423 protein-coding genes, 4 tRNA genes and 1 pseudogene (2 of these 428 running past the window's edge) are annotated in these 448,203 nt (G+C 68.1%); 204 read left to right on the forward strand and 224 right to left on the reverse strand.

What is annotated here, in order from left to right:
* The 3 genes in view from Sp245p_RS15605 to Sp245p_RS15615 are tightly spaced (at most 13 nt apart) and all read left to right on the forward strand, a layout consistent with a single transcriptional unit that may run on beyond the window.
* A protein-coding gene (locus tag Sp245p_RS15605) for a YnbE family lipoprotein (RefSeq protein WP_014198766.1) crosses the window boundary here: on the forward strand, positions 1 to 64 show its 3' end. 191 nt of this gene lie to the left of the window's left edge; the window shows 64 of its 255 coding nt (coding positions 192-255); its start codon lies off the left edge, out of view; it ends in the stop codon at positions 62 to 64.
* Complete coding sequence (locus tag Sp245p_RS15610; protein ID WP_014198767.1) at positions 61 to 396, forward strand: YdbL family probable chaperone protein; 336 nt, start codon at positions 61 to 63, stop codon at positions 394 to 396. Before Sp245p_RS15605 ends, Sp245p_RS15610 begins: the two co-directional genes overlap by 4 nt.
* Before the next feature lie 13 nt (positions 397 to 409).
* Positions 410 to 2,422, forward strand: a complete 2,013-nt coding sequence (locus Sp245p_RS15615; protein WP_014198768.1) for an O-linked N-acetylglucosamine transferase, SPINDLY family protein — start codon at positions 410 to 412, stop codon at positions 2,420 to 2,422.
* On the opposite strand, the gene Sp245p_RS15620 is transcribed toward Sp245p_RS15615, so the two are convergent.
* The 4 genes from Sp245p_RS15620 to Sp245p_RS15635 form a co-directional block, all read right to left on the reverse strand.
* Positions 2,419 to 3,144, reverse strand: coding sequence for a hypothetical protein (locus Sp245p_RS15620; RefSeq protein ID WP_014198769.1), 726 nt, complete (start codon positions 3,142 to 3,144; stop codon positions 2,419 to 2,421). The two genes, Sp245p_RS15615 and Sp245p_RS15620, sit on opposite strands and share 4 nt — an antisense overlap.
* A 96-nt stretch (positions 3,145 to 3,240) precedes the next feature.
* The gene (locus tag Sp245p_RS15625; protein WP_014198770.1) at positions 3,241 to 5,661 is read right to left on the reverse strand and encodes an LPS-assembly protein LptD; all 2,421 of its coding nucleotides are present in this window, start codon (positions 5,659 to 5,661) and stop codon (positions 3,241 to 3,243) included.
* 183 nt (positions 5,662 to 5,844) lie between these two features.
* A complete protein-coding gene (locus Sp245p_RS15630) occupies positions 5,845 to 6,087 on the reverse strand; it encodes an Lrp/AsnC ligand binding domain-containing protein (protein WP_014198771.1) in 243 nt (80 codons plus the stop codon).
* 5 nt (positions 6,088 to 6,092) lie between these two features.
* Positions 6,093 to 7,673, reverse strand: a complete 1,581-nt coding sequence (locus tag Sp245p_RS15635; RefSeq protein WP_014198772.1) for a DEAD/DEAH box helicase — start codon at positions 7,671 to 7,673, stop codon at positions 6,093 to 6,095.
* A 277-nt stretch (positions 7,674 to 7,950) separates the two neighbouring features.
* On the opposite strand from Sp245p_RS15635, the gene Sp245p_RS15640 reads away from it, so the two are divergent.
* Both Sp245p_RS15640 and Sp245p_RS15645 read left to right on the forward strand, forming a co-directional pair.
* A complete protein-coding gene (locus tag Sp245p_RS15640) occupies positions 7,951 to 8,493 on the forward strand; it encodes a hydrolase (RefSeq protein ID WP_014198773.1) in 543 nt (180 codons plus the stop codon).
* Between the two features lie 36 nt (positions 8,494 to 8,529).
* The gene (locus tag Sp245p_RS15645; RefSeq protein ID WP_014198774.1) at positions 8,530 to 9,234 is read left to right on the forward strand and encodes an alpha/beta fold hydrolase; all 705 of its coding nucleotides are present in this window, start codon (positions 8,530 to 8,532) and stop codon (positions 9,232 to 9,234) included.
* Positions 9,235 to 9,250: 16 nt separating this feature from the next.
* On the opposite strand, the gene Sp245p_RS15650 is transcribed toward Sp245p_RS15645, so the two are convergent.
* The 3 genes from Sp245p_RS15650 to parE are packed head-to-tail and all read right to left on the reverse strand — an operon-like array spanning position 9,251 to position 12,710.
* Positions 9,251 to 9,850: a hypothetical protein gene (locus tag Sp245p_RS15650; RefSeq protein WP_244439445.1), complete on the reverse strand. Its 600-nt coding sequence runs from the start codon at positions 9,848 to 9,850 to the stop codon at positions 9,251 to 9,253.
* Positions 9,851 to 9,900: 50 nt separating this feature from the next.
* Positions 9,901 to 10,665, reverse strand: coding sequence for a hypothetical protein (locus Sp245p_RS15655; RefSeq protein ID WP_014198776.1), 765 nt, complete (start codon positions 10,663 to 10,665; stop codon positions 9,901 to 9,903).
* A gap of 56 nt (positions 10,666 to 10,721) precedes the next feature.
* Positions 10,722 to 12,710, reverse strand: a complete 1,989-nt coding sequence (parE, locus tag Sp245p_RS15660) for a DNA topoisomerase IV subunit B (protein WP_014198777.1) — start codon at positions 12,708 to 12,710, stop codon at positions 10,722 to 10,724.
* Positions 12,711 to 12,832: 122 nt separating this feature from the next.
* On the opposite strand from parE, the gene Sp245p_RS15665 reads away from it, so the two are divergent.
* The 8 genes from Sp245p_RS15665 (at position 12,833) to Sp245p_RS15700 (ending at position 21,005) form a co-directional block, all read left to right on the forward strand.
* Positions 12,833 to 13,249, forward strand: coding sequence for an acyl-CoA thioesterase (locus Sp245p_RS15665; RefSeq protein ID WP_014198778.1), 417 nt, complete (start codon positions 12,833 to 12,835; stop codon positions 13,247 to 13,249).
* 164 nt (positions 13,250 to 13,413) lie between these two features.
* Positions 13,414 to 13,785: an FtsB family cell division protein gene (locus Sp245p_RS15670; protein ID WP_014198780.1), complete on the forward strand. Its 372-nt coding sequence runs from the start codon at positions 13,414 to 13,416 to the stop codon at positions 13,783 to 13,785.
* Positions 13,786 to 13,997: 212 nt separating this feature from the next.
* Positions 13,998 to 15,014, forward strand: coding sequence for a pyruvate dehydrogenase (acetyl-transferring) E1 component subunit alpha (gene pdhA, locus Sp245p_RS15675; protein WP_014198781.1), 1,017 nt, complete (start codon positions 13,998 to 14,000; stop codon positions 15,012 to 15,014).
* A gap of 78 nt (positions 15,015 to 15,092) precedes the next feature.
* Positions 15,093 to 16,490, forward strand: coding sequence for a pyruvate dehydrogenase complex E1 component subunit beta (locus Sp245p_RS15680; protein WP_014198782.1), 1,398 nt, complete (start codon positions 15,093 to 15,095; stop codon positions 16,488 to 16,490).
* Positions 16,491 to 16,503: 13 nt separating this feature from the next.
* Positions 16,504 to 17,856 (forward strand): pyruvate dehydrogenase complex dihydrolipoamide acetyltransferase, encoded by a 1,353-nt coding sequence (locus Sp245p_RS15685; protein ID WP_109138670.1) that lies wholly within the window; start codon positions 16,504 to 16,506, stop codon positions 17,854 to 17,856.
* 12 nt (positions 17,857 to 17,868) lie between these two features.
* Positions 17,869 to 19,266 (forward strand): dihydrolipoyl dehydrogenase, encoded by a 1,398-nt coding sequence (gene lpdA, locus Sp245p_RS15690; RefSeq protein ID WP_014197038.1) that lies wholly within the window; start codon positions 17,869 to 17,871, stop codon positions 19,264 to 19,266.
* Between the two features lie 270 nt (positions 19,267 to 19,536).
* A complete protein-coding gene (lipA, locus tag Sp245p_RS15695; protein ID WP_014197039.1) occupies positions 19,537 to 20,493 on the forward strand; it encodes a lipoyl synthase in 957 nt (318 codons plus the stop codon).
* 44 nt (positions 20,494 to 20,537) lie between these two features.
* A complete protein-coding gene (locus tag Sp245p_RS15700; RefSeq protein ID WP_014197040.1) occupies positions 20,538 to 21,005 on the forward strand; it encodes a type II toxin-antitoxin system RatA family toxin in 468 nt (155 codons plus the stop codon).
* Between the two features lie 25 nt (positions 21,006 to 21,030).
* Here Sp245p_RS15700 and Sp245p_RS15705 read toward each other — a convergent pair whose 3' ends face one another.
* A complete protein-coding gene (locus Sp245p_RS15705) occupies positions 21,031 to 21,534 on the reverse strand; it encodes a CinA family protein (protein ID WP_014197041.1) in 504 nt (167 codons plus the stop codon).
* A 69-nt stretch (positions 21,535 to 21,603) separates the two neighbouring features.
* Positions 21,604 to 22,788, reverse strand: a complete 1,185-nt coding sequence (locus Sp245p_RS15710) for a bifunctional 2-C-methyl-D-erythritol 4-phosphate cytidylyltransferase/2-C-methyl-D-erythritol 2,4-cyclodiphosphate synthase (protein ID WP_014197042.1) — start codon at positions 22,786 to 22,788, stop codon at positions 21,604 to 21,606.
* Positions 22,789 to 22,989: 201 nt separating this feature from the next.
* Between Sp245p_RS15710 and Sp245p_RS15715 the strand changes: the two genes are divergently transcribed.
* The 18 genes from Sp245p_RS15715 to mazG all read left to right on the forward strand — a co-directional run bounded on the left by Sp245p_RS15715 (position 22,990) and on the right by mazG (position 40,665).
* Positions 22,990 to 23,805: a cytochrome C assembly family protein gene (locus Sp245p_RS15715; RefSeq protein ID WP_014197043.1), complete on the forward strand. Its 816-nt coding sequence runs from the start codon at positions 22,990 to 22,992 to the stop codon at positions 23,803 to 23,805.
* A 124-nt stretch (positions 23,806 to 23,929) separates the two neighbouring features.
* Complete coding sequence (gene dusB, locus Sp245p_RS15720) at positions 23,930 to 24,916, forward strand: tRNA dihydrouridine synthase DusB (protein ID WP_014197044.1); 987 nt, start codon at positions 23,930 to 23,932, stop codon at positions 24,914 to 24,916.
* Complete coding sequence (locus Sp245p_RS15725) at positions 24,916 to 26,118, forward strand: two-component system sensor histidine kinase NtrB (protein WP_014197045.1); 1,203 nt, start codon at positions 24,916 to 24,918, stop codon at positions 26,116 to 26,118. The genes dusB and Sp245p_RS15725 overlap by 1 nt, the downstream gene beginning before the upstream one ends.
* A complete protein-coding gene (ntrC, locus tag Sp245p_RS15730) occupies positions 26,115 to 27,560 on the forward strand; it encodes a nitrogen regulation protein NR(I) (RefSeq protein ID WP_014197046.1) in 1,446 nt (481 codons plus the stop codon). The genes Sp245p_RS15725 and ntrC overlap by 4 nt, the downstream gene beginning before the upstream one ends.
* Before the next feature lie 186 nt (positions 27,561 to 27,746).
* On the forward strand, positions 27,747 to 30,068 hold the full coding sequence (locus tag Sp245p_RS15735; protein ID WP_109138671.1) for a sensor histidine kinase NtrY-like: 2,322 nt from the start codon (positions 27,747 to 27,749) through the stop codon (positions 30,066 to 30,068).
* Complete coding sequence (gene ntrX / locus Sp245p_RS15740; protein WP_014197047.1) at positions 30,058 to 31,458, forward strand: nitrogen assimilation response regulator NtrX; 1,401 nt, start codon at positions 30,058 to 30,060, stop codon at positions 31,456 to 31,458. The genes Sp245p_RS15735 and ntrX overlap by 11 nt, the downstream gene beginning before the upstream one ends.
* Before the next feature lie 283 nt (positions 31,459 to 31,741).
* On the forward strand, positions 31,742 to 32,050 hold the full coding sequence (locus tag Sp245p_RS15745; protein ID WP_014197049.1) for a hypothetical protein: 309 nt from the start codon (positions 31,742 to 31,744) through the stop codon (positions 32,048 to 32,050).
* 209 nt (positions 32,051 to 32,259) lie between these two features.
* Entirely contained in the window at positions 32,260 to 33,636 is a 1,377-nt protein-coding gene (gene trkA, locus Sp245p_RS15750) for a Trk system potassium transporter TrkA (RefSeq protein WP_014197050.1), read from the forward strand.
* Positions 33,637 to 33,678: 42 nt separating this feature from the next.
* The gene (locus Sp245p_RS15755) at positions 33,679 to 34,542 is read left to right on the forward strand and encodes a D-amino-acid transaminase (protein WP_014197051.1); all 864 of its coding nucleotides are present in this window, start codon (positions 33,679 to 33,681) and stop codon (positions 34,540 to 34,542) included.
* On the forward strand, positions 34,539 to 35,237 hold the full coding sequence (locus Sp245p_RS15760; RefSeq protein ID WP_014197052.1) for an HAD family hydrolase: 699 nt from the start codon (positions 34,539 to 34,541) through the stop codon (positions 35,235 to 35,237). Before Sp245p_RS15755 ends, Sp245p_RS15760 begins: the two co-directional genes overlap by 4 nt.
* 95 nt (positions 35,238 to 35,332) lie before the next feature.
* Positions 35,333 to 35,581, forward strand: a complete 249-nt coding sequence (hfq, locus tag Sp245p_RS15765; RefSeq protein WP_035675971.1) for an RNA chaperone Hfq — start codon at positions 35,333 to 35,335, stop codon at positions 35,579 to 35,581.
* A gap of 52 nt (positions 35,582 to 35,633) precedes the next feature.
* Positions 35,634 to 36,893: a GTPase HflX gene (hflX, locus tag Sp245p_RS15770; RefSeq protein WP_014197054.1), complete on the forward strand. Its 1,260-nt coding sequence runs from the start codon at positions 35,634 to 35,636 to the stop codon at positions 36,891 to 36,893.
* A gap of 172 nt (positions 36,894 to 37,065) precedes the next feature.
* Positions 37,066 to 37,350, forward strand: coding sequence for a hypothetical protein (locus Sp245p_RS15775; protein ID WP_014197056.1), 285 nt, complete (start codon positions 37,066 to 37,068; stop codon positions 37,348 to 37,350).
* Positions 37,351 to 37,447: 97 nt separating this feature from the next.
* Positions 37,448 to 37,978, forward strand: a complete 531-nt coding sequence (locus Sp245p_RS15780; RefSeq protein WP_145644855.1) for a hypothetical protein — start codon at positions 37,448 to 37,450, stop codon at positions 37,976 to 37,978.
* Positions 37,975 to 38,787: an inositol monophosphatase family protein gene (locus Sp245p_RS15785; RefSeq protein ID WP_014197058.1), complete on the forward strand. Its 813-nt coding sequence runs from the start codon at positions 37,975 to 37,977 to the stop codon at positions 38,785 to 38,787. The genes Sp245p_RS15780 and Sp245p_RS15785 overlap by 4 nt, the downstream gene beginning before the upstream one ends.
* Positions 38,788 to 38,920: 133 nt before the next feature.
* Positions 38,921 to 39,187: a hypothetical protein gene (locus Sp245p_RS15790; RefSeq protein WP_129557178.1), complete on the forward strand. Its 267-nt coding sequence runs from the start codon at positions 38,921 to 38,923 to the stop codon at positions 39,185 to 39,187.
* 72 nt (positions 39,188 to 39,259) lie between these two features.
* Positions 39,260 to 39,679, forward strand: a complete 420-nt coding sequence (locus Sp245p_RS15795) for a hypothetical protein (RefSeq protein ID WP_014197060.1) — start codon at positions 39,260 to 39,262, stop codon at positions 39,677 to 39,679.
* 176 nt (positions 39,680 to 39,855) lie between these two features.
* Positions 39,856 to 40,665, forward strand: coding sequence for a nucleoside triphosphate pyrophosphohydrolase (mazG, locus tag Sp245p_RS15800; RefSeq protein ID WP_014197061.1), 810 nt, complete (start codon positions 39,856 to 39,858; stop codon positions 40,663 to 40,665).
* A 7-nt stretch (positions 40,666 to 40,672) separates the two neighbouring features.
* Here mazG and Sp245p_RS15805 read toward each other — a convergent pair whose 3' ends face one another.
* From Sp245p_RS15805 to hyfB, 6 genes are read right to left on the reverse strand one after another with little or no spacing between them, the layout of a single operon-like run.
* Positions 40,673 to 41,194, reverse strand: a complete 522-nt coding sequence (locus tag Sp245p_RS15805) for an NADH-quinone oxidoreductase subunit B family protein (protein WP_014197062.1) — start codon at positions 41,192 to 41,194, stop codon at positions 40,673 to 40,675.
* An 11-nt stretch (positions 41,195 to 41,205) separates the two neighbouring features.
* Complete coding sequence (locus Sp245p_RS15810) at positions 41,206 to 42,747, reverse strand: hydrogenase large subunit (RefSeq protein ID WP_014197063.1); 1,542 nt, start codon at positions 42,745 to 42,747, stop codon at positions 41,206 to 41,208.
* A gap of 10 nt (positions 42,748 to 42,757) precedes the next feature.
* Positions 42,758 to 44,215: a hydrogenase 4 subunit F gene (locus Sp245p_RS15815; protein WP_014197064.1), complete on the reverse strand. Its 1,458-nt coding sequence runs from the start codon at positions 44,213 to 44,215 to the stop codon at positions 42,758 to 42,760.
* On the reverse strand, positions 44,212 to 44,874 hold the full coding sequence (locus Sp245p_RS15820; RefSeq protein ID WP_014197065.1) for a hydrogenase-4 component E: 663 nt from the start codon (positions 44,872 to 44,874) through the stop codon (positions 44,212 to 44,214). The genes Sp245p_RS15815 and Sp245p_RS15820 overlap by 4 nt, the downstream gene beginning before the upstream one ends.
* A 1-nt stretch (position 44,875) precedes the next feature.
* A complete protein-coding gene (locus Sp245p_RS15825) occupies positions 44,876 to 45,832 on the reverse strand; it encodes a respiratory chain complex I subunit 1 family protein (RefSeq protein ID WP_014197066.1) in 957 nt (318 codons plus the stop codon).
* Positions 45,829 to 47,874, reverse strand: a complete 2,046-nt coding sequence (gene hyfB / locus Sp245p_RS15830; RefSeq protein ID WP_165359983.1) for a hydrogenase 4 subunit B — start codon at positions 47,872 to 47,874, stop codon at positions 45,829 to 45,831. The genes Sp245p_RS15825 and hyfB overlap by 4 nt, the downstream gene beginning before the upstream one ends.
* Positions 47,875 to 48,270: 396 nt before the next feature.
* Between hyfB and Sp245p_RS15835 the strand changes: the two genes are divergently transcribed.
* Both Sp245p_RS15835 and Sp245p_RS15840 read left to right on the forward strand, forming a co-directional pair.
* Positions 48,271 to 50,640, forward strand: coding sequence for a Tex family protein (locus Sp245p_RS15835; RefSeq protein WP_014197070.1), 2,370 nt, complete (start codon positions 48,271 to 48,273; stop codon positions 50,638 to 50,640).
* A 106-nt stretch (positions 50,641 to 50,746) separates the two neighbouring features.
* Complete coding sequence (locus Sp245p_RS15840; protein WP_014197071.1) at positions 50,747 to 51,856, forward strand: sensor domain-containing diguanylate cyclase; 1,110 nt, start codon at positions 50,747 to 50,749, stop codon at positions 51,854 to 51,856.
* 13 nt (positions 51,857 to 51,869) lie between these two features.
* On the opposite strand, the gene Sp245p_RS15845 is transcribed toward Sp245p_RS15840, so the two are convergent.
* From Sp245p_RS15845 to Sp245p_RS15870, 6 genes are all read right to left on the reverse strand, one after another.
* A complete protein-coding gene (locus tag Sp245p_RS15845; RefSeq protein WP_014197072.1) occupies positions 51,870 to 52,505 on the reverse strand; it encodes a LysE family translocator in 636 nt (211 codons plus the stop codon).
* 90 nt (positions 52,506 to 52,595) lie between these two features.
* Positions 52,596 to 52,916 carry a hypothetical protein gene (locus Sp245p_RS15850; protein ID WP_014197073.1) on the reverse strand — a complete coding sequence of 107 codons (321 nt, stop codon included), beginning with the start codon at positions 52,914 to 52,916 and terminating at the stop codon, positions 52,596 to 52,598.
* A 39-nt stretch (positions 52,917 to 52,955) separates the two neighbouring features.
* The gene (locus Sp245p_RS15855) at positions 52,956 to 53,216 is read right to left on the reverse strand and encodes a hypothetical protein (protein WP_014197074.1); all 261 of its coding nucleotides are present in this window, start codon (positions 53,214 to 53,216) and stop codon (positions 52,956 to 52,958) included.
* A 90-nt stretch (positions 53,217 to 53,306) separates the two neighbouring features.
* Positions 53,307 to 54,119 carry a hypothetical protein gene (locus tag Sp245p_RS15860; protein ID WP_174451208.1) on the reverse strand — a complete coding sequence of 271 codons (813 nt, stop codon included), beginning with the start codon at positions 54,117 to 54,119 and terminating at the stop codon, positions 53,307 to 53,309.
* A 31-nt stretch (positions 54,120 to 54,150) separates the two neighbouring features.
* Positions 54,151 to 55,092, reverse strand: coding sequence for a YqaJ viral recombinase family protein (locus Sp245p_RS15865; protein ID WP_041812244.1), 942 nt, complete (start codon positions 55,090 to 55,092; stop codon positions 54,151 to 54,153).
* A 340-nt stretch (positions 55,093 to 55,432) separates the two neighbouring features.
* A complete protein-coding gene (locus tag Sp245p_RS15870; RefSeq protein ID WP_014197077.1) occupies positions 55,433 to 56,068 on the reverse strand; it encodes a hypothetical protein in 636 nt (211 codons plus the stop codon).
* A gap of 220 nt (positions 56,069 to 56,288) precedes the next feature.
* On the opposite strand from Sp245p_RS15870, the gene Sp245p_RS15875 reads away from it, so the two are divergent.
* The gene (locus tag Sp245p_RS15875; RefSeq protein ID WP_014197078.1) at positions 56,289 to 56,609 is read left to right on the forward strand and encodes a heavy metal-binding domain-containing protein; all 321 of its coding nucleotides are present in this window, start codon (positions 56,289 to 56,291) and stop codon (positions 56,607 to 56,609) included.
* A 103-nt stretch (positions 56,610 to 56,712) separates the two neighbouring features.
* Complete coding sequence (locus Sp245p_RS15880; RefSeq protein WP_014197079.1) at positions 56,713 to 57,909, forward strand: E22 family MetX-like putative esterase; 1,197 nt, start codon at positions 56,713 to 56,715, stop codon at positions 57,907 to 57,909.
* Between the two features lie 57 nt (positions 57,910 to 57,966).
* Here Sp245p_RS15880 and Sp245p_RS15885 read toward each other — a convergent pair whose 3' ends face one another.
* From Sp245p_RS15885 to Sp245p_RS15895, 3 genes are all read right to left on the reverse strand, one after another.
* Positions 57,967 to 58,419: a hypothetical protein gene (locus tag Sp245p_RS15885; RefSeq protein WP_014197080.1), complete on the reverse strand. Its 453-nt coding sequence runs from the start codon at positions 58,417 to 58,419 to the stop codon at positions 57,967 to 57,969.
* Positions 58,420 to 58,642: 223 nt separating this feature from the next.
* On the reverse strand, positions 58,643 to 59,050 hold the full coding sequence (locus Sp245p_RS15890) for a response regulator (RefSeq protein WP_014197081.1): 408 nt from the start codon (positions 59,048 to 59,050) through the stop codon (positions 58,643 to 58,645).
* An 18-nt stretch (positions 59,051 to 59,068) separates the two neighbouring features.
* On the reverse strand, positions 59,069 to 60,901 hold the full coding sequence (locus Sp245p_RS15895) for an extracellular solute-binding protein (protein WP_014197082.1): 1,833 nt from the start codon (positions 60,899 to 60,901) through the stop codon (positions 59,069 to 59,071).
* 206 nt (positions 60,902 to 61,107) lie between these two features.
* Here Sp245p_RS15895 and Sp245p_RS15900 point away from each other — a divergent pair, with 206 nt between their 5' ends.
* Positions 61,108 to 61,728, forward strand: coding sequence for a glutathione S-transferase family protein (locus tag Sp245p_RS15900; protein ID WP_109138672.1), 621 nt, complete (start codon positions 61,108 to 61,110; stop codon positions 61,726 to 61,728).
* A gap of 78 nt (positions 61,729 to 61,806) precedes the next feature.
* Here the strand turns inward: Sp245p_RS15900 and Sp245p_RS15905 are convergent, their stop codons facing one another.
* The 3 genes from Sp245p_RS15905 to Sp245p_RS15915 form a co-directional block, all read right to left on the reverse strand.
* Positions 61,807 to 62,913, reverse strand: coding sequence for a TRAP transporter substrate-binding protein (locus Sp245p_RS15905; protein ID WP_014197084.1), 1,107 nt, complete (start codon positions 62,911 to 62,913; stop codon positions 61,807 to 61,809).
* Between the two features lie 167 nt (positions 62,914 to 63,080).
* Entirely contained in the window at positions 63,081 to 64,706 is a 1,626-nt protein-coding gene (locus tag Sp245p_RS15910) for an alpha-glucosidase (protein WP_109138673.1), read from the reverse strand.
* 74 nt (positions 64,707 to 64,780) lie between these two features.
* Positions 64,781 to 65,092 carry a hypothetical protein gene (locus Sp245p_RS15915; protein ID WP_014197085.1) on the reverse strand — a complete coding sequence of 104 codons (312 nt, stop codon included), beginning with the start codon at positions 65,090 to 65,092 and terminating at the stop codon, positions 64,781 to 64,783.
* Positions 65,093 to 65,237: 145 nt separating this feature from the next.
* On the opposite strand from Sp245p_RS15915, the gene Sp245p_RS15920 reads away from it, so the two are divergent.
* Entirely contained in the window at positions 65,238 to 66,356 is a 1,119-nt protein-coding gene (locus Sp245p_RS15920; RefSeq protein ID WP_014197086.1) for a DNA topoisomerase IB, read from the forward strand.
* A 3-nt stretch (positions 66,357 to 66,359) separates the two neighbouring features.
* Here Sp245p_RS15920 and Sp245p_RS15925 read toward each other — a convergent pair whose 3' ends face one another.
* Positions 66,360 to 67,352, reverse strand: coding sequence for a small ribosomal subunit Rsm22 family protein (locus Sp245p_RS15925; RefSeq protein WP_014197087.1), 993 nt, complete (start codon positions 67,350 to 67,352; stop codon positions 66,360 to 66,362).
* 177 nt (positions 67,353 to 67,529) lie between these two features.
* On the opposite strand from Sp245p_RS15925, the gene Sp245p_RS15930 reads away from it, so the two are divergent.
* Positions 67,530 to 67,880 carry a hypothetical protein gene (locus tag Sp245p_RS15930; RefSeq protein ID WP_014197089.1) on the forward strand — a complete coding sequence of 117 codons (351 nt, stop codon included), beginning with the start codon at positions 67,530 to 67,532 and terminating at the stop codon, positions 67,878 to 67,880.
* A gap of 39 nt (positions 67,881 to 67,919) precedes the next feature.
* On the opposite strand, the gene Sp245p_RS15935 is transcribed toward Sp245p_RS15930, so the two are convergent.
* Positions 67,920 to 69,869 carry a methyl-accepting chemotaxis protein gene (locus Sp245p_RS15935; protein ID WP_129557179.1) on the reverse strand — a complete coding sequence of 650 codons (1,950 nt, stop codon included), beginning with the start codon at positions 69,867 to 69,869 and terminating at the stop codon, positions 67,920 to 67,922.
* A 267-nt stretch (positions 69,870 to 70,136) separates the two neighbouring features.
* The gene (locus Sp245p_RS15940; protein WP_014197091.1) at positions 70,137 to 71,216 is read right to left on the reverse strand and encodes a lytic transglycosylase domain-containing protein; all 1,080 of its coding nucleotides are present in this window, start codon (positions 71,214 to 71,216) and stop codon (positions 70,137 to 70,139) included.
* 341 nt (positions 71,217 to 71,557) lie between these two features.
* Here Sp245p_RS15940 and Sp245p_RS15945 point away from each other — a divergent pair, with 341 nt between their 5' ends.
* The 3 genes and pseudogenes from Sp245p_RS15945 to Sp245p_RS15955 all read left to right on the forward strand — a co-directional run bounded on the left by Sp245p_RS15945 (position 71,558) and on the right by Sp245p_RS15955 (position 76,536).
* Positions 71,558 to 72,217, forward strand: coding sequence for a TetR/AcrR family transcriptional regulator (locus tag Sp245p_RS15945; protein ID WP_014197092.1), 660 nt, complete (start codon positions 71,558 to 71,560; stop codon positions 72,215 to 72,217).
* On the forward strand, positions 72,214 to 73,374 hold the full coding sequence (locus Sp245p_RS15950) for an efflux RND transporter periplasmic adaptor subunit (protein ID WP_014197093.1): 1,161 nt from the start codon (positions 72,214 to 72,216) through the stop codon (positions 73,372 to 73,374). Before Sp245p_RS15945 ends, Sp245p_RS15950 begins: the two co-directional genes overlap by 4 nt.
* A 16-nt stretch (positions 73,375 to 73,390) precedes the next feature.
* A pseudogene (locus Sp245p_RS15955) lies at positions 73,391 to 76,536 on the forward strand (efflux RND transporter permease subunit).
* A 4-nt stretch (positions 76,537 to 76,540) separates the two neighbouring features.
* On the opposite strand, the gene Sp245p_RS15960 reads toward Sp245p_RS15955, so the two are convergent.
* Positions 76,541 to 77,290, reverse strand: coding sequence for a sulfite exporter TauE/SafE family protein (locus Sp245p_RS15960; RefSeq protein ID WP_014197095.1), 750 nt, complete (start codon positions 77,288 to 77,290; stop codon positions 76,541 to 76,543).
* A gap of 147 nt (positions 77,291 to 77,437) precedes the next feature.
* Here Sp245p_RS15960 and Sp245p_RS15965 point away from each other — a divergent pair, with 147 nt between their 5' ends.
* Complete coding sequence (locus Sp245p_RS15965; protein WP_014197096.1) at positions 77,438 to 78,325, forward strand: LysR family transcriptional regulator; 888 nt, start codon at positions 77,438 to 77,440, stop codon at positions 78,323 to 78,325.
* Between the two features lie 137 nt (positions 78,326 to 78,462).
* Here Sp245p_RS15965 and Sp245p_RS15970 read toward each other — a convergent pair whose 3' ends face one another.
* On the reverse strand, positions 78,463 to 81,585 hold the full coding sequence (locus tag Sp245p_RS15970) for an efflux RND transporter permease subunit (RefSeq protein WP_109138674.1): 3,123 nt from the start codon (positions 81,583 to 81,585) through the stop codon (positions 78,463 to 78,465).
* Positions 81,582 to 82,766 carry an efflux RND transporter periplasmic adaptor subunit gene (locus Sp245p_RS15975; protein WP_244947670.1) on the reverse strand — a complete coding sequence of 395 codons (1,185 nt, stop codon included), beginning with the start codon at positions 82,764 to 82,766 and terminating at the stop codon, positions 81,582 to 81,584. Before Sp245p_RS15975 ends, Sp245p_RS15970 begins: the two co-directional genes overlap by 4 nt.
* Positions 82,767 to 82,929: 163 nt before the next feature.
* Between Sp245p_RS15975 and Sp245p_RS15980 the strand changes: the two genes are divergently transcribed.
* The 8 genes from Sp245p_RS15980 to Sp245p_RS16015 all read left to right on the forward strand — a co-directional run bounded on the left by Sp245p_RS15980 (position 82,930) and on the right by Sp245p_RS16015 (position 90,363).
* A complete protein-coding gene (locus Sp245p_RS15980) occupies positions 82,930 to 83,907 on the forward strand; it encodes a LysR family transcriptional regulator (protein ID WP_014197100.1) in 978 nt (325 codons plus the stop codon).
* A 43-nt stretch (positions 83,908 to 83,950) separates the two neighbouring features.
* On the forward strand, positions 83,951 to 84,796 hold the full coding sequence (locus Sp245p_RS15985; RefSeq protein ID WP_014197101.1) for a putative hydro-lyase: 846 nt from the start codon (positions 83,951 to 83,953) through the stop codon (positions 84,794 to 84,796).
* 19 nt (positions 84,797 to 84,815) lie between these two features.
* Positions 84,816 to 85,802: a TRAP transporter substrate-binding protein gene (locus Sp245p_RS15990; protein ID WP_014197102.1), complete on the forward strand. Its 987-nt coding sequence runs from the start codon at positions 84,816 to 84,818 to the stop codon at positions 85,800 to 85,802.
* Between the two features lie 154 nt (positions 85,803 to 85,956).
* Positions 85,957 to 86,466 carry a TRAP transporter small permease gene (locus Sp245p_RS15995; protein ID WP_014197103.1) on the forward strand — a complete coding sequence of 170 codons (510 nt, stop codon included), beginning with the start codon at positions 85,957 to 85,959 and terminating at the stop codon, positions 86,464 to 86,466.
* Positions 86,467 to 86,469: 3 nt separating this feature from the next.
* Positions 86,470 to 87,771 carry a TRAP transporter large permease gene (locus tag Sp245p_RS16000; protein WP_014197104.1) on the forward strand — a complete coding sequence of 434 codons (1,302 nt, stop codon included), beginning with the start codon at positions 86,470 to 86,472 and terminating at the stop codon, positions 87,769 to 87,771.
* An 11-nt stretch (positions 87,772 to 87,782) separates the two neighbouring features.
* Positions 87,783 to 88,505 (forward strand): 5-oxoprolinase subunit PxpB, encoded by a 723-nt coding sequence (gene pxpB, locus Sp245p_RS16005; protein WP_109138676.1) that lies wholly within the window; start codon positions 87,783 to 87,785, stop codon positions 88,503 to 88,505.
* Complete coding sequence (locus tag Sp245p_RS16010) at positions 88,502 to 89,587, forward strand: 5-oxoprolinase subunit C family protein (protein ID WP_109138677.1); 1,086 nt, start codon at positions 88,502 to 88,504, stop codon at positions 89,585 to 89,587. Before pxpB ends, Sp245p_RS16010 begins: the two co-directional genes overlap by 4 nt.
* Complete coding sequence (locus Sp245p_RS16015; RefSeq protein WP_041812509.1) at positions 89,584 to 90,363, forward strand: LamB/YcsF family protein; 780 nt, start codon at positions 89,584 to 89,586, stop codon at positions 90,361 to 90,363. Before Sp245p_RS16010 ends, Sp245p_RS16015 begins: the two co-directional genes overlap by 4 nt.
* Before the next feature lie 10 nt (positions 90,364 to 90,373).
* On the opposite strand, the gene Sp245p_RS16020 is transcribed toward Sp245p_RS16015, so the two are convergent.
* The 5 genes from Sp245p_RS16020 to Sp245p_RS16040 form a co-directional block, all read right to left on the reverse strand.
* Positions 90,374 to 90,781: a response regulator gene (locus tag Sp245p_RS16020; protein ID WP_041812246.1), complete on the reverse strand. Its 408-nt coding sequence runs from the start codon at positions 90,779 to 90,781 to the stop codon at positions 90,374 to 90,376.
* Positions 90,774 to 92,351 carry a sensor histidine kinase gene (locus tag Sp245p_RS16025; protein ID WP_014197108.1) on the reverse strand — a complete coding sequence of 526 codons (1,578 nt, stop codon included), beginning with the start codon at positions 92,349 to 92,351 and terminating at the stop codon, positions 90,774 to 90,776. The genes Sp245p_RS16020 and Sp245p_RS16025 overlap by 8 nt, the downstream gene beginning before the upstream one ends.
* A gap of 217 nt (positions 92,352 to 92,568) precedes the next feature.
* Positions 92,569 to 94,176: a peptide chain release factor 3 gene (locus Sp245p_RS16030; RefSeq protein WP_014197109.1), complete on the reverse strand. Its 1,608-nt coding sequence runs from the start codon at positions 94,174 to 94,176 to the stop codon at positions 92,569 to 92,571.
* A gap of 166 nt (positions 94,177 to 94,342) precedes the next feature.
* A complete protein-coding gene (locus tag Sp245p_RS16035; RefSeq protein WP_014197111.1) occupies positions 94,343 to 95,356 on the reverse strand; it encodes an aspartate-semialdehyde dehydrogenase in 1,014 nt (337 codons plus the stop codon).
* A 285-nt stretch (positions 95,357 to 95,641) separates the two neighbouring features.
* Entirely contained in the window at positions 95,642 to 98,140 is a 2,499-nt protein-coding gene (locus Sp245p_RS16040) for a glycogen/starch/alpha-glucan phosphorylase (RefSeq protein WP_014197112.1), read from the reverse strand.
* Between the two features lie 301 nt (positions 98,141 to 98,441).
* Here Sp245p_RS16040 and Sp245p_RS16045 point away from each other — a divergent pair, with 301 nt between their 5' ends.
* The 5 genes from Sp245p_RS16045 (at position 98,442) to Sp245p_RS16065 (ending at position 104,385) form a co-directional block, all read left to right on the forward strand.
* Positions 98,442 to 99,647: a GNAT family N-acetyltransferase/peptidase C39 family protein gene (locus Sp245p_RS16045; protein ID WP_211101734.1), complete on the forward strand. Its 1,206-nt coding sequence runs from the start codon at positions 98,442 to 98,444 to the stop codon at positions 99,645 to 99,647.
* The gene (locus Sp245p_RS16050; RefSeq protein WP_014197115.1) at positions 99,647 to 101,128 is read left to right on the forward strand and encodes a RimK family protein; all 1,482 of its coding nucleotides are present in this window, start codon (positions 99,647 to 99,649) and stop codon (positions 101,126 to 101,128) included. The genes Sp245p_RS16045 and Sp245p_RS16050 overlap by 1 nt, the downstream gene beginning before the upstream one ends.
* 488 nt (positions 101,129 to 101,616) lie before the next feature.
* Positions 101,617 to 102,090: a sigma-70 family RNA polymerase sigma factor gene (locus tag Sp245p_RS16055; protein ID WP_014197118.1), complete on the forward strand. Its 474-nt coding sequence runs from the start codon at positions 101,617 to 101,619 to the stop codon at positions 102,088 to 102,090.
* Positions 102,091 to 102,421: 331 nt separating this feature from the next.
* On the forward strand, positions 102,422 to 102,649 hold the full coding sequence (locus tag Sp245p_RS16060) for an anti-sigma factor family protein (RefSeq protein WP_103039101.1): 228 nt from the start codon (positions 102,422 to 102,424) through the stop codon (positions 102,647 to 102,649).
* 251 nt (positions 102,650 to 102,900) lie between these two features.
* Entirely contained in the window at positions 102,901 to 104,385 is a 1,485-nt protein-coding gene (locus tag Sp245p_RS16065; RefSeq protein WP_014197121.1) for an alkaline phosphatase D family protein, read from the forward strand.
* 16 nt (positions 104,386 to 104,401) lie between these two features.
* On the opposite strand, the gene Sp245p_RS16070 is transcribed toward Sp245p_RS16065, so the two are convergent.
* The 7 genes from Sp245p_RS16070 to Sp245p_RS35760 all read right to left on the reverse strand — a co-directional run bounded on the left by Sp245p_RS16070 (position 104,402) and on the right by Sp245p_RS35760 (position 113,751).
* Positions 104,402 to 104,800: a hypothetical protein gene (locus tag Sp245p_RS16070; RefSeq protein WP_014197122.1), complete on the reverse strand. Its 399-nt coding sequence runs from the start codon at positions 104,798 to 104,800 to the stop codon at positions 104,402 to 104,404.
* A 117-nt stretch (positions 104,801 to 104,917) separates the two neighbouring features.
* Positions 104,918 to 105,829 carry a DMT family transporter gene (locus tag Sp245p_RS16075; RefSeq protein ID WP_052584362.1) on the reverse strand — a complete coding sequence of 304 codons (912 nt, stop codon included), beginning with the start codon at positions 105,827 to 105,829 and terminating at the stop codon, positions 104,918 to 104,920.
* A 16-nt stretch (positions 105,830 to 105,845) separates the two neighbouring features.
* Positions 105,846 to 108,431: a cation:proton antiporter gene (locus tag Sp245p_RS16080; protein ID WP_109138678.1), complete on the reverse strand. Its 2,586-nt coding sequence runs from the start codon at positions 108,429 to 108,431 to the stop codon at positions 105,846 to 105,848.
* A gap of 145 nt (positions 108,432 to 108,576) precedes the next feature.
* A complete protein-coding gene (locus tag Sp245p_RS16085) occupies positions 108,577 to 110,208 on the reverse strand; it encodes a sensor histidine kinase (protein ID WP_014197126.1) in 1,632 nt (543 codons plus the stop codon).
* Complete coding sequence (locus Sp245p_RS16090; protein ID WP_040134068.1) at positions 110,189 to 110,989, reverse strand: response regulator transcription factor; 801 nt, start codon at positions 110,987 to 110,989, stop codon at positions 110,189 to 110,191. Before Sp245p_RS16090 ends, Sp245p_RS16085 begins: the two co-directional genes overlap by 20 nt.
* Positions 110,982 to 111,599, reverse strand: a complete 618-nt coding sequence (locus Sp245p_RS16095) for a hypothetical protein (RefSeq protein ID WP_041812250.1) — start codon at positions 111,597 to 111,599, stop codon at positions 110,982 to 110,984. The genes Sp245p_RS16090 and Sp245p_RS16095 overlap by 8 nt, the downstream gene beginning before the upstream one ends.
* A gap of 721 nt (positions 111,600 to 112,320) precedes the next feature.
* Complete coding sequence (locus Sp245p_RS35760; protein WP_246119783.1) at positions 112,321 to 113,751, reverse strand: hypothetical protein; 1,431 nt, start codon at positions 113,749 to 113,751, stop codon at positions 112,321 to 112,323.
* Positions 113,752 to 114,012: 261 nt separating this feature from the next.
* Here Sp245p_RS35760 and Sp245p_RS16105 point away from each other — a divergent pair, with 261 nt between their 5' ends.
* The 11 genes from Sp245p_RS16105 (at position 114,013) to Sp245p_RS16155 (ending at position 123,362) form a co-directional block, all read left to right on the forward strand.
* Positions 114,013 to 114,966 (forward strand): hypothetical protein, encoded by a 954-nt coding sequence (locus Sp245p_RS16105; RefSeq protein ID WP_014197133.1) that lies wholly within the window; start codon positions 114,013 to 114,015, stop codon positions 114,964 to 114,966.
* A complete protein-coding gene (locus Sp245p_RS16110) occupies positions 114,963 to 115,379 on the forward strand; it encodes a phage holin family protein (protein WP_014197134.1) in 417 nt (138 codons plus the stop codon). Before Sp245p_RS16105 ends, Sp245p_RS16110 begins: the two co-directional genes overlap by 4 nt.
* 8 nt (positions 115,380 to 115,387) lie before the next feature.
* Positions 115,388 to 116,380, forward strand: coding sequence for a hypothetical protein (locus Sp245p_RS16115; RefSeq protein ID WP_052584365.1), 993 nt, complete (start codon positions 115,388 to 115,390; stop codon positions 116,378 to 116,380).
* A 274-nt stretch (positions 116,381 to 116,654) separates the two neighbouring features.
* The gene (locus tag Sp245p_RS16120; protein ID WP_014197136.1) at positions 116,655 to 117,137 is read left to right on the forward strand and encodes an SUF system Fe-S cluster assembly regulator; all 483 of its coding nucleotides are present in this window, start codon (positions 116,655 to 116,657) and stop codon (positions 117,135 to 117,137) included.
* Between the two features lie 49 nt (positions 117,138 to 117,186).
* Positions 117,187 to 118,674, forward strand: coding sequence for a Fe-S cluster assembly protein SufB (sufB, locus tag Sp245p_RS16125; protein ID WP_014197137.1), 1,488 nt, complete (start codon positions 117,187 to 117,189; stop codon positions 118,672 to 118,674).
* 32 nt (positions 118,675 to 118,706) lie between these two features.
* Complete coding sequence (gene sufC / locus Sp245p_RS16130; protein WP_014197138.1) at positions 118,707 to 119,459, forward strand: Fe-S cluster assembly ATPase SufC; 753 nt, start codon at positions 118,707 to 118,709, stop codon at positions 119,457 to 119,459.
* Between the two features lie 2 nt (positions 119,460 to 119,461).
* Entirely contained in the window at positions 119,462 to 120,817 is a 1,356-nt protein-coding gene (sufD, locus tag Sp245p_RS16135) for a Fe-S cluster assembly protein SufD (protein WP_014197139.1), read from the forward strand.
* 14 nt (positions 120,818 to 120,831) lie between these two features.
* Complete coding sequence (locus tag Sp245p_RS16140) at positions 120,832 to 122,094, forward strand: cysteine desulfurase (RefSeq protein WP_014197140.1); 1,263 nt, start codon at positions 120,832 to 120,834, stop codon at positions 122,092 to 122,094.
* Positions 122,091 to 122,558, forward strand: coding sequence for a Fe-S cluster assembly sulfur transfer protein SufU (gene sufU, locus Sp245p_RS16145; RefSeq protein ID WP_014197141.1), 468 nt, complete (start codon positions 122,091 to 122,093; stop codon positions 122,556 to 122,558). Before Sp245p_RS16140 ends, sufU begins: the two co-directional genes overlap by 4 nt.
* Before the next feature lie 23 nt (positions 122,559 to 122,581).
* Positions 122,582 to 122,989, forward strand: a complete 408-nt coding sequence (locus tag Sp245p_RS16150; RefSeq protein WP_014197142.1) for an iron-sulfur cluster assembly protein — start codon at positions 122,582 to 122,584, stop codon at positions 122,987 to 122,989.
* Between the two features lie 16 nt (positions 122,990 to 123,005).
* Positions 123,006 to 123,362 carry a HesB/IscA family protein gene (locus Sp245p_RS16155; RefSeq protein WP_014197143.1) on the forward strand — a complete coding sequence of 119 codons (357 nt, stop codon included), beginning with the start codon at positions 123,006 to 123,008 and terminating at the stop codon, positions 123,360 to 123,362.
* A gap of 94 nt (positions 123,363 to 123,456) precedes the next feature.
* Here the strand turns inward: Sp245p_RS16155 and Sp245p_RS16160 are convergent, their stop codons facing one another.
* On the reverse strand, positions 123,457 to 124,371 hold the full coding sequence (locus Sp245p_RS16160) for a M48 family metallopeptidase (RefSeq protein WP_014197144.1): 915 nt from the start codon (positions 124,369 to 124,371) through the stop codon (positions 123,457 to 123,459).
* Between the two features lie 420 nt (positions 124,372 to 124,791).
* Here Sp245p_RS16160 and pepN point away from each other — a divergent pair, with 420 nt between their 5' ends.
* A complete protein-coding gene (gene pepN / locus Sp245p_RS16165) occupies positions 124,792 to 127,449 on the forward strand; it encodes an aminopeptidase N (protein ID WP_014197149.1) in 2,658 nt (885 codons plus the stop codon).
* 85 nt (positions 127,450 to 127,534) lie between these two features.
* Here the strand turns inward: pepN and Sp245p_RS16170 are convergent, their stop codons facing one another.
* The 3 genes from Sp245p_RS16170 to Sp245p_RS16180 all read right to left on the reverse strand — a co-directional run bounded on the left by Sp245p_RS16170 (position 127,535) and on the right by Sp245p_RS16180 (position 129,269).
* Positions 127,535 to 127,915: a c-type cytochrome gene (locus tag Sp245p_RS16170; protein WP_014197150.1), complete on the reverse strand. Its 381-nt coding sequence runs from the start codon at positions 127,913 to 127,915 to the stop codon at positions 127,535 to 127,537.
* A gap of 129 nt (positions 127,916 to 128,044) precedes the next feature.
* A complete protein-coding gene (locus tag Sp245p_RS16175; protein ID WP_014197151.1) occupies positions 128,045 to 128,707 on the reverse strand; it encodes an SRPBCC family protein in 663 nt (220 codons plus the stop codon).
* Positions 128,708 to 128,807: 100 nt separating this feature from the next.
* On the reverse strand, positions 128,808 to 129,269 hold the full coding sequence (locus Sp245p_RS16180) for a hypothetical protein (protein ID WP_014197152.1): 462 nt from the start codon (positions 129,267 to 129,269) through the stop codon (positions 128,808 to 128,810).
* Positions 129,270 to 129,504: 235 nt separating this feature from the next.
* Here Sp245p_RS16180 and folK point away from each other — a divergent pair, with 235 nt between their 5' ends.
* From folK to Sp245p_RS34955, 3 genes are all read left to right on the forward strand, one after another.
* Complete coding sequence (gene folK, locus Sp245p_RS16185) at positions 129,505 to 130,011, forward strand: 2-amino-4-hydroxy-6-hydroxymethyldihydropteridine diphosphokinase (protein WP_014197153.1); 507 nt, start codon at positions 129,505 to 129,507, stop codon at positions 130,009 to 130,011.
* A gap of 109 nt (positions 130,012 to 130,120) precedes the next feature.
* Positions 130,121 to 130,528 carry a dihydroneopterin aldolase gene (locus Sp245p_RS16190; protein ID WP_158310408.1) on the forward strand — a complete coding sequence of 136 codons (408 nt, stop codon included), beginning with the start codon at positions 130,121 to 130,123 and terminating at the stop codon, positions 130,526 to 130,528.
* Positions 130,529 to 130,733: 205 nt separating this feature from the next.
* Positions 130,734 to 130,892 carry a hypothetical protein gene (locus Sp245p_RS34955; RefSeq protein ID WP_014197156.1) on the forward strand — a complete coding sequence of 53 codons (159 nt, stop codon included), beginning with the start codon at positions 130,734 to 130,736 and terminating at the stop codon, positions 130,890 to 130,892.
* A 73-nt stretch (positions 130,893 to 130,965) separates the two neighbouring features.
* On the opposite strand, the gene Sp245p_RS16195 is transcribed toward Sp245p_RS34955, so the two are convergent.
* From Sp245p_RS16195 to Sp245p_RS16210, 4 genes are all read right to left on the reverse strand, one after another.
* Complete coding sequence (locus tag Sp245p_RS16195) at positions 130,966 to 131,325, reverse strand: hypothetical protein (protein WP_014197157.1); 360 nt, start codon at positions 131,323 to 131,325, stop codon at positions 130,966 to 130,968.
* A gap of 239 nt (positions 131,326 to 131,564) precedes the next feature.
* The gene (locus Sp245p_RS16200) at positions 131,565 to 131,825 is read right to left on the reverse strand and encodes a hypothetical protein (RefSeq protein WP_014197158.1); all 261 of its coding nucleotides are present in this window, start codon (positions 131,823 to 131,825) and stop codon (positions 131,565 to 131,567) included.
* Positions 131,826 to 131,979: 154 nt separating this feature from the next.
* A complete protein-coding gene (locus Sp245p_RS16205) occupies positions 131,980 to 132,846 on the reverse strand; it encodes a universal stress protein (protein ID WP_014197159.1) in 867 nt (288 codons plus the stop codon).
* A 138-nt stretch (positions 132,847 to 132,984) separates the two neighbouring features.
* The gene (locus Sp245p_RS16210) at positions 132,985 to 134,544 is read right to left on the reverse strand and encodes a bifunctional aminoglycoside phosphotransferase/ATP-binding protein (RefSeq protein WP_109138681.1); all 1,560 of its coding nucleotides are present in this window, start codon (positions 134,542 to 134,544) and stop codon (positions 132,985 to 132,987) included.
* Between the two features lie 285 nt (positions 134,545 to 134,829).
* On the opposite strand from Sp245p_RS16210, the gene Sp245p_RS16215 reads away from it, so the two are divergent.
* The 3 genes from Sp245p_RS16215 to Sp245p_RS16225 all read left to right on the forward strand — a co-directional run bounded on the left by Sp245p_RS16215 (position 134,830) and on the right by Sp245p_RS16225 (position 137,149).
* Positions 134,830 to 135,366 (forward strand): acyloxyacyl hydrolase, encoded by a 537-nt coding sequence (locus Sp245p_RS16215; protein ID WP_145644853.1) that lies wholly within the window; start codon positions 134,830 to 134,832, stop codon positions 135,364 to 135,366.
* Positions 135,367 to 135,528: 162 nt separating this feature from the next.
* A complete protein-coding gene (locus Sp245p_RS16220) occupies positions 135,529 to 136,071 on the forward strand; it encodes a DUF2934 domain-containing protein (RefSeq protein WP_014197161.1) in 543 nt (180 codons plus the stop codon).
* Positions 136,072 to 136,186: 115 nt separating this feature from the next.
* Positions 136,187 to 137,149 carry a DMT family transporter gene (locus Sp245p_RS16225; RefSeq protein ID WP_014197162.1) on the forward strand — a complete coding sequence of 321 codons (963 nt, stop codon included), beginning with the start codon at positions 136,187 to 136,189 and terminating at the stop codon, positions 137,147 to 137,149.
* Positions 137,150 to 137,195: 46 nt separating this feature from the next.
* Here Sp245p_RS16225 and Sp245p_RS16230 read toward each other — a convergent pair whose 3' ends face one another.
* A complete protein-coding gene (locus Sp245p_RS16230; RefSeq protein ID WP_014197163.1) occupies positions 137,196 to 140,765 on the reverse strand; it encodes a hybrid sensor histidine kinase/response regulator in 3,570 nt (1,189 codons plus the stop codon).
* A gap of 284 nt (positions 140,766 to 141,049) precedes the next feature.
* Between Sp245p_RS16230 and Sp245p_RS16235 the strand changes: the two genes are divergently transcribed.
* The 7 genes from Sp245p_RS16235 to Sp245p_RS16265 all read left to right on the forward strand — a co-directional run bounded on the left by Sp245p_RS16235 (position 141,050) and on the right by Sp245p_RS16265 (position 149,489).
* Complete coding sequence (locus Sp245p_RS16235) at positions 141,050 to 142,303, forward strand: multidrug effflux MFS transporter (protein WP_109138682.1); 1,254 nt, start codon at positions 141,050 to 141,052, stop codon at positions 142,301 to 142,303.
* Between the two features lie 130 nt (positions 142,304 to 142,433).
* A complete protein-coding gene (locus tag Sp245p_RS16240) occupies positions 142,434 to 143,378 on the forward strand; it encodes a LysR family transcriptional regulator (RefSeq protein WP_014197166.1) in 945 nt (314 codons plus the stop codon).
* A gap of 156 nt (positions 143,379 to 143,534) precedes the next feature.
* Complete coding sequence (locus Sp245p_RS16245; RefSeq protein ID WP_014197167.1) at positions 143,535 to 144,023, forward strand: formate dehydrogenase subunit gamma; 489 nt, start codon at positions 143,535 to 143,537, stop codon at positions 144,021 to 144,023.
* Positions 144,020 to 145,585 carry a formate dehydrogenase beta subunit gene (locus Sp245p_RS16250; RefSeq protein WP_014197168.1) on the forward strand — a complete coding sequence of 522 codons (1,566 nt, stop codon included), beginning with the start codon at positions 144,020 to 144,022 and terminating at the stop codon, positions 145,583 to 145,585. Before Sp245p_RS16245 ends, Sp245p_RS16250 begins: the two co-directional genes overlap by 4 nt.
* A gap of 19 nt (positions 145,586 to 145,604) precedes the next feature.
* Positions 145,605 to 148,421 (forward strand): formate dehydrogenase subunit alpha, encoded by a 2,817-nt coding sequence (fdhF, locus tag Sp245p_RS16255; RefSeq protein ID WP_014197169.1) that lies wholly within the window; start codon positions 145,605 to 145,607, stop codon positions 148,419 to 148,421.
* Between the two features lie 28 nt (positions 148,422 to 148,449).
* Complete coding sequence (gene fdhD / locus Sp245p_RS16260) at positions 148,450 to 149,235, forward strand: formate dehydrogenase accessory sulfurtransferase FdhD (protein ID WP_014197170.1); 786 nt, start codon at positions 148,450 to 148,452, stop codon at positions 149,233 to 149,235.
* A gap of 23 nt (positions 149,236 to 149,258) precedes the next feature.
* The gene (locus Sp245p_RS16265) at positions 149,259 to 149,489 is read left to right on the forward strand and encodes a formate dehydrogenase subunit delta (protein ID WP_014197171.1); all 231 of its coding nucleotides are present in this window, start codon (positions 149,259 to 149,261) and stop codon (positions 149,487 to 149,489) included.
* 223 nt (positions 149,490 to 149,712) lie between these two features.
* Here Sp245p_RS16265 and Sp245p_RS16270 read toward each other — a convergent pair whose 3' ends face one another.
* Positions 149,713 to 150,150, reverse strand: a complete 438-nt coding sequence (locus tag Sp245p_RS16270) for a MarR family winged helix-turn-helix transcriptional regulator (RefSeq protein WP_014197172.1) — start codon at positions 150,148 to 150,150, stop codon at positions 149,713 to 149,715.
* A 336-nt stretch (positions 150,151 to 150,486) separates the two neighbouring features.
* Between Sp245p_RS16270 and rimO the strand changes: the two genes are divergently transcribed.
* The gene (gene rimO, locus Sp245p_RS16275) at positions 150,487 to 151,860 is read left to right on the forward strand and encodes a 30S ribosomal protein S12 methylthiotransferase RimO (protein WP_014197174.1); all 1,374 of its coding nucleotides are present in this window, start codon (positions 150,487 to 150,489) and stop codon (positions 151,858 to 151,860) included.
* A 68-nt stretch (positions 151,861 to 151,928) separates the two neighbouring features.
* Here rimO and Sp245p_RS16280 read toward each other — a convergent pair whose 3' ends face one another.
* The 4 genes from Sp245p_RS16280 to Sp245p_RS16295 form a co-directional block, all read right to left on the reverse strand.
* Positions 151,929 to 152,264 (reverse strand): tRNA-binding protein, encoded by a 336-nt coding sequence (locus Sp245p_RS16280; protein ID WP_014197175.1) that lies wholly within the window; start codon positions 152,262 to 152,264, stop codon positions 151,929 to 151,931.
* A 127-nt stretch (positions 152,265 to 152,391) separates the two neighbouring features.
* Entirely contained in the window at positions 152,392 to 152,820 is a 429-nt protein-coding gene (locus tag Sp245p_RS16285; protein WP_014197176.1) for a phasin family protein, read from the reverse strand.
* A 137-nt stretch (positions 152,821 to 152,957) separates the two neighbouring features.
* Positions 152,958 to 153,692: a TetR/AcrR family transcriptional regulator gene (locus tag Sp245p_RS16290; RefSeq protein WP_014197177.1), complete on the reverse strand. Its 735-nt coding sequence runs from the start codon at positions 153,690 to 153,692 to the stop codon at positions 152,958 to 152,960.
* Between the two features lie 56 nt (positions 153,693 to 153,748).
* Positions 153,749 to 155,395 carry a phospholipid carrier-dependent glycosyltransferase gene (locus Sp245p_RS16295; RefSeq protein ID WP_244439450.1) on the reverse strand — a complete coding sequence of 549 codons (1,647 nt, stop codon included), beginning with the start codon at positions 155,393 to 155,395 and terminating at the stop codon, positions 153,749 to 153,751.
* 146 nt (positions 155,396 to 155,541) lie between these two features.
* Between Sp245p_RS16295 and hflX (Sp245p_RS16300) the strand changes: the two genes are divergently transcribed.
* The 6 genes from hflX (Sp245p_RS16300) (at position 155,542) to Sp245p_RS16325 (ending at position 163,986) form a co-directional block, all read left to right on the forward strand.
* Complete coding sequence (gene hflX, locus Sp245p_RS16300; protein ID WP_014197179.1) at positions 155,542 to 156,948, forward strand: GTPase HflX; 1,407 nt, start codon at positions 155,542 to 155,544, stop codon at positions 156,946 to 156,948.
* A 134-nt stretch (positions 156,949 to 157,082) separates the two neighbouring features.
* Positions 157,083 to 157,505 carry a DUF2934 domain-containing protein gene (locus tag Sp245p_RS16305; RefSeq protein WP_014197180.1) on the forward strand — a complete coding sequence of 141 codons (423 nt, stop codon included), beginning with the start codon at positions 157,083 to 157,085 and terminating at the stop codon, positions 157,503 to 157,505.
* 166 nt (positions 157,506 to 157,671) lie between these two features.
* On the forward strand, positions 157,672 to 159,537 hold the full coding sequence (ilvD, locus tag Sp245p_RS16310) for a dihydroxy-acid dehydratase (RefSeq protein ID WP_014197181.1): 1,866 nt from the start codon (positions 157,672 to 157,674) through the stop codon (positions 159,535 to 159,537).
* A 367-nt stretch (positions 159,538 to 159,904) separates the two neighbouring features.
* A complete protein-coding gene (locus Sp245p_RS16315) occupies positions 159,905 to 161,809 on the forward strand; it encodes an ATP-binding protein (protein WP_041812252.1) in 1,905 nt (634 codons plus the stop codon).
* Between the two features lie 165 nt (positions 161,810 to 161,974).
* Positions 161,975 to 162,976 carry a sensor histidine kinase gene (locus Sp245p_RS16320; protein WP_063958387.1) on the forward strand — a complete coding sequence of 334 codons (1,002 nt, stop codon included), beginning with the start codon at positions 161,975 to 161,977 and terminating at the stop codon, positions 162,974 to 162,976.
* A gap of 47 nt (positions 162,977 to 163,023) precedes the next feature.
* The gene (locus tag Sp245p_RS16325) at positions 163,024 to 163,986 is read left to right on the forward strand and encodes an acetyltransferase domain-containing protein (protein ID WP_014197184.1); all 963 of its coding nucleotides are present in this window, start codon (positions 163,024 to 163,026) and stop codon (positions 163,984 to 163,986) included.
* A gap of 27 nt (positions 163,987 to 164,013) precedes the next feature.
* Here Sp245p_RS16325 and Sp245p_RS16330 read toward each other — a convergent pair whose 3' ends face one another.
* From Sp245p_RS16330 to Sp245p_RS16350, 6 genes are all read right to left on the reverse strand, one after another.
* Positions 164,014 to 165,021, reverse strand: coding sequence for a YihY/virulence factor BrkB family protein (locus tag Sp245p_RS16330; RefSeq protein ID WP_014197185.1), 1,008 nt, complete (start codon positions 165,019 to 165,021; stop codon positions 164,014 to 164,016).
* 10 nt (positions 165,022 to 165,031) lie between these two features.
* Positions 165,032 to 165,856: a ferritin family protein gene (locus Sp245p_RS16335; RefSeq protein WP_014197186.1), complete on the reverse strand. Its 825-nt coding sequence runs from the start codon at positions 165,854 to 165,856 to the stop codon at positions 165,032 to 165,034.
* A gap of 390 nt (positions 165,857 to 166,246) precedes the next feature.
* Complete coding sequence (locus Sp245p_RS36275) at positions 166,247 to 166,378, reverse strand: hypothetical protein (RefSeq protein ID WP_014197187.1); 132 nt, start codon at positions 166,376 to 166,378, stop codon at positions 166,247 to 166,249.
* Between the two features lie 23 nt (positions 166,379 to 166,401).
* The gene (locus Sp245p_RS16340; protein ID WP_014197190.1) at positions 166,402 to 166,848 is read right to left on the reverse strand and encodes a lysozyme; all 447 of its coding nucleotides are present in this window, start codon (positions 166,846 to 166,848) and stop codon (positions 166,402 to 166,404) included.
* Positions 166,845 to 167,024, reverse strand: a complete 180-nt coding sequence (locus Sp245p_RS16345; protein ID WP_014197191.1) for a hypothetical protein — start codon at positions 167,022 to 167,024, stop codon at positions 166,845 to 166,847. Before Sp245p_RS16345 ends, Sp245p_RS16340 begins: the two co-directional genes overlap by 4 nt.
* 82 nt (positions 167,025 to 167,106) lie before the next feature.
* Positions 167,107 to 169,632, reverse strand: a complete 2,526-nt coding sequence (locus Sp245p_RS16350; protein ID WP_014197192.1) for a tail fiber domain-containing protein — start codon at positions 169,630 to 169,632, stop codon at positions 167,107 to 167,109.
* Between the two features lie 575 nt (positions 169,633 to 170,207).
* Between Sp245p_RS16350 and Sp245p_RS35765 the strand changes: the two genes are divergently transcribed.
* The gene (locus Sp245p_RS35765) at positions 170,208 to 171,008 is read left to right on the forward strand and encodes a calcium-binding protein (protein WP_246119784.1); all 801 of its coding nucleotides are present in this window, start codon (positions 170,208 to 170,210) and stop codon (positions 171,006 to 171,008) included.
* Between the two features lie 59 nt (positions 171,009 to 171,067).
* Here the strand turns inward: Sp245p_RS35765 and Sp245p_RS16360 are convergent, their stop codons facing one another.
* Together Sp245p_RS16360 and Sp245p_RS16365 are read right to left on the reverse strand one after the other, a co-directional pair.
* Positions 171,068 to 173,515, reverse strand: a complete 2,448-nt coding sequence (locus Sp245p_RS16360) for a hypothetical protein (protein ID WP_014197195.1) — start codon at positions 173,513 to 173,515, stop codon at positions 171,068 to 171,070.
* On the reverse strand, positions 173,512 to 176,409 hold the full coding sequence (locus Sp245p_RS16365) for a hypothetical protein (RefSeq protein ID WP_014197196.1): 2,898 nt from the start codon (positions 176,407 to 176,409) through the stop codon (positions 173,512 to 173,514). The genes Sp245p_RS16360 and Sp245p_RS16365 overlap by 4 nt, the downstream gene beginning before the upstream one ends.
* Positions 176,410 to 177,121: 712 nt before the next feature.
* On the opposite strand from Sp245p_RS16365, the gene Sp245p_RS16370 reads away from it, so the two are divergent.
* Positions 177,122 to 178,273, forward strand: coding sequence for a hypothetical protein (locus Sp245p_RS16370; RefSeq protein WP_129557180.1), 1,152 nt, complete (start codon positions 177,122 to 177,124; stop codon positions 178,271 to 178,273).
* 350 nt (positions 178,274 to 178,623) lie between these two features.
* On the opposite strand, the gene Sp245p_RS16375 is transcribed toward Sp245p_RS16370, so the two are convergent.
* From Sp245p_RS16375 to Sp245p_RS16460, 18 genes are all read right to left on the reverse strand, one after another.
* Complete coding sequence (locus Sp245p_RS16375; protein WP_014197201.1) at positions 178,624 to 181,290, reverse strand: hypothetical protein; 2,667 nt, start codon at positions 181,288 to 181,290, stop codon at positions 178,624 to 178,626.
* A gap of 2 nt (positions 181,291 to 181,292) precedes the next feature.
* Complete coding sequence (locus Sp245p_RS16380) at positions 181,293 to 182,135, reverse strand: hypothetical protein (RefSeq protein ID WP_014197202.1); 843 nt, start codon at positions 182,133 to 182,135, stop codon at positions 181,293 to 181,295.
* 1 nt (position 182,136) lies between these two features.
* Complete coding sequence (locus Sp245p_RS16385; protein ID WP_014197203.1) at positions 182,137 to 183,201, reverse strand: GNAT family N-acetyltransferase; 1,065 nt, start codon at positions 183,199 to 183,201, stop codon at positions 182,137 to 182,139.
* Complete coding sequence (locus Sp245p_RS16390) at positions 183,201 to 185,300, reverse strand: phage tail protein (RefSeq protein WP_014197204.1); 2,100 nt, start codon at positions 185,298 to 185,300, stop codon at positions 183,201 to 183,203. Before Sp245p_RS16390 ends, Sp245p_RS16385 begins: the two co-directional genes overlap by 1 nt.
* Positions 185,293 to 185,877 carry a phage connector family protein gene (locus Sp245p_RS16395; protein ID WP_014197205.1) on the reverse strand — a complete coding sequence of 195 codons (585 nt, stop codon included), beginning with the start codon at positions 185,875 to 185,877 and terminating at the stop codon, positions 185,293 to 185,295. Before Sp245p_RS16395 ends, Sp245p_RS16390 begins: the two co-directional genes overlap by 8 nt.
* Complete coding sequence (locus tag Sp245p_RS16400; RefSeq protein WP_014197206.1) at positions 185,874 to 186,191, reverse strand: hypothetical protein; 318 nt, start codon at positions 186,189 to 186,191, stop codon at positions 185,874 to 185,876. Before Sp245p_RS16400 ends, Sp245p_RS16395 begins: the two co-directional genes overlap by 4 nt.
* On the reverse strand, positions 186,188 to 187,204 hold the full coding sequence (locus tag Sp245p_RS16405) for a phage head spike fiber domain-containing protein (RefSeq protein ID WP_014197207.1): 1,017 nt from the start codon (positions 187,202 to 187,204) through the stop codon (positions 186,188 to 186,190). Before Sp245p_RS16405 ends, Sp245p_RS16400 begins: the two co-directional genes overlap by 4 nt.
* Positions 187,201 to 187,521 (reverse strand): hypothetical protein, encoded by a 321-nt coding sequence (locus Sp245p_RS16410; protein WP_014197208.1) that lies wholly within the window; start codon positions 187,519 to 187,521, stop codon positions 187,201 to 187,203. The genes Sp245p_RS16405 and Sp245p_RS16410 overlap by 4 nt, the downstream gene beginning before the upstream one ends.
* 132 nt (positions 187,522 to 187,653) lie before the next feature.
* Positions 187,654 to 188,061, reverse strand: a complete 408-nt coding sequence (locus tag Sp245p_RS16415; protein WP_014197210.1) for a hypothetical protein — start codon at positions 188,059 to 188,061, stop codon at positions 187,654 to 187,656.
* 10 nt (positions 188,062 to 188,071) lie between these two features.
* Positions 188,072 to 188,488, reverse strand: coding sequence for a hypothetical protein (locus Sp245p_RS16420; protein WP_014197211.1), 417 nt, complete (start codon positions 188,486 to 188,488; stop codon positions 188,072 to 188,074).
* Positions 188,489 to 188,505: 17 nt separating this feature from the next.
* Complete coding sequence (locus Sp245p_RS16425) at positions 188,506 to 189,447, reverse strand: major capsid protein (protein ID WP_014197212.1); 942 nt, start codon at positions 189,445 to 189,447, stop codon at positions 188,506 to 188,508.
* A gap of 12 nt (positions 189,448 to 189,459) precedes the next feature.
* Positions 189,460 to 190,251 (reverse strand): hypothetical protein, encoded by a 792-nt coding sequence (locus Sp245p_RS16430; protein WP_014197213.1) that lies wholly within the window; start codon positions 190,249 to 190,251, stop codon positions 189,460 to 189,462.
* Positions 190,196 to 190,522 carry a Bbp19 family protein gene (locus tag Sp245p_RS16435; protein WP_014197214.1) on the reverse strand — a complete coding sequence of 109 codons (327 nt, stop codon included), beginning with the start codon at positions 190,520 to 190,522 and terminating at the stop codon, positions 190,196 to 190,198. Before Sp245p_RS16435 ends, Sp245p_RS16430 begins: the two co-directional genes overlap by 56 nt.
* On the reverse strand, positions 190,519 to 192,030 hold the full coding sequence (locus tag Sp245p_RS16440; RefSeq protein WP_014197215.1) for a portal protein: 1,512 nt from the start codon (positions 192,028 to 192,030) through the stop codon (positions 190,519 to 190,521). The genes Sp245p_RS16435 and Sp245p_RS16440 overlap by 4 nt, the downstream gene beginning before the upstream one ends.
* Entirely contained in the window at positions 192,030 to 192,383 is a 354-nt protein-coding gene (locus Sp245p_RS16445) for a hypothetical protein (RefSeq protein ID WP_041812256.1), read from the reverse strand. The genes Sp245p_RS16440 and Sp245p_RS16445 overlap by 1 nt, the downstream gene beginning before the upstream one ends.
* Positions 192,346 to 192,786, reverse strand: a complete 441-nt coding sequence (locus Sp245p_RS16450; protein WP_014197217.1) for a hypothetical protein — start codon at positions 192,784 to 192,786, stop codon at positions 192,346 to 192,348. The genes Sp245p_RS16445 and Sp245p_RS16450 overlap by 38 nt, the downstream gene beginning before the upstream one ends.
* Positions 192,780 to 194,336 carry a hypothetical protein gene (locus Sp245p_RS16455; RefSeq protein WP_014197218.1) on the reverse strand — a complete coding sequence of 519 codons (1,557 nt, stop codon included), beginning with the start codon at positions 194,334 to 194,336 and terminating at the stop codon, positions 192,780 to 192,782. The genes Sp245p_RS16450 and Sp245p_RS16455 overlap by 7 nt, the downstream gene beginning before the upstream one ends.
* Before the next feature lie 334 nt (positions 194,337 to 194,670).
* Positions 194,671 to 195,231, reverse strand: coding sequence for a terminase small subunit-like protein (locus tag Sp245p_RS16460; RefSeq protein WP_014197220.1), 561 nt, complete (start codon positions 195,229 to 195,231; stop codon positions 194,671 to 194,673).
* Positions 195,232 to 195,421: 190 nt separating this feature from the next.
* Here Sp245p_RS16460 and Sp245p_RS16465 point away from each other — a divergent pair, with 190 nt between their 5' ends.
* Positions 195,422 to 195,712, forward strand: a complete 291-nt coding sequence (locus Sp245p_RS16465) for a helix-turn-helix domain-containing protein (RefSeq protein WP_129557181.1) — start codon at positions 195,422 to 195,424, stop codon at positions 195,710 to 195,712.
* A gap of 219 nt (positions 195,713 to 195,931) precedes the next feature.
* Entirely contained in the window at positions 195,932 to 196,891 is a 960-nt protein-coding gene (locus Sp245p_RS35770; RefSeq protein ID WP_211101732.1) for an HNH endonuclease, read from the forward strand.
* A gap of 117 nt (positions 196,892 to 197,008) precedes the next feature.
* On the opposite strand, the gene Sp245p_RS16475 is transcribed toward Sp245p_RS35770, so the two are convergent.
* The 10 genes from Sp245p_RS16475 to Sp245p_RS16520 all read right to left on the reverse strand — a co-directional run bounded on the left by Sp245p_RS16475 (position 197,009) and on the right by Sp245p_RS16520 (position 203,106).
* Entirely contained in the window at positions 197,009 to 197,929 is a 921-nt protein-coding gene (locus Sp245p_RS16475; protein WP_129557182.1) for a hypothetical protein, read from the reverse strand.
* Positions 197,930 to 198,008: 79 nt separating this feature from the next.
* A complete protein-coding gene (locus tag Sp245p_RS16480) occupies positions 198,009 to 199,376 on the reverse strand; it encodes a DnaB-like helicase N-terminal domain-containing protein (RefSeq protein ID WP_014197225.1) in 1,368 nt (455 codons plus the stop codon).
* A 3-nt stretch (positions 199,377 to 199,379) separates the two neighbouring features.
* Complete coding sequence (locus tag Sp245p_RS16485; RefSeq protein WP_014197226.1) at positions 199,380 to 200,249, reverse strand: hypothetical protein; 870 nt, start codon at positions 200,247 to 200,249, stop codon at positions 199,380 to 199,382.
* Positions 200,246 to 200,452 carry a hypothetical protein gene (locus Sp245p_RS16490; protein ID WP_014197227.1) on the reverse strand — a complete coding sequence of 69 codons (207 nt, stop codon included), beginning with the start codon at positions 200,450 to 200,452 and terminating at the stop codon, positions 200,246 to 200,248. Before Sp245p_RS16490 ends, Sp245p_RS16485 begins: the two co-directional genes overlap by 4 nt.
* The gene (locus Sp245p_RS16495; RefSeq protein WP_014197228.1) at positions 200,449 to 200,640 is read right to left on the reverse strand and encodes a hypothetical protein; all 192 of its coding nucleotides are present in this window, start codon (positions 200,638 to 200,640) and stop codon (positions 200,449 to 200,451) included. Before Sp245p_RS16495 ends, Sp245p_RS16490 begins: the two co-directional genes overlap by 4 nt.
* Positions 200,637 to 201,107 (reverse strand): RusA family crossover junction endodeoxyribonuclease, encoded by a 471-nt coding sequence (locus Sp245p_RS16500; RefSeq protein WP_014197229.1) that lies wholly within the window; start codon positions 201,105 to 201,107, stop codon positions 200,637 to 200,639. The genes Sp245p_RS16495 and Sp245p_RS16500 overlap by 4 nt, the downstream gene beginning before the upstream one ends.
* 2 nt (positions 201,108 to 201,109) lie before the next feature.
* A complete protein-coding gene (locus tag Sp245p_RS16505; protein WP_014197230.1) occupies positions 201,110 to 202,183 on the reverse strand; it encodes a hypothetical protein in 1,074 nt (357 codons plus the stop codon).
* Positions 202,184 to 202,208: 25 nt separating this feature from the next.
* Entirely contained in the window at positions 202,209 to 202,421 is a 213-nt protein-coding gene (locus tag Sp245p_RS16510) for a hypothetical protein (protein WP_014197231.1), read from the reverse strand.
* Entirely contained in the window at positions 202,418 to 202,711 is a 294-nt protein-coding gene (locus tag Sp245p_RS16515) for a hypothetical protein (RefSeq protein ID WP_014197232.1), read from the reverse strand. Before Sp245p_RS16515 ends, Sp245p_RS16510 begins: the two co-directional genes overlap by 4 nt.
* Positions 202,708 to 203,106 carry a hypothetical protein gene (locus tag Sp245p_RS16520; protein ID WP_014197233.1) on the reverse strand — a complete coding sequence of 133 codons (399 nt, stop codon included), beginning with the start codon at positions 203,104 to 203,106 and terminating at the stop codon, positions 202,708 to 202,710. Before Sp245p_RS16520 ends, Sp245p_RS16515 begins: the two co-directional genes overlap by 4 nt.
* Before the next feature lie 82 nt (positions 203,107 to 203,188).
* Between Sp245p_RS16520 and Sp245p_RS16525 the strand changes: the two genes are divergently transcribed.
* The 4 genes from Sp245p_RS16525 (at position 203,189) to Sp245p_RS16540 (ending at position 205,339) form a co-directional block, all read left to right on the forward strand.
* Entirely contained in the window at positions 203,189 to 203,602 is a 414-nt protein-coding gene (locus Sp245p_RS16525) for a hypothetical protein (protein WP_014197234.1), read from the forward strand.
* Between the two features lie 279 nt (positions 203,603 to 203,881).
* Positions 203,882 to 204,637 carry an XRE family transcriptional regulator gene (locus tag Sp245p_RS16530; RefSeq protein ID WP_158310409.1) on the forward strand — a complete coding sequence of 252 codons (756 nt, stop codon included), beginning with the start codon at positions 203,882 to 203,884 and terminating at the stop codon, positions 204,635 to 204,637.
* A gap of 73 nt (positions 204,638 to 204,710) precedes the next feature.
* Complete coding sequence (locus Sp245p_RS16535; protein WP_129557183.1) at positions 204,711 to 204,956, forward strand: hypothetical protein; 246 nt, start codon at positions 204,711 to 204,713, stop codon at positions 204,954 to 204,956.
* 125 nt (positions 204,957 to 205,081) lie between these two features.
* The gene (locus Sp245p_RS16540; protein WP_063958388.1) at positions 205,082 to 205,339 is read left to right on the forward strand and encodes a ribbon-helix-helix domain-containing protein; all 258 of its coding nucleotides are present in this window, start codon (positions 205,082 to 205,084) and stop codon (positions 205,337 to 205,339) included.
* A gap of 318 nt (positions 205,340 to 205,657) precedes the next feature.
* On the opposite strand, the gene Sp245p_RS16545 is transcribed toward Sp245p_RS16540, so the two are convergent.
* The 3 genes from Sp245p_RS16545 to Sp245p_RS16555 form a co-directional block, all read right to left on the reverse strand.
* A complete protein-coding gene (locus tag Sp245p_RS16545; RefSeq protein WP_129557184.1) occupies positions 205,658 to 206,440 on the reverse strand; it encodes a hypothetical protein in 783 nt (260 codons plus the stop codon).
* A gap of 142 nt (positions 206,441 to 206,582) precedes the next feature.
* Complete coding sequence (locus Sp245p_RS16550) at positions 206,583 to 207,242, reverse strand: thermonuclease family protein (protein ID WP_014197240.1); 660 nt, start codon at positions 207,240 to 207,242, stop codon at positions 206,583 to 206,585.
* Positions 207,243 to 207,343: 101 nt separating this feature from the next.
* Complete coding sequence (locus Sp245p_RS16555) at positions 207,344 to 207,886, reverse strand: hypothetical protein (protein ID WP_129557185.1); 543 nt, start codon at positions 207,884 to 207,886, stop codon at positions 207,344 to 207,346.
* A 235-nt stretch (positions 207,887 to 208,121) separates the two neighbouring features.
* On the opposite strand from Sp245p_RS16555, the gene Sp245p_RS16560 reads away from it, so the two are divergent.
* The 4 genes from Sp245p_RS16560 (at position 208,122) to Sp245p_RS16575 (ending at position 210,559) form a co-directional block, all read left to right on the forward strand.
* Positions 208,122 to 208,361, forward strand: a complete 240-nt coding sequence (locus Sp245p_RS16560) for a hypothetical protein (protein WP_014197243.1) — start codon at positions 208,122 to 208,124, stop codon at positions 208,359 to 208,361.
* A gap of 241 nt (positions 208,362 to 208,602) precedes the next feature.
* Positions 208,603 to 209,025, forward strand: coding sequence for a hypothetical protein (locus tag Sp245p_RS16565; RefSeq protein WP_014197244.1), 423 nt, complete (start codon positions 208,603 to 208,605; stop codon positions 209,023 to 209,025).
* A gap of 8 nt (positions 209,026 to 209,033) precedes the next feature.
* On the forward strand, positions 209,034 to 209,564 hold the full coding sequence (locus Sp245p_RS16570; protein WP_014197245.1) for a hypothetical protein: 531 nt from the start codon (positions 209,034 to 209,036) through the stop codon (positions 209,562 to 209,564).
* Positions 209,564 to 210,559: a phage Gp37/Gp68 family protein gene (locus tag Sp245p_RS16575; protein ID WP_014197246.1), complete on the forward strand. Its 996-nt coding sequence runs from the start codon at positions 209,564 to 209,566 to the stop codon at positions 210,557 to 210,559. Before Sp245p_RS16570 ends, Sp245p_RS16575 begins: the two co-directional genes overlap by 1 nt.
* A gap of 2 nt (positions 210,560 to 210,561) precedes the next feature.
* Here the strand turns inward: Sp245p_RS16575 and Sp245p_RS16580 are convergent, their stop codons facing one another.
* Positions 210,562 to 210,957, reverse strand: a complete 396-nt coding sequence (locus Sp245p_RS16580; RefSeq protein ID WP_014197247.1) for a hypothetical protein — start codon at positions 210,955 to 210,957, stop codon at positions 210,562 to 210,564.
* Between the two features lie 51 nt (positions 210,958 to 211,008).
* On the opposite strand from Sp245p_RS16580, the gene Sp245p_RS16585 reads away from it, so the two are divergent.
* From Sp245p_RS16585 to Sp245p_RS16605, 5 genes are read left to right on the forward strand one after another with little or no spacing between them, the layout of a single operon-like run.
* A complete protein-coding gene (locus Sp245p_RS16585; RefSeq protein WP_014197248.1) occupies positions 211,009 to 211,947 on the forward strand; it encodes a PD-(D/E)XK nuclease-like domain-containing protein in 939 nt (312 codons plus the stop codon).
* A 4-nt stretch (positions 211,948 to 211,951) separates the two neighbouring features.
* Positions 211,952 to 212,992, forward strand: coding sequence for a hypothetical protein (locus Sp245p_RS16590; RefSeq protein ID WP_014197249.1), 1,041 nt, complete (start codon positions 211,952 to 211,954; stop codon positions 212,990 to 212,992).
* A 3-nt stretch (positions 212,993 to 212,995) separates the two neighbouring features.
* Positions 212,996 to 213,298: a hypothetical protein gene (locus tag Sp245p_RS16595; protein WP_014197250.1), complete on the forward strand. Its 303-nt coding sequence runs from the start codon at positions 212,996 to 212,998 to the stop codon at positions 213,296 to 213,298.
* A gap of 2 nt (positions 213,299 to 213,300) precedes the next feature.
* A complete protein-coding gene (locus Sp245p_RS16600; protein ID WP_014197251.1) occupies positions 213,301 to 213,597 on the forward strand; it encodes a hypothetical protein in 297 nt (98 codons plus the stop codon).
* Positions 213,597 to 214,688 (forward strand): tyrosine-type recombinase/integrase, encoded by a 1,092-nt coding sequence (locus Sp245p_RS16605; protein WP_014197252.1) that lies wholly within the window; start codon positions 213,597 to 213,599, stop codon positions 214,686 to 214,688. The genes Sp245p_RS16600 and Sp245p_RS16605 overlap by 1 nt, the downstream gene beginning before the upstream one ends.
* Before the next feature lie 84 nt (positions 214,689 to 214,772).
* Here Sp245p_RS16605 and Sp245p_RS16610 read toward each other — a convergent pair.
* The 4 genes from Sp245p_RS16610 to Sp245p_RS16625 form a co-directional block, all read right to left on the reverse strand.
* A tRNA-Lys gene (locus Sp245p_RS16610) sits at positions 214,773 to 214,848 on the reverse strand.
* Between the two features lie 135 nt (positions 214,849 to 214,983).
* Positions 214,984 to 215,532, reverse strand: coding sequence for a pantetheine-phosphate adenylyltransferase (gene coaD / locus Sp245p_RS16615; RefSeq protein WP_014197255.1), 549 nt, complete (start codon positions 215,530 to 215,532; stop codon positions 214,984 to 214,986).
* A gap of 21 nt (positions 215,533 to 215,553) precedes the next feature.
* A complete protein-coding gene (gene gyrA / locus Sp245p_RS16620; RefSeq protein WP_014197256.1) occupies positions 215,554 to 218,391 on the reverse strand; it encodes a DNA gyrase subunit A in 2,838 nt (945 codons plus the stop codon).
* A 199-nt stretch (positions 218,392 to 218,590) separates the two neighbouring features.
* Entirely contained in the window at positions 218,591 to 220,048 is a 1,458-nt protein-coding gene (locus Sp245p_RS16625; RefSeq protein WP_246119785.1) for an MATE family efflux transporter, read from the reverse strand.
* A 116-nt stretch (positions 220,049 to 220,164) separates the two neighbouring features.
* Here Sp245p_RS16625 and Sp245p_RS16630 point away from each other — a divergent pair, with 116 nt between their 5' ends.
* From Sp245p_RS16630 to Sp245p_RS16655, 6 genes are all read left to right on the forward strand, one after another.
* The gene (locus Sp245p_RS16630; RefSeq protein ID WP_014197259.1) at positions 220,165 to 220,317 is read left to right on the forward strand and encodes an entericidin A/B family lipoprotein; all 153 of its coding nucleotides are present in this window, start codon (positions 220,165 to 220,167) and stop codon (positions 220,315 to 220,317) included.
* Between the two features lie 41 nt (positions 220,318 to 220,358).
* Entirely contained in the window at positions 220,359 to 220,547 is a 189-nt protein-coding gene (locus Sp245p_RS16635) for a hypothetical protein (protein ID WP_014197260.1), read from the forward strand.
* Positions 220,548 to 220,803: 256 nt separating this feature from the next.
* Positions 220,804 to 221,430 carry a calcium-binding protein gene (locus tag Sp245p_RS36280; protein WP_014197261.1) on the forward strand — a complete coding sequence of 209 codons (627 nt, stop codon included), beginning with the start codon at positions 220,804 to 220,806 and terminating at the stop codon, positions 221,428 to 221,430.
* Positions 221,431 to 221,585: 155 nt separating this feature from the next.
* Complete coding sequence (locus Sp245p_RS16645; protein ID WP_014197262.1) at positions 221,586 to 222,038, forward strand: hypothetical protein; 453 nt, start codon at positions 221,586 to 221,588, stop codon at positions 222,036 to 222,038.
* 139 nt (positions 222,039 to 222,177) lie between these two features.
* Positions 222,178 to 222,432 (forward strand): hypothetical protein, encoded by a 255-nt coding sequence (locus tag Sp245p_RS16650; RefSeq protein ID WP_014197263.1) that lies wholly within the window; start codon positions 222,178 to 222,180, stop codon positions 222,430 to 222,432.
* Positions 222,429 to 222,776 carry a hypothetical protein gene (locus Sp245p_RS16655; RefSeq protein ID WP_014197264.1) on the forward strand — a complete coding sequence of 116 codons (348 nt, stop codon included), beginning with the start codon at positions 222,429 to 222,431 and terminating at the stop codon, positions 222,774 to 222,776. The genes Sp245p_RS16650 and Sp245p_RS16655 overlap by 4 nt, the downstream gene beginning before the upstream one ends.
* Here the strand turns inward: Sp245p_RS16655 and Sp245p_RS16660 are convergent.
* Both Sp245p_RS16660 and Sp245p_RS16665 read right to left on the reverse strand, forming a co-directional pair.
* The gene (locus tag Sp245p_RS16660; protein ID WP_014197265.1) at positions 222,736 to 223,041 is read right to left on the reverse strand and encodes a hypothetical protein; all 306 of its coding nucleotides are present in this window, start codon (positions 223,039 to 223,041) and stop codon (positions 222,736 to 222,738) included. The genes Sp245p_RS16655 and Sp245p_RS16660 overlap by 41 nt on opposite strands.
* 155 nt (positions 223,042 to 223,196) lie before the next feature.
* Complete coding sequence (locus tag Sp245p_RS16665; protein WP_014197267.1) at positions 223,197 to 223,694, reverse strand: single-stranded DNA-binding protein; 498 nt, start codon at positions 223,692 to 223,694, stop codon at positions 223,197 to 223,199.
* Between the two features lie 489 nt (positions 223,695 to 224,183).
* On the opposite strand from Sp245p_RS16665, the gene uvrA reads away from it, so the two are divergent.
* The 5 genes from uvrA to Sp245p_RS16685 all read left to right on the forward strand — a co-directional run bounded on the left by uvrA (position 224,184) and on the right by Sp245p_RS16685 (position 231,718).
* A complete protein-coding gene (uvrA, locus tag Sp245p_RS16670; RefSeq protein ID WP_014197269.1) occupies positions 224,184 to 227,036 on the forward strand; it encodes an excinuclease ABC subunit UvrA in 2,853 nt (950 codons plus the stop codon).
* A gap of 115 nt (positions 227,037 to 227,151) precedes the next feature.
* On the forward strand, positions 227,152 to 227,352 hold the full coding sequence (locus Sp245p_RS34960; protein ID WP_014197270.1) for a hypothetical protein: 201 nt from the start codon (positions 227,152 to 227,154) through the stop codon (positions 227,350 to 227,352).
* A 185-nt stretch (positions 227,353 to 227,537) separates the two neighbouring features.
* Positions 227,538 to 228,014 (forward strand): SRPBCC family protein, encoded by a 477-nt coding sequence (locus Sp245p_RS16675; protein ID WP_014197272.1) that lies wholly within the window; start codon positions 227,538 to 227,540, stop codon positions 228,012 to 228,014.
* Positions 228,015 to 228,155: 141 nt separating this feature from the next.
* Positions 228,156 to 229,520: a methylenetetrahydrofolate--tRNA-(uracil(54)-C(5))-methyltransferase (FADH(2)-oxidizing) TrmFO gene (gene trmFO / locus Sp245p_RS16680; RefSeq protein WP_014197273.1), complete on the forward strand. Its 1,365-nt coding sequence runs from the start codon at positions 228,156 to 228,158 to the stop codon at positions 229,518 to 229,520.
* Positions 229,521 to 229,657: 137 nt separating this feature from the next.
* Entirely contained in the window at positions 229,658 to 231,718 is a 2,061-nt protein-coding gene (locus Sp245p_RS16685) for a methyl-accepting chemotaxis protein (protein ID WP_244439453.1), read from the forward strand.
* 10 nt (positions 231,719 to 231,728) lie between these two features.
* Here Sp245p_RS16685 and Sp245p_RS16690 read toward each other — a convergent pair whose 3' ends face one another.
* Entirely contained in the window at positions 231,729 to 232,583 is an 855-nt protein-coding gene (locus tag Sp245p_RS16690) for a phytoene/squalene synthase family protein (RefSeq protein WP_014197276.1), read from the reverse strand.
* A 120-nt stretch (positions 232,584 to 232,703) separates the two neighbouring features.
* Between Sp245p_RS16690 and Sp245p_RS16695 the strand changes: the two genes are divergently transcribed.
* The 4 genes from Sp245p_RS16695 to Sp245p_RS16710 all read left to right on the forward strand — a co-directional run bounded on the left by Sp245p_RS16695 (position 232,704) and on the right by Sp245p_RS16710 (position 236,550).
* Entirely contained in the window at positions 232,704 to 233,576 is an 873-nt protein-coding gene (locus tag Sp245p_RS16695; protein WP_014197277.1) for a squalene/phytoene synthase family protein, read from the forward strand.
* A 39-nt stretch (positions 233,577 to 233,615) separates the two neighbouring features.
* Complete coding sequence (gene hpnD / locus Sp245p_RS16700; RefSeq protein WP_014197278.1) at positions 233,616 to 234,551, forward strand: presqualene diphosphate synthase HpnD; 936 nt, start codon at positions 233,616 to 233,618, stop codon at positions 234,549 to 234,551.
* An 8-nt stretch (positions 234,552 to 234,559) separates the two neighbouring features.
* Positions 234,560 to 235,876 carry a hydroxysqualene dehydroxylase HpnE gene (gene hpnE, locus Sp245p_RS16705; protein ID WP_014197279.1) on the forward strand — a complete coding sequence of 439 codons (1,317 nt, stop codon included), beginning with the start codon at positions 234,560 to 234,562 and terminating at the stop codon, positions 235,874 to 235,876.
* Between the two features lie 68 nt (positions 235,877 to 235,944).
* The gene (locus tag Sp245p_RS16710; protein ID WP_014197280.1) at positions 235,945 to 236,550 is read left to right on the forward strand and encodes a superoxide dismutase; all 606 of its coding nucleotides are present in this window, start codon (positions 235,945 to 235,947) and stop codon (positions 236,548 to 236,550) included.
* Between the two features lie 86 nt (positions 236,551 to 236,636).
* Here the strand turns inward: Sp245p_RS16710 and Sp245p_RS16715 are convergent, their stop codons facing one another.
* The 5 genes from Sp245p_RS16715 to Sp245p_RS16730 all read right to left on the reverse strand — a co-directional run bounded on the left by Sp245p_RS16715 (position 236,637) and on the right by Sp245p_RS16730 (position 240,866).
* The gene (locus Sp245p_RS16715; RefSeq protein WP_014197281.1) at positions 236,637 to 237,014 is read right to left on the reverse strand and encodes an Mth938-like domain-containing protein; all 378 of its coding nucleotides are present in this window, start codon (positions 237,012 to 237,014) and stop codon (positions 236,637 to 236,639) included.
* Positions 237,015 to 237,041: 27 nt separating this feature from the next.
* On the reverse strand, positions 237,042 to 237,995 hold the full coding sequence (gene secF / locus Sp245p_RS35780; protein WP_014197282.1) for a protein translocase subunit SecF: 954 nt from the start codon (positions 237,993 to 237,995) through the stop codon (positions 237,042 to 237,044).
* Between the two features lie 12 nt (positions 237,996 to 238,007).
* A complete protein-coding gene (gene secD, locus Sp245p_RS35785; protein WP_014197283.1) occupies positions 238,008 to 239,606 on the reverse strand; it encodes a protein translocase subunit SecD in 1,599 nt (532 codons plus the stop codon).
* Positions 239,607 to 239,642: 36 nt separating this feature from the next.
* Entirely contained in the window at positions 239,643 to 240,014 is a 372-nt protein-coding gene (gene yajC / locus Sp245p_RS16725; protein ID WP_014197284.1) for a preprotein translocase subunit YajC, read from the reverse strand.
* 111 nt (positions 240,015 to 240,125) lie between these two features.
* On the reverse strand, positions 240,126 to 240,866 hold the full coding sequence (locus Sp245p_RS16730; protein WP_014197285.1) for a hypothetical protein: 741 nt from the start codon (positions 240,864 to 240,866) through the stop codon (positions 240,126 to 240,128).
* A gap of 138 nt (positions 240,867 to 241,004) precedes the next feature.
* On the opposite strand from Sp245p_RS16730, the gene Sp245p_RS16735 reads away from it, so the two are divergent.
* On the forward strand, positions 241,005 to 241,862 hold the full coding sequence (locus tag Sp245p_RS16735) for an ATP-binding protein (protein ID WP_014197286.1): 858 nt from the start codon (positions 241,005 to 241,007) through the stop codon (positions 241,860 to 241,862).
* Here the strand turns inward: Sp245p_RS16735 and Sp245p_RS16740 are convergent.
* From Sp245p_RS16740 to serS, 4 genes are read right to left on the reverse strand one after another with little or no spacing between them, the layout of a single operon-like run.
* The gene (locus Sp245p_RS16740) at positions 241,819 to 243,117 is read right to left on the reverse strand and encodes a peptidoglycan DD-metalloendopeptidase family protein (protein WP_246119786.1); all 1,299 of its coding nucleotides are present in this window, start codon (positions 243,115 to 243,117) and stop codon (positions 241,819 to 241,821) included. The genes Sp245p_RS16735 and Sp245p_RS16740 overlap by 44 nt on opposite strands.
* A 38-nt stretch (positions 243,118 to 243,155) precedes the next feature.
* Entirely contained in the window at positions 243,156 to 243,809 is a 654-nt protein-coding gene (locus Sp245p_RS16745; RefSeq protein ID WP_014197289.1) for a protein-L-isoaspartate(D-aspartate) O-methyltransferase, read from the reverse strand.
* Between the two features lie 28 nt (positions 243,810 to 243,837).
* Positions 243,838 to 244,620 (reverse strand): 5'/3'-nucleotidase SurE, encoded by a 783-nt coding sequence (surE, locus tag Sp245p_RS16750; protein WP_014197290.1) that lies wholly within the window; start codon positions 244,618 to 244,620, stop codon positions 243,838 to 243,840.
* Entirely contained in the window at positions 244,620 to 245,885 is a 1,266-nt protein-coding gene (gene serS, locus Sp245p_RS16755) for a serine--tRNA ligase (protein WP_014197291.1), read from the reverse strand. Before serS ends, surE begins: the two co-directional genes overlap by 1 nt.
* A 185-nt stretch (positions 245,886 to 246,070) precedes the next feature.
* On the opposite strand from serS, the gene Sp245p_RS16760 reads away from it, so the two are divergent.
* The gene (locus Sp245p_RS16760; protein ID WP_109138689.1) at positions 246,071 to 247,234 is read left to right on the forward strand and encodes a GGDEF domain-containing protein; all 1,164 of its coding nucleotides are present in this window, start codon (positions 246,071 to 246,073) and stop codon (positions 247,232 to 247,234) included.
* Positions 247,235 to 247,247: 13 nt separating this feature from the next.
* Here the strand turns inward: Sp245p_RS16760 and tatC are convergent, their stop codons facing one another.
* From tatC to Sp245p_RS16815, 11 genes are all read right to left on the reverse strand, one after another.
* Positions 247,248 to 248,051 (reverse strand): twin-arginine translocase subunit TatC, encoded by an 804-nt coding sequence (tatC, locus tag Sp245p_RS16765; RefSeq protein WP_041812269.1) that lies wholly within the window; start codon positions 248,049 to 248,051, stop codon positions 247,248 to 247,250.
* A 22-nt stretch (positions 248,052 to 248,073) separates the two neighbouring features.
* Positions 248,074 to 248,601 (reverse strand): Sec-independent protein translocase protein TatB, encoded by a 528-nt coding sequence (gene tatB, locus Sp245p_RS16770; RefSeq protein WP_014197295.1) that lies wholly within the window; start codon positions 248,599 to 248,601, stop codon positions 248,074 to 248,076.
* 48 nt (positions 248,602 to 248,649) lie between these two features.
* Positions 248,650 to 248,943, reverse strand: a complete 294-nt coding sequence (locus Sp245p_RS16775) for a twin-arginine translocase TatA/TatE family subunit (RefSeq protein WP_014197296.1) — start codon at positions 248,941 to 248,943, stop codon at positions 248,650 to 248,652.
* Positions 248,944 to 249,042: 99 nt separating this feature from the next.
* Positions 249,043 to 250,365 (reverse strand): ABC transporter ATP-binding protein, encoded by a 1,323-nt coding sequence (locus Sp245p_RS16780; RefSeq protein ID WP_014197297.1) that lies wholly within the window; start codon positions 250,363 to 250,365, stop codon positions 249,043 to 249,045.
* Positions 250,366 to 250,473: 108 nt separating this feature from the next.
* Positions 250,474 to 251,127, reverse strand: a complete 654-nt coding sequence (gene scpB, locus Sp245p_RS16785; protein WP_014197298.1) for an SMC-Scp complex subunit ScpB — start codon at positions 251,125 to 251,127, stop codon at positions 250,474 to 250,476.
* Positions 251,124 to 251,942: a segregation and condensation protein A gene (locus Sp245p_RS16790; RefSeq protein WP_014197299.1), complete on the reverse strand. Its 819-nt coding sequence runs from the start codon at positions 251,940 to 251,942 to the stop codon at positions 251,124 to 251,126. Before Sp245p_RS16790 ends, scpB begins: the two co-directional genes overlap by 4 nt.
* A gap of 4 nt (positions 251,943 to 251,946) precedes the next feature.
* A complete protein-coding gene (locus Sp245p_RS16795; protein ID WP_014197300.1) occupies positions 251,947 to 252,633 on the reverse strand; it encodes a site-2 protease family protein in 687 nt (228 codons plus the stop codon).
* Positions 252,634 to 252,687: 54 nt separating this feature from the next.
* Complete coding sequence (gene nagZ, locus Sp245p_RS16800) at positions 252,688 to 253,728, reverse strand: beta-N-acetylhexosaminidase (protein WP_246119787.1); 1,041 nt, start codon at positions 253,726 to 253,728, stop codon at positions 252,688 to 252,690.
* A 25-nt stretch (positions 253,729 to 253,753) separates the two neighbouring features.
* Complete coding sequence (locus tag Sp245p_RS16805) at positions 253,754 to 254,707, reverse strand: SPOR domain-containing protein (RefSeq protein WP_014197303.1); 954 nt, start codon at positions 254,705 to 254,707, stop codon at positions 253,754 to 253,756.
* Positions 254,704 to 256,464: an arginine--tRNA ligase gene (gene argS, locus Sp245p_RS16810; protein ID WP_109138693.1), complete on the reverse strand. Its 1,761-nt coding sequence runs from the start codon at positions 256,462 to 256,464 to the stop codon at positions 254,704 to 254,706. Before argS ends, Sp245p_RS16805 begins: the two co-directional genes overlap by 4 nt.
* Positions 256,465 to 256,510: 46 nt before the next feature.
* On the reverse strand, positions 256,511 to 257,710 hold the full coding sequence (locus Sp245p_RS16815; protein ID WP_014197306.1) for a deoxyguanosinetriphosphate triphosphohydrolase: 1,200 nt from the start codon (positions 257,708 to 257,710) through the stop codon (positions 256,511 to 256,513).
* Between the two features lie 257 nt (positions 257,711 to 257,967).
* On the opposite strand from Sp245p_RS16815, the gene erpA reads away from it, so the two are divergent.
* The 5 genes from erpA (at position 257,968) to Sp245p_RS16840 (ending at position 261,166) form a co-directional block, all read left to right on the forward strand.
* The gene (gene erpA, locus Sp245p_RS16820; RefSeq protein ID WP_014197307.1) at positions 257,968 to 258,336 is read left to right on the forward strand and encodes an iron-sulfur cluster insertion protein ErpA; all 369 of its coding nucleotides are present in this window, start codon (positions 257,968 to 257,970) and stop codon (positions 258,334 to 258,336) included.
* 63 nt (positions 258,337 to 258,399) lie between these two features.
* Positions 258,400 to 259,185 (forward strand): exodeoxyribonuclease III, encoded by a 786-nt coding sequence (locus Sp245p_RS16825; protein ID WP_014197308.1) that lies wholly within the window; start codon positions 258,400 to 258,402, stop codon positions 259,183 to 259,185.
* A gap of 73 nt (positions 259,186 to 259,258) precedes the next feature.
* Positions 259,259 to 259,831 carry a hypothetical protein gene (locus tag Sp245p_RS16830; RefSeq protein ID WP_014197309.1) on the forward strand — a complete coding sequence of 191 codons (573 nt, stop codon included), beginning with the start codon at positions 259,259 to 259,261 and terminating at the stop codon, positions 259,829 to 259,831.
* 205 nt (positions 259,832 to 260,036) lie between these two features.
* Positions 260,037 to 260,126 (forward strand) — tRNA-Ser (locus tag Sp245p_RS16835).
* Between the two features lie 143 nt (positions 260,127 to 260,269).
* Positions 260,270 to 261,166, forward strand: coding sequence for a diguanylate cyclase (locus Sp245p_RS16840; protein WP_014197311.1), 897 nt, complete (start codon positions 260,270 to 260,272; stop codon positions 261,164 to 261,166).
* A 26-nt stretch (positions 261,167 to 261,192) separates the two neighbouring features.
* Here the strand turns inward: Sp245p_RS16840 and leuD are convergent, their stop codons facing one another.
* From leuD to dcd, 15 genes are all read right to left on the reverse strand, one after another.
* Positions 261,193 to 261,789 carry a 3-isopropylmalate dehydratase small subunit gene (gene leuD, locus Sp245p_RS16845; protein ID WP_014197312.1) on the reverse strand — a complete coding sequence of 199 codons (597 nt, stop codon included), beginning with the start codon at positions 261,787 to 261,789 and terminating at the stop codon, positions 261,193 to 261,195.
* Positions 261,790 to 261,791: 2 nt separating this feature from the next.
* Entirely contained in the window at positions 261,792 to 263,198 is a 1,407-nt protein-coding gene (leuC, locus tag Sp245p_RS16850) for a 3-isopropylmalate dehydratase large subunit (protein ID WP_014197313.1), read from the reverse strand.
* A complete protein-coding gene (locus Sp245p_RS16855; protein ID WP_014197314.1) occupies positions 263,195 to 264,616 on the reverse strand; it encodes an FAD-dependent oxidoreductase in 1,422 nt (473 codons plus the stop codon). The genes leuC and Sp245p_RS16855 overlap by 4 nt, the downstream gene beginning before the upstream one ends.
* A complete protein-coding gene (locus Sp245p_RS16860; protein ID WP_014197315.1) occupies positions 264,613 to 265,227 on the reverse strand; it encodes a cysteine hydrolase family protein in 615 nt (204 codons plus the stop codon). The genes Sp245p_RS16855 and Sp245p_RS16860 overlap by 4 nt, the downstream gene beginning before the upstream one ends.
* Positions 265,224 to 267,296 (reverse strand): hydantoinase/oxoprolinase family protein, encoded by a 2,073-nt coding sequence (locus Sp245p_RS16865; protein WP_014197316.1) that lies wholly within the window; start codon positions 267,294 to 267,296, stop codon positions 265,224 to 265,226. Before Sp245p_RS16865 ends, Sp245p_RS16860 begins: the two co-directional genes overlap by 4 nt.
* A 19-nt stretch (positions 267,297 to 267,315) precedes the next feature.
* Entirely contained in the window at positions 267,316 to 269,061 is a 1,746-nt protein-coding gene (locus Sp245p_RS16870) for a hydantoinase B/oxoprolinase family protein (protein WP_109138694.1), read from the reverse strand.
* On the reverse strand, positions 269,058 to 269,975 hold the full coding sequence (locus Sp245p_RS16875) for an isocitrate lyase/PEP mutase family protein (RefSeq protein ID WP_109138695.1): 918 nt from the start codon (positions 269,973 to 269,975) through the stop codon (positions 269,058 to 269,060). The genes Sp245p_RS16870 and Sp245p_RS16875 overlap by 4 nt, the downstream gene beginning before the upstream one ends.
* 1 nt (position 269,976) lies before the next feature.
* Positions 269,977 to 271,404 (reverse strand): MmgE/PrpD family protein, encoded by a 1,428-nt coding sequence (locus Sp245p_RS16880; protein WP_109138696.1) that lies wholly within the window; start codon positions 271,402 to 271,404, stop codon positions 269,977 to 269,979.
* Between the two features lie 25 nt (positions 271,405 to 271,429).
* The gene (locus Sp245p_RS16885) at positions 271,430 to 272,143 is read right to left on the reverse strand and encodes an ABC transporter ATP-binding protein (RefSeq protein ID WP_109138697.1); all 714 of its coding nucleotides are present in this window, start codon (positions 272,141 to 272,143) and stop codon (positions 271,430 to 271,432) included.
* Positions 272,136 to 272,882: an ABC transporter ATP-binding protein gene (locus tag Sp245p_RS16890; protein ID WP_109138698.1), complete on the reverse strand. Its 747-nt coding sequence runs from the start codon at positions 272,880 to 272,882 to the stop codon at positions 272,136 to 272,138. The genes Sp245p_RS16885 and Sp245p_RS16890 overlap by 8 nt, the downstream gene beginning before the upstream one ends.
* On the reverse strand, positions 272,869 to 273,867 hold the full coding sequence (locus tag Sp245p_RS16895) for a branched-chain amino acid ABC transporter permease (protein ID WP_014197323.1): 999 nt from the start codon (positions 273,865 to 273,867) through the stop codon (positions 272,869 to 272,871). The genes Sp245p_RS16890 and Sp245p_RS16895 overlap by 14 nt, the downstream gene beginning before the upstream one ends.
* On the reverse strand, positions 273,864 to 274,736 hold the full coding sequence (locus Sp245p_RS16900; protein ID WP_014197324.1) for a branched-chain amino acid ABC transporter permease: 873 nt from the start codon (positions 274,734 to 274,736) through the stop codon (positions 273,864 to 273,866). Before Sp245p_RS16900 ends, Sp245p_RS16895 begins: the two co-directional genes overlap by 4 nt.
* Before the next feature lie 108 nt (positions 274,737 to 274,844).
* A complete protein-coding gene (locus tag Sp245p_RS16905) occupies positions 274,845 to 276,089 on the reverse strand; it encodes an ABC transporter substrate-binding protein (RefSeq protein WP_014197325.1) in 1,245 nt (414 codons plus the stop codon).
* A gap of 93 nt (positions 276,090 to 276,182) precedes the next feature.
* On the reverse strand, positions 276,183 to 276,977 hold the full coding sequence (locus Sp245p_RS16910) for a GntR family transcriptional regulator (protein ID WP_014197326.1): 795 nt from the start codon (positions 276,975 to 276,977) through the stop codon (positions 276,183 to 276,185).
* Between the two features lie 240 nt (positions 276,978 to 277,217).
* Positions 277,218 to 277,802: a dCTP deaminase gene (gene dcd, locus Sp245p_RS16915; RefSeq protein WP_014197327.1), complete on the reverse strand. Its 585-nt coding sequence runs from the start codon at positions 277,800 to 277,802 to the stop codon at positions 277,218 to 277,220.
* 141 nt (positions 277,803 to 277,943) lie between these two features.
* On the opposite strand from dcd, the gene Sp245p_RS16920 reads away from it, so the two are divergent.
* A complete protein-coding gene (locus Sp245p_RS16920) occupies positions 277,944 to 278,834 on the forward strand; it encodes a hypothetical protein (protein WP_014197328.1) in 891 nt (296 codons plus the stop codon).
* A 13-nt stretch (positions 278,835 to 278,847) separates the two neighbouring features.
* Here the strand turns inward: Sp245p_RS16920 and Sp245p_RS16925 are convergent, their stop codons facing one another.
* Positions 278,848 to 279,252: a four-helix bundle copper-binding protein gene (locus tag Sp245p_RS16925; RefSeq protein WP_014197329.1), complete on the reverse strand. Its 405-nt coding sequence runs from the start codon at positions 279,250 to 279,252 to the stop codon at positions 278,848 to 278,850.
* A 162-nt stretch (positions 279,253 to 279,414) separates the two neighbouring features.
* Between Sp245p_RS16925 and Sp245p_RS16930 the strand changes: the two genes are divergently transcribed.
* On the forward strand, positions 279,415 to 280,164 hold the full coding sequence (locus Sp245p_RS16930; protein WP_014197330.1) for a sulfite exporter TauE/SafE family protein: 750 nt from the start codon (positions 279,415 to 279,417) through the stop codon (positions 280,162 to 280,164).
* Here the strand turns inward: Sp245p_RS16930 and Sp245p_RS16935 are convergent.
* Positions 280,145 to 281,194 (reverse strand): SDR family oxidoreductase, encoded by a 1,050-nt coding sequence (locus tag Sp245p_RS16935; protein WP_014197331.1) that lies wholly within the window; start codon positions 281,192 to 281,194, stop codon positions 280,145 to 280,147. The genes Sp245p_RS16930 and Sp245p_RS16935 overlap by 20 nt on opposite strands.
* Positions 281,195 to 281,384: 190 nt before the next feature.
* Between Sp245p_RS16935 and Sp245p_RS16940 the strand changes: the two genes are divergently transcribed.
* The 3 genes from Sp245p_RS16940 to Sp245p_RS16950 are packed head-to-tail and all read left to right on the forward strand — an operon-like array spanning position 281,385 to position 283,246.
* On the forward strand, positions 281,385 to 281,621 hold the full coding sequence (locus Sp245p_RS16940; protein WP_014197332.1) for a sulfurtransferase TusA family protein: 237 nt from the start codon (positions 281,385 to 281,387) through the stop codon (positions 281,619 to 281,621).
* A gap of 48 nt (positions 281,622 to 281,669) precedes the next feature.
* On the forward strand, positions 281,670 to 282,908 hold the full coding sequence (locus Sp245p_RS16945; RefSeq protein ID WP_014197333.1) for a DUF2478 domain-containing protein: 1,239 nt from the start codon (positions 281,670 to 281,672) through the stop codon (positions 282,906 to 282,908).
* An 11-nt stretch (positions 282,909 to 282,919) separates the two neighbouring features.
* Positions 282,920 to 283,246, forward strand: a complete 327-nt coding sequence (locus Sp245p_RS16950; protein WP_014197334.1) for a DUF1244 domain-containing protein — start codon at positions 282,920 to 282,922, stop codon at positions 283,244 to 283,246.
* A 135-nt stretch (positions 283,247 to 283,381) separates the two neighbouring features.
* Here the strand turns inward: Sp245p_RS16950 and Sp245p_RS16955 are convergent, their stop codons facing one another.
* On the reverse strand, positions 283,382 to 283,774 hold the full coding sequence (locus Sp245p_RS16955) for an LURP-one-related family protein (protein ID WP_014197335.1): 393 nt from the start codon (positions 283,772 to 283,774) through the stop codon (positions 283,382 to 283,384).
* 158 nt (positions 283,775 to 283,932) lie between these two features.
* Positions 283,933 to 285,183 carry a molybdopterin molybdotransferase MoeA gene (locus Sp245p_RS16960; RefSeq protein ID WP_014197336.1) on the reverse strand — a complete coding sequence of 417 codons (1,251 nt, stop codon included), beginning with the start codon at positions 285,181 to 285,183 and terminating at the stop codon, positions 283,933 to 283,935.
* Positions 285,184 to 285,568: 385 nt separating this feature from the next.
* On the opposite strand from Sp245p_RS16960, the gene Sp245p_RS16965 reads away from it, so the two are divergent.
* From Sp245p_RS16965 to Sp245p_RS16995, 7 genes are all read left to right on the forward strand, one after another.
* On the forward strand, positions 285,569 to 286,243 hold the full coding sequence (locus Sp245p_RS16965; protein WP_014197337.1) for an amino acid ABC transporter permease: 675 nt from the start codon (positions 285,569 to 285,571) through the stop codon (positions 286,241 to 286,243).
* A gap of 14 nt (positions 286,244 to 286,257) precedes the next feature.
* On the forward strand, positions 286,258 to 286,911 hold the full coding sequence (locus tag Sp245p_RS16970; RefSeq protein WP_014197338.1) for an amino acid ABC transporter permease: 654 nt from the start codon (positions 286,258 to 286,260) through the stop codon (positions 286,909 to 286,911).
* Between the two features lie 35 nt (positions 286,912 to 286,946).
* On the forward strand, positions 286,947 to 287,747 hold the full coding sequence (locus Sp245p_RS16975) for a transporter substrate-binding domain-containing protein (RefSeq protein ID WP_014197339.1): 801 nt from the start codon (positions 286,947 to 286,949) through the stop codon (positions 287,745 to 287,747).
* A gap of 142 nt (positions 287,748 to 287,889) precedes the next feature.
* Positions 287,890 to 288,678 (forward strand): amino acid ABC transporter ATP-binding protein, encoded by a 789-nt coding sequence (locus Sp245p_RS16980; protein ID WP_014197340.1) that lies wholly within the window; start codon positions 287,890 to 287,892, stop codon positions 288,676 to 288,678.
* Between the two features lie 25 nt (positions 288,679 to 288,703).
* Positions 288,704 to 289,642, forward strand: a complete 939-nt coding sequence (locus Sp245p_RS16985; RefSeq protein ID WP_014197341.1) for a 2-hydroxyacid dehydrogenase — start codon at positions 288,704 to 288,706, stop codon at positions 289,640 to 289,642.
* A 12-nt stretch (positions 289,643 to 289,654) separates the two neighbouring features.
* Complete coding sequence (locus tag Sp245p_RS16990) at positions 289,655 to 290,707, forward strand: LacI family DNA-binding transcriptional regulator (protein ID WP_109138699.1); 1,053 nt, start codon at positions 289,655 to 289,657, stop codon at positions 290,705 to 290,707.
* Between the two features lie 27 nt (positions 290,708 to 290,734).
* A complete protein-coding gene (locus Sp245p_RS16995; protein WP_014197342.1) occupies positions 290,735 to 291,499 on the forward strand; it encodes a 2-keto-4-pentenoate hydratase in 765 nt (254 codons plus the stop codon).
* A gap of 176 nt (positions 291,500 to 291,675) precedes the next feature.
* Here Sp245p_RS16995 and edd read toward each other — a convergent pair whose 3' ends face one another.
* On the reverse strand, positions 291,676 to 293,475 hold the full coding sequence (gene edd, locus Sp245p_RS17000) for a phosphogluconate dehydratase (protein ID WP_109138860.1): 1,800 nt from the start codon (positions 293,473 to 293,475) through the stop codon (positions 291,676 to 291,678).
* Positions 293,476 to 293,506: 31 nt separating this feature from the next.
* Positions 293,507 to 294,058 (reverse strand): gluconokinase, encoded by a 552-nt coding sequence (locus tag Sp245p_RS17005; RefSeq protein WP_052584366.1) that lies wholly within the window; start codon positions 294,056 to 294,058, stop codon positions 293,507 to 293,509.
* Between the two features lie 118 nt (positions 294,059 to 294,176).
* Between Sp245p_RS17005 and gntR the strand changes: the two genes are divergently transcribed.
* Both gntR and gndA read left to right on the forward strand, forming a co-directional pair.
* Positions 294,177 to 295,235 (forward strand): HTH-type transcriptional regulator GntR, encoded by a 1,059-nt coding sequence (gntR, locus tag Sp245p_RS17010; protein WP_211101731.1) that lies wholly within the window; start codon positions 294,177 to 294,179, stop codon positions 295,233 to 295,235.
* 97 nt (positions 295,236 to 295,332) lie between these two features.
* Positions 295,333 to 296,775, forward strand: a complete 1,443-nt coding sequence (gndA, locus tag Sp245p_RS17015) for an NADP-dependent phosphogluconate dehydrogenase (RefSeq protein WP_052584367.1) — start codon at positions 295,333 to 295,335, stop codon at positions 296,773 to 296,775.
* A 111-nt stretch (positions 296,776 to 296,886) separates the two neighbouring features.
* On the opposite strand, the gene Sp245p_RS17020 is transcribed toward gndA, so the two are convergent.
* The 3 genes from Sp245p_RS17020 to Sp245p_RS17030 all read right to left on the reverse strand — a co-directional run bounded on the left by Sp245p_RS17020 (position 296,887) and on the right by Sp245p_RS17030 (position 299,170).
* Positions 296,887 to 297,687 carry an oxepin-CoA hydrolase, alternative type gene (locus Sp245p_RS17020; protein ID WP_014197348.1) on the reverse strand — a complete coding sequence of 267 codons (801 nt, stop codon included), beginning with the start codon at positions 297,685 to 297,687 and terminating at the stop codon, positions 296,887 to 296,889.
* A complete protein-coding gene (locus tag Sp245p_RS17025) occupies positions 297,684 to 298,115 on the reverse strand; it encodes a PaaI family thioesterase (RefSeq protein ID WP_014197349.1) in 432 nt (143 codons plus the stop codon). Before Sp245p_RS17025 ends, Sp245p_RS17020 begins: the two co-directional genes overlap by 4 nt.
* Before the next feature lie 74 nt (positions 298,116 to 298,189).
* A complete protein-coding gene (locus tag Sp245p_RS17030; protein ID WP_014197350.1) occupies positions 298,190 to 299,170 on the reverse strand; it encodes a S1C family serine protease in 981 nt (326 codons plus the stop codon).
* Positions 299,171 to 299,383: 213 nt separating this feature from the next.
* Here Sp245p_RS17030 and lysM point away from each other — a divergent pair, with 213 nt between their 5' ends.
* Entirely contained in the window at positions 299,384 to 299,869 is a 486-nt protein-coding gene (gene lysM / locus Sp245p_RS17035) for a peptidoglycan-binding protein LysM (RefSeq protein ID WP_014197351.1), read from the forward strand.
* Between the two features lie 158 nt (positions 299,870 to 300,027).
* On the forward strand, positions 300,028 to 300,915 hold the full coding sequence (locus Sp245p_RS17040) for a regulator of G-protein signaling domain-containing protein (protein ID WP_014197352.1): 888 nt from the start codon (positions 300,028 to 300,030) through the stop codon (positions 300,913 to 300,915).
* 3 nt (positions 300,916 to 300,918) lie between these two features.
* Here the strand turns inward: Sp245p_RS17040 and Sp245p_RS17045 are convergent, their stop codons facing one another.
* From Sp245p_RS17045 to Sp245p_RS17070, 6 genes are all read right to left on the reverse strand, one after another.
* Positions 300,919 to 301,671: an ABC transporter permease gene (locus tag Sp245p_RS17045; RefSeq protein WP_282187299.1), complete on the reverse strand. Its 753-nt coding sequence runs from the start codon at positions 301,669 to 301,671 to the stop codon at positions 300,919 to 300,921.
* Entirely contained in the window at positions 301,668 to 302,606 is a 939-nt protein-coding gene (locus Sp245p_RS17050; RefSeq protein ID WP_014197354.1) for an ABC transporter ATP-binding protein, read from the reverse strand. The genes Sp245p_RS17045 and Sp245p_RS17050 overlap by 4 nt, the downstream gene beginning before the upstream one ends.
* Positions 302,603 to 303,775: an ABC transporter permease gene (locus Sp245p_RS17055; RefSeq protein ID WP_014197355.1), complete on the reverse strand. Its 1,173-nt coding sequence runs from the start codon at positions 303,773 to 303,775 to the stop codon at positions 302,603 to 302,605. Before Sp245p_RS17055 ends, Sp245p_RS17050 begins: the two co-directional genes overlap by 4 nt.
* A 17-nt stretch (positions 303,776 to 303,792) precedes the next feature.
* Positions 303,793 to 304,713, reverse strand: a complete 921-nt coding sequence (gene osmF, locus Sp245p_RS17060) for a glycine betaine ABC transporter substrate-binding protein OsmF (RefSeq protein WP_014197356.1) — start codon at positions 304,711 to 304,713, stop codon at positions 303,793 to 303,795.
* Between the two features lie 116 nt (positions 304,714 to 304,829).
* A complete protein-coding gene (gene hemH, locus Sp245p_RS17065; RefSeq protein WP_211101738.1) occupies positions 304,830 to 305,915 on the reverse strand; it encodes a ferrochelatase in 1,086 nt (361 codons plus the stop codon).
* A gap of 122 nt (positions 305,916 to 306,037) precedes the next feature.
* Complete coding sequence (locus Sp245p_RS17070; protein ID WP_109138863.1) at positions 306,038 to 306,766, reverse strand: GntR family transcriptional regulator; 729 nt, start codon at positions 306,764 to 306,766, stop codon at positions 306,038 to 306,040.
* A gap of 267 nt (positions 306,767 to 307,033) precedes the next feature.
* Here Sp245p_RS17070 and Sp245p_RS17075 point away from each other — a divergent pair, with 267 nt between their 5' ends.
* The 9 genes from Sp245p_RS17075 (at position 307,034) to Sp245p_RS17115 (ending at position 315,950) form a co-directional block, all read left to right on the forward strand.
* Positions 307,034 to 308,065, forward strand: a complete 1,032-nt coding sequence (locus Sp245p_RS17075; RefSeq protein WP_014197359.1) for an ABC transporter ATP-binding protein — start codon at positions 307,034 to 307,036, stop codon at positions 308,063 to 308,065.
* A gap of 62 nt (positions 308,066 to 308,127) precedes the next feature.
* On the forward strand, positions 308,128 to 309,459 hold the full coding sequence (locus Sp245p_RS17080) for an ABC transporter substrate-binding protein (protein WP_014197360.1): 1,332 nt from the start codon (positions 308,128 to 308,130) through the stop codon (positions 309,457 to 309,459).
* 166 nt (positions 309,460 to 309,625) lie between these two features.
* Positions 309,626 to 310,549 (forward strand): ABC transporter permease, encoded by a 924-nt coding sequence (locus Sp245p_RS17085; RefSeq protein ID WP_014197362.1) that lies wholly within the window; start codon positions 309,626 to 309,628, stop codon positions 310,547 to 310,549.
* A gap of 3 nt (positions 310,550 to 310,552) precedes the next feature.
* The gene (locus Sp245p_RS17090; protein ID WP_014197363.1) at positions 310,553 to 311,392 is read left to right on the forward strand and encodes an ABC transporter permease; all 840 of its coding nucleotides are present in this window, start codon (positions 310,553 to 310,555) and stop codon (positions 311,390 to 311,392) included.
* A gap of 17 nt (positions 311,393 to 311,409) precedes the next feature.
* Entirely contained in the window at positions 311,410 to 312,156 is a 747-nt protein-coding gene (locus tag Sp245p_RS17095; protein ID WP_014197364.1) for an aspartate/glutamate racemase family protein, read from the forward strand.
* A 14-nt stretch (positions 312,157 to 312,170) separates the two neighbouring features.
* Positions 312,171 to 313,013, forward strand: coding sequence for a GNAT family N-acetyltransferase (locus Sp245p_RS17100; protein WP_014197365.1), 843 nt, complete (start codon positions 312,171 to 312,173; stop codon positions 313,011 to 313,013).
* 130 nt (positions 313,014 to 313,143) lie between these two features.
* Complete coding sequence (locus Sp245p_RS17105; RefSeq protein ID WP_014197366.1) at positions 313,144 to 313,521, forward strand: RcnB family protein; 378 nt, start codon at positions 313,144 to 313,146, stop codon at positions 313,519 to 313,521.
* Between the two features lie 103 nt (positions 313,522 to 313,624).
* A complete protein-coding gene (locus Sp245p_RS17110) occupies positions 313,625 to 315,583 on the forward strand; it encodes an O-linked N-acetylglucosamine transferase, SPINDLY family protein (protein WP_014197367.1) in 1,959 nt (652 codons plus the stop codon).
* Positions 315,584 to 315,692: 109 nt separating this feature from the next.
* Positions 315,693 to 315,950: a hypothetical protein gene (locus tag Sp245p_RS17115; protein ID WP_014197368.1), complete on the forward strand. Its 258-nt coding sequence runs from the start codon at positions 315,693 to 315,695 to the stop codon at positions 315,948 to 315,950.
* On the opposite strand, the gene Sp245p_RS17120 is transcribed toward Sp245p_RS17115, so the two are convergent.
* From Sp245p_RS17120 to Sp245p_RS17165, 10 genes are all read right to left on the reverse strand, one after another.
* On the reverse strand, positions 315,920 to 316,891 hold the full coding sequence (locus Sp245p_RS17120; RefSeq protein ID WP_052584368.1) for a response regulator: 972 nt from the start codon (positions 316,889 to 316,891) through the stop codon (positions 315,920 to 315,922). The genes Sp245p_RS17115 and Sp245p_RS17120 overlap by 31 nt on opposite strands.
* Before the next feature lie 359 nt (positions 316,892 to 317,250).
* On the reverse strand, positions 317,251 to 317,967 hold the full coding sequence (locus Sp245p_RS17125) for a response regulator transcription factor (protein ID WP_244439454.1): 717 nt from the start codon (positions 317,965 to 317,967) through the stop codon (positions 317,251 to 317,253).
* Positions 317,968 to 318,049: 82 nt separating this feature from the next.
* Complete coding sequence (locus tag Sp245p_RS17130) at positions 318,050 to 320,941, reverse strand: response regulator (protein WP_014197372.1); 2,892 nt, start codon at positions 320,939 to 320,941, stop codon at positions 318,050 to 318,052.
* Positions 320,942 to 321,375: 434 nt separating this feature from the next.
* Entirely contained in the window at positions 321,376 to 322,137 is a 762-nt protein-coding gene (locus Sp245p_RS17135) for a hypothetical protein (protein ID WP_014197374.1), read from the reverse strand.
* Between the two features lie 148 nt (positions 322,138 to 322,285).
* Positions 322,286 to 323,059: a hypothetical protein gene (locus Sp245p_RS17140; RefSeq protein WP_014197375.1), complete on the reverse strand. Its 774-nt coding sequence runs from the start codon at positions 323,057 to 323,059 to the stop codon at positions 322,286 to 322,288.
* A gap of 21 nt (positions 323,060 to 323,080) precedes the next feature.
* Positions 323,081 to 324,334 carry an ATP-grasp domain-containing protein gene (locus Sp245p_RS17145; RefSeq protein ID WP_109138702.1) on the reverse strand — a complete coding sequence of 418 codons (1,254 nt, stop codon included), beginning with the start codon at positions 324,332 to 324,334 and terminating at the stop codon, positions 323,081 to 323,083.
* Positions 324,331 to 325,116 (reverse strand): GNAT family N-acetyltransferase, encoded by a 786-nt coding sequence (locus Sp245p_RS17150; RefSeq protein WP_109138703.1) that lies wholly within the window; start codon positions 325,114 to 325,116, stop codon positions 324,331 to 324,333. The genes Sp245p_RS17145 and Sp245p_RS17150 overlap by 4 nt, the downstream gene beginning before the upstream one ends.
* A gap of 1 nt (position 325,117) precedes the next feature.
* Positions 325,118 to 326,170 carry an ABC transporter substrate binding protein gene (locus Sp245p_RS17155; RefSeq protein WP_014197377.1) on the reverse strand — a complete coding sequence of 351 codons (1,053 nt, stop codon included), beginning with the start codon at positions 326,168 to 326,170 and terminating at the stop codon, positions 325,118 to 325,120.
* Positions 326,167 to 328,143 carry an MFS transporter gene (locus Sp245p_RS17160; protein ID WP_014197378.1) on the reverse strand — a complete coding sequence of 659 codons (1,977 nt, stop codon included), beginning with the start codon at positions 328,141 to 328,143 and terminating at the stop codon, positions 326,167 to 326,169. Before Sp245p_RS17160 ends, Sp245p_RS17155 begins: the two co-directional genes overlap by 4 nt.
* Positions 328,140 to 328,991 (reverse strand): hypothetical protein, encoded by an 852-nt coding sequence (locus Sp245p_RS17165; protein WP_186466507.1) that lies wholly within the window; start codon positions 328,989 to 328,991, stop codon positions 328,140 to 328,142. Before Sp245p_RS17165 ends, Sp245p_RS17160 begins: the two co-directional genes overlap by 4 nt.
* Positions 328,992 to 329,359: 368 nt before the next feature.
* Here Sp245p_RS17165 and Sp245p_RS17170 point away from each other — a divergent pair, with 368 nt between their 5' ends.
* The 4 genes from Sp245p_RS17170 (at position 329,360) to topA (ending at position 335,792) form a co-directional block, all read left to right on the forward strand.
* Entirely contained in the window at positions 329,360 to 330,325 is a 966-nt protein-coding gene (locus tag Sp245p_RS17170; RefSeq protein WP_246119788.1) for a response regulator transcription factor, read from the forward strand.
* Between the two features lie 148 nt (positions 330,326 to 330,473).
* Positions 330,474 to 331,652 (forward strand): helix-turn-helix domain-containing protein, encoded by a 1,179-nt coding sequence (locus tag Sp245p_RS17175; protein ID WP_014197381.1) that lies wholly within the window; start codon positions 330,474 to 330,476, stop codon positions 331,650 to 331,652.
* A gap of 85 nt (positions 331,653 to 331,737) precedes the next feature.
* Entirely contained in the window at positions 331,738 to 332,859 is a 1,122-nt protein-coding gene (gene dprA, locus Sp245p_RS17180) for a DNA-processing protein DprA (RefSeq protein WP_014197382.1), read from the forward strand.
* A 53-nt stretch (positions 332,860 to 332,912) separates the two neighbouring features.
* Positions 332,913 to 335,792 carry a type I DNA topoisomerase gene (gene topA, locus Sp245p_RS17185; protein ID WP_014197383.1) on the forward strand — a complete coding sequence of 960 codons (2,880 nt, stop codon included), beginning with the start codon at positions 332,913 to 332,915 and terminating at the stop codon, positions 335,790 to 335,792.
* A gap of 122 nt (positions 335,793 to 335,914) precedes the next feature.
* Here topA and Sp245p_RS34965 read toward each other — a convergent pair whose 3' ends face one another.
* Positions 335,915 to 336,262, reverse strand: a complete 348-nt coding sequence (locus Sp245p_RS34965) for a conserved exported protein of unknown function (RefSeq protein WP_014197384.1) — start codon at positions 336,260 to 336,262, stop codon at positions 335,915 to 335,917.
* Between the two features lie 106 nt (positions 336,263 to 336,368).
* The gene (locus Sp245p_RS17195) at positions 336,369 to 336,827 is read right to left on the reverse strand and encodes a hypothetical protein (protein WP_014197385.1); all 459 of its coding nucleotides are present in this window, start codon (positions 336,825 to 336,827) and stop codon (positions 336,369 to 336,371) included.
* A 156-nt stretch (positions 336,828 to 336,983) separates the two neighbouring features.
* Between Sp245p_RS17195 and Sp245p_RS17200 the strand changes: the two genes are divergently transcribed.
* The gene (locus Sp245p_RS17200; RefSeq protein ID WP_014197386.1) at positions 336,984 to 337,835 is read left to right on the forward strand and encodes a fumarylacetoacetate hydrolase family protein; all 852 of its coding nucleotides are present in this window, start codon (positions 336,984 to 336,986) and stop codon (positions 337,833 to 337,835) included.
* 32 nt (positions 337,836 to 337,867) lie between these two features.
* Complete coding sequence (locus tag Sp245p_RS17205) at positions 337,868 to 339,151, forward strand: PH domain-containing protein (RefSeq protein ID WP_014197387.1); 1,284 nt, start codon at positions 337,868 to 337,870, stop codon at positions 339,149 to 339,151.
* A gap of 164 nt (positions 339,152 to 339,315) precedes the next feature.
* On the opposite strand, the gene Sp245p_RS17215 is transcribed toward Sp245p_RS17205, so the two are convergent.
* Genes Sp245p_RS17215 through Sp245p_RS17225 form a run of 3 tightly spaced genes read right to left on the reverse strand, consistent with a single transcriptional unit; the run spans position 339,316 to position 342,214 of the window.
* Positions 339,316 to 340,329 carry a TRAP transporter substrate-binding protein gene (locus Sp245p_RS17215; RefSeq protein ID WP_014197388.1) on the reverse strand — a complete coding sequence of 338 codons (1,014 nt, stop codon included), beginning with the start codon at positions 340,327 to 340,329 and terminating at the stop codon, positions 339,316 to 339,318.
* Between the two features lie 30 nt (positions 340,330 to 340,359).
* Positions 340,360 to 341,640 carry a TRAP transporter large permease gene (locus Sp245p_RS17220; RefSeq protein WP_014197389.1) on the reverse strand — a complete coding sequence of 427 codons (1,281 nt, stop codon included), beginning with the start codon at positions 341,638 to 341,640 and terminating at the stop codon, positions 340,360 to 340,362.
* Positions 341,641 to 341,674: 34 nt separating this feature from the next.
* Positions 341,675 to 342,214, reverse strand: a complete 540-nt coding sequence (locus tag Sp245p_RS17225) for a TRAP transporter small permease (protein WP_014197390.1) — start codon at positions 342,212 to 342,214, stop codon at positions 341,675 to 341,677.
* A 458-nt stretch (positions 342,215 to 342,672) separates the two neighbouring features.
* Here Sp245p_RS17225 and hexR point away from each other — a divergent pair, with 458 nt between their 5' ends.
* Together hexR and dusA are read left to right on the forward strand one after the other, a co-directional pair.
* Positions 342,673 to 343,557: a transcriptional regulator HexR gene (hexR, locus tag Sp245p_RS17230; protein WP_014197391.1), complete on the forward strand. Its 885-nt coding sequence runs from the start codon at positions 342,673 to 342,675 to the stop codon at positions 343,555 to 343,557.
* 267 nt (positions 343,558 to 343,824) lie between these two features.
* Positions 343,825 to 344,814, forward strand: a complete 990-nt coding sequence (gene dusA, locus Sp245p_RS17235; RefSeq protein WP_014197393.1) for a tRNA dihydrouridine(20/20a) synthase DusA — start codon at positions 343,825 to 343,827, stop codon at positions 344,812 to 344,814.
* Here dusA and Sp245p_RS17240 read toward each other — a convergent pair.
* Together Sp245p_RS17240 and Sp245p_RS17245 are read right to left on the reverse strand one after the other, a co-directional pair.
* Positions 344,795 to 345,253: a DUF3429 domain-containing protein gene (locus Sp245p_RS17240; RefSeq protein WP_014197394.1), complete on the reverse strand. Its 459-nt coding sequence runs from the start codon at positions 345,251 to 345,253 to the stop codon at positions 344,795 to 344,797. The two genes, dusA and Sp245p_RS17240, sit on opposite strands and share 20 nt — an antisense overlap.
* A gap of 4 nt (positions 345,254 to 345,257) precedes the next feature.
* Positions 345,258 to 345,866 (reverse strand): glutathione peroxidase, encoded by a 609-nt coding sequence (locus tag Sp245p_RS17245; RefSeq protein ID WP_014197395.1) that lies wholly within the window; start codon positions 345,864 to 345,866, stop codon positions 345,258 to 345,260.
* 179 nt (positions 345,867 to 346,045) lie between these two features.
* On the opposite strand from Sp245p_RS17245, the gene Sp245p_RS17250 reads away from it, so the two are divergent.
* The gene (locus Sp245p_RS17250; protein ID WP_014197396.1) at positions 346,046 to 347,197 is read left to right on the forward strand and encodes an MFS transporter; all 1,152 of its coding nucleotides are present in this window, start codon (positions 346,046 to 346,048) and stop codon (positions 347,195 to 347,197) included.
* 362 nt (positions 347,198 to 347,559) lie between these two features.
* Positions 347,560 to 347,793 carry a hypothetical protein gene (locus Sp245p_RS17255; RefSeq protein WP_014197397.1) on the forward strand — a complete coding sequence of 78 codons (234 nt, stop codon included), beginning with the start codon at positions 347,560 to 347,562 and terminating at the stop codon, positions 347,791 to 347,793.
* Between the two features lie 4 nt (positions 347,794 to 347,797).
* On the opposite strand, the gene Sp245p_RS17260 is transcribed toward Sp245p_RS17255, so the two are convergent.
* The gene (locus Sp245p_RS17260; RefSeq protein ID WP_109138705.1) at positions 347,798 to 350,446 is read right to left on the reverse strand and encodes a DUF3772 domain-containing protein; all 2,649 of its coding nucleotides are present in this window, start codon (positions 350,444 to 350,446) and stop codon (positions 347,798 to 347,800) included.
* Between the two features lie 277 nt (positions 350,447 to 350,723).
* Between Sp245p_RS17260 and Sp245p_RS17265 the strand changes: the two genes are divergently transcribed.
* Entirely contained in the window at positions 350,724 to 350,906 is a 183-nt protein-coding gene (locus tag Sp245p_RS17265; protein WP_014197401.1) for a hypothetical protein, read from the forward strand.
* A gap of 438 nt (positions 350,907 to 351,344) precedes the next feature.
* On the opposite strand, the gene Sp245p_RS17270 is transcribed toward Sp245p_RS17265, so the two are convergent.
* Positions 351,345 to 351,536 (reverse strand): hypothetical protein, encoded by a 192-nt coding sequence (locus Sp245p_RS17270; protein WP_129557186.1) that lies wholly within the window; start codon positions 351,534 to 351,536, stop codon positions 351,345 to 351,347.
* Positions 351,537 to 351,748: 212 nt separating this feature from the next.
* Between Sp245p_RS17270 and Sp245p_RS17275 the strand changes: the two genes are divergently transcribed.
* The 3 genes from Sp245p_RS17275 (at position 351,749) to Sp245p_RS35790 (ending at position 354,504) form a co-directional block, all read left to right on the forward strand.
* Entirely contained in the window at positions 351,749 to 351,955 is a 207-nt protein-coding gene (locus Sp245p_RS17275; protein WP_041812279.1) for a hypothetical protein, read from the forward strand.
* Positions 351,952 to 352,263, forward strand: a complete 312-nt coding sequence (locus tag Sp245p_RS17280) for a hypothetical protein (RefSeq protein ID WP_014197406.1) — start codon at positions 351,952 to 351,954, stop codon at positions 352,261 to 352,263. Before Sp245p_RS17275 ends, Sp245p_RS17280 begins: the two co-directional genes overlap by 4 nt.
* Positions 352,264 to 352,329: 66 nt before the next feature.
* Positions 352,330 to 354,504: a hypothetical protein gene (locus Sp245p_RS35790; RefSeq protein ID WP_246119789.1), complete on the forward strand. Its 2,175-nt coding sequence runs from the start codon at positions 352,330 to 352,332 to the stop codon at positions 354,502 to 354,504.
* 116 nt (positions 354,505 to 354,620) lie between these two features.
* Here the strand turns inward: Sp245p_RS35790 and Sp245p_RS17290 are convergent.
* The 3 genes from Sp245p_RS17290 to Sp245p_RS17300 all read right to left on the reverse strand — a co-directional run bounded on the left by Sp245p_RS17290 (position 354,621) and on the right by Sp245p_RS17300 (position 357,560).
* A tRNA-Leu gene (locus Sp245p_RS17290) sits at positions 354,621 to 354,707 on the reverse strand.
* A gap of 257 nt (positions 354,708 to 354,964) precedes the next feature.
* The gene (locus Sp245p_RS17295) at positions 354,965 to 355,957 is read right to left on the reverse strand and encodes an alpha/beta hydrolase fold domain-containing protein (RefSeq protein ID WP_014197410.1); all 993 of its coding nucleotides are present in this window, start codon (positions 355,955 to 355,957) and stop codon (positions 354,965 to 354,967) included.
* Between the two features lie 178 nt (positions 355,958 to 356,135).
* Positions 356,136 to 357,560, reverse strand: a complete 1,425-nt coding sequence (locus Sp245p_RS17300) for an FAD/NAD(P)-binding protein (RefSeq protein ID WP_014197412.1) — start codon at positions 357,558 to 357,560, stop codon at positions 356,136 to 356,138.
* Positions 357,561 to 357,846: 286 nt separating this feature from the next.
* Between Sp245p_RS17300 and Sp245p_RS17305 the strand changes: the two genes are divergently transcribed.
* The gene (locus Sp245p_RS17305; RefSeq protein ID WP_246119790.1) at positions 357,847 to 358,758 is read left to right on the forward strand and encodes a C-terminal binding protein; all 912 of its coding nucleotides are present in this window, start codon (positions 357,847 to 357,849) and stop codon (positions 358,756 to 358,758) included.
* A 10-nt stretch (positions 358,759 to 358,768) separates the two neighbouring features.
* Here Sp245p_RS17305 and Sp245p_RS17310 read toward each other — a convergent pair whose 3' ends face one another.
* The 11 genes from Sp245p_RS17310 to Sp245p_RS17360 form a co-directional block, all read right to left on the reverse strand.
* Positions 358,769 to 359,839, reverse strand: a complete 1,071-nt coding sequence (locus tag Sp245p_RS17310) for a malate/lactate/ureidoglycolate dehydrogenase (RefSeq protein WP_014197414.1) — start codon at positions 359,837 to 359,839, stop codon at positions 358,769 to 358,771.
* Positions 359,840 to 359,841: 2 nt separating this feature from the next.
* Positions 359,842 to 361,083, reverse strand: coding sequence for a threonine synthase (locus Sp245p_RS17315; RefSeq protein ID WP_014197415.1), 1,242 nt, complete (start codon positions 361,081 to 361,083; stop codon positions 359,842 to 359,844).
* Positions 361,084 to 361,258: 175 nt separating this feature from the next.
* Complete coding sequence (locus tag Sp245p_RS17320; protein WP_014197416.1) at positions 361,259 to 362,155, reverse strand: ABC transporter permease; 897 nt, start codon at positions 362,153 to 362,155, stop codon at positions 361,259 to 361,261.
* Positions 362,152 to 362,985 carry an ABC transporter ATP-binding protein gene (locus Sp245p_RS17325; protein WP_014197417.1) on the reverse strand — a complete coding sequence of 278 codons (834 nt, stop codon included), beginning with the start codon at positions 362,983 to 362,985 and terminating at the stop codon, positions 362,152 to 362,154. The genes Sp245p_RS17320 and Sp245p_RS17325 overlap by 4 nt, the downstream gene beginning before the upstream one ends.
* A 4-nt stretch (positions 362,986 to 362,989) precedes the next feature.
* Positions 362,990 to 364,012 (reverse strand): ABC transporter substrate-binding protein, encoded by a 1,023-nt coding sequence (locus Sp245p_RS17330; protein WP_014197418.1) that lies wholly within the window; start codon positions 364,010 to 364,012, stop codon positions 362,990 to 362,992.
* Positions 364,013 to 364,223: 211 nt separating this feature from the next.
* Complete coding sequence (locus Sp245p_RS17335) at positions 364,224 to 365,126, reverse strand: TauD/TfdA dioxygenase family protein (protein WP_014197419.1); 903 nt, start codon at positions 365,124 to 365,126, stop codon at positions 364,224 to 364,226.
* A gap of 64 nt (positions 365,127 to 365,190) precedes the next feature.
* A complete protein-coding gene (locus Sp245p_RS17340) occupies positions 365,191 to 365,388 on the reverse strand; it encodes a hypothetical protein (RefSeq protein ID WP_014197420.1) in 198 nt (65 codons plus the stop codon).
* Positions 365,389 to 365,391: 3 nt separating this feature from the next.
* On the reverse strand, positions 365,392 to 366,357 hold the full coding sequence (locus Sp245p_RS17345; RefSeq protein ID WP_014197421.1) for an ABC transporter substrate-binding protein: 966 nt from the start codon (positions 366,355 to 366,357) through the stop codon (positions 365,392 to 365,394).
* A gap of 370 nt (positions 366,358 to 366,727) precedes the next feature.
* Entirely contained in the window at positions 366,728 to 368,278 is a 1,551-nt protein-coding gene (gene guaA, locus Sp245p_RS17350; RefSeq protein ID WP_014197423.1) for a glutamine-hydrolyzing GMP synthase, read from the reverse strand.
* Positions 368,279 to 368,313: 35 nt separating this feature from the next.
* Complete coding sequence (locus Sp245p_RS17355) at positions 368,314 to 368,871, reverse strand: GNAT family N-acetyltransferase (protein ID WP_014197424.1); 558 nt, start codon at positions 368,869 to 368,871, stop codon at positions 368,314 to 368,316.
* A 120-nt stretch (positions 368,872 to 368,991) separates the two neighbouring features.
* Positions 368,992 to 370,011 carry a purine-nucleoside phosphorylase gene (locus Sp245p_RS17360; RefSeq protein ID WP_014197425.1) on the reverse strand — a complete coding sequence of 340 codons (1,020 nt, stop codon included), beginning with the start codon at positions 370,009 to 370,011 and terminating at the stop codon, positions 368,992 to 368,994.
* A gap of 543 nt (positions 370,012 to 370,554) precedes the next feature.
* On the opposite strand from Sp245p_RS17360, the gene Sp245p_RS17365 reads away from it, so the two are divergent.
* Together Sp245p_RS17365 and Sp245p_RS17370 are read left to right on the forward strand one after the other, a co-directional pair.
* Complete coding sequence (locus Sp245p_RS17365) at positions 370,555 to 371,061, forward strand: hypothetical protein (protein WP_129557187.1); 507 nt, start codon at positions 370,555 to 370,557, stop codon at positions 371,059 to 371,061.
* A 369-nt stretch (positions 371,062 to 371,430) separates the two neighbouring features.
* Positions 371,431 to 372,423 carry a hypothetical protein gene (locus tag Sp245p_RS17370; protein WP_129557188.1) on the forward strand — a complete coding sequence of 331 codons (993 nt, stop codon included), beginning with the start codon at positions 371,431 to 371,433 and terminating at the stop codon, positions 372,421 to 372,423.
* A 34-nt stretch (positions 372,424 to 372,457) separates the two neighbouring features.
* On the opposite strand, the gene Sp245p_RS17375 is transcribed toward Sp245p_RS17370, so the two are convergent.
* Together Sp245p_RS17375 and Sp245p_RS34970 are read right to left on the reverse strand one after the other, a co-directional pair.
* A complete protein-coding gene (locus Sp245p_RS17375) occupies positions 372,458 to 373,825 on the reverse strand; it encodes an RsmB/NOP family class I SAM-dependent RNA methyltransferase (RefSeq protein ID WP_109138707.1) in 1,368 nt (455 codons plus the stop codon).
* Between the two features lie 53 nt (positions 373,826 to 373,878).
* Positions 373,879 to 374,127 (reverse strand): hypothetical protein, encoded by a 249-nt coding sequence (locus Sp245p_RS34970; protein WP_162471578.1) that lies wholly within the window; start codon positions 374,125 to 374,127, stop codon positions 373,879 to 373,881.
* On the opposite strand from Sp245p_RS34970, the gene mltA reads away from it, so the two are divergent.
* Together mltA and Sp245p_RS17385 are read left to right on the forward strand one after the other, a co-directional pair.
* Positions 374,126 to 375,268, forward strand: coding sequence for a murein transglycosylase A (gene mltA / locus Sp245p_RS17380; protein WP_244439455.1), 1,143 nt, complete (start codon positions 374,126 to 374,128; stop codon positions 375,266 to 375,268). The two genes, Sp245p_RS34970 and mltA, sit on opposite strands and share 2 nt — an antisense overlap.
* A gap of 13 nt (positions 375,269 to 375,281) precedes the next feature.
* Positions 375,282 to 375,800, forward strand: coding sequence for a GNAT family N-acetyltransferase (locus Sp245p_RS17385; protein WP_014197431.1), 519 nt, complete (start codon positions 375,282 to 375,284; stop codon positions 375,798 to 375,800).
* A gap of 7 nt (positions 375,801 to 375,807) precedes the next feature.
* On the opposite strand, the gene Sp245p_RS17390 is transcribed toward Sp245p_RS17385, so the two are convergent.
* The gene (locus tag Sp245p_RS17390) at positions 375,808 to 376,059 is read right to left on the reverse strand and encodes a DUF1272 domain-containing protein (RefSeq protein ID WP_082188252.1); all 252 of its coding nucleotides are present in this window, start codon (positions 376,057 to 376,059) and stop codon (positions 375,808 to 375,810) included.
* 315 nt (positions 376,060 to 376,374) lie between these two features.
* On the opposite strand from Sp245p_RS17390, the gene Sp245p_RS17395 reads away from it, so the two are divergent.
* Positions 376,375 to 377,136: a TrmH family RNA methyltransferase gene (locus Sp245p_RS17395; protein WP_014197434.1), complete on the forward strand. Its 762-nt coding sequence runs from the start codon at positions 376,375 to 376,377 to the stop codon at positions 377,134 to 377,136.
* Positions 377,137 to 377,222: 86 nt separating this feature from the next.
* On the opposite strand, the gene guaB is transcribed toward Sp245p_RS17395, so the two are convergent.
* The 3 genes from guaB to Sp245p_RS17410 form a co-directional block, all read right to left on the reverse strand.
* Positions 377,223 to 378,701 carry an IMP dehydrogenase gene (guaB, locus tag Sp245p_RS17400; protein WP_014197435.1) on the reverse strand — a complete coding sequence of 493 codons (1,479 nt, stop codon included), beginning with the start codon at positions 378,699 to 378,701 and terminating at the stop codon, positions 377,223 to 377,225.
* 164 nt (positions 378,702 to 378,865) lie between these two features.
* A complete protein-coding gene (locus Sp245p_RS17405; RefSeq protein ID WP_014197436.1) occupies positions 378,866 to 379,576 on the reverse strand; it encodes an RlmE family RNA methyltransferase in 711 nt (236 codons plus the stop codon).
* A 14-nt stretch (positions 379,577 to 379,590) separates the two neighbouring features.
* A complete protein-coding gene (locus Sp245p_RS17410; protein ID WP_014197437.1) occupies positions 379,591 to 380,619 on the reverse strand; it encodes a Ppx/GppA phosphatase family protein in 1,029 nt (342 codons plus the stop codon).
* A gap of 200 nt (positions 380,620 to 380,819) precedes the next feature.
* Here Sp245p_RS17410 and Sp245p_RS17415 point away from each other — a divergent pair.
* From Sp245p_RS17415 to rpmG, 11 genes are all read left to right on the forward strand, one after another.
* A tRNA-Gln gene (locus Sp245p_RS17415) sits at positions 380,820 to 380,893 on the forward strand.
* A gap of 746 nt (positions 380,894 to 381,639) precedes the next feature.
* Positions 381,640 to 382,332 carry a FadR/GntR family transcriptional regulator gene (locus Sp245p_RS17420; RefSeq protein ID WP_014197439.1) on the forward strand — a complete coding sequence of 231 codons (693 nt, stop codon included), beginning with the start codon at positions 381,640 to 381,642 and terminating at the stop codon, positions 382,330 to 382,332.
* Positions 382,333 to 382,376: 44 nt separating this feature from the next.
* Positions 382,377 to 383,381: a zinc-binding alcohol dehydrogenase family protein gene (locus Sp245p_RS17425; protein WP_014197440.1), complete on the forward strand. Its 1,005-nt coding sequence runs from the start codon at positions 382,377 to 382,379 to the stop codon at positions 383,379 to 383,381.
* A gap of 221 nt (positions 383,382 to 383,602) precedes the next feature.
* Positions 383,603 to 384,511 (forward strand): C4-dicarboxylate TRAP transporter substrate-binding protein, encoded by a 909-nt coding sequence (locus Sp245p_RS17430; protein ID WP_244439476.1) that lies wholly within the window; start codon positions 383,603 to 383,605, stop codon positions 384,509 to 384,511.
* 59 nt (positions 384,512 to 384,570) lie between these two features.
* Positions 384,571 to 385,041, forward strand: a complete 471-nt coding sequence (locus tag Sp245p_RS17435) for a TRAP transporter small permease (protein WP_014197442.1) — start codon at positions 384,571 to 384,573, stop codon at positions 385,039 to 385,041.
* Positions 385,038 to 386,312 carry a TRAP transporter large permease gene (locus tag Sp245p_RS17440; protein ID WP_014197443.1) on the forward strand — a complete coding sequence of 425 codons (1,275 nt, stop codon included), beginning with the start codon at positions 385,038 to 385,040 and terminating at the stop codon, positions 386,310 to 386,312. The genes Sp245p_RS17435 and Sp245p_RS17440 overlap by 4 nt, the downstream gene beginning before the upstream one ends.
* A gap of 163 nt (positions 386,313 to 386,475) precedes the next feature.
* Complete coding sequence (locus tag Sp245p_RS17445) at positions 386,476 to 387,963, forward strand: UxaA family hydrolase (RefSeq protein ID WP_014197444.1); 1,488 nt, start codon at positions 386,476 to 386,478, stop codon at positions 387,961 to 387,963.
* A 32-nt stretch (positions 387,964 to 387,995) separates the two neighbouring features.
* A complete protein-coding gene (locus Sp245p_RS17450; RefSeq protein WP_014197445.1) occupies positions 387,996 to 389,465 on the forward strand; it encodes a tagaturonate reductase in 1,470 nt (489 codons plus the stop codon).
* 255 nt (positions 389,466 to 389,720) lie between these two features.
* Positions 389,721 to 392,006, forward strand: coding sequence for a ribonuclease R (gene rnr / locus Sp245p_RS17455; protein ID WP_014197446.1), 2,286 nt, complete (start codon positions 389,721 to 389,723; stop codon positions 392,004 to 392,006).
* Between the two features lie 215 nt (positions 392,007 to 392,221).
* The gene (locus tag Sp245p_RS17460) at positions 392,222 to 393,745 is read left to right on the forward strand and encodes a S41 family peptidase (protein WP_014197447.1); all 1,524 of its coding nucleotides are present in this window, start codon (positions 392,222 to 392,224) and stop codon (positions 393,743 to 393,745) included.
* Positions 393,746 to 393,906: 161 nt separating this feature from the next.
* Positions 393,907 to 394,074, forward strand: coding sequence for a 50S ribosomal protein L33 (gene rpmG, locus Sp245p_RS17465; protein ID WP_012974790.1), 168 nt, complete (start codon positions 393,907 to 393,909; stop codon positions 394,072 to 394,074).
* A gap of 109 nt (positions 394,075 to 394,183) precedes the next feature.
* On the opposite strand, the gene Sp245p_RS17470 is transcribed toward rpmG, so the two are convergent.
* The 5 genes from Sp245p_RS17470 to Sp245p_RS17490 form a co-directional block, all read right to left on the reverse strand.
* Positions 394,184 to 395,581, reverse strand: a complete 1,398-nt coding sequence (locus Sp245p_RS17470; RefSeq protein WP_014197448.1) for a PleD family two-component system response regulator — start codon at positions 395,579 to 395,581, stop codon at positions 394,184 to 394,186.
* Positions 395,582 to 395,608: 27 nt separating this feature from the next.
* Entirely contained in the window at positions 395,609 to 395,986 is a 378-nt protein-coding gene (locus Sp245p_RS17475; RefSeq protein WP_041812620.1) for a response regulator, read from the reverse strand.
* Positions 395,987 to 396,172: 186 nt separating this feature from the next.
* Positions 396,173 to 397,948 (reverse strand): sensor histidine kinase, encoded by a 1,776-nt coding sequence (locus Sp245p_RS17480; RefSeq protein WP_014197450.1) that lies wholly within the window; start codon positions 397,946 to 397,948, stop codon positions 396,173 to 396,175.
* A gap of 65 nt (positions 397,949 to 398,013) precedes the next feature.
* On the reverse strand, positions 398,014 to 398,808 hold the full coding sequence (locus Sp245p_RS17485) for a GGDEF domain-containing protein (RefSeq protein ID WP_014197451.1): 795 nt from the start codon (positions 398,806 to 398,808) through the stop codon (positions 398,014 to 398,016).
* 248 nt (positions 398,809 to 399,056) lie between these two features.
* Positions 399,057 to 400,043 carry a 2-hydroxyacid dehydrogenase gene (locus tag Sp245p_RS17490; RefSeq protein WP_109138708.1) on the reverse strand — a complete coding sequence of 329 codons (987 nt, stop codon included), beginning with the start codon at positions 400,041 to 400,043 and terminating at the stop codon, positions 399,057 to 399,059.
* 105 nt (positions 400,044 to 400,148) lie between these two features.
* On the opposite strand from Sp245p_RS17490, the gene Sp245p_RS17495 reads away from it, so the two are divergent.
* Positions 400,149 to 401,027, forward strand: a complete 879-nt coding sequence (locus Sp245p_RS17495) for a cell envelope integrity EipB family protein (protein WP_211108751.1) — start codon at positions 400,149 to 400,151, stop codon at positions 401,025 to 401,027.
* A 163-nt stretch (positions 401,028 to 401,190) separates the two neighbouring features.
* Positions 401,191 to 401,409 carry a hypothetical protein gene (locus tag Sp245p_RS17500; RefSeq protein ID WP_014197454.1) on the forward strand — a complete coding sequence of 73 codons (219 nt, stop codon included), beginning with the start codon at positions 401,191 to 401,193 and terminating at the stop codon, positions 401,407 to 401,409.
* Positions 401,410 to 401,521: 112 nt separating this feature from the next.
* Here Sp245p_RS17500 and aspS read toward each other — a convergent pair whose 3' ends face one another.
* Positions 401,522 to 403,351: an aspartate--tRNA ligase gene (gene aspS / locus Sp245p_RS17505; protein WP_014197455.1), complete on the reverse strand. Its 1,830-nt coding sequence runs from the start codon at positions 403,349 to 403,351 to the stop codon at positions 401,522 to 401,524.
* A 166-nt stretch (positions 403,352 to 403,517) separates the two neighbouring features.
* Between aspS and rnd the strand changes: the two genes are divergently transcribed.
* The gene (rnd, locus tag Sp245p_RS17510; protein ID WP_014197456.1) at positions 403,518 to 404,684 is read left to right on the forward strand and encodes a ribonuclease D; all 1,167 of its coding nucleotides are present in this window, start codon (positions 403,518 to 403,520) and stop codon (positions 404,682 to 404,684) included.
* Between the two features lie 264 nt (positions 404,685 to 404,948).
* On the forward strand, positions 404,949 to 406,238 hold the full coding sequence (locus tag Sp245p_RS17515; RefSeq protein WP_040134396.1) for a hypothetical protein: 1,290 nt from the start codon (positions 404,949 to 404,951) through the stop codon (positions 406,236 to 406,238).
* A gap of 170 nt (positions 406,239 to 406,408) precedes the next feature.
* Here Sp245p_RS17515 and Sp245p_RS17520 read toward each other — a convergent pair whose 3' ends face one another.
* Positions 406,409 to 407,962: a Ppx/GppA family phosphatase gene (locus Sp245p_RS17520; RefSeq protein ID WP_109138709.1), complete on the reverse strand. Its 1,554-nt coding sequence runs from the start codon at positions 407,960 to 407,962 to the stop codon at positions 406,409 to 406,411.
* Between the two features lie 19 nt (positions 407,963 to 407,981).
* Positions 407,982 to 410,129 carry an RNA degradosome polyphosphate kinase gene (locus Sp245p_RS17525; RefSeq protein ID WP_014197458.1) on the reverse strand — a complete coding sequence of 716 codons (2,148 nt, stop codon included), beginning with the start codon at positions 410,127 to 410,129 and terminating at the stop codon, positions 407,982 to 407,984.
* 217 nt (positions 410,130 to 410,346) lie between these two features.
* On the opposite strand from Sp245p_RS17525, the gene Sp245p_RS17530 reads away from it, so the two are divergent.
* Positions 410,347 to 410,865: a SixA phosphatase family protein gene (locus Sp245p_RS17530; RefSeq protein WP_014197459.1), complete on the forward strand. Its 519-nt coding sequence runs from the start codon at positions 410,347 to 410,349 to the stop codon at positions 410,863 to 410,865.
* A gap of 71 nt (positions 410,866 to 410,936) precedes the next feature.
* Positions 410,937 to 412,535 (forward strand): CYTH and CHAD domain-containing protein, encoded by a 1,599-nt coding sequence (locus Sp245p_RS17535; RefSeq protein WP_014197460.1) that lies wholly within the window; start codon positions 410,937 to 410,939, stop codon positions 412,533 to 412,535.
* A gap of 75 nt (positions 412,536 to 412,610) precedes the next feature.
* Here the strand turns inward: Sp245p_RS17535 and Sp245p_RS17540 are convergent, their stop codons facing one another.
* The gene (locus Sp245p_RS17540; protein ID WP_014197461.1) at positions 412,611 to 413,525 is read right to left on the reverse strand and encodes a LysR substrate-binding domain-containing protein; all 915 of its coding nucleotides are present in this window, start codon (positions 413,523 to 413,525) and stop codon (positions 412,611 to 412,613) included.
* Positions 413,526 to 413,597: 72 nt separating this feature from the next.
* On the opposite strand from Sp245p_RS17540, the gene Sp245p_RS17545 reads away from it, so the two are divergent.
* Positions 413,598 to 414,080, forward strand: a complete 483-nt coding sequence (locus tag Sp245p_RS17545) for a DMT family transporter (protein ID WP_014197462.1) — start codon at positions 413,598 to 413,600, stop codon at positions 414,078 to 414,080.
* Between the two features lie 40 nt (positions 414,081 to 414,120).
* Complete coding sequence (locus Sp245p_RS17550) at positions 414,121 to 414,720, forward strand: FMN-dependent NADH-azoreductase (protein ID WP_014197463.1); 600 nt, start codon at positions 414,121 to 414,123, stop codon at positions 414,718 to 414,720.
* 77 nt (positions 414,721 to 414,797) lie between these two features.
* Here Sp245p_RS17550 and Sp245p_RS17555 read toward each other — a convergent pair whose 3' ends face one another.
* The 5 genes from Sp245p_RS17555 to Sp245p_RS17575 all read right to left on the reverse strand — a co-directional run bounded on the left by Sp245p_RS17555 (position 414,798) and on the right by Sp245p_RS17575 (position 419,469).
* On the reverse strand, positions 414,798 to 415,577 hold the full coding sequence (locus Sp245p_RS17555; protein ID WP_014197464.1) for an SDR family oxidoreductase: 780 nt from the start codon (positions 415,575 to 415,577) through the stop codon (positions 414,798 to 414,800).
* Positions 415,516 to 416,280, reverse strand: a complete 765-nt coding sequence (locus Sp245p_RS17560; protein WP_052584373.1) for an HdaA/DnaA family protein — start codon at positions 416,278 to 416,280, stop codon at positions 415,516 to 415,518. The genes Sp245p_RS17555 and Sp245p_RS17560 overlap by 62 nt, the downstream gene beginning before the upstream one ends.
* 27 nt (positions 416,281 to 416,307) lie before the next feature.
* Positions 416,308 to 417,369 carry an AI-2E family transporter gene (locus Sp245p_RS17565; RefSeq protein WP_014197466.1) on the reverse strand — a complete coding sequence of 354 codons (1,062 nt, stop codon included), beginning with the start codon at positions 417,367 to 417,369 and terminating at the stop codon, positions 416,308 to 416,310.
* Positions 417,366 to 417,926, reverse strand: coding sequence for a CDP-alcohol phosphatidyltransferase family protein (locus tag Sp245p_RS17570; protein ID WP_014197467.1), 561 nt, complete (start codon positions 417,924 to 417,926; stop codon positions 417,366 to 417,368). The genes Sp245p_RS17565 and Sp245p_RS17570 overlap by 4 nt, the downstream gene beginning before the upstream one ends.
* Before the next feature lie 103 nt (positions 417,927 to 418,029).
* Positions 418,030 to 419,469 (reverse strand): DUF2066 domain-containing protein, encoded by a 1,440-nt coding sequence (locus Sp245p_RS17575; RefSeq protein WP_014197468.1) that lies wholly within the window; start codon positions 419,467 to 419,469, stop codon positions 418,030 to 418,032.
* Positions 419,470 to 419,625: 156 nt separating this feature from the next.
* Here Sp245p_RS17575 and purM point away from each other — a divergent pair, with 156 nt between their 5' ends.
* From purM to Sp245p_RS17590, 3 genes are all read left to right on the forward strand, one after another.
* Positions 419,626 to 420,660: a phosphoribosylformylglycinamidine cyclo-ligase gene (gene purM, locus Sp245p_RS17580; protein ID WP_014197469.1), complete on the forward strand. Its 1,035-nt coding sequence runs from the start codon at positions 419,626 to 419,628 to the stop codon at positions 420,658 to 420,660.
* Positions 420,648 to 421,316 carry a phosphoribosylglycinamide formyltransferase gene (purN, locus tag Sp245p_RS17585; protein WP_014197470.1) on the forward strand — a complete coding sequence of 223 codons (669 nt, stop codon included), beginning with the start codon at positions 420,648 to 420,650 and terminating at the stop codon, positions 421,314 to 421,316. Before purM ends, purN begins: the two co-directional genes overlap by 13 nt.
* Before the next feature lie 99 nt (positions 421,317 to 421,415).
* Positions 421,416 to 421,565 (forward strand): aa3-type cytochrome c oxidase subunit IV, encoded by a 150-nt coding sequence (locus Sp245p_RS17590; RefSeq protein WP_014197471.1) that lies wholly within the window; start codon positions 421,416 to 421,418, stop codon positions 421,563 to 421,565.
* 42 nt (positions 421,566 to 421,607) lie between these two features.
* On the opposite strand, the gene Sp245p_RS17595 is transcribed toward Sp245p_RS17590, so the two are convergent.
* Together Sp245p_RS17595 and ndk are read right to left on the reverse strand one after the other, a co-directional pair.
* Positions 421,608 to 422,087 carry a hypothetical protein gene (locus Sp245p_RS17595; protein WP_014197472.1) on the reverse strand — a complete coding sequence of 160 codons (480 nt, stop codon included), beginning with the start codon at positions 422,085 to 422,087 and terminating at the stop codon, positions 421,608 to 421,610.
* 172 nt (positions 422,088 to 422,259) lie between these two features.
* Positions 422,260 to 422,682 carry a nucleoside-diphosphate kinase gene (ndk, locus tag Sp245p_RS17600; protein ID WP_014197473.1) on the reverse strand — a complete coding sequence of 141 codons (423 nt, stop codon included), beginning with the start codon at positions 422,680 to 422,682 and terminating at the stop codon, positions 422,260 to 422,262.
* Positions 422,683 to 422,897: 215 nt separating this feature from the next.
* Between ndk and Sp245p_RS17605 the strand changes: the two genes are divergently transcribed.
* The 3 genes from Sp245p_RS17605 (at position 422,898) to Sp245p_RS17615 (ending at position 426,249) form a co-directional block, all read left to right on the forward strand.
* Positions 422,898 to 424,793: an ABC-F family ATP-binding cassette domain-containing protein gene (locus tag Sp245p_RS17605; RefSeq protein WP_109138710.1), complete on the forward strand. Its 1,896-nt coding sequence runs from the start codon at positions 422,898 to 422,900 to the stop codon at positions 424,791 to 424,793.
* A complete protein-coding gene (locus tag Sp245p_RS17610; protein ID WP_014197476.1) occupies positions 424,790 to 425,491 on the forward strand; it encodes an exopolysaccharide biosynthesis protein in 702 nt (233 codons plus the stop codon). Before Sp245p_RS17605 ends, Sp245p_RS17610 begins: the two co-directional genes overlap by 4 nt.
* A 245-nt stretch (positions 425,492 to 425,736) precedes the next feature.
* A complete protein-coding gene (locus Sp245p_RS17615) occupies positions 425,737 to 426,249 on the forward strand; it encodes a class I SAM-dependent methyltransferase (RefSeq protein WP_236778273.1) in 513 nt (170 codons plus the stop codon).
* 121 nt (positions 426,250 to 426,370) lie between these two features.
* Here the strand turns inward: Sp245p_RS17615 and Sp245p_RS17620 are convergent, their stop codons facing one another.
* Positions 426,371 to 427,132: an SDR family NAD(P)-dependent oxidoreductase gene (locus Sp245p_RS17620; RefSeq protein ID WP_014197478.1), complete on the reverse strand. Its 762-nt coding sequence runs from the start codon at positions 427,130 to 427,132 to the stop codon at positions 426,371 to 426,373.
* A 124-nt stretch (positions 427,133 to 427,256) separates the two neighbouring features.
* On the opposite strand from Sp245p_RS17620, the gene Sp245p_RS17625 reads away from it, so the two are divergent.
* Complete coding sequence (locus Sp245p_RS17625; protein ID WP_014197479.1) at positions 427,257 to 428,123, forward strand: YicC/YloC family endoribonuclease; 867 nt, start codon at positions 427,257 to 427,259, stop codon at positions 428,121 to 428,123.
* A gap of 10 nt (positions 428,124 to 428,133) precedes the next feature.
* Entirely contained in the window at positions 428,134 to 428,781 is a 648-nt protein-coding gene (gmk, locus tag Sp245p_RS17630) for a guanylate kinase (RefSeq protein ID WP_014197480.1), read from the forward strand.
* Between the two features lie 123 nt (positions 428,782 to 428,904).
* Here the strand turns inward: gmk and rsmA are convergent, their stop codons facing one another.
* The 5 genes from rsmA to Sp245p_RS17655 all read right to left on the reverse strand — a co-directional run bounded on the left by rsmA (position 428,905) and on the right by Sp245p_RS17655 (position 432,869).
* Positions 428,905 to 429,771: a 16S rRNA (adenine(1518)-N(6)/adenine(1519)-N(6))-dimethyltransferase RsmA gene (rsmA, locus tag Sp245p_RS17635; protein ID WP_014197481.1), complete on the reverse strand. Its 867-nt coding sequence runs from the start codon at positions 429,769 to 429,771 to the stop codon at positions 428,905 to 428,907.
* A gap of 52 nt (positions 429,772 to 429,823) precedes the next feature.
* Complete coding sequence (locus Sp245p_RS17640) at positions 429,824 to 430,390, reverse strand: hypothetical protein (protein ID WP_014197482.1); 567 nt, start codon at positions 430,388 to 430,390, stop codon at positions 429,824 to 429,826.
* 119 nt (positions 430,391 to 430,509) lie between these two features.
* Positions 430,510 to 431,361 carry an alpha/beta fold hydrolase gene (locus Sp245p_RS17645; RefSeq protein WP_014197483.1) on the reverse strand — a complete coding sequence of 284 codons (852 nt, stop codon included), beginning with the start codon at positions 431,359 to 431,361 and terminating at the stop codon, positions 430,510 to 430,512.
* Between the two features lie 28 nt (positions 431,362 to 431,389).
* Positions 431,390 to 432,199, reverse strand: a complete 810-nt coding sequence (locus Sp245p_RS17650; RefSeq protein ID WP_014197484.1) for a lytic transglycosylase domain-containing protein — start codon at positions 432,197 to 432,199, stop codon at positions 431,390 to 431,392.
* Between the two features lie 76 nt (positions 432,200 to 432,275).
* Entirely contained in the window at positions 432,276 to 432,869 is a 594-nt protein-coding gene (locus Sp245p_RS17655) for a hypothetical protein (RefSeq protein WP_129557190.1), read from the reverse strand.
* Positions 432,870 to 432,989: 120 nt separating this feature from the next.
* Here Sp245p_RS17655 and Sp245p_RS17660 point away from each other — a divergent pair, with 120 nt between their 5' ends.
* A complete protein-coding gene (locus Sp245p_RS17660) occupies positions 432,990 to 435,296 on the forward strand; it encodes a hybrid sensor histidine kinase/response regulator (protein ID WP_109138868.1) in 2,307 nt (768 codons plus the stop codon).
* Positions 435,297 to 435,420: 124 nt separating this feature from the next.
* Complete coding sequence (locus tag Sp245p_RS36285) at positions 435,421 to 435,543, forward strand: hypothetical protein (protein ID WP_275042734.1); 123 nt, start codon at positions 435,421 to 435,423, stop codon at positions 435,541 to 435,543.
* Between the two features lie 19 nt (positions 435,544 to 435,562).
* On the opposite strand, the gene pdxA is transcribed toward Sp245p_RS36285, so the two are convergent.
* The 3 genes from pdxA to lptG all read right to left on the reverse strand — a co-directional run bounded on the left by pdxA (position 435,563) and on the right by lptG (position 439,270).
* Positions 435,563 to 436,591: a 4-hydroxythreonine-4-phosphate dehydrogenase PdxA gene (gene pdxA, locus Sp245p_RS17665; protein WP_014197487.1), complete on the reverse strand. Its 1,029-nt coding sequence runs from the start codon at positions 436,589 to 436,591 to the stop codon at positions 435,563 to 435,565.
* Complete coding sequence (locus Sp245p_RS17670) at positions 436,591 to 438,036, reverse strand: peptidylprolyl isomerase (protein ID WP_014197488.1); 1,446 nt, start codon at positions 438,034 to 438,036, stop codon at positions 436,591 to 436,593. The genes pdxA and Sp245p_RS17670 overlap by 1 nt, the downstream gene beginning before the upstream one ends.
* A 139-nt stretch (positions 438,037 to 438,175) precedes the next feature.
* Positions 438,176 to 439,270: an LPS export ABC transporter permease LptG gene (lptG, locus tag Sp245p_RS17675; RefSeq protein ID WP_014197489.1), complete on the reverse strand. Its 1,095-nt coding sequence runs from the start codon at positions 439,268 to 439,270 to the stop codon at positions 438,176 to 438,178.
* A 226-nt stretch (positions 439,271 to 439,496) separates the two neighbouring features.
* Between lptG and Sp245p_RS17680 the strand changes: the two genes are divergently transcribed.
* The 3 genes from Sp245p_RS17680 to Sp245p_RS17690 all read left to right on the forward strand — a co-directional run bounded on the left by Sp245p_RS17680 (position 439,497) and on the right by Sp245p_RS17690 (position 442,966).
* Complete coding sequence (locus tag Sp245p_RS17680) at positions 439,497 to 440,999, forward strand: leucyl aminopeptidase (protein WP_014197490.1); 1,503 nt, start codon at positions 439,497 to 439,499, stop codon at positions 440,997 to 440,999.
* 68 nt (positions 441,000 to 441,067) lie between these two features.
* Positions 441,068 to 441,517, forward strand: coding sequence for a DNA polymerase III subunit chi (locus Sp245p_RS17685; RefSeq protein WP_014197491.1), 450 nt, complete (start codon positions 441,068 to 441,070; stop codon positions 441,515 to 441,517).
* A gap of 201 nt (positions 441,518 to 441,718) precedes the next feature.
* Positions 441,719 to 442,966 (forward strand): ATP-binding response regulator, encoded by a 1,248-nt coding sequence (locus Sp245p_RS17690; RefSeq protein WP_014197492.1) that lies wholly within the window; start codon positions 441,719 to 441,721, stop codon positions 442,964 to 442,966.
* Positions 442,967 to 443,027: 61 nt separating this feature from the next.
* Here Sp245p_RS17690 and Sp245p_RS17695 read toward each other — a convergent pair whose 3' ends face one another.
* The 3 genes from Sp245p_RS17695 to Sp245p_RS17705 all read right to left on the reverse strand — a co-directional run bounded on the left by Sp245p_RS17695 (position 443,028) and on the right by Sp245p_RS17705 (position 446,107).
* Positions 443,028 to 444,344: an MFS transporter gene (locus Sp245p_RS17695; RefSeq protein ID WP_014197493.1), complete on the reverse strand. Its 1,317-nt coding sequence runs from the start codon at positions 444,342 to 444,344 to the stop codon at positions 443,028 to 443,030.
* 220 nt (positions 444,345 to 444,564) lie between these two features.
* Positions 444,565 to 445,680 (reverse strand): SpbR family protein, encoded by a 1,116-nt coding sequence (gene spbR / locus Sp245p_RS17700; RefSeq protein ID WP_014197494.1) that lies wholly within the window; start codon positions 445,678 to 445,680, stop codon positions 444,565 to 444,567.
* A 163-nt stretch (positions 445,681 to 445,843) separates the two neighbouring features.
* On the reverse strand, positions 445,844 to 446,107 hold the full coding sequence (locus Sp245p_RS17705) for a hypothetical protein (RefSeq protein WP_014197496.1): 264 nt from the start codon (positions 446,105 to 446,107) through the stop codon (positions 445,844 to 445,846).
* A gap of 610 nt (positions 446,108 to 446,717) precedes the next feature.
* Here Sp245p_RS17705 and Sp245p_RS17710 point away from each other — a divergent pair.
* Positions 446,718 to 447,251, forward strand: a complete 534-nt coding sequence (locus Sp245p_RS17710) for a hypothetical protein (protein ID WP_129557191.1) — start codon at positions 446,718 to 446,720, stop codon at positions 447,249 to 447,251.
* 63 nt (positions 447,252 to 447,314) lie between these two features.
* Here Sp245p_RS17710 and uvrB read toward each other — a convergent pair whose 3' ends face one another.
* Positions 447,315 to 448,203: the final stretch of an excinuclease ABC subunit UvrB gene (gene uvrB / locus Sp245p_RS17715; RefSeq protein WP_109138712.1), read on the reverse strand. It continues 1,250 nt past the right edge of the window; 889 of the gene's 2,139 nt are visible here — the last part of the coding sequence; its start codon lies off the right edge, out of view; its stop codon occupies positions 447,315 to 447,317.

Genomic DNA, 448,203 nt, shown 5'->3' on the forward strand with positions numbered 1-448,203 from the left:
GGACGATCCGGCCCTGTTCGGACTGCCTTCGGACAGCGGCGCGAAGGGAGGGAGAAAGCCATGAAGCGCATGTTTGCCGCCGCCGGGCTGGTCCTGGCGCTCGCCCTGTCGGTTCCCGCAATGGCGCCGGCCCAGGACGCGCTCGGCGCCGCCAAGGCTGCCGGGCAGATCGGCGAACGGCCGGACGGGCTGGTCGGGGCGGTCCCCGGCGCGCCGGCCGCCGCGGCCCAACTCGCCGAGCAGGTCAACGCCCAGCGTCTCGCCCGCTACCGCGAGATCGCGGGCAGCAACGGCACCTCGGTGGATCAGGTCCAGGCCCTGGCCGGAAAGCAGCTGATCGAGCGGACCCCTGCCGGCCAGTATGTGCTGTCGGGCGGACGTTGGGTCCGCAAGTAAGTCACCGGCGCCCATGACCGCCGATCTCCGCGCCCGGATCGGGGCTTGCCGCGCGGCTCTGGCCGCCGCACCGGGCGATTCTGCGGCGCTGGCCGGGCTGTTCGGTGCGCTCGACGCGCTGGGCGAGCCCGGCACGCCGGAGGAGGCGGTGGCCCGCTCCGCCTACGGCGAGGCGCTGCGGCGGCGGGGACGGGCGGCGGAGGCCGAGGCGCACCACCGCGCCGCCCTGTCCTGGCTGCCGGATTTCGGCGGCAACCATTTCAATCTTGGTCTGACGCTTCAGGTCTTGGGCCGCACCGCGGAGGCGGCGGACGCCTATGGCGAGGCCGCGCGGCTGATGCCGCGCTTCGCCCCGGCCCCTTGCAACCAGGGTGTCCTGCTCCGCGCGTTGGGCCACCACGAGGCGGCGGAGACGGCGTTGCGCCGGGCCGTGTCGCTCGACCCCACCCTGGTCCCCGGCTGGCTCAACCTCGGCACGGCGGTGCAGGAGCGCGGTCAGCCGGAGGCCGCCGCCCATTGCTACCGCAACGCCTTGACGCTTCGCCCCGATCTGGCCGAGGCCCATGCGAATCTCGGTTTGGTGGTGAAGGAGGCCGGGCACCTCGCGGACAGCCTGCCGTCTTTCGAACGTGCCCTGGCGCTCGGCCTGCCCGACGCGGGCGGCGTGCTCGCCCAACTCGTTCAGCAGATGCGGCATCTCTGCCGTTGGAACGGGCTGGCGGAGCGCTCCGCGCAACTGGCCGCCCTGGTGAGCGGCGGCGGGACGCGGCAGGTCCACCCCTGGATCTTCCTTGGCGAAGGCGCCGGCCCTGCGGCGGAGTTGGCCTGCGCCCGCCGCTACGCGGACTGGAGGGCGCAGGGCATCGCCGCCATGCCGGTGCGCCGCGACGCCGGATCACGCGGTCGCCTGCGCGTCGCCTATCTGTCCGCCGATTTTCACGAGCACGCCACCGCGGCTCTCATCGCGGAACTGATCGAGCGCCACGACCGGGAGCGGGTCGAGGTCGTCGGCTGCAGCTATGGCCCGGACGACGGTGGTCCGATGCGGCGCCGGCTGACGGGCGCCTTCGACCGCTTCGTGGACCTCGCCGCCTGTTCCCACGCCGACGCGGCGGCGCGCATCCGGGCGGACGGCGTGGACATCCTGGTCGACCTCAAGGGATACACCCAGCACGCCCGGCCGGAGATCGCCGCCCATCGTCCCGCCCCCGTGCAGGCGCAATGGCTGGGCTATCCGGGAACGATGGGCGCCGGATTCATCGATTACGTGATCGGCGACCCTCTGATCACGCCGTTCGATCACCAGCCCTTCTACGCGGAGCGGATCGTTCAGCTTCCGGCCTGCTACCAGCCCAACGACCGAAGGCGGCCGATCGGTCCGACTCCGTCGCGAGCGGCCTGCGGCCTGCCGGAGCGGGGCGTCGTCTTCTGCTGCTTCAACGCCGCTTACAAGATCACGCCGGCCCTGTTCGACCTGTGGTGCCGGCTGCTGCGCGCTGTGCCGGACAGCGTGCTGTGGCTGCTCGACAGCCATCCGGAGGCGAGCGCGAATCTGCGGCGGGAGGCGGTGCGCCGCGGCGTGGCGGCGGACCGGCTGGTCTTCGCGCCCCGGCGTCCCCCGGCGGAGCATCTGGCGCGCTACCGTCTGGCCGACCTGTTCCTGGACACCACCCCGGTCGGAGCCCACACCACGGCCAGCGACGCGCTGTGGGCCGGCCTCCCGGTGCTGACGGTGGCGGGGAAAGGGTTCGCGTCCCGCGTCGGGATGAGCCTGCTGCGCGCCGTCGGCCTGCCCGAGCTGGCCGTCCGTTCGCCCGCCGATTATGAAGCCGCGGCCGTGCGATTGGCCGGCGATCCGGACGGCATCGCCCGGCTGAAGGCGCGCCTCATGGCAGAGAGGGAGCGCGCGCCGCTGTTCGACACCGACCGCTTGGCCCGTGCCCTGGAGCGCGCCTACGCGACGATGTGGGACATCCACATGGCCGGCAAACCGCCGCGCCCGTTCGCCGTCCGGGACGAGGATTAAGGGAAGGGGCAGCGGTCGGCGGTCACGTCCACGAAGGAGCGGGCGCCGGGGGCGAAGGTGAAGCGGTACTCGGTGCTGTCGATCACCACCGTCTGGTGCAGGGGCAGAACGCCCTTGGCAACCGTCTCCTTGCCGCCCATGCCGGCGATCTTGATGGTCACCGGCTGCGACGGATCGAACCAGCTTTCGGCGTTGCCCTGTGCGTTGCGCGACGACTGGCCCTCGCCGCTGACCGTCACCGCGCCGTTGTTGAAGCTGGTGCTGCGGTTGCCCGACTTGAGGAGGGGGGTGGCCAGGGCGAATCGCTTGGTTTCCGCCGGCTGGCAGTTGCGCACCGCCTGGACCTGGGCGATGACGAAGGCGAGGCGGTTGGGGTCCATGCCGCCCTTCAAGCGCTCCGACACCAAGCCCGCCAGCCGGGCGAGATCGCCCGAGGGAACCTCGCGCTGGAGCCGGGCCTCCAGCTCCGTCGCGCGGGCTTCCGCCGTTCGGGCGGCGTGCTGCATCTGGCTGGCGAGCAGTTCCAGCTCCGCCTTCTGGCGCGACAGGGTGGAAATCTCTTCCCGCAACGTGACGTCGCGGCCCTTCAGCTGCTCGATGCCCATCTGGTAGGCGAACAGACCGACACCGAGGAGAACGGCGGCGAACAGACCGAACTTCGCGAACCCCGCCCAGAAGCGGCGGCGATAACGGCGTTCGTAGTCGTAGCGTCCCAAGGCCATGTGCAGCAAACCCGAGCGGAAGAGGAGGGTGCTATGGCTACCCAGATCGGCCGCCCGATGCAACCCCTTGACCTTGGCTGGAGACGCCGCTCCAGATCAGTTGCTGGCCCCGGACGGGCCGAGGAATCCGGCGCTGATCCCCGGCGTGCGGAATTCGCCGACATTCTTGAACACGAAGCGGAAGAAGATGGAGTTCCCCTCCTGCTCGCCGTTCTGAATGACGGTGTAGTCGCGCTGGGCGATGGTTTCGAAGATCAGGCATTCGTCCTGATAGCGGAGCACGCCCGCGCTGGAGCGCGGCCCGGCATCGGGACGGAAGGCCTGGGAATGGGACACGCCGATCGACCAGTGTTCCGAAAACTGCGACGACACCGAGATGCCCGCCTGCTCCACCTCGTTCCGTTCGACGACGTAGGGGTTTTCCGTCTGGTCGACATAGGTGTAGGTGCCGGCAACGCGCAGCAGCGGCACGCCGGCCGATGCGTTGACCGAGTGCCGGCGCGGCTTCAGCGTGTCGTGGTCGATGCGGAAGCCGTAGTTCACGTCCAGCCAGTCCGCCGGGCGGAGGTCGAGGCGACCGACATAGTCCGACGACTTCTTGTCGAGGCCCGACCCGCCGCGGAAGTTCTCGGTGTCGTCGGCGCGGAAGCTCTGGCCGACGAACAGGCTGGCCGACCCGGTCTTGTAGCCCTGGAACGTCGTGCGCAGGCCGTAGGTGGCGCGCAGGCCGCCGTCCAGCCGGTCGATGCCGGTGAAGCGGTTGGGCATCAGCAGGTTGACCTCGTCGAACTCGACGTCGAGGCTGTCCTCGTTCGGGAAGGCCGGATCATTGTCCACCTTCGGCGACACGCTGACCTGCCCGATGGGCTCGATGGTCTGGAAACTGCTCTCGCCATAGCGGACGAAGGGGTAGCGGACCGTGGTCGTGGCCTGCGGGAAGAAGCGCAGGCGCTGGACGCTGTCGTTGCCGGTCCCGCCCGCCGGGTCGTTCGGATCGAACCGCTGGGCGGTGTAGCCGGCCAGCAGGACACTGCCTTCGATGGTGGTGACGAAACCCAGGTTGGAATAGATGTCCCGCTGCCAGCCGGGCTGCATGGCCAGCCGCTGGGTGTCGGGGCCGCCGCTGCCCGGCCGGGCGATCGCCAGCAGGCTGCTGTCCAGGGACCAGCGCCCGCCCAGCAGGCTTCCCGGCTCACCCAACGCGTTGTAGCGCGCTTCGGGAAGGACGTAGGGCTCCTGGACCGGGTTGCCCCAGCGCAGATCCTGGAAGGCGTAGGCGTTGACCGCGGCGTAGTTGCGTCCATTGAAGCCTTCGACGAAGGCGCGGCTGGTCAGCACCTCGTCGCGGATGTTGAAGTAGCGGCGCAGATACAGCTCGTCGCTGGCCCGCTTCAGGTTGAAGCCCCAGCGCCAAGTCTCGTCGATGTCGAACAGGCCGCTGGCGAAGGCGTGGCCACGCCAGCGCCGGTCGTCGGCGCCCTTCAGCGTGCCGTTGGGAATCTCACCCTGCGTTCCCGACGCGTCGAGCTGCAGCCGTCCGTTCTCGAAGCGCTTGCGGTACTGGCCGCCCAGGAACAGGCCCTGTTCGGAATAGCCGCCGAGGTCGAAGGTCGCATCCTGATCCGGCGCGATGTCCCAGTAATAGTGGGCGATGGCGCCGAAGCCGAGATTGGAGTTGTTGCGGAAGCTGGGCGTCAGGAAGCCCGAGCGCCGGTCCACCGTCGGGTCGGGGTGGGACAGGTAAGGGGTGTAGAAGAACGGGACACCGAACATTTCCATGACGGCGTCGCGGTAGCGGACCTCGTGATCCTCGTTGTCCTGGACAACGCGGGCGGCGCGGATCTGCCAGACCGGGGCGCGGGTCGGATCGGTCTTGCAGAGTTCGCAGGGGCTGTAGACCGCCCGGTTCAGGCGGATCAGGCGCCCGCCGCGCCGCTCGCCCTCGTTGCCGGCCATGCGGCTGTTGTCGGTCATCAGCACGCGGACATTCTCGACGAACGCGTCGCGCATATCGTCGGTCAGTTCCGCGTAGTTGGAGAACAGGATATCGCCCGACGGCTCGACCAGACGGACGTTGCCGGAAGCGATGACCACCTTGGTCTTCTGGTTGTAGGTGATCGTGTCGGCATGGACGGTCCGGGGGCCCTGCGACAGCTCGACGTTGCCCGACGCCGTCACGAGGCTGTTCGTCTCGTCGAAGGTGACCGTGTCCGCACCCAGAAGGACCGGGGGGTCCTGCGGCTGGCCGCTGGACGGTCCCGCAGCCGGACCTGACGCCGGAACGACGACCTCGAGCCGTCCTCCCTGGTCCGCCCCGACCGGCGGGGCGCCGTTTGCCTGAGGCGCCGGAGCGGGAGGCTGCTGGGCGTCTGCCAGATCGGCCAGGACGATGCCGCAGGCGGCCATCAGGGCGACGATGCCGGATCGCAGGACCAGCGACCGGCGGTCCAACGGGCGATGCATCTTCGGGCTGGTGGCGCGGGCGCGCCGGGCATGTCGGGACGGGAGCTGGGACATGCCGAACGTTTGAGGTAACCAACCGGCCAAGTCAACGGTTTCGCGGCGCGTCTCGCGAATTGTCCAACGCCTGTTGCCGTAAGGCGGAGTCATGAAAAAGGGGACCGTCCGCGACAGGCGGGAGTCCCCTTTTTTCTACCCGTTCCGCCCCTCCGAGAGGCGGTTTCCGCACCTGTCGAACGCCTAGGCGAAAGCCTTGTAGGCGATGAGGGTGAAGGTGTCGCGCACCCCGGTCAGGGTCTGGATGTTTTCGGTCACGAATCGGCCGATGTCCAGATCCTGGGGCAGATAGCACTTCATCAGCAGATCGTACTGGCCGGAGATGGAGTGCACCTCCGACACCTGCTCAATGTCCTGAACGGCCTGGTCGGCCACCTGATAGGCTTTGCCCAGCTCGCACTTGACCATGACGAAGATGGTCTGCATGGCGCTCAGCCCTCCTGCGAGGATTGCTCGGTGGATTCGACCGGGGCCGGGCGCCGCGCGGAGCGCAGCATGAAGGCCGGCATGTGGTCGCCGAAGCCGATCACCGGTGTGTCGTCCTCATCCTCGTCGCGGCGGCGGCGGCGGTCGCGGTCACGATCGCGGCGCGGCTCCTGACGGCGGCTCTCGGCGGCGGCCAGCGATTCGCGCGGCTGGCGATCCTCACGGGGTTGGCGATCCTCGCGCACCGGGCGATCGTCGCGGCTCGGCCGCTCCTCGCGCGGTTGACGGTCCTCACGCGGTTGACGATCGTCGCGGGCCTGACGCTCCTCACGGGGCGCCCGTTCCTCGCGGTCGGGGCGTTCGGCGCGCTCGGCACGCGGCGCGCGGTCGCCGCGCTCCTTGTCCTTGCCCCGGCCCCGGCTGCGGCCACGGCGCGCCTCGTCCTCGCTGAGGAACTCGGCCGACTCGAGGCCGTCAATGGCGATCAACGGAATCTCCCGCTTGATGAGACGGCCGATGGCCGAAACCTGCTTGCCGTCCAGCGGGCTGGCCAGCGTGAAGGCGCGGCCCGAGCGGCCCGCCCGGCCGGTGCGTCCGATGCGGTGGACATAGTCTTCCGCGCTGATCGGCACGTCGAAGTTGAAGACGTGGCTGAGCCCCTGCACGTCCAGGCCGCGCGCCGCCACGTCGGAACAGACGAGCAGCGTGATCTCGCCCTTCTTGAAGGCCTCCAGCGTCTCCATCCGCTTCGACTGCACCATGTCGCCATGCAGCGCGCCGGCGTTGAAGCCATGGCTTTCCAGCGACTTCTGCAGGATGGCGACGTCGCGCTTGCGGTTGCAGAAGATGAAGGCGTTCTTGACGTCCTCGGTCCGCAGCAGGTGGCGCAGCGCCTTGCGCTTGTCCTCCTCGTGCACCAGGACCATGGCCTGGGTCACCGTCTCCGACGGCGAGGCCGGCGGGGCGACGGTCACTTCCTTCGGGTTCGACAGGAAGGCGTCGGCGAGACGGCGGATCTCCGGCGGCATGGTGGCGGAGAAGAACAGCGTCTGGCGCAGCTTGGGCAGCTTGCTGACGATCCGCTCGATGTCCGGGATGAAGCCCATGTCGAGCATCCGGTCCGCTTCGTCGATGACGAAGACCTTGATGTCGTTGAGCATGATGTTGCCGCGCTCGAACAGGTCGATCAGACGGCCCGGCGTCGCGATCAGCACGTCCACCCCGCGGTCCAGCCGCTTCACCTGCTCGGTGAAGGTCTCGCCGCCGATCAGGAGCGCCATGCTGAGCTTGTGGTGCTTGCCGTAGGTCTCGAAGCTTTCGGCGACCTGCGCCGCCAGCTCCCGGGTCGGCTCGAGGATGAGCGACCGCGGCATGCGCGCCCGCGCCCGGCCCGACGCCAGGATGCTGATCATCGGCAAGGTGAAGCTGGCCGTCTTCCCGGTGCCGGTTTGCGCGCAGCCGAGCACGTCGCGGCCTTGCAGGACCCAGGGAATGGCCTGTTCCTGAATTGGCGTCGGCTGGGTGTAACCCTTGTCCTCGATTGCCCGCAGGACGTCAGGTCCAAGCCCAAGTTCCGAAAAGAGCATCCAACCTGTTTCTGTCTGGAGTGCGAAAATCGTGCCGATACGGCCCGACGAGTAGATGGTGCGGCAGAATATGAAGTCAAAGGGCGCTGTCAATAGACCTTGTGATGAAATCGCGCATCGCGCGGGTCCGGAAGGGCCGCTTGGCGTCCCGCGTTCGCTCGGCTAGGCTGTGAAAAGGCCGCGGAAACCGCGGAAATCCGGGGTCTGGAGTGTTCGAAGAGCAGGTTTCGGCCGATTCTTCCGCCCGGACCGGACGAAGAAAAAAGGCAGCCTTCCGATGCTACTTTCCTCCCAACGTTCCGTCCTGGTGGTGGTCGATATCCAGGAAAAACTGATGCCTGCCATCGCCGAGTCCGAGCGGGTCGAGCGCAACGCCGCCACGTTGCTGAAGGGCGCGGCGCTGCTCGGCGTGCCGGCCTTCGCCACCGAGCAGTACCCCAGGGGCCTCGGTCCGACCGCCGCCTCCCTGCGTGCCCTGCTGCCGCCGGACGGTGTGGTGGAGAAGATCGCCTTCTCCGCCGCGCGGGAGCCGGCCTTTCTGGAGCGGCTGGAGCGGATCGGCCGGAAACAGATCGTGCTGGCCGGGTCGGAGGCCCATGTCTGTGTCATGCAGACGGCGCTGTCGCTGATCGGGCTGGGGTTCGAGGTGGTGCTGGTGGCCGACGCCGTGTCGTCGCGCACGCCCGCCAACGCGGAGCTTGGCATCGCCCGCATGCGCGCCGCCGGGGCGACCATCGTCAGCACGGAGATGGTTCTGTTCGAATGGATGGAGCGGTCGGACATTCCCGCCTTCAAGGCGGTGCTGGATCTGATTCGCTAATCAGTTGAAGACAGTTAGAGCGAGAAAGGAAGAGGGATGAGCGACCGGATTCCCCTGGTTCTGTTGCCCGGCATGCCGCTGGATGCCGCGCTGTGGGAGCACCAGACCGGCCATCTCGCCGATGTGGCGGAACCGACCGTCGGCGACCTGACCGGTCAGGACTCCATGGCCGCCCTCGCCGCCGCGGTGCTGGCGCGGGCGCCGGCGCGATTCGCGCTCGCCGGCCTGTCGATGGGCGGTTACGTCGCCTTCGAGATTCTGCGGCAGGCGCCGGAGCGTGTGGCGAAACTCGCCCTGCTCGACACCAGCGCCCGCCCGGACACGCCGGAACAGACGGCCACCCGCCAGGACGCCGTTCGTCTGGTGGGGCAGGGGCGGCTGCGGCAGGTGGTGGCCGCCGGCATGCCGCGCCTGGTTCATCCGGACCGCAGCGCGGACTCCGCCCTGGTCGACTCGGTCCAGGCCCAGGCCCAGCGGGTCGGGGCGGACGGCTACATCCGCCAGCAGACCGCGATCATGAACCGCCCGGACAGCCGGCCCGGCCTGGGGGCCATCACCTGCCCGACGCTGGTTCTGTGCGGGCGGCAGGACGCCATCACGCCCCCGGCGCTGCACGAGGAGATGGCCGAGGGTATCCCCGGCGCCCGCCTCGCCCTGATCGAGGATTGCGGCCACCTGTCGGCCATGGAACAGCCGCAGGCGGTCACGGCCCTGCTGCGGCAGTGGCTTCTCTACGCCTGAGCGCCCGTCCCCCGCCTCAGCAGTCAGGACCCCCTGTGCAGCCGTCCAGGTCGGCGCGGCGGGCGGGAAAAAGGGCGAAGGTCATGTCGCTGATGAGCGACCGGAAGTCCGGGTCGTTCGGTCCCTGCGGACGGTCGAGCCAGCCGGTGGCCGAAGACAGCGTTCCGCCGCCCCGGCAGAAGGCGCCCTGGACCACGATGGGACCGCCGGGCGGGCTGGTGCGCAGGGGCTGGCCGCTGCACAGGTACGAGTTCAGTGTGGTCTCGGCGGGGTTGAAGGCCAGCACGACCCGGTAGTCCGGCCGCGCCGTCTGATTGGGCGTTGTGGTGAAGTTGGTGCGCACGCCGGAGATGCGGTTCTGCATGTTGGCGGTCACCAGCGGCCCGAAGGTCTGCGGGTCCATGCCGAAGGGATTGCCGTGGATCACGACGCGCAGATCGCGGTTGGAGGCGGCGTAGGACACCTCGCTCAGCGTGTAGGCGGGGACAGGCAGGTCGGCCACCACGCGTTCGTTGGTACAGGCCGCCGCCATCGCACAGAGGGCGAGAAGGCTGGCACGGAACAGGAGGGTCATGGCTCGCCTGGGCTGCTGGGTGGACAGGGGGTGAACAATCATGGGATGCCGCTTCCGGACCGGCAAGCCCAAGCATCCGGAAGAGCCACCATTCAGCCGGCCGCGTAGTCCGGGGGCGTCCGTTCCGTGCGCAGCCAGTTCCGGGCGGCGCGCTCGATCAGCTCCGGATAGTTGGCGACCTCCGCGGGGCCGATCAGCGGCAGCCGCATGTCCCCGACGATGCTGGCGACCGAGGCACCGTCCAAAGGCAGCCCCAGTTGCCGAGCGCTGTGGGCGATGTCCATTTCCTGGCCCCAGTAATAGACCCGCGTGGCTCCGGTGTTGTCCCGCATGCGGCGGACCTGCTCCAACCGGTTGTCGCCGTAGAGCGGCTGCCAGATGTCAGCCATGAGGGTATCCGCCGGCTCGTCGAGCGTGTAGGCGAGAGCGTCCCCCTGGACCAATGTCACCTTGGCGGCCGCCGCGGGCGGAAGCTGGCCGAACACGTCCATGGTGGCGTTCACCGCGATCACCTCGGGGTCGAGTTCCACGACGGTGACCCGCGTGACCTCGGGCTGCAGGGCGGCGTTGGCGGCGGCCCAACCCATGCCGAGCCCCATGACCACCGTGTGCCCCGTTGCGAATCGGCAGCCGATTTCCTGGCTTTCGATCTCCATCGGGGTCATCGACATCCAGGTGCGCGACGCTGGACCGTCATGGCGGATCAGCCCGGCCATGTCGGTGACCAGCATCGCCTCGCTCCAATAGCCCTTGCAGATCAGCATCGGGGCGAGCAGAAGCTCCCAACGTTCCCCCTTCCACGGGCGGTAGGTCGGGCGGAACAGGTCCGTCTGGAACAGAGTGAGCGTCGAGGTCATGCGGCCGGGGTCCCGTGGCGTTGACATGCACGCCAACGAGCGTACAGCGCCGCGACCTACACGTCGATGTCGTCAACCCTTACGAACTTCGCATTCTCCTGGATGAACTGGAAGCGCAGCTCCGGACGTCGGCCCATCAGCTCCTCGACGCGGGTCTTGGTGGCCTTCACGTCCTCCGCCTGTTCGGGGTCGGCGCTGTTCGGCACGACGACGCGCAGCAGGGTGCGCTTGGCCGGGTCCATGGTCGTCTCGCGGAGCTGGGCCGGCATCATCTCGCCCAAGCCCTTGAACCGGCTGATTTCCACCTTCTTGCCCTTGAAGGTCTTGTTGAGGAGTTGGTCCTTATGGGCGTCGTCGCGGGCGTAGACCGACTTGGCGCCGTGGCTGATGCGGTAGAGCGGCGGCAGGGCCAGATACAGGTGCCCGTTCTGGATCAGCCCGCCCATCTCCCGGTAGAAGAAGGTCATCAGCAGCGAGGCGATGTGCGCGCCGTCCACGTCGGCGTCGGTCATGATGATGACCCGCTCGTAGCGCAGCTTGTCGCTGGAGAAATCCTTCCCGACCCCGCAGCCCAGCGCCTGGGTGAGGTCGTTCAGCTCCTGGTTGGCCTTCATCTTGTCGGAGGAGGCCGAGGCGACGTTCAGGATTTTGCCGCGCAGCGGCAGGATGGCCTGGGTCTCGCGGTTGCGCGCCTGCTTGGCGGAGCCGCCCGCCGAATCGCCCTCGACCAGGAAGATCTCGGTGCCCTCCGGCGAGTTGCGGGAGCAGTCGGCCAGCTTGCCGGGCAGCCGCAGACGGCGGGTTGCGGACTTCCGTCCCAACTCCTTGGACTGCTTGCGCTTGGCGCGCTCCTCCGCCTTCTCGATGAGCCGTTCCAGAAGGGCCTTGGAGGAGGACGGGTCGCCCGATAGCCAGTGGTCGAAGTGATCCTTGATCGCCGCCTCGACCAGCCGGTGGGCTTCGGCGGTGACCAGCTTCTCCTTGGTCTGGCCCTGGAAATGCGGCTCGCGGATGAAGACCGACAGCAGGATGCAGGCGTCGCCCATCACGTCGTCCGCGGTGACCTGGGCGGCGCGCTTGTTGTTGGTCAGCTCGCCGTAGCCCTTCAGGCCGCGGGTCAGCGCGGCGCGCAGGCCGGCCTCGTGCGTGCCGCCCTGCGGGGTGGGCACCGTGTTGCAGTAGGTGTGCGAGAAGCCCTCGTCATCCTCCGGCCAGGCGATGGCCCATTCCACGCGCCCCTGCTGGTTCGGGAAGTCCAGCGCGCCCGAGAAGGGCAGGCGGGTCAGCGTCCGGCGTTCCTTCAGGGCGGCGTTCAGGTAGTCGAGCAGGCCGCCGGGGAAATGCAGCGTCTCCTGCGCCGGAGTGGTGCTGTCGGGCGACAGCAGTGACGGGTCACAGCTCCAGCGGATCTCGACGCCCCGGTACAGGTAGGCCTTGGAGCGCGCCAGCCGGTACAGCCGGTGCGGCTCGAAATGGGCGGCCTCGCCGAAGATTTCGGGGTCGGCGTGGAAGCGGATGGTCGTGCCGCGGCGATTGGCCGCGCCCTGGCGGGTCAGCGGTCCCTGGGGCAGGCCGCGGCTGTAGTGCTGCACGTAGAGCTGGCGGTCGCGCGCCACCTCCACGGTCAACCGGTCGGACAGGGCGTTGACCACCGACAGGCCGACGCCGTGCAGGCCGCCGGAGGTCTGGTAGACCTTGTTGGAGAATTTGCCGCCCGAATGCAGGGTGGTGAGGATGACCTCCAGCGCCGACTTGCCCGGGTACTTGGGGTGGTCGTCGATCGGGATGCCGCGCCCGTTGTCGCGCACCACCACCGTGCCGTCGACGGTCAGCTCCAGATCGATGCGGCTGGCGTGGCCGGCCACCGCCTCGTCCATGGCGTTGTCCAGAACCTCGGCCACCAGATGGTGCAGCGCCCGGTCGTCGGTGCCGCCGATGTACATGCCGGGGCGCCGGCGGACGGGCTCAAGCCCCTCCAGAACCTCGATATCCTGGGCGGAATAGGTCTCGGCCTTGCGCGCCGTGTTCTCGAAAAGATCGCTCATGGCCCCAGTTATAGGAATTTCGTCAGGGCTGCGCAAGCGCATGCGGTGGCTCCTATATACTCCCCGCACCATATTTTGTGATGCGCTTTTTCGACCCCAGAATGAACGAGGGCGGAGGCACGATGAGCGACGGCACTCCCACCGATCAGAACCAGGCCCAACCCGACATGGAGGGCGGCCCGGCGCTGCGCACCATCGCCATGCCGGCGGACACCAACCCCAACGGCGACATCTTCGGCGGCTGGCTGCTGTCGCAGATGGATCTGGCCGGTGGCGTTGCCGCGCTGCGCCGGGCGGGCGGGCGCGTGGCAACGGTGGGGATCGAGGCGATGACCTTCCACAAGCCGGTCTATGTCGGCGACGAGGTGAGCTGCTTCGCCCATGTCACCAAGGTGGGCCGAACCTCCATCCGCGTGCGGGTCGAGACCTGGGTGCGGCGCCAGCGCAGCGCGGGGGAGGCGATCAAGGTGACGGAAGGGGTGTTCACCTACGTCGCCATCGGCGAGGATCGCCGCCCGCGCGAGGTCCCGCCGGAGTGAAGCGCCACCCGCCTTCTTTCGAAGGTTGCGCACTGTGCCCCTCTCCTTTGGGGGTGTAAGCCGCCTATTACTCGGCGGCGCAAAGAGCATGGCGCGGTGAATTCTTTCGGATTGCTTCTTTTCCGTTTGACCGAAGGAATCGCGTATGATTCCATCATACCGCCATGACCATGCTCCAGAACCTCACCGACTCGCTGAAACGCGCCGCGAAAAGCGCCCTTCGCCAGGCCATCGGGCCGGCCATCGGCTCCTGCGTCGTCGCCTACTTCGTCTATTACGCCGTCCAGGGGGACCGCGGGCTGCTCGCCATGAACCACCTGAAGGCGGAGATCGCCACGGCGGAATCCGTTCTGGATCAGGTGAAGGCCGAGCGCGAGCGAATGGACCGCCGCGCGCAACTGATGCGCAGCGACCACCTGGACCGCGACATGCTGGACGAGCGTGCGCGCACGATGTTGAACCTTTCAGGCCCCCGCGACGTCATAATCGCACTCCCTCCGGCGCAGGTCGAAGGTGATGCTAGCGCTGAGAAGTAGGTCATATCAGTGAATTAACCGAAAGCCGGTTAACGCCGAATTTCGCGTTTAAAAACAGATATTTGCGTCGCTCGCGCTTGTCGTGTACTGTGCGCCCCGCATCCGCTTCCGGTGCGAGGGGGATGCACCCTCATAAGTGGGATGTACCCTCGCAACGTGCTGCAGCCCTGGCTGTTCGCTTGCCGTCGCTGCATAAACCCTGGGGAGGAAACATGGCCGCGTCACGACGCCGTCCGAAGGCGCAGACTGACTCCGCTTCGAAGCAGGCCGCTTCGACCGAGGACCTGATCAAGTACTATCGCGAGATGCTTCTGATCCGCCGCTTCGAGGAGAAGGCGGGCCAGCTCTACGGCATGGGCCTCATCGGCGGTTTCTGCCACCTCTACATCGGCCAGGAAGCCGTTGTGGTCGGCATCCAGGCCGCGCTGAAGGACAACGACGACGTCATCACCAGCTACCGTGACCATGGCCACATGCTGGCCTGCGGCATGGACCCCAAGGGCGTGATGGCCGAGCTGACCGGTCGCCGTGGAGGCTACTCCAAGGGCAAGGGCGGCTCGATGCACATGTTCAGCCGCGAGAAGAACTTCTACGGCGGCCACGGCATCGTCGGCGCGCAGGTTCCGCTGGGCACCGGTCTCGCCTTCTCGCACAAGTACAACAAGGATGATGGCCTGTCCGCGGTCTATTGCGGCGACGGCGCCATCAACCAGGGTCAGGTTTACGAGAGCTTCAACATGGCGGCGCTGTGGAAGCTGCCGGTGCTCTATGTGATCGAGAACAACAAGTACGCCATGGGCACCTCGCAGGAGCGCGCCTCGGCGGGCGAACTGCACCAGCGCGGCGCGGCCTACGGCATTCCCGGCCATCAGGTCAACGGCATGGACGTCCTCGAGGTCCGCGAGGCCGCCGACAAGTGGGTGGAGTACATCCGCGCCGGCAACGGCCCGGTCATCCTCGAGATGAAGACCTACCGCTACCGCGGCCACTCGATGTCCGACCCGGCCAAGTACCGGACCAAGGAGGAGGTCGAGAAGATGCGGAGCGAGTCCGATCCGATCGACAACCTGAAGCGCGTCCTGCTGGAAGGCGCTTACGTGACCGAGGACCAGCTCAAAGAGATCGACCGCGAGGTCAAGGCCGTGGTGACCGAAGCTGCCGAGTTCGCGCAGCAGAGCCCCGAGCCCGATCCGGCGGAGCTGTGGACGGACGTCCTGGTCGAAGCCTGACGACAACGATAAGCAGGAGCGGCGCCGAGGGCCGGAGGCTTCGCCTCCCGGTGAACCCGCGCCGCCGGAGGTTGAGGAATGCCGATCGAAGTGCTGATGCCGGCGCTGTCGCCCACCATGACCGAGGGCAAGCTGGCGAAATGGGTCAAAAAAGAAGGTGACGAGGTCAAGTCCGGCGACGTGCTCGCCGAGATCGAGACCGATAAGGCGACCATGGAGGTCGAGGCGGTCGACGAAGGCCGCATCGGCAAGATCCTGGTCGCCGAGGGCACCGAGAACGTCGCCGTGAACACCCCCATCGCCGTGATCCTCGGCGAGGGCGAGAGCGTCACCGACGCCGTGTCTGGCTCTCCGACGCCGGCTCCGAAGGTCGCCGCCGAACCGGTGGTGAAGGACACGGGCGCGCACGCCCCGGCCACCCTGCCGGTCGGTCCGGCCAGCGGCCCGGCCGCCGCGCCGCCCGCGTCGGACGAGGACAAGTTCTTCGACAAGACGGTGAAGAAGACCGTCCGCGAAGCGCTGCGCGACGCCATGGCCGAAGAGATGCGCCGCGACCCGACCGTCTTCCTGATGGGCGAGGAAGTCGCGCAGTACCAGGGCGCCTACAAGGTGTCGCAGGGCCTGCTCCAGGAGTTCGGCGCCGACCGCGTCATCGACACGCCGATCACCGAGATCGGCTTCGCCGGCCTGGGCGTCGGCGCGGCCTTCCGCGGCCTGCGCCCGATCGTCGAGTTCATGACCTTCAACTTCGCGTTGCAGGCGATCGACCATATCGTGAACTCGGCCGCCAAGACGCTGTACATGTCCGGCGGCCAGATGGGTTGTCCGATCGTGTTCCGCGGCCCGAACGGCGCCGCCGCCCGCGTCGCCGCGCAGCACAGCCAGGACTTCACCCCCTGGTACGCCAGCATTCCGGGTCTGAAGGTCGTCGCCCCCTACAGCGCGTCGGACTTCAAGGGCCTGATGAAGTCGGCGATCCGCGATCCGAACCCGGTCATCTTCCTCGAGAACGAGATCCTCTACGGCCAGTCCTTCGAGGTGCCGGAGAGCGAGGACTTCATCGTTCCGATCGGCCGCGCCAAGATCCGCCGCGCCGGCACGGACGTGACGATCACCGCCCACTCGCTGATGGTCAGCTACGCGCTCGCCGCCGCCGATCTGCTGGAGAAGGACGGGATCAGCGCCGAGGTCATCGACCTGCGCACGATCCGTCCGCTCGACACCGAGACGATCGTCAACTCCGTCAAGAAGACCAACCGCCTCGTCACCGTCGAGGAGGCCTGGCCGACCTGCGGCATCGGTGCCGAGCTGTCGGCCCTGATGATGGAGCAGGCCTTCGACTATCTGGACGCCCCGGTGATCCGCGTGACCGGCCTCGACGTGCCGATGCCCTACGCGGCGAACCTGGAAAAGCTCGTCCTTCCTTCGCCCGACCGCATCGCGGAAGCGGCGAAGAAGGCCTGCTACCGCAAGTAAGGAGGGCGAGCGAATGACCATTCAGATTCTCATGCCCGCCCTCTCTCCGACCATGACCGAGGGCAACCTCGCCAAGTGGCTGAAGAAGGAAGGCGACGCGGTGAAGTCCGGCGACGTGATCGCCGAGATCGAAACCGACAAGGCCACCATGGAAGTCGAGGCGGCCGACGAAGGCCGTCTCGGCAAGATCCTCGTGCAGGCCGGCACGCAGGGCGTCGCGGTGAACACCCCGATCGCCGTGCTGCTGGAAGAGGGCGAGGACGACAGCGTGCTCGCCAAGGCGGCCGCTTCCGCCCCGGCGGCGGCGCCCGCCGCGGCTCCGGCCCCGGCCCAGACCCAGGCGGCGTCCGCTCCGGCTCCGGCCGCTGCACCGGCTCCGCAGGCTGCGGCCGCTCCGGCTCCCGCCGCCCAGGGCGGTGGCCGCGTCTTCGCCAGCCCGCTGGCCCGCCGTCTGGCCGAGCAGGCCGGTCTCGACCTGAAGGCCGTCACGGGCACCGGCCCGAACGGCCGCATCGTCAAGGCCGACATCGAGGCCGCGAAGGCCGGCGGCACCGCCAGGGCCGCCGCTCCGCAGGCCGCCGCCCAGGCTCCCGCCGCGGCCCCGGCGGCTGCTCCGGCCGCCGCCGCTCCGGCGCCGAAGGCCGCGGGCATCGACGCCAAGGACCTGTCGGACAAGCTGGGCATGCGCTACAAGGCGCAGCCGAACAGCTCCATGCGCAAGACGATCTCCCGTCGTCTGACCGAGGTGCAGCAGACGGTGCCGGATTACTTCCTGGCCATCGACTGCGAGCTGGACGCGCTGCTGAAGGTCCGCTCGGACCTGAACGCCCGCTCCAAGGACTACAAGCTGTCGGTCAACGACTTCGTCATCCGCGCCGCCGCGCTGACGCTGAAGAAGTTCCCGAACATCAACGCCGCCTGGTCGGAAGAGGCCGTCCTCCGTTATGACCACGTCGACATCTCGGTCGCCGTGGCCACCCCGACCGGCCTGATCACGCCCATCGTCAAGAAGGCGGAGACCAAGGGGCTGGCCGAGATCTCCAACGAGATGAAGGGTCTGGCGGAGCGCGCCCGCGACGGCAAGCTGAAGCCGGAGGAGTACCAGGGCGGCACCTTCTCGATCTCCAACCTCGGCATGTACGGCATCCGGGAGTTCGCGGCGATCATCAACCCGCCGCAGGCCTGCATCATGGCGGTCGGCGCCGGCGAGCAGCGTCCGGTCGTGAAGAACGGCGCGCTCGCCATCGCCACCGTGATGACCGTTTCGGTCACCGTGGACCACCGCGTCGCCGACGGCGCGCAGGGTGCGGAATTCCTCGCGGCTTTCAAGAAGCTGATCGAGGACCCGCTGAGCATGCTGCTGTAAGGGGCGCGGACCATGGCTGACATGAACTACGATCTCATCGTCATCGGCGGCGGTCCGGGCGGCTATGTGGCGGCGATCCGTGCCGCCCAGCTCGGCCTCAGCACCGCGGTGGTGGAGCGTGAGAACCTCGGCGGCATCTGCCTCAACTGGGGCTGCATCCCGACCAAGGCGCTCCTGCGCTCCGCCGAAGTGCTGCGCAACGCCAAGCACGCCTCGGAGTACGGGCTGGTCATCCAGAACCCGTCCTTCGACCTGGACAAGGTCGTTCAGCGGTCCCGCAAGGTGGCGGGGCAGCTCAACGGCGGCGTCAAGCACCTGCTGAAGAAGAACAAGGTCGCCGTCATCGAGGGCGAGGCCAAGCTGCTCGGCAAGGGGCAGGTGGCCGTGACCAAGGGCGGTGCGGCGGTCGGCACCTTCGGGGCGAAGAACATCATCATCGCCACGGGCGCCCGCGCCCGCACCCTGCCGGGTCTGGAGGACGACGGCAACCTCGTCTGGACCTACCGCAAGGCGATGACTCCAAACACGACGCCGAAGTCGCTGCTGGTCATCGGCTCCGGCGCCATCGGCATCGAGTTCGCCAGCTTCTACAACGAGCTGGGCGCCAAGGTGACGGTGGTCGAGGTGATGGACCGCATCCTGCCGGTCGAGGACGAGGAAATCTCGGCCTTCGCCCGCAAGCAGTTCGAAAAGCAGGGCATGCGCATCATCACCAACGGCAAGGCCGGCAACCTGCGCAAGGGGGCCGACAGCGTGACGGTGGCGGTGGAAGCCAACGGCAAGACCGAGGACATCACGGTCGACCGCGTGATCCTCGCCGTCGGCATCGCGCCGAACACGGAAAATCTGGGCCTGGAGAACACCAAGGTCCAGACCGACCGTGGTCACATCAAGACCAACGCCAACTGCCAGACCGACGAGCCGGGCGTCTACGCCATCGGTGACGTGACGGGGGCTCCCTGGCTTGCCCACAAGGCCAGCCACGAGGGCGTCATCGCCGTCGAGCACATCGCCGGCAAGCACCCGCACGCGCTGGACGTCCGCAACATCCCGGGCTGCACCTACTCGCACCCGCAGATCGCGTCGGTCGGTCTGACCGAGAAGAAGGCGAAGGAGGCGGGCTACGAGGTCCGCGTCGGCCGCTTCCCCTTCATCGGCAACGGCAAGGCCATCGCGCTGGGCGAGGCGGACGGCATGGTGAAGACCGTGTTCGACGCCAAGACCGGCGAGCTGTTGGGTGCCCATATGGTCGGCGCCGAGGTGACGGAGCTGATCCAGGGCTACACGGTCGCCAAGACCATGGAGACCACCGAGCAGGAGCTGATGCAGACGGTGTTCCCGCATCCGACCCTGTCGGAGATGATGCACGAGTCGGTTCTTGATGCCTACGGCCGGGCCATCCACTTCTAAGTGGCCCTTCTGATCGGCTGAGTTGGGTCTGATCGACGGTCGTTTGCTCCCTCGCCCTTCGGGGCGGGGGAGCAACGTTCCCGACTCCGTCATCATTTTGGCGGTGTTGTTTCGTCGCGGCCGATAATCAGACTTGACCGGTCGGTCATTCCGGCCTATCCGGCGGGACCGTGTCCGCCGGCCTTGCGCCGTGTCCCTTGCGCCGTCGGCGGCGCGTTACCGTTCAGCATCGGCGCTGCCATCGGGCAGCCCGTGGGAGCACTTCAGACCATGACCGTGGCCGATCACCCCGAGAAGCTTCGCCATCCCGAAAAGGCCCACAAGCCCGACAACCCGATCCAGCGCAAACCGGGCTGGATTCGCGTCAAGGCGCCGACCAGCCAGGAATACAACGAGACGCGCAACTTGATGCGCGGGCTCAAGCTCAACACCGTGTGCGAGGAGGCCGCCTGCCCGAACATCGGGGAGTGCTGGAAGCACAAGCACGCGACCTTCATGATCCTCGGGTCCGTCTGCACCCGCGGCTGCGCCTTCTGCAACGTCGGCACCGGGCGTCCCGACCAGCTCGACCCGCACGAGCCGGACAATGTGGGGGAGGCGGTGGCCCAGCTGAAACTGAGCCACGTCGTCGTCACTTCGGTGGACCGCGACGACCTGGAGGACGGCGGGGCGGAGCATTTCGCCCGCACCATCCGTGCCATCCGTGCGGCGTCGCCGGACACCACCATCGAGATTCTCACCCCCGACTTCCAGAAGAAGAAGGGTGCGGTGGAGGTGGTGGTCGAGGCGAAGCCGGACGTCTTCAACCACAATCTGGAAACCGCGCCGCGCCTCTATCCGACGATTCGTCCGGGCGCCCGTTACTTCACCTCGTTGCAGTTGCTGGCTCGGGTTAAGGAGCTGGACCCGTCCATGTTCACCAAGTCCGGAATCATGGTCGGGCTGGGAGAGACGAAGGAGGAGGTCGGGCAGGTGATGGACGACCTGCGCGCCGCCGATGTTGACTTCATGACGATCGGCCAGTACCTCCAGCCGACGCCCAAGCACGCGGCGGTGGACCGGTTCGTGACTCCGGAAGAATTCCAGAGCTACGCAACACTTGGCCGCGGCAAGGGTTTCCTGATGGTGGCCTCGACGCCGCTGACCCGCTCCAGCTATCACGCGGGGGCGGACTTCGCGAAGCTGCGGGAGGCTCGCCTCCGCAAACTCGCGGCAATGGCGGGCTGAAAGGCGGCGGGCTGAGAGGCGGCCGAAAGAGAAACGGAGCGGGTATGCCGACGCACGCGGAAAAGAAGGTTCTTCCCTACACGCCGGAGCAGATGTACCGGCTGGTCGCCGATGTGGAGAAGTACCCGGAATTCCTGCCCTGGTGCCTCGCCGCCCGCATCCGCCGCCGCGAAGGCGATGTGATGTTCGCGGACCTCGTCATCGGCTTCAAGATGGTCCGCGAACGCTTCACCTCGCGGGTGGAGCTGGATGAGGCGAACCGCCGCATCAACGTCCAGTACACCGAGGGGCCGTTCCAGTACCTGAACAACCACTGGATCTTCACCCCGCACGAGGGCGGCGTCTGCGTGGATTTCTACGTGGACTTCGAGTTCCGTTCCAAGATGCTGCAGAAGATCATGGGCGTGCTGTTCAACGAGGCGGTGCGCCGGATGGTGCAGGCCTTCGAGACCCGCGCCAACCAGCTCTACGGTGCCGGCGCCTCCCGGCCCGCTGCGGCGCGGACCGCCTGAGACCGGCCGTTCCTCAGCGAGGGCGTCAGCGAATCGCGGTTTCCGGGCGGGCCGTGCGCAGCCGCTCCAGCGCGGTCTGCACGGTCGCGAGGCGCACCGCCTCGCGGTCGCCGGGAAAGGTGTATTCCTTGTGCTTGGCGGCGCCGCGGCGGACCGCCGTGGCGATGTAAACGCGCCCGACCGGCTTTTCCGGTGTCCCGCCGCCGGGGCCGGCGACTCCGGTCACCGCCACCGTCACGTCGGCCTTCGACTTCGCCAGGGCGCCCACTGCCATCGCCACCGCCACCTCCGGGCTGACCGCGCCGTGGGCGTGGATCAGGCTGGGCGGCACGCCGAGCATCTCGGACTTGGCGACGTTGGAGTAGGTGACGAAGCCCCGGTCCACCACCTTGGACGAACCCGCGATGTCGGTCAGCGCCCCCGCGATCAGGCCGCCCGTGCAGGATTCGGCGGTCGCCAGGGTGTAGCCGGCCAATTCGTATTCCGCGAGCAGCTTGGCGGCGAGTTCGCGGATGTGATCGGGAAACATGCGGGTCCCTTTCGTCGTGCCAGAACCAGCCCCCCTCCCGTCCCGGGAGAGGGCTACGGAAAGCTCATGCTATCCCGGCAGACGGACCGTCGCCATCGCCTGCGCCGCGATGCCCTCGCCGCGCCCGGTGAAGCCCAGCCGCTCCGTCGTCGTCGCCTTCACGCTGACCCGGTCCACCGGCATGCCCAGAATTTCGGCAACGCGCGCGGTCATCGCCTCGCGGTGCGGGCCGACCTTCGGGCGCTCGCAGATGATCGTCACGTCGACATGGGCGATCCGCCCGCCGCGCGCCGTCACCAGCTCCGCCGCGTGTTTCAGGAACAGCGCGCTGTCGGCGCCGCGCCATTGCGGGTCGCTGGGCGGGAAATGGCTGCCGATGTCCCCGGCGCACAGCGCGCCCAGGATGGCATCGGTCAGCGCGTGCAGCCCGACGTCGGCGTCTGAATGGCCGTCCAGCCGGTGCGTGTGCGGAACCCGCACGCCGCAGAGCGTGACATGATCGCCCTCGGCGAAGCGGTGCACGTCGAAGCCCGATCCGGTGCGAATGTCGGACAGGGCGGAGTCGAACGCGCGGGTGGCGCGGGTCAGGTCGTCGGGGGTCGTCACCTTGAAATTCTCCTCCCTGGCGGGCACCAGTGCGACCGGCAGCCCGGCGCGTTCGGCGACCGCCGCGTCGTCGGTCAGCTCCAGCCCGGCGGCATTGCGATGCGCGGCCAGAATCTCGGGGAAGCGGAAGCCCTGCGGGGTCTGGGCGCGCCACAGGCCGCTGCGGTCCACCGTGCCGGCTACCAACCCGTCTTCTCCGCGCTTCAGCGTGTCGGCGACCGGAACGGCGGCCAGCGCCGCGGGGTGGGTGTCGAGCGCCGCAATCACCGCATCGATGGTACCGGCGTCGATCAGCGGGCGGGCCGCGTCGTGGATCAGCACGAGGCCCGGCGCCGAGTCGGCCAACGCCTCCAGCCCGTTGCGCACCGAATCCTGGCGGGACGCCCCGCCGGCCACCGGTTCGGGCAGATCCAGTCCCGCGACGGCCGCATCGTAGAGATCGCGAAAGGCGGGATTGATGACGACGCGCACCGCGCTCACCTTGGGGTGGCGCCGGAAGGCCTCCACCGTGTGGCGCAGCACGGGCTGACCGGCCAGATCGAGATACTGCTTGGGCCGCTCGCCGCCGAACCGCTGGCCGGTGCCGGCGGCGACGATCAGAGCGATGCAGGAAGACGCGTTGATGGAAGACGCGTTCAAGGAAGACATGGGGCGTTTCCCCGCCGTTTGGGCTATGGTATCCGCGCTTGACGGGCCGTCCGCGTGACGCTTACGTCATGGCGGCCGGACGCAGCGGAGCCTAGCCGCTCACCGGCGTTCCGCCAAGAGCTTCAGAGACTTGTCCAACAGCGACTTTGGGTCCAACAGCGACTTTGGGTTTCCGCAAAGGGAAGGGCACGGGTCCGCCGCATGTCGCAGAACATCGTCTACAGCCTGACCGCGCTGATGGCTCTGCTGCCGGCGTCCATCTACCCGTATCATCGGATCGCGGGGCAGGGGGCGGACGGTCGGTCCGCCTATTTCTGGGGCGCCCTGGCGCTGGGCTTCGCCGGGCCGGCGGCCTGGGCGCTGACCCAGGTGGCGGGACGCTGGCACACCGGTCTGTCCACCGCGCTGTGGATCACCATCGCCGCCTGCATGCTGCTGTTCATGGCGATGAGCGCGCTGACCCGGTCGGCGTGGCGGCTCTCGCCGCTGCTGCTGCCCTATCTGCTGACCGTCGGCGCCTTCGCGACGCTGGCCCAGCAGGCACCGGCGCCGGTGCTGCGTGGCGGGGCGCCGGGCATCTGGATCGACCTGCACATCGCCGTGTCGGTCATCACCTACGCGCTGCTGACCATGGCCGCCGTGGCCTCGCTCGCCGCCTTCCTCCAGGAGCGGGCGCTAAAGTCGAAACGCCCGACGCCGCTGACCCGTTTCCTGCCCCCGGTGACGGAGAGCGAGCGGATGCAGCTCCACCTTCTCGGCGCGTCGGAGGCGGTTCTGGGGGCCGGTCTCGCCACGGGAATGGCGGTGCTCCATTACGAAACCGGCGCGCTGCTGCGCGCCGACCACAAGACGCTGCTGTCGGTCGCCAGTTTCGTCGTCATCGGCGGGTTGCTGCTCGCCCACGCCCGCACCGGCGTGCGCGGGCGGATGGCCGCGCGTCTCGTGCTGATCGCCTATCTGCTGCTGACCCTCGCCTATCCGGGCGTCAAGTTCGTCACCGACGTCCTGCTCGGCTAGCCTCCGCGCATGACAGCCAGCGCGGCGCTCGCGGGATGTGCACTTGCAACATGCCGAAACGCTGTGCTACCGTGCACAAATTCTCATCATATAGCTAATGTGCCCATCATGTGGGCAGGTGAACATGGCCATTCAAATCGGCACCATCTCGCTTGAGGGTCCGGTGATCCTCGCCCCTATGTCCGGCGTCACCGACCTGCCGTTCCGGCGGCTGGTGAAGCAGTCGGGCTGCGGACTGGTCGTCTCCGAGATGGTCGCGAGCCAGGCGATGATCCGCGAGAACCGCCAGACGCTGCGCATGGTCGAGTGCGAGCCGGAGCAGTTCCCCATGGCGGTCCAGCTTGCCGGCTGCGAGCCCGACGTGATGGCCGAGGCGGCGAAGCTGAACGAGGACCGCGGTGCGGCCATCATCGACATCAACTTCGGCTGTCCCGTGAAGAAGGTGGTCAACGGCCACGCCGGTTCTTCCCTGATGCGCGACGAGGCGCTCGCCGCCCGCATCCTGGAGGCTACGGCGAAAGCGGTTTCGATCCCGGTGACGCTGAAGATGCGCAAGGGTTGGGATGACAACAGCCTGAACGCCCCCCGTCTCGCCCGCATCGCCGAGGAGTGCGGCATCAAGCTGGTCACCGTTCACGGCCGCACCCGCGAGCAGTTCTACAACGGCACCGCCGACTGGTCCTTCATCCGCTCCGTGAAGGAGGCGGTGTCGATCCCGGTGGTGGTCAACGGCGACATCACGTCCTTTGATGCCGTGGATCGCGCGCTTGCCGAGTCCGGCGCCGACGGGGTGATGATCGGGCGTGGCGCCTACGGGCGCCCCTGGTTCCCCGCCCAGGTGATGCATTACATCCGCACCGGCGAGCGGCTGCCCGATCCACCGCTCCACGAGCAGCTCGACACGCTGCTGGAGCATTACGACGCCATGCTGACCCATTATGGCGTCGAAGGCGGGCTGCGCGTCGCCCGCAAGCACATTTCCTGGTACTCAACGGGCCTGCGCGACTCCGCCGAATTCCGCTCGGAGGTCAACCGCATGTCCGATCCCGAACGAGTGCGCGGCTTCATCCGCGACTTCTACGCCCCGGCGATCGAAAGGATGGCTGCCTGATGGCCCGTGCATCTGCCGCTGCTCCATTGCCCCGCCGCCCGGCGCGGCCCCGTGCGCCCTCCGGTTCCTACCGCCCTGTCCGCTCCTGCATCGATCCGTCCGTCATGCTGAACGCGCTCCCCGACCCGGTCCTGGTCGTCGACGGCTCCGGCGACATCCGCTACGTGAATCTGGAGGCGCAGGAATTCTTCGGCCTGTCCGCCGCCATGATGGAAGGCATGCCACTGGCGGAACTGCTGCCGCCCAACAGCCCGGTCAGCCAGTTGATCGAGCAGGTCCAGCAGGGGCGCCACCGCGCCTCGCAGGAGGGCGTCGTCATCGACACGCCGCGCATCGGCCCGCACCACGTCACCGTGCGGGTCACCGCGCTGGGCGAGCCCGCCGACCATGTGCTGCTGACGGTCAACGAGCGCACGCTGGCCCGCAAGATCGACAATTCCCTGACCCACCGCAACGCAGCCCGCTCGGTCACCGCCATGGCCTCGATGCTCGGGCATGAGGTCAAGAACCCGCTGTCGGGCATCCGCGGGGCGGCGCAGCTCCTGGAGGAAAACTGCAGCGAGTCCGACCGGGTGCTCACCCGGCTGATCTGCGACGAGGCCGACCGCATCGTTGCGCTGGTCAACCGGATGGAAGTCTTCTCCGACCAGCGGCCGCTGGAGCGTGACGCGGTGAACATCCACACCGTTCTGGAGCATGTCCGCAAGGTGGCCCAGAGCGGCTTCGCGCGGAACATCCGATTCATCGAGCGCTACGACCCGTCCCTGCCGCCGGTCTATGGCAACCGTGACCAGCTCATCCAGATTTTCCTCAATCTGATTAAAAATGCGGCAGAAGCTGCCCCGGAATCGGGCGGCGAGATCATACTCAGCACATCTTATCAGCACGGCGTCCGCATGGCCCTGCCCGGCGGCGACACCCGCCTGCACCTGCCGTTGCTGGTGTCCGTTCAGGATAATGGGGATGGCATACCCGACGACCTGCGCTCCAACCTGTTCGATGCCTTCATTACAACCAAGGTCAATGGGACTGGCCTGGGGCTTGCATTGGTAGCCAAAATCGTCGGCGACCACGGCGGCGTCATCGAATTTGACAGCCAGCCGCGCCGCACCGTCTTCAAGGTCTCGCTACCCATGTTCGATGAAGCGCAGATGAGCGGCGATCCTGCACCGGCCAGAGGCTTCCGAGGGGCCATCGGATGAGTGCAGCCACGATCCTGGTTGCGGACGACGACCGCGCCATCCGCACCGTTCTGACCCAGGCGCTCGCCCGCCTCGGGCACGAGGTGCGCACCACCGGCAACGCCTCCACGCTCTGGCGCTGGGTGGCGGACGGGCAGGGCGACCTCATCATCACCGACGTGGTGATGCCCGATGAGAACGGGCTGGACCTGATCCCCCGGATCAAGAAGATCCGGCCCGACCTGCGCATCATCGTGATGAGCGCGCAGAACACGCTGATCACCGCCGTGAAGGCGGCGGAGCGCGGCGCCTTCGAGTATCTGCCCAAGCCCTTCGACCTGAAGGAGCTGGTTTCGGTCGTCGAGCGGGCGCTGAACTCCAACACGCCGCCGGCGGCTCTGCCCGCCGACGCCGGCGAGGCGGACGAGCAGCTTCCCCTGATCGGCCGCTCGCCGGCCATGCAGGAGATCTACCGCGTCCTTGCCCGTTTGATGGGCACCGATCTGACGGTGACCATCACCGGCGAGTCGGGCACCGGCAAGGAACTGGTGGCCCGCGCGCTGCACGACTACGGCAAGCGGCGCAACGGTCCCTTCGTCGCCATCAACATGGCGGCCATCCCGCGCGAGCTGATCGAGTCCGAGCTGTTCGGTCACGAGAAGGGCGCCTTCACCGGAGCCACCAACCGGTCGACCGGCCGCTTCGAGCAGGCGCAGGGCGGTACCCTGTTCCTCGACGAGATCGGCGACATGCCGCTGGAGGCGCAGACCCGGCTGCTGCGCGTGCTGCAGGAGGGCGAGTACACCACCGTCGGCGGACGTACACCGATCAAGACGGATGTACGCATCGTCGCCGCCACCCACCGCGACTTGCGCACCTTGATCCGCCAGGGCCTGTTCCGCGAGGACCTGTTCTACCGGCTGTGCGTCGTCCCCATCCGTCTGCCGCCGCTGCGCGAGCGTACGGAGGACGTGCCGCTTCTGGTCCGCCACTTCCTGAACCAGTGCTCGGCCCAAGGGCTGCCGGTGAAGAGCATCGACCAGCCCGCCATGGACCGGCTGAAGCGCTACCGCTGGCCGGGCAACGTGCGCGAACTGGAAAATCTCGTCCGCCGCCTTGCCGCGCTCTATTCGCAGGAGGTCATCGGGCTCGACGTGGTGGAGGCGGAACTGGCCGACACCACGCCCGCGGCCCAGCCGGTGGAGGAACCGCAGGGCGAGGGCCTGTCCGCCGCCGTGGAGCGCCACCTCAAGGATTATTTCGCCGCGCACAAGGATGGCATGCCGTCGAACGGCCTGTACGACCGGGTGCTGCGCGAGGTCGAACGGCCGCTGATCTCGCTCAGCCTCTCGGCGACGCGGGGCAACCAGATCAAGGCCGCGCAACTGCTCGGCCTCAACCGCAACACGCTGCGCAAGAAGATCCGCGATCTCGACATCCAGGTGGTGCGCGGGTTGAAGTGATCCGGCGCCCGGCGGATTGGCTGGGCGTCGCCGCAATCCCACAGCGTGGTGTTTTTGCGACAGGCTTTTGGCCCCTCTGCCATTCGCAATGCTCCTTAGGGACTGTGCGAAAGGCAGAGGGGTTGCCGCTTGGCAGGACGGCAACAGCTCGTGTATCATTCTGGCAACAGACTGGTTGCCGGATTGATGTCGCCCACACCCCCTGAAACCGTCACGCCGCTTTGGCAGCAGTTCCTTCGTTGGGCAGCCCGTGTCGGGCTGGCGAAGAGGCTTGCCTTCGCGCTGTCGCTGGCGGCCTTGGTGGCGGGCTTCGCGACCTACACGGCGCTGACGGAGAGCGCGCCCTTCGGGGAAACCAACCCGCGCACCGTCACATGGCTGCTGACCCTCGATCTGGCGCTGCTGCTCCTGCTTGGCGTGCTGATCGCGCGGCGGATCGTCTATCTGTGGATCGGGCGGCGGCGTGGCCTCGCCGGGTCGCAGATGCATGTGCGGCTGGTCGCGGTGTTCAGCCTGCTCGCCGTCGCCCCGGCCATCATCATGGCCATCTTCTCCACGGTCTTCTTTTATGTCGGCGTGCAGTCCTGGTTCAGCGAGCGGGTGCGCACGGCGGTGAACGAATCGCTGGCCGTCGCCAGCGCCTATCTGCATGAGCACCAGCAGAACATCCGCGCCGACGCGCTCGCCATGGCGAACGACCTGAACCAGGAGGCGGCGCGCCTCGCCAGCGACCCGGAGCGGTTCGAGCAGGTGGTCGCCACCCAGGCGATGCTGCGCGCCCTGTCGGAGGCCATCGTCTTCAACGGGACGACCGGCGCCATCGTCGCGCGCTCCGGCTACACCTTCGCGCTGGAGTTCGACCCGATCCCCGATGACAAGCTCGCCACCGCCCGCCGCGGCGAGGTGGCGATGATCGTCAGCGAGAACGACGACCGCGTCCGCGCGCTGGTCCGGCTCGACCGCTTCGCCGACACCTATCTCTATGTCGGCCGCATGGTCGAGCCGCGCGTGCTCTCGCACATGGCCTCGGCGGAAGGGGCGGTGCGGGAGTTTGGGGCGCTGGAAAGCCAGCGCGGCAGCCTGCAGATCACCTTCACCCTGATCTTCCTGGTCGTGGCCATGCTGCTTCTGCTGGCGGCAGTGTGGGCGGGGCTGATCTTCGCGACGCGGCTGGCGCGGCCGATCAGCGCCCTGATCGGCGCGGCGGAGCGGGTGCGCGCCGGCGACCTGACCGTCCGGGTGACGGAGCCGCCCGCCGAGGACGAGCTTGGCCTGCTGTCACGCGCCTTCAATCGCATGACGACAGAGATCGAAAGCCAGCGGCACGAGCTTTTGTCGGCCAACCGCCTGATCGACGAGCGCCGCCGCTTCACCGAGACCGTGCTGGGCGGCGTGTCGGCGGGCGTGATCGGGTTGGACGCGGAAGGGCGCATCACCCTTCCCAACTTCTCGGCCGCGCGCCTTCTCGGCGTCGAGGACGCCGAAAGTCTGATCGGGATGAAGCTGGCCGAGCTGTCGCCGGAGATGGGGGAGCTTCTGGACCATGCGCCGGGCCGGCCCGGCCGGGTGGTGCAGGACCAGATCCAGATCCGCCGTCCCGGCACGACGCCGCTGACCTTGCTCGTCCGCATCTCCACCGAAGGGCGGGGAAGCGGGGAGATCCGCGGCTATGTCGTCACCTTCGACGACATCACCGAGCTGGTCTCCGCCCAGCGCAAGGCGGCCTGGGCCGACGTCGCCCGCCGCATCGCCCACGAGATCAAGAATCCGCTGACACCGATCCAGCTCTCCGCCGAACGGCTGCGCCGCAAGTACCTGAAGGAGATCACCAGCGACACCGAGGTCTTCACCATGTGCACGGACACCATCGTCCGGCAGGTGGACGACATCCGGCGCATGGTGGACGAGTTCTCGGCCTTCGCGCGCATGCCGCAGCCGGTGATGAAGCCCTGCAACCTCAACGACCTCGTCCGGCAGGCGGTGTTCCTGCAGTCCAGCGCGCATGCCGGCAAGATCAAATTCGAGATGGCGCTTCCCCAGGGGCCGCTGACCGTGCCCTGCGACAGCCGCCAGATCAGCCAGGCGCTGACCAACCTGCTGCAGAACGCCGCGGATGCCATCGAAGGGCGCCCGCCGCCCGCCGAAGGCGCGGAACTGCCGCCCGGCCATGTCGCCATCCGGGTCGAGGCCGATGCCGAGCGCATCGCCATGATCATCGAGGACAACGGCAAGGGCCTGCCGACCGAGGAGCGCGACCGGCTGACCGAGCCCTACGTGACGACGCGCGCGAAAGGCACGGGACTGGGGCTGGCAATCGTCAAGAAGATCATGGAGGACCACGGCGGCGTGCTGACCCTGGAGGACCGCGAAGGCGGCGGGGCGCGCGTCGGGCTGGTCATCCCCAACACGTCCACCAGCTCCGGCACGGCCGCGGGCGACGCCCCCGGCGGCGTCGGCACGCCGGCGGAGACCGGTGAAGAGAAGAGGCACGCAGCCCATGGCGCATGACATTCTGATCGTCGACGACGAAGCGGACATCCGGATGCTGATCGCCGGCATCCTGAACGACGAAGGCATGAAGACGCGCGAGGCCGCCGACGCCGATCAAGCGTTCGCCCAGGTCTCCGCGCGCCGTCCGAGCCTCGTGGTGTTGGACATCTGGCTCCAGGGCAGCCGGCTGGACGGGCTTCAGATCCTCGAACAACTGATGCGCGACCACCGGAACCTGCCGGTCATCATGATCTCCGGCCACGGCAACATCGAGACCGCCGTCTCGGCGATCAAAATCGGCGCCTACGACTTCATCGAGAAGCCCTTCAAGGCCGACCGGCTGCTGCTGATGGTGGATCGCGCCATCGAGGCGGCCCGGCTGAAGCGCGAGAACGAGGAACTGAAGCTGCGCGCCGGCGGCGAGGTGGAGCTGATCGGCCGGTCCACCGCCGTCAACCACGTCCGCCAGAGCATCGAGAAGGTGTCGCCCACCGGCAGCCGCGTCCTCATCACCGGCCCTGCCGGCTCCGGCAAGGAGGTGGTGGCGCGGTTGATCCACGCGCGGTCGCGCCGGGCCGGCGGCCCCTTCGTCGGGCTCAACTGCGCCACCATGCGCCCTGACCGGCTGGAGATGGAGCTGTTCGGCACGGAAGCCGGGGTGGACGGTGGCGGCCGCAAGATCGGCACCTTCGAGCAGGCGCACGGCGGCACGCTGCTGCTCGACGAGGTGGCCGACATGCCGCTGGAAACCCAGGGCAAAATTGTCCGCGCCCTGCAGGAGCAGGTGTTCGAGCGGGTCGGCGGCGGCCAGCGGGTCGAGGTGGACGTGCGCGTCGTCGCCACCTCCAACCGCGACCTCCAGGCGGAGATCGACCAGGGCCGCTTCCGCCAGGATCTGTTCTATCGTCTCGCCGTCGTGCCGATCCGCGTGCCCTCGCTGGCCGAGCGGCGCGAGGACATCCCGCTCTTGGCCCGCCACTTCATGCAGCGCTCGGCCGAGGCCGCCGGCCTGCCGGCCCGCGACTTCGGCGAGGACGCCATGGCCGCGCTGCAGGCCTACGACTGGCCGGGCAACGTGCGCCAGCTGCGCAACGTCGTGGATTGGCTGCTCATCATGGCGCAGGGCGATCCCAAGGAACCGATCCGCGCCGACCAGTTGCCGCCGGAAATCGGCGCCATCACCCCCACGGTCCTGAAATGGGACAAAGGCGGCGAGATCATGGGCCTGCCGCTCCGCGAAGCGCGCGAGGTGTTCGAGCGCGAGTATCTCCTGGCCCAGGTGACGCGCTTCGGCGGCAATATCTCCCGCACCGCCTCCTTCGTGGGGATGGAGCGTTCCGCCTTGCACCGGAAGCTGAAGTCGCTCGGCGTGCACGGCAGCGAGAAGGGCAAGCTGTTCGTCGAGTAGGCTTGCCCAGCATCGTCAAGCACAAGGCGCCGTCTTTCTCCTGAAGCAGGCTTCCCGAGCATGTCCCGAACGTGGGCGACTTGGGAGCCTGCTTTTATTTTGTCTGAAAGCGGTGCCTGTCAGCTTGCGCCATGGAGGATTAAATACAATTTTATTTATATATTTCATGAAATCACGATTAACGTTTTTGGTATTGATCGAAGGTTATTGCCTAAATATTCATTGTCTTGTAAGCGCGCTTAACAAGAAACATCATTTTCTTTTTATGAGGAGGAATCACAATATGGCGACCACTGCTGTCCTGACGGTCAATTATACCGACAACCAGCTTGTTGCTTATTTGAATGGTGCTCAAGTTTACAACCGCATTGGCGGTGGTGAATCGATCAATGAACAGGTCGTCCTGACCGGAAACCTGCAAGCCGGCGTGAATCAGCTCCTGCTGATTGGTGTGAACTTCAGCGGGCCAGCCCATTTCCAGGGATCGGTCAACATCGATGGCCGGTCACAGGACTTCAACTTCGACACCCGCAAGGATGGTGCTCCGGAAGGCGTCGTCACGCAGTTCTATTACACAATCGACAACAGCTGACGCCGAGGCCGGCAAACGGGTCTCCGTCTCGCGGTGACCGACGGGAGAGGGTGATGGGGCAGGGCGCATCCATCACCCCTCTGCCTGTCCACACCGGCAGGTTGGCCCGTATTTCCCTTCGCGAACATAGAGTTGGTGCGTCCTGCCGCAAAATGATAAGGTCCCTGTCCTAAGTGCCTGGAAAATGGGCGGGGAAGGGTGCAAAGGCCGTGAAGGTCATCGTTTGCGGAGCCGGGCAAGTCGGCTCGAACATCGCGCGTTATCTGGCGTCCGAGGGCAACAACGTCACGGTGATCGACCATTCGCCGGAACTCATCCAGCGGATCAGCGACACGCTCGACGTGCAGGCCATGGTCGGCCACGCGTCGCACCCCGACGTGCTGGAGGCGGCGGGGGCGGGCGAGACCGACATGATCATCGCGGTCACCCAGATCGACGAGATCAACATGGTGGCCTGCGAGGTCGCGCACGCGCTGTTCAAGGTGCCGACCAAGATCGCCCGTGTGCGCAACCAGAGCTACCTGAAACCGATCTGGGCGGACCTGTTCAGCCGCGACCACATGCCGATCGACGTCATCATCTCGCCGGAGATCGCGGTGGCGCGGGCCATCGCCCGCCGGCTCCAGGTGCCGGGCGCCTTCGACATGATCCCTCTGGCGGACGGCAAGGTCCGCGTCGTCGGCGTGCTCTGTACCGAAACCTGCCCGGTGCTGCACACGCCGCTGCGCCAGTTAACCGGCCTGTTCCCCGACCTCGGCTTGGAGGTGGTGGCGATCATCCGCAACGACCGTTCCTTCATACCCGGCGGCGACGACCAGATGCTGCCCGGCGACGAGGTCTATTTCGCCTGCGACAACCGCCACCTGAACCGCGCCATGGCCGCCTTCGGCCACGAGGAGGTGGAGGCCCGCCGCATCATCATCCTGGGCGGCGGCAACATCGGGCTGTGCCTGGCGGAGGAGTTGGAGGCGAAGTACCCTCACGTCACCGCACGCATCATCGAGATGAACCGCAGCCGCGCCCAGTTCGTGGCGCAGCGCCTGTCGCGCACCATGGTGCTGCACGGCGACGGGTTGGATCCGGAAATCCTGGAGGAGGCCAACGTCCGCGCCACCGAGACGGTGGTCGCCGTGACCAACGACGACGAGGGCAACATCCTCTCCTCGCTGCTCGCCAAGCGGCACGGGGCGAAGCGCGCCATCACGCTGATCAACAAGGCGTCCTACACCTCTCTGGTGTCGCCGCTGGGGATCGATGCGGTGGTCAGCCCGCGCGCCATCACCGTGTCGAACATCCTCCAGCACGTCCGGCGCGGCCGCATCCGCGCGGTGCACAGCCTGCGCGACGGCTTCGCCGAGGTGATCGAGGCGGAGGCGCTGGAAACCTCCGCGGTGGTGAACACGCCGCTGCGCGAGGTGAAGCTGCCCTCCGGGGTCATCGTCGGAGCGATCGTGCGCGGCGACGAAGTCATCATCCCGCGCCCAGCCACGGTGATCCGTCCGAAGGACCGCGTCATCATCCTGGCCACCGCCGGTCAGGTGAAAAAGGTGGAGAAGATGTTCGCCGTCCGGCTTGAATTCTTCTGATCGCCTCCCGTATCGTTTTTGGCACCAACAAAAAGAACCTCCATGGCTCGATGGGCATACGTCAACGGCCGTTACCTGCCGCACCGGCAGGCGGCGGTTCATGTGGAAGACCGCGGCTTCCAGTTCGCCGACGGCGTCTATGAGGTGGTCACCCTCCTCGACGGGCGCTTCGCGGACCTGGACGGCCATATGGAGCGTCTGGGCCGCAGCCTGTCGGAGCTGCGCATGGACTGGCCGGCGGCGCCGCGCGTCGTGACGATGATCGCCCGCGAGCTTGTGCGGCGGAACGGCGTCCGCAACGGGTCGCTGTACATCCAGGTCACCCGCGGCGTCGCCCCGCGGGACTTCAAGTTCCCGGCAAGCGTCTCCGCGACGCTGGTGATGACCGTCAAGCGGGTCACCGCCTTCGCCAAGCCGGAGCAGCTCGAGAAAGGTGTGGCCGTGGTCACGGTGCCCGACATCCGCTGGGGCCGGTGCGACATCAAGACGGTCGGCCTCCTCGCCCCGGTGCTGGCCAAGCAGCAGGCCGCCGAATCGGGCGCCTACGAGGCGTGGCTGATCGATCCGGACGGCACGGTGACGGAGGGCTCCTCCTCCAACGCCTGGATCGTCACGCAGGACGGCGTGCTGGTGACCCGCGCCCCGTCGCAGAAGATCCTCAACGGCATCACCCGCCTGTCGCTCCTGCGGCTGGCCGGGGAGCGCGGCATCCCGGTGGAGGAGCGCAGCTTCACGGTGGAGGAGGCGCTCGCCGCCCGCGAGGCCTTCGTGTCCTCCGCCGGCACCTTCGCGCTGCCGGTGACCCGCATCGACGGCAAGCCGGTGGGCGAGGGCAAGCCGGGGCCGGTCACCCGGACGCTGCGTCAGGCCTATCTCGATTACGTGGCCGCCGGGGTGCCGTCATGAGCGACGCCTCCGCCGTCATCGACCACCTGCCCGTGCTGCCGCGCGCTGTCCTTTACGACTGGGACAACACCCTTGTCGACAATTGGGGCACGGTGCGCGCCGCGCTGAACCACGCGCTGGTCACCTTCGGCCATCCGGCCTGGACGGAGGATGAGGCGCGGGAGCGCATCAAGCAGTCGCTGCGCGACAGCTTCCCCCGCATCTTCGGGGAGCGCTGGACCGATGCGCGCGACCTTTTCTACGCCTATTTCGAGGCGCATCACCTGGAGCATCTCCGGCCCCTGCCGGGTGCGGAATCCCTGCTGCGCGGCTTCGCGGAGCGCGGAATCTATCAGGCGGTGGTGTCGAACAAGACCGGCCGCTTCCTGCGGGCGGAAGCCGATGCGCTGGGCTGGACCGGCTATTTCGGCCGTCTGGTCGGCGCCCAGGACGCCGAATTCGACAAGCCGCACGGCGCGCCGGTGCTGATGGCGCTGGAACCGGCGAACATTTCGCCGGGCCCGAACGTCTGGTTCGTGGGGGATGCCGACATCGACATGGAATGTGCCCATGGCGCGGGAATGGTCCCGGTGCTAATAGGGGCGGGCGAGGGCAGCGGCTTCACCCGCTTCCCTCCGGCCCATCGGTACGACACGTGCCATGCATTGTGCGGGTTGGTGGGCAGCGGTGGTGACACCATATCGGATGACCAGTAGTCGAGACGGTTGCGACCAACCATGACCTTATCGCTGCAGGGGGCGGGCTTCTAACAAGGGGCCCCAAAAAACACTGAAGAAGGGGGCGACATAAAATGTCTGAAAAAAGCCAAAATGTGCAGGACGTGTTCCTCAACCACGTCCGCAAGAACAAGACTCCCGTGACCGTGTTCCTCGTGAACGGTGTTAAACTTCAGGGAATCATCACCTGGTTCGACAACTTCTCGGTACTGCTGCGGCGCGATGCGCATTCGCAGCTCGTCTACAAGCACGCCATCTCCACCGTGATGCCCGCGCATCCGATCCAACTTTTCGAGCCGCCCAAGGAAGGTGAAAACGTCTGATCTTTCGACCAATGGCAACGGCCGGACGCCTGATGCCTCCGGCCGCGCCATCGTGGTCCACCCCGTCCTCCGCAGTGAGGCGGACGGGGTCCTGCGCCATCCCGAATCCTGCCTGGACGAGGCGGTGGGCCTTGCCCGCGCCATCGATCTGGAGGTTGTGCACGCCGAATGCGCGCGGGTGAACCGCCCGCAGCCTTCGATCCTTCTCGGGTCGGGGACGGTGGAGCATTTTGCCCAGATCGTGGAGGAGACGGAGGCATCCCTCGTCATCCTCGACCACGCGCTGTCGCCGGTGCAGCAGCGCAATCTGGAAAAGGCCCTCAAGGTCAAGGTCATCGACCGCACCGGTCTGATCCTGGAGATATTCGGCGCCCGCGCCCGCACGCGCGAAGGCATGCTCCAGGTCGAACTGGCCGCCCTGACCTACCAGAAGTCGCGCCTCGTCCGCTCCTGGACCCACCTGGAACGCCAGCGCGGCGGTTTCGGCTTCCTCGGCGGCCCCGGCGAATCCCAGCTTGAGATGGACCGCCGCCTGATCGGCGACCGCATCGTCAAGATCAAGAAGGAGCTGGAGGAGGTCCGCCGCACCCGCGGCCTGCACCGCAAGGCCCGCGCCAAGGTGCCGTACCCGGTGGTGGCGCTGGTCGGCTACACCAACGCCGGCAAGTCGACGCTGTTCAACCGGCTGGCCAACGCCGACGTCTTCGCCAAGGACCTGCTGTTCGCCACGCTGGACCCGACGATGCGTCAGGTGACCCTGCCGTCCGGGCGCAAGGTGATCCTGTCGGACACCGTGGGTTTCATCTCCGACCTGCCGCACGGCCTCGTCGCCGCCTTCCGCGCCACGCTGGAGGAGGTCGACGCCGCCGACATCATCCTGCATGTCCGCGACGTGTCCCACCAGGACAGCGAGCCCCAGAAGGCCGACGTGCACGAGGTCATGAGCGACATGGGCATCGACCCGGACGCCGACGACCGCGTGATCGAGGTGCTGAACAAGATCGACGCGCTGGATGACGAATCCCGCGAGGCGATCCTGGCCCAGACGGCCCGCAACCCGCGCGCCGTCGCGGTGTCCGCCCTGTCGGGGGCGGGGATCGCCGATCTCGACCGGCTGCTCGACCAGCGGATGAACGCTCACCGCCATGTGGTGGACCTGTCCGTGGAGTTGGGGGACGGGGCGGCGCTCGCGTGGCTCTATGCAAAAGGTGAGGTGCTGGAACGGCGGGACGACGAGGTCCAGGCCCACATCCAGGTGGCCATCGACCCGGCGGATCTGGCCCGTTTCGAGAAGCGGTTCGTGCACGGCTGATCTTTCGCCATAAAGGAGTCGGGCGCGTCATAATTCGTTCGTGCACGTGCGACGACATGACGCGCCCGATTTCAGCCCCGTCCTACGACGTCCGAGGTGTAGCCTTTTCCCAACGCGCCCCCGATATTCGACACGGGGAGCCGATGGGTTATCCCCGGGAGGAGGCCCGCCTATGCGTTTGCAGACCGATCCAACACACTTTTCGATCACCGCCTTCCTGGCCGATCAGGTGACCCTGGTCGCCCGGCAGGAGCAGTTGTCGCCCGGTGCCGCGGTGCTGCGCATCCAGGAACTGTCGCGCGACAACGCCGGCCGCGCCCGTCTTCTGGAAATCATCAGTGACGCCTGGCGCAAGGAAACCAACCCGACGGAAAGCAGCAAGATTGCCGCCCTGCGGTCCGAACTGGCCGCCTGGGCGCTGCACGCCACCCCGAGCGAAAGCCTGCCGCGCTCCTGACGGAGGCGGGTGTGCCGGGACAAGGATTTGTCCGTGGCTATGCAGCGGGCAGGGCGCCATAATGGACGCTCGGCCCGCCTTCTTTTTCCGGATTCCCTTGCGCGTCCCGATCGCTCTCCTGTCCCTGGCGTTTCTGACCTTCGCGGGCACCGCCACAGCCGCCGAGCGGGTGTTGCCACCGGGATTCGTGGAGGAACCGCCGGTCGCGCCGGAAGATCCCTTGCCGCCGGAGCCCGCGGAGTTTCCTCCCGCCCCGTTCAGCCCGCTGGTCGTGGCGCCGGACCCGAAGGAATTGCTGAAGGCCTGCAAGGAAGCCACCTTCACCGACTGTTTCCGCCTGTGGCGTCCGCCCCCGCCGCCGCCCAAGGAGGAGACGCGGGAGGCGCGCGACACGCCGCAGCCCCCGCCCGATCCGAACGCGCCGCGCAAACCGCCGGAACCCGGCCCCTTGACCGGCACGCCGCCCGCCCCGAACCCCGCGGCCGATCAGGCCACCTATGACGCGCTGGTCAAAGCGTTGAAAGACAGTGGCCTGGACGGCAAAGTCATGCTGCCGGAACCGCCGAAGGATGGCGGAACGGTTCTGAGACTCGACCCCCGATCCAACAAAGCGGCACCGAAACCGTGACGAATTTTCCGATTCCTGACGTCGACCGCGTCTCCGCGATCATCCGCGAGGTCGCGGAGAGCGAGATTCTTCCCTATTTCCGCGATCTGGCGAACGCCGGCATCCGTGAGAAGACCGGGCCGGCCGATCTCGTGACCCTGGCCGACGAGGCGGGCGAACGCGCCCTCACGCCGCGCCTGCTGGACCTGCTTCCCGGCAGCACGGTGGTGGGGGAGGAGGCCGTCTCCGAGGACAAGTCCCTGCTCGACCGAATCCACGGCGACGCGCCGGTCTGGATCATCGATCCGATCGACGGCACCCTGAACTTCGCGAACGGGCGCCCGCTCTTCGCCGTGATCATCGCCCTGGCCTGCCGCGGCGAGACGCTGGCCGGCTGGATCTACGATCCGTGCGACGGGCGCATCGCCACGGCGGTGAAAGGGCAGGGCGCCTATTTGAATGGCAAGCGCGTCACGGTCGCCCCGGCGGTCCCCCTGACCGAGATGACCGGAGCCCTGTCGACGCGATTCTGCGCCGAGGATCTCGGACGCCAGCTGGACGAGCGCGGCCGTTCCCTGGGTCCCCGCGTCTGCCTGTCCAGCGCCGCGCAGGAGTATCTGCGCCTGCTCGACGGCCGGGCGCATTTCTCGATGTACCATCGCCTGATGCCGTGGGATCACGCGGCGGGCGTTCTGCTCCACGCGGAGGCCGGCGGCTACAGCGCGCTGTTCGACGGCTCGCCCTATCGTCCGACCGTCCTCAACGGTGGGGTGATGCTGACCCCCGACCGCGCGAGTTGGGAGGCGATGCACCGGCATCTGTTCGGCTAAGGCGGGGGCGCACCGGACTACCGCACACGTCCTGCGGTGGGGACCGGATTCGGCGGGAACTCCGCGGGCACGACGGCCTTATAGTGCCAGGATGCCGGAAACGGCCGCCGTGAGCCTTGCGGAGCGCCCGATCATGAAGGCCATTGCCCTGAAGCGCGTGCTGTTGGTGGCGTCACTGCTGGCGCCCACGGCTTGCGCGGAGCGGATCGCCGAATGTCAGCCTTCGGGCGGGACGGCCTCGGCCGCCGGCGCGGCGCAATGTTCCACCGACCCCGAAACCGCGGACGTCGCCTTGGATCACGAGGTGGTTCGCGCGATCGACGCCGAGCCGGTGCTCAGCGTGGCACCGCCGCAGCGCCGGAAGGCGCGGCCCGCCACGCAGGCGCATTCCATGGAGTGAAAAGGCCCGCGGTCCCTCGGAACCCGCCACCGCCACCCTGTGTTGGACCAACGCAACAACGGCGGGTGATCCATGCAAAAGGCCAATATCCACGACCCCTTGAGCATCGAGAGCATCTATCCACGAAGCGCCTTCGACGCCGACGCGCGACAGAACGCACGGGACAAGGAGACGGTGGAGCATGGGGTGATGATCCTGTCGATGCCGGACGCCGATGGGAATTTCTCGTTGAAGCCCTCCCAACGTCATGTCGGCGAGCCGGACACGACGACCCATTCGATTTTCCTGTCGCCGAGGCTGGAAAGCTCGGAGTATGGAGCGCTTACTCCGAGCGACACTGGCTATGACGCACCGATCGAACCGGCGAAGGCCCCCGAGACCTCCGGCGATCCTTACCGGTCTTTCGTGGAATCGCTGATCCAGGCCGCCCGTAACGCGGATTTTCCGCCGCCACCACCCGCAGAAAGCCTGAAGGGGTTTCGCGGCGGCTGAGGCACCGAAGAACGGAGGGTGGCCGGAAGCCCCCTCCTCGCTTCCTTACGGTCTTATTTTCCATAATCTCACTTATATGATTTTTGTCGACCGGCAAGGCCTGCCTTCTTTTCTCACTGCCATGCGTCGGCTAAGGTCGCTTTCCGTCCCATCCCGCTGCCGAAGAAGACCTTTCCATGGCCCGCAACATCGACCGCCTGATCGACGTCATGGCCCGCCTGCGCGACCCCAACGGCGGATGCCCGTGGGATCTGGAGCAGACCTACGCCACCATCGCGCCGCACACGATCGAGGAAGCCTACGAGGTGGCCGACGCCATCGAGAAAGGCGACATGTCGGCGCTGCGCGAGGAGTTGGGCGACCTGCTCTTCCAGGTGGTCTATTACAGCCAGATGGCCCGCGAGGAGACTCTGTTCGACTTCGACGAGGTTGCCGGCGTCATCGCCGACAAGATGATCCGCCGCCACCCGCACGTTTTCGGTGCCGAGGAGGTCAAGGGCGCCGACATGCAGACCTCGCGCTGGGAAGACCACAAGGCCGCCGAGCGCGCCGCCAAGGCTGCCGAGGAAGGCCGCGCCCCGTCCGCCCTGGAGGGCGTGATCGCCGGTCTCCCTGCCCTCACCCGCGCCCTCAAGCTTCAGAACCGCGCCGCCCGCGTCGGCTTCGACTGGACCGACGCGCGGGATATCCTCGACAAGATCGAGGAGGAGGTTCGCGAACTGCGGCATGAGATGGACAGCGGCTCCGCCCCGGACCGGGTGGCCGACGAACTGGGTGATCTGCTCTTCGCTCTGGTCAACCTCGCCCGCCGCCTGAAGGTCGAGCCGGAATCGGCGCTGCGCGGCACCAACGCCAAGTTCGAACGGCGCTTCCACCGCATCGAGGCGCTGCTGTCCGAACAGGGCCGCACGCCCAAGGAGGCGACGCTGGACGAGATGGAGGCCTTCTGGCAGCAGGCCAAGCGCGAGGAACGCGGCGAGTCCTGAACCGCCATCACTTCGCGGCGCTGGTCTCCAGCAGGGCCAGCAGGCCGGCCAGCAGATCGGCCGGCCGCGGCGGACAGCCGGGAATGCGCAGGTCCACCGGCAGCACCTCCTCCACCGGACCGACGCAGGCGTAGCCACCGGCGAACAGCCCGCCGCTGACCGCGCAGTCGCCGCAGGCCACCAGCCATTTCGGGCCGGGCGTAGCGTCCCAGCTGCGGACCAGCGCCTCGCGCATGTTGCGGGCGACCGGGCCGGTGACCAGCAGGACGTCGGCGTGCCGCGGCGAGGCAACGAAGCGGATGCCGAAGCGCTCCAGATCGTAGATCGGGTTGTTCAGCGCGTGGATTTCCAGCTCGCAGCCGTTGCAGGACCCCGCATCGACCTCGCGGATCGACAGGCTGCGGCCCAGCCGGGCCTTGGCGGCCTTGTCCAGCTTTCCGGCCAGTTCCGCCAAAGCCGGATCGGCGGGGGCCGGAGCGGTTTCGGTGACCGGGCCGCCGGTCAGGGAGGTCAGGATGTGCTTCAGCATCGGCGGCCTCCTTACAGGTCGTGTCCCGCGTAGGAACAGTTGAACGACTTGTTGCACAGCGGGAAGTCGGCAACGATGTTGCCGCCGATGGCCGCCTCCAGCAACGGCCATTGGAACCAGGACGGGTCGCGCGGGTGGCAGCGGGCGACTGTGCCCTCCCCCTCCAGCCGCACCCAGGTCAGAATCTCGCCGCGGAAGGATTCGACCAGGGCCATGCCCTCCCCGCCCCGGCCGGCCTCCAGCGGGACCGACGGGTGGTCGAGGCCGCGCGAGATCGCCGGCAGGCGGGCGACGATCTGCTCGATCAGCGACAAAGACTGCTCCACCTCGCGGATGCGGACCCAGACGCGGGCGTTCACGTCGCCCTCGGTCAGCACCGGCACCTCGAAACTCAGCTCATCGTAGGGTGCGTAGCCGGGGCTGCGGCGGGCGTCCTGGTCACGGCCGGAGGCCCGCCCGACATGGCCGCCGGCGCCAAAGCGGGTGACCAGCTCCGCGGACACGAACCCGGTGGCGACCGTGCGGTCCTGCAGGGACGCCTTGCCGTCATAGATGGCGACCAGCGGCGGGAAGCGCTTGCGCAGTTCGGCGACAAGCTCCAGCAGCAGGCCGGCGCCGCGTTCCGGCAGGTCGGTGGCAACGCCGCCGGGGATCACCCGGTCCATCATCAGACGGTGCCCGAAGCAGGCGTCCGCCGTGCGCAGCACGCGCTCCCGCAACTGGCTGGTCTGGGCCAGCATGAAGGCGAAGGCGGCGTCGTTGCAGATCGCCCCAATGTCGCCGAGATGGTTGGCGATCCGCTCCAGCTCGGCCATCAGGGCGCGCAGCCACACCGCCCTCGCCGGCACCTCGACGCCGAGCGCCGCCTCCACCGCACGGGCGAAGGCGAGGCTGTGCGCCACCGTCGCGTCGCCGGAGATGCGGGCGGCCAGCTTCGCCGCTTCCGCCACCGGCCTGCCCTGCATCAGCCCCTCCACCCCGCGGTGGACATAGCCGAGCCGCTCCTCCAGCCGGACGACGGTCTCGCCGTTGGCGGTGAAGCGGAAATGGCCGGGCTCGATGATGCCGGCGTGGACGGGGCCGACCGGAATCTGGTGCAGCCCGTCGCCTTCCACCGGCAGGAAGGTGTAAGGGCCGGGGTTGGGCACCGGCGCCGCCGGCTGCTCCGACAGCGGGCGGCGCACACCCCAGGCGTCGTGGTCCAGCCAGGGGCGCGGGTCAGTGGTGCGCTCCGCCACCAAGCCGTAGAGGTCGTGGGCGGCGCGCTCAAGGCGGTTGGCGGCGGGCCGCACGGCGCTCAGGCTCGGGAAGCGGCCTTGCGGGCAGTCGAGGCTGACCGCCGCGATGTCGCCGGAGAAATCCTCGCGGAAGGCGGCGTGGACCGCCTTCGGTTCCCCCCACAGGCCGAGCAGGCTCCAGCCGTTGCCCGCCAGCCCCTCGATCAGGCGCAGCCAGCCGTCGCGGCCCAGCCGGTAGCGCGGCCAGGGCCGGTGCCCCTCGACCGGCGTGCCGATGCGGTTCAACAGGCCGAACAGCGGTTCTTCCCCGTACATGCCGCCTCCCCTACCCCAGCAGCGCCGCGACGGTCTGGAACCACGCGACCAGCGGTCCCGGCAGCCAGACCCCCGCCACCAGAACCAGCGCCAGATGCGCGTAAAGCGGAACCAGCGTTCCCTCCAGCGGCACCGATGCCACCGGGACGCCACTGCCCTCCACCGTGCCGGGCGCGCCGAAGCACAATTGCTGGACCCGCAGCACCAGCGCCCCGAAGGCGACCAGGATGCCGACGACCAGCGGCAGGGCCAGCAGCGGTTCCCGCGCGAAGGTGCTGGTGACCAGCAGGAATTCGCTCATGAACACGCCGAAGGGCGGCAGACCGGCGATGGCCACCACCCCGGCCAGCAGGCCCCAACCGAGCGCCGGATGGCTGACCGTCAGGCCGGAAATCCGCTCGATCCGCTGCGTGCCCGTCACCTGAACGGCGTGGCCGACCGCGTAGAAGATGGCCGACTTGGTCAGGCTGTGCATCGCCATGTGCAGCAGCCCGGCGAAGTTGGCGAGCGGCCCTCCCATGCCGAAGGCGAAGGTGATGATGCCCATATGCTCGATGGAGCTGTAGGCGAAGAAGCGCTTCACGTCGCGCCGCCGGTAGAGCATCAGCCCGGCCAGCAGCAGCGAGGCCAGCCCCATGGCGATCATCAGCGGCCCCGGCGCGATGGCCTGCCCGTTCGCCGCCAGCAGCATCTTGAAGCGCAGCACGGCGTAGAGCGCCACGTTGAGCAGCAGGCCGGACAGCACCGCGGAGATCGGCGTCGGCCCCTCCGCGTGGGCATCGGGCAGCCAGGCGTGCAACGGCGCCAGCCCGACCTTGGTGCCGTAGCCGATCAGAAGGAAGACGAAGGCGAGGTTGAGGATCGCCGGACTGATCTTGGCGACGTGGCCCATCAACTCCGTCCAGGTCATCGCCGCCATGCCCGGCCCCATCACCGGCTGGGCGGCCATGTACATCAGGATGGTGCCGAACAGGGCGAGCGCGATGCCGACGCCGCACAGGATGAAGTATTTCCACGCCGCCTCGATGCTGGCGGCGGTGCGGTACAGGCTGACCATCAGCACGGTGGTCAGCGTCGCCCCCTCCACCGCCACCCACATGACGCCCAGGTTGTTGGCTGACAGGGCCAGCAGCATGGTGAACATGAAGGCCTGATACATGGCGTGGTAGAAGCGCAGCTTGCGCTCGTCCAGCTTGCCCACCGCGATCTCGTGGGCGATGTAGCCGGCGGAAAAGACGCTGGTGGTCAGCCCGACGAAGGCGGTGAGCGCGATCAGGTAGATGTTGAAGGCGTCCACCACGAACAGCGCGCCGCTCGACGGCTCAAGCCCGAACAGGACCAGCGACGCCAGCAGCGTGACGGCGGAGAAGCCGATGTTCAGCCGCGCCCCCAGCCGGTGGCCGGGAACCAGGGCGAGGACGGCGGCGCCGATCAGCGGGGTGGCGACGATGACGGCGACGGCGCTCAATCGCTCTCCCCCCGGAAGCTCTCGATCTTCTGCATGTCGAGCGTGTCGAACCGCTCGCGGATGTGGAACAGGAAGATGCCGAAGATGATGAAGGCCACCATGACGGAGAAGGCCACCGACATCTCGACCACCAGCGGCATGCCGGCGACCCCGACCGCCGCCAGGATCAGCCCGTTCTCGATCGACATGAAGCCGACCACCTGGCTGACCGCGTTGCGCCGGGAGATCATCATCAGCAGGCCGAGCAGGACGACCGACAGCGACAGCGCCAGATTCTCGCGGGTCAGGGCGGTGGCGTCCGCCGTCACCGGCAGCACCAGCAAGATCGACAGGGTGACCAGCGACACGCCCGCCACCATGGTCAGCCCGATGCCCAGTGCCGGTTCTATGGTGCGGTGGATCTTCATCTTCACGACGATGCGGTGCAGCGCCACCGGGATCAGGATGGCCTTGAGGACCAGCGTCAGCAGCGCCGTGATGTAGAGATGCGGCTCCCCGTGGGAGTAGGCCTGCCACGCCGCCGTGGCGGTCAGGGCGAGCGCCTGCATGGTGAAGACGTTGAGAAGGGAGAACAGCCGCCGCTGGTAGAGCAGAGCGAAGCTCATCAGCAGGACGACGGCTCCCAGCATGTGCGCGACGTCATAACCCAGGTCGCTCACCTCACACCCCCCGCGACACGTAGAGGAAGATCGCGCCGAGCAGACTCAGCAGCAGGGCGCCGCCCAGGAACTCGCCGACCCGGAAGACGCGCATCTTGGCGATGGAGGTCTCGAACAGCGCCAGCAGGGTCCCGCCGACGGCCAGCTTCGCCACGAAGACGGCCACGCCGCCCAGCGCCGCCGCCACGCCGGACCCGGCGGTCGCCATGCCCCAGGGCGCGAAGACGCAGGCGATCAGCGCCATGTAGAGCAGCATCTTGAGCATGCTCGCCGCCTCGACCAGGGCGAGGTGACGGCCCGAATATTCCAGCACCATGGCCTCGTGCACCATGGTCAGTTCCAGGTGCGTGGCCGGATTGTCGATGGGGATGCGCGCGTTCTCGGCGATCGCCACCATCACCAATGCAATCAGCGCCAGGGCCAGGGAGATGCGCAGCCCGACCGCGCCGGACAACATGAAATCGGCGATCTCGGCCAGCGAGGTGCTGCGGACCAGGATCGCCACCGAGAAGACGATCATCAGCATCGCCGGTTCGGCGAGCGCTGCGATCATCATCTCGCGCGACGAGCCGATGCCGCCGAAGCTCGTCCCCGTGTCCATCCCGGCGAGCGCCAGGAAAAAGCGCGCCGAGCCCAGAAGGGCGATCAGCGCGATCAGGTCCGCCGTGGGGGCGAGCGCCAACTGCGTGGTGAAGACCGGCACCAACCCGGCGGCCAGCCAAATCGCCGTGAACATCATGTAGGGCACGGCGCGGAACAGCCAGGAGGCGTTGCGCGCCAGCACCACCTCCTTGCGCAGCAGCCGCAGCAGGTCGCGGTAGGGCTGGGCCATCGACGGCCCCCGCCGCCCGACCAGCCGCGCCTTGACCAGCCGCACCCAGCCGGTCAGCAGGGGCGCCAGGGCCAGCACCAGCAGCATCTGCAGGATCTGGTAGAAGGTGGCGAGCAGCAGCGTCATCGTTGCGTCACCGCCACCATCACCAGCAGCACGACCAGCGCCAGGAACATCAGGGTCAGGTAGCGGCGGATGGTCAGGAACTGCAACCGGTTGGCCTTCTCGGCCAGCCAGCCCACCGCGCGGGACAGCGGCTCGACCACCACGACCCAGGCCGGGTCGGTCCAGGTCACCGACAGGCGGGCGGGGCGCGTGTCGCCCGGCGCCGGCATGTCCACATGGTCGCGGGCGCGGAACACCGTGCTGCCGAAGGCGCGGCGGATCGGCTGGCCGAAGCTGGAGGCCGTGTACTGGGTGACCGCCGCCGGGTCCGGCCCGTCGAAGCCGCAGCCCCAGGGGATCGACCAGCGCACCCGGTCGCTTGCCTTGCGGTGGATGCCCAGCACCAGCACGACCGACAGCAGCGCGATCACCACCAGCATGATCAGGCCGTTGTAGGAGTTGCCGATGGCCGAGGTCGGTGCCAGCCAGAACCACGGCTGGTAGGCGCGGCCATCGAACGGCCCGGCCTCCACCAGCAGGCGCAGCGCCGGCTCGAACAGGCGGATCAGCGGGGTCGGCAGGACGCCGAGAACGACGCAGAGCACCGCCGGGACCGCCATGCCCAGCCGCATCGCCCGCCCGACCTCCACCGCCTCCCCCGCGGCGCGCGACCGCGGACGGCCCAGGAAGGCGATGCCGTAGAGCCGGACGAAGCAGGCGGCAGCAAGCGCGGTGGCGAGCGCCAGGGCGGCGCCGACCACGGCGATCTCGATCTTCAGCGACCATTCCGACAGGGCCGGGGCGTTCAGGATGGCCTGGAACAGCAGCCATTCCCCGACGAAGCCGTTCAGCGGCGGCAGGGCCGAGATCGCCGTGGCGCCGATCAGCGCGAGGACGGCGGTGGTCGGCATCCGGTGGATCAGCCCGCCCAGCCGGTTCAGGTCGCGCGATCCGGTGGCGGTCAGCATGGCGCCCGCCGCGAAGAACAGCAGGCTCTTGAACAGGGAATGGTTGACCACATGGAGCAGCGCCGCCGCCAGGGCGAGCGCGGCGATCACCGGCGTGTGGGCGGCCTTGAAGACCAGAGCCAGCCCCAGCGCGATGACGATGGCCCCGATGTTCTCCACCGTGGAATAGGCGAGCAGCCGTTTCACGTCGTCCTGCATCAGCGCGTAGAGCACGCCCATCACGGCGGTCAGCGCGCCGAATCCCATGGTCACGCCGCCCCACCACCAGTCCGGCTCGCCCAGCAGGTCGAACAGCACGCGGATCATCGCGTAGACGGCCACCTTGGTCATCACGCCGGACATCAGGGCCGACACGTGGCTGGGGGCCGCCGGATGCGCCAGCGGCAGCCAGACATGCAGCGGCACCAGCCCGGCCTTCGATCCCGCCCCCAGCAGGATCAGCACGACGACCAGCGCCGCCGCCCCCGCCGCCGGAGCGTGGTCGCGGATGGCGGCGAAGCTGTAGTCGCCGTGCGCCGTCGCGAGGACCCCGAAGGCCAGCAGCAGGCAGGCCGTTCCGAAGCTCGCCATGATGATGTAGAGGCGCGCGGCCTTCGGCGTTTCCGGCTCCCGGTGCGTGGAGAGCACGAGCAGCCAGGAGGCCAGCGACATGAACTCCCAGGACAGCAGGAAGGTGAAGGCGTCGGCGGCGATCAGCACCATGTTCATGCCCGCCAGGAACAGCGGGTAGAGAGGCAGGACAGGGCCATCCTGAGAGCCGCCCTGAGGACCGCTGTGAGAATCGTGATGCGCCCGCTCGTACCCCCAGCCGAACAGGCTGGCGGTGATGCCGCCCAGATTGACGACGATCAGGAAGACGGCGGACAGCGCGTCGGCGCGCAGATGGGCCTGGATCCAGGGCAGCCCGACCGGCAACACCAGCGCCGCGTCCGGCCCGCCCCCGGCCAGCCGGAGCGCCGCCCACAGCGCGATCAGCGCGCAGGCCGCCGCCGTTCCGCCATAGACCACCGTGGACGCCTGCGGCAGCCGCTTCGCCGCGGCGCCGAGGACGGCCACTGCGAACAGGAAGGCGATTGCCGAAACGACCAGTCCCAAGGCAGCGAATCCGTTTGGATTAGACCCACAATCAGTAAGGATGTTTCTCCCAATGAACGCAAGGGGAAAAACTCTGTCGCGTTCATCTTGCGAGTGCGCGTGCTTTGGGCGACACGCGCACAGAAAAAAGGCGGCTCCCCAATTCGGGAGCCGCCGGAGTCTGTTCGGGAGGAAACGCAACCAAGTTGCAGGGGAAGATATGCGCCCGTTAAGGTTAACGACGCGTGAATCGTGCGAGGTTTTTCTTTAACTATACTTTTTCGCAAGAATCGGGCTCCGGATTCGCGCGTCCACTCCGGACCGGTCTCCCCGGCCTCTCCCAGATCGGCACTGGCCGGGAAGGCCCCCTTCGCGCTATAGGAGGCACCCTTCCCTTTCACCAGTCACCGGTCCTCCATGCCGTCCACGTCCATCAGCCAACGCATCGCCGACGAGCTTTCGGTCCGTGAATCCCAGGTCGCCTCGGCCGTCAAGCTGCTCGACGAAGGATCGACCGTCCCCTTCATCGCCCGTTACCGCAAGGAGGCCACGGGCGGGCTCGACGACACGCAGTTGCGCACGCTGGAGGAACGGCTGTCCTACCTGCGCGAGCTTGAGGACCGGCGCGCGGCGATCCTGTCCTCCGTCCGCGAGCAGGACAAGCTGACGCCGGAGTTGGAGCTGCAGATCCGTCAGGCCGACACCAAGACGCGCCTGGAAGACCTCTACCTGCCCTACAAGCCGAAGCGCCGCACCAAGGCGCAGATCGCCCGCGAGGCGGGACTGGAGCCGCTGGCCGACCGGCTTCTCGCCGATCCCTCGCTCCAGCCGGACGCCGAGGCCGCCGGCTTCGTCAGCGCCGACAAGGGTGTGGCCGACGTCAAGGCGGCGCTCGACGGCGCTCGCCACATCCTGGTGGAGCGCTTCGGCGAGGACGCCGAGCTGGTCGGCCGGCTGCGCGCCACCATGGCCGACAAGGGCGTGGTGACCTCCAAGGTGATCGAGGAGAAGCGGGCCGAAGGCGCCAAGTTCTCCGATTACTTCGAGTTCGACGAACCCTGGGCGAAGGTGCCCTCGCATCGCGCGCTGGCGCTGTTCCGCGGCCGGACCCAGGGCGTGCTGGACATCCGCCTGGACCTGCCGGTCGAGGAGGGACAGCCCCACCCGGCGGAGCGCACCATCGCCGCCCACACCGGCATCCGCGACCAGGGCCGCCCGGCCGACAAGTGGCTGTCCGACGTGGTCCGCTGGACCTGGAAGCTGAAGATCGGCCCGCATGTCGAGACCGACCTGATGGGCGACCTGCGGGAACGCGCGGAGGACGAGGCCATCCGCGTCTTCGCACGCAACCTGCACGACCTGCTGCTGGCCGCCCCGGCCGGCCCGCGCACGACCATCGGCCTCGACCCCGGCATCCGCACCGGCGTGAAGGTCGCCGTGGTCGACGCCACGGGCAAGCTGGTCGACACCGCCACCGTCTACCCGCACCAGCCGAGGAACGACTGGGACGGCGCCATCGCCGCCATCGCCGCCCTGGCGGTGCGCCACAAGGCGGAGCTGATCTCCATCGGCAACGGCACGGCGAGCCGCGAGACGGACAAGCTGGTCGCCGACCTGTTCAAGCGCCATCCGGAGCTGAAGCTCACCAAGCTGGTGGTCAGCGAAGCCGGCGCGTCGGTCTATTCCGCGTCGGAGACCGCGGCGGCGGAGTTCCCGAAGCTGGACGTCAGCCTGCGCGGCGCCGTCTCCATCGCCCGCCGCCTTCAGGACCCGCTGGCCGAGCTGGTGAAGATCGAGCCGAAGTCCATCGGCGTCGGCCAATACCAGCACGACGTGTCGGGCGGCAAGCTCGCCCGCTCGCTGGACGCGGTGGTTGAGGACTGCGTGAACGCGGTCGGCGTCGATCTGAACACGGCGTCCGTTCCGCTGCTGACCCGCGTGTCCGGCCTGAACGAGACGATCGCCCGCAACATCGTGGAGCACCGCGACCGCAACGGCGCCTTCCGGTCGCGCAAGCAGCTGCTCGACGTGGCGCGCCTCGGCCCGAAGACCTTCGAGCAGGCCGCCGGCTTCCTGCGCATCCGCGAGGGCGACAACCCGCTGGACACCTCCGCCGTCCACCCCGAGGCCTACCCGCTGGTCGAGCGCATCCTGAAGAAGACCGGCAAGGATCTGGGCAGCGTCATCGGCGACGCCCGCTTCCTGCGCGGGCTGAACGCCGAGGATTTCACCGACGAGCGGTTCGGCGTGCCGACCATCGAGGACATCCTGAAGGAGCTCGAGAAGCCCGGCCGCGACCCGCGTCCGGAGTTCAAGACGGCCACCTTCCAAGAGGGCGTCGAGGAGCTGAAGGACCTCCAGACCGGCATGGTTCTGGAAGGGGTGGTGACCAACGTCACCGCCTTCGGCGCCTTCGTGGACATCGGCGTGCACCAGGATGGGCTGGTCCACATCTCGCAGCTGTCCACCAGCTTCGTGAAGGACCCACACACCGTCGTGAAGGCCGGCGACATCGTGAAGGTCAAGGTGATGGAGGTCGACATTCCGCGCAAGCGCATCGGCCTGACCATGCGCCTGACCGACGCCGCCCCCCGCCCCGAGCGTGGCCAAGGCCGTGCGGAAGGCCAGCGTGGCGACGACAAGCGCCGGGACGACCGCCGCGGTCCGCCGCCCGGCAAGGGCGGCTCCGCTCCGAAGCCGGCCCCCAAACCGGCGAAGGCGCCGGAGCCCGTCAACAACGCCTTCGCCGAAGCCTTCGCGCGGGCGCAGGCCGGCAAGAAGCGGTAAGGCTCAGGAAGCGTGGGGCGGGTGCCGGACACACTCCGGTACTCTCCCCATGGACGGTTCGTGCGCCAAAGGCTAGTGTGCACCGACGCCAACCGCATAGGCGCCCATGTTCTCTTCGGCAACCCGAATCGTCGGACTGTACGCGGTCCTCGCCACCGCGTGGGTGGTGGGGTCCGACCGCCTTTTGGACGCTGCCGGTCTGGACGAGGTGGTGCTGATCCAGAACGTCAAGGGCACCGCCTTCGTTCTGTTCACCGCCCTGGTCCTATGGGGTTTCATACGCCAGGAGTTCCAGCGCCGCACCCGGTCGGAGGACGCCTTGCGCTCCACGCTGGAGCGGCTGGCCCAGTCGGAGGCCGATCTCCGCTCGGTCATCGAAAAGCTGCCGGACGCCTTTTTCCGCACGGATCTCGACGGTCGGGTCAGCATGGCCTCCCCCCAGTTCGCGCGGGAGTTCGGTCTTACTCCGGAGACGGTGATCGGCACCCGCATCGCCGATCATTACGTGGAGGAGGATGGGCGCGCCAAATTCCTCGCGGCGCTGGAGGAAGCGGGCGGCGAGGTCCGCGACCACCGCATGCCGATGCGGCGGCAGGACGGCACCACCTTCTGGATTTCCGCCAACGCCTACATCCGCCGCGATCCCGCCGGGCGTCCCATCGGGGTGGAGGGGATTGCCCGCAACACCACCGCCCAGCACCATCTGGAGGAGCGGCTGCGCTATCTGGCCGGGCACGACGCGCTGACGGGCCTGTGCAACCGCATCCGCTTCGAGGACCGGCTGGAGCACGCCATTGCCCGCGCCAAGCGCGAGGACAAGAGCTTTGCCCTGCTCTTCCTCGACCTCGACGGGTTCAAGGAGGTCAACGACACCCACGGTCACCAGAAGGGCGACGAGGTGCTGGTGACCACAGCGCAGCGCCTGTCCGGCGCGCTGCGCAACAGCGACACCACCGCCCGCATCGGCGGCGACGAGTTCGCCGTCCTGCTGGAGGGGGACATCTCCGTCGAGAACGCCCGGGCCGTGGCGGAAAAAGTCATCGATTCCATCGACCGGCCCCTGCCCGGCCTTGACCTGTCGGTGTCGGCCAGCGTGGGCATGGCCTTCTACCCGTCGGATGGGGCCGACGCCGGTGTTCTGCTGCGCTGCGCCGATCAGGCCATGTACCGCGCCAAGCGCCTGGGCAAGAACCGGCTGGAACTGGGCACGGCCTGAGCGACGGCGAGGGTCAGGACGGCTTCGCCGCGTCCATCACCAACCGAATGCCCAGCGCGCCGATGACCGAGGCCGCCAGCCGGTCGATCCACGCCTTGGACCGCAGATAGGCGGCGCGGGGGCGGCCGGCGGAGAATGCCACGGCGACGATGGCGTACCAGCCCGTCTCGACCAGGAACACGGCGGGCGGCAGCGCCAGCAGAACCCAGGCCGGCGGCGAGGCCGGCAGAAGGGCCGCGAAGATGCTGGCGTAGACGATGGCGGTCTTCGGATTGCTGATCTGCGTCGCCAGCCCGATCCCGAAGGAGCGCAAGATGCCGTGGGACTCGGCGGCGCCATCCGGAACGCGGACAGGCTCCGCCGCTCCCCGCCAAATCCGCACCGCCAGATGGACGAGGTAAAGGCCGCCTGCGACTTTCAGGATCAAATAGAGCCACTCGACCTGGATCAGCAGGGCGTGCAGACCGAGGAGGGCCAAGGTGGCGAAGACCACGCCGCCGGCCCCCATGCCGACGGCGGCGGCAACACCGGCGCCACGCGACACGGCGATGGAGGTGCGTGCCACCAGGACAAAGCTGGGGCCGGGGCTGATGGCGCCGATGGCCAAGGCGCCGAGAACGCTCAAAAGGGCAAGAACGGACCCATCCATGGCTGCGGCTCCGCTGTTCGGGAAAACCGCAGTTTATGGATGGCGAACGGGATCGTCAGCCGACAAAATGATCGCAGGCGCCCTGCCCGCTCACTCCGCGGCCATCAGAAAGCTCGTGCCGTGATGGGCGCGCGGGGGCATGTCGGGGAGGCCGATCGTCCGCCCGACCTCCTCGGCCGTCGGCTTGCGCCGGTAGGTTTCCACATAGCGGTCGAGCGCGGCGAGGCACTCGGCGATCGAACCGGAACCGACCGCCCGGCAGTCCTCGAAGGCATGCGGGTCGGGGCGGAACCAGTGGGTGATGTAGCCGTCCTCGGTCCCGTTCAGGGTGAGGGTCAGGGCGAAGCGTCCCTCATGCCCGATGCGGGCGTGGGCCGCGCGCAGCCGGGACTGGACCTCTTCGATGGTCATGGCGCGTGCATCCTTCTTAAACATCAGGCGGCCTCCTGGTCACGCGGCGTTGCGGAGCAGCCGGTCTTCCAGGCTGCGCGCCCATTCGGCGTCGCGGGCCAGCGATTCGACCAGCAGGCGGGCCGGGCCGGCGGAGTCCGCCGGGGTGTCGGGGCGGAGCAGTCCGGCCAGCCGCAGAGCCAGCGATTCCGCCTCAGCCTCGACCCAGCGGGCATACTGCTTGCGGCGTTCCGCCTCGTTCCAGTACCAGCGCGGAAGCTGCGGGTAGCTGCGCTCCATCTCGCCTTCCCAGGCGCTCATGCGGAACAAACCGCTTGGGGAACGTTCAGTGGTGCTGCTTGCGGGTGTCATTCAGGGCTTCTCCCTTCCACGCCGCGGGAATGGCGTGGCTCAGGCGGCCTCCAGATCGCCGCCCTCGTCGTCGTCTTGCTTCAGGATTTCCGCCTTCTTCTGGGCGAACAGGCTGGTGATGCGGTGCTGGGCCGTGCGGTCCACCGTGCCGATCTCACGCAGGCGGGTGCCGGCGCCGGTGCGCCACAGCTCCTCCAGGTCGTCCAGGTCCAGACAGGCGCCGAGCCGCTTGCGGATCTCCTCCTCGAAGGCGGCGATGGCGGCGGGCTGCAGGTCCGGGTTGGACTTGGCGGCGTAGAAGGCCTCGGCCTCCTCCCGGTACTTGCTGTCGTCGAACTGGCCCATATGGACGTCCGCGGCGAGTCCGAGCTGGACGAGGCATTTGCCCACCGCGTCGGTCATCGACATCTTGAAGCACTCGTCGTCGGGCGCCTCGATGCCGTTGCGGCGGCGGACCATCTCCGTGCCGCCCCACTGCGGGCCGGTCCAGCACTTCTCGCCCGTCTCCGGGTCGAGGTACCAGACGCGGGCGCAGATGAAGATCATGCGCTCGGCGATGGTCCAATCCATCTGCTCATAGCCCCAGCCCTTGCCGACCGGACCGAACACCTCGGTCATCATCATCAGGCGCCAGGTCGGGTCGATCTGCGTGCCGCGGAAGCCGCCGGAGCGGGTGAAGGGCTTGGTCGCCTTCGGGTCGGTCCGCTTCAGCCGGTTCCACAAATGCATGGGGTCCGGGGTGGCGGAATCCACGGTGGCGGGCCCTGCGGTGGCGGTCTGGGAACCCGCGACCTTCGGAGCGGCCGTGCTGACGGTCTTCTCGGTTTCGGCAACGGTGTCGGTCTTGCTCATGCGTCCCATGGTCGTCGGGTTCCCCTTTTGATCAGTAGCGTTCGTCTCTCCCCTCACCCCAGCCGCCGCTGAGCACAGCGTCCAGGCTCGGGTCAGGGGACGGATCGGCCGTGGCGGGCCGCCACGGTTCGGCGGTGTCGAGCGCCCGCCGCGGCGGCGCGCCGTAGCGCAGCGACAGGCGTCCCTCGCGGTCACGGGCGAGGTACAGGCCGCGGCCCGGCTCATCCCCCGCCACGAACGCGATGCGCGCGTCGGCGGGCATCAGCGCCTTCAGGGCGGCCTCCGCTTCACGGACGGCGAGGGCGGCGGCGCGGCGGTCCACCAGCTCCGCGGCCAGGGCGGCGAAGCGGTTGTGCCGGGCCATGTCGACCACCCGTCGGGTTTCATAGGCCGGCGCCTCCGCGGGCAGCGGATCGCCGGGTTCCACGTCGTTGGCGACGTGCCACCAGAAGGCGTTTAGCGTCTCCATCAGCCGCCCGCAATCCGCCTCCCGCCGCGGCACGCGGACGAGCGCGTGGCCGGTGGGGCGCAGGATCGACAGCATCGCCCGGTCCAGCCCGGTGACCACCAATTGGTGCTGAACCTGCCAGTGGTAGCGCTGGGCCAGATCCGCATCCGTCTGGAAGCCGCCGGTGAATTTCGCTTCCACCAGCGTGTCCGGCTCACCGGTGTCCGTGTCACCCTCCCAGGTCAGGAAATCCGGGTGGGCAACCATCCACTCATGCTCCGGATGGACCCAGGTCCGTTCCGCCGGCACGCAGGGAAGGCCGGTGGCCTTCTCCACGAAGCGGGGATGCAGATGTTCAGTCGCGATGCCGATCTGCACCGCGGCGACGAGGTCCAGGTCGGCCGGCGTCGACCGCCCCGTCTTCTCGCGCCACAGATTCAGCCAGTCGCCCGCCATGACGCGGGTGGCGTCGGAAGACCCGATACGCCCTGCCCGCGCGGCACGTTGCGCGTCCGTAATCGCCATTCCCCTGCCGGCCCCCAGCCGTTTCAGTGCGTCCCTGGCTTCGCGTCGATGCGTCTTCGCAGCGCCATCGCCGTTAACCATAAACCGTATCGTGAATATGGGCTGCGAACATGCAGGATTCAAGAACAAAAAGAGAACCTGCGGCTTGACCGTAGGATCGAATCTTCGAACCTTTTCAAAAAACTAAGTAGAATGCAGCGCAGCCGCGGTCCCGCTGTGACCGAATCGGGCGACTCGGCACAGATGGGTATGGATTCGTGGTCTCAAAGGGGTTTGTGGAAAAGAATTTCACCGCCGGAATCGGCGGCTTTTCTTCCAGATTCCCGCCAAATACGCGCGATCAGGCGCGCAGGCAGCGCGTGATGTGAACGGCAACACCGGCGACGTTGGCGCGTTCGATGGGAGTCGGGCGGCAGCCGGGATCAGTGCTGACCGGCAGCAGATGGGGCGGAAAAAAACGGTAACCGCACACCGTTCCATCGCCCACCGTAACCACCACGTCGCCGGCCTGCGGAGCCAGCACATCCAGCGGTTCCAGCACCACGCAGTCGTCCGGCAGGACCCCGGCGGCATTCAGGCTGGAGGAGGCGATGGTCAATGCGAAGGCGCGGCGCGAGGCCGGGCGGTCCACGGCGATGCCCCGCGCCCCGCTCGTCAAAGCCGCGGCGATGAAGGCTTCCCCGGCCCTCCGCCCCAATTCCAGAAAGTTGCGCACCTGCTCGACCGACAGCAGCGGCACCCGTGCCACGGCTTGGTAGGCGGCGTCATCGAGGAATCGCGGTTCCGATCCGGCGACGCGGGCCAAGCGGCCCAGGGTTTCCGCGCTGGGGACGCTGCCCCGCGCCGGATCGCGCAGGAAGCGCGTGATGTTGGTCGGCGTGACCTCGGCCAGCCGCGCCCAGGCCCCGGCGCTCCAGCCCTGAGCCTCCATCACGCCGGTCATCCAGCGCAGGATCGCCCGCCGTGTGTCGTCCATGCCGCCGTCCTCCCCGCCGAAAGAGCACCCATATAAGAGAGAACGTTGGAGGAACGCGCAAGGTTTCTTCGCTTATGTCGCAATTTCGCCGAGGATGCGCTGCGATTTCGCAGTATCGCGTCGAACTCCTCTCCCCTCCGGCTGCGTCCTTTTCCCACCCATTGCGACACGCCGTGCGCGCCGCCATCTGGAGGGCGCGAAATCACTTCCGGAGGAACCGATGATCGTCACCAGCACCGACACCGTCGAAGGCCGTCCCGTCACCCAGTATCTGGGCATGGTCGCCGGCGAGGCGATCCTCGGCGTGAACATGTTCCGCGACCTGTTCTCCGGCATCCGCGACATCGTCGGCGGCCGGGCCGGCGGCTACCAGAACGCGCTGCGCGACGCCCGCGAGGCCGCTTTCGCCGATTTGCAGGACGCCGCGCGGGCACTGGGCGCCGACGCCATCGTCGGCGTGGACATCGATTACGAGGTGCTGGGCAAGGAGAACGGCATGCTGATGGTCTCCATCAACGGAACCGCCGTCCGGCTGGGCTGAACTCCCCCAACCGTTTAGGCCGATTGCCCGCCTGGACGGGCGGTCGCACCTCCTTACACTCCCTCCCCGCATCGATAGGGACCTGAGAAACGGGAGGGACGACATGCGTTCTCTGGCGAAACGGCTCGGCGGCCTAGCTCTGGCCGCCGGGCTCTTCTGCGCGGCGCCGGCCCTGGCCTTCGAGGGCCTCGTGGAGAAGAAGGTGTTCGAGATGCCGTCCTACACCACGGTGGGCGGCGGCACGATCAAGAACGTCCGGATCGGCTGGGAAAGCTACGGAAAGCTGAACGACGCCAGGGACAACGTCATCCTCGTCACCCATTTCTTCAGCGGCAACAGCCACGCCGCCGGCAAGTACAAGATGGAGGATCCGGCCCCAGGCTATTGGGACTCCATCATCGGTCCGGGCAAGCCGCTGGACACCGACAAGTTCTTCATCATCAGTTCCGACACGCTGGTGAACCTGTCGCCGAAGGACCCGACCGTCACCACCACCGGCCCGGCCAGCGTCAATCCCGACACCGGCAAGCCCTACGGCATGAGCTTCCCGGTCGTCACCATCCGCGATTTCGTCAATGTTCAGAAAGCGTTGCTGGACAGCCTCAATGTCAAGTCTCTGCACGCGGTGATGGGCGGGTCCATGGGATCGCTCCAGGCGCTGGAATGGGGCGCCACCCATCCGGAGATGGTCAAGCGCGTGGTCGCGGTGATCGGCGGGGCCGAGGCCGATCCCTTCCTGATCGGCTGGCTGAACTTGTGGGCGGCCCCGATCCGCGTCGATCCGAACTGGCAGGGCGGCGATTACTACGGCAAGGCGGAGCCCAAGGCTGGGCTGACCGAGGCGTTGAAGCTGGTGACCCTGCACGCCCGCCACTGGAAATGGGCGGACGCCACCTTCGGCCGCGGTTGGGCGGAGGAAGGCAAGGACCCCGCCGCCAGCATGAACAACCAGTACGCCATCGAAGCGTGGCTGGACAAGGCGGCTGCGGCCCGCGCCGCGGTCAGCGACGCCAACCACTTCCTGTATTTGGTGAAGGCCAACCAGACCTTCCTGGTGGGCGGCGGCGGATCGCTGGACGAGGGCTTGGCGAAGATCAAGGCGCCGGTCCTGCTGATCCCCTCCGCCGACGACCTCGTCTTCCCGCCGGAGCGCGCCATGCGCCCTCTGAAGGAGCGGTTGGAGAAACAGGGCATCGCGGTCACCTACACCGACGCAATCACCACCAGCCTCGGGCATCTCGACGGCATCGCCAACATCGCAAAGGCGGGAGATGCGATATCGGCCTTCATGGCGAAGTGACGCGCGCGACCGCCCCGCCCGGAGACGACCGCCCGGCGGGGCGTTTTCCGTCTGCTCTCAGGGACCAACGTAATGCGGCATCAGCTTGGACTGCTCGCCGACATAGACGTTGCACCGGCTGTCCTGACCGTCGAAGAAATACACTTGACCGGTCTTCCGCTTGTTCTGCGGGTCCGAAAGGTTCGCCCCACCGGAGAAGGCGACGCCGTAACGCTTGTCCGGCGTCCGCGCCCAGTAGAAGCCGTCCGTCTCCTGCCCGAAGGCACCGCGCTGGCACAGGCGCGACAAGGCGGCGTCGTAGCGGGTGAACCCGTCGAGCCCCTTTGGCAGGCTGTAGACCGCTTGGCTGCGCACATAGCGGGTGCGGGGCGGAATGACTTCCGGGGGAAGCGACGAGCGATTCAAGGCGCGCAAATGGCCGGGATCGGTCCGCTCGACCCGCATCGGGTCCGCCGCCGCAGGCACGGCCAGCAACACAAGCAACAGCGGAACGACGGCGATGACCTTCATGGGCTGAATGGCGGAACCGGCAAGGAGGACCGGACTTTATTAGCATGAACTGCCTGCCACTGAGGAGCGGGGACTGGGCATAACTCTGCGCGAGCCGATAAAATCTTTTCTTTTCAAATGACTGAGGTCATTTTCTCACACCTCTGAATAAGAAAGTCGGCCGTTCTTATTCTTAGGGTGATACCTGATGAGAATTCCTCAACAGACTGTTTTCAAAGGGATTTCATATCCGGTCCCCCTTACCGTCCAGATAGCGGGTGATCGTCGCCAGGAAGTCCTTCGGCTGGATCGGCTTGGGCACATGCCCGTCGAAACCGGCTTTGGAAAAGCGCAGCATGTCCGTGGGCGTCGACAGGTTGGTGACCGCGACCACCAGCGTGCGCGCCAAAGCCCGGTCGGCGCGGATCAGCCGAACCAGCTCGACACCGGACAGGCCGGGCATCACCACGTCCATGATCACGAGATCGGGCTTCAACGCGCGCATCAGGTCGAGCACGCCCCGCGGATCATCCGTCTCCACAACGCGGTGGCCACCCTCTTCCAGGCAACGGACAAGCAGTTTGCGCATCAGGGCGTTGTCATCAACGACGAGGATGGTCCGCCGCGTCGCAGTCAGCGTTTGAACACTCATGGCAGCCGTCCCGCGTCGTCACGGCGCTTTGCCAGGGCCGGCGGACGAGGCGTCCGACAGCCACCAGGCGTCGAAGGAGATCGAGTAGGGCGGTACGGTGTCGGGGCGCTTCAAGCGGCTCCAATAGGCCACGCGGTAGACGCCGGAGTACCAGTGCGGCACCACGTAATGGTTCCACAGCAGCACCCGGTCCAGGGCCGACACCGCGGCCTTCAGATCCTCCTGGCTGTTGGCGCGGACGATCTCGCCGATCAGATGATCGACCGCCTCGCTGCGCACACCGGCCATGTTCTGGCTTCCCGGACGGTCGGCGAAGGCCGATCCCCAATAGCCGGTCTGCTCGTTTCCCGGCGACAGGGACTGCGGCCAGACATGGACCACCATGTCGAAATCGAAGTCGCGCGTGCGGTTCTCGTACTGGGTGGTGTCCACCGTGCGGATGCTGGCCCGGATGCCGAGCCGCTTCAGATTCTCGATGAAGGGCAGCGTCACCCGCTCGAAGGTCGGGCTGTCCAGAAGGATTTCGAAGTCCAGCGGCGTGCCGGTCGCGACGTCGACCCGCACGCCGTTGCGCACGTCCGTCCCCGCCTCGTCGAGCAGCCGCTTGGCCTCCAGGAGGTTGCGGCGCAGCCCGTTCTGGCCCTCCGTGCTGGGTGGATGGTAGGTCTTCTCGAAGACCTCGGCGGGGATTTTCCCGCGCAGCGGTTCCAGAATCGCCAGTTCGCGGCCTTGGGGCAGGTCCCTGGACTGGAGCGGTGAGTTCTCGAAATAGCTCTCCGTCCGCTTGTAGGCGCCGTAGAACAGGGTCTGGTTCGTCCATTCGAAGTCGAAGGCGTAGGCGATGGCCTGACGCACCTTGGGGTTCGCAAAGACCGGGCGGCGCGTGTTGAACACGAAGCCCTGCATGCCCGCCGGCACCTCGTTGGCGATCTCCTCCTTCACCACCTTGCCGTCGCGCACGGCGTCGAAGTCGTAGCCGGTGGCCCAGGTCTTGGCGACGTTCTCCTGGCGGAAGTCGTACAGCCCGCCGCGGAAGGCCTGCAGGGCGACGCTGGCGTCCCGGTAATACTCGTAGGCCATGCTCCCGAAATTGTTCCGCCCGACATTCACCGGAAGGTCCTTGCCCCAATAGTCGGCGACCCGCTCATAGGTGATGCCGCGGCCCGGATCGAAGGACGCGATGCGGTAGGGACCGCTGCCCAGCGGTGGCTCCAGCGTGGTCGACTGGAAGTCCTTGCCCTCCCAGTAATGCTTCGGCAGCACCGGCAACTGGCCGACGATCATCGGAAGCTCGCGGTTGTCGCCCGGCTTGAAGGTGAAGCGGACGCGACGCTCTCCGTCCGCCTCGACCTTGTCCACGGCGCCGTAATAGCTGCGGTAGAAGGGATGGCTCTCCGTCAGGATGGTGAAGGAGAACACCACGTCCTCGGCGGTGACCGGCTTTCCATCGTGCCACCGCGCGCCGGAGCGCAGGTTGAAGGTGATGGAGGAGCGGTCCTCCGGCATCTCCACGCTTTCGGCGAGCAGGCCGTATTCGGTGAAGGGCTCGTCCGCCGACCCGGTCATCAGCGTGTCGTAGATCAGCGTAGCCCCCGCCGCGGGCACCCCGCGCAGCGTGAAAGGATTCAGCGTGTCGAAGGAGCCGATGGCCTGGAGGGTCACCTTGCCGCCCTTCGGGGCGTCCGGGTTGACGTAATCGAAATGCCGGAAGTCCGGCCCGTATTTCGGCTCGCCATACAGCGCCATGCCGTGCCGCGCCATGCCATGCTGCGGCTGCGCGCCCGCCGGTCCGGCCACGGCGGCGGCGGCGGCGATCAGCCCCATCAACAGTCCAGCGGCCACACGGCGCATGCCCCATCCTCCCATCGTTCGTTCCAGGGCGTTCGGCCCCGGTTCCGCTCTGATAACATGTGGGTGGGGTAAAGCGGTGCGAAACCCCCTCCCTCACCCCGCGGCATCGCGCCCCGTGATTTGCTCTGGTGTCCCGGTGGGCTTGCGGTCATGGTTTTCAGCAATCCGCGCGACCAAGCGCGACCAGCATGGAGGGTTCTTCGACCGTGTCCGCCGAATTCACCGTCTACGGCAATCTTAATTCGCAGCCCGCCACCCGCGTCGTTCTGTTCCTGTCGATGGCCGGCGTGCCCTACGCCTACCGCCATGTCGACCTGCGCGGCGGCCAGCAGAAGTCCGCGGACTATCTCGCCATCAACCGCTTCGGCCGGGTGCCGACCCTGGTCCACGGCGACCTCAGCATCTCTGAATCGGGCGTCATCCTGACCTATCTGGCGGAGAAGACCGGCCGGTTCGGTGGACGGGACGAGGCGGAACGGATCAGATTGGCGGAGTGGCTGTCCTGGCTGGCCGACGTGCTGCTGCCGGTCCAGCGCGCCCGCGCGGTGCGCAAGTTCAACGGCGACGCCAACGCACTGCCGTGGATCGACGCCGCAGCGGCCAGCGGGCTCGCCCAGTTCGACCGCCATCTGGCGGGGCGGACCTTCATCGAGGGCGAGCGGCTCAGCATCGCCGACATCTTCGCCTTCCCGTGGATCGACCTCGTGGAGGAGGCGAACATCGACATCGCCACCTACCCCAACGTCCAGGCGTGGCACGCCCGCGTGCTGGCCCAGCCCGGCGCCAAGCGCCAGATGGCGCTGATGCCGCAGACGGACGTCGGCTGATCCCAAAAGAAAAGGCCCCCACCCGCGGCGCGGATGGGGGCCCCCGTTCAAGCGAACGCTCTTACTTCTCGGTGCCGGTTACTTCTTGGTACCGGCGGACGCGACGAAGCTGTCGTAGGGCAGCTCGGCGACGCGGAACCAGAGCTGGGTCTCGTCGAGGAACGGCTTCCAGCTCTCGTAGATCGTCTTGAAGTTCGGGTTGGTCTTCGCCAGCTCGTCGTAATACTCGAAGGCGATCTTGTGCGCCTGCTCCATCAGGTCGCGCGGGTAGGCGCGCAGCAGGGTGCCCTTGGCGACCAGACGCTTCAGAGCCTTGGCGTTCTCCGAATCGTAGCGGGCGATCATATAGGTGTTCGCCTCGGCGCAGGCGGCCGTCAGGATCGACTGGTAGGACTTGGGAAGCTTCTCCCACTCCTGCAGGTTGACGTAGAGCGAGACGTTCGGCCCGCCTTCCCACCAGCCCGGGTAATAGTAGTACTTGGCGACCTGATGGAAGCCCAGACGCTCGTCGTCGTAGGGGCCGACGAACTCGGTCGCGTCGATGGTGCCCTTCTCCAGCGCCGGATAGACGTCCGCGCCGGCGATCTGGGTCGGGGTGGCGCCCATCTTCGACATGATCTGGCCGGTGATGCCGGCGATGCGGATCTTCAGGCCCTGGAAGTCCGCGGCGGTCTTGATTTCCTTGCGGTACCAGCCGCCCATCTGGGCGCCGGTGTTGCCCGCCGGGAACTGGATGACGTTGTGGTTCTTCATGAAAGCGCGCATCAGATCAAGGCCGCCGGCCTGGAACCAGGCGGTGGTCTGGCGCGCGTTCGGGCCGAACGGAATGGCCGTGTCGAAGGCGAAGGTCGGGTCCTTGCCGACATAGTAGTAGCCGCAGGTGTGGCCGCACTGGACCGAGCCGTTCTGCACGGCGTCGAGCACCTGGAGGCCGGGCACCAGCTCACCACCCGGGAAGGCGCGGATCTGGAACTTGCCGTCCGTGCTCTCGGCGACGCGGCGGGCGATCAGCTCCGACGCGCCGAACAGGATGTCGGTGCTCTTCGGGAAGCTCGATGCCAGGCGCCACTGGATTTCCGGCTGCGACTGCGCAATGGCCGGCGCGGCCACGCCGGCCACCGCCAGCCCCGCACCCGCGGCCGCAGCGCCCGCACCCGCCGACTTCAGAAACGCACGTCTTTTCACGATTCTTCTCCCGTGGACTCCGCCTTCCCTTTTCGTTTCAAGCGGCCCGTCGGACCACTTGTTGCGAGGGAATTTTCACAACTGTAACAAAGCAGCGTTTTCGTTCCGATTCATCGCACAAATGCGCATGACAGGTCTACCATGGTCCTACGGATTAGGCGATCGCCTCAGCCGCGCCGCCCCAGGAAGGCGGAGAGTGGCGGCAGGACCAGCGTCCGTCCGTCGGCGGTGACCTCGGGAACCGGCGCGCCCGGCGGGCGCGGCAGGTCGAGCGCCGCCATCGGCGGCTTGCGCTTCAGCGCATATTCCGCCGGCCGATCGGACAGGTTGAAGACGGCCAGCAGCTCCTCGCCGTCCGTCGCGCGTTCGAAGGCCAGGACACTGCCGGCCTCCTCCACCGCCGCCACGCCGCCCTGGGTCAGCGCCGGATGGCGACGGCGCAGCCGCAGGGCGTCCCGCCAGACGTCCAGCGGGCTTCCGGTGCGCCGCTCCTGCGCGTCCACCGCCAGGGCGTGGTGGGGTTCCGCCACCGGCAGCCAGGTCTCGACCGCGCTGGAGAAACCGGCGTTAGCAGCGCCGGACCGCCAGGGCATCGGCGTGCGGCTGCCGTCGCGCCCCTGGAAGTCGGGCCAATAGGCGATGCCGAAGGGGTCGCGCAGCTCCTCCGGCGCCAGCACCGCGTTGGGCAGCGCCAGCTCCTCCCCCTGGTAGAGGCAGACGGTGCCGGGCAGCGTGGCGAACAGGGTGGCCAGCAGGGCGTTGAAGCGCTCCGGATCGGCGCCGGGCGGCAGCCAGCGGCTGGCGGCGCGCTCGACGTCATGGTTGGAGAAACTCCAGCAGATCGCTTCCGGCTGCGGCGTTCCGCTCAGCGCCCCGGCGAAGTTCTGTGCGGTGAAAGGCTGCTTGGCAAGCGACAGGGTGTAGGCGGCGTGCAGCCCCTGCGCCCCGCAATAGGCGGCGATGCGCCGCGCCGCGCCCGGCTGGCTCGACAGCTCGCCCAGCAGCACCCGGTCGGGATAGCGGTCGACCACGGCGCGCAGGCGGGCCAGCACGGTGTGAATGGCCGGATGCATCATGTCGTAGAGATGCTGTTGCAGGGCGAACAGCTTGGCCGGCGGCTCCACCCCGTTCCAGGCCGCCGCGGGGTTGGAGCGGAGCTGCGGGTCGTGGGCGAAGAAGTCCACCGCGTCGATGCGGAAGCCGTCCACCCCGCGCTCCAGCCAGAAGGCCGCGGTGTCGGCGAGCGCCTGGAGCACCGCCTCGTCGTGCAGGTTCAGGGCGGGCTGGCTGGACAGGAAATGGTGCAGGTAATACTGGCGCCGCCGCGGCTCCCACGTCCAGGCGGGTCCGCCGAACACCGACAGCCAGTTGTTGGGCGGCGTTCCGTCGGGGCGCGGGTCGGCCCAGACGTACCAGTCCGCGAATTCCCCCCCGCGCGACCGGCGGCTGTCGCTGAACCATGGGTGCGCGTCGGAGGTGTGGCCGCAGACCAGATCCAGGATCACCTTCAGCCCGTGGCCGTGCGCCGCCTCGATGATGCGGTCCACCGTCTCCAGCCGGCCCATGCGCGGGTCGACCGCCCGATGATCGGTGATGTCGTAGCCGAAGTCCTTCTGCGGCGACGGGTAGAAGGGGCTGATCCACACCCCCTGCACGCCGAGCGACGCCACATGGCCGAGGCCGTCCAGCACGCCGTCCAGATCGCCCCAGCCGTCGCCGTTCCGGTCGAGGAAGCTGAGGGGATAGATCTGATACAGCGCGGCACCGCGCAGCCACGAAGACGCCTGGGACATGAGGACCCTCCACAAGAGACTCGTGGAAAGGGTCCCCCCATAGCCCTAACGATCGGTTACCGGGCCGGTTTTGGTCACGGCTTCCGACCGTCCGGCGAGGACGTCAGGCGCAGCCAGGGCGCCCAGGCCTGCCGCACGGCGTCGCTCCACATCCGCATCGGCGTCATCCACAGCGCCAGCATCGGGTTGGCGTTGGCGAGGGCCGGGTTGAGCAGCGGGTTGGCCGAGGCCAGCAGCGCCGGCCCCATCATCCCGCGCAGCGCGTCGAAGGACGGCGTGGCGGTGATCTGGATGGCGATCGTCTCGGCCCCGCGCTCCGGGTCGTCCCGGTGCAGGATCTGGATGTCCAGGTTCGGCAGGGCGGCGGTCAGCTTGGTCTCTTCCATCGTCCTCTTCCCTTCAATGCCGGCGGGCCTCACAGCCGGGGCCATGGTTGCCGAACGGCGCGCCCGCCGCAACCATGCAACCAAAAGCCGGCGCCAATGTTTCCCGCTGGCAGCCGATGGGCTGGCAAGCGATGGGGATACCAGCATGGACGGAGCGACGGTCACCGATCCCCGCACCGAGGCGGAAGAGGCCGCGGCCTGCGCCGGGCTGAGCTATGTCTGCGACGACGAGCCGGGCATCCGGCGACGCCGCGCCGGCAAGGGCTTCTCCTACCGCTGGCCAGACGGCACGCGCGTGACCGAGGAGGACACGCTGGAGCGCATCCGCAAGCTGGCGATCCCCCCGGCCTACCGCGGCGTCTGGATCTGCCCGGACCCGGACGGCCACCTCCAGGCCACGGGCCGCGACACGCGCGGGCGCAAGCAATACCGCTACCACCCGCGCTGGACCGAGATGCGCGAGGGCACCAAATTCGGGCGCATGCTCGACTTCTGCCGCGCCCTGCCCGCCATCCGCCGTCAGGTGGACGGCGACCTCGCCCGCCGTGGCCTGCCGCGGGAAAAGGTGCTGGCCGCCGTGGTGCGGCTGCTGGAGACCACGCTGATCCGCGTCGGCAACGAAAGCTACGCGCGCGAGAACAGCAGCTACGGACTGACCACCCTGCGCGACGACCACGCCGACATCGAGGGATCGGAAATCCGCTTCACCTTCAAGGGCAAGTCCGGGAAGGAATGGAACGTCGCGCTGAAGGACCGCCGCCTCGCCCGCGTCGTCAGCGCCTGCCGCGATGTCCCCGGGGACGAGCTGTTCCAGTATGTCGACCGCGACGGGCAGCGCCACGCGGTGAGTTCCGGCGACGTCAACGAGTATCTGCGCGCCGCCACGGGCCAGGACTTCACCGCCAAGGATTTCCGCACCTGGGCCGGCACCGTTCTGGCCGCCATGGCGCTGCGGGAGTTCGAGACGTTCGACAACGCCGCCAAGGCCAAGCGCAACGTCACCCACGCCATCGAGCAGGTGGCCGCCCGTCTCGGCAACACCGCCAGCGTCTGCCGCAAGAGCTACGTCCATCCCGAGATTCTGGACGCCTATCTGGAGGGCAACCTGCTGGACTCCCTGACCCGCGAGGTCGAGACCGAGCTGCGCGAGGAGCTTCCCGAGTTGGAGGCCGAGGAGGCCGCCGTGCTGGCCTTCCTGCGCGGCCGGCTGGAGCGCGAACGCCGCTCCCGCGCCAGCGAGAGCCGGCGGCGGCGCGCGGCATAGGGCCTAAGACTCCGGCTGGTCCGGGGTGGATAGGCCATCGCCCCAGTCCAGCCGGCGCGCGGCCTTGAAGGCGGCGCCGTCGCGCTTGCCGAGAATTCGTTCCGTCCGGGTGCCGTCCCGGCCGCAGAGCTTGAAACCGATGCGTCCGTTCCCCGCGCTCCAGGGCGGCGCGATGATGCGGGCGTCGGGGCGGCGGATGCCGGGCTGGCGGGAGGCAGCGATGTAGACGAACTTCTCGTCCTCCCACGGCACCTCCGCTCCCTTGGCCATGCGGTGCAGGCGGGACCGGGCGACCCGGCGGGAGAAATGGCACCAGTCCGGTGCCGCCAGCGGGCAGGCGGCGCTGTGCACGCAGGGCGCCACCAGATGGGCGCCGGCGGCGACCAACCGTTCCCGCGCCCGGATGATCCGCGCCCAGCCGGCGGGCGTGCCGGGCTCGACGATCAGCAGCGTCCCGGCGGTGAGCGACCACAGCCGGTCGACCAGCCGGTCGCGCGCCGGCTCCGCCAGTTCGTCCAGAACGTAGGCCAGAGTCACCAGATCGCGCGGCTCCAGACCGGGCAGGTCACCCGTGGCGTCGCCGGCCCGCCATGCGATCCGCGCGGGCGCCGCCGCTTGCGACAGCGTCTCGCCGACCGCGCGGATGGCCGGGCTGCCCTCGATCAGCAGGGCGTCGTCCAGGCTGGCCCAGCAGTCGGACGCTGCCCACAACGCGGTTCCCGGCCCGGCCCCGACGTCCAGGGCGGTGACCGGCGCGAAGTCGGGAAACGCCTCGGCCACCGCTTCCATGCTGGAGCGGACGGCGGCGAAGGTGGCCGGCAGACGGGTGGCGAGATAGGCCCGCGCCGCCAGATCGTCCGACAGGTGGAAATGCCCGTCCCGCACCTCCGCCCGGTAGCGTTGGGAAAGGCGGTCCGCCGCGCGCTTCAGATCGGACAGGGCGATGCCGTCGAGCGCGCGGTCCACCGCGTGGCGGAGCGAGGGGGGGAGTTCCATGAGTCCGGAAGGGGCAGGCGTGGTTTCGTTCCGCCTGTTAGCACGCCGCGCGGGCGTTCGGAAACGGACAATGCGCGGACAGGCATCACGCGCGTTGCGCCCATAAGGAGAATAAGATAACTAATATTCTTCTATAGGTTAGATGTGCGCGAAGGAGGCTTTGTGAAAATAAACGCCATGGTGCTCGTGACCTGCGTCACGATGCTTGCCGCTTGCCAGACCACCTACGCACAAAAGCCCATCCGCATGGCTCCCGCGGCCATGCAGTATTTTGCCGACTGGGCCGCCATCCCCCACGCCAAGGCCTTTGCGGTCAGTGAGAATGGCCGCGCCGTCGGAATCGTCTACTGCCCGGAGTTCGGCGGCTGCGCGGGGCCTTCGGAATCCACCGCCATCAGCATCTGCGAGGCCAATTCGAAGGGCGTTCCCTGCCTGATCTACGGCGTCGATGGAAAGCCCGTTCTCGACGATCCCAAGCTGCAAGCGTATCTGGAAACCCACAAGGGCGACCGCTCGAAGATCCGATGACCGGAGCGCCGGAAAGCGCTCCGGTCTGAAGAACCAGCGTCAGGCGCGCACCTGCCGCAGGAAATCGTCCACCGCGCCGTTCAGGGTTCCGGCCAGCTCCGACAGGCGGTCGGCAGCCCCCATCATGGCGTCGGCGGAGCGCCCGGTGTCCACCGCCACGCGGCTGACATCGCCGATGTTGGACGACACATCGGTGTTCATGCACTCCACGATGCGCACGTTGTGGGTGATCTCCGAGGTCGCTTGGCGCTGCTGCTCGACCGCAGCGGCGATGCCGGACACGCTGTCGCCGATGAGGGCGATGGTGGAGCCGATGCGGGCGATGGCGTCCACCACCCCCACGGTCGATTGCTGGATGCCATGGACCAACGTGGCGATCTCCTCCGTCGAGGAGGCGGTCTGGGAGGCGAGCGCCTTCACCTCGGTGGCGACGACGGCGAAGCCCTTGCCGGCGTCGCCGGCCCGCGCCGCCTCGATGCTGGCGTTGAGCGCCAGAAGGTTGGTCTGCTGGGCGATGGCGGTGATGATGGCGACCACCTCGCCGATCTTCTGGGCGGACTCCGACAGGCCCTTGGTCAGGCCGTCGGCGCGCTGGGATTCGGCGACGGCGTCCTCCGCCACGCTGCGCGACTGGGCGATCTGCCGCCCGATCCCGTCGATGGAGGCGGAGAGCTGCTCGCTGGCCGAGGCCACGGCGCCGACGTTGCTGGTCGCCGTGCCGGCGGCGTCCGCGGCGGCGCGGGTGCGCTGGGCGGTGTCCGACGCCATACCGGCCACCGCGCGGGCGGAGCCGGTGACGTCCGCCGCTGCCACGGACAGCGAGCCGGCCACCGCCTGCACGGTGCGCTCCAGCCCGTCCGCCAGTTCCGTCATCAGGGCGCGGCGCTCCTCCTCGGCGCGCCGCTCCTGGTCGCGGCGGGTCTCCTCCGCCCGCTGGCGGGCGTCCAGCGCGTCGCGGAAGGCCTCGACCGCGCCGTGGATGTCGGCGATCTCGCGCAGGGGCGAGGGGCGCAAGGGCACCGCGCCCTCCCCACGGGTCAGCGCCTGGAGCGCCCGGCTGGCATCGCGCACCGGCTGCATGATGAAGCGGTAGCCCAGCAGCATGTTCAGGCCGCCAATCAGCCCGATCAGCACGAAGGCGCCCAGCGCGATCAGTGTCAGCCGGTCGAGCACCGCGGTCAGCGCCGCCGCCCCCTCCTGGCTGCGCGTGGTCACCGCGTCGGAGGCGGCGTTCATCCCCTGCACCAGCCCGTCGACCAGCGTCCGGACCTCCTGGTTGTGGGCGTGGGCGTCGGTGGTCAGGCGCAGCGTTTCGGTGCGCTGCGCGAAGGCCTCGTCGAGTGCGGCGAAGGACGCGATGTCGTCGGCGACGCTCTCGAACTCGTCGGCGGACGGCAGATGCCGGCGCAACTCCATGGCCTTCGCCATGTGCTCGCGGAACTGGCGCAGGTCGTTGCCGACCGCCGGCGGGTAGAGCTGGGACGGCAGGCGGGTCAGCAGGAACTTGGCGTCGCGGATCGTCGAGAAGAGCGTGGCGAGCGCCTGCTCATCCGCCGGTTGCGTCGTCGCGCGCATTGCTGCCGACAGGCCGCGGGCGATGTCGCCCGACAGGCTTTCCGCGCGGCTGATGTTGAAACCGAATTTCTTGTCCAGCGCCTCGACCTTGGCGCCGATGGCCGCAGCCTCCCGGCTCGCCGCGACCGCCTTGGCGACCGTCTGCGCAATCCCCGGCGCGGCGTTGGCCGACATCCGCGCGGCGTGGGCGTCCAGGCTTGCCAGCGCGTCGCCGCGCGTCGCCTCGTCGCCACTGACGATCACCGCCTCGCCCAGCTTGGCGAGCCGTTCGGCCTCCAGCGCGATCCTCTGGTTTTCGGCCACCCGCTGCGCCAACTCGGCGTTGCCATCGGCGATGCGCGTCGCTTCCATGGCGGTCATGCCGCCGAACACAGCCAAAGCCGCCACCACGACGCCCGCAATCAGACAATCCACCACAACGACTTGAAAGGTCGAGCGTTTTGCCCGTTCACCTGCACCGGATACCATCTCCACACCTCATCCGCAGCGTTCCCCCGAACTCTTCGTTCTTCCGGATGGGCTGCGCAGGGCGGCTCCTCCGGGACTTTATTGTTTGAGTACCTATATGCTCGGGGACGTGGATGTGAGGCTATTGTGGAAAACCGAAGACGGCGCCCGACCGTCCGGTGGGCGCCGCATCTGGTTGTTGCGGATGCTGTGCAATGGAAGCGGACGAGGCCGTTACAGGCCGGCGCCTTCCCCTCCGGCCAGGGCGACGCAGACGCGGTCCCGGCCCTCCAGGCTGCCGCAGCCGCCGCTGCGCTGGGACACGAAGCGGATGACCACCCGTTCCCCCTTGCCGACCGCGTGGGGCGGCAGCATCGCCTCGGCGACCAGGGTTTCCACCGTCCGGGACGGCGTCCGTCCGGAGCGGGCGGCAACCGGCGCATCGCGGTCGGTGGCGGCGACGAATTCCGCAGGCGGGCGGGCCTCGCCGCGCCCCATGGGCTCCACCACGAGCGGCGCCGGGCGGGGCTCCAGAGCGGCCACGGCGACTGGCGCCGGGGATGCCGGGGTCTGCGGCACCGGCGCCACCGGTTCCGGCACCACCGCGGCGACGGCGATCGGTTCCGGAGCCGCCGGCTTGGCGGCGGGCTTGGCGGCCACCGCCACGGGCTGGGACGTTGGGGCACTCGCCGGAACGATTGCGACCTCGATCGCGCTGGCGCCCGCCGCCTGCGACGGTTCGCGGGGCGCCACGCCGCGGAGATTCGGCGTCAATGCCGCAATGTACATCCGGGTTTCGCGCGGCAGCCGCTGCTTGCCGGCGAGGTGCGAGGCGTAGCAGGCCGGGCCGCAATTGTAGGCGGCAAGGAAGCCCGGCGCGCCGAACAGGTCGTACATCTCCCGCAGATAGGCGGTGCCGGCCAGGATGTTGTCGCGCGGATCGGACGGATCGGACCCCAGCCCATATTGCGTGCGCATCATGTCGTAGGTGCCGGGCATCACCTGCATCAGCCCGATGGCGCCGGCATGGCTGGTGATGGTGCGTCCGTTCACGACGGAGCGCCCGCCGCTCTCGCGCATCATCACGGCCCTGATCCACTTCTCCGGCACGTCGAACCGTTCCGACGCCTCGCGGATGTGGGGGACCCAGCGGCCGAGCGGATCCTTCGGATCAATCGGGACTTCGGCCACCTCCGGGGCCTTGACGACAAGCTCCGCCGTTTCCGGAGCGTTCGAGGCGCAACCCGCCAAGCCGAGGGCGAGAATCAGGGCGGCACCGGCGGCGCGGGCCGCGGTGAAGTCGCGATAAGCCACGAGGAGGGGTCCGTGCTGGTTGCACAAAGATCGAAAGCGTTACCCTCTCTTTGCGATGTAATGGTGCCGGCTGTCAAGCAACAAGGCGGGTGTAATGTCCTGATTTTACGGCCTTTCCCTTTTTCATAGCCCATTGGAATGGTTTTCAGGCAAATGCCGTTCATCCGTATTGGCCGTTTTTCTGCCCCATTTGGCACTGTTGGCGTCTTTGCGAATGCAGGCGAGAGACCCATTCCTGTCACGCCCTAAACTTGCGGTCCGATCGCCGCAGCCCTCTCAACCGCTTGACTTTTCAGAGGCCATTCCATATTGAATGAACGTTCATTTATAGCTTCGCACCGATGCCCGACACCTCTCCCCTTCCCCCTTCCCGCCGGTCCCGCCGCAAGGAGGCCCGCCCCGCCGAGGTGATCGAGGCGGCGCGCGACCTGTTCATCTCGCGCGGATTTGCCGCAACCAAGCTGGAGCATGTCGCCCGCCGGGCCGGCGTCAGCGTCGGGCTGCCCTACCTCTATTTTGAGAACAAGGAAGGGCTGTTCAAAGCGGTCGTCCGGCAGTCCATCCTGCCGCAGTTCCAGATGGGCGAGGACCTGTTGGACAGCTTCACCGGCAGCAGCGAGGAATTCCTGCGCGGCCTCGCCCGCGGCTTCTGGGAGATGGAGCAGAGCCCCAACGCCGGTCTGTCGAAGCTGGTCATTGCCGAGGCGCAGAACTTCCCCGACCTCGCCCGCTTCTACATGGAGGAGGTCGTCCTGCGCGGGCGGCGCTTCTTCATGCGCATCCTGCGCCGCGGCATCGAGCGTGGGGAATTCCGGCCGGTCGACGTCGAGCAGATGGCCCGCGTCATCGCCGCCCCGCTCAGCATGCTCTCGCTGTGGAACCATTCGTTGCGCCCCTTCGAGCCGGACCCCGCCGCGGTCTCCGCCGAATCCTACCTCGACGCCTATCTCGACCTCGTCCTCAACGGGCTGAGGGCCGAACCCAAGGACCGCACCCCATGATCGACGCCGCCCGTTCCGATGGTCTCGCCGCCAAGCCGCGGCGCCGCCTGCTGCTGCCCCTGCTGATCGTCGGGGCTCTGGCCGCGGGCGGCGTCGCCTGGAAGGCCACGAGCAGCCATGACGCGGTCTCCCCGGCGGTGGCCGGTCTGCCCCCGGCGGAGCGGGCGGTGGAGCTGTCGCCCGTCGAGCTGACCCGCATGGCCCCGCGCCGCCTGACCGAACTGGTGCGGCTCAGCGGTTCCGTGAAGCCGATGGAGCAGTCCATGGTGAAGTCGGAGGTCGCCGCCCGGCTGGTCGAGGTTCCGGTGCGCGAGGGGCAGGCCGTCCGCAAGGGCGAGGTTCTGGCCCGCTTCGACACGGTGGAGCTTCAGGCCAAGCTGGACGAGAAGCTGAGCAACCTGGAGGGCGCCAAGGCGCAACTCGTCCTGGCCGACAAGACCCGCGCGAAGAATCTGGCGCTGCGTCAGAAGGACATCGTCTCGGAAACCAACATGGATCAGGCGCAGAGCAGCTTCCGCTTCCAGCAGGCCACCGTCGCGGCGCTGGAGGCGCAGGTGGACCTCGCCCGCAAGGCGCTGCGCGACGCGGTGGTGATGAGCCCGATTGACGGAACGGTGGCCGAGCGGGCGGTCAACCCCGGCGAGACGCTGGCGGTCAACGCCAAGATGTTCTCCGTCGTCGATCTCAGCCGCGTCGAGGTCGAGGCGGCGGTGCCCGCCGACGATGTGGCCCGGCTGAAGCCCGGCCAGACCGTGCGGCTGCGCGTGGAGGGCTTCGGCGAGCGCGACTTCGTCGGCCAGATCGCCCGCATCAACCCGATGGCCCGCGCCGGCACCCGCGCCATTCCCGTCTACATCGTCCTCGACAACGCCGACGGGGCCCTGCGCGGCGGCATGTTCGCCGCGGGCGACGCGGTGGTCGACGAGGTGGAGGGCGCCTTCGCCCTGCCCCCGGCGGCCGTCCGCCACGACCAGGACGGCACCTTCGTGCTGGTCGTCTCCGGCGGACGTGTGGAGCGCCGCAAGGTCGAGGTGCTTGGCGCCTGGGCGCGCGGCGATCTCGTTGAGGTGCGCGGGCTGGCCGACGGCGATCTGGCGGTGACCGCCCCCCTGCCCGGCCTGACCGCCGGGCGGGCCGTCAAGGTCATGGGTTCGTAAGGGAACGCGCCGCGCCATGCCGATCACCCGCATCAGCGTCGACAACCCCGTCTTCGCCACCATGATGATGGTGGCGCTGATGGTGCTGGGCCTGTTTTCCTACAACCGGCTGGGCGTCGACCAGTTTCCCGACGTGGACTTCCCCCTGGTCGTCATCTCCACCGAGTACCCCGGCGCCAGCCCGGAATCGGTCGAGACCGACGTCACCCGTCCCGTCGAGGACGCGGTCAACACCATCGCCGGCATCAAGACGCTGACCTCCCGCTCCTACGAGAGCCAGTCGGTGGTGATCGCCGAGTTCGACCTGAAGACCGCCTCGACCCAGGCGTTGCAGGACGTGCGCGAGAAGGTGTCGGCCCTGCGCCCCAAGTTCCGCGACGAGGTGAAGGACCCGCAGATCACCCGCTTCAACCCGGACGACCAGCCCATCCTGTCCCTGGCGGTGAAGTCGGACATCCGCAGCTTGCGCGACCTGACCACCATGACCGACCAGATCGTCCTGAAGCGCCTGCAAAACGTGCGCGGCGTCGGGCGGGCGACCATCGCCGGGGGGTCAAGCGGCAGGTCCAGGTGCGGCTGCGCCCGGAACGGCTGGAGGCGCTGGGCGTCGGCGTCGATCAGGTCCTCAAGGCGATCCGCGACGAGAACCAGGACATCCCCGCCGGCACCGTCTCGGGCAACGGGGCGGAGCGCGTCGTCCAGGTCGACGGACGCGTCATCAACCCGCGCGAGCTTCTCGACATCATCGTCGCGCGCCGCGGCGGCGAGCCGGTGCGGCTGCGCCAGGTCGCCGAGGTGCTGGACGGCCAGGAGGAGCAGGACTCCGTCGCCCTGTTCAACGGGCAGCCGGCGCTGGCCGTCGACGTGGTGAAGATCCAGGGTTCCAACACGGTGGAGGTGGCGCGCGGCCTCTACAAGGCGCTGGACGAGCTGCGCCGCGACGGCTCCCTGCCCTCCGACGTCGCCCTGGAGGTGGTGCGCGACACCTCGCGCGGGATCACCAACTCGCTGAGCAACGTCCAGCGCACGCTGGTCGAGGGTGGCGTGCTGACCATCGCCATCGTGATGATCTTCCTGGGGTCCTGGCGCAGCACGGTGATCACCGCGCTGACCCTGCCGGTGGCGGTGATGGGCACCTTCGGCGTGTTGGCGGCCTTCGGTTTCACCCTGAACACGATGACGCTGATGGCGCTGTCGCTGGCCATCGGCATCCTGATCGACGACGCCATCGTGGTGCGCGAGAACATCATGCGCCACCTCGGCAAGGGCCAGGGGCACCGGCAGGCGGCGCTGGACGGCACCAAGGAGATCGGTCTGGCGGTCCTGGCGACCACGCTGACCATCGTGGCGGTGTTCCTTCCCGTCGCCTTCATGGGCGGTATCATCGGGCGCTTCTTCCTGCAGTTCGGCATCACCGTGTCGGCGGCGGTGCTGATCTCGCTGTTCGTGTCCTTCACGCTGGACCCCATGCTGTCCAGCCTGTGGTACGATCCGGCGGCCCACGGACGGCACGGGCGCGGCGTCTTCGGGCGCTTCGCGGCGGGCTTCCAGGGCGCTTTCGACGCGCTGGCGCGGGTCTATGGCCGGACGTTGCGCTGGGCGCTGCGCTGGCGCTGGCTGGTTCTGCTGATGGCGCTTGGAATCTTTGTCGGCAGCTTCTTCCTGGTGCCGCGCATCGGCGTCGAGTTCGTGCCCGCCGCCGACCTCGGGGAATCCATCGTCGACGTGGAAACGCCGGTCGGCTCGTCCCTCGACTACACGGCGGCCAAGCTGCGGCAGGTCGAGGCGGCGATCCGCGAGTTTCCGGAGGTCGCCTACACCTACTCCACGGTGAACACGGGCGCGTCGGTCGGCAAGAACCGGGGCAGCGTCTATGTCCGGCTGAAGCCGATCGACCAGCGCACGCGCACGCCGAACACGCTGGCGCCGCCGCTGCGCGAACGGCTGTCGGCGATCCCCGGCGTCCAGATCGGGATCGGAATTCCCGGCGTTGGCGGCGTGCAGAAGCAGATCCAGGTGTCCGTCCAGGGCCGCGACATCGCGGAGCTGGACCGCATCGGCAAGCAGGTGACCGCCGCCATGGCCGGCATCCGCGGCTTCGTGGACGTGGACGTCAGCCTGAAGGCCGCCAAGCCGACCCTGTCGGTGCGGCTGGAGCGCGATCTGGCGAGCGATCTCGGCGTCGGCACGGCGCAAGTGGCGAACACGCTGCGTCCCCTCTTCGCCGGCGACAAGGTGTCGACCTGGAAGGCGCCGGACGGCGAGACCTACGACGTGCTGGTCCGTCTGCCGGAAAACGACCGGGTAGGCCGCGCCGACCTCGACCGCATCTACCTGACCGGCTCCAACGACGCGGAGGGGGCGCCGCGCATGGTGCCGCTGTCGCAGGTCAGCCGGGTCGAGACGACGCTCGGCGCCTCGCAGATCAACCGCCGCGACCTGTCCCGCGAGGTCAACGTCCAGGCCAACGTCCAGGGGCGCCCGGCCGGCGACGCCGGCAAGGAGCTTCAGGCGGCCATCGCGGAGATCAAGCTGCCCCCCGGCTACCGCATCGTCTTCGGCGGCTCGACCAAGGACATCGCCGAGACGTCGGCCTACGCCACGCAGGCGCTGCTGCTGGCGGTGATCCTGATCTACCTGATCCTGGCCTCGCAGTTCGGCAGCTTTCTGCAGCCCATCGCCATCATGATGTCGCTGCCGCTGTCGCTGGTCGGGGTGTTCCTGGGGCTTCTGGTCGCCGGGTCCACGCTGAACATCTTCAGCGCCATCGGCTTCATCATGCTGATGGGTCTGGTGACCAAGAACGCCATCCTGCTGGTCGATTTCGCCAACCAGGCCCGCGCTCGCGGGGTGGACCTGCGCGACGCGGTGGTGGAGGCCGGCATCATCCGCCTGCGCCCCATCGTCATGACCACCATGGCGATGATCTTCGGCATGATCCCGCTGGCGCTCGGCATCGGCGAAGGCGCGCAGCAGCGGGCACCCATGGCCCACGCGGTGATCGGCGGCCTCATCAGCTCCACCCTGCTCACTCTCCTGGTGGTTCCGGTGATCCTGACCTACCTCGACGCGCTGTCCCGGCGCTTCAAGCGCTGGTTCGCCCACAAGGACCCGGACGCGGTGGCGCACGGCACGGCCGCACAGGGCACGGCGGCGGAGTAGCTCTTCACCCCAGATGCTCCAGCATCAGGAACAGCCCGAGCGCCAGCAGGCCGAGGAAGAAGCAGCGCCGGAACACCTCCGCCCGCACCCGCCGGCGGAGGCTCTGGCCGAGCGCCATCCCGGCCAGGGCCGGCAACAGAGAGGCCAGTGAGCCCCAGGCCAGCGTGCCGTCGAACAGCCCGTGCTGCGCCAGCCCGGCGGCCAAAGCCAGGGTCGACACCGTAAAGGACAGGCCGAGCGCCTGGATCAGCCGGTCGCGCTCCAGCTCCAGCGCCTGGAGGTAGGGCACGGCGGGGATGACGAAAACCCCGGTGGCCGCCGTCACCACGCCGGTCGCCACGCCGACCAGCGGCGACAGCCAGGATTCCGCCGCGGGCGGCACCCGCAGCGGCAGCTTCACCAGCCCGGCCACCGCGTAGAGCGCCAATGCTCCGCCCAGAGCCGCCGCGGCCTGCCCCGACGAGGCGCCGGCCAGCAGCCCCGCCCCGGCCCAGGTGCCCAGCGTGATCCCCAGCATCATCGGCCAGAATCGCTCGATGGTGGCGCCGAGGCCGGGGCCGAAGGCCAGTTGCCAGAGATTCGTCACCAGCGAAGGCACGATCAGGATCACCGCCGCTTCGGCGGGCGGCATGACGAGGCCGAGCAGCCCCATGGCGACGGTCGGCAGGCCCAGGCCGATCATGCCCTTGACGAACCCGGCCAGCAGGAAGGTCAAGGCCATGGCGGCGACGATGAGGAGAGGCAGGTCAATCATCACGGCACCCTCATGTCAGGTCCCCGCTCCCGCCCCGGGAGAGGGTTTGATGCCACTTGAGGCAAGGCCTTGGCTTCCGGCAATGTGGATGTCACACAGCCAGCCTTCGGTTCAGACGAAGGCTGCCGCTCCGCTGGAGACCCGCCCATGCGTTTTGACCTGACCGACCTGCGGCTGTTCCTGAACGTGACGGAGGCGGAGAGCATCACCCACGGTGCGGAGCGCACGCACCTCGCCCTCGCCTCGGCGAGCGCACGAATCCGTGGGATGGAAGAGACGCTTGGCGTGCCACTGCTGGAGCGCGGGCGGCGCGGCGTCCGCCCGACCCCGGCGGGCGAGGCGCTGGTCCATCACGCCCGCGTCCTCCTCCAGCAGGTGGAGCGGATGCGCGGCGAGCTGGGCGATTACGCCAAGGGGCTGAAGGGCCATGTGAGGCTGCTGTCCAACACCGCCGCCCTGGCAGAATTCCTGCCCGAGGCCCTGGCGCCATTCCTCGCCGCCCACCCCAACATCGACATCGACTTGGAGGAAAGGCCCAGCCACGAGATCGTGCGGGCGGTGGCGGAGGGGCTGGCCGACGCCGGGGTGGTGTCCGATCACGCCGACCTGTCGGGGCTGGAGGTCTTTCCCTTCCGCACCGACCGCATGGTGCTGGTCACGCCGCACGGCCACCCGCTGGCCAACCGCCGCAGCGTCGCCCTCCGCGAGGTTCTGGAGGAGGATTTCGTCGGGCTGGCGACGCGCAACGCTCTTCAGCAGCACATCAACGAACACGCCATCCGCGCCGGCCGCCCGCTGAAGCTGCGCGTGCGGGTGCGCGGCTTCGACGGGATCTGCCGGATGGTCGAGCAGGGGGTGGGGCTCGGCATCGTCCCGGAAGCCTCGGCGAAGCGCTGCCGCCGCTTCACGAAAATCCGTGCGGTGCGCCTGACCGACCCTTGGGCGGTCCGCTCGCTGGTCGTCTGCGTCCGCCGGCTGGACGCGCTGCCCGGCCACAGCCGTGAGTTGGTGAAGCGGCTGGCCGGTGCTGTTTAACCCTCTCCCCTCTGGGGAGAGGGTGGCCCAAAGGGCCGGTGAGGGGGTTGCGCTTTTGCCGAACGCATCGCCACGCGCAACCCCCTCACCCTAACCCTCTCCCCGGAGGGGAGAGGGAAAACAACCATGTGAAGCTCTCACTCCGCGCCCGGCACCGGGTGCGGCGCCTCCGGGGCGGCACCGTGACGGCGCCTCCACAGCCGGGAGACGGCGTTGCCGGCGTCCTCCATGTAGAGGAACAGCACCGGCGTGATGTAGAGCGTCAGGATCTGCGACACGCACAGGCCGCCGACCACCGCGAGGCCGAGCGGCTGGCGAAGCTCCGCGGCGGCGCCATGGGCGACGGCGATGGGCAGGGTGCCCATGATTGCCGCCATGGTCGTCATCATGATCGGGCGGAAGCGCAGCAGGCAGGCCTGCTCGATCGCCTCGCGCGCGGTCATGCCCTGGTTGCGCTGCGCGTCGATGGCGAAGTCGATCATCATGATCGCGTTCTTCTTCACGATGCCGATCAGCATCAGGATGCCGATGATCGCGATGACGCTCAGCTCCTGCCCGAACACCATCAGCGTCGCCAGCGCTCCGATAGCCGCGGACGGCAGGCCGGACAGGATGGTCAGCGGGTGGATGAAGCTCTCATACAGCACGCCGAGCACGATGTAGATCACCAGCACCGCGGCGAGCAGCAACAGCCCCTGGCTCTTCTGGGCGTCCTCGAACACCTGGGCGGTGCCGGCGAAGCCGGTGGTGATGCCCGGCGGCAGGGCCATCTCCATCTCCGCCTGCCGGACGGCGTTCACCGCCTCGCCCAGCGAATGGCCGGGTGCCACGTTGAAGGACAGGGTGACGGCGGGCAACTGCCCCTGGTGGTTGACCGTCAGCGGCCCGGCGGTGCGCTGCACGCTGGCGAAGGCGTCCAGCGGCACCAGCTTGCCGGAGCCGGAGCGCACATAGATTCGCGACAGCGCGTTGTCGTCCTGCTGGTACTTCGGCGCCAGCTCGATCAGCACCTGATAGTCGTTGGTCGGCGTGTAGATCGTCGAGACCTGCCGCTGGCCGAAGGCGCTGTAGAGGGTCGAGCGCACCTGATCGACGCCGATCCCCAGCGTCGCCGCCTTCTCGCGGTCCACATGCACATAGGCCTGGGGGCTGTTGAGCTGGAGGTCGCTGGTCACGTCCTGGAGGATCGGGATGTCGTGCATCGCCCGCTCCAGCCGTCCCGACCAGGCGTACAGCTCCTCCGTGTTCAGGCCCTGGATGGTGTACTGGAACTCGTTCTTGGACGAACGGCCGCCGATGCGCAGATTCTGCACCGGCTGCATGTAGACCGCCATGCCGGGAATGCCGGCGAGCTGGCGGCGGAGCTGCTGGATCACCTCGCCCGCCGGAGGCCGCTCGGCGCGCGGCTTCAGCACGACGAACATGCGGCCGGTGTTGACCGAATTGCCGCCGATGGCGACCGACGAGGTCATGTCCGCCACCGCCGGATGGGCCTTGATGATCCGCGCCACCTCCTGCTGCCGCTCCGCCATGGCCGGGAAGGAGATGTCGGGGGCGGCCTCCGTCGAGACGGTGATCTGGCCGATGTCCTCGGTCGGGAAGAAGCCCTTGGGGATCGCCTGGAACAGCAGGGCGGAGCCGACCACCGTCGCGATCATGACCAGCCCCATCACCGGGCGGTGCCTCAGCGCCAGCCGCAGGGTCACGGCGTAGCCGCGGTGCAGCGCGCTGAACCCGCCCTCCAGGACACGGCCGAACCAGCCCTCCTTGGCGCCATGCGGTTCGTGGGTCAGCATGCGGGCACACATCATCGGCGTCAGCGTCAGCGCCACGAAGGCCGAGGCGCTGATCGCCATGGTCACCACCAGCGCGAACTCGTGGAAGACGCGCCCGACCACCCCGCCCATCAGCAGGATCGGGATGAAGACGGCCACCAGCGACACGGTGATGGAGATGATGGTGAAGCCGATCTCCCGCGAGCCCTTGAGCGCCGCCTCGAAGGGCGGCATCCCCTCTTCGACGTAGCGGACGATGTTCTCCATCATCACGATGGCGTCGACGACGACGAGGCCGACCGCCAGCGTCAGCGCCATCAGCGAGATGTTGTCGATGGAGAAGCCCATCAGATGCATCCCGCCCGCCGTCGCGATCAGCGAGATCGGAACGGTCAGCGCCGGGATCATCGTCGCCGTCAGGCGGCGCAGGAACAGGAAGATCACCAGCACGACGAGCGCGATGGTCAGGCCCAGCGTGAACTGCACGTCCTCCACCGCCTCGCGGATCGAGGTGGAGCGGTCGTTCACCACCTCGACCTTGGCGCTGGGCGGAAGCTGCGCGCGGAAGCTGGGCAGCAGGTTGCGCACCCGGTCCACCACGTCGACCGTGTTGGCGTCGGGCTGGCGCTGCACGGCCATGACGATGGCGCGGGTGCCGTTGTGCCAGCTCGCCGTGCGGGCGTTCTCGACGCTGTCCAGCACGTTCGCCACGTCGCCCAGCCGGACCGGGGCGCCGTTGCGGTAGGCGACGATCAGGCCGCGGAAGGCCTCGGCGTCAGGAAGCTGCGGGTTGGCGGCGAGGACGAGCTGCTGCCTGGCGCCGGACAGCGTGCCGACCGGGGTGTTGGCGTTGGCGGCGGCCAGCGATTTCTGAAGCTCGTCGATGCCGATGCCGCGCACGGCCAGCGCGTTGGGGTCGACCTGGACGCGCACGGCGTATTTCTGCGCGCCGTAGATCTGCACCTGGGCAACGCCCGGCAGGGTGGCGACCTTGGGCTGGACCGCGGTCTCCGCGAAATCGTTCAGCGACGACAGCGTCAGCGTCGGCGAGGACAGGGCCAGCATCAGCACCGGCTGGTCGGCCGGGTTCACCTTGCGGTAGCTGGGCGCGGTGGTCATCTCCGCCGGCAGGCGGCGCTGGGTGCGGGCGATGGCCGCCTGCACGTCCTGGGCGGCGGCGTCGATGTCGCGCTCCAGGACGAACTGGATGGTGATCGAGGTGTTCCCGAGGCTCGACGTCGAGGTGATCGTGTCGATGCCTGCGATGGTCGAGAATTCGCGCTCCAGCGGGCTGGCAACTGAGGCAGCCATGGTTTCCGGGCTGGCGCCGGGCAGCGTGGCGGAGACGTTGATGACCGGGAAATCGACCCGCGGCAGCGCCGCGACGGGCAGTTGGCGGTAGGCGGCGAGGCCCCCCAGAACCAGCGCCGCCGTCAGCAGGATGGTCATCACCGGACGGCGGATGCACAGATCCGAGAGGGTCATGACGCGCCTCCGGTGAGCGGAGCCTTGCCGTTGGCTCCATCCTTGCCGCCGTTCTTGGCGGCGGCGACCTTGGCGCCGGGATAGAGGCGGGACTGGCCGTCGACCACCACGCGCTCACCGGCCTGCACCCCGTCGGCGATGACGGCGGTGCCCTCCTGGCTGCGTGCCACGGTGACGTTGCGGATCTCCACGGTGTCGTCGGGCTTGACCACATAGACGAAACGGCCCTGCTGACCGGTCTGCACCGCCTCCTCCGGCAGCGTCAGGGCCTGTGGCTCGACCCGCAGGGTCAGAACAACGTCGACGAACTGGCCGGGCCACAGCCGCGTGTCGGCGTTTTCGAACTGGCCCTTCACCAGGATCGTGCCGGTCTGCTGGTCGACTTGGCTGTCCACGAAATTCAGGACGCCCTCGGCGGGCGGCACGGCGGCGCCGGGAATGCCGGCGGTGACCGACAGCTTGCTCGTCTCCATCGCCGCGCGGATGGTCGGCAGGTGGCGTTCCGGCACGTTGAAGGCGACGGTGATCGGGCGGAGCTGGGTCAGCGTGACCAGCGGCGTGGCGTCCGCCGCGCGGACCATGGTGCCGGGCTTGGCGTTCACCGCACCGGTGCGCCCGTCCATGGGGGCGGCGATGCGGGTGAAGCTGAGCGAGACCTTGGCCGCCTCGATCGCCGCCTGCCCGGCCTTCACCGTGGCCTCCAACGCATCGGCGGCGGCCACCGCCGCGTCGTACTGCTGGCGCGCCACGGTGTTGGAGCGGACAAGCTGCTCGTAACGCTTCACGTCGCCGCGCGCCTTGTCGAGGTTGGCGCGGTCGCGCTCCAGATTGGCCTGGGCCTGACGGAGTTGCGCCTCCAGCGCGCGGGAGTCGAGGGTGAACAGCAGGTCGCCCGCCTTCACCTCCTGCCCCTCGGTGAAATGGACCGTCTCGACGACCGAATCGACGCGCGCCTTGATGGCGATGGCGGCCACCGGCTGGACCGAGCCGATGGTGCCAAGCCGCTCCGGCACCGCGCGCTGCTCGACCGTGCGGATGACCACCGGGAGAGCGCGTGGTCCGGCCGGGGCGGCGGCCTTCGCCGTTTGCGCGTCGGCCCCGCCCGCCCGGTGCGTGTACCAGTAACCGCCGCCCATCAGCGCGGCGAGCAGGAGCGCAAACAGCGCTATGCGTTTCGTCACATCGAACTCCCGGTAGGGCTGCCCGGTCCGGCCGGAGCGCGCCATCCCGCCATAAGGCAATGCGGCCCATTATCGCAGGAGAGGCTTTGCAGGTTAATGTCCATCCTACAGCCATTTGGTAACAGACTGTAACAGCGGGTATGGGCTGCGGAGCGATTCGGCAATGCTGGACCTAAAGAATTTGGAAGCCTTCGTGTGGATCGCCCGTTTGGGCGGCTTCCGCGCCGCGGCGGGGCGGTTGAACACCACCCAGCCGGCCATCTCCGCCCGCATCGCCCAGCTGGAAAAGGAGCTGGGCGTCCAGCTGTTCAACCGCGGCACGCGGCGGGTCACGCTGACGCTGAAGGGCATGGAGCTGCTGGACCACGCCGAGCGGATGCTGACGCTCCAGGCCGAGCTGGTCCACGCGGTCGCCGAATCGACGACCCTGCGCGGGCTGATCCGGCTTGGCGTGGCGGAGACCATCGTCCACACTTGGCTGAGCCGCCTGATCGAACGGCTGCACAACCGCTTCCCGCTGGTCAGCCTGGAGATCGAGGTCGATACCTCCATCCACCTGCGCAACGGGCTGCTGGCGCACGACCTCGACATCGCCTTCATGCTGGGCCCGGTGGCCGAGCCGGACATGCGCAACGAGGCGCTGAGCAGCTACCCCATGGCCTGGGTGGCCAGCCCGTCGCTGGACCTGCCCTCCGGGCGGCTGGGGCTGGCCGATCTGGCGCGCTACCCGGTCATCACCTTTTCCCGACAGACCAAGCCGTCGGTGGCCATCCAGCAGATGTTCAAGCGGCCCGGCCTGCCGCCGCTGCGCTTCTACGGCAACAGCTCGCTCGCCAGCATCGTGCGGATGACCCTGGACGGCATCGGCATCAGCGCCATCCCGCCCGCGGTGATCGAGCGCGAACTGGCGGAAGGGTTGCTGCGGCTGATCCCGGCGGAGGACCCGCTGCCCGACCTCGACTTCACCATCTGCCACCCGGTGGACAGCGACAACCCGCTGGTGCCCATCGTGGCGGACATGGCGCTGGAAATCGTGCGGGCGCAACGGCACGGGGCGCCCATTGACAGACCATCCACTGATAAACGCCGTTTATCGCAAACGATCCAAAATGAAAATTTGACGGATCGGACGGATGCGTGAACCCTTAGGACACAACAGTTTGGTCACCGAGGTTTTGCCCGCCATGCAGTCCGTGACCCCAAGCACCCCGTTTCCGCCCGATACCGCGTCCGCCGCCCTGCTGGCCCGACTGGCGATCCGCCGGGGGGAGCATCGCGGGCCGACCGCCGGACTGGCGCCGGGCCATGTGCAGGCGAACCTCGCCATCGTTCCCGCCGATGTGGCCCCCGCCTTCGAGCGGTTCTGCCGTGCCAACCCGGTGCCCTGCCCGCTGCTCGCCGTGTCGCAGCCGGGCGACCACCGCTTCGCGGAGCTTGGCGCGGACCTCGACCTGCGCACCGACTTCCCGCGCTACCGCGTCTACCGCGACGGCCGGCTGGCGGAGGAGCCGGAGGACCTGCTGTCCGTCTGGCGCGACGATCTGGTCGCCTTCGCCATCGGCTGCTCCTTCTCCTTCGAGGAGGCGCTGCTCGCCGCCGGCCTGCCGGTCCGCCACATCGAGCGCGGCTGCAACGTGCCGATGTACGTGACCGACCGGGATTGCGTGGCCGTGCCACCCTTCGCCGGGCGCATGGTGGTGTCGATGCGCCCGATGACCCCCGCGCAGGCCGAACGCGCCGCCGCGGTGACCGGGCGCTACGCCGCCGTGCACGGCGCGCCGGTGCACATCGGCGACCCGGCAGCGCTCGGCATCCGCGACCTGTCGCAGCCGGAGTTCGGCGACGCCGTTCCGCTCGCCCCCGGCGAGGTCCCCGTCTTCTGGGCCTGCGGGGTCACCCCACAGGTGGCGCTCGCCGCCGCCCGCCTGCCCTTCGCCATCGCCCACAGCCCCGGCCACATGCTGGTCACCGACCGGCTGAACGCCGAGCTGGAGGGTGTGTCCCCTTCGGTCGCGCAACTTTTTCGATAAGAACAGGGAGCTTCCTCACATGACCGCGATCACCCTGCGGACCCGCCTCGCCGCCGCCGCCTTCGGCATCGGCCTCTGCGCCACCCCGGTCGCGGCCTTCGCCGAGACCTGGGACATGCCGACCCCCTACCCCGACACGAACCTGCACACCATCACGGTGCGCCAGTTCGCCGAGGACGTGAAGGCGGCGACCAACGGCAAGATCCAGATCACCGTCCATTCCAACGGCTCGCTGGTCAAGCATCCGGAGATCAAGCGCGCCGTCCAGTCCGGGCAGGCCCAGATCGGCGAGGTGCTCATCAGCTCCTGGGCGAACGAGGACCCGCTCTACGGCCTCGATTCCGTGCCCTTCCTGGCGACCGACTTCGCCGCATCCAAGAAGCTCTACGAGGCGTCGAAGCCCTATCTGGAGAAGAAGCTGGAGCGTCAGCGCCTGAAGCTTCTCTACTCGATTCCGTGGCCCCCGCAGGGCCTCTACGTGAAGCAGGAGATCGGCTCCGTCGCCGACCTGAAGGGGCAGAAGTTCCGTGCCTACAACCCGGCGACCACCCGCATCGCCGAGCTGGCCGGCGCCGTGCCGACCAAGATCGAGGCCGCCGAGGTGTCGCAGGCCTTCGGCACCGGCATCGTCACCGCGATGATGACCTCCGCCGCCACCGGCGTCGACACCAAGGCGTGGGACTTCGTGAACGTCTATTACGACGTGCAGGCTTGGCTGCCGCGCAACATGGTGTTCGTCAGCACCGAGGTCTGGAAGGGCCTGGACGATGCCACGAAGAAGGCCGTCGAGCAGGCCGCCGCCAAGGCCGAAGCCACCGGCTGGACCGAGTGGGAGAAGAAGACGGCGGAGCTGAACCAGACGCTCTCCGGCAACGGCATGAAGGTGCTGACCCCGTCCCCGGCGATCAAGGACGGCTTCGCCGCCATCGGCAAGACGATGACCGACGAGTGGACCAAGGCCGCCGGCGCCGATGGCGAGGCGATCATTTCGGCCTTCCGGAAGTAAGCGGCGGCGTTTGCCCCCACCCTAACCCTCCCCCGCTAACGCAGGGGAGGGGACTTTCTCCCTCCCCTGCCCAGCGGGGGAGGGCCGGGGTGGGGGCAAAACCTACCCCAAAAAAAGACACTCCCCGCCCGCCCTACCCGGAGGTGGTCGCGCCATGCGCACCGCATTGACCTTCCTTTACCGCGCCGCCGAGATCCTGGGCGCGGTGTTCCTGGTGCTGATCGCCGTGCTGATCGTGTCCCAGGTCTTCGCCCGGCTGGCCAGCCGCATGGTGCCGGGAGCCGACGAGTTGGCCGGCTACTGCATGGCCGCCTCCTTCTTCCTCATGCTCGGTCCGGCGCTGCGCCGCGGCGCGCACATCCGCGTCGGCGTCCTGGTCGACCGGCTGCGCGGCGGCCCCCGGCGTGTCGTGGAACTGGTCTGCCTCGGCTTCGGCACGGCGCTCAGCGGCTATTTCGCGTGGTTCTGGCTGCGCATGACCTACGATTCCTACGATTTCGGCGATCTGGGACAGGGCGTTCTGCCCATCCCACTGTGGATTCCGCAGGCCGCCATGGGCGTCGGGCTGGTGATCCTGGTGATCGCCTTCCTCGACGACCTGCTGGCGGTGATCCAGGGACGCGAGGCGTCCTACCAAAGCGCCGGCATGCAGAGCGAGGGCTGACCGATGGACCAGACGACCGCTTCCATTGTCGTCGTGGTGACGATGCTCCTGATGCTGGGAACCGGCATCTGGGTGGCGCTGGCGCTCGCCGGTGTCGGCTTCGTCGCCATGGCGCTGTTCACCACCCGCCCTGTCGGCATGGTCATGGCGACCAACATCTGGGGCGCCAGCACGAGCTGGACCCTGACCGCCCTGCCCCTGTTCATCTGGATGGGCGAGATCCTGTTCCGAACGCGAATCTCGTCGGACATGTTCAAGGGGCTGGCGCCATGGACGGGCTGGCTGCCCGGACGGCTGATGCACGTCAACATCGTCGGCTGCACGATCTTCGCCGCCGTCTCCGGTTCCTCCGCCGCGACCGCCGCGACCATCGGGCGGATGACCATCCCGGAACTGACCCGTCGCGGCTACGACCCGATGATGATCGTCGGCTCGCTGGCCGGCGCCGGCACGCTGGGCCTGCTGATTCCGCCCTCGATCATCATGATCGTCTATGGCGTGGCGGCGGATGTGTCCATCGCCCGGCTGTTCATCGCCGGCGTCATTCCGGGCATCGTGCTGACCGGCCTGTTCATGCTCTATGTGGGTGGCTGGTCCCTGCTCAATCCCGACCGCGTGCCGCCGCGGGAGGCGCGCCAGAGCCTCATGGAGAAGATACGCGACACCGGGTCGCTGATTCCCGTCATGCTGCTGATCGCCGGCGTGCTCGGCTCCATCTACGCGGGCATCGCCACGCCGACCGAGGCCGCGGGCATCGGCGTCCTGGGATCGCTGCTGCTGGCGCTGGTCACCGGCACGATGAGCTGGGCGACCTTCCGCGACAGCGTGATGGGCGCGGCCCACACCTCCTGCATGATCGGCTTCATCCTGGCTGGGGCGGCCTTCCTGACGGTGGCCATGGGCTACACCGGCATTCCGCGCCTGCTGGCGGAATGGATCACCTCCATGCAGCTCACCACCGCGTCGCTGCTGGTGGTGCTGACGCTGTTCTTCATCGTGATGGGCTGCTTCCTCGACGGCATCTCGATGGTCGTGCTGACCACCTCGGTCATTCTGCCGATGGTGCAGAACGCCGGGATCGACCTTTTGTGGTTCGGCATCTACATCATCATCGTGGTGGAGATGGCCCAGATCACCCCGCCGGTGGGCTTCAACCTGTTCGTCCTGCAGTCGATGACGGGCAAGAACATCTTCACCATTGCCAAGGCCAGCCTGCCCTTCTTCCTGATGATGATCGTCATGGTGGCTCTGCTTTGGATATTCCCGGGCATGGTGTCGTGGCTGCCCTCGCTGATGATCGGGTGAGGAGCGGCATCATGGACGTCCGTTTCACCACGGCGGGCGACACGGCCTTCAACGTGGAGTTCGGCGAGGGCATCGACCGCCCGACCAACGCCCGCGTCATGGCCCTGCACGCCCGGCTGAAGACCGCCGCGCCGCCGGGTCTGGTGGAGACGGTGCCGACCTTCCGCTCGCTCCAGGTGGTCTACGACCCGGCGGTGACCAGCCGCCGGGAGGTCCAGGCTGCGGTCGAGGCGGAACTGGCCCACGCCGGGGACGCGCCGGCCGAAGGCAGCCTGTGGCGGCTGCCCGTCTGCTACGACGCGGAGTTGGGACCGGACCTCGCGGAGCTGTCCGCCTCGCTCGGCCTGTCGGCAGAACGGCTGATCGACCTCCACGGATCGACCGAGTATTTCGTCTACATGCTGGGCTTCATGCCGGGCTTCGCCTACATGGGTGACCTGCCGGCGGAGTTGGAGAAGCCACGGCGCAGCGAGCCGCGGGTCCGCGTGCCGGCGGGCTCCGTCGCCACCGCCGGGCGGCTGACCACGGTCTATCCGTGGGAAAGCCCCGGCGGCTGGCACCTGATCGGGCGCTGCCCGGTTCCGCTCTACGACGGCGCCCGCCCCTCGCCGGTCCTGCTCGCCGCCGGCGACCGGGTGCGGTTCGAGGCGGTGGACCGCGCCCGTTTCGACGCCCTGTCGGCTGAGGCCGCGGCGGGCCGCTTCGATCCCGACACGCTGAGGGCCGCGCCATGAGCGCCCCCTGCCTCACCATCGTCCGGCCGGGGTTGTTCGCCACCATCCAGGACCTCGGCCGCTTCGGCCATCAGGAACTCGGCATGCCGGTGGCCGGCGCGCTGGATCCCATCGCCCTGCGCCTCGCCAACGCGCTGGTCGGCAACCCGGTGGGCACGGCGGGGGTGGAGATCGCCCTGCTTGGGCCCGCTCTGAAGGTGGAGGCCGACGGAGTCCGGGTCGCCGTCGTCGGCCCCATGGCGCTGAGCCTGGAGCGCGAAGGGGAATCGCCCCAAGCGCTGGAACCCCACCGCAGCCACACGCTGGCGCGCGGCGACGTGCTGAAGCTGGGCGCCGTCTCCGGGGCGGCGGTCGCCTATCTGGCAGTGGCCGGCGGCTTCGCTCTGGAACCCTTCCTGGGCAGCCTGTCCACCTACGTGCGCGCCGGCATCGGACCGCTCGGCGGCAAGCCGCTGGGCGACGGGGGGCGCCTGCCGCTCAACCGCAACGACGCCCCGCCGGGCACCGACGTGGAGCTGCCGGAGCCGCCGGACTATGGCAGCGGGCCGGTGCGGGTGGTGCTCGGCCCGCAGGAGGACCGCTTCACGGCGGCGGCGGTGGAGACCTTCCTGTCGGCGACCTACCGCGTCGGCAAGGACGCCGACCGCATGGGCCTGCGGCTCGACGGGCCGACGCTCGCCCACACCGGCTCCGCCGACATTCCGTCGGACGGGCTGGTCACCGGCTCCATCCAGGTGCCGGGCAACGGTCAGCCGATCCTTCTGCTGAACGACCACCAGACGGCGGGCGGCTACGCCAAGATCGCCACGGTGATCTCCGCCGATCTGCCCCGCGTCGGCCGGCTGAGCCCCGGCGGCGCCCTCAGCTTCCGCGCCGTCACGGTGGAGGAGGCGGAGGCCATCCGGCGGCGCCAGGAACAGACCATCGCCGCCTGGGTCCGCGCCATCCGTCCGGTGCGCCCGGCGGGCGGCGTCGATCTGGAGGCGCTCTACGCGGAAAACCTCGTGTCCGGGGTCGTCGACATCGTCAACGGCAACGGCGACATCCTGAACCGAGAAGAGATGTGCGGGAGGGCACCATGACCATCACCGTGAACCTGAACGCCGACCTGGGCGAGGGCTTCGGCGCCTACGACATCGGCGACGACGACTCCATGCTCGGCATCGTCGCGTCCGCCAACATCGCCTGCGGGTTCCATGCGGGCGACCCGCTGGTGATGACGCGGACCGTTCGGAACGCGGTGGCGAAGGGCGTCAGCCTGGGCGCCCACCCCTCCTACCCCGACCTTCAGGGGTTCGGGCGCCGCCCCCTGCGGATGTCGGCGGCGGAGGTCGAGGCGATGGTCGCCTACCAGATCGGCGCGCTGATGGGCATCGCCGCCACCGCCGGCGGTTCGGTCACCCATGTGAAGGCGCACGGCGCGCTGAACAACATGGCGGCGGTGGACGAGGGGCTGGCGCTGGCGATCGGACGGGCAATCAAGGGCGTCGATCCCAACCTGATCTATCTCGCCACCGCCGGGTCGGAAATGGCGCGGGCCGGGCGGACGCTGGGCCTGCCCACGGCGGAGGAGGTCTTCGCCGACCGCGCCTACGACGACAACGGCAACCTCGTGCCGCGCGGCCAGCCCGGCGCGATGGTCCACGACCCGGACGTGGCGGCCGCCAACGTCCTGCGCATGCTGGAGGAGGGCGTGATCCTGTCGGTCACCGGCACGCGCATCCCCTGCACCGTCCATTCCGTCTGCGTCCACGGCGACGAGCCGAGCGCCGTCGCCATGGCGGGCAACCTGCGCCGCACGCTGGAGGCCAAGGGGGTCCGCATCGTCCCCCTTCCGGAATTGCGCGACCGTTTCTAACGGTCGGCGATCATGCGGGCCGCAGCTTCGCCGCCTGGGCGAGGCTGGCGAGCGTGTCCAGGATGACCTGCGGGCTGACCGGTTTGCGCAGCACCACAAGCGGCTGCCAGCGGTCGGAGGTCAGGTCGTCCTCCCCCGCCTCCATCGACAGGAATCCGGTCATCACCAGGATCGGCAGCCCGGCGGCCCTGATCCGAAGCTCGCGGATCAGGGCGCGGCCGTCCATCCGCGGCATGCGCAGATCGGTGATGACGAGGTCGGCGGGGTCGGCGCTGTAGCGCTCCAGCCCCTCCTGCCCGTCCTGGGCCAGGGTCACGCGGTATCCCTTGCGGGACAGGAAATCCTCCAGCGCCATGGCGGCGAGGGATTCGTCCTCGGCCACCAGGACATGCAAAGGAGCGGTGACGGGGTCAGGCATGAGCGCGCTCCACGTCCTGAACGGAGGGATGGGACACCGGCACGGTGATGGTGAAGCCGACGCCGCGGCTTCCGTTCTCGTGGGTCACGTTCGCCGCGTCGATCCGCCCGCCCATGGAATCGATGATGCCATAGCCGATGGACAGGCCGAGGCCAGACCCCTTTCCAACCTCCTTGGTCGTGAAAAAGGGATCGAAGATGCGTGGCAGGATGTCCGAATCGATGCCTCCGCCGTCGTCGGTGATGGTGATGACGGCCCGCCCGGCGGTCATGTCGCAACGCATGTTCACCGCGATCCGCCCGGCGGCGGGTGACCCGTCGGGGTCGGCGCGCCATTCCAGGATGGCGTCGCGCGCGTTGGACAGCAGATTGACCAGCACCTGCTCCAGTTGCAGGGGACGGCCGCGCGTGACGCAGTCGATGGCCGGGACGTCGCTCACGACCTCGATGTTCTCCAAGGCGAACTGGTTGGACACCAGTTCGACGGCGGAGCGGACGCTGGCCGCGGGGTCGAAGCGCTGGGTGGCGCCGTCGCGGCGGCTGAAGGTGCGCATATGGTCGATGATGCGGCCCATGCGCTCCGCCTGTTCCGACATGATGGTCAGCACCTTGTCCAGGCGCGCGGTGTCGGTGTCGCCGTCGCGCAGGCGGGACAGGGCGTTCTCGGCCCAGATCCGGATGATGTTCAGGGGCTGGCTCATCTCATGGGCCATGCCGGCGGCGAGCGTGCCCAGCGTCGCCAGCTTGGAGGTCTGGACCAGCTCCTCCTGAAGCCTCTTGCGGTCGGTGATGTCGCGGGAGCTGCCCAGGATCTGGACCACCCGCCCATCCTCGCCGCGCACCGGCACCAGGACGGTGTGCCACGTGCGCCGCCCGACCGGAAGGTCCAGCGTCTCCTCGTAATCGATCGGGCCACCCACGGCGACGCAGGCGCTGTAGCGTTCGATCACCGCCTCGGCGGTTTCCTGCGGAACGGCCTCGCGGACCAGCCGGCCGCGGATGGTCTCCGGGTCGATCCCCGTCGCCCGCGCGTGGGCGGGGTTCAGCGTGTCGAAGGCGAAATCTCCATCCGGCGTGACCGTGACGACGAACAGCCCCTCCGCCAGATTGTTGAAAAAGCTGGCGTAGCGCAGCTCGGCCTGACGCCGGATCTCGATCTCGCGCTGAAGGGCTCCGTTGGCGTCGGCGAGTTGCGTGGCGCTGGGCAGAGCGAGGGCCTTGGGCATCTGCACCCACAAGGCGACGGCGGTCAGCACCGACACCATCGCCGTCAGCGCCTTGACGATGCCTTCCACGGCGTAGTCGGGGTACCACAAGGTCCACAGACTGAAGAAATGCGTCGTGCCACAGGCCAGAATGAAGGCGGCGAACAGCCAGACGATCCAGGTGAAGGCCACGTCGCGGCGCTTCACGACGAAGTAAAGCAGCGCCACCGGGATCGAATAATAGGACAAGCCAGTCAGCACATCGGACACGATGTGCAGGGTCAGGATCTCCGGACGCCAGAACAGGCACACGCCGTGAGGCAAGTACGCGCTGGTGTCGAAGAAGGCTTCCACGCCACCGAACATGCCGCCCCTCTTTTTCGGTCTCCGGCCACGGTCCAGCCGGGTCCAGAAATTCCGTCGTTTCTCTGATCTCGCCCCGAAACCTTGAAGCACAACGCCTTGCGGCACCATGCCGCGGAGGCTGCATCAGCGAACGCTACTCGAATCAGAGGGGCGGAGCAACACGCGGAACGCGATGCCAGCCAATGGTCAGCGCGTTCCGCATGGTTCTGGATGCGCGTTACGCCGCGGTGTGCACCTTGCGGTTTTGCTCGCGGGTCTTCAGGAAGCGCAGGGCCGGGAAATCCTCCTGCGTGCGGTTCAGGTGCCAGGCGTTGCGGGCCAGGAACACCAGCGCCCCGTCATGGTCCTCCGCCGCCGCCGAACGGTTGAGGTCGAGGAACTTCTTGAGCTGGTCCTCGTCGTCCGTCTCGATCCAGCGGGCGGCGTCCACCCCCGCCCCTTCGAAGCGGGCGGCGAGGCCGTATTCCGCCTCGATGCGGGCGGCCAGCACCTCGAACTGAAGTTGACCGACCACGCCGACCACCCAGTCCGCCCCGGTCAGCGGCTTGAACACCTGGGAGGCGCCCTCCTCCGCGAAATGCTCCAGCGCCTTGCGCAGGTGCTTCACGCGCATCGGGTCTTCCAGCCGGACGCGCTGCAGCAATTCCGGCGCGAAGCTCGGCACGCCGGTGAAGCGCAGGTCCTCGCCCTCGGTCAGCGTGTCGCCGATGCGCAAGCTGCCATGGTTGGGGATGCCCATGATGTCGCCGGGCCACGCCTCTTCCGCCAGCTCGCGGTCGCGGGCCAGGAACAGCACGGCGTTGTTGACCGCCATCAGCTTGCCCGAACGGACATGCTTCAGCTTGGCCCCGCGCTTGAACTTGCCGGAGCAGATGCGCACGAAGGCGATGCGGTCGCGGTGGTTGGGGTCCATGTTGGCCTGGACCTTGAACACGAAGCCGCTGAACTTGCCCTCGTCCGGCTGCACCGAGCGCTGCTCCGCCGGCTGCGGGCGCGGCGGCGGGGCGTTCTCGGCGAGGCCCTGGAGAAGCTCGCGCACGCCGAAGTTGTTGATCGCCGAGCCGAAATAGATCGGGGTCAGGTGGCCGGCGCGGTAGGCCTCCAGGTCGAAGGGCGGCATCAGCCCGCGGGCCATCTCCACCTCCTCGCGCAGCTTCGCCACGGCGTGGGCCGGCAGAAGCTCGTCGAGGCGCGGGTCGTCGAGGCCGTTGCATTCGATGCCGTCGTCGATCTCATCGCCCTTGGTGCGATCCATCAGGATCAGGCGGTCGCGGATCAGGTCGTAGCAGCCCAGGAAGTCGCGACCCATGCCGATGGGCCAGCTCGCCGGGGTGACCTCCAGCGCCAGCGAACTTTCAATCTCGGAAATGAGGTCGAAGGGGTCGCGGGCCTCGCGGTCCATCTTGTTGCAGAAGGTGATGATCGGCACATCGCGCAGGCGGCAGACCTCGAACAGCTTCAAGGTCTGGCTCTCGATGCCCTTCGCGCCGTCGATCACCATGACGGCGCTGTCCACCGCGGTCAGCGTCCGGTAGGTGTCCTCCGAGAAGTCCTCGTGGCCCGGCGTGTCCAGCAGGTTGAAGGTGCGCCCTTCGTAATCGAAGGTCATGACGGAGGCGGTCACGGAGATGCCGCGCTCGCGCTCCACCTTCATCCAGTCCGACTTGGCGCGGCGCTGCTCGCCGCGGGCCTTCACGGCGCCGGCCATCTGAATGGCGCCGCCGAACAGCAGCAGCTTTTCGGTGAGGGTGGTCTTGCCGGCGTCGGGGTGCGCGATGATCGCGAAGGTTCGACGCCGGGAAACAGCGTCCAGAAGCTCGGACATGCGCGTTCCCGTAACTCAGCGGTGCAGACAACGGCGAAGAGGGCCGGGAGGCGGAACGCCCCACGGCCCTCTTCGTTCGGACGTATAGATAGCAGCGAAGACCGGCCCATTCCAGCCTTCATCCCTCCCACCGAAAGGAAGGAAGGATGAAGGATTCCGGTGTGCCTTACAGGCTCAGCTCGGCGATCTGCACGGCGTTCAGCGCCGCACCCTTCAGCAGCTGGTCGCCGCAGACGAACAGGTCCAGGCCATGGTCGCCGAAGATCAGGCTGGTGCGGATGCGGCCCACCTCGACGTCGAACTGGCCGGTGGCGTTCAGCGGCATCGGGTAGACGCCGTCCGCCGGCACGTCCTTCACCACCACGCCCGGCGCGTCGGCCAGGACGGCGCGGGCGGCGTCCGGGGTGACCGGGGACAGCGTCTCGACCGTGATCGCCTCGGAGTGGGCGCGGTAGGTCGGGATGCGCACCGCCGTGCAGCTCACCGGCAGGTCCGGGATCTCCAGGATCTTCCGGGTCTCCCAGGTCACCTTCATCTCCTCCTTCGTGTAGCCGTTCTCCTGGAAGGCGTCGATCTGGGGGATCAGGTTGAAGGGGATCGGGTGGCGGAACACGCTGTTGACGACCGGCTTGCCGTCGAGCTGGTTGCGGGTCTGCTCCTCAAGCTCGGCCATGCCCTCCGCACCGGCGCCACTGGTCGCCTGATAGGTGGAGACGATCACGCGCTTCAGGCCGAAGGCCTTGTGCAGCGGGCCGAGCGCCACGACGGCGATGGCGGTCGTGCAGTTGGGATTCGCGATCAGCTTGGCATCGCCCATGGCGTGGGCGTTGATCTCGGGAACGATCAGCGGGACGTTGTCGTCGTAGCGGAAGGCCGAGGAGTTGTCGATCACCAGCGCCCCGCCCGCGGCGATGGCCGGCGCGTGCTCCTTGGCAAAATCACCGGACACGGCGAGCAGGACGATGTCGTAACCCTTCACCTTCTCGACGTCGAACGCCACGAGGGTCTTCTCGCCGAACGGGGTCTCGACGGTCCGGCCGGCGCTGCGCTCCGACGCGAACAGGCCGAGTTCCGCAACCGGGAACGAACGGCGGTGAAGAACATCGACCATCTCGCGGCCGACGGCGCCCGTGGCACCAACGATGGCAACGCGGCGGGGAGAAGGGGAAGAGGTGCTCATGGGTGTGGTCCGTCCTTTGGTCTTGCCCGGATCGAGCGTGGACGGCGGCCCCAGATGCACCAAGGCCCCGTCCGTGTCCGGCGGGGCCTTCGTGGTGGGTGAAGCGTCTTACTCGATCAACGCACGCCACCGTCCGACGGCCCGCCGGAGCGGGTCGTTTTGGTAGTGGTGGTGGTGATGGCGAGCGAGCGATTCATAACTTGCTAGATAAACGAAAGGCGCGGGGCTTGTAAAGCGCCCGCGCCTTCGCGCCGCAATTTTTGTCAGGCTCCGGACAAGACCGCGTCAGGTCTCGGTTTCGGCGGGATGCTCCGGCTTCACGGGATGCACGTCCCAGATCTCCGTCGCGTACTCCATGATGGTGCGGTCGGAGGAGAACCAGCCCATGTTGGCCGTGTTCAGGATGGCCTTGCGCGTCCATTCCTCCTGGTCACGGTAGAGGTCCATCGCCGCCTGCTGCGCCTGGCAATAGTCGGAGAAGTCCGCCGTCACCAGGAAATGGTCGCCACCGTCGGTCAGCGCCTGGAGGATCGGGTGGTAGCGGTGGGGATCGTCCGGCGAGAAGACGCCGGTGGAGATCATGTCCAGCGCCCGCTTCAGGCTGGGGTTCGACGCGATGACGTCGCGCGGGTTGAAGCCGCCGCTGGCCCGCAGGTCGTTCACCTCCTCGGCGGTCAGGCCGAAGATGAAGATGTTGTCATCGCCCACATGCTCGCGGATCTCGACGTTGGCGCCGTCCAGCGTGCCGATGGTCAGCGCGCCGTTGAGCGCCAGCTTCATGTTGCCGGTGCCCGACGCCTCCATGCCCGCGGTGGAGATCTGCTCCGACAGGTCGGCCGCCGGCATGATGATCTCCGCCGCGGTGACGTTGTAGTTCGGCAGCAGCACGATCTTCAGGTTGTCGTGCACCGACGGGTCATGGTTCACCACCTTCGCCACATCGTTGATGAGCTTGATGATGAGCTTGGCCATGTGATAGCTCGGCGCCGCCTTGCCGGCGAAGATCTTGGTCACCGGCACCCAGGACACGGTCGGGTTGTCGCGCATCTCGTTGTACAGCGCGATCGCCTGGAGGATGTTCAGGAGCTGCCGCTTGTACTCGTGCATGCGCTTGACCTGCACGTCGAACAGGCTGTCGACCTGCACGTCCACCCCGGTCTGGCGCGCGATGTAGGCGGCCAGCCGCTTCTTGTTCTTGCGCTTGGCGCGGCGGAACTCCTCGCGGAAGACCAGATCGTCGGCCTTCTCGGCCAGCGCGCTGATCTGGCTGAGGTCCTTGATCCAGCCGTTGCCGATGCGGCTGGTGATCAGCGCGGCCAGCGGCTGGTTCGCCTGATGCAGCCAGCGGCGCGGGGTGATGCCGTTGGTCTTGTTGTTGATGCGCTCCGGGAACTCCGCGTGGAAGTCGGCGAAGACGGTCTGCTTCATCAGCTCGGTGTGCAGGGCCGACACGCCGTTGACCTTGTGCGAGCCGAGGAAGGCCAGATTGCCCATGCGCACCCGGCGGTCGCCGCGCTCGTCGATCAGCGACAGGCGGGACAGCCGCCCGTTGTCGCCCGCCGCCCGCGCCTTGGAGCGGTTGAGGAACTTGGCGTTGATCTCGTAGATGATCTGCATGTGGCGCGGCAGCACGCGCTCCATCATGCGCACCGGCCACGCCTCCAGCGCCTCCGGAAGCAGCGTGTGGTTGGTGTAGGAGAAGGTCGCGCGGGTGATGTCCCACGCCTTGTCCCAGGTCACGCCGTGCTGGTCCACCAGCAGCCGCATCAGCTCGGCGATGCCGATGGCCGGGTGCGTGTCGTTGAGCTGGATCGCCGCCTTGTCCGGCAGGCTGTCGAAGTTGGAATGATGCTGCAGATAGCGGCGCAGGATGTCCTGCAGCGAGGCGGAGGTGAAGAAATACTCCTGCTTCAGCCGCAACTCCTTGCCGCCCTCCGTCGCGTCGTTCGGGTAGAGGACGCGGCTGAGGTTTTCGGTCAGCACCTTCTGCTCGACCGCCTTCATGTAGGCGCCGTCGTTGAAGTGGCCGAAGTTGAAGTCGCGGGTGGCGCGGGCCGACCACAGGCGCAGCGTGTTGATCGTGTCGCCGCCGTAGCCAACCACCGGCGTGTCGTAGGCCATGGCCAGCACGCGCTCGGCGTCGACCCAGCGGTAGGCGCGCTCGCCCACCGAATCCCGGAACTCCTCGACGCGGCCATAGAACTGTACGGGGTACAGCACCTCCGGACGCGGGAATTCCCACGGGTTGCCGAATTGCAGCCACTGCTCCGGATACTCGACCTGCCAGCCATGCTCGAAGCGCTGCTCGAACAGGCCGAACTCGTAGCGGATGCCGTAGCCGTAGCCGGGCAGCGCTTCCGACGCCATGCTGTCGAGGAAGCAGGCGGCCAGACGGCCGAGGCCGCCGTTGCCGAGTGCCGCGTCCGGCTCAGCCTCCACCACGTCGTCGAGGTTCAGGCCGATGCGGTCGAGCGCCTGACGGCACTGGTCGGTGATGCCGAGGTTGGCGAGGCTGTTGGTCAGCAAGCGGCCGATCAGGAATTCCAGCGATAGGTAGTAAACGCGCTTGGCGTCCTGCTGGTAATAGGTCCGCGTCGTGTCCATCCAGCGGTCCACGAGGCGGTCGCGCACGGCGAGCGCAACGGTGTGGAACCAGTCGCGCCGGGTCGCCGCCCGCGCGTCCTTGCCGACGGAATAAACCAGCCACTCCAGAAACGAGCGCTTCAGCCCGTCGACATCCAGACTGCGGCGTTCGATCTCGCGGGACTTATACCGAGCGTCCATGTCTTGACTTTCTTCTTTCCAGGGCCAACTGGAGCGGCGGTTATTCAGCCGGTCTTCCATCGGCGGCAGTTTCCGGGGTCCATGGTTAAGCAACGTTTAAGTCGCTGCGCCAACCAGTCGAATAGGCCTGCCGAATTGGCTAGGCCGTTCGTCCAGAGCAACAGCCAAGACTTGCCCTTGTGCCACACGCGCTGTGCCAAAATGGAAACCATCCCCGCGGCGCACCGAAGCTCGGTAATCGCTGCGAAGCCCCGCTGGAGGGAGTAAGATGGCGTCCGTGTCAGCCTCTTTGAACCTCCCGATGCTCGACAATACCGTATCTGCGGACTCCCGTCAGGACCTGCCCGGCGACGCCACCATCCTGCTCCGTCAGGCCCAGCCGGCGGACATCCCCGCTCTGCTGGCCATCGAGGAGCGGTGTTTCGCCACCGACCGCCTGACCCGACGTAGTTTTCAATATTTGCTCACGAAAGCCAAGGCCACTGGACTTGTGGAAGTCCACAGCGGCGCGGTCGTCGGCTACGCGCTGGTGTCCTTCCATTCCGGCACGTCGCTCGCCCGGCTCTACTCCTTCGCCGTCGATTCCGGCCACCGCGGCCAGGGCGTCGCCAAGCGGCTGCTGGCCGCGGCGGAGCAGGCGGCCCGCTCGCGGGACTGCATCTACCTGCGGCTGGAGGTGCGGCGCGACAACGCCGCCGCGATCGACCTCTACAAGAAGGCCGGCTACCGCGAGTTCGGCGTCTACACCGACTATTATGAAGACCATATGGAGGCGCTGCGGCTGGAGAAGCGCCTCGGCCACAGCGGCCCCAGCGCGCCGCTGGGCGGGCCTCTGGTCCCCTACTACCAGCAGACCCTGGACTTCACCTGCGGCCCGTCGGCGCTGATGATGGCGATGAAGGCGCTGAAGCCCACGGAGATCGAGCTGGGGCGGAAGCTGGAGATCCGGTTGTGGCGGGAATCGACGACCGTCTTCATGACCTCCGGCCATGGCGGCTGCGGCCCCTTCGGGCTGGCGCTGGCGGCGGCGCGGCGCGGCTTCGCCGTGGACATCCACATCAAGGACAACGCCACACCCTTCCTGGACAGCGTGCGCAGCGACGAGAAGAAGGAGGTCATGCGCATCGTGCACGAGGACTTCCTCGACGAGCTGGAGGGCAGCGGCGCCACCGTCCGCCACAACACCCTGAGCGCCCAGGACATGGCCGACGCGGTGGCGGGCGGGGCCATCCCCATCGTGCTCATCAGCTCCTACCGGATCTATCACGAAAAATTTCCGCATTGGGTCGTCGTGACCGGTGCCGACGACCGCTTTCTCTATGTTCATGATCCGCTTGTGTACGATCGTCACCACGCTCACATCGACCGGATGAACATGCCGATCCCGAAAGCCGACTTCGAGCGCATGGCCCGCTACGGCAAGGCCCAGTTGAAGGCCGCCCTTCTCCTCCGCCCCCAGTCCTCTGATCGGGCTGCCGATGGGGTTGCTGATGGGTCCGCCGACTGATGCCCGCGCATCTTCTGGTCGTCGACCGCCGGGCGGACGTGAAATGGGCGAAGGACGGGCTGCCGGTGATCAGCGCCCGCGACTACATCGCCCACCCGGAGCAGGCGCCGCGCGGCGCGCGGGTGCTGAACCTGTCGCGCAGCTACCGCTATCTGGGCACCGGCTACTACGTCTCGCTGCTGGCGGAGGCGCGCGGCGAGCGGGTGATCCCCTCCGTCCGGACCATCCTGGACCTGTCGCAGAAGACCTTCTACCGCGCCCAGCTGGCCGAGGTGGAGGAGGCGCTGCGCAAGGCGATCAAGCGGATGGACCAGCCGCCGGAAGCGTCCTTCAACCTCACCCTCTTCTTCGGCCACGCCGACGACGCCCGGTTCCAGGACATCGCCCGGACGATCTTCGACCTGTTTCGCTGTCCCCTGCTGAAGGTTCAGGTGCGGCTGAAGGAGGGCTGGACCATCCACGCCCTGGAGCCGCTGTCGCTGGCCGACCTTCGGCCCGACCAGGAGGCGCTGTTCCAGGCGGCGCTCGATGCCTACACCCGGACTTCCTGGCGCGAGCCCGCGGCCAAGGCGCCGCCGCGCTACACGCTGGCCATCCTGCACAACCCGAAGGAGGAGCTTCCTCCCTCCAGCCCGCGCGCGCTCCAGAAATTCGTCAAGGCCGGGGAAAGCCTGGGCATCGCTGTCGAGCTGATCGAGAAGAAGGACTATGCCCGCCTCGCCGAGTTCGACGCGCTGTTCATCCGCGAAACGACGAATCTCGACCACCACACCTACCGCTTCGCCAAGAAGGCGGCGACGGAAGGCATGCCGGTGATCGACGATCCGAACTCGATCCTGAAATGCACCAACAAGGTCTATCTGGCCGAGCTGCTGCGCGCCAACCGCATCCCGGCGCCGAAGACGGTGATCTTCGACAAGCGCGGGCTGGCGACGCTGGACCAGGAGATCCCCTACCCCATCGTCCTCAAGATTCCGGACGGCTCCTTTTCCCGCGGCGTCCTCAAGGTGCAGACCCGCAGCGAGCTGGACGCGACGGCGGAAAGCCTGTTCGAGCAGTCCGACGTGATCCTGGCCCAGGAGTTCATGTACACGGAGTTCGACTGGCGCGTCGGCGTGCTGAACCGGCAGCCGATCTATGTCTGCCAGTATCTGATGGCGAAGAAGCACTGGCAGATCGTCAAGCACGGCGGCAACGGCCGCGCCGAGCAGGGCTCCGCACGCACGATGGCCGTCGAGGAGGCGCCGCGCGAGGTCATCGAGACCGCCGTGAAGGCGGCGGGATTGATCGGCGACGGGCTCTACGGCGTGGACGTGAAGCAGAACGAGCGCGGCGTCTTTGTCATCGAGATCAACGACAACCCCAGCATCGACCTCGGCGTCGAGGACGCCAAGCTGAAGGACGGTCTGTACCGCCTCATCATGGGCGAATTCCTGCGCCGCCTGGAATCGCGGCCGCGCAAGCCCGGCTCTGGACCCTGATTCTTCCCTTCGGGCAGTTCCACCATCCGTTTGGATGACCCCCACATTCCAAACACTTCTCCTCCTAAGATGTTTTCGGCTGTGGCCGCCGGGGAACAAGCCTCTTCCCACCGCGTTATGAAATCAACGTCACCACGAACGGGAGCAACACCGAAGCGCATCAACGCTTTGGAGTTGCCCAGGCTGGAGAGCGGGAGACCGTTGATGACGACGAACTGCTCATTGTGCTGCGCCGGACCGACACCCGGACACTGCTAGGCAGCACCACCGCATTCTAAACCACAGACACGAATCGCAAAAACCGGCACGGCCACAGGACCGGCGCCGGAAGGGACCACGCGTCGAAAAAGGGCGCGTCGAAAGAGGGATCGTCTCCCAACCGAAGCCTCGGGAGTCGGAATCCCGCGAACTGAACTCTCGGGACGGGGGCGCCGTCACCACGGACCGGCAGCCCCGCCGAATGAAGAGAAGCTGGAGGAAGAGCAACAATGGCGTATTGTTTCGAAGCCGAACTGATCCGTTGCATGCCGAACCTGCAGCGTTATGCTTGCAAGTTGACGCGCGACGTCAGCGCCGCCGAGGATCTCACCCAGGACTGTCTTGCCCGCGCTCTGTCCCGCCAGCATCGTTTCGAGCCCGGCACCAACATGCAGGCTTGGTTGACCACGATGCTGAAAAATCTGCATTTCAACAACCTCCAGCGTGAAAAGCACGTCACCAAGGTCGAACTCTGGGACGGCGCCATGTCGGTCGAGGCATCGCAGATCGCCCGGCTGGTCTTCCGCGACGTGGACCGCGCCTTTGGCGCCCTGACCCCCAGCCAGCGCAAGGTCGTCAAGTTGGTCGCCATCGAAGGCCGCCCCTATCAGGAGGCCGCGGAGAAGCTGAACGTCTCCATCGGCACCATCCGGTCCCGCCTGTGCCGGGCCCGCGAGCGGCTGAACAACCTGATGGCCGCCTAGGGCGCGGCAGGGAATGCGCCGCGGGGTATGGCAACCGTACAACAGGTTGATTCTTCCATCGCATCGGACAATCCGGCGCCGGAACAACCGATGGGAGCGGCTGTTACATTCCGCGTGTGAAACGAGTATGGCTGCTGCGGAGTGGCCGAACATCCACGGGGACCGATCGGATACGCTTTGCCACCCATTTGGCGGTATCCGCGTCATCCCCATAAGAAGAGGTAAGTCACCACTCCCGACGCCGTGCCCGCCGCACTATATTGAACTCTGCGTCGCGGATCGTTTCCGTCTCAGGGGGATGGCCTCCGGAGACGTTCCGGGATCAAAAGATATGAAGCGTGTGACGATGAACCATATCAACGCATATCTTGACGGTGCCTTGGACGATAAGGAGCGTCAGGAGTTCGAGCAGTCCGTAGAGGACGACGCCGACGCGAAGGCCGTGGTGACCTTCCACAGAAGCCATGTGGACGAGCTTCACCGCCTTTACGATCCCGTGCTGGAAGAGCCGGTACCGGCGCGCATGCTCGAACTGCTGAGGCAACGCCGCAAGGACTAGCCACCCGATTTCCGCGTTCCATCGTCACATGAGGGGCGACCGGACGACCCGGGCGCCCGCTTTTTTTGCCCGCGCCCCGGTGTTCCCACCGGCGCGGGGCGTTCTCCCGCATTTTCACGCGGCTTCCCCCTTCGGATCGACGCTTGCCCCTTTTACAGACCGGCGGCTTTTCCCATAAACAGGAGCCGCAGAAACGGAAGCTGGGCCATGGGCGCCCAGACCGGCGGGAACGAAGAGGATAAACAGCGTCCATGGCGCGCGGCAGGCCGGCACCGAACATCATTCTGGGTCCCGTCCTTTATTTCCGGGGAGAGCAAGGCGACCGCTGGTGGCTGTCCGCCCTCTTCGTTCTGGACGGCGACGCCGAACCCTACGATCTGCGGGTGGACGGCGTGACCCTGCCCGTTCCGCCCCGCCACCTCGCCCAATGGGGAAACCGGCATGTCTGGCGATTCGATTTCGCGATTCCGCGCGGCGCCCGCGATGTCGAGGCCGCCTATGGTTTCACCGACGGGGCCTCGCCGGGGGACACCTGGGCGGTGACCGTTCCGGGGCGCGCCTCGCCGCCGCGGATCGCCTACGTCTCCTGCAACGGGGCGGAGGACGAGGAGAAGATCGCCGGGCTGGACGCGCCGCGCAACGCCTTGTGGGGTGACCTGCGCCGCCGCCACGAGAGCGAACGCTTCCACCTGCTGCTGCAGGGCGGCGACCAGCTCTACGCCGACGCGGTGTGGCGCAAGCCGCCGCTGCTCAGCGCCTGGAAGAAGCGGACCGACGCCGCCCGCCTGGACGAGCCCTTCACCCCCGCGATGGCGGAGGAGGCGGCGGACTTCTACTTCGACCTCTATCTGCGGGTCTGGGGCCAGCCGGAAACCGCGGCGGTGACCGCCCGAATTCCCTCGGTGATGATGTGGGACGACCACGACATCTTCGATGGATGGGGCTCCCACCCGGACGAGGAGATGATGTCCCCGGCTTGGCGCGGCGTCTACGCGGCCGCCCGCCGCCACTTCTCGCTGTTCCAACTGGCCGCCATGGAGGGCGCCCAGCCGGAATGCGTGTGGGGGGCGCCCATGGACTCCTTCAGCCAGGGGTTCCGGCTCGGCGACGTCGGCGTCCTGGCGCTGGACATGCGCAGCGACCGCACGCCCCGCCGCGTTCTGTCGGACCGGGTGTGGGAGGCCCTGCCGGAGTGGCTGGAACGCTTCAAGGGTTGCCGCCACCTGATCCTGATGTCCAGCGTGCCGCTGCTCTACCTCGACACCGGCGTGATGGAGCGGGCGGTCGGCCTGTCGCCCGTCCGCGTCGGGATCGAGGACGATCTGCGCGACCAGTGGCGCAGCCCGGCCCACGCCGAGGAGTGGCTGCGCCTGATCGGCCTGCTGGCGGAATTCTCACGGCGCACCGGGTGCCGGGTAACGTCCGTATCGGGCGAAATCCACGCGGGCGCTCGGGCCGTGCTGCGCGGCGGCGGCGTGGAGATCTGGCAGCTCATCGCGTCGGGGGTCGTCCATCCGCCGCCCGCCAAGGCCACCGCCTTCGCGTTGGAATGGCTGGCCGGCCGCAAGGAAACCCTGCCCAACGGCTATGTCTTCGAAATGCCGGCTTTTCCTGAGTCGGGCAAGCGCATCATCCGGCAGCGCAACTGGCTGTCGCTGATCTTCGACGGCAAGGGGCAAATCCATGCCCGCTGGTCCGCCGAGGGCCAGCCAAACCGCTACACCCAGGTGATCTGACCAGAGTCGAGCCGGCTCACTCCGACTGCGGCGAGCGGCGGCGGTTGCGCAGATTGAGCGCGTTGAGGAAGCTGGTGGCCTGCGCCGGTGTGGCCGGGCCGCCGGCCCCCGGCGCCTTGGCCGAGGTCGCCAGGAAGCCGCCGACGCGCGCGCGCAGCTCGACCGAATCGTGGGCCGCCTGATCGGCGGTCTCCGCCACCTGACGGCGCACGTCAGCATCGAGCGTGTTGAAGGCGCGGGTGGCGAACTCGAAGGCCGGCTGGGACTTGGTGGCGATCACCTGCCGCAGCGCCTTGGAAACCAGGACCGTGTCCAGCCCGCCGGGGCCGTCCACCCCGTCCAGGACATCGGCCAGGATGCCGATGGCCTGCAGGGTCTGGTTGTCATCGAGCGAGATGGGCTCCAGGCCGTCCATGACACTCACTTCCGATGTGGTTTGCCGAAGCGTGATTGAACCAGCGGACGCCGCCGGATCTTTTGCCGGTGCGGGAAAGCATAGTCGGAGCGCCCCGCCGAGGCAATGCGCACGGCGTCAGGCCGCGCGCTTGGCACTGCGATTGACCAGGGCGACCCCGGCGACCGCCAGCGCCATGCCGGACAGGGCCAGCAGTCCCAGCCGCTCCCCGAACATCGCCCAGGCGATCACCGCCGTCACCGGCGGGACCAGATAGAACAGGCTCGCCACGCGCGCCGCCGCACCGCGCCGGATCAACAGGAACAGCAGGAAGATCGCTCCCACCGACAGCACGAAGCTGAGCCACAGCAGGGCGAAGACGAATTCGCCGGTCCAGTCGATGCGCATCGTCTCGAACAGCGGGGCCAGCACCGCCAGCACCGCAGCGGTCGCGGCGTACTGGATGGCGGCACCGCTGCGCAGGTCCATCGCCGTGCCGTGGCGCTTCTGGTAGAGCGTGCCGAATGTGATGCCCAGCAGGGCGGCCAGCGCCAGCCCGATGCCCAGCGCGTCGGCGGAGTCGAAGTGGAGCTTCTCGCCCACCACCAGCCCGACTCCGGCCAGCCCCATCAGGAACCCCACCCATTGCCGTCCGGTCACCCGCTCGCCCAACAGCGGGCCGGAAAGGGCGGCGGTCAGCAACGGCTGGATGCCGACGATCAGAGCGGTCACCCCCGCCGGCATGCCCTTAGCGATGGCGCAGAACACGCCGGTCAGATAGACGCCGTGCACCAGCAGTCCGGCCAGCGCGATCCGCCCGGCCTCGGCCCAGCTTTTTGGCCAGGGCGCGCCGGTGACCAGGGCGACGAGGCCGAGGATCACCGCCACCAGCCCCAGCCGCACCAGCAGGAAGGTCAGCGGCTCCGCGTAGGGAAGGCCGTATTTGGCGCCGATGAACCCGGTGCTCCACAGCAGGACGAAGACGCCCGGCATCAGGCGCACCCAATCGGGCCGCCCGCCCGCGGCGGCGGTGGTCGCTTGCACGGTCATCGTCTCTCGTCGTCTCCTATCCCCGTGCCTGCGCGCTTTCGGCGGCAGGGGCCTCGACCACAGCAGGCAGGTCCGCCACCGGGGTCACAACCTCCTGAACGGCCTCGGCCGGCTTCGGCGGCGGGTTGCGCCGCGCCTCGGCCACCGACTGGAGATGGGCGCGCAGGCTTGCGTCCTTCTTCACCAGCCGATGGAAGTCTCTCACATCCAGGACCAGCAGTTGGCAATAGCCCATCGCACGCACATCGGCGTTGCGCCGCTGGCGGGTCAGCAGGGCCATCTCGCCGAACACCTCCCCGGTGCCGAGTTGGACCGGCTCGTCCAGACCCGGAACCAGCACCTCGACGGCGCCGGACGCGATGAAGAACATGGCGTCGCCGCGCTCGCCGCGCCGGACGATGGTCTCCCCGGGCAGGACCAGCCGCGGCTTCAACAGGGTGGCGATGCCGCGCAGGCGGTCGCCCTCCAGCCCCTCGAACAGCGGCACCCGCCCCACAAGGTCCATCAGATCCAGCCGCAGATCGAGCTTCGGCAGGGCGTCGAGCGCGCGGCGGCGGTCGTCCAGATCGCGTTGCAGGTCGCTCAGGATTTCCTGGCTGATGATCGATTCGGCGAAGAGCGCCCGGTAATCCGCCTCCTCCAGCCGCAGGGCGGCGCGGCTGACGTAGCGGCTCTGCAGGATCAGCGCGTAGTCGGGATACTGAAGCTTCAGCGCCGCCAGGGCCTGCTCGACCATGGCGAGGCGGACGGTCAGGATCCCTTCCAGCTCGCAAGCGACGTCGGTGCCCAGCACTTGGCCGACCTTGTCGTTGATGAACTCCAGAAGCTCGCGCTGCACGGTGCGCACGCCCAGAAGAATCTCGAAGCGGAAGGCGAGCCGGCGGGCCAGCGGCGCGTGGATGCCCAGCCGGCGGTGCAGCAGGCTGGCGACCCGCATCCAAGGCGTGAAGGAGATGAAGGGCTCTTCGAAGGCGCGGTAACCGGCGCGTCCCTGGGCCTTCACGGCATCGAGCAGACGTCCCGTCCGGCGGTTCAGCAGTTCCGCCACCCCGCGCGACAGGATGCCCTCGCGGAAGTGCTCGTAATACAGCTCCTCCTCGCGGTTCACCAGGATGACGAGGCCGATGGTCACGCGGTCTTCGTTGTTCAGCGGCGCCTCGGTCGACCGTTCCCGGACGATGGCATCGAGCCGGTCGCTGTATTGCGACACGATGGAGCCGACAGCCTGCTCGTCGACCTCGTAGCGGTGTGCCAGCCCCTCCACCCGCTCGCGCACGCCAGCCAGCGACAAAGCGAGCGCGCGGTTGCGCATGGCGTGTTCGACCGGCGACAGCTTGTTGAGACCCAGCAGGTTGATGACGGCGCGCAGCGTCGTGCCGTTGATGAACAGGGTGTAGAAGACGAATCCGGTGACCAGCACGGCGACAAAGCCCTGGACCCGGTCTGGCACACGGCCGTTCTCCGTGACGGCGAGAGCCAGAGTCAGCGACACCGCGCCGCGCAGGCCGCCCCACAGCATCACCGTCTTGTAGGCGTGGCTGACCCGCTGGGCCAGACCGGCGCCGGACAGCAGCGGCAGCAGGCCGAACAGCACCAGAGCGCGCGCCACCGTCGCCGCCCCGACCACGACCAGCACCAGCCCGACGTCGCTCCAGCCGATGCCGCCCAGCAGGCGCGGCACCAGAAGCGCCGTCATCAGGAAGATCAGCGAGTTCGCCCAGAAGCCGAGCTGTTTCCAGACATGCTCCAGCGCCCCCCATGTCGCCGGGGAGATGCGCGTACGCCCCACCGAGCCGACCACCAGCGCTGCCGTGACCACCGCCACGACCCCCGACGCGCCGACGTAATGCTCCGCCAGCACATAGCTGAGATAGGCGAGCGCCACGGTCAGCGTGATCTCGGCCATCGGCTGGTCGCGCACCGGTTCGACGATCATGCAGACCACGCGCCCACAGACATAACCGGTCGCCACGCCGCCGGCGAAGTCGCGCAGGAACTCCATCGCCGCCTCGGTCGCCCCGCCATGGGCGTTGCGGGTCAGCATACCGAGCAGAAGCGTGAACAGCGCGATGGCCGCGGCGTCGTTCAGCAGGCTCTCGCCCTCGACCAGCATGGTCAGGCGGCGCGGCGCGCCCAGGTCGCGGAAGATGCTGACGACCGCCGCCGGATCGGTGGTGGCAACGATCGCCCCCAGCAGCAGGCAGGCCACCAACCCCATCGAGGTGAAGAGGTTGAGCGCGTAGCCGACGGCGAAGGTGCAGACGAACACCGCCACCACGGCCATCAGCAGGATCGGCCACACGTCGTCGAACAGCCGCCGCACGTCCACCGCCAGCGCCGTTTCGAACAGCAGCACCGGCAGGAAGACGTAGATCAGCACCTCGGACGAGATGTCCATCTCGGCCAGGGAATTCAGAAAGTCATGGAAGGGGCCGGTGCCGCCCTGCCCGGCGAAGGTCTGGATCGCCAGCCCCAACGCCACACCCACGGCGGCCAGCAGCACCGTGTAGGGCACTCGCAGCCGCGCCGCCAGTGGCGGAAGCAGGCTGACCAGCGCCAGAAGGCCGGAAACCGCGAGGACATAAATGACGATGACGTGCATGGGGCTGCCTTGCCCTTGGGGGGTCGCGGCGCACGGTATCGCCCGATTGGGGCGGGAGCAAGGTCAGGATAAGGGACAAAGCTGTTCCGTACGTGTGACCGGACGTACGGTCCGGCCACACCCGTACGAAGGGGGACGTACAGTCTTACGCCACCGCCAGGGTCACCGTCATGCGGAAGCCGCCGGTGGAGCGGTTCTCGGCGCGGACCTTGCCGCCGAACGCCTCGATGTTCCGCCGCACGATCCACAGGCCGATGCCGAAATGGGTCGCCTCGGCCTGGTTCTGGGCCGCCGCGTCCTCCGGCATGCCCCGTCCCGGCTCGCGCTGGGAGAAGTAGCGCTCGAAGATGCGCGGCAGGTTCGCCGGATCGACGCCCGGCCCCTCATCCTCGACCACCAGCTCCGCCCAGGCGCCGTTGCGCGACAGGCGCACGCTGACGGTGCCGTCCGGCGGGGAGAAGCTGACGGCGTTCTCCACCAGATTCTCAATGACGGTCTCCAGGATGTCGTCGCTGGCCCGCACCACCACCCCGGATTCGATGCGCGAGCGCATGTGGAGCTGCCGTTCGGCGAGCAGGCTGGTGTAACCGCCGGCCATGCGCTCGACCAGATCGGACAGGTCCACCCGGCGGCGCGGCGGAACCAGCAGGTCGGCGGCGGCCTCGTCCATGCGCCGCCCGAAGGAGACCAGACCGTCGAGCTTGTCGACCGACTTCTCGATCATGGTCAGGGCGCGCTGGCTGCGGTTGTCCTCGGTGGACAGCGAGCGGCGCAGCGGCTCCACCGACTGGCGAATGACCGCGATGGGCGTCTTGTAGGCGTGGGCGTTGTCCTCCGCCGCGCGGCGCAGCGACCGCGCGCTTTCGCGCAGGGTATCGACCAGCCGGTCGAAGTCCTCGGCCACCCCGGACAGCTCCGGCACGGTGTTGCGGTTGGTGAAGGACCCCTGCCCGCTCTCGCCGATGCCGCCCGACACGATGTCGCGGGCCAGATCGCCGAACCGGTGCAGGTTGCGCCACACCCCCAGCAGAACGGCCATCACCAGCGCCGCCATGACAATGTAGATCATCGCCGCGGCCTGGACGACCGGCGTGCTCCAGTAGGGACGTCCCAGGGAGGATTCTAGATAGCCGCCGGCGGTGTGGCTGGTCACCAATGCCCAGCAGCCGAAGGCCGTGTTGATCGGCGTGACCGAGGTCAGGATCTCATAACCGCCGGAGGAGCGCGGCAGACGCAACGCCAACGGTTCATTGCCGGCGCAGGAGGCGCCCAACCGGTCCAGCACCCCCTGCTCGAGGAGCTGGTGCCGCTCGGCGTCCAGATCGTCGGTGGGCACCGACGGGGCGGCGGCGACGTAATAGAAGCCGTCGCTGCCCATCAGGTTGTTGCCGGCCAGGGCGCGCGGCCGGACCAGCAGCTTCAGCCGCGTGTTCCCATCCGCGAAGCGGCGCAGAATGGGACCGAGCTGCGGCAGGGCCGCACGGTTGGCACGGGACAGGTCCGGCTCCAGCGCGCGGGCGATCAGCTCGCCCTGCCGCTGCGCGCTTTGCAGCAACAGGGTCTGCGTCGTGGTGTCGGCGCGCTGGAACTGATCGTAGATCAGCACCGGGACCGCCAGGAAGACGATGGTCAGCAGCGCCAGCCGGCTGGCCAGCGAGTGCCACAGCCACCGCAACCGGCCGCCGGGGAAACCCGCCATGGAGAAGCCTCCCTTGGTGAGTTCCGCCCCGTCCCGCACCTCGTCAGGCCCGCGGGCCTCAATCGGCAGCAGCGCCATCGGCCATCACATCCGCGTCGTCGTCGCGCGTGCGGCCCGTGCCACCGGTGCCGTTGCCCCAGCGGTAGCCGAAGCCCGGATAGTTCTCGATGCAATCGAACTCGGCGTCCACCACGCGGAACTTCTGGCGGATGCGCTTGATGAAGGCGCGGACGTTGGCGCGGTAGCCCGACGGGCCGTAGCCGGCCAGGAAGCCCTTGCCATGAACGAGGTCGTAGATCTCGCGGTAGGACACGTCCTCTTCCGGACGGGTCGCCATCAGCTTGACGATGTTGAACTCGGTCAGCGTCAGGTCGATGCGCTTGCCGTTCCACAGGGCGCGGCTGTTGTCCAGGCGCAGGTCGAGGTTGCCCAGCGCGTAGACGGACTCCTTCGGCCCCTCGGCCTCCTCGGGCGTGCCCTTGGAGCCGTCCACGATGAGGCGCATGCGCTTCAGGAGGATGGACAGGCTGCGCGACTTCTCCACGAAGTCAAGCGCGCCGCCGGCCAGGGCGGCCTCTTCGTAAATCTGGTCCGACAGCACGGTGAGGAAGATCACCGGCAGATCGATGCCGCGGGAGCGCATCTGGCGGAGGACGTCGATGCCGTCCATCTTCGGCATGCGCCAGTCCAGCAGGACGATGTCCACCGAACCGCCCTCGGCGAAGAAGTCAAGCGCGGGTTCGCCACGGTCGAAGGTGATGACCTCATACCCCTCGTCGGCGAGGTTGAGGCTGAGGGATTCGCGGAACAGGTCGTCGTCATCGACCAGCGCCACGCGGGCGACGGCGGCCTCAGTCATTGCGGACATCCCAGCCTTGGGCAAGGAGTTGAGCGAAGCATCGTTTATCGACATCTGGGACATTTTCGCTGCTCTTCATATCGTAGGAAAGGGCACGGAAGTCCTGGGAGGACGTCATGTCCATGAAGAAGAAGACTTTGAGCGAACAGTCGCCCTTAGCGTAATGCCACACCTTTGCAGGTGGCGCCTCTTCCGTTGCGGCAGGGGTGCCCAGGAGACGCCGGGTCTGGACTTGGTCCAGGCCGACGAGCGTTTCGGGGGACAGGGTGGCGGGCGGGCTGGCGCCGCCGAACGGTACGGGGGGCAGCCCCGCCACCTCTGTCCCAGCCATGGCGATGACCTCGGCGGCGGGGCCGGTCCCCGGACCGTTCACCGCCGGCGTGGCCGCCTGATCCTTTCCCGCGGTCTTGACGCGCGGAGGAGCAGGTTTCGTCTTCGGCACCGGAACGGCCATGGCGGTCGGTCCGGCGGTCTGCGTTTCAGGAGGAACCGTGGTGCCGGGGCACCCGGCCAGCAGAAGAACCGCCAGCACAAGGCCCGCCTTCCGCCGCCGGCACCCCACTCCGACATTGGTTCCAGCCACTTCGCATACGGTACCCGTCATCGTCATCGTCGGGCCTTTCAAGCATCGTGGTTGAATTCGCGGGCGGTGTTGCTGGCCCCTTGCCTGCACTTGCCGCCTCCGTGAGATCAAGGTCAATCCAGTCTGGTTAATGTGGCGTTAAACCCCTGTTTGATACCCCCTTTTTGCGCACATTTGCGGCCAATTTTTGTTCCTACTCCTATCGATAGGTCGGATTTCGAACTAATTTGCCTATTTGGAGGTTAGATGGGAGGGGGCCGATCGCCTCAAATACCCACACTTCCCTTTGGCTTATCCTCTGACGGGAAAAGCGCGGGGAGCTCTTTCGCACGGCGCGTGGCACCATGCGCCCATGGGCGCGAAAACCGGCGGCTGGGAAGGGAAAAGGAAAGGGCGAAAAAGAGCCCCAAAAACAATCGGCGGCGGAGCCACCCGGGTATGGCTCCACCGCCGGTCAGCCGGACGGGCAACAGTATCGGTAAGATGAGAGCGCCGCACAGGCGTCTCACAGGATGTTGCCGCTTGAACTCCAGCCTTCTATCCGACCGTCGTTACCGCCGGTCGGCACTGTGCGTACAATGCTTTTCGAGCATCAACCTTCACGCCGACCATCCTGCGCCCGCCGGAGACCGTCGTCAAGACCGCTTGGACTGCGAAATGGGCTGGGTTACCCAGATGGCGATACTGCCGAAGGGGATCACCCAACGCGTACGAAGGGGGTGCCCTGAGCTTCGGCGCACCGAAGCTCTCACGCGAGCAGATTGACCGAACCAGACAGGGAAGGCACCCCGAGATCCGTCCCGCCGAGCGCCGCCAGGCTCTCCGCCGTGGGCATGATTGCTGCCTCCCCGGCGGTGCCGTCCGGCTCGCTGGAATCGCCGCCCGTGGCGTCCGTGCCGTCCGGGGTGGTCATGGCCTCCACGAAATCCTTCAGCATCGTGCCGGACCCGAAGGCGGCCTGACGCAGTTCGTTGACGTTGTCCTGCGCCTCTTCGACAATTTTGTCGTAATCCTTGAAGGATTCCCGCCGCGCCTTGCGCCGCTCTTCAGCCTGATCCAGCTCGTTGGCGGCCTTTGCTTCGGCGATGATCGACTTCGCCTCGGCGAGGACCGCCTCCACCCGGCGCCCGAACTCGTCGGCCTCGCGGTAGCGTGACATCTTCAGATCGTTGTCGGCCATCATCCGCTGGATGTAGTTGCGGATCCGGTCGCCCGGCGGGGCATTGGGTGTGGCGTTGAGGCTGGGCGCCACGTCCTTCATCAGCTGCTCAAGGTCGGTTTCCTGCCCGTCCTTGGCTTCCTCGTCGGTTTTCCCTTCGGCCCTGTCCTTTTCTTCTTCCGTCTTCTCGGCCGCCGTTCCAGTGGCGGACTTGCCGTCCGACAGGGGCTTGCCATCCGGAGCGACGCCCTGGGCCGTGGCCTGCCCGGCCAGACCGGCGGCTTCCGTCGCGACGGCCTCGGCGGCACGCGCCTCTCCATCCTCCGCCGCCTCTTCGCCGGCCGCCATATCCTCAGCCGCGCTTGTGCCGCCGGCGGCCACAGCGTCTGTCGGCAGCGGCGGGGCTGGCGGGTCCGCCGGCGTCTCCTGCGGCGCCCCTTCGGCCATGGCGCCCTCAGCCGTCGCGCCGTCGCCGCGGATCGTCACCCTCACATCGACGGCAATTTCCGTCTGAACCATGGTGATGGAGGTGCGGGTGGTCGTCCGCTCGATGGTGATGCCACCGATGGACGGCGCCCCCGCCCCGCCGGGAAGCCCCATCTCCGCCGCGGCGGCCACGCCGGCGCCATATTCCTTCGCCGCCCGTCCGGCCTGCTTGGCGAGGATCGCGGCTTCCCGCGCCAGCTGCACCAGCTTTTCCCGGTCGCCCTGGTTGTGGCGCATCATCATCTTGAGTTCGTCGATCTTGCGCTCGACCTCCTCCAGCCTTTGCGCGGCGACGGCCTTCGGTCCACCGACACGCTTGGCCTCCTCCAGAGCGTTGACGACGGCGGTGAAATTCTTCTGCTGCTCCGGGGTCATGGTGAAGGGCAGCTTCGCTTGGTCGGCCTTCTCGGCCAGGACCTGCTTGGCGTCCTTGCCCTCCATGGCCTCCAATGCCCGCTCCCAGTCCTTCTTGGCCTTCTGGAGCTGGAAAAGGCTGTTCTGGCCGTTGGTCAGAGCGGAAAAAATGCCGTTCACGGCCGCCTCCTCCGGTTCATTGGAACCTTCGCGAATTCGCGGAGAAGTTTAGCACACTTTCGCAATCCGTCCAATTCCGACAGCAGTGACGGAATCGGCGCCGGCAACCCGGCGTTGCTGCGCAGGAACGCAATACACACCCCGGAACTCCGATGCCCATGAGGGTGTTTGATTCCCGACATCGGACGCCGCAGAGCGCGGCGAATTGCCGCAGGCTGCGGGCCGGAACACATCCGCAGCCGACCCCGAGGAGGAAAACACATGGCAGACCGCGATACGTTGGGCACCGGCGAACCGAACCGCAAGACGCCGGACCCGATGGCGAACAGTGGATTGGGCAACGATCGTTCGCAGAACCGGGGTTCCTCGGACGACTTGAACCGTATGGCCGGCGAAGCAGCCGATGCCGGCCGTGACACTCTCGGCGCCGCCCAGGGCCGCATCCGTTCGCTTCTGGAAACGCAGACGGACCGCGCCGCCGACCAGCTGGGCAGCGTCGCCAACGCGCTGCACAAGGCTGCGGAACAGCTGAACGAGGAAAACAACGGAACCGCCGCCCATTACGCCGGACAGGCCGCCGACCGGGTGGAGCGGGTTGCCGACATGCTGCGCAACTCAACCGTGGACGACATGGTCGGCCAGGTGGAGCGTTTCGCGCGGCGTCAGCCGGAGGTCTTCGTCGGCGCCGCCTTTGCCGTCGGCTTCCTGTTCGCCCGCTTCGTCAAAAGCTCCGGCGAACGGCGGTTTCGCGGCGCATCGTCGTCGCACCTGACCGGTGGCTACGCCCGGCACGACCGCGGCTACAGCGGTCGTGACCAGGACCATCACGACTACCGTGACTTCGGCCTGCGCGGCGCCGACCGCGCCGGACAGGAGGCTCTGCGCACGGACCATGATCTCGCCGGCCGTCGCCGGACCGGAACCGGCGGCATCGGCGGCGCGACCTCCACGGAAGGCCCCGGCGCGGCGCGGCCGAGGTCCGGCCTGTCGTCCGGCATGACGTCGGCGACGGCCATAACGTCGGCCGGCGGCGGAATCGGCCGCAACCAGGAGAGCCCGCGTCCGCTGAACACCGCCACCGCGGCGACCACCGCCGCCCGCACCCGCGACGCCGCTGAGATGGTCGCCGGAACCACGCCCGGTTCCACACAGGGCAGCACCACCGAGTCCAAGCCGGTGCCCGGCAACAACCCGATCCAGGGGATCAAACCATGAGCGCTGCGGAGGACCGTTCCTACGATCCGCGGCAAGACCGTCCCATCGCCGGCCTGTTCGCCGATCTGGCGCGGGAGACCACCAACCTCGCCCGCACCGAGATCGAACTGGCCAAGGCCGAACTGACCGAGAAGGCCGGACAGGCGGCGGGCGGAGCGGCTTATGTCGTCACCGGCGGCCTGATCGCCTTCGCCGGCGTCCTGGTTCTGCTGGCCGCGGCGGTGCTGGCCCTGTCGAAGGTGGTCGAGCCCTGGCTGGCCGCCGTCATCGTCGGGGTCGTCGTGCTCGTCATCGGCGGCGTGCTGGCGATGATCGGCAAAAAGCGGCTCAGTCCGGAGAATCTCCAGCCGCAGCGCACCATCGAAACGCTGCGTGACGACAAGCGCTGGGCCCGCTCCCAGCTTGCCCGATGAGCGGCCCAATGAGCGAAGGGTCAAGGAACGGCGGTGAGAAGGGGCGCGAAACGCCCCGCGATTACGACGCGATGCAACGGGAGATCCGCGAACGCCAGGCCCGGATCGGCGACACGATCCAGGTCCTGAAGCGAAAGACCGCGCGGCTCGCTCCCCGTCACCTGATGGAGCAGACCATGAACCGGATGCACACCACCACCGGCGGCTACGGCGAACGCGCCCAGGACCGCTATTACGAGCCGATCCGCAACCAGTCCCACCAGCGGTCCCACTCGGTCGGCGAGACCATGCGCAGCAACCCGATCCCGCTCGCCATGATCGGCATCGGTCTGGGCTGGCTGGCCCTCACCGCCTCGGGCTACGACCGGCGCATCGCGCGCAGCGGCGCGATGCACAACGTCCGCGACCGCGCCGGCAGCGCCGCGCAATACGCCCGCGACACCTTCTACAACGCCGGCGGCACCGTGCGCGAGGCGGCCAGCCACGCCTACGAGCGCGCCAGCGATGCCGCAAGCCACGTCTACGAGCGCGCGAGCGACGCCGTGGACGAGGCCGGCGACCGCGTGCGCGGGCTGACCGATCAAGCCCGTGACCGGGCGCAAGACATGCGCCGGGACATGAGCAGCCGCGTGGACAGCCACATCGGCAACCATGGGGGCAACCATGGCGGCGCCAGCCATTTCCGGGCGTCGGACCGGCTGCACAGCGCGACCGGACGTTTCTGGGAGATGGTGGACGACCACCCGGTGGTGGCCGGCATGATGGGCGTCGCGCTCGGCGCCGCGCTCGGCGCCAGCATCCCGTCGTCGCGCTATGAGGACCGCTGGGTCGGCGACTACGCCGACGAGGCGACGAACCGCGCCAAGGAAATGGCCCTCGACGCCATGGACCGCGGCACCCGCGCCGCCCGCGCGGCGGTTGAAGCCGCCAAGGAAGAGGTCGGCGACGCGGTGAGCGCCGCCAGCGACGCGGCCCGGGAAGAGGCGCGCAAGCCGGGCTGATCCGGCTTCCCCCTCGGCTCCCTTCGGGTTCCACGCTGACTGCACCGGCCCCGCGGCCTCTACCGCGGGGCCGGTTTTTCGTTGTCCGACCGCAGCGCAGGGTTTCCCGTGGGTGGAGACCATCCGCGACAGTTCGCCGCAGCGTGCGCCGGGCGCAGGCCTGCCATCCTTATACCCGAGTGTTTTTCCCGGTTATCCCGCTCCGGTTCCGCTTGACAAAGGTCCTATGATGGCCACTTAATCAGGACCAATTTAGTCCTGTATCGGGGTGGTCATGATCCGGCTGAGCAAGCTGACCGACTACGCCATCGTCGTGATGAGCGAAATGGCGCGCCATGTGGGCACGGTTCACACCGTCTCCCATCTGGCGGAGCGCACGGGCGTGCCCTCCCCCACGGTCGCCAAGCTCATGAAGACGCTGACCCCGGCGGGCCTCACGACCTCGCACCGCGGCGCCGCCGGTGGTTATGCGCTCAGCCGCGCCGCCGATGCAATCTCTATCGCCGAGATCATCACGGCGCTCGACGGCCCGATCGCGCTGACCGCCTGTGTCGAGGGCGGCGACAGCCAGTGCGGCGTGCAGCGCCTGTGCCCGATGCGCGGCGGCTGGGAGAAGGTCAACAGTGCCATCCGCGGCGCGCTCGAACAGGTGACGCTGGCCGACATGATGGGACCGCCCGCCTGGGCGGAGGGCCCACCCGGTCCGCTCGACAAGATTGGAGCCGGCCCCAGCCCGGCACGGCGCGCCGCCGTCTGACGTTTCGGCGCCTTCATCGGACAACGCTTTCAGGGAACGAGAGACAAGCATGGCCGCCACGACCGAAACCGTCGAACAGGTCCGCGCCGTCACGGAGCAGAAGTACAAGTACGGCTTCACGACGGACATCGAATCGGATGTCGCACCCAAGGGCCTGAACGAGGACATCGTCCGCTTCATCTCCGCCAAGAAGGAGGAGCCGGAATGGCTTCTCGAATGGCGCCTGAAGGCGTTCCGCGTCTGGCAGGAAATGGAGGAGCCGCGCCACTGGGCGAAGCTGTCCTTCCCGCCGATCGACTATCAGGACGCGCACTACTACGCCGCGCCCAAGATGAAGGATCGCCCAAAGTCTCTGGACGAGGTCGATCCTGAACTGCTGAAGACCTACGAGAAGCTGGGCATCCCGCTGCGCGAGCAGGAGATCCTGGCCGGCGTCGAGGGGGCCGAGGGCAAGAGCCCGGCCATCGCCGTGGACGCCGTGTTCGACAGCGTGTCGGTCGCGACCACCTTCAAGGCCAAGCTGGAGGAGATGGGCATCATCTTCTGCGCGATCTCCGAGGCCGTGCACAAGTGTCCGGAGCTGGTCCAGAAGTATCTCGGCTCGGTCGTGCCCTACACCGACAATTTCTACGCGACGCTGAACTGCGCGGTCTTCACCGACGGCAGCTTCGTCTACATCCCGAAGGGCGTGCGCTGCCCGATGGAGCTGTCCACCTACTTCCGCATCAACCAGGCCAACACCGGCCAGTTCGAGCGGACGCTGATCATCGCCGACGAGGGCAGCTACGTCAGCTATCTGGAAGGCTGCACGGCGCCGCAGCGTGACGAGAACCAGCTGCACGCCGCGGTGGTCGAGCTGGTGGCGCTGGACGACGCGCAGATCAAATACTCGACGGTCCAGAACTGGTATCCCGGCAACGCGGAGGGCGTCGGCGGCATCTACAACTTCGTGACGAAGCGCGGCGCCTGCCGCGGCCGCAACTCCAAGATCTCCTGGACCCAGGTGGAGACCGGTTCCGCCATCACCTGGAAGTACCCGAGCTGCATCCTGCAGGGCGACAATTCGGTGGGCGAGTTCTATTCGGTCGCCATCACCAACAACTTCCAGCAGGCCGACACCGGCACCAAGATGATCCACATCGGCAAGAACACCCGCTCGACCATCGTGTCGAAGGGCATCTCCGCCGGGCGTGCGCAGCAGACCTACCGCGGGCTGGTGAAGATCCTGCCGAAGGCGGAGGGTGCGCGCAACCACACCCAGTGCGACAGCCTGCTGATCGGCGACCAGTGCGGCGCCCACACGGTGCCCTACATCGAGAACCGCAACCGCACCGCCCGCGTCGAGCACGAGGCGACGACCGCCAAGATCAGCGAGGATCAGCTGTTCTACTGCCGCCAGCGCGGCCTGTCGGAAGAGGACGCCGTGTCGCTGATCGTCAACGGCTTCTGCAAGGAAGTGCTGAAGGAGCTGCCCATGGAATTCGCCGTGGAAGCCCAGAAGCTCGTCGGCATCAGCCTCGAAGGCAGCGTCGGCTGACCGCCCACCGTATCGCGAAGGAAGAAGAAACGATGATCGAGATCAAGAACCTGCACGCCACGGTGGACGGCAAGGAAATCCTCAAGGGCATCGACCTGACGATCAACCCGGGCGAGGTGCACGCCATCATGGGGCCGAACGGCTCGGGCAAGAGCACGCTCAGCTACGTGCTGGCCGGCCGCGAAGGCTATGAGATCACCGAGGGCTCGGTGAGCTTCTTCGGCAAGGACCTGCTGGAGATGGAGCCGGAGGAGCGCGCCGCCGCCGGCCTGTTCCTGGCCTTCCAGTACCCGGTCGAGATCCCCGGCGTCGCCAACACCACCTTCCTGAAGTCCGCCCTGAACGCCATCCGCAAGCAGCGCGGCGAGCCGGAGCTGGACGCCATGCAGTTCCTGAAGCTGGTGCGCGAGAAGACCAAGGCGCTGAGCATGACCGACGAGATGCTGAAGCGCGCGGTCAACGTCGGCTTTTCGGGCGGCGAGAAGAAGCGCAACGAGACGCTCCAGATGGCCGTCCTCCAGCCGAAGTTCGCCATCCTCGACGAGACGGACAGCGGCCTGGACATCGACGCGCTGAAGATCGTCGCCGAGGGCGTGAACGCGCTCCGCTCGCCAGAGCGGTCGATGCTGGTCATCACCCACTACCAGCGCCTGCTCGACTACATCGTGCCGGACCATGTCCATGTGCTGGCCTTCGGCAAGATCCAGCGCTCCGGCGGCAAGGAACTGGCGCTGGAGCTGGAGAAGAACGGCTACGCCGAGTTCGGCGTGAACGAGGCGGCCTGACCATGGCGACGACAACCCTCACCAAAGCGCCGCGGGGCTACGACCCGGCGGCGGCCAAGCCCTTCCTGGAGCAGTTCGACCGGGTCAAGGACGGCCTGCCCGGCGCCGGCCTGTCCTGGCTGAACGACCTGCGCAGCCAGGGACATCACCGCTTCGCCGCGCTCGGCCTGCCGACCGTCAAGAACGAGTCCTGGCGCTACACCAACCTGCGCGCGCTCGACAAGCTGGCCTTCCAGCCGGCGGCCGGGACCGGCGACACCGTCCGCTTCGACGTGCTGCCGACCGTCCGCACGGACGGCACGACCGGCCCGCGGCTGGTCTTCGTCGACGGACGCTTCCGGGCGGAGCTGTCCTCCACCGCCGGGCTGCCGGCCGGGGTCGAGCTGCTGAACCTCGCCGACGCCCTGGCGCGCAAGCCCGATCTGGTGGCCGAGCATCTGGGCCGCATCGCCGCCCCCGACGATCAGCCGCTGGTCGCGCTGAACACCGCCTTCCTGGCGGATGGCCCGGTGCTGCATGTGCCGCGCGGCGTCACGGTGGAGGAGACCATCGAGCTGGTCTTCGTCTCCGTCGGCTCCGAGGCGCAGCCCACCGCCTTCCACCCGCGCGGCCTGATCGTCGCGGAGGCGGAGTCCCGCGCCGTGATCGTCGAGCATCACGTGGGCCTGGGCTCCTGCACCACCCTGTCGAACGGCGTGACCGAGGTCTTCGTCGGCGAGGGCGCGTTGGTCCACCACTACAAGGTCCAGCGAGAGCACGCGGAGTCCTTCCACCTGTCGCACACCGCGGCGAAGGTGGCCGGCAAGGGCGTGTACGATAATTTCATCCTGACCATCGGCGCCAAGCTGTCGCGCAACGAGGTGAACAGCGTCCTCGACGGCGAGGAAGGCGACACGCATGTCAGCGGCGCCTACATGGTGCGCGGCGGCCAGCATGTCGACACCACGACCTTCATCGACCACGCCAAGCCCTGCTGCACCAGCCGCGAGGTCTACAAGGGCGTGATCGACGATCAGGCCCGCGCCGTCTTCCAGGGCAAGATCATCGTGCGCCCCAACGCGCAGAAGACCGATGGCTACCAGCAGAACCGCGCGCTCCTGCTCTCCGACACCGCGGAGATCGACGCCAAGCCGGAGTTGGAGATCTACGCCGACGACGTGAAGTGCAGCCACGGCGCCACGGTGGGCGAACTGGACGACGACCAGCTCTTCTACCTGCGCGCCCGCGGCATCGACAAGGCGGCCGCCCGCGGCCTGCTGATCGGCGCCTTTTTGTCCGAAGCGCTGGGGGAGATTGCCGAGGAGAGCGTCCGCGACGCCTTCCAGAGCTACGTCGCCGACTGGCAGAACGCGCGCTGAGGAGGGACCCGGATATGGACACCCAGATCACCCTCCCCACCTTCGATGTGGAGCGCGTCCGCGCCGACTTCCCCATCCTGTCGCGCACCGTGCACGAGCGGAAGGGCAAGCCCGGCAAGCCGCTCGTCTATCTGGACAGCGCCGCCTCCGCGCAGAAGCCGCGGCAGGTCATCGACGCCATGACCCGCTTCCTGGAGGAGGATTATTCCAACATCCACCGGGGCGTCCATTTCCTGTCGCAGACCGCGACCGACCAGTTCGAGGAGGCCCGCCGCAAGGTTGCCCGCTTCCTGAACGCCCCGTCGGAGCGCAACATCGTCTTCACCCGCAGCGCGACCGAGGCCGTCAACCTCGTCGCCCACAGCTATGGCCGGACCTTCCTGTCGGAAGGCGACGAGATCATCGTCTCGGTCATGGAGCACCACGCCAACATCGTGCCGTGGCAGCTCCTCCAGATGGACAAGGGCATCCGCATCCGCGTCGTCCCGGTGGACGAGCACGGCGTGCTGGACCTGAACGCCTTCGAGGACCTGCTGTCCGACCGCACGAAGCTGGTGGCGATGACCCACTGCTCCAACGTGCTGGGCACGGTGACGCCGGCCAAGATCATCGCCCGCATGGCGCACGAGCGCGGCGTGCCGGTGCTGTTCGACGGCAGCCAGGCCGCGGTGCACGGTGTGGTGGATGTGCAGGACATCGACGCCGATTTCTACATCATGACCGGCCACAAGCTGTACGGCCCGACCGGGACTGGCGTTCTCTACGGCAAATACGATCTGCTGAAGAAGATGCCCCCCTACCAGGGCGGCGGCGACATGATCGAGAGCGTCAGCTTCGAAGGCACCACCTTCAAGGCCCCGCCGGCCCGCTTCGAGGCCGGCACCCCGGCGATCACCGAGGTGATCGGGCTGGGCGTGGCGCTGGATTACATGGAGTCCCTGGGCCGCGAGGCCATCGCGGCGCACGAGCACGACCTGCTCCAATACGCCACGCAGCAGCTTTCCCAGGTCGACGGCCTGCGCGTCTACGGCACCGCGCCGGGCAAGGGTCCGATCATCTCCTTCACGCTGGAGGGCGTGCACCCGCACGACCTCGGCACCATCGTGGACCAGTACGGCGTCGCCGTCCGCGTCGGCCGCCACTGCGCGGAGCCGCTGATGGAGCGTTTCGGGGTCGGCGCCACGGCGCGGGCCAGCTTCGCCCTTTACAACACGCGGGCGGAAGCCGACGCTCTGGTCGAATCGGTGATCGCGGTGAAGGAGTTCTTCGGAGCATGATGGACGAACTGCGCGAGCTGTACCAGGAAGTGATCCTGGACCACGGCAAGAACCCCCGGAACTTCCGGCATCCCGACGATGCCAACCGGGAGGCCAAGGGCGAGAACCCCATGTGCGGTGACCGCTTCATGGTCTATCTGAAGCTGAAGGACGGGGTGGTCGAGGATGTGGCCTTTCAGGGCCGCGGCTGCGCCATCTCCACCGCCAGCGCGTCCATGATGACCGAGGTGGTCAAGGGCAAGACCGAGGCGGAGGCCAAGGCCCTGTTCGAGACCTTCCACGACCTCTGCACCAAGGACGACCACGACCACGGCGACCACGGCCCGGTGGACGAGGACGCCATGGAACGGCTGATGGTGCTGTCCGGCGTCCGTCAGTTCCCGGTGCGCGTGAAATGCGCCACCCTCGCCTGGCACGCGATGAACGCGGCCATCGAAGGCGAGGACAAGGCGAGCAGCGAGTAAGTTGCAGGAAACGGTGAAACGCGATGCCCGATGACGCGATCTCCAAGGAAGCCGACGCCGCGGAGGCCAAGCCGATGAACCAGACCGAAGCGGACATGGCAGCGGCTAAGGCCGCCTACGACCCGCGCGCCGCGCTGAGCGAGGCGGTGATCTCGGCGCTGAAGAGCTGCTACGACCCGGAAATCCCCGTGGACATCTGGGAGCTGGGCCTGATCTACCGCGTCGACATCGGCCCGAACAACGAGGTCGAGATCGACATGACCCTGACCAGCCCGATGTGCCCGGTGGCCGGCGAACTGCCGATGCAGGTTCAGCAGGCGGTTGAGTCCGTCGAGGACGTCACCACATGCAAGGTGGAACTGGTTTGGGAACCGCCCTGGCGCCAGGACATGATGTCCGAGGTCGCGCGGGTCCAACTGGATATGTTTTAAGGAGGCGAAGATCCCCATGGCCACGGCTTCTACGGCTTCTCTCCCCAAGGCCCTTTCCATCACCGACGCCGCCGCGGAGCGCGTGCGGATGCTGATGGCCAAGGCGACCGACGACTACATCGGCCTGCGCATCGGCGTGAAGGCGAAGGGCTGCTCCGGCCTCAGCTACGACGTGCAGTACGCCAAGGAAAAGATGAAGTTCGACGAGGTGGTGGAGGACAAGGGCGTCACCGTCCTGATCGACCCTGCCGCCGTGATGTTCCTGATCGGCAGCGAGATGGACTACGTCGACGACAAGTTCCAGACCGGCTTCGTCTTCAAGAACCCGAACGAGAAGGGCCGCTGCGGCTGCGGCGAGAGCTTTCACGTTTGACTTTATGTTCCGGTGACAAGGGCGGGCATCATGCAATGGACCCACCCTTGTTGCTCGACGTCGGAAGGCATTCAGCCACCGGCACCGATGAAGATCAAGAACCGTGACGATTTTCCAGAGCGTAGAGAAGCAGGTCAGCGTTCATCTTGTTGCTCCTAACGAACTCAAGATATTGATCGCGACGAAACTCCCTGCTGAAAGCCATCAAGTTCAGATAGCGGTCCGTCAAAAATGGAAATTCTGAAAAAAATCGAGCGATTTTAGCAAAAATGCTCCCATTTAACCGATTGGCTTGATTGATAAATGTGTCGTTCGTTACTTTTGTGTAAAGCGTCTTTCCAATAAGCAGTTTTTCGAGGCCAACGATGGAGCTTTCTAAGCTGCCGCACACCGCAAGTCCGATTTGATCACCAGAATAGACGATGCAGCGCTCGTATGGCAAAATAAAGAGATTGAACAAGGGAATATTTTTTATTGTACTCATAAGCTCATCAAGAATTGGAAAATAATGATCTCTCTTTACTTTCATATATCCGACAAAACGAGCTATAGACCACTCTATGTCTCTGTAGTTTTTTGAAGATTCACAAGATTCCACGAATGCTGAGTTGATGACAATAAATTTAGTTCTAAAAAATCTATACAAAAACATATTAACAGAACCACCCTCGACTATGTAGATCTCGATATCTTTTGAATATTTAATCTTTTTCTTGACTTCTTCTAAAATGGCTTCAATTTCTGGAAAATTCCCAGAACCGACGCGCACTGAATTTCCAATCAACACCGCCCTCATCAACTCCAAGCAGAACCATATAACTGCCACCAGAAACCCAATATAGATGAGAAGAAAAATAAACATTTGTGGTAAATTAAAAGCAAAATATCCGAGCGTCAAAAAAGCCGGAAGAACTCCAATTGTTGCTATAGCGAAACGAAAATTTAAACCATGATGGGTGTGATCCTTTGGATTAAATACGTACGAATCAGAACTCGCCGCACTGACCATAATAATCCTCCATTCAGTGATTCGTTGAAAAAATATACCAACAAAAACAACGAATCAATACAAACTAAAATGCATACGATTGCGTTATTCAACATTTGATTTTATGAAATCATATTAATAGCAATCTAAAATTATGAAATACTTATTTTTTGAAAACTCTAAAATTTCACGAAGGCGCCAGAAAGTATTTTTTTAATAACGCACTATCAGAGTATTATTATTTGAAGCAAGAGGATCATGCGCGACCGATGCGCGGATCATTGCGTTTTTCCATCAACAGGACGAGCACCACACAGCACCGATTTATAGAAAACAAAGGCGATCGGCTCTTGTCCAGAACCCCTCCACGTCCCCACTCTCCATGCTAGAGTCTGTCCCCGCGACGCCGACACGGCCAAAACAAGGTTAGAGAAAAGCCCCATGGACAAAGGCACGCCCAAGGCCATCCGCCTGCAGGACTACCGCCCGCCCGCGCATCTGATCGACACGGTCGATCTGTTCTTCGACCTCGGCGAGGACGTGACCACGGTCCGCGCGCAGCTCGGGCTGCGGCGCAACCCGGCGCGCGACGACGCGGCGGCGCTGCCGCTGACTCTGGACGGGCAGCGGCTGGAGCTGGTGTCCGTGGCGCTGAATGGCCAGCCGCTGGGCGATGCCGACTACACCGTCACGCCGGACCATCTGACCGTCCACAGCGTGCCGGAGACTTTCACGCTGGAAACCGTCGTCCGCATCAAGCCGCAGGAGAACACCGCGCTGGAGGGGCTCTACAAGTCCTCCGGCAACTTCTGCACCCAGTGCGAGGCGGAGGGCTTCCGCAAGATCACCTATTTCGCCGACCGGCCCGACGTGATGGCCCGCTACACCACCACGATCACCGCGGACAAGGCGCGCTATCCGGTGCTGCTGTCCAACGGCAATCTCATCGAATCCGGCGACCTGCCCGACGGGCGCCACCGCGCGGTGTGGGAGGACCCCTTCCCCAAGCCCTGCTACCTGTTCGCCCTGGTCGCCGGCACGCTGGTGCACCAGGAGGACCGCTTCCGCACCGCGTCCGGCCGCGACGTGACCCTGCGCATCTATGTCGAGCCGGGGAACGAGGACAAGGTCGACCACGCCATGCGCTCCCTCATCAAGTCGATGCGCTGGGACGAGGAGGTGTTCGGCCTGGAATACGACCTGGACATCTTCAACATCGTCGCAGTCGGCGACTTCAACATGGGGGCGATGGAGAACAAGTCCCTCAACGTCTTCAACACGAAATACATCCTGGCGAAGCCGGAGACCGCCACCGACCAGGACTTCCTCGGCATCGAGGCGGTGGTGGCGCACGAGTATTTCCACAACTGGACCGGCAACCGCGTCACCTGCCGCGACTGGTTCCAGCTGTCGTTGAAGGAAGGGCTGACCGTCTTCCGCGACCAGGAATTCTCCAGCGACATGAACTCGCGGGCGGTCAAGCGCATCGCCGACGTGCAGCGCCTGCGCACCGTGCAGTTCCCCGAGGATTCCGGCGCCATGGCGCACCCCGTGCGCCCGGACAGCTATGTGGAGATCAACAACTTCTACACCCCCACCGTCTACGACAAGGGGTCGGAAGTCATCCGCATGTACCACACGCTGCTGGGGCCGCAGGGCTTCCGCAAGGGCATGGACCTGTATTTCCAGCGCCACGACGGGCAGGCCGTCACCTGCGACGACTTCGCCGCGGCGATGTCCGACGCCACCGGGGTGGACCTGACCCAGTTCAAGCGCTGGTACCGGCAGGCCGGCACGCCGGAACTGGACGTCACCGGCGCCTATGACGAGGCGGCCAAGACCTACCGGCTGACCGTCCGGCAGACCGTGCCGCCCACCCCCGGCCAGCCGGTGAAGGAGCCGATGCACATCCCGCTGGTCATGGGGCTGCTCGGTCCGGACGGGGCGGACCTGCCGCTGCGCCTCGCTGGCGAGGCCGAGGCCGCCGGAACCAGCCGCACCCTGCACATCACCCAGGCCGAGCAGACCTTTGATTTTGTCGACGTGCCCGCCCGCCCGGTGCCGTCGCTGCTGCGCGGCTTCTCTGCCCCGGTGAAGCTGCGGGCCGACCTGACGGACGGCGACCTGACCTTCCTGATGGCCAACGACAGCGACGCCTTCAACCGCTGGGAGGCCGGGCAGACGCTGGCGACCCGGCTGCTGCTCTCCCTCGTCGCCGACCGGCAGGCCGGGCGGGAGCTGGCGCTGCCCCAGAGCTTCATCGACGCGGTGGGCGCCATCCTCAAGGAAGCCGACCAGGACCCGGCCTTCGCCGCGCAGGCCCTGGTGCTGCCGACCGAGAGCTACCTCGGCACGCAGATGGAGGTGATCGACCCCGACGCCATCCACACCGTGCGCGAATTCGCCCGCCGCCGGCTGGCCGAGGCGTTGCGGCCGGGCTGGCTCGACACGCACCGCCGCAACGCGGGCAACGAGCCCTTCTCGGTGGACGCCGCAGCCATCGGCCGGCGCGCGCTGAAGAATCTGTGCCTCGCCTACCTCATGGCGCTGGAGGACGAGGAGGCGCTCGGCCTCTGCCTCGGCCAGTATCGTGGCGCCCAGGCGATGACCGACGTGATGGCGGCGCTGCAGTTCCTCAGCAATTCCAACGCGCCGGAGCGGGACGAGGCCATCGCCGCCTTCTACGAGCGCTGGAAGGGCGAGGCGCTGGTGGTCGACAAGTGGTTCAGCGTGCAGGCCACCTCGCACCGGCCCGACGCCCTCGAACGGGTGACGACGCTGCTCGCCCACCCCGCCTTCGAGATCCGCAACCCGAACAAGGTCTACGCCCTGATCGGCGGCTTCGCGGGCGGCAACCCGGTGCGCTTCCACGACACCAGCGGGGCGGGCTATCGCTTCCTGGCCGATCAGGTTCTGCGGCTCGACCCGATGAACCCACAGGTGGCGGCGCGCATGGTCGGCCCCTTCTCGCGCCTGCGCCGCTACGACGCGCCGCGACGCGCCCTGATGAAGGCCGAACTGGAGCGCATCGTCGCCACGCCGGGCCTGTCGCCGGACGTCTTCGAGGTGGCGAGCAAGAGCCTGGAGGCGGCCGGCTGATTGGAAGAGGCCTGATGAAAAAGGAAAGGGCCGGAGGGTTTCCCCTCCGGCCCAACCGTACCCCCGCGCCGAAACGCGGGCGTCTTTACTTCTGCTCGGCAAGGAAGGCGACCAGATCGTCCACCTTGCCGGCGTCCTTGATACCGGCGAAGGCCATCGTGCCACCCGGAACGACTTCCTTCGGGGCGGTGATGTAGGCCTTCAGGTTGTCCGGGGTCCAGGTCAGACCACCGGCGGCCTTCTCCTGCATCGGCTTGGAGTACTTGAAGCCGTCGATCGAGGCGGCCGGGCGGCCAACGACGCCGAACAGCGACGGGCCGACCTTGTTCTTGCCCTGCTCGGCGGTGTGGCAGGCCATGCACTGCTTGAAGACGTCCTTACCGGCGGCGGCGTCAGCGGCCTGCGCGGCGCCCGCGCCCATGGCAATGCCGGCGATCAGGGCGGCGCCCAGGATATGCTTGTTCATTGGTCAGATTCCCCCTTCCGGATGAGGCCGGCGTTCTGGTGCCGGCAGGTTCGGGCGCAGCATACACATTCTGTGGTTAAGGCCAACCCCCCAACGTGTCGCGCCCACAGCACAAACACCAAATACGGGTTATTTCATCCATGCCAGAAGAAGGACAAGAACAGCCACAACGACCAGCGCCGCCCAAGGCACGTAAAAGCCGCCACGCCCCCGGGCGGCGGGAAGCGGAATGGGGATTTCCGGGGCGGGGGCGGCCACGGCGGGCGTTACCGGTTGCGGGGCAGCCGCGCTCGTCGCCGATGGTTGTGCGGCCGTCTGCACGACCGGATCGGGGACCGGTTCAGGCTGCGGCCCGCCGACCACAGCGGTGAAGCGGTTGAAGAAATCATCCGCCATCTTGCGCGCCGTGGCGTCCACCAGACGCGAACCGATCTGCGCCAGCTTGCCGCCGACGGTGGCGTGCGCGGTGTAGGACAGGACCGTCGCCGCCGCGCCGTCCGGCTCCAGCGAGACCTTGGCGCCGCCCTTGCCGAAGCCGGCGGCCCCGCCCGAGCCCTCGCCGGTGATGGTGTAGCCGTTGGGCGGGTCGAGATCCGACAACGTCACCTTGCCGGAGAACTTGGCGCTGACCGGTCCCACCTTGGCGACCACTTTCGCGGTGAATTCCGTGTCGGAGGTCTTCTGCACCTCCTCGCAGCCGGGAATGCACTGGCGCAGGATGTCCGGATCGTTCAGCGCCGCCCAGACCTTGTCGCGCGGGGCCGTGATGCGCTGGCTGCCGCTCATGTCCATGACGTGGTCCTCCCCTGCTTTTTTACAGCCAAGCCATAGCCGGACGATACGGCAAGGCCGCAACCGGCGACAGTCCCTCTTTCAGCCAGGAAGGGACGGCTCAGCGCGGGGCAGGCGGCACGCAGTTCTGGACGATCGGCGTGCAGGCGGACAGCGAGGCGTTGCCCGGGTAGGACACCTGCTCCACGACCCCGTCCGGCCCCAGGACGAAGGTGGCCTCGCACATGCCGGGGGAGGAGGAACCGATCGGGAGCCCGAATCCCAATCCGACGCCGACGCCGCTGGAGCCGCCGCCTCCGAAACCGCCGACGCCGATGCTGCTGCCGCCGAGCGGGCTGATCGCCACTCCGGGGTCGGAGACGTAGGTGTAATATTCCCGGCCGCCGGCCTGGGCCTGCCGGGCCGGAACCCCGGCGCAGGCGAGCAGCCGTTCCTTCGGCATGCCGACCAGTTCGGTCTGGGCGCGCCGGGCGATCTGCGGGTCCGGCCCCGTGGCGCAGGAGGCCAGGAGCGCCCCGGCCAGCCCCAGAAGCGTTGCCGTCCCGACATGCCGAACCGCCATGACCATTCCCCTCCGATGCAGCATCGCACGACTGGCACAACCCCGTCCGCCGCTTGCGGTTCCCGGAGAAAGCCGGCTACCTAAACCGGAGCGTGCTACACGCCGGCCCTTTCCACCGGACGAAAGGCCGGTTTTGGATGTGACGGCAACGCCGTCCGACGCTTTGACGGTTGATGGAACGGAGGATCATGGTATGACTGACGAGGGTTTGGTTTCGACTAGCGACGGTTCTGCGATGACCACGGTCTACCTTGCGCTTGGCAGCAATCTTGGCGATCGCGCCGCCAATCTGGCGACCGCGCAACGCCGGCTCTCTCCGCAGGTCCAGGTCACGCTGGCCTCGCCCGTCTACGAAACCGCCCCGATGTACGTGACCGACCAGCCGTCTTTCCTGAACATGGTGCTGCGCGCGCAGACGGCGCTCGGCCCGTGGGAGCTTCTCCGCCACATCAAGGACATCGAGGCGGAGATGGGTCGCGACCTGAAAGGCGGCCTCCGCTTCGGGCCGCGCCCCATCGACATCGACATCCTTCTCTACGGCGAGTTGGTGATGTACGCGCCGGAACTGGAGATTCCCCATCCCCGCATCGCCGAGCGCGCCTTTGTCCTGGCCCCGTTGGCCGACATCGCGGGCGGCCTTCAGCACCCGGCCATCGCGCGCAGCTTCGATGATCTTCTGGCTGCCGTACCGGGCCGCGACACGGTGGTCCGCACCGGCACGGAGCTTCCGGTGGCGGTCTGACCTTGCCGAATGGGCGGGCGCCTGCGCTATAGTGGGCACGGCGCAGCGACGAGGCGGCCGCCCCGGACGGGGCATCGACCAGGGCCGCCGCCCGCCAGGAGATGTCTTTTTGGCCAACGATCCCGTTTCCCGACACACCGGCTCCGGCTCTCCCGGCGCAGCGGCGACCTACACCATTCTGCTGCGCGATTTCACCGCCACCGTGTCGCTCGCCGGGCGCTCCGGACGCCACACCGTTCACATCAGTCTGGAGTTGAAGGTCAGTCACCCCGGTCTCGGCTTTCCCGATGACATAACCGCGGTCATGTCCTACGAGGACATCGTGGAGGATCTGCGCCGTCTGTGCGCCGAGGACATGGTGCCCGGCCCCGACTATCTGGCCGACCGCACCGCAGCGCTGTGCATGGCCCAGCCGAAGGTCCGCCATGTGCGGGTCGACGTGGAACTGCCGTCCCTGCTTCCCGACACGGCCGGAGCCGGCGTCACGATCATGCGGAACCGCGACGCGGAACACTGAGCTTACCCACCTCCACCAACGCGGTAACCCTTTTGCCAATATAGGCATCGGTCCAGTGTTCAGGCATGAACACTCAGCGGTTTTCTACCCTTGCGCAGACCGCGATAGAATATTTCGCGATGCAGCATTGTTGCGAAATACCGTATCTTAAGTACAATAGAACCACGCCGCCTCAAGGCCGGCCGGAATGCACAGGGAGGGTAACATGGACCATTTGACGGCTCCGACCCTGTCGGAAATCCTGGACGAGCCCATCATCGTCGCCCTGATGAATCGGGACGGCATGACCGCCGAGACGCTGCGACAGCTTCTCGAACAGGTCGGACGCAATTTGCGCGACCGCGAGGACCGGCTGGCCGCCTGATCGGGCGCCGTCGGGCGGCGGGTCCGGATCAGACCGACCGCCGCCGGCAACAGCCGGTTTTAACAGTCGGTGTTCAGCGGACGGACACGACGCGGAAGGGGCGCTGCTCTCCATCATGCTCGGTGATGGAGATGTATTCCCCCTCGACCAGCGTGTGGCGGTCGAAGCGGAAGATCGGTTCGTCGTCGTCGCTGTCGTCGGCGTCGTAGTCGAACAGCCACCCTTTGCCCCGATGAACAAGACGGCCGGTCTGCTCGTCCTCCCCGCGCCAGAAGCGGCGGACCGTGCAGGAAGCCTTCTGGCTGCGCCATTCCTCGAGATCCAGATGGCCGTCCGCGGTCAGCGGGGCGATGAACTCATAGCCATGCTCGGCGCTGCCTTCCGGATGGTCGGCGGTGCGGGCCAATTCAAGGCGGATTGTCTTCAAGGGCACGGTCGTTCGTCCTTTGCCGGCGGCGGAACAAGGCAACGCATCGTGGAAGTCCGACGGTTGGGGGAGCGCGCCAAGCGCACTCCCCGCCGCCCCCCCGACGCGATCCCGCCAATGCCAACCGAACAGGGGGCCAGTCGTTCCGCGCCTCCCCTCGCCCACCCGCACCGTCATGGTGCGGGTGGGGCGTTTCCTTCCTGACGTCCTCTTGTACCGCCGCCCTCTCGAGGTGTGGCGTCGCCTTACAGGGCCGGGTGCTGGTGCACGAAGCCGTCCAGAACGACCGTCAACTGGCGGGCGTGGACGGTCTGCCCATGGCTGCGGGCCCGGTCGATGTCCTCGCGGATGATGCGGGCGATCCGGCGGATGCCTTCGGCGTCGTGGGCAAGGCAGCAGCCCAGTTCCACGGCCAGGATTTCCGGCAGATGCTCATGCTCCGCGATGGCGTCGATTTCCTCTTCGGTCAGATCGCTGAGCGCGATGCAATCGTCGATCGTCAACATGGCGCGTTCCTTCCCGATTGCCGGGCCTTGCCCGGACCGGAGTCCGGGTGGCCCTTGTGGTTGAAAACCATCGGCGTGGAGGGCGCCCATCGTTGCGTGCGGCGCCGCGCGTCGGATCGGAGAAGCCCGGCCTTTGAAAAGAGAGGCCCCGTTGTCAGTGGGCCATCAGCACGGGCAGGCCGGCGTGATTCAGCACATAGCGGGTCACGCCACCCAGGATCATTTCCCGCATCCGGCTGTGTCCGTATCCCCCCATCACGAGGAGGTCGGACCCAAGTTCCGCGGCCTTGTTGATGATGGCTTGGCCGACGGGTTCCGATCCCGGCTTCAATATGGTTACCTGAACGTTAACGCCGTGCCAAGCGAGATATTGGGCGATGCGACGCCCTGCCGCAGCCTGGGTGTGGGACGTCTCGGCGGTCAGCACATGGACGGTGTCGGCACCGGTCAGGAAGGGCATCGCCCCGGTCAGGGCGCGCACCGATTCGGGGCTGCCGTTCCAGGCGAGCGCCACCGTGCGCCCGATCTCGTCCGGCAGGGTGGCTGGCGCTAGCAGCAGCGGACGGGCCGCCCCCAGCAGGGCGCTTTCCACCGTGGCGTAAGCCTGGGTGTTGCTGTCCAGCGTGGTGTGGGCGAAGACCAGCAGGTCGGCCAGCCGACCCTCGCGCGGCACCACCTCCTCGACGCGGCCCGTTTCCTCCCGCCACTGGGCGGTCGGCGCCTCGACGCCGGTCGGGATATCGCGCAGTTCGATGTCCGCGGCGCGAATCACATCGTCGAAGGTGCGGCGGGCGGTGTGGAGGTGGGTCTTCGACTCCCCTTCGGCGGCGCGCATGATCTCCTCGACCATCGCGCCGGACATTCCTTCGCCCAGCATGGGCACGGCGTCGCGCGGGTCCAGCGACACGAACAGGGCGTCGACATGGGCGTCGAATTCGCGCGCGATCTTCAGCGCGGCGTTCAAAGCCACCGTGTCGCCGTCGAGTCCGGCCAGCGGCACAAGGATCGTCTTGAGTGACATGATCTCCCCCCGGGCCGTTTCCGCCGGCCCATCTTCTGGACGGTGCCTGTCGGAACGACGGCTGGATGCACCGTTTCCAGCGCCGCGCCGCCCGTATATTAGACCATGGGGAACCGGCGGCGCCCGTTCCACCTGGAATTACACCAGTCGCTCCAGCACGGCCGCAAGCGTTTCCCCCGCATCCCTGCCAGCATTCGTGCGCAGCCATTCAAGCGGGCCCAGATCATAGACAGTCTGCTGCTCGGCCACCTCCGCCGTCGCGTCCGAGGCGTCGCCGCGGCGGGCGGCGATGCGGGCAATCCGCGTGTCCAAGGGCGCGTCCAGCCAAACCCCGTCGAATCGCACGCCGGTTTCGGCGGCAAGACGGGCCACGGCGGACCGCTCCTCCGGTCGGGCATGGACGGCGTCCAGCACCACGGCGTGGCCGGCGGCGAGCGCGACCCGCGCCCGCTCCAGAAGCCCGGCATAGACCCGCCCGGTCACCGCCGGCGTGTAGGCGTCGGCGGGGAGCCGATCCGTCTCCCCGACCCCGAACAGGCGCTTGCGCAGCGCGTCGGAGCGCAGGACCACAGCGCCCGGCGCCGCACCCAGCGATGGCGCCAAGGCGCGGGCCAGCCTGGTCTTGCCGCTGCCGGACAGGCCTCCGATGGCGACCAGCCGAGGCGGCGGCGGTTCCAGCGCCGCGACGGCCTGCTCCAGACAGGCCAGCGCCTCCCCTTTCGAACCGCGCTCCACGTCCTCGCCGGGGCGGAGCGCCGCCGTGGTGGCGGCGATCTTGGCGCGGATGGCCGCCCGTGCCGACAGGAACAGGGGCAGCAACGCCAACCCGCCATAATCCTCCGTCGCGTCCAGGCTGCGGTTGAGGAAGGCGTTGCCGAGCGGGCGCAGCCCCCGCCGCTCCAGATCCATCAGCAGAAAGGCGCGATCGTAGGCGACGTCGATGACCGCCAGCCGCTCGTCGAACTCAATGCCGTCGAACAGGACCGGCCTTCCCTCCAGCAGCACGATGTTCCGCAGATGCAGGTCGCCGTGACAGTGCCGGACGAAGCCACGGCGACGCCGCTCCTCCAGAAGCGGGGTCAGGCGCACCAGAGCGTCCGTGGACCTGCGGGCCAGCGTCTCGACGCCCTCCGGGGGAAACAGCGACGGGCTGGCGCGCAATTCAGCGATGTTGCCGTCCACCACCTCCCGCATCGCCACGGCGCCGCCGCCCTCCGGGCGCGGTTCGGCGGCCTCGTGAAAAGCGGTCACGGCGTCGGCCAGCCCGCGAATCAACCCGTCGTCGAGACCGCCCCGCTCCGCCAGGCAGTCCAGCAGGGCGTCCTGCGGAAAGCGGCGCATCGCGACCAGCCAGTCCAGCGCCGTCCCGCCCGCCGCGTCCTCGCCGCCGAAGGCGAGCGTGCCGTCCGTCCGCCGCACCACCGACTCCAGGCCAAGATAAATGGATGGCGCGGTCCGCCGGTTCAGCCGCAACTCCTCCAGGCAGGCCGCGCGGCGGCGTTCGGCCGTCGAATAGTCGAGATAGGGGTAGCGGACCGCGCGCTTGAGCTTGTAGGCCCGGTCACCGGCCAGGAAGACGATGGCGGCGTGGGTTTCGACGCGTTCCACTGCCGCCCCGCCGTGACTCGCCGGATCGGCGAGGAAGGCGGCCGCCGACGGTGTCGGGTCCTGTGCCGGATCGGAAGCGGCGTGCTGCATGACGGCAGTCTAGCACGCTCCCGCACCACCCGATGAGCCCCGCCAACCGCCTAGGCCCTCACAAACAGGGCAGCCCTCCCACCATTGACGCGGGGGGCGGCGCACACGACATCTGGGAGTAGCACCGTTACGTGCTTGCGCGGGGGTGCGGTGCAACGCGTAATGCCACAACCGCGCCGGGATCGGACGCGGTAGGCTGGAGCAGCCGGAGTAGGACGGTCAACGATCGATCGGGAGCAGGCCGCCGTGCGTCATGGGACCTCGTGCCTCTGTCTGGTGGTTGCCGTGGCGGGCCTTGCGCTCTCCGCTCCCGCAGGCGCGCAGACCCTGTCCATGCCCGACGACCGGATCGGCAACTGGAAGATCGGCGGCCTCGCCTACAGCGTTGGTGAAACGCCGGATACCAAGGTGTCCGACCTGCACAACAAGATCCGCATCGGCTCCTCCCTCCTGCCCAAGCTCGACGGTTACGCGGAGGTGCGCCCCTGGGTGTCGCTCGGTCCCAGCACGCCGGACGGCAGCCTCCATGGAATGGGAGGCATCCTGATCGACGTTCCGCTGGGTGGTTCCTCCTTCGTCTTCACGCCCAGCGTCGGCGCCGGAACCCTGCCGGTCACGCCGCGCGATCCGGCGGCCTCGGGCAGCGTGGTCGAGTTCCGGTCCCAGCTCGAACTCGGCTATCAGTTCGAGAACAAGGCCCGCTTCAGCCTGGGCTACAGCCGCATCGACACCAGCGGTCCCACCGCGGATTCCGCCACGCCGGCCAACAACGTGTTCGGATTCTATTACCGCATGCCGTTCGGAGCCTTCACCGGACGCTGAGAATTCGCCGGTTCTTTTGCGGCGCAGCATGACCATCCGCGAATCACTTCGGGTTTCTTCTGACGCGGAGGCTGCGCAAAAGGGCTGGCAATACTCGTCTTAACCACTTGTTAATGACGGCTGGTTCTATTGACCTCGGGGACCAACGCCGGGGATTTGATCATGGCCAAGCGCAAGACCGCCACCGCGAAGACCGCCGACGCCGCTCCGTCGCTCGAAGCTGCCGAAGCGCTCGCCACCGACACCGGGGCGGAAATCGTCCTGAAAACCAATTTCGCGGCCATCGAGCAGGACGCGGTCGCGCTTCTGCACGCCGCCAGCCTTCTCGTCGAAGCCGACACGCCGGAAAAGGCGAATCACGCCCTCGACCACAATCTCCGCCTCTGGGTCGCCATCAAGACGGTGCTCCAGAACGAAGAGAACACCCTGGACTCCGAGGTCAAGGCGAACCTGCGCAACCTCGCGCAGTACGTCACCGTCACCACCATGGAAGCCACCCAGGGCTCCATCGAGGCGCGCAAGCTGGTGTCGCTGTCGCGCATCAACATGCACATCGCCGAGGGGCTGCTGCACGGCCAGAAGAGCCGCATGGTGCAGGAGCGTGCCTATGAGATCTGGGAGCGCGAAGGCCGCCCGGACGGGCGCGAGATGGACCATTGGCTGCGGGCCGAGGGCGAAATCGCCGAGTTGCTGACCAACCGCTGACGGCAGGCGCATCGACCGGATCGGCGTCGCACCGCAATCCGGCCATTCCGCCAGGACATGACCACCCGCGTCGCGGCAACGTGACGCGGGTGGTTGCAGTTGATAGCATCCGGGCGTGACCGCGCCCCCCCTCTCCCCCGCCCCCGCCCGTCCCGCGACGCCCCGCCACATCCGCGTGGAGAACATACCGCTCGGCATCGTCATGATGCTGGGATCGGTGCTGCTGTTCTCCGTGATGAACGTGCTGGTGAAGCTGCTCTCGGAGACGTATCCCGTCATCGAGGTGACCTTCTTCCGCAACGCCATGGCGTTGATCCCGGTGGCGGTGGTCATCTCGTTGCAGGGCGGGTGGATCAGCAACCTGCGCACCGAACGGCCGATGGGTCATGTCTGGCGCTCGGTCGTCGGACTGACGGCGATGTCGCTGACCTTCTGGTCCTTCAATCTGTTGCCGCTGGGCGACGCGGTGGCTCTGAACTTCTCGGCTCCGCTGTTCCTCACCGCCCTGTCGGTGCCGCTGCTCGGCGAAAAGGTCGGCATCTACCGGTGGAGCGCGGTGCTGGTCGGCTTCGTCGGCGTTCTCATCATGGTCCAGCCGTCGGGCGAGATGCTGACGCACCTGGGCGCGCTGGTCGCCCTTGGCGCCGCCTTCTGCCAGTCCTTCGCGATGGTGGCGATTCGCCAGCTCAGCAAGACCGAGCGCGCCAACACCATCGTCTTCTACTTCACGGCGATCACCACCCTGATCCTGGCGCTGGTCATGCCCTTCGTGTGGGTCACCCCGCGCAGCCTGACCGATTTCGCCCTGCTGTCGGCCACCGGCGTCCTGGGCGGCGGCGCCCAGCTTTTCCTGACGCGGGCCTATTCGCTGGCCCCGGCGGCCGTGGTGGCGCCCTTCAACTACGCCGCGCTGCTGTGGGCCGTGCTGTTCGGCTGGCTGCTGTGGAACGAGATGCCGACCCTGCACATGGTGTCGGGGGCCGCCGTGGTGGCGGTGAGCGGGCTCTACATCCTGCACCGCGAGACCCGACGCCGCCTGCCGCCCAGCCCGCCCGCGATGGGCGGCGGCGGCGACTGACCGCCGCAGCCCATCCAGCACACTCCGCCGACCTCTTCCGACGGCCTCACTCCGCCGGTTGCAGGGAACGCTCCATGGCCCCGGCGAGCTGGCGCGGAGTCACCGGCTTGTGCATCAGGCCAAAGCCGTGGCGAACGGCGTCGCGCTGGCATTCCGGACCGGTTTCCCCGGTCACGATGATCGCCGGGATCTCGGCGTCGAACAGCCGGCGGATGTCGAGGATGGCGTCGGTGCCGACCTTGCCTTCACGCAGGCGGTAGTCGGCGATGATGATGTCGGGCTTGCGGCTGACCGAGCGCAGCTTGTCCACCGCCTGCTCCCCCGACCCGGCGATCAGAACCTCGTATCCCCATTCGCGCAGGATGGCCTGAAGGCCCAGCAGCACGATGGCATCGTCGTCGACGACCATGGCCAGCCGCTCATCGCCGCTCGCCGACGCGGCAAGCGTGGCGCCCGCCGGCTCCACGGGCTTCGAGGTCTCGCCCAGCGGCACCTCGATGGTGAAGACCGATCCCGCGCCGGGCGTGGACCGGACGGTCACCGGATGGTCCAGAAGCTGCCCGATGCGCTGAACGATGGCGAGGCCCAGCCCAAGCCCCTGGCTGCGGTCGCGCTCCGGGTTGCCGACCTGATGGAACTCCTCGAAGATTCGCGGCAGATGGTCTTCGGAAATGCCGATGCCGGTGTCGGCAACCGTTATCCGCATCCGCCCGCCAACGGCCGTGCAGGTGATGGCGATGCTGCCCCGTTCCGTGTAGCGGATGGCATTCTCCACCAGATTGCGGATCATCCGGCCCAGCAGCACACGGTCGGAGCGGATGTTCAGCGGACACCCCTCCATCGTCCAGTCGAGCCCCTTGCCGCGGGCCACCGGGGCATAGCCCGCCGCGATGTGGTCGAGCAGCAGCGCCACCGGAAAATCCTCCAGCGTCGGCTTGACCACGCCGGCGTCCAGGCGCGACACGTCGAGCAGGCTGTCCAGCAGCCCCTTCAGCGCGTCCAGACCGCTTTCCAGAAGGCGCAGCGCCTTCATCCCCTTCTCACCCTGGACGTGGCCGTGCAGGGCGCCGGAGAACAGGAACAGCGACTGCATCGGCTGGCGCAGGTCGTGGCTGGCCGAGGCGAGGAACTTGGACTTGGACAGGGCGGCCCGCTCCGCCTCCTCCTTGGCGCGGCGCAGGGCGTCCTCGGCCTCAAGCCGGTCGGTCACGTCGGTGTTCGTGCCGAACCACAGAACGACGGCGCCGTCGGTGTCGCGGACGGGCAGCGCCCGCGACAGGAACCAGCGGAAGGCACCGTCCCGCCCCGCCATGGGGAAGGTGTCCTCCCACGGTTCTCCGGTCTGGAAGGACCGCCGGAGGCTTGCGGTGACGCGCTCGGCGTGGTCGGCGGGAAGGATGCCGTCCCACAGCGGATCGGAAGCGGCATCCCCGCCCTCGACGACGCCCGTGTAATCATACCATCTTTGATTGTACCAAAAGATCCGCCCGTCCGGGCGGGCCATCCAGGCGAGCTGCGGGATGGAATCCGCCAGCGTGCGGAAGCGCAACCCCACTTGCTCCGCCTCCTCCTTCGCCGCCTGCATGGCATCGCGCGCCTCGAAGATGTCGGTGATGTCGGTGGAGGTGCCGAACCAGCGCTCTTCCCCGTTTTCCGGGTCGGTGATCGGCAGGGCACGCTGCTTGAACCAGTGGTAGCTGCCGGCGGCGCTGCGGATACGCGCCTCGGTGTCGAAGATCGTCCGCGCTTCGACCGCCTGAAGCCAGATCGTGAGAAGGCGCTCTCGATCGTCGGGATGAATGGAGCTGGCCCAACCGAAGCCCTGGGCCGACGTCTCCGTCTGGCCGGTGTAGGCCAGCCATTGCCGGCTCAGAAAATCGCAACTGCCGTCCGCCCGGCAGGTCCACACCATCTGCGGCAGCGCTTCCAGAAGCGTGCGGTAGCGGTGCTCGCTGGCCCGCAGGGCGGCCTCCGCCGCGCGGTGGGCGGACACGTCGCGGAAGTAGATGGACAGGCCGCCGCCCGCCTGCGGATAGACGTTGAACATGGTCCAGCGCTGGAAGATGCCGGACAGCGCTTCGAACTCCCTCGGCTGCTGGTCCGCCATGGCGGCCTCGAAGCTGCGGATGACGCTGTTGCCCGCGACGTCGGGAAAGAGCTCCAGCAGGTTGCGGCCGACGAGGTCATCGCGCGGTCGGTCGAACATCTCCTGCGCGCGCTTGTTCACATAGGTGATCCGCCAATCACGGTCGATGGCGTAGAAGGCGTCGCCGATGCTCTCCAGGATCTGGTTCGCCTGCTCCACCGCGCGTTCCAAAGCCCGCTCGGCGAGAAGGCGCTTGCTGATGTCTTGAAAATAGATGGCCAACCCGGCGGACGATGGGAAAACCCGCAGGAAGAGCCAGACGCCGAGCGGCGCGAAGTAAGCCTCGAACTCGTCGGGATGGCGATCCCTCATGGCGACGTGCAGGCGGTCCCACAGCACCGTTCCCATGGCGTCGGGAAAGGCCTCCCACAGCCGCTGTCCGGTCAGGTCGCTGCTGCCGCCCATCAGGCCACGCGCGCGCCCGTTCATGTAGACGATGCGCCAGGACCGGTCGACCTCATAGACGCCGTCCGTCGTGCTTTCCAGAATGGCGTGCGACCGCCGGTCGGCTTCCGCCGAGGCCTCCGCCACCCGCGCGCGCCGCTCAGCCGCCTCGCGCCGGTCGTGGGAACGGACAAGAACCCAGGCGACCAGCGCCGCCACCGCCAGAGCGGCCAGCCCGCCGCCGGCGATCGTGTAGACCGTGCGTCGAACCGCCGCCTGGATCGGCTCGGCCGGGGTACCGAGGACCAGGAGCCAGCCGGGCGCCGCCACGGAGCCGGCCTTTGCGGACAAAACCTCCTGCCCCATCCGGGTATGGGAAAGGAAAAATTCGTTGCCGGTCTTCAGCGCCTGGGCGAGGGATTCGGGCACCGGTTGCCCGACCGCCGGGTCGAAGGCCGTTTCAGACCTCGACCGGGCGATGAGCCGCCCGTCACGGTCGAGAAGCGCGACGATCCAGTTCGGCGTCGCCACCTGATCGACCAGGACCTGACGCAGCGACCAGGTCCGCACATAAGCGGTCAGGACCAGCCGAACCTCGCCCACGCCCCAGACCGGCACGCTGACCGCGAAGACCGGCTCCACCTTGCCGGCGGGGTCGCTGATGACGCCGCTGATCCAAACCTCTCCTGAGCGGAACACCCGGTCCGCCTGGGCGGAGCGCGCGTCGGGGTCGATGCCGCCGGCTTCCGGTTCCTGCGGCCGGTGAAGCAGGTTGACGACACCTTGGCGGTCGCGGACCTCCAGGGCCATCCAATCCAACCGCTGCCCCAGCGCACGTTCCCCCCGATCCCTCCAGACGGTGCGGTCTCCGATGTCCAGCGACCGGGCCGTGGACATGATTTCGAGCGCGCTGCGCGTCATAAGGACGCGCCCATCCACCGTCCGCACCGCCGCGTCGGTGGCGTGTCGGACCAGTTCCTCCACCGACCGCTCCTGTTGACGGTCGACCAGCATGATCGAGGCCACCGCAAAGGCGACAAGCGGAAGAAGCGCCAGCAAGGCCACAAAGGGGAGACGAAGGCGCATACCCTGTTTTCACAAACTGTTGACGGCGCCCACTATAGACAGACACTCCGGCGACTCCCACAGAATCCGGCCATCTATCACTATTTTCACCAGGAACAGTGTGAAGTTCTTGAAATCAACAAATGAAAGTTGGGCACTCTGCAAAAGGTGGTAATGTGCAGCGCACAGGATGGCAAGCTGGCACAGCCTTGAATTGTCGATGACCAAATATCGATGGCGGGCCTGCGGGAATTCGATTTGCCGCGGAGACAGGCGCGCGGCACAGTGGCGCAATGCCTGATTCCATGCCCCATTCCGCTTCCGCCGGCCGGAGCGGCGATATCCGCTTCGGCGAGTTCGTCGCGCTCATGGCCCTTTTGATGGCGCTAACGGCGCTGTCCATCGACATCATGCTGGTCGCCCTGCCGGACATCGCCGGTTCCTTCGGTGTGGTGCGGGAGAATGACCGGCAGCTCGTCATCACCGCCTACATGCTGGGTTTCGCGATCGGGCAGCCTTTCCACGGGCCGCTGTCCGACCGGTTCGGGCGCAAGCCGGTGCTGGCCGCAGGTCTGGTGATCTTCGCCATCGGGTCGCTGGGCGCGGTCTTCGCACCCAGCTTCACCGCGCTGCTGGCCGCCCGCGCGTTGCAGGGATTCGGCGCCGCCGCCCCGCGCGTCGTCGCCATCGCCATCGTGCGCGACCGTTTCGTCGGGCGCGACATGGCGCGGGTGATGTCCTTCGTCATGATGATCTTCATCATCGTGCCGATCATCGCCCCAGCCCTGGGCGAGGGAATCCTGCATCTCGGCACGTGGCCGTGGGTGTTCGGCGCGCTGTTCCTGGCAGCGGTCGCCGCTTTCGCCTGGTCGATGCTGCGGCTGGCGGAAACCCGCGCGGCGGAGGACCGGATGCCGCTGTCCCCCGCGGCGCTCGGCCACGCCTTCCACAAGGTGATGACGACGCGCGCGACGGTCGGCTACACCGCGGCGATGGGCCTGCTGTTCGGCGGGTTGCTGAGCTACGTCGGCAGCGCCCAGCAGATCTTCGTGGACGTCTACGGGCTGGGGGCGATGTTCCCGGTGGCCTTCGGCGCCATCGCCGGCGTGATGGCCCTGGCCTCGCTGGTCAACGCGCGGCTGGTCGGGCGGGTCGGCATGCACCGGGTGTCGCACGTCGCCCTGATCGGCTACACGCTGACCGGCGTCGCCATGGCGCTGCTCGGCTTTCCGGAGCATCCGCCGCTGCTCGGCCTCGGCCTGTTCATGGCGGCGATCTTCTTCTGCTTCGGGCTGATCGCCCCGAACTTCAACGCGATGGCGATGGAGCCGCTGGGCCACGTGGCGGGCATGGGGTCGTCCTTCGTCGGCTTCTTCAGCACCGGCATGGCGGCGGTGGTCGGCTGGATCGTCGGGCAGTCCTTCGACGGCACCGTGCGCCCGCTGACCATCGGCTTCACCGTGCTGGGCGTGCTGGCGCTGCTGACGGTGTTGCTGACCGAGCGCGGAACGCTGATGCGCTCTACCCATGCCGCCGCCGCGCCGCAGCCGGGGGACTGAAAGCGCACAAGGGCATAGGAGGGGAAGAGTCTCCACCCTTGCCGGCGGTGTGCCCAATTCGGCATAACGTGCGCGACGCCCGGAAGCGGGCGCCGAGCGGGCACCGGCCCATCACGCGCGGGAGGGGACTGTGTTCCGCAAATTCGTCTATCTGCTGGCCCTGGCGCGCGAGCAGCATTTCGGCCGGGCGGCGGAGGCCTGCCACGTTTCCCAGCCGACGCTGTCCAACGCCATCCGCCAGCTTGAGGACGAGCTGCGCGTGCCCATCGTCGAGCGCGGGCAGAAATTTTCCGGCTTCACGCCGGAGGGGCTGAAGGTGCTCGAATACGCCCGCCGCATCGTCGCGGAGCGGGACGGGCTCTATCAGGAGCTGACGGCGCTGGGCCAGGGCCTGTCCGGACATCTGCGGATCGGCGCCATCCCGACCGCCCTGCCCGCCGTCCCGCATGTGCTGGCCCGCTTCGCCGAGCGCTACCCGCAGATCCGCTCCAGCGTGCGCTCGCTCAGCTCGCGCGACATCCAGCGCGACCTCGACGGGTTCGAACTGGACGCCGCCGTCACCTATCTCGACAACGAGCCGTTGAGCAACGTGCGCACCGTCCCGCTGTTCTCGGAGCGCTACTTCCTGCTGGCCCAGCGCCGCCAAGTCGGCGAAGGCACCACCAGCATCCGCTGGGCGGACGCGGCGACGCTGCCGCTGTGCCTGCTCACCCCGGACATGCAGAACCGGCGCATCGCCGACACCGCCTTCCGCATGGCCGACCGGACGGTGGTCCCGCTGATGGAGACGAATTCCATCGTCACCATCTACACCATCGTGCGCAGCGGTCTGGCGGCCAGCGTGGTGCCCAGCCAGCTCCTCACTCTGGTCGCTCTCCACCCCGATCTGGTGGCCCTGCCTTTGACCGAACCGGACCTGACCTACGCCGTCGGACTCGTCTACGCCGACCGCGAACCGCCGGCCCCGCTCGCCAAGGCGCTGGCCGCCGTCGCCGCGGAACCGGGCCTCGCCGAGCGCGTGCGCGCCTTGACCGACGAGGCGCTGGCCCCCTGGGACCTGCCAAAAGGGCTATGATCTCAACGACATAACCGCGCCGCTCGTGTGGTGATAGCCAAACCCTATCACCGCATCAGAAAATCAAATTTGCGCGCCTCCCCCAATGTCCGTAACGCTGACGGACAAGACACCAACGAAGCGCCGCCGATCCAGGTGGGCGCGGGGGAGGAGACCATGAACGCCCGATCTCCATGGAGCGAAGACCGCGCCACGGCGGTGATTGCCGCCAACCGTCACCTGCGCGGGGCCCTGCTGCCGATGCTGCACGCTCTTCAGGAAGAGTTCGGCTGCATCGACGAGGAAGCCATCCCGCTGCTGGCGCGTGAGCTGAACCTGTCGCGCGCCGACGTGCACGGGGTGGTGTCCTTCTACCACGAATTCCGCCGCAGCCGCCCGGGCCGCCACACCATCAAGGTCTGCCGGGCCGAGGCCTGCCAGTCGATGAACGCCGACGGGCTGATCGAGCACATCCGCCGCCGCCTGAAGGTGGACTTCCACGAGACCACGGCCGACGACGCCTTCTCGCTGGAGCCGGTCTTCTGCCTGGGCAACTGCGCCCTGGCCCCCGCCGTGATGGTGGACGAGACGCTGCACGGCCGGGTCAGCCCGGCCCGTTTCGACGCCATCACCGCCTCCACCCTGGCCACGGAGGCCGCGCGATGAGCGAGCCCCTGCACACCATCTACGTGCCGCGCGACGCCGCCGCCCTGTCGGTGGGCGCCGACGAGACCGCCGCCGCCATCCGCGCCGAGGCCACAAAGCGCGGCATTCCGCTCCGCATCGTCCGCAACGGCTCCCGCGGCATGCTGTGGCTGGAGACTCTGGTCGAGGTGGAGACTCCCGAGGGCCGCGTCGCCTACGGCCCGGTGATGGCCGAGGATGTGGCCGGCCTGTTCGACGCCGGCTTCCTCGAAGGCGCCGATCACGCGCTGGCCCATGGCCTGACCGAGAAGATCCCCTACTTCGCCAAGCAGGAGCGGCTGACCTTCGCCCGCTGCGGCATCATCGACCCGCTGTCGGTCGAGGATTACCGGCTGCACGGCGGCTTCCGCGGGCTGGAGCGGGCGCTCGCCATGACCCCGGCGGAAATCGTCACCGAGGTCACCGAGTCCGGCCTGCGCGGCCGCGGCGGCGCCGGCTTCCCGACCGGCATCAAGTGGAACACGGTGCTGAACGCCAAGGCGGACCAGAAGTACATCTGCTGCAACGCCGACGAGGGCGACAGCGGCACCTTCGCCGACCGCATGATCATGGAGGGCGACCCCTTCTGCCTGATCGAGGGCATGACCATCGCCGCCATCGCGGTGGGCGCCACCGAGGGCTACATCTACATCCGCTCCGAGTACCCGCACGCCGTCGCGACCATGCGCGAAGCGATCCGGCTGGCCTATGACGAGAAGTGGCTGGGCGACGAGATCCACGGCACCGGCCACCGCTTCCACCTCGACGTCCGCGTCGGGGCCGGCGCCTACATCTGCGGCGAGGAGACCTCCATGCTGGAAAGCCTGGAGGGCAAGCGCGGCACCGTCCGGGCCAAGCCGCCGCTGCCGGCGCTGGAAGGTCTGTTCGGCAAGCCGACCATCGTCAACAACGTGCTGTCGCTGACCTCGGTCCCGATCATCCTGGACAAGGGCGCCAACCACTACCGCGACTTCGGCGTCGGCCGGTCGCGCGGCACGCTGGCCTTCCAGCTCGCCGGCAACATCAAGCACGGCGGCATCGTCGAGAAGGCCTTCGGCGTCACCCTGCACGAGCTGCTGTACGAGTTCGGCGGCGGCACCATCACCGGGCGCCCGATCCGCGCGGTGCAGGCCGGCGGACCGCTCGGCGCCTACCTGCCGCCCTCGCTGTTCGAGCTGCCGAAGGATTACGAGGCCTTCGCGGCGGTCGAGGCGATGGTCGGTCACGGCGGCATCGTCGTCTTCGACGACAGCGTGGACATGGCCAGGCAGGCCCGTTTCGCCATGGAGTTCTGCGCCGCCGAATCCTGCGGCAAGTGTACCCCCTGCCGCATCGGCGCGGTGCGCGGCGTTGAGGTGATGGACAACATCATCGCCGGCGAGAAGGTGCAGGCGAACATCACGCTGCTCAACGACCTGTGCGAGGTCATGACCGACGGCTCGCTCTGCGCCATGGGCGGCATGACGCCGATCCCGGTGCGCAGCGCCCTGAAGCACTTCCCCGAGGATTTCACCCGCAGCCCCGCGGCTGTCGCGGCCGAGTGAGCGGAAAGGACCAGACCCCATGTCCATCCAAGAGATCGATTACGGCACCCCGGCCCGCGAGTCCGCCACCATGGTGACGCTGGACATCGACGGCCGCACGGTGACCGTGCCGGAAGGCACCTCGGTGATGCGCGCGGCGATGGAAGCCGGCATCACCGTGCCGAAGCTGTGCGCCACCGACATGCTGGACGCCTATGGCTCCTGCCGCCTGTGCATGGTGGAGATCGAGGGGCGGCGCGGCACGCCGGCCTCCTGCACCACGCCGGTCGCCCCGGGCATGAAGGTGCACACCCAGAACGAGCGTCTGGGCCGGCTGCGCCGCGGCGTGATGGAGCTGTACATCTCCGACCACCCGCTGGACTGCCTGACCTGCCCGACCAACGGGAATTGCGAGCTTCAGGACATGGCCGGCGCGGTCGGCCTGCGCAACGTCCGCTACGGCTACGAGGGTGAGAACCACCGCGCCGCCGTGAAGGACGAGAGCAACCCCTACTTCACCTTCGACCCGTCCAAGTGCATCGTCTGCTCGCGCTGCGTGCGGGCCTGCGGCGAGGTCCAAGGCACCTTCGCCCTGACCATCGACGGGCGCGGCTTCGACAGCAAGGTGTCGCCGGGCGCCCTCGAACAGTTCATGGACAGCGAGTGCGTGTCCTGCGGCGCCTGCGTCCAGGCCTGCCCGACCGCCACCCTGACCGAGAAGTCGCTGATCGAGCTGGGCCAGCCGGAGCACAGCGTCATCACCACCTGCGCCTATTGCGGCGTCGGCTGCTCCTTCAAGGCGGAGATGAAGGGCACCACCGTGGTCCGCATGGTCCCCCACAAGGACGGCGGCGCCAACGAGGGCCATTCCTGCGTCAAGGGCCGCTTCGCCTGGGGCTACGCCACCCACGCCGACCGCCAGACGCAGCCGATGGTCCGCGAGAGCATCGACGACCCGTGGCGCGTCGTGTCCTGGGAGGAGGCGATCACCTACGCCGCCACCCGCCTGCGCGCGGTCCAGCAGAAATACGGCCGCGGTTCCATCGGCGGCATCACCTCGTCCCGTTGCACGAACGAGGAGGTGTATGTCGTTCAGAAGATGATCCGCGCCGCCTTCGGCAACAACAACGTCGACACCTGCGCCCGCGTCTGCCACTCCCCGACCGGCTACGGCCTGAAGCAGACCTTCGGCACCTCCGCCGGCACGCAGGACTTCAAGAGCGTCGACAAGTCCGACGTGATCCTGGTCATCGGCGCCAACCCGACGGACGGCCACCCGGTCTTCGGCTCCCGCATGAAGAAGCGGCTGCGCCAGGGCGCCAAGCTGATCGTCATCGACCCGCGCCGCATCGACCTCGTGCGCAGCCCGCACGTCTCGGCCACGCACCACCTCCAGCTCCGCCCCGGCACCAACGTCGCCGCGATGAACGCGCTGGCCCACGTGATCGTGACCGAGGAGCTGGTCGACCGCAATTTCGTGGCCGACCGGTGCGACCCGATGGAGTTCGCCCGTTGGGAGGCCTTCGTCCGCGACCCGCGCCACTCCCCGGAGAACACCGAGCAGTACACCGGCATCCCGGCGGCGGAGATGCGCGCGGCGGCCCGGCTCTACGCCACCGGCGGCAACGCGGCCATCTATTACGGCCTGGGCGTGACCGAGCACAGCCAGGGCTCGACCGCCGTGATGGGCATGGCGAACCTCGCCATGGCGACCGGCAACATCGGGCGTGACGGCGTCGGCGTGAACCCGCTGCGCGGCCAGAACAACGTCCAGGGCTCCTGCGACATGGGCTCCTTCCCGCACGAGCTGACCGGCTACCGCCACGTCTCCGACGACGTGGTCCGCCAGCAGTTCGAGGAGGTGTGGAACGCAGCACTCGACCCCGAGCCGGGCCTGCGCATCCCCAACATGTTCGACTCCGCTGTGGACGGGACCTTCATGGGCCTGTTCGTCCAGGGCGAGGACATCGCCCAATCCGACCCGAACACCCAGCATGTGTTCGCCGCCCTGCGGGCCATGGAGATCGTCGTGGTGCAGGATCTGTTCCTGAACGAGACCGCGGCCTTCGCCCATGTCTTCCTGCCCGGCACCTCCTTCCTGGAGAAGGACGGCACCTTCACCAACGCCGAGCGCCGCATCAACCGCGTCCGCCCGGTGATGCCGTCCAAGACCGGCAAGCAGGAATGGGAGGTCGTCTGCGATCTGGCCACCGCCATGGGCTATCCCATGTTCTACCGCAGCGGCGCGCAGATCATGGACGAGATCGCCCGCCTGACCCCGACCTTCTCCGGCGTCAGCTTCGAGAAGCTGGACCGGGTGGGCAGCGTGCAATGGCCCTGCACCGACGAGGACTCGGTCGGCACGCCGATCATGCACGCCGATGGCTTCGTCCGTGGCCAGGGCCGCTTCATGATCACCGAGTATGTGCCGACGGAGGAGCGCGCCTCGCGCTTCTACCCGCTGATCCTGACGACGGGGCGCATCCTCAGCCACTACAACGTCGGCGCCCAGACCCGGCGCACCGCCAACGTGGCGTGGCACCCGGAGGACATCCTGGAGGTCCACGCCCACGACGCCGAGGAGCGGGGCATCCGCGACGGCGATCTGGTGTCCATCGCCAGCCGCATCGGTGCCACCACGCTGCGGGCGCGCATCTCCGACCGGATGCCGCAGGGCGTGGTCTACACCACCTTCCACCACCCGGTGACGGGGGCCAACGTGGTCACCACCGAGAATTCGGACTGGGCCACCAACTGCCCCGAATACAAGGTGACCGCGGTGCAGGTGACGCTGAGCAACCACCCGTCCGACTGGCAGATCCGCCGCGGCGATCTGGTGGAAGTGGCGGCGGAGTAAAGCGGCAACGCGCAGCGGAGGACCAGCCATGCTCACCCACGCCCATTCCCTGCCGGCCAGCGGCACCGGTTTTCCGGAAGCGGCCAATCAGGCTGACGTGACGTGGCTGGTCGCCGAGGAGACTCCGGTGGCGTTCGAATACAACGGACGCTCCCACGCCGTGATGATGGCGACGCCCGCCGATCTGGAGGACTTCGCGCTGGGCTTCAGCCTGTGCGAGGAAATCGTCGGCAGCGCCGCCGACATCGACCGCATCGACGTCCGCCCGGTGGAGGACGGCATCGTCCTGTCCATCGAGGCCGACCCGTTGCGTCTTCTGCGCGGCTCGCTCCGCCGCCGTTCCATGGAAGGGCGGAGCGGCTGCGGCCTGTGCGGGATCGACAGCCTCGCCAACGCGGTGCGCGAGCCGCCGCGGGTGACGGCGGGCTTCACCCCGTCGGTGGAGGCGGTGGCCGCCGCCTTTGCCACCCTGCCCGACCACCAGCCGATGAACCGCGCCAACAAGTCCCTGCACGCCGCGGCCTGGGCCGGGCCGGACGGGCGCATCGTGATGGCGCGGGAAGACGTCGGGCGGCACAACGCCCTCGACAAGCTGGCCGGCGCGCTGGCCCGTGCGGGAACCGACCCATCCGGCGGCTTCGCGGTGATGAGCAGCCGCTGCAGCTTCGAGCTGGTCCAGAAGGCCGCAACCATCGGCATCCCCATGCTCGCCACCATTTCCGCCCCCACGGCGCTGGCGCTGAAGCTCGCCCGCGCCGCCGGCATGACGCTGGCCGCGCGCGCGCGCGGCAACGGCGTCATGCTGTTCCGATAAAACGCTATTCCGGGAGCCGACCCATGGACACCACACGCGAACTCGTCCGCATGGCGAACCAGATCGCCAGCTACTTCCAGTCCTACCCACAGGACGAGGCGGTGACCGAGACCGCCGGCCACATCCGCGCCTTCTGGGAACCCCGCATGCGCCAGCGCCTGCTTGAGCACAGCAGCGCCGGCGGCGAGGGGCTGCACGAGATCGTCACCCAGGCGGTCGAGCGGCTGAAGGGGCCGGCGGCGGGGAACGCATAGGAACACGTTGCCCCACCCCGGCCCTCCCCCGCTGACGCAGGGGAGGGAGAAATTGTCCCCTCCCCTGCGTCAGCGGGGGAGGGTTAAAGCGGATTGCAATCCGCTTTGGACCGCGCCGGCGGTCCCGGTCGCACATGCAACCGGAGCCCGCCGGCGAATGAGGCGATATGAGTCTAAAGCGAACGGAAGTTCGCTTTAGGGAGGGGGCTCGTGCCTGTCCTCCCTACGCCCGCTGACTCAGCAACCCCTTGAGCACGCGCGACAGCAGATCCGCCAGTTGGAACTGCTCCGGCCCCGGCAGGGCCGCGATGACCGCGGCGAAATCCTTCAACGGGTCGTATTCAAGAAGGGCCAGCGCCTTCTCCGTGGGATGAAGCTGCACGACGCGGCGGTCCTCCGGCACCGGGACGCGCGTCAGCAGTTCCTTCGTCACCAGAACTTCGACCATCTGGGACGCCGCGCCGCGGGTCGTCGCGTGAAAGTCGGCGAAGGCGGACACCGTCCGCTGGCTGTCGTTGGCGCGCGCGAAGTAACGCAACGCCGTCCACTGCGACGGTTTCAAGCCCTGCGTATAGCCCATGCTGTCGGCGATGTGGCCGATGTGCATCATGACCTCGGCAATCGCTTGCGCCGAAGCCAGGGACGGCGGGCTTTTCGACATGGCAGCGGGGTCTCGACAGTTGACAGAATAAACAAGCGCGGCGCAGCAAATGCCGGCAGCGAGTCTGTACGTTTCAGAGACTATACGAACACCAAACTAACATACCCCAGTAGGCAAGTCCATGACTCCCCACCCCCGACGACGAGCCGCACACTACGGTATCGGGAGGGTAAACGAAACATTGACCTCAAACCTCATTCAGCACAAGGTGTCGCACCCCCCTGTGGCGCCGTGCGGATTGCCGGACCGGTGCGGAGACAACGCAGGGCACCTACCACCTCGTGTCGGGGCTGCGCCGCGCGTTTTGTCTGGCGTTGCGCCGCGACTCGCCTATATATGCGCGCCATGACCAGCACGCCCCCGTCCATTCCCGGTTTCAAGACCAACCCGGCTTCCTCCCCCAAGGTGGGGATCGTCAGCCTGGGCTGCCCCAAGGCGCTCGTCGACTCCGAGCGCATCCTCACGCGCCTGCGCGCCGAAGGCTACGAGATCTCGCCGTCCTACGACGGCGCGGACGTCGTGCTGGTCAACACCTGCGGCTTCCTCGATTCCGCCAAGAAGGAATCGCTGGAAGCCATCGGCGAGGCGATCAAGGAAAACGGTCGGGTCATCGTGACCGGCTGCATGGGCGTGGAATCGGACATGATCCGGCAGGTCCATCCGGACGTGCTGGCCGTCACCGGCCCCCACCAGTACGAGCAGGTGGTCAACGCCGTGCACGACGCCGTGCCGCCGGTCCACGACCCCTTCACCGATCTGGTGCCGCCGGAAGGGCTCCGGCTGACTCCGCGCCATTACGCCTATCTGAAGATTTCCGAGGGCTGCAACAACCGCTGCAGCTTCTGCATCATCCCGTCCCTGCGCGGCGATCTGGTCAGCCGTCCGGTCGCTTCGGTCCTGCGCGAGGCGGAGAAGCTGGCGACCGCCGGCGTCAAGGAACTGCTGGTCATCTCCCAGGACACCAGCGCCTACGGCGTCGACCGCAAATACGCGGAAGAGGACTGGTACGGGCGCAAGGTGAAGGCCCGCTTCATCGACCTCTGCCGCGAGTTGGCGAACTTCGACGTCTGGGTGCGCCTGCACTACGTCTACCCCTACCCGCATGTGGACGAGGTGATCCCGCTGATGGCGGAGGGCCGCATCCTCCCCTATCTGGACATCCCGTTCCAGCACGCCTCGCCCACCGTCCTGAAGGCCATGCGCCGCCCGGCGGCCCAGGAGAAGCAGCTCGACCGCATCCGGAAGTGGCGGCAGGAATGCCCGCATCTGGTTCTGCGCTCCACCTTCATCACCGGCTTCCCCGGCGAGACGGAGGAGGACTTCCAGTTCATGCTGGACTGGCTGAAGGAAGCGCAGCTCGACCGCGTCGGTTGCTTCAAGTACGAGCCGGTCGAGGGCGCCACCGCCAACGACCTGCCCGGCGCCGTTCCGGAAGAGATCAAGCAGGAGCGCTGGGAGCGCTTCATGGAGACCCAGAAGGCGATCAGCGCCGAGCGGCTCCAGCAGAAGGTCGGCTTCACGCTGGGCGTCCTCATCGACGAGGTCGACGAGGAGGGCGCCATCGGCCGCTCCTACGCCGACGCGCCGGAGATCGACGGCAACGTCTTCCTGAACGGCGAGACGAACGTCAAGCCGGGCGACATCGTGGACGTGACCATCGAGCACGCCGACGAATACGACCTCTGGGGCTCCGTCGAGCGCGCCGAGTAAGGCGCTTCGCCCAAAAAACAAAAGGGCCGGGACGGCAACGCCTCCTGGCCCTTTTGCTGTTTGCAGCCTCAGTACAGCCGGCCGCCGTTTGGCACGCCCTGCCCCGGCCCGACCAGCACCACTTCGCCGTCCGCGTCGGGCAGGCCCAGGCACAGGACCTCGCTGGTGAAGGGGCCGATGCGCTTGGGCGGGAAATTCACCACCCCCAGCACCTGCCGGCCCACCAACTCGTCGAGCGTGTAGTGGCGGGTGATCTGGGCGGAACTGCGCCGGGTGCCGATCTCCGGCCCAAAATCGATGGTCAGCTTGTAGGCCGGCTTGCGTGCCTCCGGGAAGGGCTCCGCCGCGGTGATGGTGCCGACGCGGATGTCCACCTTCAGGAAATCGTCGTAACTGATGGTCACGGGTCTCGTCCCTGCCCTGTTGCGGTCTTGCGGGCAAGGCTAGCACCGGCGGCGCCGAAGCTGAAACGCGAAAGGGCCGCCCCGGTGGGCGGCCCTTTGCGGCACGTCTCCCCGATGGGAGAGGAGCTTACTTCTTGGCGATGGCGGCCTTAACCTCGTCCAGGCTCTCCGACACGCGCTTCGACAGCACGTCGGCGGCCTCGGTGTTGGACTTGGCAACCAGCTCGGCCAGTTCCTTGATGTTCGACAGGGCCTTCTCGAAGGCGACCTTGACCAGCTCGGCCTGCTTGGCGGCCTTCTCTTCCGGCGTGCCGGCGGCGGCGACCTGGTTCACATAGCTGCCGGCCTCCTCGACGGAGGAACGGACGATCTCGGCCTGGCGGCGGAGCACGGCCTGCAGACCCTCGATCGCGAGCTGGTTGGCGGCGGTCACCGCCTCGATGTTCTTGCGCTGGCTCGCCAGGATCGACTCGACGTCGAGGCCGGGCACCTTGTAATCGCCCAGCACCTTGGACAGATCGAATTCGAGGAACGGGTTACCGGTCTGCTTGGCCATGGTTCTCACCCCCGACGAAAGGATTCATTAGGCGTGCTGCGGCGCAGCAAACCTGTGGCGCGACTATGCAGATTGCCAAAAAGATAGTCAACGCCCTTGTGCGTCGCACCAGGGGCTACACTGCGTCCTACGGAACCTCAACCGGTGGACGCGCTTCCTGGTTCCCTGGCCGGTTCCGCGGCGCCTTGCGGGGCTGTGGGCGATTCGGTTGTGGAGGCACGTCCGGATCTGCGGCGTAATGCCCCAGCCCAGCGTTCCGCCCGCCGCAGCTCGGAATCGAGCGCCGCCATGGTCCGCGACAGGTCGGCGCTGTCGTCCTCCAGGAAGACGCGCATGACCCGCGCCTGCACCGCGCCCAGCCCGGCCACGAGCAGGGCGCCGCCGGTCCGTTCGGCCTCCACCCCGGCGGCGCGCAGCATCCAGGCCATCGACCGTCCGAAATGGCGGGAGAAGGCAAGCGCGGTCAGCGGCTCCCGCCGCAGGTCGCGGACGACCGAGCGCAACCCGTCCCGGTAGGGCAGCAAAGCGTCGTAACGGCGCATCACCACGTCGAAGAGCCGGTCGCGGGCGCTCTCGTCCGGACCGACCGGGGCATCGTCGGCAAGGACCGCGGTGTCGGCGACCCGCGACACGGCGGCCAGCACATCGGAACGGGAGGGAAAACGGCGGTAGAAGTCGCCGGGTGGCACCCCCGCCGCCCGCGCGATCGCCAGCAGGCCGGTGTTGCGCCAGCCCCGCCCGGCGGCGAGCCGCATCGCCGCGGCGGCCACCCGCTGGTCCAAGTCATCGGCGCCTTCCCCTCCCGCAGCGTGCTCCGCGGTGTCGGGGGCGTCCGGATCGGTCTTCCAGGGGGTGTCGGCGGTGTCGTCCATGGGGTCGAGCCTCGTGGTCAGCCTATCCCCATGATGTGGGACGCCCGCGCCGCACCTCAACCGGGGCGGCAGAAGGGGAAGGGCTCGACCCGCTTCATATAGGTGGGTATCCAGCCGCACTGGCCGGCGGGGTTGGGCAGGCGGATGGCCTCGATGGCGGGCCAGACCTGGGCGACCACGACCACCAGCGCCACCATGCCGAACATCCAGCGGCGCGTCCGGGTGCGCTCCAGAAAACCGGGCAGGCGCAGCAGCACCCAGGCCGCGGCAAGCCCCATCAGCGGGTCGGTGTAGGCGGCGTAGGCCCGCTGAAAGCCGCGCAGGGAGAAGAGCGTCTCCAAACCCCAGGCAACCAGCAGCAGAAGCGCCGCCTGTGCCGCGGTCACCCGTTCCCCCCGGCGCCACAGGACGATGCAGCCGCCGATGATGAACCACTCCACCACGACGGTCTGCGGAATGTTGTCGGGGTGGAAGACGATGGTGCGGATCGCCAGCGTGCGCCACAGCCCCTTCGCCAGCAACGTCACCAGCCCCTCGGAGAGCACCTGCTCCTGCCCCTGCAGCGCCGCCTGATGCTTCCAGGTGGTGAAGACGAACATGTGCTCGATCAGGTTGGCGACGGCGATGACGTTCTGCTCGTGCGGGCGGATCGTCAGGGCGAGCACGCCGAGCGCCAGCCCAAGGGCGACCGCCGCCATGGCCGCCACCGCGTAGGACAGGCGCACCCGCCACACCGCCGCGTAGACGGCCATGCCGAGAAACACCCAGCCGACGATGATCCCCTGATAGACCCCCGACAGACCACCCCCAACCGGCCGGTAGGGGTAGAGCGACTGGCCAGCGCTGGCGATGCCGTGCTGGATCAGGGCCGCCGCGGGCAACGCCGCCGCGCCCGCCGCCAGCGCCAGAATGCCGGCGGCGATCCAGTGGCGCCCGCCGTCCCCGGTGAAGCGGCGCCCGAAGGCCAGCGCGATCACCGGGATGCCCAGCGCCAGGAAGATCGCCTGGATCTTCGTCACCACCGCCAGCCCGGCCAGCAGACCGGCCAGCCCGAGAAGCAGAAGGGGACGCCAGCCCGGAGCGGTGCGGATGGCAACCAGCACCAGAAGAAGCGCCGTCACCACGAACGAGGCCGACAGCAGATCGGTGCGCATCTGCCGCGCCTGGGTGGACAGGCCGATGCCGAAGGCCATCACCACGGCCGCCAGGAAGGCCACCCGACGGTCGCCGACCAGCGCGCGGACGAGGTTGGCGTAGATCAGCGCAAAGCCGGTGGTGACGAGGATGGACAGAGCCCGCCCGGCCTCCACCAAATTCTGCCAGGCCGCGTTGTAGGCTGCGGTGTCGGCGGCGGGCGGCAGGCCGGAGAGGGTGATGACCGGCATCAGGCCAAGCGCGTGCAGCAGCCGGTACCAGACCTCGATCACCAGGAAATAGGTGTAGCCGGGGTGGTCGAAATACTCCTGGGGCAGCCCCTCGCTGAACAGCAGCCCGTGATAGGCCAGCACCAGATCCTGGTCGGCGTGCGACCAGTAAGGGGTGCGGAAGCCGATCGCCAGGGCCGACACCACCATCACCGCCGCCAGCGCCACGCACAGCCCCCACCAGGGCCAGCGGTCCAGCACGCCGCTGCCGGGCACTCCGGCGGACCGGTTGGGCATGACCGTATGGGGTGAGGCGGCGCCGCGGTCAAAGGATGACATGATGGGAGTATGTCCAGAGGTTACACGCCACCGGTTTGTGCACGATTCCGGACGGTTTTGGAACCGCAGCAGCGGCGCGCTGTTTTTTGCGGACCTGCAACTCTTGATCGCTCAACCCCATCGCCAGAAGGAACGGTGCCAGCCCGATGCCTGATTCCGACGACCGCCCGTCACCCCGTTCCGCCGCCTCGGTTTCCCGCAGCGTCCAGGGCAACGATCCTGACCGGGCGGGTCCGCCCTCCGCCGGCCGCGCCCTGGTCATCCTGCCGGTCCTGTCCACGCACCCCGACGATGGAAACGCCGCGGCGCGCCAGCCAGACGCGCGGCTTTCAGAAGCGATCGCGCTTGCCCAGGCCATCCGCCTGGAGGTGCCGCACGCCGAGGTGATCCGCGTCGCCCGCCCCGACCCCGCCACCCTGTTCGGGCGCGGCACCGCCGATCGGATCGGCGGCATGGTGGAGGCCTTCCACGCCGATCTCGTGGTGATCGACCATCCGCTCAGCCCGGTGCAGCAGCGCAATCTGGAGCGCCGCTGCATGGCCAAGGTGATCGACCGCACCGGCCTCATCCTGGAGATCTTCGGGGAGCGCGCCCACACCCGCGAGGGCCAGTTGCAGGTCGAACTGGCCGCCCTGACCTACCAGCGGTCGCGGCTGGTCCGGTCCTGGACCCACCTGGAGCGGCAGCGCGGCGGTTTCGGCTTCCTGGGCGGCCCCGGCGAAAGCCAGCTCGAACTCGACCGCCGCCTGATCGCCGAGCGCATCAGCCGCCTGAAGTCGGACCTGGAGGAGGTGCGGCGGACCCGCAAGCTGCACCGCTCCGCCCGGCAGCGCGGCGGCACGCCGCTGGTGGCGCTGGTCGGCTACACCAACGCCGGCAAATCGACGCTGTTCAACCGGCTGTCCGGCGCCGGGGTCACCGCCGAGGACATGCTGTTCGCCACGCTCGACCCCACGGTGCGCCGGATCGCGCTCTCCTCCGGCAAGACCATGGCCCTGTCGGACACGGTGGGATTCGTGTCGGAACTGCCGACCCAACTCGTCGCCGCCTTCCGAGCCACGCTGGAGGAGGTGCAGGCCGCCGACCTGATCCTGCATGTCCGCGACGTCTCGCATCCCGACACGGCGGCGCAGAAGGCGGACGTGGATTCTGTGCTGGCAGACCTCGGGATCGATGCCGCCAACGACCCGCGGGTGGTGGAGGTTTTGAACAAGACCGACCAGATGCCGGCGACGGCCCGCGGCGCGCTCCACATGCGCCTCGCCAACCAGCGGATGATGGAGGGAGAGGAACGGGCCGTCGCCGTGTCCGCCCTGACCGGGGAGGGGCTGGACGACCTGCTGGATCTTCTGGACCGCCGCGTATCGGCCGAGCGGCAGGTGCTGGAGTTGAGCGTCAACCTGTCGGACGGACGCGCCCTGGCGTGGCTGTACGAGCATGGGCAGGTGCTGGATCGCCGGGACGAGGATGGGCAGGCCCATGTGCACGTGGCCTTGGCCCCCGCCGACGCCGCCCGCTTCGAAAGCCGGTTCGTCGGGCAGGACAGCCGTTGACGGGGCATCGCCCGCGGTTTGGTCGGTCGTTTCGGATGGTTTGAAACCACTGCCGCTCTCCTGCGTTGTGACGGGCAGGCCGGTCCGTGACCCGCCCGGTCCGTGATCCGCCATGACCAGGAGGAGGCAGCCCCATGAGCCAAAAGCCGGAACAGGATCGGGCCGAGCGTGTTCGCCGGCGCGCCCACGACATTTGGGAACGGGATGGCCGCCCCGACGGCCGGCATGACGAGCATTGGGCTCAGGCCGAAGCCGAGGTCGACGACGAGATCCGCGCCGAGCGGCAGAGCGAGGAGACGGAAAGCAGCGCGTCGGATGCTTCACCGAAACGGCGCTCGAAGCCGACCGCAGCGAAGCCGGCCCCCGCGAAACCCAAAGCCACGCCCAAAGCCACTCGCGGCAGCGGCACGCGGGCGGCCGCTGAGAATCTGTCAGCGGTGGCCGCCGGACGGACGGAGCAAACCGGAACGACCAAGACCGGCGGCCAGATCTCCCGCGGCGGGGCGGCCAGCGGCAAGCCGGGCAAGGCGTCGCGCCGGGATGCCTCGCGCGGCTGAGGGGGCGGAGCGCTCCCCCTCCCCGTTCTCCGCAAAGCTCCTATGCCCCGCCTGCCGGAAAATGGGACGGAAAAGGGAACGAGAGGTCTGGTTTCCGGTCTTCGGGATTGCTAGTGTTGCTGCCCCTGCGCATCCGCACGCAATGTTCGATCCCTGAGGTAGAGACATGCCGCATTATCGCTCCCGCACTTCCACGCACGGCCGCAACATGGCGGGCGCCCGCGGCCTGTGGCGCGCGACGGGCATGAAGGACGGCGATTTCGGCAAGCCGATCATCGCGATCGCCAACTCCTTCACCCAGTTCGTGCCGGGGCACGTCCACCTGAAGGATCTGGGCCAGCTCGTCGCCCGCGAGATCGAGAAGGCCGGCGGCGTCGCCAAGGAGTTCAACACCATCGCCGTGGACGACGGCATCGCCATGGGCCACGACGGCATGCTCTACAGCCTGCCCTCGCGCGAGCTGATCGCCGACGCCGTCGAGTACATGGTGAACGCCCATTGCGCCGACGCGCTGGTCTGCATCTCCAACTGCGACAAGATCACCCCCGGCATGCTGATGGCCGCCATGCGGCTGAACATTCCGGCGGTCTTCGTGTCGGGCGGCCCGATGGAGGCCGGCAAGGTCAACTGGCGCGGCAAGACAAAGGCCGTGGACCTGATTGACGCCATGGTCGCCGCCGCCGATCCGACGGTGAGCGACGAGGAAGCCGCGGTGATGGAGCGCGGCTCCTGCCCGACCTGCGGCTCCTGCTCCGGCATGTTCACCGCCAATTCGATGAACTGCCTGACCGAGGCGCTGGGGCTCTCGCTGCCCGGCAACGGCACCATCCTGGCGACCCACGCCGACCGCAAGGAGCTGTTCCTGGCCGCCGGCCGCATGGCGGTGGAGCTGTGCCGCCGCTGGTACCAGGAGGAGGACGCCACCGCCCTGCCCCGCGGCATCGCCACCTTCGAGGCGTTCGAAAACGCCATGACGCTCGACATCGCCATGGGCGGCTCCACCAACACGGTGCTGCACCTGCTGGCCGCCGCGCAGGAGGGACAGGTGCCCTTCACCATGGCCGACATCGACCGGCTGTCGCGCCGCGTGCCCAACGTCTGCAAGGTCGCCCCGGCGGTGTCCGACGTCCACATCGAGGACGTGCACAAGGCCGGCGGCATCTTCGGCATCCTGGGCGAGCTGGACCGCGGCGGGCTGCTGAACCGCGACGTCGCGACCGTCCACGCCAAGACGCTGGGCGACGCGCTGGACCGCTGGGACGTCAAGCGCACCCAGGACGAAGGCGTCCACACCATGTTCAAGGCCGCCCCCGGCGGCATCCCCACGACCATCGCCTTCAGCCAGGAGAAGCGCTGGCCGGAACTCGATCTCGACCGCGACAAGGGCGTCATCCGCTCCGTCGACAGCGCCTTCAGCAAGGACGGCGGCCTCGCCGTGCTGTTCGGCAACATCGCCGAGAAGGGCTGCATCGTGAAGACGGCCGGCGTGGACGCCTCCAACCTCGTCTTCGCCGGACCGGCCCGCGTCTTCGAAAGCCAGGACGCGGCGGTCGAGGCCATCCTGGGCGACACGGTCAAGGCGGGCGACGTGGTGGTCATCCGCTACGAAGGCCCGCGCGGCGGCCCCGGCATGCAGGAGATGCTCTACCCGACGAGCTACCTGAAGTCGAAGGGGCTGGGCAAGGCCTGCGCCCTGGTCACCGACGGCCGCTTCTCCGGCGGCACCTCGGGCCTGTCGATCGGCCACGCCTCGCCGGAAGCGGCGCAGGGCGGTGCCATCGGCCTCGTCCAGGACGGCGACCGGATCGAAATCGACATCCCCAACCGCAAGATCAACCTCGCCCTGTCCGACGAGGAGCTGCAACGCCGCCGCGACGCCGAGAACGCCAAGGGCGCCGACGCCTGGAAGCCGGCCAACCGCAACCGCGTCGTCTCGCCGGCCCTGCGCGCCTATGCCGCCCTGACCACCAGCGCCGACCGCGGCGCGGTGCGTGACGTGTCGCAGGTCGAAGGCATCGCCATGAAGCGCTGACGCGGCAGCGAAAGCGCAACCGAAGGAACCAGAACCTTCCGGTTAAGACTTTCGGCAAGGTTGTGAGTGCACAAGGCAATAACGAACGGCGCCCGGCAATCCGCGGCGCCGTTTCGCTTTCCGGACGCAATGGATCGCAGAGGGCCATGCGGCAGTATGTCTCCGATCCTCCCACCCCATCACCAAAAGAAGCGCAGGCCATCCGTTTCAAAATCTGCCATTGTCTTTCCGCATGTCCCGGCATGCCGAAACGGGATCTGTGTTCCCTAAGACCAACACCACGGGGAAACCGATGGCACAGCCGCGGTCCGTCGCTCGGGATGAAGCCGGGGCGCCACCCGATGGTGCCGCGTTCCGGCGCGCGCTGATGGACATCGCGGACGCGTTGCACCATGCCGAGGAAGGCATCGGCTCCATGCTTTCCCTGACCGCGGCGAACGAGGACGCCAGCCGCCTGATCGCCACGCTTGTCCACAGCCCCGTTTCCGCCGGTTTCAGCATTCTGCGCTGGCCGCAATCCCTGTTGCCGCCGCTGGGGGGACCGGACGATCTCGAAGCGGTGGCCGCCAGTCTTTTGCCATTGGCCGATGATCTTCCGGACAAGGCCCGTCAGAACATCGCCCTGGCCGCCGAACGCGGCGGTGGCGAGTTGGCCGGAGAGGCGGTCCGCAGCCTGTTGGGCCTTCCATTGCTTCAACCGCTCTGGCTGGGGCTGGACGGCGCGCAGAGGGCTGAATTCCACGTGGAGGGGCTGGCCGCCGCCCTTCTGGACCTGTGCTACGAACGCCCCATCCTGATCGTCGTGGAGAACGCCCAATGGACGCGCGGCCTGACCGGGGCTCTGCTCGATGCGCTCGGCAACGCCGTGGAGGACGCACGGCTGTGCCTGCTGGTCATCCGCTCTCCCGCAGCGTGCGAGCGGCCCAGAGGTTGGATGCCGCCCGGCACCGCACGACGCATCGTCCTGCCGGCACCGGACGGCGGGCCGACCGAGTCCGATGGCGCCGGGCGGGATGATCCGACAACGCACGCCGCCCTGTTGAACGCGCTGCGCCGCGACCGGCGGCCGGAACGGATCGAGTGGATGGCCCACCACGCCCCGTTGGCCGGCGATTGGGCGCTGGCCTGCGCCTGCGCACGGCACGCCGGACGACGGGCGGAGGCGGACTGCCGCCCCGCCGACGCCGCCCGTCATTACCGGGACGCGCTGACCGCGCTGGACCGGTTGCCCAAAACCCAACGGAACGCGCAACGCCGAATCGATCTGTGGACCGCTCTGACCCGCACCCATGCGCCGTCGGGCAGCGACGCGATCAAAGCGGCTGAAAAGGCCCTCATGCTCGCCGAAGACCTCGGCGACCGTTTGCGCGTTGCACGCGCCCTGTCGCTTCTGGCCACGCTGCGCTGGGCCGGTGGTGATCTGCCGGGGGCCCGGCGGGCCGGCATGCAGGCTCTGCGGATTTGGCGGCACACCGAAAGTCCTGGGCAACAGGTGCAAACGCTCATCAAGCTGGGCCGCGGCTTGACCGAAGAAGGCCGTTTCCGCCACGCCGACACCATCCTGCGCGCCGCCGCGTTGGCAGCCCGGGAGAAGGCGTGCCTCCTCCCCGGTCCGACCGCGTTGGCGCCGGTGTGCATCGCCGCGCACCAAGCGCGCTGCCGGGCGGAACTGGGCGAGCCGGAAGAGGCGCTGCGGCTGGCCCGAGCGGCGCTCGCCCAGGCGGAAGGCAGCGGTCACGCCCCATCCCGCGCGCTGGCCTGTCTGCATCTCGGCTGGGCCGCGTTGACCGCGCAGCGCTACGCCGTCGCTGTGGAGCCTCTGAAAAGGGCCGTTGTCATCACCGAAACGATCCGGCTGCACGCCTGCCAGCCGCTGGTCCTCGGTGCGTTGGGCTATGCCCTGGTCCGCACGGGAGCGCTCAACGATGGGGCGTCCCTCCTGCTGGGCAGCCGGGAGCACGCGCGGATGCTCGGCATCCGGCGCCACGAGCCGCAAATCCTGACCTGGATCGCCGAGGCCGCGCTGCTCTCCGGACAGCCGGAAGACGCCGTCCGCAACGCCCGCGACGCGGCCGGGAAAGCCGCAGCCTCAAGACAATCGGGCGACGAGGCCTGGGCGCGACTCGCACTGGCCCGTGGGTTGGCCGCGCAAGGGGATTTCGCTGCGGCCCTGCAGTCCTTGGACGCCGCCGCCCGCATCGCCGCACAACGCTCGATGGCGCCTCTGTTGGCGCAATGCGCCGATCTGCGCAAGACCGTAACGCCCGCATGAAGACCCCTGGCCAAAGGCCGCGCAATCCCTACGAAGATCGAATTTAATTTGTGAAGCACCCGCATAAAAGGCGGTGCGTTCGCATACGAATCTCCATATCGTAGTCGCTTCCCCCCGCGGACGGCAGCGTCCGTTCCCCGCTTTCGAAACGGACGACCGCCGCATATGACTCTTGCCCAGCTCACCCGATTGCGCGGGCACAAGGGTTTGGGGTTCATGTTCGCGCTGGCGACCTTTGCCGTCGCCATGGTGGCGCGCCTTGCCCTGGACGACCGGTTGCCGGCGGGGTTCCCCTTCCTGACCTTCTTCCCGGCGGTCATCGTCACCACCTTCCTGGCCGGGCTTTGGCCGGGCATCGTGACCGCACTGCTGAGCGGACTGGCCTCCTGGTATTTCTTCCTCGGCACCACCCAATCGCTCGACCTCGCGCCCGGCAGCGCACTGGCGCTTGGCTTCTTCGGGTTGGTCGTGGCGGTGGACATCGCCGTGATCCACACCATGAACGTGGCGCTGGAGCGGCTGGCGGAGGAGCGCAACCGCAGCGCCCGCCTGACCCAGCAGACCCAGGTGATGTTCAGCGAGCTTCAGCACCGCGTGTCCAACAACCTTCAACTCGCCTCCTCGCTGATCGCCATCCAGAAGTCCAAGGTCAAGGATCCGGAAGCCCGCCGTGCGCTGGAGGAGGCCGCGGGAAGGCTGTCCACATTGGGCCGTCTGCACCGCCGGCTCCACGCGCCCCATGACGGCCCGATGGATATGGAGCCGTTCCTGCGCGAACTGTGTCAGGACATCCTGAAGACCTCCGGGGCGGAACGGATCGACTGCACGGTCAGCGCCGCCGAGTCCGACCTGCCGCCGGACACCCTGATTCCGCTGGCCCTGATCCTCGCCGAACTGGTCAGCAACGCCCTGGAGCACGGTTTCCCCAATGGCGAGGCCGGGCGGATCGCCGTCGATTTGCGCGCCGATGACGGAGAGCTGGTGCTGACGGTGCGCGACGACGGGGCGGGACTTCCCGATGGCTTCACCCTGGCGCGCCCCTCCAGTCTCGGCCTGAAGATCGTCAGTTCGCTGGCCGCCCAGATCGGCGGAAGCTTCAGCATGACCGGATCGCGCGGACAGGGCACCACCGCCCGGTTGGTTCTTTCCCAGACCATGGCCTCCTGACGGGCGGCGGTGGACAGGGACGTGCCAATCCGGCAAAAGTCGCGCCCATGCCCATCCTCCCCACCTCATCCGCATCGGCGGCCTCGGCGACCACGACGGCGCGGCGCGTTGGCGTCATCGACACGGCGCGCGGTGTGGCCTTGCTCGCCATGGCCCTCTATCACGGCTCCTGGGACCTGACCTATCTCGGGCTGGCCGATTTCGACCTGTTCGGCGATCCGCTGTGGCTGGCCGCGCGCACCGGGATCCTCGGCAGCTTCCTGATCCTGTCGGGTCTCAGCCTCGTCCTGGCGGCGGAGGGCGGCATCGACCAGCGCCGTTTCCTGCGGCGCTTCGCCCTGCTTGTGCTGGCCGCAGGCGGCGTGTCGGCTGTGTCGATGGTCATGTTTCCGGACAGCCCGATCGTCTTCGGCGTGCTGCACCATATGGCGGTGGCCAGTCTGCTCGGCCTCGCCCTGCTGCGCCTACCCTGGCCTGTGCTTCTGCTGCTCGGCGTTGCGGTGATCGCGCTGGGTGAGACGGTCGCCCTTCCACTGTTCGATGAGCCCTGGCTGCGCTGGATCGGGTTGATGACCTTCGAGCCGCAATCGAACGACTATGTGCCGTTGTTCCCCTGGTTCGGCGGCTTCCTGTTCGGGATGGCGCTGGGGCGGCTGTGGCGTCCAGCCCCGACGAGGGCTCCGGGCGGAGCGGTCGGGCGCGGGTTTGCCTGGGCCGGCCGGCACAGCTTGGCGGTGTATCTCCTCCACCAGCCCGTGTTGTTCGGCTCGCTGTCCTTGCTGGCGATGGGGATTGGTGCCGACCCGGCGGACGTCCGCAGCTTCCAGACCTCCTGCGCGGCGACCTGCACCAGCAGTGGCGGCGAGGTGGCGCACTGCACCGCCACCTGCCGCTGCGTGGCCGACGATTTGAACCGGGCTGGCCTGTGGTCCGACTTCGTCCACGACCGGCTGAGCGCGGACGGCGCCCGCAAGGTCGACGGCGTCATTCAGAGCTGCGGCAGCCGCTGATCCGAAAAGCGCCGAGCGGGGGAAGCGCTACGCCCGGCGCTTCCCCACCGTGTCGGCGACATAGGCATCCCGATGCCCCATCGGCTTCGGGCCGCGCCCATCCTCTTCCGTGGTGTCGCGGGCGGTCTGATGTTCGATCTCCGCGTTCAGTTCCGCCCCCATCAGGATCACGTAGGAGGTCAGGTTGAACCACAGCAGCAGCACCACGCCCGCCCCGACCGACCCGTAGGTCTGGTTGTAGCTGCCGAAGTTCGAGACGTAGATCGAGAAGCCCACCGAGGCGATGATCCACAGCGCCGTGGCGATGGCCGATCCCCAGGTGACCCAGCGCCATTTCGGCTGCCGCCGGTCAGGGCCATAGCGATAGAGCACGGCGAGAGCCAGCACGATCGCCACCGCCAGGATGGGCCAGCGCGCAAGGCTGGCGGCCCAGCCGATCGGGGTATCCCGCAGGCCGAGGAAATTGATGGCCGCCGGCACCGCCACGATCAGCGCCAACGTCACGATCACGAAGACCAGACCGGCCAGCGTCAACACCAGCGACAGGCCGGCAAGCCGGATGAAGCTGCGCCGCTCCTCCTCACCGTAGGCGATGTTCAGCGCGGTGATCAGCGAGTTGGTGCCGCGCGACGCACTCCACAGCGTCAGGGCGAGACCGAACAGAACGCCGAAGCCCAGACCTTCCTGCGGCGCGGACGCCACGTTGCGCGCCTGATCACGCAGCACGTTCAGCGCCTCCGGCGGGAGCAGCCCGGCGAGTTGATTGACCTGCTGCTCCACCCCTGCCGGGTCGAAGACGAGGCCGTAGAGCGACACCAGTGCGGCGATGGCTGGGAAGATGGCGAACAGGGCGTAATAGGCCACCCCTGCCGCCACGATGGAGATGTTGTCCTTTCCCTGCTCCTCCCAGGTGCGCCAGAGAATGTCCTTCCAACCCGCCTTGGGAATGTCGGAGGGCTTGGCCGCCGACCGCCCCCGGCCCCCCATCTCGACGCGCGGATACTGGTTGCGGTGGCGACGGCTCAGCCCCAGCATGCCCCCTCCCTCACGCGACCGCTTCGCGCAGAGCGCCGACACGGTGGCGCACTGTCTCGATCTCATGGAAATGGGCCCCGACGATCACCGTCAGTTCCTCGGGCAGGTCATCGTGGAGGCTGTTGCGGAACAGACCCAACGTTCCCTCCACTCCGCTTTCCAACCCACGGAGCAGCCCTCCGCGCGTCCGCGCGCCCCCCAGTTCCGTGTCCAGGTCACGCCAGACCGCATGGACGGGAATCCGCAGATCCCGCCCACCACCGCGGCGCACCAGTTCCGCCTCCAGGGCGGCGGCGCTGCGATCGAACTGGCTGGCGACCTGGGTCAGCCGCGCCCTCAAATCGGGATCGTCCAGCACCATGTCAGCTTGGCGGAACCCGGTGGCTCCTTGGCGGCACGCGGCGACCAGGACGCTCAGCACATCCTGGATCGTCCCGTCGACGACCCGTCCCGTCGGCGTTCCGGAGGCGGTGGGTTCGACCTCCGGCGTGCGTGAGACGGTCCAGGCGAACCACAGGGCGCCCGCCGCCATCACGGCCAGCGGCCAGGGGTTGGAACGGATGGCACGGGCCATGCGCGACGGGTTGCCCTCCACCACGTCCCGCACCACCTCGATGACTCCCCCTGACATCTGGCCGGGCGACAGGCGGAACTCGATCTCGTCGAGAACCGCGTCCATGCGGCCACGGATGGCGTGGATGTCCTGCTCGATCTCGTCCGTCCCACGCCGGCCCTGCGGCGCTGCCGGGGCGTCGGATGTGGGTGTGGTGTTTGCTGTGTTGCCCGCCGCGACGCCGCCCATGGTGTCGGCATACGGATCGGTGGCTCGGTTCATGCCGGCGACTCCCCCTCTTGACGCTGCCGCCAAGCAACACCGGAAATTGGCCGAAGGTTCCGGCTTGCTCTCGGGGTGACACGAGGGATCGGCCATTTAAACAGGCCGCGACCGGGAGCAGTACCCCGTCATTTGCAAACCGCCACCGGCCGGTTTGCAGGGGGAATCTGAACGGATGCCCCGTTAAACCGCTAACCCATTGAGGGGAATGGTGATCCGGGTGGGACTCGAACCCACGACCACATGATTAAAAGTTGTCTGCAAATATTGTGAAATCAAAGCTGGTTTGCAGAATTCTGGAATTGAGACCCAACGTAAAACTGCCATTTCCCAAAGGTCTTGCAAACCGAAAAAGGAGGCCGCCCATCAGTGCGGCCTCTTCGCTTTTTCTCAGCCCCCGACGAACGCAAGGACCCATGGGAGCAGGCTGGTCCCGAAGAACTTGTCCACGGCGGCAGCAGCGGCGACGACGGCGACGATTCCCGCCACGGCGGCCAGCTTCTTGGTGGTCGGCAGCTTCATGATGTGCGCCCCTCCTTCGGGCGTCAGGTGGTCTCGAACAGGTCGGCCTCGGCGGCCCGGCGCCTCTTCAGGCCCGGAAGCTGCACCTTCTCGCCGTTGACCGTGGCATAGACCCAGCGTCCGAACTGGCCGGCGGCGCCTTCGTAGTCGCCCTGGTTCAGCAGGCGCAGCAGGGTCGAGGACTGCAGGGCGCCGGCCCCCAGGTTGAAGACGAAGGAAGCCAGGGCGCCGCGCTGCCGGTCGGAGAGCGGGACCTTCACCAGCTTGTCGACCTGTGCCGCAGCGGCGGCCATGTCGGCGCGCAGAAAGGTTTCAGCCTGAGCGGCGGTGATGGTCTGCCCCAGCTTCACCCCGGCGGTGCGTCCGTAGCCGATGGTCGGCACGCCGGCCGGGCACAGGTAGGCCTTCAGGTACAGGCTCTCGAAATGCCGGACGAGGGCCAGGGCGTCGGGGTGGATTGGCGCGGTCACAGCCCGTCCTCCCGGCTGTCGCGGCGCACCTGCCGACCCCAGCGCCAGACCAGGAACGCGATTCCGAGGAGCAGACTGACGGTGGTGAGGGCGGTGTTGACGTTGGTCAGCACTGGAGCCCATCCGGGCGCGGTCAGGCTGACGGCGATGGCCGTGCTGTCGGCGGGCTGCTGCACTTGCTATCTCCCATTGGCGAACGAGGGGAGGTTGCGCGGGGTAGCCCTGCCGAACCAACGCACGAGCGGACAGAGCCGCCGGTCAGCCGACCGAAGATGGCGGCTGGCTTTCCAGCGCCGCGACGCGCTGGGCCAGATCCGCTAAACCACCTTCCAGCCGGTCGGCCCGGCGACGTTGATAGGCGGCCTCCACGACGAAGCATTCGGTGTACCGGAGCCCCCAGCGCAGACCGAGCGGGCGCCGCTCGACCAGGACCTTGCGAGGGCCGTTCTCCGTCTCGCGGTCCTCGAAGACCTCCTCGAACACCTCGTCCCGGCACAGGAGCCCATACCGGAACCCGTCGATGCCTTTGGCCTCCAAGGCGGCGTGCACCTGCTGGGCAATGGCGCCCGAGTGGATACGGGCTGCGTCGCCCTTTTCGGCGACGGCATCGCGCATCCGGTAAAGGCACCACGACACGTCCGCCCATGCGTCCAGGAGGGCGTCATCTATCGGCGCACGGTCCTGCTTCTGCTCTTCGTCGGAAGTGTTGATGGTGCCGCTGTAGGCGTAGAGCTGGAGGAACAGGTTGCTCGGGCCACCAAGGTTGAATATGCCCGCCCCGTAGGGAAGGATATGCGCGTTCGGACGGATGTTCGTCGCCCCGATCTCCAACTGGTTTGTCACGCCAATGTAGAATTGATGGGTTGTTGCACTGCTCCCACTCTTGATTACTCGATAAACGGGGGTCGCCGTCGCGTAGTTATCAGTAACAAGCTCCAGCGTCAGGTCATTGTTGGAGTTGTTCCACCGTGCGAATTTCTGGTTCGCAGGAGCTGATGCGTCCACCAGATCGATCACCCTCGCAACACGCAACGGGGTGTTCAGCCGGTTCGGCTCTGCCTCAACAACACCGTCGTAGCTGTTGCCCAGGATCTCGGTCTTACTCACGACCAATCCATCGATCACGATGGGATCACCAACATTTTGGAAATAGTTGCCGATGATGCTCCCCGGTTCGGCCCCGGAACCGAACAGGACGCCCACTGAGCCGCTATAGAACTGATTGCCTTGAACGATGGCCGCGCCGTTGGCGATGAAGATGTTTGTGCTGGAGGCTGCCCAAATCCCTCCGAGGATGCGGACGCCGTTGTCCTGCAGGGTTCCGCCTGTGGTCTCCACATAGACACAGGTCGTCTGCGCAATCGCCGTGCAGTTGATCAGTGCGGCATAAGTCGTCGTCCCCGTAATCGAGTAGCCCCGCAGGCTCCCGGTGTTTGGGGCACCATAATCCGCCTGGCACCGGACGAACGACACGTTGGACACATTGCGCTGTGAGTAGTTGATGGCGTGCCCGTAGGAAAAGCAGTCGATGGCGGTGGACCAATCCGCCCCACCCACGTTGTCTGAACTGAACTCAATGCCCACGCCGGTGCGGCGAAGCGGGGCGTGAGAGCTATCGGAGCCGGCATGCACGCCGGGGGTGGTGGCGGTCATGAACGGCCACACATGAACCCGCTCCAGGCGGCAGATGTCGTACCCGCCCGAGATCAGGACGCCGGCTTGGCAGTCCACGCCACAATCGAGCACCTTGGTCCGAGCAAATCCCTTGCTGTCGATGCCAACCGAGTGACCGAGGACGAGGCACCCGCGGATGGTCACGTCTTCCCCAGCGCACTCGATGGCGACCCCGGAGAATTGCGAGACCAAGGTCGCCGCAGTGGCAACGTTGGGAACCGGCTGGACCAACCCGGCCCGGATCACCAGCAGGTCAACCACCCCTCCGTTGCCGCCGTGGCGCAGCGTCGCACCCGGCCCGAGCTTCACCTGCGCCCCGCGATCGTAATAGCTCTGGGTGGCGTTGTTGGTGACGCCCTGGTTGCCGCCAAGGCCCTCCAGCGTCCAATTTCTGGGGATGGTCACAGACGAGCCGAGGTAAAGCTTGGCATCCCAGGGGATGGTCAGCGTGCCGCCCTTGCGTGCCGTTGACGCGAAGAACAGGGCGAGAGCCGGAGCGTCGTCGTTCGCGCCGTTGGCCAAGCACCCCGCGTCGTAGATCGTGAGGCGTGTGCCCAGGTGCTGCGCCAGCGTGCGCGCTACAACACCGCGCTCAGCGGCGACGGGCACGGTCCCTGTGACGGCGACCTCCGGCGGCCCAGGGATCGCGACGAGGTTGCCTTCGCTGTCGAAGCCGAACAGCCTTCCGGCACGAAGGGACGCGGGCGGCAAGGCCACATTGACCGTCTTGTCGCCGTCGGGCAGCCGGAGGGACCGGTTCAGCTTGTCGTTCAGTTGCTGGTTGATGGCGGTCAGCCGATCGAGGTCGGTGTTCAGGACCGACACGCGCAGGGGGCCAGAATCCGGAAAGTCGCTCGTCCGCTTGATCGCCACGTCGCGCCAGATCGTGACGACGGTGTTTGCCGCAGGGGTGGCCAGGACCAGCGAACCGCCGGCGGACTGCCCGGCGCCAGTCACGCTGAAACCATCGCTCGCCAGCTCCAAGCCCCCGACGCTGCACCGAATGTCGGCGGCCGAGAAGAAGGGGAACGGAATCACGAAAGCCGTCTGTGGGGCGCCCACGTCGTAGCTGCGTCGCGGCTCGTTGTCGTCAATCTGGATGTGCGCCATGCCCTGCCCTCCTGTTCGGCGGCAGGATTGGAGCGGGGTTAAATTCGGGCCAACGCACCCCGGCGTAAGTAAGAGTGCCGATCAAAACCTGTATCAGTCCGAGCAAGATCAACGGCTTAAGTCCGTAGAGACAGGGTTTTGATCTGCGCTCTAAGGCCACCCGGTGAAGGGCGGCCCTGGTGCTCGCTGGACAGTCGCCATATTCAAGATGCTCCTATTCCTAGTGAATTTGGAGACAATGCGGCGGTTATGAGAGCACCACGACTGACATCACTAACCCAAAGTGTATTTTTTAGAGTCTGGTTAGCCATTTGCGCTGCAGTATCTGCAAGTTTGCAGACTTCAATAAGGGTTGCCAATGCGTAGTTTGACCCTTTGATCCACGTCAAACGCTCAGCCACGACTTAGGAATGGCTTTTATCACCACCAAACCAATCGGCAATGGACGCCACCCTCGTCATATCTTATTTTTCGGTTGTATAAACCAATGAATATAGCGATAATTTTTGCATATCTATGCGCATAGAGCCCCCCCAGTAGCCCAGAATGGCGCAAAAACACCACCGGAGGAAGAATTGGCAAAAACCGTATACGTTTCCGGATACTACAAAAAAGACGGAACATACGTGAAGGGTTACTATCGGACAGCTCCCGATGGCACAAAGGACAACAATTACTCCACCGTCGGAAATACAAATCCTTACACGGGCGAGGCTGGCACAAAACCAGGAGGACAAAACAGCACAAGTCCTTCCGGATCAAATAATTCCGGATCTTCAAACACAAGCACTGGCAGCAACGCAAGTGGTTCTGGTGGCGCAGGCTCCGCTTCTGGAATTAATCGTCGACTTTCCATTACGGTTAATGGTAACAGCCTAGAGACAGATATGTCTCCTTATGTGGGACCAGTAAGCGGCTTGCAAAACATGCATATTGGAACAGATGAAAACGAGGCAATGGCTGGAACTGAATTTGCCGATTTCATCAACTCCCTTGGTGGCAATGATGCAATTAATGGAGGAGGCGGCAATGATGTGCTTGATGGGGGAACCGGTTCGAATTTCCTAACAGGCGGCACCGGCGTGGACACATTCTTTATCGATGGTCGATCAGAAGGCGTTACATGGTCGACAATCACCGATCTTGAAAAAGGGGAATGGGTAACTGCTTGGGGTTGGAAGCAGGGAACATCGAAGTTGACTTGGGAAGAAATGAACGGCGCTGAAAACGCCAAGGGCGCAACAGCTCATATTGATTTAGATAACAATGGTACCGTCGATATGAGCATAACGTTCACTGGCAAAACATCCGGATCCCTTATCTCTGTTCCTGGTGAAGTGAACGGTTCAAGCTATCTCGCATTCATCCTTTCTTGATTTAAGGAGGGCTGGCGCCGCTACTACATGAGCGCCAGCCCTCCCAAGCCTGCCTTGGGTTACTGAGGCAGTGCAATCCCCAGATCAGGCGCACGGTCGGGAGCGCCCTGGCCCGGCCGCCACCAGAACCGTTGCCCATAGTCCTTGCGCGCCCGCTCCTCCATCCGCCGGAAGGACTGCCGGTATTCGGGATCGGCCAGGGACTGGATGGTGTCCATGGCGGCCCGATCCACCACAAGCCGCCAATACCACATGTTCGCGCCGGGGGTGTTCTGCCGCACGAAGCGGGCCACCTGAGAACCCATCGTTGCCGGTTCGCCCTCATAGAAGGCGCGGGCATTAGACGACAGCAGGCGAGGCACATCATTCAACGCCATGCCAAGGACTGGCCCAAGAGCCGTTGAAGCGAAATCCCGCCCGCTCCGATCCAGCGCGCTGACAAAGAAATCGCCGAAGATGCCCGCGCCACCGCCCTGCATCCACGCGGCGCCCCAGAACTTCGGGTCGTCCATCTGCCGCGGGTCCTTGCCGGTGACAATCTGGCGGGCCTGTATCGAGACGGCGCCGGCCAGGGTCAGCATGGCGGACAGGGCGGCAAGCTGCGCGACCTTCGAACCGTTGGCATCGATGAAGGCGCGGGCAAGGTGGGTCGTCGCCATGGTGATCGAGAACGATTTGAACAGCATCGCCGATCGGGCCATCTCGCCCATGAAGGTGCCGCGCTGCAGGCCGCCCGTGGTGAGCTGGCGCACCCGGGCATCCGGCTCCAACACCGCGAAGGCCCGCTCCTCGACGATCGCCTCCATGAGCCGCTCGCCAAGCTGGCGGTCGGAGACGTTGGCCGGGTCGAAGAAGCGGGCGCCCTCATGCTCCATCTGCGGCGCGGCACGGATCATGTCCCAATCCGCCGCGCTGAAGCCGTAGCGCTCGAGCATCTTCCGGAGCGGCGTGTCCACCTCCCCCAAGGGCTTCCCGGCGTTGTCGGCGACGTGCCCCATCATCTCCAGCATGAAGGCGTTCTTCATGCCGTTGGTCCAGGCGGACAGGCCCTGCGCCCGAACCACGAAGGAGGCCATGCGCCCGGTGATCCCCTGCCCCACGATCTCATCCGCGAACCGCTTGGAGCCGATGGCCGAATCCATGACGGCGCTCGACACGATGCCCATGCGCAGGGCGAACGCCCGATCCGCCTCGCTGGCCGGGTTGAGTTGCTTCAGGACGGAGCCCAGCAGCTTCACCGCCGGGACGCCGTTGGCCTTGGCCGCCCAGGTCGCCATGACGGAATCGGCGGGCACGGCGGAAACGAGCGCGGACCCCAGCTTGCTCGCGGTCATCCAGTTCCGGACGCCCCCGAAGATCGCCGCCGTCAGTTCGGACTGCGCGGCGCCCAGCCGGCCCGACAGCACGTCATAGGTCCGCCCGATCGCGGCGGCGCTCTCGACGGACCGCACCGGGTTCAGCCGGGCCAGCACGCCCATGTCCCTCGCACCCTCCGCCTTGTAAGCGGCCTCCTGGATCGCCCGGACCGTCGCGCCATGCTTCGGCCCGAGCACCTCCGTCAGGGCGATGTCGCGCGCCATGCCCTGCATGTGCCCGACCAGGAGGCCGAACAGGTCATTCCCGACGCCGAACTGGTCGTTGTAGGCCAGGAAGGCGTCCGCGTTCTGCCATTGGAAGACCCGGCGCTCGTTGTGCCGGCCGTAGGAACCGCCCTTGCCCGGCGGGGCCGGCAGCTCGGACAGGATGTTGTCCCCAGCCGTCTTGATGATCGTTGCCAGCTTCAATCCCGTGGCCGGGGCGCCCGTGTCGAAGTCGATCACCTGCAGGTCGCCGCGCTCCGCCGCCTGGATCAGGTGTTCGGTCCACGCCTCCCGGCCGATCTGGCGCACGCGCCGCGCGTCGGTCACCTGTGGGTGCCGCCAGTCGTCGCGCTTCACCAGATCGCCGCCGGCCCCGATGTAGCGGTCGGCGGCGAGCTCGCTGGCCTCGCGCCAGCTCTTGGCGAACGACGCCGCCTCCGCGTCGTTGGTCGACGTGCCGTGCATCTCGCGGATCACGTTCCGCATGCCCGCGGTGTTCTGCGTCAGCCCGGCGGCCTTGCTCCGGTAGGCGTTCAACCCGTCCGCCATCCGGCGCATGATCTGGCCAAGAACCACCTCCTGCCGGGCCTCGACATTGCTGAACGTCGCCTTGCCCCGCACGTCGCGGACGAGGACAGCCATACCGCCGGCGACAGCGCCGTCCGGGTGGGCCTGCACCTCGTCCATCACGCGCGCCACGGTCAGGATCTGCCGAGCCGTGCGCGCCTTCTCCCGCTCCGCCGCTTCCTTCATGATGCGGGCGGTCTCCGCGACTGCGGCGGACAAAGCCTTGTCCGGGGCCATCTCCGCGGCGTACCGGCCCTCCAGATCGCGGATGGTCCGCAGCGCCTTCTCCGCGGCGTCGCGCGACAACAATCCAGCCTCAACCCGACCGTCGAGGCACTTCTTGATGTCCAGATCCTTCATTCCGCTGCCACTCCGAAAGCACAAGCCGCGACCGTCGCGGCGTCGTTGATTGCCCGGTCCGCCTCGTCCATCAGGTCCATGGCGCTGCGCTTCAGCGCTACAACCTTTCCGGCCTCGTCCACGACCTCTTCCATGGGCACGTCGATTTCACGGCTGGCCAGCAGGCGGTTCACCTGCTGGAAAAGTGCGTCCTGCGTCTCCGGTGCGGCGGCCACCTCCTCCGCCGGGCGGGGCGATATTGGAATTCCAATATCGGTGGGAGCTTCCCCCGTCATCCGCTCGCCGCGCAGGATCTGCTCCGCGCTCAGCGGCTCCCCGAACAGGCGGTCGCCGCTCGTGTTCTTCGTCGCCTCGTCCAGATAGCCGCGCAGGAAATCCGCCACGCGCTGCCGGCCGGCGGGCTTGGACAGGTCGGCATCCCGGAACAGGGCACCCAGGAACAAGCGCGCGTTGCCCGGCAGGTCGTCGCCGAACAAGCCGCCCTGGTTCGCCAGCTCGGCAACCGCCCGGCCCTGGCCCCGCGCCTCCGCGACCATCCGCACAGCGGCCAGCAGGTCGGCGGTGGCGTCCATGTCCGGCGCCAGATCGCCGCGCGCCGCCGCGGCGCGGAGCTTCGCCCACGGCCCGGCCACGTCGAGGAGGGCGCCGCCGATGGCACGAATGTCGCTGTCGGCGTCCTCGATGATGCGCCCGATGATCCCCGCGTCGCCGTAGGCCCGCCCCAGCAGCGCGCCCTGCACGCGCTTGATCCCCTCCTGGTTCAGAGCGCCATCGGCGTCCACTAGGGCGCCACGTTCGGATGCAGGCAGCCGATCGAGGAAGCCGCGGGCGAAAGAGCGGTTGGAGGCCGCGCCAACGTCGCCGCTGGTGAGGCGTTCCATCACTGCGTCGTCCAAGTGGCGGGCGTCGGCGAGGGCCTGTTCGGTTGGTGACAGGCGCGCTGCGGTGGCGGCGTTGGCCTCGCGGGCGAAGGCGGCCCGGTCCACGTTGGTTCGGCGCACCGCGACCAACACAGGGTTCCGCATCTGCGCCGCTGCGGGATCCTGCTGCACCGCCCACGACCGGTAGCGGTCCGCTGCCTCCCCGCCCTGCTCATAGGCCCGGCGGATGGCGCCCACGCGCCCATTGCCGCTCTCAACCACGTTGTCCGGCCCAACAATGGGCGCACCGGTCGCGGCATCGGGGGAGCGGCCCAGGCGTTCCGGCTGGAGGTTCGCCGCTATGCCGGCAATCTGCGCCTGAGACGCGATGCGCGTCCGGTCGCGCGGCTGCAACTCGGCTGGAAACTGAGGATTTACGCCGCCTTGTGCGTCGTGCGAGGCGATGAGGGACTCGGCCTCGACCGCCCGGTATTCCACATCAACCGGCCTGCCGGACGGGGTATAGACGCGAGCCGAATTCGGGCCTACATTTTGACTGGCCGGCCCCGCGCGACCGTCGAGAGACGAGGGGTAAGGTTCCCGACCGGTATCCTGGAGAGGGCTCCCAACCTTCAAAGGGGATTCGGCGGCGGCCGGCTTCTCCCTCGACAGCGGCTTTTCGGCGCCGGATCGATCCGGGCGCTGGACGTAGATCGTAACAAGGCGCTCGGCGTCCCCCTCGGGCATTGGGGCGAGCGCATAGACCACGGTCCGCCCTTCCCGCTCGACGCGCCATTCCCGATTCCCTCGGCCCGACCCGGCGTCGGCCTCAAAACGGCGCAGCACATCTGGCAGGGCGATTACATCGTCGCGCGTGACGCGGAATTCTGGCGCTTCCGCCGCAGCCTCCTCGCCATGGCGCCAGATGACCTTTGCCAGCCCATACCCACGCTGCCCTTTCCAGCGGACCTGGATTTCCCCGTCCTTCTCCCGAACCGGTCCGCGCTCGACCAGCACCCGCTCAATATCGCTGGGGCGCAGTTCGACCAGCGGGTTGTCCGGCGCCCCCAGCGGAGCGGAGCGCACCTCGTCATAGGCCTCGCCAAGCTGCCGTGCCTCCCGCACGATGGCCTGCACATCCACCGAGCGCCCGGCTTCCATGTCCTGCGCGGCCTTCTGGAGCGCTCCGGCGTGCGCCTGCTCCGCAGCCACACCCGGCCCCAGCGGATTCGCCGCTCGCACTTCTTGGTCCCGCTCGGCGACGTTCAGGGCGTCCTGCACTTCGCGCGGCAGCTCGGAGCGGTTGCGGCCTCGCCACCAGTCCAGAGCGCCGCCGGCTGCCCTCAGCCCCCCGCCGATGATCGCGCCACCGGCCGCCGCCGCCGTGACGTTCCCGGCCGCTTCCGCCAGCCCGTACTGCGGGTCGACCTGCCGCTTGAACGGTGCCGTTCCGGCCTCGATCACGGCTTGCGACGTGGCGGCGATACCCGCCTCGATGGCAGCGGTCTTCAGGATGCCCGTGGCCGGCGGAGCGCCCGCGAACATGCTGGCGATGTTCAGAGGGTCGGTCATGGCGCCCGCGATGTCGCCCAGCAGGAAGCCGGCACCGCTGGCAAAGTCGCCCGGCTTGGCAGCCAGGGCATCGCGCTCTCCCTTGACCTTCTGCGCCTTCGCCACCGCCCCGGCCTGGATTTCCTCGTCCGCGGGATAGGCCAAATCCAAGTCGGGCCGCTCGGCCTTCAGGCTGTCGAAGCGCGCCCGGATGGACTTTTCCAGCGCATCGCGGTTCGGTCCGCGGGAGGCCGCCTCCGGGTTGGCGTAGACCTCCCCCGTGGCATCCTCCAGCCGGTCAAGCGCGGCCTGCACCACTTCGTGCCGGGCGCGCCACAGGGCGTCCGAATTGGCGTAGGCCCGCGTCTCCGCGAAAGCGGCGTGGTAGCTTTCCGAGAAGGAAGGCGGAATTTCAGCAACCGGGGCGGCCTGCGCCCGGCCCAGCGTGTCGGCGGTGTCGGTTCGGTACAGTCCAAGCAGCATGTGGCCCCTCCATCCCGCGCACTTCCGCACGGGTCAGAGGGGCCGCCCAACGCACGAAGCCGCGGCCGTGATGGCAGAACAGATCAAGGAGCGCTACCGAGCCACCTGCACGGCTCGACTTTAAGGTGTGGTATCCAATTGAGTTGCAGCTATTGCCGTTGCTTTTGTACTGCGGTAACCAGTACCGGCGTTGACGTCCAATCGGAACGGCCCCACTATCGGGCCTTGGAGGCGACGGGTGGCACCCCACCGCCTCCGCGCCCGGTCTTAGTTCAGAAGGTCAAGCAGATGCTTGGCGATCTCCAGAACAAGGACCAGAAGGGTGAGGGCTCGCTCAAGCATCCTCCTTCTCCTTCTAGTGCGTGGGCGGGCGGCGGCCACTCCGCCGCCCCGCTCCACACTCAAGCCATAGCGCACTGAAGACACTCTGAGGAGTCCAGCGTTGGGGCTGACGACGCCTCGAGACGCGAGGCGATAAAATCCTGGCAAATCTAAGAGAATGTCGGGAAACAGCTCCCTTTGATGCGGCGTTTTGCCGCACCCCTTTCGCTTCTGACACAGCCCTACGGCGCTTTCCGGCTGTAGCAAATCTGACTGATGTGCCCTTCTCGGATTATCAACACACGTCTCGACAACGAATTAGAGAGCCGATATAGATGTTTTGCGACAACCTCTTGCATCATTCAAACATACAAGCTCAGTAGGTGTTAAAGTGCCTCATGAAGCCTATGCATTAAAATTTGCTACAATTGCGATTCCGTTCATATTAACTGCAAGCTTCACCGCTGCAGCTAGAATGTATGGCCTAAAATCAATCCTGCCGACTCTAGTATCGATTGCATTATCTCTAGTTCTTATAACAGTAAACCAACGTCTGACGAATCCTGATAATTGGATTTTAATTGCTGTTATGGCTGCAGCAGGAGTTGCAGTAAGCATCACTGCTTTTATTGTGATGGATATATTTAAAAAGACAGAATCAACAGCAGCAAAGATAAGCTATTTTAGAGACAATAAGCAGTACATAGTTATATTATCTGCTTTTTCTATTGCTATCATTGTTACGCCTCTATTTTCAAGCTTGGCTGACTGGGTAGATCAAAAAGGGTTTTGGTTTGGTTTTTATCAATCGTGGACGGCAGGTTTGGTCACATTCATATTCCTTGGAATCGCTGGAATACTTGTATCTGTGTATCGACCATCACAGGATCAATTTAAGAGAAGAGTAAGCCATCTTTTTGATGTCAATGACACGGCAGCTATCGATCACCTCGCTTCTTCAGTGCAAAAAAATGGTTATTATGCTAAAACCGTAAAACGCACTTATACCATTGAAAACTATAGTCATGAACAAAAAGCTTATAAAATATCCATTACGCATGAGGCAGTCCATAAAAATTTCTTATGGGATGTAAGCGCGCCGGATCAAGCCACTATAAAACTTACGCTTACCGAAGAGGACAAGCTTAATCCACCGCTCGATTCCATGGGATCAATCATCTCTGTCAGGATTAATGATAACGAAAGACTAACAAGACCAGAACCAATCCCAGAACAAGGGATTGACAAGATCTGGCCATATACTATTCAAGCTGGAGGGGAAGGCCACATTAGGACAATACACTACTGCTATTATAAGGCTAACGAACCCCATTCTTTTGGGGTTAATCGGTTTGCCCGACACATCAAGTCGGAGATAATTTACAACTGTACGGATGATGGGGTCCCGGATATAACAATTAAAACTGGAAATTTAGTCAGAACCGAGCGTCTTGTTAGAGGGCATCCGATTGTTATGGCGGACGCGAAGGATTATGTGCCAGGCGCCGACGCGTTCGAGTTCACCCTGTCGGAACCAAACTAAATCGACGCATTCAGGTTGCTATTTGGCCCGCGTTTAACGATGTGTTATGATGTGCACGTTGAAATGACGTGTGTCACACGAACCACTTTCTGGAGGAGTATCGTAGTATGGCCATGATCAAAGAAACAGGCGTCTAAAGTTAGTTACCTTCAGACGCTTAATAAGAGGCGGGGGCAACCCCGCCTCTTTATTTTATACACTTGCCATAAAATTTCCTCTACACCTCACCTAACGCCTCAAAAAGGTTTGTAAGCATTGGGCATGCTTTCACAGGTATGTTCACGCTAAGAGGATGAGGAGGAAAAGGGGTGGCTCAGCCACCGCCCTTCTCCATCTGAATAGACCTTACCCTACTGCGCCACCTTCGCACTCAGGTCCAGAACGAAGGGCTGGCCGTCCGACTCACGCGCAAACCCGCCGCCAATCTCCACCATGTACCGGCCCGGCCCGGCATCGTGCAGAGAGGCCAGCCGCTTGAAGTCGGCGGCCGTGATCGGGGTTCCGCCACCGGTCAGCGCCCCGGCAAGGTCTTCGTCGGTCAGGCTGTCGATCAGCTTGGAGAAGCCGCTGTGATCCATCCCCGTCACGGGGGGGATGATCTTGCGGTTGGTCACGCTCCAAGCCGACCCGCCCCACTCCACCACGCCGCCGGTCACGTCGCGCAGGGCCTGAACCATGCGGGTGCTGTCCATGGCGCCGCTGAAGTCCTGCGCCGCGGCGGACAGGTCCGCGTAACGGGCCAGGGCCGCCCGCTCGATGGCGGACCGGGCCTGCGGCATGCTGGAGGCCGCGGTACCCAGGAAGTCGGCCACCTCGCTCCGCACGTCCTTATCCGGCGGGAGCATCTTCTTGTCCGCCTCGATGTGGCTTTGCCCGCGGATGATCGAGGTGCCCAGCTCGGGGTTCTGCCGGTAGATCATGCCCGCCGCCGCGAACACTGGGTTGTCACCCGCGACCTTCTCCAGCGTGGCGGTCAGGTGCTGGGCGTCGAGGGAGCGGGCCAGCGTGCCGACGAGACCGGCACGGGCCTTCGCGTCGCCCTGGTCCCACGCGGCCTTGAGCGTGGGCAGTTCGTCGGGCCGGAACACCGATTGAGGCCCCAAGCTGTACTGCTCGCTGGTCATCACGGCGGCGCGCTGACGGACGGACAGTGCCTGCACGGCGCCGGCGGGATCACCCCACGGAACCGGCGGTAGGGCCGGAACCACCCCACGTTCCACGGCGAGGCCCAGAGGGTCGCGCCTCAGCCCCTCGCGGGTGCTGTCCACCAGCTTGCGCAGGGCGACCAGCATCCCGGCGTCTTCCGGCCCCAGCCCCTGCGCACGCTCCTGCCGGTCCAGCGCGTCAACGGCGGCTTGCTGCTGCGCTGGGGTGGCGGGGCCAAGCCGCTCCACTGTGGAGGCCCGGTCAAGGCGCGTGGCGATGCGCTCAAGCAGGGGATAGTCCTTGGCGAGCGTGGCGCCCTTCATGATGGTTTCGACCGCGGCACGCGTGGGCTGGATGCCCTGGTTCAGCCCGGCCTCAACCTCCGACCACTGAGCGTGCGCCCGCTCGCCGGCCAGCTTGGCGACGCCGCTGAACAGCCGTGGGTCGAGGGCGGGGACGGCGGAGACCTTCTCGGCAGCCCAATCGCGCACGTCGCCCGCCGTCATGTCCTTCAGGAAGGGGTTCGCCTTGATCACATCCGGCCCGACCAGCATTTCCATGGGCCGGTCCTCGGGCGCCTTCAGCACAGTCGAAGCCCCGCCTGCCCCAAGGAAATGAGCGAGGTAGACCGATCCGTCGTCGGTGGGAAGCCCATTCGCGGCCAGGGCTGCACGGTTGTCGGAAGCGTAGGCGTCCGTCATGCGACGATGAAGGGAAAGCCGCTCCTCCTTCGTGCCGCTGTCGCGCAGCGCCAGCACCTGTTCATCTGTCTTGCCGGCGGCCAGTTCTGGCGCGTGCTTGCGCAGGGTGGACACCCACGTGCTGTTGCGGAATTGGCCCGGCCCGGCGGCTGTGCTGTTCGGGTTCTTGTCCGGCCCGGTCGGCGACCACTCCGCGCCGATGATCCGGTCGGCGAGGCCCAGCCCCATCGACGCGGTGATCTTCCCGGCCCGCTCGACAAGCTGGTCGAGGGGGAGGCTCCGCAGGTCCGCCAACAGCCCGGCGCGGACGTGGGTGGCGCGCAGGGCCGCCGCCTCTCGGGCGCCGCCGGCCGCCGTCAGGCGCGTTGCCACCTCCTCCACCGTTTCCGGCGGAACGTCCAGACCGGCAGTCAGGCTCGTGCCCAGCTCCCGTGCCGCTGCGCGCGCCTCCGTGAGGTCCGCCTTCCGCCCGCGCTCCATCTGCGCAATGTGGGAGTCCGCACGGTTCTCCAGCGCGATCCGCTGGGCAGGGCGCAGGCGCAGCTCCGGGTTCAGCAGTTCGCCGCGAATCCACTTCCGGGTGGCGTCGGCGCCGCGCTCGGCATAGGTCGGCGTGATCAGAGCCATGGCGTGTTCGCCGGCCGCCCGTCCGTCCAGATCCTCCAGCGCGATCGCGGCCTCGTCCTCCGCCAGCAGGCCAGACGACACCGCAGCGGCCAGCTTCGTCTGATGCTTCTGACGGGCCTCTTGGTACTCCGGCGTGCCGACGCGCCCGGCCATGGCCAACCCGATAACGTCGTCACCGGACTGCTTCAGCACCGCCGTGGTGGACTGCCGGGCCAACCGTTCGTCGCGGGAGTGCTTGGCGTTCAAGACCACGCCCAGACCCCGGTTCCCCTCCTCCTGCAGCATGAGGTCGAGCTGCTGGGCGAAGGGGCCGGGGGCACCCTTGATGACGCCCTTCCGGTAGCCGTCCCACTCGTTGCGGAAGGCATCGGGGTTCTCCCGGTGCTTGTCCTGAAGCTCCAGCAGCTTCGTCCGCGCCGCGACCTCGGTCTCGCCCAGGAAGGCGACGGCCTGGCGCTTTTGCTCCTGGACGGCGAAGCGCGTTGCCGTGTCGGTGATCTGGTTGCCGACTTGGCCCAGCGTGGCCCACAGGTCCATCGTCATGATTAACCGTCCTTCTTCGTTGACGGCGGTCTGTAGATTTCCGCCACCGCGCCGGCACCGCGCACCAAGGAGCCGAACGCGCCGACGCCGCCGGCTGCCAAACTCTCACGACTGCGCCGAGACGATTCGGCGGACACCAAGGCCGACTGCACCCCATACAGCCGGTCCATCGCAGCTTCGTGCGCGAGGTCCCCCGCGTCGGCGCCGGCTTTCCAGATGGACAACTCGTTGCCGAACCGCTCCTGGTCGAGCACCGCGATTTTCCGGATGGAATCGACCAGCGTCGCGCCACGCTGCGCCTCGGCCTGCGCGGCGCCGGTCATGGCGTCGGCGGAGCGGGCGGCATAGCCGGCCTGCTCCAGCCCGATCTGCGCGCGGCTGTCCCGGCTCACGCGGTTGGCGAGGGCCATGGCGCTGGGGCCGGCGGACGATCCCCGCCCAGCCCGGGCTGCGGCCATAGTCGCGAGGCCAGAGCGCAACTGCGCGCTGCGCTGGGCCATGGCGAACTGGCCCTCGGTCTGCGCCCGCCGGGCTTCGGCCTGCAAGGCGTCGCGCCGGTCGGCGAGCTGGCCCGCCTCCAGCCCGGCGCCGGAGCGGATGGCAACCTCCTCCATGTCGAAGAGGCCGCGCCGGGCCATGCCCTGTTGCTGCTGGGCAAGGGTGAGCGGGATCTGCGACCGCTCGATCTGCGCTGCCTTCTGCTCCGCCTGGATGGCCTGGATCTTCCCAGCCCGGGCGTCGAGCGCGGCTTGCCGGGCGCCCGCCTTACCCTGCTGAACGGCACCGTAGGCCGACACGCCGGCGCCAACGACGGCGGCGCCGGCAGAAACTGCTGCTAAGCCCATGTCACACCTCCGTCAGATTGATGCGGAAAAGCTGGCCGAAATCCTCTCCGCCCAGCCGGCGGTACAGCGGGGCCATGCGGGGGCCGTCGCCACGCGTGCCGGCCCGTGCGAACACCTCGCCGACGCCGCGTTGCCTCAGCGCCTCGATAGCCGCGCGCTGTAGGCGGAGACCGAGGCCACGGAAGGCCGGATCGGCGTAGAAGGTTGCGTGCTGCGCCAACAGCACATCGGGGGATTCCAGTGACGGCGAAATCACCGACATCAGGTATCCAAACATCCGGCCGTTGCACCGGGCGGTCATGATCTGCATGGCGCCGATGTCGTCCAGCGCTCGCAGAAGCGGGATGTTCTTGTTGCGCCAGTCTCCGGGGGCCTCGCCGACCGCGACCAAGTGATCGTTGAAGAGCTTCTCGGCGTCGCACAGCCATGCGTCGAACGGCTCAACTTGAAAGGTCAGGCCGTCCAGATCGTTGGAGGATGCGCGGGACATCAGGACCAGAGTCTGGTGCTTGGCGACCCGCTCCAGCTTGTCCAACTGCACGGCGTGAGCGTGGGCGTGCCGGACAATGGCCCGCATGTCGCACTGGATGTTGACCGGCGCCCACAGCCGCCACCAATCCGGATCGTGCGGCAGGCCAAGACAGTGCTCGAACACGGCTGCGCAAACCTCTTCCCGCTCCAGATCCTCGAAGGGCACCGACAGCGCGTCGGGAACGCGCCGGCTGATCTGCTCCAGCTTGCGGTCGAGCCGGAGCATGAGGCGCTCCACCGCCGTCCGATCGGCGAACAGCCCCAGCCGCATCAGGCTATCCGTAGACTCCTTCGGATCACGCCGCACCACCACGACGCGCAGGTCGGGCCGGAGGTGCCGGGCCAGCCGCCACCATGGCGCCGCCGCGGTCTCCGCCGTGCCCGTGCAGGGCTGAGCGAGCCAGGACCGAACGTCGTCCAAGCTGCGGGCGTGGCGAAGCTCTTCATGACCGCACACCCAATCCCCGTAGGTCAGGAAGCGCGCGAGCCACGCCGTGCGGCTGCGCGGCATGCCGAAAACGATGAAGGGGGACATCAGACAGAAACCTCCATGGACAGGCCCAGCACCGTCACGGGCAGCGGTTCCGGAGCCTGGATCGTGATCGTCGGGCGGCGGGAGCGGCCCAACAGGCGGAACTCCTGCGGGCCGTTGCGCTGCAGCGGGGCCTCCGACAGGTCGTCGGTGACGGCATATGCGGTCAGGGTCTGCCCGGAGACCGACAGGCGGAAGCTGTCCTGCAATTCCACCCACACGCGGCAGATGCGCATGGTGTCGTGGACGACCGGACCGGCCCGCCCCTGCACGACCGGCGGAAGCGTCTCGATCACCCACGGGAAATCCAAGCCCACGTCGTAGGGGCCATCCGCCGCCGGGTCGGTCTGGGGCAGACCGCCAAGGGCGTAGCGCCCCGCAACGACATGCGCGCCGGGTAAGGTTCCGTAGCGCGCCGCCGCGTCGTCCAGGTCGGCGTACGTCGTCGCGGCATCGAGCGACAGCGACGGGTCCACCTTCTCCAGAAGATGCTTGTCGACGCCGTCAACGCTTCGGTGCGTGACCAGGAACAGTTCATCCCCGAGCGCTGCGGCGGAACGCACTGACCCGGTGATGGTCCAAGGCACGAAGGATCTGACCTGCTGGCTTTCCAGAAGCTGCATGCACGTCATGGTGCCGTCGCTGTTCACGAAGAACCCATAGGTCTCCACGCCACCGTACCAGCCTGTGGTGAAGGCCGCATCCAAAGGGGCCTTGATGGTGTGGGAAGCCAGAAGGGAGGTCGGCGCGCCGGTCCATTGCGCGGTGGTGTCGCCCGTCGGCGACAGCTTAACGATCGTGCTGCCCGTCACGAGGATCACGCCGTTGTCGAAGGTCTCGGCGCGGGCGTTGCTGGCCGGCCAAGGCGAGCCGAAGGGTAGCAGGCCGAAGTTCGTAGGGGTGAACGGGCGGGACGGCGATTCCGCGTTGTAGTAGGCCCCGCGGTCCGTCAGCACCAGGAGCTGTTCCGTGCTGACCACCTGAACGATGCGCTGCGCCGCGGCGTCGCCGATCAGGTCGATCACGGCGTCGGTGTCCACGGCGTCGCCGATGTCGAAGTCATAGAGCGCATCGGTACGGGAGGCGCAGACAATGTTCGGGACGGCGCGACCGCCGGCCAGGATCAGGCGTCCACGATGCAGGGCGACCGCAGCCGGATAGCCGTGGACCGGGCCGTAAAGCTGCTCGTCCCAATTCCGTGACGGAGCCGGATCGACAGTGGCAACAGCGGCCACCTTCGCCCGGCTCTCCGGGCCGGTGACGTATTCTCCGACCTTGAACCCGCTGACCCGCTCCTCGACCACGATGCGCAGCACGGTTCCGGAGGGCATCGCGACCACCTCGCCGCGCGCGCCGGTCTCGTCCCCCTCGACCACCTGCCCGACCCGCCAGCCGGCCGCGTCGTCCACGGTCACGTCCTGCGATGGCGGCAGTTCGTCAACGACGGTGGCGTTTGCGACGGCGCTGCTGGAGATGCTGTTGATCACGATCTCGCGCCCGGCGTAGCGCACGCGGGAGCCGACATGCCCGCTCTGCCACCATCCCCCGGAAGCGGTCAGGGTGATGCCCCCCGCCCTGGCGGAGGGCTGCAGCGTGATGCTGTCGGGCGCGACCTTGAAGTAGGGCTGGTGCAGGCGCCCCCCCACACCCGCCGGCATGGCGAAGGCGATGGCCTCGCGCGCCCATGAGGACGGACCGGTTCGGGCAATCCGCTGAACCGGGAAGTCCGGATGGGCGAGGAACAGCGTGTTGGCCGATTGGAACCACGTCGCGGCGCGCGCCTGGGCGACCGACCAAGGGCAACCCGTCAGCGTGCCGGCGGGGGTGCCATCCTCACGGAAGGCGTCCATGCGGCCGGTGGACAGCACGATCACGTACTTCGTGGCCTCGTCTACCGCCCAAGGGATCGCGCGGCCATCCGCGACCAGTTCGGCAAGCCACCGTGTGCCCTCACGGCGGCGGGCGCCTCCGCCGACCAGAAGGCGGCAGTTGGTCATCCGCCGCGCGCCTGCCTGATACTGCTGCACGTCGTGGCGCATGGCCAGCGAGGGGTCGAGCTCTCCGGCGGCGAAGCTGGTCTGGACGATGGTCGTCTTAGCCACGACGCGCCCCCTTGATCGGGTAGGTGAACGGGTTCGTCGGCGTGCCGCCCTGCGCGGAGCGGAGAGCCGCGCGGCGCCCCTTGAGCGCTGCGGCTTGGGCCGCTGCAGCTCCCTCCGAGAACTTGTCGGCCAGGGCCGGCAAGAGGACGGCGCACAGGCGCAGGATCACGAACTCGCGGAACTGCGCCGGCCACGCCGACGTGGCGGGGCGATACAGGATCGTCGCGACCACCTCCGCATCGGGCGCGGCATCGCACAGCAGCTTGTCGGCAAGCCGCTCATGCTCGATGGGCGCGCCCGAGACGGTCACGCCCTCGACCTCCAGCGCATCGACAGGGAGCTGATAGACCGCGCTCCAAGGGAGCGGGGCCACCCCGGAAAGCCGGTTCAGCAGCCGCTGGGACCGGGCGAACTTCCAGCGGGACTCCGACAGGCAGTCGGCGACAACCTGTCCGTAGTTCTGCGCCAGGATCAGGGATTCGGTCGTGCCGTCATCGAACGAGGTGATGGTCTGCGCGCCGCAACGCGTGAGCGCGGCGTTGCAGAGGTCCAGATCGGATGCGGGGGCGGTGCTCATGCCCAGACCCTCCGGCGCTTCTCCGGCGTCACGGCCACGACGAACGGCCCGGCGGCGGCCAGGATCGCCGTGGCGTCGGGGTGATCGTCGTCCAGCAGCAGGTTCGCGTGGAACCGCCCGTCGACATCGGCGGGGGTGACGGTGTTGCCGTCATAGTCCAGCACCGCTTCGACGCGGACGAGGGCGCCGATCGGGTCCAGGTCGTGCCGGGCATCGGGCGGGCCGGTGAGCACCCACCCATCAGCGGTGCGCAGCCAGGGCAGCGCTGCGGCAAGCGCCTGTTCCGTGTCGGCACGCAAGGTCAAGTCGATCATGTCGGCACCTGCAGGGCTGTCTTGGCGGCGGCGGAGAGAAGGCCAGCGGGGTAGAAGCGCACCCGCCCGACGTGGCGCATGCCGGCGCGCGGGGTCAGGCTGTAGGAGCCGGATACCGCCACGGCGTTGCGCCATTCGGCCCCGGCCCAATCCTGCACCAGCACGTCATAGGAGCCGTCCGGCACGGCCAGCGTGACCGTCTCGGCGGGGCGGGTGGCAGATGCCGTAGTGGTCGGGATGAAGCTGGTCGGCGTCGAGCCGGTCTCGACCTGCGGCCCCCAGAGGACCCTGGTCCCCTCGTTGATCGCCTGATTGACGAAGGGCCTTCCGTCGAACCTCAGGGAGGTGTTGCCGCTGGTGTTGTTGGCGAGCGCCACCCAGTAGCGCCAATACCCGCCCCCGGCGGCGTCCACACCGTACTGCGTCGATCCCGTCACGGTGCTGATGCTGCCGTTGGAGGCGTCGCCGTACAGCACCGCCGTGATCGGCGTGGTCCCCCCGCTGTAACCGAGAGCGATGGAGAAGCGCGATCCCCCAGACCCCGGATTGACGAACATGCTGGCCGTCCGCGTAACCGCGTCGTTCGCCACCGTCAGCGTCTCGCGGACCAGCCGGTCGGCGCCTGTCGTCGACGAGAAGATGGACATGGAGCTGGACGAGCCATCCGGCGAACCGGCCACGCCGCGGGTGACGGTCATGTTCCCCAGGGGATCGACCCAGGATGCCGCGTCGCTGACGGCCTTGGACAGATTGGTGGCCGGCGCCGGCTCGACCACAAGCCCAGCGGGGACCCACACCCCACCGACCCTCCGATAGTCGAAGCGCGGCGCATCGGCAGCGGCGGTCAGCAGCGTCCCCGTGGGACCGTTGAACGTGCCCCCGCCGGAGCGGGTGACCGTCACGCGGCCATCGAGCGCCGCCATCAGCCTGAAGTTCAGATCCAGCACGGCAAGCGCCCCCTCCACCGGCCAGACCCCGTAGGTCCGTGGCGAGGGAGCGACGAACACGCTCACTGGCTGATCCTCCAGTTGACCGTGCCCGAGGTGTAGGAGGAGCAGATCAGCCGGTACAGGACGCCGGTTTCCGGCTCGTCGCAGACCAAAGACGCGGGCGCGGTGAAGGCGTTCGCCGTGCCATCGGGCCGGGTGCAGTTCAGCCACGTCGTACCGCCGTCGAACGAGCGCTCCAGCGCCACGGTCGCGACGAAGGCCCCCCAGATCGACACGTTGAACTTGCCGCGCGGCGTGGCCTCGCCACCGCTGCCGATGCCCGTGAATGCGCCGCCAACTGCGTATGCATCGTCGCGGGCGGTCGGGTGTTTCTTGCCCATGCTGCACCTCCGTTGTTCGGAGGGACTGTGCCGCCGCCCATCAGGGCCGACCAACGCACCCAAAAATGCAGAAGGACGCCCCAGGCGGTGGGGCGTCCTTCTTCTCCAACGGCCCTGGAGGCGGGTGGGCCGTCAGGTCTTGTCGGTCTTGGCCGCTGCCTTCGGCTGCTGAACGGGCGGAGCCGGCGCCTTCTCCTCAGCCTTCGGCGCGGTCGCGGCGGCAAGCTGGGCCTCCAGCTCCGCAATGCGGGCCTTCGTCGCCTCACCAGCCGCATCTGCGGCATCTCGCTCCTCCTGCACGATGACCAACGCCTGCTCCAGGTCGGCGATGCGGGAGAGCGCGGCCTTGTGCTCGGGCTCCGGGATGACGCCCACCGCGGGCTGCTCCAGCGCCCCAGCAGCTTCCACGTCCCAACCGACCGGCTTCATCCATGGAGCGAGGTCGGACTTGGCGGACAGCTCGAAGGTCTCGCCGGGACGACGATGGCGGTCGCCGTAATGACCCGCATTCCGGGCGGTGACGGACAGCTTCTGCGACATCACGCGCTCCTTATCGCGGCAGATAGACCGGGATCACGTCCACCTTGCCGGAGGCCGCTGCGTCCGTGGTGGTGATGACCGCCTTGACGAACTTCCGGACGGTGCTCGGCAGGGCGAACCTGCCCAGCTCCGTGTCGGCGGCCAGGGCACCGTTGCCGCCGGAGGCCGCCAGCGTGTAGACGGTCCCCAGGTCGGACCAGGACGTGCCATCGGCGGAGTGCTGGAGCTTGATCGTCAGCGTCGCGGCGTTGGCGATGGTCACCGCGGTGTTGACGCGGGCCACCGCCTCGACGGCGCCGTTGATGCCCGACAGCTCGACGCCCCCGCCGTTGCCGTCCGCTGACGTGTTCTGCGGCAGCGTCTGCGCCTTGGCGAAGTTCTGCCCGTGGATATCCACGTAGTGGCGCAGACCATTGACCTTGTACATGGCCGATTCCCCTTCGATCAGGACAGGATGACGCGGCCTTCGGTGCCGTCGTACAGGTTGTAGCTGGACAGGATCGGCACGCCATCCCAGGCGAGCACCTTCCGCGTGATGTTGGTGTCTTCGGGACGCATCTGGACGCGGTCCTTCTTGAAGGTCCGGCCCAGAAGGTTCTGAACGCGCTGGTGCATCAGCAGCATCGTCCGGCCCGAACCGGTCGCTCGGACGTCCGCCAGCAGGTCGTCGATCTGGGTGTCGGTCGGCAGCTTGTTGTTGGCGATGTCGATGTTGACGATCGCGCCGACATTGCGCACGCCGGTGAGCTGGAAGCCCAGATCCGACTTCATGCGCACGCCGTAGCCCAGCACCCCACCGCCGATATCATAGAGGGCGCCGCCGTTGATCGGCGTGGTGTCGAACATCGTGCCGTTGCCGAATCCCTTGGGATTGTAAAGCCCCGAGCAGACGCCTTCCTCGAAGCGAACGGCGATGATGCTGTAGTTGGCCGAACCCGTGCCGCCCGCATCGTAGACGGTCTTGGTCGTGGCGCCGGCACGGAACCGGTCGATGGCATACTGACGCAGGTTGTCGTAGACGATCACGCGCTCGGTGTTCATGCCGGTGTTCTTCAGAACCGGGCCGGAGCGGTCGGCGAAGTACTTCTCCTTGCCGCCATACTGGCGGGCCTTGTCCTCCGCCACGGTCATCTGACCGCCCATCTTCGCCAGATCGAAGCGGATCAGCTTCGTGGTCGAGTTGACGGCGGGCAGCGGCGCGTCCATCGCGACGAAGCCCATCGCGTCGGCGTTGGTCAGTTCTTCGGCCACGTGCCACATGTCGTGGGTGGTGGACGAAAAAGGAATGAGGTCCAGGATCGGAGTCTCTTCCGTCAGGTGGTCGATCTGCTTGGGCTGCTTCTTGCTGTACTCAAGCGCCACCGTGCGCAGGGTATCGAGCGGCATGGAAGGACTCCGTTAATTCTTGAAGAGCGACTTGAAGTAGGCTTCTTCCGACATGGCCTCGCCTCCGCCGCCATGTGCCGACGGGATGCCGGCGTTCGCCCGCGCGATCAGCGCCTCGACGGCCTGGAAGAGGCCGGCATCGACGGGCAGCCGCTGCGCCAGGACGGTGTGATGGTCGGGCAGGTTCGCCTTGATCCAGCCGTCCATGGCGGTGAACCGGGCATCGCGGTTCGGGCCGAGCTTGGCCTGTTCCGCCGCGATATCCGCGGCCACCTGCTGATGCTCCTTCGCCTGCGAGTCGACGTAGGCGGCCAGCAGCTTCGACAGGCCGGCCTGCGGCAGTCCGAACTCGTGAGCGATGGCCCGGACCGACTGGCCCAACGGCGTGTCCGCCGGTTCGAAGGTCAGACCATCCGGCAGCTTGAATTCGGCGGGCAGCTCCAGCTTGTAGCCGTCGGGGCCTTCGGGGATGCTGGCGCGGCGCGCCTGATCGTCGGAGACCAGCTTGGCGAGGTCTTCGACCTTCAGCGCGCCCTTCTCGCCGTCCCAGAAGGACTCGAGCCCCGTCGGCGCGGCCGGCGCAGTAGCGGGCTGGAGGCTCTCCGGCTGGAGCGGTGCTTCCGAAGTGGGGGGCGGGGCGGGCGGGTCGTCCGTGGGACCGCCGCCCTCACCCTCCGGGGCGAAGGCGACGGAGACGAAACCGGGACGGCGCGGGCCGCCGGGGTTGGCGAACGAGCAGCGCGGGCCGTCAGTCGGTCCCGGCCAAGCCGGCGCGGAGGTCAGAGGGATCGGTGCGGGTTCCATCGGCGGTCCACGTTTCGATTGCGTGGACAAGCTGCCTCTGGCCCTCCAGATGGAACAACGCACTGGCCGATGCGTCGGGGCCGAGCACGCGGTCCTTCGTCCGGCGGCGCAGGGCGACCAGCAGTTCGCGGCCCTGGCCGGTGGCGAAGACGGCCGCACACAGGCGGGCCATTTCGGCGTTCGCGCGGGCCTCAGCCGCCGCGCGCCGCTCCTCGTCCGAAGGGGCGCCCTTCCGAGCGCGCCGCTTCGTATCAAAATCGTCCCAACTCATTGCTGCGGCTCCACCGGCGGCGCCTGAAGCGCCTGTTGCTGGGCTATGATCTGCTGAACCTGCGCCTGAGTGCGGACCAGCTTGGCCGGGATGTCGTAGAGCTTGGCGCGGTACCGCAAGGCCTCCTCCATGTCGATCCACATCGCCGTGGTTTCCGGCCCGACCGTCTGCGAAGTGGTGACCAGAAACTGGTCCACGCGCTGGGCCTCCGATTGCTGCATGGCCTTCAGCAGGGGCGACTGCGCCCGGAGCTTCACCGGCTGGCCCTTGAACCGGATCTGCGCAGGGAGCTTCCCGCGGGCGCGCAGCAGGAAGGCGAAGCGCAGGAACAGCGGGCGCAGCAGTTCGGTCACCAGCCGGCCGACCGGGGCGCCCATGCGCTTGGCCTTCGCGGCGGCCTGCTCCTGCCATTGCGTCGCCGTCGGCGGGGTCAGGCCGTTCTGCCGCGGCGCGTCCTGGAACATGGCGTCCCGGATGCGCGAGCGCAGATCCTGCAGGCTGAACTGTGACACGTCGAAGTTGGCGCCGGACACGATCGGCCGGATTTCGGAACCCTGCGCCATGGGAATCCACGTCCCCGGCGCGATGCCGCCCGACACGTCGATCACGCCGTCGTCGGGGTAGGAGGTCACCGGCTGGAGCGCGTAGTCCAGCGCCTCCAGCATGCGTTCGGTGACGTAATTCGCCGTCTTGACCTCGGGCAGCACACTCATCAGCGGGCCGTGGCCCCATGCCGTCTTGGCGTCGGTGTCCCAGCGCGCGACGATGATCGGACAGGCCCCCTCCCCGACCAGTTCACGCTGCACCAGCGCCTTGCCGCCGCACAGGACGGCGTATTTCCACACCTCGTCATCGCGGCGGGTCAGGTCGCGGTACAGGCCGTCGGTCACGTCGACTTCGGCATCGCCGGTCTTGGGCAGGCTGAACGTCTTGGCGTCGGGCCAGAGGATCGGCACCTCGTCCGCGCGCAGCTTGAACTTTCGCCACCGGCCGTCGACACGCCCATAGGGGCCGCGGTCGACCAACAGGTCGGACACGCTGATGGCCTCGACGTGGATCGGCTCCGTCGGGTCGATGTCCTGCACCAGCAGCGCCATGGTGCCGACGGCGAGGTCGGCATACCCGACCTGGAGCGCTTCATAAAGGTTGGACGCGGCCATGGCCTCCATGACGGTCGCCTCGATTTCCTCCAGCGGACCTTCCAGCTCGCGCAAGGCCGCATCGCCCAAGCCCTGGTCGGGCTCCAGCCGCATCCAGGTTGCCGACGGCGGGGTGAAGGTGGACAGCAGGTCGCCCGCGAAATCCTTCACCGAGACAACCGCCGTGCCGTCGAACACGTCGTCCTGTGCAGCCGGGTCGTCCTGGTGCCGGTCGGTCAGGTGGCGCCAGGGCATGGCGAGGCGGTAGCAGTCGTCCAGACGCCCGCGGCGGCGCTGCTTGTCCTGGTCAGCGCGCGCGATCCGGCGCGTCAGGTCGCGCGGGGCGGACGGCGGGGTGGTGTTGCCCATCAACCGGCTCCCACGGTGCTGCCGGCGGTACCGATGTTCCCCAGCAGGCCGCGCGCTCCATCGCCGCGCGCCCGGCGACGGCGGGTTTCTTCAGCCAGAACGCCCTGCTTTTCGCGAGCGGCCAGGGCATCGGCCCGTTCCTTCTCCCGCGCGGCCAGAGCGTCGGAGCGCTCCTTCTCCCGCGCGGCCAACTCGTCCGCCGCCTTCTGAGCCGCCTGCGCGGCGGTTTTGGCCTCTTCAAGCTCGCGCTGACGGCGGGCCTCGACCTCCGGATCGATGGTGGGGGCCGGCGTGGGTGGCGGCGCGGCGGGCGGATCAGGAACGGGCGCGGGAGCGGGGGCTTTCGGCTTCATGAATCCCATGGCGTGGCGAGTCCTCGAATGCGGCTGTGGCGCCCATTCGCAGAAGCTGCCGGTGCAAGCCGGGCGGGGACAACGCACCCCGGACGCCCAACAGCGCCGACACGGCGCCGACGCACCCTCCGGTGACGGGCTGAAACAGGCGGCACGCCCGCGGGGCGAAGCGCAGAACGCGCCCGGCGGACGCCTCGATCAGTTCGGCCAGCTTGGCGCCGGCCTCGCCCTGGTCGAGCAGCAGGATCGTCGTGCCGGTCGCTCGGGGATCGAAGATCACCCACCGCTCCGCCTCGGCGTCATAGCCGGCGGCCAGCACGTGCCGAAAGCCGGGCCGTGTGAATAGGTCCCACCACGCGAACCGCTCGCCATCGGCGAAGAAGACGAGCCATTCCCTCACCATCGGCGCGGCTTCCCGGTCGGCTTGGCGAAGGGGCGGTAGGCGGTGCGGGTGTTGGTCGGCTTCTTCGGTTCAGCGGAGCCGGTCAGCAGCGCCCGGCCCGCGCCGCCTCCGATCAGCAGGTACTGGCCGGCATCGTTCACGTGGCTGTGCTCGTCCTTCACCGGCTGGTCGGTGTAGCGGTCGGCGCCCGCCAGCTTCATTTTCCGGTACCGGTAGCCCCATTCCATCGAGGCGGCGTAGCGGGGGCACGTCGGGGAAATCAGGAAGGCCGGATAGCCGTTGACCAGGCGGTTCAACTCCGCCTCCACCGCCTCTTTCCGGACCGTGGTGTCGTTCGTCGGCGCCGGCTGGATCGGGAGGCCGCAGGCACGGAAGATCATGAACGGGGACCGCTCGTCGCTCTGCGCCCGCTGGTCACCAGCAGGATCGCCGAACAGGCTGAATTTGAAGCCGGGGAAGCGGCTGGCCAGCTCCGCTTTCAGCAGCGGGGCGAAGGTCACCGCGCCCATTCCGGCGTCATCCTCCGCCACCAGCTCGTGCAGGATCAGCCACCGGCCCATGACGTGCTGTCCGAACACCGCGGCGGGCGTCAGGCCGAAATCCACGCCAACCAGGATCGGGTGCCCTTCGACCGGCTGCAGCGGCTGCTTGGCAACATGCAGATCGGGCCGGAACATGGGGAAAACCGGCTTTCCGGTGCGCGATCGGCCCAGCTTGTTGCAGAGCGCGATCCGCACGTCGTGGATGGTCTGGCCGCGGGCGGCCTCCAGGTAGAAGTTCTTCCCACCGGGGAGCCACGCCGTGTTCTCCGCCACCGGGTTCGGCTCGAACCGGACGTGGTTTCCCGCGTCATCGGTGATTTCGACCAGCCCGCCCGGCTGGTTCCAGAATTCCCAGCCCTCCGGCTTCACCAGTTCCCGCTTTTCGTCGTCCGACAGCTTGGAGGGGATCGGCACGTCGCCGCGCATGATGGGAATCCAGTGGTCATCCGCCGGCGCGTTCGTGTCGAGGATCATGATCGGGTAGCTCGGGCCGCCGTCCATCACCGCAGGGAACCGCCCGCGACGCCGCCACAGGCCGCCGATGACGCGGCGGGGCAGTTCGCGCGCCTCGTTCACCCAGATCGAGGTGAATTCCAGCGACAGCACCTTGTGCAGGGCGCCTTCATCGTCCAGCGCGACGAACCACACGTCGCATTCCACGTCGCCCGCGCGGATTTTGTGGCAGAACGGCGCCGTTTCCAGGAACTGGCCGTAGGTTTCGGGCGGAAACAGCCGCTTCCAGGTCTGAACCGTCGTCAATTTCAGGTCGTTGAAGGTGTTGCGCACCACCAGCATGCGCGTCCGCCGGATGCCGTCCTTCTGCGGCGCCTGCCGGATCGCTGACATCCACAGCTTCATCGCCGAAGCCGTCGACTTCCCGGACCCCTCCGGCCCCTGGATGCACAGCAGCAGCGCCGTGCGGTTCAGCAGGAACTGGCGTAGCGTCTCGCCGTCGGGCTTGTAGACGCTCGCCCCGCCCTTGATCGCCTGCTGCGCGCTCGTGCTCATCGCCTCACCATCGGAAAGAATGTTGCGGGTTCATGGGGTTGGGCAAAATCGTGAGGGGGTGGCCCGCAGGACGAAGGGCGCGCGGGTTTTGCCCCTCCCCCCGCCCGCGCCTGCCCGCCGCGTGGCCCCGGGGGTGGGGGTCGGGCCGCCGGGCCGGCTGGGGCTGTGCGGGGGCGCGATCAACCTGCGCTGGTGCCTTTCGCCCCCTATTCGCGTCACCCCCTGCGCGGCTTTGGCCGAGAGGGGAGAGGGGAGGGGAGCGTACGCGCAGGGCCCATGGAGCCCGCTTCGGCGCGTACGATATGCATCCATAACCTCAATTATGGAAATTGCCCTATTCATCGGCTGGCGTACGGCCCTCGATGACCGTGGCGCCCTCCCCTTCGATCACCGGGCCTGACGGGCTGAGGTCGATGACCCAACCGACCTGGACGTTGCCGTTCAGGTTCACGTTGGCGTCGATCCGATCCCCGTAGACCTTGGGCTTGCGCTTGGCGGCCAGCCACTTCAGTGCGTCGATGGCCGTTCGCCCGGCCTGCGCATCCAGCTTGCCGTCCAGCACCTGCTGCGCGGCGTCGGCCACCTTGTCCGCGTAGCTGTCGCCCTGGACCTCGCGTGCGCGCGCGTAATCGTTAGCGAGTTGAGGATCACTCCTGATCCACTCGAACACGGTCGGCTTGCTAGGCGTGTCGGTGAGGGCGCAGAAGGCGTCGAGGGAACCGCCGTCGGCGATGTGCTGGAGGAGGCGCTCCCACGCTTCGGCGCGGCGTTCAGGGGTCCAGACACGTGGCCGCTTCGGGGCGGTGTGGTCCGGGAGGTTGATGCGGTCGGGCTGGGGCGTGGCGTCGGTCATGCCGCGGAGGATAGCGGCGGGCCGGCGGGGTTCGTAACGCACCGCAGGCGTTTATTGGGGAGGAACGCGCGCGAGGCTTGCTCACGTTTCGGAAGGCCTGTCAAGAGACTTGCGTTTTGCCTAGCATTTCCAATGGGTTCGGAGGATGCGATTGTAGCCGCTCGCCGGGTGCGTTGGGTTGCGGCTACAAATGGCCTGTAGCCTCAGGGGCTACAACAGGACGGACGATCAGGTGGCCTTCGAGACGATCAGCGGAGAGGAGTTCGCACGGCGCCGGAAGCGGCTCGGCCTCACCCAAGAACAGGTGGCTGCCTTGGTGCGGCGCCACCGTGTGACGGTGGCGGACTGGGAGCGGCTGAACCGCGAAGTCGACCCGCAGTCCACCGCACTCCTCCTGGCGTTCGAACTGATGCCCGAGAAGCGGCGCGTGTTGTTGATGCCACGTCCACAGCCATCGAAACCACCCGTGGTCAAGCTACAGCGATGCCAGGCGGACGCGGAGAAGCCCCACATGTCGAAATGAGACACTTTGCGTCTCGCCATTCCCTAAGATGCATGCCAGCATGGGCTTACCTCATTTGTGAGGCATATCGATAGATCACTCGCCCAATCCGCTGGAACCTTGCCGATGCCTGCAGTTATAGATCAAGTCCGCGATTATATTGAAGAGCAAGTGTTTGCGCCGGCTTTAAGGCACCCAACCCTACCGGATGAGGTGAAGAGCACCATTAGGAACTCAGCCATGTGGCTGCGTCAGTTCTCAAGAGTTGGTGACCTATTAAATTACATGGATCGATTTCAGGGAACACCCAACAGCCCCGTGTTTAATGGTTTGAAAGCCGCAGGGTTAAATACATTTGAGGATATTCGCGCCAACCTTCTTGAGCGATTCGGCGCATGGAAAAATGATCGCACGCGGCTCGATGATTTCGTTATTGGGCTTGATTATACATCAAGTCAATTGGTCATTTTTGCAGAGGTTTACGATAATCGCAGCGGCGGCATTCTACCCATTGGCTCTGATGGCGCTTACAAAGCTGTATTTATCAAAGCAACTCTTAACGGCGGAAAGTACCAAAACCAGTGGATTGAGGAGGGCGTTTCTTTAAAGTATTACCTAAAAAGCATAAGCGAAGTTTTCAAAGAAGATTTTAAAGTCAATGCAGCCATTATTCAGAACCCGCAGGTTCCGGTTTATGCCTTTGTAAGACAGACTACTGGTGAAAAGTTCCGTCTTGCCGGCATATTCAAGAATATGGGTGTCCACACAGAGCAAGATGGCTCGAAATGGTTTGAGCTAGCGATTCGCGTTCCTGAAGCTGACGCCCCTATGGACGCCCATGAACTACAGAAGAACCACAAGCTGGCGGTGATTCGCGCCCAGGCTGGTTCTAGCTCCGATCGGCAACGGCGTCTTGCTACTGCTCAACGGATCCCCTCTTCTGTTACCGTCGTCACGACGGCTTTTGTAAGAAATCCTGATGTGGTCGCTGAGGTCCTCGACCGTGCTGCAGGGGTTTGTGAAGGATGCAAAAGTCCCGCTCCATTCTTTCGTAGTTCTGATGGCACCCCGTTTCTGGAGGTCCATCACAAAGTCCCTCTTGCAGCAGGAGGAGAAGATACCGTGGCGAACGCAGTAGCGCTGTGCCCGAACTGCCATCGTAACGAGCATTACGGCAGCCCACTCTGGCCTTGGAAGTGAGCCCATACCAATCTGGCCGCGTGGGGCTGGCTGCTGCCCGACCGCCGCAAGCAGTTCATGCGGCTGGCCCAGCACGTCGGGTGAACCTTCCCTCACCCCCCCAACACCTCGTCGTCATCAAAACAGAATAATCGTTAATAAGTTACAAGCAGCGGCGACCATTCCCACCAAATTCCCGAGCGCCAAAAACGGCTTTTTTGAGAATGGCAGCAACCAAGCAATTATTGGTGATTTTTTTGCGATGTCATCAACATAACACACAATCCTGACCGACAGAGAAACAAAAGCTAACCAAAATGATGAAAACAGCGAAGAATACAAAAAAACAGAAGACATGTCGTTCCACCCAAGCCCTGAGACAACAGTATCCGCAACAGCGCGAGCCGATGCGGCCGCGTCATTCCCATTTCCATGTATTCCAATATAATACACGAGAAAAAATGAAGAAGAGAATACGCACAATTTATATAATAAGTCTTTAAATAAATTTTTCATCACCTCAATTACACCATTAGAAGCCTCGATCCTATTCAATGTCTTGAGAAAATACCCCAATATCATATAGTCAACGATCACATTCACAAGAACACCGACAACAGACAAAATCTCTAAGAAATTGTAAATGACCTCTGCCTGTAGTACGTTAGAAGAATACAGGTGAGACAAACGAGCAAAAAACACGCAGGAGAATATCATAAGCGCGGCAACGGAGAATGCGGCGCTCCTGAAAAAGAATTTCAAGCTATCGGGGTTTTCCCCAAACATATGTTCAAAGACCTTTCGCGCTATAAGCGCTACCCCACCAATTTTTCCTGCTTCTCTAACTCCAATATCAATATACTCTGCCATAATACGACTCACAAACTCCGGCATCCATTTGTCAGCATTCACAAATGGGGCACGCGCCGCCCATCCGACTATGATTGAAGAAATCAAAGAAGACAGGATCCATACGTTGTATTTTTCAGAAAATTGGTACGCTGTCTGTAAAATTTCTAACATTCGTCCACCCATTTTCGCTTGGGAGTCAGCATGCATGCTGCCGCCGCATGCACGCCGCCAATGATGGTAGTCGTAAAGTTACCAAATACATCGGACGCCTGCTAATCCTGCGTTGTCAGGATGTCTCCCCCTCCGCCATGTCAATCTGCGCCTGCCGCGTATCCTCGTTCCCGCGGGCGGCCCAATCCTCGAAGTGCGGCCCCGGATAGACCAGCTTCAGCGCCGGCTCGCCCTGCGCCCCGATGTCCGTGGTGGGCGTGTAGCGGCTGGCCTTCCCCTCCAGCCAGCGGGCGCCATCGAGGTTGCAGTCCCGCAGGAAGTAGAGCTGGTCGGCGTTGCGGTTCATGCCGGTGCGGCTGACGGCGGTGGCCTCCCCATCGTCGGTGAGCTGCGCCAGGATCAGAACCCAGATCCCCAGGCGCTTCACCGTGGCGGCCAGCCATTCGGCCACGCGCCGCAGGTGCTCCTCCTCCGACGTGCCCGGCGGGCGCCCGGTGACGAGCTGCCAGTAATCCACGATCACCCCGGCGCAGCGGTGCCGGTACTTCGCGGCGAGGATCTCGGTGCGCAGCCGGTCCATCGTGCCGCCGGGCATGTCGACATAGATCACGTTGTCCAGCCGCTCCGCCGTCGCGGTGGCAGCATACTGGCCGGCGCGGGCGAGGATGGTGGCGTGAACATGCCCGATCAGCGCCATGCTGTGGGTGCCCAGCTCGCGTGCCACCTGCCGCTGTTCGATCTCCAGCGCGCCCATCTCCAACGCGAGGTAGGCATGCCGGACACCGGCCCGGTTCAGGGCGTAGCTGATTCCTCCGGCCAGGGCGGACTTGCCGGCCTTGCCCTTGCCAGCGATGCAGTACATGCGCCCGGCGTAGAGGCCGCCACCCCAAGCCCGGTCGATCGACGGATAGCCGGTGGGGAACACCCTGCCCGGCTTCTCCATGCCCGCGACCATGGCGGCTAGCACCTCGGAACGGGTCCGGGCCCCTCCCCCGTCGACCAGCCCTTCGGCCTCCCCGATCACGACGGAAACGGCGTCCTCGATGCGATGGGCCTCGTCCGCCATCACGACGGCGCGCAGGCCGGTGTCGATCAGCCGGCGGCGGGTGGCAAGCTGACGAATCGTGTCGGCATAGTCGATCACCGCGGAGGGCAGCCCCGCGGCCCCGGCCAGCCCGGCGAGGTAGGCCCGGCCCCCTCCGACCTCCTGGAGCACGTCGTCACAGGCCGTCGCCACGTCGCCCAGCAGCCGGTGATCCACCGCCCTGCCCTGCGACACGCGCTCGGACACGGCGCCGTAGATCGCGCCGTGCACCGGGTCGGCGAAGTCCTCGGCGGTCACCCGCCCGACGGTGCGGCCGAAGGCGGCGGGCTGCGTCAGCAGGGCGCCCAGCAGCGCCTGCTCGACCTCGGGGTTGGCGTGGCGGTCGAGCATGCGGGAAATCGCCGGGGTGTTCCGTAGCTCGGCGAAAGCGGTGTCCATGGGTCAGACCTCGGTGGGGGTGTCGAAGAACAGCGGGATTTCGGAGAGGGAGGAGGCTTGCCGTTTGGCCTGGGGCGGCGCGTTGGCATTGCTCGGCGGTGGCTGGCCAGCGGGGAATTTCCGCTCGGTCACCGGGCTGATGCAGTCGTTCAGCCACGTCTTGCGCCAATCGGCCTTCAGGCCCTTCGAGCCGGCCAACCCGCCCCAGTAGTTCCGGAAGTTCTCCCAGCGCAGGCCCAGCACGCGGCGGCTGAGCAGCGGCAGCTGGTGCTTTTCCCGGGTGTGATTCGCCGCCTGTGACCAGTCGTCCGGTAGGTCGCCGTCGGGAACGCGCGTGCCCCGCTTGGTCTGCTTGGCGGGTTCAGGTGGGTTGTCGTTGGCCGGGAGCGTGACCACCCCTTGCTCAGCAAGATCGGGCAGCGCGTCGCCCGGCAGGGCGCGCGACTCCTTTCCTTCTTTATTTTCATTACCTTCTTTTATTTGTGTCTCGGTGCTGTCTCGCTCCTGTCTCGGTGTTGTCTCGGTAGCTGTCTCGGTGCTGTCTCGCTGTGCCTGATATCTGTCGTAGTTACAGATAGTTATGAGGCACACCCCGTCATCAGCGGTGTATCGGATCATGTCATCCGAGACGAGACGCGCGATGAAGCGAGACACCTTGGATCGGTCCCATTTCCAGGTCGCCGCCATGTCGCGGATGGACCGGCAGAGCTGGCCGCGCTGAAGGCGGACCGTCTTCCCCTTCGCGCCCCAGACGCCATCGGCATAGTTGGCCGTCTCGACCAGCCACACCCAGGCATCCCGCCGGCTAAACGGCTCGTCGTTGAAGACGGGGTTGTCCTGCCACCCGCGGTGCATCAGGTAGAAGCCGCTCACGATGCCCCCGTTTCCGCGGCGCGCATGTCCTCGACGGTCCGGAGGATTCGCGCGGCAACCTCGCGGATCCCGTCACGGTCCCAATCGTGCTCCTGGGCAATTTCCTGAAGGTCGCGCGCAGCCCCTTCCAGCCGCTTCAGAGCATCCGGCGGGGCGACGCGCCGGCGGGGGTTGGAGACCGGCAGATGGGTGACGTTGTTCATGCGGACGCCCTCCGCACCACCTCGGCCCACTCCGCGCGCCAGGACGGCGCGTTGTTGTTGGCCGCGGGCGGGTGCGCCGGGTGCTGCTTCGACCAAGCGCGGATGTCGCCATGGTCCCAGACCCAGCCGCCGGCATGCGGGCGGGCGCGTTTGCGGATCTGGTCGCGCATGGGTGTGGTGTTGCTCATGCTGCGGGCTTCCTGCTGACTTGGCTGGGCAGCGCGTCGAGTTCGTAGATCTCGACCGACAGGCCCGGCTTCGTGTCGTAGAATTTCGAGATCGAGACGGACACGGCCTGCACGTCGTCTTTCCAGACCACACCATTCAGGGCGTCGAGGACGCCTTTCAGCACGTTGTCCAGGTCCGGCTTCGTGGTGGGGCGGACGGCGCCCCGGAGCGCGGCGGAGGACTTCCAGGCGGCCCAGCCATCGGGGGCAAGGCACGTCACGCAGATGTCGACGCGGACCGGCCCGTGGACGAGCGGGCGCCCGGACATAGCCCGCTGCGCCTCGCTCTTGACCTCGGACTCATACCGGCGGGTCTTCTCCGGGGTGCGGGTAGTCACCCCGCCCCCCGGCAGACGCGCGAACTTTGGCCGCCCCTTCCCCACAACGGGACCATCTAGGCGCAGCGTGACGAAGGGTTCGGCCACCATGATCAGGCGGCCTCGCTGTCGGCGCCGGTGGCGCTGTCATCGTTGGCCGGCTTCGGCGTGGCGCCCGGACGCTCCCAGGCCCGCACCTTGCCGTCCTTCTGGTCGGCCCACCCGCGCTGGATGTGTTTCTTGGCGCCTTCCGTGTGGCCCTCGCAGACCTCGGTGATCGACTTGCCGGCCTCGCCGCCGTCGTAGCCCAGGTGGTAGAACTGCACCGTCTCCACGGCGCTCAGCCGCCCGCGGCGGGTCTTCTCCTCGGCCGCCGGGGCTGCGCTGTTCTGGATGGCCTCGGTGGTGTAGGCGCCCTTCGGCAGCGGAGCCACCTCATGGGTGGACATGCCGATCACGGCGTCGCGGATCTCGAAGGGCGTCAGGTTGCGCCCCAGCGCCGCTGCACGGTTGTTCAGCGCATCGGCTAGCATCTGCACGTGCTCCGCCGCGGCGATGGCCTCGAAGACCTCCGCGTCGCCATGCAGGAGGACCCACAGCGACACCTCCGCGCCGGTGCCGTCCTTCGCCGTTCCGACCTCGACCGCGCTGAAGAACGGGCCAACCTGCTCGGCCGGCTGCTCGGGCTCGACCTGCAGGTCGATTTCCACGCCACCAGCGGCGGGCGCGCTGTCGTCCAGGATGGCCGGCTCGTCATCCTTCGCGCCGGTGCCGTCCTCGTCGTCGTCCTCGCCACCGTCCACCGGCTCCATCGGGAGCGCCTTCTGGTCCGGGTCGATGGTGGCCGCCGGGCGCATCCGGTCAAACTGCGCCGCGTCGGTCAGCACCAAGGTCATCGACGCCCCCCTACGCGTGATCAGGGCCGGTCCAGCCTCGTCCACGTTTGAAGCCGTTGCCGCGATCTTGCCCTTGGCGTCGATGTTGTCGAACTTCACGGCGAACGCGGGATAGTCGCCCACGGCGACCACGCCGACGATCTGCGGCACCAGCTCCTGCATCAGGGCGGTGAAGCGCTCGGACGCCTCCCGCTGCTGGGCCTCGTTCGGCCGCGCGACCTTGCAGAAGGCGGTCATCATTTCGTCGCGGCCCTGCGCGACAAGTCGGTCCTGGTGATGCTGGGTAATCATGATCTGCCTCCAGTTGGTGAGGGGGTCAGCCGGCGCGGTTGGCCGGCGTGTTGGTGTTCGCCGCGTGGGCGGCGAGTCCGGCGAAGACGAACGCCATCGGCGCCGCGTTCGCGTTGCCGGCCGCGATCTGCACGGCGTTGGCCGTGGGCATGCGGACAGTGAGGGTGTCGCCCCGGAGGATGCCGGCGGTGCCGTTGGCCAGGGCAGCGGAGAGGATTTCAGCGGTACGCGGGGTCATGGCCGTTTCCCATGCAGTGGGAGGAAGGTGACGACCACCGCGGCGCCCTGGTCGACAACGACATGCAGGACGCGGTGATCGAGGCTGACGAGCCAGCGTTCACGCACCCCGGCGGCGGCGATCCGGCACGCGCTGGGCTGCCGGTTGTCGTTCGCGCGGGCGGCGGTGATCTGGCGGAAAAGCTCGGTCTTCAGCTCAAGGGTGAAGGCCAGCCCATAGCGCTCGTTCAGGCGCTTGGCGGCGCGACGCTCAACGAAAGGCACGATCCGGATGGGCTGGGAGGCGGTCATTGGGCGCCGCCGTTGCGCCGGGGTTTGCCGTATAGCCCGGCCTCCCACGCCTCGGCGGCGTGGCTGTCCGGGGTATGCACGGCATCGAACAGACCGTCGCCGAACGTAGCGCGCAGGTCGTGCCAGCCGTCGTGGTTGGGCTCCACCCTGCCGTCCATCCAGTTGCGAATGGTCTTGGCCGGATAGTCGTGGCCGGTCTTCGCGCGGATCAGGGCGGCCAGTTCCTTCGCGAAGCTGGTGGAGCCCTGGAGCGCCATCAGGAGGCGCAGCAACCGGCGCTGACGGGCCAGCCTTTCGGCCTTCTCGGCAGGCTTCGAGGGAAACTCTTGGGCAGAATTCGCCATTTCTGACCGTGCCTGTTCGGCGGCACGATCCAGCTCACCGAAGTCGAACAAGGCGGGCGCTTCTGGCGCTGTTCGCTTCGGTCGCTCGTCCGGCACGTGAGCCCGGAGCAACGACAGTTGAGAGGCGGCAACCATGTCACCGACCCCCGAGCACGACGGCGAGGACCGTCACGATCAGCACCAGCAGGGGCAGGCCCAGGACGGCCAGAGCGGCGCGCGTGCCGAAAGTGGCAGGGCCACCAACGGAATGGTCATCCCCTTCCCCGCCCGCGCCCTCGAACGGCGCCCCGCGGCCCGGCAGAATGGCCGTCATGGTGGACTGGAGAAGTCCGACCCGGCGGCGGATGCCCGGAAGCGCATGACCCGCGATCCTATTCCCCATGGTGCCTCCGAAATCTGTGGTGTCCGGGTGTGGGGCCTTCCGGCCCTGCGCATGTCCGGCGGCGTGATCCGCATGCGGGTCGAGGAGCCGCCCACCCAGCGGCCCCGTCTGGAACTGGTCTATTCGGTGGCGTGCGCGCTGACGGACGAGCCGCGCGAGGGCTGAAGTCGGGACTTGTATGCCGCGATGAATGCCTCGGCGCGCTCTATGCGGCTGAGCGTGACTGCCCCCTGCTTGAGCCGGGCGACAAACTTATGATCCCCCACCGACTGAAGACCGAATTCGCGTGCGGTCATTCCAGTCTCAATGAGGAACCGTTCGATGCGTGCAATGATGCGTTCTCGGGTCTTCATGGACGCCAATCATGGGGCATTAATGCCCCATTCGCAAGGGCCTATTTGCCCCGAGATTACCTCCTTTGGTGCGTGGCATAATTGCCCCACCATGGAACGCACCCACCTGCAGAATGAGCTGAAGCGGAGACGTGAGGAGCTTGGTATGTCGCAGCGCGATCTATCGCTGCGCGCCGGGCTCAACGACTCTGCCGTAAAAAAGATCGAGAGCGGGAGCGTGCGGAATCCCCGCAGCGACAGCCTGCTCAAGATCGCAAATGCCTTGGGTTGCACGCTCGCTGAGTTGCTCGGCACTGAGCAGGAAACTCCCGCCCCTGGCCCGGAAGCCTTCTCTCAGCCCCCCGCCGCGGCGACGCCTGGTCCGCGCGTGCCGGAATACGGCCCGACTGAGGTGCAGCCGGAACGTGTCGTCTCTATCCCAGCGATTTCCCAGATGCCCAGAGATGTTCCAGTTTACGGCGTGGCAGTTGGCGGCGACGACGCCGACTTCGAGTTCAACGGCCAGATCGTCGATTACGTCCGCCGCCCGCCCGGTCTCATAGGCGTCGAGGGCGCGTTCGGCATCTACGTGATAGGCACCAGCATGGACCCTCGATATGAGGAGGGGGACCTAGTTTATGTGCATCCAGGCCGTCCAGCCCGTCCCGGCGATGACGTGATCATTGAGATGTACGATGGCCATGAAGGCCGATCCGGCCACTGCTACGTTAAGCGACTCCTGAAAAAGGCAGGAGGCGCCTACATCTGCCGTCAGTACAACCCGCCGCGCGACGATCTTGCATACCCAATTGAGCGCGTGAAGAAGGTCCACCGCATCATGACCGCTGCCGAGTTGATGAGCGCGTAGCACGCGCCGGCAGCCCTTGACTCTCGGCGCCGTGAACGTGAACATAATGCGAACACGCATTATGGAGTTCGCCATGCCCGAGCAGCAGCCCCGTCAGCTTTTCGTCGTGGAGGACAGTCGCTGCCGCGCCGTGGTTTCTGCGCGCGACGCCGGCCGGGCACGCGCCGTTGCTGCGGCCATGCTGCTCGGCAGCCCGTGCGCGGAACGCCGGGACGCCCTGGTCGTCAGGGAGCCCGAGGAGGAGGAGCGAGCGGCCTTCGAGGGGCAGGCGCGAAGGATCGGCCACGGGGATTGCGGACTGTCGGCGATCCCGTTGTGATCTCAGCGCTTGCGCGCAAACGTTATGCACCACAGCAATCTGTTCGGATTCTATGTGAAGTTCATCACATGATTTCCACTTCTACAACGATCACACATGCGCGTGGAAATTGTTGTGGAGTTGCCATGCAAGCGGCTCGGAAACCCCGGAACGTCTTCATCAATGGTCGCCGCACCAGTATGCGGCTGGAGGCCGCTTTCTGGGACGGGCTGGTTGAGATCGCCCGGCGGGAGGAGGTGACGGTGGGCACGCTCTGCACCCGCCTCGCTGGCGAGCTGGAAACTCTGTCCGCCGGCAGCCTGTCCAGCGCTGTGCGGGTCTACGTGCTGTCCTATTTCCGGACGGCGGCTCCACCCCCAGGTAGGCGGCTGGCTCGCCGTTGACGCTCCAGTCTGGAAACGCGAAGGGCGCCCGAAGGCGACCTGGTGGTGTTACGCCTCCCGCTCACCCTATTGTCGAGCCGATTGGCTTGCTGCTCACGAAAAGACACTCCCCTACCAGATACGTTCAGAATGTCTTAGACTCGCCGCGAACCGCGACGGAGAAGGCAATCATGTGCAGCGAATGTCGATACCTAGAAGAGGTCGATTTGATCAAGGCGGCGCGCGCGCTCTGTGACGCCATGGAGAATGATGACCCTTCGGCCTTCATAAGTGATCATGCAGATGGGAGGGTCGCGGTGGACGGTTGCTTCAACATTATCAATGTTGCGAAGGTCTTTCTGGACTCTCTGAAAGCCTCGTAGATTTGTAACGCTCTCGAGTAATTTGTGCCGCCGCTTCGAATGCATCAAACATAGCTTCGATAGAAAGTCGAATCTGAGTCAAAGATTGCTGGGTAACCGGCAATGATAACAATTCACCTTTTCGCGTCATATGAAGATCGCGTCCCATGAGCGTGTTCACGATTGTGACAAGGCTTCCCTTCGCTTTCTTCAGCCAACCATTACCTGTTTTACCTCTAAATCCATTTTTTTGTTTGTCTCTTAGGATTTCAGCGGAGTGCGCTACGGTGTTCCTTATTTGCTTGGCCTTCGGGAAGCTATTGTTAAAAATCTCTGTAGCCTCAGAGAGTTTCGATTGATCAATGATACTTCTCAAGTCTGAGCAAGCTTGCAATAGTGCGCAAATCTCAGAAATAAGATAGTGCGCATGATATACAGTCATTGCGGCATCTTTCGCCGCAATGACCGACCAAGACGACGGAATTTTGGTAGCGCGCAGAGGGCCATGCACTTTCTCCAAGTAAAATTCCGGACCGTGCTTTAATATGTCTGGGCGAGCCCTGGCCTCGCTTGACTCATTCCATAGTGATAACCTGATGGACTCTGAGTAATCAAGCAACATCACCGCACTTTCAAAATCGCTAACATGGGTAGACAATGCTGACAGCAAGTCACAGATAACGATAGCTGCTTCACGTTCACCCTCGGGCAATTCGTCTACCACCAACATTGGAGGTATCAAGTACTTCATCTTCTCCACGACTCTCTCCTAGTTTATTCCGATCGCTCAATATTTATCCGCGTGCACATCACTCCCACTCAGCGCTGAGCGTGCAGGACGGTTATGAACCCGGCGAGAAATACGGCACCTAAGAGTATGCGGACGTGACTGCGCGGCTACCTCACTGTCCCGCCCGCCGCCAGCCCGCAGCCTGCGCCTCGTCCTCGCTGCAGAACCACCGCTCACCGTCGCTCGTGTCGATCCGCGTCTGGTCGTAAAACCGTCCGCCGGGGACGTGGTAGATCCGCTCGCCCTTCGAGTTGATGTTGCCCTTGATCTGGCAGCCGCTGGACGGAGCGCCTGTCGAGGTCGGAGCAGGCGCCGGGCGGCTCTGGTTGGCTGCCTGCGGCTTGCCCTCACGCTTCGTCGCGCGCCATTCCCACGGCGGCTGGAAGGTTCCGGCCCAGATGCCGGCCCGCGCCGCCCTGGCCGTCGCCTCGGCCCCCACGTAATCCTTGCTGTACTGACGGTAGGCCATGGCCCAGCCGTTGGTGGCCATCCAGGCGTTCAGGTTCTCACCGCCGACGAAGCACGCGGCGACGACTCGGCCATAGCGGTCCTTGTCCTTCCGCTCGCAAGTCACCGGGCGCCGCCCGATCCGGTCCGAAAGCGCAAGCGCGGCCTTCTGCCCGCAGCGCCAGTCCTTCCCGGCGCCGTCCTGACAGAGCTGCTGACTCTCCGGCGCGTCGATCCCGTGCAGGCGGACGCGTGTGCCCCTGATCTCCAGCGTGTCGCCGTCGATCACCGACGCGGTGCCGGTCAGATCGGCAGCGAGTGCCAAGTTAGAACCCAGAAGAAACGAGCACAAGGTCGGGAAAGCTCGCCTTATATTTTCAATAACCACAGCACCCTCTAAAACTACACATCAAAAGGCACCCAAGATTATTGGAAAGGATTCGGCGACCTTATCACTCTATCTCCCACATAGGGAGCAGAATTACCTGAGAAAGGATTGCTTTCACGATTTACATCTCCAAGATTTGCTGCACACCTAATAAGCTCAGGCAGCATCTGCTTAGTATTTGTAAGATTATACTGATAGAATGCACTTCCAATTCTTGCCGACAAGACGTTGCCGTTGCGAAATGCCTCAATAAATGTTTCGTTAAGGCGAAATGATATAATTACGCTATTATCGACACCCTTAGCCTCGTAGTTATTTTCATTCCTGCCATCCATTGACAAATAAACAGAATAAACCCCCTCAGGTATCTTCCACTCACTTCGGAAAAAGCTGATGGCTGCGCCGCCATTATTGGCAATCGCAAAGGATAGTCTACTACCGTTTTTATACTTTGCGCCTGCAATGCAGGATATACCATTTGTTTCTATTTCCCAGCCCCCAACAACCCTCCACGACACCCATTCGGCTGAAGCCGCGGAAGCAACGCAAACAATGACGGCGGCTAAAGCCAAAGTCCTCATTTTACGCTCCATGCATATCGCAGTATGCGCTCGGGGGCCTAACGCCACTCATGCGAGAGTGCCGACATACCCCGAATTTGTCTCGGGGCAAAAAAGCCCTTGACGGGGCATAAATGCCCCATGCACTCTTGCCCCACACCCACCCGAACGGATGTCCCGTAGCCCGGATGGGTGGTCCTCCCAGACTTGGCCGGCGCGCGGTGCGTCGGCCCCTCTGGGCGAGTGGGAGGCGGGTTTGAAAATCGAAGACCTCAACGCCGTTCGCGAAACCAACGACCGCATGAAGCGCACGGCGGAGTTCCTGGAGCGTGTCGAAGCCGGCAAGTTCGACGTCCGGTCCTGCGGTTACGACATCGCGCTCCCGAATACGCACACCGACGCCATCAAGGCCCTGATCGTCTCCGGTCTGCGCCAGCAGATCGCGGAATGCCGCAAGTCGCTGACTGACCGCGGCGTCGTGCTGCCGGAAGCCTGAGCGATGTCCCGCCAGGAACGCGACCTCCTCGACGCCCTGCGCCGCGCCTTCCCCGGCTGGTAACCGCCCCGCCCCATAGCCGCGCTCCGGCGCCTCCGCCCGCATGGATGATCCCAGCGGGCTTGAGGCGTCAGAGGAAGCCCCTCCCCGCCGTCCAGCCCTGGCAGGTCGTTACGGCGGGTCCACTGGCCGGTGGGCGTGCAGGTCGCCCGCCGGCCCTCTTCTCCAGAAGCGAGCCCCCATGAAGCTGAAGATCGTCAAGGAAGTCGAAGAGGTCGCCCTGTCCGGCGTGAACGTGGAGTTCACCCAGGTCGGCGGCGCGATCACCACCGTCACGTTCAAGGATGACGAAGGGCGCCTTCTCGTGATCCAGAAGGGCGAGAGCTACACCGGCTCCCTGAATGTGCTGATCCCCGAACCGCCGAAGTCCGAGGAGCGCTTCTTCGTCGTCGGCCGGTTCATGGACATGATCGACGTCGAGGAAGCCTTCGAGAGCGAGCACGAGGCGAAGGACCGCCTGACCGCTTACGAACGCAAGACCGGCGGCTACAACGAGTCCGGCTTGAAGGTCGAGAAGCGCGTCGTGCTGGTCGCCTCGACCGGCCAAATCGTCAAGACGCTCTCCGCCGCCAACGTCGGCGCCGCCGATCACCTGCCGTTCTGAGGCCCGCCATGGTGCCCGAACTCGCGCCGGTGCCGCATAGCACCTCCCTGACGATCCGCGTCGCTGGCCGGGTCGTCGGCACCATCGAGGCGGCCCACGCCCACCTGATCCAGGGCGCGGTGCTGCACTCCCCCATGACCGTGGACGAGCTGGAGCTGATGGACGACCACGCCCACACGTCCGGCCGGGCGAAGGCACTGGAGCGGTCCGCCGCCTACCAGCCGCCGTTCAGCCCGGCGGAGATGGTCGCCAAGTGGCGCGAGCGGGCGGAGCGGCACCGGGCCACCGCGCAGAACCTGTGCGGCGTGCTGCGGTGGCTGCGCAATCACCCGGAATCCCCGGCCGTCCGGTTCGACGGCTGCGACTGGTCGGCGGTTGCCGCCCGGAAGGAACTGGCCCACCAGCGGCACACGCACAGCCGGTGCTGCGGGCAGCTTGGGTTCTGGCTCCGGCAGCAGGCGGCCCAGCAGACGGCCACTGCCCTCGCCCTCCCGCCCGCGGCCAACGACGCGGCCCAGGCCGCCGGGAAGGTGGCGTGATGGCCGAGAACAGCGCAATCGAGTGGACCGACGCGACGTTCAACCCGTGGATCGGCTGCACGAAGGTCAGCCCGGCCTGCGACCACTGCTATGCGGAGACGCTGAGCAAGGCTCGCCTGGGCGTGCCGTGGGGTGCCGGGCAGCCGCGCCGCCGGACGAGCGTGCAGAACTGGAACCTGCCGCTGCGGTGGAACCGGAAGGCGGAGAAGGAAGGCCGCCGGATGCGGGTGTTCTGCGCCTCGCTGGCCGACGTGTTCGATGCCGAAGTGTCGGACGAGTGGCGGAACGACCTGTTCGACCTGATCGACCGGGCGCCTAACCTCGACTGGCTGCTGCTGACCAAGCGTCCGGCTGTTGCCCGCAAGGTGATGCCCGCAACGCCGCGTCCGAACGTCTGGCTGGGCACGACCGTGGAAAGTCAGGCCATGGCGGAGACGCGCATCCCGCACCTGCTGGCGACGCCCGCCGCCGTGCGGTTCCTGTCCATGGAGCCGCTGTTGGGGCCGGTGGACCTGACGCGCGTGGTAATCAGCGAGGGGCCAGCCGAGTTCTACGGCCACCCCAATATCACTAAGGCGAGGTTCACGGTGAACGCCCTCGCTGGCGTGCAGAGCTTCGGCTGGCGCAGCTTGGATTGGGTGATCGTCGGTGGTGAGAGTGGCCCGAAGGCCCGGCCTATGCACCCGGATTGGGCGCGGTCCCTGCGCGACCAGTGCGCCGCCGCTGACGTCCCGTTCCTCTTCAAGCAGTGGGGCGAGTGGGCGCCGATGGATGCCGCCCGCATCGTCAAGGACATCCCAATCCCGCCGCGCGGGGGCATTCATGGCGATTGGGTAAAGCGCTACGTCGTGTTCGCCGACGATGCTGGTGCAGTCCGCGTTCAGGCTGAGCCTTTCTCAGCGCTTGACAACACCTTGATGTATCGCGTCGGCAAGAAGGCCGCCGGCCGCTACCTCGATGGCGTGCTGCACGACGCCCTGCCGGCGGTGCGCTGATGCTACGCCCGGCGGCGCCCTCCCCCAACCCGGTAGACCCGCGGCGGCCGGCGGCGGCGGTACCAGCTCCGCAGGGAGCAGTACGGGCCAGCGATGTCCAGGTCGAGGGGAAGCTGTTCGGCGGGACCGTTCTCGTTGGCCGGCGCGGGCAGCTTCAGGCCGCGGAAGGCGGGCGCAATCGCAACACGAGTTCCGGCTGGGAACAGAGCCTGGGCGAACAGGTCGAGGATTTCCCACCCAGCCTGACGACCGGAAGGCGTGTCGGCATGCAGGACTTTCGCGAAATAGCCGTCGTTCGTCCCGGCCCGGTCGTCCAGTTCTGCCATCGACCAGCCAAGAGCCCGCCGCCGGGCATCAAGAGCCCGGACCACTTCCAGATATAGCGCGGTCACCGCCATCACCGCCCCCATTGGTTGAGCGAACCCTATATTCCAAAGAGGTAGGAAGCAATGCCTGATTTTTCGAAGCTTGAGCCGGGCATCTACGGCGGAATCCCCGCGGAAGCCTACCACCGCCTTCCGGCGCTGAGCGCCAGCGGTATCAAGACCCTGGTCAACGAGTGCCCCGCCGTCTTCTGGCACGAGCACATGAACCCGGAGGCGGAGGAGACCGACGACACCAAGTTCGATGTCGGAACCGTCGCCCATCTGGTCTGGCTGGAGCCGCACCTGCGGGAAGAGCGCTTGGTCATCATCGAGGCCGACGCCTACCGCACCAAGGCCGCCAAAGAGGCCCGCGCCGAAGCCAAGGCCGCCGGCAAGACGCCGCTGCTGGAGAAGCACCTGCCGAAGATCGAGGCGATGCGCGCGGTGCTGGAGGCGGAACTGCCGCCCGGCCTGATGCGCGGCGGCACGGCGGAGCGAACCCACCTCTGGCAGGACCCCAAGACCGGGGTGCTGATCAAGAACCGACTCGATTGGGTGCAAGACGGCGACCGGCTGATCGTGGACTACAAGACCAGCGAGAGCGCCAAGCCGTCCGCCTTCGAGCGGCGCATCTGGGACGTGGGGCACCACATGCAGGCCCGGCTCTACCTGACCGGCAATGAGCTGCTGACCGGGCAGCGGGCCCGCTGGCTGTGGGTGGTGCAGGCCACCAAGCCCCCGCACTGCGTCTCCATCTTCGAGCCGACGCCCGGCCTGCTGTCCATGGCGGACGAGGACGTGCGTCACGCCATCGACCTGTTCGCCGAGTGCAGCGCGGCCGACGAGTGGCCCGCCTACACGGACACGGTGCAACTCGTCGGCCCGCCCGCTTGGGCCGCCGCCCAGCACGAAGAGCGCAAGTACGCCCGGCAGTTCGCCGCGCAGGAACGCCGCTCCCGCAAGCCGGCCAACTCCAACGAAATCCAGCGCGCGATCGACGCGCAAGCCCCCTTCGGAGCGTGACCCCATGCCCATCAAGTTTCTTCCGGCCTCCAGCTTCAACGACCGCCACGGCCTGTTCGTCGCCCTGGTCGGCGGGACCAACAGCGGCAAGAGCTTCAGCGCGCTCCGTCTCGCCCGCGGCATCGCCGGTCCGAAAGGACGAATCGCCGCCGCCGACACCGAGGGTGGGCGCCTGCTCCACCTGAAGCGGGACTTCGACTTCGACATCCTGCTGATGGACCCGCCGCACCACCCGGCGCAGTACGCGGAGGTGGCCGAAGCCGCGGAGGTGGCCGGCTACGACGCCCTGCTGTTCGACAGCTTCAGCATGGAGTGGCGCGGCGTCGGCGGCGTCCTCGACCAGATGGACAGCGAGTTGGAGCGGGCCGTCCGCCGCGCCGAAGCGAAAGCCCGCAAGAAGGGCTGGAACTTCGATGAAGATCGCGCACGCAACGCCAACAAGATGGCGGCCAGCATCAAGCCGAAGATGGCGCACAAGCTGATGGTCAACAGCCTGTTGGCCCGGCGCATCCCGATCATCTTCAGCATCCGCGGGGAGATGACGCTGGACCCCGACACGAAGAAGGAGAAGTTCAAGGCCGCCACCGCGCCGGGCTTCCTCTTCGAGGTGACCGTCTCGTTCCGGCTGGCCTCCGACCGCCGGGGCATCATCGATCTGAGCGACCCGTCCTCCTACAAGATGGAGGGCATCCACCGCGGCATGTTCCGTGACGGTGACCAGCTCTCCGAAGAGCACGGCGCCCAGCTTGCCGCGTGGGCGCGGGGTGAGATCCACGGCCAGCCCTCCGCCGGCGCCGGATCGGACATCACCGCTCAGGTCTTCGAGGAGGCCGCCACCGCCGCGCGCCAAGGCCGGGACGCCTTCGCCGCGTGGTGGAACGGCCCGGGCAAGGAATCGGCCCGCGGTACCGACACCAGCAAGCGCGTTCTGGTCAACGCGCGCCGGCCCGAGCTGCAGGCCATGGTCGAGGCCGCGGAGAACCCCGCCGGCACCGCCGCCAACGACGACTTCCCCGGCACTCTGCCGGGCCGGGCGGAGGGTTGATCAATGGCCCAAGGATCGCGCGGCCTGACCGCCTACCAGAAGCGGGCGGGGGAAATCGAGGCGCTGTTCGCGGCGGGCGAAATCGGCCCGCAGACCCGCCGGGCGCTGCTGGAACGAGCCCGGGACGTGTCGGGCGTCTCGCAGCTGGCCTCCCCGAGGGCCACGGCTGAGCGCATGCCTGCCGGCAAGCTGATCGCCATGAACGACAACCAGATCAACGCCGCCAAGCGCGCCGGTCGGAGCAGACACGACCGGCCCCGTTTCGCCAACGCGCCAGCTGCCCGCCCGGCGCAGGGAGAGGTGTAGGCATGGCAAGGCCGAAGCCCAAGTTCACGTTCTCGCCACGCCTCATGACGGCACTGGACGTGGCGACCTACCTGAACCGTTCCGAGCAGTGGTTCGCCCACAAGCGCCCGCAGATGGAGGTCGCGGGGTTCCCCCGGCCTGATCCACTCCTCGGGTTGTACGACCAGCGAGCAATCGACCGGTGGCTTGACCAGCGATCCGGGCTGGTCGCAGCATCTCCGGCGAACGACAGCGCACCTGGGCCGATGAACGACGCCCCTGCGGTCGATCCGTTCAAGGCCGCATTCGGAAAACAGTAATGGTGCGAGTCGACTTCCCCGGCGTGAACATGGTGACCAAGCGCCTCGCCGACGGCACGCGCCGGGTCTACTACTACCACCGTGCCAGTGGCATCCGGCTGCCCGATGACCCGCGCTCCCCGGAGTTCGCCCAGGCCTACGCCAAGCTGAACGCGGTGCCTGCCGCTCGATCGGATGAGCCGGGGGCAGGAACCTTCGCGGCGCTGATCACGAAGTACAAGGCCAGCCCTGATTTCCTCCAGCTCGCCGACGAGACGCGGAAAGCGTATACCCGGCATCTTGCCACCATCGCCGACGGAGACAGAGGCCGGGGCGGCGATTTTTCTGGATGGGGCGCACTCGCGGTGCAGGGGCTCCAGAGGGAGAACGTCCTGGAGCTGCGCGACGCATTCGCCAAGACGCCTCGTACAGCAAACTACATCATCCAGGTGCTGCGGCTCCTGCTGAACTTCGCCGTGGATCGCGGATGGAGGAAGGACAACCCGGCCCAACGGCCCAAGAAGCTGAAGACCGGAGACGGGCACCGCCCGTGGGAGGAGTCGGAGATCGACGCCTTCCGCAAGAGGTGGGGCACGACGACCCGCGAGCGCGTCGCCTTCGAGCTGCTCCTAAACACCGGCCAGCGGGCGGGCGACGTGGCCGCCATGATGCGGCAGCACTACCGGTCTGGCACCATCTCCGTCACCCAGCAGAAGACGAACGAACGGCTGTGGATTCCCGCGGCCCAGGAGCTGGTTGCGGTGCTCGATCCCTGGCTGGAGACGCACAAGCTGATGGCAATCCTGCCGAGTCGCTTTCACAAGCCAATGACCTCAAACGGCTTCGTCCACTTCATGAGCGATGCGATCCGCGAGGCGGGGCTGCCCGAAGACGTGACCACGCATGGCCTGCGCTACACCGCCGCGACCATGCTGCACGAAGTGGGAATGGAGTGGGAGGTGATCGCCTCGGTGACGGGTCACCAGACCGTCGCCATGGTCAGGAAATACACCGCGAAGAAGCGGAATGCGCAGCTCGCGATTGCCTCTCTGGATGCCGCCCGAACGGCCAAAGGGAAGGGTCGGAAAGGGCGTCCGAAGAACGCCAAATGAACGGAATTTGCAAACCGCCGGTGATTGGATTGCAAACCGGGGGAAAATCAGGGCCTCAAACTTGCCCTAAGTCATTGAGGGGAATGGTGATCCGGGTGGGATTCGAACCCACGGCCACATGATTAAAAGTCACGTGCTCTACCGACTGAGCTACCGGATCACAAAAGCATGCGGCCTGTTGCCGATGCGGGGCGCAACATAGGGGGCGGTGACGCCCCGGTCAACAGCGGGGTTGGACGGAGCGCACAAAAATTTCGCTCTTCGCCGCAGCCCCGGCGCCGTCACTGTTTGGCCGTCACTGCTTGAGAGTCTGGATCTGCTTGCTGGCGTCGCCGTTGCCGGCCTCCAGGGCGAAACGTTCGGCCAGATGGTCGGCCACACGGCCGCTGACGAAGCCGCGGATGTCGCCTCCCAGGCGCCCGATCTCCTTGACGAAGCGGGAGGAAATGAACTGGCTCTTCTCCGAGGCCATCAGGAACATGGTCTCGATCTTCGGGTTCAGGCGGGCGTTCATGCCCGCCATCTGGAACTCGTATTCAAAGTCCGAAACCGCCCGCAGGCCCCGGATGATCACGGTGGCGTTCACCTCCACCGCGAAATGCATCAGCAGCGTGTCGAAAGCCCGCACCTCGATGCTGGCCCCGGCGTTGTTCAGGGCGGTCACGTCCTCCCGCACCATCGCCACCCGCTCGTCCGTCGAGAAGAGCGGGCCTTTGCCGGCGTTGCGGGCGACGCCGACGATCAGATGATCGACGAGGCGCGACGCCCGCTGGATGATGTCCATATGACCGTTGGTGATCGGGTCGAAGGTGCCGGGATAGACACCGATGCGGCGCTTGGCCATGGGAGTACCTTCCGCCTCTTTTTATTCGATCGTATCACCGGGCGTGTCGCCAGGAGCGGCCTCGTTCCCAGCCGCATCGTCCACGGAGGCCGTCCCGCCGCCGTTTGGATCGCTGCCGTTCGGATCGCCGCCGTTCGGATCGCCACCGTTGCCGTTGGCCCCGTTCCCGTTGGTGTCCTCGTCCTCCGCGATGGATGCGACGGACACCACACGCTCGTCCGCACCGACACGGAACAGCGTGACGCCCAGCGTCTTGCGGCCCGCGATCCGCACGTCGTGGATCGGCATGCGGATGACCTGACCGCCGTTGGTCACCATCATCACCTGATGCGAGTCCTCCACCGGGAAGGCCGCGACGATGGAGCCGTTGCGCTCGCCCATCTCCATGTTCCAGATGCCCTGGCCGCCGCGGCCGGTCACCCGGTACTCGTAGGAGGAGGTCCGCTTGCCGTAGCCGCGCTCGGTCACGGTCAGCACATACTGCTCCAGGCCCTTCAGCTCCTCGTAGCGCTCCGGGCTGAGCGTCACGGACTCGGTCGACACCTCGTCGGCCTCCGGCGCCGCCTCGCCCTCCATGTCGACGCCTTCCTCGCGCTTGCGCTTCAGGAAGGCGGCGCGCTCCTCGGGCGAGGACTCGACGTGGTGGAGCGTGGTCATCGAGATGACCTCGTCACCATCGGCCAGACGGATGCCGCGCACGCCGGTCGAGGTGCGGCCGGCGAAGACACGCACGTCGGCGACCTCAAAGCGGATGCACTTGCCGCCGCCGGTGGCCAGCAGAACGTCGTCGGCCTCCGAGCAGGTGCGGACGGCGATCAGACGCTCGCCCTCCTCTTCCAGCTTCATGGCGATCAGGCCGTTGGAGCGGATGTTGGCGAAGTCCGACAGGCGGTTGCGCCGCACGTTGCCCTTCGACGTGGCGAAGACCACGTGCAGGTCCGCCCACACGGCCTCGTCCTCGGGCAGCGGCAGGACGGTGGTGATGGTCTCGCCGTCGATCAGCGGCAGCAGGTTCACGAAAGCCTTGCCGCGCGCCTGCGGGTTGCCCAGCGGCAGACGGTAGACCTTCAGCTTGTAGACCATGCCGCGCGACGAGAAGAGCAGCAGCGGCGTGTGGGTGTTGGCGACGAACAGGTCGCTGACCGCATCCTCCGCCTTCATCGACATGCCCGACCGCCCCTTGCCGCCGCGCTTCTGCGCGCGGTATGTGGACAGCGGAACGCGCTTCACGTAGCCGGACTGGCTGACGGTGACGACCATGTCCTCGCGCTGGATCAGGTCCTCGATGTCGGCCTCGAACTCCAGTTCCTGGATCTCGGTGCGGCGCGGGGTGCCGAACCGCTCCTTCATCTCCACCAGTTCGTCGCGGAGGATGCCCAGCAGCTTCGCGCGGTTGGCCAGAGTCTCCAGATAATCGGCGATCTGGTCAGTGACGTCCTTCAACTCGGCGCCGATCCGGTCGCGCTCCAGCCCGGTCAGGCGGTGCAGGCGCAGGTCGAGGATGGCGCGGGCCTGCTCCTCCGACAGGCGGTAGGTGCCGTTCTCGGACACGCCACGGCCCGGCTCGTCGATGAGCGCGATCAGCGGGGCGACGTCCATGGCCGGCCATTCGCGCTCCATCATCTGCTCGCGCGCCCAGACGGGGTCCGGGGCGCTGCGGATCAGCGCGATCATGGCGTCCAGGTTGGCGACGGCGACGGCCAGACCGACCAAGGTGTGGGCGCGCTCGCGCGCCTTGCCCAGCAGGAACTCGGTGCGCCGGGTGATGACCTGCTCGCGGAACCGGACGAAGGCGGCGATGATCTGCCGCAAGTTCATCAGTTCCGGCCGGCCGCCGTTCAGCGCCAGCATGTTGACGCCGAAGGAGGTCTGGAGCTGGGTGTGGCGGAACAGCTGGGCCAGCACCACGTCGGGCACGGCATCGCGCTTCAGCTCGATCACCACGCGGACACCGTCGCGGTCCGACTCGTCGCGCAGGTCGGCGATGCCCTCGATCGTCTTGTCGTTGACGACCTCGCCGATGCGCTCCATCAGCTTGGACTTGTTGACCTGGTACGGGATCTCCGTCGCCACGATGGCGAAGCGGTCCTTGCGGATCTCTTCGATCTCGGTCTTGGCGCGGATGATGACGGAGCCGCGCCCGGTCATCAGGGCCGAGCGGACGCCCGACCGGCCGAGGATCATGCCGCCCGTCGGGAAGTCCGGGCCCGGCACGAACTCCATCAACTCTTCGTCGGTGACATCGTTGTTGTCGATGTAGGCGCAGCAGGCATCCACCACCTCACTCAGATTGTGGGTGGGGATGTTGGTCGCCATGCCGACGGCGATGCCGCCGGCGCCGTTGACCAGCAGGTTCGGGAAGCGCGCCGGGACGACCGTGGGCTCCTTGCCCGAATCGTCGTAGTTGGCCTGGAAATCGACGGTGTCCTTGTCGATGTCGTCGAGCAGCGCCTCCGCCGCCTTGGCCAGCCGCGCCTCGGTGTAGCGCATGGCCGCCGCCGGGTCGCCGTCCATCGAGCCGAAGTTGCCCTGCCCGTCGATCAGCGGCAGGCGCATCGAGAAGTCCTGCGCCATGCGGACCATGGCGTCGTAGATCGCGCTGTCGCCGTGCGGGTGGTATTTACCCATCACGTCGCCGACGATGCGCGCCGACTTCTTGTAGGGCTTGGTCGAATCGTACCCGCCCTCCTTCATCGCGTAGAGGATGCGGCGGTGCACCGGCTTCAGCCCGTCGCGGACGTCGGGCAGAGCGCGGCTCACGATCACGCTCATCGCGTAATCGAGATAGGACCGGCGCATCTCGTCTTCGATGGTGACCGGCGCGATGTCGGAGGCGGGAGGAAGGGGCGTCGTGCTCAAGGAGACAAACTCATTCTACGGGCTGCGGCGATGCTCGGTGTTCAACGCTTGCTGTTCAACGCTCAAGGTCAACACTTAAGGTTCAACGGGGCATGTCCGCACGGCCCTTCGGGCCGCTGCATGTAATATAAGAATTCCTATCAGCTTTCGCATGTGCACACAACGCTCCGGCAGTTCCACGATTTCTGGCCTTTGCAGGTCAATGGCCTCCGGCCTTTGCAGGACGAGGGCGGCTCAACAGCGCGAAGCGCAGCGAAAGGATGGTCACGGATACCACACTGGCGATCAAAATTCCCTCAAAAAGACCACGCGCGCCGCGCTCCAACCCGAAGGCGAGCAAGGCCGACACCGGAATCATCACCACCGCGTAGGAGATGAAGTGCAGCGCGGTGGGAACCCAGGCGTCGCCGCGCCCGCGCAGGGCGTTCGCCATGACCACCTGCCCGCCGTCGGCCACCAGGACCCAGGCGGTGAAGGCGATCAGCGGCGCCACCGCGGCGATCAGCTGGGGGTCGGCGCTGTAGATCGCCGCCAGCGGCTCCGGCATCCAGCGGTAGAGCACCCCGACTCCGGCCAGGATCAGGCTGGTGACTCCCAGCCCGGTCCAGCCGGCCAGCGCCATGTCCAGCGGGTCGCGCCGGCCATAGGCCACCCCCACCCGCACCGCCGTGGCCGAGGCCAGCCCGACCGCCGCCATGAAGGGCAGCGCCGTCAGGTTCAGACCGACCGTGTAGGCGCCGAGCGCCAGCGGCGAGATCATCCCGGCGAACAGGCCCAGCGTGGCGAAGGCGCCGCTTTCCACGCCCAGGCTGACCCCGGCGGCGTAGCCGAGATGACGCTGCTTGCGGCTGCCGCTCCACCAGTCGCGGACCGGGTCGCGCACCGCCCAGCGGGCGTGGTCGCTCATGTGCCAGGCGTAGAAGACGAGGCCGAGCCCCATCCCCCAGCGCACCGCCGTGGTCGCCCAGGCCGAGCCGACCGCCCCCAGAGCCGGAAAGCCGCCATGCCCCCAAACCAGCATCCAGGCGAGCAGCGCGTTCAGGAGATTGCCGAGGATCATCGCCACCATGCCCGGAATGGGCCTCTTCAGCCCCTCCAGGAAGAAGCCGGTGGCGACGTACAGCATCATGCCCGGCATGCCGTAGCCGAGCACCGCCATCACCTGCCCACCGCCCGCCGCCAAATCCGCGGACTGGCCGGTCAGACGGAAGAAGGACTCGCCGGCCAGCGAGGCCAGGGCGAAGAGGATGCCGAGCAGCAGCGCGTAGGGAATCGCCCGGCGCCAGATGCGCCCGCACTCCGCGTCCTGGCCGGCGCCAAGGGCATGGGCGGTCACCGCCACCACGCCCATCATCAGTCCCACGCCGGTGGTGACGAGAAGGTTGGCCGGCAGGTGGGCCAGCCCGTAATAGGCCAACTCCTGCGCGCTGTAGCGGCCGACGATGGCCGTGTCCACCGCCATCATGACAACCAGCCCGGCGCGCGAGACGATGACCGGGGCGGCCAGCCGCAGCAATTCGCCGGCATGGGTGCGCAGACGGTCGGCCAGGAGAGGGGCGGGAATCGCGTGGTCGGGCATGATCAGGGTGTCGGTCGCTTGTGTACGGTTGTCACCGCCGGTGGCGGAACCGGCCATCTTGACCGTGCGGCGTACCACGTCAAGTGGCGGCTTATTGTCCTTCCGCCCTGTTGCAAATCCGCCGAATGGGCCGGAACCAACGCCCGCGGCGGCCCGTTGACGAAGCAACAGCATCCACTGAGGAGTTCGGGATCATGAGCCGCTCCATGCCGTTCCCCGTCCGCCAGATCGCCCTTGCCAGCTTCGTCCTGACCTTTGCCGCGCTGCTCGTCGGCTGCAACACGATCGAAGGGGCCGGGCAGGACGTCCAGGCCGGCGGTCGGGCCGTCGAACGCGCCGCCGAGTGACGCGCCCACCCACACCTTATCAACCACAGAGAGCCATCCGCATGAGCGATCCCATGACGCCGGAACGGCCCACCGAGGTGCCGCCGCCGAGCAACCCGAACACCCCGCAGCCGGACCGTCCGACCACGCCGGACCCCTACCCGGTGCCTGAGAATCCCGACACCCCTCCGGAGATGCCGCCGCCGGCGGATCAGCCGGTTCCCGGCATGCCGACGCCGACCCAGGCGTAAGGCGCCGGACACGGCGTTCGTTCGCAACAGACCGTTTCCAGAAAGGCCGGTGCCGCGAGGCGCCGGCCTTTTTCCTTGTCCGGTTGTCGGTGCTTGGAAATCGAATATTCGAATCTGGAAACAACACCGAAACACAAGGGCAACAAGACCCAAGGGACCGTGGCAAAAATCGGCGCTGATGCGTTAAGTGTTTTTTTACCTTTCTCTTTCCCCACCTTAATGTTAACGATTTGTTAATCATTGAGGAGAGGCAACCATGGCCAGGTTTTCGGGAACCAACGCCGCCGAACGCTACCTCGGCACCGACTCCGCCGACACGGTCTATGGCAATGGAGGGAATGATTCGCTCTCCGGGGGGCTCGGCAACGATTTTCTGGATGGTGGGCTTGGGAACGACTGGCTGGGCGATCCCTACGCCGGCGATCCGGGCAACGACCGCATGTACGGGCGCCAGGGCGACGACCAGCTGTTCGGCGGGGCCGGCAATGACTGGCTGGATGGCGGTTCGGGCAACGACACGGTGAAGGGCGGGCGCGGCGACGACACTTTGGTCGGCGGAACCGGCGACGATTGGCTCATCGACACGCTGCGCGACGACGGGTCCGACGTCTTCCTGCCCGGCGCCGGCAACGACCATATGGTGAGCTACCGCGACGGCGCGACGGACATCTTCCGCTTCGACGTGGCTCCGGGCGGCTTCGGCACCGACGACATCAGCTATTTCGAAGCGGGGATCGACCGTATCGAGTTCCGCGGCTTCTCCGCCGCCGACCTGACCGTGTCCACCACGGCCACCAGCACCGCCTTCGGCTTCCGGGACGGCTCGTCGCTGAGCGTGGATACCGTCGGGCTGATGTCCGGCCGCGACTATGTCTTCACCTGACCGGTAAACTCACCTGAAGGAAGTACCGCGGGCATGGGGGCCTGATGGCGCAAGGGGCGTGGCCGCGGCTGGCCGCGCCCTTTTCCGGTCCGGTCCGCTGCCCCTCCGCTCCGCTGCCGCGTTATAGCCTTGCCCACGCGACGGAGGAGCCCCGCATGAACCATCGACGCCTCACCCCCCGCCCCGCCACCCGGCTGCTCGCCGCCTGCGCCCTGGCAGCGCTCGGCGCCTGCGCGGAGACCGGCGCCACGCAACGGCCCATGGCGCAGATGTCGCCCCTGGAACTGGTCGGGCTGACGGTGCAGTCCATTCCCGAGAACCGCATCCTGGGTGCGGTGGAGGATGTCGTCCTCACCCCGGCGCGCGAGCCGGTCCAGCTCGTGGTGGCCAGCGGCGCGCCGGTTCATCCGGTGAGGCGCCACGTGACGCTGGACTCCGAGCAGCTGCGCTATTCGGAAGAGCGGCAGGCGCTCGTCCTCACCGGCATGAGCGCGGACCAGTTCGACGCCCTGTTCGCCACGCCCGCCGCGATGGCTCCGGCCCTTGCCCCCATGCCCGGCAATCCGGCGGACGCCACCAACTGGAACCGCGCCACCGCCCCGCGCTGATCCCTCCTTCGGCCAGACCCTGCGAGGCCCCATGACGAGGCAGCAAGGTCTGGCCGGCGGGCGTCCTTTGGTCTTTTAAACGTTATGATATAACGTTACATATCCCTGGAGCTGTTTGGCGACACGCGGCAACGGGGGGATGATGATCGAGGATGCGGATGCGCCGGACGGTCCGGCGGGCTTCGAGGCGGCGCTGGACTTGGTGCGCTCGCTGTGGGCCGAGGGACGGCGCGAGGGCGTACCGGACCGGTTGGTCGCTTGGGCGATGATGGTCGAATCGGTGGACCGGCTCGCCGCCCTGCATGGTCCTAGCGCGACGGCGGCTCTGCTCGACCGGTTGAGCCGGGCCGTTCTGGACACCCCTCCGGGCGCCAGTCCGGGATCACTTCAATGAGCGGGGTGACCAACAACCGCTTCTACGGCGCGCGCTCCTGGCGGGAGGCGAAGCCGGTGGTCCTGCATCCACGCTTCTTCGACGGGTTCCGGGACTTCCTCGACGGACGCCCATTCGATTATCGCGGGTTGGACGGCTGGCCGCTGCTCGACCAGCACCGTTACGAGAATGGCCGGGAACTGGCGGCGGAATGCCGCGCCGCCGGGATCGTCGTGCGCTGGGGCGACCGCGCGCGCATCCCGCGCGGGCTGAAGGACTTGGTTGCCGGGCGCGCCCGGCGTCGTGGAGAGCTCCGAAGGCCCCTCAAAAGCGCAGGCCGGCCGCGGGATTGTCGATCTGGTTGAGCGGGCAACGGCAGGTCGGACAGGAAATCTGGGAGAGGAGCGTGTTGCGCTGCTCCTCCGTCAACGAGACGCCGGCCGCCTGAACCGCCTCGTCGATCATCCGGCGATGATAGGCGGTGGCGCCGCAGCCCTCGTCCAGCACACCCTTCAGATCGTCGTTCGGAATCACGCGGAACGCCGCGGCGGGACCGGACAGGGTAGCGGCACCGCCCCCGACCGCGACGGCGGCAAGGGCACGCAGGATGTGACGGCGCTGGGGGGCCATGGCTGCTCCTGGATCACGACGGACGCTCGCCGTGGAATCTCGGTTGGCAGGCATCCCCCGTCAAGCCCGGCCTGCGCAGGTTCCGCGAAGACAAGCCCGCGACCGGTCGCGGACGGGAGGGGGAAAAGTCCCCTCCCTCACGATCATCCGGGTGGTCAGAACGGGATTTCGTCGTCCAGGTCGTCGTGCTTGGGCGGAGCGCCACCGCCGCTGCGGCCACCACCGCCACCACCGTAGCCGCCACCGCCGCTGCTGCCGCCGCCGTAGCCACCGCCACCACCGCCGCCACGCGACTCGTAGCCGCCACCGCCACCGCCGTAACCGCCGCCACCACCGCCTTCGCCCTCACGGCCGCCGGTGAAGTCGATCTCGTTGACACGCACCGAAAGGCCGGCGCCGCGGGTGCCGTCGCGCTTCTCGAACTCGCGGAGCGTAACCTCGCCGGAGATCACCACGGCCTTGCCCTTGGTCAGGTGCGGTGCCAGGGCCTCCGCGCGGCGGCCCCAGATGGAGCAGTCCACCCACTGGGTGGTCTTGCGGTCGCCGAACCCGACGTCGTTGGCGACGCGGAAGCCCAGAACCTTTTCGCCGCTCTGCGTGGAGCGAAGCTCACCGTCCGCGCCGAGGCGCCCCGTAAACGTCCATACATTCATCGCACGTGTCTCCTAGCGCGGGTTCCCGGTATCCCATCCGACCCGTTCGGGCGCCCGGCGGAAGGGCGTCCGGATACCGGGGGTGTCTGTTCGCAGGGCCGGTTTGATCCGTGGTCCGGTCCATGCCCGCCCCGCCTTGCGCTTCACAAAGCACGGGGGACAGGCACGGGTCAACCGCCGCCGCCGGAGCGCCTTGCCCCTTCCATCCGGATCAACCCGCCCGGCCCGCACGGAAGAGAACACTCCATGAACAAACATAGCAGAGAGAGTCCGTGCCGCCAACCGATTCCTTGGTGGCTCCCCATCATCGTCTCCCCGGCGCCTCCCCGCCCCCTCCCCGGCGTTCCCGCATCCCGCCCCTGCGCCCCACGCGGCCGGAAAGGGACGCGCACCGGTGGCAAGTCGCCTGCGCGTGGCACATATCTGTCCGGGCTTTTGAACCGTCTCAGGCGTCTTCCCTTCCCCACCGGTTTCGGCTAAGAACACTCCATGAACAAGCACATCAGTGTCCGCGGCGCGCGGGAGCACAACCTCAAGAACGTCGATGTCGATCTGCCTCGGGACGAGCTGATCGTCATCACCGGCTTGTCGGGATCGGGCAAGTCATCGCTGGCGTTCGACACGATCTACGCGGAAGGCCAGCGGCGCTACGTCGAGAGCCTGTCGGCCTACGCGCGCCAGTTCCTGGAGCTGATGCAGAAGCCGGACGTCGACTCGATCGAGGGGCTGTCGCCGGCCATCTCCATCGAGCAGAAGACGACCTCGAAGAATCCGCGCTCCACCGTCGGCACGGTGACGGAGATCTACGACTACATGCGCCTGCTGTGGGCGCGGGTCGGCATCCCCTACTCCCCGGCCACCGGCCTGCCCATCGAAAGCCAGACGGTCAGCCAGATGGTCGACCGCATCCTGGCGATGCCGGAGGGCACGCGCCTGCTGCTGCTGGCGCCGATCATCCGGGGGCGAAAGGGCGAGTACAAGAAGGAGATCCAGGACCTCCGCAAGCGCGGCTTCCAGCGCGTGCGCGTCGACGGCACGATGCACGAGATCGACGAGGTCCCGGCGCTCAACAAGAAGCTGAAGCACGACATCGACGTGGTGGTGGACCGCATCGTCGTCCGCGAAGGGCTGGGCAACCGGCTCGCCGATTCGCTGGAAACGGCGCTCGGCCTTGCCGACGGGATCATCTTCGTCGAGAACGCCGATTCGCACGAGCAGACCGTCTTCTCGCAGAAATTCGCCTGCCCGGTGTCCGGCTTCACGATTCCGGAGATCGAGCCGCGGCTGTTCTCCTTCAACAACCCGTTCGGCGCCTGCCCGGCCTGCGATGGGCTGGGGAGCAAGATCTACTTCGACCCCATGCTGGTCGTCCCGGACGAGCGGCTGTCGCTGAAGAAGGGCGCCATCGCCCCCTGGGCCGGCTCCTCCTCCCAATATTACGTGCAGACGCTGGAGAGCATCGCCCAGCATTTCGGCGTCGCCATGGACACGCCGTGGGAAAAGCTGCCGGAGAAGGTCCGCCAGACCATCCTCTACGGCTCCGACGGCGCGCCGATCACGATGACCTACGACGACGGGCTGCGCAGCTACCAGACGAACAAGGCCTTCGAGGGCATCGTCAACAACCTGGAGCGCCGCTACCGCGAGACGGAAAGCGCCTACATGCGGGAGGAGTTGTCCAAGTACCAGTCCTCCCAGCCTTGCGAGACCTGCAAGGGCGCCCGCCTGAAGCCGGAGGCGCTGGCGGTCAAGGTGCACGGCCAGCACATCTCCCAGGCCGCGGAAATGTCCATCGCCGACGCGGCGACGTGGTTCAGCACGCTGAACGACCATCTGCGCCCGAAGGACAAGGAGATCGCCTACCGCATCCTCAAGGAGATCAACGAGCGGCTGGGCTTCCTCAATGCCGTGGGATTGGAATACCTGACGCTCAGCCGCGGCTCCGGGTCGCTGTCCGGCGGCGAGAGCCAGCGCATCCGCCTCGCCTCGCAGATCGGGTCCGGCCTGACCGGCGTGCTCTACGTGCTGGACGAGCCGTCGATCGGCCTGCACCAGCGCGACAACGACCGGCTGCTGGCGACGCTGAAGCGGCTGCGCGACCTCGGCAACACCGTGATCGTGGTCGAGCATGACGAGGACGCCATCCGCACCGCCGACTATCTGGTGGACATGGGTCCCGGCGCCGGCCAGCACGGCGGCACCGTGATCGCCCAGGGCACCCCGGCGGAGGTCCAGGCCAATCCGGACAGCGTCACCGCCCAGTTCCTCAACGGCACCCGCTTCGTGCCGGTGCCGGACCAGCGGCGCCCCGGCCACAAGGGCCAGTTCCTGGAGGTGAAGGGCGCGCGCGCCAACAACCTTCAGAACGTCTCGGCGCGCATCCCGATGGGAACCTTCACCTGCGTCACCGGCGTGTCGGGCGGCGGCAAGTCCACCCTGATCATCGAGACGCTCTACAAGGCGGTGGCGCGCAAGCTGATGGGCGCGCGCGAGCATCCGGCGGAGCATGACGAGCTGCTGGGCCTGGAGCATCTCGACAAGGTCATCGACATCAACCAGTCGCCGATCGGCCGCACCCCGCGCTCCAACCCGGCGACCTACACCGGCGCCTTCACCCCGATCCGCGACTGGTTCGCCGGCCTGCCGGAGGCCAAGGCCCGCGGCTACGGCCCCGGCCGCTTCTCCTTCAACGTGAAGGGCGGGCGCTGCGAGGCGTGCCAGGGCGACGGCGTCATCAAGATCGAGATGCACTTCCTGCCCGACGTCTACGTCACCTGCGACGTCTGCCACGGCAAGCGCTACAACCGCGAGACGCTGGAAGTCACCTACCGCGACAAGACCATCGCCGACGTGCTCGATATGACGGTCGAGGAGGGCAAGGAGTTCTTCAAGGCGGTGCCCGGCATCCGCGACAAGATGGAGACGTTGGAGCGGGTGGGTCTCGGCTACATCCACATCGGCCAGCCCGCCACGACTCTGTCCGGCGGCGAGGCGCAGCGGGTGAAGCTGTCCAAGGAGCTGAGCCGCCGCGCCACCGGCCGCACCCTCTACATCCTCGACGAACCGACCACCGGCCTACATTTTGCCGACGTCGAGAAGCTGATGGAGGTGCTCCACGCGCTGGTCGACCAGGGCAACACGGTGCTGGTGATCGAGCACAATCTGGAGGTCATCAAGACCGCCGACTGGATCATCGACCTCGGCCCCGAAGGCGGCACCGGCGGCGGCGAGATCGTCGCGGAGGGCACCCCGGAAGACGTGGCGAAGGTCAAACGGAGTTACACCGGCCAGTATCTGGCCCCCTACCTGAAGGCGAAGCCGAAAAGCCGGAAGAGGGCATGAAGAAGGGCCGGGGTCATCCCCGGCCTTTTTCTTATGGCCGATTTTTGCCCTGGAAACAAAGCGGCAGCGGGGGTGTTTCCTCTTCATCGTTCGCCAAACAGGATGGAGACGGAGCATGTCCAGGACCATGATGTCCGGTGTGGCGCTGGCCTTCGGCGCGGCCCTGCTGGTCAGCGCCTGCGGGACCGACGAGTCCACCAGCACCACGACCACCACCACGACCACCTCGCCCAACTACGGCAACTCCAGCCTGACCACCCCGCCGACCGGCGGCTCGACCACCACCGAGCGCACGACGACGACCAAGAGCGAATAAGGACTTTTCGTTTCGCTCCCAAATGAAACGGCCGGTTCCGCACAGGCGGGACCGGCCGTTGTCTTGCCGGTCCCTCCACTGTTCGTCCTACCAACGTACAAGTTTCAATCCCTCCCCGCTCGGCTAGGATTTCGAGGCGCGCCCAATGAAGCGCGCCGGAACAGCCGAACAACGGAGGGAACCCCATGCGCACCCTGTTCGCGATCATGGCCGCCATGATTGCGCTGGCAAGCCCGGCCCTGGCCGTCGAGGTCACGGAATCGACCACCTTGCCCTACCCGGTCGAGAAGGTCTGGCAGCAGATCGGCCCCTTCTGCAACCTCGGCACATGGCATCCCGCCGTGGAAAGCTGCACCCTGCGCCGGAAGGACGGCGCGCAGAAGCGCGTGCTGGCCCTCAAGGGCGGCGGCGCGATCGAGGAGCGGCTGCTCTCCTCCTCCGCCAGCAGCCATCGCATCCGCTATTCGATCCTGACCAGCCCTCTGCCGGTCAAGGACTACGCGGCCTCCCTGTCGGCCGAACCGGCGGGCAAGGGCACGCGCGTCGTGTGGAAGGCGCGCTACACCTCCAACGGCGCCAGCGATGAGGAATCGCGCAAGGTGATCTCCGGCATCTTCACCGCGGGCTTCGACGGGCTGAAGCAGAAGCTCGCCGCCCAGTAAGTCACCGCTGTTCTGCGGAGCGATCAGGAGCGCCGGACCGTAGGGGCGCTTCTGGTCGCGATTCCGCGCCGTGGTCCGGTTGGTCTTGCCGTGGCGACAATGACGGTCTACTTGTTCGGCAACTTTGTGAAAGTTGCTGATATGGTCGACACGTCCCATTCCCCCGTTCACGTCATCGGCGGCGGCCTTGCCGGGTCCGAAGCCGCTTGGCAGCTCGCCCAACGCGGCGTTCCCGTCGTGCTGCACGAGATGCGGCCCGTCCGCCCGACCGAGGCGCACAGCACCGACCAGTTCGCCGAACTGGTCTGCTCCAACTCCTTCCGGTCGGACGACGCGGAGTACAACGCCGTCGGGCTGCTGCACGAGGAGATGCGGCGCTGCGGTTCGCTGATCCTGCGCTGCGCCGACGCGCACAAGGTGCCGGCGGGCGGTGCGCTGGCCATGGACCGCGACGGCTTCGCGGGCGCGGTGACCGAGGCGATCACCGGCCATCCGCTCATCATCGTGGAACGCGGCGAGGTCGCCGGCCTGCCGCCGGAAGCGTGGGACAGCGTCGTCATCGCCACCGGCCCCCTCACCTCCCCGCCGCTGGCCGAGGCGATCCGCAGCTTCACCGGCGAGGAGTCGCTGGCCTTCTTTGACGCCATCGCCCCCATCGTCTATCTGGAGAGCGTGGACCTGTCCAAGGCGTGGTTCCAGTCGCGCTACGACAAGCCCGGCCCCGGCGGCACCGGCAAGGACTACATCAACTGTGCCTTCGAGAAGGACGAATACCGCGCCTTCATCGACGCCCTGCTGACCGCCGAGAAGGTGGACTTCAAGGAGTGGGAGAAGAGCACGCCCTACTTCGAAGGCTGCCTGCCCATCGAGGTGATGGCGGAGCGCGGCGTCGACACGCTGCGCTACGGCCCGATGAAGCCGGTCGGCCTGACCAACCCGCACAAGCCGGAACGCCGCCCCTACGCGGTGGTCCAGCTTCGCCAGGACAACGCGCTGGGCACGCTCTACAACCTCGTCGGCTTCCAGACCAAGCTGCGCCACGCCGAGCAGGCGCGGATCTTCCGCATGATCCCCGGCCTGGAGAAGGCGGAGTTCGCGCGGCTGGGCGGCCTGCACCGCAACACCTTCCTGAACAGCCCGCGCCTGCTGGACGGCGCGCTGCGGCTGAAGGCCCAGCCGCGCATCCGCTTCGCCGGGCAGGTGACGGGCTGCGAGGGCTATGTGGAAAGCGCCGCCGTCGGCCTGCTGGCCGGGCGCTTCGCCGCCGCCGAGCGGCTGGGCGGCGAGCCGGCCGCCCCGCCGGTCACCACGGCGCTGGGGGCGATCCTCGGCCACATCACCGGTGGCGCCAACGCCGACACCTACCAGCCGATGAACGTCAATTTCGGCCTGTTCCCGCCGGTGGACGAGCGCATCCGCGGGCGCGACCGCAAGCTGGCCTACACCCGCCGCGCGCTTGAGGACTTGGAGGGGTGGCTAAAGGCCGCACCCGCTGTCGCCGTCTGAGGCCCAGCAATTTCGGGAAATTTATCACGGAACGATAATAAAGATCATAAGTAACGCTTAACCAATGCCGTGGGACACTTTCTTTCGAATGAGCGAGAAAGACTTCCAGCGGGATGGTTATGATTAAAACAAAATCATTGGTTGCCAAACAGGTGATCGTCATCGTGACGGTGACGATCTTTTCCCTGGCGGTCGGAATTGCGGCCCTGACAACCAAGAGCGGGTCGGACATCGAAACCCTGGCCTTCCAGAGCGGGGAACAGCTTGGCCACCGTTACGGCGAGATGGTCCACGCCCGGCTGGGCAACGCGATGGAGGCCGGCCGCTTCATCGCGACCTCGCTGGTCGGCCTGAAGGCCGCGGGCCGCACCGACCGGGAGCAGCTCTCCATCTGGCTCAAGAGCATCGCCGAGGCCAACCCGGATTTCCTCGGCGTGTGGGTGGGGATGGAGCCGAACGCCCTGGACGGCCGTGACGCGGAGTTCGCCAACAAGCCGGGCTCCGACGCGTCCGGCCGGTTCCTTCCCTACTGGAACCGCGGGTCGGGAACGGTCGCGCTGGAGTCCCTCGTCGGCTATGACGAACCGGGCTCCGACGGCGCCTATTATCAGATCCCGAAGCGCACCGGGCACGCCATGGTGGTGGAGCCCTACAGCTACACGGTCGCCGGCCGGAAGGTGCTGATGGTGTCCATGTCCGTCCCGATCGTCGAAAACGGCCGGGTTATCGGGGTGGCCGGCATCGATCTGTCCACCGACGGCATCTGGTCCATGCTGAAGACGGTGAAGCCCTTCGACAGCGGGTCCATCCACCTGATTTCCAACGACGGCGTCTGGGCCGGCCATCCCGACAGCGAGCGGATGGGGCAACCGATCGGCAAGTCGGACCCGGCGCTTGACGCTGCCAAACCGGCCATCCGCGCGGGCCGGAGTTTCGAGCAGATGTCGGTCGCCGATGGACAGCCCGTGAAACAGCTGTTCCTGCCGGTGACGGTCGCGGGAACGGAAACACCCTGGTCCCTGCTGGTCAACCTGCCGCTCGACAAAATCAACGCCCCCGTTCGCGAACTGCGCAACGCCACCATCATCGGCGGGCTGGTCCTGCTGGCCGCCCTGGTCGCCGCGCTTCTGTTCGCCAGCCGCAGCATCGTCGGCCTGCCGCTGCGCCGCACCATCGCAACGCTGGACGCCGTGGTCGCCGGGGAGCGTGGGGTGGTCATCACCGACACCGGCCGCACCGACGAAATCGGCGCCATCAACAAGGCCCTGAAGCTCTTCCAGGACAACACCACCCGCATGGCGGAGCTGGAGGAGGAACGCCACCGCGAGGAGCAGCGCGCCGCCGAACGCCGCAAACGCGACCTCGCCGACGTCGCCAGCCGGTTCGAGGCGTCGGTGGGCGGTGTCGTGCGCAACGTGTCGGACCAGGCGGGCGAGATGCGCAGCACCGCGCAGAGCCTGTCGGCCATCGCCGCCCAGACCGACCGTCAGGCCGCCGCCGTCTCCACCGCCGCCGAAGAGGCCAGCCAGAACGTTCAGACGGTGGCCGCCGCCACCGAGGAGCTGAGCTGCTCCATCCGCGAGATCAACGAGCGGATCGGCCGCTCCTCCCAGATGGCCACGGAGGCGGTCGCCGAGGTGGAGCGCACCAACAGCACGCTGGAAGGGCTGGCCACAGCCGCGCAGAAGATCGGCGACGTGGTGAACCTGATCCAGGGCATCGCCGGGCAGACCAACCTTTTGGCGCTCAACGCCACCATCGAGGCCGCCCGCGCCGGCGAGGCCGGAAAGGGCTTCGCCGTCGTCGCCAGCGAGGTGAAGAATCTCGCCAACCAGACCGCCAAGGCGACGGAGGATATTTCCCGGCAGATCGCCGACATGCAGACCGTCAGCGGCACGGTGGTCGGCGTGATCCAGGCGGTGGGGCGGAGCATCATCGCCATCAACGAAACGATCACCGCCATCGCCGCCGCCGCGGAGCAGCAGGGCGCCGCCACCCAGGAGATCAGCCGCAACGTCCAGCAGGCGTCGATGGGAACCGCCGCCGTGTCGGTGAACATCGGCGGCGTGACCCAGGCGGCGGGCTCTACCGGCTCGATGGCCGATCAGGCGCTCAACGCCGCCGGCGACCTGTCGCGGGAGGCCGACCAACTCCGCCAGGAGGTGGAGCGGTTCGTGGCGATGATCCGCGCCGCCTGACCGACACGGGTCAGAACCTGCCGCGCAGCGCCGCCCAGGCCAGCTTGGCGTGGCGCAGCGGGTGGGGCATCAGAACGCGCGCGGCGAAGGGGTCGTTGCCCTCCCGCGCCAGCGCGTCCAGATGCAGCCCGGCCAGCACCGCCGGCAGCAGGGCCGGCAGGGCGGCGCGCGGCACAGAGCGGCGCAGCGCGCGGGCCTTCGCCAGATGGTCGCGGGCGGCCTCCGCCACCTCGCGCGCCACGGGGCGCAGCTCGGGGGTGGAGCGCAGCTCGAACAGGTCGCCCTGCTTGGCGCCGTGCGCGGCCATGCGGTCGGCGGGGAGAAGCTGGCGGTGCTGGCGGGCGTGGAAGGGCACCGCCCGGACGATGCCGGCCAGCGCGTAGCCGATCCCGGCCTGACGCCCGGCCTCCATCGCCTCGGCCCCCTTCGCGCCGAGGATCTCCAGCGCGAGCTGGACGAGCGGCGCGCCGGTGACCTCCGCGTAGTTGACGAGGCAGGACAAGTTGGCCGGCGGGGTGTCGTCCAGATCGGCCTCCCGCGCGTCGATCAGCCGGTCGAACAGGGAGCGGCTCAACCCGCCCTCCCGCACGGCGGCGGCCAGCGGCTCCATCACCGCGTGCTTGGGCACGGCGCCGCCCTCGTAGATCTTGTCCAGCCCGTCGCGCCAGAACTGCAGCCGCATCTGGCCCAGCACCGGTTCGGTCACCACCTCGCGGGTCTTGGCGATCTCCAGGTTGAAGGCGTAGAGGGCGAACAGCGATTCGCGGCGCTCCGCCGGGGCGAAAAGGCACGTCAGGAAACGGTCGTTGTCATATTTCCTCACCTCCCGTCCGCAATAGGACAGGTCGGGGGTCGCCTTCGCCATGTGATGCCTGTTCTGGAAAAATGGGGGTGGCACAGTTTGGAAGCGGGGCAAAGCCCGCAAGCGCCTTATATTAGGCAGACAGGCTCTCCACACCAGCCCCGACGCGCAGCAGGCGGAACAATGGCCGATTTCAACGTCGCCCCCACCAAGCCCCGCAAACCCAGCCCGGTCGCCCGCAAGGACGCGGACTCGGAGAATTTTCCGGTCGCCTCGCGCCTGCTCCCGAAGCATCTCAGGCCGCATGTCATGGCCTTCTACCGATTCGTCCGGCTGGGCGACGACATCGCCGACGATCCCGATCTCGAGCCGGAGACCAAGCTCGCCTATCTGGAGGCGCTGGAACGCTCACTGACCACCGGGCAGGCCAAGCACGCCTATCTGAAGCCGGCGCTGGACCTGCGCGCCAGCCTGCAGGCGACCGGCGTCAGCGACCGCCACCCCCGGCAGGTGCTGCGCGCCTTCCGGCGCGACGCGGTGGGCGCGCGCTGCCACAGCTGGAGCGACCTGCTGCTCTACTGCCGCTTCTCCGCCAACCCGGTCGGGCGCTACCTGCTGGACCTGCATGGCGAAGGCGTGGCCGCCGGGCCGGCGTCGGACGCGCTGTGCACCGCCCTCCAAGTGCTGAACCACCTTCAGGACTGCCGGGAGGACTGGAGCCAGCTCGGGCGCTGCTACATCCCGCTGGTCTGGTTCGACGATTCGGCGATCAGCGTCGAGCGGCTGGTCGAGACGGAGAGCGACGCCAAGCTGCGCGCCATCTTCGACCGCACGCTGGAGCACACCGACCGGTTGCTGGAACGCGCCGCCCCCCTGCCCGGCCTGATCCAGCACCGCGGGCTGCGGATGGAGGCGTCGGTGATCCTCAGCCTCGCCGAATCACTGGCGCAGCGGCTGCGCAGCCGCGACCCGCTGAAGAAGCGGGTGGTGCTCGGCACGCATCATAAGCTGTTCGCCACCGCACGCGGGCTGGCGCGCGCCATCGGGAGCAAATAGACTCCGCCCCCTTCGACCGCCACCACGCAGGACCGACGTATGCCGCAGCCATCGCTGGATTCGACACAGAGCGACACCGCCGGCAGCCCGGCTGCCGCGGCGGCGGCGGTGACCGGACGGTCGGGCAGCACCTTCTACTGGCCGATGCTGCTTCTCCCCCGCTCAAAGCGGGCGGCGATGTTCGCCATCTACGCCTTCTGCCGGCGAATCGACGACATCGCGGACGAGCCCGGCGAACCCGCGGAGAAGCGCGCGGCGATCGACGCCTGGAGGACGGAGATCCGCGGCCTCTATGCCGGCGGCGCGCCGTCCAGCTCCCTGGGGGCGGCGCTGAAGGGTGCTATCGAACGCTACGGCCTGCCGCGGGGCGAGTTGGAAGCGCTGATCGACGGCATGGCGATGGACATCCCGGCGGACGACGGCAACGGGTCCGGCAGCAGCGGCGGCATGACCGGCCCGGCGCTGCCGACCCTGCGGCTCTATTGCCGCCGCGTCGCCGGCGCGGTGGGCATGCTGGCGATTCGCGTGTTCGACCGGGCGGACGCCTCCACCGAGGCCTTCGCCCTGGCGCTGGGCGAGGCGTTGCAGCTGACCAACATCCTGCGCGACCTGACGGAGGACGCGGAGATCGGCCGCCTCTACCTGCCGCGCGAGTTGCTCGACGATGCCGGCATCGGCAGCTCCGACCCCGCCACGGTGCTTGCCCACCCCAACCTGCCCCAGACCTGCGAGGCGCTGGCGGTTTTGGCCGAGGAGCGCTTCGCCGAGGCGCGACGGGCGCTCGCCGAGGGGCAGTCCGCCGGACGGCGCGGTTCGCTGTGGGCGGCGGTCGCCATGATGGTGCTGTACCACCGGCTGCTGGTGCGCCTGCGCGCCCGGGGCTGGCGCGATCTCGACCAGCGGGTGCGGGTCGGCAAGCGCGAATGCGCCCTGGTGGCCGTGCGCTGCGCGCTCGGCTATCCGCCCGCCGCCTGACGGGCGTCTTGGGCACCGTCCACATCGTCGGCGCCGGCCTTGCCGGCCTGTCCGCCGCCGTCCGCCTGACCGAGGCCGGACGGCGGGTCGTCTTGCATGAGAGCGCGCCGCAGGCCGGGGGGCGCTGCCGCTCCTTTTACGACGCCACCCTGAACCGCGTGGTGGACAACGGCAGCCATCTGGCGCTCAGCGGCAACCGCTCCCTGCTCGGCTATCTGGAGCGCATCGGCGCCGGCGGCGCCCTGACCGAGCTGCGCCCCGCCGCCTTTCCCTTCCTCGACCTCGGCAGCGGCGAGCGCTGGTGCCTGCGGCCCGGCGGGCTGTGGCTGTTCGACAAGGCGCGCCGCGTGCCGGGAAGCCGCCCCGCCGATTACCTCGCCGCCCTGCGGACGCTGACGGCCCGCCCCGAGGCGGCGGTGGCCGACGCCCTGCCCCCCGGCGGAGCGCTGTACGAACGTCTGTGGCGGCCGCTGGCCGTGTCGGTGATGAACGGGGCACCGGAGCGGGTGTCCGCCCGTCTGTTCGGGGCCGTGCTGCGGGAAACGCTGCTGCGCGGCGAGGCCGCCTGCCGCCCCCTGTTCGCGGAGAAGGGCCTGTCCGCCGCCCTGGTCGATCCGGCGGTGGCGTGGCTGGAACGGCACGGTGCCGAGCTGCGCACCGGAGTGCGGGTGGACGGGCTGGAGCGCGCGGGTGATCGTGTGGCCGCCCTGTCGGTGGATGGGGAGCGCATCGCGCTTGGCAACGACGACGCGGTGGTCCTGGCGGTGCCCGCCTGGATCGCCGAGCGTCTGCTTCCCGAGGCGCTGCCCGTTTCCCCTCCGGCCGCCGGGCGTGCCATCGTCAACGCCCACTTCCGCCTGCCAGCCCCGATCGACCTGCCGGGCGGCCTGCCCTTCCTGGGATTGGTGGGCGGAACGGCGGACTGGCTGTTCCGGCGCGGCGACGTGCTGTCGGTGACGGTCAGCGACGCCGACGCGCTCGCCGGTCAGCCCGCCGAAGCGCTCGCTGCCACCCTGTGGCGCGACGTGGCGAAGGCAATGGGCGCGCCCGACATGGCCCTGCCGCCTTTCCGAATCATCAAGGAGCGCCGGGCGACTCCGGACCAGCCCCCTGTCCATGCGGCGAATCGCCCCGGTGCCCGAACCGCTTTGAAAAACCTTATTCTGGCCGGCGATTGGACGAAGATGGGGCTTCCGGCGACACTCGAAGGTGCGGTTCGCTCCGGCGAGTTCGCCGCACGCGCGGTCCTGAACGCAAGGATTACCACCTTTTCGCGCCTCGGCCTTTTTCCAGCCTTCACTTTGCCGCGCCGCGGGCCTATTTGAGCGGACGGAGGTGCCGTGCCGCAAGGCGCGGGCCGAGATGGGACAATCCAAGAAGAGAGGGTAACTCAATGGCGTTCGAACTGCCGCCGCTCCCGTATGGCTATGATGCTCTGCAGCCGTTCATGTCGTCGGAGACGCTGCACCTGCACCACGACAAGCACCACCAGACCTACGTCACCAACCTGAACAACCTGACGAAGGACAGCCCGCTGGCCGACGCCAGCCTGGAAGACGTCATCAAGCAGAGCTACGGCGATGCCTCCAAGCAGGGCCTCTTCAACAACGCCGGTCAGGTGTGGAACCACACCTTCTATTGGCAGAGCATGAAGAAGAACGGTGGCGGCGCCATCCCGGGCGAGCTTGAGAAGCGCCTGATCGCCGACTTCGGCAGCGTCGACAAGTTCAAGGAAGAGTTCTCGAACGCCGCCATCACGCAGTTCGGCTCGGGCTGGGCGTGGCTGTACATCGACGGCGGCAAGCTGAAGGTCACCAAGACCTCCAACGCCGACACGCCGCTGGCCCAGGGCCACTTCCCGCTGCTGACCGCCGACGTGTGGGAGCACGCCTACTACGTCGACTACCAGAACCGCCGCGCGGACTTCGTGAAGGCGTTCCTGGAGAGCCTGGTGAACTGGGAGTTCGTGGCCGAGCGCCTGTCGAAGGCCCCGGCCTGATCCTTCACCGGATCGCCAGAACGGAAAAGGCCCCCGATCCGGGGGCCTTTTTTGTTGGTCTCTTCCGGTCGGGCCACCGACCCGGCTCACACCGGCAGCAGCGCCGCCCCGACCCGCCGGCCTTCGGCCAGCAGGACGTTGTAGGTGCGGCAGGCCGCCCCGGTGTCCATCACCTCGACCACCAGCCCGGCGTCCCGCAGGCCCTGGCGCAGCGCCTTGGGCAGAAGCTGCATCCGGGCGCCGGAGCCGAGCAGGAGGAACTCCACCCGCGGCTCCGCCTGGATGAGCGGGGTGAAATCCTCCGCCGTCAGGGCGGTGAAGTCCTGGGGGCGCCAGGGCTCCGTGCGGTCGGGAAGGACCACGACCGCGCCAGTGCGCCATTGCCCGGACACGCAGAACTGCCCGTCCCCGTAGCCGTCGATGACCTGACGGTCCGACGGGATGATCGGCGTGATGTCCGCCATCTCTGATCCGTTTCCTGTTCTTGTCGCTCAGGGCGTCGGATTGGCGGCCGGGGCCGCGCTCTCCGCCGGCGCGTTGCGGCGCAGCCGGTTCTCGCCCAGGAACAGCAAGATGGGGGCGGCGATGAAGATGGACGAGGAGGTCGCCAGGAAAATGCCGAAGATGAGAACGATGCCGAAGTCCTGCAGCGCTTCGCCGCCGAAGAAGGCCAGCGGCAGGATCGACAGCAGCGTCGACATGGAGGTGCCCAGCGTGCGGTTCAGCGTCTCGTTGATCGAGCGGTCGATCAGTTCGCGCAAAGGCATCTTCTTGTAGATGCGCAGGTTCTCGCGCATGCGGTCATAGACCACGACCTTGTCGTTGGTCGAATAGCCCATGATCGTCAGAATCGCCGCGATGGCCGTCAGGTTGAACTGCATCCCGGTGATCGCGTAGAAGCCGACCACCTTCGTCACGTCCAGAAGCAGCGTCACGATGGCGCCCAACCCGAACTGCCATTCGAAGCGGAACCAGATGTAGACGAGCATCGCCAGCAGCGCGAGGCCGAGCGCCAGCATGCCGTTGAAGAACAGCTCGCCGCTGACCGACGCGCCGACCGCCTCGACGCGGCGCACCGTGGTGCCGGGAATCTCCTGGGCGAGCGTGGCCCTCACCTTGTCGGCGGCCACCTGCTGGGCCGCGTCGTCGCCCGGCTGGCGCTCCAGCCGGATCAGCACGTCCTGGGGCGAGCCGAACTCCTGCAACGCCACCTGCCCCATGTTGAGCTGGTTCAGCGTGTGGCGCAGCGAGGCGAAATCGGCGGCCTGCGGCGTGCGCGCCTCGATGACGATGCCGCCGCGGAAGTCGATGCCGTAGTTCAGGCCGGGATAGAAGAACAGCACCACCGACGCGATCGACAGGAACGCCGACACGATCAGGCCGGCGTGTCGCCCGCGCATGAACTGGATGTTGGTGTTGTCAGGGACCAGACGAAGCCGGAACATGGGAATGACCTCTTACACCGGCAGGGCGGCCGGCCGCGTCTTGCGCAGCCAACTGACCATCATGAGACGCACGAGCACGGTGGCCGTGAACAGCGAAATCAGGATGCCGAAGGTGATGGTGACGGCGAAGCCCTTGATCGCGCCGGTGCCCAGCACGAACAGGATGGCCATCTTGATGGCGGTGGTCAGGTTGGCGTCCACGATGGTGGAGTAGGCGCGGCTGAAGCCGGCCTCGACCGAGCCGAAGACGCCGCGGCCCTTCTTGGTCTCCTCGCGGACACGCTCGTTGATCAGGATGTTGGCGTCGACCGCCAGACCGAGCGACAGCAGGATACCGGCGATGCCCGGCAGGGTCAGCGTCGCCTGGAGCAGCGACAGCGCGGCCAGCGTCAGGACGGTGTTGACCAGAAGGGCGAAGCAGGCGAAGGCCCCGAACAGACCGTAGGCGGCGATCATGTAGGCGCAGACCAGCACAAAGCCGATGCCCACCGCCATCAGGCCGGCGCGGATCGAATCGGCGCCGAGGTCGGGACCGACCGTGCGCTCCTCGATCACCTTCAGCGGGGCCGGCAGCGCGCCGGCGCGCAGCAGCACGGCGAGGTCGTTGGCGTCGGCGGCGGTGAAGTTGCCGCTGATCTGGCCGCGTCCGCCGGTGATCGGCTCGCGGATCACCGGGGCGCTGATGACCTTGTTGTCGAGCACGATGGCGAAGGGCCGGCCGACGTTGGCGCGGGTCACATCGGCGAAGCGGCGGGCGCCGATGCTGTCGAATTCGAAATTGACCACCCACTCGCCGGTCTGCGGGTTGCTGCCCGCGGTGGCGTTGGTCAGGTTGGCGCCGTCCACCTCGACCTTCTTGCGGATGACGTAGGCGCTCTGCGCCCGCCCGCCTTCCGCCGAGGGCAGGATGTCGGTGCCCGGAGGGGCGCGGCCGGCGCTCGGGTCGGCGTTCATGTCGACCAGACGGAAGGTCATCTTCGCGGTGGTGCCGAGAAGCCGCTTCACGCGGTCCGGGTCCTCGACGCCGGGAAGCTGGACCAGGATGCGGTCGGCGCCCTGGCGGGCGATGGTCGGCTCGTTGACGCCGGTCTCGTCGATGCGGCGCCGCACGATCTCGATGGATTGCTCGATGGCCTGGGTGGCGCGCTCGCGCAGGGCGATCTCACTGAGCCGGGCGGTGACGCTGCCGCCGCTGGCGGTGACCTCCAGGTCCGGCTGGCCGCCGCCGAGCGGTCCGCCGCCGATGGTGTTGGCGAGCTGGCGCAGCGCCCGCACCGCCGTGTCGGCCTGCGCCGGGTCGCGGAGCTGCACGGTGATGCCGCGGTCGCCCGGGTTGATCGCCGTGTAGCCGACATTGTCGTTGCGCAGCTGGGTGCGCGCCGAATCGACCAGACCTTCGACGCGGTCACGGATGACCGCGCCCATGTCCACCTCGAGCAGCAGGTGCGACCCGCCGCGCAGGTCGAGGCCGAGGTTGACCCGGTTGTGCGCGTACCAGTTCGGCAGGGCCGACAACGTCTCACGGCTGAGAAAGTTCGGCAGCGTGAGGATGGTCCCGAGCACGCAGATCGCGACGATCAGAAAAATCTTCCAGCGCGGAAAATACAGCATTCGTAAACCAGTCCCGTTCGCTACCGGAGAACCGCGTTACTTGCGGTCCACGACCTTCTCTTCAGCCTTCTCGTCGGCGCTCTTGGCCGGCTCGGACTTCGACAGCACGAGGTTCACGGTGGAGCGCATGACGCGGACGCGGACGTTCTCGGCGATCTCGACCTGAAGCTCGTCGTCCGGGCCGACCTTGGTGATCGTGCCGATGATGCCGCCGCCGGTCACCACGCGGTCACCGCGGCGGATGGACTCCAGCATGCCCTTGTGTTCCTTCATCTTCTTCTGCTGCGGACGGATCAGCAGGAAATAGAAGACGACGAAAATCAGAATCAGCGGCAGGAACTGCACGATCATGTCGGCCCCACCGGCGGCGGGCGCGGCGGTCTGTGCATAGGCCGTCGAAACGAACATCTGGAGGCTCCCTGTGGTTTGGTTCCGAAGGCGCAGCGGGCGCTCGCGGACGCGGCGACTATAACGGTCCGGGCCGTCGATGCAATGGAATAGGGGTACGTCCGCCGGGCTTCAAGGGCCGCGGCTGTCCATCACGGCAAAGAGAAGCAGGAAGCGGCGCGTGCAGGGCGCCTCCACCGGCTCCACCCCATGGAAGGACCGGTCGGACGGCGCGTAGGCCAGGAGATGGTTCGGCAGGAAGGGCGCTGTGCCGGCCAGCTCGAAATCCTCGCGCGGGAACCGTTCGGTCGAGCGCCCGGCGTTGGCGGTGAAGGACGGGTCGCGGGGCCGGTACAGCGCCGTGCCGAGATCGGGGCGGCGGCCGTCCGCCGGCATGTAGAGCAGCATGGACAGGAAGGTGCCGAACACGTCGGTGTGGGGCAGCATGGCGTGGCCCGCATGGTCCTCGACCAGACGCGCGTAGACCATGGCCGGCCGGCTTCCGATCGGCGTTTCCAGCTTGGCGGCGAGCGAGGGGAAGCGCGGCGCCAGCCGCCTCAGCGTCTCCGGCCCGAACAGGCAGTCGCGAACCTCCCGCCAGACCGCTTCGGCCTCCGGCTCCATCTCCCTCAGATTGCGGTCGGTCAGGACCATCTGATAGCGCTGGGGAAGGCTGTCCATCTGCAGGAGGGCCAGCGCCTCGAACCTCGGCCACTGGGCGACGGCGCGGGCGTAGAGGTCCGCCGGCAGGGCGTCCGGCACCACCAGATGCGGAAAGGGGTCCTCGCGAAGGGGCGTCTCCTCCAGCCGCCGCAGCACATGTTCGGCGCTCCCCGCCGGCTTCGGGAGATCGGTGGAACGTTCTGCGTGCATGGCCGGCCCTCGGTTCGCGCTTGGCGCACCATAGCGGCGCGCACGCCTCCCCCGCAAGCGCGCCTCCTTGTCCGGCGCCGGGCCGGCGGGTTAGGGTCGGCGCAACGAAACCGGAAGAAACGCCTGCGAAGGAACACGATGTCGGACGCCCAACTGCTGCCCCTCCTCACCCGCATCGCCGAGGCCCTGGAACGGCTCGCCCCGCCGCCGCCGGGCCGGCTCGACCTCGGCGCCGCCGACGCCTTCGTCTGGCACGCCGATCCCGACCGGCTGGAGCCGGTGCCCACCGTCAACCGGGTGGAGATCGGCCTGCTGCGCGGCGTCGAGCGGCAGCGCGACATCCTGCTGGACAACACCACCCGCTTCGCCACCGGCCTGCCCGCCAACAACGCCCTGCTCTGGGGCTCGCGCGGCATGGGCAAAAGCTCGCTGGTCAAGTCGGTGCACGCCGCGGTGGCGCAGGACCATCCCGGCACGCTGGCGCTGGTGGAGATCCACCGCGAGGACATCCCCACCCTGCCCCGCCTGCTCGCCCGGCTGAAGGACGAGCCGCGCCGCTTCATCCTGTTCTGCGACGACCTGTCCTTCGACCATGACGACGCGCACTACAAGTCGCTGAAGGCCGTTCTGGAGGGCGGGATCGAGGGGCGCCCGGAGAATGTGGTGTTCTACGCCACCTCCAACCGCCGCCATCTGATGCCGCGCGACATGATCGAGAACGAGCGCTCCACCGCCATCAACCCGGCGGAGGCGGTCGAGGAGAAGGTGTCGCTGTCCGACCGCTTCGGCCTGTGGCTGGGCTTCCACAACTGCGACCAGCCGACCTACTTCGCGATGATCGAGGGCTACGCCGCCCGCTTTGGGCTGGACATCCCGGCGGAGCAGCTGCGGGCCGAGGCCGTGGAATGGTCGGTGACCCGCGGCAGCCGCTCCGGCCGGGTGGCCTGGCAGTTCATCCAGGACCTGGCTGGCCGTCTGGAGAAGCCCCTTCGCTGACCCGCGGCTCCATGCGGTCGCGCGGATCGACCGCCTGGCTGCCCTTGCGCAGTTCGAAGTGAAGCTGCGGGCTCGTCACCGATCCGGTCTGGCCGACCGTGCCGATGGCCTGCCCGCGCTTCACCGCCACGCCCCGCTCGACGTCGATGCGGTCGAGATGGGCGTAGGCGGTGATGAAGCCGTCCGAATGCTTCACCAGCAGCAGATTGCCGAAGCCGCGCAGCTCGTTGCCGGCATAGGCCACGACGCCGTTGTCGGCGGCGACCACCGTCGTTCCCTTGGCGGCGGCGATGTTCAGGCCGTCGTTGTGCAGACCGTCCGGCTTCGGCCCGAAGGTCGAGATCACCTTCCCCTTCACCGGCCAGAGCAGGCGCCCGGTGGCGCGCTGCGCCGTCGCCTGCTCCGCGGCCTTTGGCGGCGGGGGCGGAGCGGCGGCGACCTCCTGGGCCGGCGCCGGCGGCGGCGGCGGGACCGGAGCGGCCTCGACAACGCGCGGAGCGGGCGCCGGCTCCGGAACGGCGGGCTTCTGGCCGGGCGGGCGCAGCGAGGTCGGGGCCTGCCCCGGCTGATAGACGGGCGCTCCGGTCGCCGCCTCCGGCGCGACCGCCGGCTTGGCGCCGGGCACCGGGGCGAGGACGGTCGCGGTCTGCGAGGGGCTCTCCACCGGGGCTCTTTCGACCGGGGCCGGGGCCGAGGCGCCCGGAGGCGGCAGCTCCGCCGCCTGGATGGACCCGCGCGACACCTGCTTGACCGGGGCCGAGGCCACCACGCCGCCGACGGCGGCCCCCGCGCTGGAGGACGGCGCCTGGGCCACCGCGGTGCCGCCCGGGGCGTCACCACTGCCTGGGCCACCCGGCAGGCGCAGCGGTTGCCCGGCCTGCACCGCGTAGGGCGCGGTCAGGCCGTTGAGCCGGGTCAGCTCGCTCATGTCCGCGCTGAACATGCGGGAGATGCCATAGAGCGTGTCGCCGCGCTGGACGATGTACTGGCGCGACACCGGCAGGACGAGACGCTGGCCGACCTGCAACTGGTAGGGCGGCGACAGGTGGTTGACCTCCAGCAGGTCACGCAGCGGCACATTGTAGCGTCGCGACAGCGAATAGGCGGAGTCCCCGCGCTGCACGATCACCGCGCCGCCGATGGAGTCCGGGGAATTGGACACCGAGGTAACCGGCGCCAGATCGCCGGTGCGCTGCTGGCAGGCGGCGAGCAGCGGGATCAACGCCAGCGCCGCGAGGAGGGCGCGCCCAGACACGCTGGATGTGACGCCAAGTGACACGCCGAACGGGCCGGCTACTCCGTTCCTGGCGGAGACGGAGGGTCGGACAGCAACGGTACGAAGCGGACGGGCCACAAGTCCTCCCGTGTAAGACCGGTTTCGGTCCGCCGGATGCGGACGACCCGCTGGCCGCGGTAGTCGCCCCCCAGCGGGATGACCATGACACCACCAACGGCGAGCTGATCCGTCAAGTCCTTTGGCGCATCGGGGCCTCCGGCGGCCGTGACCAGTATGCGCTCGAACGGCGCCTGTTCGGGCCAGCCCTTCGTCCCGTCGCCGTGGCGGGTCGTGATGTTGTTCAGGCGCAGCGCCTGGAATCGCCCCTCCGCCTCGGTCAGCAGCGGGCGCAGCCGCTCGACGGTGTAGACCCGTCGGCACAGCCGCGACAAAACAGCCGCCTGATAGCCGGAGCCGGTGCCGATCTCCAGCACCGTCTGCCGCTCCCCCAGCTCCAACGCCTGGGTCATCAGCGCCACGATCAGCGGCTGGCTGATGGTCTGGCCCAGATCGATGGGAAGCGCCGTGTCCTCCCACGCCTGATCCTGGAAGGGGTCGGGGACGAAGCGCTCGCGCGGTATTCGCTCGATCGCGGCCAGAACCCGGGTGTCGGTCACGCCGTTGCGGCGCAACGCCATCAGAAGCCGGATCTTGCGTGCCTCGACCGTCACATCCTACCCGCTCACATTGGAAACGACCTCACTCGAACGCGTGCCGCAAGGTCTGGAGCGTCGGCGTGTGCGTCAGATCCAGATAGACCGGCGTCACCGAAATGCCTCCGTGGAAGACCACATGGATGTCGGTGTCCGGCGCCACGTCAGCCTCGCCGCGCAGGGTCCCGATCCAGATATAGGGTTTGCCGCGCGGATCGACACGTTCCACCAGCTCGTCGCCGATCTTGCGCTTGCCGTGGCGGACGACCTGGATGCCGCTGACCTGATCGGCCGGACAGGCCGGGAAGTTCACATTGAGCAGGACGTATTTCGGCCAGGGCGTGGACACCGCCTTGCGGACGACCTCGGGCCCCCAGCGCTCCGCCGCCGACCAGTCGATCTGGGCGCGGTTCTCGTAGTGCTGGCTGAGCGCGATGGCCGGGACGCCCAGCAGGGTCGCCTCCATGGCCGCCGCGATGGTGCCCGAATAGGTCACGTCCTCGCCGATGTTGGAGCCCTGGTTGACGCCGGACAGGACCAGCGTCGGACGGGCGTCCTTCATGATGTGGTTGACGGCCAGCAGGACGCAGTCGGTCGGCGTGCCGTCCACCGTGTAGCGCCGCTCGTCCAGCTGGCGCAGGCGCAGCGGCCGGTTGATGGTCAGCGAGTGGCTGGCCGCCGACTGCTCCATCTCCGGCGCCACCACCCACACGTCGTCGGAGATGGAGCGGGCAATGGCCTCCAGAACCTTCAGGCCCGGCGCGTGGATGCCGTCATCGTTGGTGACGAGGATGCGCGCGTTCGACAGGTCGAGCGGATGATCGAACATCAGGCGGTGATCCTTTCCAGCCCGCGCATGTAGGGCCGGAGCGCTTCGGGAACCAGGATGGAGCCGTCGGGCTGCTGGTAATTCTCCAGCACCGCGATCAGGCAGCGCCCGACCGCCACGCCCGAGCCGTTCAGCGTGTGGACGAACTGCGTCTGCTTCTCGCCCTTCGGACGGCAGCGGGCCTTCATGCGGCGGGCCTGGAAGTCGCCGCAGTTCGAGCAGCTCGAAATCTCGCGATACATGCTCTGGCCGGGCAGCCAGACCTCGATGTCGAAGGTCTTGCGCGCCGAGAAGCCCATGTCGCCGGTGCACAGAGTCACCACGCGGTAGGGCAGCCCCAGCCGCTGCAGGATGGTCTCGGCGCACTGGGTCATGCGCTGGTGCTCCGCCTCCGACTGGTCCGGCGCGGTGACGCTGACCATCTCGACCTTCCAGAACTGGTGCTGGCGGATCATGCCGCGCGTGTCGCGGCCGGCCGACCCGGCCTCGGCGCGGAAGCAGGGGGTCAGCGCGGTGTAGCGGTGGGGCAGTTCCTCCGTCGCCACGATCTGGTCGTTGACGAGGTTGGTCAGCGGCACTTCCGAGGTCGGGATCAGATAGTGATCGCCCGTGCGGAACAGGTCCTCCTCGAACTTCGGAAGCTGGCCGGTGCCGAACAGGGCGTTGTCGCGCACCATCAGCGGCGGCGCGATCTCGGTGTAGCCGTGCTCGCCGGTGTGGATGTCCAGCATGAAGTCGGCGAGCGCGCGCTCCAGCCGGGCCAGCCCGCCTTTCAGAACGGTGAAGCGGGCGCCCGACATGCGCGACGCCGCCTCGAAATCCATCAGGCCCAGCGCTTCGCCCAGTTCGAAATGCTGCTTGGCGTCCGCGATGGCCTTCGGCTCGCCCCAGCGGCGGATTTCGACGTTGGCGCTCTCGTCCGGGCCTTCCGGCACATCGTCGGCGGGCAGGTTCGGGATGGAGGCGAGCAGGCCGTCCAGCTCGGCGCCCAGCGCCTTCTCCTCCTCCTCGACCTGGGGCAGCCGCTCCTTGAGCTGCGCCATCTCCTCCATCAGCGGTTGGGCGTCGCGGCCCTCCCGCTTGGCGAGGCCGATCTCCTTCGCCGCCTCGTTGCGGCGCGCCTGCATCTCCTGAAGCTGGGTCTGCGCGGCGCGGCGGCGCGAATCGAGGTCCAGCACCGTCGACGACATCGGCTCAAGGCCCCGGCGGGCGAGACCGCGGTCGAAGGATTCGGGGTTCTCACGGATGGCGCGAAGGTCGTGCATGGCTCACGGCGATACGGAATGGGTGGGAGGCTGGTTATAGTCCGCCGCCGGGTGAAGGTCCAGAGGCGGAGCCCCGCCGAAGGGAAAGACCCTGAAATGATTGGTGTCCTATACTTATCGGTGGCGCCGGGAACGCGAATGCGTGCAGAACCCCGGAATCGACCGCTGCCCTCCCCACTCCGGACATGATCCTCGACACCCGCACCCTTGTCATCGTCCTGGTGGGCATCGGCGTTCTGCTGTCCATCGCCGCCTTCCTGACCTGGAGGGCGCACCGCCACATCACCGCGCTGGCCTATTGGGCCGGGGGAGCGCTGCTCGGCACCGTCGGGATGGCCATGGTCACCGCTTACGGGGTCTGGCCACCCGCCGCCGTCGTACCGCTGAGCAACGCCCTGGTGGCCGCCACCTACATCCTGAACTGGTTCGGCGTGCGCAGCTTCGCCGGACGGTCCATTCCCTGGCGCTTCGGGATGGCGCTGCTCGCCGTCTTGACCGCGGGCATCGCGTGGTTCGTGGTGGCAACCAACGACGTGACGGCGCGCGTCCTGATCATGTCCGCCGGAATCACCGGCCTGTCGCTGCTGGCGGCCCTGGAGCTGTGGTGGATGGGGCCGGCGGACCGGCCGAGGCGGGCGCAACGGGTCACCGCTCTGGTTTTCCTGGCCCACGCCCTGTTCGTGGCCGGGCGCGCCGTGCTGACCGCCTGGGGTGGGCCGTTGGACAGCATCCTGACACCCAACCTGGTGCAGAGCGCCGGATTTCTGGAGGCCATCCTTGCCGTCACGGGCTGGGGGTTCGGCTTCCTCGCCATGACCAGCGAGAAGCTTCAGGCCGATCTGGACCGCATCGGCACCATCGACCCGTTGACCGGCGCCTACAACCGCCGGGCCTTCCTGAAGCACGCCGAGCGGGAGTTGCTGCGGGCGCAACGCAACGGGGCGCCGCTGACCCTGCTGCTTCTCGATCTCGACCGCTTCAAGCGGGTCAACGACACCTTCGGCCATCTGGCCGGCGACGCGCTTCTTCGGCTCTTCTCCGAGACCGTCACGGCGCGGCTGCGCCGCACCGACCTGTTCGGACGCTATGGCGGGGAGGAGTTCTGCCTGCTGCTTCCCGACACCGACCGCGCCGGGGCGGCGACGCTGGCGGAAGCGCTGCGGCGCGACGTGGCGGCTCGGCCGCTGCCCTTCCAGGGCCACGAGATCGCCGCCAGCGTCAGCATCGGAATCGCCGCCTGCCGCAGCGGCGAGGATCTCGACGCGGCGCTGGCGGCCGCCGACCTGGCCCTCTACCGGGCCAAGCGGAACGGCCGCAATCAGGTGATGGTCGACGAAGCGACGGCGTAAGGCGCGACGGGCCTTACGCCTGCTCGGCTTCCGTCTCGTCGGTGTCGCCGCGCGTCTTCTCGATGCGGCGGCCGATCAGGATCGACACCTCATAGAGCGCCAGCAGAGGAATGGCGAGGCCGACCTGGCTGATAACGTCCGGCGGGGTCAAGACCGCCGCGACGATGAACACGAACACGATGGCGTAGCGCCGCTTGGCGGCCAGCGTCTCCGTCGTCAGCAGCCCGGCCCGGATCAGCAGGGTCAGCAGGACCGGAAGCTGGAAGGCCAGACCGAAGGCGAAGATCAGGTGCATCACGAGGCCGAGATACTCGCTGACGCGGGCCTCGAACTCGATCGGCAAAGCGCTGGCGTCCATGCCCGGATGGAACTCGAACCCCAGGAAGAAGCGCCAAGCCAGCGGGAAGATGAAGTAGTAGACCATCGCCCCGCCCAGGAAGAACAGGATCGGGGTGGCCACCAGGAAGGGCAGGAAGGCCTTGCGCTCGTGCTTGTAGAGGCCGGGCGCGACGAACATCCAGATCTGGCTGGCGACGATGGGGAAGGACAGGAAGCAGCCGGCCCAGAAGGCCACCTTCACATAGGTGAAGAAGGCTTCGGTCAGGCCGGTGTAGATCATCCGCCGCCCCTGCCCGGCCAGGATGTCGGCCAGGGGCTGGACCAGGAAGTTGTAGATGCGGTCGGAGAAAGCGTAGCACACGAAGAAGGCGATGATGATCGCCAGCGTCGCGTACATCAGACGGTTGCGCAGCTCGACCAGATGGTCGATCAGCGGCATCTTGCTTTCTTCGAGCTCGTCGTCGGTTTCGCCGGTCATGCGCGTTTCGCCGGACACTGGGTCACGCCTGCTTGTTCGTGGTTGCCGCCGCAGCGGAGTCGGCGGAGGCCGGAACCGGCGGCTGGGCCGGGGCCGGGGCCGGGACGAACTCCGCGGGCGGAGCCGGAGGAAGCGGGGCCGTGACCGGCGGTTCGGTCGCCGGCTGCGGCTGGGCCGCCGTCACCTGCGGCGATCCGACGGGAGGCACGGGAGCGGGACCATCCTCCGGCGGGCTGCCGTGATAGCCGTCGGCCCCGAGGTTGGCCCCCACGTCGAAGGCGCCCTTCAGTTCCCCCTTCGGATCGATCGTGTTCTCGACCATCTTCTTGAGGTTCGTGTCGCGGACCTTCAGGGCCTCCTTGCGAAGCTCGTCAAGCTCCGCCTCGCGCATCATGTCGTCGATGTGGCCCTGGAAATCGCGCGCGACGACGCGCGCCTTCTTCACCCATTTTCCCAGGGTGTAGATGGCCTTGGGCAGGTCCTTCGGGCCGATCACCACGAGGGCGATGACCGCGATGACCATCAGTTCCGACCATGCGATGTCGAACATGGCTCCTCAGCCTTTCGAAGCGGCGCGGGGATGAAGGGCGCCGGACGGTCAGGTGCGGGCCGTCTCGTCCTTCTTCACGCCGGGGTCGGCGATGGGCGGAACCGGGGTGGGCGGAACCGGATGAACCGAGGACACCGGCTGAGCCGGCGGGACCGGCTGGTTCGGCAGGACCTTGGAGTCGGCACCGGTGGCGGTACCCTCTTCCTCGTCCTTCAGGCCGGCCTTGAAGTTCTTGATGCCCTTGGCGAGGTCGCCCATGACCTTCGGCAGCTTGCCGGCGCCGAACAGGAGCAGGACGATCAGAAGGACGATGACCCAATGCCAGACGCTGGAGAATCCCATGACACACGTTTCCTGAACAGGCAGCCCAATGGCGGGGCGGCACTATGGCAGAAAGGTTCCCCTCCCGCAACGATCGGTCGGGCGAAACCGCTCAAACGACTAAGTGGGTGCACCGGCTGGAAAAACGAAGGCCTGACACAGGTCCATGCACACCGAAACGTGACTTTGTTCGGGGGGCAGGAACTGGCCGGGCATGCGGGAGTGCAGATGCACCGAACCGCCCTTCCCGTCCGGCACGTCGAGATGGACGAGGCTGGTCCGGCCCAGCAGGCGCGCCGCCATCACGCGCGCCAGGACCGGCAGGTCCCCGGCGGGAACCGTGGCGGCGGGCTGGGCGGACAGCTTCAGCGCTTCCGGGCGGATCAGCACGTCGACGGCGGTGCCGTCGGCGACTTCCGTCGGGATCGGGCCGACCGGCGTGTCCACCGCCCCGCCCTGCACGACCCCCGACAGCCGGTTGACCTCGCCGAAGAACTCGGCGGCGAAGGCGTTGACCGGGCGGGTGTAGAGGTCCACCGGGTTGCCGACCTGAACGACTTTGCCGGCGCGCATCAGCGCGATGCGGTCGGCCAGGAACATGGCCTCCTCCGGGTCGTGGGTGACCAGCATGGTCGCCGCACCGTTCTGCTTCAGCACATGCAGCGTCTCGTCACGCACCTGCTCGCGCAGCCGGGCGTCCAGACCCGAAAACGGCTCATCGAGCAGCAGAACCGCCGGATTCGGGGCGAGCGCGCGGGCGAGCGCCACACGCTGCTGCTGCCCGCCGGAGAGATGGTGCGGGAAGGAATCGGCGTAGCCGGCCATGCCGACCTGCCCCAGCGTTTCCAGCGCGCGCTTGCGCTGCGCCTCGCCGGACAGGGCGGTCAGGCCGAAGCGCACGTTGTCGAGCACCGACAGGTGCGGAAACAGCGCGTAATCCTGGAAGACGAGGCCGACGCCGCGGCGTTCCGGCGGCACCGCGCCGCGCTCATCCGCCACCACCGTTCCGCCGATCCGGACGGAGCCGGTCTGCACCGCCTCCAGCCCCGCCGCGATGCGCAGCAGCGAGGACTTGCCGCAGCCGGACGGCCCGCACAGGCAGACGATCTCCCCCGCCCCGATGGTCACGCTGACGTCGTCGACGGCGACGACGCGCCCGTAGCGGTGGGTGACGCCATTCAGCGCCAGGGCCTCCATCGTGATGGCGGCGCCGCCGCCCTGGGGGCCGCCCTGCGGACCGGAGGCGTCGAGATGCCGTCCGTTGGTCGGCAGCGTGACCGGCGCGGCCTCACAGGGAGCGCCCTGCCGCGGATCGGTCCCGCGGCTGAACAGGGCCGACGCCTTGTCGCGCAGCGCGGTGCGCAGGCCGGCCGGCCGAGGTTCGGAAACGGCGTCTCCGGTCGCGGAGAAAGAACGGGCGTCGGTGACGGACGGACGATCCATGGCGGTCCCAGTCTGAAGCGGCCCGGGGGTCGTTTGATGGCGGTCGATTGACCTTAGTAGCGGTGCGCCGACCCTGATGCAAATGGTTCTTATTTTCGAGCGTTTCGCTCAGGTATCGGAATCGTCAGTGTTTTCCGATGGTTCCGCGTCCTCCAGGCCGGTTCCGCCGATGCCCAGCAGCACAGGCCGCGAATCGAGCAGGCCGGCGGCGCGCAGGTCTTCCACCCCCGGCAGGTCGCGCAGCGTCTCGAGGCCGAAATGGTCGAGGAAATGGTCGGTGGTGATCCAGGTCAGCGGGCGGCCCGGCGTCTCGCGGCGGCGGCCGGGCCGGATCCAGCCGTTCTCCATCAGGATGTCCAGCGTGCCCTTGCTGGTCGCCACGCCGCGGATCGCCTCGATCTCGGCGCGGGTCACCGGCTGGTGGTAGGCGATGATCGCCAGCGTCTCGATGGCGGCGCGGGACAGCTTCTTGGAGACCTCCTCCTCCTGCCGCAGCAGCGGGGCGAGGTCCACCGCCGTGCGGAAGGACCAGCCGGCGCCGGTGCGGATCAGGTTCACCCCGCGCGCCGCGTAATGGACGCGCAATTCCTCCAGCAGGGCGCGGACGTCGGCGTCGCGGGTCAGCCGCCGCCCCAGCGTCTCCTCATCCAGCGGGTCCGCGGAGGCAAACAGCAACGCTTCCAGAAGCCGCAGATCGCGCAAGCGCCGCTCGACCTCCTCCGGGTTCTCGATCTCCTGGATCATGCCGTCGGGTCCGCTCATTCCTCGTCGCCCTGCTCATGCTGGTGCTCATGCCGGCGCGATGCCCGGCGGACGTAGATGGGGGAAAAGGCGCCGTCCTGGCGAAGCTCCACACGGCCGGCCTTGGCCAGCTCCAGCGTCGCCGCGAAATGAGCGGCCAGCGCCGAGCGGGTCAGCAGCCCGCCGCGCACGCCGTCCGGCAGAAAACTCGACAGGGTGGCCCAGTCCGGCATGCGGCCCAGCAGCTCGGACAGGCGGCGCACCGCGTCCTCCAGCGAATAGAGGCGCACCGGCTCGATTTGCAGGACGCCGCCCTCCTGCCGCTTCTTGTGCTCGCCATAGGCCTTCAGCAGGTCGTAAAGCGTGACCTGGAAAACCGACTTGCGCAGGATGTCAAGGTCTTCCGGGGCGCCACGGGCGAAACGGTCCACCCCGAGCTGCGGGCGGGCGAACAGCTTGGCCGCCGCCCCCTTCATCGCTTCCAGCCGCTGGAGCTGGAAGGCCAGCGCCGCCGCCATGTCCTCGCCCGACGGCTCCTCGTCCTCGACCTCGGGGATCAGCAGGCGGGACTTCAGGTAGGCCAGCCACGCCGCCATGACGAGATAATCCGCCGCCAGCTCCAGCCGCACCTTCCGCGCCTCGGCGATGAAGGCGAGATACTGGTCGGCGAGCTGGAGGATGGAAATCTTCGTCAGGTCCACCTTCTGCTCGCGCCCCAGCGCCAGCAGCATGTCGAGCGGCCCCTCGAACCCGTCCAGGACGAGGACGAGCTGTTCCGCCGGGCTGGCCGCCTTGGCGCCCTCGTCCTCACGATCCGGGGGTTCCCTGCCAACCATGCCGTCAGTTGCCGCTGAGGATGCGGATCAACTCGATCATGTAATCCACCGGCGGGCCGAGCACCCAGGAGAAGACGCTGAGGTCCATGCCAAGCTCCCGCCCGATGAAGGGCAGCAGGAAGAAGGCGCCGATCAGGATCAGCATGCCGTACTTCTCCAGCCGGGCCAGCGGGAAGGCCAGCGCGTCGGGCAGGATGCCGACCGCCACGCGCCCGCCGTCGAGCGGCGGCAGCGGGATCATGTTGAAGACCATCAGCACGACGTTGACCAGGACGGACACCTCCAGCGCGGCGCGGAACCACATCTCGGTCGCCCCGCCCTGCGGGCCGGTGAAGCCCCAGATGATCGCGGAGACCAGCGCCAGCACGAAATTCACCCCCGGCCCGGCCAGCGCCACCCACACCATGTCGCGGCGCGGGTGGTGCAGGCGCCCGAAATTCACCGGCACCGGCTTGGCCCAGCCGAAGACGAAGCCGGTGGTGAAATACATCACCGCCGGCAGCACCACCGTGCCCAGGGGATCGATGTGGCGGAGCGGGTTCAGCGTCACCCGGCCCAGCCGCCACGCCGTGTCGTCGCCGCGCCACATCGCCACGAATCCGTGCGCCGCCTCGTGCAGCGTGATGGCGAGGATCGCGGGGATGGCGACCGCAAAGATCATCGGTATGCGGTCGATCAGACCTTCCAGCACGCCTGTCTCTCCCGTTGCGCTCCCCGAATTCGCCGGGGAAGCCTGAGCATGGCTCTAAACCTGGGGAGTTCCCAGCAATTCCGCCAGACGCGCCCGCAGGTCGTCGGCGTCCACCGGCTGCGCCGGGCCGCGCAGCGCCTCGGCCCGCTCCCAGCGGCGGACGGCTTCGCCGCTCATCACGGGAACGCCCTCGGCCACCGCCACCATCTCCTCCATCACGCCGTTGCAATGGAGCACGACGTCCAGCCCGGCGGCCAGGACCGCCTCCGCCCGGCCGCGCATGCCGCCGGCCAGCGCGCCCATCGACAGGTCGTCGCTGAACAGCAGCCCGTCGAAACCGATGGGGGCGCCGCGCACGACATCGCGCACCACGGTCGCCGAGGTGCTGGCGGGCTGGTCCGGGTCGATGGCCTTCATCACCACATGGGCGACCATGCCGAGCGGCATGTCAGCCAGGGCGCGGAAGGGCGCGAAGTCGGTGACCTCCAGCGCAGCGCGCGGGGCGTCCACAACCGGCAGCTCGGCGTGGCTGTCGGTGAAGGCCCGGCCATGGCCGGGCAGATGCTTGACGACCGGCAGCACGCCGCCGGCCATCAGCCCCTCGCAGGTCGCCCGCGCCAGATCGGCCACACGGGCCGGATCGCCGCAGAAGGCGCGGTCGCCGATGATGTCGTGGGCACCCTCCACCGGCACGTCGCAGACCGGGGCGCAATCCACCGTCACGCCGCAGTCCGCCAGCATCTGCGCCAGCAGCCGGGCGTTGATCCGGGCGGCCTCCCGCCCGGCGGCAGCGTCGCGGGCCGCGAGGTCGCCGAACGCGCGCATCGGCGGAAAGGCCGGCCAGTGCGGCGGGCGCATGCGGGCCACCCGCCCGCCCTCCTGGTCGATCAGCACCGGCGCGTCGGCGCGGCCCACCGCCGCGCGCATCTCCGCCACCAGCGCGCGGACCTGCTCCGGCGTGTCGCAATTGCGCCGGAACAAAATGAAGCCCAGCGGATCGGCGTCGCGGAAGAAGGCGCGCTCGTCCGTGGTCAGGGCGGTGCCGGCGGCGCCGAACACCACGGCGCGATGGGGCGCGCGGTCGTGTTCGGTCACGGCGTGAGCGTTTGGCAAGGCCGGATCAGGGACGGACAACCACACACCCCACATTCTGGGACTTGAGCTGGGCGCAGACCGACTTGGCGCGCTCCTCGTCGAGGCCGACGCCCTGGATGCGGTAGAAGATGCCCTTCTCGCCCAGATCGGCCTTGGCGACCTGCATGGACAGACCGCCGAGCGCCGCGCCGTAGCGGCTGGTCAGGCGCTTCCATTCCGTCGATGCCTCGGCTTCGCTGCGCACCGCGGCGAGCTGGACGCGCCAGTTTCCCCCACCCGACGCCTTCGCCGGAGCGGGTGCCGGCTGCGGAGCCGGGGCGGCGGCCACCGGCGGCGCAGGCTGCGGCTTGGGCGCCGCGGCGGGCGGCGTCTGAGGAGGCGTCTGGGCCTGCGGCGGAGCCGGAGCCGGCTTGGCAGTGGGCGGCGCGGGCTGCGGCTTGGGCGCCGGAGCCGCCGGTGCCGGGGCCGGAAGGGCGGCCACGGCGGGCGGCGGAGCCGGAGCGGCGGCGGGCGGCGCCCCCTCACTGTCCTGGCGCGGCACCGTGGTGGTGGAGCCCGGCGGGGGCGGCGGCAGTTGGGCCACCGCGGGCGCCTCCGGCAGGGTCGGCGACGGCGGCAACTGGGGGGCCACGACCGGCCGCGGCAGCGGCTCCTCCGGCGGCGGCAGCAGGCGTTCGATCTGCGACTTCGACCCACGGTCGTTCAGCCGCTCATAGACCAGCTTGTCCTGGTGCGGCACCTCCATGCCGCCGGGCTGCTCCGGGCGGGCCTTGGTCGGCGCACTGTCGGCCGTCAGCAGCGGCGGGCCGCCGTCCGGCGTGCTCTGCCCCTTGCCGCTGTAGACCACGACGATGGCGCCGGCGAAGGCCACGATGCCGACCACCGCCAGACCGAGGCCGAGCAGACCGCGCCGACCTCCCCGCTGCGGCGGCGTGCCGTAGGGATCGCTGGCGTAGTTGGCATCGCCCTCATACCTCATGACCGCAATTCCTCCACCGGCTCCACGCCCATCACGGCGAGGCCGGAGGCGATCACCGTGGCGACCGCGCTGACCAGCGCCAGACGGGCCACCGTCACCTCCTCGTCACCCTCGATCAGGAAGCGCAGACTGGTGTCGTCGCGGCCCTTGTTCCACAGCGCGTGGAAGTCGCTGGCGAGGTCGTAGAGGTAGAAGGCCACGCGGTGCGGCTCATGCGCCTCGGCGGCGGATTCGACCAAGCGCGGCCAGGTCGCCATGCGCTTGGCCAGCGCCATCTCCTCCTCGCTGTCGAGGCGGGCGAGGTTGGCCCTGGCGGCCAGCGCCGCCAGCGACAGGTCGGCCCCCGGCAACGCCGTCGCGGCGTGACGCAGCACCGAGCGGCAGCGGGCGTGGGCGTACTGCACGTAGAAGACCGGGTTGTCCTTCGACTGCTCGACGACCTTGGCGAAGTCGAAATCCAGAGTCTGGTCGTTGCGGCGGGTCAGCATGATGAAGCGGACGACGTCGCGGCCAACCTCCTCGATCACGTCGCGCAGCGTCACGAAGGTGCCGGCGCGCTTGGACATCTTCACCGGCTCGCCATTCTTCATCAGATGGACGAGCTGGCACAGCTTCACGTCCAGCGACGCCTTGCCCTCGGTGATCGCCGTGGTCGCCGCCTGCATGCGCTTGACGTAGCCGCCATGGTCGGCTCCCCACACGTCGATCTGCAGGTCGAAGCCGCGGCGGTGCTTGTCGTAGTGATAGGCGATGTCGTTGGAGAAGTAGGTGAAGGAACCGTCCGACTTCTTCAGCGGGCGGTCGACGTCGTCGCCAAAGTCGGTGGACTTGAACAGGGTCTGCGGACGCGGCTCCCAGTCGTCGGGCTTCTTGCCCTTCGGCGGCTCCAGCACGCCGACGTAGATCAGGCCGCGGTCCTCCAGCGCCTTCAGCGCCGTGTCCACCGCCCCGGCCTTCACCAGCGCGCGTTCGGAGCTGTAGACGTCCATGCGGACCCCGAGGACGCCGAGGTCCTCCTTGATCCATTCCATGATCGTGGCGATGGCGAAGTCACGGCAGGCCGGCAGCCAGTCGGCCTCGTCCGCGCCGACCCACTTGTTGCCGTCGCGCTCGGCCAGGGCCTGCCCGACCTCCTTCAAATACTCGCCGGGATAGAGGCCCGCCGGAATCTCGCCGATGTCCTCGCCCAGCGCCTCGCGGTAGCGCAGGAAGGTCGAGCGGCCCAGCACATCGACCTGGGCGCCGGCGTCGTTGATGTAATATTCACGGGCGACGGCGTAGCCGGCCTTCTCCAGCAGCGCGGCCAGCGCGTCGCCGAACACGGCGCCGCGGCCGTGGGCCGCGTGCAGCGGGCCGGTGGGGTTGGCCGACACGTATTCGACGTTCACCGGACGCTTGCCACCCAGCGTGCTCTCGCCATAGGCGGTGCCGGCGGTCAGCACGTCGCGGATGCGGTCGCGCCAGACGTCGGCCGTCAGGCGCAGGTTCACGAAGCCCGGACCGGCGATCTCGGCGCTCGCCACGTCGGGGCGGGTCTTCAGCTTCGCCACCAGCAGCTCGGCCAGCGCACGCGGCGGCTTGCCCGCCGGCTTGGCCAGGATCATCGCCGCGTTGGTCGACAGGTCGCCGTGCGCCGCCTCGCGCGGCGGCTCCACCGTCAGGCGCGCGGTGTCGAGCCCCGCCGGGATCTGGCCCTCGGCGGCCAGCTCGTCCAGCAGCTTGCGGATGTCGTTCTCGAAGACCTTGAAGATGTTCATCGTTTCAATTCTTGCTTTAGGTCTGGGCCGTTTCGGTCTTAGCCGTTCAGGTCTTGGCGTCCATGTCGAACAGGCGGGCGTATTCGGCGAGCGCGTAGCGGTCGGTCATCCCGGCGATGTAGTCGGCGACCAGCCGCGCCAGCACCGTCCGGTCCCCCTGCCCTCCCTGCTTCGCGACATCCTCCTGCCACTGCGTCGGCAGGGTGTTCGGCTCGGCCATGAACAGGTCGAACAGGGCAGCGACCACCCGCTTGCACTTGCTCATTTCCCGGTTGACCCGGTAATGGCGGTACATGCGCTGTTTCAGGAAGGCGCGCAAGGGCCGCTGCGCCTCGAACATCGCAGGGGAGAAGCTGACGACCGCCTCCGGCAGGGCGCGCAGCTCGGCGGCGCTGCCCGGACGGTGGCGGTCCAGCCGCTCCCGCGTCTCGGCCAGCAGGTCGACGATCATGTTGTTGATCATCCGTCGGATCGTCTCGTGGATCAGGCGGGAGCGCTCCAGCCCCGGATAGCGGTCGCAGACCTGCCGCACCACCGGGCCGACCAGCGGCAGTTCCGCCACCTCGTCCACCGTGAACAGGCCGGCGCGCAGCCCGTCGTCGATGTCGTGATTGTTGTAGGCGATGTCGTCGGCCAGGGCCGCCACCTGCGCCTCGGCGCCCGGGTTGGTGTGAAGCTCCAGGTCCCAGCGCTCCTGGAAGGCGGCCAGCGTCGTCGGCAGCTTTTCACCATCACGGAGAGGCAGCAGCGGCCCGTTGTGCTTGACCACGCCCTCCAGCGCTTCCCAGGTCAGGTTCAGCCCGTCGAAATCAGCGTAGCGCCGCTCCAGCATCGTCAGGATGCGCAGCGTCTGGTCGTTGTGGGCGAAGCCACCGTAGGGCGCCATGCAGGCGTTCAGCGCGTCCTCGCCGGCGTGGCCGAACGGCGTGTGGCCGAGATCGTGGGCGAGCGCCACCGCCTCCGCCAGATCCTCGTTCAGCCCCAGCGCGCGGCTGATCGAGCGGGCGATCTGCGCCACCTCCAGGCTATGGGTCAGGCGCGTGCGGAAATAGTCGCCCTCGTGATAGACGAAGACCTGCGTCTTGTATTTCAGCTTGCGGAAGGCACCGGAATGCACGATGCGGTCGCGGTCGCGCTGATAGCACGAGCGCGTCGGGCTTTCCGGCTCCGGGAACAGCCGGCCGCGCGTCTGTGCGGGGTCGCAGCCATAGGGCGCCGGGCGATCCTGGAAGAAGTCCGCCGTCATGGCGCGGACACTACCGACGCAAACCGCGCTGTGCAACGGCGAAGGCGGAGACCCGCCGAGACATCCGGCAGCCGCGCCCAGGCGAACCGTCCAGGCGAACCGTCCAGGCGAACCGTCCAGGCGAACCGTCCAGGCGAACCGCAGGTCAGGCATGAGAGGACCGGACATGCCTTTGACGAAAGGCGGACGCACCCTTACATTCGTCATTGTGTCGTCTGTCCCGCGAAACACCCCCGCGAAACACCGAGGTCCGTCCCATGCCCGACACCGCCCTTCCCGCCGCCGCGCAAGAGGGTGCGCGCGTTCTGACCGTGTCCGACAGCGCCGCCAAGCGCGTCGCCTTCCTGATCGAGCATGAGGGCGACCCGGCCCTGATGCTGCGCCTGACCGTGTCGGGCGGCGGCTGCTCCGGCTTCCAGTACGGCTTCGCCTTCGACGCCACGGCAAACGAGGACGATCACGTCTTCGAGAAGAACGGCGTGAAGGTGGTCACCGACGACGTCTCGCTGGACCTGCTGGCCGGCTCCACCCTCGACTATGTCGAGGACCTGATGGGGGCGGCCTTCCAGATCAAGAACCCGAACGCCACGGCCTCCTGCGGCTGCGGCAACTCCTTCGCCGCCTGACGGGTCCTTTTTCCCCCCCTTGGCCTTTCCCTCCTGGCCTTTGCCGAACAAGAAGAACACGACGTGAAGATCGCCACCTGGAACGTCAATTCGGCGAAGGCCCGCCTTCCGCTGATCACCGACTGGCTGCGCGCGGAGTCCCCGGACGTCGCGCTACTGCAGGAGATCAAGTGCGAGACCGCGGCCTTTCCCCGCGCCGCCTTCGAGGAGTTGGGCTATCACGTCACGCCGGTGGGGCAGAAGTCCTACAACGGCGTGGCGTTCCTCTCCAAGGCGCCGCACGAGGACGTGCTGACCCGCCTGCCCGGCGAACCGGAGGATGAGCAGGCCCGCTATGTCGAGGCCACGGTGAGCGGCGTGCGCATCGCCTCGCTCTACCTGCCCAACGGCAACCCGCTCGGGACGGAGAAGTTCGCCTACAAGCTCCGCTGGATGGACCGGCTGCACACCCATGCCCGCAGCCTGCTGGCCCAGGAAATCCCCTTCGTCCTGGGCGGCGACTACAACATCATTCCGGAGCCGCGCGACGTCTTCGACCCGGTGGCCTTCGCCGGTGACGCCCTGTTCCAGCCCGAATCACGGGCGAAGTTCCGCGCCCTGCTGAATCTGGGCCTGACCGAAGCCTACCGCGCCCTGCACGACGACGACCACGCCTACACCTTCTGGGACTATCAGGCGGGCTGTTGGCCGCGGGACCTGGGGCTGCGCATCGATCACTTCCTGCTGTCCCCGCAGGCCGCCGACCGTCTGGTGGAGTGCCGCATCGACCGCCGCCCGCGCGGTGCGGAAAAGGCATCCGACCACACGCCCGTCCTGCTCGACCTGCGCGACGGGTCAGACATTTCTTAAATTTTTTCGCGCATCCTCAAGGCCGACTCGGAAACCGAGCGAGCGTCCATCCGCGGGGAGAGGCGGCAAGACGATGGTCTGGGGACAGGACAGTGGCCGCAGAGCGATCGAAGGACTGCTGACGGCCATCGAGCAGCAGGCCGGCGAAGCGGTCGCTCTGGGCGCACGCGCGCAACGCGACATTGAGGAAGACCGCTTTTCCTCCTTCCTCGGCTTCCGCCGGAAGGTGGAAGAGGTGCGCGCCCTCGTCGCGCTGACGGAAGAGCGCCTGACGACCGTCAACACAGCGAAGCTGTCCGATCTGCGCACGGAGTTCGAACGGATCGACCTGTTGCTGACCGGCCTGCTGGCCCGCTCCACCCGGAACTATTTCGAGCGCATGCGGGACGATCAGGCGCTTCCCATCGGCGCGCGCGAGTTGTTCGAGCCGGAATTGAAGATCATCGAGGAGATGCGCAGCAAGCTGGACCGCCCGCGTTACGCGGGCCGCGTGTCCGCCACGGTGATCGAGGATCTTGAGGCGACGGGCGTCATGATCCGCAAGGTTATCAGCCGCGCCCCCAGCCTGCCCGATTTCTCTGACTCCCCGACGCCCCCGAAGCCGACAAAGCGACTGTCAAATCTGGGCCGTCCGATCCGCATGTGACGCCCTTACGTTCAACATCGGTGTTCGCTGCACAACGGGGCTCAAAAGCGAGTTGACCCCGGACCAGGGACACGGCATGTTCCCCCCGCTTCCGATCGCCGGCAAGCGGAGAGCCGAAATCAGGCTCCGTCTTTAGGGATCAAAGCGGGGATCAGCAGACGATGGTCCCCCGACGTGCAAGGCTAGGTCCTTGAAAGCGTTGATTGGATGGGTGGCCGAGCGGTTTAAGGCTCCAGTCTTGAAAACTGGCGTGGGGGCAACTCCACCGTGGGTTCGAATCCCACCCCATCCGCCACCTGATTTCCGCTTGCATTTGTGCGTTTCCCAACCGAGTCGGCGCTTGCAGCCCCTTGATGCGGGCTCATTCGAAAATCCATACGGTTGTAATGTTTCCTTCAGGGCTTTGTGCTTCTCTGAAGCAATGGTCGTGGAGGCCGCATGCGGATTTTGGTGGTGGACGATTCGCGCATGGCGCGCACGGTGCTGTGCCAGCAGCTTGAGGGCTTCGGCCATCAGGCGACTTTTGCCGAAAGCGGCCAGATGGCCTTGACCCGCTGCCGCGACGAGCCCATCGACATCGCGCTCGTCGATTTCCGCGTCGGCGAGACGGAGGGGGTGGAGGTCTGCTGGCACCTGCGCGCGGCGCAGCGGGAACGGCACCTCTACCTGATGCTGATGATTCCCGGCAGCATCACCAACCAGTTCTTCGAAGTGGTGGAGAACGGCGCCGACGAGTTCCTGCGCAAGCCGCTGGACCTGACATGGCTGCGCGCCCGGCTGCTCGCCGCCTCCCGCGTGGTCGACATGCAGCGCCAGTTGGAACGGCTCGCCACCACCGATTCCCTGACCGGGGCGCTGAACCGCGGGCGCTTCATGGCGCGGGCCGCCGATGAGGTGGCGCGGGCGCAGCGCAGCGGCCAGCCGCTGTCGGCGATCATGCTGGACATCGACCACTTCAAGAAAGTCAACGACACCTACGGTCACGCCACCGGGGACGAGGCGATCCGCAGCGTGGTCCGCGTCTGCCGGTCCCTGGTGCGCGGCGCCGACGTCCTGGGCCGGCTGGGCGGCGAGGAGTTCGCCATCCTGCTGCCCGAGACGCCGCCGCAGGGGGCGGCTCTGCTGGCGGAGCGGCTGCGCCGGGCGCTGGCCGAAACCGACGTGCGGATCGCCAACGGCGCCGGGTCCGTCCTCACCTTCACCGTCAGCATTGGAGTCAGCGCGCTGCGGCCGGCCGAGACCAGCATCGCCGCCGTGCTCGCCCGGGCGGACGAGGCGCTGTACCGCGCGAAGAACGGCGGCCGCAACCGGGTGGTCTGCGACGCGGCGTCGTAATCCGGCGCCGGGCCGTCAACGCCCCGTCAGCCTCCCGGCACCAGCCAAGGCCGCGCCGCGGCGTCGGCGCGGTCGAAGGCGTCGATGGCGTCCTGGTGGCGCAGCGTCAGCGCCACGTCGTCGAGCCCCTCGATCAGGCATTCCTTCTTGAACGGGTCGATGGCGAAGGGCAGCGGCTGGCCGTCCGGGCCGCTCAGGGTCTGGGCCGGCAGGTCCACGGTGACGGCGGCGCCCGGCGCCTCCTGCAATTGGCGGCGCAGCTCCGCCACCGTCTCCTCCGGCAGGGTGATGGTCAGCAGGCCGTTCTTGGCGGCGTTGGCGGCGAAGATGTCGCCGAAACTGGGGGCGACGACGCAGCGGAACCCGCCGTCCACCAGCGCGTAGACCGCCCCCTCCCGCGATGACCCGCAACCGAAATTGCGGTCGCTCACCAGCACGCGGGCGCCGGCGTAGGCGGGGTCGTCCAGCGGAAAGCCCGGTTTGCGCTCGTCATGGAACAGAAAGTTGCCATAGCCGGCGCTGCGCGGCTTCTTCAGGAAGCGCGCCGGAAGCAACTGGTCGGTGTCGATGTTGGCGATGTCGAGCGGCACCGCCGGCGCGGTCAGCGTGACGAAGGGGTCCATCCTTAGCTTGCTCCCAACTTGCGGACATCGGTGAGGCGCCCCGTCACGGCGGCGGCGGCGGCCATGGCCGGACTCATCAGATGGGTGCGCGCGTTCGGCCCCTGGCGGCCGGGGAAGTTGCGGTTGGTGGTCGAGGCGCAGCGCTCCCCGGCCGGGACGAGGTCGCCGTTGATGCCGACGCACATCGAACAGCCGGGCTCGCCCCATTCCAGGCCGGCGCCGATGAAGACGCGGTCCAGCCCCTCCGCCTCGGCCTGACGGCGCACCGGGACCGACCCCGCAACCACCAGCCCCGGCACCACGGCGCGGCGGCCCCGCAGCACGGCGGCGGCGGCGCGCAGGTCTTCCAGCCGGGCGTTGGTGCAGGAGCCGATGAAGACGCGGTCGATGCCGACCTCCTCCAGCCGCGTGCCGGGGGTCAGCCCCATGTAATCGAGCATCTTGCGCATCTGGCCGGCGCGCACCGGGTCGCTCTCGGCGCCGGGATCGGGAACCGTACCGGTGACCGGCACCGCGGTCTCGGGGCTGGTGCCCCAGGTGACCAACGGGGCGATGGCCGCGGCGTCGAGCGACACCTCGCGGTCAAAGGCGGCCTCCGGGTCGCTGGGCAGGGTCCGCCAATGCGCGACGGCGCGGTCGAACAGGTCACCCTTAGGAGCGTAATTCCGCCCCTCGATCCAGGAGAAGGTGATGTCGTCGGGGGCGATCATGCCGGCCCGCGCCCCCGCCTCGATCGACATGTTGCAGACGGTCAGCCGGCCTTCCATCGACAGGGCGCGGATGGCGCTGCCGGCGTACTCGATGACGTGGCCGGCGGCCCCGTCGGCGCCGATGAAGCCGATCACCGCCAGGATGAGGTCCTTGGCCGTCACATGCGCGCCCAACTCTCCGTCGATGATGATGCGCATGGTCTTGGGCCGGCGCTGCCACAGGGTCTGGGTCGCCAGCACATGCGAGACCTCGGTGGCGCCGATGCCGAAGGCGAGCGCGCCGAAGGCGCCGTGGGTGGAGGTGTGGCTGTCGCCGCAGACGATGGTCAGGCCCGGCAGGGTCAGCCCCTGTTCCGGAGCCAGCACATGGACGATGCCCTGCGCCGGGTCGTGCAGGCCGAAATGGCGCAGGCCGTGGCGCTCGGCGTTGGCCTCCAACATGGTCACCATGTTGGCGATCTCGGGATCGGCGATCGGTTTGGCGCGGCTGTGCGAGGGCACGTAATGGTCGGCGACGGCGAAGGTCAGCTCCGGCCGCCGCACCGGGCGTTTGGCGTGGTCGATCATGCCGAAGGCGTGGAACGAGCCCTCATGCAGGAAATGGCGGTCGATGGCGAGCAACGCCTGCCCGTCCGGCCGTGTCGCCACCAGATGGGCGTCCCAGACCTTGTCGAACAGGCTGCGGGGATGCTGCGTCATGGGTTGCTTCCCTCCTTCACGGCGTCCGCCGCGGCCACCCCGGCGATGCGCCCCAGCGCCACCGCGGTCAGCAGCCCGTTGCCGGACAGATAGCCGGACGCTTTCGATCCCGACACGCCGCAGGCAGCCCCGCCGGCGGCGTAGAGGTTGGGCAGCGCCCCGCCCTGCCCGTCCGGCGTCCTGGCCAAAACGCGGGCGTCGTCATCGACGACCAGTCCGCCCTGGGTGTGGAACAGGGCGCCGGTGACGCGGACGGCGCGATAAGGTGCCACCAGCGGCGCCGAGCCGGCGAAGCTCCGGCCGAAGCCGTCGGTTCCCCCCGCTGCCTTCAACCGGTCGGCCTCGGCCAACGTGACGGTGAGCGCCTCCGCGTCGACCTTCATCTGACGGGCGAGGTCCGCTGGGTCGTCGGCGCCGAGCACCGCGCCCATCGCCTCGGCCTGCCGGAAATCCTCGAACTGGCGGGCGACGGCGGCGATGCGCTCGTCGAACACGGTCCAGGCGATGCCGTCGGGCTGACGCAGCACGACGGCGGCCTGTTCCGAATAGCCCTGTGCCTCGTTGGAGAAGCGCTTGCCCTCGGTGTTCACCTGCACGCCGCCTTCGGTGACCGTCGCCCAGGTGATCAGGATGCCGGCGGGATGGGCGACCGAACCGTGACCCTGGTGCCCCGACAGGTGCCGCGTCGTCGCTCCCAGCGCTTCACCCCAGAGAAGCGCGTCGCCCTGGTTGCCGGGATGGCCGAAATAGAGCGCGTCGGCCAGTTCCGGCACATGGCGCTCGACCAGCGTTCTGTTGCCGCCATAGCCGTTGCAGGCGAGGATCAATGCGGCGCAGCCGACCCGCTCGACGCTGCCGTCGGGCCGGGTCACCTCCACGCCGCGGACACGTGGGCCGTCGGCGTAGAGCGCGGTCACATGCGCCTCGCACAGCACGTCGATGCCGGCGGCCTCGACGGCGCCGCGCAGCCGGTCGATCAACTCGGCCCCCGACCGGCTGGGCAGCCCGTGCATGCGCCGGGCGCTGTGGCCGGGGTAGGTGAAATTGTCGACCACCGAGAACGGCAGGCCGTAGCGGTCGGCCAGCCATTCCAGCGCCGGGCCGACGGCGCGGGCGACGCGGGACACCTCCGCCGGCTCGGGCTCCCCCTTCGCCTTGGCGATGATGTCGGCGGCGAAGCGCTCCGCGCTGTCCTCGATCCCGGCGTTGCGCTGCCAGCGGGTGCCCGGCGCCGGGATCAGGCCGGCCGACAGGGCGGTGGAGCCCTGGGGCAGCGCGTCGCGCTCCAGCACCAGCACCTCCGCCCCGCGCTCCTGGGCGGCGAGGGCTGCGATCATCCCGGCCGCACCGCCGCCGATCACGACGACGGGCACCGTGAATTCGAACGCCACGCCCTCGGCGGACAGGATGCGGCTCATGGCGTGGACAACTCCTCCAGCATCGTCGCGACCGTCGCCACGCGGCAGACCGGGCGGAGGGCGGCGACCGAGACGTCATGGACCTGCGGCGTGAAGGCGGCGCAGCCGTCCTCCAGCAAAATGGTGTCGAAGTCGCGGACATGGGCGTCGCGGACGGTCGAGGCGACGCCGCCGTTGGTGACGATGCCGCAGACCAGCAGCCGCTCCACCCCGCATTTGCGCAGCACCCACTCCAGCCGCGACATGTAGAAGGCGGAATAGGCGATCTTCTCGACCTCGACATCGACGGGCTGGAGCGTGTCCACCGTGCGGTGTCCCCAGCCGCCCGGCTGGAAGTCGCCCTTCGCCAGGAACGGCCGCAGCGCCTTCAGGTGGGGCGAGATCATCGGCTCGCCGCCCCGGCCCGGCACCAGGGTGAAGTTGGTGGAGATCACCCAGCCGCCGCGCGACCGCAACAGGTCGGCCAGCGGCTTCACCCGCTCCGGCAGCGCCAGGATGTCCGGCGCCGTCTGGCCGGCGCGGCCATAGGCCCCCTCCGGATGGAGGAAATCGTTCTGCAGGTCGCAGACCAACAGGGCGGTGCGCTCCATGGGAATGGCGGTGCCGCTCATCGGGTGCTCCTTTCCACGATGACGTTGCCGTAGCCGTCGACGCGGGCGCTGAGGTCGGGGTCGATGACGGTGGTGGCGTCCGGCTGCTCCAGGATCGCCGGACCCTGGATGTGCGCACCGACCGGCAGATCGAGGCGGTTGTAGACCGCCGTGTCGTGCCACGCCCCGTCGAACCAGACGGGCCGCGAACCGGCGTGGGCGCCCTCCACCGTCGTGCCGGCGGCGGGGGCCAGGGCGGCGAGGTCGAAATGCGGACGGCGGCCGATGGCGGCGGTGCGCAGGTTGACGATCTTGGCGCCCACCCCCGGCAGCAACCGGCTGAAGGACGCCTGATAGGCGCGCTCGAAGGCGGCGCGGATGGTGGCCTCGTCGACACCGGTGGTGCCGTTCGCCACCGACACCGGCAGCGGCACGGCGACCGTGTGGGTCTGGCCGATGTAGTGCATGTCGAGTTCGAAGACGAGGTCGATGCGCTCGACGCTGAGGCCGGCGGACTCCACCACGGCGCGGGCGGCGGTCGCCTCCTCCACCATGCGGCGGTCGAGCGACGCGGCGTCGATGCCGGCCAACGGCAGGTTCACCGTCTGCACCTGATCGTGGCGGATGTCGGCGATGACGCAGCCGAGCGCCGAAGTCACGCCGGGGAAGCGCGGCACCAGCGCCGCCTTCAGCCCGACCTCCTTGATGAGCGCGCCGACATGCAGCGCGCCGCCTCCACCGAAGGGCACGGCGGCGAACTTGGCCGGGTCGTGCCCGCGCTCGATGGAGACGAGGCGGATGGCGCCGGCCATCTTGCTGTTGGCGATGCGCACCACCGCCTCTGCCGCCGCCATGACGTCGAGGCCGAGCGGCTCGGCGACGTGGGTGGCGATGGCGGTACGGGCGGCGTCCACGTCCAGCCGGGCGAGCTTGCCGCCGATCGGTCGCTCCGCGTTGATGCGGCCGAGCAGCACGTTGGCGTCGGTCAGCGTCGGGCGGGTGTTGCCCTGGCCGTAGCAGACCGGTCCCGGCCGCGAACCGGCGCTCTCCGGCCCGACCTGGAGCATGCCGCCGGGATCGACCCCGGCGATGGAGCCGCCGCCGGCGCCGATGGTGGTGATCTCGATCATCGGCGTGCGGACGACCAGACCGAAGTCGATGGTGGTCTGGGCCGCCAGCATGGTCTGCCCCTCCACCACCAGCGACACGTCGAAGCTGGTGCCGCCGAGGTCGCCGGTGATGACGTTGGGGAAGCCCGCCGCCTTGGAGATCGCCGCGGCGGCGATGACGCCGGCCGCCGGACCCGACAGGGCGGTGCGCACCGGCAGACGCCGGGCGGTGTCGGTGGACATGACGCCGCCGTTCGACTGCACGATGTGGAAGCGTCCGCCGAACCCCTCCCCGGCCAGCGCGTTGTCGAGCTTGGCAAGGTAGCTGCCGACCACCGGCTGGAGATAGGCGTTCAGCGCGGTGGTCGAGGTGCGCTCGAACTCGCGGATCTCCGGCAGGATGCGCGAGGAGCATTCGAGGTTGGCGTTCGGCCAGACCTCGCGCGCCGCCTCCAGCGCCGCCAATTCGTTGGCCGGGTTGGCGTAGGCGTTGATGAAGACGATGGCCAGCGCCTCCGCCCCTATCTCGGCCAGCCGGCGGGCGGCAGCGCGCACCTCGTCGGGATCGACGGCGGTGCGGATCGAGCCGTCGGCCAGCGTGCGCTCCTCCACCTCCAGCCGCAGGTCGCGGTCAACCACGGGGACGAAGTCGCCCCACAGGCCCCAGGTCTGGCGGCGGTCGCGGCGGCGCATCTCCAGCACGTCGCGGAAGCCGGCGGTGGTGATGAGGCCGACCTTGGCGCCCTTGCGCTCCAAGAGCGCGTTGGTGCCGACCGTGGTGCCGTGGACGATGGAGCCCAGTTCGGAGACCGGGCCGAAGCTCTGCAGGCCGGCGAGGAAGCCGACCGCCTCGTCGCCACGGTTGGACGGGACCTTGGCGGTGCGGAAGCTGCCGCGCGCCTCGTCGTAATGGAACAAGTCGGTGAAGGTGCCGCCGACATCGACGCCGACGATTGCACCCGTGGAGATGCCGTTGCTCATGGTCTTGCTTCCGGATTCGTCAGGCGGCGGGGGTTTCGCGGAGCGCCGCGGTGGCGGCGACGTCGAGTGCACCGTCGTCGGTCAGCGCCACGCCGTAGGCGCTGCGCGCCGCGTCGATGCCGAGGTAGCCGAGCCGCACGTCGCGGGCCACGGCCTCGGCGTCGCGGCGTCGCGGGTCGCCCCAGCCACCACCACCGGGAGTCTCCAGCCGCACGCGCTGACCGTCGCGGATCTTCACGTCGGTGACCTTGGAGGCGAGCGGCGGCGACTTCTCGCCCTCGTCGCTCTGCCAGACGAAGCGGTTCAGCGCCGCGGGCGTGCCGCCGGCCACCCCGAAGGGCGCGAAGACGCCGCGCTCGCCGAGCAGGAAGACGTCGGCGGCGGTCAGCGCCTCGATCTCGTAGACGGCGCCCAGCCCGCCGCGGTGCAGGCCGGCCCCTGCGGAATCCGGGCGCAGCGCCCATTGGGTGAACATCACCGGATAAGCGGCTTCGAGGATTTCCACCGGTGGGATGGTGGCGGTGGAGATCGGGTTGTTGGCGTGGTTCAGCCCGTCGCTCTCCGGGTTGCCTCCCAGGCCGCCGCCGAAGAAGGAGAACATCACCCAGCGCGAACCGTCCGGACGGTGGCCGGCCAGCGACAGCGCGTTGATGGTGCCGAAGGGGGCGGCGGTGGCGCGGGCCGGGTCGGCCAGGGCCAGCGCGCCGAAGACCACGCCGATGACGCGTAGGATGGTCTCGGTGTAGCCGCCGACCGGCTTGGGCGGCTTCACCGCCAGCAGCGTCGTCTCGGGAATGATGAAGGTGATCGGGTTGAGGCAGCCGGCGTTGGCCGGCACGTCGGTGAAGACATGCTTCAGCGCGACGTAGCAGCAGGCGACCGCCGTGGAATAGGCGATGTTGAGCGGCCCGGCGCAGGGTGCGGAGGAACGGGAGAAGTCCAGCACCATGCGGTCGCCCGCGATGGTGAGGTCGAGCGCGATCCGCAGACGGTCGGCGGTGATGCCGTCGTTGTCGAGATAATCCTCGAAGCTGTAGGTGCCATCGGGCAGCTTCGACAGCGCGCTGCGCATCAGCGCCTCGGCCCGCGCGGTGAAGGCGTCGAAGGCCGCGGCGACGGTGTCCTCGCCATGCTCGTCCAGCAGTTCGGTCAGGCGGCGCACGCCAAGGTCGAGCGCGTTGAGCTGCCCGTTCAGGTCGCCGTAGTTGGACACCGGCACGCGGGAGTTCGCGGCGAGGATCGCCAGCAGGTCGTGGTTCATCACCCCCGCCTTGACCAGCTTCACCGGCGGGATGCGCACGCCTTCCTGGAAGCTGTCTGTGGCCCGCGCGTTGAAGTTGCCCGGCACGTTGCCGCCGATGTCGAGCCAGTGGCCGACCGACGCCATCCAGCAGAACAGCCGGCCCTGGCGGAAGATCGGCCGCACCAGCCGGAAGTCATTCAGATGGGTGCCGCCGTCGTAGGGGTCGTTGAACAGGAAGATGTCGTCGGGGTGCAGGTCGCCCTCCCGCGCCACCTTGTCGATCACCGCCTTGACCGCGAAGGCCATGGCGCCGACGAAGATCGGCAGGCCGTTGGTGCCCTGAACCAGCGTGGCGCCGGTTTCGGCGTGGTAGAGGCCGTGGCAGGCGTCGCGCGCCTCCGCGATGATCGGGTTGAAGGCCGAGCGGTAGAGCGTCGCGTCCATCTCGTCGGCGATCTGCTCCAGCCGGCCCTTCAGGACGGCCAGCGTGACGGGGTCGATTGTGGTTTTCTGGGTGGTCATGCTGCGTCCTCCCGCTTGGCGGCACCGGGATTTTTTGGAGGGAAGTCCTTGTAGGTTTCGCCGAGCGCCAGCATCTCCGGCGTGCCGATGAGATCGTTCAGCGCGTTGAAGTCGAACATGCGGTCGCGGAAGGGCTGGGTGGTGCCGTGCTGGGCCAGCGAGGCGTAGTAATCCTGCGCCTGCCGTGCCAGCGCCCGCACGATGCCGCCGGGGAAGATCACCAGCCGGTAACCGAGATCGCCCAGATCGGCGGCGGAGCTGATCGGCGTCTGCCCGCCCTCCACCATGTTGGCGAGCAGCGGGCGGATACCGCCGAGGTCGGTGGCGATGGCGGAGAGCTGCTCCCGGCTCTTCGGCGCCTCGACGAACAGCACGTCGGCGCCGGCCTCGACATAGAGACGCGCACGGTCGAGCGCCGCCGGGACGCCCTCCACCGCCACCGCGTCGGTGCGGGCGATGATCAGCGTGCCTTCGCTGGCCCGGGCGTCGACCGCCGCCTTGATCTTGCCGGCCATTTCGCCGGCCGGGATCACCGCCTTGTCGGTCAGGTGGCCGCAGCGCTTGGGAAAGCTCTGGTCCTCAAGCTGCAGGGCGGTGGCGCCGGCCCGCTCGAACATGCGCACGGTGCGCTGCACGTTCAGCGCGTTGCCATAGCCGGTGTCGGCGTCCACCACCAGCGGCGTCGGCACGCGGTCGCGCACCAGCGCGATGGTGTCCGCCACCTCGCTGACCGAGACCAGCCCGATGTCGGGCCGGCCGAGCCGGGTGTAGGCGATGGCGGCGCCCGACAGGTAGAGCGCCTCGAACCCCGCCGCCGCCGCCAGCGAGGCGGTGAAGGCGTCGTAGACGCCGGGGGCCAGGACGACGCGGTCCTCGGCGAGCCGCAGTTTGAAGGTGAGATCGGGTCGGGTCATCTCAGACGCTCCCCCCGGCGGCGGCGGGCGCCGACAGAAGCCGGGTCAGGGTTGAAAGGTCGGCCGCGCGGTCGATCGACGCGACGCAGTCGGCAATGGCGGCGGCGTGGGCAGCACCCCAGACCGGACCGGCGAGGTCGGCGAACTTGGCGCGCACCTCCTCCGGGCTGTAGGGGTCCTCGGTGTCGCCCTTGTTGGTCAGCGCCTCGGCCTCGAAGCGCCGGCCGTCGGCCAGGGTCAGGCGGACGCGGGCCGGGCGCAGGCCGGGAAGGCGGGCGGTCAGGCCGCGGTCCTCGCGCACGGTCACCCGGCGGGCAAGCGCGCGGGTCGCCGCGTCCTGGCGGGCGCCGTCGCGGAAGGCCTCGGGGGTGGCGGCGCCGTTGGCGAGGAAGGTCGCCAGCGCGAAGGGCAGCGAGAATTTCGCCGCCAGCATGTTCTTCGGCTCGGCCCCGTCGAGCTGGGCGGCCCACACGTAGGTGTCGACCTCGATGGCCGCGACCTCCGCCGGGGCGATCCGCCCGCCGGCTTGCGCCACGATGTCGCCCAGCGCGTCGAGCGCGCCGTGGGTGTAGCGGCAGGCGGCGTGGCGCTTGAAGTAGTTGCGGGCGATCTCCCAACGCTCGCCCAGCTCCTCCACCATCAGCTCCGGCCGGAAGTCGGTGGCGATGACGCCGCCGAACACGCTGCCCACCCCGTCGGTCTCGCCGATGATGCCGCTCGCCGCCAGATCCCAGGCGGTCAGGCCGAGCTGGTTCGACACCCCGGCATAGGCGTTGCGCACCGTGCCGCCCTCCAGCATCGTCCGCCGGCTGGTGGCGAGGCCGAGGGTCGAGGCGATGTTGAGCGTCTCGATCATCAACGCCGCGTCGGCGCGGTTCAGGTGGGCGACGCCCAGCGCCGCCCCGGCGGTGCCCCAGGTGCCGTGCGGGTGGGTGGTGACCAGCAGCTTGGCGGCGATGCCGATGCGCGACCCGATCTCGTAGCCGAGCGCCAGCGCGGTCAGCAGGTCGGCGCCGGACGCCTTCACGCGAGGGCCGGCGGCGAGAAGGGCCGGCACGACGTGGATCGCCGGATGGCCGCGGGCGTACTGGTTGCCCTCGTCCAGTTCCAGCATGGTTCCGGCCAGACCGTTGAGGAAGGCGGCGGACCCGGTGGCGAAGCCCCGGCCGCTGCCGATGGCCGGGCAATCGCCGGAACCGCCGGTCTCGGCGAGGCGGGCGGCGAGCGCTTGGCATTCCGGCTCCTGCATGCCGGCGGCGATCACGCCGACGCAGTCCAGCAGCACCAGCTTCGCCCGCTCCACCACCGGGGCCGGCAGGTCGGCGACGGTCAGGCCGGCGGCGAAGGTGCCGCAACGATCGAGCCAGGACGGGCGGGCGGCGGCGAGCAGTTGGCTCGCCGGCTTCACGTCAAAGGACAGGCTTGTCATGTCACCGCTCCCGAGCGGACGGCCCCTAGAGGCCGAGATAGGTGCGTTTCAATTCGGGGTCGCGCGCGATCTCGTCGGACGGACCCGACAGCGCGAAGACTCCGTTTTCGAGGATGTAGGCCCGGCGGGCGACCTCCAGCGACTGGACGACGTTCTGCTCGACCAGCAGGATCGCCAGCCCGCCCTCGTTCAGCTGGCGGATCAGCCCGAACATCTCCTCGACCACCAGCGGCGACAGGCCGAGCGACGGTTCGTCGAGGATCAGCAGCAGCGGTTCGGCCATCATGCCGCGCCCGATGGCGAGCATCTGCTGCTCGCCGCCCGACAGCGTTCCGGCGAGCTGGCCCTCGCGCTCCTTGAGGCGGGGGAAGGTGGTGAAGATGCGCTCCAGGTTCCGCGCCCGGTTCGGCTTGCCGCGGCGGTAGCTGCCCAGCTCCAGATTCTCGCGGATCGACAGGTTGGGGAAGATCTTGCGGCCTTCCGGCACCTGGATCAGCCCCTCCTCCACGATGCGCGCGGCGGAGCGGCCGTCGATGCGGTTGCCGGCGAAGCGGATCTCCCCGGCCCAGGGCGGCAGCACGCCGGACAGCACCTTGTTCAGCGTCGTCTTGCCGACGCCGTTGGAGCCGAGGACCGTCACGATCTCGCGATCCAGCACGGCCATGTCGATGCCGCGCAGCACCTCGGTGGCGCCGTAGCCGGTCTTCAGCCCCTGGATGCTCAGAAGCGCCTCAGCCATGGGACGCCCCCTCCGCCGCCAGGCGGGCGGCGGCGCCGTGGCCGAGATAGGCCTCGATCACGCGGGGATCGGCGCAGACGACGGCGGGCTTGCCCTCGGCGATCATGCGGCCCTGCGCCAGCACATAGACGCGCTCGCACAGGTTCATCACCGCCTGCATGACGTGTTCGATCATCAGGATCGTCACCCCTTCGTCGCGGATGCCCCGGATCACCGGGATGATGTCGCGGATTTCCGACGGGTTCAGGCCGGCCAGCACCTCGTCCAGCAGCAGCAGCTTCGGCTCGGTGGCGAGCGCGCGGGCCAGTTCCAGCCGCTTGCGCCCGGCCACCGTCAATCCGCCGGCCGGCCGGTCCAGCTCGGCCGCCAACCCGACCCGGCGGGCGACGTCGCGCGCCTTGGCGATGGCGTCGGCGCGCCTGGCGTGGCGCAGATAGGCGCCGACCGCGATGTTCTCGCACACCGTCAGCCCGGCGAAGGGCTGGACGATCTGGAAGGTGCGACCGATGCCGCGTTCGGCGCGGCGGTGCGGCTCCTCGCCGGTGATGTCGGTGCCCTCGAACAGGATCCGCCCGTCGCTGGGTGCCACGAAGCCGGAGATCATCGAGAACAGCGTCGTCTTGCCGGCGCCGTTCGGCCCGATCAGGCCGATGATGCCGCCGGGCTCCAGCGCGAGCGACGCATTGTCCACCGCCATCAGGCCGCCGAAGCGTTTGGAGACGGACTCAACGGCCAGCATGGGACACCTCCTTGGCGCCGCGCGTCACCAGCCCGCGGCCGCGGTCGCGCAGCCGCTCCAGCAGGCCCAGGATGCCGCCGCGGGCGAAGGCCACGGCAAGCACCAGAACGCTGCCGAAGACGATCAGGTCGATGCCGGGGACGCGGCCGGCGAACTGCTTGGCGAGTTCGCCCAGCCCGTGCAGGGTCAGCGCCCCCACCACCGGCCCGAAGACGGTGCCGACGCCGCCGATGATCGGGGCGAGCAGGAGTTCCACCGAGATCCAGCTGCCGTAGGCGATGTGGGCGTCGATGTAGAGGAAATACTGGGCGTAGAGGCAGCCGGACAGCGCCGTCACCGCGCCCGACAGCGCGATGGCGCGCAGCTTCACCTTCAGGGAGTCGACGCCCAGCGCCTTGGCCGCGTCCTCGTTCTCGCGCACCGCGACGAGCTGCGCCCCGAAGCGCGAGCGCTGGATCCAGCGCGTCAGCAGAAGCACGCCGGTGACGAAGGCCAGGACCAGCCAGTAGAAGACGGCGCGGTCGGCGAATTGCAGGTTGGCGGGGTGGACGTCCAGCTTGATCAGCAGGCCGGCAGCGCCGCCGGTGAAGGAGGCCGCGTTGGCGAGGATGCGGAACACCTCGGCGAAGGCCAGAGTCACCAGCGCGAAGTAGGAGCCGCGCAGGCCGGAGCGGAAGCTGAGGAAGCCGATCGTCCAGGCGACCGCCGCCCCCGCCGCCGTCGCCAGCAGCAGCCCGGCCCAGGCGTTGACGCCGTAGCGCAGCTGCAGAATCGCCGTCACATAGGCGCCGGTGCCGAAGAAGGCGGCATGGCCGAAGCTGAACTGGCCGCCGAAGCCGCCCAGGATGTTCCAGCCCTGCGCGCCCAGCGCCACGATCAGCGTGAAGACGAGGAAGTTCATCACCGGGCTGGAGGTCACCACCAGCGGCAGCAGCGCGGCGAGGACGGCCAGGACGGCGATCGGGATCAGGTCGCGCGCGGTCATGCCTTGGCTCCGAACAGGCCGGTCGGCCGCACCAGCAGCACGGCGATGAAGATCAGGAAGATGCCGATCTGCCCCAGGCTGTCGCCGAGGAACAGGCCGCACAGGCTTTCCACCACGCCGATGAACAGGCCGCCCAGCAGCGCTCCGGGGAGCGAGCCCATGCCGCCCAGCACCACGACCGTGAAGGCGACCAGCACGAAGGCGCTGCCGATGCGCGGGTTGACGTAGAAAGTCGGCATCAGCAGACCGGCGGCCACGGCGAGGCAGGCGCAGCCCAGCCCGAAGGTGATGGCGTAGACATGCGGCACGTCGATGCCGACCAGATTGGCGCCCAGCTTCTCCTTGGCGACGGCGCGAATCGCCTTGCCGGTGTCGGTGCGGTTCAGAACCAGCCAGAGCAGCCCGGTCACCACCACCGCCACCCCCAGACCGATCACCCGCGGGTAGGAGAGCAGCAGCGGCCCCAGCGCGACCACCTGGAACGAATAATCGGTGTCGAGCGTGCGGGTGTCCGACTGGAAGACCGCCAGCAGCACATTCTCCAGCACGATCGACAGGCCGAGCGTGACCAGCAGGATGTTGCCGTCGTCGCCGTGGCTGGCCGGCCCGATGACGAAGCGCTGCAGCCCGTAGCCCAGCACGAACATCAACGGCACCAGCGGCACGATCACCAGATAGGGGTCGAGGCCGAGCCAGGCCCAGGCGACCCAGACCGCGAACATGGCGCAGGTCAGCAGCGCGCCGTGGGCGAAGTTGATGATGTGGAGCACGCCGTAGATCAGCGTCAGGCCGAGGGCGATCAGCGCGTAGACCGCGCCGGTCATCAGCCCGTTCAGCGCCGCTTCCAGGATGATCTGAGGTGAATACATGGCAGCCCGCGCATGAGGGAAACGGTCCCCCACCCGTCCGGGCGGCCGCTGCGCGGCGCCGCGGGATGGGTAGGGAAAATGCGGGAGGTGCGAAGGCGACGGGACGGGTTACGCCGCCGGGTAGTTGGCCTTCGCCTCCGCGAAGAACTCGGGGAAGATCACCTTGATGTCCTCGCCCTGGATCTGCGTGTTGATCGGGGTGGCGCCCTCGTTCTGGCCGTTGACGAACTTCGTCGGGCCGTAGGGCATGATGTGGCCGGCGAAGGTGGAGCCGTTCAGCGCCTCGATGATCGTCTTGCGGTCGGCGGAGGCCGCGCGTTCGATGGCGTCGGCCAGCAGCAGCACGTTCGAATAGTTCAGCGGGACGTTGTAGGCGAAGGACTTGCCCTGCGCCTCCACCGCCTTGCGCAACGCCAGGGCCTGCGGGTTCTTCGGGTCGTGCCAGTGGTTGCAGTCGATGACGTTTTGGGCGGCCTGCGGGAATTCCTTGACGAAGCGCCCGTTCGACGCCGCCCCGCCCAGCACCGCGTAGACGCCCTTCGGCTTGATGCGCTGCTGCTGCATGGTGCGGGCAAGCAGAACGAACTCGCCGTAGTAGTTGGACGGGATGACGAGGTCCGGGTTCAGCGAGCGGATGCGCAGCGCCACGTTGGACATATCGCGCGCCGGGGTCGGGTGGGCGATGGTCTCCAGGATCTCGAAGCCGCGCTTGGGCAGCTCGGTCTGCAGCAGCTTGGCGAGACCGGAGCCGAACAGGCCGTCCTCGTGCACCAGCACGACGGTCTTCGCCGGCTTGCCGGCCAACTCGTTGATCTTGGTCAGGTTGTCGAGCGCGACCTGGGTGACCTTGCCGAAGCCGGGGCTGAAGCGGAAGGTGTTGGTCAGGCCGCGCGCCATGATCTGGTCCGACACGCCGACATCGACGAGGTAGGGCAGATCGTAGCGCGCCGCCGCCTGCGAGGCGGCGAGGCAGATCGGGCTGGCGAAGCCGCCGACGATGGCGCACACGCCCTCGGCCTGCATGCGCTCGACCTCCTGCGTGCCGGCCTCCGGTGTGGAGCGGGCGTCCCCGAACACCATTTCGATCTTGGCCCCGCCCAGCGACTTGATGCCGCCCGCGGCGTTGATCTCGTTGATCGCCATCTCGGCGCCGAGCCGGCCGAGGTCGCCGTCGTGGGCGAGCGCGCCGGTCACCGGCTGGAGAATGCCGATCTTCACGGCTGGGGTCTGCGCGCGCAGAATCGACGAAGCGGCCACCGGCACCGTCGCGAAGGCGGCGGCCGCAGCGCCCGCCTTGAGCACCGTGCGGCGGGAGATGCCGGAGAGTGCGGAGTCCTGAACCGAACGTCCCATAACGCTCAACTCCTCTGCTTGATGACCCGCGAGCCGCGGGTGGGCTTTTCGCCCGCATTGTTCTTGTCGGTTTTGCCTTTGTCGGCCTTGGCCTTATCGGCCTTTTTTACTGGGCACGCGCGGCCGCCCCAGGGCCGGGCTCCACCGCCGCTCCCCGTCGTCGCCGATGCGCACCAGATCCATGTGGAAGCTGTAGCGGTCGGGCCGGTACAGCGCGTGCAGATGCTCCACCCCGCGGCCGGACGGGTCGTGCACGATGCGGGTCAGAGTCAGCAGCGGCGAGCCGATCTCCAGATCGAGCGCCGCCGCCGGCTCCGGCCCGGCCAGCGTGGCGTTGATCGCCTGGGTCGCCCGCTCGGTCTTCACGCCCGACCGTTCGATCAGCTCCAGCAGCGGGCGCGCCGCCAGTTCCGCCTCCGAATAGGTCAGGCCGAGCCATTCCGGCACATGGGTGGTCAGGTAGGAGAAGGGCTCCCCGTCGATCAGCCGGACGCGCACCGACCGCTGGACCCGCTCACCCGGCTTCAAGCCCAGGCTTTCGGCGATCGCTTCCGGCGGCGCGACGTACCCGAAGGAGAGCAGCTTCACGTCGGTGCTGCGCCCCATGTCGATCAGATGGGACAGCACGTTGGAAAGGTCGGCGACGATCGGACGGACCGCACGGCTGTCATGGACGAAGGTGCCGGAGCCGGCCTTGCGTTGCACCAGCCCTTCCTTCTCCAGCAGGTCGAGCGCCCGGCGCACGGTCACCCGCGACACGGCGTGCTCGGCGGCCAGCGCCGGTTCCCCCGGCAGGCGCCCGCCCGGCGGCAGGTCGCCGGCGACGATGCGGTCGCGCAGCAGCAGGTAGATCCGGCGCGCCTTCAGCGGTTCGACCGACGACTTCACAGTGCCCCGCCTCCCCCTCGCTGGAAACCGGTGTATGTCTCTTCATAAGACAGGAACCTGTATGATCGATAATACAGCTTTGGTCAACAGCGATGTTGGGGATGCGAATGATCCAGGCGCGATCAATCGTTTCCCTGCCGAGTCCCTGCGGGCGGGGGCGAGGGGTGGGCAAGCCGGATGGCCAAAAGAAAAAGGCGCCTCGGAGGGGAGGCGCCTTTTCGTCGTTCTCGTCGTTTGCCGTCAGGGCTGTTCCAGATTGATCCGGCTTGGCAGCGGATCGAGCTGGTCGCGGTACTTGGCGTCGGGGCGTGCGGCGTAGGGCTTGGAGGTCGGCGACATCAGCGTCTCGAAGCTGAGGGCGCAGATGCGCATGCCCGGCCGCAGCGCCAGCGGCAACCGTCCGCAATTGAAGAATTCCAGCGTGATGCGGCCATTCCAGCCCGGATCGATGGTGTGCGCGGTGGCGTGCACCATCAGGCCCAGACGGGCGAGGCTGCTGCGGCCGTCCAGACGGCCGGCGATGTCGTTGGGCAGGCCAATGCGCTGCACGGTGATGCCGAGCACCAGTTCGCCCGGATGCAGGAAGAACGGCTCGCCGACGGGGACCTCGACGCGGTCCATCAGCTTGTCGGGAACCTGGCTGGGATGGCCCTCGGGCGGGGCGAGGTCCACGAAGGCCGCCTTGCCCGGCGGGAAAACCTGGAAGGCGTTCCCGAGCTGGAGGTCGACCGACATGGCGCCGATCTGGCTCTCCGCCGGCAACGGGTCGATCTCGATGCGTCCTTCGGCGAGGTATCGGCGAATATCGACGTCTGACAGCTTCATTCTTTCCGACCCTCCTGTCGAAACCGCAATCGGCGCGGCTCCGGTCGCTTCCCTGGCGCACTCTATAGCCGGATCGACGCCACTCGACAACACAATCACCAGTCCCTTAGATGAGGCTCGTTAGCACAAGGGGTGATGGGAATGGCGGTATCCTCGATCGACGCGGCGGCAACGGACCCATCGGCGACCAACCACGAGGCCGCGTTGCGGCGCCTGTCCGTCATCCTGGGCGATGTCCCGCCCGCGGACGCCCGGCCGGACGTGGTTTCGCTGTTCCGGACCCGCGTCGCTGAACATGGGGAGCGGGTCCGTGCCCTTCGGGACTCCGTGTCGCCATTGTTCGTCATCAACGACGACCTCGCCGCCTACAGCGCCGGGGACGGCCCCTTGCCGGAACTGATCCTGGTCGGCGACAACCCGGGGCGCCGGGAATACGAGCAATCCGTCTATCTGTGCGTCCAGGGGCGCGCCGGGGCCATGGCGCACAGCTTCTTCGACGGCATCTTCGGCGCCGGGTCCTTCCGCAGCAAGGTGATGGTGCTGAACAAAAGCTCCTTCCACACGCCGCGCACGGTGGGGCTGACCGAGGCGATGCGCGGCGATCCGGGGCTCGCCGAGGCCATCCGGCGCGACCAGGAGGAGAACGCCCGCCTGATCGCCGACTCGGTGGCCCTGCTCGGCGTGCCGGTCGTCACCATCGGCATGGAGAGCGGCGGGACGACCTTCCAGAGTTTCCGCAAGACGCTCGAATCCCGCTACCGCGCCCACGACAACCCGCCGGCGGTCTTCCAGGGGAAGCGCCTCGCCAGCCCCTTCCGCAAGGTGCCACACTTCTCGCTGTCGAAGATCTTCTGCCGCAACGCCGATGCCGCCTGGAACGCCGGGCTGGACGGCTTCCTGGCCCGCCACGCCGCGGTTCCGGGCCTGCGGACGGAGAACGGCAACGTCTCGTCCAAGCTGCTGCTCGGACTGGGCGATGGCCCGCTGCTTGCCGATTACCTGGACCGGGTGATCCTCGGCAACGGCGGATAAACCGCCACCACCGTCAATGGCTCAGGGTCTGCCGGGCCTGACGGCAGGCGTCCTCGCAGGTCCGGCAGGCCTCGGCGCAGATGCGGCAATGCTGATGCATGCCGGCGTGCCGCTCGCACTCCTCGGCGCACAGGCGGCAGGCGGTGGCGCAGGCGTCGAGCATGGCGCGGATCACCGCCTCGTTTGAGCCGCTGCGCCGGGTGGCGACGGAGCCGGTCGCCGTGCAGACGTCGGCGCAATCCATGTTTAGGCGGATGCACTGGACCAGCTCGGCCAGCTGACCCTCGCCCAGGCAGGCGTCGGCGCAGGTGGTGCAGGTCTGCGCGCAATCGTAACAGGCCTCGATGCAGCGGATGAGCGCGTCGTTGGCGTTTCCGCGGACCTGGGGGTGCGTGCTGATCATTTCGCGGGCGTGCATGGGCAGCCTCCGAAGGACGGGGGTGAAGGGGGGATGGGCGTCGGTGCCCCTCCCCCGCCAACAGCGCCACGCCGCCATGGTTCGGAAAACCTCCGCCCTTTCCCTGGCCCCACCCGCGCGCCCGGTTTACAAGCGACCGGCACGGCTTGAGGGGAAACGCGGGTGTTCAACGAGACGGTCGGTCTGACGGCGCTGATCCTGGCCGTCGCCACGCTGTACGCCGCGGTCGGGCAGGCCGGAGCCTCCGGCTATCTGGCAGTCATGGGCATCGTCGGGCTCGACCCGGCGACGATGAAGCCGACGGCGCTCGCCCTCAACCTCCTGGTGGCGGCGATCGGCACCGTCCGCTTCGCCCGCGCCGGGCTGTTCACGTGGCGGGCCTTCTACCCGTTCGGCGTGCTGGGGATGCCCTTCTCGTTCCTCGGCGGCACGATGCACCTGCCGCCGCTTGTCTATTACCCGCTGGTCGGGGCGATCCTCCTTCTGGCGGCGCTGGAACTGGCGCGTTCCACCTGGGCGACCCGCGGAACGCCCGAACGGGCGGACGCAACCACGCCACCCTTCCTGCCGGCGCTCGCCGCCGGAGCCGCGGTCGGCTTTCTGTCCGGGATGACCGGCACCGGCGGCGGCATCTTCCTGGCGCCGCTGATCCTGCTCATGGGCTGGGTCGAGACGCGCCGCGCCGCTGCCGTCTCGGCCGCCTACAACCTGCTGAACTCGGCGGCGGCGCTGGCCGGGACCTGGACAACCGCGACGACCCTCCCCGCGGCCCTGCCCTGGTGGCTGGCCGCCGCCGGGGTTGGTGGGGCGGTCGGCGCCTGGCTGGGCAGCCGCCATCTGCCGACCGCGGCGCTGCGCTATCTTTTGGCGGCGATCCTCGCCTTGTCAGGCCTCAAGATGCTGACGGCCTGACCCTCGACCCCTCCCACGCCCGCCGCTCCCAGACATGGGCGGGCAGACGACTCATCAGGCCGATGGGCAGCAAAAACAGGGCGACGTTGGTCCAGCACAAGGCGCGGCGTCCTTCCACCCGGCCTTGGGGTGCCTGCGCTGCGGCCCTTTCCATCCAGCCGCCGCTCGCCTCGCGATAGTCCGGCATGGCCTCCAGAACACCGCCGGAGGTGTCGTGGGCTGGGCGGTTGTCGAACATGTCCCGGTCCATCCGGTGGGCCAGCATGCGGTCGGCCAGCGCCGGCGCCACCACATGCGGCAGGGCGGCCGAACGCCCCGCGGCGCCGACGAACAGCTCCGGCCGGGGGTTTTCGGCAAGGCGCAGGATGGCCTCGGCGACCTCCTCCGGCGGGCGCAGCGGCGTCATCGCCTTGACGGCGCGGCCGGTGTAGTTCGCGCCATGCTGCCACAGCGGCGTGTCGATGGGGCCGGGCAGCACGGTGCAGACCTGGATGCCAGGGTCCTCCACCAGTTCCTGCCGCAGCGTCTCGGAGAAGCCGCGCACCGCGAATTTGCTGGCGGCGTAGGCGGCGGCGTAGCGCTGCCCGACGATCGAAGCCAGCGAGGCGACGTTGATGACCGTGCCCTCCCCCCGCTCCAGGAAATGCGGCAGCACGGCGCGGCAGCCGTTGGCGGTTCCGAAGAAATTGGTGCGCATCACCTCCTCGAACACGTCCTGCGGAGTCTCCTCGAAGCGCCCGAAGGCGATCACGCCCGCGTTGTTCACCCAGACGTCGATCCCGCCGAACACCTCGATGGCGCGCTCGGCCAGCCGGTTCATCTGCTCCTGGTCGCGCACGTCGGTGGGCACGACCATCGCCCGCCCCCCGGCCTCGATGCAGTCCTCCGCGACCTCGTGCAGGGCGGCGTGGCGCCGCGCCGCCAGCACCACCGCGGCGCCCTGGCGCGCGAACTCCAGGGCGGTCGCCCGGCCGATCCCGCTGGACGCCCCGGTGATGACCACCACCTTGTCGAAATGCCGACCGGCCATAAGCGTTGCTCCCGCATTGTTCGTTCGAATCCGTTTCCCTGGCTAACATCCCAGCCCGGCAAAGGTGCCCCGGCCCGCCGGGAACGCCCAATTGCACGGAATGGCAAATCTACGGGAACGGTGGAGACGGCGGCGTGAACCCGCTACAGTCGCGGCGTCCGGTGCCCATGCAGAAGAAGAGGTTACGTCCGTGGCGGCCAAGGAACTCGACGTGAAGGGGCTGCATTGCCCGCTGCCCATCCTGCGGACGCGCGCCCTGCTGGACAAAATGGCCGAGGGGGAGGAGGTGATCGTCTACGCCACCGACCCGGCGTCGATCATCGATTTCAAGCATTTCTGCAACACGACCGACAACCTGCTGCTGGCGCACGAGACGCGCGGCGAGGTGTTCGTGTACCACATCCGCCGCGGCGCCTCCGCCGCGTGATGCCCGTTCTTGCCCTGGCCGTCGTCCATCCCTGAAGGAGCCCGCCCCATGCCGACCCTGCGCCCTGCGGTCCCGCCCCCGCTGCGTCCCGGTGCGGTGGTCCATGGCCCCGGCTCCACCGCCGTGGACGCGATGATCGACCGGTTCGTGATGGAATTGCAGCGGCGCGGCTTCCGCGTCGGCGGCGTGATCCAGCGCAACACCGGTGCCCCCGGCGACTGCGCCGACCTGATGGAGCTGGTGGACGTCGCCACCGGCAAGGCCTACGACATTTCCCAGCATCTGGGCCGCCAGTCGCAATCCTGCCGCGTCGACCCCCAGGGGGTGGCCGAGGCCAGCCAAGCGCTGCGCCGCGCCATCGCGGAGCGCGCCGACCTGCTGGTGGTCAACAAGTTCGCCGGGCTGGAGGCGCATGGCGAAGGGCTGGCGGACGAGCTGCTGGCCGGCATCGCCGAAGGCATCCCGGTGCTGACCAGCGTCGGCAGCCGCTTCCTCAACGAGTGGCAGAGCTTCACCGGCGGCTTCACCGCGCTGATCTCGCCGGACGAGGACGCGCTGTGGCGCTGGTGGGGCGCGCACCGGCTCTACGACGACCTGCTGCACGGGGTGGAGGATGCGGAGGTCCGCGCCATCACCATCGGCGCCAAATGGATCATGGTGGAGACGGACGGCGTCCGGGGACCCGGCATCGGGTTGGCCGCCCGCCCGCAGTCGGCGCCACCGCCCGATCCGGCGCGCTGGGCCGGCGTCGGCCTCGCCGAACTGGCCGCGCACGCCGCCCGCTCCTGGGACCCGCAGGAAGCCGCGGTCGGCATGGCCGCCCTGAACGCCCATTACAACCGCCCCGACCTGACCGGCTCTTCGGCCAACGGGCTGGACCTGTTCACCGGGATGGAGGGGCGCGTCGTCGTCTTCGGGGCCTTCCCGCAGATTGCCCGTCGCCTGCCCAACGCCCATGTGGTCGAAATGAATCCCAGCGACGGGGAGTATCCGGAAGCCGCCGGGGAATGGCTGCTGCCGGGCGCTGAGGGGGCGGCGATCACCGCATCCACCCTGACCAACCGCAGCCTGCCCCGCCTGCTGTCGGTGGCGCAGGGAACCTGCGTCGCCCTGGTCGGACCGGGGACGCCGCTGACCCCGCGGCTGTTCCGCTACGGCGTCGCCGTGCTGGCCGGCTTCGTGGTGGAGGACCGCGACGCCGTGGCCGAGGCGATCCTGGCCGGTGGCTCGTCCCAGAGCTTCCACCGCCATGGCCGCTTCGTCACGCTGCACAACGAACAGAATTGAGAGGGATTGGAATGGACGAGAAGACCCGCACCGAGTTGGAAGCCGCCGCGTTCCGCGGTCTGGTCGCGCATCTCCAGAAGCGCACCGACGTGCAGAACATCGACCTGATGAATTTGGCCGGCTTCTGCCGCAACTGCCTGTCCAAATGGTACGCCGCCGCCGCCAAGGAGCGGAACGTGCCGCTGACCGACGAGGAGGCCCGCATCGCCGTCTATGGGATGCCCTATTCGGAATGGAAGGCGAAGCACCAGAAGGAAGCCACCCCGGAGCAGCAGAAGACCTTCGAGGACACCAAGCCCCTGCACGCCGAGATCAGCGGCCACATGCCGAAGAAGTAAGAACCGCCGGCGCAACGCGGTGTCACACCGCGCGCCGTTCTTCCCCGGGAGCGGAGGCCCCTTCCGATGGGCTGCGCCCCGGGGAATCGCGTTCCGACGCCGGTTGCAGGGCCGGCATGAGTTCGGCAAGCGACGCTAACGGTTGCGATTATCCCGCACCGTGTAACCCTCACCGAACGTGTTCTTCTCGATGGTCTGGACTTTCCGGTACTTATCGTCGCGCACCGTGTAGTCACTGCCAAACAAGTTCTTCTCGATGGTCTGGACCTTCCGGCCCGTGTCGTCACGCACCGTGTAGCCACCACCAAACAAGTTCTTCTCGATGGTCTGGACCTTCCGGCCCGTGTCGTCGCGCACTGTGTAGCCACCGCCAAACAAGTTCTTCTCGATGGTCTGAACCTTCCGGCCCGTGTCGTCGCGCACGACGTATCCGTCATCAAACAGGTTTTTCTTGATGGTCTCAGCCTCCGCTGGAACGACGGCCAAAACCAGCAGGCTGCCCAGAATCGAAACGACAATAGACCGCATGCCCGCATCTCCCGTTTCACGGCCGTTTCTCCGGCCGCTTGATGAACATGCGCGGGGAACGCTTTAATCCGAAAGAGCTGGCACGCGGTGCAGGACTTTTGACGAATTCGACCCGCCGCCATGCGAGGCGGGGTTGTGCGACGAGACGGCCTGGGAACTCAGGCGAACAGCCCGGTGAAGGGCAGGAACTCCACCATATCCCCGTCATGGATTGCGGTGGCGTCCGCCGGCATGTCCACCAGCCCGTCGGCCTCGACCATCGAGGTCAGGACGCCGGAGCTGTCGCTGGGAAACTTGTGGGCGACCGGGCGGCCATCGGGTCCGGTCGCCAGACGGGCGCGCAGGAACTCGCGGCGCCCCGGCTTCTTCCTGAACTCGAAACCGGCAACCACGAGGCAGCGCGGAGCCGGCGCGCTCTCCGCCCCCGACAGGCGCAACACCAGCGGGCGCCCCACCAGCATGAAGGTCACCATGGCCGAGACCGGGTTTCCCGGCAGGCCGAGGAACGGCGTGGTGCCGATGCGCCCGAGCGCCAGCGGCTTGCCCGGCTTCAGCGCGAGCTTCCACAGATCGACGGAGCCAAGCTCGCCGACCACCCTCTTCACATGGTCCTCCTCCCCCACCGAGGCGCCGCCGGAGGTGACGACGAGGTCGGCGGTCGTTGCGGCGTCGGCCAGGGCGGCGCGGGTCACGTCCGGCTTGTCGGGCAGAATGCCGAGGTCGCGCACCTCCGCCCCCAGCGCGTCGAGCTGGGCGGCCAGCGTGTAGCGGTTGGCGTCGTATATGGTGCCCTCCGGCTTGTCCGTTCCCGGCTCGCGCAGTTCGTCGCCGGTTGAGAACAGGACGACGCGCAGACGCTTGCGCACCGACAGGCTGGACCGCCCGACCGCGGCGGCCAAGCCGATCTCCTGGGCGCGCAGCCGCAGGCCGGGGGTCAGCACGACGGACCCCGCCGTCATGTCCTCCCCGGCCTCGCGGATGTTGGCGCCGCGCTTGAGGCTGGCGGGCACCAGCACCGCCCCATCCTCGGCCCGGCAGTCCTCCTGCATGGCCACGGTGTCCACCCCCGCCGGAATCGGCGCGCCCGTGAAGATGCGCACCGCCTCGCCCGGCCCGACCGTACCGGGGAAGACGGAGCCCGCCGGCACGCGCCCCACCACCGTCAACCGCCGGACATCGCCTGTCTCGGCACCGTCCGCCGTGCCGAACCCCCAGCCGTCCATCGCCGAGACGGCGACCGGCGGCACGTTCACCGTCGCCGTCACCGGTTCCGCCAGGATACGGCCGAGCGCGGCGCGCAACGGCACCTCCTCGAGCTCCGTCACCGCGCCGTAGGTCCGCTGCACACGGGCCAACGCCTCGTCCAGCGGAAGGGGGGCGGCGGGGCCGGGGCCGGCGAAGCAGTCCATGCGACAATCCTTCTCCCTTGGGGCCGCCCTCGCGGGGCGGCACCGCGTCATATTACCCCGGATAGTCCGGTGCGCGCTTCTCTTCCACCTTGATCATCGTCAAGACGCGGCGCGGCGCAAGCGTCTGTTCGTGGACGCACCATCGCGGTGGAGCATGAGAGCAGGGATTCGCGCGGCGATTGTTGGATGCACGAATTAAATTTCGCAGCGCTGTGTTTTCTGCCTTGCGCATTTGGATCGATCCAAATAGGCTCCACCCAACATCCGGCGCCGGAGGCATCGCCACGGGCGCCGGACGACGAGAGGCCAATAACGAGAATCCCGCCTGAGGGACCGTTCACCGGACGCACGCAGCGCCCCGGTCTGGTTGCGGAGGGAAAAGCCCGTGAACTACACCTTCGATTTCAAGGCGGTCGTCGATTCCTGGGACTATCTGCTCCAGGGCGCCTGGCTGACCGTGCAATTGTCGATCGGCGCCATGGTTCTCGGCCTGATCGTCGCGATTCTCTGCGCGCTGGGCAAGACATCCGGGCCGAAGCCGGTCCGCTGGGTGATCAACGCCTACATCGAGGTGGTGCGCAACACGCCCTTCCTGGTGCAGATCTTCCTGATCTTCTTCGGGCTGCCGACCATGGGCGTCCGCCTGTCGCCCGACCTCGCCGCGCTGATCGCCATGGTGGTCAATGTCGGAGCCTACGCGACGGAGATCATCCGGGCCGGCATCGAATCGATCCAAAAGGGCCAGATCGAAGCCGGGCTGGCGCTGGGGCTGAAGCCGTTGCAGGTCTTCCGCTACATCGTCATCAAGCCGGCGCTGCGCACCGTCTACCCCGCGCTGACCAGCCAGTTCATCCTGCTGATGCTCAGCTCCAGCGTGGTCTCGGCGATCTCGGCGGACGAGCTGACCTCGGTCGCCAACAACATCCAGTCGCAGACCTTCCGCAGCTTCGAGATCTACATCGTGGTGACCGGCATCTATCTGATGCTGGCGATGATGTTCTCCGCGCTGTTCGCCGGCATCTACAAGCTGGCCTTCGCCTACGACACCGACCGGCGCTGAGGGAGGGCCGAGCCATGATCCGCGCCTTCAGTTACAACGAATTCCTCTTTCTTCTCAGCGCCGTGCAATGGACGCTGGCGCTCTCGGCCATCGCCTTCATCGGCGGGGCCACCGTCGGGCTGGTCATCGCGCTGGCCCGCACCTCGGACATCAAGGCGGTGCGGCTGGCCGCCACAGGCTACATCCAGCTGTTCCAGGGCACGCCGCTGCTGATGCAGCTCTTCCTGGTGTTCTTCGGCGCCACGGTGATGGGGCTCGACCTCAACCCCTGGGCCGCCGCCGCGCTGGGCCTGACGCTCAACGCCAGCGCCTTCCTCGGCGAGATCTGGCGCGGCTGCATCCAGGCGGTGCCCCGCGGCCAGTGGGAGGCCGCCTCGGCGCTCGGCCTGCGCTATCCGGGGCTGATGCGCTACGTGATCCTGCCGCAGGCGGTGAAGGTCGCGGTGCCGCCGACGGTGGGCTTCCTCGTGCAGCTCATCAAGAGCACGTCGCTGGCCGCCATCATCGGCTTCACCGAGCTGACCCGCGCCGGGCAGATCGTCAACAACGCCACCTTCCAGCCCTTCCTGGTGTTCGGGATCGTGGCGGTGCTCTACTTCCTGATGTGCTGGCCGCTGTCGCTGCTCAGCGCCCGTCTGGAGCGGCGCTACGCCCTCGCCACCCGCTGATCGTCTCCTTTCATAAGAACCGTGAGGAAACCCCAATGACCCTGTCGATCACCCGCCGCCTCGCCGTCGCCGGCGTTATGATGGCTGCTGCCGTCGCCCTGGCCGTTCCGGCCGCCGCCCAGACCGTCGACGAGATCAAGTCGAAGGGCAAGCTGACCATCGGCATGCTGGTGGACTTCCCGCCCTTCGGGATCACCACCGCCGACGGCAAGCCGGACGGCTACGACGCCGACGTCGCCAAGCTGCTGGGCAAGCACATGGGCGTCCCGGTGGAGATCGTTCCGGTCACCGGCCCGAACCGCATCCCCTACCTGCTGACCAACAAGGTCGACCTGCTGGTCGCCTCGCTGGGCATCACCCCGGCGCGCGCCGAACAGGTGCAGTTCTCCGAGCCCTACGCCGCCATCGAGATCGGTCTGGTCGCCCCGGCTAACACCAAGATCAAGGAGGCCGCGGAGCTGTCGGGCAAGCGCATCGGCGTCGCCCGCGCCAGCACCCAGGACAACGCCCTGACCGCCGTCGCCCCGAAGGACGCGCGCATCATGCGCTTCGACGACGACGCCAGCGCCGTTCAGGCCATGCTGTCGGGTCAGGTGGACGCGCTGGGCCTCAGCAACGTGGTCACCAAGGAGATCAAGAAGCTGGCCCCGCAGGCCAACTACGAGATGAAGTTCGTGCTGAACCGTCAGGTCCAGGGCATCGCCATGCGCAAGGGCCAGGACGCCCTGCTGAAGTGGGTCAACGAGTTCATCGAGACCGCGAAGTCGAACGGCGAGCTGAACGAGGTCCACAAGAAGTGGCTGGGCACCGACCTGCCCCCGCTGACCAAGTCGTAACGTCGTAACTCCCTCTCCCCTCCGGGGAGAGGGCTGGGGTGAGGGGGTTGCGCTTTTGCCGGACGGTCCGAGACGCGCATCCCCCTCACCCTCCCCTCTCCCCGGAGGGGAGAGGGTTTAAATAGAGCAGGAGGAGTCCCCCATGGCCTCGGCTTACGATACCACGGACGTCCCCGCGCCGCGGCCGGTCAGCGGCGAGGTCGTCATCCGGATGGCCGGCGTCCAGAAATGGTACGACAGCTTCCATGTGCTGAAGGACATCGAACTGGAGGTCCACAAGGGCGAGCGGATCGTCATCTGCGGCCCCTCGGGCTCCGGCAAGTCCACGCTGATCCGCTGCATCAACCAGCTCGAGAAGCACCAGAAGGGCACGATCACCGTCAACGGCGTCACGATCGACGCCCACCACCGCCACCTCGATCAGGTGCGGCGCGACGTCGGGATGGTGTTCCAGCAGTTCAACCTGTTCCCGCACCTGACCGTGGTCGAGAACTGCATGCTGGCGCCCATGCGGGTGCGTGGCACCTCCAAGCAGGAGGCGCGCGACATCGCCATGAAGTATCTGGCGCGCGTGCGCATCCCGGAGCAGGCGGACAAATATCCCGGCCAGCTCTCCGGCGGGCAGCAGCAGCGCGTCGCCATCGCCCGCTCGCTGTGCATGAACCCCAAGGTCATGCTGTTCGACGAGCCAACCTCGGCGCTCGACCCCGAGATGGTCAAGGAGGTCCTCGACACCATGATCGGGCTGGCCGAGGACGGCATGACCATGCTGTGCGTCACGCACGAGATGGGCTTCGCCAAGTCGGTCGCCGACCGCGTCATCTTCATGGACCGCGGCGAGATCGTCGAGCAGGCCACCCCCGCCGAGTTCTTCACGAACCCGAAGTCCGAGCGGACCCGCAACTTCCTCGGCCAGATCCTTACCCACTGAGCCCACCCCACGAAGGACGCTTTTGATGAAGCCGGAGATCCTCCTCGTCGAATCCATGATGCCGGACATCGAGGCGGCGCTGGACGCGGGCTACACCGTCCACCGCCTCGCCGGGGCGCCCGACCGTGACCAGCTTGTCGCGGAGGTGGGGCCGCGCGTCCGCGCCGTCGTCACCGGCGGCGGCACGGGCGTCAGCAACGCGATCATGGACGCCTGCCCGAACCTGGGGATCGTCGCGATCAACGGCGTCGGCACCGACGCGGTGGACCTGAAGCACGCGGCCGGCCGCGGCGTCCGCGTCACCAACACGCCCGACGTGCTGACCGACGACGTGGCCGACCTCGCCATCGGGCTGATGATCGCCGGATCGCGCCGCATGATGGTCGGCGACCGCTTCGTGCGCGCCGGGCGCTGGCCGGGCGGAGGGCTGCCGCTGGCCCGCAAGGTCACCGGCAAGCGACTGGGCATCCTGGGGCTGGGCCGCATCGGGATGGCCATCGCCCAGCGCGCCGCCGGATTCGGCATGGACATCGCCTACACCAACCGCAAGCCGCGCAGCGACGTGCCCTACCGCTTCGTCGCCTCCCCGGTCGATCTGGCGCGGGAGAGCGACATCCTGATCGTCGCCGCCTCGGCCGGCCCGGACGCCCGCAACATGGTCAACCGCGCGGTGATCGAAGCGCTGGGGCCGGACGGGCTGCTGGTCAACGTCGCCCGCGGCGCCGTGGTGGACGAGCCGGAACTGGTCGCCGCTTTGGCCGACGGGCGTCTCGGCGGGGCCGCGCTGGACGTCTTCGCCAACGAACCGCACGCGCCGGAAGCCCTGTTCGGCCTGGACAACGTCGTCCTGCAGCCGCATCAGGCGAGCGCTACGGTGGAGACGCGCATGGCCATGGGCAATCTGGTGCTGGCGAACCTGTCGGCCTTCTTCGCCGGCCAGCCGCTGCCGACCGCCGTCGTCTGAATGGCGGCGTGAATGACCATCCTCGACGAGCGCGGCGGACCGGCCCGCATCACCCTGACGGAGGTGGCGCACCACGCCGGGGTGTCGCGGTCCACCGTCTCGCTCGTCCTGCGCGGCAGCCCGCTGGTCGCCGCCGAGACGCGGGAGCGCGTGCAGGCCGCCATCGCGGCGTTGGGCTACGTCTACAACCGCGGCGCCGCGACGCTGCGCGCCGCCCGCACCGACACGGTCGGGCTGCTCGTCTGCGAGATCAACAACTCCTTCTACGGCGAACTGACCGCCGGGGTGGACGACGTCCTGGGTGAGCAGGGGGTCGTCGCCTTCCTCGCCAACACCGCGGAATCGGGGGAGCGGCAGGACCGCTACCTCCAGCGCATGCGCGAGCAGAATGTGGACGGGGTGATCATCTGCCCCGCCGCCGGCACCGCGCCGGCCCTGCTGGACCGGCTGCGCCAGTGGCAGCTTCCCGTCGTCCAGGCGCTGCGCTTCATCTCCGCCCGCGAAGGCGATTACGCCGGGGTCGATTATGAGTTCGGGATGGAGATGGTGACCGAGCATCTGCTGCGGCTCGGCCATCGCCGCATCGCCTTCGTCGGCGGCAACCTGTCCCACTCCGCCTTCGCCGGGCGCCGTGTCGGCTTCGCCGCAGCCCTGCGCCGCCACGGCCTGACCCCGGACCTGGTCGTCCGCTGCCCGGCCACCCGCCGCGGCGGGCTGGACGCGGTGGGGCCGCTGATGGACCTTGCCGACCCGCCCACCGCGATGCTTTGTTACAACGATCTGGTTGCTTTCGGCGTGATGCTGGGGCTGGAGGCCCGCGGTCTGCGGGCTGGACGGGACATCGCCGTGACAGGGTTCGACGATATGGCCGAAGCGGCGATGAGCCGCCCCGCCCTGACCACCGTCGCGACCTCCGCCCGCCAGATCGGGCAGGATGCCGCCCGCCTGCTGCTGCGCCGCATCGCCGACCCGCAGGGCGCGCCGGAGCGCGTGATCCTGCCCGCCCGGCTGGTCATCCGCGAGTCCTGTGGCGCCATGAGAGTCCAACTCGACAAGCACCAATAACCAAAGAAAAGCGAAGGCCCGAAGATCATGCCCGATGAGATGAACAACGCCGCATTCAGCGATTCCGTCGACGCTCTGATCCAGGCGCGGAAAAACCGCGACTGGCTGTCTGCCCTGCCGACCCGCCCGACCAGCGAAGCCGAGGCCTACGCCATCCAGGACGCCGTGGCCCGCCGCCTCGGCCCGGTGGTCGCCTGGAAGGTCGGCGCCCGCACGCCGGACACGGAGCCGTTCCGCGCGCCCATCCACGCCGACACGCTGTTCTTCGACACCACGACGCTCCCCGCGGCGGACTATCAGGTCATCGGCATGGAGGCCGAGATCGCCTACAAGTTCGCCAAGGATCTGCCGCCCCGCGCCGAGCCCTACAGCCGCGAAGAGGTCCTCGACGCCGTCGAGTCCGTCCATCCCGCCTTTGAGATCGTCGACACGCGCTTCGCCGGCTTCGGCTCGCAGGACGGGCTCAGCCACATGGCCGACCAGTTCAACCACGGCGCCCTGGTCGTCGGTCCGGCCATCGCTGACTGGCGTTCGCTGGAGCCGCTGAAGGAGCGGGTCGCCCTGGTCGTCGACGGCGAGACGAAGGCCGACACGGTCGCCGGCAACTCGGCGGGCGAGCCGGTGCGGCTCCTGGTGTGGATGGCCAACACCGGCGCGGTCAGCCTGGGCGGCCTGAAGGCCGGCGACGTGGTGACCACCGGGTCGCACGTCGGGACCGTCATGGTCCCGGCGGGCAGCACGTCGGTCGCCGTGTACGGGACGATGGGCACCTACGAGCTGACGGTGAAGTGATCGGACTGCCCTGGCGCCGACCAGGGCAGCTTTTACAACCCTCTCCCCCCTGGGGAGAGGGTGGCCCGGAGGGCCGGTGAGGGGGTTGTGCATGGCGGTACGTCCGGCACACGCGCATCCCCCTCACCCTGACCCTCTCCCCAGAGGGGAGAGGGAACCTGCAATAGGACCGCCCCTCACCCGAACACCGACGCCCCGGCCTCGGCGCTGCCGACTGCCCGGCGGAACACGCCGAACAGCTCCCGCCCGCAGCCGACACCAGCATCCGCCGGCGCGTCCGCCAGCGAGCGCGCGGTCCATTCCGCGTCGTCCACCAACACCTCCAGCGTGCCGCGCTCGGTGTCCAGCCGCAGCACGTCGCCGTCCCGCACCCGCCCCAGCGGCCCGCCCGCCGCGGCTTCCGGCGTGACGTGGATCGCCGCCGGAACCTTGCCCGACGCTCCCGACATCCGCCCGTCCGTGACCAGCGCCACGCGATAGCCGAGATCCTGAAGCACGCCCAGCGGTGGCGTCAGCTTGTGCAGCTCCGGCATGCCGTTGGCCTTCGGCCCCTGGAAGCGCACCACCACCACCACGTCGCGGTGAAGCTCGCCGCGGCGGAAGGCGGCCTGCACCGACTCCTGGTCGGTGAAGACGCGGGCCGGCGCCTCGATCACACGGTGGTCGGGCTTCACGGCGGAGACCTTCACCACCGCGCGCCCCAGCGGCCCGCTCAGCACGCGCAGCCCGCCCTCCGCCGCCATGGGCGACGACACCGGAGCCAGCACGGCGGGGTCGGCGCTCTTGCCGACCGCCGCGCCGCGCACCAAGTCATTCCCCTCCAGCCGCAGCGGGCGGCGGTAGGCGGTGATGCCCTCCTCCTCCCACACGGTGGCGGCGTCGCCATGAAGAAGCCCGGCGTCGGTCAGTTCCCCGATCAGGAAAGCCATGCCGCCCGCCGCCTCGAAATGGTTCACGTCGGCGCTGCCGTTCGGGTAGACGCGGGCGAGCAGCGGCACCACCGCCGACAGTTCGGCGAAATCCTCCCAGGTCAGGGCGACTCCCGCCGCCGCAGCGATGGCCGGCAGATGCAGCGTGTGGTTGGTCGAACCGCCGGTCGCCAGCAGCCCGACCACCGCGTTGACGATGGCGCGCTCGTCGACGATCTCGCCGATGGGCGTGCGCAGGCCGACCACCCGCCGCGCCGCCGCATCGGTCAGCGCGTCGCGCAGCGCCGTGCCGGGGTTGGCGAAGCTCGCCCCCGGCAGATGCAGCCCCATCATCTCGACCAGCATCTGGTTCGAATTGGCGGTGCCGTAGAAGGTGCAGGTGCCCGGCGCGTGATAGGACGCGGACTCCGCCTCCAGCAGCGCGTCCTTGTCCAGCTTGCCCTCCGCGTATTGCTGGCGGATGCGCCCCTTCTCCTTGTTGGGCAGGCCGGAGGGCATCGGCCCGGCGGGCACGAAGACGGTGGGCAGATGGCCGAAGGACAGCGCGCCGATCAGCAGCCCCGGAACGATCTTGTCGCAGACACCGAGGCACAGCACGCCGTCGAAGGTGCCGTGCGAGAGGGCGACCGCCGTCCCCATGGCGATGACCTCGCGCGAGAACAGCGACAGCTCCATCCCCGGCTCGCCCTGGGTGACGCCGTCGCACATGGCCGGCACGCCGCCCGCCACTTGCGCCACGCCGCCCGCCGCGCGCACCGCCGCCTTGAGCCGCTCCGGGTAATCGCCGTAAGGCTGATGGGCGGACAGCATGTCGTTGTAGGAGGTGACGATGCCGATGGCCGGGGTAGAGCCGCCGCGCAGCGCCGCCTTGTCCTCCGCCGCGGTGCAGCCGGCGAAGCCGTGCGCCCGGTTGGCGCAGCCCAGCGCCAGACGCCGCGGCCCCTGCGCCGCCGCGGCCCGCAGCCGCTCCAGATAAGCGGCGCGGGTGGGCTGGCTGCGCTCGCGGATGCGGCGGGTGACGGCGTCGAAGACGGGATGGAGACTCATCATGGCGCGGTCCTTCCAGACGGCGGATTGTTCAGGCGACGGAAGCGATCCGGGCGGACACGCGGGCGGCGATCTCCGCCGGGCTGGAGTCGATGTCGCAGACGATGCCGAGTTCTCCAGACTCAAGCGGCTCCAGAGCGGCGAACTGGCTGTCGAGCAGGGTGGTCGGCATGAAATGGCCGGCGCGCAGGGCCATGCGCGCGTGGATGATGTCCCGGCTGCCGTCAAGATGAACGAACAGGACGCGCGTCCCGCCGGCGCTCAGCCGGTCGCGGTAGCGCCGCTTCAGCGCGGAGCAGGACACGACGATCGGCGCCTTCGCCTCCCGCGCCAGGGCGATGTGGGCGGCGATGGTGTCCAGCCAGCCCCAACGGTCCTCGTCCTGGAGCGGGATGCCGGCGGACATCTTCGCGATGTTCTCCGGCGGGTGGAAGCCGTCGCCCTCCAGAAACTGCCAGCCGAGCCGCCGGGCCAGTTCCTCCCCCACCGAGGTCTTGCCGCAGCCCGCCACGCCCATCACCACGATCGCGTCCACGGCCCCGCTTATGTTAGCGGTAACATCGGGAGACGGAAGAGCGCTCATACCGGTCGGTCCTCGAAACAAAATGGCTGGGGAGAGATGCGCATGTTACCGCTAACAAACGAGGCTTGTAAAGGCCAATCCGCCGCGGGATAATGGCCGCCGGACAACTGGAACGCTGATGACCGCCACCCCCCGCAAACCCCGATCCTCGCGCAGCGGGCGCGCCACCATGGCCGACGTCGCCGCCGCCGCCGGGGTCAGCGCCATGACCGTGTCCCGCGCCCTGCGCCGGCCCGACACGGTCAGCGAGGAGGTGCGCGCCCGCGTCGAGGAGGCGAGCCGCCGCCTGGGCTTCGTGCCCAGCCGCGTGGCCTCGGCGCTGGCCTCGGCGCGGACGATGACGGTGGCGGTGCTGATTCCCTCTCTGACCAACGCCGTCTTCATCGACCTGCTGGCCGGCGTGCAGGAGACGCTGAGCCCGCAAGGCTACCAGCCGCTGGTCGGCATCACCGGCTACGGCCCGGAGGCGGAGGAGCGCGTGCTGCGCACGCAGCTCGCCCACGATCCGGACGGGGTGATCCTGAGCGGGCTCGACCACACGCCGGGCACCTGGGACCTGCTGCGCGGCCTCACGATCCCGGTCGTCCACACCATGGATCTGGCCGCGGAGGTTGAACACAGCGATTGCCCGGTGCAGACGGTCGGCTTCTCGCAGTTCGACGCCGGCTACGCCGTCGGCGCGCATCTGGCCGCGCGGGGGCGGCGGCGGATCGGGTTGATCGCCGGGCAGCTCGACCCGCGGACGCGGCAGCGCTGCGACGGCTGGCGGCAAGCGCTGCGCGACGCCGGACGGCACGACCCCGCCTTGGAGCTGATGGTGCCGGACGCCACCTCGGTCGGGCTGGGCGCGGAGCTGCTGGAACGCACGCTGGCCACCCACCCGGACACCGACGCGCTGTTCCTGTGCAACGACGATCTGGCGCAGGGCGCGCTGTTCCAATGCGCGCGGCTCGGCATTCCGGTGCCGGAGCGGCTGGCCGTCGCCGGCTTCAACGATCTGGCCGGGGCGGCCTGGACCGTCCCGCCGTTGACCACCGTCGCCACCCCCCGCCGCGCCATCGGCGTGGAGGCGGCCCGCCTGCTGATCGCAGGCATGGCGGACCGGACACCGAAAAGCCGGGAAAATCCACGCCGCGTGGATCTGGGCTTTCGCCTGATGGTCCGCGAGACCACTTGAGAGACCGCAACCGACCCCCGCGCCGCGGGGCGTCATCAAAGTGCCACCCCCGCACCGCGGGGGGATCATCAAAGAGAATGTACGGGAGTTCGTTGTGATGGTGCAGGGCAACTCGACCAGGACCGGGGCGGAAACCACCGCCGTCGGCTCGGCCGACATCGCCGTCCTCGGCCTGGGCGTGATGGGGCGCAACCTCGCCGCCAATCTGGCCGACCACGGGGCCGTGGTGGCGGGCTACGACCTGGACGAGGGGCGTCGCGGCGCCTTCGCCGCCCAGGTGGCCAACGCCGTCCCCTGCGCGTCGGTGGAGGAATTGCTGGGCGCGCTCAAGGCGCCGCGGACGATCCTGATGATGGTGCCCGCCGGCGCCCCGGTGGACGAGCTGACGGCCGCCCTGCTGCCCCGCCTGTCGCCGGGCGACGTGCTGATCGACGGCGGCAACTCCCACTTCCGCGACACCAACCGCCGCGCGGCGCTCGCCGCCGCGGCGGGCGTGCGCTTCGTCGGGCTGGGCGTGTCGGGCGGCGAGGAGGGAGCGCGGCGCGGTCCCGCCCTGATGGCCGGCGGCGACGCCGAAGCGCTGGCCCCCGTCGCCCCGCTGCTGGCCGCCATCGCCGCCCGCGCCCCGGACGGCGAGTCCTGCTTCGCCCGCGTCGGGCCGGAGGGGGCGGGCCACTTCGTGAAGATGATCCACAACGGCATCGAATACGCCGACATGCAGCTGATCGCCGAGGCGTATCATCTTCTGCGTGAGATCGGCGGCTGCTCCTACGAGCGTCTGGCGGACATCTTCGCCGACTGGAACAGCGGGGAGCTGGCCTCCTACCTGATGGAGATCACCACCGACATCCTGCGCACCAAGGACGGCGAGAGCGGCGCTCCGATCCTGGAGGTGATCCGCGACGCCGCCGGCCAGAAGGGCACCGGCCATTGGGCGGCGACCACCGCGCTGGAGCTGGGCATGCCCGCCCCGACCATCGCCGAGGCGGTGCACGCCCGCTGCCTGTCCGCCCTGAAGGACGAGCGCGTGCGCGCCGCCGAGGCGCTGGCCATCCCGCACGCTCCCTCCACGGAGGATCTGGTCGCGTCGGTCGGCGACGCGCTGCTCAGCGGACGGATCGCCGTCTACGCCCAGGGCTTCGCGGTGATCGCGGCGGGCAGTCGGCAGTTCGGCTGGGATGTCGATCTGGCGGCGGTGGCGCGCATCTGGCGCGGCGGCTGCATCATCCGCGCCCGCCTGCTCGACCGCATCCTGACCGCGCTGAACCGCGCGCCGGAACTGCCGAACCTGATGCTGGACCCCGACATCGCCGGCCTGATGACCCGCGGCGATGCCGGCTTCCGCCGCGTGGTGGCCGCCGCGACGCTGGCTGCAGTGCCGGTTCCGGCGATGGCTTCGGCCCTGTCCTACTGGGACGGCTACCGCAGCGGCCGGCTGTGGGCCAACATGATCCAGGCCCAGCGCGACTATTTCGGCGCCCACGGCTATGAGCGCACCGACCGTCCGGGCATGGTGCACACGGAGTGGAAGGTGGGGTGACACCCCGCACGGGCCCCCACCCTAACCCTCCCCCGCTGGGCGGGGGAGGGAATTAAGCTCCCTCCCCTGCGATAGCGGGGGAGGGCTGGGGTGGGGGCCCGACTCGCCCACTCACCCCTTCGGAAACACCGGCGCCCGCTTCTCGAAGAAGGCGGTCACGCCCTCCCCGGCCTCGTCGTTGAACAGCGATTCCACGAAGGCGTCGCGCTCGCGGTCGAGTTGGTCGGCCAGCCCGCCATAGGCGACTTCCAGCAGCCCCTTGGCGCGGCCCAGCGCGGCGGTCGGGCCGGCGGCCAGCCGCTCCGCCCAGGCGGTCGCCTCGGCCAGTGCACCGCCCGGGGCGGTCAGCCGGTTGATCATGCCAAGCTGCGCCAGACGCGGCGCCCCGACGCGCCCGCCCTCGAACAGGATCTCCGCGGCGAGCTGCGGCGGCAGCGCGCGGGCCAGCGACGCCGTGCCGCCGCCGTCGGAGGTCAGCGCGACCTTGATGTAGGACAGGGTGAACACCGCGTCCTCCGCCGCGACGATCAGGTCGCAGGCCAGCGCCAGCGGGAAGCCCGCCCCGCCCGCCGGCCCCTCGACCGCGGCGATCACCGGCTTGGGGCAGGCGCGCAGGCTGCGGATCATGGCGTGGAAGCTCTCCACCCCCGCCCGCACCGACTCGCGGTCGCCGCCACGCGCCTCCTTCAGCCATTTCAGATTGCCGCCGGAGCAGAAGGCCCCCTCGGCGCCGGTCAGCACCACCGCCCCGACGCCCGGGTCCGCCGCCGCCGCGTCGAAGGCGGCGCGGGCCGCCTCCATCAACGCCGGGCCGATGGAGTTGCGGGTGGCCGGGTCGTTGATGGTCAGGCGCAGGACACGGCCGTCCTGCGCGATGTCCAAGCCGGTCTTCTTATCGTTCGTGTCGGTCATCGGGGCGTTCCCTCCGGATTTTCACTTCCCGGAGCATACTTGAACATTCCCTCGGCGGACGCCAGCAGCGCGCCATCGTCCTTGCGCCGCACCTCGCCCCGGCAACCGACGATCTTGCGTCCGCCGCCCAGCAGCGTGCCGCGGGCCACCACCGTGCCCTCCGCCACCGCGCCCAGGAAGCTGGAGGACAGCGACAGCGTGACCACCCGCCGCGAATGGCCGGGCACCGTGCAATGGGTCGCCGCGAATCCCATGACGGTGTCGAGCAGGGTCATCAGCGCGCCGCCGTGCAGGACGCCACCCCGGTTGCGGTGCTGAGGAGCGATAGTCAGCTCCACCTCCGCCACGCCGTCCTCCCAGCGCACCAGCGTGTAGCCGAGCAGAGTCTGGAAGCCGGAGGCCGGTTCCCCCTTCATCAAGTCGTCCATAAAAGCGCTCTCCAACCCGTCTTCTTGGTTCTGAGGCGCCAGTGTCGCACAGAATCATCGCACAGATGGGCGTGTCAGTGCCGCCGCGCCGCCTTCAAAAAGCGCTCGCGGTCGCTGGAGCCGACGCGCATGTCGAAGACGTCGCCCTCCCGCTCCATGGTCAGCGGCACGTCGACCCCGGCCGGGCCGAGATTCCACAGGGCGCGGTAGAAGTCGGCCAGCGAGCCCACCGGCTGCCCGGCCACCGCGCGCACCACGTCGCCGGCCCGCAGTTCCGCCCGCTGCGCCGGCCCGTCGCCGGCCAGACCGACCAGCACCACCCGCTCCCGCTCGTCCTGCGTGGCGTAGAGGCCGAGCCAGGGGCGCGGCGGGTCGCTGACCTTCCCGCGGGTCATCAGATCGTCGAGGATCGGCTTCAGCAGGTCGATCGGCACGTTCATGTTCAGCGGCAGGACACGCTCCTCCGGCGCCCGGTACTGGAGCTGGAGCGAGCCGATGCCCAGCAACTCGCCCCCCGCCCCCAGCATCGCCGTGCCGCCCCAGTTGGGATGGGCCGGCAGGGTGAACAGGGCGTCGTCGATCATGTATTCCCAGTAGCCGGCGAACTCCTGGCGGGCGACCACCCGCGCGGTGATGGACCGCTCGCGCCCTCCGGCCCCGGCCACCACCACCGGGTCGCCCAACTGCACATGGCGCGACGAGCCGAGCATCAGCGCCGGCACGCCCAGCGGCGACAGCGCCTGCACCAGCCCGAATCCGCTGGTGTGGTCGTAGGCGACGACATGGGCCTGCACCGCCCGCCCGTCGTTGGTGGTCAGCCAGACTTCCTCGGCCTCCGCGATCAGATAGCCGATGGTCAGGACCAGCCCGTCCTCGCGGATGACGGCGCCCTGCCCGGCGCGCTCCGTGCCCAGAACGCCGGCGGTGTAGGCGTCTTCAGGAACGCTGGCCCGCAGCCCGACCACGGCGGACAGCGCCCGGTCCAGATCATAGGCCAGATCATCCGGGTCGGGCTGGTATTGCGGCGGAATCCGCCAGTCGTCGGACGGGTTCATCGGCGGCTCCTTTGCGCAGGGGACGGTGTGATCCTCTCCCCTTTCGGCGTGATTCTCTATGACGTTATTTGGGCTCCGTGGCCTTATTTGGGAAGTCGAACGCGCCTGCTAAGCCCGGCGTTCCTACCCCCCTCCTCCGCGCGTGAAACCAGCGAGCCGCAGCGATGTTGTTCGGGATCGCTTCACCATGGCGACCAACCGAGGGAGGACATGATGGGCCTGTTCGATTTCTTCCGCCGCGATCACGGCGAAAAGGTCGGTGCCGCGGACAACCCGACCGCCGACGAACTGAAATCCCACCTGACGCAGGTCGGCCTGCCGACCAACGGGCTGGACATCCAGGTCGCCGACGACACGGTGACCGTGCGCGGCAGCGCCGCCTCGCAGGAGGAGAAGGAGAAGATCGCGGTGGCGCTCGGCAACGTGAAGGGCGTGTCGCGGGTCGACGACCAGACCGCCGTCATCGCCAAGGACCAGAGCGCCGGCGGCCCGGACCAGCCGACCGTGCCGCCGACCGAGCAGCCGGCCAGCCAGACGCAGTTCCACACGGTGGAGAAGGGCGACACCCTGTCCGCCATCGCCAAGAAGGTCTATGGCGACCCCAACCGCTACAACGCCATCTTCGAGGCGAACAAGCCGATGCTGAAGGACCCGAACAAGATCTATCCCGGTCAGGTTCTGCGCATCCCGCCGCAGTAAGGGCACGCCATTCCGCGGCTGGAGGCTCCCGCCGCGGAATCGGTCCGCAAAGGTGCAGATCGCGCCGGACTCTCCCGTCATTCCGACCGATCTCGAATTGCTCCGCCCAAGCCGCTCCGGCAGGCTCCCCGCCACGAACCGGCAAGGAGGAGCAGGCCATGAAGATCATCGGATACCCGGACGACCTCATTCCGCGGGTGGCGTCGGCCAGCCTGGGGACGTACCGGACCCGGCAGGAATGCGCGGATCTGCTGGCCGGGATGGCCGACGCGGAGAAGGCGTTCGGCTCGATCACGTGGCACAAGGTGATGCTGCTCGCCCTCACCAAGCCGGAGCCGTTGGACGAGGACACCATCCACGTCTACGAGAGCGAGGTGGACAACGCCATCGCCCGCGTGTTCCGCAAGATGAAGATGCTCAACACGCTGGCCGCCGCGGCCTCCAAGGATCTCGGCGCCCTGGCGAAGGCGAACCCGAAGGACGCGGTGGCGAAGAAGGCCCTTGCCGCCACCAAGGCGGTGCCGGGCGTCACAGCCAAGCTGGTGAAGGTCCTTGAGGATGCCATCGACAAGGACCGCAAGGACATCAAGGCCCGCTTGGCGAAGGATGAGGCGGCCCATGAAAAGCAGCGCAAGGCGGCCGAAAAGGCGGCGCAGCAAAACAACGGCGGCCAGTTCGTGAACCCCTTCCAGGGCAAGAGCCTCGCGGACATCCTGAAGAGCAGCAAACTGACGCTGCTGCTGCACGCCTGCGCCGAGAAGGAACACAACGGCGAGAACATCGAATTCCTGTCGATCACGCGCAAGGGCGTCGACCAGCGGGGGGCGCTGAAGCTCTACAACCTGTTCATCGACCCGAACGGCGCGAAGAGCCTGAACATCACGGCCCAGCAACGCAACGATTTCTCCAACGGGATCGGCACGGGCACCTATGTGGCGGCCCTGAAGGACATTCGGGAGCATGTCGAGCTGGTCGTCAGCCGGGACACCCTGAAGCGCGCCCAGGAACTCGGCGAACCCGCCCTGCGCAAGCTCGGTTACAAGTGACCCTCAAACAGCATTGGGCCGCCAGCGGGTCAGGCGCGCCGCCAGCCGGTCGAAGCCGGCGTCCAGCACCACCGCCAGGGCGGCCACGATCACTGCCCCCTGGATGACGTAGGCGGGGTTGGAGCCGTTCAGCCCGACGATGATCGGCAGGCCGAGCGTCTTCGCCCCGACCGTGGAGGCGATGGCCGCCGTGCCGAGGTTGACGACCGCCGCCGTCCGCACCCCGGCCAGGATCACCGGGGCGGCCAGCGGCAGCTCCACCCGCCACAGCATGGCACCCGGCCCCATGCCCATGCCGCGCGCCGCCTCGCGCACCGGCTCCGGCACCGACTCCAGGCCGGCCACGGTGTTCTCCACGATGGGCAGAAGCCCGTAGAGCGTCAGGGCGATCAGCGCCGGGGCCGGGCCGAAGCCGAGGACGGGGACGGAGACGGCCAGCACCGCCACCGGCGGGAAAGTCTGGCCCATCGCCGCCACCGCGTCGAGGATGCCGCGGAACTCCCGTCCGAAGGGCCGGGTCACCGCGATGCCCGCCGCCCCGCCGAGCAGAACCGCGATCAGGCTCGCCCCGCCGGCCAGCGCCAGATGGTCCAGCGTCAGGGCCAGGAAGCCGTCCGCCTCGTACAAGGGCCGGTCGAGCGCCGGGAAGGCGGCGGCGAACAGCGGCTTCAGCGCCGGCATCCCCAGCACCAGCGCCACCAGGACGAGCAGGCCCAGGACCAGCTGGTCGGTCAACAGGCTCCGCAGGCGGCTCACGGCCGGCCCGGCCCGCGCAGCAGGTCGGCGAGATGGAGCGTGCCCGCCAAGCGTCCCTGCCCGTCCGCCACGGGAAGCCGGTCGGTGCCGCGCGCCACCATCGCGGCCAGCGCCTGACGCAGCGACGCCCCCGCCGCCAGGGGATCGCCGGGCGCCGTTTCGCCGGGGCGCAACCGCTCCGCCACCGTTTCCACAGCCAGCCGCTTCAGCCCCCACTCCTCGCGCCCCACCAGATCGCGCACCCGGTCGTCAGCGGGGTCGGTCAGGATGTCGAGCGGCGTGCCGCTCTGCACCAGCCGCCCACGGTCCAGCACGGCGATCCGGCTGGCCAGCGCCAGCGCCTCGTCCATGTCGTGGGTGACGAAGACGATGGTGGTCCCGGTCGCCTTGTGGATCGCCGCCATCTCCGCCTGCAAGGCGCCGCGGGTGATCGGGTCGAGCGCGCTGAACGGCTCGTCCATCAGCAGGATGTGCGGCTCCGCCGCCAGCGCGCGGGCGACGCCGACGCGCTGCTGCTGGCCGCCGGACAGTTCGTGCGGGTAGGCGCCGCGGTAGCGCTCCGGGTCGAGATTCAGCAGGGCGAGCAGCTCCGTCACCCGGTCGCGCACCCGCGCCCTGGGCCAGCCGAGCAGATCCGGCACGGCGGCGATGTTGCGCTCCACCGTCCAGTGCGGAAACAGCCCGACGCTCTGGATCACGTAGCCCATGCGGCGGCGCAGCGTTTCCGGCTTCAGGCGGGCGATGTCCTCCCCCTCCACCCTGATGGTCCCGGCCTCCGGCGCGATCAGCCGGTTCATCATCCGCAAAACCGTGGACTTGCCGGAGCCGGACGGCCCGATGAGCACGCGGAACTCCCCGGCCGCCACGGTGAGGGACAGGTCGTCCACGGCGGTCCAGGCGCCGAACCGCTTGGTCACTCCCTCGAAGGCGATCACGCCGCCGTCCTCCCGAGTTGCGCCAACGCCAGCGCCGAGGCCAGCTTCAGCGCCGCGTCGGCGGCTACGGCCAGCAGGATCACCGGCACCGCCCCGAGCAGCACGAGGTCCAGCGCGTTGGCGAACAGACCCTGGAACATGATCGCCCCCAGCCCGCCGGCGCCGATCAGCGCCGCCACCGCGGCCAGCCCGACCGCCTGGACCAGCGTGATGCGCAGCCCGGCCAGGAACACCGGCAGGGCCAACGGCGCCTCGACCCGCCAGAAGATCTGGCGCGGTGTCATGCCGATGCCGCGCGCAGCCTCCCGCACCGGCTCCGGCACGCCGGCCAGCCCGGCGGCGGTGTTGCGCGCGATGGGCAGCAGCGAATAGAGCGTCAGCGCGATCACCGCCGGCACCGGCCCGACTCCGCCGATGCCCAGTCCCGGAAAGGCCGCGGCCAGCGCCGACAGCGGGGCCAGCAGCAGCCCGAACAGGGCGATGGATGGGATCGTCTGCACGACGTTCAGCACCGGGAAGACCAGCCGCCCCACGGCGGCGGAACGCTGCGCGGCGATGCCGAGCGGCACGCCGATCAGCAGGGTCGGCACCAAGGCCGCCGCGACCAGGGCGGCGTGGCGCAGCACGGCCCCGGCGAAGACATCCCTCTGGTTGGCGTATTCCTTCATGATCGACAACTGGTCGAGGTGCCCGGCGGCGAACTGCCCACCGATCAGCGCCGCCGCCAGAGCGCCCACGGCGACCCGCCCGGCGGGACCCAGCTCCAGCCGCCGCACCCCGTCGAGCACGGCGAGAAACGCCGCCGCCTCCATCACCCAGAAGCCCGCCCCGAGGGAGGTCCGCGCCGCCGGACTGGCCGTCGCGGCGAGCAAGGCGGCGTGTTGCCCGGCCAGCCAGACCAGCCCCGCCGCCGTCAGCACGCCCGCTCCGACATACAGGGCATTCACCGCCCGGCCCGGCCGCAGGAACGGCACGGCCAACAGCAGGGCGACCGGCAGCAGCGCCGCCGCGCTCCCCCCGGCGCCCGCCACCGCGCTCAGCGCGATGGACTTCCCCGACAGCAGCCGGTTGGGCGCGAAGCCAAGGAACGGCAGAGCCAGCGCCGCCGCCACGGTCATGGCGGCGAGCAGCAGGGCGACGCGGTTGTGGATCGGACGGACGCGGGTCATCCCGTCGGTTCAGGCCGTCAGTTCAGGAAGCCCTTCGACTTCAGGTAGGTCGTGGCGACCGTCCGCGGGTCCTGTCCCTCCACGGAAATCTTGGCGTTCAGCCCGCGCAGGGTCTCGGTGTCCAGGGACTTGAAGACCGGGTCCAGCAGGTCGCGGATCTTGGGATGGGCATCCAGCACGCCGTCGCGGATGGTCGGGGCCGGGGCGTAGACCATCTGCGCGCTCTTGGTGTCCTTCATGACCACGAGGTCCAGCGCGGCGATGGCGCCGTCCGTGCCGTAGACCATGGCGGTGTTGACTCCGGACGTGCCTTCCGCCGCCGCGCGGATGGTCGCCGCCGTGTCGCCGCCGGCCAGCACCAGGATCTGGTCGGGCTTCAGCGTGAAGCCGTAGGATTTTTGGAAGGAGGGCAGCGCCGCCGGGCTTTCCACGAACTCCGCCGAGGCGGCGAGCTTCGCCGTGCCGCCGGCACCGACCCAGCGGGAGAAATCCTCCATGGTGGCGAGGTTGTTGGGCGCCGCCACGTCACGGCGCAGCGCGATGGCCCAGGTGTTGTTCGCCGGGGCCGGGGTCAGCCAGACGATGTTGTTCTTGTCGCGGTCGAGCTGCTTCACCGTCTCGTAGCCGGCGGCGGCGTTCTTCCAGGCTGGATCGCTGTCGATGTTGAAGAAGAAGGCGCCGTTGCCGGTGTATTCCGGATAGACGTCGATCTCGCCAGCCAGCAGGGCGCCGCGCACGATGCGGGTGGGGCCGAGCTGGATCTTGTTCTCCACCGGAATGCCGTTGGCCTCCAGCACCTGCAGGATCATGGTGCCGAGCAGGCCGCTTTCGGCGTCCAGCTTCGATCCGACACGGACCTTGTCCGCCGCAGCGGCGCTCCCCGCCGTCAGCAGCGCACCCAGCGCCAGGGCGGCCACCGCCCGAACCACACGCCGCATCGCCCGCATCCTCCCAACCATCGTCCAATCTGTCCGTCCGCCAAGCATGGGGAAGCCGGGCCGCCGCGGCAACCCACCCTTTCCGCCTGTGCGGCCCTCCATTTTGGAGAAGGGGGTCACGCCGTGACGTGGTCCTCCGCGTCGCGCGCCGCCCGCGCCCCGGCGCCGTCCACCCAGCCGCCCAGCTCGCGCTCCACGAGGTCGGCCAGGAAGATGACGTGGTCGGGATGGTCGTTCAGGCAGGGGATGTAGGTGAAGCGCTCGCCACCGGCCGCCATGAAGGCGTCCTTCACCTGGAACTGGATCTCTTCCAGCGTCTCCACGCAGTCGGCGGAGAAGCCCGGCGCGATCACTGCGATCTTGGTCTTGCCGGCGCGGGCCAGCTCCTCGACCGTCTTGTCGGTGTAGGGCTTCAGCCATTCCGCCTTGCCGAAGCGCGACTGGAAGCTGTACTGCACCCGCCCCGGCTCCCAGCCCAGCCGCTCGGCCAGCAGGCGCGCGGTCTTCACGCAGAAGCAGTGGTAGGGATCGCCGCGGTCGAGATAGACCTTCGGCAGGCCGTGGAAGCTCGCCAGCAGGACGTCCGGCGTGTGGTCCAGCGCCGCGATGTGCCGCACCACCGAGCGGGCCAGCGCCTCGATGTAGCCCGGCTCGTCGTGGTAGGCGGGGACGGTGCGCACCGCCGGCTGCCAGCGCATGGTCATCAGCTGGCGGAAGGCCTGATCGTTGGCCGTGGCCGTCGTGGTCGCCGAATATTGCGGGTAAAGCGGGAACAGCAGGATGCGGTCGCAGCCCTGCTCCTTCAGCCGCTGGATCGCCGGGCCGACCGCCGGCTGGCCGTAGCGCATGGCCCAGTCCACCACCACGCTGTCGCCGTGCCGCGCCGCCAGCGCCGCCGCGACGCCCTCCGCCTGGGCGCGGGTGACGGTCTTCAGCGGGCTTTCGTTGCGCTCCTCGTTCCAGATGCTTTTGTAGGCATGGCCGCTCTTGCCCGGACGCACGGTCAGGATGATGCCGTTCAGCACCGGCCACCACACCGCCTTCGGCACCTCGATCACGCGGGGGTCCGACAGGAACTCCTTCAGATAGCGGCGCATCGACCAATAGTCGGTCGCCTCCGGCGTTCCGAGATTCATCAGAAGCACACCGACGCGGCGCGCGGAAACCGGCGGATGGTCGGCGGGCTTGGAAATGGGCTGCATGATGTCGGTCACCTCCATGTCGCGGCGGGCAGCATAATAGCGAGCCGAACCCATCGGAAGCAGCCCTTTGTCCCTATGCGGTCGATAGGGCCGGGCTATCCTCCGGCCGTTCGGACAGGCTCTTACGTGCGTTCGGCGAAAACGGATTTCAGATCGACCGCGCCGTCCGACCGCGCGTCGAGGTCGAGCTGCCGCTCCACCTCGTCGAGATGCTCCATCATCAGCCGCATCGCCGCACCGGGCGGGCCGGACTCCAGCGCCTCGACGAAGCGCCGGTGCTCGGTGGCGGAACAGGAGTGCGAGGACCGCCGCTCGAACGCCGCGATGGCGAGGCTGGAGCGGTCGATCAGGTCGGCCAGGATGCCGGCCAGCGTGGCGTTCCCGGCGAAGTCGGCGAGCAGTTGATGGAACTGACCCGACAGGCGGATCAGCGCCATGCGGTCGCCGGCGCGGTCGGCCTCCTCCTCCCGCGCCAGATGGGCGCGCAGCTTCGCCGACGTCTCGTCCGGCAGGGGACGGTGGATGCGCTCCAGCGCCTCCACCACGGCGCGCTCGATCACCCGCCGGGCCTCGAACACCTCGCGCGCCTCCCGCGCGGTGGGCTTGGCGACGAAGGCACCGCGGTTGGGGATCAGCGTCACGACGCGCCGCTGCGCCAGCAGCAGCAGCACCTTGCGCACACGCTCGCGGCTGACGCCGAACACCTCGGCCAAACTCTCCTCCGCCAGCTTGGTGCCGGGCGGCAGCCGGCGGTCGGCGATGGCCTCGCCGATGCTGCGGACGATGCGGGCCTCCGCCCCCTCCCCCCGCCCGCGGACGGCGCGGCGGGGGGCGCTCAGGACAGTTTTCATGATGGCACGGGCGCTGTTCAATTCGTTGCCGCGGATTGTGCACAAAACGGACCAGCGGACAAACGCGGTCGCCGCGCCCTGCCCATGCATCGGGCACAGCTCACCCATGCACAATTTCGCGCCATAGCGCTGAAATCCTGATCATTCGCCGATTTTCGCCGCCGGAAAGCCGCGGAATTCCGCCATTCACACGCTGGCATGGAACTTGCGGACATATTCGACAGCCGCAGCGGGACCTGCGGATTGTGCACAAAATCGGAGAGGGCTATGACCGCCAGAACGACCGCAGCCGGATCGCCCGCCACCGGATCAACCGTCGAACTGGTGAAGCTGCGCAAGTTCTACGGCTCCACCGTCGCGGTGGACGGCATCGATCTGCGCATCGCCGCCGGGGCCTATTGCTGCCTGCTCGGCCCCAGCGGCTGCGGCAAGACCTCCACGCTGCGCATGATCGCCGGGCACGAGGACATCTCCGACGGCGACCTGCTGATCGGCGACACGGTGGTGAACGGGGAGCCGCCGGCCCGCCGCGGCACCGCCATGATGTTCCAGAGCTACGCCCTGTTCCCGCACCTGGACTGCACCGACAACGTCGCCTTCAGCCTGAAGATGAAGGGTGTCGCGAAGGAGGAGCGGCGCCGCCGCGCGCGGGAGATGCTGGACCTCGTCCACATGTCCCAATACGCGGACCGGCTGCCCGCCCAGCTCTCCGGCGGGCAGCAGCAGCGCGTGGCTCTGGCCCGCGCGCTGATCACCCGGCCGGGCGTGCTTCTGCTCGACGAGCCGCTGTCGGCGCTCGACCCCTTCCTGCGCATCCGCATGCGCGAGGAGCTGAAGCGTCTGCACACCGAGCTTGGCATCACCTTCGTCCACGTCACCCACAGCCAGACCGAGGCGATGGCGCTGGCCGACCTCGTGGTGGTGATGAACCAAGGCCGGATCGAGCAGGCCGGCCCGCCGCGCGAGGTCTTCAACCAGCCGCGCACCGCCTTCGTCGCCCGCTTCATCGGCGGCCACAACGTGGTGGAGGACGCCGCCGGCCGCCGGGCCGTGCGGGCCGACCGCATCCTGCTCGGCCGGCCGGCCAGTGCCGATCACGGCACCGACCACCAGCTCGAAGGCACCGTCCGCGCGCTGGAGTATCACGGCGCGTCGGTCCACCTGACGCTCGACGTGCCGGGTGCGGAGGACTTCGCCGTGGTGCTGGACGAATCCCGTTTCTACGACGCCCCGCTTGCCATCGGCGACCGCGTGACCGCGGGCTGGAAGGCGCGCGACGTCCACCCCCTGGTTGCCTGATTTTCCCGACCCAATCCCCAGTTCCAATCCCCAAAGAACCGACCATACTGGAGGCACAGAGCATGACCGAGACGCGCACCGGCTCGCCCCTTTCCGCCGGGACCACCACGGGCGAGACCACCACGGGCGTCAGCCGCCGCACGCTGCTGAAGGGCACCGCCGCCGCCGCGGGTGTCGCCATCGGGTCGGGGGCGATCACCGGCTTCCCCACCATCTGGGCGCAGAACATCAAGAACGTCACGCTGCGCCAGTTCGGCACCGGCGTGTCGAACCTGAACGCCGTCGCCGACAAGGTGAAGGAGGACCTGGGCTTCACACTGCAGATGACCGCGCTCGACAGTGACGCGGTAGCCCAGCGCGCGGTGACCCAGCCGAAGTCCTACGACATCGCCGACATCGAATACTGGATCTGCAAAAAGGTCTTCCCGGCCGGCGTGATGCAGCCGATGGACGTTTCCAAGATCAAGAACTTCGACAAGATCGTCCCGATCTTCGTCAACGGCAAGCTGACCCCGGAGAGCGCCGTCGCCCAGGGCACCGCCCCGCACACCGTCGGCTTCGTCGAAGGCAAGGACAGCATCAAGTTCGCCAAGTCGGCCACCCAGTGGATGACGCTGATCCCGACCATCTACAACGCCGACACGCTGGGCATCCGCCCCGATCTGGTCGGCCGCCCGATCACCAGCTGGACGGACCTGCTCGACCCGGCCTTCAAGGGCAAGGCGTCGATCCTGAACATCCCCTCCATCGGCATCATGGACGCCGCCATGGTCTGCGAGGCCATGGGCGAGGTGAAGTACGGCGACAAGGGCAACATGACCAAGGAGGAGATCGACAAGACCCTCAAGATCATGACCGACGCCAAGAAGGCCGGCCAGTTCCGCGCCTTCTGGAAGACCTTCGACGAGAGCGTCAACCTGATGTCGTCGGGCGAGGTCATCATCCAGTCGATGTGGTCGCCGGCCGTGGCCGCCGTGCGTGCCAAGGGCATCCAGTGCGTCTACCAGCCGCTGAAGGAAGGCTACCGTGCCTGGGGCGGCGGCCTCGGCATCGCCAAGCATCTGAGCGGGTTGGAGCTGGAAGCCGCCTATGAATACATCAACTGGTACCTGTCGGGCTGGGTCGGCGCCTATCTGAACCGCCAGGGCTATTACTCCGCCGTGCTCGACACCGCGAAGGAGCACATGTCGCCGGACGAGTGGGCCTTCTGGATGGAGGGCCAGCCGGCCAAGACCGACATCCTCAGCCCCGAAGGCAAGGTGATGGAGAAGGCCGGTGCCGTGCGCGACGGCGGGTCGTTCCAGGACCGCATGGGCCGCGTCGCCTGCTGGAACGCGGTGATGGACGAGGACCGCTACATGGTCCGCAAGTGGAACGAGTTCGTCGCGGCGTAACCTCGGCCCGCTTGCCCCCACCCTCCCGCTTCGCGGGTCCCTCCCTCCCCCGCTCTCGCAGGGGAGGGAGCATCAAATTCCCTCCCCCGCCCAGCGGGGGAGGGTCAGGGTGGGGGCAAGACTCTCCCATACCACGCACTCCCCCACGGCACCGGACCCCTCCGCCATGACCGTCTCCGCCGTCCCATCCGAAGCGTCCAGCGCGTCCGCGGCTCCGCGGGGCGGCGGGGTGCGCCGTTCCATGCTGCGCCGGGTCGCACCCTATCTCCAGGCCGGGCCGCTGGCGCTGACGCTGCTGGTCTTCCTGCTGATCCCCATCCTGACCATCGTCGCGGTCAGCTTCTGGGACTACGACAGCATCCGCATCTACCCGGACTTCGTGCTGACCAATTACGAGGAGCTGCTGACCTCGCCGGTCACCTGGAAGACCTACCTGAACACGGTGAAGTTCGCGGCGCTGACCTGGGTCATCACGCTGCTGATCGGATTCACGGTCGCCTATTTCCTGGCCTTCCACGTCCAGTCCACGACATGGCAGATGGTGCTGTTCCTGGTCTGCACGATCCCCTTCTGGACCTCCAACATCATCCGCATGATCTCGTGGATTCCCTTCCTCGGGCGCAACGGGCTGCTGAATTCCGGGCTGATCTCCGCCGGGCTGATCGACCAGCCGCTGGAGTTCCTGCTGTTCTCGGACTTCGCGGTGGTGCTGGCCTTCGTGCACCTCTACGCGCTGTTCATGGTGGTGCCGATCTTCAATTCGATGATGCGCATCGACCGCGCCCTGGTCGAGGCGGCGCGCGACGGCGGCGCCAGCGCGGCGCAGGTGGTGTGGAACGTCATCCTGCCGCTGGCCAAGCCGGGCATCGCCATCGGCTCCATCTTCGTGGTCACGCTGGTGATGGGCGACTTCATCACCGTCCGGCTGATGAGCGGCGGGCAGAGCGCCTCCATCGGGCTGATGATCGCCAACGAGATTTCGCTGCTCCAATACCCCGCCGCCGCGGCGAACGCGGTCGTGCTGCTGGCCGTCGTCCTCATCATGGTCGTGGCGATGCTGCGCATCGTCGACATCCGCAAGGAGCTGTAAGCGATGACCGGCACCGGCACCCGGCGCGGCCTGTCCTTCTACCTGCTCGCCGCCTTCTTTGGGCTGTTCGTCCTGTTCCTCTACGGGCCGATCGCCACCATCACCATCCTGTCCTTCCAGGGGCCGGATGGTGGGTTGACCTTCCCGATGAACGGCGTCTCCCTCCACTGGTTCAAGAACCTGTTCGAGCAGCAGGCGGTCGGCGACTTCGGCGGCTCCTTCCGCCGCTCCATCGCGCTGGGGCTGACGGTGATGGTGCTGACGGTGCTGTTCTCGCTGCTCGCCGGCTTCGCCTTCCGCCGCCGCTTCCTGGGCAGCGGGGCGCTGTTCTATCTGGCGGTGGCGAGCCTGATCGTGCCGTCGATCCTGGTCAGCCTGGGCATCGGCCTGCTCTTCAACATCCTGGGGATCGAGCCGACCTGGTACGGATCGGCGCTCGGCGCGCATCTCACCTGGACTCTGCCCTTCGGCCTGCTGATCGTCTTCGCCATCTTCAACCGCTTCAACCCGGCCTACGAGGAGGCGGCGCGCGACCTCGGCGCCACGCCCTGGCAAACGGTGCGCCATGTGGTGCTGCCGATCCTGCTGCCCAGCCTGATCGGCGTCGGGCTGTTCGGCTTCACCCTGTCCTACGACGAGTTCGCGCGCACGCTGATGACCGCGGGGTCCTTCAACACCCTGCCGCTGGAGATCTACGGCATGACCACCAACGTCACGACGCCGGTGCTCTACGCGCTGGGCACGCTGACGACGCTGTTCTCCTTCACGGTGATCGGCCTGTTCCTCGCCGGGGTGATGATCCTGCGCCGCCACCGGCTGCGGCGGACCGGCGCGGTCGTTTGAAAAGCAGAGAACCAACCATGCGCATCCTGGTCGTCAACCCGAACACCACCGCCTCTATGACCGAGAAGGCCGGGGCCGCTGCCCGCGCCGTCGCGGCGCCGGGAACGGAGATCATCGCCGCCAACCCCGCCATGGGCCCCGCCAGCATCGAGGGCTATTACGATGAGGCGTTGGCCGTCCCCGGCCTGCTGGAGGTGATCGCCGCCCACGGCCGCGCCGCGCCGGGCATCGACGGCGTCGTGATCGCCTGCTTCGACGACGTCGGGCTGGACGCCGCGCGCTGCCTGTCCGCCGTCCCGGTGGTCGGCATCTGCGAGGCGGCGATGAAGACCGCCACCCTGCTCGGCGGGCGGTTCAGCGTGGTCACCACCATGCCGCGCTCCATCCCGGCGCTGGAGCATCTGGCGGAGCGCTACGGCGTGGCCGGGCGCTGCCGGGTGCGCGCCGCCGGCGTGCCGGTGCTGGCGCTGGAGGACCCGACGTCGGGCGCCGTGGAGCGGGTGCGCGACACCATCCGCCAAGCCATCGCGGAGGACGGCGCGGAGAGCGTCGTTCTGGGCTGCGCCGGCATGGCCGATCTGGCGCGCGCCCTGACCGCGGAGATGGGCGTGCCGGTGGTGGACGGCGTGACGGCGGCGGTGAAGCTGGTGGAGGGGCTGGCCGTGCTGGGCTTGCGCACCGGCAAGACCGGCGGTTACGCTTTCCCCCTGCCCAAACCCTACGCCGGGGACATGGCGCGCTTCGCCCCCGCCCCGCAGCCCTGAACCGGAGGGACGCCATGGAAGGCTACCGCGTGCGCGTGATGAGCCGGGCCGAGTTGGATCTGGCCGTGGACTGGGCGCGGGCGGAGGGCTGGAATCCCGGCCTGCACGACGCCGGGGCCTTCCACGCCGTGGACCCCGAAGGCTTCCTGATCGGGGAGTTGGACGGCGAGCCGGCGGCCTGCATCTCCGTCGTCCGCTATCCTGAGAACTTCGGCTTCCTCGGCTTCTACATCGTGCGGCCCGGGATGCGCGGGCGCGGCCTCGGCTGGGATCTCTGGCAAGCCGGGCTGAGGCATTTGGAGGGCTGCACCATCGGACTGGACGGGGTGGTGGCGCAGCAGGACAATTACCGCAAGTCCGGCTTCGCGCTGGCCCACCGCAACATCCGCTACGGCGGCGCGCCGCCCGCCGGGACCTCCTCCGCCGCGGCGTTGGTGGACGCGCGGGCGGTGCCCTTCGACCGGCTGCTGGACTGGGACCGCGCGCTGTTCCCGGCGCCGCGCGCCGGCTTCCTGTCCAACTGGATCACGCTGCCCGGCGCCTCCGCGTTGGCCGCCGTGATCGACGGGGCGTTGCGCGGCTTCGGGGTGATCCGCCCCTGCCACACCGGCAGCAAGATCGGCCCGCTCTACGCCGCCGACCGCGGCACGGCGCGTGATCTGGCATTGGCGCTGGCCGCCACGGCGGGCGATGGTCCGATTTTCCTCGACGCACCGGAGGTCAACCGCGATGCCGTCCTGCTGGCGGAGGAGTTGGGCCTGAGCCCGCAATTCGAAACCGCCCGCATGTATCTCGGGCCCGCCCCGGCCATCGACACCGCGCGCCTGTTCGGCGTGACGACCTTCGAACTGGGCTGAAGACGGGCAAGCGTTACCGTAACAGTCCGTTACCAAACAGGGGGCCGCCGGACACACGCCGGCAACAGGGCGCGCGCAGCATCGGGACATCGGGATCACGATCCCGGCCTGATGAAAAGAGGGACACCCCATGTCGCGCATCCTGATCGCCGCCATGACCACCGCCCTGACCGCCGCCACTGTGCTGGTCGGACTGGGCACCCAGGACGCCTCCGCCGCCGGCTGGGGACCGGATCGTCACGAACCGCCGCGGATGGAACGTGACCATCGCGGTCCCGACTCTCATCGCCCGCCGCCGCCGGTCCACCGTGCGGCACGATACTGGAAACCCGGCGACCGCCTGCCCACCGCCTACGCGTCGCGGCGCTACGTCATCGCCACGCCGGTCGCTTATCACCTGAACCGGCCGCCGCGCGGCCATCACTGGGTCCGCGCCGGGTCGGACGCCGTTCTGGTGGCGTCCCGCTCGGGAATCATGGTCCGGATCGTCCCCGGCCTGTTCCGCTGAGACCATCGCCTTCCCTCATGGACGTGACATGGCCGGGCGGTCTACTCTCCCCCGAGTTGCACCGCCCTTTCCCGCGATGCCCGCTTCTCAAGATGGACGCTCCATGACGGACAGCCGCAGCCCCCGGCCCTCGCTCACCGATGCCCTGACCCTGCACAACGACGGCCGCGGCGACGAGGCGGAGCGGACGTACCGCCAGATCCTGAAGCGTGAGCCGCGAAACGCCGACGCCTGGCATCTGCTGGGCGTGCTGCAGTCCGAACGGGGGGATCACGACGCCGGCATCGCCAGCATCCGCACCGCCCTGTCCATCCGGGAAGCGCTGGAGTACCATCTGAATCTCGCTTCCGCCCTGCTGGATTCGGGCCGTGTGGACGAGGCCCTGGGCGCCCTGATGGCGGCGCTGCGCCTCGAACCGGACCGGGCGGACATCCATTTCCGACTGGGCAACCTGTTTCGCCTTCAGCGGCGGCCCAACGAAAGCGTCGCCGCCTACCGCCAGGCCATCGCGCTCCAGCCCGGCTTCGTGGAGGCGCTGAACAACCTCGGCTCCCTGTTCCTTGAGGTCGGGCAGACCGACGCCGCCGTCGCCGCCTTCACCGACGCCATCCAGGCGGCGCCGGCCAACGCCCAGTCCCACGGCAACCTCGGCTACGCGCTGGACCTGCAGGACCGGCTGGGCGAGGCGGCGGCGGCCCACCGCGTCGCCCTGGCCTTCCAGCCCGATTTCGCCCTGGCTTGGTCCAACCTCGGCAACGTCCTGAAGGGGCAAGGGCATCTGGAGCAGGCCATCGCGGCCTACCGCTCGGCGCTGACGCACCGTCCCGATTTCCCGATGGCGCACAGCAACGTCCTGATGGCCCAGCATTACCTGCCGGAGTGCGGAAACGCCGATTTTCTTGCCGCCGCACGCGACTGGGCCGAACGAGGCGGCGGCGAACTCCCGGTCGCCGCTCCGGTCGTCCGCGACGACCAGCCCCGTCCGCTGCGCATCGGCTACGTCTCCAGCGACTTCAACAGCCATCCTGTCGGCTATTTCCTGGAAAGCGTCCTGAGGGCGCACGACCGCAAGGCGGTCACCGCTTACGGTTACGCCAACAACGGCCGCACCGACGACGTGACGGAAAGCCTCCGCGCCGCCGCCGACGGATGGCGCCCGATCGTCGGGATGGGCGACGCGGCGGTGGCCGACCTGATCCGGCGGGACGGCATCGACATTCTCGTCGACCTGTCCGGCCACACCGGGAACAACCGCCTGACCCTGTTCGCCCGGCGGCCCGCCCCCGTCCAGGTGAGCTGGCTGGGTTACTTTGGGACGACCGGCCTGCCGGCCATGGACTGGATCATCGCCGACCGCCACGTCCTTCCGCCAGGGGAGGAGCGGTTCTTCACCGAGAAGGTCTGGCGCCTTCCCGAGAGTTATCTGTGCTTCACCCCGCCGGCGGAAGAGGTGGCGGTCGGGCCGCTTCCGGCGCTCAGCGGCGGATCGGTCACGCTCGGCGCCTTCCACAACCGGGCCAAGATCACCCGTCCGACCGTCGCGCTGTGGGCGCAGGTTCTGACCGCCCTGCCGCAAGCCCGCCTGCTCCTGAAATCGCGGGAGTTTGCCGATTACGGCGTGCGTCAGCGCCTGCGCGACCAGTTCGCCGCGCACGGCATCGCGCCGAATCGCCTGCGCATGGAAGGGAAAACGCCGCGGGCGGACTATTTCAACAGCCTCAACCGCATTGACCTCGCGCTGTCCCCTTTCCCCTTCGGCGGCGGTACGACGACGGCCGAGAGCCTGTGGATGGGCGTGCCGGTGGTGACCCTGCGCGGCGACCGCTGGGCGGGGCGGATCGGGGTCAGCTTCCTGGAAACGCTGGGCCTCGCCGAGCAATTGGTGGCGGACAGCCCGGAGGACTACGTCGCCAAGACCGCCGCCCTCGTCGGCGACCTTGAGGCACTGGCCGCCCTGCGCGCCGGCCTGCGGGAGCGCGTGCGTCAATCACCTTTGTGCGACGCGCCGGCCTTCGCCCGGTCGCTGGAGGAGGCCTATCGGTCGATGTGGCGCGAACCGTAAGGGGGCCGCGGGCGTGCCAAAGGAAGTCCTTCCGATACGCCCTGGCACAACGGCGCCGAACATGCGTTGAAAGGACCGACGACGCAGCGGAAGCGAGGCCGAGACGCCGATGATGAAGGATCCCAAACAGATCGCCCGGGTTGCCCTGCAATCGGCCCGCGTCAATGTGGAGGTCTACGAGGCCTGCGGCCTGATCGACACGCCGTCGGCCCACGGCCTGCGCTACAAGATCGCCGTGCAGGCCAGCGACGTGAACGGCGACGAGTGCCGTTTTCCCTCCTGCGCCTGCCCCTGGCCGGACTGTTCCCGACAGGCGGAGGCCGGAGCGGCGGACGATCAGCCCAGCGGGCCAACCGTCTCCACGTAACGCTCCATGGCGGCGACGCCCTCTTCGGTCAGCTCGATGAAGACGCGGCGGCCGTCCTTGTCGTCGGCGATGCGCCGGACCAGCCCGCGCTCGTGCAGGTCGGTGATGCGGCGCAGCGCCGTGGTCTGAGCCACGCCGGACGCGATGCACAAGGACGACACGGAAATCCGTCGCCCCTGGAGATGGTTGATCATCAGGTCCAACAGCATGTCCCAGCAGGGGTCCTCGAACAGGCCCTTGGGGAAGAACTTCTCGCGGGCGGCGCGCTTGCGCCGGATCGCCGTCAGGATGCCCAGGCTGTCCGGCGCGCCGCCTTCGGCCACCACGTCGCAAGCGGGTTGAGCCGCGGGAGTGATTGCCGGAAGCGAGGTTGCCGGAAGCGAGGGTGCTGGAGCGGTCGCCGCGCGTTGGGCCGCGACGAAGGGCATCACGCGGGCCGCCGCGGCCTCTCCGCGCAAGGCGCGCACCGTCTCGACCAGCGCCAGCCCGTGGCGGTAGGCCTGTTCCAGCGCGTCGTCATGACTGCCCAACGACACCGGTGGCCGATCCGGGACTGACGATCCGACGCCCTCCCCGCCGCTGAGGACACGGGCGAGCGCGCGCTCGATCTGCGTCTCATCCTCCGGGTCGGTCACCACGTCGGCGGCGTCGAGCCGCAAGGCGCGCACCACGTCGTCCGCCTCGGGGTTGCGGGCGAAGAGGATGCAGGCGAGGCCGCGGTGGGTGCGGTGCAGCCGCTCCATCAGCGCCAGCCCGTCGAACCAGGGCGACCCGCCGTCCACGAAGACGACGCCGACGCTGCGGTCCACATCGAGCAGGCCCAGAGCCGAGATCACGTCGCGCGTGTCCTGCACCCGGTGGCCGAGCCGCAGGGCGCAGTCGCGGATCCCGGCGATGGCCGCGCTGTCGTTTCCGATGATCAGAATGGAGGGCGCCGCCACACAACTCGGTGCTGAGTAACCCGTCGCCGTCTGACTGGCCGCCGTTTGACTGGCCGCCGTTTGACCAGCCGCCAAGTGACCAGTCAGCGTGAAGCGCTCCGCCGAACGCGAAACCAGGGACCGTTGCATGCCGCTCTCACCCGCATCAGATCGCGCGCCGGTTGGCCGGCGGCGGTGTCAGGCCCGGCGCGGCGACCCGATGCGGCGAAACCCTCCGCCACCTCCAGGTACCCGCTTGGAACCGTCAATCATTCGTTGGGTGATGTATAGCATTACCCCGTTCGAACGCGTATCAACGGCCGTTGATACTTTTCCATCGGAGTAACGTGCGGTTTATTATTGCATATTAATCATTATCGTCAAGATTCGTCAGATTCCAATGCATAACCGACCCCACGGACGGTAACAATCGGCGAGGCCGCGCCATCGTCCAGCCGCATCTTGCGACGCAGCCGGGTGATCAGTGTGTCCACCGTATGCTCGCTGATGGAACGCGGGTCGCGGTTGCTGATCACGTCCAACAGATATTCGCGGCTGACCGGGTTGGGCCGCATGGCCGCCAACGCCGCCAGGATGTTGAACTCCCCCGTCGTCAAAGCGAGGTAGGAACCGTCGGGACGGAACAGCGCGCGGCGCACCAGATCCAGGCGCCAGCCCCGGAAGGTCAGCGGCGCGTCGGGCGATGGCACCGCGACGCTTTCGACGGGCGCGGGCGGATTCGGAGACGCCCCGGAACGGCGCAGCAGATTGCGGATGCGGATCAGCAATTCCAGCAAGTCGACCGGCTTGGTCACATAGTCGCCGCCGTGGGAAAGACCGGCGATGCGGTCGGTCGGGCTGTCGCGACCGGTCACGAAGATCAACGGAACGGTTTCCCCCAGCCGCAGCCGCTCGGCCAGGGCCAACCCGTCGCAATCCGGCAGGTTGATGTCCAGCAGCACAAGGTCCGGCCGGTCCTGCGCAATGCGCTCCGTCAGTTCCGCCCCGTTCGCGGCCCGCAGCACCCGCAACCCCTGGTGTTCCAGATAGGTGGCGATCAAATCCTGCGTTTCGGGAGAATCCTCGACCACCAGCACGGTCCGCCCGACCAGCTCCGATCCGACGCTCATGCCGCCCTGCCCGCCGCTGCCGTTCCCCTCGCAACAATCCCAGTCGCCGTCATGTCAGCCCCGCCTCCCCCTTTTCGATGGCGTGCAGGGCGGCGTGAAGCCGGTCCCGCAGCGCCGCCGCGTCCCCCTGCATGGAAGCGGCCCCCCCGCTCCCGCTTTCGACGGCCTGCGCCGTCCGCTCCAGCGCCCGCGCCGCGGCGCTCACCTCCGGAAAGCCATAGGTGCCGCCGCTGCCCTTCATGCGGTGGGCCGCGTCGACGACCCGCCGGGGCGGCGAGTCCGCATCGTCGAGAACCGCCAGCACGTCCCGGCAGGCCTGTGCGAAGCGGTCCATCAGCCGCGCCCGGTCGGCGGTCGACAGCCCGCCGGTGGCGGGTCCTGCGGTGAGCGCCCCCCCCTGAACCGCCAAAGGTGGAGCGGGCGCGCAGGAACCGGATGGCGCGTGGCGGGCGAGCGCGTCCTGGAGCGCGTCGGGGTCCACCGGCTTCGCCACCACCTCGTCCACGCCGGCCTCCAAATAGTCCGCCCGGTCTTCCGGCGAGCTGTTGGCGGTCACCGCGATCACCGGCACCAGCGCCCGCTCGGCGTCCGGCAACGCGCGGATGCGCCGCGTCACCTCCACCCCGTCGATGCCCGGCAGCCGCATGTCGAGCAGGACGACGTCCACAGCCCTGGTTGCCAGAACCGTCAGGGCCTCCTCCCCGCTCTCCACATAGACGGCGCGGTGGCCGCCGGGCGCCAGATACTCGCGAAGGATGGCCTGGTTCTCGGGCGCGTCCTCCACCACCAGGATGTCCAGGCTCCCCGGCACCGGCATGGGAGCGGAGCGGCCCGGCGACGGATCGGCCACCGGCAACGGGCGGGTCGGCAGCGAGACCGTGAAAAGGGAGCCGCCGCCCGCCCGGCCTTCCAGGCAGACGTCGCCGCCCATCAGCCGGACAAGTCCGTTGACGATGGCGAGACCCAGGCCGGCGCCGTCACGGCGGTTGCCTTCCAGGCGGGTTCCTTCCAGGCGATGAAAGGGCTCGAAGATGATGGCCTGCGCCGCCCGCGGCACGCCGGGCCCGCTGTCCGCCACGGTCAGGCACAGAACGACCGTCCCGCCGGCCGCATCCGACGGCGCCGGCTTCGCGGTCAGCGACACCTCCACCCCGCCAGATTCGGTGAATTTCACGGCGTTGCTCAGCAGGTTCAGAACGATCTGGCGCAAGCGTAATGGATCGATCCAAAAACGCGCGGCCCCCAGCCCGCTGACCGTCAGGGACAGGGCGAGCCCCTTCTCCTCGGCGCCCGCGCGCATCAGCGCCACGGCGTCCTCGACCAGCGCGACCACGTCGGTGGGCTGGGGGTGCAGTTCCATCCGGCCCGCCTCCAGCCGCGACAGATCGAGGATGGTGTCGAGCATGGAGACGAGATGCCGACCCGCCCCGTCCGCGACCCGCAGCCGCTCGTCCATCTGGTCGGTCGGTCCCTCGCGGCGGATCACCCGCACCATGCCCAAGACGGCGTTCAGCGGGGTCCGGACCTCGTGGCTGAGGTTGGCGAGGAAGCGTTCCAGCGTCGCGGACTTGTCGGACAGGGCGCGGGTGCGCTCGGCGATCTGGCGCTCCAGTCCCTCGTTGAGGGCGGCCAGTTCCTGCGACAGCCGGCGTTCGTTGAGGAAGGCCGTTTCCACCCGCCGCCCCAGCACCAGCGCGTGGCTGAACAGGAACAGCAGCGCGCCGTAGGGAACGAGGTCGATGCTCTCGAAGAAATGCGCGTACATCAGCGCGTCGTGCACCACCGACCCCAGGAAGGCCAGCGCCCCCGCCCCCAGCAGGAGCGCGCCGGAATGGCGGCGCAGAGCGGCCACGGCGAGACGCCACGCGAAGTACAGGGCCGACAGCACCAGCAGCAGGCTCGCCACGTCGCGCATCCGGGTGAATTGCGCCGGCTCGGTCACGAGCACCAGGAACATGCCGGGCACGGCCACCGCCATCATGGCGCGCCCCACCCCGCGATGCAGGCATCCGGGAAACAGCTCGCGCAGCAGGTGGAAGTAGATCGGGTAGAACATGTAGATCGGCAGATATTCCAGCCGATAGGCCCAGACCTCCGACACGCCGGGAAAGAAGACGCGCAGCAATTCGCTGGTGCAGATCAGCCGCATGGCGCAGGCGGCCAGCAGCATGACCAGGAACAGCGGGGCCGCCGACAGGCGCCGGCGCAGGAAGGCGCCGATGAACAGCGCCATCAGGGACAACGACATCAACGCCCCGGCGTTGGTCATCAGCTGCCGCTGCCACAACCGCGACAGCCCGCCGTTGGCGTCGAGATAGATCGTGCGCCCGATCCCGCCCTCGAAATGGAAGTGGTTGGACACCTCCACCGCCAGTTCGATCACCCGCTGTCCGCCATGCAGCGTGACGAAGCGCGAGACGGAGGAGGACTGCTCCTGCGCGGCGGCCAGGGCCGGAACGCCGGCGGCGGCGACCGAGCGGCCGTCGACCCACACCCGCATGGCGGAATTGACCGGCGGCATCTTCAGCGTCAGCGGCGGCATGCCGGGCGGCAACAGGATCTTCAGGCGGAAGGTGGCGGCGCCAAACCCGTCCATCTTCCGACCGCCCGGGCGCTCGGCGCCGTTCCAGATCGCCGGCAGGGCGAAGGGGGTCCAGAGCGCCCCATCCGGCTCCGGCAAGGGATTCAGGGTTTCCTCGCCGGCCAGACGGTCCCAGGACACCAGCCATTCGCCGTCCAGCGACACCGGCCCGTCGAGGTCGGCGTACCAGCCGCGCAGGTCGAGCACGCCGCGTTCCGCCTGCGGCAGGGCGGTGGCCAGGGCCGGAACGCTGCCCGGAGCGGTGCAAAGAAAAGCGAGGAGCAGAACCGCGCCCAGCCGTCGGGCGGCACAAGCAAAAATGGCGGTTACGGACGGCATGACGGCAGGCGGCAGTGGCACCGGGGCACAGTTCCTTCGACAGGCGCATGGTACAGGCCGCGGCCCGACCCGCAGGTCGAATGGCGCCCAGCCAATCCCATCATGAGAGGTATCGCAAAACGGCCGTTGCTGAAATACCGATGCACCCAGGCATTTAAAGCCGAAACCCCATGAAACCGAAACCGGCCACGCTGCGAAGTATAATCGGCCATCGGCGCAACAACGACTCAGAAATTCGCAACAAGCTTCATCAATCGTAAATCCTATAGAAAATGTGGCTTTAACCTCTCAATCGAGGATATAGCCCATACTTGGCGCAGACCACCGAACGTGGCGATTTCAACAGAGATCGCTAATAGGCAGAGCGCCCGGAACCGCCCGATCACAGGCGAATTTCCGGACGCTTCCAACCCTTGCAGCCGATGGCACCCGATGGGCCGTGGCGCTGAACGCGGTCAGGCCATCGCCTTCATCTGCTTGTCCATGCGGGCGAGCACGGCCATCACCTCCTTGCAGCGGCTCTTCACGTCCTCGTCGGTCTCCGGGATGCCATCCTGGGAGGAGATGTTGCGCCAATCCTTCAGGAAAGCCTTGAGTTCCGGCATCTTCGGCAGCTGGGTGCCGACGCCGCGGATGTCCTCCTTCCACAGGTCCTGGTAATCGCTCACCGTCTTCGCCGTCTTCAGCTTCTTCGCCAGGGACAGCATGTATTTTTCGAGAATCTCCCGCCCCTTGGCGCGCACCTTGTCGGCCTTCTCGATGGCGTCCTTCATGCCCTCGTAGTCATCGACGATCTTGTCGCCGAGCGAGGACTGGTTGAAGGCGACGAAGAGCTGATCGGCGGTCTTGGCCACCTTCTCCGCGTGGGCGGCGGAGTCCTTCGGGATCAGCTTGTTCGACTTGAACCTCTTCGCCGTCGCCTCGGCCAGATCGCGGAGCTTCTGGAGCTGGGTGCGCAGCGGCTCGACCGAGCGCTTGTACTCCGCCCGCGCCTCGTCCAGCAGCGAGTCGAGATCGTCCAGCGTGGCGTTGCTGGGGGCGTTCACCGACACGCTCAGCTTCTTCCAGTCGATGGCGCCGTGCGCCTTGTCCACCGCCTTCATCGCGTCGCCGACGCCGGTCTTGCCGGCGATCTTGGCGATGGCGCCCTTCTTCTTGTCCCAGTCCTTCTGGGTCAGGATGTCCGGGATGTCGATGCGCTTCAGGGGACCACCCATGTCTCATCTCCTCCGCTTAACCAAACATTCACCCTATCGGTCCGCATGGTAGGAGGCGGGCGCGCCCCTCGGAATCGGCGATTGCTCCTCTCCCACCACTACCGGAACCGAATGGGTCCAAAACGGCGGCTTCGCTCCCCGCCTCGTTTCAGCGGCCGCTCACCAGCTGCACCACGCCCTTGCAGACGGTGGCGAACTCCTTGATGAGGTCGGTGATCTGGCGGGCGGTGTAGTCGGGCGGCACGCGCATCGGCGGCCCGTCGCCTCCCGACCCGGCCCATGGGGCGAGCTTGCGGCGGTAGAAGTCCGGATCGGCGCGCAGCCCGTCCAGCGCCTTCGCCGCGGCGAGCTGGGTGGCGAGATCGCGGGCCAGCGCCGGGAACAGCTCGTTGTAGGTGTCCGGCGTTGGCTTGGCGCGCACCTTGGCGACCCCGGCGGCGGCCCGGGCCAGCGCGCCGTTTATGTTCGCCTCCCACCGCTTCTGCGCGCGCTCCGACGAGGCGGCGTCCTTCTCGGCCTGGGCGGCCTGCGCTTTGAAGCGGTCGGCATCCGCGCCGATGTCCGCCTCCAACTCGGCGAGGTCCTTGGCGAGCGCCTTCATCGCCCGCTCGCAGGCCGCCGCCGCGGCCTTGTCGCCACGGCTCGCCGTATCCTCGTCCAGGGCCTTGTCGAGCGCAGCCAGATAGGCCTTGCGCGCCTTCGCGGCGTCCTTCCCGGCGGCAACGAGATCCTTCGCGGCCTCGTCACCGGCGGTGGCGGCGCGGTGGACGGAGTCGCCGGCTTTCAGCGCCTTGACCAGCGCGACATCGCCGTTCAGCGCGGCGGCGACCGCCTTGGCGTCCTTCGGCCGATGCTTCGCCGTTGCAGCCTCGAAGCGCTTGCGGGCCGCGGCCCAGCGCTGCTCGTAAGGGACATGCGCCATCGCCGCCCGCCCGCTCCGACGCTACGCGACGGTCGGCTGGAGGCGATCCTCCAGGGAGCGGATGGCGGCCCAGTCGCGCTCGAAGACGGCGCGGTCCGGATGCGCCAAGTAGATTTTCGCCAGCACCTGCGTCAGATCGAGCGTCGGCACCACCTCGTCCCCAACCCGTGGCACGAGGCCATAGCCGCGCACACTGGCCATCCCGTCCAGAATGGAGAGGTCCGGCAACGCCTCCACCCGGCCCGACACCAGCATCGGCAGATAGAGGACCATCGCGTCGGCCTGGAACCGGTAATGGCCGTCGAGCAGCGGCCCGACCGCCGCCGCCCCGTCGAAGGCATCGACCAGCAGATCGACCTGATCGTGCCCGGTGCCCGCCGCGATGCCGGTGGTGGAGCCGGCCGGCCCCATGGCACGCGCCGCGATTTCCACCAGCGCCGGCCCGCGGGCGGTCATCCGCACCTCGGCATGGCCGGCGCCGTCGGTGATCTCCAGCGCGTCGAGGACCCGGCGGATGTAGGCCATCAGCGCCTGCGCCACCGGCTCCTCCGGCGGCAGCAGACGGTAATAGTCGTAGACGAAGGGCGACCCGTTCAGCGCCCGCTTGGCCGACAGCAGCACGTCGCAGACATAGTGGCGCCCGCCGCGGCTGACCGTGTTGACGACGTATTCGAGCCCGTCGAGATAGGTCTGCACCAGCACCCGCTCGTTGGCCGAGCCGCAGAAGTCGCGGCTGCCCAGGATGGCGTCGACGGCGGCGCGGAGCTGCGCGGGGGTGTCGCAGAAATAGACATGGTCGGTGGAGGCGCTGGCCATCGGCTTCGCCACCACGGGCCAGCCCGCCTGCGCCGCCCACTCAACCGCCTCCGCGGCGCCGGTCGCCATGGTCTGGCGGGCGGTCAGCAGGCCGGCGGCGGCCAGCCGCTCGATCATCATGAACTTGTTGCGGCGCGCGGCGGTCAGCTTCGGGCTGTTGCCCGGCGTGCCAAGGACGGCGCCCAGCGCGTCGGTCAGTTCCACCGCGGACTCGTTGCCCGGCAGGATGAAGGCCGGGGCCAGCGGGCGCAGCGTCCTCGCCAGCGCGTCGAGGTCGCCGTCGTGGAGGATGTGCGCCGCGAAGTCGTCGGGCTGGTAGCTGCGCAGCAGCGACGGGGCGAGGTCGGGGCGGCTCTGCACCGCGACCACCTCGTAGCCCCGCGCGCGCAGGCGCGGCGCCAGAAGGATGCCGGTGGAATAGGGGTCGATGACGACCGCCGTCTTGAGCGGAGGGCTCATGACGTGACCTCCAGCGCGGTGTCCCGCGGCAGCGGTTGGGGAGCCTCCTGCGGGCGCGCGTAGGTGACCAGAGGCACGGGACCGTCCAACTCCACCGACCGCCCGACCCAGCCGGCCTCGATCACTGCCCTTTGCTCGTCCAACTCCGGCACGGCGAAGACGCGCTCGCTGCCCGGCACCCAGGTGGGCGGCGCCGCGCCCAGATCACGGTGCAGCAGGTAGCGCAGCCGGCCGCTGGCGTGCATGACCAGCACCCGCCGCACCAGGAAGCCGCCGGCCAGCAGGTTCGACAGGCTGCGCGGGTTGGACAGGGCGACACGCGAGAACAGGTGCGGGCGCCCAGCCCCCAGCGCGTGGAGCGTGCGCAGCGTCACCAGCAGCCGTTGCAGCCCGTTGCCGCGGAAGTCCGGATGGACCATGCAGCTCGCCATGTGGGCGGTGGCGGTCACGGCGGGACGGGCGTGCGGCAGGTCGTCCACGAAGGCTGGCATGCCCGGCTGCGGCAGGCCCAGGATGGCGCAGCCGATCAGCCGCCCCTCGGCCTCCAGCCCCAGCGTCACGCCGCGCTCGCCCAGATGCAGCCCGGCGAACTCCGGCGTTTCGGGGAAATAGGCATCGATGTCCGGCAGCTGCCCGAAGATGTAGCCGCGGAACGCCTCCAGCGCCGGCAGGTCGGCGGGGCCGAGGAAGCGGATGCGGTAGGGAACGCAGACCGGCTCGCCGCGCCGGACGCGCAGCATGCCCGTGTGGACCGTCTGTTCGGGGGATAAGAGGACCGTCATGTCAGGCGTCCTGGACGATTTCGGCGATGTTGAGCAGGCGCATCGGCGGGTAGAGGTCCAGTTGCTTGGCCGCCCCGATGCGCAGCAGCAGGGAGAAGCGGTTCAGCGTCTCCACCGGAATGCCGTCGGCGGGCTTGGCCCCGGTCAGGATCTCCACCGCCTTCAGCCCGGCGAAGCGCCCGACGTTGACGGCCGGGCTGACCAGCCCCATCAGCAGGTTGGCCCGGCGGATCGGGAGTTCGGTGGAGCAGAAGGTGGCCAGCCGGTGGGCCAGCGCCTGCTCCGCCACCACCGCGTTGTTGTTGGAGGCGACCAGCGTGTCCGGCCCGATGTAGACCAGCTCCGATCCGGCGCGCGCCGCGTCGGCGATCAGGTCGGGGATGGCGGCGGCGACCGGCGCGCCGGAGGCGTCGCGCGGCAGCGCGGCGTCGTGGATCTCCACCCCCTGGCGGGCGGCCTCCTCCTTCAGATCGCGCACGGCGACGACCATGTTGTCCTCGGCCGGGTTGTAGACCGCGGCGATCTTCTTCCAGCGCCGGTAGGACAGCATCGTCTTCATCTGCACCGCGACCGGAGCGATGTGCCGCGTGCCGGTGACCGCCCGCCCCGGACGGTCGAGCGCGCGCACCACCCGCGAGGCCACCGGGTCGGTGACCGAGGTGAAGACCACCGGCACGTCGGTCAGGAAGCGCGACGGGTCCGGATCGTCGTAGCGCCCGACCGTTCCCAACGTCAGCGGGGTGAAGACCGTCACCACCAGATCGGGCTTGGACGCCCGGATCTCCGGCAGCAGCGCCGGCATGGCGGAGGCCTGCGGCACCTCGCGCACCTCCACCGTGGCGGACAGGCCGCTCGACGCGATGAAGTCGCGCAGGCCCAGCACGTCGCCCACATCCTTGCGCGGGGTCAGCACGACGATGCGCGCCGGCTTGGCGGCGGTGAAGGTCCTGGCCGTCGGACCGAAGGATGGCTGCGCAAGGGCCGGGACGCCGCCCGCGGCCAGCGCTCCGGCGGTGAGGGCTCCCGTCAGGACGGTGCGGCGGGACAGGCTCATGCGGGGGTCCTCTGCGGGAAATCGGCGGGCGGGCGCGGGCGGAACAGGGCGCTCAGCAGCAACTGCACGGCGACGCAGGCCGCCAGCACCGCGCCGATGCCCTTCAACGCCCCGGCGTAGCCGTAATGGGCCAGGAACAGTCCGGCCAGGAAGGGCGCGACGACGGAGCCCAGCCGCTCGATCAGGCGGAACATGCCGATCACCGTGGTCTCGCCCAGCGCCGCCCGCTCCTTGACGCAGACGTCGGCGAGCATGGCGAGCTGCGGCGCGCCGAGCATGGCGTGCGCCACCCCCAGCAGGGCGACGCCGGCCAGAGCCGTGCCGAGCGACCCCGGCATCGACAGCACCCAGGCCGCTCCGGCGGCGACCAGCCCGCCCGCCACCAGGAAGCCGATGCGCTGGCCCGAGCGGTCCGACAGCTTCGCGGCCATCGGCGACACCACGATCATCAGCAGCCAGTAGAGCAGCAGCACGCGCCCGATCCAGGACTGGCTGACCCCCTGGTCGTCCAGCGCCAGCGGCAGCAGGAAGAACAGCAGGGCCGTCAGCCCCAGCTTGGCCGGGACCGCGCTGAAGACGGCCAGCCCGACGAAGCGCGGGTTGCGCAGGCACAGTACGGCGTCGGCCAGACGCAGGCCGCGGCTGGATTTGGCCTGGGCCGCGCGCACCCGCGGCAGCACCTGCCACGCCATGAAGGCGGCCAGCAGCGCCAGCCCGGCGGAGATCAGGAAGGTCGTGCGGAAGCCCACCTGCCCGGCGATCACGCCGCCGATGGCCGGGCCGCAGACGCCGGCGCTGAGGATGCCGCCGGCGTACATGGCGATGGCCTGGGCGCGCTGCTTGGGGTCGGTGGCATCGATGACGAAGCCCTGAGCGGCGATGAAGACGCTGGCGTAGCCGATGGCGGTCAGGCAGCGCGCGACGATGAGCTGGATGAGGTCGGTGGCGAGGCCGGAGCCGACCAGACCGACGAAGGACAGCAGCGCCCCGCCGAGGAACACGGCGCGCCGCCCGCGCCGTTCCGACACGCTGCCGGCGATCGGCTGGCTGACCGCCCAGAGCAGCATGAACAGGGCGATCGGCGCGCCGATGACCATCTCCATCGACAGGCCGGGCACCGGCTCGAACAGCTGCTTGATGTAGACGGACAGGAAGGTGCGGGTCAGCTCCTCCGCCAGGGAAAAGATGAAGATGGCGAAGCGCAGCTCCACCACCCGCTGCATCATGCCGATCTTGGTCATGGCCTGCTCGGAGGCGGTCATGTCGGCCTTGTGCTGCACGCTGTCCAGCGCCCAGTCGACGGCGCGCGACAGCTCGCCCACCTCGTCGCGGTTGCGCAGGGCGACGCGCACGCCGAGATGCCCGTCCGCGGCCTGCTTCATCACCGCCGTCACCCGGCGCAGCGGCGCCGCGACGGAGGAGCCGACGACCAGCAGCAGAATCTCGATGTTGAGCAGGATGGCGACGATCAGCACGGAGCCGAGGTCGAACACCACCTCGTTCATGGCGGAGCGGACATAGCCGGAATCGACGCCGACATGCAGCCGCGCCTCCCCGTCGCCCTCCAGCGGCAGGACGGTGTCGAGGAATTGCGGGGCCTCGCCCTCCGGCGCGGCGTCGGCCACGGTCAGGCGGCTGCCGGACCGCGCTTCCTCGGTCCCGGAGAAGGCATAAAGGCGCCCGCCGATCTCCAGCGCCAGATACTTGACGTCCGGGTTGGCGGCCAGCGCGTCGGACAGCAGCTCGTCCACCCCGACCAGCTTGTCCAGCTCGAAGCCCAGCGCCACCGCGCGGTCGATCTGCGCCACCACATAGGACCCGACGACCTCGGCCTTGCGGGCCAGTTCCGGCTCGATCAGCGGGCGGAACAGCGTGTTGACGTGGTTGGTCTGGACGGCGAGGCTGACCAGCATCAGGACGGACACGACGCCCGTCAGCATCCAGTTCAGGCGGCGGATGAAGGACAGCTTCATGGCGTGACTCCCGCCGGGCGCGCGGCTTCCGCCGCCGGACCGGCGGGCTGGGGATGGTCCTCCTCCGCGCCGTGCTGCTGCTGTTCCAGGATGCGGTCGGCGAAGTCCTTCAGGCCAGGGGCGAAGGCCACCAGCTCCGGGGTCAGGTTGGGCGGCTCCCCCATGCCCAGCTGGTTGATGCTGACGGTCATCTCGCGCAGCCGCCGCTGGATCGGGCGCAGCAGCAGCCAGACCGCGACCATGGTGACGAGAAGCCCGGTCACCAGATTGATGCCGCCGGACAGCAGAAGGTCCGGGATGGTGCCGCGGATGCCCGCCTGCACCTCGCCCAGCGAATAGGTCAGGGCGACGCCGCCGGCGACACCGCCGAAGGCGTTGCGGATGCCGAGCAGAAGCGCCTGGCTGTCGCCATTGGCGATGGCCGCCACCCGGTCGGACTTGCCGTCCCGGGCGAAGGCCGCCTTCCAGCCGGCGGGGATCGCGCCCGCCGGCCCGCCGTGACCCGCCACCCGGCCCGCCGCCGCCAGCACCTCGCCCGTGTCGGTGAACAGGACCAGACCGGTGATCCGGTCGTCCCGCGCCATCGCGCGCTGGATCAGCGCGTCGAGATTGCGCAGGGCGGTGATCGACACGCCGAGGCTGACGGCGCCTTCGACCTCCCCCGCCAGCCCGCGCAGGGCGACGGTGAAGCGAGACGCCACGGTGTCCTCCACCATGCGCTCCATCTTCAGATAGGAGAGCGCCGCGGTGGAGAGCAGCGCGAAACAGAGCGCCACCTGCAGCAGCAAAATGATCTTGGTCGTCAGGGTCAGGCGCATGGGTCCGGTGCCGGCAAGGGGTGCGGCCACCTTACGCGCATCGCCCGCACCGCCGTTTCCGAGACGGGTCCAGTCTGGAGAAGACCCCGGCGACATGGCTCCGCTCCGGCCCGACCCCTCCCGACGCGCACCTTTGCCCACCGCACCGCAACCGGGAAGGGCAATCCGTTGAATTTGACTTATCAAATCAAGAATAGACGACGACGCACTTCCGCCGTCTTATGCCATTCCGCCTAATCCATCGAATTTTTGCGGAATTTTGAGACATTTATCGATCGCTCTATTTTGGACCATGATTGCATCCATGATGGTTTGCTTTGCGTGGTAATCCTTAAGCACAGCATTCCATGCACCCAACGGGGGGAAGGGCTTCGATGCGGATCGAGTTGGAGCGACCCTTGGCATGGCCGGTGCGCCCGGTCCAAACCAGCGCCGGCCTTCATGTTTCGGCGACGTCCATCCTGATCGCCTGCGCGGATCGCGCGCTGGGCATCGGCATGCACGACGCCTTCGAACGCAACGGCCACCGCATCCACGTGACCCACGACCCCATCGCAGCGCTCGACACGCTGGAGACGGACGGCAGCATCGGCATCGTGGCGGTGGAACTGGCCCTGCCCCATTTCGACGGGCTGGCACTGGTCGAGCGGATGCGCAAGAGCGTGCAGCGGCATCTCCAGGTCATCGTCGTCGCGCCGAACGCCACGGCGGCGGACGTCGTCCGCGCCATGCATCTGCGCGCGGCGGATTTCGTCAGCGACCCGCAGGACGGCAGCCAGCTTCACGGCGCGCTCGCCCGCGCTTTGGCCGCCCATCAAGCGGCGGCCCCGCTGCCCGCACCGCCCCCGCCCGCCGGCAACGGCGAGTTGCATGGGGCGCTGGAGGACGCCTACCGCCACGGGCTCGCCCTCATCGAAGCGGTGAAGGCGCTGCGCGAGGGCCAGCCGACGCCGGCCGCTCCGGTCGCCGTCCCCGCTCCCGCCACGCCATCGTCCACGCCATCGTCCACGCCCACCGCGGCGGGGGAGAACCGGCGGCTGGCGGTGTTGAGGACGCTCCAGCAATCCCGCGTCGCCCGCGACAAGTACTTCCCGAAGGGGCTGTTCGAGGACCCGTGCTGGGACATGCTGCTTGACCTGATGGCCAACCATCTGCGCGGGCGGCGGATTTCCGTGTCGTCGCTGTGCATGGCCTCCGGCGTGGCCCAGACCACGGCGCTGCGGCGGATCACCGAGTTGCACGACCGCGGGCTGGTCCGGCGCATCGCCGACGACAAGGACGGCCGCCGCGTCTTCATCGAACTGACCGAGCAGGGGATCGCCGCCCTGTCCGGCTATGTCGAGCACATCCAGGAACTGACCTGACCGGGCCGGACCGGCGCGAATTGGCCCGGTCCGGCGGGTTTCCCGCCCAGACTGCTTCAACCGGGACCCGTCCCGGATCGACAGCGCACCCCGAACGCGGCCAACATCGCGTTAAGGAACGCCCTGCGCGCAGGACGGCGGAGACCCGATGGCCGACCAGAAACTGAAGGATGTGATCGTCGTCGCGACCCCCACAGAGGGGATCGGCCCGACATCCTCCCTGCCCACGCGCCCGGCGACGCCCAGCGAGGAGCCGGATCGCCAGCGCATGGCCGAACGGCTGCGCGCCCAGGGCTGGAGCTACCGCCGCATCGCGGAGGAGTTGCAAGTCTCCTACATCCTGGTGTCGCGCTGGCTGGGGGGCGACGGCGCCACCCCCGGCGGTCCGCGCACACTGCCCGCCGCCGCCGCGCCCTCCCCTCCGCCACCGGCACCCGGCGGGACGCGGACGACCAAGGCCACCAAGGCCGCGAAGACGACCGCCAGCGCGGCCGCGGCCGCGGCCGACGATGACGTTCTGGCGCTCCAGTTCCGCGCCTTCGAGCAGTATGTGCGCGAGGTCATCGACGCGATGGAGACGCGGCACGAGTCGCTTCTCCAGCGCCAGGAGGAACTGATCCAGGCGCTCGACACGGAACGCGCCGCCGCCCGCGTGCGGGAGGAGGAGTTGCTCGCCACACTCGACCAGGAGCGCCAGCGCTGGAGCGAGGCCGAGGACCGCTTCCGCGAGGAGCTAGAGCGCTTCAAGGCGGAAATACGCCGCGGCCAAAGCGCGGCGAGCGCGGTCGCCGTTGCCGCCACGACCCTCGGCGGTGGCGACGAGGATGAGGAGGAAGAATCCTCGGATTTCTCCGCCTTCAGCTTCGACGACGACGATGAGGACGAGGCCAAGGACGACGAAGCGGGCGGGAGTGACGCCAGCGCCTTCAACTTCGATGACGACGAGGACGAGGACGGCGGCGATCCCTTCAGCTTCGACACCGACGACGCGGAGGAGAAGACCGAAGACGAAACGGCCGAAGCGACCGACTCGGCTGACAGCGCCGACGACGACGGCGACCCCTTCAGCTTCGACGATGACGAAACGGAGGAAACGGCCGAGGTCGCCCCCGCCAAGACGGATGCGGAACCGGACGAGGACCCGTTCTCCTTCAACACCGACGACGATCCGGACGAGCCCAAGGCCGAAAGCGAGCCGGACGGAACCGCAAAAGCCGACGCCGAGGACGATCCCTTCTCCTTTGACGACGAGCCGGAACCGGAACCGGCACCCGAACCGGAGGCTCCGCCGAAGAAGAAGGGACTCTTCGGCTTCTGGCGCAAGTAACCACCATGTCGGGTCCGTGAGAAGAGCGCCGGCGCACACGTTTGCGTGTTGATCGCGCCCCGATGCCGGTTGTATGAATTGGCGCATGACTCAACCGCGCCGCACCCTGTCCGCCGCCGAGCGGTTCGACTGGCTCCGACTCATTCGAACCGAGAATGTCGGGCCGATCACCTTCCACCGCCTGCTGGAACGGTTCGGCAGCGCCGGCGCCGCGCTGGAGGCGCTGCCCGACCTTGCCAGGCGCGGCGGGCGGACCAAGCCGCTGCGCATCGCGGCGAAGGCGGACATAGACCGCGAACTGGCCGCCAACGACCGCATCGGCGCCCGCCTGATCTGCTCCTGCGAGCCCGACTATCCGGAAGCCATGGCGGCGCTGGACGACGCGCCCCCGGCGGTGTCGGTCCTCGGCCATCCGCATCTGCTGCAACGGCGCGCGGTGGCTCTGGTCGGGGCGCGCAACGCCTCGATGAACGGCAAGAAATTCGCCGAACGGCTGGCGCGGGAACTGGGGGAGGCCGGGCTGCTGGTCGTCTCCGGGCTGGCGCGCGGGATCGACACGGCGGCCCACGCCGGGGCGCTCGGCAGCGGAACCGCGGCGGTGGTGGCGGGCGGCGCCGACGTCGTCTATCCGCCGGAGAACGAAAAACTCTACCGCGACATAGTGCAGCAGGGCGTGATCGTGGCCGAAAGCCCGGTCGGCACCACGCCGCAGGCCCGCCATTTCCCGCGCCGCAACCGGCTGATCTCCGGCCTGTCGCTGGGGGTTCTGGTGGTGGAGGCGGCGCTGCGCTCCGGCTCTCTCATCACCGCGCGCATGGCGCTGGAACAGGGGCGGGAGGTGATGGCGGTTCCCGGCTCACCGCTCGACCCGCGCTGTCAGGGCACCAACAATCTTCTGCGTCAGGGGGCGGCCTTGGTGGAAGGGGTGGACGACGTGCTGCGGGCGCTGAACAACCTGTCGCCGCCGACCCTGCGGGAGCGCCAGGGCGACCTGTTCGCCCAGGTCCGCCCCGCCGTTCCGTCCGAAGCGGACCTTGAATCGGCGCGCGCCGTCATCCTGGAAAACCTCGGTCACACACCGGTTGCCATTGACGAACTCGTCCGCGGGTGCCAATTGTCCGCTCCGGTGGTGTTGACCGTGGTGCTGGAACTTGAGCTTGCGGGCCGTGTCCAGCGCCAGCCTGGGAATCAGGTGAACCTGATCTGATCCCGATCCGCACCGCCGGTGTATGGGATAGGCACTTTCAGGGGCGCGGACTCTTGCCGGGCAGCAACGTCGTCATCGTCGAATCGCCGGCCAAGGCGAAAACCATCAACAAATACCTTGGCTCGGACTACACCGTGGTCGCCAGCTTCGGCCATGTGCGCGACCTTCCGGCGCGCGACGGATCGGTGCGTCCGGACGAGGACTTCGCCATGGACTGGGAGCTGGGCGACCGCTCCAAGCGCCACATCGACGAGATCGCCAAGGCGGTCAAAGGGGCGGAACGCGTCTATCTCGCAACCGACCCGGATCGCGAAGGGGAAGCCATCGCCTGGCATTTGTCGGAGCTGCTGCGTGAAAAGCGGCTGATCGACGACTCCAAGGTCCAGCGCATCACCTTCAACGAAATCACCAAGTCCGCCGTCCAGGCCGCGCTGGAAGCTCCGCGCGACGTGTCGCGGGAGCTGGTGGACGCCTATCTGGCCCGCCGCGCCCTCGATTATCTGGTGGGCTTCACCCTGTCGCCGGTGCTGTGGCGCAAGTTGCCGGGCTCCCGCTCGGCGGGCCGCGTCCAGTCGGTGGCACTGCGCCTGATCTGCGAGCGCGAGTCGGAGATCGAGGTCTTCAAGCCGCAGGAATACTGGACCATCGAGGTGGGCTTCGCCACGCCGGGCGGCGCCTCCTTCACGGCCCAGCTCACCCAGCTCGACGGCAAGCGGCTCGACAAGTTCGCCCTGCCCGCCCGCGAGGCGGCCGAGGCCGCGGTGGCGCGGATCAGCCCACAGGCCTTCTCGGTCGCGACGGTGGAGCGCAAGCAGAGCCGCCGCAACCCCTCCCCGCCCTTCACCACCTCGACCCTGCAGCAGGAGGCATCGCGCAAGCTGGGCTTCGGCGCCACCCGCACCATGCGCACCGCGCAGCGGCTGTACGAGGGCGTGGACATCGGCGGCGAGACGGTCGGCCTGATCACCTACATGCGAACCGACGGCGTCAGCCTGTCGCAGGAAGCCATCGAGGGCGCCCGCAACCTGATCGGTTCCCATTGGGGCGAGCGCTACGTCCCGGCGCAGCCGCGTGTCTACAAGACCGCCGCCAAGAACGCCCAGGAAGCGCACGAGGCCATCCGCCCGACCGACCTGTTCCGCCGTCCGGAGGAGGTTTCCTCCTACCTGGAAGGCGACGAGCTGCGTCTGTACGAACTGATCTGGAAGCGCACGCTGGCCAGCCAGATGGAAAGCGCGGTGTTGGATCAGGTGGCGGTGGACATCGCCTCGCCGTCCAAGGACGTCGTGCTGCGCGCCACCGGTTCGGTCGTCGTGTTCGACGGCTTCCTCAAGGTCTATCAGGAGGACCGCGACGACGGCGCCGCCGACGACGACCAGGAGCGCCGCCTGCCGGCCATGGAGCAAGGCGATGCCCTCGCCCGCGGCGACATCAGCCCGGAACAGCATTTCACCCAACCGCCGCCCCGCTACACCGAGGCGAGCCTGGTCAAGAAGTTGGAGGAGTTGGGCATCGGCCGCCCGTCCACCTACGCCTCCATCCTCCAGGTGCTCCAGGACCGCAACTACGTGCGGCTGGACAAGCGGCGCTTCATTCCGGAAGACCGCGGCCGTCTGGTCACCGCCTTCCTGAAGAATTTCTTCAACCGGTACGTCGAGTACAACTTCACCGCCGACCTGGAGAACAAGCTCGACGAGATCTCCGACGGGCGGATCGACTGGAAGACCGTGCTGCGCGACTTCTGGCGCGCCTTCCACGTCGCGGTGGACGGAACCAAGGACCTGACCATCACCCAGGTCCTCACCACGTTGGACGAGGAGCTGGGGCCGCACTTCTTCCCGACCAACGCCAACAGCGACTCGCCGGGCCACGACCCGCGCGTCTGCCCGGTGTGCAGCCAGGGTCGGCTGGGGCTGAAGCTCGGCAAGATGGGCGCCTTCATCGGCTGCTCGCGCTACCCGGACTGCCGCTACACCCGCCCGCTCGCCGTCGCCAACGACGAGAACGGCGAGGCGCAGGAAGGCCCGCGCGAGCTGGGCAACGACCCCGAAACCAGCCTGCCGGTGACCGTGCGGCGCGGCCCCTACGGCGCCTACATCCAGCTCGGCCCGCCCCCGGTGGCCGCCGCCCCGGCCGAGGCCGTGGTGGAGGAGGCGCCGGTCGACGGCAAGAAGACCAAGGGCAAGAAGAAGGTCAAGACCGAGGCGCCGAAGCCCAAGCGCGTCTCCCTGCCCAAGGGCATGGCCGCCGCCGACGTGGACCTCGACACGGCGCTGAAGCTGCTCGCCCTGCCGCGCAGCATCGGCAACCACCCGGAAACGGGCGAGGACATCAGCGCCGGCATCGGCCGCTTCGGCCCCTACCTGAAGCACGGCAGCGTCTACAAGTCGCTGACGCCCGACGACGACGTGCTGACCATCGGCATCAACCGCGCGGTCGACCTGCTGGCGGGCGCCGCCAAGAAGGCGTCCGCCCCCGCCAAGACGCTGGGCGATCATCCGAAGACCGGCAAGCCGGTGACCACCGGCTCGGGTCGCTTCGGTCCCTACGTCAAGCACGGCTCCGTCTACGCCTCCATCCCCAAGGGCACGGAAGCGGACAGCGTGACGCTGGAGCAGGCGCTGGAGCTGCTGGAGGCCAAGGCCGCCAAGGACGCCGCCAAGAAAGGCAAGGCCCCGAAGGAGGCCGAACCTGCCGTGGATGGCGCCGAAGCGCCCGCCAAGGCCGAGAAGGCAACGAAGGCCAAGGCGACGGCGGCGAAAAAGGAGTCGGCCAAGAAGGACGCGGTGAAGAAGGACGCGGTGAAGAAGGCCGCTCCGAAGAAGGCGGCTGCCAAAAAGGCCAACACCGCGGAGGCTGACGCCGCGAAATCCGACGCCGCGAAATCCGATGGGGACAGCGACGAGAAACCCGCCGCCCGCAAACGGGCCTGACCGCGGACAACGGACCGGATCCCGGTGGGCGATTCGCGATTGCCCACCGGCAGACGCGCGCGGGTCCGCTCAAGCCTGATCACGGGAAGACCGAGGGTTGGACGAGCGACCGTGCAGCCCCTTCACGCGGTGGCGGCCGCCTTGGCCTTGGCCGCGTTGCGGCGGTGGCGCAGCTTGACGCGGATGCGCTCGACCGGGCTGAGCAGCCGGGGGTGGCGGCGCTTCAGCCGCACGAACAGGCGGCGGGCGTCCGCTGAGTTGCGTAGAAGGATCACCCCGCCGGCAAACGCCACCGGAAAGCCGAATGGCCCCGGCAACGGCGACATCAGGGCGCCCAAGCCGATCAGACTCCACCCCGTGCCGATCAGAGCGAGTTGCCGGACGCGGGCAAGCGTGGGCTTGGCAAACGTAGGCCGGGCAAACGCGGGCTGGGCAAGCAGCGAGCGGCGGATGGCGGCGCGGCGATGCATCGGGGCTCCTCCTCCTGTGCCAGAAGCCATATGGGGGCGTCCTGGCATGGGGGAAGAGGTGGAGGGATGTGACTTTTCGAGGGAGAGGCCGAGCAAAAGGGGAGCGTCAGTGCAATGGCGCGGCGCTGCCGGGCGGTCCCAGGACGAACAGCGCGGCGGTGACCTCCGCCGGGGCCGGAGCCCATTCGAAGTCGCGCATCAGCTCGCTGCGCGCGGCGTCGGCGCGCTCCGCCAGAGCGTTGCAGTCGGTGCACCCCGTCCGCCGGGCCGGCCTGCGGCAGCGCCGGTCGGCGCAGCTTTCCAGCATCAGGCGGATCATCCGCTCCCGCTTGGCGGCGTCCACGAATCCCGACTGGTCGAAATACAGCTTGGTGAAGGCGACCTCGGTCACCGTGGGCGCGGCGCCCTGGTTGCCGACCAGCACCGCCGACACCAGTTCAACGCAGCGACCGGCGTAGTCGGGGATCGGCGCCGTGCCGTCGTCGGCGCGGTCGTACTGGCGGCTCGGCAGCTCGACCAGCCGCCCGGTCGTTTCCTTCACGAGGTAACGGCGCCACACCGGCATATCCGCCTCCCGTCTGGTTTCCCCATGGGCTGAAAAAAGGGTACACCAGACCGGACCGCGACGGAACAGCCCCTTTCCGGCTTTGGCCGGGACCGGACAGCACTCACCGGAGGAGAGGCGCGGCTCAACCTTCGGGAACGGGAAGGGTTTAGCCTGATGAAACTTCTGCGATTCGGCCCGCCGGGCCATGAGCGTCCGGGCCTTCTGGACCGCAACGGCGTGATCCGCGACCTGTCGGGCGTGGTGTCGGACATCGGTCCGTCCACCCTGACCGAGGACGGTCTGGCCCATCTGCGCACGCTCGACACCGACCGGCTGGCCCAGGTGCCGGACGGGACCCGGCTCGGCCCCTGCGTCACCGGCGTGTCCAAGGTGGTCTGCGTCGGGCTGAACTACCGCGCCCACGCCGCCGAATCCGGTCTGCCCGAGCCGGCGGAGCCGGTGCTGTTCATGAAGGCGACCACCTCCATCTGCGGCCCCAACGACCCGGTCCAGATGCCGAGGGGCGCCACCAAGCTCGATTGGGAGGTCGAACTCGGCATCGTCATCGGGCGCACCGCCCGCTACGTCGAACAGGCCGACGCCTTCGACCACATCGCCGGCTATTGCGTCCTCAACGACGTGTCGGAGCGCGCCTTCCAGACCGAGAGCACCGGCCAGTGGGTCAAGGGCAAGAGCGCCGACAGCTTCTGCCCGATCGGCCCCTGGATGGTCACCCGCGACGAGGTGCCCGACCCGCAGGCGCTGCGCCTGTGGCTGGAGGTCGACGGCCAGCCGATGCAGGACAGCACGACCGCCGACATGATCTTCGGCGTCGCCGAGATCGTGTCCTACATCAGCCGCTTCATGACCCTGCTGCCGGGCGACGTCATCGCCACCGGCACGCCGCAGGGCGTGGCGCTGGGCCGCGGGCCGAACCACCCCTGGCTCCAGCCCGGCCAGACCATGCGCCTCGGCGTCGAAGGGCTGGGCGAGCAGCGCCAGTCCGTCCGCGCCTTCGAAGGCTGAGCGGCGCCGGGACCGGAATGGGAGAGTCTTCGATGAAGCGAACAAGCCGTCTGGCCGCGTGGCTTCTCGCCGCCGGTGTCGGCACACTGGCGGCCTCCGGGGTCGCGTCCGGCACCGCCCAGGCCGAGGATGGCGCGGCGGCGCTGGCCGGAAAGACCTGCGGCACGCTGGAGTCGCGGGTGGCGGAGATCCCCGGCTCCGGCCCGGTGTTCCTGCGCAGCTACGACAGCAGCTTCGGCGTCGGCCAGACGTCGGAGCTGCCGTTGCGCGAGGCCGCCTTCACCTACGACAACGCGCTGGCTGTCATCGCCCTGGTCGCCTGCGGCAAGACGGAACCGGCGCTGCGCATCGGCGAATCGCTGCTCTCCGCCGCCACGCTGGACCGTGCGCGGCGCCAGGGGCGGCTGCGCAACACCTACCGCGCCGGCGCCCAGACCCAGAAGCCGATCCCGCCCAACGGCTGGTGGGACGTCACCGCCAACCGCTGGTTCGAGGACGCCTATCAAGTCGGCTCCGCCACCGGCAACGTCGCCTGGGCGGGGCTGGCCCTGATGACGCTGGGCCAGGCGACGGGCGAGGCGCGCTTCCGCAACGGTGCCGCGGAGCTGGCGCGCTGGGTGGTGGCCAACACCGCCGACCCGCGCGGGCCGGGCGGCTTCAACGGCGGCGTCCAGGGCTTCGACGACAAGCCGCAGGCCCTGACCTGGAAGGCGACGGAGCACAACACCGACCTCGTCGCCCTGTTCGGCTGGCTGGAGCGCAGCGGCACCCCCAGGGAAGGGGGCGGCGACTGGGCCGGGCCGGAGAAGGCGGCACGCGGCTTCCTCGACCGCATGTGGGCGGACGGCGGCGGGCATTTCCCCACCGGCACGGCGCCGGACGGGGTGACGGTCAACCGGGCCACGTCCGGTCTGGACGCCCAGCTCTGGCCGCTGCTGCTGCGCGGCGCGCCGGAGGCGTGGCGGGCGGCGCTGGATTATGCGGAGAAGGCCCACGGGGTCGACGGCGGTTTCGACTTCAACGACGACCGCGACGGGATGTGGGTGGAAGGCACGGCGCAGGCCGCGCTGGTCTACCGCCTGCTGGGGCGGTCGGACGACGCGCAGCGGCTTCTGGCCGAGGTCGGCAAGGAGGTCAGCCGCGGCGGCCATGTCTGGGCGACGCGCGAGGACAGCATCACCACCGGCCTCGCCATCGGGCCGGACAGTACCACGGACGATTTCCGTTACTACCGCCGCCCCCACTTGGCGGTGACGGCCTGGACGGCGCTGGCCGCGGTGGGCTGGAACCCGTTCACCGGCGAGCGGGTGAAGTGAAGGAAGAAAATCCCCTCTCCCGCCCCGGGAGAGGGTGGCGCCGAAGGCGCCGGGTGAGGGTTGAACGAGGATCAACGCGCTGATCCGTTGCCGCACCCTCACCCTTCCCGCGCGTCGCGCGGGCCCCTTCCCTCTCCCGGGGCGGGAGAGGGATGTTCAAAGCCTTACTTGCGGACCTTGCTGATCTCGCCCTGCAGCTCGTTCAGCAGGTCGGCGCCGCCGTCGGCGGCGAACTTGTCCATGGCCGGCTTGACCATCTCACGCATGCGGCCCAGCTCGGCGTCGCTCAGCTCGTTGATCTGCATGCCCTTGTCCTTCAGGTAGGCGATGCTCTGCTTCGACGCCTCGCGGCTGTCCTTGCGCTCGAAGTCGCGCGAGGCGACGGCAGCCTCGTTGATGATCTTGCGCTCGTCGGCGGACAGGCCGTCGTACCAGCGCTTGGAGGCCAGGACGATCCACGGGCTGTAGACGTGCTTGGAAATGGTCAGGTACTTCTGGACCTCGTAGAACTTCGAGGACTGGATGGTGGTGACCGGGTTCTCCTGGCCGTCCACGGTGCCCGTCTCCATGGCGGTGAACAGCTCGGAGAAGGACAGCGGCACGGCGTTGGCGCCGAAGCCGTTGAACATGTCGATGTAGACCGGGTTCTGCATGACGCGCAGCTTGATGCCCTTCAGGTCCTCGACCTTCTCGACCGGGCGCTTGCTGTTGGTCAGGTTGCGGAAGCCGTTCTCCCAGTAGACGAGGCCGACGAGGCCCTTGTCGTTCAGCTTGGCCGCCAGCTTCTGGCCGAAGGGGCCGTCGAACACGGCGTCGGCCTCCTGCTCGTTGTTGAACAGGAACGGCAGGTCGAAGACGGCGAAGTCCTTGACGATGCCGACCAGCGTGGCGGTCGAGCCGACCATCATCTCCTGCGCGCCGCCGATCAGGGCGTTCTGCATCTGGATGTCGCTGCCCAGGCTGGCGTCGGCGAAGCCCTTGACCTTCAGCTTGCCGCCGGAGCGCTTCGCCATGTCCTCGACGAAGAACTTCACGGCGCGGCCCTGGTTGCTGCTCTCCGACAGGCCGTAGCCGAAGCGGATCAGCCGCGGCTTGATGTCCTGGGCGGAGGCGGCGACGGGGGCGAGGATGGCGGCGGCGAGGCCGGTCGCCAGAAGGACGGAACGGAGCAGCTTCATGGGTCGGTTCTTCCCTGTGAGCGTTTGTGATTAATGGCGGAAAAAGGCCAGCGGGGCCGTGACGATCTCCGGAACGGCGATCAGCAGGCACAGCAGAAGCAGGTAGGTCAGCAGGAACGGCCAGATGCCGCGCGTGGCGCTTTCCAGCGAGATGCGGGCGACGCCGCACACCACGTTCAGCACCGTGCAGACCGGCGGATGGATCAGGCCCAGCGTGCCGGTCAGGACGAACATCACGCCGAAATAGGTCGGGTCGATGCCCGCCGCCGCGGCCAGCGGGGTCAGCACGGGGCCGAGCACCAGGATCGTCGGCGTCAGGTCCATCACTGTGCCGACGGCCAGCAGCAGCAGCGTGATGGCGACCATCAGCAGCTTTGGCTCGTGCAGCAGCGGGGCCAGCATCTCGTTCATCTGCTGCGGCAGGTCGGCCAGGGTCACCATGTAGGACGACACCAGAGCCGCCGCGCACAGGAACATCACCGTGCTGGTGGTGCGCGCGGCCTGGACCAGCAGCGGCACCAGATCCTTCAGCGTCACCTGCCGGTAGACGAACAGCGCCACGACCAGCGAATAGACGGCGGCGACCACCGCGGCCTCGGTCGGCGTGAAGATGCCGCCGCGCAGGCCGCCGATGATGATGACCGGCAGGGCCAGCGCCCAGACGCCCTCGACCAGCGCGGTGCGGCGCTCGCCCCAGCTCGCCTTGGGCTGCAGCTTCACGGTCATGCCGCGCACCACGAACATCCAGGTGATGACCAGACCGGCGCCCATCAGCAGGCCGGGCACGATGCCGGCCATGAACAGGCCGCTGATCGAGGTGTTGGTGGTCACGCCGAAGATGATGAAGGGCATGCTGGGCGGGATGATCGGGGCGATGATGCCGCCCGACGCGATCAGGCCGGCGGAGCGCGGCACCGGATAGCCGTTGTCGCGCATCATCGGAATCAGCAGCGTGGCGAGCGCCGCCGTGTCGGCGATGGCCGAGCCGGACAGGCTGGCCAGCATCACCGACGCGCCGATGGTCACATAGCCCAGGCCGCCGCGGATGTGCCCGACGAGGCTGACCGCGAGGTTGATGATCCGCTGCGAGATGCCGCCGGCGTTCATCAGCTCGCCGGCCAGGATGAAGAAGGGCACCGCCATCAGCGGGTAGTTGTCGGCGCCGCTCAGCATGTTCTGGGCGACGAGCTGGGCGTCGAAGAAGTCGAGATGCACCATCAGCGCCACGCCCGTCAGCATCAGGGCGAAGGCGATGGGCATGCCGAGCAGCATCAGGCCGAACAGCGAGGAGAGGAAGACCGCAAGGGCCATGGAACGGGCTCCGCTTTCAGAAGGCCGGACGGAATCAATGCTCGGCGATAGGGCCGCCCTGCGGGGCGGTGACGCCGTGGGGGTCGCCGTTGCCAGGGATGTGCGCCGTCGCGTCGCCCGACAGGATTTTCCAGAGGTTGGCGATGATCGTCAGCGCCATGGCGATCGCCGGGAAAAAGCCCGCGGCGGCGTAGAAGGCCATGGGGAAGCTGAGCACGGTGGAGCGCGTCTCCATCCCGATCAGAAGCTGGAACCAGCTCCCCTGGATGAACAGCCACAGTGCGTAGATCATCAGCAGATGGCTGATGACGGCGCAGGCCCGGCGGACGCGGGCCGGCAGGCGGGCCTGGAGGATGTCCAGCCCGAGATGCTGGTGGCGGCGCAGCGCCAGGGTGGCGCCCAGGAAGACCAGCCAGACGAACATCAGGCGGGCCAGTTCCTCGGCGGCGACGATGCCGCTGTTGAAACCGTACCGCAGAACCACGTTGCCGAAGACCAGCGCCACCATCACGGCGAGCATCAGCGCCATGATCCATTCGGTGACCATCTCCAGCGCTTCCACCAAGCGCTTCATGCACACTCCTCGGCCTGCCTCGCGGCGGGGCTCACCTGATCGGAAGGGGCGGCGGCAGGGGACGGCGCGGAAAGGCACGGGCGGCGCGACGCACCGGCAGCGGGGCCGGGCGGCGGGTCGGGGTTCCTCCCACTTGGTCTCTTGCCGGGGTCTCTTGCCGGGACCTTGAATTTTCTGTTTCGGAAAATAGAGGAGTCCCGCAACCGAGTGAAGAAGATTTTCTTCATATCGACGCTCGAACCGCCCAACGATCGGCATAGTGACGAAAATTATCTTCACAAGCCACGCCGCGCCGCATAGCTTGGGGATCATGGGAAGCGGCGCGACGAACTCCGCCGAAAGGCCAGGGCGCGCTATGCCATTGGCACCGGCGGTGGTACGGTCCGCCGCCCGAAGACGCCCCGGGGCCAAGAACGCTGGGGACCAAAAACGCTTTCAGGGATGGACGGTCCGTTTCGATGCTCCAGCCGGTGAACATCCTCGATCACATCCGCGGCCGCCTGCCGGAGCTGAAGCGTTCCGAAGCCCAGGTCGCCGAGATGGTGCTGGTCGAGCCGCAGAAAGTCCTGGGGCAGAGCATCACCGTGCTGGCCCAGGCCGCCGGGGTCAGCGAGGCGACCGTCGTCCGCTTCTGCCGCAGCATCGGCTGTGCCGGCTTCCCCGACTTCAAGCTGCGGCTGGCCGAAGGGCAGGCCCGCGGCACTCCCTTCGTCAGCCAGGACGTGGCCCCGGACGACGAGACTCCGACCGTCGCGAGAAAAATCTTTTCATCCGCCGCCGCCGCTCTGAACGACGCAGCCGGCGCGCTGGACATGGCCGCGGTTTCCCGCGCCGTGGAGCTGCTGGCCGACGCCTCCAGCATCCTGTGCATCGGCACCGGCGCCTCGGCGGTGGTGGCGGAGGACGCGGCGCACAAGTTCATGCGCTTCGGCATGGCGGCGCAGGCCAGCGCCGACCCGATGATGGTCCGCATGCTGGCGGTCAATCTGGGCGCGCGCGGCGTCCTGCTGGCGATCTCCAACACCGGGCGCACCGTGATGGTGACGGAGCTGGCGCAGATGGCCCGCGACCTGGGCATCCCGGTCATCGCGATCACCGCGCCGGGCTCGCCGCTTGCCGCCGTCTCGTCGGTCGCTATCGGCCACACCCCGGTCGAAGACGCCGAGATCTACACGCCGATGGCCTCCCGCCTCGTCCATCTGGCGATCATCGACGTGCTGTCCACCGGCGTGGCCCTGAAGCTCGGCGCCGAGGCGCGGCACCATCTGGCGAAGGTGAAGGCCGTGCTGTCCGGCACCCGCTCTTCCCACGGCAAGCCCGCGCGGGGTCGCCAGCGGGCGTGATTTTATCCCCTCTCCCCTCCGGGGAGAGGGTTAGGGTGAGGGGGTTGCGGTGAGGGGGTTGCGGTGAGGGGGTTGCGGTGAGGGGGTTGCGCTTGTGCCGGACGTATCGCCATGCATATCCCCCTCACCGGCCCTGCGGGCCACCCTCTCCCCGGAGGGGAGAGGGCTGGTAATCCAAGGCGACAAAACCTCCTCCCCCCTTGCCATCCGGGCCGGCTTGGTCCAATTGGTGCGCCGCCGTTCCCGATTCACAGACAGTCCCCGCCCATGCCCGCCATAGCCCTCAGCGTCGCCCCGATGATGGACTGGACGGACCGCCATTGCCGGACCTTCCATCGCCTGCTGTCCAAGAACACGCTGCTCTACACCGAGATGGTCACCACCGGCGCCGTGCTGCACGGCGACCGCGAGCGGCTGCTCGGCTACGACGCGGCGGAGCATCCGGTGGCGCTCCAACTCGGCGGGTCGGACCCGGCGGAACTGGCTGCCTGCGCCCGCATCGCCGAGGAGTGGGGCTATGACGAGGTCAACCTGAACGTCGGCTGCCCGAGCGACCGCGTGCAGTCGGGCCGCTTCGGCGCCTGCCTGATGGCCGAGCCCGATCTGGTCGCCCGCTTGGTCGGCGCCATGCGCGAGGCGGTGTCGATCCCCATCACCGTGAAGTCGCGGATCGCCATCGACGAGATGGAGGAATGGCCGACGCTCGACCAGTTCGTCCGCACCGTGTCCGCCGCCGGCTGCACCCACTTCATCGTGCACGCCCGCAAGGCGTGGCTGAAAGGGCTCAGCCCCAAGGAGAACCGGGACATCCCGCCGCTGCGCTACGACCTCGTGCACCGGCTGAAGCAGGAAAACCCGCAGCTCACCATCGCCATCAACGGCGGCATCCGCACCCTGGACGAAGCGGAAGGGCATCTCGCCACGCTGGACAGCGTGATGATCGGGCGCGCCGCCTACGAGACGCCCTACATCCTGGCCGACGCCGACCGCCGTCTGTTCGGCGGGGAGCCCGGCCCCGACCGCTACGCGGTGGTTGAGGCGATGGCGGCCTACGCCGAGGAGCGGATGCGCCAGGGCGCGCCGCTGTCGGCGATCACCCGGCACATGCTGGGGCTGTTCCAGGGCCTGCCCGGCGCCCGCGCATGGCGCCGCCACATCAGCGAGAACGCCCATCTCCCCGGCTCCGGGCCGGAGGTGCTGCTGAAGGCCGCGGCGCTGGTGCCGCACCGCGAAGCGGTCACGCAGCCAACGGGATGAGCGCGGCGAGCGTCAGGCAGACGACGATGGTCAGGCGCGTCCGCAGCGTGCCGAACCAGCGGGGATAGCGTCCGTCCGCCGCCGCGCTGCGGTCCACCGCCCAGGCGAGGAGGAAGGACAGGATCAGCGCCGGCACCGTCAGGCCGGACGGCAGCAGGGTGGCGCCCCACCCCAGCAGCGACGGCGCGACTCCCCAGGCCAGCCACGCCGGCCCGCTCGTCTCGCCGTCCCGCCTAGAAAGGACGCGGCCCCAGTGGATGGCGCCGATGAAGGACAGGATCGACACCGCGTAGACGACCACCGCCCGAACCACGGCGCCCTGCCCGTCGCCCTCCGCCATCCAGGCCAGCGCGGTGCCGCCGACGAAGGGCACCAACCCACCGTAGGACAGCAGCCGGACGACCGAGGCCCGGCGGTCCTCAAAGGACAGCGCGTCCATGCGCTTACGGCTTAGCAGAGGGCTGGGCCAGCGCCTTGTCCACGGCCGCGGTCAGGGTGGCGGAGTCCGGCGTGACCGAACTGCCGAACCATTCCAGCAGGCGTCCGTCGCGGCCGATCAGGATCTTGTGGAAGTTCCAGCGCGGCACGCCCTGCGGCCCGGTGACCGCCGCCGCCCAGCGGTAGAGCGGGTGGGCCTGCGGTCCGGTGACGGACTGCTTCTCCATCAGGGGGAAATCGACGCCGTAGTTGAGTTCGCAGAAGGAGGCGACCTGGGCGTTGCTGCCGGGCTCCTGCCCGCCGAAATCGTTGCTCGGCACCCCCAGCACAACCAGCCCGCGGTCGCGCCGTCCCGCCCAGAGCGTCTGCAGCCCCTCATACTGGCCGGTGTAGCCGCATTGCGACGCCGTGTTGACCAGCAGCACCGCCTTGCCCCGGAAGGCATCGGGCGCGAGCGTGCCGCCGTCGATGGCCGGCAGGGGCAGCGCCGCCCAGTCGAGCGCGTCGGCCGCCGCCGCCGCGCTGGGGACGGCCGCGGACAGCGTCAGGACGGCGGACAGCATCACGGAAACGGATCGGGCGGCGGATTGGGCGGCATCGCGGATCGTCGGCATGGTGGTCTCCCGGTCGGCGGCTCTGGTCGGTACGGCCTTGTCCTATACGGCGGTCGAGGCGTGTCGGATCATGCACGCGCATGGGTGCCATGGCCATCTTGCCGTGCGTCGGACGGCCGCACCTGCTTTAGGGTTGTCCCCCCGCCCGCCCCAGACCATAGACCGGCCGACGCCCTCCCATGCGCCTTCTCATCCTGATGCTCGGCCTCGCCGGTTTCGCGAGCGCCTTTTCGCTGCGGACCACCGACCCGATGCTGACCGTCATCGCGTCGGACCTCGGCATCGGCGTGGCCGAGGCGGCCCTGCTCTCCTCCGCCTACACCCTGCCCTACGCAGCGATGCAGTTGATCCTGGGACCGGTGGGCGACGCCATCGGCAAGACCCGGCTGATCCGCCTGTCGCTGGTCGTCCTGACCATCGGCGTGGCGCTGTCGGCGGTGGCCCCCGGCTACTACACCGTTCTGGCCTCGCGGATGCTGGCCGGCGCCTTCGCCGGGGGAATCATCCCGGCCTCCATGGCGCTGATCGGCGACCGGGTGGTCTACACGGAGCGGCAGTTCGCCATCAGCCGTTTCCTGCTGGCGGTGATCCTCGGCCAGATGTCCGGTTCCGCGGTGGCCGGCGCCCTGTCGGAGGTGGCGGGCTGGCGCACCGTCTTCGCCCTGGCCGCCGTGGTGACCGGACTGATCGCCCTGACCGCCGCCCTCCTCCTGAAGGGCGAGCGGGAGGAGCGGCATCCCCTGTCCATGGCTGACGCGCGGGCGCGCTACGCCTCCGTCCTGGCGAATCCGGTGTCGGTCTGGGTGTTCGCGACGGTGGCGGCGGAAGGGCTGCTGATCTTCGGCGTCTTCCCCTTCGTCGCCCCCATGCTGTCCCGCCACGGGGCGGAGGGCGCGTTCGAGGCCGGGGTGACGCTCGCCGCCTTCGCCATCGGCGGAGTCGTCTACAGCTTCATCGTGCGGCGCCTGCTCGGCACGCTCGGCCAATGGGGGATGATGGGGGCCGGCGGTCTGGTGGCCGGCGGCTCCTATCTGGCGATGCTCGCCCCGGTGCCCTGGCCGGTGGTGTCCCTGCTGTTCCTGGTCGCCGGATTCGGCTTCTACATGCTGCACAACACCATGCAGACCCAGGCGACGGAGCTGTCGGCGACGGCGCGTGGGTCGGCGCTCGCCCTCTTCGCTTCCTCCTTCTTCCTGGGACAGGGGATCGGGCCGGTGGTCTACGGGGCGGTCGCCGATCGGGTCGGCCTGCCCGCCCTGTTCCTGTTCGGCGGCGTGCTGACCATGCTGCTGGGCGTCGGAGCGGTGCGGCTGATCCGCCGTCCGGCGTGATGGGCAGGCGTGACGGCTCGGCCCGACTGATATTTCAATATTTCGGATATCCCCAGATTCTGTGGATAACTCTGTTGGCGAATCGAGGGGTAACCGAAGGGACAGGCGGCCCCTCAAGGGGTCGGGCAGAAATGCCTGATTTTTAGGCACATTAGAAAACCGCGCCGATCAAGGATTTTTCGCGCGCCGGGCTTGCTTTCGCGCCCGGCCCGGCGCCTGCCCCGCCCGGCAACGGGAGTCAAGCGAAGGATGCACTCCCCTGTGAACAACTTTCCTTGACAGGGCCTGCGGGCCACGGCAAAGCGCTGCTCCCGGCGCCGAGACGACTTGCGCGCCACCGGTCCGTGGGGCACTCTGGCGCCATGTTCACCGTCAGCGAAAGCGAAGCCGAAACGATCCGCCGGGCCTTCCACGACCGCGGCGAATGGTCCGCAGTGGTGGAGTTGCGCCGGCTGTTCCCGGTCTTCGCCAACAACCCGGAGGCGCTGCGCTGCGTGCGCGCCATCGCCGGCTGGCAACCCCTCCCCGCCCCTGCCGCGGCCCCGCCCAAGGTGACCCAGTTGCGGCGCCGCAAGCCGGCGGAGCCGCAGCCCTAAGTCGTCAGGTGGCGGTGCGCGGTCCGCGGTCGCTGAGCGTGTCGGCCAGCGGCACGACCTTGCCGCCGTCGGCGACCACCTGAAGCTCCGGCACGCCGCCGGACTGGGCGCGGCGCTCGGCCAGGAGGACCTCCAGCATCGCCTCGACCTTCGGCATGTGGACGGTCTGCTGGTCGAAGGGCATCTGGATGCCCTGTTCGCGGAACTGTTCCAGGATGCGCATGCGCAGCTCGTTGCGCACCGGGATGATGTGCTCGGTGTTGGCGACGAAGCAGCGCAGCTCGAACTCCGGCCCGCTCGGCCCGAAGTCGCGGAACATCACCACCGGCTCCGGGTTGCGCAGCACCTGGGCGTGGCCGTAGCCGATCCTCAGCAGCAGCGCGTAGACCTGCCGGGCGTCGGTGTCGTAGGTGATGCGGACCTTGATCTCGATGCGGGTGGTCTTGTCCTTGAGCGTCCAGTTGACCACCGACTTGGAGATGAACTCCGAGTTCGGGATGATGACGGAAGCGCGCTGGAAGGTCTGGATCTCCGTCGCGCGCACGCTGATCCGGCGCACCGTGCCTTCCAGCCCGTTGACGACCACCCAGTCGCCCACCTTCACCGGCCGCTCGACCAGCATGATCAGGCCGGAGATGAAGTTGCTGACGACGTTCTGCAGGCCGAAACCGATACCGACCGACAGGGCGGACGCGATCATGGCGAGGCTGGACAGGTCGAGCCCCAGCGTGCCGACTGACATCAGCACCGCCATGGTGGTTCCGAGATAGCCCACACCCATGCGGATGGAGTTGCGCACGCCGTCGTCCATGTTGACGCGGCCGAGGATGCGCTCGTCGAGCTGGCGCTGGATGAAGCGGGTCACCGCGACGACGACGCCCAGCACCATCAGCGCCGACATGATGTCGCCCGGCGCGATGCGCACGCCGCCCACGGTGACGCCGCTGAGGAAGCCGTCGGCCAGCCCCTTCATCTCCGACAGGGTCATGCCGGTCAGCGGCAGCAGGAAGAAGGCCGCCACGGTCAGCAGCAGCCCGTCGATCACCGTCCGTCCGGCCTGCCCCAGCATCCGCCGGCCGCGGTCGGTGGCGATCACGATGTCGCGCACCTCGGCCACCTGCCCACTGCCGCGCTCCAGCAGGACGCACAGCAGCTCGCGCAGGACGCCGCGCGCCACCAGCAGGACGCCGCCGATGATGAGCGTGGTTAGCATCAGCTTCGAGGCGTAGATCGCACCGACCAGATAGCCGGCGCCCGAGGCAACCAGCGAGGCGAGCGCCACCGCGCCGATCAGCAGACGCAGACGCAGCCCGACGACCCGTGGGCGGGCGGGCGGCACGTCCTCCGCCTCGGCGGCAGCAGGGGTCGCGGCCGGCGGTGGCAGGGTGACGTCCACTGCGGCCCCGGGCATCGGCTCCGGGCATCCGCAATCGTCGGTCTCCTCCGCGTCGGGCGGCGGGGCGGCCAGCCAGAGGTGATCGGGGTAGAGGAACAGCAGCGACACGGCGATCAGCGCCATGGTGCCGAAGCCGGTGATTGACCGCAGCTCCGGCGGGGTGAACATCCCCTCCGACAAAGCGATGCCGGTACCGGCCAGGGCCAGCCCGATCATGACGAGCGGGACGCGGCGGACCAGACGGCGCGCGCTGTCCGGGTCGAGGTTGGCGAGCTGCCAGGACGGATGGTCGGGCGCCAGGGTGGCGCGGGCGACGCCGGTGACCAGGAAATAGGCGGTCAGGCCGCCCGACACCCCGACCACCAGAGCGGTCAGCGGACCGGCATCGGCGGCGTCGCGCAGCAGCCCGACCAGGGCGCCGCTCAGCACCAGCGTCGGCACCAGCGGCACCAGACAGCGGGCCAGCGCCTCCACCGCCATCGCCACCACCCGCTGGCGGTAGCTGGGCCGCTCCTCCAGATCGCGGTGGCCGTAGCGGCGCAGCAGCACCCGGCGCACCGGCCAGGCGACCAGGAACAGGACAGCGGCGAGCGCGCCCAGACCGTACAGGCGACCGCGCCACTCGTCGTCGCCCATGACGATGCCGAAGGCCCGCCCGATGCGCTCCTGCACATAGGCGGTCTGCTCGGGCAGGGCGGCCCAGGTGGCGGGCAGCAGCGGCACCGGGCCGCGCCGGACGATCTGCTCGGTGAGCTGGGTCATGCGCTGGTCGGCGGCGGTGCGCAGCAGGATGTCGGCGCGGGTGACGATCAACTCGGTCTGCTTGGTCCGCCCTTCCGCCTCGCCGATGGTCTGGGTCAGGCGCTTGCGCTCCGCGGCGATCCCCGCCTCCTCCGGCGGAGCGCCCTGGGCCGGCGGCGGACCCAACGCGTCCAGCATGCGCTGGGCGGTGTCGCGGGCCGCCGCCGCCGCCGCGCCGGCTTCCCGGACCTCATGCTGGATCTTCGCCAGATCGGCGCGCAGGGTCTCATATTCCGTGTTCGCCAGATCACCCCCGGCGATGCGGTTGGCCGCCCTCTCCAAGGCGTTCTGCCATTGCGGCAGCTTGGTCTTGAAGTCCGCCGCCGCCTCCGCCGCCGGAGCGGCGGACTGGGCCAGGGCCGATGGAACGACGGCACCCGCCGCAAGCGCGCCACACAGCATCAGGGCTGCCAGAAGCCGGCCGATCCGGCAGCGGAAGGCGGAGGAGGTCTGCATCACCGTTCGGAGTCTCTTGTTGGCGAATGGCTGCGGTTCCGGCGAACCGGGAAAAGGGATACCTATACTCTTCGGTGTCGCGGCAAAAGTATGGCACGCCGTGTCACCAGGATGTGACAGAGAGGTTCGGAAGCGCGCATCCGTTCGCGGGGGCCAGGGCGAGGCGCCGGTCCCGGGGTCCGCTGTTTCATGCGCCTGCCCGCCGATTGAGCATGGCGTGGTTGCGTGTCTTGATGATACAGGTTGCGTATCGTCGCTTCATACGCACGTCATCATCATGGCCGGCCTGACCGACATCGACCGCACCCTCCTCCGCACCGCGCTGAAGGCCGCAAAGCGCAACGACGTCCCGTCCGTCGGGATGCCGACCGAGACGCTGGAACGGCTTCTGGAGTATCTGGCAGTCCTTGAAGGGACGCAGTCCGGCGCGCAGTCCGAAGGCGCCCCGGGGTCAAACTGACCCTTCAACCATTGCCTGGCCGGCAATGGCAGGACGTCTCACCCCGGCGTTACATACTATCGTATGCCTACCAACCGGCGCCGAACCTGCGCAGTCGCTGAACGGTACGTTGTGACATTGAATTCGAGTCGCAACCGATGCTCGACTAACCCTATCGAACGGAGTAAGACTTTGGGACCCACTCCTTCAGGCGGACGATCCACTTGTGCCAGTTTGCCACACCGGAATGCGGTCACGCCTGTCGCGCGATCAGGCTCGTCCGCGAACACAGCCGCGGACCCGTGGGGTTGGACGCGCGCGCCTATCTGATTCGGGTCGAGCGTCGGCTCATGCAGTTCCATTGCGGCGCTCCGCTGGGCATTCCAACGGAGGTGGCGCCGCCCCGCGAGGCCGCCGAGTAACCGGCCGTCACCCTCGCGTACCCCCAGTCCCGTCCGCTCAATCCCGCCCGCTGGGGGCATCGGAACGGCCCCGGTCCGGCTCGCGGCCCCGTTCCCCCTCCCCCTGACGGCCCTTATCCGTCGCCTCGTCGCGTTCGCGCTGACGCTGCCATTGATCGAACTTCTCGGGATCGGTCACCAGATCGATGACGGACGGCTTCCGGTTGCCGTCGTCGCGCTGTGCGGGCATGAACACCTCCATCGCTGCGCCACACCTGTCCTTTTGCACATCAACAGCGCAAAGGGCCCGGCGCACCAAGCCCCGCAAGGGGAGAACCCCACAAGCACAGCCTTGCTCCTTTGGCGTCCGGTTTTTGACACAGCACACCCCCGCCCGAATCCTTAGCCTGCGACAGCGATCAAGACACAGTCGGGGGCGGAATGCTGCGGTTGGGAACACGGGTGAGGTTTGCGGGCCAGGAGGCCCTCGTCGTTGCACGGACCCTTGCCGGTGAGCCGACCTACGACATCCGTCTGGCCGACGGCCGTCTCATCAAATACGCCGCCGAAAGCGACCTGGAACCGATCGAGGGGGACGGGTCCGCACCCCCGCCCGCCTCGGCGCGGCCATCCGGCGACGGCGGCTCCAACCAGGGGGGCATGCAGTGACCCGCGACGACTTCCCCTATTCGCTCCAGCCCTACGCGATGCCGGATAACGGCGGCGACGGCGCGCAGCCGTCCGACGCCTGGACCCTGGTACTGTTCCGCGCCGCCGACGAGGCGGAACGCCTGTGGTTTCGCGACCATGGATTCGTCATGGAGGGCCGCCGGTGGGTCCGCCATGCCCCTGTCCCGGACAGCGGTGCCGAGACGCCGACCTCCGGCGATTCGTCCGAGGACGAGGACTTCGGCGATCGTGAGTCCGACGACAAGGCGCCGGGCACCGGCGGTCCCGCTCCGGACGTCGCCGCCTGATCTTCCGTTCCGGCGTCCGCGGCCTTTTCCAGTGCCGGCGCCCCTGTTCGCGGACACGCACGCCCCATGCCCGACAGCCTCGACTTCGACCGGAACGACCTTGGTCCAAACGCACCCGGGCAGAACCATCTGAGCCCCGGCGATCTGAACCGGCCCGCTCCCTCCCCATCCGCGCCCCCTTCCGCATCGCCGTCCACCGTTCCGCAGACCGCCCTGATCCGGCGGCTGCGCCGGGCGGCCTCCGGCAACGTGCCGGCGCCGGAAGGGGTGACGCTCCGTCAGGCCCAGCAGCGCGACGTCATGGTCGGCGCCCATCTGACCCTGAGCATCGATTGGGCGACGGAGGTCGAGGTCCGGCTGGGGGCGGAGATGGTGCGCTTCGCCATCTACTGCCGCAACGCCGCCGAACTGAACGCGACGCTGGCCCGCGACCTGGACGCCGAGGCGGCTTCGCTGGAAACGGCCCACCGCTTCGCCACGCTGCTCGGCCCGCTGGACGAGCGGGTGGAGGCGATGTCCGCGGCGGAGGAGCCGTTGCCGCCCCTGCCGTCGCTGCGTGGTCCCTACTATCTGCATGAGGTCTGCACCGGTTGCGACGGCGGCGGGGTGCGGGCCTGCGGCGGCGACGGCTGCCGCGGCGGCAAGATTCGTTGCACCCACAGCGCGACCGCCGAGGCGCCGGATTGCCCGGACTGCGGCGGACGCGGCCAGCACCGCTGCCCGGTCTGCGCGGGCGAGGGTGTGGTCGCCTGCGAGACCTGCGGAGGGGTCGGGCAGTTCACCCACATCCACCACCCCCGCCTGACGGCGCACCCCTCCTACAGCCTGACCGCCCCGCCGGACGCCCCGGCGGCGGTGCGAATGGCGCTGGAGGAGGCCGGTTTCGCCGGCTTCGCGGCGCTCGCCAACCCCGCACCCGCCACGGTGCGCCATTCCGGCACGCAGCTTCTCTACCAGGGCAGCGGCACGCTCACGGTGGTCGCGCTGTCCTGGGACTGCGACGGCGTGCCGTTCGAGGTGGAAACCGTCGGTCCGGACACCGACTCCGCGCCCCTCCCCCCCTTCCTCGACACGGTGCTGGCCCCGGTGCTGGCGCGCATCGCGGCGCTGCCACCCGCCGACGCCTTCGCCCTGGCCGGCGCCTACCGCCTGACCCGCTCCATCGCCGAGGCGGTGCTGGATGGCCGGGAACCGGACACCGCGGCGATCGTGGCCGACCATGAGGGCTGCGTCAGCCCCGCCTTCGTGAAGGAAACCGCCGCCGTGCTGGCGGAGCGGTTCGCCGAGACCAGCCGCACCGCCGTGTCACGGAGTTGGATCGCCGCGGCGGGGCTGCTCGCCCTGGTCCTGCTTCTCGTGGCGGGCGTGGATGGTCCGGCTCTGCTGACCGGCGCGACGCCCGAGCAGCCGGCCCCGGCGGGGCTGCGGCTGGGCTGGGACATCGGGATTCCCATCGCCGCCGGGCTGGGCCTGTGGGCGCTGGTGCGCGGGGTGGTGCGCGGGGCGCTGGCCGCCGCCTTCGGCGGGCCGGTCCGTGCGCCGGATCAGGGGTCCTGGCCGCTCGTCCTGCTGTCCGCCGCGGCGGCGGTCCATCTCGGCCTGCTGACCCTGTGGAACGGAGGGCCGGGGTTCAGCCGGCTGAACCATCGGCTGGACGTGGAAGCGATCAACCAGGGACGCGCGCCGATGCCCACCCCGCGCGTGCTGACTCCGGAGGAGCGAATCATGGCCGCCCAGCGGGCGCTGGCCCGGCTGGGGCGCTACGACGGGGCGATTGACGGCAAGATGGGCGAAGGCACCCGGACGGGTCTTGCCAGCCTGACCGGACTGGTCGACACGCCGCCGGGTGTGGCGCCCGAAGACCCGCTGGAATTGGCGGTGGCCATCGCCGCCGACCGCGTGGCGGTCAACGTCCGGACTCCGGAGCTTCTGGTCGGGCCGGGCTGGAGCAACGCCTCCCGCCTGCGCATGAAGCACGACGACCAGCCGATGGTCGCCGGGGCCTTCCTTGGGGCGCTGGCCGCATCGGGCACGGAGCGAGCGGCAGCGGGTCAGGAATGGGTTTCGGGAGACGGCTTGCGTTCCGGATTGATCACCGTGACGGGCCGCATCGCCGACCCGAAGGACCGCGGGCGCCTGTGCTTCGCGCTGACCCACGTCGTGACCACGCCGGCCGGCCGGGACGCCGGCGCGCCGCTGCGCACCTGCCGGACCGCCGGAAACTGGACCCTGGAGGAATGAGGCCTGGAAGAATGGGAAGCGAGATCAAGGAAAGGACCCGCTGCAGGCGGGCATGAAAAAGGGGCCTGAGAAGGCCCCGATTTTCGTATCCATCCGGCGATCCGCCGAAGGAAAGATGGTGCGGTCGAGAAGACTCGAACTTCCACAGCATTTCTGCCACAGCGACCTCAACGCTGCGCGTCTACCAATTCCGCCACGACCGCGACTTCATCATTCGAATGGACTGGGCACAACGGCTCAAACCATTGAATTTCTTTACTTTCCTAGGCCGGACGTTACGCGGCGCCGCGTCGGAATGCAACAACTTTCTCATGTTGAGAGCACCCCGACGACAGGCCGCATCGGCCCGCACGCGCACCCTTCCGTGCGCGCCGCGCCCTGTTATCGCATTCCCAGGGGATAAGCAAGCGGCTTGCGTTCACAGCCCGCTCACGGTGCCGCCGCGAGACGCGCAACGGGTTCAGGAGTCCAGATGACGGCGCACCGCATCGGCGGCCTGCAGAACGGCACGGTGGGCCTGATCGACCAGACGGGTCATGGTGGCGAAGGAGTGGGGAAGCCCATCATGGACGGCGAGGCGATGGGAAACGCCCGCTTCGGCCAGCCGCTCCGCCAGACGGAGGGAGTCGTCGCGCAGGCAGTCGAGATCCGCCGCCAGCAGAAGCAGAGACGGCAGCCCGCGGAGGTCGGCCAGCAAGGGCGCGGCGCGGGGGTCGTCGGGGGGGGCCGCGCCGCCGAGATACTGACCCCAGTACCAGCGCATCCGCGCCGTCGTCAGGCCGTACCGCCCATCGCCGAACCGACGGTGCGACACGGTGTCGAAGTCATGCGCGAACATGCCGTAGAACAGCAGCCCGAACGACACCCGCGGCTCCCCCGGCGCACGGGCGGCGAGGGCGAGGCCAAGCGCGAGGTTGGCCCCGGCGGAGTCGCCGCCAACCGCGATCCGGGCCGCGTCGATCCCATGCTCCGCCCCAACCGCGGCAACCCAATGCAGGGCCGCCAGCGCCTCCTCATGCTGGTGCGGGAAGCGGCGCTCCGGCGCCAGACTGTAGCGCACCGCGCAGACCACGGCGCCGCTGTGCAGAGCGAGCAGCCTCAGCAGCCGGTCGTGGGTGTCCACGCTGTTCACGACGAAGCCGCCGCCATGGAAATAGACCAGGACGGGCAACCTCGCGGCGCCGCGGTCGGCCGGGCGGTAGAGGCGCAACGCCAAAGGGCCGGCGGGACCGGCCGCGGCCACCTCCGTCACATCGACGGCAAGCGGCGCGGGACCGTTCAGAAAGGCGTGATAACGCTCCGCCGCCGCACGGGCTTCGGCGAGAGGAAGACTCAAGGGATCGGCGGGAGCGGCGCCGAGACGGGCGGCCGCCTCGTTCATCGCGATGACCTGAGGGTCCAGGCATTCCGTCGTGGGCTGCACGGTTGTGGGCCGCAAGATGGTGTCCGGCATGACATCCTCCTTCTCAACCGAAGCGACGGCGGACAACCGCGCGGACCGGGAGCGGTGCCGGCAATCGGGAAAGCCTCCGGCCGCCGGGCGGAAATCAACACTGGGCGCCATGATAGACATTTTAAATCTACCATGCAAATAGGTTTATTTGATCTTTAATCACATGCAGAAAATGTCTTTATGCGGAAAGGCGTTTCCTCACGTTCCGGCGGACGAGGGCCAACGCAGCGTCGGCGCATTGGCTACGCAGTTCGGGCACCGCGGTCATCTCCCAGAATGGTGCCCGGCTGACCGGTCCGAGCGCGAAGAGGCGGTCGGTCACCGCCCCACCCTCGCCGATCAATGCCCCCTCCTCGGTGACGTCGAGGCCGAGGCGCAAGGGGTCGGGACGGGCCAGCCCCTGCTGAAGCAAGGCGCGCATCAGCGGATGGCGGATGCGCCCGAAGTCGCATTCGGTGCCGGTCGCGTTGACGATGGCGCCGACTGTGCGTGTCCAGAGCGCGTCTTCGGCGCCCCGCGCGCGGACCGTCGCCTCCACCCCCTCGGGGGTCAAGGCTAGAGCCTGAAGGCGCCCGGCCCGGACGGTCAGCCGCCCGTTCTCGCGCAGCGCCTCGATCCGGGCGGCCACCTCCGGCGCCATGCGGTGGCGGTGCACCTCCCAGTATGGCCGGGCGTGGCGCAGGAAGCGCTGCCGCTCCTCCAGCGGCAGGTGCTTCCAGATCAGAGGGTGGAAGGGCCGCAGGGAGTCAAAGGCGGCGCGCCAGTCCAGCCCCTCCTCCCGCGCGCGGCGGACGTCGGCCTTCAGGGCGATCAGCACGTCCAGCACCGTTCCGGGCATCGTCTGGGGATGGACGAAGCTCTTGAAGGGCCGCGTCTCCAGATGGGTGGTGGGCAGCAGTCCGCGACGCGACAGCGCCAGGATCGGACCACGGTGGCCCTGATTCTCCAGGGACAGCACCACATCGACCATCGTCAGCCCGGTGCCCAAAATCAGCACCGGCGCGTCCGGATCGATGGCGGCGATGGCCTCGCGGTTCCAGGGATCGCCGATGTAGCGCTCCGACGCGAAGACTTCCGGCGCCGCGATGCGCGGCGGCGAAGGCGGAAAATGCCCGACACAGAGCACCGCCCGGTCCACCGCGAGGCTGTCCCCGTTGGCAAGCCGCAGACGCACGCCGCTGCCGGCGGCACCGTCCAGCGCCGCATCGACCACCTCCGCCCGCACCGTGTCGAGCGTCACATGGGCGGGGGCCTCCGCCTGCGCCTCGCGCAGCACATCCTGGATGTACTCGCCGTAGAGCCGGCGTGACACGAAGGCGTGGCCGCTGGGCGGCACGTCGCCGCCGAGGTCCTTCGCCCACAGCCAGCGCAGGAAGTGGCGCGGGTCGTCGGGATAGGCGCTCATGTTGTAGGCGCGCACGTTCAACAGATGCGCCGCGCTGTCGGTGGAATAGGCCAGCCCGGTGCCCAGCGTGCCGGCGCGCTCGATCAGATGGATGCGCGTCGGCTCCTCCGCCTTGCGCAGAAGGTGGGCCGCCAGGATACTGCCGGTGAAGCCGGCGCCGACGATGGCGATGCTGTGCGCGGTGTCGTGGGACGGCATGCTCGTCGTTCCTCTCCCTGTGTCCAGCACCCCGCGGGGCGCCCCCGAATTGACATCATTAGAGCACCATGAATCCCTATTTAACAAGTTGGCTTTTGCCGTATCGCATGTGCTTTCATATACCACGCATCGAAAACAACTCTTGAAATTTGTTGATTTCCCTTGACCAACAGGACCCGGACCGCAGAATGACCATGGGCAAGCGTGCACCCTTCGTCGTCGGAATCACCGACCACATGATCCCCCGCCGGACCTTGAGGCGGCGGTTCTGGACGGCTGTGCCGAGGTGGATTTCCTCGACACCCGCCGCGAGGAGGATCTGGATCCGGAGCGTCTGGCCCGGCTGGACGCGCTGCTGGTGTGGAGCACCCGCATCGGCCCAGCGACGGTGGCCAAGCTGCCGCGCTGCCGCGTCGTCGTGCGGTTCGGTGTCGGCTACGACAAGGTCGACGTGGCGGCGCTGGAGGCCGCGGGCATTCCCTTCTGCAACAATCCGGATTACGGGACGGAGGAGGTGGCCGACCACGCCGTCTCCCTGCTGCTCTCCCTGCAGCGCCGCCTGTGGGAGCATGACGCCCGCGCCCGCGGCTACAGCACGACATGGCAGGCCAACACCCTGACCCCGCTGCGGCGGTCGAGCGCGGCGACGGTCGGCGTCGTTGGCGTGGGGCGGATCGGCACCGCGGTGGTGAACCGGCTGAAGCCCTTCGGCTATCGCATCCTCGGCTACGATCCGCAGCAGCCCGCCGGGCACGAGAAGGCGGTCGGCTACCGCCGCGTCCGCCGGCTGGACGAGTTGCTGGCCGAATCCGACATCGTGACCTTCCATTGTCCGCTGACGCCGGAGACCCGCGGCCTGATCGACGCGGACTTCCTGGCGAAGCTGAAGCCCGGCGCCCTGCTGGTCAACACGGCGCGCGGCGAGATGTTCGCCGGCCTCGACCCGCTGGAGGCGGCGCTGCGCAGCGGCCACGTCGCCGCCGTCGGGACGGACGTGCTGCCGACCGAACCGCCCGCCCCTCACCCGCTGCTGGACGCGTGGCGCCGGCGGGAATCCTGGCTGGACGGCCGGCTCGTGGTCACGCCGCACAACGCTTTCCATTCCGACGAGGCGGCGATCGAGATGCGCCGCAACGCCGCCGAGACCGCCCGCCTGTTCCTGGAGGACAGGGTTCTGCGCAACCGCATCCTGCCCTGACCCCACCCGGTCAGGCCCCCAGGAAGGCCGGAACGTCGAGGCCGAGCGCGCCTCCGATCCCGTGCAGGGCGCGCACGGTGTCGGGGTCGAGCGTGATGCCGCGCTCAGCGGCCAACACCCGGCTCCGCCGCTCCGGCCCGCCGGGCACCAGCACGCCGTCACCGCCCGGCACCGGCGGGGTGTCCTGGATGTGGTCCAGCACCGCGTCGGTCAACGCCTGCCAGCCGCCGCTCCCGGCGTCGGACACCCGCGCCGGGTCGATCAGGAAGGCCAGGACGTTGTTCACCACCCGCCCCGGACGCAGGTTCTCCGGCAGGGCCGGCAGCCCGCCGGCCAAGGCCCCGGCGAGGATCTCGCAGGCCAGCGCCAGCCCATAGCCCTTATGCCCGCCAAAGGGCAGGATGGCGCCGGTCGGGTCGCGAAACATCACGCCGGGATCGCGCGTCGGCGCGCCCCGCTCGTCGATCAGCAAGCCGTCGGCGACCTCCTTGCCGGACGCGGCGGCGACGCGGCACTTGTTGGCCGCCACCGCGCTGGTCGCGAAATCCAGCAGGAAGGGCGGATGGCCCGGCGTGGCGGGAACGGCGATGCAGATCGGGTTGGTGCCCAGCCGCGGCCGCCCGCCGCCATGGGGTGCGGCCAGCGGCCGGCTGACCACGTTGACGAAGAAGACGCCGATCAAGCCGGCCGCGATGCACTGCTCGCCATAGGCGCCGACCCGCCCGATGTGGTGGGCGTTGCGCAGGGCGAGCACGCAAGCCCCGCCCGCCTTGGCCCGCGCGATGGCGAGGTCCGTCGCCTCCCGCGCGATCACCTGCCCATAGCCGACCTCCCCGTCCACCACCAGGAACGGCGCCTCGTCGCGGACGACGCGGGCGTGGCGGTTGGGTTGCAGGTGGCCCAACTCCAGGCTCTTCGCGTAGACGGCGATCTGGCACACGCCGTGGCTGGCGTGGCCGGTGGCGTCGGAGTCCACGAGGTTGGCGGCGACGATGGCCGCCTCCTCCGGGCTGCTGCCGGACCGTTGCAGGATGGCGTCGAGCAACGCCACCAGATGGTCCGCCGCGTAGGGACCACCCATCCTCAGAACACCGAATAGTCGATGGGCTGGTGGCGGTCGAGCGTCCGATGGACGGGCGGCAGCGGGTACTTCAGCCCGGTCGCGCAGTTGAACAGCACGGCGCGCTCGTCGCGGCCCACCCGCCCGTCGCCCAGCGCCTGCTTGTAGGCGGCGTAGGTGGCGGCGCCCTCCGGGCAGAGCAGGAATCCCTCCTCCCGCGCCGCCTCGTCCAGCGCCGCCTGGATGGCCTCGTCCGGCACGGCGACGGCGAAGCCGCCGCTCTCCCGCACCGCGCGCAGGATCAGGAAGTCGCCGACCGCCTGCGGCACGCGGATGCCGGACGCGATGGTGTGGGCATCCGGCCAGCGCGGCGCGTGCTCCTCCCCCGCCTCGTAGGCGCGGACCATCGGGGCGCAGCCGGCGGCCTGCACCGCAACCATGCGCGGGCGCTTGGAGCCGATGAAGCCGATGGCCTCCAGTTCGGCGAAGGCCTTCCACATGCCGATCAGGCCGGTGCCGCCGCCGGTCGGGTAAAAGATGACGTCCGGCACCTCCCAGCCGAGCTGCTCGGCCAGCTCCAGACCCATGGTCTTCTTGCCCTCGATCCGGTAGGGCTCCTTCAGGGTGGAGACGTCGAACCAGCCGGCCTTGGCCTTGCCCTCCCCCACGATCTTGCCGCAGTCGTCGATCAGCCCGTTGACGCGGTAGACCGTGGCGCCCTGGAGTTCGATCTCGGAGACGTTGACCTCCGGCGTGTCCTCCGGACAGAAGATCGTCGTCTTGATGCCGGCCCGCGTCGCGTAGGCGGCCAGCGCCGCGCCGGCGTTGCCGTTGGTCGGCATGGCCATGTGCTTGATTCCGAAGGCCTTCGCCATGGACACCGCCATGACCAGCCCGCGCGCCTTGAAGGAGCCGGTGGGCAGACGCCCCTCGTCCTTCACCAGCAGTTCCGCCGCCCCCAGCTTGGCGGCGAGCTTGGGCAGCGCGACCAGCGGGGTCACCGCCTCGCCCAGGCTGACGATGTCCTGCACCCGGCGCACCGGCAGCAGCTCGCGGTAGCGCCACAAATCCTGCGGGCGTTCGGCCAGTGCGTCCTTGGTCAGCGCGCCGCGCACCCCCTCAAGGTCGTAGCGGACGAGCAGCGGCTTGCCGGCCTTGGACAGGTTGTGGACGGTGTCGGCCTCGTACCGCTCGCCGGTGTAGGCGCATTCCAGATGCGTGACGAAGGTCGGGCGCTCGGTGGTCAGGTTGCTGTCGAAAGGCACGGATGGATTTCCTTGCTGAATAATCCCCTCTCCCGCCCCGGGAGAGGGTGCCCGCAAAGCGGGCGGGTGAGGGTCGCGCAAGGATCGAAGCACCGATCCTCGCCGACACCCTCACCCTCCCGCCGCAGAGCGGCGGGCCCCTCCCTCTCCCGGGGCGGGAGAGGGGTTTTGGTTGCTAGCGGACCATGCCCCACTTGCGGACGGTGTGGGTCTCGATCCAGCGGAAGACGACGTTCTCGACGACGAGGCCGATCAGAATGACGGTGACGAGGCCGGCGAACACCTTGTCGATGTACAGCTCGTTGCGGTTCTGGAAGATGAACCAGCCCAGCCCGCCCTTGCCCGACGAGACGCCGAACACCAGCTCCGCCGCGATCAGCGTGCGCCAGGCGAAGGCCCAGCCGACCTTCAGCCCGGTCAGGATGGCCGGAAAGGCCGCCGGAATCAGCATGGTGACGACGTAGCGGATGCCGCTCAGCCCGTAATTCCGTCCGGCCATGCGCAGCGTTTCCGACACCGAGGTGAAGCCGGCGTGGGTGTTCAACGCCAGCGGCCACAGCACGGCGTGGACCAGAACGAAGGTCAGGCTGACCGCGCCCAGCCCGAACCACAGCATGGCGATGGGCAGCAGCGCGATGGCCGGCAGCGGGTTGAACATCGAGGTCAGGGTGGACAGCACGTCGTTGCCGATGCGCGTGGACACCGCGAAGCTGGTCAGCAGCACGGCCAGCACAACGGCGATGGCATAGCCCTTCAGCAGGACCGACAGCGACACCCAGGCCATCGACAGCAGGTTCTCCCGCCAGATGCCGTCCCACAGCGCCGTGATGGTGGCGGTGAAGGTGGGGAACATCAGCGGGTTGTTCTGCCACGTCGCGGCGATCTGCCAGATCAGCGCCACCGCGGCCAGCACGGCGAAGCGGCGGAGCGCGGTGATGTTGCCGATCCGCTCCCACAGGGACAGCGGGCGGGCCACGTCGCCGATGGGGCCGGTGGTGGCGACCGTCCGTTCATACTCCGGGCGGACGGGCGGCACGCGGCGGCCTCGCGGCGCCAGGGACAGGCCGGTCATGAGCGCGGCCCCTTCACCGTTTCCACCTCGTCGGCGAACAGCATGGTGTGGATGCGCTGGGCGGTGTCCTGGAAGGCCGGGCTGCCCACCGCGAAATGGTCGTAGCCGTCGCAGTTCAGTTCCGCCTTCACCTGTCCGGGATGCGGCGACAGCACCAGGATGCGCGAGCCGACGACCAGCGCCTCCTCGATGGAGTGGGTGACGAACAGCACGGTGAAGCGCAGATCGTCCCAGAGCTGGAGCAGCTCCTCCTGCATCTTGCGGCGGGTCAGCGCGTCCAGCGCCGCGAAGGGTTCGTCCATCAGCAGAATGTCCGGCTCCATCGCCATGGCGCGGGCGATGGCGACGCGCTGCTTCATCCCACCCGACAGCATGTGCGGATGCACGTCGGCGAACTTGGACAGGTTCACCCGCGCGATGCAGTCCAGCGCCTTCTCCTCGGCCTCCCGGCGCGACGCCTTGCCGCTGGCGAGCAGCGGGAACATCACGTTCTGCTTCACCGTCTTCCAGGGTGGAAGCTGGTCGAACTCCTGGAACACCATCATGCGGTCCGGCCCCGGCCCGGTCACTGTGCGACCGTTCAGGCGGATGGCGCCCTCAACCGGCGCCAGGAAGCCGCCCACCGCCTTCAGCAGCGAGGACTTGCCGCAGCCGGACGGCCCCAGCAGGACGTAGCGCTCCGCCTGGAACACCTGGAAATCGACGCGGTAGGTCGCGGTCACCAGATGGCGGCGGGTCTTGTACTGGAGCGTCACGCCGGACACGTCCAGCAGCGGGCGTTCGGACACGCTGTCGGTGTCCACGCTGGCGGGATAGGTGAAGGCGTTCATCGGCTCAGCTCCCGGTTTCGCCGTGCAGGTCTTCGAAGAACAGGTCCTTCCAGGAGGCCGGCTTGTTCTTCATGGCGCCGACCTTGTGCATGAAGTCGGCGAAAGCCCCGACGCGGGCGGGGGCGACGGTGAACTGGTTGTCCGGGTCGTCGAGGATGCTGATGACGAAGGCCTTGTCGAGGTCGCCCCGGTTCTGCGCCAGATAGATGTCCGCCGCCACGGAATGGTCGGCGTTGATGACGTCCATCGCCTCCTTCAGCGCGCCGAGGAAAGCCTGATAGGTCTTGGGATTCTTGGTCCGGAAGGCTTCCTTCGCCCAGATCAGGTTGAAGGTGTGCGGCCCGCCCAGCACGTCGTAGGAGCTGAAGACCTTGTGAATCTTCGGATCGCGCAGCTGCTGGTACTGGAACGGCGGGCCGGAGATGTGGCCGGTGATCTCCGACGAGCCGGACAGCAGGGCGGCGGTGGCATCGGGGTGCGGCAGCGAGACGGTCAGCTTGTCGAGCGCGTCGAACTTGCCCTCTCCGAACTCCTTCTCCACGGCCATCTGGAGCACGCGGGCCTGGACGCCGACCTTCACCGCCGGCAGGGCGATCTTGTCCTTGTCGGTGAAGTCCTTGAGCGTCTTGACGGTCGGGTTGGTGGTGGTCAGGAACAGCGGCATGCTGTTCAGGGCGGCGATGGCCTTGACGTTGGCGTTGCCCTTGGTGCGGTCCCAGATGGTCAGCAGCGGCCCGACGCCCGCCGACCCCAGATCGATGCTGTCCGACAGCAGCGCGTCGTTCATCGCCGCGCCGCCGGAAAGCTGCACCCACTCCACGGTGACGTCGAGTCCCAGCTCCTTGCCGTGCTTCTCGATCAGCTTCTGGTGGCGCAGCACATGCAGCGGCAGGTAGCCCAGCCCATACTGTTCGGCGATCCGTATCCGGCCTTCCGCCGCCGCCGGACCGGCCAACGCTGCGGCGGCAAGCCCCAGCCCGGCCAAGGCGCAGAGCGCGTGGCGGATGACACGTCCAGGATGGAACATACGAACCTCCGAAAATTTTACCTAATCTCTAGTAGGAAAATGACACCATGATTCCACGAATGATTCAACAGGGAAAATAGGCATTAATTACTGTTTTATCTTGTTATATATGACCGCAAGAGATGCGAAGCCGACATACTCATAGGCCGGCTTCGCGACGGTCCAGTGCGGCATGGGAGGCGTGGACCACCCATGCCGCACCAGACGAGCGTCAAGCGGCGAGGCTCGGCTTGCGGCCAAGCACGCGGGTCACACTGGGACGGCCATCGACGCCGACCACCACATCACCGGCCACCGTCGTGCGGCGGACGACGCGGGGACGGTCGCCGTAATCGTCGACGGCGCGGTGGATGGTGGCGCGGTTGTCCCAGATCGCCACATCGCCCGGCGACCAGTGCCAGCGCACCGTGTTTTCCGGACGGGTGGCGTGGTCGGTGAAGATGCCGATCAGCCGGTTGGAATCGGAGGTGCCAAAGCCGACCAGCCGTTGCAGGAAATGCCCGACCAGCAGGGTGCGCTCGCCGGTGACAGGGTGCACGGAGACCAGCGGATGCTCCGTCTCGTAAACGGTGGAGGTGAAGACCTCGTTGAAGCGCTTCAGCCCGTCCTCACGGACGTTCCCGCGGTCGCCCACGTAATCGTACTGGTTGGTGTGGATCGCCCGCAGCTTGTCGGCCAACTCGCGCAGCGGCTCCGGCAGTTCGGCGTAGGCCGCCACCGTGTTGCCCCACAGCGTGTCGCCACCGCGGTCCGGCAGTTCATGCGGGCGCAGGATGGTGATGCTGGGATAATCGCCGAGGAAGGTGATGTCGGCGTGCCAGGAACTGGCGCGCTCCCCGCGGGACCCGTCCACATCCAGGATGCCTTCGGTCCCGCCGAGCGACGGGACGGTCGGATGGCCGACCAGGCTGCCCCACAGCCGCCCGAAGGCTTCCTGCCGGGCGTCGTCGATGTGGTGCTGGTCGCGGACGAAGATCACCTTGTACTCATGGACGGCGTCCTGGATCGCCTTCAGCACCGCCGGATGCAGATCGCCGGACAGGGTAACGCCGCGCAGTTCGGCGCCGATGTTGCCGTTGATGGGCTTGATGTCGAAACCGTTGGGAAGACTCATCGGACAGGCTCCTTTGCAAAGGAAGGTGCGAACAACCGGGGATGAGGACGGAGAGCGGCTGGAGTCATGCCGCGTGGAACCAGGCGAGCAGCGCGACGGCGCCGAAGGCCAGCAGCACGAAGACCACCGAAAGGGTGTGCAAAAGCCGGAGGTCGAGCGACGGATCGGTCTCGCCGGGATTGGACATCAGAAGCCACAGCGCCATGGCCTCGGGAAATGGCAGGCAGATCAACTCCACCGGCGGTTCACGGTCGCTGCTCATGGATCAACTCCCCGTTTCGCTGTGCAGGATCGGGAGTGTGTAGTCCTTCCACGAGGCCGGCTTGGTCTTGATCGAGCCGGTGCGGTGCATGTAGTCGGCGATCACACCGGTGTTGTGCGGGATTTGGGAATAGCTGATGTCGGGGTTGTTGAGCAGCGCCACGACCTCGTCCTGGGTCAGTTTGCTGCGCTCCTCCGCCAGATAGATGCGGGCGGCCTCGGCCTTGTCGCGCTTGATCAGCGCGAAGCCGTCGCCCATCGCCTTCACCACGGCGGCGGTGAGCTTCGGGTTCTCGTCGTAGAACTTCTGCGTGGTGTAGCTCAGCACCAGCGTCGCCTCGCCGATCACGTCGCGCGAATTGAAGATGCGGTGGACGTTCGGGTGGGCGAGTTGGAGGGTGCCGTAGGTCGGCGTGGTGACGTGGCCGGTGATTTCCGTCTTGCCGGAAACCAGGGCCGCGGTGGCGTCCGGCGGGCTGAGCGGCGTGGTCAGCGCTTCAAAATCATAATGATGCCCCGGCCCGAACTCCTTCTCCGCGGCGATCTGAAGAACGACCGAGTTGATGGAGACCTTCACCGCCGGCACCGCGATGCGGTCCTTGTCGGTCAAGTCGCGGATGCTGCGGACGTTGGGGTTGTTGCTGTTGATCCAGAAGGCGGAGGAGTCCAGGCCCGAAATGGCCTTCACGCCGATGCCGCCCCGTGTCCGGTCCCAAGCCGCCAGAAGCGGCGAGATGCCGGCCGAGACGATCTGGGCGTTGCCGCTCAGCAGAGCGTCGTTGGCGGCCACGCCGCCGTTCAGAACGAGCCAGTTGATCTTGATCGGCCCGATCCCCTCCGCCGCAGCGTATTTTTCGATCAGCCCGTGGTTCTTGGCGACCATCAGCGGCAGGTAGCTCAGCCCGTACTGGATGGCGATGGTCAGGTCCGTCGCCTCGGCCCGCGCGCCACCGGAGGAAAGGAGGGCCACGCCCGCCGCCAAGGTGATGCCGAGAAAAGCCCGTCTCGCAGTGGACGCAACCCGTTTCACACCCGCTGCCATCGAAGCCTCCCGAAATAGCGTCGCCAAGGTTGATTTTCACCTCGATCACACCAATCCATGAGCAGTCTGTCAAATAAAATCTACTAAGAAAGTAGATTTTTAGAAGCGTAAAATACTATATTTTTATGTTGAAAAAGGCCGCCGAGGTTTGCAATGGCATCGCTCTCACGAGGGCGTTCGAGCCGTCTCCACCGGACTTTTCCGGGCCATGGTTGCGCATAGAAAAAAAGCCGCCAGAAGCTTTGCGGCTCCTGACGGCCTTCGGTGTTCAAACCCTATCGATGGCGAACGCCGTGAATCACTCCCACTCGATGGTGCCGGGCGGCTTCGAGGTGATGTCGTAGACCACGCGGTTGACGCCGCGGACTTCGTTCACGATGCGGTTGGACACGCGGGCCAGGAAGTCGTGCGGGAACGGGTACCAGTCGGCGGTCATGCCGTCGGTGGAGGTCACCGCGCGCAGGGCCAGCACATGGTCGTAGGTCCGCCCGTCACCCATCACGCCCACGGTGCGCACCGGCAGCAGCACCGCGAAGGCCTGCCAGATCGCGTCGTAGAGGCCGGCGTTGCGGATCTCCTCCAGATAGACCGTGTCGGCCTTGCGCAGGATGTCCAGCTTCTCCACGGTGATCTCGCCAGGAACGCGGATGGCGAGGCCCGGGCCGGGGAACGGGTGGCGGCCGATGAAGGCGGCCGGCAGGCCGAGTTCGCGGCCAAGCGCCCGGACTTCGTCCTTGAACAGCTCGCGCAGCGGCTCCACCAGCTTCAGCTTCATGCGCTCCGGCAGGCCGCCGACGTTGTGGTGCGACTTGATGGTGACCGACGGGCCGCCGGTGAAGGACACGCTCTCGATCACGTCGGGGTACAGCGTGCCCTGGGCCAGGAACTGCGCGCCGCCGACCCTGGCGCTCTCCTCGTCGAAGACCTCGATGAACAGGCCTCCGATGATCTTGCGCTTCTGCTCCGGGTCGGTGACGCCGGCCAGCTTGCCCAGGAACAGCTCGGACGCGTTCCGGTGGACCAGCGGGATGTTGTAGTGGTCGCGGAACAGTGTCACCACCTCCTCCGCCTCGCCGGCGCGCATCAGGCCGGTGTCGACGAAGATGCAGGTGAGCTGGTCGCCGATGGCCTCGTGGATCAGCACGGCGGCCACCGAGGAATCGACGCCGCCCGACAGGCCGCAGATCACCTTGCCGCTGCCGACCTGGGCGCGGATCTTCTCGATGGCCTGCTGCTTGAAGGCGGCCATGGTCCAGTCGCCCTTCAGGCCGGCGACGCGGTGCACGAAGTTCGACAGGAGCTGCGCGCCGTGCGGGGTATGCACGACCTCCGGGTGGAACTGGACACCGTAGAACTGGCGGGCGTCGTCGGCGATGGCGGCGAAAGGCGCGCCGTCGCTGACCGCCACGGCCTGGAAGCCGTCCGGCAGGGCGGTGACGCGGTCGCCGTGGCTCATCCACACCTGCTCGCGCGAGCCGACCGCCCACAGCCCGTCGAACAGCGCGCAGGTCTGCTTCACCTCGATGAAGGCGCGCCCGAACTCGCGATGGTCGGAGCCAGACACGGTGCCGCCGAGCTGGTGGCACATCGTCTGCTGGCCGTAGCAGATGCCCAGGACCGGAACGCCCAGCGTGAAGACCACCTCCGGCGCGCGCGGGCCGTTCTCTTCGGTGACGGAGGCCGGGCTGCCCGACAGGATGATCGCCTTCGGCGCGTAGTCGCGAATCCGCTCCTCGCTCATGCTGAACGGATGGATTTCGCAATAGACGCCGGCTTCACGGACGCGGCGGGCGATGAGCTGGGTCACCTGCGACCCGAAATCGAGGATGAGAACGCGCTCGGCGGACATGGACGACAACCTGATGCGGGGGGACAAGCCCCTGACTACCGCATTTCGGGGCCCGTGGACAAGCGTGCAAGCGGCGCGAGGTCGCGCCAGCCATAGGCGATCTCCACCAGTTCCTTCCCGGCGAAGCGGATCGGCCGCTCCGCCACGCGGACACCGCCCAACCGCTCGTAGAACCAACGCGCCGGGTTGTCGCGCAGACACCAGACCACGGCGGTGTGCTTGCCGCCCTCCTGGAGCCGCTCGGCCATGGTCGCCATCAAGCGGCGGCCCAGCCCCTGCCCCTGCGCCTCGTCCAGCAGGTAGAGGGCGTAAAACTCGCCCTCGTACCCTTCCACGGGAATGCGGCGCCCGCCGTAGGTGGCGAATCCCACCACCGAGTCCGCAGCGTCCACCGCGACCAGGGCGCCCTGCCCCGGCCCGTGCGCCTGGACGGCGTTGTGCCAGCGCATCGCCGCGGCGGCTTCCGACAGGTTGACGAGATAGGTGTCGGGGACGAGGCCCGGATAGGTGGATTGCCACGTGGCGACATGGACCTTGGCGATGCCCACCGCGTCCGACGGGCGCGCGTCGCGAATCACCAGCGCTTCATCCATGGGACACCTCCGGACCCGTTGCCCACCCCAGTGACAACTGGGAGCCGGGCCGGAGCATGTCCAGTCAGCCGAAAGGGCCGGGCGGTGCGACGGAAGGCTGTCGCACCGCAGACCTTCGGGTTACTGGGCCGGGAGCGCCGGAACGCCCGCCTGCCACTGGTCCCAGTGGGACACGATGTGGTCGGTCATGCGCGCACCGACCAGCGCCACGTTCTCCACCGTCTCGGCGAAGCCGCCGGCGGTCTCGCCCGGCTTCGGGTCGAGATGCTCCAGCGTGGTCTCCTTCGGGTTGCCCTGGTCGAAGTTGACCGCGCCGCGCAGGCTCATCACCCGGTCGGAGCCCAAGGTGCGCTTGATGACCAGCGTGATCGCCGCGGCCTCCATCTCGGTGATGACGTAATCGTCGGCGCCGTAGAGCTTGGCGATGTACTGCGCCTGCTCGGACATGCCGGGGCCGTGGAAGAAGGTGTCGCCGGTCATGTGCGTGCCGGTGCCGACGAAGGGCGCGCGCCGGGCGGCGTCCTGCGGGTAGCGCTGGCGGTAGGCGCGGGCGCTGTCGGAATCCTTCAGCGGCGTCTCGCCGGTCAGCTTCATCGCCCAGGAGACCAGCGTCGGGTTCATCTGGAACAGGCGGACGGACTCGTAGCCCTTGCGCGGCATGAAGGTCGGCTCGCCCGGCTTGCCCTCTTCCGGCGCCCAGCGGTGGCCCAGATCGTAATCCACCAACCAGGTCGCCCAGTTCACCTCGGCGATGGTGCCGCGCGACGGCGGCGTGCCGGCCACGCCGGAAATGATGAAATAGGCCTGCGACAGGTCGAGCTGCGGGTTCAGCAGGATGGCCTGCATGGAGGCGGAGGAGCTGACCTTGCCCATGCCGAGAACCGCGCCGCAGACGCCGTCGGCGTTGCAGTAGACGGGGTTCAGCGCGCCCTTCACGGCGATCGGCTCGGCGGATTGCCAGTAGCGCTCGTACCAGTTCTGGAACTCGCCGGCGCGGTCGCCGGTGTTCTTGCCGATCTCGAACATGGCGCCGACGAACACCTTGACCTTGACCGGCTCAGCCGCTTCGGCGGAGGTGCCCAGCCCCAGGACGAAAAGGGCGGACAGGGCGGCGCTCCGCCAGCGGGACGTGTTCCACATCATTGCGCTCCAACATGCGGGGAAAGGTCGCACCCTAACCGCAAACCTTGCGGTATGACCCGCACGAAATCAGCAGGCCGGTCCGTGTGTCCCCGCATGAGTGGCGGCGCTCGCCCTTTCTTGGGCTGGCGCGCATTCGCCGCTTTTTCCGCCCACCGTCAATCTCTCTTACCATGTTGGTTTCGCCAAATTCTTAGCGGGGCGCCAACCGTCACCTTCCAACGCGAGCCTGACCGCCAACCAGTCACTCTCTACCACAGTATTCACACAGTTCATTAGCGTACAAATACTTAGGATTCGAACTTTAATATTCCATTATCAATCTTCGCTCAAACTTCCAAGCCAGCAGACCCAAAATATCTATTTCTTACCACGATGGCATCGACCATCGATCAATGGAGTTTTCCAATGGCTCCGACAAGCGTCACATCACCCGCCGATGTTCCCGCATATTTCCGAACTGGATCGGCATCGCGCTCAACGAACACAGCGACACCTTCCGTCGCCACGACGACCGTCCGAAATGGCAGAGCCAGCGACAGCGTGGATCTCAGCGCTCTGGCAACGGCCCTAAAAGGCAATGCTCTTACGATGTTCAACGAGGCGCTGGGCGACGAGGACCGTCGGAAACTGGACGACGCCGTGCGCGCCGGCACTCTGACCGGCGATGAGGTGGCGAAGGGCTTGACGACACGTCTGAAACGCATCGGCTTCGCGCAGTCCGGTGTCGATGTCGCCACCGTCGATCTCGATTCAGAGGCCGCCAACCGCGCTCTCGGCGGAGCGGTGCTCCTTCAGCGCGGCCAGCGCCGGTCCGACACGCCGATGCAGCCGGACAATTCTCCGATCCGCGTCGACAAACCTTCGGCATCGCCCTCCCCGGCGACGAGCAGGGATGCTCAGGCCAACGCCTACTTCCTCGCCATTGAGGATGGTGGTGACGATGCGTCAAAGAAGATCGCCGATCTCGGCATCAACCTAAGTCCGTTTGCCGCCTTCGGCGACGCGGTCCGTCGTCTGATTGACAAGGGGGCTTTCGACTACCGGTAGGCTCACCTCTTCCGCTGCCAATCTCACAAATCCATCGCGCAAAAATTAAATAGCATCCTTCATTAATTTGCATCACAGAACAGTCCACAATCATATTGTCAATAATTGCATAGCATAAAGGAGATACAATGATCATTAATTTGGGATTATATTTTCCGTTCTTCCATGTGGAGGCCCGAGAATGATGGGTAATGACGGTCAGGAGGCGGATCAATGACCAGCAGCTCAATCAGTTCCTCTCTTCACTTGTCCGCCGGCGGATACTGGAAGCCTGTACAGTCCGGAGCCGGCTCCTCAGGGACTCAATCCTCAAGCGTCGGAAGCGCTGGAAAGACGGATGCCGTGTCCGTGAGCAAGCTTGGGGAGGCCTTGACGGGCACCGCCGCCGATGTGTTCAAGCAACTCGACTCAAAGGCGCGCGGCATGCTGGAGGGGCTCGTCAACTCCGGCAAGATCAGCGCCGAAGACGCCGTGACCGGGCTGAAATCGATGGCGACCAAGGCGACCTTCAACCGCTACGTCTCCGAACGCCCCCGTGACGACGAGGACAAGCAGCGGCTGGCCGACTCGGAGGCCGCCTGGCAGAAACTGCAGGCCTACGGCAGCCGGATGTCGGGTGCGTTGTCTGAGGTCGGGCGCAAAACCCAGGAGATTCAGGAAGCCCAGCAGCGCGGCGACATTTCGATGGACGAGATGAACGAACGCCTGAAGCCGGTCCAGGACGCGTTCAAGAGCGAGATCGCGGCGACCCGCGGCGCCTATGGAAAGCCGACCGACCAGACGGCCATTCTCAGCGACGCCAGCGGATTCACGAAAAACATGCAGGGCTTCAAATCCGCGCTGGCCTCCATGGGGGAGGACGCCGGCTTCGCGGAACTGTACGCGCCGGACGGCGAGGCGGCCGAGCAGAAGCTCCAGGACCTCGGCTTCGACCGGACCGTCTTCGGCAACGCGTTCCAGACATTCGCGGAAACCGTGGACATTCCCGGCATCGGGTCCAAATCCGCTCCCCCGAAGGCCGATGGCGTCGCTCCGACCCCGGCGCCCGCCGCGGAAAGCAAAATTGCCACGGAGACGCCAGCCGTCGCGAGCAAGCCTGACGCCGAAACCCCATCGCCGCCGGATACCGTCAGCAAACCGGCTTCGAGCGACCCCGGCAACGCGCAGGCGGCGCTGTCCATGCTCCAATCGGCCCTTGCGTCGGGCGCGTCGAAAGGCGGAACCGGTGTCCTGGGCGCGGTTGCCGGAAACGCCAGCGACAGCCAGAACACGGTTGCCAGCGGCCTGCTGGAAGCCCTGAAGGCCGGAACGGGAAAGCCGCAAACCGGAAACGCGCCGACCGGCGACACACCGCCGGCCTGACGCATCCCACCGGGAAAGCTTCTCCCCGCCGATGTTACCCTTCTGAAGGCGCCGGATCAGCCTCGGCCATCCGGTCCACCTCCGCCTCGGCGTCCTCCTCCGCCTTGCGCACCATCACGGCGGCGAAGAAGCCGTCGGTATCGTGGCGGGCCGGGGTCAGGCGCAGATACGGCCCCTCGGCGGGCGGGGTGCCTGCGCCTTCCTCCGCCCAGACCTCGGCGACCGGCAGAACGGTGAAGTCGGGGTGGGTTTCCAGGAAAGCGGCAACCTGCTTCTCGTTCTCGTCCGGCAGCAGGGAGCAGGTGGCGTAGACCAGCCGCCCGCCGGGCTTCACCAGCCGGGCCGCGCTGTCCAGGATGTTCGCCTGGAGCGGCACCAGCTCCGCCAGGCCGGGGCCGAGCTGGCGCCAGCGGCTGTCGGGGTTGCGGCGCCAGGTGCCGGTGCCGCTGCACGGCGCGTCGACCAGCACGCGGTCGAACTTGCGCTTGTGCCGCTTCACCCAGGGGTCGCGCTCGCTGGACAGCGGGTGCGCCTCGATGTTGTGCAGACCGGCGCGGCGGAACCGCTCGGCGGCGCGCTTCAGGCGCCCGGCCAGCACGTCGCAGGCGACGACGCGGCCCTTGTTCTTCATCAGTGCGGCGATGGCCAGCGTCTTGCCGCCGGCGCCGGCGCAGAAATCCACCACCTGCTGCCCCGGCTTCGGCGCCACCGCGATCGCCACGAGCTGCGAGCCCTCGTCCTGGATCTCGACCAGACCGTCCTTGAAGGCGTCCACGGCGCCCAGCGGCGGGCGACCCTGGACGCGCAGGCCCAGCGGCGACCACTGCGTCGGCGTCGCCGTGATCTGGGCGCGGGCCAGCGCCTTGATCGCGCTCTCGCGGTTGGCCTTCACCGGGTTGATGCGCAGGTCGAGCGGCGCTGAGTCCAGCAGCGTCCGCATCTCCACCGCGAAGCGGTCGCCCATGGCGGCGCGCATCGGCTCCTCGGCCCAGGGCGGGCATTCCACGGCCACGCTTTCCGGCATCTGCGGATGGTCCAGCGTGTGGGTGTCCAACTCGTTGGCGAGCTTCGCCTCTTCCGGCGCCAGCGGGTCCGGGGCGAACTTGGAGGAGCCGAACAGCGCCTTGACCGTCGCGGCGGCCTTGCCCTCGGCCAGGATCTCGTTGGCGAGCGCGCGGGCGCGCGGGGTCGGCGGATGGCCCTGACGCTCCAGCCACCAGCACAGCCGGGCGTGCCGCCGCAGGATCGCGTAGGCCGTCTGCGCCACCGCGGTGCGGTCTTTCGACCCGATGTAGCGGCGGGCGCGGAAATAGGCGCTCATCACCGCGTCGGCGGGGCGCGGGGTTTCGTCGATCTCGGTCAGCAGGTCGATGACCGCCTGAAGGCGGGCGGCGGGGGTCATGGGATGGTCCTCGGATAGATTCCCTGCTCGATAACCCGAGCGGGGGGCGCTTGTCATCCCCCGCGCACGCGCGGCAGCCTTTCGAGTCGCCGTCCCAGGCGCGCGCCCTGTGACAAGACGGCCTGATCGAAACCATCCGCGCGAAGAGCGGTTGACCGCAATCCCATGAATGAGGCAAAAAAGGGGTAGTTGTTCTTGCCCTGGCTCTCTTGCGGGCGGCAAGTCCAGCGCTCCCTCTTCTTCGGCGTCTTCTTGAAATCTGGTGCGGGGTCCGCGATGACGGCTGCGGTCGGCAGTGTCATGGCGCGTGCGTTGGCGCGCGTCTCCACCCTTCTTGCGTTCGGCCTGCTGGCGGGCTGTGCGGGCGACGCGGCGACCGGATCGGGACCGGGCGGCGGCGTCACCGCGGCGTCCTGGCGGCCGGGGATGGAGAAGGTCTCCGCGGATTTCCGCGGCCTGCCGGGCTGGATCGACGACGACCACGCGCAGGCCCTGCCCGCCCTTCATCGCACCTGCCATTGGGTGGCCTCGCAGCCGGCCGGCAAGCCGCTCGGCCCCAACCCCGCCGCCGGCACCACGTCGGACTGGCGCCCGATCTGCGAGGCGTTGCGCGGCCTGCCCGCCGCCGAGCCGGAAACCGCCCGCCGCTTCTTCGAGGATCACTTCATCCCCGTCGCCCTGTCCGAGGGGCAGGAGGGTCTGTTCACCGGCTATTACGAGGTCGAACTGCGCGGAAGCTGGACCCGGACCGAACGCTACAACGTCCCCCTCTACAAGGCGCCGAAGCGGACCAAGCGCGGCCTGCCCAGCCGCGCCCGCATCACCGACGGCGCGCTGAAGGGCAAGGGGCTGGAGATCCTGTGGGTGGACGATCCCATCGACGCCTTCTTCCTGGAAATCCAGGGGTCGGGCCGGGTGCGGATGACCGACGGGTCGGTGGTGGCTCTGGGCTACGGCGGGCAGAACGGCCACCGCTACGTCCCCATTGGGCGGCACCTGATCGACATCGGCTACGCCACGCCGGAGCAGGTCACCATGCCGCTGATCCGCCGCTGGCTGACCGAGCATCCCGGCGAGGCCAAGCGGGTGATGAACCTGAACCCGTCCTACGTCTTCTTCCAGCTCCGCCCCGACGTCGGCGCGCGCGGCGCCCGCAACATGGAACTGACGGCGGGCCGCAGCCTCGCCGTGGACCCGGGCTACGTCCCGCTCGGCGTGCCGCTGTGGCTGGACGTGCGCGAAGCGCCGGTGCCGCAGGGCGAGATCAAGCGCCTCGTCGTCGCCCAGGACACCGGCGGCGCCATCAAGGGGGCGGTGCGCGGCGACCTGTTCTGGGGCCATGGGGCGGAGGCCGCGGAGGGCGCCGGCGTGATGAAGGCCAAGGGCCGCTACACGATGCTGGCGCCGCGCACCACCTCCTTCACGCTGGCGCAACGCCGCTGAGGTCTGGTCGCCGATGCTGGTACGATTGCCGGAGCTGCCCGACCGGGAGGCCGCCCTCGCCGCGCTGGAGGACATCTTCTTCCTGTCCACGCTGCGCAAGGACTTCGCCACGGCGGCGGAGCGCGACGCCTTCTTCCGCACCTGGACCGGCTGGTACGTGGAGCGGGCGCCGGACGACGTGTGGTTCGCCTTGGCCGAGGACGGCGCCGTCATCGGCTATCTGACCGGCTGCAAGGACAGCGCCGGAGCGGTGGACCTCGCCCGCATCATCCCGAAATACGAGGTCTTCGCCGACCGCTTCGCCGCCTTCCCTGCCCATCTCCACGTCAACGTCCGGCCCGGTTTTCGTGATCATGGGATCGGGCGGGCGCTGGTGGACCGCTTCGCGGAGGACTGCCGTGCCGATGGTCTGCCCGGCCTGCATCTGGTGACCGGGGTCTTCGCGCGGAACGTCAGCTTCTACCAGCGCGCCGGCTTCACCGCCGCGACCCAGCGGGGAGCGCTGCTGTTCCTCGGCCGGCCCCTGGATTGATGCCCGTTCAGAACGCCGGTGGGCAGCCGTCGGCCTTGAGCACCCGCTGCATCGAGGCTGGGTTGTTGACCAGCTTCGCCGCCGGACGGACGGGCCGCCGCACCAGTTCGCCGCCGCAGTTCGGACAATGTCCCTTCAGCACCCCATCCCGGCAGTCACCGCAGAAGGTGCATTCGAAGGAGCAGATGTAGGCATCGCGGGAGTCCGGGGGCAAATCCCGGTCGCAGCATTCGCAGTTGGGCCGCAGCGCAAGCATGATGGGGATCGCCTTTCCGTGGTTCCGCGATGATAGCAGCGGGAAGGCGGTGGGAGAACAGGCGGTGGCGCGGCTCCCGCCTCCGAAGCTCCCTCTCCCCTCTGGGGAGAGGGTTTGGGGTGAGGGGGGTGCACTTTTGCCGGACGTTCCGCTATGCGGAACCCCCTCACCGGCCCTCCGGGCCACCCTCTCCCCAGAGGGGAGAGGGCTATCAAGGCCAACCCAGGCAAAGGCCTTTGATGCCCCTTCCCAACGCGGCGCCCCGCGCCGTAAGGTCCACGATCACGACGACCGCCCGCCCTGGAAAGCCCGTCCCGCATGACCCGCCCGCCGCGCCTGATCGAAAGCCCGCAGAATCCACAGTTCAAGCTGTGGGAGGCGCTTCTGGACAGCCGCGGCCTGAAGAAACAGGGCAAGTTCCTGCTGGCCGGACTGAAGACGGTGCCGGAGGCGCTAGCCCGCTGGCCGGAGCGCTTCTCCACCCTGCTCGTCACCGATCCGGCGCAGGCCGAGGGCTGGCGCCTGCCCGCTGGGCTGGAGATCGTCCAGCTCGCCCCCGCCCTGTTCCGCACGTTGGACGCCTCCGGCACCGGCTTTCCCCTGCTCGTCGGCACGGTGCCGGACACGCCGTTGATCGACCTGTCGCTACCGCCGCAAGGGCTGGAGCTGATCTGCGCGCTCGGCGACCCCAACAACCTCGGCGCCCTGCTGCGCAGCGCCGCTGCCTTCGGCACCCGGCGGGTGATCCTGCTCGACGGGGCGGCACACCCCTACCATCCCAAATGCCTGCGCGCCGCATCGAACGCCCAGTTCGAGTTGACCCTGCTGCGCGGCGGCCGGTGGGAGGATGTGAACCGGGCCGCCGGGCCGCTGGTCGCCCTGGACGCCGGTGGCGCCGACATGGCGGGCTACCGCTGGCCGCGCGACGTCCGTCTGGTGCTGGGCGAGGAAGGCCAGGGCATTCCCGCCGCCCTGCCCGTCCAGCGCCTGTCCATCCCGACCACGGGCGCCGTGGAATCCCTCAACGCCACCGTCGCGGCCAGCGTGGCGCTGTTCAGCCACTTCGCCGCCAACCGCTGACAGAGAAACGCTGAAACGTGGACATGAAAAAGGCGAGGGGAGCGTCCCCTCGCCTTCTCGACCCTCAACCCCAAAGGAGCGCCCGATCAGCCCTGACGGTAGTTCGGCGACTCGTTGGTGATCGTGATGTCGTGGACGTGGCTCTCGCGCAGGCCGGCGTTGGTGATGCGGACGAACTCGCACTTCGTCTGCATCTCGGCGATCGACTGGCTGCCGGTGTAGCCCATGGCCGCGCGCAGGCCGCCGACGAGCTGGTGGATCACCGCCGACACCGGACCCTTGTAGGGCACGCGGCCTTCGACGCCTTCCGGCACCAGCTTCATGGTCGACACTTCCTGCTGGAAGTAACGGTCGGCCGAACCGCGGGCCATGGCGCCCACCGAGCCCATGCCGCGGTAGCTCTTGTAGGAGCGGCCCTGGTAGAGGATGACCTCGCCGGGGCTCTCGTCGGTGCCGGCGAACAGGCTGCCCAGCATCGCCACGCTGGCGCCCGCCGCGATGGCCTTGGCGAGGTCGCCCGAGAACTTGATGCCGCCGTCGGCGATCACCGGGATGCCCATCTTCTCGCAGGCCTCCACCACGTCCATGATGGCGGTGAGCTGCGGCACGCCGACGCCCGCCACGATGCGGGTGGTGCAGATGGAACCGGGGCCGATGCCGACCTTCACGGCGTCCGCGCCGGCATCGACCAGCGCCTTCGCCGCCTCGGCGGTCGCCACGTTGCCGGCGATCACCTGGGTGTAGTTGGACATGTTGCGCGCGGCGCGCACCTGATCCAGCACCTTCAGCGAGTGGCCGTGCGCGGTGTCGACCACCAGAACGTCGACGCCGGCGTCGAACAGCGCCTCGGCACGGCGCAGCCCGTCCGAGCCGGTGCCGGTGGCGGCGGCGACACGCAGGCGGCCCTGGGCATCCTTGCAGGCGTTGGGATAGGCCTGGGCCTTCTCCATGTCCTTCACCGTGACGAGGCCGATGCAGCGATGAGCCTCGTCCACCACCAGCAGCTTCTCGATGCGGTGCTGGTGCAGCAGGCGCTTGGCCTCGTCCTGGCTGACGCCCTCGCGCACCGACACCACGTCCTTGGTCATCAATTCGCTGACCGGCTGGTTCGGGTTGGTGGCGAAGCGGACGTCGCGGTTGGTCAGGATGCCGACCAGCTTGCCGCTGCCGCGGGAATCATGGCTTTCCACCACCGGGATGCCGGAAATGCGGTAGTCGGCCATGAGCTGGAGCGCGTCGGCCAGCGTCTGGCCCGGCGTGATGGTGATCGGGTTGACCACCATGCCGGACTCGTACCGCTTGACCTTGCGGACCTCCTCGGCCTGCTGCTCGATGGTCAGGTTGCGGTGGACCACGCCGATGCCGCCAGCCTGGGCCATGGCGATGGCGAGGCTGCTTTCGGTCACCGTGTCCATCGCGGAGGACATCAGGGGGATGCCCAGTTCGATGGTCTTGGTCAGGCGCGTCCGGGTGTCCACCTCGTTCGGCAGGACCGAACTTTCGGCCGGAACCAAGAGGACGTCGTCGAAGGTCAGAGCTTCGCGGATCGTGGACGAGCGGGCCATCGGCGGTCTCCCGGGAGATAAAAAGGGGCCGGAAAAAAATTTGGCGCACTATACACAAGACCGTGGGCTTGTGAAGGCGCCTGAACCACAAACTGTCGTGTGCCGGGCCTCATCCGCGCAAGCCAGCCATGACCTGCGCGAACGGGCCGCAGCCGGAGGTGGACCTAGTCGTTCATGTTGGCCCCACGGAAACCGGTGGCGACCACATAGGTTTCGGAGGATTCGGCACGGCTGGCCGGCGGCTTGGCGTGGCGCACCGTGGTGAAATCGCGCTTCAGCCGCTCCAGCAGCGACTTCTCCGCCCCGCCCTGGAACAGCTTGGCGACGAACGCCCCGCCGGGGGCCAGCACCTCCTCCGCGAAGTCGTAGGCGGCCTCGGCCAGCGCCATAATGCGCAGATGGTCGGTGGACTGGTGCCCGATGGTCGGGGCGGCCATGTCGCTCAGCACCACGTCGGCGGGGCCGCCTAGCGCCTCCTTCAGCCGCTCGGCCGCACCCTCCTCCAGGAAATCGGCCTGCATGGTGGTGGCGCCGGGCACCGGGTCCATGGGCAGGATGTCCAGCCCGACAACCTTCCAGCCCTCGCGCGCGGTCTGCACCTTGTCCACCGCCACCTGGGTCCAGCCGCCGGGGGCGGCGCCGAGATCGACCACGCGCTTGCCCGGCCCCAGCAGATGGAACTTCTCGTCGAGCTGGAGCAGCTTGAAGGCGGCGCGGGAGCGGAAGCCGCGCTTCGTCGCCTCGTGCACGTAGGGGTCGTTCAGATGCCGCTCCAGCCAGCGGGCCGAGGAGGTCGTGCGCTTGGCCGCGGACTTCACGCGGACGGTGGCGCGGCGCCCACCCGGCGTCGAGGAGGACGGAGGCTTTCCAACCATGGTCTCACATTTCCTTAATAGATTTGCCGCGTCGACCCGATCAGCTCCACGAGGATGCCCTCGCGCAAGCCGCGGTCGGCGATGCGCAGGCGCTCCACCGGCCAACAGTCGCACAGCGCGTCCAGCACCGCGCATCCGGCGATCACCAGATCCGCGCGGTCCTGTCCGATGCAGGGATGCCGCGCCCGCCCGTCGAAGTCCAGCGCGACGAGACGTTCGATGACCGCGCGGGCGTGGTCGATGCGCAGAAAGCTGCCATCCACCGCCCGCCGGTCGTAGCGGCAGAGGCCGAGGTGCACCCCGGCCAGCGTCGTCACCGTGCCGGAGGTGCCGAGCATCTGCACCTGCCCGGCCAGCACCCGCTCCCGGATGCCGTTGCGCGCTTCGAAGGAGGCGATGGCCGACGCCACCTCCTCCACCATGCGCCGGTACATGCCACGGTCAGCGTCGGCACCGCCGAACTGCTCGGTCAGCCCGATGACGCCGCACTGGATGGAGGTCTGATCAAGGATGCGCGGGGCACGCCCGCGCTCCACCGCCAGCCACATCAGCTCGGTCGAGCCGCCGCCGATGTCGAACACCACCGCATAGGGGACGTTCGGATCGAGCAGCGACGCGCAGCCGGCGAGCGCGAGACGCCCTTCCTCCTGGCTGGAGATGATCTCTATGGCGATGCCGGTCTCCCGCTCCACCGCATCGACGAACTCGCTGCAGTTCCGGGCACGGCGGCACGCTTCGGTCGCCACGGCACGCGCTGCGGTGACGCCGCGACGCTCGATCTTGGACCCGCAGATTCTCAGGGCGGCGAGTGTGCGCTCCATCGCCGAGTCGGACAGCCGGTCGTTGCGGGTCAACCCTTCACCCAGCCGGACGATCCGCGAGAAGGCGTCGATGACGCGAAAGCCGCCGGGAATCGGGCGTGCGATCAGCAGACGGCAATTGTTGGTTCCGAGATCGAGGGCCGCGAAGACCGGGCGCGCAGGGGCCGACGAACGCAACCGTCCGGTGTCGTTCTGCCGTTCACTGTGCACCTGAAGGTCCACGTCTCCTCCCCGCCATGCTTAAGGGAGTCATCTTAACCCGGTTTCACGTCCCAGCGAAAGCCCACGAATGGCATTGATTTGTGTCCGCGCGCTCACACCAAGGTGCCAGAGGCGAAAAAAGGGCTATACAAGCCCTGCCCGCTTTGCTAAAAGGGCGGCCCACGACGGGACGCGGCGCAGCGCCACTCCCGGTGAAGGTCTGGGGGATCGTCTAGCGGTAGGACAGCGGACTCTGACTCCGCCAGCCTAGGTTCGAATCCTAGTCCCCCAACCACTTTCTCCAAACAGCCAGTACTTTCAGGGACTTACGGTCTGCGCGCACCCCGCAACGTCGGGCGTGTGCGAAACTGACCCGCAACGCCGTCGCGCATTGCGCACCCCGGCCAGCCTGAAGTGATCGAGCGTGGCGAAGCTAGCCTAACTCCCCCTGAGCTCCGGAATCTGGTATTGGCGGCGACGCTGCCCGCGCGTTCCTCCCTGCGGTGATCATCGGACGACATACGAGATGTCGCTCAGGACGGGCGACCGACGCACGGCCATTCGACGGGGGCTTGCGCTCGATCTCGCATTGGAAGAGATCAGGCTTATGGGAGCGCCGCCCGGTCTCACTATCCGCACGTTGCCGGTCAACCTGCGCAACGATCCGGTGCGTGAGGGCGAGATGGAGCGCGCGTCACGTCCGACGGCTCCCAGTGCGGCAGCACTCGGGGAAGCCGGGGGCTCAGGTCCGGCCCGACCATCACCGCCACCCCCTCAGTGATGGCCACCTTCAATCCGTCAGCGCTGTCCCCCGCCGAAGGCCAGGTTTGCAGCGGGCCTGCAAACCCCCTCTATTTGCGCGAATCAAAACAGTGATTTTCTCGTTTTTTCCCTCAAAGCGTGCGCTACGTTTTGCATCGTGCGTTAGCAGCGCTGTTTTCAACATTTCATGACTCTCTTTGCCGTTTCGTGCGCCGCCGCACGGTGCTATCGTTTGCCATCAGTTGTCCAATTGTTGGACCAAACTCAGGCGGCGCGATCATGAACGGCGTCTCAACCGTCAAGGCCATCTTCGAAGAGCTTCGCAAGGAGATCCCCGAGCGCTACCAGCCCGGCGATCTGCTTCCGAATGAACGCCTGCTGGCCGAACGGTTCGGCGTCAGTCGCAACACCATCCGCGAAGTCATCATCTTCCTCGAAGCCTATGGATTGGTCGAAAAGACGCAGCGCGGCCCGCGCGCCAGCAAGCCGGACATCGAGGCGATGTTCCGTATTCTCGATCAATGTTTTGACCGCAGCGTCAAAACCTGCCGGGAAGTCTTGCAGTTCCGCCGTATCATCGAGATCGGTGTGCTGCCCGAAGTGGTCCGGCACATCACCGATGCGGAGATCGATGGACTCAACCGCCTTGCCGAAGACATGGAGCACCAGTTGACGGTGCGCGAAGCGGCGGAGGTGGACTTCCGCTTCCATGCCGCCATCGTCGCCGCGTCCCGCAACTCCATGTTGCAGAAGATGTATCAGGCGATGTCGCAGCCGATGATCTATTACATGGAGATCGGCAAGAGCAACGCCGTGATCGGGCCGACCACGGTCGATTATCATCGCCAGATCATCGCAGCGCTGCGCGAACGCTCCGTCGAGAAGGCCGTCGAGGCCAGCAACGCACATTTCCATTTCAGCGAGAGCGTGTTCAACCAGGAGGCGCAGCCGTCGGCTACGCCCACGTCCTGAACACGTCCGCTTCCTAAAAAAGGACATCACCTGTGAAAGCACTGATGATCGAAGGCGTGGACGTCTGCGCGATCCACGAGGTGGCGGAGCCGACCCCGGGCCCCGGCGAGGTGCTGCTGGCCATCCGCCACGTCGCCCTGTGCGGCAGCGATCTCAGCACCTTCAAGGGGCTGAATCCGCTGGTTTCCCTGCCGCGCATCCCCGGCCACGAGATCGGCGGCGAGATCGCCGCCGTGGGTGAGGGCGTTCCGGCCGAGTACACCGTGGGCCGGCGCGCCATCGTCATTCCCTACACCGCCTGCGGCACCTGCCCGTCCTGCCGCAAGGGCCGGGTCAACGCCTGCCGCAGCAACCGCACGCTGGGCGTGCAGCAGAACGGCGGACTGGCCGAACGCATCGTCCTGCCCTATGGCAAGCTGATCCTGAACGACACGCTGGCGCCGCGCCATCTGGCGCTGGTCGAGCCGCTGTCGGTCGGCTTCCACGCCGCGGCGCGCGGTCGCGTCGAGGCGGCCGACACCGTTCTGGTGCTGGGTTGCGGCATGATCGGCATGGGCGCCATCGCCGGCTCCGTCCATCGCGGCGCCACGGTGATCGCCGTGGACATCGGCGAGGCGAAGACCGGTCTGGCCCGCCGCTACGGCGCCGCCCACACCATCGACGCCGGCAAAGAGGATGTGGCCGCCCGCATCGCCGAGCTGACCAACGGCGACGGCGCCGACGTGGTGATTGAGGCGGTCGGCCTGCCGGCCACCTTCACCCAGGCCATCGACCTCGTGTCCTTCGCCGGCCGCGTCGTCTACATCGGCTACGCCAAGGAACCGGTATCCTACAAGACGCAGTTCTTCAACCTGAAGGAGCTGGACATCATGGGGTCGCGCAACGCGACCTCCGAGGATTTCCAGGCCGTCATCCACTATCTCGAAACGCTCGATCACGCCCCCGACGACCTGATCTCCAAGGTCTTCCCCTTCGAGGAGGCCGATAAGGCCCTGCCCTACTGGGCGAAGGAGCGCGACACCACGGTCAAGGTGATGATCGAGCGCTGACCCTTCCGGCGGCGCCGGCCGGGCGCCGTCACCCTCAGAACTGCTACGGCGGGACATGCCGGTTCCGCCGCCGGGTCCGGCCATGTTCGGCGGGACCTGTCCATGGGCCACGTCCACAGACGGGCTCTCCGGCATCCACTATGGAGGAAATAACAATGAAGCGCTTTTTGGCGTCTGCCCTTGCCGCGTGCGTGCTGTCCATCGGTGCCGCGTCCGGCGCCATGGCCAAGACCGAGATCATGGTCGCCTATGAGAACAACCCGGGCGAGCCGCTCGACCGGGTGATGCATCACTGGGCCGACCTCCTGAAGGAGAAGAGCAAGGGCGAGGTCACCCTGAAGCTGTTCCCCAGCTCCCAGCTGGGCGCCAAGAAGGACGTGATGGAACAGGCGATGATGGGGATGAACGTCATCACCCTGACCGATGTCGGCTTCCTGCAGGACTACGACGCCGACCTCGGCGTTCTGTTCGGCCCGTACCTGACCGACGACCCCCAGAAGCTCTTCAAGATCTACGAGAGCGACTGGTTCAAGAAGAAGGACGAGGGGCTGCGCAAGAAGGGCGTGCACATCGTCATGTCCAACTACCTGTACGGCGTGCGCCACATCCTCGCCAAGAAGCCGATCAACACGCCCGAAGACCTCAAGGGCATGAAGATCCGCGTCCCGAACAACGTGATGCAGATCAAGACGATCGAGGCGATGGGCGCCACCGCGACGCCGATGCCGCTGGGCGAGGTCTATCCGGCCCTGACCACCGGCCTGATCGACGGCGTGGAGAACCCGATCTCGGTGCTGTACGGCGCCAAGCTGCATGAGCAGGCCAAGTATCTCAGCCTCGTCGGCTATCTGACCAACACCTCGGTGTGGGTCGGCGGTGAGGCTTTCTTCAGCAAGCTGCCGGCGGACGTCGTGAAGATGGTCCACGAGACCGGCTACGAGGCCGGCCTCTACAGCCAGAAGCTGGCCGCCGAGCAGGACGCCGAGTTCATCGAGAAGATGAAGGCGACCGGCGTCACCGTGATCCAGCCGGACCCGGCGCCGTTCCGCGAGGCCACCAAGGTCGTCTACACCCAGTTCCCCAAGTGGTCGGCCGGCCTGTATGAACAGATCCAGAAGGATCTCAAGTAAAAATTAAGTAAATTCGGGCGGGGCTACCGTCCCGCCCGGATCGTTTGGAGGATTGTGCCATGGAGTTGATCCGGCGTTTGCCATCGGTCATCGCGGGAACCGCGCTGGCCGGTCTGGTGGTGATGACCATCGTGGCGGTGTTCGCGCGCTATCTCTTCGACGCTCCGCTGCATTGGGGCGAGGAGATGTCGGGGCTTCTGATGATCTGGATCATCATGATCGGCGCCATCGTCGCCGAGCGTGACGGCCAGCATCTGGAAATCCCGCTGTTCGTGGACCTGCTGCCCACCCGCATCCGGGCGGCGGTCGATCTGGCCATTTCGGCCCTGTCGATCCTGGTTCTCGGCTATGCCGGCTGGCTCGGCTACCTGCTGGCCCAGAGCGCCCAATACAAGCTGACGGAAATTCTTCAGATCTCCTGGTTCTGGATCGACATTGCCGTTCCGGTCGGTGCGGCTGGCCTCGTCGCCTATCTTCTGCACCGCTGCTTTATTGACATCATGGTGATCGTGAAGGGGGAAGCGCCATGAGCTGGCCCGTCATCATTCTTGTTATGCTTTGTCTTTTCGCTTTGAACATGCGAATCTACATTGCAATTTTTGCATCGGTTCTTGTCTATTTCGTGTTCTTCAGCCCGGTTCCGGACCAGATCGCGGTGCAGCGGCTGATCGGCGCCTCGCAGAACCTGTCCCTCCTGGCGATCCCCTTCTTCATCCTGCTCGGCACGCTGATGGATCACACCGGCGTGGCCAAGCGCCTGCTGCGCGTGGCCGATCTGCTGGTCGGCAAGTTCACCGGCGGCATGGCCCTGACCAACATCATGCTGAGCACGCTGCTGGGCGGCGTCAGCGCCTCCAACCTCGCCGACAGCGCCATGCTCACCCGCATGCTGGTGCCGGAGATGGAGCGCAAGGGCTACAACCGCGCCTTCGCCGCCGCCGTCACGGCGTCGGGCGCGCTGGTCACGCCGATCATCCCGCCGGGCATCGCGCTGATCATCTACGGCCTTGTCGCCGACGTCTCCATCGGCGCCATGTTCATGGCCGGCATTCTGCCCGGCATCGTCATGGCCATCATGCTGATGGGCGCCGCCTACATCGTGTCCAAGCGCAACGGCTATCCGCCGTCCCGCGACAGCTGGCCCACCGCCTCGGAGACCACCAGCGCGCTGGTCGGCGCCTGGCCGGTGCTGGTCCTGCTGGTCGCCATCATCGGCGGCATCCGCGCCAACATCTTCACCCCGACCGAAGCCGGCGCGGTGGCGGTGCTGATCGTCCTGGTGATCGGTTTCGTGATCTACCGCGAGATGCGCGTCGCCCATGTGCTGGACGCCCTGGTCGGCACCTTCAAGGCCACCTCCTCGGTCATGCTGGTCATCATGGCCTGCTCGGCCCTGGCCTGGGTGCTGTCGCTGGAGCAGGCGGCGCAGCAGCTGGCGACCTTCATCACGGCGCTGACCGACAACAAGTACGTCTTCCTGATCATCCTCAACCTGCTCCTGCTGTTCCTGGGCATGCTGATCGAGGGCAACGCGATTCTGATCGTCATGGTCCCGCTGCTGATGCCGACGGTGCACCAGCTCGGCATCGACCCGATCCATTTCGGCATCGTGGTGATCGTGAACCTCGCGGTCGGCTGTCTGACACCGCCGGTGGGCACGGTGATGCTGCTGGTCTGCAACCTCGCCAAGGTGAAGATCTCGGACTTCATGAAGCAGTCCACCCTGCTCTTCGTGGCGCTGTTCATCTCGCTCATGCTCGTCACCTTCGTCCCGGAGCTTTCGCTGCTCCTGGCCCGCTAAAGCGAACTTTCGTCCGCTTTAGACTCATATCGCCTCATTCGCCGGCGGGCTCCGGTCGCATGTGCGACCGGGACCGCCGTCGCGGTCCAAAGCGGATCACAATCCGCTTTAATCTCTCCTGCCGCCCTCCCGCTTCCCTCGCTTCTCCCCCAAGGGGCCTGACATGTCGAAGTACCTGAAGATCCATTCCAGCGACACCGTCGCCGTCGCCCTGGAGCCGCTGGCCCAGGGTACCGCGATCGACGGTCTGGGCATCGTCCTGCTCGACGAGGTGCCGCAGGGCCACAAGTTCGCCGTGACGCCGCACCAGCCGGGCGACCGGGTCATCAAGTACGGCAGCGTGATCGGCCTCGCCAAGGAGGCGATCCCGGTGGGGCGGCACATCCACACCCACAACATCGGAACCGCGCTGGGCGGCCTGCAGAACTACGCCTACGCTGGACCGGCGAACGACGCGGCGCCGGCCAAGCGGGAGGCGCCGACCATCCAGGCCTTCGTCCGCGCCAACGGCGAGGTCGGCGTGCGCAACGACCTGTGGATCATCCCGCTGGTCGGCTGCGTCAACGGCCTCGCCAAGAACGCGGCCAAGCGCTTCGAGAAGATGGGCCTGCTCCCCGAGGGCTCCCGCGTCATGGTGCTGGAGCATCCCTACGGCTGTTCCCAGCTCGGCGGCGACCTCGACAACACCCGCAACATCCTGCGCGATTTCGCCATCCACCCCAACGCCGGCGGCGTGCTGGTCATGGGGCTGGGCTGCGAGAACAACACCCGCGCCCTGTTCACCCAGGGCTTCGAGCATCCCGACCCGCGCCGCCTGCGCTATCTGACCACCCAGGAGGTGTCGGACGAGCTTGAGGCGTCGCTGGAGGCGATGACCGAGCTGGCCGCGGTGATGCGCGAGGACAAGCGCGAGCCGGTTGGCGCCGACCGTCTGCGCATCGGGCTGAAGTGCGGCGGCTCGGACGGCTTCTCCGGCATCACCGCCAACCCGCTGCTGGGCGCCCTGTCCGACTGGCTGTGCGGGATCGGCGGCGCCACCGTGCTGACCGAGGTGCCGGAGATGTTCGGCGCCGAGCATCTGCTGATGGAGCGCGCCGAGAGCCGCGAGGTGTTCGATGGCGTCGTCACCCTGATCAACGACTTCAAGCAGTATTTCATCGACCACAACCAGCCGATCTACGAGAACCCCTCGCCCGGCAACAAGGCGGGCGGCATCAGCACGCTGGAGGAGAAGTCGCTAGGCTGCACCCAGAAGGCCGGGCTCTCCCCGGTGCGCGACGTCATCCGCTACGCCGAGCGCATCCGCAAGCCGGGCCTGACCCTGCTGGAGGCGCCGGGCAACGACGGCGTGGCGGTCACCGCCCTGGCCGCCGCCGGCTGCCACATCGTACTGTTCACCACCGGCCGCGGCACGCCGCTGGGCGGCGTGGTGCCGACCATGAAGATCGCCACCAACACCGCCATGGCCGAGAAGAAGCGGCACTGGATCGACTTCAACGCCGGCCCCATCGCCGAGGCCACCGCCACGGTGGACAGCCTGCTGCCGTCCTTCATCGACAGCATCCTCGCCGTCGCCAACGGCAAAGAGGCGCGCAACGAAGAGAACGACGTCCACGACCTCGTGATCTTCAAGTCCGGCGTCACGCTCTGAACCCCACCACCTCTCAGACAAGGACGCCGACCATGCAGCGCCTGAACGCATCCTTTCTCAACGGCCGGCCGCGCCCGACGACGACGCGGATCGTGCAATTCGGCGAAGGCAATTTCCTGCGCGCCTTCTTCGACTGGAAGGTCGATCGCCTGAACGAGGCCACCGGTGGCGACTGGGGCGTGACCGTCGTCCGCCCCATCCCCGGCGGCTTCCCGCAGACGCTGAACGAGCAGGAGGGCGTCTACACCGTCCTGTCGCGCGGCGTCGACGAGGCCGGCCGGAAGGTCTCGCAGGCCCGGCTGATCGGCTGTGTGCGCAACGAGATCGCCGCGCACGGCGAGTGGGCGTCGGTGCTGGAACTGGCGCGCGACCCGAACGTCACGGTGGTCGTCTCCAACACCACCGACGCCGGCATCGCCTATGTCCCGTCGGTGGCCTACGCCGACGAGCCGCCGGTCTCTTTCCCCGGCAAGATGACCCGCTTCCTGCACGAGCGCTGGAAGGCCTTCGACGGCGCGCCGGAGGCCGGCTTGCAAATGCTAGCCTGCGAGCTGATCGACCACAACGGCGAGGAGCTGAAGCGCATCGTCCTGCTGCACGCCCGCGACTGGGCGCTGGAGCCGGCCTTCATCGCGTGGATCGAGACGGCGAACGCCTTCTACAACACGCTGGTCGACCGCATCGTCCCCGGCTTCCCGCGCGCCGAGGCCGACGACCTGCGCCGCGAGCTGGGCTACGACGACAGCTTCATGGCGGCGGCGGAGCTGTTCCACCTGTTCGTGATCGAGCGCAAGGAGGGGACGCCCGCGCTGCGCCTGCCGCTGGGCGAGCATGACGAGGGCACCGTCGTCACCGCCGACGTCACCCCCTACAAGGCGCGCAAGGTCGCCATCCTCAACGGCGCCCACACCGGCCTGTGCGCCCTGGCCCTGCTGGCGGGCGTCGAGACGGTCGGCGAGGCGGTGAGCGATCCCGCCGGGGCGCGCTTCCTCGACCGGCTGCTCAACGAGGAGGTCATCCCCTTCCTCACCCTGCCGAAGCCGGAGCTGGAGGACTTCGCGGCCGCCGTGCTGCGCCGCTTCCGCAACCCCTACATCCGACACCTGTGGCACGACATCAGCCTGAACGGCCTCGTCAAGTACCAGACCCGCAACCTGGACCGGCTGCTCGCCTACCGGGAAAGGTTCGGCACGCCGGCGCCGCTGATGAGTCTGTCGCTGGCCGCCTGGCTGGCCTTCTACCTCGGCCGCTTCCCCGGCGCCGCCACGCTGCCGCCGCGCGACTCCGCCGAGATCGTCGAACGCGTCCGGGCGATCGGCGCCCTGGATGACGGAACCCCGGCGGGGCTGGAGGCGATGGTCGCCGCCTATCTGGGCGAGACCGCCTTCTGGGGCCGCAGCATCGACGACCGCTCGCTGCGCGCCCAGGTAATGGAGGACATCCGCTTCCTGACGGACGAGCCCTTCACCTTCGCCCGTCTCGCGACGCGCCTGGAAGTCTGACAGCGAAAGGCCCCGACCGGCGATTACGGAAGGGGCCTCCTGCTTTCAACTTCGCGGTCTGCAATGTTCCCCAGAGGCAGTGTCCACTTGGGTTCGCCCTGATCCTCGCTTGGTCGGTGTGGCGACGAACGCATCGGTGCCTATCACCTGGGCCGCCAACTTGAAGCGTTGTTGCCGTGGCGTCACGGCGGCGCGGTTGGATTTGCCGGCTCCAGGGCTTACTTATGCGGTCCACCTTCCACGGCACGAAATCCCTTGAACGACACGCCCCGCCGCTCCGGCAGCTTTCCCGACAAGGACACGGTCCTCTCCTTCATCCGCTCCAGCACGACGCCGGTCGGCAAGCGCGAGATCGCGCGCGCCTTCAAGCTGTCGGGCAGCGACGACCGCGAAAGACTGAAGGAGCTTCTCAAGGATCTGGAGGCCAACGGCGCCGTGGAACGTGGGCGCAACAAGCGCGTCGCCCCGCCGCAGTCGCTGCCGGAAGTCGCCGTGCTGGAAGTGACCGGCGTCGATCCGGACGGTGAGGTCACCGCCCGCCCGGTCACCTGGACGGGCGAGGGAAATCCGCCGCGCATCTTCATGATGCCGGAGAGGAAGGGCCACCCCGCCCTGGGGACGGGCGACCGGGTGCTGGCGAAGTTGAGCCGCGTCAACGACCGGCTCTACGAGGCGCGCACCATCCGGCGGCTGGACGGCACGGTGGGGCGCGTTCTCGGCGTCTATTACCCCGCGGCGGACGGCGGGCGCATCGTCCCCACCGACAAGCGCAACAAGACCGAACTGCTGGTCTTGCCGGCCAACCGCAACGACGCCGAGCCGGGCGAGCTGGTGCTGGCCGATCTGCTGCCCGCGGCCCGGATGGGCTTGCCGCAGGCCCGCGTCGCGGAACGGCTGGGCCACACGGCGGAGCCGCGCGCGGTCAGCCTGATCGCCGTCCACACCCACGGGCTGCCCACCGACTTTCCGCCCGCCGCCCTGCGCGAGGCGTCGCACGCCGCGGTGCCCGCCCTGACCGGGCGCACCGACCTGCGCGACCTGCCCCTGGTGACCATTGACGGCGCCGACGCCCGCGATTTCGACGACGCGGTGTGGGCCGAGCCGGACCCCGACCCGGCGAACGAAGGCGGTTGGCACATGGTGGTCGCCATCGCCGACGTGGCCTTCTACGTGCGTCCCAATTCTGCGCTGGACCGGACGGCCTTCGAGCGCGGCAACTCCGTCTATTTCCCCGACCGCGTCGTGCCGATGCTGCCGGAGGCGCTGTCCAACGACCTCTGCTCGCTGCGCCCGCAGGAGGACCGCGCCTGCGTCGCGGCGCATCTGTGGATCGACCGCCACGGCGCGCTGCTGCGGCACCGCTTCGTGCGCGGTCTGATGCGCTCCGCCGCGCGCCTGACCTACGAGCAGGTGCAGGCGGCCCGCGACGGGGCGCCGGACGAGGCGACGGAGCCGCTCATGGAGACGGTCATCGCCCCGCTCTACGGCGCCTATGCCAGGTTGTGGGCGGCCCGGCAGCGGCGCGGAACGCTGGAGCTGGACCTGCCGGAACGCCGCGTCCGGCTGGACGAGCGCGGGCGGGTGGCGGAGATCGCGCCGCGCGAGCGCCTCGACAGCCACCGGCTGATCGAGGAATTCATGATCTGCGCCAACGTCGCGGCGGCGGACAGCCTGGAGCGGGCGGGCATGCCCGGCCTGTTCCGCGTGCACGACCAGCCGTCGCTCGACAAGCAGGAGACGCTGCGCGAGTTCCTGACCGGCATCGGCTACTCGTTGCCGCGGGTGGCGCGGCTGACCCCGGCGCATTTCACCGCGATCCTCGACCGCGCCGCCGGAACGGCGGACTCGCAACTGGTCAGCGAGGTCATCCTGCGCAGCCAGTCGCAGGCGGAATACAGCCCGGAGAACATCGGCCATTTCGGCCTGTCGCTCGACCGCTACGCCCATTTCACCTCGCCGATCCGCCGCTACGCCGACCTGATCGTCCATCGGGCGCTGATCCGCGCGCATGGGCTGGGGCCGGGCGGGCTGGATGACGCGGCCATGGCCGGGCTGACCGACATCGGCGAACACATCTCGATGACCGAACGCCGCGCCGCCACGGCCGAGCGCGACGCCATCGACCGCTTCACCGCCGCCTTCCTGGCCGACCGCGTGGGTGCCCTGTTCACCGGGCGGATTTCCGGGGTCACCCGCTTCGGCCTGTTCATCCGGCTGGACGAGAACGGCGCCGACGGGCTGATCCCCGCCAGCACCCTGCCCGACGACCAGTACGAGCATGACGAGCGCGCCCACGCCCTGGTCGGGCAGCGTACGGGCCGCAGCTACCGGCTGGGCGCCGCGGTGAAGGTGGTGCTGATGGAAGCCGACCCGCTGACCGGCAGCACCCTGTTCGCCCTGCCCCGCGCCGAAGGGGATGCCGCCGGGAACTTTGCTGGCGGCACCGATCATCCGTTGCAATCCGGCCACCCGGATCGCCCCCCGGGAAAAGCCCGTTTCGCGGGACGCGCAACCCAAAAGCAACGGAAGCGTGGCCGCTGAGTCACAGTGATGGACATTCCACGACAAAGAGTCTTGCCCCCGTCTTTTGTCCCGCCAGCCCTCATTTCTGAAGTGCTATTCCTTATCCGTTCGAATCCGGCGGGCAACCGTCCGGGTCCGCCTGTGGGAAAGGAGGCCGCGTACGGCGCGCCATGGGCATACGGAAACGAGGATTTTCACCGCGAGGGCGTCTGTCGGTCCCACTCGCGGCTGCCATGTTCGCCGTTGGCCTCGGAAGCCTCGGCGGAACGCTGCCCCGTCCGGTCGCCGCCGCGACCGAGCCCGCCTTCATCAGCGAGCAGGTCTTCGCCGTCGCGTACGGCAAGATCGCCGAAGTCTATCTTCAACAGGTCGATTTCGGTCGGCTTGGCCTGGACGGGCTGAAGGGTCTCGCGACCATCGATCCGACCGCCCGCGCCGAGCGCCAGGGCAGCACCGTCCGCCTGTACGTCTCCGGGAGCCTGATCGGGGAATACGCCGCCCCGTCGCTGTCCGACGCCGCCGGCTGGGCCGCCCTGACCACCAAGGCGGTGGAACGTGCCCGCCTCTACTCCCCCACCCTCTATCAGGCGGTGCCGGAGCGGGTTTATCAGGTGATCCTCGATTCCGTGATGACGGACCTGGACGGCTACTCCCGCTACACCGGCACCCAGCGCGCCACCAGCGAGCGCGCCCAACGTGAGGGCTATGGCGGGATCGGCCTGTCGCTGGAGACGGCGAACGGGCGCACGCTGATCCGCAACGTGCTGCCGCGCAGCCCGGCCGACCGCGCCGGCATCCGCAGCGGCGACCAGCTTCTGGCCATCGACGGCGATCTGACCGCGCGCCTGAGCGAGGCGGACATGCGCGACCGGCTGCGCGGACCGACCGGGACCATGGTCCTGCTGACCGTGGCGCGCGACAACACCCCGCCGCGCCGCGCCCCCCTCCGGCGGGAGCGCGTGGTTCCCAACACCGTGAACGCCAGCGTGTCCGAGCAGGTCGGCGTGCTGAAGGTGGACCGCTTCAACGCCGCCACCGCGTCCAATCTGCGCGACGCCGTGCTGTCGACGCGGCAGAACATGGGCAAGGGCCTGCGCGGATTCGTGCTCGACCTGCGCGGCAACCCCGGCGGCCTGCTCGATCAGGCGGTCGCCGTGGCCGACCTGTTCATCGCCCAGGGCAAGATCATCACGACCGAGGGCCGTCACCCCGACAGCCGCCAGCGCTTCGAGGCCGGTCCCGACGACATCGCCGAAGGCATGCCGCTGGTGGTTCTGGTGGACGGGCGTTCCGCCTCCTCCGCCGAGGTGGTGGCGGCGGCGCTCCAGGATTCGGGCCGCGCGGTGGTGGTGGGCGCCTCCTCCTACGGCAAGGGCAGCGTCCAGACGGTGACCCGCCTGCCCAACGACGGCGAGCTGTTCCTGACCTGGAGCCGCATCTACACGCCCGCCGGCTACACTCTGCACCGCCAGGGCGTGCAGCCGACGGTCTGCACCAGCCGCACCGGCCAGGACGACCCCATCGCCCTGCTGTCCGACCTGCGCGACGGTCGGGCGCGTCCGATGACCCAGTTCGCCGGCTGGCGCGCCCGCGCCGCCGACGACGAGGAGGCACTGGCCCGCCTGCGCGAAGCCTGCCCCTGGAAGGAGCATGAGCCGGAACTGGACCTGAAGGTGGCGCTGCGCCTCCTTGCCGAACCGGCGCTCTACCAGCGCGCGGTCGCCCTCTCCTCCACCAACACCGTGGCGGAGCGCTGAGTCGTTTTCCGCCCCGATTTCCAAGCAGAAAAAGGACTCGGATCGGCCCTTCCGGCCACTTTACAAAGGCTTGACATCGCGGCTGTAGCGGGTATCTTCCCCCGCTACGACGCCGCCCCGCCGGGCTGGCGGGTCACGGATTTTTAGTCGGGATTGAGATCATGGCGAAGCAGAACACCGTCCTCATCAAGCTGGTGAGCACGGCCGACACCGGCTTCTTCTACGTGAAGAAGAAGAACCCGAAGAAGACCACCGAGAAGCTGTCGTTCCGCAAGTACGACCCGGTGGCTCGCAAGCACGTCGAGTTCAAGGAAGCCAAGATCAAGTAAGGTTTCCCGGACTGCCGGAATCAGAAAGGCCGCCTTCTGGCGGCCTTTTGCTTGTCTGGACGTGGTCTCACCTCCCCTGCCCTGCCCAGTTCCGTCAGGGTGGCACCCGTCAGGGCGACAGCAGGGCTTTGGCGGGAGGATCGGCGATGGTGCAGTTGCGCCCGGCGCGCTTGGCCTCGTACAGCGCCTCGTCGGCCCGGCGGATCAGCCCTTCGGCGGTGTCGCCCAGCCGGCCGCCCACCGTCACACCGATGGACACCGTGACCGGGATTTCGCCCACGTCGGCGGACACCTTGAACAGCGTGTCGGCAATGCGTCCGCGCAGCCGCTCCGCCACCGTCAACGCCGCTTCGGCGTCAGTGTCGGGCAGGACGACCACGAACTCCTCGCCGCCCAGCCGCGCCACCAGATCGAAGGTGCGCAGATTGCGGCTGGCGCGGCTCGACACCTCCTTCAGCACCTCGTCGCCCACGGTGTGGCCGTAGCTGTCGTTGACGACCTTGAAATGGTCGATGTCGAACAGCAGGATCGCCACGGGCTTGTGGTTGTCGATCGCCCGCTCCAGCAGCCGCGGCAAATGCGCGTTGATGTAACGGCGGTTGAAGACGCCCGTCAGACTGTCGGTCAGCGCCATGGACAGGCTCTGCTCGTAGTTCGCGCGCAGACGTTCCTGATAGCGCTTGCGCCGGATCTGGGTGCGGGCGCGGGCCAGCAGCTCGTTCCGGTCGATGGGCTTGCTGATGTAGTCGTTGGCGCCGAGTTCCAGCCCCTTGGCGACGCGGTTCAGGTCGCCCTCCTCCACCATCAGCAGGATCGGCACCTGCCGTGTCCGCTCGTGCGAGCGGAGCTGGGAGCACAGCCGCAGGCCATCCTCGTTCATCAGCGTCAGGCTGATCACCACGAGGTCGAGATCGTCGCCCAGCGCGCGCTCCAACGCCGCGGCGCAGGTGTCGGCGGCCATCACATGGGCGTGGTCGCGCCTCAGCGTCTCAGCGACCTTGTCCAGATCGAGACGCGAATCCTCCAGCACCAGGACGCGGGCGCCCTCGAAGGATTCGCTGTTCAACGTGCCCGTCGGCTCGAGAACCCCCAGCTGGCCGGAGGTCGCCTCGCGCAGCCGCCATTCGTCCATCATCATTTTCAGGCGGACGAGCGACCGCACCCGCGCGAACAGCGCGACATCGTTGACCGGCTTGGTCAGGAAATCGTCGGCTCCGGCCTCCAGCCCGCGCACGCGGTCGGCGCCGTCGGACAGGGCGGTGACCATCACCACCGGGATGTGCATGGTCGCGGGATCGGAGCGGATCTTCTCGCACACCTCGAACCCGTCCATGCCGGGCATCATGACGTCGAGCAGAACGATGTCCGGCGACTCCCGCCGGACCATCTCCAGCGCCTCGGGACCATTGCTGGCGGTGATGACGTTGAAATACTCGCGCGTCAGCTTCGCCGCGAGCAGCTTCACGTTCGGAAGGACATCGTCGACGACGAGGACGCGAGCGGACATGGAACGTGCGACCGATCCCGTAACAGGTTAGCGGAGGAACTTCTGAACGGCTTCCAGGAACTTCGTCACCGAGATCGGCTTGGCGATGTAGTCCTCGCAGCCGCCTTCCCGGATCTTCTCCTCGTCCCCCTTCATGGCGAAGGCGGTCACCGCGATGATCGGGATGGACTTGAGCGCCGGATCGTCCTTGATCCAGCGCGTGACCTCCAACCCTGACACCTCGGGCAGTTGGATGTCCATGAGGATCAGATCCGGCCGGTGCTCCCGCGCCATGGCCAGGGCGTCCATCCCGCTGCGGGTCTGAAGCGTCGCGTAGCCGTGCGCTTCCAGCAGATCGTGGAAGAGCTTCATGTTCAGCTCGTTGTCCTCGACGATCAGGACACGCTTCACGGTTCGGTCGTCCATCGGCGCCTTCTTGGGGCTGTTCGGTTCCGCGAGCATCGTGCCACCCGCGCTCCTGCTTGCAGCGACCACACCCGGAGAGACCGGTATAGCCCGTTCACTGTCCCGCCGCGACGGTTAAATTGTCGTTAGCGATGCCGCCCGCGGTCCGCCGCCGGCCGTGAAGTCCCGATGATTCCACAGATTCCGTCATACGATCACCCGCTCCGGCGGAAAGTGCAGGTCGATGCGCGTGCCCCGTCCCGGCGTGCTGGACAGGGTCAGCCGCCCGCCGTGGGCCTCCACCAGGGAGCGCACGATGGACAGGCCCAAACCGGTTCCGGCGCCGTTGCGGATGCGCTCGCCCGGCACCTGACGGAAGGGCTCCAGCACGGTGAGGCGGTGCTCCTCCGGGATGCCGATTCCGGTGTCGATCACGGCGATGCGCAGACCGGTTCCGGACGGTTCCTCCGCGCGCGTCACGTCGATGGCGATGCGCCCGCCCGCCGGGGTGAACTTGACCGCGTTGGACAGCAGGTTCAGCAGGATCTGCCGCAGCGATCGCCGATCCGCGCGCAAGCGCGGCAGCGGCCGGGGAAACGAGGCGTCGAAGGCCAGCCCCGCCGACGTCAGCGACAGTTCCTGAAGGGCGTAGACCTCGCCCACCACGACCGCGACGTCCACATCCTCCTCGTGCAACGCGACGTGCCCCGCTTCGATCTTCGACAGGTCCAGCACGTCGTTGATGAGTTCCAGAAGATGGGCGCCCGAGGCGCGGATGTTGCCGATGCAATCGCGCTGCCGGTCGGTCAGCGGGCCGATTCCCGGATGAAGCAGAAAGTCGGCGTAGCCGATGATGGCGTTCAGCGGGGTGCGAAACTCGTGACTCATCCCGGTCAGGAAGTCCGACTTGACCCGGTTCACCTCGGCTTGCCGCGCCGCCTGCGCGACGCGGCGCTCGCGCTCCACGGCGCGTTCGGCGGTGTCCAGCATCAGGCTGAGCGCGTCGGCGGCCATGGCCGCCAGCATCCGCGTGGCCAGCGGCACCCCATGAGGGCGCCGGTGATGACCGGAGATCACCCCCCACGGCTTTCCGCCATGGACGACCGGCACGGTCAGGGCCGCCCCCGCTCCCATCCGCCGCAGGAAATCCAGCCGGGCCGGCGCCGGACTGCGCAACTGCGCGTGGGCCAGATCGGGCGGTGGAACCGTGGCGTCGGCGTGCAGCAGGGGAACCGGCTCCGCCGCATGATCGGGGATCACACGCACCCGTGGGCTCGCGTCCGGGGCGCCATCGAAGGCGGCCGCCGGCAGGGCGGCGCCGGGATGGAGGTCCGGAGCGGCCTGGTTCCAATCCGGCGCCTGGTCCTTCGCCACCACCTCGCCGTTGCCCAAGGCGTCGAAGCGGCAAACGATCACCCGGTCCAGCCCGGTGAGACGGCGGACGGTGTGGGCGGTGTGGGCGGCGATCGCCTCCAGACCCGCGGCGTCGCGGAGGGTGGCGATCCCCGGCATCGGGCCGGGCGGCGGTGCCGCGGCGCCGCGGCTCTCCGGTCCGGCGGACGGCCGCTCCACCTCCAGGATCACCCGCCCGCCATGCTCGTGAAGAAACGCCGGAAGCGATTCCCCACCCGGCGGCGTCACGACCGCATGCAGCCCCAGAGCCCGCAGGCCCGGCGGCATGGCGGCCAAACCCTCCAGCAACGCCGCAAGTTCCGGCAGTTCCAGCACGTCGACGCTGCGGCCCAACAGCCGCTCCGGAGCCATGCCGAGGAAGTCCGCCGTGTTGGCGCTGCAGGCCAGAATCGTCGCGCCATCGCTGCGCAACGCCACCAGGGCGCCGTGCGGCTGTATCGCGTCGTCGGCGGCGTGGATGGAAGATTGCTCGGCCGTGGGGTGGGGCGACGGGGGATTCGGGCGATCCGAAGACGTGTTCAGAGCGGGCACCTTTGCGACGGAAAGGTGCAGATGCTGCGGTGGGATCACCCTCCGGTCAAGCGCGGCCTGGGGGGTGCGACAGGCTGACCGATCCGCGCGCCGCGCGGCCCGGCTCAGGCGGTGGCCCGCCGGTTCGCCGCGGAACGTGCGACGGGCTGTGCGGCCTTGCGCCCCGGCGAGCGCAGGCGGCGTCCGGCCTTGTTGCGGTACATGTGGGAATCGGCGAGGCGGACCACCTCCTCCTCACGGTCGTCGGCCCCATAGGGCTGCACCCCGAAGGAGAAGCGGATCGGCAGTTCGGCGTTGCTCCACGGGACGCCGCGCCGGCACGCCATCGTGGCGATCTGCCGGGCACGGGCGGCGCCGCAGGCCGCGTCGGTGTTCGTCAGCAGCAGGGCGAACTCGTCCCCGCCCAGGCGTGCCACCACGTCCTCCTCGCGGACCGCACCGACGAGCAACCGGGCGATCTGGCGCAGATAGGCGTCTCCGGCCATGTGGCCATGGGTGTCGTTGATCCGTTTGAAGCCGTCCAGATCGATGATGACCAGCACCCCGCCGCCCTTGCCGTTTCCTTTGGCCCGCTGCCGCCGCGCGGCGGCGATCTCGCGCCGGAAATGGCTGAAGAAGCCGCGGCGGTTCAGCAGCCCCGTCAGCTCGTCCGTCATGGACAGGCTTTCCAGATAGGCGATCCGTTCACGCTGCTCGGCGATGGTGGCGCGGGCTTCGGCAAGTTGGCTTTCCAGGGCCGACGCGTCCACGGTCACGGGCACCGCCGAATGGGCGATGCGGGAGCCGCGCAAAGGGGGCATTCGCAGCAGACGGTCGTGGGTCCCACGGTCGAAAGGCAGTCCGTCGTGATGCTCGGCGGCAATGACGTCCGGGTCCTGGGTGGTCACGACGGCGCTCATGGGCTTTCTCCACATGATCGGCACTGGCTGCGCCGAATTCACAGCAATCGCCGTGCCACATGAGGATTTCCAGAAGCCTAGGCCTTTCGTCCCGGCAACTTCTGCCGGGCAAGGCCGCCCCTGGGCAGATTCTGCCCGGAGAACGGCCCATTACGGAAAATTTTATCTATTTTTGATTTATTTTCTATTTTGAACGGTTTTCGAACAAGTGGCCTGTCCGGGATCGGACAGGCCCGCTCGCGTCACCGTCACACCACGCGGTCCGGTGGCGCCGCCCCGGCGAAGAAGGCGTCCAGATTGTCCAGCGCCTTGAAGCCCATGGCGTTGCGGGTTTCCACCGTGGCGCTGCCGAGATGCGGCAGCAGGAAGGCGTTCTCCAGCCCGCGGTAGCCGGGGTGCAGGTTCGGCTCGTTCTCGAACACGTCCAGTCCAGCGGCGGCCAGCCGTCCGGAAGCCAGGGCAGCGATCAGGGCCTCGTCGTCGACCACGGAGCCGCGGGCGGTGTTGACCACGATGGCGCCCGGCGGCAGACGCTCGATCCGCTCCGCGTTCAGCCAGCGGGTGGTTTCCGGAGTCGCCGGGAAATGCAGCGACAACACGTCGCAGACCGCCAGCATCGCCTCGGGATCGGCGTGGTGGACGGCCCCGGCCTCCTGCTCCGCGGGCAGTCGGCGCCGGTTGGAATAGTGGATGGTCATGCCGAAGGCCCGCGCCCGCTGCGCCACCGCCTGCCCGATTCGGCCCATGCCGATGATGCCCAGCCGCTTGCCGCCGAGATGGGTGCCGAGAAGCTGGGTCGGCGTCCAGCCGGTCCAGGCGTCGGCGCGGATCATCCGCTCGCCCTCCGAAGCGCGGCGCGCCGCGCCCAGCATCAGCAGCAGCGCGATGTCGGCCGTCGCGTCGGTCAGCACGTCCGGGGTGTTGGTGACGATCAGGCCGCGGGCCTTGGCCGCGTTCAGATCGATGTGGTCGGTGCCGACCGAGAATGTGGCGACGATCCGCACGCCCTTGGGCAGGGCCGCGATGGCCGCGGCGTCCAGCCGGTCCCCGGCGGTGCAGAGGATGCCCTCGGCGCCGGCCTCCGCCGCCAGGGCGGCGATGTCGGCACCGGACAGCGCGCGGTCCCGCGGGTTCAGCCGGGCGTCGAAATCGCGCGCGGCGCGGGCCTCCACCGCGTCGGGCAGGCGCCGGGTCACCAGGAGTACGGACCGTGATGCGGGAGAGTCGCTGCGCATGAATCTGTCCTCAGCCTTCCGTTTATTCGGGGGGTCGGGCCTTCCGCTCCGACGCCGAAACACCCATAATCCATCCGACGCTGCCAATCACCTGTGGATGTCGCTTTGCAGAACCGCCGCTCCGCCGCCCGCCTCGCCCTTTGCGCGACCTTCGGCGCGTTCTTGGTGTCCCTGACCGCCCTTCCCGTCACCGGCGCGGCCCAAGCAGCCCCCGCCAACGCGGCCGGCGCGGCGGTGGGAGCGGCGGCCGGCGCCGCGGCGAACATCCTGCCTCATCGTGCCGTCTACAAGATGTCGCTGCTGTCCGCCCGCAACAGCTCCAAGGTCAGCGACGTGCGGGGCCGCATGCTGTTCGAATGGGCCGACGCCTGCGACGGCTGGACGACGGAGCAGCGCTTCCAGCTCCGCTTCGTCTACGCCGAGGGCGATGAGATGGCGATGACCACCAACTACACGACGTGGGAGGCCAAGGACGGTCAGCGTTACCGCTTCAACGTCCGCAAGCTGATCAACGGGGAGGAGGACGAGGAGGTGCGCGGCGACGCCCGGCTGGCCAAGGACGGCACCGGCACCGCCGCCTTCTCGAAGCCGGAGCCCCAGGACATGGAACTGCCCCCCAACACCATGTTCCCGACCGCCCACACCCTGGCGGTGCTCGACCATGCCGGCGCCGGCGAGACCTTCTTCAACCGGGTCGTCTTCGACGGCGCCGATTCGGAAGGGGCGACCGAGGTGTCCACGGTCATCGGCGCGGCCATCCAGGCCAAGGAGGACGGCGCCGACCCGCTGCTGAAGGGCAAGAAGGCGTGGCCGGTGCGCATGGCCTTCTTCCCGCTGAAAAGCGATTCGGCCCAGCCGGAGTATGAGATGAGCCTGCGGCTGCTGCAGAACGGCGTCGCCGAATCCATGCAGATCGACTACGGCGATTTCACCGTGAACGCCATTCTGGAGAAGGTGGAGGCCCTGCCGAAATCGGGCTGCTGACCGCCGAGCGCAAAGGCACGATTGCAAAGGTCACAGCCCATGGCGCATTTCGTTACAATTCATTTTGCCATCTTTTGAGGAAACTGGCCTAAACTGTGCATGGTGCGTGACCACACCGCCGCGGATTCGTGTCGCGCACCGACAGCAGGATGAGGGTTTTCCTATGGCCAAGAAGCAGGTTTTGGTGGGACAGGTGTTCCAGACCGTTGGCGCGACCAACGGGCGGTCCTGGCGCGTGCGGGAGACCGTGACCCTGTTCGGCATCCCGCATGCCCGCGTGGTCAGCACGGAGGACGAAGGCGACGCGAAGACGCTGAGCTGCCTCGTCCTGGTCGACTCCAACTATTACCGCATGATCGGCTCCGGCACCGTCGCGGCCTGACGCCACTCCGTTCCCAACAAGAAAGCCCCCCGGCCTCGCGGACGGGGGGCTTTCTTGTTGGACCGCCCTTCCCTCCCCGCCGAAGCGGGAAGGGAGGGAAAATCCCGGACCGTCAGGTGGCGGCCTTCGGCGCCTCGGCGGCGACCTTCGGCTTCGGCAGGTCCAGCTTCAGGTGCAGTTCGCGCAGGCGCGCCTGATCCACCGGGGCCGGGGCCTGCATCAGCAGGTCCTCCGCGCGCTGGTTCAGCGGGAAGGCGATGACCTCGCGGATGTTCGGCTCGTCGGCCAGCAGCATCACGATGCGGTCGATGCCCGGGGCCGAGCCGCCGTGCGGCGGGGCGCCCAGCTTGAAGGCGCTGAGCATGCCGCCGAAGCGGGCTTCCAGCTCCTCCGGCGGGTAGCCGGCGATCTCGAACGCCTTGTACATCAGTTCCGGCAGATGGTTCCGGATGGCGCCCGACGACAGCTCCACGCCGTTGCAGACGATGTCGTACTGGTACGCCTTGATATCCAGCGGGTTCATCGTGTTCAGCGCCTCCAGGCCGCCCTGCGGCATGGAGAAGGGGTTGTGGCTGAAGATGACCTTGTTGGTCTCCTCGTCCAGCTCGTACATCGGGAAGTCGACGATCCAGCAGAAGCGGAAGGCGTTCTTCTCGATCAGGTCCAGCTCTTCGCCGATCTTCGTGCGGGCGAAGCCGGCCAGCTTGGCCGCCGGGCCCGGCTGGTCGCAGACGAAGAAGACCGCGTCGCCGTCCTCCACGCCCGCCGCCGTGCGCAGTTCCGCCTGGGCGGCCTCCGGCACGAACTTGGCGATCGGACCCTTGCCGCCCGCCGCCTCGAAGATGATGTAGCCGAGGCCCGGAGCGCCGAGGCCGCGCGCCCAGTCGTTCAGCTTGTCGAAGAAGCTGCGCGGCTTGTCGGACACCTTCGGGGCGCGGATGGCGCGAACCACGCCGCCCTTCTCCAGAGTCTGCTTGAAGGCGCGGAACTCCACGTCGTCGCGCTTGAAAACGGCGGTAACGTCGGTGATCTCCAACGGGTTGCGCAGGTCCGGCTTGTCGTTGCCGTACTTCAGCATCGACTCCGCGAAGGAGATGCGGCGGAAGGGCGGCTTGTCGATGGCCGGCGGCGTCTCGCGGCGGAAGCCGCCGAACTCGTCGAAGATGCCGTGCAGCACCGGCTCAATGGCGGCGAACACGTCCTCCTGGGTGACGAAGGACATCTCGAAGTCGAGCTGGTAGAACTCGCCCGGCGAACGGTCGGCGCGGGCGTCCTCGTCACGGAAGCAGGGGGCGATCTGGAAGTAGCGGTCGAACCCGGCGACCATCAGCAGCTGCTTGAACTGCTGCGGCGCCTGGGGCAGCGCGTAGAACTTGCCCGGATGGTTGCGGCTGGGCACCAGATAGTCGCGGGCCCCCTCCGGCGAGGAGGCGGTCAGGATCGGCGTCTGGAACTCGGTGAAGCCCTGGTCGATCATGCGCCGGCGCGCCGACGCGATGACGCGCGAGCGCAGCAGGATGTTCTCGTGGATGCGCTCGCGGCGCAGGTCGAGGAAGCGGTAGCGCAGGCGCACGTCCTCGCCCGCGTCGGTGTCCTGGTTGACCTGCAGCGGGATCTGCTCCGCCTCGCCCTGCACCGACAGCTCGGCGATCTGCACCTCGATGCGGCCGGTCGGCAGGCGGTCGTTGATGGTCTCCGCCGTGCGCTTGACCACCTTGCCGGTCACGGTGATGACCGATTCCAGCTTCAGCCGCTCCGCCGCCTGGAAGGCCGGGTTGGAGGTGTCGACCACGCACTGCGTCAGGCCGTAATGGTCGCGCAGGTCGATGAACAGGAGCTGTCCATGGTCGCGCTTGCGGTTGATCCAGCCCGACAGGCGGACAATCTGACCGGCGTTCTCTTCGCGAAGCTGGCCGCAGGTGTGCGTGCGGTAGGGGTGCATGGGTCGAAACACCTTGGAAAAGGTCGGAATCCTGCGCGGAAAGGCGGCCCGACACACCACACCGACAGCGCGGGAATGTCAAGTCGCCATCCGCGTCCGCTGCACACTGGGAGAGTTGCCGAAGGGCGAGCTTTCGCGCGGTCGCGCGCTCGTGTATGAAGCCCGCATGACACTCATCACGACCACCGAAGACCTTGACGCCTTCTGCCGCTCGCTGGCCGGGGTGGACTACATCACCGTCGACACCGAATTCCTGCGCGAGAAGACCTATTGGCCGCAGCTCTGCCTCGTGCAGGTCGGCGCGCCGAACGGCGCGGTCGCCATCGACCCGCTGGCCGAGGGCATCGACCTTGCGCCGCTGTTCCGCGTGATGGTGGACCCGGCCATCCTCAAGGTGTTCCACGCCGCCCGGCAGGACGTGGAGATCTTCTGGCACCTGTCCGGCCAGATCCCCCACCCGCTGTTCGACACCCAGGTCGCCGCCATGGTCTGCGGCTTCGGCGAGAGCGTGGGGTACGAGACGCTGGTCACCAAGCTGGCAGGGGCGCGCATCGACAAGTCCAGCCGCTTCACCGACTGGTCGCAGCGCCCGCTGACCGAGCGGCAGCTGACCTACGCCCTGTCCGACGTGATCCACCTGCGCCCGGCCTATGAGAAGCTGAAGCGCCGCCTCGTCCGCTCCGGCCGCGCCCATTGGCTGGAAGAGGAGATGGCCGTCCTGACCGACCCGGCCACCTATCAGGTGGACCCGGACAGCTCCTGGCTGCGGCTGAAGGTGCGGACCAACAAACCGCGCTTCATGGCCGTGCTGAAGGAACTGGCGGCGTGGCGGGAGCGCGAGGCGCAGCGCCGCGACCTGCCCCGCTCCCGCGTGCTGCGGGACGAGGCGCTGCTGGAGATCGCCGCCCACGCCCCGACCAGCGTGGACGACCTCGCCCGCACCCGCGGCATGGGCCGCGGCTTCGCGGAAGGCCGTCAGGGCGCCGAGGTGCTGGCCTGCGTCCAGAAGGGGCTTGACCTGCCGGAGTCCGAGCTGCCGCGCGTTGAGCCGCGCGAGGAGCCCCCGCCCGGACTGCAACCGGTCGTTGAGTTGCTGCGCGTGCTTCTGAAGATGAAGTGCGAAGAGAACAATGTGGCGTCCAAGCTGATCGCTTCTGCCGCCGATCTGGAGGCGATCGCCGCGGACGACGAGGCCCAGGTGCCTGCGATGCAGGGCTGGCGTCGGGAATTGTTCGGCGACGGCGCGCTGGCTCTGAAGCACGGCCGCATCGGGCTAGCGGTGCTCGACCGTCGTGTCCGCATTGTTCCAGCCGGCAATGGAGAGGGGTCGTAAGCGGCCCCATCCAGAATCATTCCAGAATGGCGCAAGAGTCGGCTTGCCCCGTTACAGGTTCAGTCAGCGTCGCGACGTTTAGCCAAAATTATGAAACAATTCATCGCAATTAACAGCGCTTTAAGGCATTGTTAAAAAAGGTCAGGGCTAATAAGTCACGGGCTCCGTATCCATGCCGTGTATCGGCCCGGTGTGGTTCGCGGATGGAATTCTCGCCTATAAGGTGCGCACACGCCCTATGCGCACACCCGGGGGATTTCGCGTATGAGCAGGTTCGGCGGCAAACCACCCATGGGACGCGACCGCGTCCGCCTCTCCACGACGGAGAAGCAGGCTGCCGTTGCCGCCGCGAAGGACCAGAAGCCCGAATTTGACAATGACAAACTGCTGAATCTGCTCCGCTCCGCGAAGTCCGAACTGCAGGGCATGCGCCTGATTCACATGCACCTGTCGCTGCTGCGGGACAAGGACCCGTCCAGCCAGATGATCGTCCGCACGATCATCCAGGAACTGGCGAGCAAGGCCTCCTACCTCCAGTCCTTCAACATTTCCAACGGCGACGTCATCATCCTCTACAAGGGGCTGAAGCTGACCGGCGTCACCGACGTCTGCCAGAAGGTGGAGCAGATCTTCCTGGCCAAGACGACCCTGACCGGGGCAAACCCCTACAAGGAATTCTCGCTCTACTCGATCATGGAACTGGCGTTGAACTTCATCAACGTCATCCGCTTCATCGAGGAGTTGCAGGCCAACGAGACCGGCGATCATTCCAACGAGACCAAGCCGCCGATCACGCTGGAGGAGATGGCGAAGCTCGAGCGCTCCATGCAGATGTTCGACCTGTCGCCCTTCCTGTTCAATCAGGCCATCGCCAACATCGGCCGCAACGCCGAAGAGGACATGGCCTACTTCGAACTCTACATCTCCATCAAGCTGCTTCAGGAACGGCTCTGCCCGGACTACGACATCACGGCCAACAAGTGGCTGTTCAACTATTTCACGGCCAACCTCGACCAGTCGGTGCTGCGCGCGCTGAATCACGGGCTCAGCTTCATGCGGGGCCGGCGCATCGGCATCAACATCAACCTGTCCACGGTCATCTCCACCGGCTTCGTGAAGTTCGACGAGCGGCTTCCCCTCGATTTCCGCGGGCAGGTGGTGCTTGAGATCTCCAAGGGCGACCTGATCGAGAATTTGTCGCTGTTCAACGAGGTCGTGGAATTCGCCCAGGACCGCCGCTATCAGATCGCGGTGGACGGGCTGAATCCGTTCTGGGTGACGAACTTCGATCTGGAATACCTGAACGCCGACTACGCGAAGATTTTCTGGTCCAACGACATGCTGGAGATGGACCCGACCTTCGAAAAGTACTTCATGGAGCGGATCCAGGAACAGGACCGCTGCAAGTTCATCCTGGCGCGCTGCGACAGCGTGTCGAGCCTCGTCTACGCCCACAAGGTCGGCATCACGATGGTGCAGGGCCGCGCCGTGGACAACATCCTGCGCAAGGGCGTGAGCGTCCGCGAAGCCATCGCCCACGCCAAGGTGGCGTGAGGGCCTTTGCAGTTTGATCCCCTCTCCCGCCCCGGGTGAGGGTGCCTGCGAAGCAGGCGGGCGAGGGTCGTGCGAGCATCAAGGCACTGATCCTTGAGGGCACCCTCACCCTCCCACCGCTTCGCGGCGGGTCCCTCCCTCTCCCGGGACGGGAGAGGGGTAAAAAACCTCTACTCCGCCGCTTGCGGCCTAGCCGGCGGCACAATCTCGCCCTTGCGGTTCAGCGCCTTCGCCAGCGCGTCAAGGCGTCGCTGCACCGTCTCGCCGGCCGGTACGCTGAAGTCGTCCGGCAGGGACAGCACCAGCCGCTCCCCCGACACCTTCAGCGCCGTGCGCTGCAGCAGCGCGGTGGCCCCGCCGGTCAGCGTGTGGGCCAGCCGCAGCGCCAGCCCCAACACCAGTGCCTTGCGCGCCTGGGCGTCGCTGAGCAGCGACCGCGGCCCCGCGGTGACCGCGTTGGGCGTGCCCGGACCGTCGATGGAGCCGGCGTAGCGGGCGTAGACGGCCAGCGCCAGGAAGGCCCGCTCGTCATGGTCGATGCCTGGGAAAGGATAACGCAGGATGCGCAGGCAGGCGTGCTCCGCCCGGTAATCGGGATGCTCGGCCCAGCCCACGTCGCTCAACAGGCAGGCGGCTTGCCGCAGCCGCAGGGCCGCGTCGTCCTCCCCGGCGAAGAGGTTGCCGGTCCAGGACACCAGAAGGGCCGGGTCGCCGATGCGGACGAAGCGCTGCGCCCAATCCTCCACCGCGGCAATCAGCGGGTCCTGCCGCTGCGCCTCGGGATCGAGCAGCGCGTACAGATGCCCTTCCCGCAACCCGAAGGCGGAGAACACCACGCTGGACGGCTGGACCATCCGCAACAGCCGTTCGAACACCAGCGCCGCGTAGGGCAGCGTGTCGATGCGGCGGCGGGAGCCGGACATCTTCTCCAGCGAGGAGCGGCTCTGCTTGGCGATCAACGCGGCGAAGTCCCGCGCCTCGGCGAAGGGCACCGTGTAGTGATGGATGATGTGCAGCGGGTGCTTCACATGCTCCATGTGCAGCTTGGCCAGGGCCCGCCAGCCGCCGCCCACCGGGTAGAAGGGCTTCCCGCGCATCTGGGCCAGCCAGTCCAGCTTCTCCAGATGCTGGTCGATGGCGCGGACCAGCCCGTTCGGCTTGGCGGGGTTCAGTTCCATCAGGCGCAACGGCCCCAGCGGCATCGTCAGATGCTCGCCGATCACGCCGCGTTCCAGCCGCACCAGCTCCAGGCTGCCGCCGCCGAGGTCGCCGACCAGTCCATCGGCGGCGGGGGTGCCGGACAGCACGCCCATGGCGGACAGCCGCGCCTCCTCCTCGCCGCTGATGACGCTGACGTCGAGGCCGGTGCGGTCCTTCACTCGCTGGATGAAGGCCGGGCCGTCCGTGGCGTCGCGCACCGCCGCCGTGGCGATGACGTCCAGCCGCCCGACGCGCATGCCCGCGACGAGCAGGGCGAAGCGCTCCAGGGCCTCCAGGCCCTGGATCACGCCGTCCGGGTTCAGGCAGCCGGTCTTCTCCACCCCGCGGCCGAGCCCGCACAGGACCTTTTCGTTGAAGACCGGCAGGGGCGACCGCTTCAGAGCGTCATAGACGACGAGCCGGATCGAGTTGGACCCGATGTCGATGACCGCGATCCGCTCGCCCCTATCGGCGACCTTCTCGACGGCCTTGGTGGCAACCGTGTGTTCCTGCGCCGGCGTCATAAGCAACCGATGTCCTCAATCAGATGACCGTACGCAGCTTCAACCGCGGCGGCGTCTTTTTGCTGCTGAGCGCGCTGCCGCGGCCCGACAGGCTGGGGTTCGTCATGAAATAGTTATGGGCGCTGAACGCGTCCGGACCAGCCTCCACCCGATGATAAACGCCGTCGGGCCCGAGTTTCCAGGTGTTCGCCTCGTCCTTCAGGTTGGCGACCATGATCTGGTCAAGCACCTGCTCGTGCACCGTCGGGTTCTCGATGGGCACCAGCGTCTCGATGCGGCGGTCCAGGTTGCGCGTCATCCAGTCGGCGGAGGAGATGAAGACCTTGGCCTGCGGGCTGGGCAGCGCTTGGCCGTTGGCGAAGCAGATGACGCGCCCGTGCTCCAGGAAGCGCCCGACGATGCTGCGCACCCGGATGTTCTCCGACAGGCCCTTGACGCCGGGGCGCAGGCAGCAGATGCCGCGGATCACCATGTCGATCTGCACGCCCTTCTGCGACGCCTTGTAGAGCCGGTCGATGATCTCCGAATCGACCAGGGAGTTCAGCTTCACCCAGATGTGGGCGGGCTTGCCGGCGGCGGCGTTGGCGACCTCCGCGTCGATCAGCTGGCCCAGCTTCTGGCGCAGCGTGATCGGGGCGATGGCGATCTTCTCCAAGAGCTTCGGCGTGGCGTAGCCGGTCATGTAGTTGAACATCACCGCCGCGTCGTGGCAGAGCGCCGGGTCGCAGGTGAAGAAGGACAGGTCGGTGTAGACCTTCGCCGTGATCGGGTGGTAGTTGCCCGTCCCGAAATGGACGTAGCTGCGCAGCGCCTTGTTCTCGCGCCGCACCACCAGCGACACCTTGGCGTGCGTCTTCAGATCGACGAAGCCGTAGACGACCTGGGCGCCGGCGCGCTCCAGGTCGCGCGCCCAGCGGATGTTGGCCTCCTCGTCGAAGCGGGCCTTCAGCTCGACCAAGGCGGTCACCGACTTGCCGGCCTCCGCCGCCTCGATCAGCGCGGCGACGATCGGGCTGTCCTTGCTGGTGCGGTAGAGCGTCTGCTTGATGGCGACCACCTGCGGGTCGCGCGCCGCCTGCCGGATGAACTGCACCACCACGTCGAAGCTCTCGTACGGGTGGTGGACGACGATGTCCTTGTCGCGGATGGCCGCGAAGCAATCGCCGCCGAAGTCGCGGATGCGCTCCGGGAAGCGGGCGTTGAAGGGGCGGAAGACCAGATCGGGCCGCTCGTCGACGATCAGCTGGCGGGTGTCCGACAGGCCGATCAGCCCATCGAGGATGAACACGTCGTCGTTCGACACGCGCAGTTCGTGGCGCAGGAATTCGCGCAGGTCGGCGGCCATGCCGGCGTCGGTGGCCAGCCGGATGACGCTGCCGCGGCGGCGGCGCTTCAGCGCGCTTTCGAAGGTGCGGACCAGATCCTCCGCCTCCTCCTCGATCTCCATCTCGCTGTCGCGCAGGACGCGGAAGACGCCGTGGGCCTTGACCTGGAACGGCGGGAAGAGCCGGTCGATGAACAGCATCACCAGCTTTTCCAGCTGGATGAAGCGGATCTCCGACCCCGGCAGGCGGATGAAGCGGTCGAGCTGCGCCGGCAGCGGGACCAACGCGTCGAGGTGCCGCCCCTTCACCGGCTCGTGCAGTTGCAGCGCCAGCGAGAAGCCCAGGTTGGGCAGGAAGGGAAACGGGTGCGCCGGGTCCACGGCGATGGGCGTCAGGATGGGGAAGATGTCGTCGAGGAACTTGGCCTCGAGCCAGTCCTTCTCCCCCTCGGTCAGGTCCTCGGCGTCGACCACCATGATGCCGGCCTCGCGCAGGTCCTGCTTCAGGCTGCGCCACATGGTCTGCTGCGCGTTCATCAGCTCGACGATGCGCTGGTTCACCGCGGTGAGCTGCTGGGCCGGGGTCAGGTTCTCGGCGCTGGGGGTCTTCACCCCCGCCGCCACCTGCCCCTTCAGGCCGGCGACGCGGACCATGTAGAATTCGTCGAGGTTGCTGGAGGAGATCGACAGGAACCTCAACCGCTCGAGCAGCGGGTGGTTCGGGTTGGACGCCTCATCCAGGACGCGCTGGTTGAAGGCCAGCCACGACAGTTCGCGGTTGATGAAGCGCTCCGGCGCGTCCGCTTCGATGCAGGTCGCTTCCAAGTCCTGAAGTTCGGTCACAGCAGCCTCGGGCTTTTGCGTGATGGGTGGTGCCGCTACAGTCCGGTCGGGCCGAACCGCCCCGCCGCGGTCGACGGGCCAAGCAACCTACCCCAACTACGTTACGGTTTTGGGTCAGACAGCATAATACTGCCGCCACGATAATACCGCTGCGAAAACAGTCGCACCCCCGGCGCATCCCGCCGGAGCGCGATCCGGACAGGAAGGGACCGCCTCGATGAAGACCCTGTATCTCATGCGCCATGGCAAGTCGGCGTGGGACGATCCCTCCCTGGACGACCACGACCGCCCGCTGGCGCCGCGGGGCAGGAAGGCGGCCCGGCTGGTCGGCCACGAGCTGAAGGACCGCGGAGCGCGCATCGGGCTGGTGCTGTGCTCGACCGCCCGGCGCGCGGCGGACACCGCCGACCGCCTGCTGGAGGTGATGGACGCGCCGGACATCCCGGTGGAGCGCGAGCGGGGCCTCTACCTGTGCGGCGCCGGGGTCCTTCTGGAACGGCTGCGCGATGCGCCCGACTCAGCGTCGTCGCTGATGCTGGTCGCCCACAACCCGGACCTCCACGACCTCGCCCGCGAGTTGACCGGCAGCGGCGAGGAGCGGCACCGCGCGGCGCTGGCGGAGAAGTTTCCGACCGGTGCCTGCGCCGTCATTCTGTTCGAAGCGGCCCGCTGGGCCGACCTGGACAGCGGGGCGGGACGGCTGGCCGATTTCATCCTGCCGCGGAAACTCTCTTAACGCCCTTTTGCCAAATGGGGTATTTCAACCCTTAACAGAGCAGGCCCGGAACCGAGCAGGAGTCGCCCCCCGTGTCTTCCGCGCCCCAGAATGCCGCACCCACCGCGGTCTCCGCCGTGCGCGAGGTGGAGATGAAGCTCCATCTCGATCCGCGCGATCTGTCCCGCGTTGCCGACCTGCCCGCGCTGAAGGAGAAGGCGGAGGGCGCGCCGGCCGTCCGCGACCTGCGCACCGTCTATTATGACACGCCGGACCGGCGGCTGTTCCTGGGGGGCGTGGCCCTGCGGGTGCGCCAGGACGGCGACCGCTTCGTCCAGACGCTGAAGACCATCAACGCCGCCACCCCCGGCGATTCGGCCGCGGTGGCCATCCGCAAGAAATGGGACTGGGCCATCCCCACGGCCGCCCCCGACATGACGCCCCTCGACGCCGAGGGCGTGGCCGCCCTGGTGCCGGAGGACGCGCGGGCGGCGCTGGTTCCGCAATTCACGACGGAGTTCCGGCGCACCACCCTGCTCGTCCGCCCGGACGCCCTGACCTCCATCGAGGTGGCGGTGGACGACGGCCAGATCACCGCCGGCAACGCCTGCGCCCGGATCAGCGAGGTCGAGCTGGAGCTGAAATCGGGCCGCATCGGCCGCCTGTTCGACATCGCGCTGACGCTTCAGCGCCGCGTGCCGGTTCGCATCGGGACGGAAAGCAAGGCGGAGATCGGCGACCGTCTCGTCACCGGGCGCCTGCCCGCCCCCGTCCTGCCGGAACCGCTGGGCCTGACCCCGGTCACCACGGTGGCCGAGGCCTATCGCCACATCGTGCGGCACGGCCTGCGCCTGCTGCTCGCCAACGAGGCCTGCGCCCTGGCCGGCGGCGATGTCGAGGGGTTGCACCAGATGCGCGTCGCGCTGCGCCGCCTGCGCACCGCCATCCGTCTGTTTCGTCCCCTGGCCGGGGTGCCGGACGCCTGCCGCGCCGGGAACGACATCCGCTGGTTCTCCCGCCAGCTCGGCCCGGCGCGCGATTGGGACGTGCTGCTGTCCCACGGGATCGCCCCCTTCGCGGCGACGGAAAAGGCCCCCGCCGACGGAATCGCCGCGCTGACCGCCGCGGTGCGGGAAGCCCGCCGGGCGCCCGCACTGGCGGCGGTGGAGGCAATCCAGTCGCCGCGCTGCACCGGGCTGATCCTGGCGCTCGGCGCCTGGTTGGAAGACGGGGCGTGGCAGTCCGGCGCCGCTCCGGAGGTCCGCTCCCAGCTCGACCGCCCGATGGCCGAGCTGTCCGGCCCCTGGCTGGCCGCCCAGCACGCCAAGGCGTTGAAGGCGGGGGTGTCGAAGGCGGGGCGCGACCTGGACAGCGCCGACGCCGCGGCGCGCGACCGCCTGCGCCGCCGCCTGCGCAAGCTGCGCCACACGGCGGAGTTCTTCCGCGGCCTCTACGCCGAAACCGCGACGGTGCCCTTCATCGCCGCGCTGGACACCCTGTTGGGTGCCCTGGACGCCGAGCACGACGCCGCGGTGGCCGGCGATCGTCTGCGCGGCCTGTCGGCGGACCGGCCGGAGCAGCGGCCCGCTGCCGAAGGGACCACCCGCTGGCTCGCCAAGCAGGCCGACAAGCGCCGCAAGGCACTGCCGGGGTTGTGGAAGGCGTTCCGCGACAAGCCGGTGTTCTGGTGACGGTCTTGCCCCCACCCTAGCCCTCCCCCGCTTCGCACACGTGCGTGGGCAGCCCCGACGTTGGATAGCTACCGACTACACGGCCATCGAGACGACCGCGACCGCGTTGCGCAACCATAGGTGCGCGGGATCGCCGCCGCGCCGTTCATGCCAAACCTGGACGAAGGGAAATGGCGGTATCGGAAACGGCGGCTCGAAGACGGCGACGGCCGGGTCTTGCTCATAGAGCGCAAGGGCTTTCCGGGCCACCGTCAGAACGAGGTCCGTCCCTTGGATCAACCGTGGCGCATTTCCCCAATGCGGCAGCGTGACAGCGATGCGGCGCGTGTGGCCGACGGCGCGCAAGGCCATGTCGATCTCGGTGTTTGCTTCGTCCTTCATCGCAACGAGCACGTGTGGCCGGGCAAGATAGGCCCCGATATCCAGGCGGTCCTGGCTCCCCAGCCCCTCCCGATCCGCAAGGCAAGCGAAGCGCTCGACGAAAAGCTGCTCTGCTTCGATCCGTTCGGGACGATCGGGAAACACACCGACCGCCAGATCGCAGTCCCCGTCCAACACCTGCCGAAGCATTGCTTCCCGGTTCGATTGGGTGATCACCACGTCGATACCCGGCGCTTCGAGGCGCAGCGTTTTCAGCAGACCGGGGAGGACGACAGCGGAGCCGTAATCCGACATCGCAAGACGAAACGTCCGTTTTTCCTTGGCCGGGTCGAAGCCTCCCGGTCCGAGAACCTCCCGGATCTGCCGCAAGGCTTCGGTCAGCGCCGGAGCGATTTCAAGAGCCCTTGTGCTCGGAACCAGTTGCCCGTCGCGGCGTATCAACAGGGGGTCATCGAACAGATGCCGCAGACGCGCGAGCGCGTGGCTGACCGCTGGCTGGCTCATGTTCAATCGGGATGCCGTGCGCGACACATGCCGCTCGGCCATCAGTGCATCGAGGACCACCAGCAGGTTGAGGTCGATGCCACGAAGGGTATTCGTGTCGTGCATGAGCACGATATTATATCAGAATTTCCATCCATGATATGAATACGGCATCTGGTGATGCATGGAGGTTCGACCATGCAAACCAATTCGCTGTTTCTCATCCTGGCCGCGATCATCACTGGTGCGGTTGTTCCGTTTCAGGCCGGGGCCAACGCCGTCTTGGGACGGTCGCTCGGCCATCCGCTGTGGGGGACGGCCGTATCCCTGTGCGTCAGCTTCGCCTGCATCCTGCCCGTCATGGCCTTGGCAAGGGTGGAAGCGCCGACCCTCTCGAATCTGGCGCAAGCGCCCCGCTGGGTATGGATCGGCGGTGTCGTCGGCGTCGTCTACATCACCGGCGCGCTCATGCTGGCGCCGAAACTCGGCGCCGCCGGCTTCATCACGGCGGTCATCGCCGGGCAAATGCTGGCGTCGATCATCATCGACCAATGGGGTCTTGTCGGCCTCCCTCGGAAGCCCGTCTCGTGGTCCCGCCTTGCCGGCCTTGGCCTGATCTTTCTTGGGCTGGTCGTGATGCAGGTGCAGGCGGTCGGCGTGAAGCCACCCGCCAGTTCGTGACAGCACGAAGTTCCTGCCGGCAATTCAAGAAAGATCACCCATGAACCTGCTTCATATCGACTCCAGCATTCTCGGTGAGCAATCCGTAAGCCGCATGCTGTCCAGAGCCGCCGTCGAACGATTGAAGGAACGCAATCCAGCGATCGACATCATCCATCGTGATCTGGTCGCTGTTCCCGTTCCGCATCTGACCGGCGACCATCTGGCGGCGTCCCCGGCCGTGATGGACGACATCGCGTTTGGTGAAAAGCTTCTGGACGAGTTCATCAACGCCGATGTCATCGTCATTGGGGTCGCGCTCTACAACCTGACCATTTCCAGCCAGCTCAAGGCGTGGATCGACCGGATCGTCATAGCGGGGAAGACGTTCCGCTACACGGAGAACGGCTCGGAAGGATTGGCGCAGGACAAGCGGGTGATCCTTGCCGTGGCACGGGGCGGCCTATATCGACAAGGCATGTCCCTGGCCTCGTCCGAACACGCCGAAGCCTACCTTCGGTCGATGTTCGCGTTCATCGGCGTGACGAGGTTCGATGTGATCGTCGCGGAAGGTCTTGCCATCAGCGAAGCACACCGGGAAAGCGGCAAGAAAGCCGCGTTCGAGGCCATATCGGTCCTCGATCCGCGTTGCGATTTCTAGGGGGCACTTTGCCAGGTCCTGCCTGACGGCCCTTGGAGGCGGTCAGACAGGACCCAACTCAAGTCTCAACCAGCCGCCTACAGCGTCCCCGCGTAGGCGCCGCCGTCCAGCAGCACGTTCTGCCCGGTCATGAAGCCGGCGTGGGCCGAGCAGAGGAAGGCGCAGGCGGCACCGAACTCCGCCGGATCGCCGAAGCGGCCGGACGGGTTGTCGGCGCGGCGGATGTCCATTTCCTCGTCCAGGCTGCGGTTGTTGGCCTTGGCCCCGCCTTCCATGGTGGTGCGCAGACGGTCGGTCTCGAAGGGACCGGGCAGCAGGTTGTTGATCGTCACGTTGTGGCGCACGGTCTGGCGCGACAGCCCGGCGACGAAGCCGGTCAGCCCGGCCCGCGCGCCGTTGGACAGGCCGAGGATCGGGATCGGCGCCTTCACCGCCGCCGAGGTGACGTTGACGATCCGCCCGAAGCGGCGCCCGATCATGCCGTCCACCGTCGCCTTGATGAGGAAGATCGGGGCCAGCATGTTGGCCTCGACGGCGCGGACCCAGTCGTCGCGCTCCCAGTCGCGGAAATCGCCCGGCGGCGGGCCGCCCGCGTTGTTGACGAGGATGTCCGGCTCCGGACAGGCGGCCAGGGCGGCGGCGCGCCCCTCCTCCGTCGCGATGTCGCCGACGGCGGTGGTTACGGTGGCGCCGGTCTCCTTGCGGATCTCCTCGGCGGCGGCCTCCAGCAGGTCGCGGCCGCGCGCGGTGATGGTGACCGCCACACCCTCGCGCGCCAGCGCCAGGGCGCAGGCCTTACCCAGTCCCTTGCTGGCTGCGCACACGATGGCGCGGCGTCCGGCGATTCCCAGATCCATCCTCGTCTCCTCCCTTCCCGGCCTCCAGACCGGCCAGCACCTCGCGGGCCAGCGGCACGGTCAAGGGACGGTGCGCGGCCAGCGAGGCGCGGTCAAGCGCCGCGACCACCCGTCCCGCCGCCTCCAGCGACCGCTCCATCCGGGTCAGCAGGTAGGTGATGAGATCCATGCCCGGCCGCAACTGGCGATCGGCGAACAGCTTGACCAGCACGGCGGCGAGCAGGGCGTCGTCCGGCGCTTCCACCCCCACCGCGGGGGCCGCCTTGATGCGGGAGCGCAGGTCGGCCAGCTTCATCCGCCAGCGCGACGGCGGGCGCCGCGACAGCAGGAGCAGATGCCCGCCCGAGTCGCGGGCGAGGTTGTAGAGGTGGAACAGCGCCTCCTCGCGCGCGGGCGCGCCGGCCACCCGGTCCGCGTCCTCCACCACCACGGCGTTGGCGCGGGCCAGCAGGGCGTGCGGGTCGATCTGGTCGAGCGACTCGCCCAAGGCGATGGGGGCGTGGCTGCGCGCCCGCCAGACATGGCCCAGATGCGTCTTGCCGCAACCGTCCGGCCCGTACAGCGTCAGGGCCGGCGCCGGCCAGGACGGCCAGCGGTCGAGCCACGCCACCGCCTCGGCGTTGCTGGGCGCCACGAGGAAATCCTCGCAGCCCATGGCGGCGCGGTGTCCGAGGTCGAGCGGTATCTGGGCCGCTAATGTCATGGAGCAGAGGTCATGAGGCGGGGGCCATCAGGAAGGGGTACCGCGGTAGTAGGGGCTCTCAAGATAGCGCCCCAACGCGAAGCGTGTCAGCACCCCGATCACCGCCGCCACCGGAACGGCCAGCAGGACCCCCACGAAACCGAACAGCGACCCGCCGGCCAGCAGGGCGAAGATCACCCAGACCGCGTGCAGCCCGACCTTCTCACCCACCAGCTTCGGCGTCAGGACGTTGCCCTCCACCGCCTGCCCGAACAGGAAGATCGCGATGACGATGGCGATTCGCCACGGGTCGTCGAACTGCAGAAGGGCCAGCCCGGTGCTCGAAACGAAGCCGAACAGCGAGCCGACATAGGGGATGAAGGACAGCAGCCCCGCCATCAGACCGATCACCAGCCCGAAATCCAGCCCCGCCAGCGACAGCGCCACCGCGTAGAACACACCGAGCACGAGGCAGACCAGCGCCTGCCCACGGACGAATCCGGCCAGCGTCTCGTCGACCTCCCGCGCCTGCTCCCGGATGGTCGCGGCGTGGTGCAGGGGCAGCCAGCCGTTCACCTTGGCGACCAGGATGTCCCAGTCGCGCATCAGGTAGAAGGCCACGATGGGCGTGATGAACATCACCGACAGCACGTCGAACAACGCCAGCCCACTCGACAGGATGTGCTTCAGCACCCGGCCGATCCATCCGACGACGTCCCCGGCGTAGTTGCCGGCGGCGCCCCGCAGCCGCTCCACATCCTCCGGCGACAGGCGGTGGATCAGCCGGTCCAGCATCGGCAGCAGTCGGTCCCGCGCGGCATTGGCGTAATTGGGCAACACCTCGATCAGGTGGGACACCTGCGACTGCACCAGCGGCAGCAGCAGCAGGACCATCAGCACCAGGACCAGGACGAAGGACAGCAGCACCAGCGTCGTCGCCAGCCAGCGCGGCAGGCGCCAGCGCTCGACCCGGTCGACCACCGGGTCGAGCAGATAGGCGACCGCCAGCCCCATCACGAAGGGCAGCAGCATGCCGGACAGGACCCACAGCGCCAGAACGAACAGGCCAAGCCCGATCAGCCAGAAGCGGATCTGCTTGCCCGCCGTCACGGCACCCCTCCGTGCCGGCTGAACAGAAGGCCGCCGCGGTAGACGTAGGCCAGCCCCGACAGCACCGTCGTCGCGGCGCAGACCCAGATCAGCAGGGGCACCAGCTCCCGCCCGAACAGGTGGAAGTCGGGCAGGCCCAGCCCCGCCGGGGCCAGCACCGCCGCCGCCAGCGCAAGCTGCACCGCCGTATTGATCTTGCTGACATAGAGCGGCTGCATCGCCAGCGACTCCTTCAGCGTGTAGAGCAGCATCACCCCACCGACGATCATCAGGTCGCGAAACACCACCAGGATGACCAGCCACAGCGGCAGCACGCCGATGTGGCCCAGCGAGACGTAGACGCTGACCAGCAGCGCCTTGTCGGCGATCGGGTCGAGATAGGCGCCGAGCACCGTGCGGGCGCGGAACATGCGGGCCACCGCGCCGTCCACGGCGTCGGAGACCCCCGCCCCGACGAACAGCCAGAAGGCGACCCCCAGCTCCCCGGCCAGGATGAAGTAGACGGCGACCGGCACCACCAGGATGCGGCCGAAGGTGATGATGTTCGGGATGCTCACCGCGGTGCCTTCTGCCGTTGTCCCTTGCGCCGGCGCCCCGTCAAGGGCCGGTCCCGGCCCGTCTGTAACGCCGCCACGCCCTCGACCGTCACGCCCTCAGCTGTCACTGGCGCGCCGTGCCAGCCGGCAGCGTGCCCAGAATGCGCGGCGGCGCCCCCGGTGCCGCCTGCGGTGCGCCGACCGGCGCCGGCGCCACGCCGGGATAGGCCGACGGCGCGGCGGTGGCCGGCGAGAAGGCGGACGGAGTCACCGGGACGGACGCCGGAGACGCCGCGGCGGGCTGCGCCAGGGACGACGCCCCGGCGCCCTTCGCCAGCACCTGGAGCTGCCATTCCGGCGTGGGCGCGACCGGCGGGAGCGGCTGGCCCGGAACGGGCACCGGAACCGGTGCTGCGACCGCCCCGGTGCGGGCAAGGCCGAGGTCGCGGCGGGCCAGCGCCTGGCGCAGCCGCTCCACGTCGCCGCGGTGGGTCAGCGCGACCAGCGCTTCGTAGCGGCTGATCGACAGCACGTCGGTGCGCGTCACGGCGTTGACCAAGCCCAGCCGCTTGCGCGTCTCCACCCAGTCGTTGAGGCTGGCCAGCGGCACGCGCACCAGCGTCGACTGCTCCGGCCCGCTCGCCACGGTGTTGTCGCGGCGGTAGGATTCGTCAATGGCGGCCGACACGAAGGTCGTCGCGCGGGTCAGGAAGTCGCCGGCCCGGTCGGCCATGTCGGCCTTCACGTTGACCGTCTGCTGGTCCCGCGCGCCGTCGGGCGTGTAGTGGGTCACCTCGACCGCCAGCGGACGGCCGAGATCCAAACCGCCCGCCGGCAGGTCGGTCTTGGCGACGACCACGCCGCCGGCGTTGTAGCGCTGGGCGATGCGGGCCAACGCCTCGGGATCGCCGGACAGCGCCTCGTTCACGCCGATGGCGGAAATGTCGGCCAACTCCCCGTCGGGAACGACCAGCGGCACCAGCGAGGCGCCGGCCGGACGGCCCTCCCAGGCCTCGCGCCAGTCGGTGCGGTCCTCCCACAGCACGGGGCGACCGTCCACGACGGTGACCGGCAGGATCACGTAGGGCCGGGCCGGCGGCTCGACATACTGCTGGCCGCCGCCGGCCAGCGTCTCGCGCACCGGGTTGGGGCGGAAGCGCACGGTGATGCTGCCGACATAGCGGGTGGCCGACACCTTCTCGTCGTCGATCTCGAAGCCCTGGACCAGCCGGGCGAGTTCGATGTCCGACACCCGCGGCACGCTGCTGGCGGTGGGGACGAGGCGCTTGTAAAGCTCCGCCCAGGCCTTCACCTGCGCGTCGCGGATCGCCTGATCGCGGGCGGCGTTGGCGTTGGCGGCGCTGACGTCCACCTTCACGCCCGACACGGTGAAGGGGTCCGCCGCCGGAACCGCTGCGGGCGCCATCCCAGATGTTACCGGAGCCGCCACCGCGGGTGGAGCGGCGCCGGTCACCTGCGCGTCCACGGGGCCGGCCGGAACGGCCAGGGCCACGGTGATGGCGGCGAAGCCCGCAAACAGCGGCGCATGGCGGCGGTGGAGCATTGCAAAGCCTTCCGATTCGAGTATGTTCGGCCCGTTCCCTTATGACCCGGCCCAAAATGACCCGGTTCAGGTGGCCCAGGTATATAGCTCAGCCCAAGCGAGGATACCATCAGCACCCAGTCTAATAACACGTCCGACGCCTACAAGCAGGCCGGCGTGGACATTGATGCGGGCAACGCGCTCGTTGACGCGATCAAGCCGCTCGCCCGTTCCACCGCGCGCCCGGGCTCCGACGCCGGGCTGGGCGGGTTCGGCGCCCTGTTCGACCTGCGCGCGGCCGGGTATCACGACCCGCTGCTGGTCGCCACCACGGACGGCGTCGGCACCAAGCTGAAGGTCGCCATCCTGGCGAACCGGCACGACACGGTGGGCATCGACCTCGTGGCGATGTGCGTGAACGACCTCGTCGTTCAGGGCGCGGAGCCGCTGCTGTTCCTCGACTATTACGCCACGGGCAAGCTGGACGTCGCCGCGGGCCGCGCCATCGTCGCCGGCATCGCGGAAGGCTGCCGTCAGGCCGGCTGCGCGCTGGTCGGCGGCGAGACGGCGGAGATGCCGGGCATGTACGCCGAGGGCGACTACGACCTCGCCGGCTTCTCGGTCGGTGCTGTCGAGCGCAAGGACGCGCTGACCGGCGCCACCGTGCAGGACGGCGACGTCGTGCTCGGCCTCGCCTCCTCCGGCGTGCACTCCAACGGCTATTCGCTGGTCCGCAAGCTGGTCGAGACGTCCGGCCTCGGCTACGACTCGCCCTGCCCCTGGGACGCCGGGAAGACGCTGGGCGAGGCTCTTCTGACCCCGACCCGCATCTATGTGAAGAGCACGCTGGCCGCGGTGCGCGCCGGCACGGTGCGGGCGATGGCCCACATCACCGGCGGCGGCCTGATCGAGAACATCCCGCGCGTCCTGCCGGACGGGCTGGGCGTCACGCTCGACGCATCCAAATGGCCGCTGCCGCCGGTCTTCAACTGGCTGATGAAGACGGGCGGGCTGACCCCGCTGGACATGGCGCGCACCTTCAACACCGGCCTCGGCATGGTCGTCGTGGTCCCGGCGGACAAGGCGCAGCAGGCGGCCGAGATCCTGGCCCAGGGCGGCGAGACGGTCTTCACCGTCGGCACCGTCCACGCGGTCAAGGACGGCGACGCCCGCGTCACCGTCACCGGCATGGACACGGCATGGTCGGCCTGACGTCCAACGCGCTGAAGGTTGGGGTCCTGATCTCCGGGCGCGGCAGCAATTTGCAGGCGTTGATCGACGCCTGCGCCGCCCCGGGCTTTCCGGCGGACATCGCTCTGGTGCTCTCCAACAAGGCCGACGCCTACGGGTTGGAGCGCGCCACCACCGCCGGAGTCCCGGTCGCCGTGGTCAGCCACCGCGACTTCCCCGGCGACAAGCGCGCCTTCGAAGAGGCCATGGACGCGCGCCTGCGCGAGGCGGGCGTCGAGCTGGTCTGTCTGGCCGGCTTCATGCGGCTGCTGTCGCCCTGGTTCGTCGAGCGCTGGCACGACCGGATGATCAACATCCACCCGTCGCTCCTGCCCTCCTTCAAGGGATTGGACACCCACCAGCGGGCGCTGGACGCCGGGGTGCGCTTCCACGGCTGCACCGTCCATTACGTGCGCACGGAGATGGACGAGGGGCCGATCATCGCCCAGGCCGCGGTCCCGGTCCTGCCCGGCGACGACGCCGACCGGCTGTCCGCCCGCGTGCTGGAGGCCGAGCACCGGCTCTATCCCCAGGCGCTGCGCCTGATCGCCGAGGGCCGCGCCCGTGTCGAGAATGGCCGGGTTGCCCTGTCAGGCCCGGCGGCGGACCTGCCGACGCTCATCAACCCGCCGGCCTGAGCGCCCCAAAGGCGCCCATCGGCCAAGCGGAACCCTTGCCGCAACCGTCCGCGCTCCCCACATTCTCCGCCGGAACCATAACAGGGGAGGCAGAGGGCGATGGCGGTTACGGAACACGGCCACAATCCGGTCAGCGAGGATGTCGTCCGCCGCCACGAGGCGGGCTGGCACGCCTTCACCCGCTTCTTGACGCTGGCGACCGCGGGCGTGATCGCCGTGCTGGTCTTCATGGCGATCTTCCTGGTCTGACAGCCTTTTCAAGCGGCCAGCCGGAACACCGTGGCGGGGCGCTTACGCCCCGTCCGGCAGACGGCCGAGCAGCAGGTCGCGCATTTCGCCGACCAGGGCGTCCACCTGCTCCTCCCACGTCTCGGTGCCGCCCTGGATGGCGTGCATGACGTGGGTGGCGAGGTGGATCAGCGCGGCGCGCACGCAATCCTCGGCCGGGAAATCCAGCCCCACCGTGTCCTGAAGGAACTGTCCGAGCTGGTCGGCGGAATTCCAGGGATGGACGACCACCGTGTCGAAGCCGCTGGTCCCCAGGAACACGGCGTTCAGGGCCGTGGCCTGCGCGTTGATCGCGTCGATGGCCGCGTCCTGCTCGACGTTGCCGCGCAGCACCTCCTGGAAGGCCGCCAGGCACTGGTCGACGTAGCCGCGCACCAGCAGTTCCACCACGCCCGGATCGCTCAGGTCGTTCCTGCCCTTCACGAGGGGCGGCAGCGGTTCCAGCAAGGCCGCGACGATCGGCTTGACGTCGGGATTTTCCATGGCGGGGGTACTCCTAGCGGTAGAATCCCCGAATACTCGACTTCGCCACGCCTGTCCACGTCGCCGTGACCCGGCGCGGGCGACAAGTTGCGGGCGGAAGGCCCTGAATCGAAAAGGGCCGCCCCGGTCGGGACGGCCCTTCGCGCAAGACTGCGACGCGGAAGACCCGCGATCAGCCAACCAGCTCGATGCCGGCGAAGAAGAAGGCGATCTCCTGCGCGGCGGTCTCCGGAGCGTCCGAACCGTGCACCGAGTTGGCCTCGATCGACTCGGCGAACTCCTTGCGGATGGTGCCCTCGGCGGCGTTGGCCGGGTTGGTGGCGCCCATGATCTCGCGGTTGCGGGCGATGGCGTTCTCGCCTTCCAGAACCTGGAGCACGACCGGGCCGGAGATCATGAAGGAGACGAGGTCGTTGAAGAACGGACGCTCGCGATGCACGCCGTAGAACTGCTCGGCCTGGGCCTTGGACAGCTGGACGCGCTTCTGCGCGACGATGCGCAGGCCGCCGTCCTCGAACTTGGCGTTGATCTTGCCGGTCAGGTTGCGGCGGGTGGCATCGGGCTTGATGATCGAGAGGGTGCGTTCGACGGCCATGGCGGTGGGCTCCTGCTGGAAATGCGTTATGGGCGCCGCTGGTTTGGCCGGGGCGCCGGTTGCGCGGGGTTATATAGGCGCTTTTCGGCCACGGCAACCGCTTCGTGAGGCCGGTTCGTGAGGCCGCGCCGCGTCGCTTCGCGCGGCTGCCATGAAGGGTTGCCCCGCGGGTCCCGCTTCAAATCGCGGTTTCCCCGTGGTAAACCGGCGCCGATATGCTGCACATCAACGACCTGACGTTCCGCTACGGCGGACGTGTGCTGTTCGACCGCGCCACCGCGGTCGTGTCGAAGGGCCACCGCGTGGCGCTGGTCGGCCGCAACGGCACCGGAAAATCCACCCTCCTCAAGCTCATCGCCGGCCAGCTCCAGACGGACGCCGGAGCCATCGGCGTGCCCACCGGCACCAAGATCGGCATGGTGGCGCAGGAGGCCCCGAGCGGCGCCACCACCCTGATCGACGCCGTCCTGGCCGCCGATACGGAGCGCACCGCCCTGCTGGCCGAGGCCGAGACGGCCACCGACCCCATGCGCATCGGCGAGATCCACGCCCGGCTGGCCGACATCGAGGCGCATTCGGCGCCGTCGCGCGCCGCCCAGGTGCTCTCCGGCCTGGGCTTCGACGCCGACGCGCAGGCGCGGCCCTGCTCCGACTTCTCGGGCGGCTGGCGGATGCGCGTGGCGCTGGCCGGCGTGCTGTTCGCCCGGCCCGACCTGCTGCTGCTCGACGAGCCGACCAACCACCTCGACCTGGAGGCGACCATCTGGCTTGAGGGGTACCTCAAGAACTACCCCCACACGATCCTGCTGGTCAGCCACGACCGCGACCTCTTGAACTCGGTCCCCACGACGACCATCCATGTGGACCAGGGCCGGCTGGTGACCTACGCCGGCAACTACGACCAGTTCCTCAAGCAGCGCCGCGCCAACATGGAGCGGCTGCAGGCCATGGCGACCAAGCAGGAGGCCAAGCGCAAGCACATGATGGCCTTCGTCGAACGCTTCCGCTACAAGGCGACCAAGGCCCGGCAGGCGCAGAGCCGCCTGAAGGCCCTGGAGAAGCTGGAGACCATCACGCTGATGGAGGACGACGCCGAGGTCGTCTTCAACTTCCCCCAGCCGGACGAGATGGCCCCGCCGCTGATCGCGCTGGACGGGGTGACCATCGGCTACGGCGACCGCGCCATCCTGCGCCGCGTCAACCTGCGCATCGACATGGACGACCGCATCGCCCTGCTCGGCGCCAACGGCAACGGCAAGTCCACGCTGGTCAAGCTGCTGGCCGGGCGGCTGGAGGCGATGGCCGGTGAGGTGAAGCGCCCGACCAAGCTGCGCGTCGGCTACTTCGCCCAGCACCAGCAGGACGAGCTGGACCTGTCGCTGACCCCCATCCAGCAGACCCAGCGCATCATGCCGCTGGCGCCGGAGGAGAAGGTGCGCGCCCATCTCGGCCGCTTCGGCTTCCAGCAGAGCAAGGCCGAAACCCGCATTTCCGACCTGTCCGGCGGCGAGAAGGCCCGGCTGCTGCTGGCGCTGATGAGCCGCGAGACGCCGCACATCCTGATGCTCGACGAGCCGACCAACCACCTCGACGTGGACAGCCGCGAGGCGCTGATCGAGGCGATCAACGGGTTTGAGGGCGCCGTCATCCTCATCAGCCACGACCCGCACCTGATCGAGCTGACCGCCGATCGGCTGCTGCTGGTGGCCGACGGCACGGTGCAGCCCTACGACGGCGACCTCGACGACTACCGCCGCTTCCTGCTCGACCGCGCGCGGGCCGAGCGCGCCGCCGCCAAGGGCGGCGAGACGGTGGACGCCGGGGCCAGCCGCAAGGACCAGCGCCGCGCCGCGGCGGAGGCCCGCGCCACGCTCGCCCCGCTGAAGAAGAAGGCCACCGACGCGGAGTCGCAGGTCAACAAGCTGACCGAGGAGAAGCGCAAGATCGAAGCGAAGCTGGCCGATCCCGCCCTCTACAGCGGTCCCAGCGACAAGCTGCAGAAGCTCCAGATCGACCTCGGCGTCGTGGACAAGAAGCTGTCCGCCGCCGAGGAGGCGTGGCTGGAGCATCTCGAAGCCTATGAGTCGGCGGCGGCGGAGGCCGGCGTATGAGCGTGCCGCGCAACGTGGCCTTCACCGGAGCGGCCTCGCTCCCCGCCACCGTCGCCCGACGTGGGCGGCAGGACCATGGGGAGGAGCGGACCTCCGACGTCCTGGCCGCCTTCCGCGCCAACCTGCCGGAGGGGCGGGTGTCGCTGGGCGACCTGATCCAGGCGCTGGGCGACCGCTCTCTCGGCACCATCCTGCTGGCCCTGTCGCTGCCCACCATCGCGCCGGTGCCGCTGGGCGTGTCCTGCCTGTTCGACCTGCCGATCCTGCTCTTCTCCGCCCAGATGGCCTTCGGCAAGCGCGGCGCCGCCCTGCCCGGCTGGATTCTGCGCCGCTCGGTCAGCCGCTCCCTCGCCGCCCGGATGATCGACAAGGCGATGCCGCGCCTGACCGCCATCGAGCGGATGCTGAAGCCGCGCCACAGCCGCTTCGCCAGCATCGACGGGGAACGCTGGTTCGGCGTGCTGGTGCTGCTTCTGTCGCTGACCTGCGTGGTGCCGCTGCCGCTGACCGGCTGGCTGCCCGGCTTCGCCCTGGTCCTGCTGTCGCTGGGGCTGATCGAGCGCGACGGGGCCGCGGTCGCGGTCAGCCTCGCCCTCACCGTGGCCGCCCTGGTCTTCTTCGCGCTGGTCGCCAGCAGCCTGTCCTACGCCGGCCAGACCCTGCTGGCCGCCACGTCATATCCCGCGTTCATGGCATAGCTCCCGCCGCTTCGGCCGGTTGCGGGGGAACCCGGGATGCGACATAAGTGCGCTCTGGGATTGTTAGGTTCGGGACCCCCTGAGGCTCCAGCTTGTTTAGCCCCGGGGTAAAACGCTCAACAGCCAACGGCGAAAGGCCGATCATGACACCAACGGAAATCACCGTCGCGGAGAAGCAGAAAAGCGGCAAGACGCCGCCGGCCGCGTGGCTTTTCTTCCAGCGTTGGTTGGCAAATCCCCTTTCCATGGGTTCCGTTACACCATCCTCGGGCGCGCTCTGCCGGCTGATCGGGGAGCAGGTGCTGTGCGGGCCGGATCAGGTCGTCGTGGAGTTCGGCGGCGGCACCGGCGCGATCACCAAGGCCCTGCTCCAGCGCGGCATTCCGGGCAACCGCATCTTCACCTTCGAGATCGACGACCATCTGTCGCGCTTCCTGCGCGGCCATTACCCGGACGTCAACGTCGTCCATGACGACTGCCGCAAGGCCGCCGACATCCTCGGCCCGGAACTGGTCGGCAAGGTCGGCACGGTGGTGATCGGCATCCCCATGCTGAACCTGCCGATGCGCGCCCAGAAGGAGGTCGTGGAGGCCTGCTTCCGCATCCTGCCCGAAGGCGGGCGCTTCGTTCTCTACACCTACGGCCTCGTGTCGCCGCTGAACCAGCGTGCGCTGGGCGTCAAGGGCAAGCGGCTGGGTTTCACCCCGCTGAACGTCCCGCCGGCCTCCGTCTGGGGCTATTGGAAAGCCAAGCCCTAAAGCGAACTTCCGTTCGCTTTAGATTCACATCGCCTCATTCGCCGGCGGGCTTCGGCCGCATGTGCGGCCGGGACCGCAGTCGCGATCCAAAGCGGATTGAAATCCGCTTTAATCCCCCCGATCACTCCTTGCGCGGCGCCTGCCGCAGCAGGACATCCGTCAAGCCCACCGGCAGAGCCGCCAGCAGCCACACGGTGGCGGCCATCGGCCAGGGGAAGGCGATGCGCGCCTTGTTGCGGGCCAGCCCGCTCTTGATGACCTGGGCGGCGCGGTCCGTCTCCATCAGGAAGGGCATGGGGAAGCGGTTCACCGCGGTCATCCGGCTTTTCACGAAACCCGGACAGATCACCGTCACGCCGATCCCCTGCCCCGCCAGATCGCCGCGCAGCGACTCGCCGTAGACCCGCACCGCCGCCTTGCTGGCGCAATAGGCGGGCGCGCCGGGCATGCCGCGGAAGCCGGCCAGCGAGGCCATCAGGGCGATCTGCCCGCGCCGCCGCGCCTGCATGCCGGGCAAGAGCGGGTGGACGCTGTTCAGCACGCCGTCCACATTCACCTGGAAGATGCGCCGCGCCTGCTCGGCGCTTTCCACGCCGCCCCCGGTCCCGGCGGAGATTCCGGCGTTGGCGATGACCAGATCGACTGGCGCGCGGGCGTCCAGCGCGCTCAGCCACGCCGCCATCGCCGCGCGGTCCGCCGCGTCGACCAGCGCCGTTTCCACCGCCGCCCCGGCGGCGCGGCAGCGCTCCGCCACCGCCTCCAGCCTTGCGGAGTCGCGCCCGCTCAGGGCCAGCGCGACTCCGGGGGCGGCGTAGGCACGGGCCAGCTCCTCCCCGATGCCGCTGGACGCCCCGGTGATGACGATCGAGCGCGGATCGCGCATGCCCCTTTCCCCCTTGTCCCTGACGCTTGTTGCCTTGGCCGCCCGACGCTATAACGTGAGCCTCCCGATCCCACAAATACTCGTCGAGGCCGCTTTGCCCGCCCAACGCTCCGCCGTATCCAGCATGACCGGTTTCGCACGCGTGGACGGGCATGCCGACGGCTACAGTTGGACCTTCGAGGTGAAGAGCGTCAACGGGCGCAACCTCGACATCCGCTGCCGCCAGCCCGCCGGCTTCGACACGCTGGAGGCCGCCGCCCGCGCCGAGATTCCCAAGCGGCTGGCCCGCGGCAGCGTCAACCTGAACCTGACCGTCAACCGCAGCCAGTCGGTGTCGCAGCTCCGCATCAACCGCGAGCTTCTGGCTCAAGTGCTGGAGCTGGCGCGCGAGATCGAGGGCGCCGGGGCCGCCGCGCCGCGGCTCGATTCGCTGCTCGCCGTCCGCGGCATCATCGAGCCGGTGGAGGAGGACGAGGGCGACGCGCGGGAGCGGGTGGAGGCCGCGCTGAAGGCCGACCTCGGCCGGCTGATCGGCGAACTGGTCACCGCCCGCCTGTCGGAAGGGGCGCGTCTGGTCACCGTCCTGAACGGCCATCTCGACGAGATCGAGCGGCTGATCACCGCCGCCGCCGCCTGCGCCAGCACCCAGCCCGAGGCTTTGCGCGAACGGCTGCGCAGCCAGGTCGCCGCCCTGCTCGACGCCGCCCCGGCCCTGCCGGAGGAGCGGCTCGCCCAGGAGGCCGCCATCCTGATCGCCAAGGCCGACGTGCGCGAGGAGATGGACCGCCTGCGCGCCCACATCCAGGCCGCCCGCGACATGCTGGCGGAGGGGGGCGCCATCGGCCGCCGCTTCGATTTCCTGTGCCAGGAATTCAACCGCGAAGCCAACACCCTGTGCTCCAAGTCCGCCGACGTGGAGCTGACCCGCATCGGCCTGTCGCTGAAAGCCTCCATCGAGCAGCTTCGCGAGCAGGTCCAGAACATCGAGTGACGCCCGACCCATGCCCGAGACCATGAACACGAAGATCGCCCGGCGCGGCCTGATGCTCGTGCTGTCCTCCCCCTCCGGGGCGGGCAAGACCACCATTTCGCGTCGCCTTCTGGACCGCGACCCCGGCATCACCCTGTCGGTGTCCGTCACCACCCGGCCGATGCGCCCCGGCGAGCAGCCAGGCGTCCATTACTACTTCGTCGACATGCCGGAGTTCGACCGCATGGCCGGACAGGGCGAGCTTCTGGAGCACGCCCGCGTGTTCGGCAACTGCTACGGCACGCCGCGCCACGCCGTGGAGACCGCGCTGAGCGCCGGGCGCGACGTGCTGTTCGACATCGACTGGCAGGGCATGCAGCAGCTGGCGGCCAACGCCCGCGCCGATCTGGTCAGCGTCTTCGTCCTGCCGCCTTCGGGCACCGAGCTGGAGCGCCGCCTGCACTCCCGCGGCCAGGACTCGGCGGAGGTGATCGCCCAGCGCATGGCCAAGGCGTCGGACGAGATCAGCCACTGGGGCGAATACGATTACGTGATCGTCAACAACGACGTGGACGAGAGCGTGCAGGCGGTTCAGGCCATCCTGCGCGCCGAGCGGCTGCGCCGGACGCGGCAGGTCGGGATGCCGGCCTTTGTGGAGAGCGTGCAGGCGGCGCTGTAAGGCGGCGTACTGCCCCCACCCTTCCCACGCTCCGCGTGGGCCCCTTCCCTCCCCCGCTTCGCAGGGGAGGGAGATTTGCCCCCTCCCCTGCGAAGCGGGGAGGGTTAGGGAGGGGGCAAGGACCTATCGCGCCTTGAACGCCCGCGCCAGCGCCGCGAACCCCGCCACATCCACCTCCTCCGCCCGCGCGGTCGGCTCGATGCCGGCGGCGGCCAGCAGCGCTTCCGCGTTCCCCAGGCTCTTCAGGCTCTGGCGCAGCATCTTGCGGCGCTGGCCGAAGGCGGCGGCGGTCACCTGCTCCAGCGCCTTCCACTCCGCCGGCTCCGGGTTCGCGCGCGGGGTCAGGTGGACGATGGTGGACTCCACCTTGGGCGGCGGCGTGAAGGCCTTGGCCGGCAGGTTGAACAGCACCCGCGCGTCCGACCGCCACTGCGTGATCACCGACAGGCGGCCATAGGCCTTGCTGCCCGGCTTGGCGACCAGACGGTCCGCGACCTCCTTCTGGAACATCAGCGTCAGGCTGACGAACTCCTCGATCCGCCCCAGCCAGCCGATCAGCAACGGCGTCGCCACGTTGTAGGGCAGGTTCGCCACGATGACCCGCGGGGCCGGGGCGATCTGGATGGGATCGACCTCCAGCGCGTCGCCCTCGACGATGGACAGCCGCCCGTCCGCCGCCTGGATCACGTCCTGCAACGCCTCGATGAAACGATGGTCGCGCTCGATGGCGATGACCTGCTTCGCTTTGGTCGCCAGAAGGGCGCGGGTCAGCCCGCCCGGACCGGGACCGATCTCCACGACCGTCACGCCGGTCATGTCGCCCGCCGAGCGCGCGATGCGCCCCGTCAGGTTGAGGTCGAGCAGGAAGTTCTGCCCCAGCGCCTTGCGGGCGTCCAGCCCGAAACGGGCGATCACCTCGCGCAGCGGCGGCAGGGCCTGCGGGTCGAAAGCGGTGTGCATGGGGGCGGAGTCGGGCGTGGCGTCGGTCATGGCCGCACTTATAGGACGGCGCAGGCCCGCCGTCATCTGCCGCGCGTCACCGTCACCCTTCGCTTTTGAGCGCGATGTTCTCCGGCGTGGCGTCGAGACGGCCCGTACAGGTGATGCGGCGCCCGTCGTCGAAGGCCTGGGACGGCTTCGGCCCGATGGTCACCTGCAACACCACCCTGTCGGCCAGCTGGTCGCCGAGATCCTGGGGCCGGTCGCCGCCCTGGGAATCATGGCTGAACACGCTCTCCAGATACCAGGCCGCCCCGCCCGCCCCCTGCGGCCCGCCGCGGACCAGCGCGCCGGCCAGTCGGGTGTAGACGTCCTTGCACACCTCCTCGGTGCGGTTGCGCGGCAGGTCGACGAAGTTGGCGTAGGCGACGATCCGCCGGTCCTGGAAGCGGTAGAAGACGCCGCTGCGCGACACCTCCGTCCGTAGATCGTGGGACAGCCCGTCCACCGTGTCGTGCAGATCGCCGCGCAGCCGGGTCATGCCCCAGTCGAGCAGCGTCACCGGTTCCCGCGCCAGCCAGTCCAGCGCGTCGCGGGCCTGGGCCGGACCGGAGGCGAAGGGCGGAAACATCAAGGACGGCAACAGGACAAGCGCGGCGAAACCCCTCATGGCGTCGGGCCTCCGGACCATCGTTGCGGCGCAACCGTGGCAGCGATGCTAAGCCAGGAGCACAGCCATCGCCAGCCGGATTCCGGGCCGCATGCCGCGCCCAAGCCGCGGTACTCCCGTCAGTCCTCCAGCAGGAAGTCGCGCACCGCGGCGATCTGGTCCCCGGTCATCAACGCCGGGGCGTGGCCGGTGTGGGCGAACTCCACCAGACGGGCCTTGGGGCCGCGGCGGGTCATCTCCTCCGCCGTCTCCGCCGGAAGGATATCCGAGGTGGCACCGCGCAGCACCAGAACCGGGCAGCGGATGCGGTCCCAGACGGCCCACAGGTCCACGTCCTCCATCGGCTGCGCCTTGAAGGCCTCGGCGATGGCCGGGTCGTAGGCGAGGCCGTAGCAGCCGTCCGGACGCAGACGGGCGCTGTGCTCGGCCATGTGGCGCCACGCCTCGTCGGAAAGCCGCCCGAAGCCCATCAGGACGAAGCGCAGGTAGGATTCCACCGCCGCCAGATCCTCGAACACCGGGTCCTTGCCGACGTAATCGGCGATGCGCTGCAAGCCCGCCTTCGGGATGAAGGGGCCGATGTCGTTGATCACCAGACGGCGGATCGGGCTGTCGGGCTGGGCGGCCAGCAGCATGCCGATCAGCCCGCCCATGGAGGTGCCGACCCAATCGACCGACTCCACCCCCAGCCGGGCGATCAGCGCCGCCATGTCGGCGCAGTATTGCGGGTAACCGTAGAGCGTCGGGTTGGCCAGCCGGCCGCTCCTGCCGCGCCCCACCACATCCGGGCAGGCGACGCGGTAGCGGTCGGCCAGATCGAGCGCCAGCGCGTCGAAATCGCGGCCGTTGCGGGTCAGGCCATGCACGCAAACGGCGGTGCGGGCCGCGTCCTCGCGCCCCCACTGGGTGTAGGCGACGCGGTGGAACCCCGCCGCGCTGAGGCCGAGAAAGCTGCGTTCGGACATCGGCACGGGTGGCCCCTCCCCTGTTGGTTCGTCCTCAGCCCTTGCCGGGCTTCGCCAGCTCCGCCGCCTGCCGGACGACCATGGGCGACGGGTCCGCCGCCGCGGCGTCGAAGGGATGCCGCGGCGCGTCGTACAAGCGGCGGATGGCGCGCACGTAGTTCCGCGTCTCCTCGTAGGGCGGAACGCCCCGGTAGCGGTCCACGGCCCGCTCCCCCGCGTTGTAGCCGGCAAGGGCCAGCGTAACGTCCCCCTGGAAATAGGCCAAGAGCCAGCGCAGGTAGCGCACCCCGCCGCGGATGTTCTGGGCGGGGTCGAAGACGTCGGACACCCCGAACCGCTCCGCCGTGTCGGGAATGAGCTGCATCAGCCCGGCCGCCTCCTTGGGCGACACCGCGTCGGAGCGGAAGGCGCTCTCCACCCGGATCACCGCCATGACCAGCGCCGGGTCCAGCCCGTATTGCGGCGCGGTCTTGTGGACCAGCGCGATGATTTCCGGCGGCGGGGGCAGCGCCTCGCGCAGGGGGGCGGCGCCGGGGCGGCACCAGGGGCGGACATGGCCCATGCGCCCCGGCACATAGGCGACCAGCCGCCGCGCCTCCTTGTGGCCGCGCGACGCCGCGGCGCGCAGCCACGCCGTGCCGACCCGCTGGTCGCGCTTCACCCCGACGCCGAACAGGAAGCGCCGCGCCATGCGGTAGGAGGCCTCCGGATCGCCCTTCTCCGCCGCCTCGCAGTCGGCCATGCGCGACTCGCGCGAGGAGACGGAGCCGGACTTGCCCGCGGCGAGGGCGGCGGGGGCCGCCAAGGCGACGAAAAGGGCGAAGGTCAGGGGGAGGAAACGCACGGGTTGGCCTTGGAACGGTCTGCAAAACCGCATTGATATGAGGCTCCCCGCAGGACACGGCAAGCGCAGGGCAGGGTTACCCTCTTTTCGACACAGCGCGCAGGCGATCGCGCAGCGACCGCGCCCAGCCGCGGACCACCGTCAGCGCCGGGCGAATCGCCTCGCGCACCCGCCCCACCACCCGCTTGGCGGCCTGCCAGGGCGGCAGGGCGGTCAGCCAGGCCAGCCAGCGCATCACCCGGACGTAGCACCAGGCGAAGGCCGGGATGGTCAGCAGCTTGTCCTTGCCGATGTGGAACAGCCGCTCGACCAACGTGACCTTGACCAGTTCCACGGCCCCCAGCAGCAGCGCGCCCTGGACCGCGTGCCCGGTTCCCATCAGATACAGGCCGACCGGCTTCAGCGGCTCCAGAATCACCAGCGGAATCACGAACAGCGCCAGCGTCGGATAGGGGCCGAGCCGGCGGATGCGCGCGGCCAGCCGTTCGGCGAAGCGCTGCCGTCCGATCCAGGCGGCCAGCGGGCGCAACGCCTCCAGCGCCACCGCGTCGATCAGGAAATAGACCAGCGCCGCGACGGTCAGCAGAGGGCGCAGGACGAAGCGGCGCAGCAGCCCCGCCAGCCTCCGCCCCAAAATCCGAGAGGAGGAATTTCCGTTCGAGGTAGCCATTAGGTCTTTCGTCAGGCGTACAGGGGCGTTTCGCCGGCTTGGGTTCGCCGCGGATTTCCACTATCTAACGTTTCTGCCATTGCGCGTCCGTCCCCTCGTCCACTCTCGGTGCGCCCCATCGTGCTCGGCCATTACGATCCTTACCTCGTTGCGCTGTCCATTGTCGTGGCCTCATTCGGCGGCTATGTGGCTCTGGACCTCGCCTCCCACGCGCGGGATGCCGGGCGGGGACGGAACGGCTGGCTGGGCGCCGCGGCGCTCGCGCTCGGGGCGGGGATCTGGTCGATGCACTTCATCGGCATGATGGCGATGCGCATGCCCGTGCCGGTGTCCTACGACATCCTGCTGACCGCGTTATCCTTTCTCCTGGCGGTCGGGGTGTCGGGAACCGGCCTCTTCGCGGTGGCGCACGGCGGGGGCGGCCGGGCGACCCTGGCGGCGGCGGGTCTGCTGACCGGTTTCGGGATCGTCTCCATGCACTACGTCGGCATGGCCGGCATGCGGCTGCCGGTGCCGCTGATCTACGACACGCTTCTGGTCGTCGCGTCGGTGGTCATCGCCGTGGCCGCCTCCACCGCCGCGCTCTGGCTCGCCTTCCGCACGGCCAGCCCCCTGCAGCGCCTGTCCGGCGCGCTGGTGCTCGGCGCTGCGGTGGTCAGCATGCATTACATCGGCATGGCCGCCGCCAACGCGGACGTAACCGCCATTGGGCATGCCGCCAATACGGGCGCCGTCCCGACCGGGGACGACCTCGGTTTCGTGCTGTCGACCCCGTCGCTGGCGGTGGGGACCGGGGTGGGAACGCTGCTGATCCTCTCGCTGGGGCTGCTCTCCGTCCTGATCGACCGGCGCCGCTCGGCGGAGCGCGCGGCGGGGCAGGAGGCGCGCTACCGCGCCGTCGTCGACTCCGCCGTGGACCCCATCGTGGTGATCGACGAGACCGGCACCATCCAGTCCTTCAACCGGGCGGCCGAGACGACCTTCGGCTACGGCACGGAAGAGGCCGTCGGCGCGAACGTCCGCATCCTGATGGCGGAGCCGCACCACTCCGCCCATGACGGCTACATGGCGCATTTCCGCGAAACCGGCGAACGGCGGATCATCGGCATCGGGCGCGAGGTCGAGGGCCGGCGCAAGGACGGCTCCCTCTTCCCGCTGGAGCTGTCGGTGGCCGAATGGCACGACGGGCGGCAGCGCCTGTTCACCGGCATCATGCGCGACATCACCGCCCGCAAGGCGGCGGAGGACGCGCTGCACCGCGCCAAGGCGGAAGCGGAGCGCGCCCGCGAGGAGGCGCTGGCCGCCCGCGACAAAGCCGAACGGGCGGACATGGCCAAGACCAAGTTCCTCGCCGCGGCCAGCCACGATTTGCGCCAGCCCGTGCAGTCGCTGTTCTTCTTCGCCCATGCCCTGTCCGACCGGCTCGACGGCCATCCCGCCTCGCCCCTGCTGGCGAGCATGAGCGAGTCGCTGAACGGCCTGCGCACGCTGCTGGACAGCCTGCTGGACGTGTCGCGGCTCGATGCCGGGGTGGTCACCCCCGCGGTGACGGAGTTCGCGCTGGGTCCCCTGCTGCAGCGTCTGGCCGACGAATACCGGGGCCGCGCGGCGGAGGTGGGGATCGCCTTGCGCCACGTCCCCACCGACGGCTGGACGCGCAGCGACCCGGCGCTGGTCGAGCGCATCCTGCGCAATCTCGTGGAGAACGCCATCCGCTACACGGAGAGCGGGCGGATCCTGATCGGCTGCCGCCGCACCGGCAACAGCCTGCGGATCGAGGTGCTCGACACCGGCATCGGCATCCCCGAGGACAAGCGCGACGAGGTGTTCGTCGAATTCGCCCAGCTCGCCAACCCCGAGCGCGACCGGCGCAAGGGGCTGGGGCTGGGGCTGGCCATCGTGCGGCGTCTGGCCGGGCTGCTCGGCCATGAGGTGACCCTGCGCTCCCGGCCGGGACGGGGCAGCGCCTTCGGCCTGACCGTGCCCTCGGTCGCGCCGCGCCAGGTGATGAAGACCTGCCGCCCGGCCGCCCAGTCCGCCGCCCAGCCGCCCGCGAACGGTGGAAAGGGGCTGGTCGTGGTCGTCGAGGACGACGCCATCATCCTGCTCTCCATGCGGACCATGCTGGAGGAATGGGGCTATGAGGTGGTCGCCGCCGTCTCCGCCGACGAGGCGGTGGGCACGCTGACCAGCCTCGGCCAGCGCCCCGACATGATCGTCGCCGACTACCGCCTGCGTGAAGGGCGGACCGGGCTTCAGGCCATCCGCGACATCTACGGCGTCTGCGGGGTGCGGGTGCCCGCGCTGGTGCTGACCGGCGACACCGACCCCGCCCGCATCGCCGAGGTCCAGCAGAGCGGCCACCGCCTCCTCCACAAGCCGGTGGCGCCCGAGGTGCTGCGCAACGCGCTGACCTCCGCGGCCTAGGCATTGCCGCTCCCGGCCGAGTCCCAAGTGTGGTTGAAAGCGCGCTCCGCCCCGCTTATGGTCTTGGAAAAAGGCGCGTTTGCGCCGAAACCACGACCAAAATCAGGTTCCAGGAGCGTCCCCCATGAAAGCCATGCTGCTCGGCTTCGCCGCCGCCATCGTCATCGCCGTCGGCGCGTCGGTCGCGCTGACCGCCATCGACCACAGCTCGGCCAGCCGCTTCTCCAGCAGCTCGGTCCGCCTCTGACGCTTACCCGCGGCGAAGGTCAGGCGCGGCGGCGGGCCGCCATGGCCTCCGCCGTCGTCAGGGCGGCGATCAGGCTCGACGCGCCGGCCTTGCCCGTGCCGGCGATGTCCAGCGCCGTCCCATGGTCCGGCGAGGTGCGGACGAAGGGCAGCCCCAGCGTGATGTTGACCCCCGTGTCGAAGTCGATGGTCTTCAGCGGGATCAGCGCCTGATCGTGGTACATGCACAGCGCCGCGTCGTAGCCGCGCCGCGCCGCCGCGTGGAACAGCGTGTCGGCGGGCTTCGGCCCCACCGCGTCGATGCCCTCCGCCCGCAGGTCGGCGACCGCCGGGGCGATGACGTCGATCTCCTCCCGCCCCATGGCGCCGCCCTCCCCCGCGTGGGGGTTCAGGGCAGCGACGGCCAGCCGGGGCCGGGCGATGCCGAAGTCGCGGGCCAGCGCCGCCGCGGTCACCCGCCCGGCGTGCAGGATCGCCTCCCGCGTCACCAGCGGCACGGCGTCGCGGACAGAGACATGGATGGTCACCGGCACGACGCGCAGATCCTGCGCGGCCAGCATCATCACCGGCTCATCGGTGAGCCCGGCCAGATGGGCCAGATACTCCGTGTGCCCGGGATGACGGAAGCCGGCGGCGTAGAGCGCCGACTTCTGGATCGGGTTGGTGACGACCGCCGACGCCTCGCCACGGCGGACCAGTTCGACCGCACGATCGATGCTGGCGATTACCGCCGCTCCGTTGGCCGGGTCGGGCCGGCCCGGCGTGACCGGCGCCGCCAGCGGCTGGGGCAGCACCGGCAGCGCCGCACCGAACAGCGCAGCACCCTCGGCCATGCTGCCCACCGCCCTGACCGGGACCGGCAGGCCGAGCCGGGCGGCGAGCGCCTCCAGGCGGGCGGGATCGTCCAGAAGGACGAAGGGCGGCACCGCGCCGTCCGCGCGGGCCGCCCCCCTGGCTATCGACCAAGCCTTAAGAGCGATCTCCCCGCCGATCCCCGCCGGCTCGCCCATGGTCAGGGCGAGCGGCGGCCGGACGCCGGATTCGGTCATCAGTTGCGGATCTCCACGAAGGCGGTGCGGCGCAGGTCGCGCAGGTAGCGGCGGGCCAGCAGGTCGGCGCGCTCGTTGATCAGGTCGCGCTCGATCTCCTCGCGCGGCGGCATCTTGATGTCCTTCGGGTCGATCGGCGGCGGGGCCGGCGCGGCCACCGGCTGCGGCTCGGCTTCCGGCGGCGGCTCGATCATCGGCACGTCGCGCTTGCAGACGATCAGGATGACGGCGCCGCCCGGGCTCATCAGCACCGGGCTGGGCTGGCCAAGCGGGATGCCGACGGCGAGCTGCTGGAGCCCCGGCGCCAAGTCCTTGACCCGCAGCGTGCCCATGTCGCCCGACTCCGGAATGCCCATGGCGCGGGCCTTCTCGTCGAAGTCGGTGCAGCTCTTGATCGACTTGCGCAGCTTCTCCGCCTGGGCCTGGACCGCCTTCAGCTCCTCCTTCGAGGGGGCCGGGATGACGATCTGCTTCATGTTGACCTTGGCCTTGGCCAGATCGGGCTTCGGCTGGGCGCGCGGGCGCGGCGGCGGGGCCGGCGGCGGGGCGGTGGAGGCGGTGCTGCCGAAGGGCCGCTGGTCGCGCACCAGCAGGACGTGGTAGCCGGTCGCCGTGCGGACCGGCGAGGAGAGCTGGCCGGCGCGCATGGTGGACAGGGTCTTGTCCAGCTCCGCGTTCAGCTCACCCGTGCGGACCCAGCCCATGTCGCCGCCCGAGGCGGCGCCGGCGGACTGCGAGAACTGGCGGGCCAGGGCGGCGAAGTTGCCGCCGCGGCGGACCTCCTCGACCAGCCGTTCGGCGTTGCGCCGCACCTCCTCGTCCTGGTCGGGGCTGTCGACGGCCAGGAAGATCTCGGCCACCAGATACTCCGGCTTGCCGATGTTGGCCTTGATGCGCTGCATCACGGCGTCGATCTCCTCGTCGCCGATCACCACCTCCTGCCGGATGCGGCGCTGCATCACCCGCTGCCAGGACAGCAGCGCCCGCACCTGCTCGCGCAGGGTGGAGACCGGGACGTTCTGCGCCTTCAGCATGGCTTCGAGCTGCGGGCGGCCCATGCGGTTCTGTTCGGCAATGCGCCCGATGGCCTCGTCGATCTCCTTGGACGGGACCGAGACGCCGAGACGCTTGGCCTCCTGGAGCTGGAGCCGCTCGTCGATCAGCTGGCGGAGCACCTGCGGGGTCAGGCGCTGGCGCGTCTCCGCGCTGTCCTGGGCACCGGCGTTCAGCAGGGCGAGGCGGATGCGCGCGTGCACGTCGGACAGCGAGATGACCTCGTCGTTGACGACGGCGGCGATGCGTTCCGCGGGGCCTTGCGTTCCCGCAGCAGGGCTGTTTGGAGCGTTGGGAGCCCGCGTCTGGGCCGCGGCGGGCGCGCCGGCGGCAAGAAGGGCGCAGGCGGTCGCCACGGCGAAGGCAGACCGGACGGCTCGCAAACTCTGCATGGTGCTCCAGACTCCAGAGGTGGTTGCCGTTTAATACGGCCCCCCCGGGCGCGTGTAAACGGAATCGTGGACCGCATCCTGGAACGGAATTGTGTCCAAAGACCGGGCGGCCGACGTCAGCCCTGCTCCGGATCCGGCGTCAGCCATCCTCCAGATGCAGCAGCACCGCGGTGCCGAGCAGCACGCTGACGCAGGCCGGGCTCCAGGCCGCCATGGCCAGCGGGATGGTTTCGGAGATGCCGAAGGTGCGGATCACGTCGGTCATCACGAACAGCACGAATCCGGTCAGAACGCCGCCGGACACCATGGTCATGGTGCCGCCGCGCCGCGGCAGCCGCAGCGAGAAGGCCGCGGCGAACAGCACCATCGCCACATAGAGCAGGGGCTGCGACAGCAGCGACTGGTAATGCAGCCGGTGCCGGACCGCCGGGAAACCGGTGGCCTCCAGCGTGCGGATGAACTGCGGCAAATCCCAGAAGGAGATCGTCTCCGGCGCGGCGAAGCTTTCCTCGATGGTGGTCCGGTTCAGCTCCGTCGGGATGACGTAGGTCGGCACCGTCTCCGACTCCTTCTTGCCGAGGTTGATCGTCGCATCCTGCAACTCCCACTTCCGGTCGCGCAGCACGGCGCGCGGCGCGTCCACCCGGCCGATGTAGGTCATGTTGGTGTCGAAGCGCAGGACGATCACCTGGCTCATCTCGAAGGTCAGCGGGTTCACGCCGTCGGCGTGGATGAAATACTGCTCCCCCGCCTCCTGCTGGCGCAGCCACAGGCCGCTGCGCGAGACGTCGAAACTGCTCGACTTCAGCTTCAGATAGCGGTCCTGGAGCTGGTTGTACTTGGCGATGAAGACGGCGCCGACCGGGTTGATCATCGTCACCTTCACGGCGCCGATCATCAGCGCGGCGATCAGCACCGGGGTCAGGAACTGCCAGGCCGACACGCCGACCGCGCGGGCCACCACCAGCTCCGCGCTGCGCGTCAGCCGCCAGAAGGTGAACATGCCGCTGAACAGGATCACGAAGGGAAAGATCTGCTGGCCGATCTCCGGCAGCTTCAGCAGGGCCATGCGCAGGACCAGCCAGAAGGTGATGTCCGGTTTGGTCCCGGCGCGGCGCAGCAGTTCCACGACGTCGAGCAGCAGGATGATCGACAGCAGGATGCCGAGCAGCAGCAGGAACCAGGTGACGAACTGGCGCCCGATGTAGCGCGACAGCGTGGCGGATGAATACATGGGCTCCGGCCTCCCCGGCCGATCGACGGGCGGTACGCGGCGCGCCGGGGGCTTCCACCACGGCGTGCCGGGGCTATGTACTGCGGACGGGCGCGGGAAACAACCGGTCCGCGCCTTGACAGGGCGCACGGGAAGGTCTTTATCCCAGGGTGGTTGCGGATCGATCCCACCCGCCCCGGCGCCCGCGCGCCGGCCGTCCCAGCCGAGAGGAGCCCGAGAGGAGCCGATGAAGTTCGCCTTTGCGAAGCCCGCGCTGCCCAAGTCCGGCACCGTCGCCGTCACCGTCGCCACCGATCGCGCGCTCGGCGCCGCGGGGCGGGATCTCGACCAGAAGACGGGCGGCACGCTGTCCCGCGCCATGAAGGCCAGCCGCTTCACCGGCAAGAAGGAGGAGACGCTGGCCATCCTCGCCCCCGCCGGGGTCGAGTTCGACCGCGTCCTCCTGGTCGGCATCGGCAAGGGTGAGGATCTGTCCGAGGCCGCCCTCCAGGCCGTCGGCGGCGCCGTCGTCGCCGCCCTGGACAAGTCCGGCGAGACGGAGGTCTCCGTCCTGCTCGACCTGCCGGACGGCGGCACCGTGGCACCCGACGCGGCGGCGGCGGAACTCGCCTTCGGCGCGCAGCTCCGCTCCTACCGCTTCGACAAGTACCGGACGACCGAGAAGAAGGAGGCCAAGCCCTCCCTCAAGAAGATCATCGTCCTGACCGCCGAGCCGGACGCCGCCAAGCGCGCCTACGGCCGTCTGGAGCCGCTGGCCGAGTCCGTCGCCTACACCCGCGATCTGGTGTCGGAGCCGGCCAACGTCCTGAACCCGGAGAGCCTCGCCGACCGCTGCCGGGACCTGACCGACGTCGGCCTGCAGGTCGAGGTGCTGGACCTCAAGAAGCTGAAGAAGCTCGGCATGGGCGCGCTGATCGGCGTCGCCCAGGGCAGCGCCTTCGAGCCGCGCGTCGTCGTGATGCGCTGGGACGGCGCCCCCGACGCCGAGGACCGCCGCCCGCTCGCCTTCATCGGCAAGGGCGTGACCTTCGACACCGGCGGCATCTCCATCAAGCCCGCCGCCGGGATGGAGGACATGAAGTGGGACATGGGCGGCGCCGCGGTGGTCATCGGCACCATGCGCGCACTCGCCGCCCGCAAGGCGAAGGTGAACGCCGTCGGCATCGTCGGCCTGGTCGAGAACATGCCGTCCGGCACCGCGCAGCGGCCCGGCGACGTGGTGACCTCGCTGTCCGGCCAGACCATCGAGGTGATCAACACCGACGCCGAAGGCCGTCTCGTCCTGGCCGACTGCCTGACCTACGCGCAGGAGACCTTCAAGCCGCGCCTGCTGGTCGACCTCGCCACCCTGACCGGTGCGGTCATCATCGCGCTGGGCCATGAGCACGCCGGCCTGTTCGCCAACGACGACTGGCTGGCCGAGAACCTGCTGGCCGCCGGCCGGTCGGTGGGCGAGCCGCTGTGGCGCCTGCCGATGGGCGACGCCTACGACAAGGACATCAACTCCGACATCGCCGACATGAAGAACGTCGGGTCGGGCCGCGGTGCCGGCAGCATCGTCGGCGCACAGTTCCTCAAGCGTTTCGTCGAGGACCTGCCCTGGGCGCACATCGACATCGCCGGCGTCGCCTGGTCCAAGAAGGACACGGCCATCGTCCCGAAGGGCGGCACCGCCTTCGGCGTGCGTCTGCTCGACCGCTTCGTGGCGAGCTATCACGAGGGCAAGTAAGTCCCCGTCCGGCGGGGGCCGTTTTTTTCCCTCTCCCCTCGGGGAGAGGGAAATTTCCACGAGGGGCCATGACCGAGGTCCGTTTCTATCACCTCCAGCGGCGCACGCTCGAACAGGCGTTGCCGAAGATTCTGGAAAAGGTCCTGGAGCGCGGTTGGCGCGCCGTCGTCCTGGCCGGCTCGCCGGAGCGGGTGGACGCGCTCAATCAGCATTTGTGGACCTACGATCCTTCCTCCTTCCTGCCGCACGGCGCGTCCCGCGACGGCTTCGCCGCCGAACAGCCGGTCTGGCTGACCGCCGAGGAGGAAAACCCCAACGGGGCCACCGTCCTGGTTCTGGTGGACGGGGTGACCAGCGACGCGATGGGCTCCTTCGACCTCGTCTGCGACCTGTTCGACGGCAATGACGGCGACGCGGTGCTTGCCGCCAGGGACCGTTGGAAGATCTGCAAGGCCGCCGGACACGCCCTCACCTACTGGCAGCAAAACGACCGCGGCGGTTGGGAAAAGCGCGCCTGAAACCAAGGACTGCTGTAGGTTTTAAACTGTTCTCCGAATGATACCGCTAACGCGGCACAATATAGCGTTCATGTGTCTCCACCGGCCTTGACGGGCCTGCTGTGCACAAGGTTAATCTAAAACCCGTAAAATCCCGCGGGGCGGCGCACAGGTGGAGGGCAGCATGCACAAGTGCGTCGGACCGGCAGCGGCGGCACTGCCATGACCCGCAGCGCTCTCGACCCGACGCTCGCGCGCGACGTCAAGGACGCCGCCATCCTGATCGTCGACGACAACGCGTCGAACGTCGATCTGGTGCGCGACATCCTGACCCACGAGGGCTACACCGCCGTGCGGGGGGAAACCGATCCCCGGCGGGTTCCCGCGCTCTGCGAGGCGCAGCGCTTCGACCTTCTGCTCATCGACATCCGCATGCCGCACATGAGCGGTTTCGATCTGATGGAGCGCGTCAACACCCTGTACAGCGACGATTACGTGCCCATCCTGGTGCTGACCGCCCATACCGACCAGGAGACGCGGCGTCGCTCGCTGGAAATGGGGGCCAACGACTTCCTCACCAAGCCCTTCATCGCCTGGGAACTGCTGCACCGCGTGCGCAGCGTGCTGGAGATCCGCAAGCTCTACCAGCGCGCAGCCGAGCAGAACCGCGGGCTGGAGCGCCGCGTGTCGGAGCGCACGGCGGAACTCAGCACCGCCCTTGAGGCGGCACGGCAGGCCGACCGGGCCAAGCTCGACTTCCTCTCGGTGACCAGCCATGAGTTGCGAACCCCTCTGAACGCCATCATCGGCTTCGCCGAGGTGCTGTCCAGCGAGGCGCACGGGCCGCTCGGTCACGACGACTACATGGACTATGTCCGGCTCATCGAGGAGAGCGGCAAGGCGCTGCTCGGCATGGTCAACAACATCCTGGACTTCACGCGGGGGTCCGGCGGCATCGACCTCGCCGAGTCGACCATCGACCTGCCCGGCCTGCTGATCCAATGCATCGATCTGCTCGGCGCCAAGGCGCAGGCCAAGTCGCAGACCATCACGCTTCAGCCGGGACCGCCCATCACGCTGCGCGCCGACCAGCGGCGCTTGGCGGAGATGATCGTCCATCTGCTGGACAACGCGGTGAAGTTCGGTCACCGGGGCGCTCGGGTCTCGCTGCGAATCTCCCTCCAGGGCGGGATGGTCGCCGTCGCCGTCGCCGACGACGGGCCCGGAATCCCGCCGGACATCGTCGACCACGTCTTCAGCCCGTTCATCCAAGGCGAACGCTCGCTCGTGCGTCAGCACGAGGGCATCGGGCTCGGCCTGCCCATCGTCCGCCGCTTCGCCGAACTGCACGGCGGCAGCGTGGAATTGGACAGCGCGCCGGGGCACGGCACGACCGTGACCATCCTCCTGCCCGCCGCCCGACTGACGGCGCCGCCCATCGCTGGCCTCAGGGAATCCCGGGCGTTCTAAAGCGTCCCCGGTTCCGGATGGGTTGGGCCCCGGCTTCGGACAGATCATTTGGCGAGGCTGGTCATTCGGCGAGGCTGGGTTCCTCCAACGGTCCGACCTCAGCCTCGGCAGGGTTGGGCGGAGCGGTTTCCGGCAACCCGAGGAACAGGGCGGCCAGGGCGATCAGGGCCATCGCCCCAGCCGTAAGGAAGGCGGCGGAATAGCCGAAGCGGTCCACGATCACGCCGGTGACGAAGCCGCTGGTCGCAGCCCCCACCCCCTGCATCGTGGCGACCGCCCCGAAGGCGAGGTTGTAGCGCCCGGTTCCGCGCATCAGGTCGGCGATCACCAGCGGCGTCAGGGCGGTGAAGATCCCGGCGCCCACCCCGTCCAGAAGCTGGACGCCGATCAGCCAAGCGCTGTTGTCCGACAGGGTGTAGAGGACGGCCCGCAACGGCAGGATGGCGAAGCCGACCAGCAGGATCGGCTTGCGGCCCAGACGGTCGGCCGTCCGTCCCACCAGGATGGCGATGGGAAGCATGACGAGCTGGGCGGCGATGATGCAGGACGACATCATGACCGTCGCCCATTCCGGGTGCCCCGCGGCCAGCTTCTGTCCGACCAGCGGCAGCAGGGGGGCGTTGGCGAAATGGAACAGCAAGGCGCAACTGCCGAAGATCAGCAGCGGCCGGCACTGGACCAGGATGCCCATGCCGGAGACCTTCTCCCCGTCGCCCGCACCGCCTTCCGACCCGCCGCCTGCCGACGCCTCGACCCCGCGGGCGCGGCGCTGGTCGATGGCGGAGGCCGGGATCGACAGGACGGCAATTGATGACAGGACCGCGAACACCGGCACCAGCAGAAAGACCGCCTGCTGCGAGAACAGCCAGCCGACCAGCCCGGCGAGCGCCGCGACGCCGACGTTGCCCGCATGGTCGAAGGCGGCGTTGCGCCCCATCCGCCGGGCGAGCAGGCGTTGCGGGACGAGACCGAGGGTCAGGGCCGCCACTGCCGGGCCGAACACGTCCCCGACCACCGCAATCAACGTGTTCGCGATCAGGACCGGCCAGAAGTTGGGGAACAGGTAGATGCACAGCGCCCCCGCACCCAGCACGACCAGCGCCAGGACGATGGCCTCGCGCTTGCGGTGGGTGGCATCGATGGCCGCCCCGATCGGCGTCTGCACGGCAAGCCCGAGCCAGCCGGCCAGACTGGTCACCAGACCGACCTCGGACTGGCTCCAATGCTGCTGGGTCACCAGAAAGACGTTGAGATAGGGACCGAGCGCCCCACGCACGTCCGCCAGCAGGAAATTCACGGCGTCCAGCGACGCCGGCCGGAAGCCGCGACCGGATTCGTCCGAAGGCGCCGACTCCCGTCCATGTCTGTCAGCAGGCAACGCGCTCTCCCTTCCAAGGATCTGGCAGAAAGACCGCGGCCAGACGCAAAGGCTAGGAACAGCGGGCACCGAAAAATGGCACCATGGGGCATGGTCGTTCAAGGTGATCGTAACGGAACGATCAGATCAACCTCAAAGCTACGGCAAATGAAAGGTTGCCAGGACCACTTGCAACCGCAACTCAAAACTGCGCATCAAGCAATTTTCGAAGCTGCCGGCGTTATCTCGTTTCCATACGCATGAGATCGCCCAGCTTGTCGAGCAGGTAGTCCAGATCCTCCGCCGCCAGATCCTCGTACTGGGTCAGGATGCGCTCGATCACCCGGCGGCGGTGGCGCTCGATGTCGTGCGCTTCGCCGTCGTAGGGGGTCTCCTTGAGCACGTCCAAAGCGATCCGGCAGGCGGGCAGCAGGGCCGGCGGCTGCTTGGCCTTGTCGTAGATGGACTTCAGACCCAGCCGCCCAGCGTCGTGGATCAGCAGACGGGCATTGGTCAGCGGCACGTTGGCCAAATGGGACAGCGCCGTCTCGAAAAAGGCGCTGTCGCCCATGCACAGCGCCCGCACCAGCAGCGACGGGGTCAGGCGGCCGCTGCGCGACAGTTGCGCGACCAGCCGTTCCAGCGCGCCCTCGTCGCTTTCCCCCGAGAAGAGGGCGACGGTGGCGCGCTCGCGGCTTTGCAGGATCAAGTCGGCGGCGACCTTGGCCGGAAGGTCGTGGTTGGCCACCAGATGCTGCTGGAGCTTTTCCGAGACCACGGCGACCAGCCGCTCGGCGATGGTGATCGGCAGGCGGGCGCGCTGGACCAGCGGCTCCTGCACGGTTTCGCTGTCGGCGAAGCGTTCAATGACCCGGCCGAGCGTCTGCTCGCCGAGATCAGCGCTCTCATTGGCGACCAGGACCGCCACGGCCCCCTCCGACGCGGTGTCGATCAGCGCGTCGGCGACGCTGGCGGACAGGGCCGGACGCTGTGCGATGGCGGTGTGCTTGGCGTCCGTTCCAGTCCGCACCAGCTCGACGAGGTCGGCGTCGGTCAGCACCGTGGAGACGCTGAGCACCGGGATCGCCACGGCCTCCACGTCGCGCGCCAGCATCAGCGCGACGTCGCGCGGCAACGCCGGGTTGGCCTTCAGGTTCTCGGCCAGCGACTGGCGCACGCGCACCACGGCGTCGCGCGCCATGAAGCGGATGATGTCTTCGGCGAGCCGGCGCTCGCTGTCTGACAAGGTGGTTGCGGAAAACTGCTTGGCGATCTTGACCGCCAGTTCGGAACGGCTGTTCGGCGACGGGTCCGACAACAGACGGGACACGTCGTCCTTGGTGAGTTGGTCGCTCATGGGTCCCGGACCCTTTCCTGCCCTGCGTCGCTCCCCGCGCCTCGGATTCGTGCATCAGAGGGAACGAATGTATTCAGGTCATGATCGGACCAAAGCATTGAGCCTTTGTTAACGACGATTGCCGGTGGCGGGACGGCCTGGGCCGCTCCTCACCAGCCGCCCATCACCAGCCGCCGTGCCGGTGATGGTGACGGGGGCCGCTATGGTGACCCCCGCGATGCCCCCCGTAATAGCCACCGTAGTAGGGGCGGCCATACACGACGGGCGGCGGCGCGTAATAGCGATACTGCGGGCGCTCGTAATAGCCGTAGCCATAGGACCGGTGTCCGTAGCCGTAAACGGGACCGGGAGTCCCGGCGGCGACGTAGCAGCCGGAAAGCAGAAGGGCGGCAAAGGTCAGAAGGGACAGCGAGCGGAGCGTCGACATGGGCGTTCCTGTGCCAGGGGTCGTACCGTACTGACGGGATGAACGCTCGATTTGGGGAAATTATTCCGGTGGTGGCGGAGGTGAGAGCATCCCGACATCATCCGATGGCGCTGATCGTTCGCAGAGCAGGCGGATATCAGCAGAGAGGGACAGTCACTTTTGACAAGACCCATAAACGGTGACTTTGGCCCCCTCCCTAACCCTCCCCCTCTTCGAGGTGGAGGGGACTGCCGCCGCTTCGCGGAAGGCACCCTCTCCCGCAAAGCGGGGGAGGGCCGGGGTGGGGGCAGGGTTTCACAAAGACAGGGCCAATGCAAAAAGACAGGAATGCCAGTCTATTCAAGGGCCTATGTGGACAGCTTCTGAAGTTTCACCTTACCGGCAGCGACACACGCCGCTGCAGGAATACAGCATAGAGAAAGATATTTAGAAGATTGCCCCGAAACCATCGGTTTTCGATGCATACATCTATTTTCGATAAATACGGCATTTCTATTATGATCATGTCTATGCCATGCTGTTCACCCAAGTATTGGCAACGAATCAGCAAAGGTGAGATATGTCAAAACTCACACGGCGCTCGGTCTTGGCAGGGGTGGCGGCTTCCCCGATGGTGGAAACGGAAGAAGACTCGTACGACCCCATGCTGGCGCTCTGGCAGGAATGGTGCACTGCCCTGAAAGACGCTCGGGCGAAGGAGACGGAACGGCGGCGGATCGAGCGGGGGATGGTCGCCCGGTTCGGTTACCCGAGGGTGCTGGTCGCGCGCGGGGCCAGCGGGCGGAGAGATGTCTACGCCACGACCGAGCGGGACGTGACGCGGGCACTCGCCGGAGCGACGGATGCGAAGGAGCGGTACGGCCGGCTGGTGGCGGATCTCGACCAACAGCAGGAGCGCTGGGACATGGAGGCCCAGCGGCTCGGGCTGGATGTCATGGAACGGGAGGAGGACGCGGCATGGAAACGGGTGGATGCCCTGACCGCACGGGCCGAACATGTGCCGGCCCGTTCCCTGCGCGGGATCGTGGTGAAGCTCACCGTCGCGGTGGCGCTCCGCGAAACCTACGGCGCGGAAGAGACGGAGTTTCCCTGGCCCATCCTCGGGGCGGCGCTGAAGGATTTGCAGACCATGACGGGGGCCTAGGGAAAGAGGAAAGCCGCGCCCCGCCCTCCCCCGCGACGGAGGGAGAGGGTGGTGATGTGGCGATCAGCGCCGTCCCCGGCGGCCCTGCTTCTTCGGAGCGCCCTCGGGAATGCCGCGGCCCTGGCGGGCGGAGCTGATGCCGATGCTGCCCGGCTGCTCCAGCCCGAGGTCCATCGCCTCCAAACGGCGGAGTTCGTCGCGCAGACGGGCGGCCTCCTCGAACTCCAGATCGGCGGCGGCGGCCTTCATGCGCTTCTCCATGTCGGCCATCACGGACTTCAGGTTGTGACCGACCAGTTCCGACGCGTTCAGGCCGGTCTTCACGGTGACGTGGTCGCCGCGCTCGTACACGCTCTCCAGAATGTCGCCGATGGCCTTCTTCACGGATTCCGGCGTGATTCCGTGCTCCAGATTGTACGCCCGCTGCTTCTCGCGGCGGCGCGCCGTCTCGTCGATGGCGTACTGCATGCTGCCGGTGATCTTGTCGGCGTAGAGAATCGCCCGCCCCTCGACGTTGCGCGCGGCGCGGCCAATGGTCTGGATCAGCGAGGTCTTGGAGCGCAGATAACCCTCCTTGTCGGCGTCCAGGATGGCGACCAGCGAGCATTCGGGGATGTCCAGCCCCTCGCGCAGCAGGTTGATGCCGACCAGCACGTCGTAGGCGCCGAGCCGCAGGTCGCGGATGATCTCGATGCGCTCCAGCGTCTCTACGTCGGAGTGGATGTAGCGCACGCGCAGCCCCGCCTCGTGCATGTATTCGGTCAGCGCCTCGGCCATTTTCTTGGTGAGGGTGGTGACCAGCACGCGGTTGCCCTTCGCCACCACCTCCTTGCACTCGTGGATCAGGTCATCCACCTGCGTCTCGGTGGGCCGGATGATCACCTCCGGGTCGATCAGGCCGGTCGGGCGGACCACCTGTTCGGCGAAGACGCCGCCGGTGCGCTCCATCTCC

It is taken from the genome of Azospirillum baldaniorum (assembly GCF_003119195.2).
In the GTDB taxonomy this organism is placed as follows: Bacteria; Pseudomonadota; Alphaproteobacteria; order Azospirillales; family Azospirillaceae; genus Azospirillum; species Azospirillum baldaniorum.

What these genes read in the sequence shown, in the direction of transcription:
- scpB (WP_014197298.1), bottom strand. Translation starts at nt 251,127, where the DNA reads ATGAGCGGACCCGACGGCATGATCCAGGAGATCGAGAACCCGGAGGAG.
- Sp245p_RS16120 (WP_014197136.1), top strand. Translation starts at nt 116,655, where the DNA reads ATGATCCGGCTGAGCAAGCTGACCGACTACGCCATCGTCGTGATGAGC.
- Sp245p_RS17360 (WP_014197425.1), bottom strand. Translation starts at nt 370,011, where the DNA reads ATGTGGAACACGTCCCGCTGGCGGAGCGCCGCCCTGTCCGCCCTTTTC.
- Sp245p_RS16525 (WP_014197234.1), top strand. Translation starts at nt 203,189, where the DNA reads ATGTCACCGACCCCCGAGCACGACGGCGAGGACCGTCACGATCAGCAC.
- hfq (WP_035675971.1), top strand. Translation starts at nt 35,333, where the DNA reads ATGTCTGAAAAAAGCCAAAATGTGCAGGACGTGTTCCTCAACCACGTC.
- surE (WP_014197290.1), bottom strand. Translation starts at nt 244,620, where the DNA reads ATGTTCGATCATCCGCTCGACCTGTCGAACGCGCGCATCCTCGTCACC.
- Sp245p_RS17405 (WP_014197436.1), bottom strand. Translation starts at nt 379,576, where the DNA reads ATGGTTGGAAAGCCTCCGTCCTCCTCGACGCCGGGTGGGCGCCGCGCC.
- Sp245p_RS16890 (WP_109138698.1), bottom strand. Translation starts at nt 272,882, where the DNA reads ATGCTGGCCGTTGAGTCCGTCTCCAAACGCTTCGGCGGCCTGATGGCG.
- Sp245p_RS15910 (WP_109138673.1), bottom strand. Translation starts at nt 64,706, where the DNA reads ATGTCCCAGGCGTCTTCGTGGCTGCGCGGTGCCGCGCTGTATCAGATC.
- mltA (WP_244439455.1), top strand. Translation starts at nt 374,126, where the DNA reads ATGGCGCGTGCGTTGGCGCGCGTCTCCACCCTTCTTGCGTTCGGCCTG.
- Sp245p_RS16175 (WP_014197151.1), bottom strand. Translation starts at nt 128,707, where the DNA reads ATGGACATGAGCGGCAGCCAGCGCATCACGGCCCCGCGCGACAAGGTC.
- Sp245p_RS16410 (WP_014197208.1), bottom strand. Translation starts at nt 187,521, where the DNA reads ATGGGCAAGAAACACCCGACCGCCCGCGACGATGCATACGCAGTTGGC.
- dprA (WP_014197382.1), top strand. Translation starts at nt 331,738, where the DNA reads ATGACTCAACCGCGCCGCACCCTGTCCGCCGCCGAGCGGTTCGACTGG.
- Sp245p_RS15895 (WP_014197082.1), bottom strand. Translation starts at nt 60,901, where the DNA reads ATGCGCCGTGTGGCCGCTGGACTGTTGATGGGGCTGATCGCCGCCGCC.
- Sp245p_RS16955 (WP_014197335.1), bottom strand. Translation starts at nt 283,774, where the DNA reads ATGCGGTCTATTGTCGTTTCGATTCTGGGCAGCCTGCTGGTTTTGGCC.
- Sp245p_RS15925 (WP_014197087.1), bottom strand. Translation starts at nt 67,352, where the DNA reads ATGGAACTCCCCCCCTCGCTCCGCCACGCGGTGGACCGCGCGCTCGAC.
- Sp245p_RS16250 (WP_014197168.1), top strand. Translation starts at nt 144,020, where the DNA reads ATGAGCGAGCCCCTGCACACCATCTACGTGCCGCGCGACGCCGCCGCC.
- Sp245p_RS16155 (WP_014197143.1), top strand. Translation starts at nt 123,006, where the DNA reads ATGGCCACGGCTTCTACGGCTTCTCTCCCCAAGGCCCTTTCCATCACC.
- Sp245p_RS16290 (WP_014197177.1), bottom strand. Translation starts at nt 153,692, where the DNA reads ATGGACGACACCGCCGACACCCCCTGGAAGACCGATCCGGACGCCCCC.
- Sp245p_RS35770 (WP_211101732.1), top strand. Translation starts at nt 195,932, where the DNA reads ATGTGGCTGCGTCAGTTCTCAAGAGTTGGTGACCTATTAAATTACATG.
- Sp245p_RS17520 (WP_109138709.1), bottom strand. Translation starts at nt 407,962, where the DNA reads ATGACGCCGGCGCAGGAACACACGGTTGCCACCAAGGCCGTCGAGAAG.
- Sp245p_RS16570 (WP_014197245.1), top strand. Translation starts at nt 209,034, where the DNA reads ATGGTGCCCGAACTCGCGCCGGTGCCGCATAGCACCTCCCTGACGATC.
- Sp245p_RS16000 (WP_014197104.1), top strand. Translation starts at nt 86,470, where the DNA reads ATGGACCAGACGACCGCTTCCATTGTCGTCGTGGTGACGATGCTCCTG.
- Sp245p_RS15865 (WP_041812244.1), bottom strand. Translation starts at nt 55,092, where the DNA reads ATGGCGATTACGGACGCGCAACGTGCCGCGCGGGCAGGGCGTATCGGG.
- Sp245p_RS15620 (WP_014198769.1), bottom strand. Translation starts at nt 3,144, where the DNA reads ATGGCCTTGGGACGCTACGACTACGAACGCCGTTATCGCCGCCGCTTC.
- Sp245p_RS16430 (WP_014197213.1), bottom strand. Translation starts at nt 190,251, where the DNA reads ATGGAACCCGCACCGATCCCTCTGACCTCCGCGCCGGCTTGGCCGGGA.
- Sp245p_RS17625 (WP_014197479.1), top strand. Translation starts at nt 427,257, where the DNA reads ATGACCGGTTTCGCACGCGTGGACGGGCATGCCGACGGCTACAGTTGG.
- Sp245p_RS17325 (WP_014197417.1), bottom strand. Translation starts at nt 362,985, where the DNA reads ATGAACGCCTTCACCTATCCCGCCAGCGTGGACACCGACAGCGTGTCC.
- sufC (WP_014197138.1), top strand. Translation starts at nt 118,707, where the DNA reads ATGATCGAGATCAAGAACCTGCACGCCACGGTGGACGGCAAGGAAATC.
- Sp245p_RS17685 (WP_014197491.1), top strand. Translation starts at nt 441,068, where the DNA reads ATGACCGAGGTCCGTTTCTATCACCTCCAGCGGCGCACGCTCGAACAG.
- rsmA (WP_014197481.1), bottom strand. Translation starts at nt 429,771, where the DNA reads ATGACCGACGCCACGCCCGACTCCGCCCCCATGCACACCGCTTTCGAC.
- Sp245p_RS16010 (WP_109138677.1), top strand. Translation starts at nt 88,502, where the DNA reads ATGAGCGCCCCCTGCCTCACCATCGTCCGGCCGGGGTTGTTCGCCACC.
- Sp245p_RS16505 (WP_014197230.1), bottom strand. Translation starts at nt 202,183, where the DNA reads ATGATTACCCAGCATCACCAGGACCGACTTGTCGCGCAGGGCCGCGAC.
- folK (WP_014197153.1), top strand. Translation starts at nt 129,505, where the DNA reads ATGACCACGGTCTACCTTGCGCTTGGCAGCAATCTTGGCGATCGCGCC.
- Sp245p_RS17605 (WP_109138710.1), top strand. Translation starts at nt 422,898, where the DNA reads ATGCTGCACATCAACGACCTGACGTTCCGCTACGGCGGACGTGTGCTG.
- Sp245p_RS17195 (WP_014197385.1), bottom strand. Translation starts at nt 336,827, where the DNA reads ATGCCGGTGTGGCGCCGTTACCTCGTGAAGGAAACGACCGGGCGGCTG.
- Sp245p_RS15635 (WP_014198772.1), bottom strand. Translation starts at nt 7,673, where the DNA reads ATGCTCTTTTCGGAACTTGGGCTTGGACCTGACGTCCTGCGGGCAATC.
- dusA (WP_014197393.1), top strand. Translation starts at nt 343,825, where the DNA reads ATGCCCGCCATAGCCCTCAGCGTCGCCCCGATGATGGACTGGACGGAC.
- sufB (WP_014197137.1), top strand. Translation starts at nt 117,187, where the DNA reads ATGGCCGCCACGACCGAAACCGTCGAACAGGTCCGCGCCGTCACGGAG.
- pepN (WP_014197149.1), top strand. Translation starts at nt 124,792, where the DNA reads ATGGACAAAGGCACGCCCAAGGCCATCCGCCTGCAGGACTACCGCCCG.
- Sp245p_RS16580 (WP_014197247.1), bottom strand. Translation starts at nt 210,957, where the DNA reads ATGGCGGTGACCGCGCTATATCTGGAAGTGGTCCGGGCTCTTGATGCC.
- Sp245p_RS16150 (WP_014197142.1), top strand. Translation starts at nt 122,582, where the DNA reads ATGCCCGATGACGCGATCTCCAAGGAAGCCGACGCCGCGGAGGCCAAG.
- Sp245p_RS16575 (WP_014197246.1), top strand. Translation starts at nt 209,564, where the DNA reads ATGGCCGAGAACAGCGCAATCGAGTGGACCGACGCGACGTTCAACCCG.
- Sp245p_RS17640 (WP_014197482.1), bottom strand. Translation starts at nt 430,390, where the DNA reads ATGAGGGGTTTCGCCGCGCTTGTCCTGTTGCCGTCCTTGATGTTTCCG.
- Sp245p_RS16595 (WP_014197250.1), top strand. Translation starts at nt 212,996, where the DNA reads ATGGCCCAAGGATCGCGCGGCCTGACCGCCTACCAGAAGCGGGCGGGG.
- Sp245p_RS15950 (WP_014197093.1), top strand. Translation starts at nt 72,214, where the DNA reads ATGATCGACGCCGCCCGTTCCGATGGTCTCGCCGCCAAGCCGCGGCGC.
- rnd (WP_014197456.1), top strand. Translation starts at nt 403,518, where the DNA reads ATGACACTCATCACGACCACCGAAGACCTTGACGCCTTCTGCCGCTCG.
- guaA (WP_014197423.1), bottom strand. Translation starts at nt 368,278, where the DNA reads ATGTCCGCCGAGCGCGTTCTCATCCTCGATTTCGGGTCGCAGGTGACC.
- Sp245p_RS16925 (WP_014197329.1), bottom strand. Translation starts at nt 279,252, where the DNA reads ATGCACGCCCGCGAAATGATCAGCACGCACCCCCAGGTCCGCGGAAAC.
- Sp245p_RS16970 (WP_014197338.1), top strand. Translation starts at nt 286,258, where the DNA reads ATGATCCGCGCCTTCAGTTACAACGAATTCCTCTTTCTTCTCAGCGCC.
- Sp245p_RS16025 (WP_014197108.1), bottom strand. Translation starts at nt 92,351, where the DNA reads ATGTTCGGTGGCGTGGAAGCCTTCTTCGACACCAGCGCGTACTTGCCT.
- Sp245p_RS16585 (WP_014197248.1), top strand. Translation starts at nt 211,009, where the DNA reads ATGCCTGATTTTTCGAAGCTTGAGCCGGGCATCTACGGCGGAATCCCC.
- Sp245p_RS17595 (WP_014197472.1), bottom strand. Translation starts at nt 422,087, where the DNA reads ATGGAAAATCCCGACGTCAAGCCGATCGTCGCGGCCTTGCTGGAACCG.
- Sp245p_RS17395 (WP_014197434.1), top strand. Translation starts at nt 376,375, where the DNA reads ATGACCCGCCCGCCGCGCCTGATCGAAAGCCCGCAGAATCCACAGTTC.
- Sp245p_RS16945 (WP_014197333.1), top strand. Translation starts at nt 281,670, where the DNA reads ATGCCGACCCTGCGCCCTGCGGTCCCGCCCCCGCTGCGTCCCGGTGCG.
- sufD (WP_014197139.1), top strand. Translation starts at nt 119,462, where the DNA reads ATGGCGACGACAACCCTCACCAAAGCGCCGCGGGGCTACGACCCGGCG.
- Sp245p_RS16935 (WP_014197331.1), bottom strand. Translation starts at nt 281,194, where the DNA reads ATGGCCGGTCGGCATTTCGACAAGGTGGTGGTCATCACCGGGGCGTCC.
- Sp245p_RS15645 (WP_014198774.1), top strand. Translation starts at nt 8,530, where the DNA reads ATGAGCGACCGGATTCCCCTGGTTCTGTTGCCCGGCATGCCGCTGGAT.
- aspS (WP_014197455.1), bottom strand. Translation starts at nt 403,351, where the DNA reads ATGCACCCCTACCGCACGCACACCTGCGGCCAGCTTCGCGAAGAGAAC.
- Sp245p_RS16995 (WP_014197342.1), top strand. Translation starts at nt 290,735, where the DNA reads ATGCCCGATGAGATGAACAACGCCGCATTCAGCGATTCCGTCGACGCT.
- yajC (WP_014197284.1), bottom strand. Translation starts at nt 240,014, where the DNA reads ATGTTCGTTTCGACGGCCTATGCACAGACCGCCGCGCCCGCCGCCGGT.
- Sp245p_RS17090 (WP_014197363.1), top strand. Translation starts at nt 310,553, where the DNA reads ATGACCGGCACCGGCACCCGGCGCGGCCTGTCCTTCTACCTGCTCGCC.
- Sp245p_RS17055 (WP_014197355.1), bottom strand. Translation starts at nt 303,775, where the DNA reads ATGACCCGCGTCCGTCCGATCCACAACCGCGTCGCCCTGCTGCTCGCC.
- Sp245p_RS15885 (WP_014197080.1), bottom strand. Translation starts at nt 58,419, where the DNA reads ATGAAGGTCATCGCCGTCGTTCCGCTGTTGCTTGTGTTGCTGGCCGTG.
- Sp245p_RS17575 (WP_014197468.1), bottom strand. Translation starts at nt 419,469, where the DNA reads ATGCTCCACCGCCGCCATGCGCCGCTGTTTGCGGGCTTCGCCGCCATC.
- Sp245p_RS16885 (WP_109138697.1), bottom strand. Translation starts at nt 272,143, where the DNA reads ATGGCTGAGGCGCTTCTGAGCATCCAGGGGCTGAAGACCGGCTACGGC.
- Sp245p_RS15725 (WP_014197045.1), top strand. Translation starts at nt 24,916, where the DNA reads ATGGCCCGTGCATCTGCCGCTGCTCCATTGCCCCGCCGCCCGGCGCGG.
- Sp245p_RS15680 (WP_014198782.1), top strand. Translation starts at nt 15,093, where the DNA reads ATGCCGATCGAAGTGCTGATGCCGGCGCTGTCGCCCACCATGACCGAG.
- Sp245p_RS17085 (WP_014197362.1), top strand. Translation starts at nt 309,626, where the DNA reads ATGACCGTCTCCGCCGTCCCATCCGAAGCGTCCAGCGCGTCCGCGGCT.
- Sp245p_RS16085 (WP_014197126.1), bottom strand. Translation starts at nt 110,208, where the DNA reads ATGGCGCTGCTGCCGATTGAGGCCCGCGGGCCTGACGAGGTGCGGGAC.
- Sp245p_RS16015 (WP_041812509.1), top strand. Translation starts at nt 89,584, where the DNA reads ATGACCATCACCGTGAACCTGAACGCCGACCTGGGCGAGGGCTTCGGC.
- Sp245p_RS17245 (WP_014197395.1), bottom strand. Translation starts at nt 345,866, where the DNA reads ATGCCGACGATCCGCGATGCCGCCCAATCCGCCGCCCGATCCGTTTCC.
- Sp245p_RS16675 (WP_014197272.1), top strand. Translation starts at nt 227,538, where the DNA reads ATGCGCACCCTGTTCGCGATCATGGCCGCCATGATTGCGCTGGCAAGC.
- Sp245p_RS16515 (WP_014197232.1), bottom strand. Translation starts at nt 202,711, where the DNA reads ATGACCGCCTCCCAGCCCATCCGGATCGTGCCTTTCGTTGAGCGTCGC.
- Sp245p_RS16695 (WP_014197277.1), top strand. Translation starts at nt 232,704, where the DNA reads ATGGCCGATTTCAACGTCGCCCCCACCAAGCCCCGCAAACCCAGCCCG.
- Sp245p_RS16665 (WP_014197267.1), bottom strand. Translation starts at nt 223,694, where the DNA reads ATGAATGTATGGACGTTTACGGGGCGCCTCGGCGCGGACGGTGAGCTT.
- secD (WP_014197283.1), bottom strand. Translation starts at nt 239,606, where the DNA reads ATGCTGTATTTTCCGCGCTGGAAGATTTTTCTGATCGTCGCGATCTGC.
- Sp245p_RS17265 (WP_014197401.1), top strand. Translation starts at nt 350,724, where the DNA reads ATGGCCGGCCTGACCGACATCGACCGCACCCTCCTCCGCACCGCGCTG.
- Sp245p_RS16115 (WP_052584365.1), top strand. Translation starts at nt 115,388, where the DNA reads ATGAGCGAAGGGTCAAGGAACGGCGGTGAGAAGGGGCGCGAAACGCCC.
- Sp245p_RS17530 (WP_014197459.1), top strand. Translation starts at nt 410,347, where the DNA reads ATGAAGACCCTGTATCTCATGCGCCATGGCAAGTCGGCGTGGGACGAT.
- Sp245p_RS16375 (WP_014197201.1), bottom strand. Translation starts at nt 181,290, where the DNA reads ATGACGATGGACCTGTGGGCCACGCTGGGCCAAGTCGGCAACCAGATC.
- ntrX (WP_014197047.1), top strand. Translation starts at nt 30,058, where the DNA reads ATGGCGCATGACATTCTGATCGTCGACGACGAAGCGGACATCCGGATG.
- serS (WP_014197291.1), bottom strand. Translation starts at nt 245,885, where the DNA reads ATGCACGACCTTCGCGCCATCCGTGAGAACCCCGAATCCTTCGACCGC.
- Sp245p_RS16160 (WP_014197144.1), bottom strand. Translation starts at nt 124,371, where the DNA reads ATGGTCAGTGCGGCGAGTTCTGATTCGTACGTATTTAATCCAAAGGAT.
- Sp245p_RS16605 (WP_014197252.1), top strand. Translation starts at nt 213,597, where the DNA reads ATGGTGCGAGTCGACTTCCCCGGCGTGAACATGGTGACCAAGCGCCTC.
- Sp245p_RS17240 (WP_014197394.1), bottom strand. Translation starts at nt 345,253, where the DNA reads ATGGACGCGCTGTCCTTTGAGGACCGCCGGGCCTCGGTCGTCCGGCTG.
- Sp245p_RS16230 (WP_014197163.1), bottom strand. Translation starts at nt 140,765, where the DNA reads ATGCGCCTTCGTCTCCCCTTTGTGGCCTTGCTGGCGCTTCTTCCGCTT.
- Sp245p_RS17690 (WP_014197492.1), top strand. Translation starts at nt 441,719, where the DNA reads ATGACCCGCAGCGCTCTCGACCCGACGCTCGCGCGCGACGTCAAGGAC.
- Sp245p_RS36275 (WP_014197187.1), bottom strand. Translation starts at nt 166,378, where the DNA reads ATGAAGCTGCCGACCACCAAGAAGCTGGCCGCCGTGGCGGGAATCGTC.
- Sp245p_RS17005 (WP_052584366.1), bottom strand. Translation starts at nt 294,058, where the DNA reads ATGAGCGCTCTTCCGTCTCCCGATGTTACCGCTAACATAAGCGGGGCC.
- Sp245p_RS15665 (WP_014198778.1), top strand. Translation starts at nt 12,833, where the DNA reads ATGAGCGACGGCACTCCCACCGATCAGAACCAGGCCCAACCCGACATG.
- Sp245p_RS16540 (WP_063958388.1), top strand. Translation starts at nt 205,082, where the DNA reads ATGCAAGCGGCTCGGAAACCCCGGAACGTCTTCATCAATGGTCGCCGC.
- Sp245p_RS15845 (WP_014197072.1), bottom strand. Translation starts at nt 52,505, where the DNA reads ATGGATGGGTCCGTTCTTGCCCTTTTGAGCGTTCTCGGCGCCTTGGCC.
- uvrA (WP_014197269.1), top strand. Translation starts at nt 224,184, where the DNA reads ATGAACAAGCACATCAGTGTCCGCGGCGCGCGGGAGCACAACCTCAAG.
- Sp245p_RS16445 (WP_041812256.1), bottom strand. Translation starts at nt 192,383, where the DNA reads ATGAAGCCGAAAGCCCCCGCTCCCGCGCCCGTTCCTGATCCGCCCGCC.
- Sp245p_RS15685 (WP_109138670.1), top strand. Translation starts at nt 16,504, where the DNA reads ATGACCATTCAGATTCTCATGCCCGCCCTCTCTCCGACCATGACCGAG.
- Sp245p_RS15615 (WP_014198768.1), top strand. Translation starts at nt 410, where the DNA reads ATGACCGCCGATCTCCGCGCCCGGATCGGGGCTTGCCGCGCGGCTCTG.
- ndk (WP_014197473.1), bottom strand. Translation starts at nt 422,682, where the DNA reads ATGGCCGTCGAACGCACCCTCTCGATCATCAAGCCCGATGCCACCCGC.
- Sp245p_RS17545 (WP_014197462.1), top strand. Translation starts at nt 413,598, where the DNA reads ATGCAAACCAATTCGCTGTTTCTCATCCTGGCCGCGATCATCACTGGT.
- Sp245p_RS16350 (WP_014197192.1), bottom strand. Translation starts at nt 169,632, where the DNA reads ATGGCGCACATCCAGATTGACGACAACGAGCCGCGACGCAGCTACGAC.
- Sp245p_RS15650 (WP_244439445.1), bottom strand. Translation starts at nt 9,850, where the DNA reads ATGATTGTTCACCCCCTGTCCACCCAGCAGCCCAGGCGAGCCATGACC.
- Sp245p_RS16210 (WP_109138681.1), bottom strand. Translation starts at nt 134,544, where the DNA reads ATGCAGCACGCCGCTTCCGATCCGGCACAGGACCCGACACCGTCGGCG.
- Sp245p_RS17070 (WP_109138863.1), bottom strand. Translation starts at nt 306,766, where the DNA reads ATGAAAACTGTCCTGAGCGCCCCCCGCCGCGCCGTCCGCGGGCGGGGG.
- Sp245p_RS16070 (WP_014197122.1), bottom strand. Translation starts at nt 104,800, where the DNA reads ATGGACGGCCTGGAGCCCATCTCGCTCGATGACAACCAGACCCTGCAG.
- Sp245p_RS17175 (WP_014197381.1), top strand. Translation starts at nt 330,474, where the DNA reads ATGGCCGACCAGAAACTGAAGGATGTGATCGTCGTCGCGACCCCCACA.
- trmFO (WP_014197273.1), top strand. Translation starts at nt 228,156, where the DNA reads ATGGTCGACACGTCCCATTCCCCCGTTCACGTCATCGGCGGCGGCCTT.
- Sp245p_RS17295 (WP_014197410.1), bottom strand. Translation starts at nt 355,957, where the DNA reads ATGCCGGACACCATCTTGCGGCCCACAACCGTGCAGCCCACGACGGAA.
- Sp245p_RS15760 (WP_014197052.1), top strand. Translation starts at nt 34,539, where the DNA reads ATGAGCGACGCCTCCGCCGTCATCGACCACCTGCCCGTGCTGCCGCGC.
- Sp245p_RS15945 (WP_014197092.1), top strand. Translation starts at nt 71,558, where the DNA reads ATGCCCGACACCTCTCCCCTTCCCCCTTCCCGCCGGTCCCGCCGCAAG.
- Sp245p_RS16385 (WP_014197203.1), bottom strand. Translation starts at nt 183,201, where the DNA reads ATGTCCCCCTTCATCGTTTTCGGCATGCCGCGCAGCCGCACGGCGTGG.
- Sp245p_RS16095 (WP_041812250.1), bottom strand. Translation starts at nt 111,599, where the DNA reads ATGACGATGACGGGTACCGTATGCGAAGTGGCTGGAACCAATGTCGGA.
- Sp245p_RS17710 (WP_129557191.1), top strand. Translation starts at nt 446,718, where the DNA reads ATGGTGGAAACGGAAGAAGACTCGTACGACCCCATGCTGGCGCTCTGG.
- Sp245p_RS16055 (WP_014197118.1), top strand. Translation starts at nt 101,617, where the DNA reads ATGGCGTATTGTTTCGAAGCCGAACTGATCCGTTGCATGCCGAACCTG.
- pxpB (WP_109138676.1), top strand. Translation starts at nt 87,783, where the DNA reads ATGGACGTCCGTTTCACCACGGCGGGCGACACGGCCTTCAACGTGGAG.
- Sp245p_RS16715 (WP_014197281.1), bottom strand. Translation starts at nt 237,014, where the DNA reads ATGGCGGACATCACGCCGATCATCCCGTCGGACCGTCAGGTCATCGAC.
- spbR (WP_014197494.1), bottom strand. Translation starts at nt 445,680, where the DNA reads ATGAGCGACCAACTCACCAAGGACGACGTGTCCCGTCTGTTGTCGGAC.
- Sp245p_RS15700 (WP_014197040.1), top strand. Translation starts at nt 20,538, where the DNA reads ATGCCGACGCACGCGGAAAAGAAGGTTCTTCCCTACACGCCGGAGCAG.
- hexR (WP_014197391.1), top strand. Translation starts at nt 342,673, where the DNA reads ATGCTCCAGCCGGTGAACATCCTCGATCACATCCGCGGCCGCCTGCCG.
- gmk (WP_014197480.1), top strand. Translation starts at nt 428,134, where the DNA reads ATGCCCGAGACCATGAACACGAAGATCGCCCGGCGCGGCCTGATGCTC.
- Sp245p_RS15995 (WP_014197103.1), top strand. Translation starts at nt 85,957, where the DNA reads ATGCGCACCGCATTGACCTTCCTTTACCGCGCCGCCGAGATCCTGGGC.
- Sp245p_RS15610 (WP_014198767.1), top strand. Translation starts at nt 61, where the DNA reads ATGAAGCGCATGTTTGCCGCCGCCGGGCTGGTCCTGGCGCTCGCCCTG.
- tatC (WP_041812269.1), bottom strand. Translation starts at nt 248,051, where the DNA reads ATGACCGGCGAAACCGACGACGAGCTCGAAGAAAGCAAGATGCCGCTG.
- Sp245p_RS16330 (WP_014197185.1), bottom strand. Translation starts at nt 165,021, where the DNA reads ATGCTGGGGCTGAGCCGTCGCCACCGCAACCAGTATCCGCGCGTCGAG.
- Sp245p_RS17220 (WP_014197389.1), bottom strand. Translation starts at nt 341,640, where the DNA reads ATGGCCCTTGCGGTCTTCCTCTCCTCGCTGTTCGGCCTGATGCTGCTC.
- Sp245p_RS16425 (WP_014197212.1), bottom strand. Translation starts at nt 189,447, where the DNA reads ATGCCGCTCGATACCCTGCGCACGGTGGCGCTTGAGTACAGCAAGAAG.
- Sp245p_RS16900 (WP_014197324.1), bottom strand. Translation starts at nt 274,736, where the DNA reads ATGTATTCACCTCAGATCATCCTGGAAGCGGCGCTGAACGGGCTGATG.
- Sp245p_RS36280 (WP_014197261.1), top strand. Translation starts at nt 220,804, where the DNA reads ATGGCCAGGTTTTCGGGAACCAACGCCGCCGAACGCTACCTCGGCACC.
- Sp245p_RS16510 (WP_014197231.1), bottom strand. Translation starts at nt 202,421, where the DNA reads ATGACCCCGCGTACCGCTGAAATCCTCTCCGCTGCCCTGGCCAACGGC.
- Sp245p_RS15775 (WP_014197056.1), top strand. Translation starts at nt 37,066, where the DNA reads ATGCGTTTGCAGACCGATCCAACACACTTTTCGATCACCGCCTTCCTG.
- dusB (WP_014197044.1), top strand. Translation starts at nt 23,930, where the DNA reads ATGGCCATTCAAATCGGCACCATCTCGCTTGAGGGTCCGGTGATCCTC.
- lysM (WP_014197351.1), top strand. Translation starts at nt 299,384, where the DNA reads ATGGGCCTGTTCGATTTCTTCCGCCGCGATCACGGCGAAAAGGTCGGT.
- Sp245p_RS15840 (WP_014197071.1), top strand. Translation starts at nt 50,747, where the DNA reads ATGTTCTCTTCGGCAACCCGAATCGTCGGACTGTACGCGGTCCTCGCC.
- Sp245p_RS16140 (WP_014197140.1), top strand. Translation starts at nt 120,832, where the DNA reads ATGGACACCCAGATCACCCTCCCCACCTTCGATGTGGAGCGCGTCCGC.
- Sp245p_RS16435 (WP_014197214.1), bottom strand. Translation starts at nt 190,522, where the DNA reads ATGAGTTGGGACGATTTTGATACGAAGCGGCGCGCTCGGAAGGGCGCC.
- Sp245p_RS16760 (WP_109138689.1), top strand. Translation starts at nt 246,071, where the DNA reads ATGATCCTCGACACCCGCACCCTTGTCATCGTCCTGGTGGGCATCGGC.
- Sp245p_RS15805 (WP_014197062.1), bottom strand. Translation starts at nt 41,194, where the DNA reads ATGCTGAAGCACATCCTGACCTCCCTGACCGGCGGCCCGGTCACCGAA.
- Sp245p_RS17420 (WP_014197439.1), top strand. Translation starts at nt 381,640, where the DNA reads ATGAACGGCGTCTCAACCGTCAAGGCCATCTTCGAAGAGCTTCGCAAG.
- Sp245p_RS16285 (WP_014197176.1), bottom strand. Translation starts at nt 152,820, where the DNA reads ATGGCCAAGCAGACCGGTAACCCGTTCCTCGAATTCGATCTGTCCAAG.
- Sp245p_RS15655 (WP_014198776.1), bottom strand. Translation starts at nt 10,665, where the DNA reads ATGACCTCGACGCTCACTCTGTTCCAGACGGACCTGTTCCGCCCGACC.
- Sp245p_RS15965 (WP_014197096.1), top strand. Translation starts at nt 77,438, where the DNA reads ATGCGTTTTGACCTGACCGACCTGCGGCTGTTCCTGAACGTGACGGAG.
- Sp245p_RS17485 (WP_014197451.1), bottom strand. Translation starts at nt 398,808, where the DNA reads ATGAGCGCCGTCGTGACCACCCAGGACCCGGACGTCATTGCCGCCGAG.
- Sp245p_RS17040 (WP_014197352.1), top strand. Translation starts at nt 300,028, where the DNA reads ATGAAGATCATCGGATACCCGGACGACCTCATTCCGCGGGTGGCGTCG.
- Sp245p_RS17330 (WP_014197418.1), bottom strand. Translation starts at nt 364,012, where the DNA reads ATGTTCCATCCTGGACGTGTCATCCGCCACGCGCTCTGCGCCTTGGCC.
- Sp245p_RS17705 (WP_014197496.1), bottom strand. Translation starts at nt 446,107, where the DNA reads ATGTCGACGCTCCGCTCGCTGTCCCTTCTGACCTTTGCCGCCCTTCTG.
- Sp245p_RS16880 (WP_109138696.1), bottom strand. Translation starts at nt 271,404, where the DNA reads ATGACAAGCCTGTCCTTTGACGTGAAGCCGGCGAGCCAACTGCTCGCC.
- Sp245p_RS17260 (WP_109138705.1), bottom strand. Translation starts at nt 350,446, where the DNA reads ATGCAGACCTCCTCCGCCTTCCGCTGCCGGATCGGCCGGCTTCTGGCA.
- Sp245p_RS16365 (WP_014197196.1), bottom strand. Translation starts at nt 176,409, where the DNA reads ATGCTGCTTGGACTGTACCGAACCGACACCGCCGACACGCTGGGCCGG.
- pdxA (WP_014197487.1), bottom strand. Translation starts at nt 436,591, where the DNA reads ATGACCGAATCCGGCGTCCGGCCGCCGCTCGCCCTGACCATGGGCGAG.
- Sp245p_RS15930 (WP_014197089.1), top strand. Translation starts at nt 67,530, where the DNA reads ATGGTGCTCGTGACCTGCGTCACGATGCTTGCCGCTTGCCAGACCACC.
- Sp245p_RS34965 (WP_014197384.1), bottom strand. Translation starts at nt 336,262, where the DNA reads ATGCATCGCCGCGCCGCCATCCGCCGCTCGCTGCTTGCCCAGCCCGCG.
- Sp245p_RS17030 (WP_014197350.1), bottom strand. Translation starts at nt 299,170, where the DNA reads ATGAACCCGTCCGACGACTGGCGGATTCCGCCGCAATACCAGCCCGAC.
- gntR (WP_211101731.1), top strand. Translation starts at nt 294,177, where the DNA reads ATGACCGCCACCCCCCGCAAACCCCGATCCTCGCGCAGCGGGCGCGCC.
- Sp245p_RS17670 (WP_014197488.1), bottom strand. Translation starts at nt 438,036, where the DNA reads ATGCAGAGTTTGCGAGCCGTCCGGTCTGCCTTCGCCGTGGCGACCGCC.
- guaB (WP_014197435.1), bottom strand. Translation starts at nt 378,701, where the DNA reads ATGGCCCGCTCGTCCACGATCCGCGAAGCTCTGACCTTCGACGACGTC.
- Sp245p_RS16645 (WP_014197262.1), top strand. Translation starts at nt 221,586, where the DNA reads ATGAACCATCGACGCCTCACCCCCCGCCCCGCCACCCGGCTGCTCGCC.
- Sp245p_RS16865 (WP_014197316.1), bottom strand. Translation starts at nt 267,296, where the DNA reads ATGAGCAACGGCATCTCCACGGGTGCAATCGTCGGCGTCGATGTCGGC.
- mazG (WP_014197061.1), top strand. Translation starts at nt 39,856, where the DNA reads ATGGCCCGCAACATCGACCGCCTGATCGACGTCATGGCCCGCCTGCGC.
- Sp245p_RS17475 (WP_041812620.1), bottom strand. Translation starts at nt 395,986, where the DNA reads ATGGACGACCGAACCGTGAAGCGTGTCCTGATCGTCGAGGACAACGAG.
- osmF (WP_014197356.1), bottom strand. Translation starts at nt 304,713, where the DNA reads ATGCGGCGTGTGGTTCGGGCGGTGGCCGCCCTGGCGCTGGGTGCGCTG.
- Sp245p_RS16220 (WP_014197161.1), top strand. Translation starts at nt 135,529, where the DNA reads ATGGCCAAGCGCAAGACCGCCACCGCGAAGACCGCCGACGCCGCTCCG.
- hflX (WP_014197179.1), top strand. Translation starts at nt 155,542, where the DNA reads ATGCCTGATTCCGACGACCGCCCGTCACCCCGTTCCGCCGCCTCGGTT.
- Sp245p_RS17135 (WP_014197374.1), bottom strand. Translation starts at nt 322,137, where the DNA reads ATGGGTGGTCCCCTGAAGCGCATCGACATCCCGGACATCCTGACCCAG.
- gndA (WP_052584367.1), top strand. Translation starts at nt 295,333, where the DNA reads ATGGTGCAGGGCAACTCGACCAGGACCGGGGCGGAAACCACCGCCGTC.
- Sp245p_RS17355 (WP_014197424.1), bottom strand. Translation starts at nt 368,871, where the DNA reads ATGGATGAAGCGCTGGTGATTCGCGACGCGCGCCCGTCGGACGCGGTG.
- Sp245p_RS17145 (WP_109138702.1), bottom strand. Translation starts at nt 324,334, where the DNA reads ATGAGCCCTCCGCTCAAGACGGCGGTCGTCATCGACCCCTATTCCACC.
- Sp245p_RS15745 (WP_014197049.1), top strand. Translation starts at nt 31,742, where the DNA reads ATGGCGACCACTGCTGTCCTGACGGTCAATTATACCGACAACCAGCTT.
- lptG (WP_014197489.1), bottom strand. Translation starts at nt 439,270, where the DNA reads ATGTATTCATCCGCCACGCTGTCGCGCTACATCGGGCGCCAGTTCGTC.
- Sp245p_RS15870 (WP_014197077.1), bottom strand. Translation starts at nt 56,068, where the DNA reads ATGGACGACACACGGCGGGCGATCCTGCGCTGGATGACCGGCGTGATG.
- Sp245p_RS16295 (WP_244439450.1), bottom strand. Translation starts at nt 155,395, where the DNA reads ATGTCATCCTTTGACCGCGGCGCCGCCTCACCCCATACGGTCATGCCC.
- Sp245p_RS16415 (WP_014197210.1), bottom strand. Translation starts at nt 188,061, where the DNA reads ATGTCGCAGAAGCTGTCCGTCACCGCCCGGAATGCGGGTCATTACGGC.
- Sp245p_RS16205 (WP_014197159.1), bottom strand. Translation starts at nt 132,846, where the DNA reads ATGTCACTCAAGACGATCCTTGTGCCGCTGGCCGGACTCGACGGCGAC.
- secF (WP_014197282.1), bottom strand. Translation starts at nt 237,995, where the DNA reads ATGTTCCGGCTTCGTCTGGTCCCTGACAACACCAACATCCAGTTCATG.
- Sp245p_RS16475 (WP_129557182.1), bottom strand. Translation starts at nt 197,929, where the DNA reads ATGCATGCTGACTCCCAAGCGAAAATGGGTGGACGAATGTTAGAAATT.
- Sp245p_RS17160 (WP_014197378.1), bottom strand. Translation starts at nt 328,143, where the DNA reads ATGAAGCTGTCCTTCATCCGCCGCCTGAACTGGATGCTGACGGGCGTC.
- ntrC (WP_014197046.1), top strand. Translation starts at nt 26,115, where the DNA reads ATGAGTGCAGCCACGATCCTGGTTGCGGACGACGACCGCGCCATCCGC.
- Sp245p_RS15835 (WP_014197070.1), top strand. Translation starts at nt 48,271, where the DNA reads ATGCCGTCCACGTCCATCAGCCAACGCATCGCCGACGAGCTTTCGGTC.
- Sp245p_RS16360 (WP_014197195.1), bottom strand. Translation starts at nt 173,515, where the DNA reads ATGAAGGATCTGGACATCAAGAAGTGCCTCGACGGTCGGGTTGAGGCT.
- Sp245p_RS17080 (WP_014197360.1), top strand. Translation starts at nt 308,128, where the DNA reads ATGACCGAGACGCGCACCGGCTCGCCCCTTTCCGCCGGGACCACCACG.
- Sp245p_RS15640 (WP_014198773.1), top strand. Translation starts at nt 7,951, where the DNA reads ATGCTACTTTCCTCCCAACGTTCCGTCCTGGTGGTGGTCGATATCCAG.
- Sp245p_RS17430 (WP_244439476.1), top strand. Translation starts at nt 383,603, where the DNA reads ATGGCCAAGACCGAGATCATGGTCGCCTATGAGAACAACCCGGGCGAG.
- Sp245p_RS17200 (WP_014197386.1), top strand. Translation starts at nt 336,984, where the DNA reads ATGAAACTTCTGCGATTCGGCCCGCCGGGCCATGAGCGTCCGGGCCTT.
- Sp245p_RS17590 (WP_014197471.1), top strand. Translation starts at nt 421,416, where the DNA reads ATGGCGGTTACGGAACACGGCCACAATCCGGTCAGCGAGGATGTCGTC.
- Sp245p_RS16805 (WP_014197303.1), bottom strand. Translation starts at nt 254,707, where the DNA reads ATGAGGTATGAGGGCGATGCCAACTACGCCAGCGATCCCTACGGCACG.
- Sp245p_RS16905 (WP_014197325.1), bottom strand. Translation starts at nt 276,089, where the DNA reads ATGGGACGTTCGGTTCAGGACTCCGCACTCTCCGGCATCTCCCGCCGC.
- Sp245p_RS16565 (WP_014197244.1), top strand. Translation starts at nt 208,603, where the DNA reads ATGAAGCTGAAGATCGTCAAGGAAGTCGAAGAGGTCGCCCTGTCCGGC.
- Sp245p_RS17680 (WP_014197490.1), top strand. Translation starts at nt 439,497, where the DNA reads ATGAAGTTCGCCTTTGCGAAGCCCGCGCTGCCCAAGTCCGGCACCGTC.
- Sp245p_RS16895 (WP_014197323.1), bottom strand. Translation starts at nt 273,867, where the DNA reads ATGACCGCGCGCGACCTGATCCCGATCGCCGTCCTGGCCGTCCTCGCC.
- Sp245p_RS16455 (WP_014197218.1), bottom strand. Translation starts at nt 194,336, where the DNA reads ATGAGCACGAGCGCGCAGCAGGCGATCAAGGGCGGGGCGAGCGTCTAC.
- Sp245p_RS17655 (WP_129557190.1), bottom strand. Translation starts at nt 432,869, where the DNA reads ATGGCTACCTCGAACGGAAATTCCTCCTCTCGGATTTTGGGGCGGAGG.
- Sp245p_RS16040 (WP_014197112.1), bottom strand. Translation starts at nt 98,140, where the DNA reads ATGGACGCTCGGTATAAGTCCCGCGAGATCGAACGCCGCAGTCTGGAT.
- Sp245p_RS16495 (WP_014197228.1), bottom strand. Translation starts at nt 200,640, where the DNA reads ATGAGCAACACCACACCCATGCGCGACCAGATCCGCAAACGCGCCCGC.
- Sp245p_RS17620 (WP_014197478.1), bottom strand. Translation starts at nt 427,132, where the DNA reads ATGCGCGATCCGCGCTCGATCGTCATCACCGGGGCGTCCAGCGGCATC.
- edd (WP_109138860.1), bottom strand. Translation starts at nt 293,475, where the DNA reads ATGAGTCTCCATCCCGTCTTCGACGCCGTCACCCGCCGCATCCGCGAG.
- Sp245p_RS15855 (WP_014197074.1), bottom strand. Translation starts at nt 53,216, where the DNA reads ATGAGCGCCTGGGAAGGCGAGATGGAGCGCAGCTACCCGCAGCTTCCG.
- Sp245p_RS15990 (WP_014197102.1), top strand. Translation starts at nt 84,816, where the DNA reads ATGACCGCGATCACCCTGCGGACCCGCCTCGCCGCCGCCGCCTTCGGC.
- Sp245p_RS16335 (WP_014197186.1), bottom strand. Translation starts at nt 165,856, where the DNA reads ATGAACCGAGCCACCGATCCGTATGCCGACACCATGGGCGGCGTCGCG.
- hemH (WP_211101738.1), bottom strand. Translation starts at nt 305,915, where the DNA reads ATGCAGCCCATTTCCAAGCCCGCCGACCATCCGCCGGTTTCCGCGCGC.
- coaD (WP_014197255.1), bottom strand. Translation starts at nt 215,532, where the DNA reads ATGGCCAAGCGCCGCATCGGTGTCTATCCCGGCACCTTCGACCCGATC.
- erpA (WP_014197307.1), top strand. Translation starts at nt 257,968, where the DNA reads ATGCCCGACACCGCCCTTCCCGCCGCCGCGCAAGAGGGTGCGCGCGTT.
- pdhA (WP_014198781.1), top strand. Translation starts at nt 13,998, where the DNA reads ATGGCCGCGTCACGACGCCGTCCGAAGGCGCAGACTGACTCCGCTTCG.
- Sp245p_RS17110 (WP_014197367.1), top strand. Translation starts at nt 313,625, where the DNA reads ATGACGGACAGCCGCAGCCCCCGGCCCTCGCTCACCGATGCCCTGACC.
- Sp245p_RS15715 (WP_014197043.1), top strand. Translation starts at nt 22,990, where the DNA reads ATGTCGCAGAACATCGTCTACAGCCTGACCGCGCTGATGGCTCTGCTG.
- Sp245p_RS16440 (WP_014197215.1), bottom strand. Translation starts at nt 192,030, where the DNA reads ATGGGCAACACCACCCCGCCGTCCGCCCCGCGCGACCTGACGCGCCGG.
- Sp245p_RS16035 (WP_014197111.1), bottom strand. Translation starts at nt 95,356, where the DNA reads ATGAGCACCTCTTCCCCTTCTCCCCGCCGCGTTGCCATCGTTGGTGCC.
- tatB (WP_014197295.1), bottom strand. Translation starts at nt 248,601, where the DNA reads ATGTTCGACATCGCATGGTCGGAACTGATGGTCATCGCGGTCATCGCC.
- dcd (WP_014197327.1), bottom strand. Translation starts at nt 277,802, where the DNA reads ATGAAGCTGTCAGACGTCGATATTCGCCGATACCTCGCCGAAGGACGC.
- argS (WP_109138693.1), bottom strand. Translation starts at nt 256,464, where the DNA reads ATGAACATCTTCAAGGTCTTCGAGAACGACATCCGCAAGCTGCTGGAC.
- Sp245p_RS16200 (WP_014197158.1), bottom strand. Translation starts at nt 131,825, where the DNA reads ATGTTGACGATCGACGATTGCATCGCGCTCAGCGATCTGACCGAAGAG.
- Sp245p_RS16855 (WP_014197314.1), bottom strand. Translation starts at nt 264,616, where the DNA reads ATGAGCCGCATCCTGTCCGCCGAGGGCGTGGCGTTCGAATTCACGGTG.
- Sp245p_RS16270 (WP_014197172.1), bottom strand. Translation starts at nt 150,150, where the DNA reads ATGTCGAAAAGCCCGCCGTCCCTGGCTTCGGCGCAAGCGATTGCCGAG.
- leuC (WP_014197313.1), bottom strand. Translation starts at nt 263,198, where the DNA reads ATGACGCAGCATCCCCGCAGCCTGTTCGACAAGGTCTGGGACGCCCAT.
- Sp245p_RS17450 (WP_014197445.1), top strand. Translation starts at nt 387,996, where the DNA reads ATGCAGCGCCTGAACGCATCCTTTCTCAACGGCCGGCCGCGCCCGACG.
- Sp245p_RS16600 (WP_014197251.1), top strand. Translation starts at nt 213,301, where the DNA reads ATGGCAAGGCCGAAGCCCAAGTTCACGTTCTCGCCACGCCTCATGACG.
- Sp245p_RS16490 (WP_014197227.1), bottom strand. Translation starts at nt 200,452, where the DNA reads ATGAACAACGTCACCCATCTGCCGGTCTCCAACCCCCGCCGGCGCGTC.
- Sp245p_RS17250 (WP_014197396.1), top strand. Translation starts at nt 346,046, where the DNA reads ATGCGCCTTCTCATCCTGATGCTCGGCCTCGCCGGTTTCGCGAGCGCC.
- Sp245p_RS15755 (WP_014197051.1), top strand. Translation starts at nt 33,679, where the DNA reads ATGGCTCGATGGGCATACGTCAACGGCCGTTACCTGCCGCACCGGCAG.
- Sp245p_RS17490 (WP_109138708.1), bottom strand. Translation starts at nt 400,043, where the DNA reads ATGCGCAGCGACTCTCCCGCATCACGGTCCGTACTCCTGGTGACCCGG.
- Sp245p_RS16450 (WP_014197217.1), bottom strand. Translation starts at nt 192,786, where the DNA reads ATGGTGAGGGAATGGCTCGTCTTCTTCGCCGATGGCGAGCGGTTCGCG.
- Sp245p_RS17100 (WP_014197365.1), top strand. Translation starts at nt 312,171, where the DNA reads ATGGAAGGCTACCGCGTGCGCGTGATGAGCCGGGCCGAGTTGGATCTG.
- Sp245p_RS16080 (WP_109138678.1), bottom strand. Translation starts at nt 108,431, where the DNA reads ATGCACGTCATCGTCATTTATGTCCTCGCGGTTTCCGGCCTTCTGGCG.
- Sp245p_RS15825 (WP_014197066.1), bottom strand. Translation starts at nt 45,832, where the DNA reads ATGACGCTGCTGCTCGCCACCTTCTACCAGATCCTGCAGATGCTGCTG.
- Sp245p_RS17320 (WP_014197416.1), bottom strand. Translation starts at nt 362,155, where the DNA reads ATGACCGGCCTGTCCCTGGCGCCGCGAGGCCGCCGCGTGCCGCCCGTC.
- parE (WP_014198777.1), bottom strand. Translation starts at nt 12,710, where the DNA reads ATGAGCGATCTTTTCGAGAACACGGCGCGCAAGGCCGAGACCTATTCC.
- Sp245p_RS17375 (WP_109138707.1), bottom strand. Translation starts at nt 373,825, where the DNA reads ATGACCCCCGCCGCCCGCCTTCAGGCGGTCATCGACCTGCTGACCGAG.
- Sp245p_RS15795 (WP_014197060.1), top strand. Translation starts at nt 39,260, where the DNA reads ATGCAAAAGGCCAATATCCACGACCCCTTGAGCATCGAGAGCATCTAT.
- Sp245p_RS16030 (WP_014197109.1), bottom strand. Translation starts at nt 94,176, where the DNA reads ATGTCCGAGCTTCTGGACGCTGTTTCCCGGCGTCGAACCTTCGCGATC.
- Sp245p_RS17610 (WP_014197476.1), top strand. Translation starts at nt 424,790, where the DNA reads ATGAGCGTGCCGCGCAACGTGGCCTTCACCGGAGCGGCCTCGCTCCCC.
- Sp245p_RS35790 (WP_246119789.1), top strand. Translation starts at nt 352,330, where the DNA reads ATGCCCGACAGCCTCGACTTCGACCGGAACGACCTTGGTCCAAACGCA.
- Sp245p_RS36285 (WP_275042734.1), top strand. Translation starts at nt 435,421, where the DNA reads ATGAAAGCCATGCTGCTCGGCTTCGCCGCCGCCATCGTCATCGCCGTC.
- Sp245p_RS16630 (WP_014197259.1), top strand. Translation starts at nt 220,165, where the DNA reads ATGAGCCGCTCCATGCCGTTCCCCGTCCGCCAGATCGCCCTTGCCAGC.
- Sp245p_RS17020 (WP_014197348.1), bottom strand. Translation starts at nt 297,687, where the DNA reads ATGACCGACACGAACGATAAGAAGACCGGCTTGGACATCGCGCAGGAC.
- Sp245p_RS15860 (WP_174451208.1), bottom strand. Translation starts at nt 54,119, where the DNA reads ATGAGCAAGACCGACACCGTTGCCGAAACCGAGAAGACCGTCAGCACG.
- Sp245p_RS15735 (WP_109138671.1), top strand. Translation starts at nt 27,747, where the DNA reads ATGTCGCCCACACCCCCTGAAACCGTCACGCCGCTTTGGCAGCAGTTC.
- Sp245p_RS16380 (WP_014197202.1), bottom strand. Translation starts at nt 182,135, where the DNA reads ATGGGCTTAGCAGCAGTTTCTGCCGGCGCCGCCGTCGTTGGCGCCGGC.
- Sp245p_RS17435 (WP_014197442.1), top strand. Translation starts at nt 384,571, where the DNA reads ATGGAGTTGATCCGGCGTTTGCCATCGGTCATCGCGGGAACCGCGCTG.
- Sp245p_RS16975 (WP_014197339.1), top strand. Translation starts at nt 286,947, where the DNA reads ATGACCCTGTCGATCACCCGCCGCCTCGCCGTCGCCGGCGTTATGATG.
- Sp245p_RS15790 (WP_129557178.1), top strand. Translation starts at nt 38,921, where the DNA reads ATGAAGGCCATTGCCCTGAAGCGCGTGCTGTTGGTGGCGTCACTGCTG.
- Sp245p_RS16110 (WP_014197134.1), top strand. Translation starts at nt 114,963, where the DNA reads ATGAGCGCTGCGGAGGACCGTTCCTACGATCCGCGGCAAGACCGTCCC.
- Sp245p_RS16045 (WP_211101734.1), top strand. Translation starts at nt 98,442, where the DNA reads ATGCTCGACAATACCGTATCTGCGGACTCCCGTCAGGACCTGCCCGGC.
- Sp245p_RS17470 (WP_014197448.1), bottom strand. Translation starts at nt 395,581, where the DNA reads ATGTCCGCTCGCGTCCTCGTCGTCGACGATGTCCTTCCGAACGTGAAG.
- lpdA (WP_014197038.1), top strand. Translation starts at nt 17,869, where the DNA reads ATGGCTGACATGAACTACGATCTCATCGTCATCGGCGGCGGTCCGGGC.
- Sp245p_RS34960 (WP_014197270.1), top strand. Translation starts at nt 227,152, where the DNA reads ATGTCCAGGACCATGATGTCCGGTGTGGCGCTGGCCTTCGGCGCGGCC.
- Sp245p_RS16050 (WP_014197115.1), top strand. Translation starts at nt 99,647, where the DNA reads ATGCCCGCGCATCTTCTGGTCGTCGACCGCCGGGCGGACGTGAAATGG.
- rimO (WP_014197174.1), top strand. Translation starts at nt 150,487, where the DNA reads ATGCGCGCCATGACCAGCACGCCCCCGTCCATTCCCGGTTTCAAGACC.
- Sp245p_RS17310 (WP_014197414.1), bottom strand. Translation starts at nt 359,839, where the DNA reads ATGGGTGGTCCCTACGCGGCGGACCATCTGGTGGCGTTGCTCGACGCC.
- Sp245p_RS16875 (WP_109138695.1), bottom strand. Translation starts at nt 269,975, where the DNA reads ATGACCCGACCCGATCTCACCTTCAAACTGCGGCTCGCCGAGGACCGC.
- Sp245p_RS16075 (WP_052584362.1), bottom strand. Translation starts at nt 105,829, where the DNA reads ATGACCGTGCAAGCGACCACCGCCGCCGCGGGCGGGCGGCCCGATTGG.
- Sp245p_RS16500 (WP_014197229.1), bottom strand. Translation starts at nt 201,107, where the DNA reads ATGGTGGCCGAACCCTTCGTCACGCTGCGCCTAGATGGTCCCGTTGTG.
- Sp245p_RS16105 (WP_014197133.1), top strand. Translation starts at nt 114,013, where the DNA reads ATGGCAGACCGCGATACGTTGGGCACCGGCGAACCGAACCGCAAGACG.
- Sp245p_RS17335 (WP_014197419.1), bottom strand. Translation starts at nt 365,126, where the DNA reads ATGAGTCTTCCCAACGGTTTCGACATCAAGCCCATCAACGGCAACATC.
- Sp245p_RS17560 (WP_052584373.1), bottom strand. Translation starts at nt 416,280, where the DNA reads ATGACATTAGCGGCCCAGATACCGCTCGACCTCGGACACCGCGCCGCC.
- Sp245p_RS17540 (WP_014197461.1), bottom strand. Translation starts at nt 413,525, where the DNA reads ATGCACGACACGAATACCCTTCGTGGCATCGACCTCAACCTGCTGGTG.
- Sp245p_RS16325 (WP_014197184.1), top strand. Translation starts at nt 163,024, where the DNA reads ATGCCCATCCTCCCCACCTCATCCGCATCGGCGGCCTCGGCGACCACG.
- Sp245p_RS16790 (WP_014197299.1), bottom strand. Translation starts at nt 251,942, where the DNA reads ATGGTTGGCAGGGAACCCCCGGATCGTGAGGACGAGGGCGCCAAGGCG.
- hpnD (WP_014197278.1), top strand. Translation starts at nt 233,616, where the DNA reads ATGCCGCAGCCATCGCTGGATTCGACACAGAGCGACACCGCCGGCAGC.
- Sp245p_RS17150 (WP_109138703.1), bottom strand. Translation starts at nt 325,116, where the DNA reads ATGACGGTCCTCTTATCCCCCGAACAGACGGTCCACACGGGCATGCTG.
- Sp245p_RS17425 (WP_014197440.1), top strand. Translation starts at nt 382,377, where the DNA reads ATGATCGAAGGCGTGGACGTCTGCGCGATCCACGAGGTGGCGGAGCCG.
- Sp245p_RS16920 (WP_014197328.1), top strand. Translation starts at nt 277,944, where the DNA reads ATGGCGGTATCCTCGATCGACGCGGCGGCAACGGACCCATCGGCGACC.
- Sp245p_RS15960 (WP_014197095.1), bottom strand. Translation starts at nt 77,290, where the DNA reads ATGATTGACCTGCCTCTCCTCATCGTCGCCGCCATGGCCTTGACCTTC.
- Sp245p_RS16960 (WP_014197336.1), bottom strand. Translation starts at nt 285,183, where the DNA reads ATGGACTGCTTCGCCGGCCCCGGCCCCGCCGCCCCCCTTCCGCTGGAC.
- Sp245p_RS17445 (WP_014197444.1), top strand. Translation starts at nt 386,476, where the DNA reads ATGTCGAAGTACCTGAAGATCCATTCCAGCGACACCGTCGCCGTCGCC.
- fdhD (WP_014197170.1), top strand. Translation starts at nt 148,450, where the DNA reads ATGCTCACCCACGCCCATTCCCTGCCGGCCAGCGGCACCGGTTTTCCG.
- Sp245p_RS15880 (WP_014197079.1), top strand. Translation starts at nt 56,713, where the DNA reads ATGCGTTCTCTGGCGAAACGGCTCGGCGGCCTAGCTCTGGCCGCCGGG.
- Sp245p_RS15890 (WP_014197081.1), bottom strand. Translation starts at nt 59,050, where the DNA reads ATGAGTGTTCAAACGCTGACTGCGACGCGGCGGACCATCCTCGTCGTT.
- Sp245p_RS16985 (WP_014197341.1), top strand. Translation starts at nt 288,704, where the DNA reads ATGAAGCCGGAGATCCTCCTCGTCGAATCCATGATGCCGGACATCGAG.
- Sp245p_RS17440 (WP_014197443.1), top strand. Translation starts at nt 385,038, where the DNA reads ATGAGCTGGCCCGTCATCATTCTTGTTATGCTTTGTCTTTTCGCTTTG.
- leuD (WP_014197312.1), bottom strand. Translation starts at nt 261,789, where the DNA reads ATGGACCCCTTCGTCACGCTGACCGCGCCGGCGGTGCCGCTCGACATC.
- Sp245p_RS17025 (WP_014197349.1), bottom strand. Translation starts at nt 298,115, where the DNA reads ATGGACGACTTGATGAAGGGGGAACCGGCCTCCGGCTTCCAGACTCTG.
- Sp245p_RS15970 (WP_109138674.1), bottom strand. Translation starts at nt 81,585, where the DNA reads ATGACCCTCTCGGATCTGTGCATCCGCCGTCCGGTGATGACCATCCTG.
- Sp245p_RS34970 (WP_162471578.1), bottom strand. Translation starts at nt 374,127, where the DNA reads ATGACACTGCCGACCGCAGCCGTCATCGCGGACCCCGCACCAGATTTC.
- Sp245p_RS16860 (WP_014197315.1), bottom strand. Translation starts at nt 265,227, where the DNA reads ATGAGCGGCACCGCCATTCCCATGGAGCGCACCGCCCTGTTGGTCTGC.
- Sp245p_RS16180 (WP_014197152.1), bottom strand. Translation starts at nt 129,269, where the DNA reads ATGGCGGTTCGGCATGTCGGGACGGCAACGCTTCTGGGGCTGGCCGGG.
- Sp245p_RS15850 (WP_014197073.1), bottom strand. Translation starts at nt 52,916, where the DNA reads ATGACCATCGAAGAGGTCCAGTCCCGGCTGCGCGCGGCCCACGCCCGC.
- Sp245p_RS17115 (WP_014197368.1), top strand. Translation starts at nt 315,693, where the DNA reads ATGATGAAGGATCCCAAACAGATCGCCCGGGTTGCCCTGCAATCGGCC.
- Sp245p_RS16870 (WP_109138694.1), bottom strand. Translation starts at nt 269,061, where the DNA reads ATGACCACCCAGAAAACCACAATCGACCCCGTCACGCTGGCCGTCCTG.
- Sp245p_RS16530 (WP_158310409.1), top strand. Translation starts at nt 203,882, where the DNA reads ATGGAACGCACCCACCTGCAGAATGAGCTGAAGCGGAGACGTGAGGAG.
- Sp245p_RS16990 (WP_109138699.1), top strand. Translation starts at nt 289,655, where the DNA reads ATGACCATCCTCGACGAGCGCGGCGGACCGGCCCGCATCACCCTGACG.
- Sp245p_RS15625 (WP_014198770.1), bottom strand. Translation starts at nt 5,661, where the DNA reads ATGTCCCAGCTCCCGTCCCGACATGCCCGGCGCGCCCGCGCCACCAGC.
- Sp245p_RS16690 (WP_014197276.1), bottom strand. Translation starts at nt 232,583, where the DNA reads ATGGCGAAGGCGACCCCCGACCTGTCCTATTGCGGACGGGAGGTGAGG.
- Sp245p_RS17075 (WP_014197359.1), top strand. Translation starts at nt 307,034, where the DNA reads ATGACCGCCAGAACGACCGCAGCCGGATCGCCCGCCACCGGATCAACC.
- Sp245p_RS16065 (WP_014197121.1), top strand. Translation starts at nt 102,901, where the DNA reads ATGGCGCGCGGCAGGCCGGCACCGAACATCATTCTGGGTCCCGTCCTT.
- Sp245p_RS17095 (WP_014197364.1), top strand. Translation starts at nt 311,410, where the DNA reads ATGCGCATCCTGGTCGTCAACCCGAACACCACCGCCTCTATGACCGAG.
- Sp245p_RS16650 (WP_014197263.1), top strand. Translation starts at nt 222,178, where the DNA reads ATGATGATCGAGGATGCGGATGCGCCGGACGGTCCGGCGGGCTTCGAG.
- Sp245p_RS17515 (WP_040134396.1), top strand. Translation starts at nt 404,949, where the DNA reads ATGAGCAGGTTCGGCGGCAAACCACCCATGGGACGCGACCGCGTCCGC.
- Sp245p_RS16730 (WP_014197285.1), bottom strand. Translation starts at nt 240,866, where the DNA reads ATGCACGCAGAACGTTCCACCGATCTCCCGAAGCCGGCGGGGAGCGCC.
- Sp245p_RS17270 (WP_129557186.1), bottom strand. Translation starts at nt 351,536, where the DNA reads ATGCCCGCACAGCGCGACGACGGCAACCGGAAGCCGTCCGTCATCGAT.
- Sp245p_RS17500 (WP_014197454.1), top strand. Translation starts at nt 401,191, where the DNA reads ATGGCCAAGAAGCAGGTTTTGGTGGGACAGGTGTTCCAGACCGTTGGC.
- Sp245p_RS15915 (WP_014197085.1), bottom strand. Translation starts at nt 65,092, where the DNA reads ATGGAAGAGACCAAGCTGACCGCCGCCCTGCCGAACCTGGACATCCAG.
- Sp245p_RS34955 (WP_014197156.1), top strand. Translation starts at nt 130,734, where the DNA reads ATGGACCATTTGACGGCTCCGACCCTGTCGGAAATCCTGGACGAGCCC.
- Sp245p_RS16655 (WP_014197264.1), top strand. Translation starts at nt 222,429, where the DNA reads ATGAGCGGGGTGACCAACAACCGCTTCTACGGCGCGCGCTCCTGGCGG.
- Sp245p_RS17555 (WP_014197464.1), bottom strand. Translation starts at nt 415,577, where the DNA reads ATGGATCTGGGAATCGCCGGACGCCGCGCCATCGTGTGCGCAGCCAGC.
- rpmG (WP_012974790.1), top strand. Translation starts at nt 393,907, where the DNA reads ATGGCGAAGCAGAACACCGTCCTCATCAAGCTGGTGAGCACGGCCGAC.
- Sp245p_RS17255 (WP_014197397.1), top strand. Translation starts at nt 347,560, where the DNA reads ATGTTCACCGTCAGCGAAAGCGAAGCCGAAACGATCCGCCGGGCCTTC.
- Sp245p_RS17615 (WP_236778273.1), top strand. Translation starts at nt 425,737, where the DNA reads ATGGGTTCCGTTACACCATCCTCGGGCGCGCTCTGCCGGCTGATCGGG.
- Sp245p_RS16245 (WP_014197167.1), top strand. Translation starts at nt 143,535, where the DNA reads ATGAACGCCCGATCTCCATGGAGCGAAGACCGCGCCACGGCGGTGATT.
- Sp245p_RS16555 (WP_129557185.1), bottom strand. Translation starts at nt 207,886, where the DNA reads ATGAGGACTTTGGCTTTAGCCGCCGTCATTGTTTGCGTTGCTTCCGCG.
- lipA (WP_014197039.1), top strand. Translation starts at nt 19,537, where the DNA reads ATGACCGTGGCCGATCACCCCGAGAAGCTTCGCCATCCCGAAAAGGCC.
- Sp245p_RS16535 (WP_129557183.1), top strand. Translation starts at nt 204,711, where the DNA reads ATGCCCGAGCAGCAGCCCCGTCAGCTTTTCGTCGTGGAGGACAGTCGC.
- Sp245p_RS16980 (WP_014197340.1), top strand. Translation starts at nt 287,890, where the DNA reads ATGGCCTCGGCTTACGATACCACGGACGTCCCCGCGCCGCGGCCGGTC.
- Sp245p_RS16395 (WP_014197205.1), bottom strand. Translation starts at nt 185,877, where the DNA reads ATGAGCACCGCCCCCGCATCCGATCTGGACCTCTGCAACGCCGCGCTC.
- Sp245p_RS15630 (WP_014198771.1), bottom strand. Translation starts at nt 6,087, where the DNA reads ATGCAGACCATCTTCGTCATGGTCAAGTGCGAGCTGGGCAAAGCCTAT.
- Sp245p_RS17140 (WP_014197375.1), bottom strand. Translation starts at nt 323,059, where the DNA reads ATGGCGCATGTCCCTTACGAGCAGCGCTGGGCCGCGGCCCGCAAGCGC.
- Sp245p_RS16590 (WP_014197249.1), top strand. Translation starts at nt 211,952, where the DNA reads ATGCCCATCAAGTTTCTTCCGGCCTCCAGCTTCAACGACCGCCACGGC.
- ilvD (WP_014197181.1), top strand. Translation starts at nt 157,672, where the DNA reads ATGCCGCATTATCGCTCCCGCACTTCCACGCACGGCCGCAACATGGCG.
- Sp245p_RS16840 (WP_014197311.1), top strand. Translation starts at nt 260,270, where the DNA reads ATGCGGATTTTGGTGGTGGACGATTCGCGCATGGCGCGCACGGTGCTG.
- Sp245p_RS15985 (WP_014197101.1), top strand. Translation starts at nt 83,951, where the DNA reads ATGCAGTCCGTGACCCCAAGCACCCCGTTTCCGCCCGATACCGCGTCC.
- Sp245p_RS17460 (WP_014197447.1), top strand. Translation starts at nt 392,222, where the DNA reads ATGTTCGCCGTTGGCCTCGGAAGCCTCGGCGGAACGCTGCCCCGTCCG.
- Sp245p_RS16635 (WP_014197260.1), top strand. Translation starts at nt 220,359, where the DNA reads ATGAGCGATCCCATGACGCCGGAACGGCCCACCGAGGTGCCGCCGCCG.
- Sp245p_RS15670 (WP_014198780.1), top strand. Translation starts at nt 13,414, where the DNA reads ATGACCATGCTCCAGAACCTCACCGACTCGCTGAAACGCGCCGCGAAA.
- Sp245p_RS16780 (WP_014197297.1), bottom strand. Translation starts at nt 250,365, where the DNA reads ATGGATCGTCCGTCCGTCACCGACGCCCGTTCTTTCTCCGCGACCGGA.
- Sp245p_RS16305 (WP_014197180.1), top strand. Translation starts at nt 157,083, where the DNA reads ATGAGCCAAAAGCCGGAACAGGATCGGGCCGAGCGTGTTCGCCGGCGC.
- Sp245p_RS15810 (WP_014197063.1), bottom strand. Translation starts at nt 42,747, where the DNA reads ATGTACGGGGAAGAACCGCTGTTCGGCCTGTTGAACCGCATCGGCACG.
- fdhF (WP_014197169.1), top strand. Translation starts at nt 145,605, where the DNA reads ATGTCCATCCAAGAGATCGATTACGGCACCCCGGCCCGCGAGTCCGCC.
- Sp245p_RS16265 (WP_014197171.1), top strand. Translation starts at nt 149,259, where the DNA reads ATGGACACCACACGCGAACTCGTCCGCATGGCGAACCAGATCGCCAGC.
- Sp245p_RS17155 (WP_014197377.1), bottom strand. Translation starts at nt 326,170, where the DNA reads ATGAGCCTGTCCCGCCGCACCGTCCTGACGGGAGCCCTCACCGCCGGA.
- Sp245p_RS16735 (WP_014197286.1), top strand. Translation starts at nt 241,005, where the DNA reads ATGTCGGACGCCCAACTGCTGCCCCTCCTCACCCGCATCGCCGAGGCC.
- Sp245p_RS16775 (WP_014197296.1), bottom strand. Translation starts at nt 248,943, where the DNA reads ATGGGATTCTCCAGCGTCTGGCATTGGGTCATCGTCCTTCTGATCGTC.
- Sp245p_RS16480 (WP_014197225.1), bottom strand. Translation starts at nt 199,376, where the DNA reads ATGGACACCGCTTTCGCCGAGCTACGGAACACCCCGGCGATTTCCCGC.
- purN (WP_014197470.1), top strand. Translation starts at nt 420,648, where the DNA reads ATGGTCGGCCTGACGTCCAACGCGCTGAAGGTTGGGGTCCTGATCTCC.
- Sp245p_RS16060 (WP_103039101.1), top strand. Translation starts at nt 102,422, where the DNA reads ATGAAGCGTGTGACGATGAACCATATCAACGCATATCTTGACGGTGCC.
- Sp245p_RS17225 (WP_014197390.1), bottom strand. Translation starts at nt 342,214, where the DNA reads ATGAAGCGCTTGGTGGAAGCGCTGGAGATGGTCACCGAATGGATCATG.
- Sp245p_RS16660 (WP_014197265.1), bottom strand. Translation starts at nt 223,041, where the DNA reads ATGGCCCCCCAGCGCCGTCACATCCTGCGTGCCCTTGCCGCCGTCGCG.
- sufU (WP_014197141.1), top strand. Translation starts at nt 122,091, where the DNA reads ATGATGGACGAACTGCGCGAGCTGTACCAGGAAGTGATCCTGGACCAC.
- Sp245p_RS15705 (WP_014197041.1), bottom strand. Translation starts at nt 21,534, where the DNA reads ATGTTTCCCGATCACATCCGCGAACTCGCCGCCAAGCTGCTCGCGGAA.
- Sp245p_RS15710 (WP_014197042.1), bottom strand. Translation starts at nt 22,788, where the DNA reads ATGTCTTCCTTGAACGCGTCTTCCATCAACGCGTCTTCCTGCATCGCT.
- Sp245p_RS17385 (WP_014197431.1), top strand. Translation starts at nt 375,282, where the DNA reads ATGCTGGTACGATTGCCGGAGCTGCCCGACCGGGAGGCCGCCCTCGCC.
- Sp245p_RS17215 (WP_014197388.1), bottom strand. Translation starts at nt 340,329, where the DNA reads ATGAAGCTGCTCCGTTCCGTCCTTCTGGCGACCGGCCTCGCCGCCGCC.
- Sp245p_RS17205 (WP_014197387.1), top strand. Translation starts at nt 337,868, where the DNA reads ATGAAGCGAACAAGCCGTCTGGCCGCGTGGCTTCTCGCCGCCGGTGTC.
- Sp245p_RS16235 (WP_109138682.1), top strand. Translation starts at nt 141,050, where the DNA reads ATGCCCCATTCCGCTTCCGCCGGCCGGAGCGGCGATATCCGCTTCGGC.
- Sp245p_RS17340 (WP_014197420.1), bottom strand. Translation starts at nt 365,388, where the DNA reads ATGAGCAGCGACCGTGAACCGCCGGTGGAGTTGATCTGCCTGCCATTT.
- Sp245p_RS16320 (WP_063958387.1), top strand. Translation starts at nt 161,975, where the DNA reads ATGACTCTTGCCCAGCTCACCCGATTGCGCGGGCACAAGGGTTTGGGG.
- Sp245p_RS16815 (WP_014197306.1), bottom strand. Translation starts at nt 257,710, where the DNA reads ATGACGGCGGACTTCTTCCAGGATCGCCCGGCGCCCTATGGCTGCGAC.
- Sp245p_RS16950 (WP_014197334.1), top strand. Translation starts at nt 282,920, where the DNA reads ATGGACGAGAAGACCCGCACCGAGTTGGAAGCCGCCGCGTTCCGCGGT.
- Sp245p_RS17105 (WP_014197366.1), top strand. Translation starts at nt 313,144, where the DNA reads ATGTCGCGCATCCTGATCGCCGCCATGACCACCGCCCTGACCGCCGCC.
- Sp245p_RS16020 (WP_041812246.1), bottom strand. Translation starts at nt 90,781, where the DNA reads ATGCCTGACCCCGTCACCGCTCCTTTGCATGTCCTGGTGGCCGAGGAC.
- Sp245p_RS16090 (WP_040134068.1), bottom strand. Translation starts at nt 110,989, where the DNA reads ATGACTGAGGCCGCCGTCGCCCGCGTGGCGCTGGTCGATGACGACGAC.
- Sp245p_RS15980 (WP_014197100.1), top strand. Translation starts at nt 82,930, where the DNA reads ATGCTGGACCTAAAGAATTTGGAAGCCTTCGTGTGGATCGCCCGTTTG.
- Sp245p_RS16830 (WP_014197309.1), top strand. Translation starts at nt 259,259, where the DNA reads ATGGTCTGGGGACAGGACAGTGGCCGCAGAGCGATCGAAGGACTGCTG.
- Sp245p_RS16710 (WP_014197280.1), top strand. Translation starts at nt 235,945, where the DNA reads ATGGCGTTCGAACTGCCGCCGCTCCCGTATGGCTATGATGCTCTGCAG.
- Sp245p_RS15920 (WP_014197086.1), top strand. Translation starts at nt 65,238, where the DNA reads ATGGACGGAGCGACGGTCACCGATCCCCGCACCGAGGCGGAAGAGGCC.
- Sp245p_RS15875 (WP_014197078.1), top strand. Translation starts at nt 56,289, where the DNA reads ATGATCGTCACCAGCACCGACACCGTCGAAGGCCGTCCCGTCACCCAG.
- Sp245p_RS17300 (WP_014197412.1), bottom strand. Translation starts at nt 357,560, where the DNA reads ATGCCGTCCCACGACACCGCGCACAGCATCGCCATCGTCGGCGCCGGC.
- Sp245p_RS16400 (WP_014197206.1), bottom strand. Translation starts at nt 186,191, where the DNA reads ATGATCGACTTGACCTTGCGTGCCGACACGGAACAGGCGCTTGCCGCA.
- Sp245p_RS17550 (WP_014197463.1), top strand. Translation starts at nt 414,121, where the DNA reads ATGAACCTGCTTCATATCGACTCCAGCATTCTCGGTGAGCAATCCGTA.
- Sp245p_RS16170 (WP_014197150.1), bottom strand. Translation starts at nt 127,915, where the DNA reads ATGAACAAGCATATCCTGGGCGCCGCCCTGATCGCCGGCATTGCCATG.
- Sp245p_RS16315 (WP_041812252.1), top strand. Translation starts at nt 159,905, where the DNA reads ATGGACATCGCGGACGCGTTGCACCATGCCGAGGAAGGCATCGGCTCC.
- Sp245p_RS16420 (WP_014197211.1), bottom strand. Translation starts at nt 188,488, where the DNA reads ATGTACAAGGTCAATGGTCTGCGCCACTACGTGGATATCCACGGGCAG.